Origin of the sequence: Paenarthrobacter nicotinovorans (assembly GCF_021919345.1) — a bacterium.
In the GTDB taxonomy this organism is placed as follows: Bacteria; Actinomycetota; Actinomycetes; order Actinomycetales; family Micrococcaceae; genus Arthrobacter; species Arthrobacter nicotinovorans.
This window is the reverse complement of the sequence record NZ_CP089293.1, coordinates 2,630,772-3,092,144: the sequence shown is the minus strand read 5'-3', so window position 1 is coordinate 3,092,144 and position 461,373 is coordinate 2,630,772. Positions and strand designations below refer to the sequence as shown.

Annotated in this window: 421 protein-coding genes, 5 tRNA genes, 1 other RNA gene, 1 pseudogene and 2 riboswitches (2 of these 430 running past the window's edge); of the genes and pseudogenes, 290 read left to right on the top strand and 138 right to left on the bottom strand. The window is 62.7% G+C overall.

Going from position 1 to position 461,373, the window contains the following annotated elements; all coding sequences use genetic code 11:
* Both mshD and JMY29_RS14385 read right to left on the bottom strand, forming a co-directional pair.
* Positions 1–305: the start of a mycothiol synthase gene (gene mshD, locus JMY29_RS14390; RefSeq protein ID WP_189075263.1), read on the bottom strand. It extends 667 nt beyond the left edge of the window; only the first 305 of its 972 coding nucleotides appear in the window; its start codon is at positions 303–305; its stop codon lies beyond the left edge, outside the window.
* A 225-nt stretch (positions 306–530) separates the two neighbouring features.
* Positions 531–1,229, bottom strand: a complete 699-nt coding sequence (locus tag JMY29_RS14385) for a winged helix-turn-helix transcriptional regulator (protein ID WP_018776718.1) — start codon at positions 1,227–1,229, stop codon at positions 531–533.
* 263 nt (positions 1,230–1,492) lie between these two features.
* Between JMY29_RS14385 and JMY29_RS14380 the strand changes: the two genes are divergently transcribed.
* The 7 genes from JMY29_RS14380 to JMY29_RS14350 all read left to right on the top strand — a co-directional run bounded on the left by JMY29_RS14380 (position 1,493) and on the right by JMY29_RS14350 (position 7,571).
* Positions 1,493–2,227 (top strand): hypothetical protein, encoded by a 735-nt coding sequence (locus tag JMY29_RS14380; RefSeq protein WP_018776717.1) that lies wholly within the window; start codon positions 1,493–1,495, stop codon positions 2,225–2,227.
* Between the two features lie 166 nt (positions 2,228–2,393).
* A complete protein-coding gene (locus JMY29_RS14375; protein ID WP_018776715.1) occupies positions 2,394–2,993 on the top strand; it encodes a nitrobindin family protein in 600 nt (199 codons plus the stop codon).
* A gap of 54 nt (positions 2,994–3,047) precedes the next feature.
* On the top strand, positions 3,048–3,770 hold the full coding sequence (locus JMY29_RS14370; protein ID WP_039242420.1) for a flavodoxin family protein: 723 nt from the start codon (positions 3,048–3,050) through the stop codon (positions 3,768–3,770).
* Between the two features lie 55 nt (positions 3,771–3,825).
* A complete protein-coding gene (gene ygfZ / locus JMY29_RS14365; RefSeq protein ID WP_189075262.1) occupies positions 3,826–4,911 on the top strand; it encodes a CAF17-like 4Fe-4S cluster assembly/insertion protein YgfZ in 1,086 nt (361 codons plus the stop codon).
* Positions 4,908–5,327: an ankyrin repeat domain-containing protein gene (locus tag JMY29_RS14360; RefSeq protein ID WP_018776712.1), complete on the top strand. Its 420-nt coding sequence runs from the start codon at positions 4,908–4,910 to the stop codon at positions 5,325–5,327. Before ygfZ ends, JMY29_RS14360 begins: the two co-directional genes overlap by 4 nt.
* 110 nt (positions 5,328–5,437) lie before the next feature.
* A complete protein-coding gene (locus JMY29_RS14355; RefSeq protein ID WP_018776711.1) occupies positions 5,438–6,067 on the top strand; it encodes a PadR family transcriptional regulator in 630 nt (209 codons plus the stop codon).
* A complete protein-coding gene (locus JMY29_RS14350; RefSeq protein ID WP_055971651.1) occupies positions 6,051–7,571 on the top strand; it encodes a DHA2 family efflux MFS transporter permease subunit in 1,521 nt (506 codons plus the stop codon). The genes JMY29_RS14355 and JMY29_RS14350 overlap by 17 nt, the downstream gene beginning before the upstream one ends.
* 77 nt (positions 7,572–7,648) lie before the next feature.
* Here the strand turns inward: JMY29_RS14350 and JMY29_RS14345 are convergent, their stop codons facing one another.
* The 5 genes from JMY29_RS14345 to JMY29_RS14325 form a co-directional block, all read right to left on the bottom strand.
* Complete coding sequence (locus tag JMY29_RS14345; RefSeq protein WP_039242416.1) at positions 7,649–8,398, bottom strand: GNAT family N-acetyltransferase; 750 nt, start codon at positions 8,396–8,398, stop codon at positions 7,649–7,651.
* 9 nt (positions 8,399–8,407) lie between these two features.
* Entirely contained in the window at positions 8,408–9,433 is a 1,026-nt protein-coding gene (locus JMY29_RS14340) for a 6-phosphofructokinase (protein WP_018776708.1), read from the bottom strand.
* 212 nt (positions 9,434–9,645) lie between these two features.
* Positions 9,646–9,894: a PspC domain-containing protein gene (locus JMY29_RS14335; RefSeq protein ID WP_018776707.1), complete on the bottom strand. Its 249-nt coding sequence runs from the start codon at positions 9,892–9,894 to the stop codon at positions 9,646–9,648.
* A gap of 58 nt (positions 9,895–9,952) precedes the next feature.
* Positions 9,953–10,327: a hypothetical protein gene (locus JMY29_RS14330; RefSeq protein WP_055971654.1), complete on the bottom strand. Its 375-nt coding sequence runs from the start codon at positions 10,325–10,327 to the stop codon at positions 9,953–9,955.
* A 1-nt stretch (position 10,328) separates the two neighbouring features.
* Complete coding sequence (locus JMY29_RS14325; protein WP_189075261.1) at positions 10,329–11,888, bottom strand: PspC domain-containing protein; 1,560 nt, start codon at positions 11,886–11,888, stop codon at positions 10,329–10,331.
* 125 nt (positions 11,889–12,013) lie between these two features.
* On the opposite strand from JMY29_RS14325, the gene JMY29_RS14320 reads away from it, so the two are divergent.
* Positions 12,014–13,534 carry an ATP-binding protein gene (locus tag JMY29_RS14320; RefSeq protein ID WP_189075260.1) on the top strand — a complete coding sequence of 507 codons (1,521 nt, stop codon included), beginning with the start codon at positions 12,014–12,016 and terminating at the stop codon, positions 13,532–13,534.
* Positions 13,531–14,205, top strand: a complete 675-nt coding sequence (locus JMY29_RS14315; protein ID WP_018776703.1) for a LuxR C-terminal-related transcriptional regulator — start codon at positions 13,531–13,533, stop codon at positions 14,203–14,205. The genes JMY29_RS14320 and JMY29_RS14315 overlap by 4 nt, the downstream gene beginning before the upstream one ends.
* A gap of 175 nt (positions 14,206–14,380) precedes the next feature.
* Here the strand turns inward: JMY29_RS14315 and JMY29_RS14310 are convergent, their stop codons facing one another.
* Positions 14,381–15,610 carry a pyridoxal phosphate-dependent aminotransferase gene (locus JMY29_RS14310; protein WP_018776702.1) on the bottom strand — a complete coding sequence of 410 codons (1,230 nt, stop codon included), beginning with the start codon at positions 15,608–15,610 and terminating at the stop codon, positions 14,381–14,383.
* 254 nt (positions 15,611–15,864) lie between these two features.
* Between JMY29_RS14310 and JMY29_RS14305 the strand changes: the two genes are divergently transcribed.
* From JMY29_RS14305 to rplL, 9 genes are all read left to right on the top strand, one after another.
* Positions 15,865–15,937 (top strand) — tRNA-Trp (locus tag JMY29_RS14305).
* Between the two features lie 80 nt (positions 15,938–16,017).
* Entirely contained in the window at positions 16,018–16,299 is a 282-nt protein-coding gene (secE, locus tag JMY29_RS14300; RefSeq protein WP_026267011.1) for a preprotein translocase subunit SecE, read from the top strand.
* A 114-nt stretch (positions 16,300–16,413) separates the two neighbouring features.
* Positions 16,414–17,283, top strand: a complete 870-nt coding sequence (gene nusG, locus JMY29_RS14295) for a transcription termination/antitermination protein NusG (protein WP_018776700.1) — start codon at positions 16,414–16,416, stop codon at positions 17,281–17,283.
* Between the two features lie 130 nt (positions 17,284–17,413).
* A complete protein-coding gene (gene rplK / locus JMY29_RS14290; protein ID WP_011775609.1) occupies positions 17,414–17,845 on the top strand; it encodes a 50S ribosomal protein L11 in 432 nt (143 codons plus the stop codon).
* Positions 17,846–17,991: 146 nt separating this feature from the next.
* Positions 17,992–18,699: a 50S ribosomal protein L1 gene (gene rplA, locus JMY29_RS14285; RefSeq protein WP_018776699.1), complete on the top strand. Its 708-nt coding sequence runs from the start codon at positions 17,992–17,994 to the stop codon at positions 18,697–18,699.
* Positions 18,700–18,839: 140 nt separating this feature from the next.
* Complete coding sequence (locus JMY29_RS14280) at positions 18,840–19,949, top strand: GNAT family N-acetyltransferase (protein WP_189075259.1); 1,110 nt, start codon at positions 18,840–18,842, stop codon at positions 19,947–19,949.
* A complete protein-coding gene (locus JMY29_RS14275) occupies positions 19,928–21,097 on the top strand; it encodes a GNAT family N-acetyltransferase (protein WP_189075258.1) in 1,170 nt (389 codons plus the stop codon). Before JMY29_RS14280 ends, JMY29_RS14275 begins: the two co-directional genes overlap by 22 nt.
* Positions 21,098–21,418: 321 nt before the next feature.
* Positions 21,419–22,009: a 50S ribosomal protein L10 gene (gene rplJ / locus JMY29_RS14270; protein ID WP_018776696.1), complete on the top strand. Its 591-nt coding sequence runs from the start codon at positions 21,419–21,421 to the stop codon at positions 22,007–22,009.
* Between the two features lie 76 nt (positions 22,010–22,085).
* Positions 22,086–22,463 carry a 50S ribosomal protein L7/L12 gene (gene rplL, locus JMY29_RS14265; protein WP_018776695.1) on the top strand — a complete coding sequence of 126 codons (378 nt, stop codon included), beginning with the start codon at positions 22,086–22,088 and terminating at the stop codon, positions 22,461–22,463.
* Positions 22,464–22,587: 124 nt separating this feature from the next.
* On the opposite strand, the gene JMY29_RS14260 is transcribed toward rplL, so the two are convergent.
* Both JMY29_RS14260 and JMY29_RS14255 read right to left on the bottom strand, forming a co-directional pair.
* A complete protein-coding gene (locus tag JMY29_RS14260; RefSeq protein ID WP_018776694.1) occupies positions 22,588–23,070 on the bottom strand; it encodes an aminoacyl-tRNA deacylase in 483 nt (160 codons plus the stop codon).
* The gene (locus JMY29_RS14255; protein WP_189075257.1) at positions 23,070–24,269 is read right to left on the bottom strand and encodes an acetyl-CoA C-acetyltransferase; all 1,200 of its coding nucleotides are present in this window, start codon (positions 24,267–24,269) and stop codon (positions 23,070–23,072) included. Before JMY29_RS14255 ends, JMY29_RS14260 begins: the two co-directional genes overlap by 1 nt.
* A 403-nt stretch (positions 24,270–24,672) precedes the next feature.
* Here JMY29_RS14255 and rpoB point away from each other — a divergent pair, with 403 nt between their 5' ends.
* From rpoB to JMY29_RS20890, 8 genes are all read left to right on the top strand, one after another.
* Positions 24,673–28,179, top strand: a complete 3,507-nt coding sequence (gene rpoB, locus JMY29_RS14250) for a DNA-directed RNA polymerase subunit beta (RefSeq protein ID WP_026267008.1) — start codon at positions 24,673–24,675, stop codon at positions 28,177–28,179.
* Between the two features lie 104 nt (positions 28,180–28,283).
* Positions 28,284–32,183, top strand: coding sequence for a DNA-directed RNA polymerase subunit beta' (locus JMY29_RS14245; protein WP_018776691.1), 3,900 nt, complete (start codon positions 28,284–28,286; stop codon positions 32,181–32,183).
* Between the two features lie 413 nt (positions 32,184–32,596).
* Complete coding sequence (rpsL, locus tag JMY29_RS14240; protein ID WP_009358312.1) at positions 32,597–32,971, top strand: 30S ribosomal protein S12; 375 nt, start codon at positions 32,597–32,599, stop codon at positions 32,969–32,971.
* 1 nt (position 32,972) lies between these two features.
* Positions 32,973–33,443 carry a 30S ribosomal protein S7 gene (gene rpsG, locus JMY29_RS14235; protein WP_003803829.1) on the top strand — a complete coding sequence of 157 codons (471 nt, stop codon included), beginning with the start codon at positions 32,973–32,975 and terminating at the stop codon, positions 33,441–33,443.
* A gap of 69 nt (positions 33,444–33,512) precedes the next feature.
* A complete protein-coding gene (gene fusA / locus JMY29_RS14230) occupies positions 33,513–35,627 on the top strand; it encodes an elongation factor G (RefSeq protein ID WP_018776690.1) in 2,115 nt (704 codons plus the stop codon).
* Between the two features lie 231 nt (positions 35,628–35,858).
* Complete coding sequence (gene tuf, locus JMY29_RS14225; RefSeq protein WP_018776689.1) at positions 35,859–37,049, top strand: elongation factor Tu; 1,191 nt, start codon at positions 35,859–35,861, stop codon at positions 37,047–37,049.
* A 156-nt stretch (positions 37,050–37,205) separates the two neighbouring features.
* A complete protein-coding gene (locus JMY29_RS14220) occupies positions 37,206–41,384 on the top strand; it encodes a hypothetical protein (protein WP_229778558.1) in 4,179 nt (1,392 codons plus the stop codon).
* Positions 41,385–41,412: 28 nt separating this feature from the next.
* Positions 41,413–41,538 carry a hypothetical protein gene (locus JMY29_RS20890; protein WP_255520211.1) on the top strand — a complete coding sequence of 42 codons (126 nt, stop codon included), beginning with the start codon at positions 41,413–41,415 and terminating at the stop codon, positions 41,536–41,538.
* A gap of 86 nt (positions 41,539–41,624) precedes the next feature.
* On the opposite strand, the gene JMY29_RS14215 is transcribed toward JMY29_RS20890, so the two are convergent.
* Positions 41,625–43,058, bottom strand: coding sequence for a GH1 family beta-glucosidase (locus tag JMY29_RS14215; protein ID WP_055971667.1), 1,434 nt, complete (start codon positions 43,056–43,058; stop codon positions 41,625–41,627).
* A gap of 383 nt (positions 43,059–43,441) precedes the next feature.
* On the opposite strand from JMY29_RS14215, the gene rpsJ reads away from it, so the two are divergent.
* The 28 genes from rpsJ to map all read left to right on the top strand — a co-directional run bounded on the left by rpsJ (position 43,442) and on the right by map (position 61,951).
* On the top strand, positions 43,442–43,750 hold the full coding sequence (gene rpsJ / locus JMY29_RS14210; protein WP_003803825.1) for a 30S ribosomal protein S10: 309 nt from the start codon (positions 43,442–43,444) through the stop codon (positions 43,748–43,750).
* A 17-nt stretch (positions 43,751–43,767) separates the two neighbouring features.
* On the top strand, positions 43,768–44,418 hold the full coding sequence (gene rplC, locus JMY29_RS14205) for a 50S ribosomal protein L3 (protein WP_018776685.1): 651 nt from the start codon (positions 43,768–43,770) through the stop codon (positions 44,416–44,418).
* A gap of 4 nt (positions 44,419–44,422) precedes the next feature.
* Positions 44,423–45,040 carry a 50S ribosomal protein L4 gene (gene rplD / locus JMY29_RS14200; RefSeq protein WP_018776684.1) on the top strand — a complete coding sequence of 206 codons (618 nt, stop codon included), beginning with the start codon at positions 44,423–44,425 and terminating at the stop codon, positions 45,038–45,040.
* A complete protein-coding gene (gene rplW, locus JMY29_RS14195) occupies positions 45,037–45,342 on the top strand; it encodes a 50S ribosomal protein L23 (RefSeq protein WP_011775593.1) in 306 nt (101 codons plus the stop codon). Before rplD ends, rplW begins: the two co-directional genes overlap by 4 nt.
* 29 nt (positions 45,343–45,371) lie before the next feature.
* A complete protein-coding gene (rplB, locus tag JMY29_RS14190) occupies positions 45,372–46,211 on the top strand; it encodes a 50S ribosomal protein L2 (protein WP_011775592.1) in 840 nt (279 codons plus the stop codon).
* A gap of 12 nt (positions 46,212–46,223) precedes the next feature.
* On the top strand, positions 46,224–46,505 hold the full coding sequence (rpsS, locus tag JMY29_RS14185; protein WP_011775591.1) for a 30S ribosomal protein S19: 282 nt from the start codon (positions 46,224–46,226) through the stop codon (positions 46,503–46,505).
* Positions 46,506–46,544: 39 nt separating this feature from the next.
* A complete protein-coding gene (rplV, locus tag JMY29_RS14180) occupies positions 46,545–46,910 on the top strand; it encodes a 50S ribosomal protein L22 (RefSeq protein ID WP_018776683.1) in 366 nt (121 codons plus the stop codon).
* Entirely contained in the window at positions 46,911–47,732 is an 822-nt protein-coding gene (rpsC, locus tag JMY29_RS14175; RefSeq protein ID WP_011775589.1) for a 30S ribosomal protein S3, read from the top strand.
* Entirely contained in the window at positions 47,733–48,149 is a 417-nt protein-coding gene (gene rplP / locus JMY29_RS14170) for a 50S ribosomal protein L16 (RefSeq protein WP_003803795.1), read from the top strand.
* A gap of 2 nt (positions 48,150–48,151) precedes the next feature.
* Positions 48,152–48,472, top strand: a complete 321-nt coding sequence (gene rpmC, locus JMY29_RS20885; protein WP_014922387.1) for a 50S ribosomal protein L29 — start codon at positions 48,152–48,154, stop codon at positions 48,470–48,472.
* Positions 48,469–48,765 carry a 30S ribosomal protein S17 gene (rpsQ, locus tag JMY29_RS14160; RefSeq protein ID WP_011775587.1) on the top strand — a complete coding sequence of 99 codons (297 nt, stop codon included), beginning with the start codon at positions 48,469–48,471 and terminating at the stop codon, positions 48,763–48,765. The genes rpmC and rpsQ overlap by 4 nt, the downstream gene beginning before the upstream one ends.
* 353 nt (positions 48,766–49,118) lie before the next feature.
* Positions 49,119–49,487, top strand: a complete 369-nt coding sequence (rplN, locus tag JMY29_RS14155) for a 50S ribosomal protein L14 (RefSeq protein ID WP_003803789.1) — start codon at positions 49,119–49,121, stop codon at positions 49,485–49,487.
* A gap of 3 nt (positions 49,488–49,490) precedes the next feature.
* Positions 49,491–49,850: a 50S ribosomal protein L24 gene (gene rplX / locus JMY29_RS14150; protein ID WP_018776682.1), complete on the top strand. Its 360-nt coding sequence runs from the start codon at positions 49,491–49,493 to the stop codon at positions 49,848–49,850.
* Positions 49,850–50,437 carry a 50S ribosomal protein L5 gene (gene rplE, locus JMY29_RS14145; RefSeq protein WP_018776681.1) on the top strand — a complete coding sequence of 196 codons (588 nt, stop codon included), beginning with the start codon at positions 49,850–49,852 and terminating at the stop codon, positions 50,435–50,437. Before rplX ends, rplE begins: the two co-directional genes overlap by 1 nt.
* Positions 50,438–50,515: 78 nt before the next feature.
* A complete protein-coding gene (rpsH, locus tag JMY29_RS14140) occupies positions 50,516–50,914 on the top strand; it encodes a 30S ribosomal protein S8 (RefSeq protein WP_011775584.1) in 399 nt (132 codons plus the stop codon).
* 18 nt (positions 50,915–50,932) lie between these two features.
* Positions 50,933–51,469, top strand: coding sequence for a 50S ribosomal protein L6 (gene rplF / locus JMY29_RS14135; RefSeq protein ID WP_018776680.1), 537 nt, complete (start codon positions 50,933–50,935; stop codon positions 51,467–51,469).
* 3 nt (positions 51,470–51,472) lie between these two features.
* Positions 51,473–51,856 carry a 50S ribosomal protein L18 gene (gene rplR, locus JMY29_RS14130; RefSeq protein WP_018776679.1) on the top strand — a complete coding sequence of 128 codons (384 nt, stop codon included), beginning with the start codon at positions 51,473–51,475 and terminating at the stop codon, positions 51,854–51,856.
* A 29-nt stretch (positions 51,857–51,885) separates the two neighbouring features.
* Entirely contained in the window at positions 51,886–52,557 is a 672-nt protein-coding gene (rpsE, locus tag JMY29_RS14125) for a 30S ribosomal protein S5 (protein ID WP_179128297.1), read from the top strand.
* A 2-nt stretch (positions 52,558–52,559) separates the two neighbouring features.
* Positions 52,560–52,766, top strand: coding sequence for a 50S ribosomal protein L30 (gene rpmD, locus JMY29_RS14120; RefSeq protein WP_018776677.1), 207 nt, complete (start codon positions 52,560–52,562; stop codon positions 52,764–52,766).
* Positions 52,766–53,248 (top strand): 50S ribosomal protein L15, encoded by a 483-nt coding sequence (gene rplO, locus JMY29_RS14115; protein WP_189075256.1) that lies wholly within the window; start codon positions 52,766–52,768, stop codon positions 53,246–53,248. Before rpmD ends, rplO begins: the two co-directional genes overlap by 1 nt.
* Before the next feature lie 187 nt (positions 53,249–53,435).
* Positions 53,436–54,746, top strand: a complete 1,311-nt coding sequence (gene secY, locus JMY29_RS14110; protein ID WP_026267006.1) for a preprotein translocase subunit SecY — start codon at positions 53,436–53,438, stop codon at positions 54,744–54,746.
* Positions 54,747–54,751: 5 nt separating this feature from the next.
* The gene (locus JMY29_RS14105; RefSeq protein ID WP_018776674.1) at positions 54,752–55,321 is read left to right on the top strand and encodes an adenylate kinase; all 570 of its coding nucleotides are present in this window, start codon (positions 54,752–54,754) and stop codon (positions 55,319–55,321) included.
* A 110-nt stretch (positions 55,322–55,431) separates the two neighbouring features.
* The gene (locus tag JMY29_RS14100; RefSeq protein WP_189075255.1) at positions 55,432–56,475 is read left to right on the top strand and encodes a 3-oxoacyl-ACP synthase III family protein; all 1,044 of its coding nucleotides are present in this window, start codon (positions 55,432–55,434) and stop codon (positions 56,473–56,475) included.
* Between the two features lie 62 nt (positions 56,476–56,537).
* Complete coding sequence (locus JMY29_RS14095; RefSeq protein ID WP_189075254.1) at positions 56,538–57,269, top strand: glycosyltransferase family A protein; 732 nt, start codon at positions 56,538–56,540, stop codon at positions 57,267–57,269.
* Entirely contained in the window at positions 57,269–58,468 is a 1,200-nt protein-coding gene (locus tag JMY29_RS14090; RefSeq protein WP_189075253.1) for a cytochrome P450, read from the top strand. The genes JMY29_RS14095 and JMY29_RS14090 overlap by 1 nt, the downstream gene beginning before the upstream one ends.
* The gene (locus JMY29_RS14085) at positions 58,461–60,182 is read left to right on the top strand and encodes a class I adenylate-forming enzyme family protein (protein ID WP_189075252.1); all 1,722 of its coding nucleotides are present in this window, start codon (positions 58,461–58,463) and stop codon (positions 60,180–60,182) included. The genes JMY29_RS14090 and JMY29_RS14085 overlap by 8 nt, the downstream gene beginning before the upstream one ends.
* Positions 60,179–61,090 carry an NAD-dependent epimerase/dehydratase family protein gene (locus tag JMY29_RS14080; RefSeq protein ID WP_229778556.1) on the top strand — a complete coding sequence of 304 codons (912 nt, stop codon included), beginning with the start codon at positions 60,179–60,181 and terminating at the stop codon, positions 61,088–61,090. The genes JMY29_RS14085 and JMY29_RS14080 overlap by 4 nt, the downstream gene beginning before the upstream one ends.
* A gap of 33 nt (positions 61,091–61,123) precedes the next feature.
* Positions 61,124–61,951 (top strand): type I methionyl aminopeptidase, encoded by an 828-nt coding sequence (gene map, locus JMY29_RS14075; protein ID WP_189075251.1) that lies wholly within the window; start codon positions 61,124–61,126, stop codon positions 61,949–61,951.
* A gap of 63 nt (positions 61,952–62,014) precedes the next feature.
* Here the strand turns inward: map and JMY29_RS14070 are convergent, their stop codons facing one another.
* The 3 genes from JMY29_RS14070 to JMY29_RS14060 are packed head-to-tail and all read right to left on the bottom strand — an operon-like array spanning position 62,015 to position 65,242.
* Positions 62,015–63,361 (bottom strand): ABC transporter substrate-binding protein, encoded by a 1,347-nt coding sequence (locus JMY29_RS14070; RefSeq protein WP_018776667.1) that lies wholly within the window; start codon positions 63,359–63,361, stop codon positions 62,015–62,017.
* A 49-nt stretch (positions 63,362–63,410) separates the two neighbouring features.
* Complete coding sequence (locus JMY29_RS14065; protein ID WP_039242392.1) at positions 63,411–64,331, bottom strand: carbohydrate ABC transporter permease; 921 nt, start codon at positions 64,329–64,331, stop codon at positions 63,411–63,413.
* The gene (locus JMY29_RS14060) at positions 64,328–65,242 is read right to left on the bottom strand and encodes a carbohydrate ABC transporter permease (protein ID WP_374757489.1); all 915 of its coding nucleotides are present in this window, start codon (positions 65,240–65,242) and stop codon (positions 64,328–64,330) included. The genes JMY29_RS14065 and JMY29_RS14060 overlap by 4 nt, the downstream gene beginning before the upstream one ends.
* Before the next feature lie 239 nt (positions 65,243–65,481).
* Between JMY29_RS14060 and JMY29_RS14055 the strand changes: the two genes are divergently transcribed.
* The 8 genes from JMY29_RS14055 (at position 65,482) to JMY29_RS14020 (ending at position 70,845) form a co-directional block, all read left to right on the top strand.
* Positions 65,482–66,495: a P1 family peptidase gene (locus JMY29_RS14055; RefSeq protein WP_179128295.1), complete on the top strand. Its 1,014-nt coding sequence runs from the start codon at positions 65,482–65,484 to the stop codon at positions 66,493–66,495.
* A gap of 196 nt (positions 66,496–66,691) precedes the next feature.
* Positions 66,692–66,913: a translation initiation factor IF-1 gene (gene infA, locus JMY29_RS14050; protein ID WP_011775571.1), complete on the top strand. Its 222-nt coding sequence runs from the start codon at positions 66,692–66,694 to the stop codon at positions 66,911–66,913.
* A 72-nt stretch (positions 66,914–66,985) separates the two neighbouring features.
* The gene (rpmJ, locus tag JMY29_RS14045; protein WP_011775570.1) at positions 66,986–67,099 is read left to right on the top strand and encodes a 50S ribosomal protein L36; all 114 of its coding nucleotides are present in this window, start codon (positions 66,986–66,988) and stop codon (positions 67,097–67,099) included.
* Between the two features lie 196 nt (positions 67,100–67,295).
* The gene (gene rpsM / locus JMY29_RS14040) at positions 67,296–67,673 is read left to right on the top strand and encodes a 30S ribosomal protein S13 (RefSeq protein WP_011775569.1); all 378 of its coding nucleotides are present in this window, start codon (positions 67,296–67,298) and stop codon (positions 67,671–67,673) included.
* 51 nt (positions 67,674–67,724) lie between these two features.
* Positions 67,725–68,126 carry a 30S ribosomal protein S11 gene (rpsK, locus tag JMY29_RS14035; protein ID WP_014922380.1) on the top strand — a complete coding sequence of 134 codons (402 nt, stop codon included), beginning with the start codon at positions 67,725–67,727 and terminating at the stop codon, positions 68,124–68,126.
* Positions 68,127–68,272: 146 nt separating this feature from the next.
* Positions 68,273–69,283 carry a DNA-directed RNA polymerase subunit alpha gene (locus tag JMY29_RS14030; RefSeq protein ID WP_011775567.1) on the top strand — a complete coding sequence of 337 codons (1,011 nt, stop codon included), beginning with the start codon at positions 68,273–68,275 and terminating at the stop codon, positions 69,281–69,283.
* A gap of 66 nt (positions 69,284–69,349) precedes the next feature.
* Positions 69,350–69,922, top strand: a complete 573-nt coding sequence (gene rplQ, locus JMY29_RS14025) for a 50S ribosomal protein L17 (RefSeq protein WP_026267001.1) — start codon at positions 69,350–69,352, stop codon at positions 69,920–69,922.
* 32 nt (positions 69,923–69,954) lie between these two features.
* Complete coding sequence (locus tag JMY29_RS14020) at positions 69,955–70,845, top strand: tRNA pseudouridine synthase A (RefSeq protein WP_227453537.1); 891 nt, start codon at positions 69,955–69,957, stop codon at positions 70,843–70,845.
* Positions 70,846–70,980: 135 nt separating this feature from the next.
* Here JMY29_RS14020 and JMY29_RS14015 read toward each other — a convergent pair whose 3' ends face one another.
* The 9 genes from JMY29_RS14015 to JMY29_RS13975 all read right to left on the bottom strand — a co-directional run bounded on the left by JMY29_RS14015 (position 70,981) and on the right by JMY29_RS13975 (position 78,949).
* Positions 70,981–71,871 carry a type II secretion system F family protein gene (locus JMY29_RS14015; protein WP_189075249.1) on the bottom strand — a complete coding sequence of 297 codons (891 nt, stop codon included), beginning with the start codon at positions 71,869–71,871 and terminating at the stop codon, positions 70,981–70,983.
* Between the two features lie 9 nt (positions 71,872–71,880).
* Positions 71,881–72,828 (bottom strand): type II secretion system F family protein, encoded by a 948-nt coding sequence (locus tag JMY29_RS14010; protein ID WP_189075248.1) that lies wholly within the window; start codon positions 72,826–72,828, stop codon positions 71,881–71,883.
* Positions 72,825–74,267 carry a CpaF family protein gene (locus tag JMY29_RS14005; protein WP_039242380.1) on the bottom strand — a complete coding sequence of 481 codons (1,443 nt, stop codon included), beginning with the start codon at positions 74,265–74,267 and terminating at the stop codon, positions 72,825–72,827. The genes JMY29_RS14010 and JMY29_RS14005 overlap by 4 nt, the downstream gene beginning before the upstream one ends.
* Positions 74,264–75,460: an AAA family ATPase gene (locus JMY29_RS14000; RefSeq protein ID WP_189075247.1), complete on the bottom strand. Its 1,197-nt coding sequence runs from the start codon at positions 75,458–75,460 to the stop codon at positions 74,264–74,266. The genes JMY29_RS14005 and JMY29_RS14000 overlap by 4 nt, the downstream gene beginning before the upstream one ends.
* Entirely contained in the window at positions 75,457–76,203 is a 747-nt protein-coding gene (gene cpaB / locus JMY29_RS13995; protein ID WP_229778555.1) for a Flp pilus assembly protein CpaB, read from the bottom strand. Before cpaB ends, JMY29_RS14000 begins: the two co-directional genes overlap by 4 nt.
* Positions 76,204–76,249: 46 nt before the next feature.
* Positions 76,250–77,263, bottom strand: a complete 1,014-nt coding sequence (locus JMY29_RS13990; RefSeq protein WP_237567093.1) for a pilus assembly protein TadG-related protein — start codon at positions 77,261–77,263, stop codon at positions 76,250–76,252.
* A 35-nt stretch (positions 77,264–77,298) separates the two neighbouring features.
* Complete coding sequence (locus tag JMY29_RS13985) at positions 77,299–77,709, bottom strand: TadE family protein (protein WP_189075245.1); 411 nt, start codon at positions 77,707–77,709, stop codon at positions 77,299–77,301.
* Positions 77,710–77,804: 95 nt separating this feature from the next.
* Positions 77,805–78,002, bottom strand: coding sequence for a Flp family type IVb pilin (locus tag JMY29_RS13980; RefSeq protein WP_064721600.1), 198 nt, complete (start codon positions 78,000–78,002; stop codon positions 77,805–77,807).
* Between the two features lie 320 nt (positions 78,003–78,322).
* Positions 78,323–78,949, bottom strand: a complete 627-nt coding sequence (locus JMY29_RS13975) for a prepilin peptidase (RefSeq protein WP_233461375.1) — start codon at positions 78,947–78,949, stop codon at positions 78,323–78,325.
* A 305-nt stretch (positions 78,950–79,254) separates the two neighbouring features.
* On the opposite strand from JMY29_RS13975, the gene rplM reads away from it, so the two are divergent.
* The 3 genes from rplM to glmM all read left to right on the top strand — a co-directional run bounded on the left by rplM (position 79,255) and on the right by glmM (position 81,779).
* Positions 79,255–79,698, top strand: coding sequence for a 50S ribosomal protein L13 (gene rplM, locus JMY29_RS13970; RefSeq protein WP_011775554.1), 444 nt, complete (start codon positions 79,255–79,257; stop codon positions 79,696–79,698).
* A 39-nt stretch (positions 79,699–79,737) separates the two neighbouring features.
* A complete protein-coding gene (gene rpsI / locus JMY29_RS13965; protein ID WP_018776652.1) occupies positions 79,738–80,247 on the top strand; it encodes a 30S ribosomal protein S9 in 510 nt (169 codons plus the stop codon).
* Positions 80,248–80,414: 167 nt separating this feature from the next.
* Positions 80,415–81,779 (top strand): phosphoglucosamine mutase, encoded by a 1,365-nt coding sequence (gene glmM / locus JMY29_RS13960; RefSeq protein WP_026266997.1) that lies wholly within the window; start codon positions 80,415–80,417, stop codon positions 81,777–81,779.
* An 8-nt stretch (positions 81,780–81,787) separates the two neighbouring features.
* On the opposite strand, the gene JMY29_RS13955 is transcribed toward glmM, so the two are convergent.
* Together JMY29_RS13955 and coaA are read right to left on the bottom strand one after the other, a co-directional pair.
* Positions 81,788–82,666: a M15 family metallopeptidase gene (locus JMY29_RS13955; RefSeq protein ID WP_370874695.1), complete on the bottom strand. Its 879-nt coding sequence runs from the start codon at positions 82,664–82,666 to the stop codon at positions 81,788–81,790.
* Positions 82,667–83,638: a type I pantothenate kinase gene (coaA, locus tag JMY29_RS13950; protein ID WP_018776649.1), complete on the bottom strand. Its 972-nt coding sequence runs from the start codon at positions 83,636–83,638 to the stop codon at positions 82,667–82,669.
* Between the two features lie 139 nt (positions 83,639–83,777).
* On the opposite strand from coaA, the gene glmS reads away from it, so the two are divergent.
* The 8 genes from glmS (at position 83,778) to JMY29_RS13910 (ending at position 96,495) form a co-directional block, all read left to right on the top strand.
* Entirely contained in the window at positions 83,778–85,661 is a 1,884-nt protein-coding gene (gene glmS, locus JMY29_RS13945; RefSeq protein WP_018776648.1) for a glutamine--fructose-6-phosphate transaminase (isomerizing), read from the top strand.
* A gap of 4 nt (positions 85,662–85,665) precedes the next feature.
* Positions 85,666–86,013 (top strand): holo-ACP synthase, encoded by a 348-nt coding sequence (locus JMY29_RS13940; RefSeq protein ID WP_018776647.1) that lies wholly within the window; start codon positions 85,666–85,668, stop codon positions 86,011–86,013.
* 15 nt (positions 86,014–86,028) lie between these two features.
* Positions 86,029–87,606, top strand: coding sequence for an NAD(P)H-hydrate dehydratase (locus tag JMY29_RS13935; protein WP_189075243.1), 1,578 nt, complete (start codon positions 86,029–86,031; stop codon positions 87,604–87,606).
* A 68-nt stretch (positions 87,607–87,674) separates the two neighbouring features.
* On the top strand, positions 87,675–89,987 hold the full coding sequence (gene glgX, locus JMY29_RS13930; protein WP_039242365.1) for a glycogen debranching protein GlgX: 2,313 nt from the start codon (positions 87,675–87,677) through the stop codon (positions 89,985–89,987).
* Positions 89,984–92,296: a malto-oligosyltrehalose synthase gene (gene treY, locus JMY29_RS13925; RefSeq protein ID WP_189075242.1), complete on the top strand. Its 2,313-nt coding sequence runs from the start codon at positions 89,984–89,986 to the stop codon at positions 92,294–92,296. The genes glgX and treY overlap by 4 nt, the downstream gene beginning before the upstream one ends.
* Positions 92,297–92,348: 52 nt before the next feature.
* On the top strand, positions 92,349–94,121 hold the full coding sequence (gene treZ, locus JMY29_RS13920) for a malto-oligosyltrehalose trehalohydrolase (protein ID WP_189075241.1): 1,773 nt from the start codon (positions 92,349–92,351) through the stop codon (positions 94,119–94,121).
* A gap of 82 nt (positions 94,122–94,203) precedes the next feature.
* Positions 94,204–95,241 (top strand): L-glyceraldehyde 3-phosphate reductase, encoded by a 1,038-nt coding sequence (gene mgrA / locus JMY29_RS13915; RefSeq protein WP_018776642.1) that lies wholly within the window; start codon positions 94,204–94,206, stop codon positions 95,239–95,241.
* A gap of 168 nt (positions 95,242–95,409) precedes the next feature.
* Positions 95,410–96,495 (top strand): inositol-3-phosphate synthase, encoded by a 1,086-nt coding sequence (locus JMY29_RS13910; RefSeq protein ID WP_018776641.1) that lies wholly within the window; start codon positions 95,410–95,412, stop codon positions 96,493–96,495.
* A gap of 294 nt (positions 96,496–96,789) precedes the next feature.
* On the opposite strand, the gene JMY29_RS13905 is transcribed toward JMY29_RS13910, so the two are convergent.
* Both JMY29_RS13905 and mshA read right to left on the bottom strand, forming a co-directional pair.
* Positions 96,790–98,478, bottom strand: a complete 1,689-nt coding sequence (locus JMY29_RS13905; RefSeq protein WP_189075240.1) for a formate--tetrahydrofolate ligase — start codon at positions 98,476–98,478, stop codon at positions 96,790–96,792.
* Between the two features lie 103 nt (positions 98,479–98,581).
* Positions 98,582–99,826, bottom strand: a complete 1,245-nt coding sequence (gene mshA, locus JMY29_RS13900; RefSeq protein WP_189075239.1) for a D-inositol-3-phosphate glycosyltransferase — start codon at positions 99,824–99,826, stop codon at positions 98,582–98,584.
* A gap of 110 nt (positions 99,827–99,936) precedes the next feature.
* Between mshA and JMY29_RS13895 the strand changes: the two genes are divergently transcribed.
* Positions 99,937–100,455 (top strand): GNAT family N-acetyltransferase, encoded by a 519-nt coding sequence (locus JMY29_RS13895; protein WP_189075238.1) that lies wholly within the window; start codon positions 99,937–99,939, stop codon positions 100,453–100,455.
* A 13-nt stretch (positions 100,456–100,468) separates the two neighbouring features.
* Here JMY29_RS13895 and JMY29_RS13890 read toward each other — a convergent pair whose 3' ends face one another.
* A complete protein-coding gene (locus tag JMY29_RS13890) occupies positions 100,469–101,848 on the bottom strand; it encodes a family 4 glycosyl hydrolase (protein ID WP_189075237.1) in 1,380 nt (459 codons plus the stop codon).
* A gap of 47 nt (positions 101,849–101,895) precedes the next feature.
* On the opposite strand from JMY29_RS13890, the gene JMY29_RS13885 reads away from it, so the two are divergent.
* The 6 genes from JMY29_RS13885 to tsaD are packed head-to-tail and all read left to right on the top strand — an operon-like array spanning position 101,896 to position 107,248.
* Positions 101,896–102,990: a carbohydrate kinase family protein gene (locus JMY29_RS13885; RefSeq protein WP_035733205.1), complete on the top strand. Its 1,095-nt coding sequence runs from the start codon at positions 101,896–101,898 to the stop codon at positions 102,988–102,990.
* A 57-nt stretch (positions 102,991–103,047) separates the two neighbouring features.
* Complete coding sequence (gene alr, locus JMY29_RS13880) at positions 103,048–104,298, top strand: alanine racemase (RefSeq protein WP_189075236.1); 1,251 nt, start codon at positions 103,048–103,050, stop codon at positions 104,296–104,298.
* The gene (gene tsaE / locus JMY29_RS13875; RefSeq protein ID WP_189075235.1) at positions 104,295–104,906 is read left to right on the top strand and encodes a tRNA (adenosine(37)-N6)-threonylcarbamoyltransferase complex ATPase subunit type 1 TsaE; all 612 of its coding nucleotides are present in this window, start codon (positions 104,295–104,297) and stop codon (positions 104,904–104,906) included. The genes alr and tsaE overlap by 4 nt, the downstream gene beginning before the upstream one ends.
* Complete coding sequence (gene tsaB, locus JMY29_RS13870) at positions 104,906–105,577, top strand: tRNA (adenosine(37)-N6)-threonylcarbamoyltransferase complex dimerization subunit type 1 TsaB (RefSeq protein ID WP_189075234.1); 672 nt, start codon at positions 104,906–104,908, stop codon at positions 105,575–105,577. Before tsaE ends, tsaB begins: the two co-directional genes overlap by 1 nt.
* 13 nt (positions 105,578–105,590) lie before the next feature.
* A complete protein-coding gene (gene rimI, locus JMY29_RS13865) occupies positions 105,591–106,094 on the top strand; it encodes a ribosomal protein S18-alanine N-acetyltransferase (protein ID WP_039242331.1) in 504 nt (167 codons plus the stop codon).
* Positions 106,091–107,248: a tRNA (adenosine(37)-N6)-threonylcarbamoyltransferase complex transferase subunit TsaD gene (gene tsaD, locus JMY29_RS13860; protein WP_189075233.1), complete on the top strand. Its 1,158-nt coding sequence runs from the start codon at positions 106,091–106,093 to the stop codon at positions 107,246–107,248. The genes rimI and tsaD overlap by 4 nt, the downstream gene beginning before the upstream one ends.
* Positions 107,249–107,259: 11 nt before the next feature.
* Here the strand turns inward: tsaD and JMY29_RS13855 are convergent, their stop codons facing one another.
* The gene (locus JMY29_RS13855; RefSeq protein ID WP_189075232.1) at positions 107,260–108,411 is read right to left on the bottom strand and encodes a glutamate--cysteine ligase; all 1,152 of its coding nucleotides are present in this window, start codon (positions 108,409–108,411) and stop codon (positions 107,260–107,262) included.
* A gap of 200 nt (positions 108,412–108,611) precedes the next feature.
* Between JMY29_RS13855 and JMY29_RS13850 the strand changes: the two genes are divergently transcribed.
* From JMY29_RS13850 to JMY29_RS13840, 3 genes are read left to right on the top strand one after another with little or no spacing between them, the layout of a single operon-like run.
* Positions 108,612–109,766, top strand: coding sequence for a GTP-binding protein (locus JMY29_RS13850; RefSeq protein ID WP_189075231.1), 1,155 nt, complete (start codon positions 108,612–108,614; stop codon positions 109,764–109,766).
* A 29-nt stretch (positions 109,767–109,795) separates the two neighbouring features.
* A complete protein-coding gene (gene ykgO / locus JMY29_RS13845; RefSeq protein WP_189075230.1) occupies positions 109,796–109,918 on the top strand; it encodes a type B 50S ribosomal protein L36 in 123 nt (40 codons plus the stop codon).
* A 38-nt stretch (positions 109,919–109,956) separates the two neighbouring features.
* On the top strand, positions 109,957–110,769 hold the full coding sequence (locus tag JMY29_RS13840) for a shikimate 5-dehydrogenase (RefSeq protein WP_189075229.1): 813 nt from the start codon (positions 109,957–109,959) through the stop codon (positions 110,767–110,769).
* 13 nt (positions 110,770–110,782) lie between these two features.
* Here JMY29_RS13840 and JMY29_RS13835 read toward each other — a convergent pair whose 3' ends face one another.
* Entirely contained in the window at positions 110,783–112,018 is a 1,236-nt protein-coding gene (locus tag JMY29_RS13835) for a class I SAM-dependent methyltransferase (protein ID WP_189075228.1), read from the bottom strand.
* A gap of 67 nt (positions 112,019–112,085) precedes the next feature.
* Here JMY29_RS13835 and JMY29_RS13830 point away from each other — a divergent pair, with 67 nt between their 5' ends.
* From JMY29_RS13830 to JMY29_RS13800, 7 genes are all read left to right on the top strand, one after another.
* On the top strand, positions 112,086–112,448 hold the full coding sequence (locus JMY29_RS13830; RefSeq protein ID WP_018776626.1) for a hypothetical protein: 363 nt from the start codon (positions 112,086–112,088) through the stop codon (positions 112,446–112,448).
* A gap of 191 nt (positions 112,449–112,639) precedes the next feature.
* On the top strand, positions 112,640–112,936 hold the full coding sequence (groES, locus tag JMY29_RS13825; protein WP_018776625.1) for a co-chaperone GroES: 297 nt from the start codon (positions 112,640–112,642) through the stop codon (positions 112,934–112,936).
* An 84-nt stretch (positions 112,937–113,020) separates the two neighbouring features.
* Positions 113,021–114,634: a chaperonin GroEL gene (groL, locus tag JMY29_RS13820; RefSeq protein WP_018776624.1), complete on the top strand. Its 1,614-nt coding sequence runs from the start codon at positions 113,021–113,023 to the stop codon at positions 114,632–114,634.
* Between the two features lie 253 nt (positions 114,635–114,887).
* A complete protein-coding gene (locus JMY29_RS13815; RefSeq protein ID WP_189075444.1) occupies positions 114,888–116,987 on the top strand; it encodes an acyltransferase family protein in 2,100 nt (699 codons plus the stop codon).
* Positions 116,984–119,059 carry an acyltransferase family protein gene (locus JMY29_RS13810; RefSeq protein WP_079580698.1) on the top strand — a complete coding sequence of 692 codons (2,076 nt, stop codon included), beginning with the start codon at positions 116,984–116,986 and terminating at the stop codon, positions 119,057–119,059. Before JMY29_RS13815 ends, JMY29_RS13810 begins: the two co-directional genes overlap by 4 nt.
* Positions 119,060–119,269: 210 nt before the next feature.
* Positions 119,270–120,781, top strand: coding sequence for an IMP dehydrogenase (gene guaB / locus JMY29_RS13805; protein ID WP_018776621.1), 1,512 nt, complete (start codon positions 119,270–119,272; stop codon positions 120,779–120,781).
* Between the two features lie 114 nt (positions 120,782–120,895).
* The gene (locus JMY29_RS13800; protein WP_018776620.1) at positions 120,896–122,794 is read left to right on the top strand and encodes an ABC transporter ATP-binding protein; all 1,899 of its coding nucleotides are present in this window, start codon (positions 120,896–120,898) and stop codon (positions 122,792–122,794) included.
* Here the strand turns inward: JMY29_RS13800 and JMY29_RS13795 are convergent.
* Genes JMY29_RS13795 through JMY29_RS13785 form a run of 3 tightly spaced genes read right to left on the bottom strand, consistent with a single transcriptional unit; the run spans position 122,791 to position 125,052 of the window.
* Positions 122,791–123,441, bottom strand: coding sequence for a hypothetical protein (locus tag JMY29_RS13795; RefSeq protein ID WP_052247246.1), 651 nt, complete (start codon positions 123,439–123,441; stop codon positions 122,791–122,793). The two genes, JMY29_RS13800 and JMY29_RS13795, sit on opposite strands and share 4 nt — an antisense overlap.
* A complete protein-coding gene (locus JMY29_RS13790; protein WP_018776618.1) occupies positions 123,438–124,076 on the bottom strand; it encodes a hypothetical protein in 639 nt (212 codons plus the stop codon). The genes JMY29_RS13795 and JMY29_RS13790 overlap by 4 nt, the downstream gene beginning before the upstream one ends.
* A gap of 49 nt (positions 124,077–124,125) precedes the next feature.
* Positions 124,126–125,052, bottom strand: a complete 927-nt coding sequence (locus tag JMY29_RS13785; RefSeq protein ID WP_064721615.1) for a WXG100 family type VII secretion target — start codon at positions 125,050–125,052, stop codon at positions 124,126–124,128.
* Positions 125,053–125,273: 221 nt separating this feature from the next.
* Between JMY29_RS13785 and JMY29_RS13780 the strand changes: the two genes are divergently transcribed.
* From JMY29_RS13780 to JMY29_RS13750, 7 genes are all read left to right on the top strand, one after another.
* Entirely contained in the window at positions 125,274–126,407 is a 1,134-nt protein-coding gene (locus tag JMY29_RS13780) for a GuaB3 family IMP dehydrogenase-related protein (RefSeq protein WP_018776616.1), read from the top strand.
* A gap of 162 nt (positions 126,408–126,569) precedes the next feature.
* Complete coding sequence (locus JMY29_RS13775; protein WP_018776615.1) at positions 126,570–128,324, top strand: glycerol-3-phosphate dehydrogenase/oxidase; 1,755 nt, start codon at positions 126,570–126,572, stop codon at positions 128,322–128,324.
* A 47-nt stretch (positions 128,325–128,371) separates the two neighbouring features.
* Complete coding sequence (locus tag JMY29_RS13770; RefSeq protein WP_018776614.1) at positions 128,372–128,860, top strand: PTS sugar transporter subunit IIA; 489 nt, start codon at positions 128,372–128,374, stop codon at positions 128,858–128,860.
* A gap of 72 nt (positions 128,861–128,932) precedes the next feature.
* Positions 128,933–129,799 (top strand): SURF1 family protein, encoded by an 867-nt coding sequence (locus JMY29_RS13765; protein ID WP_026266990.1) that lies wholly within the window; start codon positions 128,933–128,935, stop codon positions 129,797–129,799.
* The gene (locus JMY29_RS13760; protein ID WP_018776612.1) at positions 129,796–130,296 is read left to right on the top strand and encodes a DUF3817 domain-containing protein; all 501 of its coding nucleotides are present in this window, start codon (positions 129,796–129,798) and stop codon (positions 130,294–130,296) included. Before JMY29_RS13765 ends, JMY29_RS13760 begins: the two co-directional genes overlap by 4 nt.
* Positions 130,297–130,405: 109 nt before the next feature.
* On the top strand, positions 130,406–131,995 hold the full coding sequence (gene guaA / locus JMY29_RS13755) for a glutamine-hydrolyzing GMP synthase (protein ID WP_189075227.1): 1,590 nt from the start codon (positions 130,406–130,408) through the stop codon (positions 131,993–131,995).
* A gap of 161 nt (positions 131,996–132,156) precedes the next feature.
* Complete coding sequence (locus JMY29_RS13750; protein ID WP_189075226.1) at positions 132,157–136,317, top strand: DUF4011 domain-containing protein; 4,161 nt, start codon at positions 132,157–132,159, stop codon at positions 136,315–136,317.
* Between the two features lie 14 nt (positions 136,318–136,331).
* On the opposite strand, the gene JMY29_RS13745 is transcribed toward JMY29_RS13750, so the two are convergent.
* From JMY29_RS13745 to JMY29_RS13735, 3 genes are all read right to left on the bottom strand, one after another.
* Positions 136,332–137,120 (bottom strand): RcpC/CpaB family pilus assembly protein, encoded by a 789-nt coding sequence (locus JMY29_RS13745; protein ID WP_189075225.1) that lies wholly within the window; start codon positions 137,118–137,120, stop codon positions 136,332–136,334.
* Between the two features lie 70 nt (positions 137,121–137,190).
* Positions 137,191–137,463 carry an FmdB family zinc ribbon protein gene (locus JMY29_RS13740; protein ID WP_018776608.1) on the bottom strand — a complete coding sequence of 91 codons (273 nt, stop codon included), beginning with the start codon at positions 137,461–137,463 and terminating at the stop codon, positions 137,191–137,193.
* 167 nt (positions 137,464–137,630) lie between these two features.
* Entirely contained in the window at positions 137,631–138,245 is a 615-nt protein-coding gene (locus JMY29_RS13735) for a 5-formyltetrahydrofolate cyclo-ligase (RefSeq protein WP_189075224.1), read from the bottom strand.
* Between the two features lie 99 nt (positions 138,246–138,344).
* Here JMY29_RS13735 and galU point away from each other — a divergent pair, with 99 nt between their 5' ends.
* From galU to JMY29_RS13710, 5 genes are all read left to right on the top strand, one after another.
* The gene (galU, locus tag JMY29_RS13730) at positions 138,345–139,280 is read left to right on the top strand and encodes a UTP--glucose-1-phosphate uridylyltransferase GalU (RefSeq protein WP_018776606.1); all 936 of its coding nucleotides are present in this window, start codon (positions 138,345–138,347) and stop codon (positions 139,278–139,280) included.
* 5 nt (positions 139,281–139,285) lie between these two features.
* Positions 139,286–139,912 carry a GNAT family N-acetyltransferase gene (locus tag JMY29_RS13725; protein WP_018776605.1) on the top strand — a complete coding sequence of 209 codons (627 nt, stop codon included), beginning with the start codon at positions 139,286–139,288 and terminating at the stop codon, positions 139,910–139,912.
* 130 nt (positions 139,913–140,042) lie between these two features.
* Complete coding sequence (locus tag JMY29_RS13720) at positions 140,043–140,930, top strand: hypothetical protein (protein WP_189075443.1); 888 nt, start codon at positions 140,043–140,045, stop codon at positions 140,928–140,930.
* A gap of 6 nt (positions 140,931–140,936) precedes the next feature.
* Positions 140,937–141,737, top strand: coding sequence for an SDR family oxidoreductase (locus JMY29_RS13715; protein ID WP_189075223.1), 801 nt, complete (start codon positions 140,937–140,939; stop codon positions 141,735–141,737).
* Between the two features lie 36 nt (positions 141,738–141,773).
* Positions 141,774–141,846: transfer RNA gene (locus JMY29_RS13710), tRNA-Ala, on the top strand.
* A gap of 132 nt (positions 141,847–141,978) precedes the next feature.
* Here the strand turns inward: JMY29_RS13710 and JMY29_RS13705 are convergent.
* Positions 141,979–143,109, bottom strand: coding sequence for an AAA family ATPase (locus JMY29_RS13705; protein ID WP_110503857.1), 1,131 nt, complete (start codon positions 143,107–143,109; stop codon positions 141,979–141,981).
* A gap of 125 nt (positions 143,110–143,234) precedes the next feature.
* Between JMY29_RS13705 and JMY29_RS13700 the strand changes: the two genes are divergently transcribed.
* Complete coding sequence (locus JMY29_RS13700) at positions 143,235–144,953, top strand: FG-GAP-like repeat-containing protein (RefSeq protein WP_237567092.1); 1,719 nt, start codon at positions 143,235–143,237, stop codon at positions 144,951–144,953.
* A gap of 598 nt (positions 144,954–145,551) precedes the next feature.
* Here the strand turns inward: JMY29_RS13700 and JMY29_RS13695 are convergent.
* On the bottom strand, positions 145,552–146,436 hold the full coding sequence (locus JMY29_RS13695) for a helix-turn-helix transcriptional regulator (RefSeq protein ID WP_189075221.1): 885 nt from the start codon (positions 146,434–146,436) through the stop codon (positions 145,552–145,554).
* A 231-nt stretch (positions 146,437–146,667) separates the two neighbouring features.
* Here JMY29_RS13695 and JMY29_RS13690 point away from each other — a divergent pair, with 231 nt between their 5' ends.
* Positions 146,668–148,077 carry an MFS transporter gene (locus tag JMY29_RS13690; RefSeq protein ID WP_189075442.1) on the top strand — a complete coding sequence of 470 codons (1,410 nt, stop codon included), beginning with the start codon at positions 146,668–146,670 and terminating at the stop codon, positions 148,075–148,077.
* On the opposite strand, the gene JMY29_RS13685 is transcribed toward JMY29_RS13690, so the two are convergent.
* Positions 148,060–148,719: a DedA family protein gene (locus tag JMY29_RS13685; protein ID WP_039242303.1), complete on the bottom strand. Its 660-nt coding sequence runs from the start codon at positions 148,717–148,719 to the stop codon at positions 148,060–148,062. The genes JMY29_RS13690 and JMY29_RS13685 overlap by 18 nt on opposite strands.
* Positions 148,720–148,902: 183 nt before the next feature.
* On the opposite strand from JMY29_RS13685, the gene JMY29_RS13680 reads away from it, so the two are divergent.
* The 7 genes from JMY29_RS13680 (at position 148,903) to JMY29_RS13650 (ending at position 153,531) form a co-directional block, all read left to right on the top strand.
* Positions 148,903–149,244, top strand: a complete 342-nt coding sequence (locus JMY29_RS13680) for a YciI family protein (RefSeq protein WP_055971757.1) — start codon at positions 148,903–148,905, stop codon at positions 149,242–149,244.
* A gap of 111 nt (positions 149,245–149,355) precedes the next feature.
* Positions 149,356–149,868, top strand: coding sequence for a PadR family transcriptional regulator (locus JMY29_RS13675; protein WP_018776595.1), 513 nt, complete (start codon positions 149,356–149,358; stop codon positions 149,866–149,868).
* A 4-nt stretch (positions 149,869–149,872) separates the two neighbouring features.
* Positions 149,873–151,585: an ABC1 kinase family protein gene (locus JMY29_RS13670; protein ID WP_055971760.1), complete on the top strand. Its 1,713-nt coding sequence runs from the start codon at positions 149,873–149,875 to the stop codon at positions 151,583–151,585.
* Positions 151,586–151,624: 39 nt separating this feature from the next.
* Positions 151,625–152,149, top strand: a complete 525-nt coding sequence (locus JMY29_RS13665; RefSeq protein WP_039242297.1) for a universal stress protein — start codon at positions 151,625–151,627, stop codon at positions 152,147–152,149.
* A complete protein-coding gene (locus JMY29_RS13660) occupies positions 152,136–152,579 on the top strand; it encodes a fluoride efflux transporter FluC (RefSeq protein WP_055971768.1) in 444 nt (147 codons plus the stop codon). The genes JMY29_RS13665 and JMY29_RS13660 overlap by 14 nt, the downstream gene beginning before the upstream one ends.
* Positions 152,576–152,947, top strand: a complete 372-nt coding sequence (gene crcB / locus JMY29_RS13655) for a fluoride efflux transporter CrcB (RefSeq protein ID WP_055971771.1) — start codon at positions 152,576–152,578, stop codon at positions 152,945–152,947. Before JMY29_RS13660 ends, crcB begins: the two co-directional genes overlap by 4 nt.
* A 53-nt stretch (positions 152,948–153,000) precedes the next feature.
* Positions 153,001–153,531: a ferritin gene (locus JMY29_RS13650; protein WP_018776590.1), complete on the top strand. Its 531-nt coding sequence runs from the start codon at positions 153,001–153,003 to the stop codon at positions 153,529–153,531.
* A 52-nt stretch (positions 153,532–153,583) separates the two neighbouring features.
* Here JMY29_RS13650 and zapE read toward each other — a convergent pair whose 3' ends face one another.
* The 4 genes from zapE to JMY29_RS13630 are packed head-to-tail and all read right to left on the bottom strand — an operon-like array spanning position 153,584 to position 156,698.
* Complete coding sequence (gene zapE, locus JMY29_RS13645) at positions 153,584–154,741, bottom strand: cell division protein ZapE (protein WP_229778553.1); 1,158 nt, start codon at positions 154,739–154,741, stop codon at positions 153,584–153,586.
* Complete coding sequence (gene corA / locus JMY29_RS13640; protein ID WP_018776588.1) at positions 154,732–155,727, bottom strand: magnesium/cobalt transporter CorA; 996 nt, start codon at positions 155,725–155,727, stop codon at positions 154,732–154,734. The genes zapE and corA overlap by 10 nt, the downstream gene beginning before the upstream one ends.
* Positions 155,728–155,737: 10 nt before the next feature.
* The gene (locus JMY29_RS13635; protein ID WP_055971777.1) at positions 155,738–156,163 is read right to left on the bottom strand and encodes a DUF1761 domain-containing protein; all 426 of its coding nucleotides are present in this window, start codon (positions 156,161–156,163) and stop codon (positions 155,738–155,740) included.
* Positions 156,164–156,182: 19 nt separating this feature from the next.
* Positions 156,183–156,698 carry an Lrp/AsnC family transcriptional regulator gene (locus JMY29_RS13630; RefSeq protein WP_026266981.1) on the bottom strand — a complete coding sequence of 172 codons (516 nt, stop codon included), beginning with the start codon at positions 156,696–156,698 and terminating at the stop codon, positions 156,183–156,185.
* A gap of 171 nt (positions 156,699–156,869) precedes the next feature.
* Between JMY29_RS13630 and JMY29_RS13625 the strand changes: the two genes are divergently transcribed.
* A complete protein-coding gene (locus JMY29_RS13625) occupies positions 156,870–158,105 on the top strand; it encodes an MFS transporter (RefSeq protein ID WP_179128293.1) in 1,236 nt (411 codons plus the stop codon).
* A gap of 33 nt (positions 158,106–158,138) precedes the next feature.
* Here the strand turns inward: JMY29_RS13625 and JMY29_RS13620 are convergent, their stop codons facing one another.
* The 3 genes from JMY29_RS13620 to JMY29_RS13610 are packed head-to-tail and all read right to left on the bottom strand — an operon-like array spanning position 158,139 to position 160,602.
* Positions 158,139–158,645: an Lrp/AsnC family transcriptional regulator gene (locus tag JMY29_RS13620; protein ID WP_011775479.1), complete on the bottom strand. Its 507-nt coding sequence runs from the start codon at positions 158,643–158,645 to the stop codon at positions 158,139–158,141.
* Positions 158,646–158,699: 54 nt separating this feature from the next.
* Complete coding sequence (locus JMY29_RS13615) at positions 158,700–159,341, bottom strand: TMEM175 family protein (RefSeq protein ID WP_189075220.1); 642 nt, start codon at positions 159,339–159,341, stop codon at positions 158,700–158,702.
* Positions 159,342–159,372: 31 nt separating this feature from the next.
* Entirely contained in the window at positions 159,373–160,602 is a 1,230-nt protein-coding gene (locus JMY29_RS13610) for an MFS transporter (RefSeq protein WP_189075219.1), read from the bottom strand.
* Between the two features lie 98 nt (positions 160,603–160,700).
* On the opposite strand from JMY29_RS13610, the gene JMY29_RS13605 reads away from it, so the two are divergent.
* Entirely contained in the window at positions 160,701–161,675 is a 975-nt protein-coding gene (locus tag JMY29_RS13605; protein WP_064721811.1) for a LysR family transcriptional regulator, read from the top strand.
* Here JMY29_RS13605 and JMY29_RS13600 read toward each other — a convergent pair.
* Positions 161,650–162,684, bottom strand: a complete 1,035-nt coding sequence (locus tag JMY29_RS13600) for a nitronate monooxygenase (protein ID WP_189075218.1) — start codon at positions 162,682–162,684, stop codon at positions 161,650–161,652. The genes JMY29_RS13605 and JMY29_RS13600 overlap by 26 nt on opposite strands.
* A 41-nt stretch (positions 162,685–162,725) precedes the next feature.
* Between JMY29_RS13600 and JMY29_RS13595 the strand changes: the two genes are divergently transcribed.
* Positions 162,726–163,673 (top strand): N-acetylglucosamine kinase, encoded by a 948-nt coding sequence (locus JMY29_RS13595; protein WP_189075217.1) that lies wholly within the window; start codon positions 162,726–162,728, stop codon positions 163,671–163,673.
* 3 nt (positions 163,674–163,676) lie between these two features.
* Here JMY29_RS13595 and JMY29_RS13590 read toward each other — a convergent pair whose 3' ends face one another.
* Positions 163,677–164,708 (bottom strand): pirin family protein, encoded by a 1,032-nt coding sequence (locus JMY29_RS13590; protein ID WP_026266977.1) that lies wholly within the window; start codon positions 164,706–164,708, stop codon positions 163,677–163,679.
* A 50-nt stretch (positions 164,709–164,758) separates the two neighbouring features.
* Between JMY29_RS13590 and JMY29_RS13585 the strand changes: the two genes are divergently transcribed.
* From JMY29_RS13585 to JMY29_RS13545, 9 genes are all read left to right on the top strand, one after another.
* Positions 164,759–166,555: a glycoside hydrolase family 35 protein gene (locus JMY29_RS13585; protein ID WP_189075216.1), complete on the top strand. Its 1,797-nt coding sequence runs from the start codon at positions 164,759–164,761 to the stop codon at positions 166,553–166,555.
* 30 nt (positions 166,556–166,585) lie between these two features.
* Entirely contained in the window at positions 166,586–167,047 is a 462-nt protein-coding gene (locus JMY29_RS13580; protein ID WP_018776577.1) for an NUDIX hydrolase, read from the top strand.
* A 269-nt stretch (positions 167,048–167,316) separates the two neighbouring features.
* Complete coding sequence (gene rsgA, locus JMY29_RS13575) at positions 167,317–168,441, top strand: ribosome small subunit-dependent GTPase A (RefSeq protein ID WP_189075440.1); 1,125 nt, start codon at positions 167,317–167,319, stop codon at positions 168,439–168,441.
* Between the two features lie 154 nt (positions 168,442–168,595).
* On the top strand, positions 168,596–169,690 hold the full coding sequence (locus JMY29_RS13570; protein WP_272932226.1) for an ABC transporter ATP-binding protein: 1,095 nt from the start codon (positions 168,596–168,598) through the stop codon (positions 169,688–169,690).
* The gene (locus tag JMY29_RS13565; protein WP_018776574.1) at positions 169,690–170,430 is read left to right on the top strand and encodes an ABC transporter permease; all 741 of its coding nucleotides are present in this window, start codon (positions 169,690–169,692) and stop codon (positions 170,428–170,430) included. Before JMY29_RS13570 ends, JMY29_RS13565 begins: the two co-directional genes overlap by 1 nt.
* Entirely contained in the window at positions 170,427–171,176 is a 750-nt protein-coding gene (locus JMY29_RS13560) for an ABC transporter permease (protein ID WP_039242274.1), read from the top strand. The genes JMY29_RS13565 and JMY29_RS13560 overlap by 4 nt, the downstream gene beginning before the upstream one ends.
* Positions 171,173–172,126, top strand: coding sequence for an ABC transporter substrate-binding protein (locus JMY29_RS13555; RefSeq protein WP_018776572.1), 954 nt, complete (start codon positions 171,173–171,175; stop codon positions 172,124–172,126). The genes JMY29_RS13560 and JMY29_RS13555 overlap by 4 nt, the downstream gene beginning before the upstream one ends.
* Positions 172,127–172,246: 120 nt before the next feature.
* Entirely contained in the window at positions 172,247–173,467 is a 1,221-nt protein-coding gene (locus tag JMY29_RS13550) for a pyridoxal phosphate-dependent aminotransferase (RefSeq protein WP_018776571.1), read from the top strand.
* Between the two features lie 55 nt (positions 173,468–173,522).
* Entirely contained in the window at positions 173,523–174,377 is an 855-nt protein-coding gene (locus JMY29_RS13545) for a polyphosphate kinase 2 family protein (protein WP_189075215.1), read from the top strand.
* A 20-nt stretch (positions 174,378–174,397) separates the two neighbouring features.
* On the opposite strand, the gene JMY29_RS13540 is transcribed toward JMY29_RS13545, so the two are convergent.
* Together JMY29_RS13540 and xseA are read right to left on the bottom strand one after the other, a co-directional pair.
* Positions 174,398–174,655, bottom strand: a complete 258-nt coding sequence (locus tag JMY29_RS13540) for an exodeoxyribonuclease VII small subunit (protein ID WP_039242271.1) — start codon at positions 174,653–174,655, stop codon at positions 174,398–174,400.
* Between the two features lie 37 nt (positions 174,656–174,692).
* Positions 174,693–175,970, bottom strand: coding sequence for an exodeoxyribonuclease VII large subunit (xseA, locus tag JMY29_RS13535; protein ID WP_039242269.1), 1,278 nt, complete (start codon positions 175,968–175,970; stop codon positions 174,693–174,695).
* 181 nt (positions 175,971–176,151) lie between these two features.
* Between xseA and JMY29_RS13530 the strand changes: the two genes are divergently transcribed.
* Both JMY29_RS13530 and JMY29_RS13525 read left to right on the top strand, forming a co-directional pair.
* The gene (locus tag JMY29_RS13530) at positions 176,152–177,015 is read left to right on the top strand and encodes a hypothetical protein (protein WP_189075214.1); all 864 of its coding nucleotides are present in this window, start codon (positions 176,152–176,154) and stop codon (positions 177,013–177,015) included.
* 24 nt (positions 177,016–177,039) lie between these two features.
* Positions 177,040–178,125: a 4-hydroxy-3-methylbut-2-enyl diphosphate reductase gene (locus JMY29_RS13525; RefSeq protein WP_018776566.1), complete on the top strand. Its 1,086-nt coding sequence runs from the start codon at positions 177,040–177,042 to the stop codon at positions 178,123–178,125.
* Between the two features lie 81 nt (positions 178,126–178,206).
* On the opposite strand, the gene JMY29_RS13520 is transcribed toward JMY29_RS13525, so the two are convergent.
* A complete protein-coding gene (locus JMY29_RS13520; protein WP_189075213.1) occupies positions 178,207–179,439 on the bottom strand; it encodes a DNA recombination protein RmuC in 1,233 nt (410 codons plus the stop codon).
* Positions 179,440–179,551: 112 nt separating this feature from the next.
* Between JMY29_RS13520 and ychF the strand changes: the two genes are divergently transcribed.
* The 6 genes from ychF to JMY29_RS13490 all read left to right on the top strand — a co-directional run bounded on the left by ychF (position 179,552) and on the right by JMY29_RS13490 (position 189,245).
* Positions 179,552–180,637 carry a redox-regulated ATPase YchF gene (gene ychF / locus JMY29_RS13515; protein ID WP_026266974.1) on the top strand — a complete coding sequence of 362 codons (1,086 nt, stop codon included), beginning with the start codon at positions 179,552–179,554 and terminating at the stop codon, positions 180,635–180,637.
* Positions 180,638–180,946: 309 nt separating this feature from the next.
* Entirely contained in the window at positions 180,947–183,343 is a 2,397-nt protein-coding gene (locus JMY29_RS13510) for a hypothetical protein (RefSeq protein ID WP_209783756.1), read from the top strand.
* Between the two features lie 423 nt (positions 183,344–183,766).
* Positions 183,767–185,404: a peptide ABC transporter substrate-binding protein gene (locus JMY29_RS13505; RefSeq protein WP_018776562.1), complete on the top strand. Its 1,638-nt coding sequence runs from the start codon at positions 183,767–183,769 to the stop codon at positions 185,402–185,404.
* 211 nt (positions 185,405–185,615) lie between these two features.
* Positions 185,616–186,545, top strand: a complete 930-nt coding sequence (locus tag JMY29_RS13500) for an ABC transporter permease (RefSeq protein WP_018776561.1) — start codon at positions 185,616–185,618, stop codon at positions 186,543–186,545.
* Entirely contained in the window at positions 186,535–187,518 is a 984-nt protein-coding gene (locus tag JMY29_RS13495) for an ABC transporter permease (protein ID WP_018776560.1), read from the top strand. The genes JMY29_RS13500 and JMY29_RS13495 overlap by 11 nt, the downstream gene beginning before the upstream one ends.
* A gap of 11 nt (positions 187,519–187,529) precedes the next feature.
* Entirely contained in the window at positions 187,530–189,245 is a 1,716-nt protein-coding gene (locus tag JMY29_RS13490; RefSeq protein WP_229778552.1) for an ABC transporter ATP-binding protein, read from the top strand.
* A gap of 89 nt (positions 189,246–189,334) precedes the next feature.
* Here JMY29_RS13490 and JMY29_RS13485 read toward each other — a convergent pair whose 3' ends face one another.
* Positions 189,335–190,216 carry an SGNH/GDSL hydrolase family protein gene (locus tag JMY29_RS13485; protein ID WP_370874698.1) on the bottom strand — a complete coding sequence of 294 codons (882 nt, stop codon included), beginning with the start codon at positions 190,214–190,216 and terminating at the stop codon, positions 189,335–189,337.
* A 244-nt stretch (positions 190,217–190,460) separates the two neighbouring features.
* On the opposite strand from JMY29_RS13485, the gene typA reads away from it, so the two are divergent.
* Together typA and JMY29_RS13475 are read left to right on the top strand one after the other, a co-directional pair.
* A complete protein-coding gene (gene typA / locus JMY29_RS13480) occupies positions 190,461–192,377 on the top strand; it encodes a translational GTPase TypA (RefSeq protein ID WP_018776557.1) in 1,917 nt (638 codons plus the stop codon).
* Between the two features lie 35 nt (positions 192,378–192,412).
* Complete coding sequence (locus JMY29_RS13475; RefSeq protein ID WP_018776556.1) at positions 192,413–192,829, top strand: hypothetical protein; 417 nt, start codon at positions 192,413–192,415, stop codon at positions 192,827–192,829.
* Here JMY29_RS13475 and JMY29_RS13470 read toward each other — a convergent pair.
* Positions 192,777–193,013, bottom strand: a complete 237-nt coding sequence (locus JMY29_RS13470) for a putative acetyltransferase (RefSeq protein ID WP_082499713.1) — start codon at positions 193,011–193,013, stop codon at positions 192,777–192,779. The two genes, JMY29_RS13475 and JMY29_RS13470, sit on opposite strands and share 53 nt — an antisense overlap.
* A 134-nt stretch (positions 193,014–193,147) precedes the next feature.
* On the opposite strand from JMY29_RS13470, the gene fdxA reads away from it, so the two are divergent.
* From fdxA to JMY29_RS13455, 3 genes are all read left to right on the top strand, one after another.
* Positions 193,148–193,474, top strand: coding sequence for a ferredoxin (gene fdxA, locus JMY29_RS13465; protein ID WP_018776555.1), 327 nt, complete (start codon positions 193,148–193,150; stop codon positions 193,472–193,474).
* A 14-nt stretch (positions 193,475–193,488) separates the two neighbouring features.
* Entirely contained in the window at positions 193,489–194,637 is a 1,149-nt protein-coding gene (gene dapC, locus JMY29_RS13460) for a succinyldiaminopimelate transaminase (protein WP_039242259.1), read from the top strand.
* Between the two features lie 232 nt (positions 194,638–194,869).
* Positions 194,870–196,153, top strand: a complete 1,284-nt coding sequence (locus tag JMY29_RS13455; protein WP_018776553.1) for a citrate synthase — start codon at positions 194,870–194,872, stop codon at positions 196,151–196,153.
* Positions 196,154–196,297: 144 nt separating this feature from the next.
* Here the strand turns inward: JMY29_RS13455 and galE are convergent, their stop codons facing one another.
* A complete protein-coding gene (galE, locus tag JMY29_RS13450; RefSeq protein WP_039242247.1) occupies positions 196,298–197,314 on the bottom strand; it encodes a UDP-glucose 4-epimerase GalE in 1,017 nt (338 codons plus the stop codon).
* An 80-nt stretch (positions 197,315–197,394) separates the two neighbouring features.
* Between galE and JMY29_RS13445 the strand changes: the two genes are divergently transcribed.
* Positions 197,395–198,018 (top strand): TetR/AcrR family transcriptional regulator, encoded by a 624-nt coding sequence (locus JMY29_RS13445; protein WP_039242245.1) that lies wholly within the window; start codon positions 197,395–197,397, stop codon positions 198,016–198,018.
* 96 nt (positions 198,019–198,114) lie between these two features.
* On the top strand, positions 198,115–198,726 hold the full coding sequence (locus tag JMY29_RS13440; RefSeq protein ID WP_018776550.1) for a hypothetical protein: 612 nt from the start codon (positions 198,115–198,117) through the stop codon (positions 198,724–198,726).
* A 63-nt stretch (positions 198,727–198,789) separates the two neighbouring features.
* Here the strand turns inward: JMY29_RS13440 and JMY29_RS13435 are convergent, their stop codons facing one another.
* Positions 198,790–199,632, bottom strand: coding sequence for a hypothetical protein (locus JMY29_RS13435; RefSeq protein ID WP_189075210.1), 843 nt, complete (start codon positions 199,630–199,632; stop codon positions 198,790–198,792).
* A 13-nt stretch (positions 199,633–199,645) separates the two neighbouring features.
* The gene (gene dapD, locus JMY29_RS13430) at positions 199,646–200,671 is read right to left on the bottom strand and encodes a 2,3,4,5-tetrahydropyridine-2,6-dicarboxylate N-succinyltransferase (RefSeq protein WP_189075209.1); all 1,026 of its coding nucleotides are present in this window, start codon (positions 200,669–200,671) and stop codon (positions 199,646–199,648) included.
* Between the two features lie 85 nt (positions 200,672–200,756).
* On the opposite strand from dapD, the gene dapE reads away from it, so the two are divergent.
* Entirely contained in the window at positions 200,757–201,887 is a 1,131-nt protein-coding gene (gene dapE, locus JMY29_RS13425; protein WP_189075208.1) for a succinyl-diaminopimelate desuccinylase, read from the top strand.
* A gap of 324 nt (positions 201,888–202,211) precedes the next feature.
* Here dapE and JMY29_RS13420 read toward each other — a convergent pair whose 3' ends face one another.
* From JMY29_RS13420 to JMY29_RS13405, 4 genes and pseudogenes are all read right to left on the bottom strand, one after another.
* Positions 202,212–203,075 (bottom strand): amino acid ABC transporter permease, encoded by an 864-nt coding sequence (locus JMY29_RS13420; RefSeq protein ID WP_018776546.1) that lies wholly within the window; start codon positions 203,073–203,075, stop codon positions 202,212–202,214.
* Positions 203,072–203,721: pseudogene (locus JMY29_RS13415) on the bottom strand (amino acid ABC transporter permease). Before JMY29_RS13415 ends, JMY29_RS13420 begins: the two are co-directional and overlap by 4 nt.
* A gap of 93 nt (positions 203,722–203,814) precedes the next feature.
* Entirely contained in the window at positions 203,815–204,690 is an 876-nt protein-coding gene (locus tag JMY29_RS13410; protein ID WP_079580635.1) for a glutamate ABC transporter substrate-binding protein, read from the bottom strand.
* 55 nt (positions 204,691–204,745) lie between these two features.
* Positions 204,746–205,501 carry an amino acid ABC transporter ATP-binding protein gene (locus tag JMY29_RS13405; RefSeq protein WP_018776543.1) on the bottom strand — a complete coding sequence of 252 codons (756 nt, stop codon included), beginning with the start codon at positions 205,499–205,501 and terminating at the stop codon, positions 204,746–204,748.
* Between the two features lie 163 nt (positions 205,502–205,664).
* Between JMY29_RS13405 and JMY29_RS13400 the strand changes: the two genes are divergently transcribed.
* The 4 genes from JMY29_RS13400 (at position 205,665) to JMY29_RS13385 (ending at position 208,510) form a co-directional block, all read left to right on the top strand.
* Positions 205,665–206,501, top strand: a complete 837-nt coding sequence (locus tag JMY29_RS13400; RefSeq protein ID WP_018776542.1) for an LOG family protein — start codon at positions 205,665–205,667, stop codon at positions 206,499–206,501.
* Positions 206,502–206,519: 18 nt separating this feature from the next.
* Complete coding sequence (locus tag JMY29_RS13395; protein WP_018776541.1) at positions 206,520–206,861, top strand: DivIVA domain-containing protein; 342 nt, start codon at positions 206,520–206,522, stop codon at positions 206,859–206,861.
* Between the two features lie 77 nt (positions 206,862–206,938).
* Entirely contained in the window at positions 206,939–208,114 is a 1,176-nt protein-coding gene (locus tag JMY29_RS13390; RefSeq protein ID WP_189075207.1) for a hypothetical protein, read from the top strand.
* A 228-nt stretch (positions 208,115–208,342) separates the two neighbouring features.
* Positions 208,343–208,510, top strand: coding sequence for a DUF3117 domain-containing protein (locus JMY29_RS13385; RefSeq protein WP_064721643.1), 168 nt, complete (start codon positions 208,343–208,345; stop codon positions 208,508–208,510).
* A 98-nt stretch (positions 208,511–208,608) separates the two neighbouring features.
* On the opposite strand, the gene JMY29_RS13380 is transcribed toward JMY29_RS13385, so the two are convergent.
* Positions 208,609–209,241 carry an O-methyltransferase gene (locus JMY29_RS13380; RefSeq protein WP_026266969.1) on the bottom strand — a complete coding sequence of 211 codons (633 nt, stop codon included), beginning with the start codon at positions 209,239–209,241 and terminating at the stop codon, positions 208,609–208,611.
* 235 nt (positions 209,242–209,476) lie between these two features.
* On the opposite strand from JMY29_RS13380, the gene sigE reads away from it, so the two are divergent.
* The 3 genes from sigE (at position 209,477) to JMY29_RS13365 (ending at position 211,455) form a co-directional block, all read left to right on the top strand.
* On the top strand, positions 209,477–210,100 hold the full coding sequence (gene sigE, locus JMY29_RS13375; RefSeq protein ID WP_018776537.1) for an RNA polymerase sigma factor SigE: 624 nt from the start codon (positions 209,477–209,479) through the stop codon (positions 210,098–210,100).
* A gap of 115 nt (positions 210,101–210,215) precedes the next feature.
* Positions 210,216–211,022 (top strand): hypothetical protein, encoded by an 807-nt coding sequence (locus tag JMY29_RS13370; RefSeq protein ID WP_079580633.1) that lies wholly within the window; start codon positions 210,216–210,218, stop codon positions 211,020–211,022.
* Between the two features lie 31 nt (positions 211,023–211,053).
* Positions 211,054–211,455 (top strand): Sec-independent protein translocase family protein, encoded by a 402-nt coding sequence (locus JMY29_RS13365; protein WP_018776535.1) that lies wholly within the window; start codon positions 211,054–211,056, stop codon positions 211,453–211,455.
* Positions 211,456–211,514: 59 nt separating this feature from the next.
* Here JMY29_RS13365 and JMY29_RS13360 read toward each other — a convergent pair whose 3' ends face one another.
* From JMY29_RS13360 to JMY29_RS13350, 3 genes are read right to left on the bottom strand one after another with little or no spacing between them, the layout of a single operon-like run.
* A complete protein-coding gene (locus JMY29_RS13360; protein WP_018776534.1) occupies positions 211,515–212,642 on the bottom strand; it encodes an Mrp/NBP35 family ATP-binding protein in 1,128 nt (375 codons plus the stop codon).
* A gap of 5 nt (positions 212,643–212,647) precedes the next feature.
* On the bottom strand, positions 212,648–213,379 hold the full coding sequence (locus JMY29_RS13355) for a DUF1003 domain-containing protein (protein ID WP_018776533.1): 732 nt from the start codon (positions 213,377–213,379) through the stop codon (positions 212,648–212,650).
* Entirely contained in the window at positions 213,360–214,643 is a 1,284-nt protein-coding gene (locus JMY29_RS13350; RefSeq protein ID WP_026266967.1) for a magnesium transporter MgtE N-terminal domain-containing protein, read from the bottom strand. The genes JMY29_RS13355 and JMY29_RS13350 overlap by 20 nt, the downstream gene beginning before the upstream one ends.
* 76 nt (positions 214,644–214,719) lie before the next feature.
* Between JMY29_RS13350 and JMY29_RS13345 the strand changes: the two genes are divergently transcribed.
* Positions 214,720–215,550: a general stress protein gene (locus tag JMY29_RS13345; RefSeq protein WP_189075206.1), complete on the top strand. Its 831-nt coding sequence runs from the start codon at positions 214,720–214,722 to the stop codon at positions 215,548–215,550.
* A 95-nt stretch (positions 215,551–215,645) separates the two neighbouring features.
* Here the strand turns inward: JMY29_RS13345 and JMY29_RS13340 are convergent, their stop codons facing one another.
* Positions 215,646–217,229, bottom strand: coding sequence for an aminopeptidase P family protein (locus JMY29_RS13340; RefSeq protein ID WP_110503882.1), 1,584 nt, complete (start codon positions 217,227–217,229; stop codon positions 215,646–215,648).
* Between the two features lie 80 nt (positions 217,230–217,309).
* Between JMY29_RS13340 and JMY29_RS13335 the strand changes: the two genes are divergently transcribed.
* Together JMY29_RS13335 and JMY29_RS13330 are read left to right on the top strand one after the other, a co-directional pair.
* The gene (locus JMY29_RS13335) at positions 217,310–218,155 is read left to right on the top strand and encodes a PHP domain-containing protein (protein ID WP_189075205.1); all 846 of its coding nucleotides are present in this window, start codon (positions 217,310–217,312) and stop codon (positions 218,153–218,155) included.
* A 13-nt stretch (positions 218,156–218,168) separates the two neighbouring features.
* Positions 218,169–218,777 carry a MarC family protein gene (locus JMY29_RS13330; RefSeq protein ID WP_018776528.1) on the top strand — a complete coding sequence of 203 codons (609 nt, stop codon included), beginning with the start codon at positions 218,169–218,171 and terminating at the stop codon, positions 218,775–218,777.
* A 21-nt stretch (positions 218,778–218,798) separates the two neighbouring features.
* Here the strand turns inward: JMY29_RS13330 and JMY29_RS13325 are convergent, their stop codons facing one another.
* The 3 genes from JMY29_RS13325 to JMY29_RS13315 form a co-directional block, all read right to left on the bottom strand.
* Positions 218,799–219,677 carry a DNA-methyltransferase gene (locus tag JMY29_RS13325; RefSeq protein ID WP_018776527.1) on the bottom strand — a complete coding sequence of 293 codons (879 nt, stop codon included), beginning with the start codon at positions 219,675–219,677 and terminating at the stop codon, positions 218,799–218,801.
* Positions 219,678–219,685: 8 nt separating this feature from the next.
* Entirely contained in the window at positions 219,686–221,398 is a 1,713-nt protein-coding gene (locus JMY29_RS13320; protein WP_189075204.1) for a DEAD/DEAH box helicase, read from the bottom strand.
* Between the two features lie 276 nt (positions 221,399–221,674).
* The gene (locus tag JMY29_RS13315) at positions 221,675–223,174 is read right to left on the bottom strand and encodes an RNB domain-containing ribonuclease (RefSeq protein WP_020608507.1); all 1,500 of its coding nucleotides are present in this window, start codon (positions 223,172–223,174) and stop codon (positions 221,675–221,677) included.
* Positions 223,175–223,396: 222 nt separating this feature from the next.
* On the opposite strand from JMY29_RS13315, the gene JMY29_RS13310 reads away from it, so the two are divergent.
* Both JMY29_RS13310 and JMY29_RS13305 read left to right on the top strand, forming a co-directional pair.
* A complete protein-coding gene (locus tag JMY29_RS13310) occupies positions 223,397–224,209 on the top strand; it encodes an alpha/beta fold hydrolase (protein WP_110503885.1) in 813 nt (270 codons plus the stop codon).
* The gene (locus JMY29_RS13305) at positions 224,206–224,733 is read left to right on the top strand and encodes a CGNR zinc finger domain-containing protein (protein WP_018776523.1); all 528 of its coding nucleotides are present in this window, start codon (positions 224,206–224,208) and stop codon (positions 224,731–224,733) included. Before JMY29_RS13310 ends, JMY29_RS13305 begins: the two co-directional genes overlap by 4 nt.
* Positions 224,734–224,850: 117 nt before the next feature.
* On the opposite strand, the gene thiE is transcribed toward JMY29_RS13305, so the two are convergent.
* Positions 224,851–225,537 (bottom strand): thiamine phosphate synthase, encoded by a 687-nt coding sequence (gene thiE / locus JMY29_RS13300; protein WP_026266965.1) that lies wholly within the window; start codon positions 225,535–225,537, stop codon positions 224,851–224,853.
* Positions 225,538–225,564: 27 nt separating this feature from the next.
* Positions 225,565–225,684: riboswitch (TPP riboswitch) on the top strand.
* Here thiE and thiO point away from each other — a divergent pair.
* The 4 genes from thiO to JMY29_RS13280 all read left to right on the top strand — a co-directional run bounded on the left by thiO (position 225,677) and on the right by JMY29_RS13280 (position 228,337).
* The gene (gene thiO / locus JMY29_RS13295) at positions 225,677–226,912 is read left to right on the top strand and encodes a glycine oxidase ThiO (protein ID WP_189075203.1); all 1,236 of its coding nucleotides are present in this window, start codon (positions 225,677–225,679) and stop codon (positions 226,910–226,912) included. Its footprint overlaps the riboswitch before it by 8 nt.
* Entirely contained in the window at positions 226,909–227,145 is a 237-nt protein-coding gene (gene thiS, locus JMY29_RS13290) for a sulfur carrier protein ThiS (RefSeq protein WP_018776520.1), read from the top strand. The genes thiO and thiS overlap by 4 nt, the downstream gene beginning before the upstream one ends.
* Before the next feature lie 3 nt (positions 227,146–227,148).
* Positions 227,149–227,946, top strand: coding sequence for a thiazole synthase (locus JMY29_RS13285; RefSeq protein WP_189075202.1), 798 nt, complete (start codon positions 227,149–227,151; stop codon positions 227,944–227,946).
* A gap of 46 nt (positions 227,947–227,992) precedes the next feature.
* A complete protein-coding gene (locus JMY29_RS13280) occupies positions 227,993–228,337 on the top strand; it encodes a 4a-hydroxytetrahydrobiopterin dehydratase (RefSeq protein ID WP_189075201.1) in 345 nt (114 codons plus the stop codon).
* 49 nt (positions 228,338–228,386) lie between these two features.
* On the opposite strand, the gene JMY29_RS13275 is transcribed toward JMY29_RS13280, so the two are convergent.
* From JMY29_RS13275 to JMY29_RS13265, 3 genes are read right to left on the bottom strand one after another with little or no spacing between them, the layout of a single operon-like run.
* The gene (locus JMY29_RS13275) at positions 228,387–228,689 is read right to left on the bottom strand and encodes a membrane protein (RefSeq protein WP_018776517.1); all 303 of its coding nucleotides are present in this window, start codon (positions 228,687–228,689) and stop codon (positions 228,387–228,389) included.
* 36 nt (positions 228,690–228,725) lie between these two features.
* Entirely contained in the window at positions 228,726–228,950 is a 225-nt protein-coding gene (locus JMY29_RS13270; protein ID WP_189075200.1) for a DUF3107 domain-containing protein, read from the bottom strand.
* Positions 228,951–229,000: 50 nt separating this feature from the next.
* On the bottom strand, positions 229,001–229,735 hold the full coding sequence (locus JMY29_RS13265; protein ID WP_218670569.1) for a TetR/AcrR family transcriptional regulator: 735 nt from the start codon (positions 229,733–229,735) through the stop codon (positions 229,001–229,003).
* A 6-nt stretch (positions 229,736–229,741) separates the two neighbouring features.
* Here JMY29_RS13265 and moeB point away from each other — a divergent pair, with 6 nt between their 5' ends.
* Together moeB and JMY29_RS13255 are read left to right on the top strand one after the other, a co-directional pair.
* Positions 229,742–230,944: a molybdopterin-synthase adenylyltransferase MoeB gene (moeB, locus tag JMY29_RS13260; RefSeq protein WP_018776514.1), complete on the top strand. Its 1,203-nt coding sequence runs from the start codon at positions 229,742–229,744 to the stop codon at positions 230,942–230,944.
* A gap of 38 nt (positions 230,945–230,982) precedes the next feature.
* The gene (locus JMY29_RS13255) at positions 230,983–231,972 is read left to right on the top strand and encodes an SDR family NAD(P)-dependent oxidoreductase (protein ID WP_079580618.1); all 990 of its coding nucleotides are present in this window, start codon (positions 230,983–230,985) and stop codon (positions 231,970–231,972) included.
* Between the two features lie 12 nt (positions 231,973–231,984).
* On the opposite strand, the gene JMY29_RS13250 is transcribed toward JMY29_RS13255, so the two are convergent.
* Positions 231,985–233,307: a glutamyl-tRNA reductase gene (locus JMY29_RS13250; RefSeq protein WP_189075199.1), complete on the bottom strand. Its 1,323-nt coding sequence runs from the start codon at positions 233,305–233,307 to the stop codon at positions 231,985–231,987.
* A gap of 157 nt (positions 233,308–233,464) precedes the next feature.
* Between JMY29_RS13250 and hemE the strand changes: the two genes are divergently transcribed.
* The 10 genes from hemE to JMY29_RS13200 all read left to right on the top strand — a co-directional run bounded on the left by hemE (position 233,465) and on the right by JMY29_RS13200 (position 244,788).
* Complete coding sequence (gene hemE / locus JMY29_RS13245; RefSeq protein ID WP_064721657.1) at positions 233,465–234,580, top strand: uroporphyrinogen decarboxylase; 1,116 nt, start codon at positions 233,465–233,467, stop codon at positions 234,578–234,580.
* 5 nt (positions 234,581–234,585) lie between these two features.
* On the top strand, positions 234,586–236,073 hold the full coding sequence (hemG, locus tag JMY29_RS13240) for a protoporphyrinogen oxidase (protein ID WP_268244675.1): 1,488 nt from the start codon (positions 234,586–234,588) through the stop codon (positions 236,071–236,073).
* Between the two features lie 72 nt (positions 236,074–236,145).
* Positions 236,146–236,847: a hydrogen peroxide-dependent heme synthase gene (gene hemQ, locus JMY29_RS13235; RefSeq protein WP_018776509.1), complete on the top strand. Its 702-nt coding sequence runs from the start codon at positions 236,146–236,148 to the stop codon at positions 236,845–236,847.
* The gene (locus JMY29_RS13230) at positions 236,844–238,067 is read left to right on the top strand and encodes a ferrochelatase (protein WP_018776508.1); all 1,224 of its coding nucleotides are present in this window, start codon (positions 236,844–236,846) and stop codon (positions 238,065–238,067) included. The genes hemQ and JMY29_RS13230 overlap by 4 nt, the downstream gene beginning before the upstream one ends.
* On the top strand, positions 238,064–239,062 hold the full coding sequence (gene hemC, locus JMY29_RS13225; protein ID WP_018776507.1) for a hydroxymethylbilane synthase: 999 nt from the start codon (positions 238,064–238,066) through the stop codon (positions 239,060–239,062). The genes JMY29_RS13230 and hemC overlap by 4 nt, the downstream gene beginning before the upstream one ends.
* Positions 239,063–239,123: 61 nt before the next feature.
* Complete coding sequence (locus JMY29_RS13220; protein ID WP_189075437.1) at positions 239,124–239,987, top strand: uroporphyrinogen-III synthase; 864 nt, start codon at positions 239,124–239,126, stop codon at positions 239,985–239,987.
* A complete protein-coding gene (hemB, locus tag JMY29_RS13215) occupies positions 239,984–240,964 on the top strand; it encodes a porphobilinogen synthase (protein WP_018776505.1) in 981 nt (326 codons plus the stop codon). Before JMY29_RS13220 ends, hemB begins: the two co-directional genes overlap by 4 nt.
* Positions 240,964–242,040, top strand: coding sequence for an LLM class flavin-dependent oxidoreductase (locus JMY29_RS13210; RefSeq protein WP_018776504.1), 1,077 nt, complete (start codon positions 240,964–240,966; stop codon positions 242,038–242,040). Before hemB ends, JMY29_RS13210 begins: the two co-directional genes overlap by 1 nt.
* 57 nt (positions 242,041–242,097) lie before the next feature.
* Complete coding sequence (gene hemL, locus JMY29_RS13205; protein WP_018776503.1) at positions 242,098–243,411, top strand: glutamate-1-semialdehyde 2,1-aminomutase; 1,314 nt, start codon at positions 242,098–242,100, stop codon at positions 243,409–243,411.
* A 156-nt stretch (positions 243,412–243,567) separates the two neighbouring features.
* Entirely contained in the window at positions 243,568–244,788 is a 1,221-nt protein-coding gene (locus JMY29_RS13200) for a glycoside hydrolase family 3 N-terminal domain-containing protein (protein WP_229778550.1), read from the top strand.
* Between the two features lie 108 nt (positions 244,789–244,896).
* Here the strand turns inward: JMY29_RS13200 and JMY29_RS13195 are convergent, their stop codons facing one another.
* From JMY29_RS13195 to JMY29_RS13180, 4 genes are all read right to left on the bottom strand, one after another.
* Positions 244,897–245,634: an amino acid ABC transporter ATP-binding protein gene (locus JMY29_RS13195; protein ID WP_018776500.1), complete on the bottom strand. Its 738-nt coding sequence runs from the start codon at positions 245,632–245,634 to the stop codon at positions 244,897–244,899.
* The gene (locus tag JMY29_RS13190) at positions 245,631–246,395 is read right to left on the bottom strand and encodes an amino acid ABC transporter permease (RefSeq protein WP_018776499.1); all 765 of its coding nucleotides are present in this window, start codon (positions 246,393–246,395) and stop codon (positions 245,631–245,633) included. Before JMY29_RS13190 ends, JMY29_RS13195 begins: the two co-directional genes overlap by 4 nt.
* 12 nt (positions 246,396–246,407) lie before the next feature.
* Entirely contained in the window at positions 246,408–247,358 is a 951-nt protein-coding gene (locus JMY29_RS13185; protein ID WP_026266960.1) for an ABC transporter substrate-binding protein, read from the bottom strand.
* 319 nt (positions 247,359–247,677) lie between these two features.
* The gene (locus JMY29_RS13180) at positions 247,678–248,388 is read right to left on the bottom strand and encodes a 3'-5' exonuclease (protein WP_189075197.1); all 711 of its coding nucleotides are present in this window, start codon (positions 248,386–248,388) and stop codon (positions 247,678–247,680) included.
* 66 nt (positions 248,389–248,454) lie between these two features.
* Here JMY29_RS13180 and JMY29_RS13175 point away from each other — a divergent pair, with 66 nt between their 5' ends.
* From JMY29_RS13175 to JMY29_RS13165, 3 genes are read left to right on the top strand one after another with little or no spacing between them, the layout of a single operon-like run.
* Positions 248,455–248,871 carry an MGMT family protein gene (locus JMY29_RS13175; RefSeq protein WP_018776496.1) on the top strand — a complete coding sequence of 139 codons (417 nt, stop codon included), beginning with the start codon at positions 248,455–248,457 and terminating at the stop codon, positions 248,869–248,871.
* On the top strand, positions 248,868–252,215 hold the full coding sequence (locus JMY29_RS13170) for an ATP-dependent helicase (protein ID WP_189075196.1): 3,348 nt from the start codon (positions 248,868–248,870) through the stop codon (positions 252,213–252,215). The genes JMY29_RS13175 and JMY29_RS13170 overlap by 4 nt, the downstream gene beginning before the upstream one ends.
* Positions 252,212–255,712: an ATP-dependent helicase gene (locus JMY29_RS13165; protein WP_189075195.1), complete on the top strand. Its 3,501-nt coding sequence runs from the start codon at positions 252,212–252,214 to the stop codon at positions 255,710–255,712. Before JMY29_RS13170 ends, JMY29_RS13165 begins: the two co-directional genes overlap by 4 nt.
* A gap of 24 nt (positions 255,713–255,736) precedes the next feature.
* On the opposite strand, the gene JMY29_RS13160 is transcribed toward JMY29_RS13165, so the two are convergent.
* Complete coding sequence (locus JMY29_RS13160) at positions 255,737–256,948, bottom strand: macrolide 2'-phosphotransferase (protein ID WP_026266958.1); 1,212 nt, start codon at positions 256,946–256,948, stop codon at positions 255,737–255,739.
* Between the two features lie 182 nt (positions 256,949–257,130).
* Between JMY29_RS13160 and nudC the strand changes: the two genes are divergently transcribed.
* The 3 genes from nudC to JMY29_RS13145 are packed head-to-tail and all read left to right on the top strand — an operon-like array spanning position 257,131 to position 260,869.
* Positions 257,131–258,117: an NAD(+) diphosphatase gene (gene nudC, locus JMY29_RS13155; RefSeq protein ID WP_189075194.1), complete on the top strand. Its 987-nt coding sequence runs from the start codon at positions 257,131–257,133 to the stop codon at positions 258,115–258,117.
* Positions 258,114–260,246: an ATP-dependent DNA helicase UvrD2 gene (locus JMY29_RS13150; RefSeq protein WP_055971890.1), complete on the top strand. Its 2,133-nt coding sequence runs from the start codon at positions 258,114–258,116 to the stop codon at positions 260,244–260,246. The genes nudC and JMY29_RS13150 overlap by 4 nt, the downstream gene beginning before the upstream one ends.
* Positions 260,246–260,869 (top strand): M48 metallopeptidase family protein, encoded by a 624-nt coding sequence (locus JMY29_RS13145; protein WP_055971893.1) that lies wholly within the window; start codon positions 260,246–260,248, stop codon positions 260,867–260,869. Before JMY29_RS13150 ends, JMY29_RS13145 begins: the two co-directional genes overlap by 1 nt.
* A gap of 57 nt (positions 260,870–260,926) precedes the next feature.
* Here JMY29_RS13145 and JMY29_RS13140 read toward each other — a convergent pair whose 3' ends face one another.
* Positions 260,927–262,363, bottom strand: a complete 1,437-nt coding sequence (locus tag JMY29_RS13140; RefSeq protein WP_110503896.1) for a zinc-dependent metalloprotease — start codon at positions 262,361–262,363, stop codon at positions 260,927–260,929.
* A 213-nt stretch (positions 262,364–262,576) separates the two neighbouring features.
* Between JMY29_RS13140 and JMY29_RS13135 the strand changes: the two genes are divergently transcribed.
* The 5 genes from JMY29_RS13135 to JMY29_RS13115 all read left to right on the top strand — a co-directional run bounded on the left by JMY29_RS13135 (position 262,577) and on the right by JMY29_RS13115 (position 268,573).
* Positions 262,577–263,731, top strand: coding sequence for a YlbL family protein (locus tag JMY29_RS13135; protein WP_018776488.1), 1,155 nt, complete (start codon positions 262,577–262,579; stop codon positions 263,729–263,731).
* Positions 263,732–263,857: 126 nt separating this feature from the next.
* Complete coding sequence (locus tag JMY29_RS13130) at positions 263,858–266,842, top strand: UPF0182 family membrane protein (protein WP_026266956.1); 2,985 nt, start codon at positions 263,858–263,860, stop codon at positions 266,840–266,842.
* A 153-nt stretch (positions 266,843–266,995) separates the two neighbouring features.
* Positions 266,996–267,069: transfer RNA gene (locus tag JMY29_RS13125), tRNA-Met, on the top strand.
* A gap of 476 nt (positions 267,070–267,545) precedes the next feature.
* Positions 267,546–267,619 (top strand) — tRNA-Met (locus JMY29_RS13120).
* A gap of 129 nt (positions 267,620–267,748) precedes the next feature.
* Positions 267,749–268,573 (top strand): GntR family transcriptional regulator, encoded by an 825-nt coding sequence (locus JMY29_RS13115; RefSeq protein WP_110503897.1) that lies wholly within the window; start codon positions 267,749–267,751, stop codon positions 268,571–268,573.
* 80 nt (positions 268,574–268,653) lie between these two features.
* On the opposite strand, the gene JMY29_RS13110 is transcribed toward JMY29_RS13115, so the two are convergent.
* A complete protein-coding gene (locus JMY29_RS13110; protein ID WP_018776485.1) occupies positions 268,654–269,442 on the bottom strand; it encodes a PspA/IM30 family protein in 789 nt (262 codons plus the stop codon).
* 99 nt (positions 269,443–269,541) lie between these two features.
* Positions 269,542–271,596 (bottom strand): TPM domain-containing protein, encoded by a 2,055-nt coding sequence (locus JMY29_RS13105; RefSeq protein ID WP_189075193.1) that lies wholly within the window; start codon positions 271,594–271,596, stop codon positions 269,542–269,544.
* Positions 271,597–271,917: 321 nt separating this feature from the next.
* On the opposite strand from JMY29_RS13105, the gene JMY29_RS13100 reads away from it, so the two are divergent.
* The 6 genes from JMY29_RS13100 to JMY29_RS13075 all read left to right on the top strand — a co-directional run bounded on the left by JMY29_RS13100 (position 271,918) and on the right by JMY29_RS13075 (position 278,383).
* Positions 271,918–273,573, top strand: coding sequence for a S1C family serine protease (locus tag JMY29_RS13100; RefSeq protein ID WP_026266955.1), 1,656 nt, complete (start codon positions 271,918–271,920; stop codon positions 273,571–273,573).
* Between the two features lie 233 nt (positions 273,574–273,806).
* Entirely contained in the window at positions 273,807–274,610 is an 804-nt protein-coding gene (locus JMY29_RS13095) for an electron transfer flavoprotein subunit beta/FixA family protein (RefSeq protein WP_035733182.1), read from the top strand.
* Between the two features lie 14 nt (positions 274,611–274,624).
* Complete coding sequence (locus JMY29_RS13090) at positions 274,625–275,578, top strand: electron transfer flavoprotein subunit alpha/FixB family protein (RefSeq protein WP_055971911.1); 954 nt, start codon at positions 274,625–274,627, stop codon at positions 275,576–275,578.
* A gap of 5 nt (positions 275,579–275,583) precedes the next feature.
* On the top strand, positions 275,584–276,363 hold the full coding sequence (locus tag JMY29_RS13085) for a PIG-L deacetylase family protein (RefSeq protein WP_018776479.1): 780 nt from the start codon (positions 275,584–275,586) through the stop codon (positions 276,361–276,363).
* Positions 276,364–276,437: 74 nt separating this feature from the next.
* Positions 276,438–276,983, top strand: a complete 546-nt coding sequence (locus JMY29_RS13080) for a gluconokinase (protein WP_064721671.1) — start codon at positions 276,438–276,440, stop codon at positions 276,981–276,983.
* Entirely contained in the window at positions 276,980–278,383 is a 1,404-nt protein-coding gene (locus JMY29_RS13075) for a GntT/GntP/DsdX family permease (protein ID WP_018776477.1), read from the top strand. The genes JMY29_RS13080 and JMY29_RS13075 overlap by 4 nt, the downstream gene beginning before the upstream one ends.
* A gap of 81 nt (positions 278,384–278,464) precedes the next feature.
* Here JMY29_RS13075 and JMY29_RS13070 read toward each other — a convergent pair whose 3' ends face one another.
* From JMY29_RS13070 to JMY29_RS13055, 4 genes are all read right to left on the bottom strand, one after another.
* On the bottom strand, positions 278,465–279,298 hold the full coding sequence (locus JMY29_RS13070) for an anti-sigma factor (RefSeq protein WP_189075192.1): 834 nt from the start codon (positions 279,296–279,298) through the stop codon (positions 278,465–278,467).
* Position 279,299: 1 nt separating this feature from the next.
* Positions 279,300–280,016, bottom strand: a complete 717-nt coding sequence (sigK, locus tag JMY29_RS13065) for an ECF RNA polymerase sigma factor SigK (protein ID WP_144401306.1) — start codon at positions 280,014–280,016, stop codon at positions 279,300–279,302.
* Between the two features lie 77 nt (positions 280,017–280,093).
* The gene (locus JMY29_RS13060) at positions 280,094–280,561 is read right to left on the bottom strand and encodes a tRNA (cytidine(34)-2'-O)-methyltransferase (protein WP_039242162.1); all 468 of its coding nucleotides are present in this window, start codon (positions 280,559–280,561) and stop codon (positions 280,094–280,096) included.
* Positions 280,562–280,627: 66 nt separating this feature from the next.
* Positions 280,628–281,566: a J domain-containing protein gene (locus JMY29_RS13055; protein ID WP_189075191.1), complete on the bottom strand. Its 939-nt coding sequence runs from the start codon at positions 281,564–281,566 to the stop codon at positions 280,628–280,630.
* A gap of 121 nt (positions 281,567–281,687) precedes the next feature.
* Between JMY29_RS13055 and JMY29_RS13050 the strand changes: the two genes are divergently transcribed.
* The 14 genes from JMY29_RS13050 to JMY29_RS12985 all read left to right on the top strand — a co-directional run bounded on the left by JMY29_RS13050 (position 281,688) and on the right by JMY29_RS12985 (position 298,702).
* Positions 281,688–282,620, top strand: coding sequence for a diacylglycerol/lipid kinase family protein (locus JMY29_RS13050; RefSeq protein WP_229778549.1), 933 nt, complete (start codon positions 281,688–281,690; stop codon positions 282,618–282,620).
* A gap of 95 nt (positions 282,621–282,715) precedes the next feature.
* Complete coding sequence (locus tag JMY29_RS13045; protein ID WP_026266951.1) at positions 282,716–283,390, top strand: hypothetical protein; 675 nt, start codon at positions 282,716–282,718, stop codon at positions 283,388–283,390.
* Positions 283,391–283,436: 46 nt separating this feature from the next.
* Positions 283,437–284,660, top strand: coding sequence for a cysteine desulfurase family protein (locus JMY29_RS13040; RefSeq protein WP_110503903.1), 1,224 nt, complete (start codon positions 283,437–283,439; stop codon positions 284,658–284,660).
* Positions 284,661–284,789: 129 nt separating this feature from the next.
* Positions 284,790–285,707 carry a LysR family transcriptional regulator gene (locus JMY29_RS13035; RefSeq protein ID WP_018776469.1) on the top strand — a complete coding sequence of 306 codons (918 nt, stop codon included), beginning with the start codon at positions 284,790–284,792 and terminating at the stop codon, positions 285,705–285,707.
* Between the two features lie 153 nt (positions 285,708–285,860).
* On the top strand, positions 285,861–287,204 hold the full coding sequence (locus JMY29_RS13030) for an MFS transporter (protein WP_189075190.1): 1,344 nt from the start codon (positions 285,861–285,863) through the stop codon (positions 287,202–287,204).
* Positions 287,201–288,106: a shikimate dehydrogenase gene (locus JMY29_RS13025; protein ID WP_189075189.1), complete on the top strand. Its 906-nt coding sequence runs from the start codon at positions 287,201–287,203 to the stop codon at positions 288,104–288,106. Before JMY29_RS13030 ends, JMY29_RS13025 begins: the two co-directional genes overlap by 4 nt.
* Positions 288,107–288,108: 2 nt before the next feature.
* Entirely contained in the window at positions 288,109–288,897 is a 789-nt protein-coding gene (locus tag JMY29_RS13020; protein WP_189075188.1) for an SDR family NAD(P)-dependent oxidoreductase, read from the top strand.
* A 96-nt stretch (positions 288,898–288,993) separates the two neighbouring features.
* Positions 288,994–290,118, top strand: coding sequence for a Gfo/Idh/MocA family protein (locus JMY29_RS13015; RefSeq protein ID WP_189075187.1), 1,125 nt, complete (start codon positions 288,994–288,996; stop codon positions 290,116–290,118).
* Between the two features lie 9 nt (positions 290,119–290,127).
* The gene (locus tag JMY29_RS13010) at positions 290,128–292,197 is read left to right on the top strand and encodes an FAD-dependent oxidoreductase (RefSeq protein ID WP_189075186.1); all 2,070 of its coding nucleotides are present in this window, start codon (positions 290,128–290,130) and stop codon (positions 292,195–292,197) included.
* On the top strand, positions 292,194–293,063 hold the full coding sequence (locus tag JMY29_RS13005) for a sugar phosphate isomerase/epimerase family protein (protein ID WP_189075185.1): 870 nt from the start codon (positions 292,194–292,196) through the stop codon (positions 293,061–293,063). The genes JMY29_RS13010 and JMY29_RS13005 overlap by 4 nt, the downstream gene beginning before the upstream one ends.
* On the top strand, positions 293,060–293,899 hold the full coding sequence (locus JMY29_RS13000; protein WP_189075184.1) for an aldo/keto reductase: 840 nt from the start codon (positions 293,060–293,062) through the stop codon (positions 293,897–293,899). The genes JMY29_RS13005 and JMY29_RS13000 overlap by 4 nt, the downstream gene beginning before the upstream one ends.
* 13 nt (positions 293,900–293,912) lie before the next feature.
* Complete coding sequence (locus JMY29_RS12995) at positions 293,913–295,751, top strand: FAD-dependent oxidoreductase (RefSeq protein ID WP_189075183.1); 1,839 nt, start codon at positions 293,913–293,915, stop codon at positions 295,749–295,751.
* A gap of 110 nt (positions 295,752–295,861) precedes the next feature.
* Positions 295,862–296,983 (top strand): tRNA 2-thiouridine(34) synthase MnmA, encoded by a 1,122-nt coding sequence (mnmA, locus tag JMY29_RS12990; RefSeq protein WP_229778574.1) that lies wholly within the window; start codon positions 295,862–295,864, stop codon positions 296,981–296,983.
* Positions 296,984–297,076: 93 nt separating this feature from the next.
* Positions 297,077–298,702, top strand: a complete 1,626-nt coding sequence (locus tag JMY29_RS12985) for a gluzincin family metallopeptidase (RefSeq protein WP_146230279.1) — start codon at positions 297,077–297,079, stop codon at positions 298,700–298,702.
* Between the two features lie 40 nt (positions 298,703–298,742).
* On the opposite strand, the gene JMY29_RS12980 is transcribed toward JMY29_RS12985, so the two are convergent.
* Positions 298,743–299,570 (bottom strand): caspase family protein, encoded by an 828-nt coding sequence (locus JMY29_RS12980; protein WP_018776457.1) that lies wholly within the window; start codon positions 299,568–299,570, stop codon positions 298,743–298,745.
* 246 nt (positions 299,571–299,816) lie between these two features.
* Between JMY29_RS12980 and JMY29_RS12975 the strand changes: the two genes are divergently transcribed.
* From JMY29_RS12975 to JMY29_RS12960, 4 genes are all read left to right on the top strand, one after another.
* Positions 299,817–301,445, top strand: a complete 1,629-nt coding sequence (locus tag JMY29_RS12975) for an ABC transporter substrate-binding protein (RefSeq protein ID WP_189075182.1) — start codon at positions 299,817–299,819, stop codon at positions 301,443–301,445.
* Positions 301,446–301,569: 124 nt separating this feature from the next.
* Complete coding sequence (locus JMY29_RS12970; protein WP_018776455.1) at positions 301,570–302,661, top strand: ABC transporter permease; 1,092 nt, start codon at positions 301,570–301,572, stop codon at positions 302,659–302,661.
* A gap of 2 nt (positions 302,662–302,663) precedes the next feature.
* Positions 302,664–303,680 (top strand): ABC transporter permease, encoded by a 1,017-nt coding sequence (locus JMY29_RS12965; RefSeq protein ID WP_189075181.1) that lies wholly within the window; start codon positions 302,664–302,666, stop codon positions 303,678–303,680.
* Positions 303,677–305,383, top strand: a complete 1,707-nt coding sequence (locus JMY29_RS12960; RefSeq protein ID WP_189075180.1) for an ABC transporter ATP-binding protein — start codon at positions 303,677–303,679, stop codon at positions 305,381–305,383. The genes JMY29_RS12965 and JMY29_RS12960 overlap by 4 nt, the downstream gene beginning before the upstream one ends.
* A gap of 71 nt (positions 305,384–305,454) precedes the next feature.
* Here JMY29_RS12960 and JMY29_RS12955 read toward each other — a convergent pair whose 3' ends face one another.
* A complete protein-coding gene (locus tag JMY29_RS12955; RefSeq protein WP_189075179.1) occupies positions 305,455–306,111 on the bottom strand; it encodes an NADPH-dependent F420 reductase in 657 nt (218 codons plus the stop codon).
* Positions 306,112–306,203: 92 nt separating this feature from the next.
* Here JMY29_RS12955 and JMY29_RS12950 point away from each other — a divergent pair, with 92 nt between their 5' ends.
* Both JMY29_RS12950 and JMY29_RS12945 read left to right on the top strand, forming a co-directional pair.
* Positions 306,204–306,593, top strand: coding sequence for a chorismate mutase (locus tag JMY29_RS12950; RefSeq protein WP_018776451.1), 390 nt, complete (start codon positions 306,204–306,206; stop codon positions 306,591–306,593).
* Positions 306,594–306,596: 3 nt separating this feature from the next.
* Entirely contained in the window at positions 306,597–307,631 is a 1,035-nt protein-coding gene (locus JMY29_RS12945) for a uroporphyrinogen decarboxylase/cobalamine-independent methonine synthase family protein (protein ID WP_018776450.1), read from the top strand.
* Here JMY29_RS12945 and JMY29_RS12940 read toward each other — a convergent pair.
* Genes JMY29_RS12940 through JMY29_RS12915 form a run of 6 tightly spaced genes read right to left on the bottom strand, consistent with a single transcriptional unit; the run spans position 307,628 to position 313,674 of the window.
* Positions 307,628–308,347: a DUF4166 domain-containing protein gene (locus tag JMY29_RS12940; RefSeq protein ID WP_189075178.1), complete on the bottom strand. Its 720-nt coding sequence runs from the start codon at positions 308,345–308,347 to the stop codon at positions 307,628–307,630. The two genes, JMY29_RS12945 and JMY29_RS12940, sit on opposite strands and share 4 nt — an antisense overlap.
* 24 nt (positions 308,348–308,371) lie before the next feature.
* Positions 308,372–309,664, bottom strand: a complete 1,293-nt coding sequence (locus tag JMY29_RS12935; protein ID WP_189075177.1) for a DUF58 domain-containing protein — start codon at positions 309,662–309,664, stop codon at positions 308,372–308,374.
* Between the two features lie 29 nt (positions 309,665–309,693).
* The gene (locus JMY29_RS12930; protein WP_189075176.1) at positions 309,694–310,812 is read right to left on the bottom strand and encodes an AAA family ATPase; all 1,119 of its coding nucleotides are present in this window, start codon (positions 310,810–310,812) and stop codon (positions 309,694–309,696) included.
* A complete protein-coding gene (locus JMY29_RS12925) occupies positions 310,809–312,008 on the bottom strand; it encodes a DUF4350 domain-containing protein (protein WP_189075175.1) in 1,200 nt (399 codons plus the stop codon). Before JMY29_RS12925 ends, JMY29_RS12930 begins: the two co-directional genes overlap by 4 nt.
* The gene (locus tag JMY29_RS12920; protein WP_179128288.1) at positions 312,005–312,643 is read right to left on the bottom strand and encodes a DUF4129 domain-containing protein; all 639 of its coding nucleotides are present in this window, start codon (positions 312,641–312,643) and stop codon (positions 312,005–312,007) included. Before JMY29_RS12920 ends, JMY29_RS12925 begins: the two co-directional genes overlap by 4 nt.
* 50 nt (positions 312,644–312,693) lie before the next feature.
* The gene (locus tag JMY29_RS12915; RefSeq protein WP_018776444.1) at positions 312,694–313,674 is read right to left on the bottom strand and encodes a DUF7847 domain-containing protein; all 981 of its coding nucleotides are present in this window, start codon (positions 313,672–313,674) and stop codon (positions 312,694–312,696) included.
* A gap of 515 nt (positions 313,675–314,189) precedes the next feature.
* Here JMY29_RS12915 and mtrA point away from each other — a divergent pair.
* Genes mtrA through JMY29_RS12900 form a run of 3 tightly spaced genes read left to right on the top strand, consistent with a single transcriptional unit; the run spans position 314,190 to position 318,509 of the window.
* Positions 314,190–314,864 carry an MtrAB system response regulator MtrA gene (mtrA, locus tag JMY29_RS12910; RefSeq protein WP_018776443.1) on the top strand — a complete coding sequence of 225 codons (675 nt, stop codon included), beginning with the start codon at positions 314,190–314,192 and terminating at the stop codon, positions 314,862–314,864.
* On the top strand, positions 314,836–316,794 hold the full coding sequence (mtrB, locus tag JMY29_RS12905) for an MtrAB system histidine kinase MtrB (RefSeq protein WP_055971959.1): 1,959 nt from the start codon (positions 314,836–314,838) through the stop codon (positions 316,792–316,794). The genes mtrA and mtrB overlap by 29 nt, the downstream gene beginning before the upstream one ends.
* On the top strand, positions 316,791–318,509 hold the full coding sequence (locus JMY29_RS12900; protein WP_018776441.1) for an LpqB family beta-propeller domain-containing protein: 1,719 nt from the start codon (positions 316,791–316,793) through the stop codon (positions 318,507–318,509). The genes mtrB and JMY29_RS12900 overlap by 4 nt, the downstream gene beginning before the upstream one ends.
* An 83-nt stretch (positions 318,510–318,592) precedes the next feature.
* Here JMY29_RS12900 and JMY29_RS12895 read toward each other — a convergent pair whose 3' ends face one another.
* Positions 318,593–319,114 (bottom strand): hypothetical protein, encoded by a 522-nt coding sequence (locus tag JMY29_RS12895; RefSeq protein ID WP_229778547.1) that lies wholly within the window; start codon positions 319,112–319,114, stop codon positions 318,593–318,595.
* 264 nt (positions 319,115–319,378) lie between these two features.
* On the opposite strand from JMY29_RS12895, the gene JMY29_RS12890 reads away from it, so the two are divergent.
* From JMY29_RS12890 to secA, 4 genes are all read left to right on the top strand, one after another.
* Positions 319,379–319,543 carry a phosphoribosyltransferase family protein gene (locus tag JMY29_RS12890; RefSeq protein ID WP_229778546.1) on the top strand — a complete coding sequence of 55 codons (165 nt, stop codon included), beginning with the start codon at positions 319,379–319,381 and terminating at the stop codon, positions 319,541–319,543.
* Between the two features lie 189 nt (positions 319,544–319,732).
* Positions 319,733–320,461 (top strand): ribosome hibernation-promoting factor, HPF/YfiA family, encoded by a 729-nt coding sequence (hpf, locus tag JMY29_RS12885; protein WP_018776439.1) that lies wholly within the window; start codon positions 319,733–319,735, stop codon positions 320,459–320,461.
* Between the two features lie 26 nt (positions 320,462–320,487).
* Positions 320,488–321,777 (top strand): winged helix-turn-helix domain-containing protein, encoded by a 1,290-nt coding sequence (locus tag JMY29_RS12880; protein WP_189075174.1) that lies wholly within the window; start codon positions 320,488–320,490, stop codon positions 321,775–321,777.
* A gap of 42 nt (positions 321,778–321,819) precedes the next feature.
* The gene (gene secA, locus JMY29_RS12875) at positions 321,820–324,561 is read left to right on the top strand and encodes a preprotein translocase subunit SecA (RefSeq protein WP_189075173.1); all 2,742 of its coding nucleotides are present in this window, start codon (positions 321,820–321,822) and stop codon (positions 324,559–324,561) included.
* A gap of 130 nt (positions 324,562–324,691) precedes the next feature.
* Here the strand turns inward: secA and JMY29_RS12870 are convergent, their stop codons facing one another.
* Together JMY29_RS12870 and JMY29_RS12865 are read right to left on the bottom strand one after the other, a co-directional pair.
* Positions 324,692–325,015 carry an Rv3235 family protein gene (locus tag JMY29_RS12870; protein ID WP_229778545.1) on the bottom strand — a complete coding sequence of 108 codons (324 nt, stop codon included), beginning with the start codon at positions 325,013–325,015 and terminating at the stop codon, positions 324,692–324,694.
* A 258-nt stretch (positions 325,016–325,273) separates the two neighbouring features.
* Positions 325,274–326,026, bottom strand: coding sequence for a LysM peptidoglycan-binding domain-containing protein (locus JMY29_RS12865; protein WP_189075172.1), 753 nt, complete (start codon positions 326,024–326,026; stop codon positions 325,274–325,276).
* Positions 326,027–326,179: 153 nt separating this feature from the next.
* On the opposite strand from JMY29_RS12865, the gene JMY29_RS12860 reads away from it, so the two are divergent.
* A complete protein-coding gene (locus JMY29_RS12860; RefSeq protein WP_189075171.1) occupies positions 326,180–326,752 on the top strand; it encodes a hypothetical protein in 573 nt (190 codons plus the stop codon).
* Here JMY29_RS12860 and JMY29_RS12855 read toward each other — a convergent pair.
* Entirely contained in the window at positions 326,749–326,985 is a 237-nt protein-coding gene (locus tag JMY29_RS12855) for a helix-turn-helix domain-containing protein (protein WP_018776433.1), read from the bottom strand. The genes JMY29_RS12860 and JMY29_RS12855 overlap by 4 nt on opposite strands.
* Before the next feature lie 158 nt (positions 326,986–327,143).
* On the opposite strand from JMY29_RS12855, the gene JMY29_RS12850 reads away from it, so the two are divergent.
* The 4 genes from JMY29_RS12850 to JMY29_RS12835 are packed head-to-tail and all read left to right on the top strand — an operon-like array spanning position 327,144 to position 335,512.
* On the top strand, positions 327,144–327,788 hold the full coding sequence (locus JMY29_RS12850; protein WP_189075170.1) for an SAF domain-containing protein: 645 nt from the start codon (positions 327,144–327,146) through the stop codon (positions 327,786–327,788).
* A complete protein-coding gene (locus tag JMY29_RS12845) occupies positions 327,785–329,098 on the top strand; it encodes an AAA family ATPase (protein WP_189075169.1) in 1,314 nt (437 codons plus the stop codon). The genes JMY29_RS12850 and JMY29_RS12845 overlap by 4 nt, the downstream gene beginning before the upstream one ends.
* Before the next feature lie 57 nt (positions 329,099–329,155).
* Positions 329,156–334,012 (top strand): NAD-glutamate dehydrogenase, encoded by a 4,857-nt coding sequence (locus JMY29_RS12840; RefSeq protein ID WP_018776430.1) that lies wholly within the window; start codon positions 329,156–329,158, stop codon positions 334,010–334,012.
* 30 nt (positions 334,013–334,042) lie between these two features.
* Complete coding sequence (locus JMY29_RS12835; protein WP_018776429.1) at positions 334,043–335,512, top strand: sensor histidine kinase; 1,470 nt, start codon at positions 334,043–334,045, stop codon at positions 335,510–335,512.
* Positions 335,513–335,587: 75 nt separating this feature from the next.
* On the opposite strand, the gene JMY29_RS12830 is transcribed toward JMY29_RS12835, so the two are convergent.
* Positions 335,588–335,836: a WhiB family transcriptional regulator gene (locus tag JMY29_RS12830; protein WP_003804966.1), complete on the bottom strand. Its 249-nt coding sequence runs from the start codon at positions 335,834–335,836 to the stop codon at positions 335,588–335,590.
* 238 nt (positions 335,837–336,074) lie between these two features.
* Here JMY29_RS12830 and JMY29_RS12825 point away from each other — a divergent pair, with 238 nt between their 5' ends.
* Entirely contained in the window at positions 336,075–336,563 is a 489-nt protein-coding gene (locus tag JMY29_RS12825; protein ID WP_035733094.1) for a hypothetical protein, read from the top strand.
* Positions 336,564–336,592: 29 nt separating this feature from the next.
* On the opposite strand, the gene JMY29_RS12820 is transcribed toward JMY29_RS12825, so the two are convergent.
* Complete coding sequence (locus tag JMY29_RS12820) at positions 336,593–340,711, bottom strand: FtsK/SpoIIIE domain-containing protein (RefSeq protein ID WP_189075168.1); 4,119 nt, start codon at positions 340,709–340,711, stop codon at positions 336,593–336,595.
* 203 nt (positions 340,712–340,914) lie between these two features.
* Here JMY29_RS12820 and JMY29_RS12815 point away from each other — a divergent pair, with 203 nt between their 5' ends.
* From JMY29_RS12815 to JMY29_RS12785, 7 genes are all read left to right on the top strand, one after another.
* Positions 340,915–341,532 carry an acyltransferase gene (locus JMY29_RS12815; protein WP_018776426.1) on the top strand — a complete coding sequence of 206 codons (618 nt, stop codon included), beginning with the start codon at positions 340,915–340,917 and terminating at the stop codon, positions 341,530–341,532.
* Positions 341,529–342,620 (top strand): DegT/DnrJ/EryC1/StrS family aminotransferase, encoded by a 1,092-nt coding sequence (locus JMY29_RS12810; RefSeq protein WP_018776425.1) that lies wholly within the window; start codon positions 341,529–341,531, stop codon positions 342,618–342,620. Before JMY29_RS12815 ends, JMY29_RS12810 begins: the two co-directional genes overlap by 4 nt.
* Positions 342,620–343,606, top strand: coding sequence for a Gfo/Idh/MocA family protein (locus JMY29_RS12805; RefSeq protein ID WP_018776424.1), 987 nt, complete (start codon positions 342,620–342,622; stop codon positions 343,604–343,606). The genes JMY29_RS12810 and JMY29_RS12805 overlap by 1 nt, the downstream gene beginning before the upstream one ends.
* 183 nt (positions 343,607–343,789) lie before the next feature.
* Positions 343,790–344,974 (top strand): UDP-galactopyranose mutase, encoded by a 1,185-nt coding sequence (glf, locus tag JMY29_RS12800; protein WP_018776423.1) that lies wholly within the window; start codon positions 343,790–343,792, stop codon positions 344,972–344,974.
* The gene (locus JMY29_RS12795; RefSeq protein ID WP_018776422.1) at positions 344,971–346,980 is read left to right on the top strand and encodes a glycosyltransferase; all 2,010 of its coding nucleotides are present in this window, start codon (positions 344,971–344,973) and stop codon (positions 346,978–346,980) included. Before glf ends, JMY29_RS12795 begins: the two co-directional genes overlap by 4 nt.
* A gap of 2 nt (positions 346,981–346,982) precedes the next feature.
* Positions 346,983–347,840 (top strand): ABC transporter permease, encoded by an 858-nt coding sequence (locus JMY29_RS12790; protein ID WP_018776421.1) that lies wholly within the window; start codon positions 346,983–346,985, stop codon positions 347,838–347,840.
* Positions 347,841–348,569 (top strand): ABC transporter ATP-binding protein, encoded by a 729-nt coding sequence (locus tag JMY29_RS12785; RefSeq protein WP_018776420.1) that lies wholly within the window; start codon positions 347,841–347,843, stop codon positions 348,567–348,569.
* Between the two features lie 264 nt (positions 348,570–348,833).
* Here JMY29_RS12785 and JMY29_RS12780 read toward each other — a convergent pair whose 3' ends face one another.
* The 8 genes from JMY29_RS12780 to JMY29_RS12745 all read right to left on the bottom strand — a co-directional run bounded on the left by JMY29_RS12780 (position 348,834) and on the right by JMY29_RS12745 (position 361,873).
* Positions 348,834–351,077, bottom strand: a complete 2,244-nt coding sequence (locus JMY29_RS12780; RefSeq protein WP_110503926.1) for a glycosyltransferase family protein — start codon at positions 351,075–351,077, stop codon at positions 348,834–348,836.
* Between the two features lie 99 nt (positions 351,078–351,176).
* Positions 351,177–352,202 (bottom strand): lysylphosphatidylglycerol synthase domain-containing protein, encoded by a 1,026-nt coding sequence (locus JMY29_RS12775; protein WP_018776418.1) that lies wholly within the window; start codon positions 352,200–352,202, stop codon positions 351,177–351,179.
* Complete coding sequence (locus JMY29_RS12770) at positions 352,199–352,954, bottom strand: glycosyltransferase (RefSeq protein WP_200942028.1); 756 nt, start codon at positions 352,952–352,954, stop codon at positions 352,199–352,201. Before JMY29_RS12770 ends, JMY29_RS12775 begins: the two co-directional genes overlap by 4 nt.
* A gap of 214 nt (positions 352,955–353,168) precedes the next feature.
* Complete coding sequence (locus tag JMY29_RS12765; RefSeq protein ID WP_055972005.1) at positions 353,169–356,264, bottom strand: chitobiase/beta-hexosaminidase C-terminal domain-containing protein; 3,096 nt, start codon at positions 356,262–356,264, stop codon at positions 353,169–353,171.
* A complete protein-coding gene (locus JMY29_RS12760; RefSeq protein ID WP_229778544.1) occupies positions 356,264–356,590 on the bottom strand; it encodes a hypothetical protein in 327 nt (108 codons plus the stop codon). The genes JMY29_RS12765 and JMY29_RS12760 overlap by 1 nt, the downstream gene beginning before the upstream one ends.
* A gap of 285 nt (positions 356,591–356,875) precedes the next feature.
* Positions 356,876–357,706, bottom strand: a complete 831-nt coding sequence (locus JMY29_RS12755) for a hypothetical protein (RefSeq protein ID WP_229778543.1) — start codon at positions 357,704–357,706, stop codon at positions 356,876–356,878.
* Positions 357,707–357,877: 171 nt separating this feature from the next.
* Positions 357,878–359,224, bottom strand: a complete 1,347-nt coding sequence (locus JMY29_RS12750) for a hypothetical protein (protein WP_018776412.1) — start codon at positions 359,222–359,224, stop codon at positions 357,878–357,880.
* Between the two features lie 258 nt (positions 359,225–359,482).
* Positions 359,483–361,873, bottom strand: a complete 2,391-nt coding sequence (locus tag JMY29_RS12745; RefSeq protein WP_374757487.1) for a GH25 family lysozyme — start codon at positions 361,871–361,873, stop codon at positions 359,483–359,485.
* A 633-nt stretch (positions 361,874–362,506) separates the two neighbouring features.
* Between JMY29_RS12745 and JMY29_RS12740 the strand changes: the two genes are divergently transcribed.
* From JMY29_RS12740 to JMY29_RS12675, 14 genes are all read left to right on the top strand, one after another.
* The gene (locus tag JMY29_RS12740; protein ID WP_189075165.1) at positions 362,507–363,730 is read left to right on the top strand and encodes a CpaF family protein; all 1,224 of its coding nucleotides are present in this window, start codon (positions 362,507–362,509) and stop codon (positions 363,728–363,730) included.
* Positions 363,730–364,584 carry a type II secretion system F family protein gene (locus JMY29_RS12735; RefSeq protein WP_064721715.1) on the top strand — a complete coding sequence of 285 codons (855 nt, stop codon included), beginning with the start codon at positions 363,730–363,732 and terminating at the stop codon, positions 364,582–364,584. The genes JMY29_RS12740 and JMY29_RS12735 overlap by 1 nt, the downstream gene beginning before the upstream one ends.
* Positions 364,581–365,522, top strand: a complete 942-nt coding sequence (locus JMY29_RS12730) for a type II secretion system F family protein (RefSeq protein WP_189075164.1) — start codon at positions 364,581–364,583, stop codon at positions 365,520–365,522. Before JMY29_RS12735 ends, JMY29_RS12730 begins: the two co-directional genes overlap by 4 nt.
* A gap of 151 nt (positions 365,523–365,673) precedes the next feature.
* The gene (locus tag JMY29_RS12725; protein ID WP_110503932.1) at positions 365,674–365,913 is read left to right on the top strand and encodes a hypothetical protein; all 240 of its coding nucleotides are present in this window, start codon (positions 365,674–365,676) and stop codon (positions 365,911–365,913) included.
* Between the two features lie 83 nt (positions 365,914–365,996).
* Positions 365,997–366,344: a TadE family protein gene (locus JMY29_RS12720; protein ID WP_229778542.1), complete on the top strand. Its 348-nt coding sequence runs from the start codon at positions 365,997–365,999 to the stop codon at positions 366,342–366,344.
* A gap of 118 nt (positions 366,345–366,462) precedes the next feature.
* Entirely contained in the window at positions 366,463–366,852 is a 390-nt protein-coding gene (locus JMY29_RS12715; protein WP_306876992.1) for a hypothetical protein, read from the top strand.
* 137 nt (positions 366,853–366,989) lie between these two features.
* Complete coding sequence (locus JMY29_RS12710) at positions 366,990–367,394, top strand: pilus assembly protein TadG-related protein (protein WP_189075163.1); 405 nt, start codon at positions 366,990–366,992, stop codon at positions 367,392–367,394.
* A gap of 64 nt (positions 367,395–367,458) precedes the next feature.
* Positions 367,459–368,580, top strand: coding sequence for a peptide chain release factor 2 (gene prfB / locus JMY29_RS12705; protein ID WP_018776403.1), 1,122 nt, complete (start codon positions 367,459–367,461; stop codon positions 368,578–368,580).
* Positions 368,581–368,788: 208 nt separating this feature from the next.
* On the top strand, positions 368,789–369,553 hold the full coding sequence (ftsE, locus tag JMY29_RS12700; protein WP_018776402.1) for a cell division ATP-binding protein FtsE: 765 nt from the start codon (positions 368,789–368,791) through the stop codon (positions 369,551–369,553).
* Entirely contained in the window at positions 369,550–370,464 is a 915-nt protein-coding gene (gene ftsX / locus JMY29_RS12695; RefSeq protein WP_018776401.1) for a permease-like cell division protein FtsX, read from the top strand. Before ftsE ends, ftsX begins: the two co-directional genes overlap by 4 nt.
* A 55-nt stretch (positions 370,465–370,519) precedes the next feature.
* The gene (locus JMY29_RS12690; RefSeq protein ID WP_018776400.1) at positions 370,520–371,935 is read left to right on the top strand and encodes a M23 family metallopeptidase; all 1,416 of its coding nucleotides are present in this window, start codon (positions 370,520–370,522) and stop codon (positions 371,933–371,935) included.
* Positions 371,936–372,000: 65 nt separating this feature from the next.
* A complete protein-coding gene (gene smpB / locus JMY29_RS12685; RefSeq protein ID WP_018776399.1) occupies positions 372,001–372,471 on the top strand; it encodes an SsrA-binding protein SmpB in 471 nt (156 codons plus the stop codon).
* 101 nt (positions 372,472–372,572) lie between these two features.
* Positions 372,573–372,941, top strand: a transfer-messenger RNA (tmRNA) gene (gene ssrA / locus JMY29_RS12680).
* Between the two features lie 179 nt (positions 372,942–373,120).
* A complete protein-coding gene (locus tag JMY29_RS12675) occupies positions 373,121–374,092 on the top strand; it encodes a S1C family serine protease (protein WP_018776398.1) in 972 nt (323 codons plus the stop codon).
* A 7-nt stretch (positions 374,093–374,099) separates the two neighbouring features.
* On the opposite strand, the gene JMY29_RS12670 is transcribed toward JMY29_RS12675, so the two are convergent.
* Entirely contained in the window at positions 374,100–374,474 is a 375-nt protein-coding gene (locus JMY29_RS12670; RefSeq protein ID WP_026266935.1) for a hypothetical protein, read from the bottom strand.
* Positions 374,475–374,505: 31 nt separating this feature from the next.
* On the opposite strand from JMY29_RS12670, the gene JMY29_RS12665 reads away from it, so the two are divergent.
* Complete coding sequence (locus JMY29_RS12665; protein ID WP_039242105.1) at positions 374,506–375,960, top strand: MFS transporter; 1,455 nt, start codon at positions 374,506–374,508, stop codon at positions 375,958–375,960.
* An 18-nt stretch (positions 375,961–375,978) separates the two neighbouring features.
* Here the strand turns inward: JMY29_RS12665 and JMY29_RS12660 are convergent, their stop codons facing one another.
* The 7 genes from JMY29_RS12660 to JMY29_RS12630 all read right to left on the bottom strand — a co-directional run bounded on the left by JMY29_RS12660 (position 375,979) and on the right by JMY29_RS12630 (position 383,196).
* Positions 375,979–376,692 (bottom strand): metal-dependent transcriptional regulator, encoded by a 714-nt coding sequence (locus JMY29_RS12660; protein WP_018776395.1) that lies wholly within the window; start codon positions 376,690–376,692, stop codon positions 375,979–375,981.
* Between the two features lie 9 nt (positions 376,693–376,701).
* Positions 376,702–377,523, bottom strand: coding sequence for a class I SAM-dependent methyltransferase (locus tag JMY29_RS12655; RefSeq protein ID WP_189075162.1), 822 nt, complete (start codon positions 377,521–377,523; stop codon positions 376,702–376,704).
* Positions 377,524–377,570: 47 nt separating this feature from the next.
* Positions 377,571–378,977, bottom strand: coding sequence for an aminotransferase class V-fold PLP-dependent enzyme (locus JMY29_RS12650; RefSeq protein WP_055972057.1), 1,407 nt, complete (start codon positions 378,975–378,977; stop codon positions 377,571–377,573).
* 32 nt (positions 378,978–379,009) lie between these two features.
* Positions 379,010–379,123: riboswitch (SAM riboswitch) on the bottom strand.
* Between the two features lie 169 nt (positions 379,124–379,292).
* Positions 379,293–380,117: a histidinol-phosphatase gene (gene hisN / locus JMY29_RS12645; protein WP_064721722.1), complete on the bottom strand. Its 825-nt coding sequence runs from the start codon at positions 380,115–380,117 to the stop codon at positions 379,293–379,295.
* A 71-nt stretch (positions 380,118–380,188) separates the two neighbouring features.
* Positions 380,189–381,304 (bottom strand): ribosome small subunit-dependent GTPase A, encoded by a 1,116-nt coding sequence (gene rsgA, locus JMY29_RS12640; RefSeq protein WP_055972060.1) that lies wholly within the window; start codon positions 381,302–381,304, stop codon positions 380,189–380,191.
* 2 nt (positions 381,305–381,306) lie between these two features.
* On the bottom strand, positions 381,307–382,674 hold the full coding sequence (aroA, locus tag JMY29_RS12635) for a 3-phosphoshikimate 1-carboxyvinyltransferase (protein WP_039242096.1): 1,368 nt from the start codon (positions 382,672–382,674) through the stop codon (positions 381,307–381,309).
* Positions 382,675–382,680: 6 nt separating this feature from the next.
* A complete protein-coding gene (locus JMY29_RS12630; RefSeq protein ID WP_018776389.1) occupies positions 382,681–383,196 on the bottom strand; it encodes a DoxX family membrane protein in 516 nt (171 codons plus the stop codon).
* A 179-nt stretch (positions 383,197–383,375) separates the two neighbouring features.
* Here JMY29_RS12630 and JMY29_RS12625 point away from each other — a divergent pair, with 179 nt between their 5' ends.
* Together JMY29_RS12625 and rsrA are read left to right on the top strand one after the other, a co-directional pair.
* The gene (locus tag JMY29_RS12625) at positions 383,376–384,179 is read left to right on the top strand and encodes a sigma-70 family RNA polymerase sigma factor (protein ID WP_374757486.1); all 804 of its coding nucleotides are present in this window, start codon (positions 383,376–383,378) and stop codon (positions 384,177–384,179) included.
* Positions 384,176–384,436 (top strand): mycothiol system anti-sigma-R factor, encoded by a 261-nt coding sequence (rsrA, locus tag JMY29_RS12620; protein WP_018776387.1) that lies wholly within the window; start codon positions 384,176–384,178, stop codon positions 384,434–384,436. Before JMY29_RS12625 ends, rsrA begins: the two co-directional genes overlap by 4 nt.
* Positions 384,437–384,549: 113 nt before the next feature.
* Here the strand turns inward: rsrA and JMY29_RS20980 are convergent, their stop codons facing one another.
* The 6 genes from JMY29_RS20980 to JMY29_RS12595 form a co-directional block, all read right to left on the bottom strand.
* Positions 384,550–384,624, bottom strand: a complete 75-nt coding sequence (locus JMY29_RS20980; RefSeq protein WP_369299106.1) for a 50S ribosomal protein bL37 — start codon at positions 384,622–384,624, stop codon at positions 384,550–384,552.
* Positions 384,625–384,737: 113 nt separating this feature from the next.
* Positions 384,738–385,352 carry a PadR family transcriptional regulator gene (locus tag JMY29_RS12615; RefSeq protein ID WP_189075161.1) on the bottom strand — a complete coding sequence of 205 codons (615 nt, stop codon included), beginning with the start codon at positions 385,350–385,352 and terminating at the stop codon, positions 384,738–384,740.
* On the bottom strand, positions 385,352–386,200 hold the full coding sequence (locus tag JMY29_RS12610; RefSeq protein ID WP_018776385.1) for a DUF4097 family beta strand repeat-containing protein: 849 nt from the start codon (positions 386,198–386,200) through the stop codon (positions 385,352–385,354). Before JMY29_RS12610 ends, JMY29_RS12615 begins: the two co-directional genes overlap by 1 nt.
* A 102-nt stretch (positions 386,201–386,302) precedes the next feature.
* Entirely contained in the window at positions 386,303–387,577 is a 1,275-nt protein-coding gene (locus tag JMY29_RS12605) for a serine hydrolase domain-containing protein (RefSeq protein ID WP_189075160.1), read from the bottom strand.
* Positions 387,578–387,579: 2 nt separating this feature from the next.
* Entirely contained in the window at positions 387,580–388,227 is a 648-nt protein-coding gene (locus JMY29_RS12600; protein ID WP_018776382.1) for a GDSL-type esterase/lipase family protein, read from the bottom strand.
* A 92-nt stretch (positions 388,228–388,319) separates the two neighbouring features.
* Positions 388,320–392,123, bottom strand: coding sequence for a multifunctional oxoglutarate decarboxylase/oxoglutarate dehydrogenase thiamine pyrophosphate-binding subunit/dihydrolipoyllysine-residue succinyltransferase subunit (locus tag JMY29_RS12595; RefSeq protein ID WP_110503940.1), 3,804 nt, complete (start codon positions 392,121–392,123; stop codon positions 388,320–388,322).
* Positions 392,124–392,611: 488 nt separating this feature from the next.
* On the opposite strand from JMY29_RS12595, the gene JMY29_RS12590 reads away from it, so the two are divergent.
* From JMY29_RS12590 to JMY29_RS12570, 5 genes are all read left to right on the top strand, one after another.
* Positions 392,612–393,961, top strand: coding sequence for a hemolysin family protein (locus tag JMY29_RS12590; protein WP_039242086.1), 1,350 nt, complete (start codon positions 392,612–392,614; stop codon positions 393,959–393,961).
* Complete coding sequence (locus JMY29_RS12585; protein WP_018776379.1) at positions 393,958–395,031, top strand: hemolysin family protein; 1,074 nt, start codon at positions 393,958–393,960, stop codon at positions 395,029–395,031. The genes JMY29_RS12590 and JMY29_RS12585 overlap by 4 nt, the downstream gene beginning before the upstream one ends.
* A 115-nt stretch (positions 395,032–395,146) precedes the next feature.
* The gene (locus JMY29_RS12580) at positions 395,147–396,148 is read left to right on the top strand and encodes a metal ABC transporter solute-binding protein, Zn/Mn family (protein WP_189075159.1); all 1,002 of its coding nucleotides are present in this window, start codon (positions 395,147–395,149) and stop codon (positions 396,146–396,148) included.
* Positions 396,149–396,303: 155 nt separating this feature from the next.
* Entirely contained in the window at positions 396,304–397,137 is an 834-nt protein-coding gene (locus JMY29_RS12575; RefSeq protein ID WP_181423251.1) for a metal ABC transporter ATP-binding protein, read from the top strand.
* Complete coding sequence (locus tag JMY29_RS12570; protein WP_018776376.1) at positions 397,138–398,028, top strand: metal ABC transporter permease; 891 nt, start codon at positions 397,138–397,140, stop codon at positions 398,026–398,028.
* Here the strand turns inward: JMY29_RS12570 and JMY29_RS12565 are convergent.
* Positions 398,025–398,492: a Fur family transcriptional regulator gene (locus JMY29_RS12565; protein ID WP_018776375.1), complete on the bottom strand. Its 468-nt coding sequence runs from the start codon at positions 398,490–398,492 to the stop codon at positions 398,025–398,027. The two genes, JMY29_RS12570 and JMY29_RS12565, sit on opposite strands and share 4 nt — an antisense overlap.
* A gap of 94 nt (positions 398,493–398,586) precedes the next feature.
* Between JMY29_RS12565 and JMY29_RS12560 the strand changes: the two genes are divergently transcribed.
* Positions 398,587–399,240, top strand: a complete 654-nt coding sequence (locus JMY29_RS12560; protein WP_039242078.1) for an MBL fold metallo-hydrolase — start codon at positions 398,587–398,589, stop codon at positions 399,238–399,240.
* Here the strand turns inward: JMY29_RS12560 and cds1 are convergent.
* The gene (gene cds1, locus JMY29_RS12555) at positions 399,237–400,319 is read right to left on the bottom strand and encodes an L-cysteine desulfhydrase Cds1 (RefSeq protein ID WP_039242076.1); all 1,083 of its coding nucleotides are present in this window, start codon (positions 400,317–400,319) and stop codon (positions 399,237–399,239) included. The genes JMY29_RS12560 and cds1 overlap by 4 nt on opposite strands.
* Positions 400,320–400,390: 71 nt before the next feature.
* Here cds1 and JMY29_RS12550 point away from each other — a divergent pair, with 71 nt between their 5' ends.
* Genes JMY29_RS12550 through JMY29_RS12540 form a run of 3 tightly spaced genes read left to right on the top strand, consistent with a single transcriptional unit; the run spans position 400,391 to position 402,866 of the window.
* On the top strand, positions 400,391–401,290 hold the full coding sequence (locus JMY29_RS12550; protein WP_189075158.1) for a sulfurtransferase: 900 nt from the start codon (positions 400,391–400,393) through the stop codon (positions 401,288–401,290).
* Positions 401,287–402,441, top strand: coding sequence for an NAD(P)-dependent alcohol dehydrogenase (locus JMY29_RS12545; protein ID WP_055972094.1), 1,155 nt, complete (start codon positions 401,287–401,289; stop codon positions 402,439–402,441). The genes JMY29_RS12550 and JMY29_RS12545 overlap by 4 nt, the downstream gene beginning before the upstream one ends.
* Complete coding sequence (locus tag JMY29_RS12540) at positions 402,438–402,866, top strand: HIT family protein (protein WP_018776370.1); 429 nt, start codon at positions 402,438–402,440, stop codon at positions 402,864–402,866. Before JMY29_RS12545 ends, JMY29_RS12540 begins: the two co-directional genes overlap by 4 nt.
* A gap of 59 nt (positions 402,867–402,925) precedes the next feature.
* Here JMY29_RS12540 and hrpA read toward each other — a convergent pair whose 3' ends face one another.
* The 3 genes from hrpA to JMY29_RS12525 all read right to left on the bottom strand — a co-directional run bounded on the left by hrpA (position 402,926) and on the right by JMY29_RS12525 (position 408,192).
* Entirely contained in the window at positions 402,926–406,858 is a 3,933-nt protein-coding gene (gene hrpA / locus JMY29_RS12535; protein WP_189075157.1) for an ATP-dependent RNA helicase HrpA, read from the bottom strand.
* Positions 406,859–406,871: 13 nt separating this feature from the next.
* On the bottom strand, positions 406,872–407,876 hold the full coding sequence (locus JMY29_RS12530) for a helix-turn-helix transcriptional regulator (protein ID WP_018776368.1): 1,005 nt from the start codon (positions 407,874–407,876) through the stop codon (positions 406,872–406,874).
* A gap of 145 nt (positions 407,877–408,021) precedes the next feature.
* Positions 408,022–408,192 (bottom strand): hypothetical protein, encoded by a 171-nt coding sequence (locus JMY29_RS12525; protein WP_018776367.1) that lies wholly within the window; start codon positions 408,190–408,192, stop codon positions 408,022–408,024.
* Between the two features lie 81 nt (positions 408,193–408,273).
* Here JMY29_RS12525 and JMY29_RS12520 point away from each other — a divergent pair, with 81 nt between their 5' ends.
* Positions 408,274–409,242, top strand: a complete 969-nt coding sequence (locus JMY29_RS12520; protein ID WP_018776366.1) for a GlxA family transcriptional regulator — start codon at positions 408,274–408,276, stop codon at positions 409,240–409,242.
* Between the two features lie 16 nt (positions 409,243–409,258).
* On the opposite strand, the gene JMY29_RS12515 is transcribed toward JMY29_RS12520, so the two are convergent.
* The 6 genes from JMY29_RS12515 to JMY29_RS12490 all read right to left on the bottom strand — a co-directional run bounded on the left by JMY29_RS12515 (position 409,259) and on the right by JMY29_RS12490 (position 413,910).
* Positions 409,259–409,561 (bottom strand): protealysin inhibitor emfourin, encoded by a 303-nt coding sequence (locus JMY29_RS12515; RefSeq protein WP_189075156.1) that lies wholly within the window; start codon positions 409,559–409,561, stop codon positions 409,259–409,261.
* An 80-nt stretch (positions 409,562–409,641) separates the two neighbouring features.
* Positions 409,642–410,682, bottom strand: coding sequence for a M4 family metallopeptidase (locus JMY29_RS12510; RefSeq protein WP_018776364.1), 1,041 nt, complete (start codon positions 410,680–410,682; stop codon positions 409,642–409,644).
* A gap of 157 nt (positions 410,683–410,839) precedes the next feature.
* A tRNA-Arg gene (locus tag JMY29_RS12505) sits at positions 410,840–410,912 on the bottom strand.
* Between the two features lie 135 nt (positions 410,913–411,047).
* Positions 411,048–412,550, bottom strand: a complete 1,503-nt coding sequence (locus tag JMY29_RS12500) for an FAD-dependent oxidoreductase (protein WP_055972099.1) — start codon at positions 412,548–412,550, stop codon at positions 411,048–411,050.
* Complete coding sequence (locus tag JMY29_RS12495) at positions 412,547–413,419, bottom strand: FAD:protein FMN transferase (protein WP_189075155.1); 873 nt, start codon at positions 413,417–413,419, stop codon at positions 412,547–412,549. The genes JMY29_RS12500 and JMY29_RS12495 overlap by 4 nt, the downstream gene beginning before the upstream one ends.
* 5 nt (positions 413,420–413,424) lie before the next feature.
* On the bottom strand, positions 413,425–413,910 hold the full coding sequence (locus JMY29_RS12490; RefSeq protein WP_039242062.1) for an FMN-binding protein: 486 nt from the start codon (positions 413,908–413,910) through the stop codon (positions 413,425–413,427).
* 246 nt (positions 413,911–414,156) lie between these two features.
* Here JMY29_RS12490 and argS point away from each other — a divergent pair, with 246 nt between their 5' ends.
* The 26 genes from argS (at position 414,157) to JMY29_RS12365 (ending at position 442,407) form a co-directional block, all read left to right on the top strand.
* A complete protein-coding gene (gene argS, locus JMY29_RS12485; protein WP_018776359.1) occupies positions 414,157–415,806 on the top strand; it encodes an arginine--tRNA ligase in 1,650 nt (549 codons plus the stop codon).
* A 4-nt stretch (positions 415,807–415,810) separates the two neighbouring features.
* Positions 415,811–417,283 (top strand): diaminopimelate decarboxylase, encoded by a 1,473-nt coding sequence (lysA, locus tag JMY29_RS12480; protein ID WP_189075154.1) that lies wholly within the window; start codon positions 415,811–415,813, stop codon positions 417,281–417,283.
* Entirely contained in the window at positions 417,276–418,592 is a 1,317-nt protein-coding gene (locus tag JMY29_RS12475; RefSeq protein ID WP_055972109.1) for a homoserine dehydrogenase, read from the top strand. Before lysA ends, JMY29_RS12475 begins: the two co-directional genes overlap by 8 nt.
* Entirely contained in the window at positions 418,593–419,696 is a 1,104-nt protein-coding gene (thrC, locus tag JMY29_RS12470) for a threonine synthase (protein WP_018776356.1), read from the top strand. It abuts the gene before it with no gap.
* A 2-nt stretch (positions 419,697–419,698) separates the two neighbouring features.
* The gene (gene thrB, locus JMY29_RS12465) at positions 419,699–420,673 is read left to right on the top strand and encodes a homoserine kinase (protein WP_018776355.1); all 975 of its coding nucleotides are present in this window, start codon (positions 419,699–419,701) and stop codon (positions 420,671–420,673) included.
* A 303-nt stretch (positions 420,674–420,976) separates the two neighbouring features.
* On the top strand, positions 420,977–423,118 hold the full coding sequence (gene rho, locus JMY29_RS12460; protein ID WP_189075153.1) for a transcription termination factor Rho: 2,142 nt from the start codon (positions 420,977–420,979) through the stop codon (positions 423,116–423,118).
* Between the two features lie 253 nt (positions 423,119–423,371).
* Positions 423,372–424,445 carry a peptide chain release factor 1 gene (gene prfA / locus JMY29_RS12455; RefSeq protein ID WP_018776353.1) on the top strand — a complete coding sequence of 358 codons (1,074 nt, stop codon included), beginning with the start codon at positions 423,372–423,374 and terminating at the stop codon, positions 424,443–424,445.
* A gap of 42 nt (positions 424,446–424,487) precedes the next feature.
* Complete coding sequence (prmC, locus tag JMY29_RS12450) at positions 424,488–425,360, top strand: peptide chain release factor N(5)-glutamine methyltransferase (RefSeq protein WP_189075152.1); 873 nt, start codon at positions 424,488–424,490, stop codon at positions 425,358–425,360.
* Between the two features lie 12 nt (positions 425,361–425,372).
* On the top strand, positions 425,373–426,233 hold the full coding sequence (locus JMY29_RS12445; RefSeq protein ID WP_189075151.1) for an L-threonylcarbamoyladenylate synthase: 861 nt from the start codon (positions 425,373–425,375) through the stop codon (positions 426,231–426,233).
* Complete coding sequence (locus tag JMY29_RS12440) at positions 426,230–427,015, top strand: WecB/TagA/CpsF family glycosyltransferase (protein WP_189075150.1); 786 nt, start codon at positions 426,230–426,232, stop codon at positions 427,013–427,015. The genes JMY29_RS12445 and JMY29_RS12440 overlap by 4 nt, the downstream gene beginning before the upstream one ends.
* A complete protein-coding gene (locus JMY29_RS12435) occupies positions 427,016–427,972 on the top strand; it encodes a glycosyltransferase (RefSeq protein WP_064721734.1) in 957 nt (318 codons plus the stop codon).
* Positions 427,973–428,252: 280 nt separating this feature from the next.
* On the top strand, positions 428,253–429,365 hold the full coding sequence (locus JMY29_RS12430) for an MraY family glycosyltransferase (RefSeq protein ID WP_018776348.1): 1,113 nt from the start codon (positions 428,253–428,255) through the stop codon (positions 429,363–429,365).
* A gap of 229 nt (positions 429,366–429,594) precedes the next feature.
* Positions 429,595–429,927, top strand: coding sequence for a DUF6355 family natural product biosynthesis protein (locus JMY29_RS20975; RefSeq protein ID WP_220034246.1), 333 nt, complete (start codon positions 429,595–429,597; stop codon positions 429,925–429,927).
* A 338-nt stretch (positions 429,928–430,265) separates the two neighbouring features.
* Entirely contained in the window at positions 430,266–430,751 is a 486-nt protein-coding gene (locus JMY29_RS12425; RefSeq protein ID WP_018776347.1) for a hypothetical protein, read from the top strand.
* Entirely contained in the window at positions 430,744–431,049 is a 306-nt protein-coding gene (locus tag JMY29_RS12420) for a hypothetical protein (RefSeq protein WP_079580533.1), read from the top strand. The genes JMY29_RS12425 and JMY29_RS12420 overlap by 8 nt, the downstream gene beginning before the upstream one ends.
* An 81-nt stretch (positions 431,050–431,130) precedes the next feature.
* Complete coding sequence (gene atpB, locus JMY29_RS12415) at positions 431,131–431,931, top strand: F0F1 ATP synthase subunit A (protein WP_026266929.1); 801 nt, start codon at positions 431,131–431,133, stop codon at positions 431,929–431,931.
* Between the two features lie 80 nt (positions 431,932–432,011).
* Positions 432,012–432,215 (top strand): ATP synthase F0 subunit C, encoded by a 204-nt coding sequence (gene atpE / locus JMY29_RS12410; protein ID WP_018776345.1) that lies wholly within the window; start codon positions 432,012–432,014, stop codon positions 432,213–432,215.
* Between the two features lie 55 nt (positions 432,216–432,270).
* Positions 432,271–432,825, top strand: a complete 555-nt coding sequence (locus tag JMY29_RS12405; RefSeq protein WP_018776344.1) for a F0F1 ATP synthase subunit B — start codon at positions 432,271–432,273, stop codon at positions 432,823–432,825.
* On the top strand, positions 432,825–433,652 hold the full coding sequence (locus JMY29_RS12400) for a F0F1 ATP synthase subunit delta (protein WP_018776343.1): 828 nt from the start codon (positions 432,825–432,827) through the stop codon (positions 433,650–433,652). The genes JMY29_RS12405 and JMY29_RS12400 overlap by 1 nt, the downstream gene beginning before the upstream one ends.
* 85 nt (positions 433,653–433,737) lie before the next feature.
* Positions 433,738–435,375, top strand: a complete 1,638-nt coding sequence (gene atpA / locus JMY29_RS12395) for a F0F1 ATP synthase subunit alpha (RefSeq protein ID WP_011775259.1) — start codon at positions 433,738–433,740, stop codon at positions 435,373–435,375.
* 76 nt (positions 435,376–435,451) lie between these two features.
* Positions 435,452–436,342, top strand: coding sequence for a F0F1 ATP synthase subunit gamma (locus tag JMY29_RS12390; RefSeq protein WP_018776342.1), 891 nt, complete (start codon positions 435,452–435,454; stop codon positions 436,340–436,342).
* 83 nt (positions 436,343–436,425) lie between these two features.
* Positions 436,426–437,877, top strand: coding sequence for a F0F1 ATP synthase subunit beta (gene atpD, locus JMY29_RS12385; protein WP_014922173.1), 1,452 nt, complete (start codon positions 436,426–436,428; stop codon positions 437,875–437,877).
* Position 437,878: 1 nt separating this feature from the next.
* Positions 437,879–438,163: a F0F1 ATP synthase subunit epsilon gene (locus JMY29_RS12380; RefSeq protein WP_018776341.1), complete on the top strand. Its 285-nt coding sequence runs from the start codon at positions 437,879–437,881 to the stop codon at positions 438,161–438,163.
* 10 nt (positions 438,164–438,173) lie between these two features.
* A complete protein-coding gene (locus JMY29_RS12375) occupies positions 438,174–438,605 on the top strand; it encodes a DUF2550 domain-containing protein (protein WP_039242043.1) in 432 nt (143 codons plus the stop codon).
* 5 nt (positions 438,606–438,610) lie between these two features.
* Positions 438,611–439,909, top strand: a complete 1,299-nt coding sequence (locus JMY29_RS12370; RefSeq protein ID WP_039242042.1) for an alpha/beta hydrolase-fold protein — start codon at positions 438,611–438,613, stop codon at positions 439,907–439,909.
* Complete coding sequence (locus tag JMY29_RS12365; protein WP_039242040.1) at positions 439,891–442,407, top strand: DUF2156 domain-containing protein; 2,517 nt, start codon at positions 439,891–439,893, stop codon at positions 442,405–442,407. Before JMY29_RS12370 ends, JMY29_RS12365 begins: the two co-directional genes overlap by 19 nt.
* Positions 442,408–442,604: 197 nt before the next feature.
* On the opposite strand, the gene JMY29_RS12360 is transcribed toward JMY29_RS12365, so the two are convergent.
* The 3 genes from JMY29_RS12360 to nucS form a co-directional block, all read right to left on the bottom strand.
* The gene (locus JMY29_RS12360; protein ID WP_018776337.1) at positions 442,605–442,808 is read right to left on the bottom strand and encodes a cold-shock protein; all 204 of its coding nucleotides are present in this window, start codon (positions 442,806–442,808) and stop codon (positions 442,605–442,607) included.
* Positions 442,809–443,082: 274 nt separating this feature from the next.
* The gene (locus JMY29_RS12355) at positions 443,083–444,330 is read right to left on the bottom strand and encodes an N-acetylglucosamine-6-phosphate deacetylase (RefSeq protein ID WP_189075149.1); all 1,248 of its coding nucleotides are present in this window, start codon (positions 444,328–444,330) and stop codon (positions 443,083–443,085) included.
* 44 nt (positions 444,331–444,374) lie between these two features.
* A complete protein-coding gene (gene nucS / locus JMY29_RS12350; protein WP_018776335.1) occupies positions 444,375–445,070 on the bottom strand; it encodes an endonuclease NucS in 696 nt (231 codons plus the stop codon).
* Between the two features lie 49 nt (positions 445,071–445,119).
* Here nucS and JMY29_RS12345 point away from each other — a divergent pair, with 49 nt between their 5' ends.
* Positions 445,120–445,464 (top strand): hypothetical protein, encoded by a 345-nt coding sequence (locus tag JMY29_RS12345; RefSeq protein ID WP_018776334.1) that lies wholly within the window; start codon positions 445,120–445,122, stop codon positions 445,462–445,464.
* A gap of 19 nt (positions 445,465–445,483) precedes the next feature.
* A complete protein-coding gene (locus JMY29_RS12340; RefSeq protein ID WP_039242038.1) occupies positions 445,484–446,278 on the top strand; it encodes an alpha/beta hydrolase in 795 nt (264 codons plus the stop codon).
* Positions 446,279–446,404: 126 nt separating this feature from the next.
* Here the strand turns inward: JMY29_RS12340 and JMY29_RS12335 are convergent, their stop codons facing one another.
* Positions 446,405–447,697, bottom strand: a complete 1,293-nt coding sequence (locus JMY29_RS12335) for an AI-2E family transporter (protein ID WP_026266926.1) — start codon at positions 447,695–447,697, stop codon at positions 446,405–446,407.
* Positions 447,698–447,899: 202 nt separating this feature from the next.
* Here JMY29_RS12335 and JMY29_RS12330 point away from each other — a divergent pair, with 202 nt between their 5' ends.
* The 8 genes from JMY29_RS12330 (at position 447,900) to JMY29_RS12295 (ending at position 457,366) form a co-directional block, all read left to right on the top strand.
* Positions 447,900–449,657 (top strand): hypothetical protein, encoded by a 1,758-nt coding sequence (locus JMY29_RS12330; RefSeq protein ID WP_018776331.1) that lies wholly within the window; start codon positions 447,900–447,902, stop codon positions 449,655–449,657.
* Positions 449,658–449,694: 37 nt separating this feature from the next.
* Entirely contained in the window at positions 449,695–450,672 is a 978-nt protein-coding gene (locus JMY29_RS12325) for a tetratricopeptide repeat protein (RefSeq protein WP_189075148.1), read from the top strand.
* Positions 450,672–451,772: an NADH:flavin oxidoreductase/NADH oxidase gene (locus JMY29_RS12320; RefSeq protein ID WP_189075147.1), complete on the top strand. Its 1,101-nt coding sequence runs from the start codon at positions 450,672–450,674 to the stop codon at positions 451,770–451,772. The genes JMY29_RS12325 and JMY29_RS12320 overlap by 1 nt, the downstream gene beginning before the upstream one ends.
* Positions 451,773–451,812: 40 nt before the next feature.
* Positions 451,813–452,703 (top strand): ABC transporter ATP-binding protein, encoded by an 891-nt coding sequence (locus tag JMY29_RS12315; protein ID WP_110503957.1) that lies wholly within the window; start codon positions 451,813–451,815, stop codon positions 452,701–452,703.
* Positions 452,685–454,256, top strand: a complete 1,572-nt coding sequence (locus JMY29_RS12310) for a hypothetical protein (RefSeq protein WP_026266924.1) — start codon at positions 452,685–452,687, stop codon at positions 454,254–454,256. Before JMY29_RS12315 ends, JMY29_RS12310 begins: the two co-directional genes overlap by 19 nt.
* A 92-nt stretch (positions 454,257–454,348) precedes the next feature.
* Positions 454,349–455,131, top strand: coding sequence for a glucosamine-6-phosphate deaminase (nagB, locus tag JMY29_RS12305; RefSeq protein ID WP_026266923.1), 783 nt, complete (start codon positions 454,349–454,351; stop codon positions 455,129–455,131).
* A gap of 8 nt (positions 455,132–455,139) precedes the next feature.
* Positions 455,140–455,478, top strand: coding sequence for a DUF3039 domain-containing protein (locus tag JMY29_RS12300; protein WP_018776325.1), 339 nt, complete (start codon positions 455,140–455,142; stop codon positions 455,476–455,478).
* A gap of 112 nt (positions 455,479–455,590) precedes the next feature.
* Positions 455,591–457,366 (top strand): DEAD/DEAH box helicase, encoded by a 1,776-nt coding sequence (locus JMY29_RS12295; protein WP_189075146.1) that lies wholly within the window; start codon positions 455,591–455,593, stop codon positions 457,364–457,366.
* A gap of 130 nt (positions 457,367–457,496) precedes the next feature.
* Here the strand turns inward: JMY29_RS12295 and JMY29_RS12290 are convergent, their stop codons facing one another.
* Together JMY29_RS12290 and JMY29_RS12285 are read right to left on the bottom strand one after the other, a co-directional pair.
* Complete coding sequence (locus JMY29_RS12290) at positions 457,497–458,123, bottom strand: isochorismatase family protein (RefSeq protein ID WP_018776323.1); 627 nt, start codon at positions 458,121–458,123, stop codon at positions 457,497–457,499.
* Entirely contained in the window at positions 458,123–459,451 is a 1,329-nt protein-coding gene (locus JMY29_RS12285; RefSeq protein ID WP_026266922.1) for a nicotinate phosphoribosyltransferase, read from the bottom strand. Before JMY29_RS12285 ends, JMY29_RS12290 begins: the two co-directional genes overlap by 1 nt.
* 37 nt (positions 459,452–459,488) lie before the next feature.
* On the opposite strand from JMY29_RS12285, the gene clpS reads away from it, so the two are divergent.
* The 3 genes from clpS to murI form a co-directional block, all read left to right on the top strand.
* The gene (gene clpS / locus JMY29_RS12280; RefSeq protein ID WP_018776321.1) at positions 459,489–459,851 is read left to right on the top strand and encodes an ATP-dependent Clp protease adapter ClpS; all 363 of its coding nucleotides are present in this window, start codon (positions 459,489–459,491) and stop codon (positions 459,849–459,851) included.
* A complete protein-coding gene (locus JMY29_RS12275; RefSeq protein WP_018776320.1) occupies positions 459,844–460,410 on the top strand; it encodes a DUF2017 domain-containing protein in 567 nt (188 codons plus the stop codon). Before clpS ends, JMY29_RS12275 begins: the two co-directional genes overlap by 8 nt.
* 64 nt (positions 460,411–460,474) lie before the next feature.
* A protein-coding gene (gene murI / locus JMY29_RS12270) for a glutamate racemase (protein WP_035733078.1) crosses the window boundary here: on the top strand, positions 460,475–461,373 show its 5' portion. It continues 160 nt past the right edge of the window; only the first 899 of its 1,059 coding nucleotides appear in the window; it begins with the start codon at positions 460,475–460,477; its stop codon lies beyond the right edge, outside the window.

The following is a 461,373-nucleotide window of genomic DNA, read 5'->3' as shown; positions in this document are numbered from 1 at the left end:
GGGTGGACGGCCAGTTCCAGCACTCCGCTGGCGTCCGGCGCGTCAACGACGACGGCGATTCCCGCCAGGTCTTCTGCCGTTGCCGGGTCTGAGCCTTCGATCGGCGCATACAGTGCGAAAGACACGACGGAATGATCGCCGCCGTCGGCACCACGCAGCATTACCAGGGTCTGCTCGGACAGGGGCGGGTTCCCGTCGGACTCCTCCGCCGCGGCGGTGAGTGCCCTGAAATCCCTGAGGAGTTCGGCGTCCAAAGCGCCCTTGATGATCAGTACAGGCCAGTTCTCCGGGTGTGCTTGACTCATGGTGCAAGGCTATACGCCCCGGGCAAGCCCCGTAATTTGATGTCTCGGAGCAACGGAGGTAGTCTCGTTATCTCATTCGGCTTTGGCCGGGTACAGGGGGGATCCACCAGTGGGGTGGCCTCGATACGTTCGACCCGTATGTCCTCCACCAAGTAATGCAGAAAGGCCGGGATCCGTGTGGATCCCGGCCTTTCCTGTGTCTAAACCGTTCCTGTGTCTGAACCGTCAGGCTTCGGAGAGCTCGTCGTCGGGCAACCGCACCAGGGTGAGCCTGTAGCCGACGTTGCGGACCGTGCTGATGAGGTTCTCATGGTCCACGCCGAGCTTGGCGCGAAGACGCCGGATGTGGACGTCCACCGTGCGGGTGCCTCCGTAGTAGTCATAGCCCCAGACCTCGGTCAGCAGTTGCTGCCGGGTGAAGACGCGGCCGGGGTGCTGTGCCAGGTACTTCAGGAGCTCGAACTCCTTGAACGTCAGGTTCAGGGGTTGGCCGCTGACGCGGGCGGTATAGCTTGCTTCGTCGATAACGACGCCGGCGGCCCGGATTTCAGTCTGGGTTTCTTCCTCGCCGGGCACGGCACGCGCCATGGCCAGCCGGATGCGGGCTTCCACCTCGGCAGGTCCGGCGGAGTCGAGCACGATGTCGTCCACGGCCCAGGCCGAAGAAACAGCAGCCATGCCGCCTTCGGTAAGGATCAGCATCAAAGGCGCGCTGAGTCCGGTTGCCTTGAGCAATTGCGTCAGCGAGCGGGCTCCTACCAGATCCTTGCGGGCATCAAGGAAGACGATGTCTGTGGGATCGGTTTCGAGCAAAGCGGTTGGTTCTGCCGGGAGGATGTGCACGCGGTGGTTCAACAACTCCAAGGCAGGCAAAATGTCCACCGAAGAGCCGGTGCTGTTCGTCAGGAGCAGGATGTGCGACATAGTTCCTCCAATGGGCTGTACGCGCATCATCGGGCGTCGAAACCGGAGTTTCACCGGCCGGTCCCAGCGCCCCGCGGCCCTTGCCCGTTGTGACGGGATCGAGGCCAGGACAGTGCGCTGTTGAAGTCTGAGTATACCCATCAGTGCCCTGCGACACATGGATTCGTGACGGGTTGGCAGGGGAATTACGACATATTGGGCCGGTATAAGGCAGGATTGTCGGGAGGCCGTAGAAGGCGCATCGGATTGAGGTCGGGCACACAGTGAAGTCTTGGAGCATCGGGGTATTCGGACTCGTGGCGCTCGCAGCCATCGTGGCCAGCACCTTCGTTTCCCGGGAAGCCATGGTTGGCGTGGGCATCGCGGCGTCTGCAGCAGTAGGCATCGGCTGGCCGCATTTCCTGGGAGTTCCGGCCAAGAAGACGCTGGCAGCTGTCATTGGACTGGCCGGCGCGGGATCGGCAGTAGCTGCCGCGTACCTGCCTGCCCCTGGCTTCCTTGACGGAACTCCGGCTTTTGTTGCCCTTGGCGTGATGGCCGTCTTCATTGTCCAACTCGTCCGGGGCACGGGCCAGGCCCAACGCCTGGAGTCAACCCTTGGCTGCAGTGCCGGCGTGCTGCTCAACTGCCTGGGCGCAGGCTGGATAGCCGGTGCCAGGTTCAACGGCGTCAGGGAAATGGTCCTCGTTGCCGGCCTGAGCGCAGCCGTTGCGCTGTTGGTAGGCATCATCCGTTGGCCGGACCGCATCGTGGCGCCGCTCGGAGTGGTCATGGCGGGCCTCATGGGTCCCCTCGCCGGCCTCGTTTTCTCGGACATCGCTGTGCTGCCCGCTGCCTTGGTGGGTGTCGTGGTGGGTTCGGTACTGGTGTGTTTCCGCCGCATGACCACCCTCAGGCGGGGGAGGCTTAACATTCCTGCAGCTGTTGGAATGGGCGTGGCCCCGGTCTGGGCCGTGGGCGCCTTGGCTTACTTCATAGACAAACTACTCATCTACTAGCGGTTAGGATTGCATCATGTCTGTACTCGCATTTGAAATCTTCTTCCTCGTTCTCCTTGGCCTGGCCAGCATCGCCATGGCGTGGTTTGCAGGATTTGTTGTCTACCGCCTTTTCAAGGGCCAGAAGTAAGCTTTCTGGTTCTGCAGCCCAACCGAGGTAACTGTTGTGCCTATTGAGATCCCCACAGATCTGACGCCCGAACTCGTTCCCCTTTCCTGGCTCATTGGTGAGTGGGAGGGCCGCGGCCGGCTCGGCAGCGGCGACGAGGATTCGGAACATTTCGTCCAGCACGTTTCGTTCACCCACAACGGCCTGCCGTACCTGCAATACCGGGCCGAGACCTGGATCAGCGACGACGCCGGCGCAAAGTTGCGTCCGTTGACAGTGGAGACCGGGTTCTGGGCGTTGGAGCGGAAACTTGAGGAAGGCGACGGCGGACCTGGACTGATCCCGGCGGACATCGTCCCCGTTCTCAAAACGGCAGATGAAGTCGAAGAGCGCCGCAACAAGGACGGCGGATTCGATATCTCCGTCTCGATCGCCCACCCCGGCGGCATCACCGAGCTTTACTACGGCCAGATCAAGGGACCCCAGATCCAGCTGAGCACCGACATGGTGATGCGCGGGAGCCACTCCAAGGAATACACTGCAGCCACCCGGATCTTCGGCTTGGTGGACGGCAACCTCCTGTGGCGCTGGGATGTCGCAGCCAACGGCAAGACCCTCGAAGCCCACGCATCGGCGTTCCTGCACAAGGTTTCCTGACCCAAAGGGTTCACCGTACGTTCCGCGCAGCACGCCAGGCAGAAGGAGCAGAAAGTGACCGATCACCCCAAACCAGGCGGCTACGAGGGCCTTAAGGCCGTCTTCTTCAACGGCACCCTGAAGCCCTCACCGCAGCTCAGCAACACCGATGGCCTGATCCGGATCAGCCGGGACATCATGGAAAAGCAAGGCGTCACGACACGCCTTATCCGCACCGTGGACCACGACATCGCCAGCGGCGTCTATCCGGACATGCGTGAACACGGCTGGAAGACAGACGAATGGCCGGAACTCTATCCCGCTGTCCGTGACGCTGACATCGTGGTGGTTGCGGGTCCCATTTGGTTGGGCGACAACTCCTCCCAGACCAAGAAACTCATTGAGCGGCTGTATGCCCACTCCGGTGAGCTGACCAGCAAGGGGCAGTGGGCTTTCTACCCCAAGGTGGGCGGTTGCCTGATCACCGGCAACGAGGACGGCATCAAGCACTGTGCCATGAACGTGCTCTACAGTCTCCAGCACATCGGTTTCACCATTCCGCCCCAGGCCGATGCCGGCTGGATCGGTGCTGTGGGACCGGGACCCAGCTATTTGGACGAAGGATCCGGTGGCCCGGAGAGTGATTTTACTAACAGGAACACCACCTTCATGACCTGGAACCTGCTCCATATGGCCAAGCTCCTGCGTGATGCCGGGGGCATTCCCGCCTACGGCAACCTGCCCGAAGAGTGGAAGGCCGGCACCCGGTTCGATTTTGATAACCCGGAGTACCGCTGAAGCGAAATATTGCCCAACCCGGAATACCCCTGAGCCGCAAGGACTTCTACTACATATGACTTACAAGAGCCCTCTGTTGTCGCGCCCTGGCGCCGTTGAAGATACCGGTCTGGACGAAGGCGTCGCGGCACACTACGGCGAACCGTTGCGTGAGCAGCGCGCTTTGGCAGCGGGCACCGCCGTCGTGGATCTGTCCCACCGCGGCGTGGTGACCGTGGCCGGACCGGACCGCCTGAGCTGGCTGAACACGCTGTCCTCCCAGCAGCTCACCAACCTGCAGCCGGGCGTCTCCAGCGAACTTTTGTTGTTGAGCGTCCAAGGGCGCATCGAGTTCGACGCCCGCGTAATTGACGACGGCGGGACCACCTGGCTGATCGTCGAAGCGGCCGAAGCGGCGCCCCTGGCTGACTGGCTGAACAAAATGAAGTTCATGCTCCGGGTGGAGATCGACGACGTCTCGGAGCAGTGGGCCGTGGTGGGGGCCACCAAACCGCTGGAGCAGTTCTCCTCCCGCCTTGTGTGGGAGGATCCGTGGCCGCACGTGGGTCCTGGGGGTTACGCGTACAGCATCGTGCCGGAGGAATCCCACCCCGGGCTGGAGCGGCCCTGGTACGAATTCCTTGTTCCCGCAGCTGAGCTCGAGACCGCGGTGGAGGGCCTCCCGCTGGCCGGCGCCATGGCAGCGGACGCGTTGAGGGTGGCTGCCTGGCGGCCCCGTCTGGGCGCGGAGACCGACGAGAAGACGATTCCGCATGAACTGGATCTGCTGCGCACCTCGGTGCACCTGAACAAGGGTTGCTACAAGGGCCAGGAAACCATCGCCCGGGTCCACAATCTCGGGCACCCGCCGAGGCGGCTGGTGTTCCTTCAGCTCGATGGTTCCCAGCACACCTTGCCGGCTGTGGGCAGTGTTGTATTTGCCGGGGAACGCAAGGTGGGTACTCTGACATCGGTGGCGCAGCACTTCGAGATGGGCCCTGTGGCGTTGGCCGTGATCAAGCGGTCCGTTTCCGCGGAGGAAACCCTCACGGTGATGGACGGCGAGGAGCCTTACATCGCAGCCCAGGAAGTGATCGTCGCCCCCGACGCCGGACAGGTTGTCGGGCGCCAGACTGGATTCCTGAAGGGACCCCACCGATGACCCCAAGCGATGGCCCTGCTGCCACAAACGACCAGACAGGCCCCGATGAGGAGACGCTGGCTCTGGCCCATGCCCTGTTCGACGCCGCCCGTGAGGGAAACACGGAGTTGCTGCGGGGCTATCTGAACGCCGGAGCCCCCGCCACCCTCACCAACGCGGCAGGGGATTCGCTGTTGATGCTCGCGGCCTACCACGGACATGAGGACGCCGTGCAGTTGATCATCCACCATGGTGCCGATGTCAACGCTGCGAACGACCGCGGACAGACGCCTCTCGCAGGCGCCGTTTTCAAGGGATATACCGGGGTCGCCAGGGCCCTTTTGGATGCGGGAGCGGATCCCGACGCCGGTACGCCCAGCGCGCGCGACGCCGCCTCGATGTTCGCCCGCACGGAAATCCTGGCCCTCCTGGGCTGACCGGGCTTTCCAGGTAAACCCCGGCCGCAGCAGCAGCCGGGGTTTACTTGCACCTGATTACTCCACGTGGAATAGTTGTTGTGGAATATTCTTGATGGGAGGAGCAGGCTGTGGCCAAAAGTGCTGAGTTGACGCCGTTGGGCGTTGCGTCATTGGCGCTTCTCGCCGAGCAACCCATGCATCCCTACGAGATGTACCAGGTGCTGATGGCCCGTCACGAGGACCGGTTGGTCAAGGTCCGTCCGGGCACGCTCTATCACGCGGTCGGACGGCTTGAGGAACACGGACTCGTGGAGGCGACAGGGACGGAGCGCGAAGGCAACCGCCCCGAGCGGACCACGTATCGGATTACGGAGGCTGGACATGCGGCATTGGACGCGCGGCTCCAGGCCATGCTCGCTGCTCCCGTCAACGAATACCCCGTCTTTCCCCATGCCATTGCCGAAGCGCACCACCTCCCCGCGGAGGTGGTGACCGGCCTCTTGGAGGACCGGCTGGTCGCCTTGAACGCCGACCTCGACTTCCTGGTCCATGCCGAGGAGGCCGTGACGGCCAAGGGGCTGGACCGCAAATACTGGATCGACATCACTTATCAGCAAGCCATGCTTCGAACCGAGATCGCGTGGATCCGCGGTCTCCTTGAGGAGTTGGGCACCGGGCAGCTGCCCTGGGATGAACCCCGCCCTGCCCTCACCGGACTTTCAAACAAGCCAAAGGAATCCCTTGGAAAACATAGCTAAGCCATGGCCCGCACTGTGGTCACTCGTGGTTGGCTTCTTCATGATCCTCATCGACACCACCATTGTGTCGGTCGCGAATCCGCGGATCATGGAAGGCCTCAATACTGACATCAACGCCGTTATCTGGGTCACCAGCGCCTACCTGCTGGCCTATGCAGTACCCCTTCTCATCACCGGCAGGCTTGGTGACCGCTTCGGACCCAAGAACCTGTACCTCATCGGCTTGGTGGTCTTTACCCTGGCCTCGCTGTGGTGCGGCCTTTCCGGCGACGTGACCATGCTGATCGCTGCCAGGGCGGTGCAAGGACTCGGTGCCGCCATGATGACTCCCCAGACCATGGCCGTCATCACGCGTATCTTCCCGCCGGACCGGCGCGGTGCCGCCATGGGCCTGTGGGGAGCCACTGCAGGCATGGCCGTACTGGTGGGCCCCATCCTGGGCGGCGTGCTGGTCGACAGCCTCGGCTGGGAGTGGATCTTCTTCGTCAACGTCCCGATCGGTCTTGTGGCTTTCATCCTGGTCATGCGGTTCGTACCCAAACTGACCACGCACAGCCACTCCTTCGACGTTCTGGGCGTGCTGCTTTCCGCCGTCGGCATGTTCTTGCTGGTATTCGGAATCCAGGAAGGCCAGACCTACAAGTGGGGCACTGTGACTGGGTTCATTTCGGTGTGGGGCCTGATCATCACCGGTCTCGCGGTTCTCGTGGTCTTTGTCCTCTGGCAGTGGATCCTCGAACGCCGCGGAGGTGAACCGCTGCTTCCCCTGGGGCTGTTCAAGGAACGCAACTTCTCCTTGGGCAACACCACCATCATGGCTGTCGGCTTCACGGTGACAGCGTTCCCTTTGCCCACCATCTTCTACTACCAGACCGTCCGGGGCCTGACGCCGACCCAGTCGGCCCTGCTCATGATCCCCATGGCAGTGATCTCAGGTGCCCTGGCGCCGTTCGTGGGCAAGCTGATCGACCGGGCCAACCCCCGATGGTTCGCATCCTTCGGCCTGCTTTGCCTCTCCGGAGCCCTGTTCTGGACCGCTTCCTTGCTGGGCCCGGACACTCCCATCTGGATGTTCCTGCTGCCCAGCGCCTTGCAGGGTGTGGCCAATGCCTTCATTTGGGGGCCAGTGTCCAACGCCACCACCCGCAACCTGGAACCGCGCCAGGCCGGTGCCGGATCGGGCGTCTTCAACACCACGCGCCAGATCGGTGCCGTGCTGGGTTCGGCTGCGATCGCTGCCCTGATCCAGTCACGCCTGGCGGCTGAGCTCCCGGCCGCGCCAGCAGGCGCGCCGGTCGGCGAGGTCTCCATGGGCGGCACTTTGCCGGAATTCCTGCACGCGGGATTCTCGACGGCGATGAGCCAGTCCATCATGCTGCCGGCCTTCGCGATCCTGCTGGGCGCCGTCGTCGCTCTGTTCTTCGGCAAACCGAAGTCTGTTTCCGGTTGGGGCGCGAAGGCTCCTGCCCAGGCTGAAACGGCCGACGCCGAACTCCAGCGCTAAGCGTGGAGTCTTTGTCCGGCTGATGCCCTGGGGGAGACTCCCCGAAGGGCATTGGCTGGACAAAACTCCGGGCGGAATCAGCCGAGGAGCACGCTCGCGTGAAGCCCGCCCGTGGCGAAGCCGAGGCTGCGGGCCATCGCGAGTGCTCCGGTGTTGCTCACATCTGCCTTCCATTGCAGGGTCAGTCCGGCAGCAAGTGCTTCGTGGGCGGCGATCGAAGCAGCCAACCTTCCGATTCCGCGCCTGCGCCACGGGGGAGCCACCAGCACTCCCATGTTGGCCAGGATTCCCTCCCACTCGGAGTAGGCGCCGCAGGCCACAGGGGTGGGTTGCTCCTCTTCCGGATGCATGATGGTGAAGCGGTGCTCCAGGTTTTGGAGTCCCACTTCATTCACATCGTCGGGAGGGCATAGACCTTCCAGGCTGATGGCCTCGGGATTGCCGTGGGAAACCGTGAGGTCTTCGGACGGCTGCTGCAGGGGAAGGTCGTCTGCGAAGAACAGGGCCGACGAGCCAAGTCCGTGCCCGCCGTGCGACCGCGTCAGCGTCAACAATGTCACGTGCTGGGCCAACTCGGTATCGGGGATTCCCTCCGCCGCGTCCATTGCCCACTGCGGACCCACCAAGGCCGACACCCCGAACAGCCGCAGGAAAACCAGTGCACGGGCTGAGTCGTCAACGCGGATGATCCTGGCGTCGGGGTCGCCCGGAGCAGTCCCTTCAGGGGCGAGTGCGGCAGCGGCGCCGGCGAAAGCGTCGTCGTCGAGCCCCAAATGGCGAGCCCACGCCAGCTGGATGATTGCAGCGGACGTGGGCTCCAGAGTCATGGATTCAGCCTAGCCGAACAGGACCGATGCTTCGTCGTAGCGGTGCTGCGGCACGGTCTTGAGCTTGCCGAGGGCTTCCTCGAAGCCCACGTGCGAGATATCCGTGCCCTTGAGGGCAACCATGGTGCCCCAGCGGCCTTCGACCACGGAGTCGATGGCAGCCATGCCGAGCCGGGTAGCCAGGACGCGGTCGTAGGCCGTAGGCACGCCACCGCGTTGGATGTGGCCGAGGATGGTGGCACGGGTTTCAATGCCTGTACGGGCCTCGATCTCGGGGGCCAGCTGGTCGGCGATGCCACCCAGGCGGGGGCGGCCGAAAGTATCCAGGCCGCGCTCGGAGTGCGGGGATTCCATGTGGTCCGGGACGAAGCCCTCCGCCACAACCACCAAAGGGGCGCGGCCACGGTCGTGGGCTTCCTGTACCCACTCCGTGATCTGTTCGATGCTGGCTTTCTGCTCCGGAATCAGGATCGCGTGGGCGCCCGCTGCCATGCCCGCGTGGAGGGCAATCCAGCCAACGTGCCGTCCCATGACCTCCGCGATCATGCAGCGGTGGTGCGACTCGCCGGTGGTGCGGAGCCGGTCGATGGCTTCGGTCGCGATTTGGACTGCGGTGTCGAAGCCGAAGGTGTAGTCAGTGGCATCGAGGTCGTTGTCCACGGTCTTGGGCACGCCAACGATTTTCAGGCCGGCGTCGGTGAGGCGCTTGGCCGCAGCCAGGGTTCCCTCACCTCCAATGGCGATGATGGCGTCAATGCCCAGGCGTTCCATGTGGGCCTTGATGACATCGGGACCGCCGCCGTTTTCGAACGGATTCGTCCGGGAAGTACCCAGGATGGTTCCACCTTGCTTGGCGATACCGCGGACCATGGTGCGGGGGATGTCTATGACATCGCCTTCAACCACACCGCGCCAGCCGTCGCGGAAGCCGACGAATTCCTGGCCGTGGATGGCAATGCCTTTGAGGACTGCTCCCCGGATCACTGCGTTGAGTCCGGGGCAGTCGCCACCGCTGGTAAGAATGCCAATTTTCATGTTTGCTCACTCATGGCTTGGAGGAATACGTGCAAGAGCGCCACGCTGAGCTCCCCATGATTGTAGACGGGCATGTGGGGTAGGACACAAACGGTTACCTTCGAGCACGGATGTGCGGTGCTGGAAACATGGCCGAAATCAGCGAAAAGCGCCCCGCCGGGCCGGCGGGGCGCTTCATGTTCTGTCCGGGTTCGGCAGGTTTGCCCGAATGGTTACCGGGAGCGTTGGCTGATGAAGGATTCGAGGGCGATCTTGTTGTTCTGGTCCGGAAGGATGAGCCAGCCGAGGATGTACACCACCACTGCCGGCCCGGGGAGCAGGCAGAAGAGCAGGAAGGCCACCCGGACGTAAGCCACATCCACCCTGAGCTTCGCGGCGATGCCTCCGCACACGCCACCCAGCCAGCGTTGTGGTCCCCGCTTCAGGCCGAAGCCCCTGACGATGCTGAAGAACTTGTCCATGGCTACACACTTCCCTGTTGTGGTTGCTTTGTCACGTGGATCGGATGGATCGGGTGGATCACGGGGCAGGGCTCTTGGATTTCGCGGAGCCCTTACGGGCCGAGAGGAGTCCGCCGACCACCAGTGCGGCCCCGGCTCCGATCATCAGGCCTATCAGCACATAGGTACCGTTCAATGACACCCAGCCAAGAGTGGAGATGATGATCAGTGCCGCCAGGGCCACCACGATCAGACCCCACACTACGGTTCCAATGCGGGCCTGCCTGGGTTCGTCCTCCTCTTGGTGTTCCACCCGGAAGCTGGGCTCCAAAGGCGGCGTCAGGGGGATCGGCTGGAGACCGGGCTTCGGCAGGGCTTCCGTAGGGCGGGTTTCCTTGGGCAGTGGCTCGGTGGGCTGAGATCCGGGGGTCGTGAAGGGCTCGTTCGTGCTCATGTCAGTTTCCTTCCTTGATGGTCACGTTGCTGAAGGTTCCGTCGATTTCCACTACGAGGTTGGCCCCGGGTTTCCCGGTGTTGTAGAGGGTGCTGTCGTCCTGGAGCCGGCCACCGCGGTCTGCGCCGCGTTCGTTGAGGTTGCCGAAAGTCATGTCTGCCTTGACCTCCACGGGAACATCGTCCGGGATGATGACCGTGACATTGCTGGCGGTTGCGTCCACCGGGACCAGGACCTCGGAGATCAGCGGCGGCGTGGTGGTGACATTGCTCAGGTCAACAGTTCCCTTGGCTCCGGTGACGCTGATGCCCTGGCGTGCCTGTTCCAGGCTTGTCGGTGCCCAGTTGACGTCGTGGAAGGTCCAGCGATCGCCATTCCGGGGAACTACATTGAAGATTCCGCCAACGATCAGGGCTACGACGGCCAAGAAGCCAAGCAGGCCGGATGTCCGTCCCCGAAGTCCCGCGACCAGGATGCCCAGACCCAGCACGGCAGCACCGGTTGCCCACACCACGGCGTTGGCTGTGTTGCCCAGATCAATGACGTTGCCGGCGTCGAGCGCCTTCAACGTGCCGCCGGCCAGGAGCGCTGCACCGGCAGACACTGCGACGATGGCCGCGCCGGGTCCCTTGCGTTTGGGTGTGGCCGGTTTTTGTTCCCACCCCTGCGGCGGAGTAGGGCCGTGCGGGGGAGTGGGGCCGAACGGAGGACGCGGACCGGAAGGAGGGGTCGGCCCGGAACCGTAATTGCCCGGACCGTAACTGCCCGGACCGTAAGATCCGCTGCGTGATCCCGCAGGTGTGCCCGCACCGTAGACAGGTACGCCGGCATTGGTTCCCGTGGCCGGGTAGGAGGCCGGAGCACCGTACGCTGCGGTTCCGCCAGGTGCGGCCGCGTAGTTCTGCGGGCTCATGGGCGCGGCTCCTTTCGACGCTTTGTTCCGCTGGACCAGGAAGTAGATGAGGTAGAAGACACCGCCCATCCAGAAAAGCGTCCAGAACAGGCCGGGAAGCCCGTTCCAGCCCCATCCCCAGAAACCGCGGCCCAGGCTTGGAAGTCCGATGATGACCGTGATCAGAGCACCTGTCATGCCACCCGACCACCGTCCGGCGCCTGCCTCTTGGACGTGGATCCGGCCATCGGGTTCGGGCAGGAGTGCCCACGCGATGCCGTAGAGGAGGACCCCGACACCGGCGAAGAGCGCAAGGACAATGAAGATTCCGCGCACGATCAACGGATCAATGCCGAACCGGTGGGCTACACCGCTGGCAACCCCGCCGATCCAACGGTCAGGTCCACGGCGGATGCCCTGGTCCCGGATCCAATCGAAGAAGTTCTGTTGGGGCGCCTGGGGAGCGTCCTCCGCCGGCGCGTAGGTCCCGGCAGCAGGGCCAGTGCCGGCAGACGCTCCGGCAGTGGGCTGGTCCGAAGCCCCGGAAGGTGATCCGGAAGCTCCGGTGGAAGCGCTGGAGCCGGACGGGCCGGCGGTGTCGCTGGAGCCGGACGGGCCGGCGGTGCCGGACGCTCCGGGTTCCTCTGGGTTCATGCTGTTCGCGTTCATACTTCGATCCTGCCGCCCGGGCCCACATGCCCTCTACTGGGGGATACCCTGAATGATCCCTGAGAGAGCCCCTGACCCTGCCGGAATCCGGTTCGGGGAACCCTGATCCGTGCTTGGATTGGTACATGAGAACCGCCGTTGAACGCCCCCCGCTGGTCCGCAGCAGCGACCGCATGATCGCGGGCGTCTGCAGCGGCCTGGCGGATCACCTGGGGTGGCCGGTCAAGTTTGTGCGGCTTGGCATGGTGCTGGCCAGTTTTGCCGGCGGGGCAGGTGTGGCGTTCTATGCGTGGCTGTGGACCATGGTTCCCACCGCGGATGAGAACGCCAAGCGCAATGCCCGCCGACCGGCGTCGCCCATTGCTCCTGCCGTGAGCCTGCCGCCTGTGGCGCCTGGAAGCATTGACACCGCCCGGGCGCCAAGGGCGTACGACGCCGGCACCGCACCGGCGGCTTTCAGCGGACCGGCGGTGGCTGGTGCTCCGGGCGGCGGGTCGGCAGCCACCGGAGCCACAGGTCCCGCCGCAACAGCTCCGGACGCAGGCGCAAACCCGCCCGGAGGTTGGTGGGACGGCAGCGCCCTGGCATCGTGGTTCTCGTTCCGGAAGATTCAATACGGCAAGGAGATCCTCCTCGGTGCCGCGCTGCTTCTGGTTGCTGCCATTCTGATCGCCCGCCAATTCGGGGTCGACGTCCCCTTGGGCACTCTGATTCCGGTAGCAGCCATCCTCGGTGGTGCGGCGATTGCCTGGATGCAGCTGGATGAAACCCGCAGGGCCGGCTTGGTGGACAAGACGAAGGCCGACCAAGCCGGTGGCTGGGTCCGTCTCGCAGCGGGCCTGGCGCTGGTTGTGGCAGGTGTCCTGGTGATGGTGTCGGGGTCGGGCTCCTGGGAACAGACCTGGCTTGCCCTGCTGGCCTCCGTGGCGGTCCTGGGCGGCGTTGCCTTGGTGTTGCTGCCTTGGGGGCTGAAATTCTGGAAGGACCTGGAAACAGAGCGGGCCGGCCGTGTCCGGGAAACCGAGCGCGCTGAAATCGCCGCCCATCTGCACGATTCAGTGCTCCAGACCCTCGCACTGATCCAGCGGCGGGCGGGATCCGAACAGGACGTGGTCCGCTTGGCACGTGCACAGGAACGCGAACTCCGGACCTGGCTCTTCAGCGACCCCGCCAAGGAAACGGGCCTCCTGGCTGAACGGATCAAGGCGATCGCAGCCGAAGTGGAGGACTCCCACGGCAATGCGGTGGAAGTGGTCACCGTGGGCGATACCGAAATGACGGAACGGCACGAGGCCCTGGTACAGGCGGCCAGGGAAGCGATGCTCAACGCGGCACGGCATGGTGGCGGGACGGTATCGGTCTACCTTGAGAGCACTGACGGCAACACTGAGATCTTCATCAAGGACCGCGGCCCCGGTTTCAACCTTGACGCTGTGCCCGACGATCGCCTGGGCGTCAAGGAATCAATCATCGGCCGGATGAAACGGCACGGTGGAACCGCGGTCATCAACAGCAGCAGCGACGGCACGGAAGTCCGCTTGGCCCTTCCGTCAGCACCTTCGGAGGCGAATGAGCAGCGGAAAGGTGAAGCTTTCATGAGTGAGGCTCGAAACAGTGAAGTCCGGAACGGAGAAATGAAGCAATGACGATCAATCCTGATGGTGGTCCGGGACGCACTGTGCGGGTGGTGATCGTGGATGACCACACCATTTTCCGCTCCGGGCTGAAGGCCGATCTTGACGCACGCATGGACGTAGTGGGCGAAGCCGGAACGGTGGAGCAGGCCATCGCAGTAATCGCCGAGACCCGCCCCGAGGTAGTGCTCCTGGATGTTCATCTTCCCGGCGGCCTGGGCGGCGGCGGCCGTGAGGTTATCGCCGGTTCCTCGGCCTTGCTGGGTACCACCAGTTTCCTGGCCTTGAGCGTGTCCGACGCCGCGGAGGACGTGGTTTCGGTGATCCGGGCCGGCGCCCGCGGTTACGTCACCAAGACCATTTCCGGCAAGGAAATTTCCGACGCCGTGATCCGGGTTGCCGATGGAGATGCCGTGTTTTCTCCCCGGCTCGCAGGATTCGTGCTGGACGCCTTCGGAACGGCTCCGGCGGACATCGCGGATGATGAACTGGACAAGCTCTCCGCCCGGGAACTCGAAGTCATGCGGCTCATCGCCAGGGGATACAGCTACAAGGAAGTTGCCAAGGAGCTGTTCATCTCCATCAAGACGGTGGAAACGCACGTCTCAGCCGTCCTGCGGAAGCTCCAGCTCTCCAGCCGCCACGAACTCACCAAGTGGGCAGCGGAGCGACGCCTCCTCTGACGCTTGCTCACATCCCGCGGGGGATTTCCCAACGCTTGCTCACATCCCGCGGGGGATTTCCCAACGCTTGCTCACATCCCGCGGGGGATTTCCCAACGCTTGCTCACATCCCGCGCCTTAAACGCAAACGCTCTTCCACCTGTCACGGTGGAAGAGCGTTTGCGTTGGCTGCTTGCTACTTGGCCTTGCCCAGGAATTCCTGGATGCGGCGGACACCTTCAGCGAGGTCGTCGTCGCCCAATGCGTAGGAAAGGCGGACGTAGCCGGAGGGGCCGAACGCCTCGCCCGGAACCACGGCTACTTCGACTTCGTCGAGGATGAGCGCGGCGAGTTCAGCCGAGGTGCTCGGCCGGACCGGGCCGTTCGAGGTTTCGAATTCCTTGCCCAGCAGACCGCGGACGTCCGCGTACACGTAGAAGGCGCCGGTCGGCGTCGGGCACTCAACGCCGTCAATCGCGTTGAGTCCGGCGACGATCGCCTTGCGGCGCCGGTCGAAGGCCACCTTCATTTCGTCGACGGCGGTCAGCGGACCCGTGAGGGCAGCGGCGGCTGCGATCTGCATGATGTTGGAGACGTTGGACGTGGCGTGCGACTGCAGGTTGGTAGCGGCCTTGATGACGTCTGCAGGGCCGATCATCCAGCCGACGCGCCAGCCGGTCATGGCATAGGTCTTGGCAACGCCGTTGAGGATGACCACCTTGTCGCCAAGCTCCGGAGCGGCCGTGGCGATGGAGGTGAACTGGACGCCGTCGTAGGTCAGGTGCTCGTAGATTTCGTCCGTGACGACCCACAGGCCCTTGGATGCCGCCCACTTGCCGATCTCCGCAACCTGTTCCGGGCTGTAGACGGCGCCGGTCGGGTTGGAGGGGGAAACGAACAGGAGGATCTTGGTCTTGTCCGTGACAGCTGCTTCAAGCTGCTCGATGGTCACCAGGTAGCCCTGCTCCGGCCCGGCGAAAACCTCGACGGGCACGCCGCCGGCCAGGCGGATTGCCTCCGGGTAGGTGGTCCAGAACGGGGTGGGGATGATGACTTCGTCGCCCGGATCCACCAGGGTGGCAAAGGTGTTGTACACGGCCTGCTTGCCGCCGTTGGTCACCAGGACCTGGGCGGGATCGACCTTGTAGCCCGAGTCGCGGAGGGTCTTGTCCGCGATGGCCTTCTTCAGCTCCGGAAGCCCGCCCGCTGGGGAATAGCGGTGGTACTTCGGCTGCCCGGCTGCCTCGATGGCTGCCTGGACGATGTAGTCGGGGGTGGGGAAATCCGGTTCGCCGGCACCGAAACCAATCACGGGACGACCCGCGGCCTTCAGTGCCTTGGCCTTGGCGTCAACGGCAAGGGTGGCGGACTCGGCAATGGCTGAGATTCGCTGTGAAATGCGGGCGGCAGTTGTTCCGGCAGACATCTATGTACCGTTCTTCGCAGGCAGCTCGTGGGCTGGATGATGGGATTCGACGTAAACTACCTTATGCTGTTCTGCGGAGCTCCCGCGTGCCCACCCGGCTTTGTGACTGATAATACTGGTCACAGGCCGAAAAGGGACAGGGAGGTCCGGAACAAGGCCGGTTCGACTATCGCGAAATTCTTGCGTAGACTGGTTCACCGGTGTTGAAAAGCATCACAGGCTGAAGTGCGGCCTGAAACATGGATTCGATCCATAGGGTAGTGGCGCAATTGGTAGCGCAGCGGTCTCCAAAACCGCAGGTTGCAGGTTCGAGTCCTGTCTGCCCTGCGCAAGCTGTTCCGGCGGAAACGCCGGGGCACGCGCAGCAACCATGGCTCTGATCAGAGTCGGGTCAACGACTTTGCAAGGTGAGTGAGGACCAGGTGACCGAAACAGCTGCCAGCAGCTCGAAGGGCCGTCCCGCCAAGAAAGCCGATCGCGGCTTCTTCGCCCGTATTGCACTCTTCGTACGCCAGATCATCGGCGAGCTGAAGAAGGTCGTTGCACCCACCCGCAAGGAACTGATCAATTACACGCTCGTGGTGCTGGTGTTCGTGGTCATCATGATGGTCATCGTCACCCTTCTGGATCTCGCCTTCGGCACGGGAGTCAGCTGGGTCTTCGGTGGGTCAGGCGCTACGGACCGCTAAGCGGATCTGTCCGCAAACTGTGTGAAATCCCTTGGTTCGCCGGGAATTTTGCGGGGTTTGCGGAATTGAGCCATTTAAATAGGCATGTTAGGCAATGAGGAAGCAGGAGACCAAGTGTCTGAGCAGGAGCTCGAGGTAAACGAGACTGAGCTGGGCGAATCCGCCGAGGACTCAGCCGACGCCACGGCAATTGTCGCGGAAGAGTCCGAGGTCGATTCCGCTGCGCCCGAATCTGCCGACGTCGACTCTGAGGATTCCGAAGAGGACTTCGAGTCCGACGTGGATGAAGAGTCCGATGACGCGTCCGGCGAGGCTGCCGACGTCGAGACCGCGGAAGAGTCCGACGGCGACCAGCTGGCTGCCGCTGCTGCAGCAGCGCCTGCTGATCCCGCGGAGGAGTTCAAGGCCAAGCTGCGCCGCCAGGAGGGTGACTGGTACGTCATCCACTCCTACGCCGGTTACGAAAACCGCGTCAAGGCCAACCTTGAGACCCGCATCCAGACCCTGGACATGGAAGATTACATCTTCGAGATCCAGGTGCCCATGGAAGAGGTCGTCGAGATCAAGAATGCGCAGCGCAAGGTTATCAACCGCGTCCGCATCCCCGGTTACGTCCTGGTCCGCATGGACCTGACCGACGCCTCGTGGGGCGCCGTCCGTCACACCCCCGGTGTTACCGGCTTTGTGGGCAACGCCCACAACCCGGTCCCGCTCCGCCTTGACGAGGTCTTCTCCATGCTCGCCCCGGTCTTCGAAGAAGAGCAGGCAGAGCAAGGCAAGCCGGTCAACAAGCAGAACCAGGCCCCCGTGGCCGTCGACTTCGAGGTCGGCGAGTCGGTCATCGTCAAGGAAGGTCCGTTCGAGACTCTTCCGGCAACGATCTCCGAAATCAAGCCCGAGTCCCAGACCCTGGTGGTTCTGGTCTCGATCTTCGAGCGCGAAACCCCGGTGACGCTCGCATTCAACCAGGTCACCAAGATCTAGCTGATTCCAAAATTTCGCTCCTGTCCTGCCTGCTTAGCAGTTCGGGAGCGGCCGGCCGCCTCGCCATGGCGGCCACCAACCTGGGACGCGCTCCTGTGTCCCAGGAAGCTATTGAGAGAAGGACCCTACATTGGCTCCCAAGAAGAAGGTCACCGGCCTCATCAAGCTGCAGATCCAGGCAGGTGCCGCTAACCCGGCCCCGCCGATCGGTCCTGCACTTGGCCAGCACGGTGTCAACATCATGGAATTCTGCAAGGCGTACAACGCTGCAACGGAATCCCAGCGCGGAAACGTTATCCCGGTTGAAATCACGGTCTACGAGGACCGTTCCTTCACCTTCATCACCAAGACCCCGCCGGCTGCAGAGCTCATCAAGAAGGCTGCAGGCGTCGCCAAGGGTTCGGCTACCCCGCACACCGTCAAGGTTGCCAAGCTGACCCAGGCACAGGTTGAGGAAATTGCTTCCACCAAGATGGAAGACCTGAACGCCAACGACATCAAGGCTGCTGCCCTGATCATCGCCGGCACCGCCCGCTCCATGGGCATCACGGTCGAAGGCTAGAACCCTCGAAGGCCTATCGTGGCCTTCACCCGCCGGGCAACCGGTATCTGAAACATTGAAATGTCGCAGGATCCTTGCCGGATCCCCGACTGTGGCAGGGCCCAGCGCGGTCCGCAGACCACAACTGCACAAGGAGAAACAGCAGCATGGCAAAGCGCAGCAAAGCATATGAGGCAGCCGTAGCCAAGATCGAGGCAGACAAGGTCTACGCCCCGTTCGAGGCCATCACCCTCGCGAAGGACACCAACCCTTCCAAGTTCGACGCAACCGTTGAGGTCGCTTTCCGCCTGGGCGTCGACCCGCGTAAGGCCGACCAGATGGTTCGTGGCACCGTCAACCTGCCCCACGGCACCGGTAAGACCGCCCGCGTCCTCGTTTTCGCAACCGGCGACAAGGCTGAAGCAGCAATCGCTGCCGGCGCCGACTTCGTTGGTTCCGATGACCTGATCGAAAAGATCGCCGGCGGCTGGACCGACTTCGACGCCGCAGTGGCAACCCCTGACCTCATGGGCAAGGTTGGCCGCCTCGGTAAGGTTCTCGGCCCGCGTAACCTCATGCCGAACCCGAAGACCGGCACGGTTACCCCGGACGTCACCAAGGCTGTCAACGACATCAAGGGCGGCAAGATCGACTTCCGCGTCGACAAGCACTCCAACCTTCACTTCATCATCGGCAAGGTGTCCTTCGACGCCACCAAGCTGGCTGAGAACTACGCAGCAGCACTGGAAGAGGTGCTTCGTTTGAAGCCGTCCGCTTCCAAGGGCCGCTACATCCAGAAGGCTACCGTTGCCACCACGTTCGGCCCGGGCATCACCGTTGACCCGAACGTCACCAAGGTTCTCACCGACGCGTAAGCTTCGCGAGCACTGGCTCTGAAAAGGACCGTCCGGCTTTTGCCGGGCGGTCCTTTTTCTGTCACTGCCTGCATTCGCTTCCAGCCTGTTTTCTTGTCTCCGTCTGTTCCGCGCGGGAGGCGGGCCGTAGGCTGTGGTGCGTGACGTCGTCGAACATTTCAGGGCCTTCCGGATTGACCGTGGAACGGATCCGTGTCCCCACGAGTCCGGACGCCGCAGATGCCCCTGACTTCCAAGCCTTTCACCAACTGAACGTCGTCCACGCCATGGAACTGTGGGGCAACCTGGACCGCTGCGCTACCCTGGCCGAGGCCGTCCTTTTCTGGCAGGGAAATGAATACGAAGAGCGCCAGGTCCATCTGGCCCGCCTCGACGGTGAGGTGGTGGGTTGCGGCACTTTGACGCTGCCCCTGAGTGAAAACACGACGACGGCGGGTGTGGACGTGCTTGTCGACGCGCCCTTCCGGCGCCGTGGCTTTGGATCCCGGATACTGGCCCTGTTGGAGGAACTGGCCAGTGGCCGTGGGCGGGTTTCGTTCGATGCCTACTGCGGAGAACCCATCGCGCCCGTCGAGGCCGGCGTGGAGTTGTTGGAGGCCAAGTCCGGCTCAGGCGGTGTGCCTTTGGACGCGGCATCCACACGCTTCGCCCTCCGCCACGGTTACTCGTTGGAGCAGGTCGAAACGAACAGCACGCTTGCCTTTCCCGTTTCCGGGGAATCGCTTGGGGTCCTGGAAGCGGAGGCCTTGAGACGCTCGGCGGGCTACAGCGTCCTGGGCTGGAAGTCGCGTTGCCCGGACCACCTTGTGGGCGCTTTCGCCCGCCTCAAGAGCCTCATGAGCACAGAGGTTCCCATCGCAGGCCTCGGGTGGGAAGGCGAGGTGTGGGACGCTGCCCGGGTCCGCCGGGAGGAAGCCACCTGGCAGGCCAGCGGTGTGGAGTCCGCCGTGTGCGCAGCCCGCCATGACGCGACGGGGGAGCTGGCCGCCTACACGGTCCTGACGCACCGTGAAGAGGCGCCGGCGGTGATCTACCAAGAGGACACTCTGGTGGCTCCCGGGCACCGGGGACACGGTTTAGGGATGCTGGTGAAAACCGGCAACCTTCGCCGCGCACAGGAGCTCTGGCCGGACGCCACGTCGGTCATGACATGGAACGCCGTTGAAAACCAGCATATGCTGGCCATAAATATCGCCCTTGGATTCAAGCCGTCCGGCTTTGAAGGCGAATGGCAGAAACGGCTGGGATGACTGTAGACGAGACGGGTACCGTTCAGGTCGGGCAGCTGTGGGTGCCTGACACCCTGGACAGCCCTGAGGCCGCCGATTTCCTGGACGCCGTGGAAGTCGGACGCCGGGTGCGCATGGAAACGTGGGGGAGCGACGACCTCGCCTACACGCCCTTGGAAAAGCTGCTGGAATTTTCCGATCCCTATGAACGCCAGATCATCCTGGTGGCCAAGGTCGAAGGCGCCATCGTCGGTGTCGTGGACATCGCCTTGCCCCTGGCTGACAACATGGACCTGGCCGAATTCACCCTGGACATCCTTCCCGAGTACCAAGGGCAAGGAGTCGGACGGCAACTGCTGGAGGCCGCCGAACAGCTGGCCCGCGCCGAAGGCCGGACCATGATCCTGGTGGACACCAACCACCCTGCAACGTCCCTGACGGAGGTACCCGAGGACCAGCTGATTCCGGGCAGCGGGGCCGGATTTGTCCCTGTCAGCAGCAGGGAGGTGGACTTCGCCAAGAGGGCCGGCTACACACTCCAGCACATCGAACAGTTCAGCTCCTGCATCCTTCCCCTGGACTCCCAGCTCGTAGCTGACCTCCAGCTGGAAGCGGAGGAAGCCAACGGGGGCCGCTATGCCCTCCACCACTGGACGGACCGCTGCCCGGACGCCTGGCTGGATGCTGTTGCCGCGTTGGAAAACGCAGCAGGCGAGGTTGTGCGTGACGATGCCGAGGACGATGCCCCCGAGGTTGAAGCGAGCGGAATGGTTTTCGACACCGCCGTCCTTCGGGAAACTGAAGACGCCGCATTGGCGCAGGGACGGCGCACGGTTGTTACCGCCGTCGAGCATCTTGAGAGCGGCAAGCTGGTGGGCCTGACCACCATCAGTGTACTGGCCCACCGCCAGGACGTGGTCTTCCAGGACGACACCCTGGTCCTCCAGGAGCACCGCGGAAACAAACTGGGTTTGCTCATCAAAGTGGCCAACATGGAACGGCTCAGCGAGCAGTTTCCGGACGCAAGAGTGATCTACACCTGGAACGCGCCGGAAAACCGTTACCTCCTGACTGTCAACAAGCAGTTGGGGTTCACGACGGCCGGCATCACCGGACTGTGGCAGAAGGAACTGCCGGGCCGGGATAAGGGGCCGGCAGTCTCCGAATAGGGGCAACCGCGAGCTGTAGTGCCGCGCCCCGATTTGGTTTGCCGCACACTGTCCCGTAACCTTGAAGTACCAAAGACCGTCGGTTGATGGGAATCCACTCTTTCGAGCACAGCTCAATTCTGCAGCCACGCCCCTGAGAACAAAGTGAATTCCTTGACGAAGGACCCTGAACATAGGGCGGCCGGCGCAGGTGAACGAAGCTAGTCTCCACGGATCGAACCGTGTTGAGCCAAGCCCCGTGCATCTGCGCGGGGCGTTTTTAGTTTTAGCTCTCGTGAGCGGGGACCCGGAAGACCGGCTTTATTCCCCGGAAGGAGGGTTATGACAACGCCTAGCAAGGTTTCCGCAGTTGCGGAGATCACCAACGATTTCAAGGAATCGAACGCGGCTGTCCTGACCGAATACCGCGGGCTCACTGTTGCACAGCTCAAGGAACTGCGTGTTGCGCTCGGCCAGGACACCAAGTTCTCGGTCGTCAAGAACACCCTGAGCGCCATTGCAGCCAAGGAAGCTGGAGTTGAAGCATTCAACGATCAGCTTGCCGGCCCCACTGCAATCGCCTTCATCAAGGGTGACGCTGTTGCTGCTGCCAAGAGCCTGACGGACTTTGCCAAGGCCAACAAGCAGCTGGTTATCAAGACCGGCGTCTTCGAAGGCAAGGCATTGGACGCAGCAGGAGTTGCCGCACTGGCAGCCCTGGAGTCCCGCGAACTGCAGCTTGCACGCGTTGCTGGTGTCCTCAAGGCTCCCGCATCTGCTGCTGCACGCATCATCGACGCTCTGCGCCTCAAGCTTGAAGAAGAGGGCGGCGCACCTGCACCGGCCGCTGATGAAGCCCCGGCCGAAGAGGCTGCTGCTGAAGAGGTTGCGGCTCCGGCCGAAGCCGCTGAAGCTGCAACCGAAGAGAACTAAGTTCTCCCCCCAAACAAACTCTGGTGTATGGATCGGCATCGTCCGGACCTGCACCAACTAATGGAAGGACGCCACCATGGCGAAGCTCAGCAACGAAGAGCTCATTGAAGCTTTCAAGGAACTGACCATCATCGAGCTCTCCGAGTTCGTCAAGCTCTTCGAAGAGACCTTCGAAGTTACGGCTGCTGCTGTTGCAGTTGCTGGCCCCGCTGCCGGCGGTGCTGCTGAAGCTGCTGAAGAGAAGACTGACTTCGACGTCATCCTCGAAGCTGCTGGCGACAAGAAGATCGCAGTGATCAAGGAAGTTCGCGCCATCACCTCCCTCGGCCTCAAGGAAGCCAAGGACCTGGTTGACAGCGCACCGAAGGCTGTTCTCGAAGGCGCCAACAAGGAAGCCGCAGAGAAGGCAAAGGCTCAGCTCGAAGAAGCTGGCGCAACGGTTACCCTCAAGTAACTCGTTTTGCTTTGGAAGCCCCGTCCGGTTCGCCGGGCGGGGCTTCCTGCGTTAAACAGCAACGCGGGGTCACTTATGGCCCATCCCAAGGGGATTTACCGGCCATAAGTGACCCCGCGTTGCTTTAAGAAGGTTCGCTGATGTCCGCTACGACGGCGCCCAGGGCTGAGGTCAGCGCATCGGCGTCAACAAAAGCGCTGCGTCCGTGTGCCCCGGCTCCCATGGAGATGCGCCGCCCCGTAATCGTGGCGTCGGCGTACACGGGCCATGCCGTGGTGCTGCCCAGGGGAGTGATGGTTCCGCGTTCATAGCCGGTGGCGTCCAACGCCACCTCCGCGGGTGGGAGTGACAACTTATTGACGCCCACCAGCGCGCGCAGCTTGGGCCAGGAGATCTGGCGGTCCCCGGGAATCAAAGCGAAGAGGAAGCTGCCGTCCCGGTGCTTGACCACCAGGGACTTCACAATGTCCGCCGGCCGGATCCCCAGGATGGTGGCGGCCTCTTCCAAGCTGCGCGCTGCGGGACGTTCGACGACGTCGACATCCAGTCCGCGGGCGGCGGCATCGGCAAGGAACCGCTCCGCACCCTCAGTCTCAATGCCGCCCATCAGTCGCGGTACAGCAGTAGTGCTTCGCCCTGGCCGCCTCCGCCGCACAGGGAAACCGCGGCTTTGCCGGTTCCCCGGCGCTTGAGTTCATGGGCAGCATGCAGGGCAAGCCGAGCGCCGGACGCTCCGATCGGATGGCCCAAAGCGATGGCTCCTCCGTGGATGTTGCACTTCTCCAGGGGATAGCGCAGGTCCTTGAGGGACTGCACCGCCACCGACCCGAATGCCTCGTTGATTTCAATGAAGTCGAGGTCTTCGGCCGTCCACCCGGCACGCTTCAACGCCTGGGCGATCGCATTCGACGGCTGGGAGTGCAGCGAGTTGTCAGGCCCGGCAACCTGCCCGGGCTTGCCGACAACGGCGAGGTATTCCAGCCCGTTGTCCCGGGCGAAGCGGCGACTGGTCAGCACGAGTGCGGAGGCGCCGTCGGACAGGGGAGAGGAGTTACCCGCCGTGATGGTGCCGTCCGTCGCAAAGGCGGCCCGCAGTGGGGCGAGGGTTTCCACCGTGGTGTTGGGGCGGACACCTTCGTCCGTGGTGAGGACCAGTGGATCGCCTTTTCGCTGTTTGACCTTCACGGGAGCAATTTCGAGGTCGAAGATTCCGTCCGCGATCGCAGCCGCGGCACGCTGGTGCGAAGCCGCCGCGACCTCGTCCTGGGCCTTGCGGTCTATGCCCAGGGTGACGTTCTTGGTTTCCGTGGACAGACCCATGGATTGCCCGTCGAAAGCGTCGGTGAGGCCGTCGTGGGCGGCAACATCCAATGCCTGGATGGAGCCATACGTCCAGCCCTGGCGGGAACCGGGGAGGAGGTGCGGGGCCCTTGTCATGGACTCCTGGCCGCCCGCGACCACCACGGTGGCATCGCCGCTGCGGATCATGCGCGCGGCATCAATGACTGCTGTCAGACCCGAGAGGCACACCTTGTTGATGGTCACGGCCGGGATGTTCCAGCCCACGCCGGCCGCGATTGCGCTTTGGCGGGCCGGATTCTGTCCGGCACCGGCCTGGAGGACCTGGCCCATGATGACGGCGTCAACCTGTTCGGGCTTTACGCCGCTCGCCGCCAGTGCGGCGCCGATGGCGTGCGCGCCGAGTTCGACGGCGGTGAAGCCCGCCAATTGTCCGTTGAGGCGACCCTGCGGGGTGCGGGAAGCGGCGAGGATGACAACGTCATTGTCGTCAGCGGAGTTGCTCATGGTCTCTCTTCCGGTCCGGGAATGGTGTAGCAAGGCTATCGCGGTGTTTGTGACTAACCGTTAAACGATCCTGCCCGCCCGCGCATTCCGGGTGGCCGGAACTTCCTTCATTGGGTGCCTGCGGCAACGGTGCTTGCAATCACGGACGATCTGGGGTAGACAGGAAGGCTGCTTTGCCGTATTGTAGATATTTGCGTCTTCCCTGTTAACCTTCAGCCTTCATATAGCGGTGGGCTTTACCTCTCAGCTGCGTCATTGACGTGCCGTTCCGAAACGTGCACAACCATGCGCAGACTGGGTCCGGGTCATATAGCGGAACCGGATTAAGTATCCTGCGGAGCACTCTGCAGAATGCAAACGGGGGAGATCTGAAAACGCCTGAAGGTCTGTGGAAGGATCCCTCTTGGTCGCCTCGAGCACCTCTAATAACGAAACCGCTAACACGGCAAGCACCGATGGTGCCACCCGTCGCCTCTCATTCGCAAAGATTCACGAACCCCTTGATGTTCCGAATCTTCTCGCCCTGCAGACGGACAGCTTTGACTGGCTCGTCGGAAACGAACGCTGGCAGGCGCGGGTAGCGAAGGCTGTCGAGGAGGGCGACCTCAGCGTCGCCACCACCTCCGGACTTGCCGACATCTTCGAAGAGATCTCCCCTATCGAGGACTTCCAGGGCACCATGTCCCTGAGCTTCTCCGAGCCGGAGTTCGCTGACCCGAAGTACACCATGGCCGAATGCAAAGACCGTGACGCCACCTACTCGGCCCCGCTGTATGTCAAGGCCGAGTTCATGAACAACAACACGGGCGAAATCAAGCAGCAGACCGTGTTCATGGGCGACTTCCCCCTCATGACTGAGAAGGGAACGTTCGTCGTCAACGGCACCGAGCGTGTCGTTGTCTCCCAGTTGGTCCGTTCGCCGGGCGCCTACTTCGAGCGCACTGCAGACAAGACCAGTGACAAGGACATCTTCACTGCGAAGATCATCCCGTCCCGCGGTGCCTGGTTCGAACTCGAAATCGACAAGCGCGACCAGGTGGGCGTACGCCTTGACCGCAAGCGCAAGCAGTCGGTCACGGTTCTCCTGAAGGCCCTCGGCTGGACCGAAGGCCAGATCCTGGAAGAGTTCGGCCAGTACGACTCCATGCGCGCAACGCTGGAGAAGGACGCCACCGAGACCCGCGAAGACGCGCTTCTGGACATCTACCGCAAGCTGCGTCCGGGCGAGCCGCCCACAGTCGAGGCTGCCCAGTCCCTGCTGGACAACCTGTACTTCAACGCCAAGCGCTACGATCTTGCCAAGGTTGGCCGTTACAAGATCAACCGCAAGCTCGGCATCGACCGCTCCCTTGGTGACAAGGAAGCTTCGGTCCTGCACGTTGAAGACATCGTTGCCATGATCAAGTTCCTCGTTGCGCTCCACGCCGGCGAGAAGACCATCATGGGCAAGCGCGACGGCGAAGACCACGAGCTCCGCGTCGACATCGATGACATCGACCACTTCGGCAACCGTCGCATCCGCGCCGTCGGCGAACTGATCGAGAACCAGGTCCGCACCGGTCTTTCCCGTATGGAACGCGTCGTCCGCGAACGCATGACCACGCAGGACGTCGAAGCCATAACGCCGCAGACGCTGATCAACATCCGTCCCGTTGTGGCAGCCATCAAGGAGTTCTTCGGAACCTCCCAGCTGTCGCAGTTCATGGACCAGAACAACCCGCTCTCGGGTCTGACCCACAAGCGCCGCCTGTCGGCACTTGGCCCGGGTGGTCTGTCCCGTGACCGCGCAGGCATGGAAGTCCGTGACGTTCACCCGTCCCACTACGGACGTATGTGCCCCATCGAAACTCCTGAAGGCCCGAACATTGGTCTGATCGGTTCGTTGGCTTCCTACGGCCGCATCAACCCGTTCGGCTTCATCGAGACCCCTTACCGCTTGGTTTCCAACGGTGTTGTCTCGGACGAGGTCCAGTACCTCACGGCCGATGACGAAGCCGAGGTCCTGATCGCACAGGCCAACGCTCCGCTGGATGCCGACAAGAAGTTCTCCGAAGAGACCGTTCTTGTCCGTGCCCGTGGTGGTGGAGGCGAGCCCGTCCTGGTTCCCGCTGCAGACGTTCAGTTCATGGACGTTTCCCCGCGCCAGATGGTGTCCGTGGCAACGGCATTGATCCCGTTCCTCGAGCATGACGACGCCAACCGTGCACTCATGGGTGCCAACATGCAGCGCCAGGCTGTGCCGCTGGTCCGTTCCGAGGCTCCTTTTGTGGGCACCGGCATGGAACGTGCAGCAGCCGTCGACGCCGGTGACGTTGTCATTGCGAAGAAGGCCGGTGTGGTCACCGAGGTTTCCGCTGAACTCGTTGTCATGATCAACGACGACGGCACCGAGACCAACTACCGCATCAACAAGTTCGCCCGTTCCAACCAGGGCAACTGCTACAACCACCGTGTCCTGGTCAACGAAGGCCAGCGCCTGGAGGTTGGCGGCATCATCGCTGACGGTCCCGCAACGGACCAGGGTGAGCTTGCCCTCGGTAAGAACCTGCTCGTGGCATTCATGTCATGGGAAGGCCACAACTTCGAGGACGCCATCATCCTGTCCCAGCGCATTGTTGCTGAGGACGTCCTTTCCTCCATCCACATCGAGGAGCACGAAATCGATGCCCGCGACACCAAGCTTGGTGCCGAGGAAATCACCCGTGACATCCCGAACGTGTCCGAGGAAGTCCTGGCAGGCCTGGACGAGCGCGGCATCATCCACATCGGTGCCGAGGTTGAAGCAGGCGACATCCTGGTAGGCAAGGTCACCCCCAAGGGTGAAACCGAGCTGACCCCGGAAGAGCGGCTCCTCCGCGCCATCTTCGGTGAGAAGTCCCGCGAAGTCCGCGATACCTCGCTGAAGGTTCCCCACGGCGAGTCCGGTACGGTCATCGGCGTTCGCGTCTTCGACCGCGACAACGACGACGAGCTGCCCCCGGGCGTGAACCAGCTGGTCCGCGTCTACGTTGCAGCCAAGCGCAAGATCACCGACGGCGACAAGCTCGCCGGCCGTCACGGCAACAAGGGTGTTATCTCCAAGATCCTCCCGATCGAGGACATGCCCTTCCTTGCAGACGGTACCCCGGTGGACATCGTCCTGAACCCGCTTGGTGTTCCGGGACGAATGAACGTTGGCCAGGTCCTGGAAACCCACCTCGGTTGGGTTGCCAAGACCGGTTGGAAGATCGAAGGCGAGCCGGAGTGGGTCAAGAACCTCCCGAACCTGCCCCGTGAAACCGGCCAGACCACCGTTGCCACCCCGGTGTTCGATGGCGCCCGCGAAGAAGAAATCACGGGCCTGCTTGACTCCACCAACGTGACCCGCGATGGCGACCGTCTGATCGACTCCTCCGGCAAGACCCGTCTGTTCGACGGCCGCTCCGGCGAGCCGTTCCCGGACCCGATCTCCGTCGGTTACATGTACATCCTGAAGCTCCACCACCTGGTGGACGACAAGATCCACGCGCGCTCCACCGGCCCGTACTCCATGATCACGCAGCAGCCGCTGGGTGGTAAGGCTCAGTTCGGTGGCCAGCGCTTCGGTGAAATGGAAGTGTGGGCGCTCGAAGCTTACGGTGCCGCCTACACGCTTCAGGAACTCCTCACGATCAAGTCGGATGACATCCATGGTCGTGTGAAGGTCTACGAAGCCATCGTCAAGGGCGAGAACATCCCTGAGCCTGGCGTTCCCGAGTCCTTCAAGGTCTTGATCAAGGAAATGCAGTCGTTGTGCCTGAACGTGGAAGTTCTTTCCACCGACGGAACCACGATCGAAATGCGTGACTCTGATGACGCAGTCTTCACGGCTGCGGAAGAACTGGGCATCGATCTGTCTCGCGCAGAGCCCAGTTCCGTAGAAGAGGTCTAGCAGCCGTTCCGGCGGGCACCACTTTGTGGCTGCCCGCCGGGACAGCTCCCTCTTCCCGTAACCAAGACTTCAGAATTTAGAGAACAAGAGAGAACAGGGACCATATGTCCAGCGAATCCTCCTTCGGCCTCATGCAGATCGGCCTCGCCACCGCGGAAGACATCCGTGGCTGGTCTTACGGTGAGGTCAAGAAGCCGGAAACCATCAACTACCGCACGCTCAAGCCTGAGAAGGACGGCCTCTTCTGCGAGAAGATCTTCGGCCCGTCCCGCGACTGGGAATGCTACTGCGGCAAGTACAAGCGCGTGCGCTTCAAGGGCATCATTTGCGAGCGTTGTGGCGTTGAAGTCACCCGCGCCAAGGTGCGTCGTGAGCGCATGGGCCACATCGAACTGGCCGCGCCTGTAACCCACATCTGGTACTTCAAGGGCGTTCCCTCGCGCTTGGGCTACCTCTTGGACCTGGCACCGAAGGACCTTGAGAAGGTCATCTACTTCGCTGCCTACATGATCACCAGCGTTGACACCGAAAGCCGTCACGCCGAACTGCCGAACCTCCAGGTTGAGCACGACCTCGAGAAGAAGCAGATGATCGACAACCGCGACAGCGACATCGCCACGATCGCCCGCGACCTTGAAGACGAGCTTGCCCGTCTCGAAGGCGAGGGCGCCAAGGCTGCCGACAAGAAGAAGGCCCGCGACTCCGCCGACCGCCAGATGGCGAACGTCCGTAAGCGTGCCGACGCCGACATCGAGCGCCTTGAGCAGGTCTGGGACCGCTTCAAGAACCTCAAGGTCGCCGACCTTGAAGGCGACGAGGGCCTGTACCGCGAACTGCGCGACCGTTACGGTCTGTACTTCGAGGGCTCCATGGGCGCCGAGGCAATCAAGAAGCGCCTCGAAACCTTTGACATGCAGGCTGAGGCCGAGTCCCTGCGCGACACCATCCAGAACGGCAAGGGCCAGCGCAAGACGCGTGCCCTGAAGCGCCTGAAGGTTGTCAACGCATTCCTGACCACCAACAACAGCCCCCTGGGCATGGTTCTGGACGCCGTCCCGGTGATCCCGCCGGAACTGCGCCCGATGGTCCAGCTGGATGGTGGCCGCTTCGCGACCTCCGACCTCAACGACCTCTACCGTCGTGTGATCAACCGCAACAACCGCCTCAAGCGACTGCTTGACCTGGGTGCTCCGGAGATCATCGTCAACAACGAGAAGCGCATGCTTCAGGAAGCTGTTGACAGCCTCTTCGACAACGGCCGTCGTGGCCGCCCCGTCACGGGTCCGGGCAACCGTCCCCTGAAGTCCCTGAGCGACATGCTCAAGGGCAAGCAGGGCCGCTTCCGCCAGAACCTGCTCGGCAAGCGCGTCGACTACTCCGGCCGTTCGGTCATCGTTGTCGGTCCGCAGCTGAAGCTGCACCAGTGTGGTCTGCCCAAGCAGATGGCCCTGGAGCTCTTCAAGCCGTTCGTGATGAAGCGCCTGGTTGACCTCAACCACGCCCAGAACATCAAGTCGGCGAAGCGCATGGTTGAGCGTTACCGTCCGCAGGTCTGGGACGTGCTGGAAGAGATCATCACCGAACACCCGGTGCTGCTCAACCGTGCACCTACCCTGCACCGCCTCGGCATCCAGGCCTTCGAACCGCAGCTTGTGGAAGGCAAGGCAATCCAGCTTCACCCGCTGGTTTGTGGCGCCTTCAACGCTGACTTCGACGGCGACCAGATGGCAGTCCACCTGCCGCTGAGCCCGGAAGCCCAGGCCGAAGCACGCATCCTGATGCTGTCCTCGAACAACATCCTGAAGCCGTCCGATGGCCGCCCGGTGACTCTGCCTTCGCAGGATATGATCATCGGTCTTTACCACCTGACCACCAAGCGTGTCGGTTCTGCCGGCGAAGGCCGTATCTTCTCCTCGGTTTCGGAAGCAATCATGGCGTACGACGCCCGTGAGCTGCACCTGAACTCCCAGGTCAAGATCCGCCTGGACGACTTCGTGCCGTACGCAGGTTGGGAAGCTCCGGAAGGTTGGGAGCCCGGTCAGCCGGCTCTCGTCGAAACCTCCCTCGGCCAGGTCATCTTCAACCAGACGCTGCCTGAGGATTACCCCTGGGTTGAGGCTGTTGCCGACAAGGGCGAACTGTCCCGGATCGTCAACGACCTTGCAGAGCGCTACCCGAAGGTTGTTACGGCGGCAACGCTGGATAACCTGAAGGATGCCGGTTTCTACTGGGCCACCCGTTCGGGTGTCACTGTGGCAATCTCCGACATCGAGGTGCCGACTTCCAAGCCCGCCATCCTGGCTGGTTACGAGAACATGGCTGCCAAGATCCAGGGCCAGTACGACAAGGGCCTGATCGACGACGACGAGCGTCGCCAGGAACTGATCGAGATCTGGAACAAGGCAACCAACGAGATCGCCCAGGCGATGCGCGACAGCCTTTCCCCGATGAACACCATCAACCGCATGGTGTCCTCCGGTGCACGTGGTAACTGGATGCAGGTCCGCCAGATCGCGGGTATCCGTGGTCTTGTGGCCAACCCGAAGGGTGAGATCATTCCTCGCCCGATCAAGTCCTCCTACCGTGAGGGCCTGTCGGTTCTGGAATACTTCATCGCCACGCACGGTGCCCGTAAGGGTCTGGCCGATACCGCTCTGCGTACCGCCAACTCGGGTTACCTGACCCGTCGTCTGGTGGACGTTTCGCAGGACGTCATCGTCCGTGAAGAGGACTGTGGCACTGAGCGCGGTCTGGTCACCCCGATCGCCGTGCCGGATTCCAACGGTGAGCTCGTCCTGGACGAGAACGTCGAGAACAGCGCCTACGCACGTACGCTGGCTGTCGACGTCGTCGATGCCCAGGGCAACGTCCTGGCTGCCGGCGGCACCGACTGCGGCGACGTCGTCATCGACCAGCTGCTGGCTGCAGGCATCACCGAGGTCAAGGTCCGCTCCGTACTCACCTGTGAGTCCAAGGTCGGCACCTGCGCGCTCTGCTACGGCCGTTCGTTGGCCACCGGCAAGACCGTTGACATCGGCGAGGCTGTTGGCATCATCGCCGCGCAGTCCATCGGTGAGCCCGGTACCCAGCTGACCATGCGTACGTTCCACACCGGTGGTGCTGTTTCCGCCGGTGGTGGCGACGACATCACCCAGGGTCTGCCCCGTATCCAGGAGCTCTTCGAAGCCCGTACTCCGAAGGGTGTCGCACCGATTGCTGAAGCAGCCGGCCGCATCACCATCGAAGAGTCCGAGCGCCAGATGCGCCTGGTCATCACTCCGGACGATGGTTCCGAAGAGATCGCCTACCCGGTGCTGCGCCGTTCCCGCCTCCTCATCGAGGATGGCGAGCACGTCAGCGTCGGCCAGAAACTGATCAACGGTCCGGTGGACCCGAAGCAGGTTCTGCGCATCATGGGCCCGCGTGCCGCACAGAAGTTCCTCGTGGACGAAGTGCAGGGCGTTTACCGCAGCCAGGGTATTGGTATCCACGACAAGCACGTCGAGGTTATCGTCCGCCAGATGCTGCGCCGCGTGACCGTCATCGAGTCCGGCGACTCCGACTTGCTCCCCGGTGAGCTTGCAGAGCGCGCCCGCTTCGAAGACGAGAACCGCCGCGTCGTGTCCGAGGGCAAGTCCCCGGCTTCGGGTCGTCCGGAACTCATGGGTATCACCAAGGCTTCCTTGGCTACCGAGTCCTGGCTGTCGGCAGCTTCCTTCCAGGAGACCACCCGCGTCCTGACGCAGGCGGCCATGGAAGGCAAGAGCGATCCTCTGCTCGGCCTGAAGGAAAACGTCATCATCGGTAAGCTCATCCCGGCTGGTACGGGTCTGCCCCGCTACACAGAGGTCACTGTGGAGCCGACGGAAGAAGCAAAGGCAAGCCTGTTCACGGGCCCCAGCGCTTTCACCGACTTCTCCTATGACGCCCTGGGTGGCGACGGCGCTCCCGAGTTCCACGCCATCCCGCTGGATGACTACGATCTCGGCAACGACTTCCGCTAGAAGTGGCAGTCGGCGTTATGACGGTCAGGCCCCGCACTTTCGAGTGCGGGGCCTGGCCCGTTAACGTCGCTTTTCCCCGGGTACCCGGGGGAGCGGGGCGACGACGGCGGCAGTCACCTGCCGCCGTCGCCCTCCATACACCCGATTAAGGCTCCAGATCAAGCCGTGCTAGACTTTCTGTAATTGTTCTGTGTGGCAGTGGATGAAGGCCGCCGCAGCATCATTTTGGTTTTGTTCTCATGGTGCTGGGTGGAGCCTGTTTCCGGGTTGCGGGCAACATGCGCAACGAATGCCGCACTTTTGCACGCCTACCGGAGTTTCGGCCGGCTGCACGAGCAACGCCAAAGTTCCCACGTTTACACCGGCTGGCGCCTGTGTGTGGGGGCAGAGATCAAACAACGGAGAACACGAAAGTGCCTACGATTAACCAGCTGGTCCGCAAGGGCCGCACGCCGAAGGTCTCCAAGACCAAGGCTCCCGCGCTGAAGGGCAGCCCGATGCGTCGCGGTGTTTGCACCCGCGTTTACACCACCACCCCCAAGAAGCCGAACTCGGCTCTCCGTAAGGTGGCACGTGTGCGCCTCAACGGTGGCGTGGAAGTTACCGCTTACATCCCCGGTGTTGGCCACAACCTCCAGGAGCACTCCATCGTGCTCGTCCGTGGTGGTCGTGTGAAGGACCTTCCGGGTGTCCGCTACAAGATCGTCCGCGGCGCACTCGACACCCAGGGTGTCAAGAACCGCAAGCAGGCCCGCAGCCGTTACGGCGCAAAGATGGAGAAGAAGTAATATGCCTCGCAAGGGTCCGGCCCCGAAGCGGCCGCTAGTTTCCGATCCCGTTTACGGCTCCCCGTTGGTCACTCAGCTGATCAACAAGGTTCTGGTTGACGGCAAGAAGTCCACCGCAGAGCGCATCGTTTACGGCGCACTCGAAGGTGCACGTGCCAAGTCCGGCGGCGACCCCGTTGCCGCTCTCAAGAAGGCCATGGACAACGTCAAGCCTTCCCTCGAGGTGCGTTCACGCCGCGTTGGTGGCGCCACCTACCAGGTTCCGGTTGAGGTCAAGCCGGGCCGCTCCACCGCCCTCGCTCTGCGTTGGCTCGTGGGCTACTCCAAGGCCCGCCGGGAGAAGACCATGACCGAGCGCCTCCAGAACGAAATCCTGGATGCCTCCAACGGTCTCGGTGCCGCTGTCAAGCGTCGCGAAGACACCCACAAGATGGCCGAGTCGAACAAGGCCTTCGCACACTACCGCTGGTAAAACTTCCCGAACGCCGCCGGCTCCACCGAGCCGGCGGCGGACGTGTAGTCCATCCGAAAGGGAGACCCCGTGGCACAGGACGTGCTTACCGACCTTAACAAGGTCCGCAATATCGGCATCATGGCCCACATCGATGCCGGCAAGACCACCACTACCGAGCGCATCCTGTTCTACACGGGTGTGAACCACAAGATCGGCGAGACGCACGACGGCGCCTCGACGACTGACTGGATGGAACAGGAAAAGGAACGCGGCATCACCATCACGTCTGCCGCCGTGACTTGCTTCTGGAACCAGAACCAGATCAACATCATCGATACCCCGGGCCACGTGGACTTCACGGTCGAGGTTGAGCGCTCCCTGCGTGTCCTCGACGGCGCAGTCGCAGTGTTCGACGGCAAGGAAGGCGTGGAGCCGCAGTCCGAGACTGTTTGGCGCCAGGCTGACAAGTACAACGTTCCGCGTATCTGCTTCGTCAACAAGATGGACAAGCTGGGTGCCGACTTCTACTTCACCGTAGACACCATCATTTCCCGCCTTGGTGCCAAGCCGCTGGTCATGCAGCTGCCGATCGGTGCCGAGAACGACTTCATCGGTGTGGTTGACCTCCTCGAAATGCGCGCCCTGGTTTGGCCTGGCGACGCAAAGGGTGACGTCACCATGGGCGCTTCTTACGAAGTGCAGGAAATCCCGGCGGACCTCCAGGCCAAGGCCGAAGAGTACCGCGCACAGCTCGTTGAGACTGTGGCCGAGGCTTCCGAAGAACTCATGGAGAAGTACCTCGAAGGTGAAGAACTCACCCTTGAGGAACTCAAGGCCGGCATCCGCAAGATGACCATCAACTCCGAGCTCTACCCCGTGTTCTGTGGCTCTGCCTTCAAGAACCGCGGTGTACAGCCGATGCTTGACGCTGTTGTCGACTACCTGCCGAACCCGCTCGACGTCCCGCCGATGATCGGTCACGATCCCCGCGACGAAGAGAAGGAACTGACCCGCAAGCCGTCTGCAGACGAGCCGTTCTCGGCCCTCGCCTTCAAGATTGCTGCGCACCCGTTCTTCGGCCAGCTGACCTTCGTCCGCGTGTACTCCGGTCACGTTGAGGCCGGCGCCCAGGTGGTTAACTCCACCAAGGGTAAGAAGGAACGTATCGGCAAGCTGTTCCAGATGCACGCCAACAAGGAAATGCCTGTTGAAGGCGCTACCGCGGGCCACATCTACGCAGCCATCGGTCTGAAGGACACCACCACGGGTGACACCCTGTGTGATGCCAACAACCAGATCGTCCTCGAGTCCATGAGCTTCCCGGAGCCCGTGATCTCGGTTGCCATCGAGCCCAACACCAAGGGTGACCAGGAGAAGCTCTCCACGGCCATCCAGAAGCTCTCCGCCGAGGACCCGACCTTCCAGGTCTCCCTCAACGAAGACACGGGCCAGACCATCATCGCCGGCATGGGCGAGCTCCACCTGGACATCCTGGTGGACCGCATGCGCCGCGAATTCAAGGTCGAGGCAAACGTCGGCAAGCCGCAGGTTGCTTACCGCGAAACCATCAAGCGCGCAGTCGAGCGTCATGACTACACGCACAAGAAGCAGACCGGTGGTTCGGGTCAGTTCGCAAAGATCCAGATTGCGATCGAACCGATGGACACCTCTTCGGGCGAACTGTACGAGTTCGAGAACAAGGTCACTGGTGGCCGCGTTCCGCGCGAATACATCCCGTCTGTCGACGCCGGTATCCAGGATGCACTGAACGACGGCGTCCTGGCCGGTTACCCGGTTGTCGGCATCAAGGCCACGCTGATTGACGGCGCGTCCCACGATGTTGACTCCTCGGAAATGGCGTTCAAGATCGCCGGACGTATGGCTTTCAAGGAAGCTGCACGCAAGGCGAACCCTGTTCTGCTTGAACCGCTGATGGATGTTGAGGTCCGCACACCTGAGGAATACATGGGTGATGTTATTGGTGACCTGAACGCCCGCCGTGGCCAGATGCAGTCCATGGAGGACGCAGCAGGTGTGAAGGTTATCCGTGCACACGTTCCGCTGTCCGGCATGTTCGGCTACATCGGTGACCTGCGGTCCAAGACCCAGGGTCGCGCCGTGTACTCCATGACGTTCAACAGCTACGCGGAGGTCCCGAAGGCAGTAGCCGACGAGATCATCCAGAAAACCCGCGGCGAGTAATCTCCCGGTAACGGATGCAATTCCGGTATCGGGAAGGCATCTAAGCGCTTGAGGCGGGGCTGTGGCGAGAGCCGCAGCCCGGCCCCTGCGCAAACAGGCTCTAGGAACTATCATTGGTTCCTGAATCTGCAATTTCACCAAAACCAAGCCCCCAAGTAGACTTGCTAAAGTTTCTGCCGCGAAAAGCGCGGCCGAGGAGCACTTCACTTGAAATCGTTCTAGGAGGAACCTGTGGCAAAGGCAAAGTTCGAGCGGACTAAGCCGCACGTCAACATCGGCACCATTGGTCACGTTGACCACGGTAAGACGACGCTGACTGCCGCCATTTCCAAGGTGCTGTACGACCAGTACCCGGATCTCAACGAGCAGCGCGACTTCGCGTCGATCGACTCCGCTCCGGAAGAGCGCCAGCGCGGTATTACCATCAACATCTCCCACGTGGAGTACCAGACCGAGAAGCGCCACTACGCACACGTAGACGCCCCCGGTCACGCTGACTACATCAAGAACATGATCACCGGTGCTGCCCAGATGGACGGCGCAATCCTCGTGGTTGCTGCAACCGATGGTCCGATGGCTCAGACCCGTGAGCACGTTCTGCTCGCCCGCCAGGTTGGTGTTCCCTACCTGCTGGTCGCACTGAACAAGTCCGACATGGTTGATGACGAAGAACTCCTCGACCTCGTCGAAATGGAAGTTCGTGAGCTCCTGAGCTCGCAGGGCTTCGATGGCGATGAGGCTCCGGTTGTTCGCGTTTCCGGTCTCAAGGCTCTGGAAGGCGACCCGGTTTGGGTCAAGTCCGTCCAGGACCTGATGGCAGCTGTCGACGAGTCCGTTCCGGACCCCGTACGTGACCGCGACAAGCCGTTCCTGATGCCGATCGAAGACGTCTTCACGATCACCGGTCGTGGAACCGTTGTTACGGGCCGCGCCGAGCGTGGAACCCTCGCGATCAACTCCGAGGTCGAGATCGTTGGCATCCGCCCGATCCAGAAGACCACGGTTACCGGTATCGAGATGTTCCACAAGCAGCTCGACGAAGCATGGGCCGGCGAGAACTGTGGCCTCCTGCTCCGCGGTCTCAAGCGCGACGATGTCGAGCGTGGCCAGGTTGTCGTCAAGCCGGGTTCCATCACCCCGCACACCGACTTCGAGGCAAACGTCTACATCCTTTCCAAGGACGAAGGCGGACGTCACAACCCGTTCTACTCCAACTACCGCCCGCAGTTCTACTTCCGTACCACGGACGTAACCGGCGTTATCACCCTGCCGGAAGGCACGGAAATGGTTATGCCTGGCGACAACACTGAGATGACCGTTGCGCTCATCCAGCCGATCGCTATGGAAGAGGGCCTCGGCTTCGCTATCCGCGAAGGCGGCCGCACCGTTGGTTCGGGACGTGTCACCAAGATCATCAAGTAGTCACTGCTTGTAGATCGGTGATCTCCCGGCCCAGCCGGTAGTTTGCTCGGAAGAACCCCACCGCTTCTGTGGTGGGGTTCTTCTTTGCTATTATTTATCTATCGAATGGATAAAACACTGGTTGACGCCCTATGCCAGTGATACCGAGGAGTCGCAATGAACGCCCTGCTGATCGTGATGCTTCTTGCCATAGCCGGGGTGGTCGGCAATGCATTGGGCCGGAGCCAAGGGCGCCGGGCGGCGCTTCGCGACGGCACCCGCCCCGGGATGCCGAGTGCCCAGTACCAGGCGGGCTACCTGGCCGGACATATGGCAGGTTGGCGTGACGCCGAGGCCAAGCGCCAAGGGAGCAGTGCACATCCACCGGCACAGCCTGCGCCTGCCGCTGTCCTGCCCACGAGCCAGGGGACTATTGCACCCCAGCGCGTCCCTGTGCCGTTCCCACCCGGGCGGCCTTCATATGCAGGGCCAGCGCCCGTACATCAGCGGCCGGCCCAGACGGCAGGAGCCCCGGTGCAGGGGCCGCCACCGGTGCAGGGACCACCGCCGGTGCGGGAGTCGCCCGCAGAGGTGGCGGCGAGGAAAGCCCGCCGCGACCAACAGAACATCAACATCACCCTCTATGTCGCCAGCCTCCTGTTGGTGGCCGCGGGGGCCCTGTTTGTAGGAACCAGCCTTCCGGAACTGTTCCGTTTCGCGGGGATCTGGTTCATCACGGCGTTGTTCTACGTCTCGGGATTGGTTATCCATGCGAAGATCCCGCGACTGCGGCCGGCGGCCACGGCCTTCGTAGGGACCGGACTCGCCCTCATTCCCGTTACCGGCCTTGCCATGTACAACTTCGTTCTGCACAACGGCCCCGCTGCCTGGCTGGCCACCTCCTTGCTGGGGACCGTGGTCTATGCGTATACGGCCGTCAAGCTGGACAACAAGATCCTGGCCTACTTGTCGATCAGTTTCGTTGTCTCCACCGCATGGTCGGGAGTCTCCATCCTTGGCGGTGCGCTGGTGTGGTATTTTACTGCGCTCATCGGTGTTGCCATCGTCCTGACATTGGGTGCGTTGCTTCGTCCACGTTGGATTCCTCCGCTATATGTGCGCCCCCTGATGGTGCTGCACCCCTATGTTGTTCCGCTGGTGGCCTTGGCAGTAACCTGCACGCCGCACCTTTTGTCCCACGGTGAGTATGCCCTGGTGATGCTGATGTGTGGTTGCTACTTCACAGTGATGGTCCTGGTGCCCCGAGCCCGGTACAGGCTTCAACACTTCTATGCGGCCAGGGCCGCGCTGACCCTGTCCCTCCTGGGTCTGGTTTGGGATGCCACAGCCGACGTCAGCGCAGTGCTGCTGGCGGCGGTGCTCTGCCTCGGCGTCCAGTCACTGGGGGTTGCGTTCGGTGGCGCCATGCTGGCTCCCCGCCTGCGATGGAATGACGCGGTGTCGTGCTGGGGCCTGCAACTGGCGGCCGCTGCCGTACTGACGGCGGCTCTGGGCTTCGGCAACTTCGATCTCCCCGTCCAGATGCCCCTGTACGTGAGCATGCTGACCTCCATGGTGTTGGGTTGGAGGCTTGCCAGGGGTCCGGTGCCCGCCGCCGTTGTCCTTTTTGCGCCAGCTGCCGTCGCGGGGACCGGCCTCGTCTTCGCAGTCCTGTTGGGGGCACTGCCGGTTGCCGTGCTCTTGGCAGCGGCTGGTTCCTACTGGCTTCTGACCGCTTTGCTTCGACCAGCAGCCAACCGTCAGCACTTGGTCCTGGCTGGCCGGATAGCACTGACTGCGGCCGTCCCCAGCACTGTGGCAGCCATCTTTGAGCACAGCCAGGAAAGGGCTGCCTACACCCTGCTGGCGCTTATTGCTGCGGCGGCCGTTCAGGAACTTGGCAGTGCAATAATGTGGCGGCGCGGTGTCCGGCTTGTGGCACCGCAGGCGACTGCAGCTGTGTTCGGGGGCGTCGCGATGGCCACGCTCCTGCTGCTGCCCTTCGTTGACCACGCCGCGGGGCGTCCGAGTGTTTCGGTGGCGGTTCTTTTGGTCCTGGCCGCGGGGCTGGCCTCCGGAATGCTGCTTTTGCCCTCGGGAAAGGGCGTCGGAACCGGCCGGGAGACGTGGACGCCAACCGTCGGGGAGGTGCTGGCCCCCGTCACTGCCATCGTTGCCGGTGCCGTAGCCGCCGCTGCTGTATCACTCACATTGGCGAACTTGGTGCTCCTGGTAACAACCGCATACTTCGGCGTTACCGCGCTGCGGGTCCGGTCGGCAAACCCTCGCCAAGGGTACTGGTGGCTTGCACGCGCTGCCGGAACCTTGCTGATGGCCTCTGCCTATGTGGACGCGCTGCGTGGTGGGTGGAACGTGCAGATCGCGGGGGAGACCCCTGGCGTTCCGCTTGTCGTAGCAGTTGCTGCAGCATTGCAGTTGGCATTCCCCCTGACAGGCCGGTTCCAGCAAAGGTTCCCGCGGGCTTCCGTGGTGGACGCAGCGGTGACTGTCGCGGTCATGGCGGGAGCCACCACCGCATTGTCGTTTGCTGTGGCAGCGGGAGGGTGGTTGCCCAGGGACAGTTGGCAAGCAGGGGTGGCAGCCGTCGCCACCGCTTTCGCTGCGGCGGCGTGCACCGTGGCCCTGCGTGGTCGCGCTGGCGCCTGGATTTTTGCTCCGGCAGCGTTGGCACTGCTTTTGCCGCTTCGGCTCGGGCACGTCCGCGACGTCGAGATCCTCCTGGGCGTCTTTGCCGGCTGCAGCGCCGTCATGATGGGCCTGGCCCGGGATTCCCGCATACGTGGCGCCTATCTGCTGGGGCTTCGGATTCTCGGGGCGTCCCTCATCACCGTAGTGGTGGCGGACGCTACGGACTCGTCGGCTGCTGTGACCATCGTGCTGGCCCTGCTTCTGCTGCTCCAGCACCTTGTGACCTGGTATCTGCGTCACCGCCACGTTGATGTTGCCTTCCAACAACCGACGACGTGGGCCGCCTTGGGTGCGCAACTGTTGCTTCCTTTGGCCTACTTGGCGTCCGGGAATTACGACGGCGGTGGCCGGTGGGTGGTTATGGCCTGCTTGGTCATCGTCCCGGCAGCGGTGGCTATCGCCTGGCGGTTCCTTGGGCTCCGTGGAGCCCAATACCTGGGTGCCGCCGCTGTCGGGGTCCTGGTACTGGTTTCGGGGCCGGCGCTTCGATTCCCTTCTTATACGTGGCTGGCCCAGAAGCTCTTGAATGGGTCGCAGGTGCCCGTGGCCTTGTTCGGACTCGCTGCTTGCCTGGTTGTCTTCCGGATTGCCTTCCCGCCGCGGATCCAAAAGCCTGGTTCGACGACCCTGATCGCGGCGGAGCGCTGGTTCTGGTTGGCGTCGTCGCTGGCCTTCGTTCTCGTCGGCGGCGTGCTGACCTTGCGCATTGACTACGCCCTGACCGGGTTGTCGGTGCTGACACTGGCCGGCGTCCTGTTCGCTGCTTCCCACGTGGAACGCCTGCCTCGTCTCTACGCTGCGGCCGCACCAGCGGCCCTGTTCGGTGCGGTACCCGCCGTCGAGGGCTTGCTCCGCAACCTGCCGTCGGACGTGTGGTCCCACTACGCCGTCTGGCTCCTGGGCGCCGGAGGTACGGCAGCCGGCTTGTACGCGGCGAAGGTCTTTGGCCCGCCTTCGATTCGCCGTCAGCTATGGCGCCAGAGATCCCTGGCCGGCACCGCGGTCGCCGGCCTGGCGACCGCGGCGGTGGCGGGTATGATCCACGACGAGACAGCCTTGGTAGCGTTCGTGGTGGTGTTGGCTGCGGGCGCAGTGGTGGTGGCTGAAGTTCCCCGAGGGAAATGGCTGGCCGGAGAAGTTGCCGGGGTGATAGCCGTGGCTGCCCTGCAGCGGGCTTTGCTGTTCGTTGGTGGTGCCAGCCCCGACTGGTTCTGGACTGCCCAGTGGTACGTCGTGGCAGCTGCTGTTTTGGCAGGACTGCGCTACATCAGGGGACAGCGCGGGGAAGGCCTGCTGCGCCTGTGCATCGGAGCCGGGATCCTGTCCCTGACATCCGCGGGCACCATCTTCGGTGGAAGCTCCGGGCAGCAACTCTATGTACTTGTGGCACACGTGGTGCTGCTCGCCGTGGGACTTGTCGTAGCCGAGCGCCTGCTGGTGGCTTGGGGGGCCATCGGCGTGGTGCTGAGCATCATGTGGGCGCTTCGCACCTATGCCTTCGCAATGCTGGCCCTGGTAGCCGTGGGCCTCATTGTGCTTGCGGTGTGGCGCTTGAACCGTAAGCCGCCCGCTGGTCCCCAAGGCCCGGCCGCCGACGATGGTTCGGATGACACGGCGTCCTCGCGGGGCTATGGTGGCGTCCGATAGGGTTGGATTCTACGAAGAGGAGCACGGTGTGGAATTCCTGATTTTCCTGGCAGTGATAGCGGCCATCGGCGGTGGGGTGCTGTGGGGGCGCAAGAACTTCCGGCAAGAGATCGAGCGTGCCAAGCGCATCCGGCGCGCCAACAAGAACCAGTAGCTTCGGGCGGTGACGCCGGCTGCCTGACCAGCGCCCGCGGTCAAACCCGATAGCGATTTAACCGTTCGCGATTTAACCCGGCTGCGCTACTCGTTGCGGCTGCGCGCGCGAGCCAGCGCCCTGAGCCAGTAGAACGATTCCTTCGGGGTCCGTTCCAGGGTTTCAAAGTCCACGTGGACCAGGCCGAACCTCTGCGAGTAGCCCGCTGCCCACTCGAAGTTGTCCAGGAGCGTCCACACGTAATAACCGCGCAGATCCACGCCTTCCGCAGCGCCGCCGGGACCCGTCGCGGTGACGGCGTGGCCCAGATGCTCAGCCAGATACGCGATGCGGTTGGTGTCCGGGACAGGACCGTCGACATGGGCGGGCTCCGGAAAACTCGCGCCGCCCTCCGTGATGAAAATTGGTGGCAGGGCCTCCCCGTACCGCTGCTTCATCTCCTTGAGAACCGTGGCGAGTTGTTCCGGGGCCTCGGGCCAGCCGAAGCCGGTGGTCTCGTACTCTTGGTAGGCGGCAAGGTGGAAAGGGATGTTGGCCATCTCTTCTGCCTGCCCGGTAGGGATCTCGGCAGGCCCCCGCCCGGAAGCCACCTTGATGGGGTAGTAGTAGTTCAAGCCGTAGAAATCCAAGGGCTGGTTAATTGTCTCGAGGTCACCGTCGAGCACGGGACCCAGTGAGCGGAACCAAGGCCACAGGGGAAGCGAAGGCTTGGGGTATTGGCCAAGAAGGACCGCGTCGGCGTAAATGCGGTTCAGTATCAGGTCCAGGGCCTCAGCCATCAGACGGTCCGAGAGCCGGTTGCTGGCCGGCCGCACGGGGGAGTGCATATTGGACAGGCCGATCTTGCCCTTAGCCCCCTCTGCCCTGAGTGCTTTGACTGCCAGGCCATGGCCCAGCAGCTGATGATGGGCTGCAGGCAGGCTGTCGAACAGGAGCTGGCGGCCCGGGGCGTGCGCACCCAATGCGTAACCCTGCAGGGTAACGGAAACGGGCTCGTTCACTGTGACCCAGTGGTCCACCCGGTCGCCGAACCGGCGCGCGGCCACAGCGGCATACTCGGCGAGCCTCTGGGCAGTGTCCCTGTTCATCCAGCCGCCCTCATGCTCAAGGGCCAACGGGGTATCCCAGTGGTACAGGGTGACCATGGGTGAAATGCCGGCGGCCAGGAGCTTGTCCAACAAGCGGTCGTAGAAGTCCAGGCCGCGCTGGTTGACCGCGCCCCGACCGTCGGGTTGGATCCTCGGCCATGACAATGACAAACGGTAGGAATCGACGCCCAGCTCCTGCATCAGGGCTATGTCTTCATCCGCGCGGTTGTAATGGTCGCACGCCACGGTGGGGGAGCCGCCGTCGACGATTGCTCCTGGCTTTTCCGCGAAAGCGTCCCATCCGGACGGGCCGCGTCCATCAGCCGTGAGGGAACCCTCAATCTGGAAGGCGGCCGCCGCTACCCCCAACGTGAAACCTGGCCGCAGGCGTGCAGCGAGATCTTCCACTGAGCCTGAATCCTGGACGGACATGCCACCATCATCCCCAGTTGGCGGGGGCCGGGCAATGCCCAATGCGGGCCGATTGGCCTTTGCTCCGGATTTCCGCCATACTGGATGAGTTGTTCAAGCGCTTCTTCGTGTCCCGATCCGGATAATGCCGGGTGTCAGGGTCCAGGTTGAAGCCCAAACATAACCCTGAACCCCATGGAATGCGGTCGAGTCTGCGTGGAAATCGCGACACGCCCGACCGCGGGGGTCGGTGCGCCGGCAGGTTGAGGAACCCGGGAATATCCGGATTCAGCTTGTGCGGCGTGTGGTGGTAAAACCTCAAACGCCTCGGCGGCCACATCAACAGGTAAGTAAACAGAGCAGCCCTAACTAGAGCAGCACTAGCTGAAAGAGAGTCAGGCGACATGGCGGGACAAAAAATCCGCATCCGGCTGAAGTCATATGACCACGAGGTCATTGATGTTTCAGCGCGGAAGATCGTTGAGACGGTCACGCGCGCAGGCGCAACGGTAGTCGGCCCGGTGCCGCTGCCCACGGAGAAGAACGTTTACTGCGTTATTCGCTCTCCTCACAAGTACAAGGACAGCCGTGAGCACTTCGAAATGCGTACTCACAAGCGTCTGATCGACATCATCGACCCCACGCCGAAGGCCGTTGACTCGCTTATGCGTCTCGACCTGCCTGCAGACGTGAACATCGAAATCAAGCTCTAGGGAGGTGCTGAGAGACTATGACCGCAACCCGTAACGTAAAGGGCCTGCTGGGCACGAAGCTCGGCATGACCCAGGTCTGGGACGAGAACAACAAGCTCATCCCGGTAACTGTCGTCCAGGCTGACTCCAACGTCATCACGCAGCTGCGAAACGCAGATGTCGATGGCTATGTCGCCGTCCAGATCGGCTACGGCCAGATCGACCCCCGCAAGGTCACCAAGCCGCTGGCTGGTCACTTTGAAAAGGCTGGCGTTACCCCTCGCCGCCACGTCGTCGAACTGCGTACCGCAGACGCCGCATCCTACGAGCTGGGCCAGGAGCTCTCTGTTGAGATCTTCGAAGCCGGCCAGAAGATCGACGTCGTCGGCACCTCCAAGGGTAAGGGCTTCGCCGGTGTTATGAAGCGTCACGGCTTCCACGGCGTTGGCGCTTCCCACGGTGCCCACAAGAACCACCGTAAGCCTGGCTCCATCGGTGGCGCATCCACCCCGAGCCGCGTCTTCAAGGGCCTGAAAATGGCCGGCCGCATGGGCGCCGAGCGTCACACCACGCTGAACCTCACGGTTCACGCTGTTGACGTTGAGAAGTCGCTGCTCCTTATCAAGGGTGCCGTCCCCGGTGCCCGCGGCCAGGTCGTACTCGTACGCACCGCCGTGAAGGGAGCCTAGTTCAATGACTAGCACTGTCAAGGTAGACCTGCCTGCAGAGATCTTCGACGTCCAGACCAACGTGCCGCTGCTGCACCAGGTCGTCGTCGCACAGCTCGCTGCTGCTCGCCAGGGTACTCACAAGACGAAGACCCGCGCCGAGGTTTCCGGTGCAGGTCGCAAGCCGTTCAAGCAGAAGGGCACCGGCCGCGCCCGTCAGGGTTCCATCCGTGCTCCTCACATGACCGGCGGTGGCGTTGTCCACGGTCCGACACCTCGTGACTACAGCCAGCGCACCCCCAAGAAGATGAAGGCTGCTGCACTCCGCGGCGCCCTGTCTGACCGCGCCCGCAACGGACGCATCCACGTCATCGCTGAACTGGTAGCCGGCACCAAGCCGTCCGCCAAGGACGCACTGGCTTCGCTGCGCTCTGTCACTGAGCGCAAGAACCTGCTCGTCGTTATCGAGCGCGCCAACGATGTTGCTGCACTTTCCGTGCGCAACCTCCAGGATGTTCACGTTCTGTACGCAGACCAGCTGAACACCTACGACGTGCTCATCTCCGACGACGTGGTCTTCACAAAGGCTGCTTTCGAGGCGTTCGTCGCTGACAAGGCAAAGAACGAGGAGGCCTCCAAGTGAGCGTAACCACCATCAAGGATCCGCGCGACGTCGTGCTTGCACCCGTCGTTTCGGAAAAGAGCTACGGTCTGATCGACGAAGGCAAGTACACCTTCCTGGTGGACCCTCGCTCGAACAAGACCGAGATCAAGCTGGCCGTAGAGAAGATCTTCTCGGTCAAAGTTGACTCGATCAACACCATCAACCGTGCCGGTAAGCGCAAGCGCACCAAATTCGGCTGGGGACAGCGCAAGAGCACCAAGCGTGCGATTGTCACCCTCAAAGAAGGCACAATCGACATCTTCGGCGGTCCGCTCGCGTAGCGGAGACCACTTTAACGAGGAAATAAATTATGGGAATCCGTAAATACAAGCCGACTACCCCGGGCCGTCGCGGCTCGAGCGTAGCCGACTTTGCTGAAATCACGCGATCGACTCCGGAAAAGTCGTTGCTGCGTCCGCTGCACAAGACCGGCGGCCGTAACAACTCCGGTAAGATCACCACCCGTCACAAGGGTGGTGGGCACAAGCGCCAGTACCGTCTGATCGACTTCCGTCGTCACGACAAGGACGGCATCAACGCCCGCGTTGCCGAAATCGAGTACGACCCGAACCGCACGGCTCGCATCGCACTCCTGCACTACGTTGATGGCACCAAGCGTTACATCATCGCCCCCAACAAGCTGTCCCAGGGTGACTTCGTCGAGGCTGGCCCCGACGCTGACATCAAGCCGGGCAACAACCTGCCGCTGCGCAACATCCCGGTTGGTACCGTAATCCACGCAGTTGAACTGCGTCCGGGTGGCGGCGCCAAGATGGCACGTTCCGCAGGTGCTTCGGTACAGCTCGTTGCCAAGGAAGGCCGTTTCGCCCAGCTGCGTCTGCCCTCCGGTGAAATCCGCAACGTTGACGTGCGCTGCCGCGCAACCGTCGGCGAGGTCGGCAACGCCGAGCAGTCGAACATCAACTGGGGCAAGGCCGGCCGCATGCGCTGGAAGGGCGTTCGCCCGACCGTCCGTGGTGTAGCCATGAACCCGGTTGACCACCCGCACGGTGGTGGTGAAGGTAAGACTTCCGGTGGACGTCACCCGGTTAACCCGAACGGCAAGCCTGAGGGCCGTACCCGCCGTCCGAACAAAGAGAGCGACAAGCTTATTGTTCGTCGCCGCCGTACTGGCAAGAACAAGCGATAGGAGCCTGGACACATGCCACGCAGCCTGAAAAAAGGTCCTTTCGTTGACCAGCACCTCTTTGTGAAGGTCGCACGGGAAAACGATAAGGGCACCAAGAACGTCATCAAGACCTGGTCCCGTCGTTCGATGATCATCCCCGACATGCTCGGGCACACGATCGCCGTACACGACGGACGCAAGCACATCCCGGTGTTTGTCACAGAGTCGATGGTCGGGCACAAGCTCGGCGAATTCGCTCCCACGCGGACATTCCGCGGCCATGTTAAGGACGACCGTAAGGGCAAGCGCCGCTAAGGCGCCTGACTTTACGTCTTAGACGAGAGAAGGAAAGCAATGGAAGCCAAGGCTATTGCGCGTCACATCCGCGTAACGCCTATGAAGGCCCGGCGCGTCGTCAACCTTGTTCGTGGTAAGCAAGCGAATGAGGCTCTGGCAATTCTGAAGTTTGCCCCCCAGGCAGCTTCGGAGCCGGTATTCAAGGTACTTCAGTCGGCAATGGCCAACGCACGTGTCCTCGCGGACCGTGACGGCGTTGCATTCGACGACAGCGACCTGTTCATCAGCGAAGCATTCGTTGATGAAGGCCCGACCATGAAGCGGTTCCAGCCGCGTGCCCAAGGCCGCGCCTACCGCATCAGGAAGCGGACCAGCCACATCACGTTGGTCGTGGCAACCCCCGAGAAAGAGGAGGCTCGCTAAGTGGGACAGAAAGTAAACCCGCACGGGTTCCGACTCGGCATCACCACCGACCACGTTTCGCACTGGTTCGCTGACAGCACCAAGCCCGGACAGCGCTACAAGGACTTCGTCCGCGAGGACATCAAGATCCGTCAGCTCATGTCCACCGGCATGGAGCGCGCCGGCATCGCCAAGGTCGAGATCGAGCGCACCCGTGACCGTGTCCGCGTGGATATCCACACGGCACGCCCGGGCATCGTCATCGGTCGCCGCGGCGCCGAAGCAGACCGCATCCGCGGCGAGCTCGAAAAGCTCACCGGCAAGCAGGTCCAGCTGAACATCCTCGAGGTCAAGAACCCCGAGATGGAAGCACAGCTTGTTGCCCAGGGCATCGCTGAGCAGCTGACTTCCCGCGTGGCTTTCCGCCGTGCGATGAAGAAGGCAATGCAGTCCGCACAGCGTGCGGGTGCCAAGGGCATCCGTGTTGCTTGCTCGGGTCGTCTGGGTGGCGCAGAAATGTCCCGCTCGGAGTTCTACCGCGAAGGCCGTGTGCCCCTGCACACCCTCCGCGCGAACATCGACTACGGCTTCTACGAAGCCAAGACCACCTTCGGCCGCATCGGTGTGAAGGTTTGGATCTACAAGGGTGACGTAACCGCCAAGGAACTGGCTCAGCAGGCAGCTGCTGCTCCGTCCCGTGGCCGTGCAGGAGACCGCCCGGGCCGCCCGGGTGGCGACCGCCGTCGTCGTAACGACCGTCCGGCAGCTGAGGCAGCACCTGCTGCCGTTGAAGCACCGGCCGCTGAAGCTGCTGCCCCCGCAGCAGAAGGAGGACAGGCTTAAATGCTTATCCCACGTCGAGTCAAGCACCGTAAGCAGCACCACCCGGGTCGTTCCGGCGCTGCTACGGGCGGCACCAAGGTCAGCTTCGGTGAGTACGGTATCCAGGCCCTGAGCCCGGCATACGTAACCAACCGTCAGATCGAGTCCGCTCGTATCGCGATGACCCGCCACATCAAGCGTGGCGGCAAGGTCTGGATCAACATCTACCCGGACCGTCCGCTGACGAAGAAGCCTGCTGAAACCCGTATGGGTTCCGGTAAGGGTTCTCCGGAATGGTGGGTCGCAAACGTCAAGCCGGGCCGGGTTCTCTTCGAACTCTCCGGTGTCAATGAAGAGGTAGCTCGCGAGGCCCTGCGCCTGGCAATCCACAAGCTGCCGTTGAAGGCACGCATTGTGCGTCGCGAAGGTGGTGAATAGAAATGGCAGTAGGGTCGAAGGATCTCGCACCCGCACAGCTGGACGGTTTCGACAACGAGCGTCTCGTTGAAGAACTCCGCAAGTCCAAGGAAGAGCTGTTCAACCTGCGTTTCCAGTCCGCCACCGGACAGCTGGAGAACCACGGTCGCCTGCGCGCGGTAAAGAAGGACATCGCACGCATCTACACCGTTCTCCGTGAGCGCGAGCTGGGCATTCGTGCCGAGGTTGCCGCACCGGTTGTGGAAGCCAAGGAAGAAAAGAAGTCCAAGAAGGCTGCCAAGGCTGAAAAGGCCGAGGTTGAAGCTGGAGAGGACGCCAAGTGAGCGAGAAGGAAACTGTGACGGAAGCAGCAGCCAGCGCTGAACAGCGCGGTTACCGTAAGACGCGTCGCGGCTACGTTGTCTCTGACAAGATGGAAAAGACCATCGTTGTTCAGGTTGAAGACCGCGTAAAGCACGCTCTGTACGGCAAGGTTATTCGCCGCACCTCGAAGATCAAGGCTCACGACGAAGAGAACACCGCCGGCATCGGCGACCTCGTTCTCATCTCTGAGACCCGCCCGCTGTCCGCTACCAAGCGGTGGCGTCTGGTGGAGATCCTCGAAAAGGCCAAGTAAATCCGACGCCGGGCACGCCTGGCAGAGATTCACTGGAAAGGTCCGCATTCCCTATGGAATGCGGGCCTTTCCGCTTTCCCGGCCGGTTCGGTTACTGGCCCTGAACGTGCTAGGATATTGAGTTTGTATGGCGCCACTTGTGCGTCGTCCACTACCTCGTAAACAATCGTGCCGCTGCATACTGCCCCGCGCAGAGTTTTCTGCAAGGGAAGCTGATGCTTGTGGCACGGGCGTTTAGGCCTGTTCTGGCAAAATCCAGGCAGGTCAAGAGACACCCCGATCAACCGTTCCGCAAGGCTCATTCCGTATGCATGATTTCGGTCTGAGAACCGGCGCGACGCAAGGAGTAGAAATTGATTCAGCAGGAGTCGCGACTCAAGGTCGCCGACAACACGGGTGCTAAGGAAATCCTTACCATTCGCGTTCTCGGTGGATCCGGTCGTCGCTACGCAGGCATCGGCGACGTCATCGTCGCCACCGTCAAGGACGCTATCCCTGGCGGCAACGTAAAGAAGGGTGACGTCGTCAAGGCTGTCATCGTTCGTACCAAGAAGGAACGCCGCCGTGCGGATGGTTCCTACATCAAGTTTGACGAAAACGCAGCTGTGATCCTGAAGAACGACGGTGACCCCCGCGGTACCCGTATCTTCGGCCCGGTTGGTCGTGAACTTCGCGACAAGAAGTTCATGAAGATCGTTTCGCTGGCCCCGGAGGTGCTTTAGTCCATGGCTAAGATCAAGAAGGGTGACCTCGTTCAGGTCATCACCGGCGCCAAGCAGGAACGCGGCGGCGACCGCGGCAAGCAGGGCAAGGTCCTGCGCGTATTCCCGGCCACCAACCGCGTGCTGGTAGAGGGAATCAACCGCGTCACCAAGCACACCAAGGTCGGTCAGTCGCAGCGCGGCACCAAGACCGGTGGCATCGAGGTCGTTGAGGCCCCGATCCACGTTTCCAACGTTGCTCTGGTTGACCCGTCGACCAAGAAGCCGACCCGTGTTGGTTTCCGTCTCGACACCGTTGAGAAGGATGGCGCTACCAAGACCGTCCGTATCCGCGTGTCCAAGGCCACCGGGAAGGACATCTGATGAGTGAAACACTGTCTGAGACCACTGTCGCAAACAAGATCGTTCCGCGTCTGAAGACGAAGTACGCAGAGACCATCAAGAAGTCGCTGCAGGACGAATTCAACTACGCGAACGTGAACCAGGTTCCCCGCCTGGTGAAGGTTGTTGTGAACATGGGTGTTGGAGATGCCGCCAAGGACTCCAAGCTGATCGACGGCGCTGTCCGCGACCTCACCCTCATCACCGGCCAGAAGCCGCAGGTAACCAAGGCCCGCAAGTCGATCGCACAGTTCAAGCTGCGCGAAGGCATGCCGATCGGTGCACACGCAACTCTGCGTGGAGACCGCATGTGGGAATTCGTGGATCGTCTGGTTTCGCTGGCTCTGCCGCGTATCCGTGACTTCCGCGGCCTCAACGGCAAGCAGTTCGACGGTAACGGCAACTACACCTTCGGTCTGACCGAGCAGGTTATGTTCCACGAAATCGACCAGGACTCCATCGACCGCGTACGCGGCATGGACATCACGGTTGTCACCACCGCCAAGACCGACGACGAAGGCCGCGCGCTGCTCAAGGCGCTTGGTTTCCCGTTCAAGACCGAAAACTAACTACGTGACAGGTCCGACCGCGCAGGCTCGTAAGGGCAAGCGCAGCGGAAACCGGTACGAGGAAGGGCTATAGCCCAAATGACTATGACAGATCCTGTCGCAGACATGCTCACGCGTCTGCGCAATGCAAACTCGGCATACCACGACACCGTGTCCATGCCGTATAGCAAACTGAAGGCACGCGTTGCCGACATCCTGAAGGCTGAAGGCTACATTGCCGGCTGGAAGGAAGAGGACGCCGAGGTTGGCAAGAAGCTGACCATCGACCTGAAGTTCGGTCCGAACCGCGAGCGTTCCATCGCTGGCGTCCGCCGCATCTCCAAGCCGGGTCTCCGCGTTTACGCGAAGTCCACCAACCTGCCTCACGTGCTGGGTGGCCTGGGTATCGCAATCCTGTCCACCTCTTCCGGCCTCCTGACTGACAAGCAGGCCGGCAAGAAGGGCGTGGGCGGCGAAGTCCTCGCGTACGTCTGGTAACGGGAAAGGAAGAGAATAATGTCACGTATTGGACGTCTCCCCATCACCGTTCCTGCCGGAGTTGAGGTCAAGCTCGATGGCTCCGTCATCAGCGTCAAGGGTTCCAAAGGCGAGCTGAGCCACACTGTGGCCAGCCCGATCGAGGTCTCCCTGGAAGAGAACACTCTCACGGTCACCCGCCCGAACGACGAGCGCAACTCGCGTTCGCTGCACGGCCTGACCCGCACCCTGATCGCCAACATGATCCAGGGCGTTACCGAGGGCTACGAGAAGAAGCTTGAAATCGTTGGTACCGGTTACCGCGTTCAGGCAAAGGGTTCTGACCTGGAGTTCGCTCTGGGCTACAGCCACCCGGTTAACGTCTCTGCACCCGAAGGCATCACCTTCGTAGTAGAGGGTCCGACCAAGCTCTCTGTTGCGGGTATCAACAAGCAGCAGGTCGGCGAGGTTGCTGCCAACATTCGCAAGCTGCGCAAGCCCGACCCCTACAAGGGCAAGGGTGTCCGTTACGCCGGCGAAGTCATCCGCCGCAAGGTCGGAAAGGCTGGTAAGTAAACCATGGCCATCGCAATTAACAAGAAGCGTACGAACAAGAGCAAGTCGGCTGCACGCAACCGTCGCCAGCTTCGTATCCGCAAGCGCATCACCGGTACGGCTGCACGTCCTCGTCTGGTCGTCAACCGTTCGGCACGCCACATGTTCGTCCAGGTTGTCGATGACAGCAAGGGTGTAACCGTGGCTTACGCTTCCACTCTGGAAGCTGACCTTCGTGCACTTGACGGAGACAAGACTGCCAAGGCCAAGCGCGTCGGCGAGCTCGTTGCCAAGCGTGCAAAGGCTGCAGGCGTCGAAGCTGTTGTCTTCGACCGTGGCGGTAACAAGTACCACGGCCGCATCGCCGCCGTCGCTGACGGTGCTCGCGAAGGTGGGCTGGCACTGTGACCGTTGAAAATAACGAAAAGGACATTCAGGTGACTGAAGCTGTAGCTGCTGAAGCAACTGAGACCGCACCCGCTACCGATGACCGCCGCGGCGGACGTCGCGGCGAGCGTGGCGACCGTGGCCAGGGCCGCGGCGACCGTGGTGGCCGTGGTGGCCGCGACGGCGGTCGTGAAGCCGAGAAGAGCCAGTTCGTAGAGCGCGTTGTCACCATCAACCGCGTTGCCAAGGTCGTCAAGGGTGGTCGTCGCTTCAGCTTCACCGCACTCGTCGTCGTCGGTGACGGCAACGGCATGGTCGGCGTTGGCTACGGCAAGGCCAAGGAAGTTCCCGCTGCTATCGCAAAGGGCGTAGAAGAGGCCAAGAAGTCCTTCTTCCGCGTTCCCCGCGTTGGCAACACCATCCCGCACCGTGTGCAGGGTGAGGCTGCTGCAGGCGTTGTCCTGCTGCGTCCGGCTTCCGCCGGTACCGGTGTTATCGCCGGTGGTCCGGTCCGCGCGGTATTGGAGTGCGTGGGTATCCACGACATCCTCTCCAAGTCGCTCGGTTCTTCCAACGCGATCAACATCGTTCACGCGACCGTTGCCGCTCTGAAGCAGCTCGAAGAGCCCGCTTCCGTGGCTGCCCGCCGTGGCCTGCCGCTGGACGAGGTTGCTCCTGCTGCTCTGGTGCGCGCGCTCCAGAACCAGAAGGCAGGTGTTTAGTCATGGCTAAGAACCTGACTCCCTCCGACGCCAAGTTGGAGATCACCCAGATCAAGGGCGTCATCGGCGCCAAGCAGAACCAGATCGCCACCCTTCGGTCCCTCGGCCTGAAGCGCATCGGACACACCGTTGTCCGTACCGCTGACGCCGTGACCGTTGGCATGCTGAACACGGTTCCGCACCTCGTGAATGTAGAGGAGGCGAAGTAATGGCAGAGAACAAGACCGCCGCAGAGGCTGCTGAGAAGCAGAACACTCTGAAGGTCCACCACCTGCGTCCCGCCCCGGGTGCCAAGACAGCCAAGACCCGTGTTGGTCGTGGTGAAGGCTCCAAGGGTAAGACCGCTGGTCGCGGTACCAAGGGTACGAAGGCCCGCTACCAGGTAAAGGCTGGCTTTGCCGGCGGCCAGCTGCCGCTGCACATGCGCCTGCCGAAGCTGCGCGGCTTCAAGAACCCGTTCCGGGTTGAATTCCAGGTTGTAAACCTGGAGAAGCTCAACGAGCTCTTCCCGGAAGGTGGCACCGTCACCGTTGAGTCCCTGGTAGAGAAGGGTGCCGTTCGCAAGAACCAGCCCGTAAAGGTGCTCGGCACCGGCGACATCACCGTCAAGGTTGACGTCACCGTGCACGCATTCTCTTCCAGCGCTGCGGAAAAGATTGCCGCAGCAGGCGGATCCACCAACGCCCTCTAAGGGTTTGTGGGGCATCAGCCCGCTGTAACAAAGAATCCCGGTATGCGGGGCTTCGGCCCCGGATACCGGGATTTTTTTGGTGGTTGTGGACTCTCGATTATTCCGACGGCGTCACAAGCAGTTAGACTCGGTTGTTGGGTTTCATTGAGCCCGACCACATCCTTGTACTTTCTACTCAGGAGGACGCTTGCTAAGCGCATTCGGCCGGGCGTTTCGGACGCCTGATTTGCGACGCAAGTTGTTGTTCACGCTGGGAATCATCACAATCTTCCGCTTGGGAGCTTTCATCCCCTCGCCTGGTGTGAACTACCAGAATGTCCAGCAATGCTTGAACAACGGTGACACCTCGCAGGGCATCTACCAGCTGGTGAACTTGTTCAGCGGCGGCGCGTTGCTGCAGGTCTCGATCTTTGCCTTGGGCATCATGCCCTACATCACGGCGAGCATCATCGTGCAGTTGCTTCGGGTGGTTATTCCCCGGTTCCAGCAGCTGTACGAAGAGGGCTCATCGGGGCAGTCCAAGCTGACGCAGTACACCCGGTACCTCACCATCGCACTGGGCCTGCTGAACGCCACAACCCTGGTCTCCTTGGCCCGCTCGGGTCAGTTGCTGCCCGGCTGCAACCTGCCGATCATCCCCGATGAGAGCATCATCACCACCCTTCTGCTCATCATCACGCTGACAGCGGGCACGGGCCTGATCATGTGGATGGGCGAGCTCGTCACCGAGCGCGGCGTTGGCAACGGCATGTCGCTGCTGATCTTCACCTCCATCGCAGCCGGCTTCCCCCGCTCACTTGGCTCCATCTGGGAGACCAAGGGCCCGGGAACCTTCTTCGTCGTTCTTGCCATCGGCCTGCTTACGGTGGCCCTGGTGGTCTTCGTGGAGCAGTCGCAGCGCCGTGTTCCGGTGCAGTATGCCAAGCGCATGATTGGTCGTCGCACCGTGGGCGGCACCAGCACCTACATTCCCATCAAGGTGAACATGGCCGGCGTCGTGCCCGTCATCTTCGCTTCCTCCATGCTGTACCTGCCCGGCTTGATTTCGCAGTTCAACCAGCCGAAGCCAGGGGAGCAGATGGCCCCGTGGGTTGAGTGGATCAACAACAACCTCACCCGTGGCGACCATCCCATCTACATGGCGCTTTACTTCGCCATGATCGTGTTCTTCACCTACTTCTACGTAGCCATCACCTTCAACCCTGAAGAAGTGTCGGACAACATGAAGAAGTACGGCGGGTTCATTCCGGGCATCCGGGCGGGTAAACCGACCGCGGACTACCTGCAGTACGTGCTTTCCAGGATTACTTTGCCTGGAGCCCTCTACCTGGGCTTCGTGGCGTTGATTCCGCTGGTTGCACTCGTCCTGATCAATGCCAACCAGAACTTCCCGTTCGGTGGCACGTCAATCCTGATCATGGTGGGTGTCGGCCTGGAAACCGTCAAGCAGATTGATGCGCAGCTACAACAACGTCACTACGAAGGGCTTTTGCGATGACGAGAATGCTGATCATTGGACCTCCCGGTTCGGGCAAGGGTACGCAGGCTGAGCGGATTTCGGAGCGCCTCGGCGTAGTCGCCATCTCCACCGGCGACATCTTCCGTGCCAACGTCAAGGGTGAAACGCCCTTGGGTATCGAAGCCAAGAAGTACATGGACGCCGGTGACTTCGTTCCGGACAGCGTCACGAACAACATGGTTCGCGATCGACTGAGCCAGAGCGATGTCGAGAACGGCTTCCTGCTCGACGGCTACCCGCGCACCACCGCGCAGGTTGACTACCTCGACCAGATCCTCGCTGAGGGTGAGCAGGAGCTCGACGTCGTGCTCCAGCTGACCGCGGATGACGAAGAACTGGTTGCACGCCTTCTGGGCCGTGCCAAGGAAACGGGACGTTCGGACGACAACGAGGCCGTGATCCGTCACCGTCTTGACCTCTACCACGAGCAGACCGAAGCCGTTGTGGCCAAGTACGCTGAGCGCGGCATCCTTACTCAGGTGGATGGCATCGGCGGTATCGATGAAGTTACCGACCGCGTGCTCACAGCCATCGAGTCGGCCAAGGCTGTCTAGCGTTTTTCCACATAGCCGGGGAACCGGAGCTGGAGTGAAGGGTGTGTCCCGTACCATGGGTGCGGGACACACCCTTTTTCGTTGAAGCGGCACATTCTTGGGGGAAGCGCATGCAGACAGCTCTGTCAGGACGTAGCCGGATTTCGGGGCTTGAGGTCTACCTGCCACCGACGCGGCTGGATACGGCCGCCGTCGAACGCCGCATTGCCGAATCCAGCCCTGGCTTCCGCGTGCCGACAGGTCTGATTGGCCGGGTCACGGGGATCCGCTCGAGGAGTGTCATGTCCCCGACGGAGCAGGCGTCGGATCTGGCCGCCAACGCCGCTGCCAAGGTCCTGGCGGAATGCGGATTGCAGGCACCTGACGTGGACCTGCTGGTCTTTGCCTCTGCCAGCCAGGACATGGTTGAACCCGCTACGGGACACATGGTGGCAGCGAAACTGGGACTTTCATGCCCTGTGATGGACGTCAAGAACGCCTGCAACAGTTTCCTCAACGGTATGGAGGTTGCCGACGCTCTGATCGCCGGAGGGCGCTATGGGAGGGTTCTGGTGGTCACGGGGGAGTCGCCTTCCCGGGCGGTGCGGTGGTCGGTGCCGGACTTCCCGACGTTCGCCTCCAGCTTCCCCGGGTACACCATGAGCGACGGCGGCGCAGCAGTGTTGCTGGAGGCCGCGGTTGATCCCGCCGCAGCTGCAGACGGGGCGGCCGGAATCCTGGCCATGGGCTTCACCGCGCGAAGCAGCCATTGGTCCGTGGGTACCTTGGCGGCGGGAGGGTCGGCCTTCCCCCGTGATCCAGAGGCCAGCTACTTCAACATGGACGGGGAAAAGCTCAAGGATGCGTTCTTGGACCTCGGCTCCGACATCCTTGATGCGACTCTCGCGGAGATGCACCTCGCGTGGACGGACTTCGCTGTCGTCTGCGTACACCAGGTCAGCGCACCGTACCGGCAAATATTCGCCGAAGGTGCCGGTGTGCCTGCGGACTTGCTGGTTCATTCCGTTGAGGACTTCGGAAACCTCGCCTCCGTCAGCCTTCCATTGCAACTGAAGCTTGCCGTGGACAGTGGCAGGGCCGGACCCGGGGACCTGGTGGCGTTGGTCGGTTTGGGCGGCGGCGTGAGCCTGGGAATGGCGGTGGTGCGGCTGTGAGCCCGCAAGAGATTCGCAACAGGCTTGCGAGTACGGCTTCCACAAAGTCCTTATGCGTGGCCATGCCGATGCTCAATGAAGAGAAGCTGGTACGGCAGGCACTGGATTCGCTGGCGGCGCAGACGTTTCAGGATTTCACGGTAGTGGTGGTGGACAACGGCTCCACGGATCTCAGCTGCGCCATCGTGACTGAGTTCGCGTCAGCGCACCCGGGGATGGATGTCCGATTGGTTCACGACAGCGAGAAGGGCACGGGCGCGGCAGCTGATACCGGCATGCGCTTCGGCGTGGAGCACGGTGCGCGCTGGCTGGCCCGCACCGATGCCGATTGCCTGGCCGCACCGGACTGGACAGAGCGGATCATGGCTGCATTCGATGACGGCCTGGAGCTGGTTGCCGGACAGCTGAATCCCAGGGAGGACGAGGGCATAACTGCCCGGGAGCGGATCATGATGTTGTTGGCCGTCGAGGTGGCGTCGTTCTTCGGCCGGATCCGCCCGGGAAACAAGGGCGAGGGATACTTGGGTCCGTACCAGATGCTTCCTGGTTGCAACATGGCCATCACCGCAGACATGTATCACCGTTCAGGGGGTTTCCCCAGGACCAGGATCGAAGATCTCCATGAGGACCGCGCCTTGTCCAACCGGGTGCGTAAATTGACGCGCAACTACGCCCTTCGACGCGATGTTGTGGTGTTCGGTTCCTCCCGACGGGTCAAAGCGTGGGGGCTGAAGAACACTCTCGCCTGGTACGCGGACCACCGGTACCGCCCCGAACACGTGGATATCCGGTGATGCGGGGCCTTGCAGCGATCAACCCGCAGTGTACGGCGGAACGTTGGGAGCGCCGCGTCCATCTGGGAGCCCACCCCGTGTTGTATCCCGTGATCCGCGGCCTGGGTGCCATGGGTCCTGTGGTTCGCATCCCGGGACTCGGTGTGCTGGTCAGCGAAGCGGGACTGGTTCGGGAGGTGCTGATGAGCCAGGACGCCTACGTCAAGAACGGCCCATCAGGCTCGGGTGCGCTGTGGACCCCCGTTGTGGGGCCCAAGGCCTTGGTGAACATGGATGGTGAGGAACACAGGCTGCTGCGGCGGCGCCTGGGTGACCTTTTCACTCCCCGCTCCGTGGAGGGCATCGTGGAACCGGCAGCGGCAGCTCTGAAGGCGCGCCTGCACGGTGATTTGGACGCGAACGGCCGCGTGGATCTGGTGGACTGCGTCAAAGAACTGGCCGGCGGGGTCATCTCGCGCCTGCTGGGGGTTCCGGACGATGCCCCGGGGAGGCTGGCGGACAGGGAGCTTTTCGACCTCGGCTCCTCCATCTCGTCGCTTGTCCGCCTGGGCCGGCCGACGCTGACGGCGGGCCAAGTGGCCAGGGGAAAATCCGCCGTCGCGGTTTTGGCTGGACCGGTCCGGACGGCGTACAGGGAAAGCGACCCGGATACCTTCCCCGGCAGGCTGCGTGAGCTCGGTATGGCAGAGGACGAAGCCATGGGCATCATCAGTGCGTTCGTGATGGTGGGCACCGAGACGCTGGTGTCGTTTGTGCCAAGGCTGGTGGCGTTGCTTGCTGACAGTGGACGGCTCAGTGAACTGGCCGCGGACAGGTCCGTTGTTCCGGCCGCCGTCAACGAGGCCCTGCGCTTCACGGTTCCTTCGCCCATGATGCTGCGGGACGCAGTGGTTGATGGATACATAGGCGGTACGAAGGTCTTCGCCGGGGACAGGATCCTGCTCTCAACCATCCACGCAGCCAAGAGCCTGGGTGGATTTGATCCGGCACAGGCAACACCACAGCAGGCACGTCAACTGTGGTTCGGTGCCGGACCGCATTTCTGTATCGGCATGCCGCTTGCCATGGCGGAAATCAACAAGACGCTCGAGCTGCTCCTGGACATGTACGCCCAGCGGCCGTGGTTGATCGCTGCCCGCCAGGTCAGCAGGGGAGTGCTGATTCCCGGGTATCGGAAGTTGGAGTTGGCCCATGCCTGACGAGACACCCGGCCTACCCCTGATGGCAGAGGATCTGATCACCGCCGTCTATGCCGTGGCGGACCGTGTTCCGGACCGTCCCGCCATCACGGCACCAGGCAAAAGCCGGCCACCGTGGGCACGGCGGAGAAACGACGGCGTCCGGCCCGGTCGTACCATCACGTACCGCGAGTTGGTGGATGGCATTGAGGCCACGGCCCGGCGTTTGCAGGATGACGGATTCGGGACAGGGGAGCGGATGCTCTTCTCGGTCCGTCCCAGTCCCGAAGCGTTCATTCTGGCACTTGGAGCCGTCAGGGCGGGCGGCTCCGTGGTGTTCATCGATCCCGGCATAGGGCCTTCGCTCTTCCGGGACCGGGCAGAACTCGCTGCGCCGCGCTGGGCCGCGTCGGAGTCACTCCTGTATGCCGTCAGCGCCAGGAGCCCGCTCCGTCCCATCGCACGCGGCCGCGGCCTGCTGCTCCCGGACTACGGGGCCATGGATGTCCGCCACTACTACTCCGGGCCGTGGCTCCCCGGCGTCCCCCGCGGCGCTTCGCCGGTAAAAGGGCTTGCGGCAACACTCCCTCAGGGGCAAGAATCCGCCAGACCCACAGAAACGGTGACCGAACAGGAAGCGGTGATCATCTTCACCTCCGGTACCACCGGCTCACCCAAAGGGGTCATTCACACGAGGGGTTCCCTGGCAGCAGGTTTCGGGCAATTATCGACGCGTTGCAGCTTCGGTGAGGGGGACCGGATCCACTCCGAGCAGCTCATGATGGGCCTTCCGGCCTTGATCGCCGGCGCCCACTGGACGATGCCCGGTTATGGTTTCTCGGCTCACATCGACCCGCTTCGCCTGGCCGGCGAGTTGGGTGCCGTGGCCGGCAAAGAAACGTCGTACGACGCCGCCACGCACCTTTTCCTGGTGCCCTCCCAACTGGCGCCCATCCTGGACGCCATCGAAGACGGTTCCGTCACTCTGCCCGCGACACTGAGAACAGTGATGCTGGGGGCCGCCCCCATCCTTGCTCCCTTCCTTGAACGGGCAATGAAGCTCCTGCCCGGGGTCGGGTTCAAACTCATCTACGGCATGACCGAGGTGCTGCCCATCGCCATTGCCGATGGCCGGGAGAAACTGGCCTTCGCGTCCGGCGCCGAAGCCGGGTTCACTGCGCCCGATGGCAGCGGTGAGGGCGACTTCCTCGGGGAGCCGCTGCCCGCCGTCGGGATCCGCGTAGCAGCCGACCACGAGCTGTTCGCCCGTGGGCCGAACATGTGCCGTGGCTACTTGGGCGAGGACCCCATGGTGGAGCACGCCACTGGCGACCTCGTCCGGCTGGACCACGGAGGAACCGGTGCGCCCAGGCTGGTCATGATCGGACGCAAGAAGGACATGATCATCCGGGGTAAGACAAACATCTACCCCGCGTTGTATGAGCCGGTCATCGCAGCTGTGCAAGGGGTCCGGACTGCCGTCATGGTGGGGGTACCGGACACTATCGGAGACGAGGCGGTATGGCTGGCGGTGGTCCCTGAACCGGACCAATCCGCTGTTGAGCTGAAGTCTCGGCTGGCCAGGGAACTGCCCATGCTCATCGACGAGTCCGCCCTTCCGGACCATATCGAAGTCGTGGAATCCATCCCATCCTCCGGCAGGCACAGGAAGCCGGACCGGGTGGCCCTGCGCGGGATGTTTGCCGCACGCCGGGACCCCGGGGAGGCCACGTGAGGATTGCAGTGACAGGCGCGACGGGGTTCGTTGGAGGAGCCGTGGCGGATGCGGCTGAAGCCCGTGGCTGGGACGTCGTCCGCTATGCCCGCCGCCAGGGAGAGGGCTTGGAGTACTGGGACCTGGCGGGGCTGCCGCCTGCCCGGCTTCCGCACGTGGATGCGGTTGTCCACGCCGGTGCCCAGGTGGCCGACTGGGGAGACGCTGCCGTTTTTCACCGGGCAAACGTCGAGGGGACAAGGGCGGTCGCCGAAGCGTTCGCCGGGACACGCCTGGTCCATATCTCAAGCTCCAGCGTCTATCCGTGGTGGGAACCATGCGTGGATCGCCCCGAAGATGAGGTTGCTGCGCGACACCTGAATGCCTATGGACGCAGCAAGGCGCTCGCCGACGTCGAAGCCAGGAAACACGGCGATGCCGTGGCACTGCGTCCCCACGCCGTGTACGGCCCGGGTGACCGGACGCTGTTGCCCCGCCTCGTCAGCAACATTCGTGCAGGGCGGCTGCTCAGCATCGGGCACCCCGGGGTGAAACATCAACTGACCCATGTAGACAACCTGACACGGGCCGTCCTGGCCGCCTGCCAGTCGACGGTGCGCGGTGCGGTGAACGTGGGGGATGCCCAGCCTGTGGAGCTGGGGGCTGTATTGCGGCAGGTACTCGATGTTTCAGGACGCAGCGACGTCCCCGTCACCTACCTTCCGGAGCCCGCGGCCATGGCGCTCGCGGCCGTTTCGGAAGCAGCTTCGCGGGCTACGGGCCGTGCTCCGAAGCTGACCCGCTACGCCGTCAGCCAGGTAGGAAAGCAGCGGACGTACCGTTTGGACCGGCTGCGGGACGAGCTGGGAATCGAGCCAATTTCGACCACGGTCTCCGATGCGGGAAAATGGTTGGAGCACGGGGCCTGATCGGTCCCAACAGCAAACCTTCCAGAGGAGAACATGGCGTTCGGTCAGCCCCGCATTGAATATAAGAACAACGAGCAGATGCGTACGATGCAGCAGGCCGGGCTTGTCCTGAGCAGGGCACTGGACGCTGCCGTTGCGGCTGCCAAGCCCGGCGTCACCACCAAGGACCTGGACGACGTCTTTGCAGCAGTCCTCAATGACGCAGGAGCCAAGTCCAACTTCCTCGGATACCACGGGTTCCCGGCGACCATCTGCGCCTCCGTCAACGAGGAAGTGGTCCACGGCATCCCCGGTGGACGCGTCCTCCAAGACGGAGACATCATCTCCATCGACGGCGGCTGCATCGTGGATGGCTGGCACTCCGACTCGGCGCGGACGGTCATCGTGGGCACCGCGGATCCCGAGGACCAGCGGCTGTCGGACGTCACCGAGGCCGCCATGTGGCGGGGTATCGCTGCCTTGGCCAAGGGCAAGTTCGTGGGAGACATCGGAAACGCCATCGATGACTACGTCTCCTCGGTCCCGGGCAAGCCGCTGGGCATCCTGGAGGACTACGTCGGCCATGGCATCGGTTCCGAAATGCACATGGCACCTGATGTCCTGAACTACCGGACCAGCCACCGTGGTCCGAAGATCCGCCCGGGCTTGTGCCTTGCGATTGAGCCAATGCTGGTTCGCGGCGGCATCGAAACGGCCACCCTCGACGACGACTGGACCGTGGTCACCACTGACGGCAAGCGTTCCTGCCAGTGGGAGCACTCCGTAGCAGTGCATGAAAAGGGCATCTGGGTGCTGTCCGCCCCCGATGGAGGCGCAGAGCAATTGGCGCCCCTCGGCGTCGTGCCTGTCCCCATCCCGTAACTGCTCCAAAAGGAAGAGCGCGGCTACCGAAGTAGCCGCGCTCTTTTGTTTTTTCCAGAGGGGTCAGGACTTCAGCTTCGGCTTGACGTCCTTGGTGTAGATGCCCTCAAGCGTCTTCTTCAGCTCGGTCATGGTCGCCTGGACATCGCCCTGCTGCGTGAGGATTTTGGCTGCTGACTTGGCCATTTCCTGATCGGCGCCCGGCAGGAACACGCGGGCGTTGTCCTGGACCTTGGTGGCAGCGAGCTGGTCCATGGCTGTCTTGATCTGCGGAGTGGCCGCGAGAACAGAGGACATGTCTGCCGAGAGCCTGGTGGGCATGTAGCCGGTGGCGGCTGAAAACGCGGCAGTGTTCTCCGGCTCGGTCATGAATTTAAGGAAGGTTGCCGCGGCCAGCTGCTCCTCCTTGGTGATGCCGCTGGGAATGCCGAGACCCGCACCGCCGGTAGGGCAGACGCTGCTCGGGACCTCGGGACCGCCGGGAAGGAACCCGACACCCACGTTGAACTTGGCTGCTTTCAGGACCCCCAGGAGCGAACCCGTGGAAGAAATGGTGGACGAGGTGATTCCGGCGGCAAAGTCGTCAGCGGCCTCCTTGGATGAAACACCGGCCCAGCCATCCTTGTAGATGGAGTCCTGGGCCCACTGAAGCGCGGCCACGGATTCCTTGGAGTCGCAGGTGATGTCCCAGCCCTTGGACCAGGCACCGCCCCAACCCCACAGGTTGTTCTGCAGCGTCCACCCGGCATAGCCCGCCAGGGCCGGGTAGATGTAGGCGTACTGCGCTCCGGAGGTGGCCTTGAGTTTGGGAGCCCACTCGGCGAACTCCTGCCACGTGGCCGGTGCGCGGTCCGGCAGGCCTGCTGCCTTGAAGTGGTCCTTGTTGTAGTAGAACAAGGGGGTGGAACGGCCGTACGGAAGGGCCCATTGCTTGTTGTCGTACTTGTAGTCGTCGACCAGCGATTTCTGGAAGTCGTCGATCTTGATGTCCAGCTGCTTCACCAGGCCATCGATGGGGATGATGCTGCCGTTGGAGAAGTAGCGGAACCACCAAACGTCGGAGAGCACAACCAGCCCGGGCAGACCGGTTTTGGCTGCCTGGGACGTCTGGAACTTCTGCGCGATCTCTTCATAGTTGGCGCCCGCGGTGACCAGGTTGACCTTGATATCGGGGAACTTGGCGTGGAACTTCTCGATGATCGCCTTTTCCACATCCTGCGACTTGCCGGGGTGGTTCGTCCAGAAGTCGATGGAGGCGGCCGGCTTGACGCCACTGAAGTCGATAGTGGCGGTGTCGACGGCGTCTGCCGTGCCCGCCGTCGACGGTCCGCCGCATGCGGCGAGGGCCGCTGCTCCGGCTCCGAGGCCTGCCAATCCCAGGAAATGGCGGCGGTCAAGGTTGGTGCGCATGATGCTTCCTCTCAATTACTGACTTTGATGCGAATGGTGTGGTGGAGAATCAACCGGTGACACTGCCTTGGGTCAGACCGGCAACGATGTAGCGCTGGAGTGCTGCGAAGACCAGCAGGATGGGGACGATCACCAGTACCGCGCCGGCCATGAGGATTCCCCAGCCGGCTCCGTTGCCTTCGGAGTTCTGGAGGAGGGTCAGTCCTACCGGAAGCGTCATGGTTTCGGGCCGGTCCGTGATGATGAGGGGCCAGATGTAGTCGTTCCATTCGCTGACCACGGTCACGAGCGCCACGGTGGCGATCGACGGGACGGACACGGGAACGATGATCTGCCACAGCCTGCGCCAGTGTCCGGCGCCGTCAATCTCCGCCGCTTCAAGGATCGACGGCGGCAGCGTCAGGAAGTGCTGGCGCAGGAGGAACGTGCCGAACGCCGTGCCGAGCCCGGGAAGGATGATGCCCCACAGGGTGTTCTTTCCGCCCATGCCGGCGATCAGGATGTAGTTGGGCAGGATCGACACCTGCGCGGGGACCATAAGAGCCACAAGAATCAGCACGAAGATCACGTTTTTGAACGGGAAGCGCACGAACACCAAGGCATAGGCGGTGAGGATTGCCAGAACCACTTTGACCGACGAGCCCACGATGGTGACGATCAGGCTGTTGGCGAAGAACTGTGCGAACGGAACGGTGGTCATGGCCGTGACGTAGTTCTGCAGGTTCAGTGACTGGGGAAGGATCCGAAGGTCCATGGTGACGATTTCGCCGGGTTGCTTGAAGGAACTCAGGAGCATCCACAGCAGCGGCAGGAAGACCACCAGCGTTGCGACGATCAGGGGAACATAGCCGGTGGCCACGGTCTGGAGGAGATTGGACCTGGACAGGGGGTTGGGCCTGGCGGGCGGACCCTCCGGTGAAGCAGTCTGTTGGGGTTCTTCACGCACGACGACGGGTGCAGGGGCGCTCATGAATAGTGGACCTTTCGCTCAACGAACCGCAGTTGGAGGACGGTGATGACCAGCAGGATGGCGAAGAGGATCACCGAAATTGCGGCCGAATAGCCTGCCCGGTTGTATGCCCCGAAGGCCTGCAGGTACGCCTCGTAGATCAGCGTGCTGGTGCCGTTGCCCAGAGGGGTCATGATGCGGATGAGGTCGAAGGCCTGCAAGGAGCTGAGCATGGTGGTGATGAGCAGGAAGAACGTGGTGGGGGAGAGCAGCGGCAAAGAGATGTTGAAGAACCGCCGGAAACTGTTGGCACCATCCAGTGCCGCGGCCTCCATCACGTCGCGGGGAAGGGACTGCAACCCTGCCAGGAAAACCACGGCGCAGTAGCCCAGGTTCTTCCACACGTAGACGATGATGACCATCACCAGGGACAGCTGCGGATCGTTGATCCATTGCGGGCTCTGTTGCCCGAGTCCGCGCAGGATCCAGGCCAGCACTCCGTAACCGGGATCGAAGATGAACAGCCACACCAGGCCGACGCCCACTCCGGAGAGTACGTAGGGCGCGAACACCGCTGACCGGGCGAAGGTGGTTCCACGGACTTTCGAATTGAGCGCGAGGGCCACCAGTAGGCCAAGGATCATGGAGCCGCCTACGGTGAACACCGTGAAGATGGCCGTGGTTCCGAGGACCTTGGACGCATCCTCACTGGTGAAGAACGTGACGTAGTTCTGGAGCCCGACAACGGTGGCCGAGGCCGAGCCCAAGGTCCAGTCCAGTGTGGAGTAGTAGATGTTGATGATCAGGGGCCAGTAGGTAAACGTGCCGATCAGGATCAGGTTGGGCAAGGCCATGGCAAGGAACACCACGAAGTCCTTGCGGCTGCGACCGGACCAGCGTCGTCTTGCGGGCACGGCGGTGCTGTTGTTCATCAAAGGGACAGTCATGTATTACTCACGGTTTCGGCGGAATGCGGGGCGCCTGCTCCCTGCCAGGGGCGGCGAAGACAGGCCTAGCTCACCACATTGACGCCGCGTGCCCGGGCCAAAATGGTCCTTCGTAGCGAGAGTTGTCTTACACTTCCGGACCCGTTTACCGGGCGTTACTCACGAGTTCGTATTTGAGGTTCGACTCCCGTTTCATGACCGGCCCGGGGGTGGAGAATGGACCCATGACGGCGATCACCGATGTCCCGGGTATCCGGGTTGGGCACATGCAGAAGAACGACGGCGGGTGGCTGAGCGGCGTTACAGTCGTCCTTCCGCCACCGGGAACCGTGGGTTCCATTGACGTCCGCGGCGGGGGCCCTGGCACACACGAGACCGACGCCCTGGACCCGACCACCTTGGTGTCCACGGTCGATGCCGTGGTCTTGACCGGCGGCAGTGCTTTCGGTTTGGCTTCGGCCACGGGTGCCCAACTCTGGTGTGAGGAACAGGGCCGCGGCTTCGCCGTCCCTGGAACTGTCGTGCCGATCGTTCCCGCTGCTGCCATCTTCGACCTCGGGCGCGGTGGCGACGTGCGCGCCCGACCCGATGCCGACATGGGTTACCGGGCAGCTGCGGCAGCGTTCGCCTCAGGCGACCATGCCGCCGTCGAACGTGGAAACGTCGGCGCGGGGACCGGTGCCGTTGTTGCCCGCGGACAGTACAAAGGCGGTGTGGGCAGCTCCTCGATCACTCTCGACGGCGGCGTGATCGTAGGTGCGCTGGCGGTGGTTAACGCGCTGGGTTCGCCCCAGTTTGGTCCTGCGGACCTGCAGCCCTCTGCGCGCTCGGTCGTTCCTCCCATAGACGCGCGCGGCCGGGCTCCAGTCCCGCAGGCCGAGGATAAGCCAGCGCGGGTCGAACCCCAGGGACTCAACACCACCCTCGTGGTGATCGCTACTAATGCGGTGCTGGATGTGGCTGAGTGCAAGCGGACTGCCTCGTCCGGGCATGCCGGGCTGGCGCGGGCCCTGGATCCTTCCCACACCCTCGCGGACGGAGACACCATTTTCGCCCTGGCCACAGGCGCCGTCGCTCTTGACCGCAGCACCGAACAAGCGCGGCAGGTATCGCTGATCACCCTCCAAAGCGCGGCGGCCGAGGCGGTCCGGTTGGCCATTCTGGACGGCGTCCTGGCGGCCGAAAGCATCACGACGGCGGCCGGTCACTTCCCGGCTTATCGCCAAGCGGGGGAGTGACGGCGGGGGACACGTGCGCTACCATGGTCGGATTTAACTTTCCAGCCCGATTGGCGTAGAGTTATTTGTTGGTTGTCTGTGCAGCCGCGCCCTTTTTGGTGTCGTGGTTCCAAGGCGGCCAAGCAAACAAAAAAACGTCCGCTGGATCTTCGGTGCCTCATCGTAGGACGGTGGCAAACAACAGTTAGCGGAGGATATGGCCAAGAAGGACGGGGTCATTGAGATCGAGGGCGTTGTGACTGAGGCGCTGCCCAATGCGATGTTTCGCGTTGAGCTCACCAACAAGCACGTCGTTCTCGCACACATCTCTGGGAAGATGCGTCAGCACTACATCAGGATTCTCCCAGAGGACCGGGTAGTGGTGGAGCTGAGCCCATACGACCTCACACGTGGTCGTATCGTCTACCGCTACAAGTAAATTGCTGGGCGGCAGGGCAATAGTGCCCAAGCCGCTCCAGCAGATCAACTGCAAAACACGCAAAGGAACGCCATGAAGGTCAAGCCGAGCGTCAAGCAGATCTGCGACAAGTGCAAAGTGATCCGCCGTAACGGCCGGGTCATGGTGATCTGCGAGAACCCGCGCCACAAGCAGCGCCAGGGCTAATTCCCCTTCCGGGAATCAGCGCCCGCAAGGGCAAACCTGGGTTGCTAGCCCACGCAAGTAAATAAAGGCAGCACAAGCTGTGCCAGGACTGCATTACAGAGCCTGGTCAGCGAACCCCCGGTCGGAGGCTGGGGCCGCACGGAACGTGCGGGTGTACTGCCTACGACCTCCGGTTTATTCAAGGAGTACCGCCACTATGGCTCGTCTCGCTGGCGTAGACATTCCCCGCGAAAAGCGGTTGGAAATTGCGCTTACTTACATCTACGGCGTGGGCAAGACCCGTGCACACGAAACCCTGGCTGCCACCGGCATCAGCGCTGACGTTCGCGTCAAGGACCTGACTGACGCCGAACTGGTTCAGCTGCGTGACTACATTGAAGGCAACTACAAGGTTGAGGGTGACCTTCGCCGCGAGGTAGCCGCTGACATCCGCCGCAAGGTTGAGATCGGCAGCTACGAAGGCCTGCGCCACCGCAAGGGCCTGCCCGTACGCGGACAGCGTACGAAGACCAACGCTCGTACCCGCAAGGGCCCGAAGCGCACCGTCGCCGGCAAGAAGAAGGCCGGACGTTAATCCCTCGGGATTGACCTGGTTTTCCCCCGATAACTTTCTGTAGGAGAAACAATGCCCCCGAAGACTCGTGGAGCGGTTCGTAAGCCGCGTCGCAAGGATAAGAAGAATATTGCGCTTGGCCAGGCGCACATCAAGAGCACCTTTAACAACACCATCGTGTCCATCACGGACCCGAACGGTGCTGTTATCTCATGGGCTTCCGCCGGTGAGGTTGGCTTCAAGGGCTCCCGTAAGTCCACCCCGTTCGCTGCCCAGATGGCTGCCGAAGCTGCTGCAAAGCGCGCCCAGGAGCACGGTCTGCGCAAGGTTGACGTCTTCGTCAAGGGACCGGGATCCGGACGCGAAACCGCAATCCGTTCACTTCAGGCCGCTGGCCTCGAGGTTGGCTCCATCCAGGATGTCACCCCCAGCGCCCACAACGGTTGCCGCCCCCCGAAGCGCCGCCGCGTCTAATTAGGTCTTCCCTGCCTGACTGGCCGGGCCTGCTATGGAGGTTTTGCTTCCATCAGCATGGCCCGGCTGGTCAGGCTGGAAACCGAAGCCGATTTCCACCACCTGTGTTGCGTCATATAGCGGATGCTCGCCGAAAGGAAACCTAAGTGCTCATTGCACAGCGCCCCACCCTGTCTGAAGAAGTTGTATCCGAGAACCGCTCCCGTTTCATCATTGAACCGCTGGAGCCGGGCTTCGGTTACACCCTCGGAAACTCCCTCCGCCGTACCCTGCTCTCCTCCATCCCCGGTGCCGCTGTAACCAGCATCCGGATCGATGGCGTGCTGCACGAGTTCACCACGGTTCCCGGTGTCAAGGAAGATGTCACTGAGATCATCCTGAACATCAAGAACCTTTCGGTTTCCTCCGAGCACGATGAGCCGGTTGTTGCATACCTGCGCAAGCAGGGCCCCGGAGTCGTCACCGCCGCGGACATTGCTCCGCCGGCCGGCGTCGAATTCCACAACCCGGATCTGCACATTGCCACTCTGAACTCGAAGGGCAAGTTCGAACTCGAACTGACCATCGAGCGCGGCCGTGGCTACGTTTCGGCAGCTCAGAACAAGTCCGGCGACTCCGAGATCGGCCGTATTCCGGTTGACTCGATCTACTCGCCGGTCATGAAGGTAACTTTCCGCGTGGAAGCTACCCGTGTTGAGCAGCGCACCGACTTCGACAAGCTCATTGTCGACGTCGAGACCAAGCAGGCAATCGCTCCCCGCGATGCTGTTGCTTCCGCAGGCACCACCCTGGTGGAACTGTTCGGTCTGGCTCGTGAGCTGAACACCGCAGCTGAAGGTATCGAGATTGGCCCGTCGCCGACGGACGCTGCCCTGGCAGCCGACATGGCTCTGCCGATCGAGGATCTGGACCTCACCGTCCGTTCCTACAACTGCCTCAAGCGTGAGGGCATCCACACCGTGGGTGAACTCGTTGCCCGCTCCGAGGCTGACCTGATGGACATCCGTAACTTCGGTGCGAAGTCCATCGACGAGGTCAAGGCAAAGCTCGTCGAACTGGGTCTGTCCCTCAAGGACTCCCCTCCCGGTTTCGATCTCGCAGCCCGCGCCGCAGCCATCGAAGAGGACGACGCCGCGTTCAGCGACGACGAGCTCTAAACAGCAGATCTTGGCCGCCGGGTCCAGCAATGGACCTGACCGGCTTACACAACAGGAGAAATAACTATGCCTACCCCCACTAAGGGTCCGCGCCTCGGAGGCGGCCCGGCTCACGAGCGTCTGATGCTCGCGAACCTGGCAGCTGCTCTGTTTGAGCACAAGCGCATCACCACCACGGTCACCAAGGCCAAGCGCCTCAAGCCGTACGCAGAGCGTCTGGTCACCTTCGCCAAGCGTGGCGACCTCGCTTCCCGCCGCCGCGTTCTCGGCCTGATCAGCGACAAGGGCGTTGTCCACGAGCTGTTCACCGACATCGCCGGCGCCGTTGCCAACCGCGATGGTGGCTACACCCGCATCACCAAGATCGGCAACCGCAAGGGCGATAACGCTCCCATGGCTGTCATCGAGCTCGTTCTCGAGCCGGTTTCCCCGAAGCAGGCCGTTGTTGCTGAAGCAACCGCTGCTGCTGCCAAGGCTGCTCCGGCTGCCGAGGAAGAGGTCGTAGAGACCGAAGCCGTCGAAACCGAAGCTGCTGAGTCTGAAGAGGCTCCTGCCGCTGAAGTCGCTGAGACCGAAGAGGCTCCGGAAGCTGAAGCTGCTGAAACCGAAGAGGCTCCGGCCGCTGAGGACAAGAAGTAATTCACTGAATTCTTCACAGTAGACTTAAGTCTATGAACGAACGAAAACCCGCTGCCCCCGTTATGGGGGGCGGCGGGTTTTTGCGTGTCCGGCTGGATCTTTCGTACGACGGCGGCCCGTTCAGCGGCTGGGCATTGCAGCCGGGGCTGCGTACCGTGCAGGGTTCTTTGGAAGAAGCACTGGCGCTGTTGTTGCAACGACCCGTCCGCGTTACTGTTGCCGGCCGCACCGATGCCGGCGTCCACGCCCGCGGCCAGGTAGTACATCTCGATGTCACCGAAGCCGAGTGGCTCTCACTGCCGCGTGGCCACGAACTTGATCCCGCCGTCGCCCTTTTGCGACGCCTCCGCGGAGCCTTGAGCCGTATCCTCGGCGACCTCACCGGTGCAGTGGAAGTGCACGACGCCGGTCTGGCGCCGGAGGGTTTCGACGCGCGCTTCTCGGCGTTGTGGCGCAGGTACAGTTACCGGATTGCCGACGGTCCGGGGAGATGGGACCCGGTGCTCCGTGGGATCACGCTGTGGCACAAAGCGCCCTTGGATGTTGCCTTGATGAACCAGGGTTCCCGGTCCTTGTTGGGGCTCCAGGATTTTCGTTCCTACTGCAAACCCCGGGAAGGTGCCACCACCATCCGTGAGCTGCAGAAGTTCTCGTTTGATCGCGGAAGCGACGGCGTCATCGTGGCTACCGTTCAGGCTGACGCTTTCTGCCACAACATGGTGCGTTCGTTGGTTGGTTCGGCTCTGCGGGTGGGGGAGGGGCTGGAAACTCCTGAATGGCTGCACTCGCGGCTGTTGGAGCGCCGACGCGATGCCAAGTCGGTGCTCGCCGCGCCTCATCCGTTGGTCCTCGAAGAAGTGGCCTACCCGTCGGACAGTGAGCTGCTCGCCAGGGCTGAATTGACGCGGGCCCGGCGGGAGTAGCCTTCCTGTCCTCGCCCGGATGTTGTTAGCCCGGACGTTGGAGGACCCCCTCCCGGCTCTGGGTACCGGAAGGGGGCCGTTGTGGCACTCCGTGGTCTGGGATCCGCGAATTGCCGGTCTATGGGTGGGGTGATCCTAGAAGGAACCGGCCAGGTTATTCATGACGTTGAGGACCGCCGGACCCATGATCACGATGAACAGCACGGGCAGGATGCAGAACATCAGTGGGAAGAGGACTTTGACAGGCAGTTTCATGGCCTGTTCCTCGGCTCGCTGACGCCTCTTAACCCGCATCTGCTTGGCTTGGGTGCGTAGGACGTTGGCGATTGCAATACCGTAGGTATCCGCCTGCACGACTGCGCCTACAAATGCCCTTAGATCGTGGACATCGACGCGATCAGCAAGGGCAACGTAGGCTTCCTTGCGGCTGCGTCCGGCTTGCATGTCCTGAAGAGTGCGAAGAATTTCAAGGGCCAAAGGTCCGGATCCATTTTGTCCTGCCCTTGCCATTGCGCCTTCAAAGCCAAGGCCGGCTTCTACGGAAATAAGCATCTGGTCAAGGGTGTTTGGCAGTTCAGTCTGGATAGCCTTTTGACGCTCGGCAGCCCGGCCATGGATCAGAAGGTCAGGGATGAAGTAGACCAGGAAGACTGCGCCGAGGTACAGAAGGAAGCCGGGTCCGGACGGTGCCCGGAGAAGGAAGAATAGGCCGACGGCTCCCGCCCCCAAGGCCAGGATCGGCTTGAGGACAAGGAGACGTCCCAGTGGCATTCCGGCTGGACGTCCCCACCTGGCGAGTAATTTATCGAGCCAAACCGTATAAGCCTTGGGAGTCAACCGGGCCGCGAGGCGTTTCAGGGTTTCCCCAGAGGACTGCGGTCCAAGCTCGGCTGTGGCTCCTGCGCTTCGGCCAAGGTTGGTACGGACAGTGGCGAGGCCAGCTCGGTCCACTGAAATGAAAGCCCATGCCATGAAGGCGACGGGAAGAACGATCAGTGCAACGGCAGCCCAAGCGATGAGATTCATGGTCGCTCCCTAGAATTTGATCTTGACGACGCGGCTGAGCCAGAACGTACCCACGCCCAGAAGAATGACGGCGACCACCAGCATGACCCACCCGATGGGGTTGGTGAACAGCGGCCGGATGTAGGTGCCGTTGGCGAGGCTGAGGTAGAAGAACATGCCGGTGGGCAGCGCTATAAGGACGTATGCCGACAGGCGACCCTCTGCGCTGAGCGCCCGGACCTGGCCCTTGATTTGAGAGCGTTCGCGAATTGTTTCGGCTACGTGATCCAGCACTTCAGCCAGGTCACCGCCTACCTCGCGATGGATCTCAATGGCCTGCGCGGCCCACAGGAAGTCCTCGCTGTGAAGACGGCCTGCAGCCTCCATCATTGCGTCCCGCAGATCGCGTCCTAAACGGGTTTCGCCTACGATCCTCGCGAATTCGTCCCGGGTGGGTGACTGTGCTTCCTGGGCAACGGCGTCGACTGCCCGGAGCAGGCTGTGACCTGCCCTCATGCTTCCGGACAGCATCTGCAGGGTGTCGCCCAGCTGAGCCTCGAACTGCGCACGGCGCCGCGATGTCCTGACCTTCAGCACGAGGCGCGCGGCTAGTGGTACCCCGATGGCAAAGAGGATGGTTCCGATGAGTCCTCCGAGGACAAAGCCGATCAGCCCGCCGGTGACAGTGCCGCAGATGACCAACAGAACATAGTCGGCGGGTCGCATGCGCAATCCGGCCTGCTCCAAGAGGAGCCTGGTTCCCGAAGCACGGCTTGCGGATACATTGCTGTCCACCAGGGCGACGGCCGAATTCGTTACCCGCGTCAGCACCGAACCTTCATTGTCCGCGTTGGGACGCCTCCGCGACAACGCGATTTCCGAGTTTCGTGACCGCGGGATGAGGAACAGGCTGATGGCCAGTGCCGCGAGACCGAGGATCAATCCGGCGACGAGTATCAGCGGGTTGGTAGCAGTCATCGTTTTCCACCTCCAATAGCTGCTGATCCGAAGACAGACGGTGAAAGGCGGATGCCCAGGTCGGCGAAGTGATCGACGAATCGTGGCCGGACTCCTGTCGGTACCGGCCTTCCAAGGAATCGTCCGTTGGTATCCATTCCGGCGGAGTAATCGAAGGTGAAGGCATCCTGGAGGGTCACCACGTCGCCTTCCATGCCCTGCACTTCTGTCACATGGGTAATGCGCCGGGTTCCATCACGCAACCGTGAGATTTGGACGACCAGGTTCACTGCGGAAGAAATCTGCTCCCTGATTGCGCGGAGTGGGAGATCCATCCCAGCCATCAGGACCAGCGTCTCAAGGCGGGCCATGGCATCTCGCGGCGAATTCGCGTGAACTGTGGAAATGGAGCCGTCATGTCCGGTGTTCATGGCCTGGAGCATGTCCAAGGCCTCGCCGCCGCGTACTTCTCCGACCACGATCCTGTCCGGGCGCATACGCAGCGAGTTACGGACGAGATCCCGGATAGCGATCTCGCCTTTACCCTCGATATTGCTCGGACGACTCTCCAATCGAACAACGTGGGACTGTTGCAGCTGCAGTTCCACGGCATCCTCGATCGTAATGATTCGCTCGTCTGCAGGAAGAAACGATGACAGGACGTTCAGGAGGGTGGTCTTGCCGGTTCCCGTACCGCCCGAGACTATGATGTTCAACCGTGCCTGGACGCAGGCCTGCAGGAGTTCCATGATCTCGGGACTCATGGTTCCCAGTTGAACGAGATTCTGTGCGGTCAAAGGTACCCGCCCGAACTTGCGGATCGTGAGAGACGAACCACTGACTGCGAGCGGAGGAACGATTGCGTTGACGCGGGAACCATCGACAAGCCTGGCATCAACTAGCGGGGATGATTCGTCGATGCGGCGGCCCACCTTGGACACAATCCGCTCGATAATCCTGCGCAAGTGTTCTTCGGAAGTAAAGCGGACATTGGTCAGATGGAGTTTGCCGGCAATTTCCACATAGACCCTGTCCGCGCCGTTAACCATGATCTCTGTGACGTCCTTGTCGTCAAGGAACCGTTGAAGAGGACCAAGGCCCAGAACGTCGTCCGCGATCTCCTGCACGAGACGTTGTCGTTCAGAAGGCGTCAGGGGTATGTCGTCCTCGTCGATGACCGCGCGGAGTTCTTCTTTGACGTACCGGTGGAGTTCGCCTTCATCGAGGCTTGTGTCCGAAATCCGTGAGCCCATTCGATCAAACAGCGCGTTGCTGGTGCGCTCTTTAACCGCTCCCAACGCTTGGCTTGAATCCTCGGTGATTCCTCCTGGCAGCGGTGACGCAGCGAGGTAGTCAGGAACATGTGTGGTTGATATAGCCCAGGGATCGCCCGACGGCCCAACGGAAGTTGATTCTTGTCCTGTGCCCCGGACCGACTGGAGGCGCTTTGCGAGACTCATTTGACTACCGCCCTTCTGTGCAGCTGCTTGTGTGGCCGTTCTTCCCAGCCGGGCTTAAAGCGTTCAACGAGCTGGCGGAAGCCCCTGAGCGTCACGTCCTTGGCTCCGTCCTGTAGTACAGGTACGCCCCTGTTGGTCGAGTAGGGGAGCGAACGTGATCGTGGCAATGTGACGTCCACGGGGCAACCAACGGTGGCTTCCACGTCAGCCAGCGTGAGGCCACTGCGCTTATCAGCGAAATTCAGCACCACATGGCGGTGTTCCGGGATCAACCCAATCTCGTCCAGGACCTCAAGACCGTTGCGGAGCCCCCTGATGCTCGGAATGTCCATTCCGCACACCCAAACGACATCGGAGGCTCGTTCCAGTGTCGCCAGAACGTGTTCGCCAAGACCTGGTGCTGTGTCGACAATGACGTAATCAAATTCCTCGGCCAGCTGCTCAAGAAGATGCCCTACCTGATCGGCAGAAATCTGGTCAATCTGCGAGGGATTACGGGGCGCGCATAGAGCATAAATACCAGCAGGGTGCACGGTCAGATAGGACTTCAACACCATGCTGTCCTGAACTGCTGCGCCTATGACGGCATCCGCAATGGTTTTTTCGGGTTCGAGAAGTAGGCCGGAAGCTACATCGCCAAACTGAAGATCGAGATCGGCGATGACCACTTTCATCGCCGAGATACGTCCGAGCCCGACGGCCAAATTGGTCGAAATCGTCGTCTTCCCCACTCCGCCTTTGGGTGACATCACGGCAATGATCCGGCCACCTTGCCGGGTCCCGTCGACTTGGGCGCCCAATCCACGTCTGCGGCCTGCTGATGCGAGACTTGCCCGCTCAAGCAGGACACGGATGGAAGACTCGTCGGCGGTTGGGTCCAGAAGGTCGCGGATACCTGCCCGCATGGCCGGCAGCGCCACTTCGGCTGCATTCCCCGCAGCCAGGACGACGCTGATTTCGGGGTATTGGAGGTCAAAGAGACTCGCCAACCGAATGGCATCATCGACGTGGAGGCCGGGGCCAAGCACGAGGACTTCGAGCAGTTCGCCGGAGAGGACCCGGAGGACATCGTCTGGCCCCTGGGGCAGATAGTCCGCGATGATGGATTGGACATCGCCATGCAAGCCGGATGCCGCCTGCCGTACGCGCCTTTCAAACTCAACATCCGACGTGATTACAAGGAAACGGCTCATTGGAGCACCTCTGCCTTCTTGATGGTGACGCGAGCACTTTCTTTCGCATCAGTCGGTTCCTTGGTCAGCCAGATGTCCCCGTACTTGGCCCCATAGACGATCTTGGTTGCGTCGATGTCGCTCCGTGCGAGCGTCACTATGAACGAGCCCTCAGGCAGTTGGGTATTCGCCTGCTCGGAGCTTGCTTGGGCAGTGTTGGTGTTTCGAGCTGTGGCGCGCTGAACGCTGGTAACCAGGACTTTGTGGAAGACGAGCTGAGCTGACGCGTCAGCCTCTGTTTGCCCCGAATCACCGACCAGCACAACGACGCCTACGGTGTCCCCGGCAGCCAGTCGTCCGCCAACAACCCGCTGTGCGTCGAGTTGCACGGAAACTTCCTGGAGGCCCTCGGGCACCGGCACGGATCCTGGCGCGGCCAGACTGCTCGGATCCACGAGACGGACGCCGAGCAAGGCTTCACCAGGGATAAGTTCGACCCCGGCGACTTTCCCCTCAAGCCCGGATAAGGATTTGAGGGCCCCGTTTGGCACGGAAGCTGCCGGGAGGGAAGTTAGCTTGACAGCAGACTTGATCTGCTGAAGGTCGGCACCCTCTGGAATCTGTTTTTGGATGACCAGGACATCAACAGGTTGGAGGTCCTTTTGCGCGCGTGCGTCAGCTGCTTGTACGTATGTGACCAGGAGCAGTGTGCCGACTATCGCCAGCACTACCGCCACTATGCCTCCCAGTAGGCGTGTTTTCATTTCGGTTCTCCCTTATTGCACTTGGAGTTTTCTCCCAGATTGATTGCTACTTAGTGAGTTGGACGCCCAAGGCGCCGTACGTGGTTGGACCGCCCAGAGTCGCGGCCTCCGTCAGACTTACTTTTTTGATGAATGTGCCGAACAGGCCGGTGTCGCTGTTGCCCAACTTCAACGACTTCTGCAACGCCGCAGCATCGGAGGACATATACGTTGGGCCGCCACCAGTGAGATGCCAGCCTCTAAGTGAAATCTCGGCAAATGCTTCGATTTTGAAGACTTTGCCGGATGGAGCGGAATTGCAGGGGTTTGTGCCCGAGCCCTTCTTGACGGGGCAGTACGTGTTGAAGACGGGAATAAGGACTTCAACAGGTTTGCCGGCCTTGAGCTTTGCTTCCCATGAAGCGAAAGTGGAGCTGCAGGTCGAGTCAAAGTCATTGCCCGGGTTGGAATTGATCCAAGGATTGCTCACGTCGAGATGTATGGTGCATTGCCCCGTGTGATCGAGCCAGCCAAAGCCTCCGGGAACTTCGAAGCCCGAAGATGACTGGTGTGGGCAGGCGTACGCGGGGTCATCGGTCAGTTTGGTCCCATGGACCGGAAAGAACTGGAGGCCTTTGGTGAAGCTCGGGTCCGACTCACACTTGGAGAACGTCAGCGGCAACGCATCGGTTGCCTTGAAACCACCGAATTTCGCTTGCGATTTAGCTTTGATGTCGGCCGTCTCAACGCCAAGAGCGCGGGCAAACACCAGGGAGAAATGGTTATCCCCGGAGGTGCTGCGTGATTGGGTAGTGATATCGACGGTACCGGTACTGAGGTTGACTGATGCGACCGGCGCATTGCTGACGCCGTCAAGGGCATTCATGCCGGCCAGGGAGGTCGCGGCCGACGACGGAGCGGCGCAGTCGCTTGAGCTGGCGCTCTTCGCACAAGCCTGGGCGATGCCGATGGCGGCTGAGTCAGCACCATTCTGCAGTTGCGCGTGCTCGGAATACATCATCGCCACATCGACGGCGAAAGCGGTCATGCCCAAGAGCACCACCATGAGAATCGCTGTCATGGGGGCCACTGCTCCCCGCTCGGGGTCGTCATGCTTCAGCCGCCACATCGCATGACTCCTTTACCCGAGGTCTTCAACTGCGACGGGATTCCAGGCACCAGGCCTGGAAAGCCTGTCATCCACGGTGTGCTGTAGGAAACGGTGACCGTCACATTGCAAGGGGTCGAACCTGATGACACAACCGCCACATCCCCCGGCTTCAGGGCAACCGACGGGGCAGCAGCCACTCCCGCGGCCTGAGCAGCGGCAACACTGTAGCCCGCATCGGACTGATGAATTGCGGCGTAGCGTGCTGCCTCCCGGGCGGCTTCCGACAACGAGATCTGGATGTTGAAGGCCCGACCAAACTCAAAGATGCCGAGCACCAAGACGAGAAATATCGGCAGCACCAAAGCGAACTCAACAGCGACCGCACCAGACTGGCCCTTGGTCTTTTTGGATCTCATTGCTTCTCCCAGATGAATGAGTCCGGGCCGGCTGCAGCCGATGGTTCATCGGAGCAGCCGGCCCGGGTATCGAATTGAAGCCGGCCAAGTCCGGGTTACGGCAGGGTGTCAGCTACGGTCTTGAAGCCCTTCAAGACGTCCTGGCCCAGAGTGGCCACGGTGCCGACGATGATGGCGGCGATCAGGGCCACGAGCAGACCGTATTCAACGGCTGTCGCGCCCTTCTCTTCCCGGGTGAAGCGGTCCTTGACGCCGGCAATAAATGCGATGGTGTGGATCATGAAAGTAGACATTGGAAAATCCTTCCCAGAAATGAATTTGATTTAAAAAAACGAGTGAGTAATGCTGGTGTATAAAGCAGTTCGAGATTTGAAAGGCCCTTGTTGCTTCAAGCCGTTCGAATTCGATGACATAAGAATTCACCCATTGCACCAAAAGCCACAATGCGTAGCCGTACTCGATTTATTAGGGCGACCATTACTTGCCGGATGGGCAGGTGGGCGCGAAGTACTCAGTTTCGGCCTCTGAACAGGCGGGAACTACTTGGTTCCAGAAGGAGACTTACTAATTGGGAAGCGCCGTCAAGCGGGGATAAGCACGTACTTACCCGGGCTCAGTGCAGGGCGAGGATCACACCAAAAGCCGCGAGAACCATTGCCGGCCCGTGGGCTGATTCGGCTGGCTTTTCCGCGGAACGCAGCCGCAACAACGCGACCGTCAGCACTCCGCCCACCACGAATCCAAGCAAACCGCCGAAGAGTACTTGCTGCCAACCCAAGTAGCCCAAGTACATTCCAAGTGGTGCCGCGAGCTTCACATCGCCCATTCCGAGGCTCCCGGGCGAAATCAGCCCCAAAATCAGGTAGCCAACGAAGAGTATGAAGCCGCCGGCCAGTGCTCGGAGCAGGTCCGTCCAGCCCGGTTCAAGCAACGAAGACAGTGCCAGGAGCCCCAAGGCGCCGCCAAGAAGGGTCAAAACAAGGGGATTGGGGAGTAAATGGAGCGTGAAATCAATGCGTGAAAGCTGCACTCCCAGAAGTGCCAACAAAAGGAAGGCCGGCAATTCAGTTGCCATTCCAAACCGCCACCCAAGCAGAGCAAAGAGCAGCGCGGTGACCACCGCCGTCGTGATCCGTATCTTCAGGGAGGGGAGGCCGCCGAGTCGCGGCAGCGTCCGCGCGATCAGCAACTCGGCCGCCGGACTCAGAAGGAGGCCGGCGAGAGCCAGCAGAAGCGGCATGGCAAGTCCGTCAGTCACGTGCACTCCCTCATTAACACAGGTTCACCCCTGTGTGCTCACCCCATTTTGACCCGGGCGCCCCGTTGAAGGTATTGTTTAGAGTCGTTGTGCGTGTCCTATCTCGATGACACATGCCTACAGGGGGATCCAGTTGCAGGATCGCTAACTCCATGGGCATTTCGAGATCCTGGGATAACTGGTACATAGAGCCCTCACCTCTGCTCCGGTAGCGCATACATAGTAGGTACACGCCTCACTGCGTGTCGCCTAAAACATGAACGCCAGAACAAGAACGAGGCAAAACCGTGCGTACGTACACCCCGAAGCCCGGCGATATCAACCGCCAGTGGCACGTCATTGACGCCACCGACGTTGTCCTTGGTCGTCTTGCCAGCCAGACCGCAACACTGCTGCGCGGAAAGCACAAGCCGACCTTTGCGTCCCACATGGACATGGGCGACTTCGTCATCATCATCAACGCTGAAAAGGTTGCCCTCACCGGCGCCAAGCTGGAGCAGAAGCGCGCATACCGCCACTCCGGTTACCCGGGCGGCCTGACCTCCGTCAACTACGCCGAGCTGTTGGAATCCAACCCGGTTCGCGCTGTTGAGAAGGCCATCAAGGGCATGCTCCCCAAGAACTCCCTCGCAGCTCAGCAGCTGGGCAAGCTCAAGGTCTACGCAGGCCCCGAGCACCCCCACGCTGCACAGCAGCCGAAGACTTTCGAAATCACCCAGGTCGCCCAGTAGTCCTGGCCACCAACTAAACTTTTTATTACAAGGAGAACCGTGGCTCAGAACGAAGAACTGACCGCCGAAGCCGTCGAGGCTGAGGAAACCCTCACCAGCTACACCTCTGAAAGCAGCGCCGCTGCTGAAGATGCTCCCAAGAAGGAGCGCCCGGCACTGACCGTTGCCGGCGCAGCTGTTGGCCGCCGCAAGGAAGCCGTTGCACGCGTTCGCGTTGTTCCGGGTTCCGGCAAGTGGACCATCAACGGCCGCACGCTGGACAACTACTTCCCGAACAAGCTGCACCAGCAGGACGTCAACGAGCCCTTCAAGATCCTTGATCTCGAAGGCGCCTACGACGTCATCGCCCGTATCCACGGCGGTGGCATCTCCGGCCAGGCCGGTGCCCTGCGTCTCGGTGTTGCCCGCTCGCTGAACGAGATCGACGTCGACAACAACCGCGCCACCCTGAAGAAGGCCGGTTACTTGAGCCGTGACGCCCGCGTCATCGAGCGCAAGAAGGCTGGTCTCAAGAAGGCACGCAAGGCCCAGCAGTACTCCAAGCGTTAATTCGCTTCGCCCCATTACAGGGGTATCGGAAGCCCGTTCCGCCGTTTCGGTGGGGCGGGCTTCCGTCGTTTAACGCTGCCGTCACTGCGCACGCGCGTGGACCGGGTCAAGGCGCTCCGGTGGCCCGATGAACAGGTGGTGCCGTGGCGTCGTCTAAACTTGACCCGATGTCTAGATTATTTGGAACAGATGGCGTGCGCGGTCTCGCGAACGGATTACTCACCGCTGAACTGGCTATGCAGCTCGCGCAAGCGGCCGCCGTCGTACTCGGCCACGACCGCGCGACAGACGGAAAGCGGCCCCGCGCCGTGGTAGCCAGGGACCCCAGGGCCAGCGGTGAATTCCTCGCCGCCGCCGTGGAGGCCGGGCTTTCCAGCTCCGGTATCGACGTTTACGACGCCGGTGTCCTCCCCACCCCGGCCGCGGCCTACCTGGTGGCAGATCTCGACGCCGACTTCGGCGTCATGCTGTCCGCCTCCCACAACCCTGCGCCGGACAACGGAATCAAGTTCTTCGCCCGGGGCGGCCAGAAGCTTCCCGACGACGTCGAGGACGCCATCGAAGCGCAGCTTGGCAAAGAGCCGCAGCGGCCCGTAGGCGCCGACGTCGGACGCATCCAGCGCTTCTCGGACGCGGAAGACCGGTACATCGTGCACCTGCTCGGCACGCTCCCGAAGCGCCTGGACGGCCTGAAGGTGGTGCTTGACTGCGCCCACGGTGCCGCGAGTGGATGCTCGCCCCAGGTATTCAAGGACGCCGGCGCGGACGTGGTGGTCATCGGAGCAGAGCCTGACGGACTGAACATCAACGAAGGCGTCGGTTCAACCCACCTGGGTCCGTTGAAAGAAGCCGTGGTCAAGCACGGCGCAGACCTTGGCGTGGCGCACGACGGCGACGCGGACCGCTGCCTGGCCGTCGACCACGAAGGCAACGAAGTGGACGGTGACCAGATCATGGCGATCCTGGCGCTGGCACTCAAGAAGGCCGGCAAACTCAAGGATGACATCCTGGTTGCCACGGTCATGAGCAACCTCGGGCTGAAGATCGCCCTTCGCGATGCCGGCATCACCATCCGGGAGACCGGCGTCGGCGACCGCTACGTGCTTGAAGAAATGCGCGACGGCGGTTACAACCTTGGCGGCGAACAGTCCGGCCATGTGATCTTCTCCGATTACGCAACCACAGGCGACGGCGTCCTGACCGGACTGCAGCTGGCAGCCCAAGTGGCCCTCACCGGCCGCACGCTCCAGGACCTTGCCGGCGCGATGACCAAGCTTCCGCAGCTCATGATCAACGTCAAGGGTGTCGACAAGGCGCGTGCCGCCACTGACGAAGGCGTTGCCGCGGCAGTGGCTGCAGCCGAGCTCGAACTCGGTGAGACCGGCAGGGTGCTCCTCCGCCCTTCAGGCACCGAGGCCCTGGTCCGCGTCATGGTGGAAGCGGCGGACATGGAAACGGCCGAGCGCATCTGCACCGAGCTCGCTGCCGTGGTCAAGGAGCGCCTGGGCGCCTCCAGCGAACTGGCTGTCTAAGAACCGGGCTACAGGTAGTCCGGAGCAGCTTCAAGCCCGAAGTACTCTTCGAGAGTCGTGATGCCGCGTGTGGCCATGTCCACCGCGGCATCCACTCCGATGTACCGGAGGTGCCAGGATTCGTAGAAGTAGCCTGTGGTGTCGTGGAACATCCAGGGGTACCTGACGACGAATCCGAACTTGTGCGCATTGGCTTTGGCCCAGACGGCTGCAGGCTGCTCGGCGAAGCATGGCTGGAAGCTGCAGGCTCCGCCTCCGTCGCCGATATCGAATGACCAGCCTGTCTGGTGTTCGGAGTGTCCGGGCCGCGCGGAGGCGCGATCGGCTGCGGCCTGCCCTGTGCTGGCAACATATCCGTTGTAGGTGGACACCTGCGTTGTGTAGGAACGGTAGCCCGAAGCCAGCGTCATGATGACGCCCTCCGATGCCGCTGCCCCGAACATCCTCTCTGCGGCAGCCGCCGTCGTGCTGTTCAAAAGGGCCGCTTCGCCGCTGACGGCGAGCCGGATGGCCGGCTGCACCAAGTCGGCCGGCACGAAGTCCTGAGGATTCAGCGGCCTGTGCTTGTTGACGATCACCCAGGGGCTGGTCGGATCGGTCAGGGAGTGCTGGGTCTTGATGGTGCTGGAAGGGGCCGGGCCCGGGCTGGTGGCCGCGGTGGGCTCTGCGGTGGGCTCTGCTGTGGCGGACGGCGTTGGTGTTGCGGCAGCGGCGCTTGAAGCTGGTGCAGGAGCCGCCACGTCGGTCTGGGCCGGCATGCTTGCGGCAGCAGGGGAGGGAGCCCCGTCCTGTGGCGTGCACGCCGTCAGGGCGGCGAGGCCGGCACTGACTGTGAGCAGCCCGGCGAAAGCCCGGCGGCTGGGCATCGGTGTGATTTCGTTCGGCAACTAGACCTTCCTCAGCAGCATGCGCCTGATGGAGTGGTCTGCGTCCTTGGTGAGCACCAACTGTGCCCGACCACGTGTCGGCAGCACGTTTTCCTTGAGGTTGGGCTCGTTGATGCGCTTCCAGATACCCCGGGCGGTGGACTCGGCGTCGTCGTCCGACAATGTGGCGTAACGGTGGAAGTATGACTCGGGCTGGGCGAAAGCCGTACTGCGCAGCTTCCGGAAGCGGTCCACGTACCATTCCTCGATGTACGAGGTCTTGGCGTCGACGTAAATGGAGAAATCGAAGAAGTCGCTGACGGCCAGGCCCTGTTTGCCGTCCATGCGGGGCCGTGCCGGTGCCAGCACATTCAAACCCTCGACGATCAGGACATCGGGGCGGCGCACAACAACTTCCTTGCCCGGCACGATGTCGTAGGTAACGTGCGAATACCAGGGCGCCCGGACTTCCTCTGCGCCGCCTTTGACCTCCGAAACGAAGCGAAGGAGCCCCCGCCGGTCGTAGGACTCCGGAAAGCCCTTGCGCTCAAGCAGGTGCCGGCGTTTGAGCTCAGCCAGGGGGTAGAGGAAGCCGTCCGTCGTAATGAGTTCCACGTTCGGCGTTCCTGGCCAGCGGCGCAGCATCTCGCGGAGAACGCGGGCGATGGTGGACTTGCCTACTGCCACGGAACCGGCCACGCCGATCACGAATGGCGTGCGCTGGGTTTGCTCACCAAGGAAGGTGGTGGTTGCGGCGTGCAGCTGGTGGGATGCCTGGACATAGAGGTGAAGGAGCCTTGAGAGGGGGAGGTAGACCTCCCGGACTTCCTTCATGTCCAGGGGATCGCCGAGCCCGCGCAGACGGAAGATGTCCTCTTCGTTGAGGGGCTGCTCCATCTGTGCTGCAAGCCTGGACCAGGTCTGGCGGTCCAGCTCGACAAACGGGGAAGCGCCGTCGCCATTAGCTTCGGTGCGTTGCAAAGTCACGATCATGATTCTGCCCTCCGCGCGGCTGATCAGGAAATGCGCGATGGCTGGGGGATGAATTATGGGTGCCGTAAAGGTCGTCAGGGACCCCATGAAATGGGATGTCCCACATCAGTTGTTTGCGTTAGCCGTTAGGCTTGTACCCATGTGTGGAATCGTAGGCTATGTTGGCAATTCGTCTCGCGAGGCAGCTGGTTACAGCGCCCTTGACGTCGTGGTGGAAGGGCTGCGCCGTCTGGAGTACCGCGGCTATGACTCCGCCGGCGTCGCAGTAGTGGCTGATGGGGCCATCTCGTCCCGTAAAAAGTCCGGCAAGCTGAGCAACTTGATCGAGGAACTGGAAGCGCATCCCGTTCCCAAGTCCCTGACAGGCATTGGCCACACCCGGTGGGCCACGCACGGCGGCCCCACCGACCGCAACGCCCACCCGCACCTTTCCGATGGTGGGCGGTTGGCTGTCATTCACAACGGAATCATCGAGAACTTCGCCGAGCTCCGTCAGGAACTGCTCGCCAAGGGCGTCACGTTCGAATCCGAAACGGACACCGAGGTCGCTGCGGCACTTCTGGGAGACATCTTCCGGAACCAGCTCAACGGCGACGGCGGCAACCTCACCGAAGCGATGCGCCTCGCCTGCCAGCGGCTCGAGGGTGCTTTCACGCTCCTGGCAGTGCACGCTGACCAGCCGGACGTAGTTGTTGCTGCCCGCCGTAACTCTCCCCTGGTCGTGGGATTGGGCGATGGCGAGAACTTCCTCGGCTCCGATGTCTCCGGCTTCATTGACTACACGCGCCGCGCTGTGGAACTGGGCCAGGACCAGATCGTCACGATCACCGCGGACAGCGTTGAGATCACCGACTTCTTCGGTGCACCGGCTGAAGGCAAGGAATACCACGTTGACTGGGACCCGGCTTCGGCTGAAAAGGGTGGCTTCAGCTCCTTCATGGAGAAGGAAATCAACGACCAGCCCGACGCTGTGGCACAGACCCTCCTGGGACGCTCCGACCTCAACGGCAAGCTGACGCTGGACGAACTCCGTATCGATCCCGAGCTCCTCAAGCAGGTGGACAAGATCATCGTCCTCGCCTGCGGTACGGCAGCCTATGCGGGCCTGGTGGCCAAGTACGCCATCGAGAACTGGTGCCGCATCCCCACCGAGGTGGAGCTCGCCCACGAGTTCCGTTACCGTGACCCGATCGTGGACTCCAACACCCTGGTGGTTTCCATCAGCCAGTCCGGCGAAACCATGGACACCCTCATGGCCGTCCGTTACGCCCGGGAACAGGGTGCCAAGACGATCTCGATCTGCAACACCAACGGTTCCACCATTCCGCGCGAGTCCGACGCCGTGCTCTACACGCACGCCGGTCCGGAAATCGCTGTCGCCTCCACCAAGGCGTTCCTTGCGCAGATCACGGCTGCCTACCTCCTGGGCCTCTACCTGGCCCAGCTGCGCGGCAACATCTTCTCCGGCCAGATCAAGGATGTCCTCGCGGACCTGAACAAGATCCCGGCCAAGATCCAGACAATCCTGGACAACGCAGGACCGCTGCGCGAGCTGGCCCGCAGCATGAAGGACGAAAAGTCCGTGCTGTTCCTCGGCCGTCACGTTGGCTACCCGGTTGCCCTCGAAGGCGCCCTGAAGCTCAAGGAAATCGCCTACATCCACGCAGAAGGCTTCGCCGCCGGCGAGCTCAAGCACGGGCCGATCGCCCTGATCGACGACGGCCAGCCGGTCTTCGTCGTCGTGCCGTCCCCGCGTGGCCGTGACTCCCTGCACTCCAAGGTGGTCAGCAACATCCAGGAAGTCCGCGCACGTGGTGCACGCACCCTGGTCATCGCCGAAGAGGGCGACGAGTCGGTCAAGGACTACGCAGAGCATGTCTTCTACGTACCGGAGACGCCCACGCTGCTCATGCCGCTGCTCACCACGGTTCCGTTGCAGATCTTTGCTGCCGAACTGGCCGGGGCGAAGGGATACGACGTCGATCAGCCGCGTAACCTCGCCAAGAGCGTGACCGTAGAATAACGGCATGATTGTTGGCATTGGCGTAGACGTCGTAGATATTGAGCGGTTTGGCCGGCAGCTTGAACGGACTCCCGGGCTGAGGGATCGCCTGTTTGTGCCCGCCGAGCGTGAACTCAACACACGTTCCTTGGCTGCCCGTTTCGCGGCCAAGGAAGCAGTGGCCAAGGTCCTGGGCGCACCGGCAGGCATGAACTGGCAGGATTGCTGGATCGGCCTTGACCAGAATGGTCCAACCATCCAGGTCAAGGGAACTGTGCTTGCCGTCGCTGAGGCCAAGGGCGTCAAGCGTTGGCACCTGTCGATGAGCCACGACGGCGGCATCGCCACGGCAACCGTCCTCGCTGAGGGCTAGACGGACACTTAAACAATGATCAGCGCCTTCACCGGACAACAGATCAGGGACACGGAACAGCCGCTCCTGGACTCCGGTGAGGGCGCTGTTCTTATGCAACGGGCAGCGTACGGCCTCGCCCAGGCCGTGATCCGTGAGCTGAAGAAAAAACGCCGGTTGGCCGGTGCATGCGTCACGGTTCTCGCCGGCAAAGGCAACAACGGCGGCGATGGCCTCTATGCTGCCGCGTATCTCGCCCGACGCGGAATGCGTGCGACGGCGGTACTCGCCGGCGATTCCGTCCACGCGGAAGCATTGGCTGCTCTTCTCGCCGCAGGTGGGCGGGTTTTGCAGCTCGGTCCTTCAAATGCCGAAGAGCTCGCTGTTCTGTGTGCCGGTGAGGACGTGATCATCGACGCCCTGCTGGGTACCGGCGCCCGCGGGGGATTGCGCGAAGCCCCGGCCGAGCTGATTGCCGCGCTGCAGGAACTCGGACCACGGCTGGTTGTCGCCTGTGACGTCCCAAGCGGGCTGGATGCAGGCACCGGGGAGGTCCACTGGCCCGTGCTGGATGCCGATGTCACGGTCACGTTCGGTGGTGTCAAGGCAGGGCTCCTGACCGATCCAGGTGAGGGCTGCGCGGGGCGGGTGGAACTGGTGCAGATCGGCATCGAGGCCGCGCTTCAGGACCAGGCGCCGGAGTTGCGCCGCCTGACCGACCCGGACCTTGGCGCCTTGCTGCCCCGCCCCGGCCGGAGATCACATAAATACTCCCGCGGTGTCCTGGGAATTGTTGCAGGTTCGTCCCGTTTTGCCGGCGCCGCTGTCCTGGGTGTGCACGCCGCAGCCCTCGCCGGGGTGGGCATGGTGCGCTACGTCGGCCCCGGGTCCGCGGCGCGAATGGTTCTCTCCCGGACCCCGGAGGCCTTGTGGGAGGACAAGGATCCGGGCCGGGTCCAGGCATGGGTAGTGGGTCCGGGCGTCGACGGGGAAGAGCAATTGGGCCGTGCAGGGGCTGCCGTGGAGGCGGCCCTGGGCCATGACCTTCCGGTAGTGGTCGATGCCGGGGCGCTGAGCCTCCTCCCGGAACGTTGCCCGCCCCAATGGATCCTTACCCCGCACGCCGGCGAACTTGCGTCCTTGCTGGATTCGCTGCCGTCCACGGGCGAAGTTGCGGTGACCCGGGCCGACGTCGAATCCCGGCCCCTGCACTTCGTACGCCAGGCGGCCCAACAAACCGGAGCCACAGTGCTCCTGAAGGGTGCCACGACACTTGTGGCGTCGCCGTCGGGAATTGTTTTCAGCCAGTCGGAGGGCATCCCCTGGATGGCGACCGCCGGCAGCGGCGATGTCCTGGCCGGAGTGCTGGGAGCGTTGCTGGCTCAGGCCGCTGAAGAGATAGGCGGCGACGACGGCGCGTATGCCGGCCTGGGCCTGGACCCTGCGGACCGCTGGGCTGCTGTGGCGGCCGTGGCGGCGGGCATCCACGGCAGGGCAGGTGCCCTGGCGTCGACGGATTGCGACGGTGGCCCCCTTACAGCCTCGGCAATTGCTGCGGCTGTGCCGCGCGTTATTGGTTCGCTCAGCGCGGAATACGACCGAACAATACCGTAAGGTTACTGTCGTTGTCAGGGTACTGAGTAGGCTTGCAACAGTTGTTCGCATCATCAAGAGGAGAACGCATGGAAGTCTGGCCTGGATCGGCTTATCCGCTGGGTGCCACCTTTGACGGCACCGGCACCAACTTCGCGCTTTTCAGCGAGAAGGCCGAAAAAGTGGAGTTGTGTCTCTTTGACGACGACGGCGGCGAAGTCCGCGTAGACGTTACCGAGGTAGATGGTTACGTATGGCACTGCTACCTTCCGCAGGTGCAGCCGGGACAGAAGTACGGCTACCGGGTTCACGGGCCCTACGATCCCGACGCCGGTCAGCGTTTCAACCCCAACAAACTGCTGCTGGATCCGTACGCAAAAGCCATCCACCGGCAGATCGACTGGGATCCGTCCCTTTTCTCCTACAACCTGGGAGACCCCGATTCGCGGAACGATGAGGACTCAGCGCCGCACATGATGCTTGGCGTCGTCATCAACCCGTTCTTCGATTGGGACGGCGACAAGCTCCTGAGGATTCCCTACCACAAGTCGGTCATCTATGAGGCCCACGTCAAAGGCTTGACCCAGCTGCACCCGGAAGTCCCCGAAGAGCAGCGCGGCACCTACGCCGGCGTGGCACACCCCGCGGTCATCTCGCACCTGCAGAAGCTCGGGATCACCGCAATCGAACTGATGCCGGTGCACCAGTTCGTCAACGACGGCATCCTGCAGGACAAGGGCCTGAACAACTACTGGGGCTACAACACCATTGGTTTCTTCGCGCCCCACAACAGCTACAGCTCCAAGGGCGACACCGGCCAGCAGGTCCAGGACTTCAAAGCCATGGTCCGTGCGCTGCACACCGCGGGAATCGAAGTCATCCTGGACGTTGTGTACAACCACACCGCCGAAGGCAACCACCTGGGACCCACGTTGTCGTTCAAGGGCATCGACAACTCCGCGTATTACCGCTTGGTGGAAGATGACCAGAAGTACTACATGGACTACACGGGTACGGGCAACTCGCTGAACGTCCGCAGCCCGCACTCCCTGCAGCTGCTGATGGACTCCCTCCGCTACTGGGTCACGGAAATGCACGTCGACGGCTTCCGCTTCGACCTCGCCTCCACCCTGGCACGCGAGTTCTACGACGTTGACAAACTCTCCACCTTCTTCGAACTCATCCAGCAGGATCCCGTGGTTTCGCAGGTAAAGCTCATTGCCGAACCGTGGGACGTTGGTCCCGGTGGTTACCAGGTTGGCAACTTCCCGCCGCAGTGGACGGAATGGAACGGCCAGTACCGCGATACCGTCCGTGACTTCTGGCGCGGGGAACCCTCGACTCTGGGCGAATTCGCTTCCCGGCTGACCGGGTCGGCTGACCTGTACGAACACTCAGGCCGGCGGCCGGTGGCATCGATCAACTTCGTCACCGCCCACGATGGCTTCACGCTGGCAGACCTCGTCTCCTACAACGAGAAACACAACGAGGCCAACGGCGAAGACAACAACGACGGCGAGTCCCACAACCGTTCATGGAACTGCGGCGAGGAGGGGCCGACAGACAACCCCATCGTCCTCGGCTTGCGGGCGCGTCAGCAGCGGAACTTCATTGCCTCCCTGTTCCTGTCGCAGGGCGTTCCCATGCTGCTGCACGGTGATGAACTTGGCAGGACGCAGAACGGCAACAACAACGGCTACTGCCAGGATTCCGAACTTACGTGGATCAACTGGGACAACGTGGACCAGCCCCTGATCGAATTCACCGCGGCCGTGAGCGCACTGCGTGCCAAGCACCCCAGTCTGCGGCGCAGCCGGTTCTTCGATGGACGCCCTGTCCTGCGTGGGGAGGGCGAGCGGCTCCCGGACATCGTATGGCTGGATGCTGACGCCAGCACCATGAGTCCCTCGGATTGGGATGAAGCCCTGGGCCGCTCCGTTGGCGTGTTCCTGAACGGTGACGGCATCCATGGCCGCGACAATCAGGGCCGCCGCATTACAGACGTCAACTTCCTGCTGTACTTCAACGCCGACCAGGAAGACGTCGACTTCCGGATTCCCTCGGATGAATACGCGCCGGCCTGGGATGTCATGATCGATACTGCCGGAGAGGGAGCCGAAGCGGGCGTCATCAAGCCCGACCAGATCCTTTCCGTTGGCGGTAAGTCGCTGGTGGTCCTCCGTGCGCACAGCACTCCCGAGATCGAGCCGGACCACTCCGTCGCTGCCTCGCTTGCAGCATTGACGCAGACGAGCACCCCTGAAACGGCCTCGATTACGGCTCCCGCCGTCACGTCGCTGCCGTATGACTACAAGGGCCCCGACGAAGGGGACGACGCCGGCGAAGCTGCGGAAGCGGGCGAGGTTACGGAAGCGGGCGAGGCGAAGGAGACCGAATCATGAGGACGCCGGTCTCCACCTACCGTCTCCAGATCCGTCCCGGCTTCACCTTGCAGGATGCCGCCGGACTCACGGGTTACCTGCACTCCCTGGGCGTCGATTGGGTGTACGTCTCGCCCATCCTGACCGCGGAGCAGGGCTCGGACCACGGCTATGACGTGACCGATCCCTCCACGGTGGACCCCTCCCGGGGTGGCCCCGAGGGTTTGGCTGCCCTGACCAGGGCCGCCAAGGACAACGGCATGGGAATTCTTGCCGACATCGTGCCCAACCACATGGGTGTTGCTACTCCCAAGCAGAACGCCTGGTGGTGGAACCTCCTGAAAGACGGGCGGGATTCCAAATACGCCGAGGCCTTCGACGTGGACTGGGAATTCGGCGGCGGCAAGATCCGGATCCCGGTCCTGGGCAGCGACGACGACCTCGACCAGCTCAAGCTGGTGGACGGCGAACTGCACTACTACGACCACCGCTTCCCCTTGGCCGAAGGAACGTTCGCCTCAGGAGACAGCCCCAAGGATGTCCACTCGCGCCAGCACTACGAATTGATCGGATGGCGGCGGGCAGATGCGGATCTGAACTATCGCCGATTCTTCGCCGTGAATACCCTGGCCGGCATCCGGGTCGAAATTCCCTGGGTGTTCGACGAGTCGCACGCCGAGGTTGTCCGCTGGTTCCACGAAGGACTGGTGGACGGACTCAGGATCGACCATCCGGATGGGCTTGCCGATCCGGAAGGCTACCTTGCCAGGCTTCGCGAGGCGACCGGGGGCGCTTACCTGCTTGTGGAGAAAATCCTCGAACCCGGCGAGCAACTTCCGGAGACTTTCAGCTGCGAAGGAACAACCGGTTATGACGCCCTCGCGGACGTAGACCGCCTGTTCGTGGATCCAACCGCCGAGGAATACCTCAATTCCCTGGACGCACGGTTGCGGAACTCGGAGAAAGCGGCCGATTACGCCGAGATGATCCATGGGACCAAGCGGCGGATCGCTGACGGCATCCTGCGTTCAGAGATCCTGCGGCTTGCCCGCTTGGTACCGGTCTCCCTGGAACTGCCGTTCGCCAAGGTGGCCGACTCCCTTGCCGAGGTCATCTGCTGGTTCCCCATTTACCGGACATATTTGCCCTACGGCGGGAAAACCCTCGTGGAAGCAATCGAGCGGGCCGGCCGACACCGCCCCGAACTCGAACCCGTCCTTGGGAAGCTGCAGCCGCTCCTGCTGGATCCCGAAAGTGCTTTGGCGCGGCGGTTCCAGCAGACATCGGGAATGGTCATGGCCAAGGGCGTGGAGGACACCGCGTTCTTCCGCTACACCCGATTGGGCTCTCTCACCGAAGTCGGCGCAGACCCCACGGAGTTCTCGTTGCCCAGCGGGGTCTTCCACGAACGGATGGCTCGGCGCCAGCGGCTCCTGCCGCTCTCCATGACCACCCTGAGCACGCACGACACAAAGCGGAGCGAGGACGCCAGGGCGCGGATATCGGTTATTTCCGAGGCCGTGCCGGAGTGGGAACTTTTCCTTGGAACAGTTCAGCAGCTCGCGCCGATTCCGGACGGACCGTTGGCGGCGCTGGTCTGGCAGTCGATCGTGGGTGCCTGGCCGGCAGACCGCGGGCGGCTTCAGTCATACGCGTTGAAGGCGGCGCGCGAGGCCGGCAACTCCACCAACTGGACCGACCCGAACCCGGAGTTCGAAAGGCAGCTTGCAGCCGCCGTCGACGCCGCGTTCGACGTTCCCGAGGTCGCGGCCGCCTTGAAGAACTTCGTGGCTGAGCTGGAACCATACGGGACCTCCAACTCGCTGTCCGCCAAGTTGATCCAGCTCACCATGCCCGGCGTCCCTGACGTTTACCAAGGCACGGAGTTCCGGGACGGATCACTGACCGATCCGGACAACCGACGGCCGGTGGACTTCAAGGCACGCAAAGAAGCTTTGGCAGCATTGGACCAGAGAGCGACACCGTCGTTCACGGAGGAATCGGCCAAGTTGCTGGTGCTCTCCCGGGCGTTGAGGTTGCGTAGGGACCGGCCCGAGCTGTTCGAAGGTTACTTGCCCGTCGCGGCGCAGGGAGCGGCAGCAGCACATGTGGTGGCCTTCGACCGCGGGTCTGGTCGTCGTGGCGCGCTGACTGTCGCCACGCGCCTTCCCCGTCGTCTTGCACGGGAAGGCGGCTGGCGGGACACCGTCATCGAACTCACGGTGAACTGCAGGGACGAGCTCACAGGGGCGAGCTATGCCCCGGGTGCTGTCCAGTTGAGCACCCTGCTGGAGCGGTACCCTGTGGCGCTGCTGGTACCCACTGACTGACGCCACCACGAATCACGGCAACGCACGCTTAAGGAACGTACAGGGGAACATCATGCTGAAGCACGCTGCTGGAAAGAATCTCTTTGATGTCTGGGCGCCGAACGCAAAAACTGTTCGGCTGGTGGCCGGAGGCCACGAATACGGCATGGAGCAATACGACGACGCCGCTGCCCACGGCTGGTGGCACGCGCCGGCTGAGGCGGTGGCAGGGGGAGTCGACGGCGTGCCGTACGGCTATCTTGTGGATGGAGAAGGACCGTTCCCTGATCCGCGTTCGCGGCGGCAGCCGGACGGCGTCCATGGCCTGTCTTCAACGTTCGACCCGTCCATCCACGAATGGAAGGATTCCGGCTGGAAGGGACGGAACCTCAAGGGTTCCGTCATCTACGAACTGCACCTGGGCACGTTCACGCCGGAGGGCACACTGGATGCCGCCGCTGGAAAATTGGACTACTTGGTGGACCTCGGCGTCGATTTCATTGAACTCCTGCCGGTCAACGGGTTCAACGGTGTCCACAACTGGGGTTACGACGGCGTCCTTTGGTACGCCGTGCATGAACCCTATGGTGGTCCCGCCGCCTATCAGCGCTTTGTTGACGCGGCGCACGCTGCGGGGCTTGGCGTCATCCAGGACGTCGTCTACAACCACCTCGGTCCGAGCGGAAACTACCTGCCAAAGTACGGTCCTTACCTGAAATCGGGGGAGGGCAACACCTGGGGTGACTCCGTCAACCTTGACGGCCCGGGCTCCGATGACGTGCGCCGCTACATTCTGGAGAATGCGGCGATGTGGCTCCGCGACTACCACGTTGACGGACTTCGGCTCGATGCCGTCCATGCACTCCGGGACGAACGGGCCGTGCACATCCTGGAGGACTTTGGTGCGCTGGCTGACCAGATCGAGTCTGAAACGGGGATACCGAAAACCCTCATCGCAGAATCGGACCTGAACAACCCGCGCCTCATCTATCCCCGCAAGGACAACGGCTACGGGCTGGAGGGGCAGTGGAGCGACGACTTCCACCACGCCGTCCACGTCAACCTCAGCGGAGAAACCACCGGCTACTACTCGGACTTTGAATCGCTGTCCGTGCTTGCCAAGGTCCTGGAACACGGCTTCTTCCACGATGGCAGCTACTCGAGCTTCCGGGGTCGCCATCATGGCCGGTCAATCCGGCATGACCTCGCGCACCCATCGGCCCTGGTGGTCTGCCTGCAAAACCATGACCAAATCGGAAACCGGGCCATAGGTGACCGACTCACGGCGACGTTGTCCTATGGCAAGTTGGCCATAGGTGCCGTGCTGACCATGACCTCTCCCTTCACCCCCATGCTGTTCATGGGAGAGGAGTTCGGTGCTTCAACGCCGTGGCAGTTCTTCACCTCCCACCCGGAGCCCGATCTAGGCAAGGCCACAGCCGAGGGACGGATCAAGGAGTTCGAGCGGATGGGGTGGGATCCGGCTGTTGTCCCCGATCCGCAGGATCCTGAGACGTTCGAACGCTCCAAGCTCAAGTGGGAGGAGGCCGGCGAGGGAGACCACGCCCGCTTGCTCCGGTTGTACCGGGATTTGGCACAGCTGCGCCGAAAAACGCCTGAACTAGTCGACGGCGGCTTCGGGGACACCTCCGTCGAGTTCGACGACGCGGAACAGTGGCTGCAGATGTCCCGGGGGAGAATCCGTGTTGTGTGCAACTTCGGTGAGGACGCACTCGTGACGCCCCTCGAGGGGTCCTTGTTGCTGTCTACCGATTCCGAAGCTGCCATGGACGAGGACACGCTGACGCTCCCGGGCGCCAGCGCCGCCGTCGTACGCGTCAACTGACACAAGCAGTGAACCGGGGTGACGGCGCCCACATGGCGGACACCGCCGTCGCCCCGGTTTCCACAGTGGCAGGATGGTACGTATGACTTATTCGGCCGCGGAAAACCGCTACGAAACCATGCCCTACCGCCGTGTCGGACGCAGCGGACTCAAGCTGCCCGCCATCTCGTTGGGCCTTTGGCACAACTTCGGCGACGACAAGCGATTCGACGAGCAACGCGCCATCCTGCGAAGGGCTTTCGACCTCGGCGTCAATCACTTCGACCTCGCCAACAACTACGGTCCGCCGGACGGATCGGCCGAAACGAACTTCGGACGCCACTTGAAGGACGACTTCAAGCCCTACCGCGACGAACTCGTCATCTCCACGAAGGCCGGCTACTACATGTGGCCTGGTCCGTACGGCGAATGGGGATCCCGCAAGTACCTGATTTCCAGCCTCGACCAGTCCCTCGAACGCATGGGCCTGGAGTACGTGGACATCTTCTACAGCCACCGCCCGGACCCCGAAACACCCTTGGAAGAAACCATGGGCGCCCTGGACTACGCGGTCCGTTCAGGCAAGGCGCTCTACGCGGGCATCTCGTCCTACACCCCTGAGCAGACCCTCGAAGCGGCCCGGATCCTCAAAGAACTCGGCACCCCGCTGCTGATCCACCAGCCGAGCTACTCCATGCTGAACCGGTGGACCGAGAATGGCTCACCCAACCTCTACGAGGCATTGGACCAGGTGGGCGCAGGCTCCATCGCTTTCTCGCCCTTGGCCCAGGGGATGCTGACCGACCGGTACCTCAACGGTGTGCCGGCCGACTCCCGCGCAGCAAAGGAACGTTTCCTGTCCGAGTCGCAGCTGACCGAGGACAAGCTTGACCGGGTGCGCGGGCTCAACGCAATCGCCCAGGGCCGGGGACAGACGCTCGCCCAAATGGCTGTGGCCTGGATCCTCCGGGATCAGCCGAAGGGCTCGCCGGTGACGTCGGCACTGGTGGGAGCTTCCAGTGTGAAGCAGCTGGAAGACACGCTCAGCGCCATCCAAAACCTGGAGTTCACCACGGAAGAACTGACGGCGATCGACGAGTTTGCTGTTGAATCGGACATCAACCTGTGGGCGCAAAAGTAGCCGTTCACGATTGACATAAACGGGAGGGGCCGGTCGGGAACAAAGGCGGCCCCTCCTGTGTTGGCTACAATGCAAGTGTGCGCCGAATGGCGCCGTGCCAATCAGTCGTGCCCTGGACTCAGCCAGCGGTGCGCCTGGCACCTGAGGTTTAGTTCTCAAAGGAGTTCCGTGTCTTCACATCCGATTCGTGTTGCCATTGTCGGCGTAGGTAACTGCGCCGCATCGCTGGTCCAAGGTGTTCAGTACTACCGCGACGCTGACCCCAAGGCCACGATCCCGGGTCTGATGCACGTCGAGTTCGGCCAGTATCACGTCAACGACGTCCACTTCGTTGCTGCTTTCGATGTCGACAGCAAGAAGGTTGGACTGGACCTGGCGGACGCCATCGGCGCCAGCGAAAACAACACCATCAAGATTGCCGACGTCCCCGCTACGGGCGTCACCGTCCAGCGCGGCCACACACTGGACGGACTGGGCAAGTACTACCGCGAAACCATCGTTGAGGCTCCGGAAGAGGCCGTGGACATCGTCGCTGCATTGCGCGAAGCCAAAGCGGACGTCATGGTCTGCTACCTGCCTGTTGGTTCGGACCAGGCCGCCAAGTTCTACGCCCAGTGCGCCATCGACGCCGGCGTCGCTTTCGTCAACGCACTGCCCGTGTTCATCGCCGGCACCAAGGAATGGGCCGACAAGTTCACTGCTGCCGGTATCCCGATCGTGGGCGACGACATCAAGAGCCAGATCGGTGCCACCATCACCCACCGTGTCATGGCCAAGCTGTTCGAAGACCGCGGCGTCACCCTGGACCGTACGTACCAGCTGAACGTCGGCGGCAACATGGACTTCAAGAACATGCTGGAGCGCGACCGCCTGGAATCCAAGAAGATCTCCAAGACCCAGGCCGTTACTTCAAACGTCGAGGCCGAGCTGCACGCCGACGACGTCCACATCGGGCCTTCCGACTACGTCGCCTGGCTTGATGACCGCAAGTGGGCCTTCGTCCGCCTCGAAGGCCGCAACTTCGGCGACGCCCCTGTATCCCTGGAGTACAAGCTCGAGGTATGGGATTCCCCGAACTCTGCCGGCGTGATCATCGATGCCATCCGCGCCGCCAAGATCGGCCTGGACCGCGGCATCGGCGGCCCGCTGCTCTCCGCTTCCAGCTACTTCATGAAGTCGCCGCCGGAGCAGTTCAACGACGACATCGCCCGCGAAAAGGTCGAAGCCTTCATCCGCGGCGACATCGAACGCTAAACACCGCAGGACCCCTTTGTCACCTGACGCCCCCGCACTGTGTGCGGGGGCGTCAGTCGTCTCCAGGACCCTCTTCCACATCCCCATGGTTTCCCACGGTCGCTTGCTCACATCCCTATGGTTTCCCACGGTCGCTTGCTCACATCCCTATGGTTTGGTGGTGACGCTTACTCACATCCCTATGGTTTGACGCCGACGCTTACTCACCCCTTCAAACGCGTGCGGGAGGGTTTGGTTGAAGGGCGTGGGGTGTGCGGGAGGGTTTGGTTGAAGGGCGTGGGGTGTGAGGAAGGGTCAGAAAAGGCCCGTGGGGTTGCCGTCGGCGTCGATGTCCATGCGCATGGCTGCCGGTTCCTTCGGAAGCCCGGGCATGGTCATGACGGCCCCGGTCAGTGCCACGATGAAACCGGCACCGGTTTTCGGGATGAGGTCGCGAACGTGCACCCGGAAACCCTTGGGTGCCCCGAGCCTGGAGGCGTCATCAGTGAAGGAGTACTGGGTTTTGGCCATGCAGACGGGAAGGCCGGACCAGCCGTTCTTCTCAATCTCCGCAAGGCGTTTGAGGGCCGGCACGGAGAACTCCACGCCATCGGCCCCGTATATCTCCTGCACGATCGTCCGGATCTTGTCCTCCACAGGCAGCTCCAACGGGTAGAGGTGATGGAAACCGGACGGCGCATCCAAGGCAGCTGCCACCTTGGCGGCCAGTTCGTCCCCGCCGTCGCCGCCTCCACCGCGGCCCCAGACATCTGCGACGGCGGCCTCCACCCCTTCCGCTGCACACCATGCAAGGAGCCAGTCGAGTTCTTCCGCAGTGTCGGTGGCGAACTTGTTGATGGAGACAACCGGGGTGATACCAAATTTGGCCACGTTCCGGACATGCCTCTTGAGGTTCTCCACTCCGGCAGCCATGGCATCCATGTTGGGCTCGCCGAGGTGTTCCTTGGGAACCCCGCCTTGCATCTTGAGGGCCCGGATGGTGGCAACAACCACGACGGCGGATGGCGCCACTGCTGCGATCCGCGCCTTGATGTCCATGTACTTTTCGGCGCCAAGGTCCGCCCCGAAGCCGGCCTCGGTGACCACCACGTCAGCCAGCTGCATGGCCGTCCTGGTGGCGATCAGCGAATTGCATCCATGGGCGATGTTCGCAAACGGACCCCCATGTACCAGCGCCGGAGTTCCTGCGATGGTCTGGACGAGGTTTGGCTTGATGGCGTCCTTCAGGAGCATCGTAAGTGCGCCTTCAACACCGAGATCCGCGACGGTGACCGGTGCCCGCTCATAGGTGTACCCGAAAGTGATCCTGCCCAGGCGGCATCGGAGATCGTCCAGGTCCGTGGCCAAGCAGAAGACGGCCATGATCTCGGACGCCACGGTAATGTCGAATCCATCCTGCCGTGGCACGCCCTGCGCGGGGCCACCAAGGCCGATCACCACTTCCCGCAGGGCACGGTCGTTCATGTCAAGGACGCGTTTGAACGTCATGCGGCGGGGGTCGATTCCCAGCTGGTTCCCTTGGAAGATGTGGTTGTCCACCAAGGCCATGAGGGCGTTGTTTGCTGAGGTGATCGCGTGGAAATCCCCGGTGAAGTGCAAGTTGATGTCGTCCATCGGCAGGACCTGGGAGTAGCCACCTCCCGTAGCCCCGCCCTTCATCCCCAGGATCGGCCCCAAGGAAGGCTCCCTAAGCGCGATCATGACTTTGTGTCCGGCGCGGGCCAGGGAATCGGCGAGTCCTACGGTGGTGGTTGATTTGCCTTCTCCGGCGGGAGTGGGGGACATGGCTGAAACAAGCACCACTTTTCCCGGCACCTTGTCGGCAGGGAACGCCAGCTTTCCAGGGTTGATCTTGGCTTTGTAACGCCCGTACAGCTCAAGGGCATCCACGTTGATGCCCGCTCTTTGGGCGATCTCCTCAATGGGGAGCATGGCGGCATTGCGGGCAATCTCAAGATCACTCATGGCCTTGTTTTCAGACATCGTTGTCCTTCGGCTGGATGTTCCCGTGTCACGGCTGACGCTTATGGCGCGCTAACGCTGTGCGCGACAATCTACCAGCCGCGAGGCCCGACGCTGAGGAACCTCAGGTCCTCGGAAGCAACAGGCCCCCGACGGCTTCACGGTAGCTGTCCAAGGTGATCGCAGCTGTGCGCTGCCAGCCGAACGATTCGGCATGGGTGGCCGCGAGCCGGCCCATGTCCTCGCGGGTCTGGACGTCGTCGTAGAGGTCCTCGAGGGCATCGGCCCAGTCCGTGGGGTCGTGTCCGTCCACCAGGATTCCGGTGCGGCCGTCCGAGATTGCCCGGGACAGACCACCGACGTTGGTGGCGACTACGGGTGTACCGCACGCCTGTGCTTCCAAAGCCACCAGGCCAAAGGACTCGCTGAACGATGGCATCACGACGACGTCGGCCGAGCGGAACCACCCGGCGAGTTCGGGCGCCACCACCGGCGGACGGTGGGTGACGACGTCGTCGAGTCCTGCTTCGTGGATGATCTGTTGGAGGTTGAAGTCCTTGGCGCCGCTCAACGAGCCCAGGATGGTCATTTCCAGGTCGATGTCCGGCCTGCGCTTGCGGAGGATTCCGGCGGCCTTGACGAAAATCTGGGGACCTTTGAGCCGCTGGATCCGGCCGGCAAACAGAATGTGGAAGCTCTCCGGCCGCACCTCCAGCCGGGCACGTGACTTCTTGCGGAACGACGGCGTAAAGACGTTGAGGTCTACGCCGGGCGGAGCGATGTCGATCCGGTCGCGGTCCGCCCCGTAGTGCGACACGAGTTCATCGGCTTCAGCTGGGGTATTGGCTATCAGGCGGGCCGCGCCATCGACGATCCGCTGCTCGCCGTTCTCGCGGCGCCGCGGCTCCGGGTGTTCGCCGGGTTGCAGCACGAGGTTCTTTACCTTCGCCATGGTGTGCATGGTGTGCACCAGAGGAACTCCCCACAATGAGGCCAACTCAAGCCCCGCAACGCCGGAGACCCAATAGTGCGAGTGGATGGCGTCGTAGCGGCCATGCAGTTGCCGGTTCCGGATATTGTCGATCTCCACCACCATGTGGTGCAGAAGTTCGGGCAGTTCTTCCTTGGGTATCTTCCGGCGTGGTCCGGCCTTGACGTTGTGGACGCACACGCCGGGACCGGGATGCTCGACGGCGGGCTGGCTGGCTTTGGTGGCGCGCGTGAAGATCTGCACTTCAACACCCGACTCGGCAAGTGCCATGGCCAAGGCCCTGACGTAGACGTTCATCCCACCGGCGTCACCGGCCCCGGGCTGCTCCATGGGGGAGGTGTGCAGTGACAAGAACGCCACTCGACGGACCATCGGCATCGCACTCCTCCTGACTTTCACCGCACGTGGCTTTTGCCCTGCAGAAAACACTACTCCTGCCAAACCGTGCCTCAATAAAGCGGCCCCGCTATGTGGACAAGGCTGCTAGCGTGTGGGCTGTGAGCCAAGAACAAAGCTTTGACATCCGCGTCGCAACACCGGGCGACTGGGCCGGCATCTGGTCCATCCTGGAACCCGTGATCCGGGAGGGCGAGACCTTCACCTGGGACCGCGGCACACCGGAGGACGAAGCGAAGGCGAAGTGGACCAAGGAAGAGCCCGGCCAGACGTTTGTGGCCGTCGACAGGGAATCCGGCAAGATTCTCGGGACCGGCGAATTCCACCCCAACCAGGGCGGTGGTGGCAGCCATGTCGCCAACGCCGGTTACATGGTGGCGGCCAACCATTCGGGCCAGGGCATTGCGCGGGCGCTCTGCGCATACTCGCTCCAGGAAGCCAAAGCTGCGGGGTTCTACGCGATGCAGTACAACGCGGTGGTGGAGAGCAACGTCAGGGCCGTGTGGCTGTGGCAGTCCATGGGATTCCGAATCCTTGCCACGGTGCCGGAGGCCTTCAACCATCCGGAGATCGGCTACGTGGGCCTGCACGTGATGTACCGCAAACTCTAGCCTTGTCCCGCCCTTACCCCCAGAGCCCGGCCATCCCGGGGAATGCCTCCTCATAGCCTGCCAGCAGCTGCGTGCCCAGCAGCTCCGATCCCACCAACGGGTGCGACGCAAACGCCTGTACGGCTGCTTCCCGGTCGTGGTCACGGACGGCGCGGATCGTCAGCCGCTCCACCTCCTTGACGCGCTGCATCAAGGTGAGGAACGGGCCCGGCGGCCTTTCCTGCGCGACTGCCACGGCGCCGTCGGGCGTCACCTGGGAGGGGACTTCGACGACGGCGTCCGGCGGCAGCCCGGGCACGGCCACCTCCGCCGGGTGAAGACTCCCGGTGGGCAGCACGGGAGCGTTGGGCACGTTGAGGATGAGCTGGGCGGTCCCGCCGCCCAAGAGGGCCCGCATCACGGACAGAGCCACCCTCTCGTAGCCGCCTCCAGCGAGATCGGACTCGTCGCGCTGTTCCCCGTGGGTGCGGGCTTCGGCGAGGTACCCCTCTTCACGGGATCGCCGGGCTGCATCCCATAGCGCATAGGCGTCCTCCGCCCGCAGCAGATCGGGGTAGAGCGAATGCTGCTGTTGGTGGATGGACGCCCCACGAGTTTGCCGTTGTCCACGGATAGCCTGGGTGGCCTGCGACGTCTGGTAGTAGTAGTAGAGGTACTCGTTGGGCAGACAGCCGAGCTTTTCCAGGGTGCGCTGCCCGAACAGGCGCCCTTCTTCAATCGACTCAAGGGCGGCAGGATCCGCCAGCAGCCCGGGCAGGAGGTCCGTGCCACCTGGTGCCAGCCGGTAGAGCCAGCCGAGGTGGTTCAGCCCGTAGTAGCCCACGCCGTCGAGGTTTCCTTCCTCCAGCGGGACACCGGCTGCCCGGGCCGCCCGCTGGGCCAGGCCCCCAGCGGAATCACAGATCCCAATCACCCGGTTCCCAAGCAGCGGCACCAATGCCTCGGTGACCATTCCGGCGGGGTTGGTGAAGTTGATAAGCCATGCACCGGGGCAGTGACGCCGCATGGCCTGGGCGAGTTCGAGCATCCGGGGGATGGATCGCAGGGCGTAGGAAATCCCGCCTGCTCCGGTGGTCTCCTGGCCCAGCAGCCCCAGATCAAGTGCAACACGCTCATCGGCGATCCGGCCGGCCGTTCCACCAGGCCGGATGGCCGCGAAAACCACGTCGGTTCCCGTGAGCGCCTGGCCAAGGTCGCTGCAGGCGACGACGGCGGGACCGGAACCGGGGCCTGTGTGCATATCGCGGAGTACGGCCTGAATTGCTTGGAGCCGTTGCCCATCGACGTCGAAAAGCACCAATTCGCTGACCAGGCCGGCGAAGGGGCCAGTACACAACGCCCGGTACACAAGGGGAACCCGGAATCCGCCACCGCCGGCGATCATAAGCCGCATGATCCGAGTCTATGCAGCTCCGCAAGCTGCAGCGTAGTCTGCCGTTCATGGACGCTATGCCGCAGCGACGATTCGACCCCCTTGCCTCCGTAAGGTCAGACGCTGACGCCGGGTGCGACCTTCTCCTGACCGGCACGGTCTTCCAGGACATCATTTTCACCGGCCTTCCCCAAGCGCCGGAACCGGGCACGGAAGTGTGGAGCGAGGGCATGGGAAGCTGCCCGGGAGGGGTGGCCAACCAGGCCATTGCGGCAGCGCGGCTCGGGTTGCGGACCAACCTTGCAGCGACCTTCGGAGACGACGGTTACGGCGACTACAACTGGCAGATCCTGGAGAAGCAGGAGCACGTGGACCTGTCGTTGTCGCAGCGGGTTCCCGGGTGGCACTCACCAGTGACTGTTTCCATGTGCGTGAACCAGGACCGCTCCATGGTCACCCACGGCCATCCCGCCCCGATCTCTGCTTCCCAGCTGATTGGCCAGCCTCCGCGGGCGCTCGCAGCCGTTGCGGACCTGGAGGAGGAGATGGAGCCGTGGATGCTGGCCGCAATGAAATCCGGTACCAAGCTTTTTGGGGTGGTGGGGTGGGACCCTACCGGGAAATGGTCGGAGCGCCGGCTGGACCAGCTGGAGAACTTTTATGCTTTCCTGCCCAACGCTCCCGAGGCCATGGCGTTCACCGGCAAATCCGACCCCTGGGCGGCGCTGTACTCGCTGGCTGACCGCGTGCCGGTAGCCGTGGTGACCTTGGGTCCCCAAGGGGCAGTGGCGGTGGACTCGGAGAGCGGCGAGGAAGAGTGGGTGCCTTCTTTGCCGGTCCCGGCTTCTGATCCAACGGGAGCAGGGGACTGCTTCGGTGCGGCCTTCATCGTGGGGTGCCTCGCAGGATGGCGGCTGGGTGACCGCCTGCGTTTTGCCAACCTGTGCGCTTCGCTTGCCGTCCAGGAGGTTGGCGGGTCCCTGGCCGCACCCGGCTGGGGAGACATCGCGGACTGGTGGCAGCGGGCGAACGCGCGGAAGGAGCGGCAAAGCAGCCAGTGGCTGAGGCGCTTCGCGTTCCTGGAACCGATCGTGAAGGACATCCCCGCTGAAGCCCAACGACGCGCCCGGGCCACCATCGCGCACTTGTCGGATGCCCAGTAGGGGTGAACGCCCGTGCGCAGTTAACCCGAATTCACCGGCACCACTAGAATCTCTAGGGTGACTTATGAAGCAGCAGATATCGGGATCGGCGAAAAGGCCTCAATAGCCAAGTCGGCGGTCCTGGAACGGTCCGCGGTGATCGATCTCGAAGCTGTACGCCACAACGTGCGGCAATTCGTCGCCATCGCCTCTCCTGCCGCGGTCATGGCCGTAGTGAAGGCCGACGCGTATGGTCACGGAGCCGTCCAGGTTGCGCGGGCAGCCCTCGACGCCGGTGCGGCATGGCTCGGGGTGGCGCACATTTCCGAGGCACTCGCCTTGCGGGCCGCGGGCATCGATGCTCCGTTGCTTGCCTGGCTGCACACCCACGAGAGCAACTTCCAGGCAGCCGTCGCCGCCGGCATCGACGTCGGAATCTCCGGCTGGGAGCTGGACGCCGTAGTCGCGGCAGCCCGCGAACAGGAACGGCCCGCGCGGGTCCACCTCAAGGTGGACACCGGTCTGGGCCGCAATGGCTGCACCATTGCTGACTGGGACCAACTGCTGGGCCAGGCCATGGACTACCAGGACCAGGGCCTGCTGCGCGTGGTGGGGATCTTCTCTCATCTCGCCGTGGCCGATGAACCGCACCGCCCCGAAACCGATGAGCAGCTCGCTGTCTTCCGTGAGGCCATCGCCATGGCTGAAGACGCCGGTGTGGACACGGAGGTCCGGCATATCGCCAACACTCCCGCTGCGTTGTCTCGCCCGGATTCGCACTTCGACCTGGTGCGCGTGGGCCTCGGCGTCTACGGATTGTCGCCCTTCGAAGGCGCGACGTCGGCCGAACTTGGCTTGCACCCCGCCATGACCGTCCGCACGCTCCTGTCCAATTGCAAGCAGGTCCCGGAAGGGCAGGGCGTCTCCTACGGCCTGAACTACCGCACCAGCGAAGAAAGCACCTTGGGCCTGGTCCCGTTGGGCTACGCAGACGGGGTTCCGCGGATCGCCACCGGCGGACCGGTCCGCGTCAATGGCGTCAACTACCCGGTAGTGGGCAGGATCGCCATGGACCAGATGGTCATCGACCTGGGCCCCCTGACTCCTGAGGCAGCCGCGGAGCTTCGGGGCGCCGAAGCCGTCATGTTCGGCAATGGCTCCGATCACGGCCCCACGGCCGACGATTGGGCCGCAGCTGCCGGAACCAACAACTACGAAATCGTCACGCGCATCAGCCAGCGGGTGCCTCGCAGCTACGTCAATGAAGTACCCTCCCAGCCGGCATCGCAGACCGACGTTGCCACCGACGCCAAAGCAGCAGCGCTGTGAGCGAACCCCTGTGGCAACGCACGTTGAAGGTCACGACGGCGGAGCAGACACACGCGCTCGCAGCAGCGCTCGGTGAGGTGCTTGAGGCCGGCGATCTCCTTGTCCTGACCGGGGAACTGGGCGCTGGAAAGACCACGTTCACCCAGGGGCTGGGGGAGGGCCTGGGTGTAAGGGCCGGCATCATCTCGCCGACCTTTGTGCTGGTCAGGATCCATCCGAACCTTCCGGACGGTCCCAGGCCGGGTGGGCCTGACTTGGTCCATGTTGACGCGTACAGGCTGGACTCGGCCGCAGAGATCGACGACATCGACCTCGAAAACACCATGGACACCGCCGTCACGGTGGTGGAGTGGGGGCGGGACCGGGTGGAGCATCTCTCGGATAGCCGCCTGGAAGTGGAGCTGCACAGGGCCGTGGGCGGCGGCGCCTCGGCAGGAACGGTGACGGATGACGTCCTGGACTTTGAGAGCGATGACGACGACGAGCCCCGCACCATTGTGTTCCGGGGATTCGGTCCACGGTGGGCGGATGAGCCACGGCTCCTGGCCACCGCAGGACAGCCGGACAGCGCAGCGCAACCGGACAACGCACATGAGGGAGATAACTAATGTTGATCCTGGCCATTGATACTTCCGCCGTTGCCAGCGCAGCCCTGATCTCCGACGACGCCATGGAAGGCGTGGTGGATTCCTTCGCCACGGAAGATACCCGTAGCCACGCCGAAGTTCTTGCCCCGGGTATTGAGAAGCTGTTGACCGGAGCAGGCGTTACCGGCGCGGACATCGATGCGATCGTCACAGGTGTGGGCCCGGGCCCGTTTACCGGGCTCCGCTCCGGTATCGCGACCGCCCGCACCTTGGCGTTCGTGTGGAACAAACCGTTGTACGGACTGATGAGCCTGGACGCCGTTGCCCTTGAGGTGGCTGAATCCACAGCGGCAGTTCCCGGGTTCCTGGTGGCAACGGACGCCCGGCGCAAAGAGGTCTACTGGGCCCGGTACTCCCTGAAGGAGGGCCAGCTGCCGGATCTCGTTGATGGACCGCACGTGGGCTTCGCCTCCGAACTGCCCGACTTGCCGGTGTTCGGTGCCGGCGCCGGCCTGTACGCGGATGTGCTCAGGGCCGATGAAGACTTTGCGTCCACGCACCCCGACGCCGCTTCCCTTGGCCAGTTCGCCCTTGCCCGGCTCGCATCGGGCCGGCCCCTTCTGGATTCGACCCCTCTGTACCTGCGGGAATCCGACGCCCAAGTACCGGGACCCCGGAAGCGCGCACTGTGATGGGACGGGAACTGTGAAATTGTCACCCAAACTGGAGCTCGCCGGGGTTTCCCTGCGCGACATGACCGAAGCCGACATCCCGGCCGTAGAGGCTTTGGAGCGCCGTTTGTTCCCTGTGGACGCATGGCCGCTGCAGATGTTCTTCGACGAACTGGCCCAGCCCGAAACCCGCCGTTACGTGGTGGCCGAGGCCGCAGGGGAGATCGTCGCTTATGCGGGATTGATGTGCATCGAGCCCATCGCGGACGTCCAGACGATCGCCGTCGTGCCTGAATTCGAAGGCCGGGGCATCGGCTCCGCGGTCCTTGCGGAGCTCATCGATGAGGCGCGGCGACGCCGCGCGGCAGACGTGTTGCTGGAAGTGCGGGCGGACAATCCCCGCGCGCAGCAACTCTATGTGCGTTTCGGGTTTGAGCAGATCCACGTCCGTCCCCGCTATTACCGCGACGGAACAGACGCCTTGATCATGAGGCTGACCTTGAACGAACAACACCCTTCCGAAGGAGCCCCAGCGTGAGCGGCCTTAATCGACAGCAGCCGCTGGTGCTCGGCATCGAGTCGTCCTGCGACGAGACCGGTGTGGGCATCGTCCGCGGGACAACGTTGCTGACCAACACTGTGTCTTCCTCCATGGACGAGCACGTGCGTTTTGGCGGCGTCATCCCGGAAATCGCTTCGCGGGCGCACCTGGACGCCTTCGTGCCCACGTTGCAGGAGTCGCTGCTTGAAGCCGGGGTCACCCTGGACGAGATCGACGCCATTGCCGTAACGTCCGGCCCGGGCCTCGCCGGGGCGCTCATGGTGGGTGTTTGTGCTGCGAAGGCCCTGGCGGTTGCCACGGGGAAGCCGCTCTACGCGATCAACCATTTGGTGGCGCACGTTGGCGTTGGCTTGCTGGATCAAAGGCGAACCCCGGAAGGAAAGCCCGACGCCGGTGCTGCCGCCGGCCTGGGTGCGGGGCAGTTGCCGGAGAACCTCGGGGCGCTCCTGGTGTCCGGGGGCCACACTGAAATCCTGCGCATCCGGAGCATCACGGACGATGTCGAGCTGCTGGGTTCAACCATCGATGACGCCGCCGGGGAGGCTTACGACAAAGTGGCGCGCATCCTTGGTCTGGGCTATCCGGGCGGACCCGCAATCGACAAACTGGCACGCCAGGGCAACCCCAAATCCATCCGCTTCCCGCGTGGCCTGACGCAACCCAAGTACATGGGGACCGCCGAGGAGAAGGGGCCGCACCGTTATGACTGGTCTTTCAGCGGTCTGAAAACCGCGGTGGCCCGCTGCGTGGAACAGTTCGAGGCCCGCGGCGAGGAAGTGCCGGTGGCGGATATCGCTGCCGCGTTCCAGGAAGCCGTAGTGGATGTCATCACCTCAAAGGCGGTTCTGGCCTGTAAAGAGAACGGCATCACGGACCTCCTGCTGGGCGGCGGCGTGGCTGCCAATTCCCGGCTCCGGGAACTGACCGGACTGCGCTGTACCTCGGCCGGGATCAGGCTTCACGTTCCGCCGCTGGATCTGTGCACGGACAACGGGGCCATGGTGGCGGCGCTGGGCGCCCAGCTGATCATGGCCGGCATCGACCCCAGCGGAGTGGAGTTCGCACCGGATTCCTCCATGCCTGTCACCACAGTGTCAGTACCTGCCCAGGCTGCCGGCCCGGGCAGGTAAACCGGGAACCGCTAGGCGTCGGGACCTTTTCGCATCTGCTGGACGAGGTCCATGACCACTGCCTGCAGGTCGCCGTTGTGTTCGGCGGCGACGCGGCGCTGCCGCTGGTAGCTGGCACCGCGTTCGACGATCTTCAGGACATCGGCCAGTTCTTCGGAGCAGCCAAGCCTGGCTGCCACAGGCTCAAGCCGCGCGACGGTTTCGGCCAGGTGCTCGGTAACGAGCTGCTCGTTGCCCGCGGCATCGAGGATGATGATGGCTTCCATGCCGTAGCGGGCAGCGCGCCACTTGTTTTCCTGCACGTGCCACGGAGGCATGGTGGGGATGCTGCCCCCGGCATCAAGAATGGAGGAGAATTCGTCCACCAGGCACTGGGTCAGGGCCGCGATGGCACCGACTTCCTCAAGGGTTGCCAGGCCGTCACAGATGCGCATTTCGATGGTGCCAAGGTTGGCAACCGGGCGGATGTCCCAGCGGATTTCGGAGGTTGAGTCGATCACTCCGGTGGTGAACATGTCCTGGACGTAGGACTCGTACGCCTCCCAGGTTTCGAACTGGAACGGCAGGCCGGCTGTCGGAAGCTGCTGGAACATGAGCGCGCGTTGTGATGCGTACCCTGTTTCCTCACCGGCCCAGTAGGGGCTGGAAGCTGACAATGCCTGGAAGTGCGGAAAGTAGTTGACCAGGCCATCCAGGACGGGGAGGACTTTTTCTTTCCTGTCGATGCCCACGTGGACGTGAACGCCGTAGATGACCATTTGGCGTCCCCACCATTGGGTCCGCTCGATCAGTTTGGCGTACCGCTCTTTGTCGGTGACCGGCTGCAGCAGGGGAGGGCTGAAGGGGTGGCTGCCGGCGCAAAACACTTCGACACCCATGGGATCGGTGACTTCGCGCACTGCGGCGAGGGACCGGCTGAGGTCCTCTTTGGCTTCGTTGACGGTCTCGCAGATGCCCGTGACGAGTTCCACCGTGTTGAGGAGCAGTTCGCGCTTGATATGGGGGTGTTCGTCGTCCTCATTGAGGTCCGGGTGGTTTGCCGCAACGCCTTTCAGGACGTCGTTCGCGACGGATACCAGTTCCCCTGTGCGTGCATTGACGAGCGCCAACTCCCATTCCACACCCAGTGTCGATTGCCTGGATGGCGCAAAATCAATCTGCACGTAGTCCCCTCGGTTTGTACTGTCCGGCTATGTGTACTGTCCGGCAATGTGTTGTTTCGGCCGGACACGGTTCCCCGCTGCGGGGCCGCCAGCGGTCGGATCAAGTCTAATGCAGCCGGAACTCGCATGATTGCGGCGGGTGCGCGGGAGAAATGACCCGTCATTTGCTAATGCGAACCATTCGCATTAGAGTGTGTGCCATGCACCTCACGATCGTCAGTTCCTTGGACAGCCAATGCCGTGAGGCAGCCACCGAAAGGCTGGGGCGGACCCATGCCAATTCCGTGGTGGTCCTCCACGATCTCCTGGATGGCTCACTGGTCCTGCGGCGCGTTTACCGCAACGGCCGGTTGTTCGAACGCGGGACGACGGTCCTGGAGCACGGTTGCCTGAGCTGCACCGTCCGGCTTGACGTGGTCCCGACGGCGGAACGACTCGCCGCCTGCGGCTTCGACCACGTCGTCCTGGGCCTGCCGCCAGGCGTCGCAGCCGGAATGGCCGTGGCGGAGCTCCGCAGTGGGCTCAGCCGCCCGGCGGTCATCGACAACGCCGTGCTCGCCTTGGACCCCGCAGAGTTGGACGACCACATCTGGGACCGTCACACCCTGTTTGAGTCCGGCTTCACGTCCATGCCCCAGGACGAGCGGACCAGTGGCGAATTCCTGGTCGGCGAATTCGGACACGTGGACACCGTGATGACCTATCCGGGATTGGGTGCCGTGCTGACGGGGGATCCCCGCGAGGGTTCGCCGCAGTGGGTGTCGGGGGTGGAGTTGCTCGGCGAATTGGCACCCCATGCAACCGTTGCCGCAGCGGCCGATGATTTCCGGCCGGGCTGCTTCGACCCCGCCGAAGCAGCTGCCCGCAACCGTCCCGGCGTCGTGCGTGTGCCCCTGGCTGAAACGGAAGGTTCCTTCCGGACCGTGCTCCATCGGGCTGCCCGGCCACTTCATCCGGGCCGTTTCAGGGAGGCGCTTCCGCGCTTGGCTGTCGGCATGCACTGGATGCGGGGCCGCCTGTGGATCGCCTCCGCTCCCACCAAGCGGATAGCTGTCCAAGGCATCGGTCCACGGATCTGGCTCGAAAGCGCGGGCAACTGGATGGCCGATTCCACGGAAGCAGCCCCCATGGGAGAAGGCCTGCGCGGAGAAGTGGGTGCCGACGTCGACGCTTTCCTCGACTGGCACCCCAGCCACGGGGACCGCGGAACCGTCCTGGCCATCACTGGGCGGGCCGACGATGTTGACGCCGCGGAAATCCGTGAACTCCTGGAAGGCTGCCAGCTGACGGAGGCCGAAATGGCCATGGATGCCGACGCGTGGGATGACCCCCTGGAACTCAGCGACGCCCTCTAAGCCAAACACCAACAAAAAGGAGAAACACCATGAAGGTCCGAAACTCGCTGCGTGCACTCAAGAAGATCCCCGGGGCGCAAATCGTCCGCAGGCGTGGCCGCACGTTCGTCATCAACAAGAACACCCCGCGCATGAAGGCCCGCCAGGGCTGACCGCACGGAAGCCCGGAGGGGCGTTGTTTAATGGGTGGATGCCCATCCTGAACAAAGACATGTCATTGTGCATTTCGCTCGCGGCCCGGCCCAGCAACATCGGGACGAGGTTCCATAACTATCTGTACGATCTGCTCGGCCTGAACTTTGTCTACAAGGCATTCGCCCCCGCGGACATCACCCTTGCGGTGGCGGGCATCCGCGGCCTCCCGATCCGGGGTGCCGCGGTGTCCATGCCCTACAAAGAGGCAGTCATTCCGCTGGTTGACGTCATGGATCCGTCGGCCAAGGCCATCGATTCGGTGAACACCATCGTGAACAACGACGGCGTCCTCACTGCCTACAACACCGATTACATCGCGATCGCCAGGCTTCTGAAGGACCATGAAGTCCCCAGCGGCCATACTGTCTTGCTCCGCGGCGCCGGGGGAATGGCCAAAGCTGTTGCGGCCGCCCTGAGGGACGCCGGGTTCACTGCCGTCACCATCGTGGCCCGCAACGAAACCACCGGCCGAGCGCTCGCCGACCTCTACGGCTTCGATTGGCAGGACGACGTCAACGGAGTCACCGCGGACCTCATCATCAACGTCACCCCGCTGGGCATGGCCGGCGCGGACGAAACCGCCCAGTCCTTTGACGACGCCACCATCGCAGCCGCGCAGGTGGTGTTCGATGTGGTGGCCCTTCCCTCCGAAACGCCGCTCATCACCGCCGCGCGCGCTGCGGGCAAGCCGGTCATCACAGGAGCCGAGGTCATCGCCATTCAGGCCGAGGAACAGTTCGTCCTGTACACCGGCGTTCGCCCGACGCCCGGCCAAGTACGGGAGGCCTCGGAATTCTCGCGTCGCTGACGCCGCAGGCCTGCTAAGCCTGGGCGGTCACCGGTTCCACCACGACAGCCACTCTTTCCTCGCCGATCCTGGTGAGGACAAGGGTGGCTGTTTTCGCATCCTTGTCCTTTGCGGGTTTGGCGGGGAGCAGCTGCTTCCGCAGTTCCTCGGGTGTCACTGCCGTGCCGCGCTTCTTGATATCCAACACGGTGATGCCGTTCGACTTCACCCAGGCCTTGAGGGCCTTGACGTTGTACGGCATGACGTCCAGCACCTTGTAGGCCCGGGCAAACGGAGTGTCGTGGAGTTCCGGGGCGCAGATATACGCGATGTGCTCGTCCACCAGGTGCCCGCCCAGCCGCTCGGCGACGTCGGCCACCATGCCTGCGCGGATCACCGCACCGTCGGGTTCGTAGAGAAAGCCTTCAACAGGCCCGACGGCGGCTTCCGGGCCACCGCCGAAGTCCTCGCCGCTGGTGATTTCGGCGGCGCCCTGGCTGCCAAGGAGCAATGCGGCGCGGCGGACGCCCGGGCGGGCTACTGAGTTGAACCACAGGGTGGCCTCGGTGACATCGCCGCCAACGGAGACCCATTGGGCCTCGCAGCCCGAAGGCACCGAGTCGTGGGGGATGCCCGGGCCCATCTTTACCCCTACCGCACGCCCTGTGGCCGCCACGCTCTCCACGAAGGACAACGGGGGCGAGAACGCCTCCGGGTCCCAGATTCTTTTGGTTCCCGACGTGGACGTGGTGCGTCGGGCAGGGTCCATCCACACGCCGTCGATGCCCTCGAGGTCCATTGATTCCGCGTCCGAGTGCACCACCGTTGCATGCTGGAAAGGCATGAGGTTGATCATGGCGCAGGCAGCGGTGGTTTCGTCCATCTCCACAGCGGTGACAGCAATGTCCATGGAAGCCATCGCCATGGAATCGGCGCCGAGGCCGCAGCCGAGATCGGCCACATGGGTGATGCCGGCCTGGGCAAAACGATCGGCGTGGCGGGCGGCGACGTTCAGCCGGGTTGCCTGCTCCAGGCCCGCCTGGGTGAACAGCATCTGCCGGGCGAATTCGCCGAACTTCGCCTCGGCGCGGGTCCGCAGGCGTGATTGGGTCAGGACGGCGGCCACGAGTTCCGGGGAGTGGCCGGCCTTGCGGAGGCTGGCATTGACGCTGAAGGCATCAGCCTCACGGTAGGGTCCCAGCGAGGCAAGAAGCTCCCAACCTTCAGTGGTCAATAAAGGTGCGATCTGTTCCTGCGGTGCATGAGGCATGGGAACAAGCCTAACGTCGCGCGTCATGGCTGCGTGACTGGGGAATCAGCCGGATAGGGTTGTTTTCATGGAAGACAACGCAGCACCACAGCCCTCCCGCCTCACCACGTATGCCCGTCCCGCCCTGATCGCGGGCGCTGTCATCGCGGTGGTCTGCATAGGCTTGCTGATCGTTATTTTCGCGCTGGATTCCTTCAACGCAGCGGCCTACTCCGTCAGTGGCAAGAGCGTGAACGATGCGACGGATGAGGCACGCGACATCCGCGACCTCTACGCCGGTGCGCGACTCGGCGGGATCATCGCGCTGGTGGTTTCCGGCGTCGTGGCGGTTGCTTCGGCGGTGGTGCTCTACCTGAACCGCGGCAGCGCTTCCTTGGATGAGGACGACGACGGCGAAGACTACGACCTTGATGACCTCAGGGACCAGTGACAACGTTCACCGATGACGAAATGCTGGCACTCACCTTGACCGAGTGCTAACGCCTTACATAGAGTCTAGTTAGCACTCTCCCCTTGAGGGTGCTAATCACGCCAGGCGTCCACCGGCACCGCGACGACGGTTGTACGCCACGGCACCCTAGTTCTTAGTCCATGAATCAGCTCATGAAAAGGAGAGTCCGAGTGTCGGTCTCGATTAAGCCTCTTGAGGATCGTATTGTTGTTCGCCCGCTCGAAGCAGAGCAGACCACGGCTTCCGGCCTGGTTATTCCGGACTCCGCGCAGGAGAAGCCGCAGGAAGGCGAAGTTGTTGCAATCGGCCCCGGCCGCTTCGATGACAACGGCAACCGCGTACCGGTTGACGTAGCTGTTGGCGACGTCGTCATCTACTCCAAGTACGGTGGAACCGAAGTCAAGACCGGCGGCAGCGAGTACCTCGTTCTGTCCGCCCGCGACGTCCTTGCGATCGTCGTAAAGTAACTTCCTGGAGCCCCGCACCGCCGTCGCGTTGGAATCATTCCGAGCGTCAGCGGTGCGGGTTTTCTGTCTCGAAAGGACACAACCATGGCAAAGCAGCTTGCTTTTAACGATGCTGCCCGCCGGTCTCTTGAGGCCGGTATCGACAAGCTCGCCAACACTGTCAAGGTGACGCTGGGCCCGCGCGGCCGCAACGTCGTCCTGGACAAGAAGTGGGGCGCCCCCACGATCACCAACGATGGTGTCACCATCGCCCGTGAAGTTGAGCTTGACGACCCCTACGAGAACCTTGGCGCCCAGCTTGCCAAGGAAGTAGCCACCAAGACCAATGACGTTGCCGGTGACGGCACCACTACGGCAACCGTGCTGGCCCAGGCCCTGGTCAAGGAAGGCCTGCGCAACGTTGCTGCCGGCGCAGCTCCCGGCGAGATCAAGCGCGGCATCGAAGTTGCAGTGGAAGCCGTCGCTGCACGCCTCCTGGAGAATGCCCGCGAAGTCGAAGGCACCCAGGTAGCCAACGTCGCAGCCATCTCCGCGCAGAGCGATGAAGTCGGCGAGCTCCTCGCCGAGGCCTTCGGCAAGGTAGGCAAGGATGGTGTCATCACCATCGAAGAGTCCTCCACCACGCAGACCGAGCTGGTCCTGACCGAGGGCATGCAGTTCGACAAGGGCTACCTCTCCCCGTACTTCGTCACCGACGCAGAACGCCAGGAAGCTGTCCTCGAAGACGCCCTCATCCTGATCAACCAGGGCAAGATCTCCTCGCTGCAGGACTTCCTGCCGCTGCTCGAGAAGGCCCTGCAGGCCAACAAGCCCCTCTTCATCATCGCTGAGGACATCGAAGGCGAAGCCCTTTCCACCCTGATCGTCAACCGTATCCGCGGCACGCTCAACGTCGTTGCCGTCAAGGCTCCGGGCTTCGGCGATCGCCGCAAGGCCATGCTCCAGGACATCGCTACGTTGACCGGTGCGCAGGTAGTTTCCCCGGACCTGGGCCTGACGCTGGACTCCGTTGGCCTCGAGGTACTCGGTACCGCCCGCCGCATCACGGTCACCAAGGACAACACCACCATCGTTGACGGTGCCGGTTCGGCCCAGGACGTTGCCGACCGCGTTGCACAGCTCCGCGCTGAGCTGACCCGGACGGATTCCGACTGGGACAAGGAAAAGCTGCAGGAACGCCTGGCCAAGCTCGCTGGCGGCATCGGCGTCATCAAGGTTGGCGCAGCCACCGAGGTTGAGCTGAAGGAAAAGAAGCACCGCATTGAGGACGCCGTTTCCTCGACGCGTGCAGCCCTCGAAGAAGGCATCGTTTCCGGTGGCGGTTCCGCCCTGATCCACGCCCTGAAGGCCCTGGACGAGTCCCAGGCAGTCAAGGACCTCGAAGGTGACGCTGCGGCCGCTGTAGGCATCGTTCGCCGCGCACTGGTCCAGCCGCTGCGCTGGATCGCGCAGAACGCCGGCTTCGACGGTTTCGTGGTCACCGCCAAGGTTTCCGAACTCGAAGCCAACCACGGCTTCAACGCCAAGTCCGGCGAGTACGAGGACCTGATCGCCGCCGGCGTGATCGACCCCGTCAAGGTCACCCGCTCTGCACTCCGCAACGCCGCTTCCATCGCTGCCTTGGTTCTCACCACCGAGACCCTGGTTGCCGAGAAGCCCGCTGAGGAAGAAGACGCACACGCAGGCCACCAGCACTAAGCGCCTGTCCCGCGGAAACCCCGGTCGCACCTAGTTGTGACCGGGGTTTCTGCTGTTAAGATCCTGTGCGATGCATCACAACTTCCGGGCCGGCGTATCGCTGTGGCCGCAGGGACCCGAATGACGCATCGGCACAGGTCACACACAGGAAGAGCTGCAAGAATGGATGGCTGAACCGGGCCCGGGGGAGGTGCGGAAGGCGGTCAGCAGCATCCTCGAACTGGGGGCGGGTGGGCTGAACCGCGTATTATGGATGCTTTGTGCCAGCCGCTTTAAGGAACTGCCTAACGTGACTACCCCAGCGATTACAGCCCCTGCCCACCGCGGTAGGCGGGCTTCCGGTCCCGTTGGAAAGTCCAAGTTCCGCCCTGAAATCCAAGGTCTCAGGTCACTGGCCGTCCTCATGGTGGTGAGCTATCACATCTGGATCGGCCGGGTTTCCGGAGGGGTGGATGTCTTCCTCCTCATCTCCGCGTTCCTCATGACCCTGCAGTTCACGGGCCGTTATAAACAGGGCCGCCCCATGGACCTCCTGCGGCACTGGCTGCACCTGTTCAGGCGGCTGCTGCCCGCCGTCGTGGTTGTCCTTCTGGGAACGCTGACAGCCACCTTCGTCCTCCTGCCACCTACCCGGTGGGCTGAAATTGTCCAGCAGGCCTGGGCGTCCTTGTTCTACTACGAGAACTGGCTGCTCCAACAGCTTGCGGTGGACTACTACGCCACGGACCACAGCATGGCCAGCCCGGTGCAACACTTCTGGTCACTGTCCATCCAGGGCCAGGTGTTCATCATCTGGCCGGTGATCTTCGCAGCGGTCGCGCTTCTGTGCCGCCGCTTTGCCCTCAGGTACCGGGCGACCCTCGTGTACGTCTTCGCCATAATTTTCCTGGTCTCGTTCGTTTACTCCATCATCTTCACGGCCACCAACCAGGCTGTGGCGTACTTCGATACCTTCGCCCGTCTGTGGGAATTTGCCTTGGGCACCTTGCTGGCCCTGGTGCTGCCGGGCTTGAACTTCTCCAAACCCGTCCGCGTACTGATGGGCTGGATCGGCGTCATTGCCATGCTCACCTGCGGCATCGTGCTGCAGGTCCAGACGGCTTTCCCGGGTTTCGTGGCATTGTGGCCCACCCTGGCAGCCGTCGCCGTCATCGCGGCAGGCCAGACCGGCAGCCGCTTCGGTGTCGACCGGATCCTGAGCTCCAAGTTCCTGGTCCGCCTGGGCGACAATTCCTACGCCTTGTACCTCTGGCACTGGCCCATCCTGGTCATCGCGCTGGGCTGGAGCGGCAAAGAGCACGCTGGATGGCTTTCCGGCACGGCCATCATCGCCCTCTCGCTGACGCTGGCGTTCCTCACCACCAAGTACATCGAGAAGCCCTTCCGCCAGTGGAAGTGGCCCGAGATGAAGCGCCGCCGTTCGTTCATCGCGATCGTCGCCTGCCTTGCCGTGGTCACTGCGCCCCTGATGGGCTTTCAATACAGGCAGGACCTTGAACAGCAGGCCGCTGAAGCCCGGATGGTCTTCGACAATCCCGGCGCCAAGGCACTGCTGCCCACGTATGTGAACGAGGTTGCCCCCAACGCCCTCACCCAGCCCACCGCGGAACGGATCGGGCGCGACTGGGCCAAGCTTCCGGACGGTTGCTCCGGTGATACCAAACCGGAGTCGCAGCTGCTGCGCGACAACTGCCAGCAGAACAACGTGGGCTCTGATGCCACCAAGACTGTCCTCGTCCTGGGCAACTCGCATTCCCAGCAATGGCTGGCCGCGCTGGGCCAGATGGCTGAAGAACACCACTGGCGCTTGTATGCCTTGCTGTACGGGGCCTGCCCGTTTGCGACCGACGATTCCGATGTCGAGCCCGAGTGCAATGAGTTCAACAGGGAAGTGCGCAAACACATTGAGGAGCACGCCCCCGACGCCATCTTCACGGTGGGCACCAAGGCCGAACCCTCGGAGCCGGACGAGAAGCTGACGCATGGATTCGAGGCACTCGTCTCTGAAGTCACGGCCCGCGGCACTGAGGTCGTCGCAGTACGGGACAATCCCAGGTTCACCTACAGCCTGACGGACTGCACCCTTTCGAAGGGAGTGGACAGCCCGGACTGCCGGCCGCTGAAAGCGGACGTACTGGCAGATCCGAGCCCCTTTGAGGAAGTCATGGGCAAGTACCAGGACCTGTTCCTGATCGACATGACAGACCTGATCTGCATCGGCCTCTATTGTCCGCCCATCATCGGCAATACCTTCGTCTACCTGGACGACAACCACTTGACCAAGACCTATGTGAAGAGCATGACGGACATGCTTGATGAGAGGTGGTTTGCCGCGACGGGGTGGCAACGATGATGAGCACCCGCACCAGCACTCGCAGCGTGGATAAAATCACGACGCCGGAACGCGGCTTCCGTCCGGAAGTCCAGGGCCTGCGCGCCCTGGCTGTGCTCATGGTCGCTGCCTACCACATCTGGCTTGGCCGGGTCTCGGGCGGGGTGGACGTGTTCCTCCTCATCTCGGCTTTCCTTCTGACGTTGTCGTTCACGCGGAAGCTCGAAGCCGGTTCGCCGCTGAAACTGCTGCGGCACTGGCTCCACGTGTTCAAGCGACTCCTGCCCGCCGTCGTCGTGGTTTTGCTGGGTGTTCTGCTGGCGACCTGGGCATTCATTCCGCAGAGCCGTTGGCCGGATGTCCTGGCCGAAGCCTGGGCGTCCCTGTTCTACCGGCAGAACTGGCAGCTCGCGGACAATGCCGTGGATTACTACGCGCAGGACCACTCCGGTGCCAGCCCGCTCCAGCACTTCTGGTCCCTGTCTGTCCAGGGCCAGGTGTTTGTCCTGTGGCCCCTGGTCTTCGCTGCCGTGGCGCTGCTGCAGCCAAGTCTGGCCCGGCTTCTCCCGAAGGGGCGGACGCTGAGTCACCGGAGCCTGCTCTTCTTCGCGTTCGGCGCGGTCTTTCTGGCCTCCTTGGTGTTTTCCATCGACCAGACCGCCAACAACCAGGAGTACGCGTACTTCGATACCCGTGCTCGGCTCTGGGAGTTCGCGCTGGGTTCCCTGCTCGCCCTGGCACTCCCGTACCTGAAGCCCGGGCGCAGGCTCCGGGTGTTCCTCGGTTGGGCTGGAATCTCCGCCATGCTCGCCTGTGGCCTGGTCCTGACAGTTGACCGGTCCTTCCCGGGATTCATCGCGTTGTGGCCCACGCTTGCCGCCGCCGCTGTCATCGTCGCCGGGCAGAGCGGCAGCCGTTTCGGCGTCGATCGCCTCCTGAGCTCACGGCCGTTGGTCCTGGTGGGTAACAACTCCTACGCCCTTTACCTGTGGCACTGGCCGGTCCTGGTGTTCTTCCTGCTGGTCAGCGGCACCACGGCTCCGAGCCTCTTGCAGGGCCTGGGCATCATGGCGGCGTCCATGCTCCTTGCGATCGGCACCACCAGGTTCGTGGAGGAGCCCATGCGCCGCTGGCAGTGGCCGGACGTGCGCTCCTGGCGCGCCGCCGTCGTGATAGCCGCCTGCGGTGCGTTGCTCGCCATGCCGGTGACCGTTTGGCAGGGTGCCATCGCCGCTGAAGATGCGGCGATTGCCGGCCAGCCCAAGGAACTGACGCCGGGGGCTGCAGCCTTGTCGCCGGAATTCGTCGGGCAGCCGGCCCAGGAGGCCATGATCATTCCGGCCCCTGCGGCCATGAAGGACGAGTGGGCTGACATCGACGGCTTGTGCACCGGAGACAACGTGCCCAGCGACCCCTTGCTGCAGGGCTGCCTCCAGAACGACGAACCCGACGTCGTCACCAAGGAAATAGTGGTCCTCGGTGATTCGCACGCCCAGCAGTACATGGCGGCGCTCGGCCCCATCGCCAAGCAGCACGGCTGGGAAGTGGTGACGTTGCTCAAAGGCAGTTGCCGCTTCGGCGCCGAATCCGTCGAACGTACCGACGAGTGCAATGAATTCAACAAGGCCAGCGCCAACTACGTGATGGAACACAAGCCTGACGCCGTGTTCACGGTGGCGTCGCTGACGCACGCTGATGCCCCGTTCGAGACGGAGGTGCCCGGATACCTCGAAGGCATCAAACCGTTCACGGACGCGGGGATCGATGTTGTGGGAATCCGCGACAATCCCAGGTTCAGCATCAACATGCCCGAATGCGTGCAGAAAAAGGGCCCCGACTCGCCCGATTGCAAGGCGCCGCTGGAAGAGTCCCTTGCGGAGTCTTCACCGTTGGATGATTACGTCGGAAAAGTCGACCGGCTGTACTTGATGGACATGAGCGACTTCATCTGCGAGCAGGGCACGTGCCCTGCAGTCGTTGGAAATGTCTATGTCTACAAGGACGACAACCACCTCACCAAGACCTACGTGCAAAGCATGATCCCGATGTTCGAGGAGCGGCTCCTGGCGGCCACCGGCTGGTCACGCAGCTGATTTTCGTTGCCCGGGGACTTGAAAACCGGCGACGGCGGCCTGCCGCCAGTGCTGTTGCTCACACTCCGGCGTTACGGAATATGGCGATTGCCGCGGAGGTTCTACTATTTATTCAACACTTATGCACAGGCCAGTCCCGTAATGACGGGCTGGTCATCAGTTGCAACCCCTACCAGTTAAGCCCCCGGAACCAAGGTAAGAGGCGCACTCATGACCCAGCCCGAACACAATCCCTTCGGCCTTATCGGCCTGACCTACGACGACGTCCTGCTGCTTCCCGGACACACGGATGTCATCCCGTCCGAAGCGGACACGTCTTCCCGGATCTCCAAGCGCATCACCGTGCAGACACCGCTGCTGTCCGCCGCCATGGACACCGTGACCGAATCCCGCATGGCCATCGCCATGGCGCGGCAGGGTGGCTTGGGCGTGGTTCACCGCAACCTCGCCATCGACGACCAGGCGGAGCACGTTGACCGCGTCAAGCGCAGCGAGTCCGGCATGATCACCAATCCGTTGACCATCGGTCCGGAAGCCACCTTGCAGGAACTGGACGAGCTCTGCTCCCGGTACCGCGTGTCCGGCCTGCCGGTTGTTGACACCGACGGCCGCCTCCTGGGCATCGTGACCAACAGGGACACCCGCTTCATCCCGGAATCGGACTTCCCGTTCCGTAGTGTCAGCGACACCATGACCAAGATGCCGCTCATCACCGGGCACGTGGGCATCAGCCGCGACGAAGCCTCGCACAAGTTGGCCACCAACAAGATCGAGAAGCTCCCGCTGGTGGACGAACAGGGCCGGTTGAAGGGCCTCATCACCACCAAGGACTTCACGAAGGCCGAGCAGTACCCGCTCGCCACCAAGGACGATGAAGGCCGCCTGCGGGTCGGCGCTGCCATCGGCTTCTTCGGTGACGGCTGGGAGCGCGCCATGAAGCTCATCGACGCCGGCGTTGACGCGCTTTTCGTTGACACGGCCAACGGCCACTCCCAGGGCGTCCTGGACATGATCCGCCGCCTGAAGTCCGATCCCGTTGCAGCACACGTTGACGTGATCGGTGGCCAGGCCGCCACCCGTGAAGGTGCGCAGGCTCTGATTGACGCCGGTGCCGATGGCATCAAGGTTGGCGTCGGACCCGGATCCATCTGCACCACCCGCGTTGTTGCCGGCGTGGGCGTTCCGCAGATCACCGCAATCCATGAATCCGCCAAGGCTGCCATCCCGGCAGGCGTCCCGCTGATCGCCGACGGCGGCCTGCAGTACTCGGGCGACATCGGCAAGGCGCTGGTCGCCGGCGCCGACACCGTCATGCTCGGATCCCTCCTGGCAGGTTGTGAGGAGTCCCCGGGCGACCTCATTTTCGTCAACGGCAAGCAGTTCAAGAGCTACCGCGGAATGGGCTCGCTGGGTGCCATGCAGTCCCGTGGCAAGAACACGTCCTACTCCAAGGACCGCTACTTCCAGGCTGATGTCTCCGGCGATGACAAGCTCATTCCGGAAGGCATCGAGGGCCGCGTTGCCTTCCGTGGCCCGCTGGCATCGGTCGCCTACCAGCTGGTTGGCGGTCTCCGCCAGACCATGTTCTACACGGGTGCGCCCACCATCCCCGAACTCAAGGCCAGGGGCAAGTTCGTCCGCATCACCCCGGCAGGCTTGAAGGAATCCCACCCGCACGACATTCAAATGACTGTGGAAGCCCCCAACTACGGCTCCCGCTAAGCACCTCCTGTTCCCCGCGGATTTCCGCGGGGAACAGTTGTTTAACCACCCGACTGTGTAACCGCCCGGTATCCGCCCGACGGTAATGTCGGCCCTCGGGAATAGGCTGGGCACATGTCAGAGAAGTCCGCGCAACCGCGGCACCCGGAGTCGATCCCGCTGAATCCGGGCCAACCGGGGAAAGCGCCGCCCCGCAAGCTGGCCCTGCGGCCGTACGCACGCGCCGTCGGGCAGGTCCTGAAGGTGAGCTTCAAGGCCTCACCGGTGGCGGTCATCATGAAAGTCCTTGGCTCGGTGATCTCAGCGACCCTGCCGCTTGTCACCACGTACTTTGCAGCGTTGACCACCACGGCCCTGGCTGCCGGATACGCAGGGGACCCCGACGCGGGCCCCCGCGCAGTGCTTTACGTCGTCATCACAGCTGCCCTGGGCCTGTTCTGGGGTGCGTTCAGCAGTGTGGACCGCTACATCCAGCAGCTGATGAGCTTCAAGGTGGGCGCCATCGTGGGCGACCTGATGTACCAACGGTTCCTGGCACTGGAATTCTGGCGCTACGACGACAAAGAGACCGTGGATCTCTACGACCGCGCAAAGCGTTTCTCCGACTCCTATGCGCGGGTCCTGGACCGGATTGCGGCCATCTTCACCCAGCTCGTCTCGGTGATTCTAGCCGTCGGCGCGTTGCTGTTGGTGAGTTGGTGGATTGCCGTGATCGTGCTGGTGGCGATCGTGCCCAGCGTCTACCTCCAGTTCAAGCTGTCGCGTGAACAGATCGCCCACTGGAACACCCAGGTGGATTCGCGCAGGCAGCGCCGGATGATCGAGCAGAACCTGCTGCGGCCACAGCACATCGCTGAAATGCGGCTGTACGGCATTGTCGGCTATCTCATGGAACTTCGCTCCAGGTTGAGGGATGCCGACGAACGCAGGCGCCTGGACTTCCAGAAACGGTACATCCCCAAGCAGCTGGCTGCCGACGCCCTGCAATACGGCGCTGAAGTGGTATCGCTCGTGTGGGTGGTGGGGCAGATCATTGCCAGGGCCCAGCCGGTGGGTCAGTTCCTCTACGTCCAGCAGATCGTGAGCCGTGCATTGTCAACGGCGAACAACCTGGTGTCCTCGCTCAGTTCCATTGACGAGGACCTGGCCAACCTGAAGGACTACGAGCTTTTCATGGCGTTGCCGGTGCCCAGCGGAAACGAACAACCCTTGGAAGTGTCGCCCACCACCGTGGAACTGCGTGATATCCGCTTCAGCTATACGGGAAGCGACATCGAGGTCATCAAGGGTATTTCCATGACCATCAAGGCGGGGCAGCACATCGCCATCGTGGGGGAGAACGGCGCCGGGAAATCCACGCTGATCCGGATCCTGGCCGGGCTCTACCGGCCCGACTCCGGTCAGGTCTTGTTGGACGGGAAGGATCTGGCCGGAATTGACGTGACCAGCTGGCACCGGCACCTGGCAGTCCTGAGCCAGGAATTCCTGAAGTACGAGTTCGCCACGGCCGCAGAGAACATCTACCTCGGCGACGTCGACTTGCCCCGGGACGATCTGCGCATCCGGAAGGCGGCATCCGACGCGGAGGCCATGGAGTTCATCGACAAGCTGCCTAACGGGCTGGAAAACCATGTCAGCAACTGGATGGAAGATCCACGCGGGCGGAAGGGAAGCGGGCTCTCCGGCGGCCAGTGGCAGCGGCTGGCGATGGCCCGCAACTTCTACCGTGACGCCTCATTCATGGTGATGGACGAGCCCACCTCAGCCATTGATGCCCTGGCCGAGCACCGGATTTTCACGAGGCTCTTCGCCGATCGCAACAGCACCATCATCGCCATCAGCCACCGCCTTGCCACCATTGAGAAGGCGGACATCGTCTACATGCTGGAGGACGGTCGAATCGCCGAACAAGGTACGCACAGGGAACTGGTGGCCCTGCGCGGACGGTACTTCAGGATGTTCGAGTCCCAGCTTTCGGTGGATGAGGCCAGCCGGGAGAGTCCCGAGGCTTAGAGCGGGCCGTAGCCGGCATTGCCCACGGGATCGCGCCAGGTGGCAAGATCCTGTTCCAAAAGCGCCCGGAAGCGTGGATCACTAGCAGCTTTCCGACGCAGGGATTCCCGTGAACGGCCCATGATGGTGGCGGGGACGAGGATCGCGGCCACCAAAAGGAAGATCATGAACGCAAGAACTGTTGCCAGTGTCAGCAGCGTCCCGGGGTCCTGCCACGTTGAGGGTTTGGCCGTGAAAGCGAACAGTCCCGCGAAGACGACCAGGACAAACGCTACGAAGGAGAGCGCCCCCCGCAGGCTCCCGGGCCCACGATTGACCAGCGCACGGCTTGTCCGCGGCAACCGGTCCCGCACCCGGACGTAGAAGACGCCGCAGAGCACTGCGACTGCCGCGCCGGGAAGGCTGAGGGCGGCAATAGTCGCGAAGGTGCCAAGCCGGACCGCGAGGACGACGCCCAAAAGGACGAGGACTGCTCCGATTCCGGTCCCGGCAGCCCAGGCACCCATGTAGGCGCCGCGCGCGCCGGCGATTTCGCGCAGGCGGGAGCGCGCATTCGCCGGAGTGATGGCGGAGAGCTCAGGGGAAAGCCAATAGTCCAAGGGGCGGTCGGAATGGAAAAGTGGAGCGGGGCCGGACTGGTAGCTCACGCGTTCTGCTGCTCCAGTCCTGCGCGGATCCGGGAATCGAGCTGCTCACTCGCGAGGGCCGACGAGTCGAGGTTTTCGCCCTCGCCTTCAGCGATGGAAAGGGAACCGTCGGCCTCCGCTTTGACGTGGACTGCGCGGGAGGTTCCGTCCTTAAAGTGCCGGCGCGTTGTGGCGGCCGCGGGGTATCCGTCCGGTGCTTGCTTCAGGTAGTAGTCGGCCATCTGGATGGCCGTGGTGACCATGCCTTCGGAGCCCGTAATGGGGTGCAGCTCGTGAACGCCGTACTTGCTCAGGTTGAGCAGCAGGGCGCCCTGCTCTGCGCCAAACATGAAGGAGACATGTTCAGACGACGGGGTCACGAGGGCCGTTTCCAGCCACGACGTGGAATCTGCAAGCACTGCTGTCACCGTGGCAGCCGGGCCGACGGGCTGGAGTGCGTCGTTTTCGATCTTCATCAACCCACGCTCCAACAGCGTGGATACCCCTGCCTGTTCCAGGGGAGCCCCGGCTGCGTGGTCGAGGCGGAAGAGGGTCTGGCACCTCAGCGCGCCGTCGGTGCCAGCCAGTGCAATAAGTGCGATGAGCTCATGTTCGGTAATGAGCAATGCCTGGGTTTCTTCGGTCTGCGTGGTCATTTCTGCCTTCTCTTGAGCGGTTCTGTGTCCAGTCTAGGAAGTCGCGGGGTCATGTGAGCCATCCCCAGACCTTCTTCGCGCCGTCGGCTATCGCTCCGGCGGCGTCCTGCGCTCCCTCCCACACATGTTTCGCGCCGTCAGCGATCATGGAAGACGCGGAATCGTAGCCCATGTTGGTGGCCAACAGGCCGAGGCCACCCCAGGCGATGCCGGCAATGGCGCAGGCAGGGCCGATAACCGGGACGAAACTGCCCACGGCCAGGGCAGCGGAGATGCCGCCGTCCACGGCCATTCCGGGGTGTCCCGTCTGGATGCCTTGATAGACCTGCAACCCGCCGGTCACGACGCCCAATGCTCCCGAGACACGGCCGAGCATCGAACTGCCGTTGAGCAGTTGGGTACCCCTGACATACCCGGCGCCGGCAGCCTGTCCGTACTGGGCACTCAGCCACGGCCACCTCGTCAGTTCAGTCACCAATCCGCCCCTGGCCATCTGGGCCAGGATGGAGTCCGCCACCACGCCGTTGGCAGTCACGAGGGCGTTTCCGGCCCACCATCCCTGGCTGCCGCTGACGCCGAGCACGCCTTCCAAGCCAGTGGTGGGGGCGACTTGGCTTCCATTGCTACCGGGGACCTGGGGGACGTTCGGTCCGCCAGACCCGCCGGGACCGCCAGATCCGCCGGGTCCGAAGCCGGCAACGCCGCCATCGGCACTGGCCTTCTGCTGTTCATCGGCCTGGGTGCGGAGCATCTTGGACGCGTCATCCAGGGAACGGGAGGCTTTGTGCAACATGGGGCGCAGGGTGCTGCTCCATTCGCGTCGGAAGCGCTCGCCGTCGTTTCCTTTCCACGCCACGCTGGTGATCAGGCTGTTGACCTGGAGTTCCTGGTTCTGGAGCCGGCTCCCGGCTTGTCCCATCTGCTTGGACAACGAGCGGAGCTGTTCGATGTCGGCTCCGTAGAATCCGGGCGCCATGGTTCCCCCTTGCATGGTGTGGTGTGTTTCCGCAGGCTATCGGATTTGTCCGGGATCCTGCCATGGGCACCTCTGCCCATGTGGAAACTGCCAGGCGCGCACGGCAAGTAGCCAGCGCACCCGGAACCGGCCGGGCTTTCAATGTCTTCTTGGCGCATTGTGAAGTGCCCACGCCATTTGCCGAATCGGGGTTCGGCAAGGGGTCCAGTAAAGTAAGAGCCGTGACTTATGAGATTGAGATTGGCCGTGGCAAGCGTGGGCGTCGTGCCTACTCCCTGGACGACATTGCGATCGTCCCCAACCGCCGGACCCGCGATCCCAAGGACGTCTCCGTCTCCTGGCAGATCGACGCCTACAAGTTCGACATTCCGGTGATCGCAGCGCCGATGGACTCGGCCATGTCGCCGGAAACCGCCATCGCCCTGGGCCGTTTGGGCGGCCTCGGCGTCCTGGACCTCGAGGGCCTGTGGACCCGCTACGAAGATCCCCAGTCCGTGCTGGATGAGATCTCAGCGCTCGCCGGCGAAACCGCGAGCCCTGCCGTTACCCGGCGCATGCAGGATCTCTACAAGGCACCCATCCAGCCTGAACTCATTACCAGCCGCCTTGCCGAGATCCGCGCCTCCGGCGTCACGGTGGCAGGCTCCCTGACGCCGCAGCGCACCCAGGAGCACTACAAGACCGTCCTCGCCGCCGGTGTGGACATCTTTGTCATCCGTGGCACCACGGTCTCCGCCGAGCACGTCTCCAAGAACCACGAGCCACTGAACCTGAAGCAGTTCATCTACGAACTCGACGTTCCCGTGATCGTCGGCGGTGCCGCCGGATACACCCCGGCGCTGCACCTCATGCGCACCGGCGCTGCCGGCGTCCTGGTCGGTTTCGGCGGCGGTGCCACCACAACTACGCGCCGCGCCTTGGGCATCCACTCGCCGATGGCGTCGGCCATCAGCGACGTCGCCGCCGCCCGCCGTGATTACCTCGATGAGTCCGGCGGCCGTTACGTGCATGTCATTGCCGACGGCGGCATGGGCGCCTCGGGCGACATCGTCAAGGCAGTTGCCATGGGCGCCGACGCCGTCATGCTGGGCAGCGCACTGGCACGGGCCGAGGAAGCCCCCGGCAAGGGCTGGCACTGGGGCCAGGAAGCCCACCACCTTGAACTCCCGCGCGGCGACAGGGTTAACGTTGGAACTGTTGGCCCCCTGGAAGAAGTTCTCTTCGGTCCCGGACACCACACCAACGGCACCTCCAACCTCATTGGTGCCCTGCGTCGCTCCATGGCGACCACCGGCTATTCGGACCTGAAAGAGTTCCAGCGGGTCGACGTCGTCGTTTCGCCGTACCTCGGCTAGGCCTAAAACAGAAGGAGGGCCCCGGGAACAGACCACACGCTGCTCCCGGGGTCTTTTTTTGCCGCATTCTGTCCGGATGCACCTCATCGGCAGCCCTGCCCAAGGCGACGAGCAACAAGTAGGGTAGGGGATTACCAGCTGTTGCGTTTGAGGAGGGGTCCGATGAGCAATGTCGCAGGCGGTCCGCAGGTGAATTCTCCGGGGGCACTTAGCCCGGAATCCCGTGCCGCATCCATTGATGTCCTGAAAGCCACTGCCGAGCCGGGCAAGGAGTTGGACATCCTGATTGTCGGTGGCGGCGTGGTGGGCGCTGGTGCTGCCCTGGACGCGGTCACGCGCGGGCTCACAGTTGGCATCGTCGAAGCCAGGGATTGGGCGTCCGGCACGTCATCCCGCTCCTCAAAGCTCATTCATGGTGGCCTCCGCTATTTGGAGATGCTGGACTTCGGGCTGGTCCAGGAAGCCCTTCAGGAGCGCGGATTGCTGATCCAGCAGATCGCACCCCACCTGGTCCGGCCCGTTCCGTTCCTCTACCCGCTGACCCACCGTTTCTGGGAACGCCCCTACGTGGGCGCAGGCATAATGCTGTACGACACCTTGGGTCTGACGTCCGGCCACAGCCGTGGTGTCCCCATGCACAAGCACCTCTTCCGACGCGGCACCCTGCGTGCGGCTCCCAGCCTCAAAGACGATGCCTTCGTGGGATCGATCCGTTACTACGACGCCCAGGTCGATGATGCCCGGCTTGTGGTCAACCTGGTCAGGACAGCGGCGCATTACGGGGCACACGCGGCCAACAGGGTCCGCGTGGTCGACTTCCTCAGGGAGGGCGAACGCGTGGTGGGTGCCAAGGTGGAAAACCAAGAGGACGGCAGCGTCTTCGAGATCCGGGCCAAGCAGGTGGTGAATGCCACCGGCGTGTGGACAGACGAAACGCAGGCCATGGTCACGGACCGTGGCCAGCTCAAGGTCCGTGCCTCCAAGGGAATCCACCTGGTGGTGCCACGGGACCGCTTCCAGTCCACTGTGGGTCTGATCCTTCGTACTGAAAAGTCGGTGCTCTTCGTGATTCCCTGGGGCCGGCACTGGATTATCGGTACTACCGACACGGACTGGACGTTGGATAAGGCCCATCCGGCTGCCTCCAGCAAGGACATTGACTACGTGCTGGAGCACGTCAACAAGGTACTCAAGCGTCCCCTGACCCGTGAAGATGTTGAAGGTGTCTATGCGGGACTCCGTCCGCTTCTGGCCGGAGACAATGACTCCACCGCCAAGCTGTCCCGCGAGCACGTAGTGGCCCACCCCGTCCCCGGTCTGGTGGTGGTGGCCGGTGGGAAGTACACGACCTACCGTGTCATGGCCAAGGATGCCGTGGACGAAGCAACGAGGGCCATGGACGAGCGTGTCCCTTCCAGCTGCACCGACACCATTCCTTTGCTGGGAGCGGAGGGATTCAAAGCGGCCTGGAACCGGCGGGGGAGGTCCGCCGAGCAAGCAGGTGTGCACGTGGCACGCGTGGAGCACCTGCTCAACCGCTTTGGGTCCATGGCATCGGAAGTCCTCGCCACGATCTCCGACAGGCCCGAACTGGGCGAGCCGCTTCCGGGCGCCGATGACTACCTGGCAGCCGAAGTCGTCTACGCAACAACCCATGAAGGCGCTCGGCACGTCGACGATGTTTTGACCCGCCGTACCCGGATCTCCATTGAAGCGTGGGACCGGGGTGTGTCTGCGGCGCCCGTAGTGGCTAAGCTGATGGGAGAAATCCTGGGCTGGAGCGATGCTCAGCGTGAAAGCGAGATCAAGCACTACCTTGCACGTGTGGAGGCTGAACGACTCAGCCAGCAGCAACCCGATGACGAATCGGCGGATGCCGCGCGCATGGGAGTGGATGACATCGTTCCCCTCCGCTGACAGGCGCAGGGAGTTGAGGCCGGGAGGCCACATGGAGGGAACACGACTTGGCTGAACCACTGGACCGATATGATGCGGAACTGACCACCCCGGACACGGTCATTCTTGAACTTGTTGCCGAGGACAAGATCGACGCCGCAGCACAGTTGGCTCAAAAGCTCCATCAGGCCGGACGGATCTCGGACCTTGATGGTTTCCTGGAGCAGGTACATTCGCGAGAACACCAGCTGGCCACCGGGCTTCCCGGCGGAATCGGTCTTCCGCATGCCCGCAGCGAATTCGTGGACCGGATCTCCATCGCCGTAGGCGTCACCAAGTTTGGCCATGCGCTGGACTTCGGGGCTGCAGACGGCCCTGCCACACTGATTCTCCTCATCGCCACACCGGCCAGCTCCTTCTCGGACCATCTTGAAGTTCTGGCCACGCTTGCGCGTTCCCTCTCCAAGGAATCATTCAGGGAGTCCCTGCGCCGTGCGCACGATCCCGAAGTGATTTCCGAGCTCATCAACTCCAGCCTGGTCTTCTTCGACCACTAAGGATTGGTGCCCCTCCAGGCGGCCCCAGCCCTCGTTTCGTTGTTCTACAGCCGGACGAAGTACGGTTAAGGGGTGTTGAAAACCGCTCTGAAACCCCGCTGGATCGCAGGACTGGTCTTTGCGCTTCTGTTGTCCGGGGTGTTCGTGCTGCTTAGCCAGTGGCAGCTCAGCCGGTCCACCCAGCACGAGAGCCCTGCTGCTTCCACCACTGAAGAAGTCAAACCCCTGGTCGACGTCCTGAAGCCGGGCCAGTTCTTTCCCGGCTCTGTTTCCGACCAGATGGTCACCGCCACCGGCTCCTACGATCCAGGCAAGCAGGTCCTGGTCGAGGGCAGGCTTTACAACAACCAAAAAGGTTTCTGGATCGTCACGGCCTTCGAGGTCAACGGCGCTCCTACGCTGAAGGGTGTCGCCGCCTCGCCGCAGACCTGGATTCCCGTAGCACGCGGCTGGGTGGCTGATGCCGCCCAAGCGGGCCCGCCGCCGTCGGGCACTCTTACGCTGACCGGTCGCCTGATACCGTCCGAAGCGCCCGTACCAAATGTCGACGCCGGCCCGGGCCGCGCGTCGGCGGTCTCCACCGCGGAACTCATCAACAGCTGGGATGTTTCAAGCTACCCCGGTTTCATAGCGGCCACATCCGAAGTGGCTGGCGGTGTGAGCGTCCCACTGGGCGACAACGTCAAAGCCCTCAATATTCCACCGCAGCCACCGGCAGAGCAGATCAACTGGCTGAACCTCTTCTACGCCGTGGAATGGGTGGTGTTCGCCGGATTCTCCGTCTTTATCTGGTGGCGGCTGGTGCGTGATGACTACCGCAGGGACCTAGAAGACGACGAGGACGACGACTACTACGATGAGTTCCCTGAAGACCCCCATGCCTTGCCCGCAACCACCGAACCTTCAAGTCCCGACCCAGAACATAAGGTGCAGCAATGATTGAGCCCAAACCTGCCATCCAGCCTGAGCAGTCAGGACCAAAGCCCAAAAAGCGGCGGTTCGGCGGGACGGAAGCGCAGATCCGTTCGGCCTTGAAGTTCTACAAAGTCATGGCCTACCTGACTGGTGCCATGTTGCTCCTGCTGTGCGCTGAACTGATCGCACGGTACGTTTTCGGTGTTTCACTCTTCGCCGGCGGAACCAACGCCGTGACGGGCCAGCCCTTTGGCTTTGGCTTTGCCGAATCCGAGCCCAAGGGCGTCATTGGTGGATTCAACATCTCCACCACGGTGCTGATCGTGCACGGCTGGATGTACGTGGTTTACCTCGTCTCCAACTTCCGCTTGTGGTCGTTGATGCGGTGGCCGTTCTCCAAGATGGTCCTGCTGGCATTGGGCGGCGTGATTCCGCTGTTGTCCTTCATTGTGGAGAAGAAGTTCCACGCACAGGTGGAAGCAGAACTGGCAGCCAATCCCCAGGCTTCCAAGCGCTACTAGGCGCCACTGGCCGTTCCCGATGTGAGATGCCTAACGGGAGTGCCCGTTTTGGCCTCCGGCCGCCCTTGTCAACGTGCGCGGGGGCGGTCCGGCAAAGTAGTCTTGGTTGGTGACTACTCCCACCGCACCCCAGACTTCCCAGAAGCCGGTGCTGGTTGTTGACTACGGTGCCCAGTACGCGCAGCTGATTGCCCGCCGCGTCCGTGAAGCAAATGTGTATTCGGAAATTGTTCCGCACACCTTCACCACCGAGCAGCTTCTGGCCAAAGACCCGGCAGCCATCATCCTTTCCGGCGGGCCCTCCAGCGTCTACGCTGAGGGCGCACCGTTCGTAGGCGCCGACCTCTTCGAGGCCGGGGTTCCCGTTTTCGGTATCTGCTACGGATTCCAGGCCATGGCAAACGCCTTGGGTGGCAAAGTGGCCCAGACCGGGCTGCGTGAGTACGGCGCAACCGAGGCGCTCCTGGTGGGCGATGCACGTTCCATTCTCGACGGCGTCCCGGCGTCCCAGAACACCTGGATGAGCCACGGCGACTCCGTCCACGAGGCACCTGAGGGCTTCGAAGTACTGGCAACGACGGCCGGCGCCCCCGTGGCTGCCTTCGCCAACGATGAGAAGCGCCTCTACGGTGTGCAGTGGCACCCGGAAGTCAAGCACTCCGTTCTGGGCCAGCATGTCCTGGAGAACTTCCTGTTCAAGGGCGCCGGTCTGAGCCCCAACTGGACCACCGGCAACATCCTTGAAGAGCAGGTGGAGCGCATCCGCCAGCAGATTGGCGACTCCAAGGTCATTTGCGGCCTTTCCGGTGGCGTCGACTCCGCAGTTGCCGCTGCCCTTGTCCAGCGTGCTGTCGGCGACCAGCTCACCTGTGTCTTCGTAGACCACGGTTTGCTCCGTGAAGGCGAAGCGGAACAGGTCGAACGTGACTTCGTGGCCGCCACGGGTGTCAACCTGTACGTTGCCAACGAGCAGGAACGCTTCCTGTCGGCTCTTGCCGGCGTCAGCGATCCCGAAACCAAGCGCAAGATCATCGGCCGCGAATTCATCCGCGCCTTCGAGGAAGCAGAGCGGGCCATCATCGCCCAGGCTGCTGCCGAAGGCGAGAAGATCAAGTTCCTGGTCCAGGGGACGCTGTACCCGGACGTCGTCGAGTCCGGTGGTGGCGAGGGTGCTGCAAACATCAAGAGCCACCACAACGTCGGTGGGCTCCCCGACGACCTGCAGTTTGAGCTGGTTGAGCCGCTTCGCGCCCTGTTCAAGGACGAGGTTCGTGCCGTAGGCGCGCAGCTGGGTCTGCCGCAGGAAATCGTAGGCCGCCAGCCGTTCCCCGGCCCCGGCCTGGGTATCCGCATCGTGGGCGAAGTGAACAAGGAACGGCTCGATCTGTTGCGCAAGGCCGATGCCATCGCTCGCGCCGAACTGACGGCCGCTGGCCTCGACAACGACGTCTGGCAGATGCCGGTTGTCCTCCTGGCCGATGTTCGCAGCGTTGGCGTGCAGGGCGACGGACGTACGTACGGCCACCCGATCGTGCTGCGTCCGGTGTCTTCCGAAGACGCCATGACGGCGGACTGGTCGCGTTTGCCCTACGACCTCCTGGCGCGCATCTCCAACCGCATCACCAACGAGGTCGATGGGGTCAACCGCGTGGTGCTGGACGTCACCAGCAAGCCACCGGGAACCATCGAGTGGGAATAGCATTCTAAGTGGCCGGCTTCCATCGGGAAGCCGGCCACTGTGCTTTTCCGGCAGTTCCCTGCCGGTGAGCGATTGACATGTTGCAGTGAAAACCGGGCAATTTCGCGTCGGAACAGCGTTGCGGAGCGGGCTCGCCGTGGATTCCCGCTACCCTCGAAAGTATGCCGGTATGGTCCAAGGCGTCTAAAGCTAGTACAGAAAAGAAGGCAGAAGTTGTGTCAGTAGGTCAAGGCCAGGAAGAGGGCTCCGAAGAGCTCCGCAAATGGCTGTCTGGTCTCAAACCCGTCACCGGGGCAGACACTATGCTGCGTTTCGTCAAGACGCCCGAAGGCGCCATTGACCTCAGCAACGCGCACCCTTCGGGGCTGGCGCAGTTGCTGGCAGGGCGTCGGACGCGCCTGTCGACGCTCATCAGGGACCGCCAGCAGTACTTGGTCGCGGCACGTGCGGCGCGCAATATCCGATCCAAGATTTTCGAGCTCAGCAACGACCGCGGTATCGAAGCCGGGTATCTTTCTGCCGGCACCGTGGTGTGGACCTCTGCGGTGGGCGGCAAGCCACAGCGCGTCTCCGCACCCGTGATGCTCACGTCCATCGTCCTGACGGTCCGGCCGGGGGAGGACGACTTCGAACTTCAGCTCACTGAGCAAGCGCGGATGAATCCCGCCCTGGTGCGTCACCTCAAGACCGTCCATGGCATCGTCTTTGACGTCAATGCCGTCGCGCGAATGGCTTACAACACCGCACGTTTGGATCCGCAACCCGTCCTGGATCGCCTGTCCACGCTGGTTCAGCCGATCCATGGCGCTGAGGTTGAGTTCAATCTCCTGGTGACAACCCTGGCCGATCTGCAGGGCAACCTGGATGATCCTTGGATCAACCTGAACAACCCCACCGTGGCGGCCTTGGCGACGGCGGCCAACGGTGGCGACATCGAGCCGGAACCCATCAAGGCAGGCAGGTTCCCCAGCTTGGACCTCCGTGACCCGGCCGAAGAGTTGCTCCTGCTCGACGCCGACACGGACCAGCAGTACGTGGTTGACGCCGTTCGGGCTGGAGACTCCCTGGTGGTCAGCACACCCCCGGGCAGCGGACAAACGCAGACTGCCATCAACGCCATTGGCGCACTGGTGTGCGAAGGAAAATCGGTCCTGGTGGTGGGGGACAGGCAGTCCAGCCTTGCCGGGCTTTCCGCTCACCTCGAATCACTGGGGCTGGATTCGCTTCTGTTCCGGCCAGGCAATGGAGCCACCCCCCAGCAGCTCAAGGGCCAGCTGGTCCGGGCCATCATGCGCAACGAGAAGGCTCTTGAGCCCCAGCTCGGCAACCTTCACCAGACACTGACCGGGCATCGGCACGCCCTCATGGACCATGTCGCCTCCCTGCATAACGTGCGCGAACGATGGGGATGCTCGCCGTATCAGGCCATGCAGTCACTTGCTGAACTGACTTCGATCCATCCGGCACCCTCCACGACAGTTCGCTTGAAGCGCAGTGTCCTGGACAACATCAAGGACCGGGAAGAGCTGGCGGCCCGGCTCCGTCGCGCTGCCGAACTTGGCAGTTTCAGCCGGGCTTCGACCAACAGCCCTTGGTACGGTGCCCGATTGGTCACCCGCAAGGAAACCGAGGAAGCGCAGCAACTTGCCCGCTTGGCGGCTGAGAAGCTTCCCGTCCTTCGTGACCGCATGAAACAGGTGTCCGATCACGCTGAGATCCGCCTGGGAGAAACCTTTACTGAGTGGGGCGCGCAGCTCGAACTCCTGATTGCCGTGCGCGAGAGCCTGGACAAGTTCACGCCGGACATCTTTGACCGTCCGGTTCACGATTTGATCTCCGCGACGGCCAGTTCTGCATGGCGCCGCGAGCGGAACATCGAGATGCCTTCCATGCAGCGGTCCCGGCTGCGGCGGGTCGCCAAGGAGTATGTGCGGCCCGGTGTTCATATCGCCGATCTCCACAGCTCGCTGGTCCTTGTCCAGGAGCAGCGTGCGTTGTGGGCCGGTTACGCCACTACGCAGCGGCACCCGGCCGTTCCTTCCGGCCTGGCCGACCTCGGCGCACTGTACCGGGAGCTGGACGCTGAACTGCGGCGCCTCGGTGAGGCGCTCAAACACACGTCGGCCGGAGGCTCGCTCCACGGTACGCCTTACGCGGAGCTGATGGAACGCTTGGAACAGCTCGTAGCCGACACCGCCACGCTGGAAACCTTGCCCGAACGCACGCTCCTCATTGAAGAAATGCGCGAGCACGGCCTCGGGGAGCTTTTGGCGGATCTGGCGGAGCGGGAGGTACCTGCGTCCTCGGTGGCCGCGGAGCTGGACCTGGCTTGGTGGCAGTCCGCGCTGGAAGCAATGATCAGCGGCGACGACTATCTTGCGATGTCCGACGGCGACTCCCTGAGGCGCCTCGAAGCTGAATTCCGGCTTGCTGACCAAGCCCACATCGCCAGCGGTGCTGCGCGGCTCCGCTGGCAGCTTGCCCAAAGGTGGCGCCAGGGATTGGTGGAGCACCCTCGCCAGGCTGAACTGCTGCGGGCCTTGCTGAAAGACGGCCGGGTTACCCTGCCTGCGCTGAGCGCCCAAGCCCCGGACCTCGTGCCGTTGCTTGTCCCGGTGTGGTCGGTCAGCCCGTACCTGCTGACCGGCGTCCTGCCGGCTGTGCAGAAGTTTGATGCTGTCGTGGTCATCGACGCTGAGTCCACCTCGTTGCAAGCGGTCCTTCCCGCGATCGCCCGCGCACGGCAGGTAGTTGCTTTCGGCGACGCGAAGATCGCCAATGCGCGGACCTTCAGCGTGGCCGTCGAACCCCCGGTTGCCGGAGTCGCGAGCCACGAAACTGTGGAGAGTGCCTTCAAGGCCTTGGCCAGGGTCCTGCCATCGTGGCAGTTGAATTGGGTGTATCGGGCAGTGGATGAAGACTTGATCCTGCAGCTGAGCAAGAACTACTACGACGGCGGCCTGAAGCGGCTGCCCGACGGCAACTCGGTTACGGGATTGGATCGCTCGATCCTTGTGGAGTATATCCCTGACGGCACCGGCCTTCCGGGCGCCGATCACGAGGGGGTCGAGTCCGTCACTGCTGAGGTCAACCGGGTGGTGGATCTTGTCTTTGAACATGCCACGCTGCGTCCCCGCACCAGCTTGGCTGTGGTGACGGCAAGCCTGCGCCACGCTGCCAGGATCGGCGAGGCCATCAGGCTTCAACTGCCGAACCATCCATTGCTGTCTTCCTTCTTCGCCGCCGGCCCCGAATCCTTCCGCGTGGTGGATCTGGAACGCGCGCAGGGCTTGGTGCGGGACCATGTGATCTTCTCCCTCGGGTATGGACGCACCCCGCATGGCCGGGCGCTCCACTCCTTTGGACCGCTGTCCACTGAGGGTGGGCGTAACCGCTTTGCCTTGGCCATGACCAGGGCCCGGCGCTCCATGCACGTCCTGAGCTGCTTCCGGCCCGAGGACCTCGACCTCGATCGCCTGGCGCACGGCGCAGTGGACTTCTACGAGTTGCTGGACAGGGAGCTCTCGGGGAACAGCAATCTCGGAACTCCGGCATCCCGTGCCGTTGCCAGCGAGCAAGCACTTGGCGAGGACCCGTTGGTGGCGGATCTTGGCGAACGACTGCGTGCCCGCGGCGCCCGTGTCTGGCACCTTTACGACGGTGTGCTGGACATAGCCGCAGCCGCTGATCCTGTGCACACCATTGGCCGGGAAGGTGCTGAAATTCCCACGCCCGTAGCCATCGAGTCCGATGGCACGGAACGATACCGGCGCATGAGTGTCCGTGAACGCAGCCGGCTGCGGCCTCAACTGCTGGAGCGCATGGGGTGGCGTTACATGTCGCTGTGGACGATCGAAGTCTTCACGGACCCGTCCTCCTGCGCCGATCGCATCGGTTCCTACCTTGGACTGGAAAACCACATTCCGAAGGCTGCCGAGTCGTCTCAACATGGCTTCCTGGACATGGATGTTGAACAATTGAATCTGGACAAGGCTCAGCCTGTGTTCACCCGTTCCCCGGCCACCGGCCCGGATCACCAACCCGAGGAGGATGCCAAGGGGACGCGGGACCAGACAGGGGACAGGAAAGAAGCACCAATGACGGAACAAGGAAATGGTTCCACCGACGGCTCTGCCGGGGAGAACAGTGGATCGGACAACACGGCAGCTGAAAAAGCCGCCGAGCCGACGGCTGCCAAGCACAGCTCGGGCGGCATCCTCCCCACCAAGGCCGCGGAGGACGATCCCCGCAGATGGGGCGATGAAGCAGGCTATGACCACGAGCAGTGGTTGAAGGAACAGAAGCCCCCGCACTGGGGATGAGCGATTGAGCAGCTTCATGGGCTGACCAGAACAAAGAAAAGCTTGCCTTGCGTGGATGCGCCGGCAAGCTTTTCTGCTTGTTGGGGGTTGGCAGCGACCACCACCAGCCCTTCTGTATCGCTGGTGCCAAGCCATTCGCCGGCCTTGCCGCCCTGGGCCGAAGTCCAGAGAACAGGAACAGGGCCAGCCAAAACCTGGCTCTGGCGGGATTCGTCATAACTGCCGGACGCCGTGAGGACAACGGTCACCAGCTGCCCCGGCGACAGAAGCTGGATGGAAGAAGGATCTGCCATGCGCAGGGGGACGGCAGCGGAACCTGCAGGAGTGCCCGCGAGCAAGCCAGGGCCTAGGAGGCTTGAGTCCGTGGGTGTTTGTCCCTTGCCCAAAGGAGAGGCCAGCTGGCGCCCAACCAGGGTCGCGACATCATCCACCCACGCGGAGATGGCCAGTTCGGCTGCGACATCGACCCTGGTGAAATCTGACTCCTTCAGGCTCGCGCCGGCTGGTAGATCACGGGCTGCGACCAGGACGCTGACCCGGGCGGCCGACACAGGAGTCAGCTGCTGTACCGCCAGACCGGCAGCAAGGCATAGAAGCAGCGCGACGCAAAGCCGCCGGTTGCGGGAAAGCCACGCCCTGAGTGTGGGCTTTCGCTTTGGAGGTCCGTTGCGCCGCGCACGGCCGAACCCCCGTGGAAAGCGCCTGGGGGAGGGCGAGGGGTGGTACGGCAACCGTTCATGTCCAGCTGTTCCAGCTGAACGCTCGGCATGGGCAAGGGAGGCGCTACGGGCGGAGTGTGACATGCCGCCACGGTAGTCAGCAGCCCCGGCCGCCTAACAGGGGCCGGGTTGCCTATGTGGAAAAGTTCCGGAGCTAGCTCGCCGCGGCGGCCGGTGCGGGAGCGGGCGTGGCCGCAGCTGCGGGTGCAGCCGGTGACGTGGGCGCAGCGGATACTGTGCTGCCCTTGGCGTCGCGGGAGTCAGTGCGGTAGAAACCAGAGCCCTTGAAGACGACGCCCACGCTGTTGAACTTCTTGCGCAGCGTGCCTTTGCATTCAGGGCACTCTGTCAGGGAGCTGTCTGAGAAGGACTGGACGATGTCGAAGGCATGGTCACAGTCTTTGCAGGCGTATGCGTATGTGGGCACTGAGTTCCTCCTTTAGGACAAAGTTCAGGTCCTGCTCCGCCGTGCCGAATAACTTCCGCATTAGCAGTCCCAGGGCCTGAGTGCCAATTCTATCATCCGTCCCCCTGAGGTGTGCCAGCACTTGTGCCGGAGCTCACCAACCGGAACCCGCCGGAAATGACCGGGAGTCAGACGGGCTCCGCTGCGTTGTCGAGAACCACAACGCCCGAAGGTGTCAGCACTTCCCGCACGGGGCGATCGAAGGCCTCGGCGGGTATGGAGCCTGAAGGCAACAGATCGTCGTCGTACACCACCGCGATGGTGGGCGGCCGCCGGCCGGACGCGTCCAGGCCCTGCAGGAGTCGGTCGTAATAACCGCCGCCTTGGCCAATCCTGTTCCCGTCCCGGTCCACTGCGGTGGCCGGCATGAAGATTCCGGCCGTCGAAGCGACCACTGAACTGTCCAAGTGCTCACCGGTGGGTTCGTCGATGGGAGCGTAGGCGGACCGTGTGAAGACCGTGGACGGCGTCCAATACACCCAACTCAGTTGCCGTTCCGGTTCGCAGACGGGGAGCAGGACTTCATGGCCCGCTTCGTGGAGGGCTTCAAGCAGTGGCATGGTGGGCGGCTCGAAGGCGACTCCCACGTACACCGCGAACGACGACGGTGTTCCGGACGTGACGGAGCTGGCCCACGAGGAACCGTGCCGGGCTATCGCTTCGCCCGCATCAGCGATTTGCCCTGGTGTCAGGGCCCTTCTGTACAGCCGCCGGTTGCGGCGGATGTCTTCTTTCGACGCCATCTGTATCCAATCCTGGGGGTTCGTCGGGTCCGGTTAAAGTGTTTCCTTGTGTGTTTCCGGCAATAAAATGTGCGGCCCGCGCGGCGGGGGGTTTAGCTGATGCTCTCTTCCTTCCGTTACATTAGTCCGGTGACTCTCGATAACAACGCTGTCCGTAAGGCCGTCATCCCCGCAGCGGGTCTTGGTACCCGGTTCCTTCCCGCCACCAAGGCGATGCCGAAGGAAATGCTGCCTGTGGTCGATAAGCCCGCCATCCAGTACGTCGTCGAAGAAGCGGTGAAGGTTGGCCTGCACGACGTCCTCATGATCACAGGACGCAGCAAGCGCGCCCTGGAAGACCACTTTGACCGTGTTCCGGCGCTTGAAGCGACCCTGGCTGAGAAGGGCGACACCGCCAAGCTGGAAGCGATTCAGTCGGCTACCAACCTGGGCGACATCCACTATGTCCGCCAAGGCGACCCGAACGGCCTCGGCCACGCAGTCCTTCGTGCAAAGCAGCACGTCGGCTACGAGCCTTTTGCCGTCCTGCTGGGCGATGACCTCATCGACGCCCGCGACGACCTCCTGAGCGAAATGATTGCGGTCCAGCAGAAGACCGGCGGTTCCGTGGTAGCCCTGATCGAGGTCGAGCCTTCCAAGATCAGCGCTTACGGTTGCGCCGACGTCGAGGACATCGGCGAGGACGGTTACGTCCGTATTAAGCAATTGGTGGAAAAGCCGTCGCCGGAAGAGGCGCCGTCAAACCTCGCCGTGATTGGCCGCTACGTGCTGCACCCGGCCGTCTTCGAAGTCCTGGAGCAGACCGGCCCCGGCCGCGGTGGCGAAATCCAGCTGACCGATGCGCTTGAGGTCCTGGCTGCGGGCGAGGGCGAAGGCTATGGCGTGTACGGCGTGGTGTTCCGCGGCCGCCGCTATGACACCGGCGACAAGCTCAGCTACCTGAAGGCGTGCATCGAGCTCGCGTGCGAACGCGAAGACCTTGGTCCTGAGCTGCGCGAGTGGCTGCCGAACTTCACCGCCACGCTTCCCCAGTAACACGGATGTACGGGTCTGCGATCTGGCCGGTAACGCTGGAGTGCGGAGACCTGGCCCTTCGGCCCATCCGCTATCGCGACAAGCGGGAATGGTCCGAGGTCCGTTCCCGGAACAGTGATTGGCTGGCACCGTGGGAGGCGTCCAACCCGGCTCCGGGTGGCCGCCTCCCCAGCTACCGCCAAATGGTTTCGTCCCTGAACGAGCAGGCCCGACAGTCCACCGCATTGCCGTTCGTCATCGTTGAACGCACGGCAGGCGCGCGGGAGCCCGCCATCGTTGGCCAATTGACGGTCTCGTCGATTGTGTGGGGATCGGCCATGATGGCCACGCTTGGCTATTGGGTGGACAAAGACCGGGCCGGGCGCGGGATCGCTCCCACAGCTGTAGCCATGGCCACCGACCACTGCTTCACCGTGTTGGGTCTGCACCGGATGGAAATCAATATCCGCCCCGAAAACGGGCCCAGCCTGCGCGTGGTGGAAAAGCTCGGATTCCGCGACGAAGGGTACCGGGAAAGGTATCTGCACATCAACGGACAGTGGGCTGACCATCGCTCCTTCGCGTTGACCTCCGAAGAAGTCCCGGAGGGTCTCTTGCGCAGATGGCTCAAAGGACAAACGGGCAGGTCATAGGGCTTTTCAGCTTTATCTCCAGTCATTTGCGGACTCGACCACGACACACCGGCCGCAATGCCGCCACCCCCGGTGATTTGCTTCTACGGTTTTGAATGTGGACTTCCCTCTCAGCAGCTCAGTGATACTCGTGGTCACTGTCGCGCTGTGGATGGTCTGGGTGGCGCCGTACGTTCTTCGGAACAGGCGGCAACAAGTCCAAGCGGCCGCTGTTCCAGCAGAGGCTTTCGACGACGAACCAGACGAACCGCAGGCAGGGGTGGTACTGACTTTGGCACCTCAGCAGGAGAAACCGATGGAGACCATGCACAGCAAAGCACAGGCGTCGCCCCAGGAATCCCGCGCGTCAGAGCCGTCCCTGGGGAAGTCGTCCAGCACTCCGTTCACCATCCGCTACGCGCGGCTCACACTGGCGGTGTCCGGACTTGCCTTGCTCGTGACGGCAATCGTTTCCGGCATACTCCGTCTTTTCGGCACGGGCTCTGTCTGGTTGCCCCTGGTCTCGTTCATCGGTGCGGTGGTCGCCGTCGTCGTTTTGCGTAAGCTCGCCCTTCGGGATCTTCGTGAACGACGCGCACGCCGTGCAGCGCAGGCGTCGCCCATTCCGACACCGGCACGCTACTTGCCGAAGGAGCCGGTTGTAGAGGCGAAGGAAACCACAGTTTTCGACGCCGAAGCCACCAGTCGTGAGGCCGCCCGCCTGTCGGCGGTCGAACTTCGCCAAGCGGCGTTGGCCGTCGCAGTTGCGGCCGGCGACGAGTCGGCGCAGGCCGCCGTTGACTCCAAAGGTGCGAGCTGGAAGCCCGTAGAGGTTCCCAAGCCCACGTATGTTGATGCTGCCAAGGCTCCCCGTCCGGCGCCGGAGCCCCTTGACCTTCCGGAGGCCCCGAAACCTGTCGGCAAGCCCGTCCTGAAGCAGGCCGCCGGGCAAACTGACGCTGCAACCGCAGTCGCTTCAGCCAAGGCCCCGAGTGCCCTGAGCAATCTGGACGATGTCCTGCAACGACGCCGCGCGTAACAAGGCATGAGTTCCATCTGCGTTGCTGGTGGCACTGGTCGGGTGGGCCGCGAGGTCGTCCGGCTCGCTGTGGCCGCGGGGCATAGAGTCTCAGTCTTCAGCCGTCACGTTCCGCCAGCGGGGTCGCCGGTCCATGTCGACGGCGCCACCTACTTCGCCGGCGACGTCACCACAGGCGAAGGCCTGGCGGCCGCTATGGCGGGGGCCGACGTCGTTATTGACTGCCTTGAAGGCCAGTTCGGCAAGGCGCAAAAACAATTCGCCGACGGCGGCGCGAGGCTTCTGGCTGCCGCCCACACCAGCGGCGTCCCAAGAGCCGTGATGCTCTCCATCATCAATTGTGATCTCAGCAGCTTTCCCTATTACGTGTCCAAAGCCGATAAGGAACGAAAGTATGCCGGGGCGCCGCTGGAGACCGTGGTGGTCAGGGCGACCCAGTTCCACAGTCTGGTTGCCGGGGTCTTTGCTGCGGGTTCCCGGGTCGGGCTGATCCCAGTGTTCAAAGGCGTGGATTTCCAGACGATTTCTCCGGCGGATGTTGCAGCAGTTCTGTTGGAGGAAGCGTTGGCGGATTCTCTTCCTTCGCAGCACCACCTGCGGACGGTAGGCGGTCCGGAGGTGCTCTCCATGCGCGCCCTGGCCGGGTCCTGGAAGGCTGTGACCGGCGCGCGGGGTTTGATTCTCACTGTTCCGTTGCCCGGCAGCATGGGGGCCTTCCTGCGCTCCGGACACAACCTCGCACCGGAGAAAGCGCTTGGCGCGGAGACGTTCGTGTCGTGGTTGGAAAAGCGCCGGGAAAGTTTGTAGCCTAGGGACACTGGTCTGGCGGAAACGTCTGGTCCGGGGGCTATAGCTCAGTTGGTAGAGCGCTTCGTTCGCATCGAAGAGGTCAGGAGTTCGAATCTCCTTAGCTCCACAGTTTGCAAGGAATTTTGGCCGTCGGACCTGACGGAATAAACACATACGTAACGCTTTGGCTTGGATAGGGTCATATGGGCACCAGTGAAACGGCTGACCCCCTCCGGAGCAGAGCGCTACAGCGTGGCTCTCAGTGTTTTGGGTGCTGCAACCGCAGTCCATAAGCGGGTGTGTCGCGGAGGAATTCGCGGAATGTCGGGACAGCGAAGTCCACGTACCCCCTGCTTGTTGTTTCAATGACCCCTGCGGCCAGAAGTCGGAGCCGGTATTGGCCGCCGTATACGGCGTTCACACCCAAACGCTCCGCGATTGCCGTTGTGCTGGATGGGCCATCGTCTTCAGCCATGGCCAGCAGGTACGACTGATCGACATCGGATAGAGCCGAGTAGGCAGACTGCAGGACGGTGGCACCCATGCGGCGGCGGGCTTTCTGTACACCGGCAGCCAGCGCCTCGTCGGTGACTACGGCCCCTGATTTTCTCGCTTGACTCCACACGTGGTAGCCGACGAGCTGGATCAGGAATGGGTAGCCGCCCGTCGCTTCGGCCAGCTGCCGGAGATGTTCGTCGCTGATGCTCACGCCGCTTTCGGAGAAAGTATCTCTAAAGGCTTCGGCGACCTCGTCTATCGAGGTCCTGTGCAGGTCGTACTTCTCGGCGCGGCGAAGGAAGGTGGAGACGCCTTCGTTGAGCAGGTCTTCGACAGATTTAGGCAGACCAGCTAGGACCAGGCCAATGGGAAGGCTCTCCCGGATCAGATGTTGGACGACCGCTGCGATTTCGGAGAGTTCCGTCCGGTCCACGGCATGAATCTCGTCGATGCTGATCAGCAACCCGGTGTCCTGCTCGCTCAACTTCTCCAGCAGTTCGGTAATCTGCCGCCGCCAGTGAACCTCACGCACAGCCGGAAGCTGGGTATCCACGCGGAGGATTCCGAGCGTCACGCCGGTAATCCGGCGGCCGGCAGGGCCGTCCCCGAGCTCTTCAGCCGCGGCGCGGACGGCGCTGCCGATGCGGTCCACGAGTCCGTCCGTGGCGGTTTCCGAGATGACAATCCAGCCGTGCTCGATGGCTTCGTCTTCAATTTCCCCCAGCATGACGGTCTTGCCGATGCCGCGGGGTCCGGTGAAGATGGAGAGCAACCCGGGGGCTCCGGGCCCATTCTCGATGCTCTCGGCGAAATCTTGGCGCATGTCGTCCCGGCCGATAAGAAGCGGTGGGCGGGCACCAGCTGTCGGTTTGAACGGGTTTTTCGCGGCCACTTTTACACTCCTATAAATTCTTTAAAGTCTTTATATTTCTTATAGTAGTGCGGAATAGGAGACGGGTCGAGAGCGGCTGCAACGGCACGTTCACACCCGATCGTCGGGATAACCCCGTGAGGCTCATGACTGACGGTAGGGTGAGCCGCATGCGCAGTTATCTGGCTCGAATCGTCAGCGTTGTGGTCGTGGCTCTCGTTTCCGCCGTTGCCGTTCAGGGTGGTAACCCTGCGGTGGCGGCTCCTGAAGTGAGCGATTCCTATGAGGGCTCCGGCACGTTCACGTCCGTTGCCTATGATCCCGCGACGGGACTGTTTTACGCTGCCGATTTGTTAGGCGATACCGTCTCAGTGTTCAGGAACGGAGTGTTGACAACGAAGGTAGTCGTCGGGCAACACCCGGCCGCAATGGCACTGGATCCGCTGACGCACTCCGTGTATGTGGTCAATTCGGCAAGCGACTCGGTGTCGATCATCAATGGCACAACGGTGACAGCGACCATTCCGGCGGAGCACCAGCCGATGGATGTTGCCGTGGACCCTGGCACCGGGAAGATCTACGTTGCCAACGGGATGACGGGCCTGACTGTCATCGAGGGCGATCAGGTGACCGGCACGATACCCATCGATGGCGGCTATGTGTGGGCGGTTGCACTGGATACCTCCACCCACACCGTCTACGCGGCCAACTATTCCAACAGCAAAGTTTCGGTCATCAACGATGGCGTGGTCACACAGACCATTCCCACGACGAGCGGCGGTCCTTTGTCGATCGCGGTGGATTCGGTCACCCACGACGTCTACGTTCCGGGAGTCTTCGCCGGGACCATCTCGGTGATCAACGGGGACCGGGTCGTCAGGACCATCGAATTCGACCTGTACATGGATTTTCCGCGCTTCGTGGCGGTAGATTCCGCAACCCATACGCTATACGTAACTCACATCGGACTAAACACGGTGTCAGTGATCCATGGCAGCACCACCACACAGACTCTTTATGTCACGGATCCGGGCACGCCAAAGATCGATCCCGAAACACACGCGGTCTACGTACCTTCGCGGAACGGGTCAGTAGCGGTCATCCGGGATCCATCCAACCGGGATTTCACGACCGACGGTCGCGCCGATGTGCTGGCCAGAGACACCAACGGAGCCCTGTGGCTGTACCCGACCAATGGTGCCGGAGCTTGGCTCCCGCCGGACCGTGTGGGTCAGGGCTGGAACTCCATGGCGTCCATAGTGGCTGGCGGCGACTTCAACAGTGATGGACGAGCGGACGTGCTCGCCACGGATGGAGGCGGGGCGCTGTGGTTGTACCCGGGCGACGGAGACGGCGGCTGGCATCCGCGGATTCAGGTCGGGCAAGGCTGGCAGTCGATGACTGCCATTGTCGGCCCGGGCGACTTCAACAGCGACAGCTTTCCCGACGTCCTGGCCCGTGACCAAGCCGGGGTTCTTTGGCTCTATCCGGGAAATGGGGCCGGTGGTTGGTCCGCCAGGGTTCAGGTGGGTCAGGGGTGGAACGTCATGACGACAATTCTTGGCGGCGGAAACTTCGCCGGGGATGGGGAACCTGATGTCCTGGCACGGGACACGTCCGGTGTGCTGTGGATTTATCCCGGCGACGGGGCAGGTGGCTGGTACCCGCCGGTGCGGTCCGGTCAGGGGTGGAACGTCATGACTGCCATCATCGCTCCCGGAGACTTCAACGGTGACGGCCGAGCCGACGTGCTGGCCCGTGACAGCGCGGGAATTTTGTGGTTGTATCCTCGGGCCAGCGCCACTGGGTGGATGCCACGTGTTCAGGTTGGGCAGGGCTGGAACGTCATGAGCACCATTGTCTGACCTCTCGGAGCACCGAAACGGGTACGACTCGGCGGAACCAAACCCAGTCGCAGCGCGAGAAGCCAGCACGGGCGAGCAGGATGATGAGTGCGTCAAAAGATGGCATGACCGCGCCGTGTCCGCCGGGGAGGAACGCATTCTTGCCCGGACGGTGAATGGTGGACTTCACAGTTACCGCGCGGAAGAGATCACGCTGTATCGCCAAGGAAACCGCTGGTACGCGGTCGGTCAGCTGCCTACTTCGAACATCTGGACCGAAATGCAGCCAGATTGCCGAGCACGCCAGAGAACGATGATGATGTTGAACTCTTGCTGATGAGCAAGGGGTTTGCGGACGACGGCTCGGTTATGGGCGGGGAGCAGAAAGCATCTGGCGGTGAAGGGAAAGGCCACCAGCCGCAGTCAGGGATGAAGGGCTGGTTCTCTCGCCTTTTCGGTCGCGCGACCGCCGGCAAATAGCCCGGCCACCGCTTGTCCGTTAGTCGGTGACGTTGACGTCTGAGGAAATGAAGAGAACCAAGTACTCCCGGGTGGGAGTTCGCATCGAAGAGGTCAGGAGTTCGAATCTCCTTAGCTCCACAGTTTAGGCGCACCGCAGCTATCTTGGCTGCAGTGAACGTGTCTCCCCGGGAACTGCCCCCACTTGGCTGGACGCCAGCAATTGAAGACCCTCTGCCGCCGGCGATCCAGGATCAGTCGCATACATGAGAATCCGGTGCCCTGATTCGTCCGGAGGGGTAAGAACCTCGAAATTGAGCACCAGATCCCCAACGTCCGGGTGATGAAGATGTTTCAGCCCGGACATGCAGTTCTCGACCGGATGCCGGGCCCACAGGGCTGCGAATTCTTCGCTTTTCATGGTCAGCTCTCCAACCAGGGAGGCCAGTTCGGGATCGTCCGCGGATTGGCCGGCAACCAGGCGCAGCGACGAAACAGCCCGCTTGGCTTCCTCGCCCCAATGTGTGTACAGCTCACGGGTGTGGGGGTCGAGGAACAGCATCCGGGTCAGGTTCGGCCTTGTCGCCGGCGTTGAAGGCGCAGAGAAGTCCAGATGACCGGCAACAAGCCTGTGGCCAAGGGCATTCCATGCCAGCACTTCGCTCCGGCGGCCCAAGACAACAGCCGGCGTGGTCGGCATCGAATGAATCAGCCGCAAGGTGCCGGGCCTGGCTTTGTCCGGCTTCATGGTTGTTCGCCGTTTGGTGGTCGTTGCCCGGGCAAGGTTGAACAGGTGCGTGCGTTCATCGCTGTTCAGGTTCAGGGCCCGGGAGATTGATTCGATGACAGCCTCGGAGGCGTTGCTGCTCTGGCCCTGCTCAAGGCGCGTGTAGTACGTGCTGCTGACTCCGGCAAGCATCGCCAGTTCTTCCCGGCGGAGCCCCGGTACGCGGCGGATGCCGTAGTTGAGGAGGCCGACATCCTCCGGCTGCAGGGAAGCACGCCGGATACGAAGGAACTCCCCAAGTTCGCTTTGACTGGTCATGAACCCATTCTGCCGGTCGTTCTTGAAACTGTCCTGTCCCTGCCAGGGGTAGGCAAGAGGGGGTGTGGTTGATGCGTTGGCATTCGGTGAAGGTGGAGATCCGAGACACTGCCGACGGACGCAGCAAGTACTCCACGGAAGGAAACACCCATGACCTCGCACCAGGACTTAGCCACAGGATCGGCTCCACCCCCATCAGAGGCCCGCCGGATTACCACGCCGTCTGCCCGGATGGCAGGCAGGCAACGACTCGCCCTCATCATCCTGCTCGCGGCCAGCTTCACCCTCGCCGTTGATTTCTCCATCCTCAACGTCGCCCTCCCCGCCATCGGTGCCGACGTCGGGTTCAGTTTGGAGAACCTCCAATGGATTGCGACGGCGTTCGCCTTGTGCGCCGCCGGACTGACCTTACTGTTCGGACGTGTTGCCGACATCGTTGGCCGCCGCACGATGTTCCTCATAGGGATGGCCCTGCTCGGTGCAGCCTCCCTGGCCGGTGGCATGGCAGCCGACCCAGCCGTACTGCTGATCGCCCGTGTGGGCCAAGGCACCGCCACAGCCATCGTCGTCCCCGCTGCCTTGTCACTATTGCTGGCTTCGTTCCCGGAAGGACCGCTCAGGGACAAAGCCCTGGGACTCAACGGTTCCCTTATGGCCGCTGGGTTCACCACCGGCGCCATCCTGGGAGGCCTTCTGACAGACCTTCTCAGCTGGCGGTGGGCCTTCTTCCTGAACGTTCCCGTGGCCGTTGGAGTGCTTGCCATCGCTCCGATCGTCCTGGCCGAAAGCAAGCCCGCTGCCAAGCTGCGGTTGGACGTACCGGGGGCAATGACCGTAACTCTGGGCCTTCTGGCCTTGGTTTTCGGACTCTCCAACGCTGCCGAGCACTCGTGGACCGATCCGCTGACCTTGGGTGCCCTGGGGGCCGCCGTCGTGTTCTTCCTTGCGTTCGCGGCCGTCGAGCGGCGTGCTGCGTCGCCGTTGGTGCCGCTGGAGATACTGAAGCGGTCGACCGTGGCCTGGGCGAACATCGCAGGCATTCTTGCGTTTGTCACGGAGACGTCCCTGGTTTTCCTCCTGACCCTGTATCTCCAGCAGGTCCTCGGCTACACACCTTTCGGTGCAGGTCTGGCCTTTGCAGTATTGGGTTTTGGTACTGTCCTGGGCGGCGTCCTCGGGCCGAAGATCATCGGCATGATCGGGAGCAAGAGGGCGATCGTTTATGGATTCCTCGTTCAGGCAACGGCCACTGGCCTGCTTGTGTTGCTCAGTGCTGACCCTGCCTCCATCGGCCTGCTGCTGACTGCAACGTTCATCGGGGGAGTCGCGAACCTTGTGGTCATTGTCGGGTTCATGGTCACCGCAACCTCGGGCCTGCCTGAATCCGAGCAGGGTTTGGCCACGGGACTGGCAACCATGAGCCAGCAGATCGGCATCACCCTGGGCATTCCGGTCATGAGCGCTGTCTTCACCGCGCATGTTCTGGCCATCGGCCGGCAAGATGCCCTTTCGGTGCTCAGCGGCGTGACAGCCGCCGTCTGGGTCAATGCCGGGCTGTGTCTCCTGGCGGCACTTCTTGTGGCTGTGTTCCTGCGGAGACCGATGCCGGTCACCCCGCAGTCGCTACCGGCGGTCAGCTGACTGCCGGCGGCGCCTGACGTTTCGAATAACGAGCCATCCCAGAAAAACCGCCAAGGCTGCGTACACGGCGTAGTTGAGGAACCGCGAGTACTGGTCGATCAGGTGGTACTGCTTGCCAAGCAGTGACCCCAGGCCGATCAGTACTGCGTTCCACAGTCCCGCGCCGGCGATCGTGAAGACGGAGAACGTCAGGAGGTTCATCCGTTCGGCGCCTGCGGGCAAGGAAATGAGGCTCCGCACGCCGGGGAGTAGCCTGCCGAAGAAAATCGCGGACTTGCCGTGGCGTTCGAACCAGCCGGAGGCTTTCTCGAAGTCCTCCCTGTCCACCAGCGGAAGTTTCGAAAGCAGCGAGATGGACCTCTCCAAACCAACCTTGTATCCGAGCCAATACAGGAACAACGCCCCTGCGTATGCGCCAAGCGTGCTGGTGACGAAGACCAGAACAATGTTCATGCTTCCCTGCTGGGTCAGGAACCCCGCGAGGGGGAGTATCACCTCGCTGGGGATGGGAGGGAACACGGTCTCCAGGAACGTCATCAGGCCCACGCCCCATTCGCCCAGGGCATCAATCACCTGGGCGGCGACCCCCACAATGCCGGTCAAGTCTTCGGTGGAACCTTGGGCTCTCGGTACACTGATCAACTCTTTGCCCTTTCATGGACTTCGCCACAGTAAACGCTATTGCCACGAGTGCTTTTGGGCAAAGTTGCCTGCTTGGACGCGCGGCTGCCTCTCTGATCCCGGCAGGGTGTCGTGCCCTTTACGGGCCCCGGAGGATCGGCAAGGATGACGAGAATACCCAGCCGTGCCTGAAGGAGCATCGCGATGACCAAGTACCTGATCTCTTTTCCCAGTGCTGCCATGGACATCACTGAGGAAGAACTCCCTGCAGTGGCTGCAGCGGCCCACGCCGTAGTGCAGGAGGCCAAAGACGCAGGAGTGTGGGTGTTCGGCGGGGGTATCGATGAAAGCATCCCGCCGGTCATGGTCGACGGCGGCGGCTCGGTTCGGGAGGGAACGTACCCGCAAACGTCGCAGCTCGAAGGTGGCTATTCCATCCTGGAGTTGCCCTCCTACGAGGCCGCACTGGAATGGGCCACAAGGATGGCGGCGGCGTGCCGCTGTGCCCAGGAAGTCAGGGCTTTTCAGTACGATCCTGCCAGTTGATGCCCATTGTTTTGGACCCCTGTCACCTATATCGTTGACTATATCGTTCAGTATCGTTCGCGAATCTCAGAGGTGAGCTTGATGCACAATTCATTCCCTTCAAATGGCTTTATGGGCAACAACCTGGATGGCATGTGGCAGGCCGTGGAAGAGTTCCGGTCACGCTTCGAGAAGCGCTCCGGGGGCCGGGCCGGGCGCGGCGAACTAAGGACCGCGATTTTGGCCCTCCTGGCTGAGCGTCCCATGCACGGTTACCAGATCATCCGGGAAATCGAGGAACGCAGCGGCGGAAGCTGGAAGCCCAGCGCGGGTTCCGTATACCCAACGCTTCAGCTGCTCTCTGATGAGGGATTCGTCAGTTCCGAGGAATCCAGCGGGCGCAAGATCTACGCCCTGACCGAAGCAGGCAGGGAAGATGTAGCAAGCTCCGAGACGTCCGCACCCTGGGGTTCCGTGGGCGCTGCATCGGGTCCCGGGTTCGCCGCATTGCCCAAAGCCGGGGTCGAGCTCGCCCAGGCCGCAGCGCAAGTGGGCCGGACAGGCACGCCACAACAGGTTCGGGAAGCGGTGACGGTGCTCGAAGAGGCTCGCCGCCGTCTGTACTCGATCCTCGCCCAGGACTGAAGGGGTGACGTCGGTTCGACCGGATCAGGCAGAGCACGTCCCAGGCGCTGTGAGTGCACGTGCCCGTTACCGTCGCATCCTGCGGTTCGCTGCCTGGCATCTTGCGGTGACGTGGTGGTTCGAGCTTTTCCTGCCAAGGTTGGGCCTGCGCCGGCTGACTGAACGCAATCGTGCCCGGCGAATGACGCGTTTCGCTCAACGGTTCCACCAACTCGCGGTGGAACTAGGCGGGTTGATGATCAAGGTGGGACAGTTCATGTCCTCGAGGCTCGACGTCCTGCCGCCCGAGATCACCGCCGAGTTGGAGGGCCTGCAGGACGAAGTGCCGCCCGTCCCGTTCCAAGCCATCCGCCAACTCGCGGAGGCCGAACTCGGCGCACCCTTGGAGTCGGTATTCGCCTCCGTTGAGGAGGTGCCCATCGCGGCGGCCTCACTAGGACAAGCCCACCGTGCCAAGCTCTTGGCAGGCAACGCGGAGGACACCGGGCTGAGCAGCGTGGTTTTCAAAGTCCAGCGGCCCGGGATCCAGACCATCGTCGATATCGATCTTGCCGCACTGCGCAGGGTGGGAGGCTGGCTAAGCCGGATCCGCATTGTGTCCGACCGTGCCGATGTTCCCGCGTTGATCAAGGAATTTGCCCAGACCAGCCTTGAGGAGATCGACTACCTGAACGAGGCCGCGAATTCGGAGCGGTTCGCCGCTGACTTTGCCCATGACCCACGCGTGACGGTGCCGGGAGTGGTGTGGGAGCGGACCACCCGCCGTGTGCTCACCCTTGAAGACGTGACCGCCATCAAGATCACGGATACCGAGGCACTGCGGTTGGCGGGAATTGATCCCGCGACTGTCGCGCCCGTTTTCGCGTCAGTGATGTTTGACCAACTGTTCACCAATGGCTTCTTTCACGCCGACCCGCACCCCGGAAACATCTTCGTCACCCCGAACACCGGCACCTCGGAACATCCGTGGAAGTTGACGTTCATCGATTTCGGCATGATGGGCGAGGTTCCGGCGAAGACAAGGTCCGGCCTTCGGAAGCTCCTGATCGCAGCAGCCTCACGGGACGGCAAGGGGCTGGTGGCCGCCATCAGCGACGTCGGCGTGCTGATGCCCTCTGCGGATACGGTCGAATTGGAGCGGGCCATGACACAGCTCTTTGCCCGCTTTGGAGGCATGGGTTTCGCCGAACTGCGTGACGTGGATCCGCGGGAGTTCCGCGATTTCGGCGCAGAGTTCGGAAGCGTCATCCGTTCACTGCCGTTTCAGTTGCCGGAGAACTTCCTGCTTGTTATCCGGGCGATGTCCCTGACGTCCGGGGTTTGCAGTTCCTTGGATGCCCGATTCAATCTGTGGGATTCGGTCGAGCCCTACGCGGCACAGCTCCTTCGTGATGAACGCGGCAATCTGGTAAATGACATTGCCTCCCAGGCGATGGAGGCCGCGACGCTGGCCTTGCGCCTACCGAAACGCCTTGACAGCTTGATCACCCGGGTCGAGGACGGGTCGCTGCAGGTTTCGAACCGCAAGCTGGAACGCCAGCTGGCGCGGCTCATACGTTTGGCCCGTTACGGGGTGGCTGCTGTGCTCTTCGCTGCGTTGCTCATTGCCGGTTCCGTGGTCAGGGGAGGGGATGCGGTTCTTGGCGACGTGCTGATGTTTTCGTCAGTGATCCCGTTGCTGGGTGCGCTGCTGACGGGGCGCCGACACAGATCCTGAGGGCATGGCCAGTGCCGTGCCGCGCCGTAGAATTGCCCTGTGACTGAGACCCCTGCCCGTCGTCGTGAGGTATCCGGCGGCATGAACGGACCCATTCTGGTGGGCGTCATGCCTGGGCAGCATCCGTCGGTGGTGGAGCAGGCAGCCGTGGTTGCCGGCGGCACACGCCTTCCGTTGGTGTTCGCCTACGCCGATGTCACCGTATATCCCGTGGACGGAACCACAGGAGGACCGGCGGCACCCATTGATCCCGATGGCGTGGACGGCGATTCCCGCAACGCCATCGAAGCGCTGAAGAAGACCATCGCGGATCAACTGTCCGGACTTGATATCCAATGGTCGATCACGCCGCTGGCGGGGGAACCTGCGCGTGCCCTGGCCCGCGAGGCGGAGGCCATTGGAGCGTCGATGATTGTGGTGGGTACACGCGAACACCGCCTGACCGCGGCACTCAAGGACGCAACTGCCGGTTCCGTGGCCCGCCATCTGTCTCACCGGCAGAACCGCCCTGTGCTGGTGGTGCCTGTGAACCCGCGGGTCCCGGACGACGATGACGACGAGTAAAGCCACACGCCCGGTACACCTGCACTGGCGGTTCATGGGGATAGTGGCCGCCGGAGGGGTGCTGGGGGCAGTGACACGCTATGGCCTGGGAATGGTGATCCCCGCGCCCGGAGCTTGGCCCCTTCCCACCCTGATCATCAACCTTTCCGGGGCTTTGGCCCTTGGTGCCCTTCTGGAGGGGCTCTCCCGCAGGGGTCCCGACGTCGGAAACCGCCGGGTCTTGCGGCTTGCGCTGGGAACGGGGTTCTTGGGCGCCTACACCACCTACAGCACCCTGGCCGTGGACGCCGTGCATTTGCTGAACGCTGACGCAGTTCCCGCAGCTGCGGGCTACCTGACGGCAAGCCTGCTGGGCGGGGCTGCCGCTACGACTGCGGGCATATGGCTCGGCGCCTGGCATCACAGACTGACGGAGCGGGCCCGATCATGACGGTCCTTCTGCTTGGCTTGGCTGGAGGAGTGGGCGCGGTCGCCAGATTCATGGTCGATGGCCTCATACGCGCAAGGCTGAAGACCGCCCTCCCTTGGGGCACCATCCTGATCAACGTTTCGGGCTCTTTAGTGCTCGGATTTTTAGCCGGGTTGATGATGCGCGGCGAGGCGTCCGAGACCCTGTACCTTGTCCTGGGCACTGGTTTCCTGGGAGGCTATACGACATTCAGCACGGCAAGCCTGGAGACCATCAGGCTTATCCAGAGCGGCAGGGCAGGGCTGGCCCTGATCAACGGTGTGGGCTCCATGGCCGCCTGTGTCCTGGCTGCCGCGGCCGGTGTCGGACTCACTTTTCTCCTGCCCTAAGCAGTGTGTGTCCGCCCGTCAAGGACGCAGTCGTGCGGCTGTAGGATCTAGCCATGGCTAACAAGACTTTCAATGAACTGTTGTCCGCCCAGGTTGCCAATGAGTTTGCAGCCTCCCAGCAGTACATCGCTGTGGCTGTGTACTTCGACGGTGAGGATTTGCCACAGCTTGCCCGGCATTTCTACCGCCAGTCCCTGGAAGAACGCAACCACGCCATGATGATGGTCCAGTACATGCTGGACCGTAACGTCCACGTCGAGATTCCGGGCATTGCCCCCGTGCGGAACAACTTCACCAACGCCAAGGAACCCATCGCCCTTGCCCTGGAACAGGAGAGGGAAGTCACCCGCAACATTGAGGAGATGTTCCGTGCTGCCCGTGCCGAAGGCGACGCCCTGGGCGAGCAGTTCATGTTGTGGTTCCTCAAGGAGCAGGTTGAAGAGGTCGCATCGATGACCACGCTGCTCAACATCACAGAACGCGCCGAGAATCTCTTCGACATTGAGAACTACGTCGCCCGCGAAGCAGTGGGCGACGGCGGTCACGACGCCAGCGCGCCCTCCGCTGCCGGTGGCGCCCTTTAGGAACCGGCAACAGCCCGACGCAACGCGCATGACGGGGAAGGTCGCCGGAAGCTCAGCTTCCGGCGGCCTCTTCGCGTGCAGCGTCGTCGTCCGCGTGGGACCGCCCGAGCAAGGATAGGCGGCTCGCGATGCGGGCGAAGTCCATCGGAAGGCCGCTGCGGCCGGCCCCGACGTCCCAGTCCAGCGGGCCGGGGCCGATCAGGAACAACGTGATGTCCTGATCGTGCAGCACGTCCACCACGTTGCTTAACCTTTGCCAAGCCGGCGCGGATGCCGCATCGGCGTCCGCAGGTGAGGGGACGCCGTCGACCACCCAGGTGGTGAACGTTTCGGCCAGTGCCAGATAGTCGGACGTGGAGGTCAACCCGCCGCACAACTCCTCGAATCCAACCCATAGGAGGTCGGGATCGGAGTTCTTGACGACGATCGGCTGGGTGGTGGGGGTCAGCACCCGGCTCTGCGACGGTGACGGGATGAACAGGCCCAGCCGGCCCAGCTGGCGGGACGTACCGGGTGTCACGATGCGTCCTGCCCGGAAGGACTCCCTGCCTTGGGGCTCTGCGGACCCGGCTGCGGGGAAGCGTCGAAAATCTGAAGAACCATCGATTGTCACTATGTCCATCATCTCCTTGATGGCCTCAATGGTGGGCAGGAAATGGTCGTGCCAAAGAGGGTTGGGCAGCAACTCGTCCGGCGCGTAGTTGGACGTGACCGCCAAGGGGATGCGGCGCTGCGCGGCAGTTCGCAGCAGACGCGCAATGAACATGCCATCGCCGACGTCGTGGACGTGAAATTCGTCAAAGAAGAGCACCTCAACGTCATCCAGCAACGAGTCCACCGAATGCTGGATGGCCGTCGAGCTGCCGGCATGGGAACCGTGGGTTCCGGCGTGGAGGCTGCGGAAGAAATCGTGGAAATGCACCCGCCGTTTGCGCACATCGAGCTGCCCAAAGAAGCTGTCCATCAGCCAGGTCTTTCCCCGTCCCACAGGTCCGTGCAGGTAAAGGCTCCGTGGCATCTTCCGCGAAAGAGTCCGACGCCGGACCGTCACCTCCGCGCCCATGGCCGCCAACCGCCCGGCTGCACGCTGCTGGCTGTCTTCGAGCGCAAAGCCGGACTGTCCGGCGTCGAGGTTTATTCCTTCGAGCAACCTCCGGGCGATGTCCCGGGTTGCTCGTGGAGTTGGCCTCAAGAGTGGCGTCACAGCCATCCTTTGCGCTTGAAGATGACGTACATGAGCAGTGCCACGCCCACCATGAGGCCGATCGCCATGGGGTAACCAAGGTCCCAGTGGAGCTCGGGCATGTGGTCGAAGTTCATTCCGTAGATTCCTGCCACGAACGATGGCGCGAAGAGGATGGCAGCCCAGGAGGAGATCTTCTTGACCTGCTCGTTCTGGGCCGCGCTGGCCTCGTTCTGCCGGTTTGCGGTCAGTGTGCCGTCCAGGGTCAACGCGTTCTGGAGGAGGTCCCGGAACGAGTTCACACGGGAAATGACGCGTTGCACGTGGTCTTCGACGTCCCGGAGGGAACGCTGCAGCTCGATGTCCACGCCATATTTCTCGAAACCCTTCTCCAGAAGCGACATGATGTCCGGCAGGGGTTGGATCGCCCTCTGGAACTGGATCACTTCGCGGGCGAGTTCGTAGATCCTGCGGGAAACGGCGCTGTCACCGCTGAAGAGCTGGTCTTCGATTTCATCGATGTCGTTCTCCAGGCCGGCGACCACGGGCGCATAATCATCCACCACCTGGTCCAGCAGCGCGTACAGCACCGCTTCCGGGCCGTGGCAGAGAAGATCCGGCCGTGCTTCCAGACGGTGGCGGACACGGGCAACCCCGCCGGTTTCGGCATGGCGGATGGTCACCACAAAGTTGACGCCGGTAAAGATATGGAGTTCCCCGAACTCCACGGACTCGGAGTCATCCAGATACCTCGCCGGTCGGAGAACCGTGAAGAGGTTGCTGTCGTAGCGCTCAATCTTGGGCCGCTGGTGCGCCGAGACGGCATCCTCCACAGCCAGCCGGTGGAGGCCGAACTCCCGGGCCACCGCGGCCATTTCTTCCTGCGTGGGGCGGTAGAGGCCGATCCAGGCCATGCCGCCGTGCTTGGCCAATGTCTCAAAGGTTTGCTCGAGGCTGTGGGGGGTGGCAGTGCGGACGCCGTCCACGTACACGGCGTTGTCGATAATGGTCACAGGTTGAACGCTACTGCATGGCCCCGATGATCGCCCCGGCAACAGTCATGGCAAGAATGTCGTGGCCGGAATCGATCACGGTAACCGTCGAGGGGCGTCCCGCAAAGCCGTTGTGGATCACGTGGCCACCTGCACGGAAGACCACGGCGATGATCAGGGCGAAGACGGCACCTGCCCAGAAGGTGTTGATGTCAAGCGCGCTGAGCAGGATCGCCAGGAGGATGCTGGTCACGGCCGCTGCGAGCATCATGGGTACCCAGATGCCGGCTCCGCCGTCGATGTTCTTCAGATCGTCCTCGGTCTTGCCGATGGCCTGCATCCACCTGCGTCCAAGAACGGCCGGCATGTACCAGACAAAGCCGATCACCATGCTTGAAACGAAGGCCAGGAGAACGGCGAGCCAGTTGATCTGGGAGATATGTGAGAGCCAATCCATGCCTAAGATCCTAGTTCGTTCAGGCCTCCGCGCCCGGGCTCTGGTTCTCGTTCCTGCTGCGTGTTGGTACTGAGGCCATCCGGCCGATGAGCGGTTCCGTGCGGTAAGGGATGTGCGTGTGGAGCGCCAGCACCGTTTCCGTCCTGATCACTCCTTTCGTGCGGAGGACCGAGCGCAGCGCGGACTGCAGATTATGGGTGTCGGTTGCCACCACCCGGCACCACAAATCTCCCCGGCCGGAGATCTCGTGCACTTCGAGGACCTGGGGGATGAGGCGCAGGGCGCCGATGACGCCGTCGAGTTCGCGGTGGGTGACTTCGATCGTGACGAAAGCGACGACGTCGTATCCCACCTTCTCCAGGTCGACCTCCCGTCCCGCGGCCTGAAGGACGCCGGTGCGGAGCAGACGCTTAAGGCGGCTTTGGGCGGTGTTCCTCGCGATGCCCAGACCGTCGCTTAGTTCGGCGATCTGGATGCGCGGATCCTTGATCAGTTCCAGGAGGATCCGCAGGTCCATGGGGTCGAGGGTGTTCAAATGGTCACTCCAGATCACTCGGCTGCTAGGTCTTTGAGTATTTTGCTCAATCCTTGCATGTTTACAGCTCCCAAAGTTCAGTCCTCCTGCATTCTATTGCCATCAATACTTAGCCGGCCTGCGTCTCCCACAAGGAGGCCAAAACCGGCAACCGAGTCCGAAGGCATGGAAATGACTGTCTTGAGCGAACTCCGCATGCGTCCGGCCACCGCCGAGCGCTGGGGATGGGATGCCTCCACCACGGCCAGGCTGGTCCTGGCAGGGGTCGTGATCTTCACGTTGCTGGTTGGCGCGAACCTCGCCACACCCCTGTACCCCTTGCTCCAGGCCAGGATCGGCTTGTCATCGCTTGACGTGACCGTGGCCTTTTCCAGCTATGTGCTGGCGTTGGTGGCTGTCCTCATGGTGGCAGGGCACTGGTCGGATCACATCGGCCGACGGGCGGCACTGGTGCTCGCGGTCTTGGTGGGCCTGGCGGGCGGGGTGATCTTCGCCAACGCAGATTCCCTCCTTACCCTGTCTGTCGGCAGGGCGCTCCAGGGGGTCGCCGTCGGCCTCGCTACCGGAGCAAGTTCCGCGGCGCTGCGGGAGTTGCTGCCCCAACGCCCGGACTGGGCTTCTCGCTTCACGCTGCTTTCCTCGGCAGGTGGCGTGGCTGCAGGTCCTGCCATTGGCGGTCTTTTGTCGCTCCTCCCGGAGCCCACCCGCACGCCGTACTACGTCCACTCGGCCGTGCTGCTGGCCGCCCTCATTCCCCTGTGGCTGCTGAAAGCCAGGCCCGCGATCGCCCCCGCAGAAGGTCCAAAAGCCCATAGGGTGCTGGCGCCCCGGAAACCGTCCATTTCACACGAGGCCAGGGGAGCTTTCTGGATGGCGGCCACCACTGGATTCCTGAGCTTTGCGGTCTTCGGTTTCTGTTTGTCCCTCGCGCCCGGATACTTCGCCACAGTGGTTCACGCAGACTCCCGGCCCTTGATCGGAGTGCTTGCCGGAGTCACCCTTGGCTCATCAGCACTCAGTCAATTGCTGGGTGTCCGTGGGCGTTTCGTTGTTCCCGCGGCGCTCGCCGTACTGGGTGTTTCCGTGGTCCTCGTGGGAGCTGCCGCCGCGTGGTCAAGTCCTTGGCTGCTGGTGGCAGCGAGCATCTCGGCCGGCATGGGCCAGGGAATTGCCTTCCGGCAGGTATTCAACGAGGTCGCCGGAAAGGTAGAGGCGGCCCGCCACGCGCAAGTCATCAGCACGGTGTACGTCATTACCTACCTTGGAAGCGCTGTTCCGGTGATTGGGCTGGGACTTGCCGTGACGGCACTTGGCCTGCAGGCCGCCGTCGTGGGCTTCACCGCGCTATGTGGCCTGGCCGCGCTGACGCTGGCCGCCGTGTCCATGAAGAGTGCCCTGCGGATCTGACGCTGCGGGGCCGGTGTTGGCAGGGATCCGGTGTTACTCGGGGAGTGGTCCCCGGTTGCCCGGGATGTGCTGGAACACCATGGTGGTTTCCGTGTGGCCGACCACGGGGTCGGTGGCGAGGTTGTCCAGGAGCCAGTTGCGGAGGTCGTCGGTATTTGCGACGGCGATGTGCAGCAGATAGTCCACCGAACCGGTGGTGTGGAACGTTGAGATGACGGCCGGGAGCTTGGGCACGCGCGCCGTGAAACGGTCGATCTGGTCGCGGTCGTGGGCGCGGAGGCGGACAGCGATCAAAGCCTGTACCGAGCGGCCAATGGCCGGCAGGCTCAGCACCGCCTCGAAGCCTTCAATAATGCCCCGCTCGGACAGGGCCCTGGTCCGCATCAGGGCCGTGGACGGTGCGATCCCCACGAGTTCTGCCAACTGCTTGTTGGAAATGCGGGCGTCATCTACCAAGGCAGCGAGGATCCGCTCATCGATCGCGTCCAACGGCTCTGCGCTGCCCGTGCTCGACCGAACATTCTTCGTGGGGTTGCTCACGGATCCTCCTGAAATTGCCTTCCACCCATCCTAAGCGGTGATTTCTTCAGGTGACTATCGTTGTGCGGGCTTGCTGAGGTCCCTCCGCCGCTCCAAGCGCTGGAGCGGCTCGCTGAGCAACATCAGGAGCAACGGAAGATTTCCCGCGGATGGAATCACAAGGGCCAGCACGAGGGCGGCGAGGAAAAGCCCGGCCACTATCGCCCCTGCCCGGATTCCGGAGCGTGCCTCCACCGCGTCCATTTCGTGAAGCTCGGGATGTGAACGGAGATAGATGCGTGCCAGGAGAAGCGTGAGGCTGGTGGCAAACAATGTCCCGATGTACACCAGGGGTTGGGCCCAATCGGCGTCCATCTGGGTGGAGAGTGACGTGGACACGGGCATGACCACAATGAAGAACATCCAGGCTACCGTCAGCCACAACAAACCCGAATCGATCTGCCGGACCTTGCGGAACATGCGGTGATGATGCGTCCAGAACACGGCAATGAGGATGAAGCTGAGGGCAAAGCCCAGCAAAGCGTATTGTTCCTCGACGAGCCATTCCGCCGTGGTTCCGTGATGATCGGCCAGTTCCCCCACGCTCTCCATGAGGGGAAGGATCAGCAGGGTCAAAGCAATCGCCACCACGGCATCGGTAAACGCCTGCAAACGTTCCGGCGACGACAGTACCCGTGTACTCGCGAGCTGTGTCATGCCTCCGATTGTAGGACCAACACGGCCCGAATCAGCGGGAAATCCGTGGTGAACGGTGCACTGCCAAGGTGACTGCCGCCGTCGTGCATGACAGGGCGATGACGCCCGCCGCCAAAGCGGTCCAGCCGAAGTGCTGGAAGACCAGGCCTCCGGCCCATCCGATCACGCTGGAACCGAGGTAATAGGACAGGTTGTACAGGGACGCTGCCTGTGCCCGGCCGGTAGTGGCAATGGCGCCGGTCCAGCCGGAGCCCACGCTGTGGGCCGCGAAGAAGCCGCCGGTGAAAACTACCAGCCCGGCAAGGATGGCCACAAGGTTATCCACCAGGGTCAATGCCAACCCGGCCGACAAAACGGCGATGCCCGCTACCAGGACGTTCCGCCGTCCGAACCTGGTGGTGAGCCCGGCCGCCCAGCGGGAACTTACCGTGCCCGACAAGTAGGCAAGAAATATGAGGCTGACCAGGGTGGCTGGCAGCCCAAAAGGCTCGGCATGCAACCGGAAACCCAGGTAGTTGTAGACCGCTACGAAGCCACCCATGAGGAGGAACGCCTGCAGGTACAAGGACAGGAGTTTTGGATTGCGTGAATGTCCGCCCAACGTACTGATGGCGCCACGGAACCCTGCGGCCGGGGCTGGCGTGAAGCGGCGCTGTTTGGGAACAAGCACCAGGAACAGGACGGCGGACACGGTGGCCAGCAGCGACACGGCAAGGGTCGCTGCACGCCAGCCCCACAGTTCGCCGGCGGGACCCGCCACGAGTCGCCCGGCAAGGCCGCCCAGGGTGGTGCCGGCTACGTAGCTCCCGGCGGCCAGGGCGGTATGGATCTTGGTGACTTCCTCATTGAGGTACGCGATGGCGATTGCGGGTATACCGCCCAGGGCCATGCCTTCCAGCATCCGCAGACCCAGCAGCATGGGCACATTCGGGGCCAGCGGAACAAGAAGCCCCAGGATCGTAGCGGCAGCGATGCCGATGGCCATGGCACGGACCCTGCCGATCCTGTCGGCAACAAACGACCACGGAAGCACGGTGGCGGCGAGACCAACCGTGGCCAGCGAAATGCTGAGTGCGGCTTCCGCTGCAGTGATCCGGAGGTCCGCTGCCATGAGGGGCAGCACGGCCTGGGTGGAATACAGCTGTGCGAACGTCGCGACGCCGGCCAGGGCCAATGCCGCCAGAACACGGCTGTAGCCGCGGGACCCCTTGGCGTGCCCGTCCCAGCTTTCGGTTTCAGCCTCAATGCTCGTTCTGTTCACCGGCCCAGAGTAGGACGACCTCGACTACCCGTTCCAATGCATGGGTTACGTATAATTGATGCAGATATGCATGAGTTGTGTTGCTGAAAGGGAACGTCGTGGAACCGGATCACCAGCAGCTTGTCCAACTCCTCCCGCTCCTGCCGGTCCTGGCAGAACTGGGCCGCACCGAACATATGACGGAAACCGCGGAATTGCTCGGGGTACCGCAGTCCACGGTCAGCAGGGCCGTGGCTCGGGCCAGTGCGATCGTTGGGATGGACCTGTTGGTGCGGGACGGACGCGGTATACGTCTCACCTCAGCCGCGAAGGCCCTCCTCCCGTACATCGACGCTGCGCTGGAGGATTTCCAGGCAGGCCTGGACCGGGTACGCCACGAATCGGACGTCGTGCGGGGGCGGATCGGAGTCTCGTTCCAGCACACGTTCGGCGAAGCCACCCTCCCTCTCCTGATCAGTGCGTTCCGCGGCCGCCATCCCCACGCAGCGTTCGAACTCTGGCAGGGACCCCGCGACGATTGCCTGCAACAGTTGGCCAGTGGGGAGATGGACTTCGCCTTGACGGCGCCCATAGCGCCGGAGGGCCGGGGCATCCGCTCCCATCCGCTGTACCGGGAGCCGCTGAGGGCTGTGCTGCACTACCGGCACCCCTTGGCCGGGCGGCCCAGCGTCAACCTCTCGGAGCTGCGGCACGACCCCTACGTGACGCTGCCGGCCGGAGTCGGCTTGCGGGCGCTGGGGGAGGCACTGTTCCGTGAAGCAGGGTTCCGGCCACGCATTGCCTTTGAGGTCCAGGAGTCCACATCCGCCCGAGGGCTGGTCTCGGCAGGGTTGGGGTTCAGCATCCTCCCGCCCGCCGGGCCCGGCTCCGGCACCGGACAATATCTGCCCAAGACGGAACTCGGGCTCGTCGAGGTGTCCATTGAATCCGATCTGGCGTTCCGGCAGATTGGCATCGCCTGGCGGGAGCGGACTTTCGAGCCGGACGCGGTTCGGCTTTTTCGCGAACTGGTGGTGACCGAAGGCGGCGAACTGTTGGCCGAACTCGTTAGAGCCCGTTCAGGAACTCCCTGACAACATCCCTCGCTGATCCTGTCCGCGCCTGCTTCCAGCCCGTTCCTGCCCACAAGTTGAGGCGGTGCGGATCGCCCGCCGCGGACGCCGCAGCACGGACCGGGGCAGTGAGGTGGTGGATGGCCGGGTAGCCCTTGGGGGCATCCTGATGATCCTGTACGAACTCGTTCACCAGGGAACGTGCCGGACGTCCCGTGAAAGCCTGGGTCATGGCGGTTTCAGTGAACTCAGGATTCCCCAACGCGTCCTTGTGCGATTGGCGCGCGCCGCTTTCGTCCGTGCGGAGCAGGGCGGTGCCAACCTGGGCGGCTGCTGCACCGGCAGCCAGGACCCCGCGGAGCGTATTGCCGTCCATGATCGCGCCGGCAGCTATCAGCGGAAGCCCGACGGCGGCCCGCACCCGGGCGACCAGGTCCGCCGTCGTACTGGCCGGCGACGTATCCGGACTGCCGGCCAGGAAGGCCGCAGTATGTGCCCCTGCGGAGGCGTGCTGGACGACCAGTGCGTCAGGGCCCTCCTCGGCAGCGGCGAGGGCTTCCTGAACACTGGTCACACTGGTGACAACGAGTGTTCCGGCCTTCTGCAGGGACCCGACCACTTCGCGCCCAGGGAGGCCGAAAGCGAAACTCACCACTTCCACCGGGTCCGTCACGAGGATGTCGATCTTCTCCTGCCAGGCGTCATCGTCATCGAGGCGAAGCGGGGGCAACGTGACACCGTAGCGCGCAGCCTCTGGTTCCAGCTCGGCGCGGTAGGCTTCCAGCCGTGCCCGCTCCTTGGGCCCCGGCGACAGTGCGTCCGGGTCCGGAACAAAGACGTTCATGCCGAACCTGATCCCCAGCGCCCTCGCAGCGGAGACCTCCGCAGCCATGGACCCGGGACTCTTGTACCCGGCAGCGAGGAAGCCCAGCCCGCCGGCCTCATGGACAGCGTGTACCAACTTCGTTGTTGATGTCCCTCCTGCCATCGGGGCCGCAATAAATGGTGTGCCAAACAGGAATTGAGGCATGGTCGGTTCCTCCTCAGGACGCTCCAAGCTAGTCTTTCACGGTGAACAATCATGACTCTGCCCTGCATTCCCCTGCCCCCTCCGCGGCCGCGAGCGGCACCGTTATCGGGCTCGACATAGGCGGCACCAAGACCCGCGGTGTGAGGTTTCAGGACGACGAACCGGTCCGGGATGAAACGTCAGGCAGTGCCAACGTCCAGAATGTCAGCCGGGAGCAGGCTGCGGCGAACCTGGCCGAATTGTTCGGAAAAATCGGTGGTGGCCGGATCGACCAGGTATACGCAGGTGCCGGCGGAATCGATACGCAAGAAGATGCCCAGGCGCTCGCAGACCTGATCGCCCCCCACGCGCCGGGGGCGCGCATCACCGTGGTCCACGATTCGAGGCTGCTGCTGGCGGCCGGGGGAGCTGGCACCGGTGTGGCCGTCATTGCCGGGACCGGTTCGGCGGCGTGGGGAAAGAACGACGCCGGCGAGGAAGCCCGGGCGGGTGGCTGGGGCTACCTACTGGGGGATGAAGGAAGCGGGTACTGGCTCGGAAGGGAAGCCGTCCGGCACAGTTTGCGGCGGATGAATCAGGGCTTGGAGCCTGACCGGCTGAGCCGCGCTCTCCTGGATTCCTGCGGAGTGGATGAGCCGGGGAAGCTCATAGCCCTGTTCCATTCACCTGACACCGGCCGCCGCTACTGGGCACAACAGGCCCGGGTTGTGGTGGAAGCCGCCGACGCCGGTGACGAGGCCAGCCAGGCAATGGTGGTGCAGGCCGGGCGTGACCTCGCCGACCTCGCCGGACAGGTCACCCGCCAGCTGGGCCTGAACGGTCCGGTCATCCTGGGCAGCGGACTGGGAATGAACGTTCCACGTTTGCAGGAAGCGTTCACGGCGGCACTCGCCGAACAAGGCATCACGGATGTTCGGATCCTGCGGCAGGATCCCGTCTTTGGCGTTCCCCGTCTGATTGCCGAGCAGCGGGCATCAAGCCGGAAATAAGGCTCAGCCGCGCGTACGGGGACGCAGCTTGACGCCGGGAAGCGGGGGAGCCGGAATGCGGCCGGCTTCGGGACCGGCATCTGGTCCGTGGCCATGGACATGGCCGAAGCGCGAGGCCGCGGCAGCATCGGCGTCGAGCAATCCTTCGGCCTCCCATTCTTCGCGGGCCTGTTCTACTTCCTCGTGCGTCCGCCCAACGAAGTTCCACCACATGAGGAGGTCTTCACCGAAAGGCTCGCCGCCCAGGAGCATGAAGCGGGTGTCGGGTTGCGCTTCCACGGCGAGGCTGCTCCGGCCGGCGCCAAGATAGGCCAGGGGACCGGCCTGCACCTCCTGGCCGTCAATGACGAGGCGGCCGTCCAGGACCAGTACAGCGTGCTCGAAGTCGGGCCGCAACGGAAGTTCCAGCAGGCCCGATCCCACGATGTCGGCGCCAACGATGGGGCTGAACATGGTGGCAGGGGACCGCTGTCCGGCAAACTCGCCCACCATCACCGTGGCGGAGAAGCCGTCTCCCACGGCCACCGGCAGATCCCGGACTTGCTCGAACGACGGCGCGCGGTGGCGGTGCTCATCCGGAAGGGCAACCCAGAGCTGAAGTCCCCGTGACACCGGCAATTCCTCGACGAGGGGGCTGGAACCGTCTTCGGTGGTGGCCGGAAGGACCGAGAACTCGGAATGCGAAATACCGTTGCCGGCGGTCATGATGTTCAGCTCGCCGGGCCGCACCACAACGTCGCTCCCGACGCTGTCACGGTGCCGCACGGCACCTTCCAATGGCCAGGTGACTGTCTGCAGACCACAGTGGGGGTGGGGAAGGACGCTCATCGCCACCCGGTCCGGGCCGAAGCTGTCCAGGAAGCACCAGGCCCCTACGGTGGGCAGTCCACGCTGCGGCAGCGTCCTCATGACGTTCATCGCGCGGACGCCGCCCAGGGGGACTTCGCGTTCGGGCCACAGTTGAACGCATGGACCCTGCCCTTCGGGTGCGGCAGGGCAAACTTCCTGTGCAGGGGAAGTATCAAGATTGGTCACGTGTTCATCACCTGTGCATAAATGTTGGAAATTGAGCTAATCTGTTCCGTGTGAACAACGCCCTTTTGAGCTACCACGACGCTGTCCTTTACCGTTCGGGTGAACCGTACCGCATCCTCGCTGGAGCCATCCACTACTTCCGGGTTCACCCCGATCTGTGGCGGGACCGCTTGCGTCGACTCAAGGCCATGGGGGCCAACACTGTTGACACCTACGTAGCCTGGAACTTCCATCAGCCGCAGCGTGATGCGGCACCGGACTTCACCGGCTGGCGGGATGTTGGCCACTTCATCGACCTCGCAGCAGAGGAAGGTCTGGACGTCATCGTCCGCCCGGGTCCCTACATTTGCGCAGAATGGGACAACGGAGGCTTCCCGTCATGGTTGACCGGCATCCCGGGCATCGGGCTGCGGTGCATGGACCCGGTATTCACCACCGCCATTGAGGAATGGTTCGACCACCTACTGCCGATCGTTGCTTCCCGGCAGGCCTCCTTGGGCGGGCCGGTGGTGGCCGTGCAGATCGAGAACGAGTACGGCAGCTACGGCGATGACCATGAATACATCCGCTGGAACCGCCGGGTCCTCGAAGAGCGCGGCATCACGGAGCTGCTGTTCACGGCCGACGGCGGCACGGACTACTTTCTGGACGGCGGCTCTGTCGCGGGAACGTGGGCTACAGCGACGCTGGGAAGCCGGGGAGATGAAGCCGTGGAGACATGGAAGCGACGTCGCCCAGGTGAACCGTTCTTCAATGTCGAGTTCTGGGGCGGCTGGTTTGACCATTGGGGCGAACACCACCACCGGCGCGATGCCGCCGATGCAGCGCATGAAGCCCGCAAGATGCTTGATCTTGGCGGCTCCGTTTGCGTCTATATGGCCCACGGCGGGACCAACTTCGGCCTCGGATCCGGAAGCAACCACGATGGCTCCCGCCTGCAGCCGACGGTCACGAGCTACGACTCCGACGCGCCCATCGCGGAGAACGGTGCCCTGACGCCTAAGTTCCATGCCTTCCGGGCAGAATTCTTCCGTGCGCAAGGCATTGAGGAGATGCCCGGGCTCCCCGCCGAATTGCTGGCGGACCCTCCGGTGGTCCCGGCGCAGTCGCTGCCATTGTCGGCCGGACCGGACGTGCTGGAGCTTGCACGCAGCTCCGGCAAGCCCGTCAGCAGTGTCAAGCCCCTCAGCTTCGAACAGTTGGGGCTCGACGCCGGTATGGTCCTGTACTCCGCCGACGCCATCTTGCCGGGCCGCGCCGACTCTCCCAGCGAGTGCCGGTTGAAGATCACTGGCCTGAACGACCGCGCCTACATCTGGGTGGACGGCGCTTTTGCCGGAGTGCTGGACGATACGAGCGGCGCAGAAGGCTTGCCCCTGACAGGGACTGGTGCCTCCGCCAAGCTGGACATTCTGGTGGAGAACCTGGGCCGCATCAACTACGGGCCCCTCACCGGGCAGGGCAAGGGAATCCTGGGCGGAGTCCTCATCAACCAGCGCTACGCGTTCCACTGGACACAGGTACCGGTGGCACTCTCCGAGTGGGGCAGCGAGGAGTTGGAAGACCTCGCCGGGGCCGACTTTGACCTGCGGGAACCGGCTGATACTTACGTTGCCTTGCCCGATTCCGGGAAGGGCTTCGTCTGGCTCAATGGTTTCCTTCTCGGACGGTACTGGGAAAAAGGACCACAGGTCACCCTGTACGCGCCCGCACCGTTGCTGAACGTTGGCCTCAACCGCATCAAGGTTCTTGAACTCGGCAAGCCGGGGACCGTCGTCGAGCTTCGTGAGCAGCCGGACCTTGGCCCCGAAGAGCCCGGCCCCATCGCCGCCGCCGAACTGCCCTAGGGATCAGGCAAAGCGAATTATGCTGGCACGATGAGCCCGCAGTTCGACACCCGCCCCGCAGCCTACGCCGTCATCGTCAAGGAGGAACGGATCCTGCTGGCCTACTGGAAGCAGGATGACAAGGAGGGGTGGACCCTGCCCGGCGGAGGCTTGGATTTCGCCGAGCACCCCGTTGATGGGTGCCGGCGCGAAGTCCGGGAGGAAACCGGCTACGAGGCCAGGGTTGACCGGATGTTGGGGATCGACGTCGGACACTGGCCCGGGGAGACGCAGGCGGACGGCTCAGTTCGGGGCTTCGAGGCCCTGCGTATTGTCTACGAGGCCACCGTGGTGGGCGGAGAACTGACCTACGAGGTGGATGGCAGTACTACCCATGCCGCGTGGATTCCTTTGCATGACGTCGGGAAGCTGAACAGGGTTTCCCTGGTCGACACGGCACTGCGCCTCCACAGTGAGCGCCCGGCAGACGGAAAGCCCGGCACGGAGGGCTAGCCAAGCTGCCCAACGGTTGGCTAGGCTTGGCATCGTTGCCGGCCTTCCATGCCGGCCCTGATGCCCAAGGAGGTGGATTTTGATGATTGCCATAACTTCGCGCGCCCCGCACGCGGCGGCGCACCGTCATCACACCACTCATCCTGTCCCGGCATCTGCCCGCCAGTAGCAGGCAACCGGGCCTCAGCAGAGGCATCCCATTGAACACTCACGCGAATACCTACGCGAACACTTACGCTTCTTCAAGCGACCCTTCATTGAGCAGCACCATGCCATTCCGCGGACCTGCGGAATACGGCTTTACAGCCAAGACAGCAGCGCTCTTCAGCGCCAATCTTCCGGCGGACAACCAGGACGCAGCCAGCCCCGGAAGGGTGGTCCGCCTGGACCGCAACCGCGTTCTCGTTGCCTCCGGTGAAGGCCTGCTGCATTTGCCCTATCCCACCCAAGGACTGGTGCCCGCCACGGGGGACTGGGTCTGGGTCGGCCGGAACAGTGCAGGCGAGCCGGCCGTCGTCGCCGTCCTTCCACGCTATTCCGCGCTGAGCCGCAAGCGGGCCTTCGAGGCTTCCTCCGAGGAACAAATCCTGGGCAGCAACATCGACATCGTCGCAGTGGTGGTCCCCGTGGACCGGCCACTCACGCACAACCGCCTGGAGCGCACCCTGGTGGCTGCTTGGGACTCAGGGGCCACACCGCTGGTGGTTATTACCAAAGCCGACCTGGCGGACCTCGCGGATGACGTCGTGGGGGAGGTCATCGTGCAGGCTGCGGGCGTGGAGGTGGTCACCACCTCCGCCGAGCACGGCGATGGGCTCGACGAACTCATGCAGCACATCCCCGACGGCGCCACCCTGGTTCTTCTGGGTCCCTCAGGAGCGGGGAAATCGACGCTCATCAACGCCCTGGCAGGCCGCGACGTCCAGCAGACCGGTGCCGTCCGCGCCGGCGACGGCAAGGGCAAACACACCACAACGGCCAGGGAACTGGTGCCCCTCAGCGGCGGAGCTGTCCTGATGGACACTCCCGGGGTGCGCGGGTTCGGACTCTTCGACGCGGAGGACGGGATGGAGGAGATGTTCGGTGACCTTGACGAACTCTTCGCCCAGTGCCGATTTGCCGACTGCGCCCACCAGGCGGAGCCCGGCTGCGCCGTGCAGCAAGCGCTCGCCGAGGAGGCCCTGGATCCCCGGCGATGGGCCAGCTACTTGAAACTGCAACGCGAGCTCGCTGCCCTGAACCGCAAACATGATGCCGCGGCCCGCCGCGCCTACCAGCGCGAATGGCACCAAAAGGTGATGTCGGCAGACAGGGGCCAACGCGCCGTCGAACGTTACAAACATGACCAGGCCCAGGAACGGTCCGGCAGGGGAGCCAAACGAAGGAAGCGGTAAACATTGCCGATTGATTACGGAAATCGTGCCGCCGCTGACATCGTCGGTGGTGCTGGCTACGCTGGGTGAAGATTGCTTTGCAGCCAAGTAATAAGAGTGCATATGATCATCAGGCTCTACCGATGTTCTCGACCACAGATAGGTAAGCCCGGGTATGGCCGAAGCCATGATTGAGTTCCAGAGCGTCACCAAGCGATACCAGGGCGGGCAACCGGCGGTGGACGATCTCACCATGTCCATCGACAAAGGTGCCATTACCGTGTTCGTGGGGCCCTCGGGCTGCGGCAAAACCACGTCCCTGCGAATGATCAACCGCATGGTGGAGCCCACCAGCGGGACCATCACCGTGGCCGGTGAGGATGTGTCCCAGGTTCCGGCGGCAAAGCTGCGCCGCTCCATGGGTTACGTCATGCAGTCGTCGGGCCTCTTGCCGCACCGCTCCGTGCTGGACAACATCGCCACCGTCCCGCGGCTTAATGGCGTATCCAAGGCAGCGGCGCGGAAACGCGCGGCGGAACTGCTTGACGTCGTCGGCCTGGCATCGGTTCTCGGGAAGCGTTACCCGAGCCAACTCTCAGGTGGGCAGCAGCAGCGTGTCGGGGTTGCCCGGGCGCTCGCTGCTGATCCGCCTGTCCTGCTCATGGACGAACCGTTCAGCGCAGTGGATCCTGTGGTGCGCGACGAACTCCAGCAGGAGTTGCTGCGCCTGCAACGTGAACTCGCCAAGACCATCGTGTTCGTCACGCATGACATCGACGAAGCCACCGTGCTCGGCGACAAAGTTGCGGTGTTCGCCGTCGGTGGCAAGCTGGCCCAGTACGCCGCGCCGGAGGAAATCCTCAGGGCACCGGCAAACGACTTCGTTGCCTCCTTCGTGGGCCGCGACCGCGGTTTCCGGCACCTCGCCTTCAACGCCGCGGACGCCGTGACCCTGCACCCGGTGACCATGGTCAGCGCCAACGACGGCCACAGTGCCGGGCGTCGCTCGGGGGAATGGGCGCTCGTGGTCGACGACGACACCCGTCCGCTGGGGTGGTCCTCGCCGCGTGACGGCGCCGGCCTGATCCCCGGCGGATCGCTCTTCCGCAAGGGGGACACGCTGCGTCGCGCCCTGGATGCGGCGTTGTCGTCACCGTCGGGTCTTGGCGTGGCGGTAGACGACGACGGCCGGGTTGCCGGAGTCCTGAAGGCGCCGGAGGTCCTGGCCTTGATCGAGGAAGTCCGGCACCACAGGGAGGACGCCACCTGATGGAGTGGTTCCTTGCCAACAGCGGCATGGTCCTGGGCCTGGCCGGCCAGCACCTGGTTCTCGCGATCATTCCGATGGTCCTTGGACTGCTGATTTCCATTCCCTTGGCCCAGCTGGCCCGGCGGAACAGCACACTCCGTTCGGTGGTGGCTACTGCTACGTCACTGCTTTACACCATTCCTTCGCTTGCCCTGTTCATCATCTTGCCCACCATTCTGGGGACCAGGATTCTGGACCCCCTGAATGTGGTGGTGGCGCTGACCATCTATGCCGTGGCCTTGCTGGTCCGCGCAGCGATGGATGCGTTCGACTCGGTGGACGACGATCTCCGGAACGCCGCCGTTGCCATGGGCTTCAAACCCATGGCCCGTTTCTTCCAGGTAGACCTCCCGTTGTCCCTCCCGGTCATGTTCGCCGGTCTTCGCGTGGTGTCGGTCAGCAATATTTCCCTGGTCAGCGTTGCGGCATTGCTGGGCGTAGGGAACCTTGGATTCCTCTTCACCGACGGACTGCAGCGGACCTTCATCACTGAAGTGGTGGTGGGAATCCTTGCCATCCTGGTCCTGGCCTTGCTGATGGATGCTGTTCTTGTGGTGTTGGAACGACTCCTGACGCCTTGGACCCGTGCGGCAGGTGGCAAGTCTTCGGGAGCTGACGCCACCACCTTGATCACTGAACCCAAGTCCGGTCCTGGCCTGCCGCGTGCAAGCCTTCGGCCCGATACGGGGGCGTCCGGATGAATATTTTCGCTGAAACCATTGCCTGGCTGCTCGACCCCAAGCACTGGACCGGAACCGGCGGGATTCCCACCCGGCTCTTCGAACATCTGCAGTACAGCGCCCTGGTGTTGCTCATTGCGGCCGTGATCGCTATCCCGGTGGGCCTCTTCATCGGGCACACGGGACGTGGCCGGGTTGTGGCTGTCGCTGTGGCCGGCGCGCTCCGGGCGTTGCCTACCCTCGGATTGCTGGTCCTGTTCGCCTTACTCGCCGGCAGCGGCCTGATGCCGCCGGTCTGGGCGCTGGTGATCCTCACCGTGCCGCCACTCCTGGCAGGTACCTATGCCGGTATTTCCAGTGTTGACGCCAACGTCGTTGACGCTGCGAGGGCCGTGGGCATGACCGAACTGCAAATCCTGTTCCGAGTGGAATTGCCCAACGGACTGCAGGTGATGTTCGGCGGTATCCGCACCGCGGTGTTGCAGGTCATTGCCACTGTTTCCGTGGTTGCCTATCTGCCGCTGGGAGGGCTGGGCCGGTACCTGTTCGACGGCCTTGTCCTTCAGGACTTCCCCAGGATGCTGGGCGGCTCGTTGCTTATCGCCGGACTTGCGATCGCCGTGGACCTGATCCTCGCCGGTGTGCAACGGCTTGTCCTCTCACCGGGACTGACCCTCGACTCAAAAGCAAAAGGCAGCCACAAGGCGGCCGAAGATCTCACAGCCACGGCGCCAGCCGGGGCTGCCGTTCAAGGAGGTACACCATGAAGAACCCCGTCCCAATGACCCTTACACGCCGTGGTCTTGGCGGCCTCGCAGCCGGTGTGGGTGTGGCCCTCGCCTTGAGCGCCTGCGGTGGCAGCCCCTTGGCCACCCCTTCCTCGGCGGCGCCCAGTGGCTCTGCCGGAGGCTCCCTGGTAGTGGGCTCCGCTGACTTCCCCGAGAGCCAGGTCATTGCCGAGATCTATGTCGGCGCCCTCAATGCCGCAGGCCTCACGGCTACGTCCAAGCCGAACATCGGTTCGCGCGAGATCTACTTCAAGGCCGTGCAGGACGGGTCCATTGACCTCGTTCCTGACTACTCCGGGAACCTCCTTTCCTTCGTCGACACAGAGGCCGCGGAGGTCTCGGCCGATGATGTCTACAAGGCGCTCCCCGGCAAGCTTCCCGAGGGCCTGGGTGTCCTGGAGGCTTCCAAAGCCGAGGATAAGGACGCGATGGTAGTTACCAAGGCGACGGCCGAGAAGTACCAGCTGAAGTCCATCGAGGACCTGGCCAAGGTGTGCAAGGACTTCACCATGGCTGCCCCGGCCACGTTCGAGACCCGCTCGTACGGTTTCCCCGGTCTGAAGAAGAACTACAACTGCGAACTCAAGGGCCTGCAGCCGTTCAGTGACGGCGGCGGCAACCTGACCCTGCAGGCATTGCTGGAAGACAAGGTCCAGGTGGCCGACATCTACACCACCACGCCGTCCATCGTTGACAACGACCTCGTTGTTCTTGAAGATCCCAAGAACAACTTCAAGGCCCAGCAGGTCCTGCCGCTCTACAACAAGGCAAAGATGACGGACAAGGCCAAGGAAGCACTCAACAACGTCTCCAAAATCCTCACCACCGACGATCTGATCAACCTGAACAGGGCCGTCAGTGGCGACCAGAAGCAGGCACCCAAGGACGCCGCAGCCGCTTGGCTGAAGGACAAGGGCATCGTTAAGTAGCATCCGCATAAAACCGCGTACGACGGCGGTGACGGACCCTCGCGGCTCCGTCACCGCCGTCGTCGTATATGTGAGTTAAGTCTCAGCTGAACTGCATCACCCGTGTGGCATATTTGAGGAATGGCGAAATTCAAGCAGTCCACCAAGCTTCATAATGTCCTCTACGACATCCGTGGACCGATTCTTCAGGCCGCCCAGCAGATGGAGGCGGAGGGTCACAGAATCCTCAAACTGAACATCGGAAACCCGGCCCCGTTTGGTTTTGAAGCGCCTGACGCCATCTTGGTGGACATGATCCGCCACCTCCCGAACGCCCAGGGCTACAGCGATTCCCGCGGTATCTTCTCGGCCCGGACAGCGGTATCGCAGTACTACCAGACCCGTGGCATCCAAAACATCCACGTCGACGACATTTACCTGGGCAACGGAGTCAGTGAACTCATCACCATGTCCCTCATGGCTTTGCTTGAGGACGGCGACGAGGTTCTGATCCCCACCCCGGACTACCCGCTGTGGACGGCCTCGGTTGCACTGGCCGGTGGCCGCCCGGTGCACTATCTCTGCGATGAGGAGTCCGGCTGGCAGCCCGATCTCGACGATCTCGAATCGAAGATCACTCCACGGACCAAGGGAATCGTGGTGATCAACCCGAACAACCCCACGGGTGCCGTTTACCCGGAGGAGACGCTCAAGAAGATTGTGGCCGTGGCGGAGAAGCACGGCCTGGTGCTTTTCGCCGATGAGATCTACGAAAAGATCTTGTACGAAGACGCCGTGCATGTGAATTTGGCTGGACTGACCGGTGACGACGTCCTGTGCCTGACGTTCAGCGGCCTGTCAAAGGCCTACCGTGTGTGCGGTTACCGTGCCGGGTGGATGGCTATTTCCGGGCCGAAGAAGGACGCTGCGGATTACCTCGAAGGCATCAACCTCCTGGCCAACATGCGCCTGTGTGCCAACGTCCCTGCGCAACACGCCATCCAGACTGCGCTGGGCGGCTACCAGAGCATCAACGACCTCATCCTGCCCGGCGGCAGGCTGCTGGAACAGCGCAACAAAGCCTACGACCTCCTCAATGCCATCCCGGGAGTCAGCACCCAGCAGGCCCGGGGTGCCTTGTACCTGTTCCCGAAACTGGATCCTGAGGTGTACCACATCAGGGACGACGAAAAGTTTGTCCTTGACCTCCTGAAGGAACAAAAGATCCTGGTTTCCCACGGGCGTGCCTTCAATTGGGTTCGTCCGGACCACTTCCGGATGGTGACCTTGCCCAACGTCAAGGACATCGAAGAAGCGATTGGCCGCATGGCGGACTTCCTGTCGAGGTACCCGGGCAACTAGCCTGAGGTGCATAGCCGCGCCATCGGGGCGCGGCCGGACAGAAGGGTACCGCCACATGGCTGCTGGAGTTGAGTTCGCCAAGAGTCCGGCCGAAGTTCTGAAGGTTGGCCCGGGCTTTTCGCTGGCTGGCGTTGACCCCCAATCCACTCCCGGCTACCCGGGGGCCAAGGCTGACGGAAAGGCGCTGCTCGCCGCCCAGGACGACCGGTTGGCCGGGCTGCAAGAGCAACTCTTCGCCGAGGGCAAGTTCGGCAGCTCCAAACGGCTCCTGCTGATCCTGCAGGCCATGGATACTGCGGGCAAGGGCGGGATTGTGAGCCATGTGGTGGGCGCCATGGACCCACAGGGCGTACACCTGGCCGCTTTTAAGGCACCCACGGAAGAGGAAAAGTCCCACGACTTCCTGTGGCGGATTGAGAAGCAGGCACCTGCTGCGGGCATGGTTGGCGTTTTCGACCGTTCGCATTACGAGGACGTCTTGATCCACCGCGTTCATGCCTGGGCGGATGGCGAGGAACTGGAGCGGCGGTATGCGGCAATCAACGATTTTGAGGCACGCCTTGCAGAGCAGGGCACCACTATCGTCAAGGTCATGCTGAACATCAGCAAGGACGAACAGAAAGAGCGTCTCATCGCCCGGCTTGACGATCCCGCCAAACACTGGAAGTACAGCCGGGGCGACCTCGCCGAGCGCGCCTACTGGGACGACTACATGGCGGCCTACGACATCGCTTTTGAGAAGACCTCAACGGAAGTTGCTCCCTGGCACGTCGTGCCGGCAAACAAGAAGTGGTACGCCAGGATCGCTGTTCAACAGCTGCTGCTGGACGCCCTCGGAGGCCTGGGGCTGGACTGGCCCAAGGCCGACTTCGACGTCGCCGCCGAACGCGCTCTGGTGGCAGCCTCCTAGGGCTTCCGTTCCTGCTGGCGTCAGTCGGAGCCGGCGGCAGCTCCGGCGTCGTTCCCTGCGTCGCGGGCGGTAGCCAGGCGCTTGCGGGCGCCTTCCAGCCAGTCCTCGCAGCGTTTTGCGAGGGCCTCGCCGCGTTCCCAGAGGGCCAGGGACTCTTCGAGGCTGGCCCCTCCGGCCTCGAGCCGACTGACGACGGCGACCAGTTGTTCGCGGGCTTCTTCGTAGCTCAGTGAGTCCAGGGGATCGGTCCCGGGAGCTGATGGATTGTTGTCGGTCATGATGTCCTTTGCGTGGGTTTGCAGGGCTGTGGGGAAATCAGGGCTCCAGGATTTCCCCATGGCCGGCGGAGACGGCCTTGAATCGTCCGTGGGCTACCCGAATGGCGAGTGCAGTCCCGTCCGGAGCCTCATCGGGAGTGCTGACCACATGGTGCCCTGCCTGGTCCTCTCCAACGAGCTGGACAACGGCGTAACCGCGGTCCAAGGTTTTCTGGGGTGACAGTGCCCGGACCTGGGCCCGCAGGTGATGCACTTGGTCCAGTGCCCTCACAACGGCCGTGCTGACCGCTGAATGTGTTCTGCGCTGCAGCCGATGGATATCCTCGGCGCGGGCGTCCACCATGGTTGCCGGGGAGGCAAGGACGGGGCGTGATTTCAGGGAATGAAGCCTGTCCATTTCGCGGTCCACCATGCGGCTGATGCCGCGGCGCAGGTGCTCCCTCGCTTGCCGGACCATGGCCAGTTCTTCTGCGACGTCCGGAACGATCCTCTTGGCGGCATCCGTGGGCGTGGAAGCGCGGAGGTCCGCAACATCGTCGAGGATTGGCCTGTCGGCTTCATGGCCGATGGCGCTGACCACCGGGGTGCTTGCCGCCGAGACCGCGCGAATAAGGTCCTCGTTGCTGAACGGCAGGAGGTCTTCCAATGCGCCGCCACCACGGGCCAGTACGATGACGTCCACCTGGGGATCGGCATCAAGTTTCTTCAAAGCGGTAATGATCTGGGAAACAGCGGTGTTGCCCTGGACGGCCACCTCCCTGACATCGAACTCCACTGCGGGCCACCGCAGGGCGGCATTACGCATGACATCTTTCTTGGCGTCCGAGTCCCTGCCGGTGATCAGGCCAATGCGGTGGGGGAGCAGCGGCAGCTTCCTCTTCCGGGAATCGGCAAACAGGCCTTCAGCTGCCAAGGCTTGGCGCAGCCTTTCAATTCTCGCGAGCAAGTCACCGAGGCCTACCGGTCTGATGTCCTTGACCGACATGTTCAGGCGCCCGGTTTTGACCCAGAAGTCCGCCTTCACCAGCGCCACCACCCGTGAACCGCGCTCCAACGGAATTTTTTGCCGGTCCAGCACGGTGGACCATACGGAGGCCGGCAGGGAAATCTCGGCGTCGACGTCGCGGAGAGTGAGGAAGGCGTTGCCGCCCCTGCGGTTCATTTCAATGACCTGGCCCTCGATCCACGCCGCCGGTGCACGCTCGATGTGGGCTTTGAGTTTCCGGGACAGCAGTTGCAGAGGCCAGGGATTGTCCGGGCTGGTTTCGGCAGCGGTCCCGGGAAGGGTTGATTCCGGCGTCGCTTCAGCGGACATGGCTGATCCGTGCCTGTCCCGGTCGCTGCGGTTGTGGCTGCATTCTTGTCGTCCTCATTCAGGGGTGCGTCCTTGGATGCCGGCCGCCTTCCAACTCTATCCATAGCTTTACCGCCGGCTCCGACATTTTTCCTATCATGTGGACAGACCTAGGATGGTGGCACTGCCCCCAACCCCAAGGATGACCTTGCGTACTTTTGTCTCAGCAGTTGGAGTGGTCCTCGCCGTGCTCCTCACGGCCGTCGCCGTTCCCACCGCGTGGGTGGACCAGAACATCGTCAAGGAAGAAGGGTTTGTCCGTATCGCCGGATCCCTGGGAAATGACCCCGGATTCCAGGGCAGGCTGGCTGCGGCCGCTGTAGGGACCTTTGAGTCCTCAGTGGATCTCCCCGATCCCATTCAGTCGCTGGCCGCCGATGCCCTGCGGAAAGCTGCCTCGGGCATGCAGTCGTGGAGCGACTATCCGAAGGCCTGGGAGGACACTGTCAGGAACAGCCACAAACTCAACTTCGGCACAGTGGACCAAGCCGAGGAAGCCCGTGGCAGTACCGCACTTGTCCTTGACATCGGTCCCATGGTCAGGCTTGTTCGCGACCACTTCGCCGAGGCCACCACTATTCGCATTGATGTTCCGGCCGAGAGCCTGGTGTCGCTGGGGCAGCCTTCCCACCGACAACTCGTCGAGCGGGTCGCGACGTTCGCTCCCTTGTGGTGGGTGGCGGCCCTTGGCGCTGTAGTTTCGGCCCTTCTGGCGCTCGTTGCCTCTCGACGCCGTTCCCTGGTTCTGGTGTTCCTCGGACTTGGCGGGCTCGCCCTTGCAGCCCTTTGGACTGCCGGGGCTGATCTTGCCGGGGGAGTGGTGGGGAACCTCGACAGCGCCAACGGTGTGGCGGAGCTGTTCAAGGATGAGTTCCTCACTGCGGCCCGCGCCGGCTTCGGGCAGTGGGTTGTGATTGCAGCGGTCGTCTCCGGCGTTGTCCTTGTGGTGGGCGTCATAGCAGCTGTGGTCTCAGGGCGACAACGGTCACGTTCTGCCCTGAGCTAAAGGCCGGGCCGGTAGCATGGAGGCATGACCAGCACAGCAGTTTCCATCCCGATGCCAACGGTGCCCCGCAGACGGCGATCTCCGGAAGAGGTTCAGGCAGCGGCTCCCGTGACGGGTCCCAAGAAGGTCCTGCTGGCAGCTCCGCGCGGCTACTGTGCCGGTGTCGACAGGGCTGTCATCGCTGTTGAGAAGGCCCTGGAGCACTACGGGCCGCCTGTCTATGTCCGGAAGCAGATCGTCCACAATGTCCATGTGGTCAGCTCCCTGGAAGAACAGGGTGCCATTTTCGTGGAGGAAACTGACGAAGTTCCCGAGGGCGCCTTGGTGATCTTCTCGGCACACGGCGTTTCCCCCGCTGTTGTCCAGTCGGCTGAGGACCGTGGCCTGCGCACCATCGATGCCACCTGCCCCTTGGTCACCAAAGTCCATAAAGAGGCTGTGCGCTTCGCCAAGGAAGACTACGACATCCTGCTCATCGGCCACGAGGGCCACGAGGAAGTCGAAGGTACGGCCGGCGAAGCTCCCGAGCACATCCAGATCATCAACGGCCCCCACGAGGTAGACAAGGTCACCGTCCGCGACCCAGAGAAGACCATCTGGCTTTCGCAGACCACGCTGAGTGTGGACGAGACCATGGAAACGGTCCGTCTGCTGAAGGACCGCTTCCCGACGTTGCAGGATCCGCCCAGCGACGATATCTGCTACGCCACCACCAACCGCCAGGTAGCCATCAAGAAGATCGCTCCGCAGGCCGACCTGGTGATCGTTGTGGGTTCAGCAAACTCCTCCAACTCAGTACGCCTGGTTGAAGTTGCTCTCGAATACGGAGCCAAGAGTTCATATCGCGTCGACTTCGCGAACGAAGTGGACGAATCCTGGTTCGAAGGCGTGGCTACCGTAGGCGTGACCTCCGGGGCCTCCGTTCCTGAAGTCCTGGTGCAGGACGTCCTGCGACTGCTCGCGGACTATGGTTATGGCGAAGTCCAGGAAGTTGTCACGGCAGAGGAAGACCTCCTCTTCTCGCTGCCCAAGGAATTGCGTGCAACCTTGAAGAAGGCGGGCGACGTCACGCGTGCCCTGGGCGGGCGCGGAAACCGCCCCTCATCCTAGGTCTCAAACCCAGACACTGGGATCCGGACATTTTGACCCGTTGCGGGCCGTCTACGAACGGCCCGCAACGGGTCTTTTCAGTCAGGCTGCTGAATCCCGATCTTCCCTGTTTTCAAGGAGCTCAGGTGCAGCCAGCGCCCTGGGAACGGCTTCCACCGACGGCGGGGCCGTAAGTCCGGCATCGTCCATGGTGTTGAGCTTGCGGGCCGTGGGGAGCACCCGCGCTTCCAAGGTGCCTACCATGGCGTTGTAGCGATCAACCGAGGTCTTGAGAGAGCTTCCCAGCTTGCTGACGTTCTCGCCCAGTGTGCCCATCCGTTCGTACAACTGCTTGGAGAGCTCAAACAGCTCGTGGGCGCTGTCCGTGAGGACATCCTGCCGCCAAGTAAAGGCCACTGATTTGAGGACTGCCAGCAGCGTGCCGGGGGAGGCAAGTACGACGTTCCGGGACAGAGCGTGCTCCAGCAAGGCCGGGTCGGCCTCAAGGGCGGATGCCAGGATCGACTCCGCCGGAAGGAAGCAGATCACCAGCTCGGGGGAGTTACCCGGAATGTCCCAGTACTTCTTGGTTGCCAGTGCATCGATGTGGGCCTTGAGCGCTTTGGCGTGCTGTGCCAGGAGTGTCTTCGAGTCCTGGTTACTGGCAAGGGCTACCGATTCACCGAAGGCCCCGTCTCCATGCAACTGCTCCTGGGCCGCGAGGTAGGAGGCCAGCGGTACTTTGGCGTCCACCACAAGTTGCTTGCCGCCAGGCAGCTGAACCACGAGGTCCGGCCGCAACGTATTCTCGGTTCTGCCCGAATGCACCTGTTCGTGGAAGTCGACGTGCCGCAGCATCCCTGACGCCTCCACTACGCGCCGAAGTTGCACCTCGCCCCACTGGCCACGCGCGCTGTTGGAACGAAGGGCGGAAGCCAGCGCGTGGGTCGACCTGAGGAGTTGTTCATCGGAGAGGCGTGCGTCCTGCAGCTGTTGGGCAAGCTGTCCGTACTGCTCCACGCGGTCGCGCTCCAGCAATGACACCTGCTGCTGTACCGCCGTAAGTTTCTCGGCTACGGGAGCCAACGCCCGCAGAACACTGCCGTCGGAGTTCCTGGCCGCGCTCAACTCGCGGTTCTGCGTAAACAAAAGCCGCCGCTCGGCGTCGGCCGCTGCCAACTGCGCCGTCACCTCCGAAAGCCGCGACGAGACGGCGTCGAAGTCCTCTTCCAAGCCAGCGCCCCGGCGTCGGAAGGCAACGTAGCCGGCAGCGAGACCAACCGCAGCGCCAACCAGCAGCATCAGCAAGGCCAAAACCAATCCAAATCCATCCATAAGGCAACCCTGTCACAGGGGTGCGACAGTTTTAGCGAGGCGGACCGGCAGTACGCGTGCTGACCGTGCAGGGCAAGCGGGGACGGGCTTCCTACGGGTAGAATCAATGCTCGTGGCTCTTACTATTGGCATCGTCGGACTGCCCAACGTCGGCAAATCAACCCTTTTCAACGCACTGACCCGCAATCAGGTGCTCGCTGCGAACTACCCGTTCGCCACGATCGAGCCCAACGTAGGCGTCGTGAACCTGCCTGACCCCCGTCTGGCGAAGCTGGCCGAAATCTTCGGTTCGCAGAAATTGCTGCCCGCTCCCGTGTCTTTCGTGGACATCGCAGGCATCGTGAAGGGCGCGTCCGAAGGCGAAGGACTGGGCAACAAATTCCTGGCCAACATCCGCGAGGCTGAAGCCATCGCGCAGGTCGTCCGCGTTTTTGACGACCCCGATGTCATCCACGTCGACGGCAAGGTCGACCCGCGCTCCGATATGGAGACCATCAACACCGAGCTGATCCTCGCTGACCTTCAGACCATCGAAAACGCCATTCCGCGCATCGAAAAAGAAGTCAAGATCAAGAAGCGCGATGCCGCAGAGCTGGCAGCCATCAAGGCCGCCCAGACGGTGCTGGAACGTGGCGACACCATCTTCTCCTCCATCAAGAGCGACAAGCTCGAAATGGGCCACCTCAAGGAGCTTGGTCTCCTGACGGCCAAGCCGTTCATCTACGTCTTCAACGCCGACGAAGGCATCCTTGGCGATCCCGCCAAGCAGGAAGAACTGCGCGCCATGGTTGCCCCGGCCGACGCCGTCTTCCTCGACGCGAAGCTCGAATCCGACCTTGTCGAACTGGACGAGGAAGAAGCCCGGGAGATGCTGGAAATGAACGGCCAGTCCGAATCCGGCCTTGACCAGCTGGCTCGCGTCGGTTTCCACACGCTCGGCCTGCAGACCTACCTCACCGCCGGTCCCAAAGAAACCCGTGCATGGACCATCCGCCAGGGCGACACCGCGCCCCAGGCAGCAGGTGTGATCCACTCAGACTTCCAGCGCGGTTTCATCAAGGCCGAGGTGGTCTCCTTCGATGACCTCATCGAGGCGGGCTCCATGGCCGAAGCAAAGTCCCGTGGCAAGGTCCGCATCGAAGGCAAAGAGTATGTGATGGCCGACGGCGACGTGGTGGAGTTCCGCTTCAACGTCTAGATTTTAATTGATGGAAATATGCCGCCCCCCGTGAATCGGAGGGCGGCATATTTTTCGTGGTGTCTGCCGGAGCGGTCCGCCGGTTATGACGACCCCATGAATTATGTCCGGCTATGGCACCATGAGCAGTAGAGAAAACAATAGGGGGAAATTGTTATGACCGAACCACATCAACCGACTGCCGCTCCGGACGGGCCGTCGCCGAATACAGTCCCGCACAATGCGGCACCGGACAGCCATTCAGCCATCGGTGCAGAAAGCGGCACCAAAAATATTGGCCCTACCAACGCCGGCCTCAAAACTGGGCCGGTGTCCAGCGTCGTCAGTTCATTTGACGCAAAGTCGCTGATTCCGGGGGCCCTGGTGGGGGCCATTTCCTATGCAGCCGTTCTCATCACCGCATTTCTCTTCCTGATTCTGGCTCTTATAGGTGTGGCCATCAGCAACGGCGGCAACACCGATCTCCCGTCCAATTCGATGGTTTCCGGCGGCAATAGCAGCAGCATGCCGTCCCCGTGGTCCCTGATGGGTCAGTTGGCCGTTCAATTGGTAGTCATGAGCCAGCTTGGGGCGCTCGGCACGAGCATCGACGCAACATTTCCGTTAGTCGGAAGCGTCCAGGGTTCGGCATCATTCTTTGCCGTTCCACTGTTGTTGACTGCCGTCTCAGTTGCAGTCCTGTTCCTTGCCGCACGGATTGCCGCAAAGCGGTCCGAAGCCCACACCACAGCCGGAATCTGGATCGAGGCAGCAACAGCCGGTCTCGTCTTCACCCTCTTGGTCAATGCCTTCGGTGCGATATTTGCCGTGAACCTGCCCATTCCCAATGTGAAGGTCAGCTCGATCGGGGCCGTGACCTTTGGCTCTGTGATTTTTGCGCTGATCCTCGGAACCCTCGCCGCATATTTGGGGCGGATGTCGGGTAAACCGCGCGTCCCGGCCCTTAGTGGGCCGGGTGCCGCAATCGGTCGGGCCTTCGAAGCTGTGGCCGTTCATTATGGTGTATTTCTTGCCATTGCGATTCCCGTCCTGGTAATTGCCATCGGCATTAGGTCCGGATGGCAGGCCTCGCTCTCTTCACCTTTGTGGGCGCCCACGGCAGGCTTTTTCATGTTCGGATTGGGCCACCTGAGTGCCGTAAGCCGCACCTGGAATTCCGGTTCCAGCATGTCTTCGTCGTCTAATTCATCAGGCTCGGATATCAGCTTTGGATTCGGCAATGCGCTCACCCAATTCGGCGTGCCGGGCTGGGCCGGGTGGCTGATGCTTCTCCTGGCATTGGTCTCCGTCGTGGTGGCTTCTGTTTTCTGGTACCTGCGCCGGGGGCCGGTGGTCAGCAACAAGATCACCGACTGGGTCCTGCTTCCCGCTTCTTTCCTGGTGGCCGGGACGTTGATGACGTGGCTCAGTGGCGTAACAGGAACGTTCGACGCCGGGTCGCTGGCTTCGGGGGCCGTCAGTATGACGCTGGCGTGGTGGACGCCGTTCATCTTGCTGCTTTGGGGCGGCGCAACGGAAGTTTCAGCACGTTTCCTGGCGCCACAGTTGAGCAGGTATGTGCCCTTGTCCCTGGCGGGCAGGATCGCTCCCGCCAAGCCTGTCGTTGCTGAACAGGCTGCCACCGCACCTGGTGACGGTCAATCCGTGCCGGCTCCCGCTGCGGCTCACCCGGCCCTGGCACCCAGAGAGCCCATGACTGCCCAAGCGAAGCGCAAGCTTGGTCTGATCCTGGGAGCAGCTGGTCTGGTCGTCGTACTGGTCGTCGGGGCATTCATCGCCGTCGATGTGATCAAGGGCAACAACGGACCAGACAAAGCCGTCGCCGGCTACCTCCAGGCGCTGCAGAATGGCGAGGCGTCCAAGGCGATGGCCATCGCCGATCCCGGCGTCGCCACTGACCAGCGAATTCTGCTGACCGATGAGGTCTATTCCAAGGCGGGCAAGCGCATCGACAGGTTTGAGATCGTGTCTACGAATGTCTCCAACGACACAGCCACCGTGGTTGCCGCCATGTACCAGGACGGCCGGAAACAGCAAACGACCTACCGTTTGCATAAGTCGAACCCGGAGTTCTTGGATGATCACTGGGTCATGGACTCCGCGTCTCCACGGACTTTGCGCATTTCGTCCGACACCCCGGTGAAGACCCTCCTGATCAATGGACAGTCAGTTGATGTCAACCTCTCTGACAGCCGCTCCGTGACGTATCCCGCCTTGCCTGGCGAGTACACGGTGGAGTTGCCGTCCTCGGAGAAGTATCTGTCAGCTCCGAAGCTGACCACGATGGTGACCATCGGCACCGTGTCGACTTCTTCAACGGCCAGCCTGAAGGTGGAAGCTTCAGAAGCATTGAAGTCAGAGGCAATGGCCCAAATCGATGCCTACCTGGCTGAATGTGTGAAGTCCACCGAGGCCCGGCCGGCCAACTGCCCCTTGAACAGCTACAGTTCCTCGCGCTACACAAAGAACTTCCGCTGGGCACTCACCACCAAGCCCACGTTCGTTGTCAGCAAGGGCTACGGCGAAACCCCGTGGCGTGTACGCACGTCGAATCCGGGGAAAGCGACCGTCACTTATGAGAAGGACAACTCATATGGTTTCGGGACGCCGGACTGGAAAACCACAACGGACACCACCTCAGTATCACTGAGCGCCAACATCAGCCTGGATGGCGGCAAGGTAAAGGTGTCGTTCAACGACTACTAGGATCCATAAATTGAGGCCCCTCCCGGTTCGCCGGTAGGGGCCTCAACAGTATGGAGATCTTTTAGGTTCAGGGAAAGCCAACGGGAACAGCTGGCACGGAGCTGCCGTTGCCATTGACCCAACCCATCCATCGGGCGAAAGATGAAGCCGAGACCGGGTTGCTTCTGCGCCTGAAAAACGTCCTGTCCTGCTGTCAGACAGCGAATGCTACCACCGGGTAGTGTTTGACTTGAAATTCCCGCCGTTTTAGGCATGTAGAGGTTGCGGAACGGTTACAGTTTGGCCAGCATGTTCCAACATTCGGACGCAATGTGGGTAGGCTTACACTCACATGTAGGCAACGTCACAGTAGGAATCTGTGCCTTGCCTTGGGGGGACCTACCAAAATTCCCCTGATCAACTTCCCGACTCATAGGAGGCGGAATGCGTTTCTCGCGCACTTCCAAAGCTCTAGGCGTAGCGGCGGTCATCGCCCTCGCAATGACCGGTTGCGGCGGCGGCGGCAACAACGACTCCGGCGCATCCGGCGGTAACCCCAACAAGGTCATCATCGCTGACGGTTCAGAACCGCAGCGGCCGCTGATGCCGGCAGATATCAACGAGGTCGGCGGCGGAAAGATCGCAACGCTGATCTTCTCCGGGCTCGTTAGCTACGACCCCTCCGGCAAGCCGGTCAATGAACTGGCCGAGTCCATTGAGGCACCTGACGCGCAGAACTTCACCATCAAGATCAAGAAGGATCAGAAGTTCACCAACGGCGACGCCATCACGGCCAAGACGTTTGTTGACTCCTGGAACTATGGTGCAGCAGCGAAGAACGCTCAGCTGAGCGCAACCTTCTTCGAAAGCATCAAGGGCTACGACGAAACCAGTGCCAAGGGTTCCACCGTCGACACCATGTCCGGCTTGAAAGTTGTGGATGACACCACCTTCACGGTCGAACTCAAGCAGCCTGAGTCGGACTGGCCGTTGCGACTCGGCTACACCGCCTTCATGCCGGTCCCTGCCGCAGCACTCGCGGACCCGAAGACGTATGGCGAGAAGCCGGTAGGCAACGGTCCGTACAAGATGGCTGAGAACGGTTGGCAGCACAACGTGCAGATCCAGCTCGTTCCGAACGCCGACTACAACGGTCCCCGTAAGGCAAAGAACGGTGGCGTGACGTTCAAGATCTTCCAGAACGATGACGCCGCCTACCAGGATCTCCTGGGCAACAACCTGGACATCCTCCAGACGATCCCCACGAGCGCCCTCGCGAACTTCAAGACCGACCTCGGCGATCGCTTCATCGAGAAGCCGTACGCCGGTAACCAGACCATCGCCATTCCCGAGTACCTCCCCGAGTGGAGCGGAGAAGCGGGCAAGCTGCGCCGTCAGGCAATCTCCATGGCCATGAACCGTGAAGAGATCACCAAGGTGATCTTCAGCGGTGGCCGTCAGCCCGCCAAGGACTTCACGGCACCGGTTCTGGACGGCTACAGCGACAGCATCCCGGGCTCCGACAACCTCAAGTTCGATGCTGCCAAGGCCAAGGATCTGTGGGCCAAGGCCGACGCCATTCAGAAGTGGGACCCGAACACGGTCTTCACCATTGCGTACAACGCTGACAAGGGCGGCCACAAGGCTTGGGTTGAGGCTGTTACCAACCAGCTGAAGAACAACCTTGGTATCAAGGCTGAGGGTCTTCCGTTCGCTACCTTCAAGGAAGCCCGCGACCTTGCAACGTCCGGTAAGTTGACCGGTTCGATCCGTGCAGGTTGGCAGGCAGACTACCCGTCGCTGTACAACTTCCTGGGACCGATCTACAAGACCGGCGCAGGCTCGAACGATGCCCGCTACGAGAACCCCGCCTTTGACAAGGCCATCTCTGACGGTCTCTCGGCCCCCTCGGTTGCAGAAGGCAACAAGGCCATGAACAAGGCCCAGGAGATCCTTCTGCAGGACCTCCCGGCTATCCCGCTGTGGTACCAGGTATCGCAGGGTGGCTGGAGCACCGGCGTCTCGAATGTTGACTACGGATGGGACGGCGTCCCGCTGTACTACAACATCACTGGCAAGTAAATAACGATCGGCGGCGGGGGCGCTCTAGAGGCGCTACCGCCGCCGTATCGCGTTGCAAATCAATGACGCCCAACTCCGGTTGGGCGTCCTTGTGCAGGCATACTTGGACCGTCGGCCCTGAACTCCTGCACATCGAACGAAAAGGTTCTTCGATGAACAACTCCGCTGCACCCCTGGACCGGGTGCCTGCTGTTCGGGGTGTATTGCGCTAATGGCCACATACATCCTGAAAAGATTCCTCCAGCTGATTCCCGTCTTCCTGGGGGCCACCCTCCTTGTGTATTTCCTGGTCTTCAGCCTCCCGGGCGACCCCATTGCGGCACTTTTTGGGGACAAGCCTGTCAATGAAGCCGTCGCGGCAAAGCTCAGGGCGCAATACAACCTGGACCAGCCGTTTATCGTTCAATACTTGCTCTACCTCAAGAGCATTTTTACGTTTGATCTGGGCCAGGACTTCTCCGGGCGTCCCATCGCTGCCGTCCTTGGCGAAGTGTTCCCGGTTACGGCCCGCCTGGCTGTCATGGCACTGATCTTTGAAGGTGTTTTTGGCATTGCGTTTGGTCTCATCGCAGGTCTGCGCAAGGGCAAGCTTTTTGACGGCACTGTCCTGATCGCTTCGTTGATCGTCATCGGTATCCCGATTTTCGTGCTCGGTTTCCTTTTGCAGTTCTTTATCGGCGTCCAGCTGGGGTGGGCTAAACCTACCGTGAGTTCGGCTGCGACCATACCGGACCTTATTCTTCCGGCGATCGTCCTGGGGCTGGCCTCTTTCGCCTACGTTTTGAGACTGACCAGAACCAGTGTTATCGAGAACATGAACGCCGACTACGTTCGGACGGCCACTGCCAAGGGGCTTTCCCGTTTCCGTGTGGTCAACGTGCACATTCTGCGCAACTCACTGATCCCCGTTGTCACGTTCCTGGGTGCTGACCTTGGCGCCCTTATGGGTGGCGCGATCGTCACCGAAGGTATCTTCAACGTACCTGGCGTAGGCAACAGGTTGTACCGGGCAGTCCTGTCCGGCGAAGGACCTACCGTGGTATCGATCGTCACAGTTCTGGTGCTTGTCTACTGTGTCTCGAACCTGATTGTTGACCTTTTGTACGCCTGGCTTGACCCGAGGATCCGCTATGACGCCTGATAACAACCTGACGGGGCAGGACACAGCCCCGCGTCACATCGAGCACTTCGTTGCGGACCTCGAAGAGACGCCACTGCAAGCCACTGACAAGGTAAAAGAAGACCAAGCCCCTTCCAGTCTTTGGGGAGAGGCCTGGAAGAATCTGCGTAAGCAGCCTCTGTTCATCATTTCGGCCTTCATGATCCTGGTCGTAGTCGTCGTCTCTCTGTTCCCGGGCCTTTTCTCACCGATCGATCCCTCTGGCGAAGCTTGCCAGTTGGCCAACTCGAACGGCGGACCTGTCAGCGGCCACCCGCTCGGCTTTAACAAACAGGGCTGCGATGTCTACGCACGCGTCATCTTCGGAACGCGCTCGTCTGTGACAGTTGGCCTCTTCACCACGCTTGGAGTTGTCATTTTCGGCGGCACAGTGGGTGCCCTCGCCGGTTACTACGGTGGCTGGGCTGACGCACTCCTGGCTCGGCTCACTGATATCTTCTTTGCTCTGCCCCTCATCCTTGGCGCAATCGTCATGATGCAGCTTCCCGTCTTCCGGGCCAACCGCACGGTGTGGACGCTCATCCTGATTCTGATTACCTTCGGATGGCCGCAGATTGCCCGAATCACCAGAGGCGCCGTCATTGAGGTGCGGAATGCGGACTTCGTCATGGCTGCAAGGTCATTGGGTGTTTCGCGCTTCCGCTCCTTGCTTCGCCACGTGCTGCCCAACTCTCTGGCTCCGATCATTGTTGTTGCCACCATCTCGCTGGGCACATTTATCGTGGCGGAATCCACCCTGTCGTTCCTCGGCATCGGATTACCACCAAGCGTGATGTCTTGGGGCAACGACATCCAGGCAGCGCAGGCATCGTTGCGATCCAATCCCATGCCTTTGCTCTACCCGGCTATCGCCCTTTCCATCACCGTTCTGAGTTTCATCATGTTGGGTGACGCCCTTCGTGATGCTCTGGACCCGAAAGCGCGTAAACGATGAAAGGCCAAGCCATGAACCCTTCCGTTCACATCAAAGAAGAATCCGCTGGCCTCGAACGTCCGTTGCTGGAGATCAGGGACCTGGCAATCAACTTCGCGACAAGCAACGGCGAGGTTAACGCCGTCAGGAACGCGCACTTCACTGTCATGCCGGGTGAGACCGTGGCGATTGTGGGCGAGTCCGGATCCGGAAAGTCCACCTCCGCCCTTGCAGCCATTGGTTTGCTTCCGGGCAATGGGCGGGTGGCTGCCGGAGAGATCCTTTTTGACGGCGAAGACATTGCCCATGCGAGCGAAAAGCGGATGATTGAGCTTCGTGGCAACTCCATTGGAATGGTGCCGCAGGACCCGATGTCCAACCTCAACCCGGTGTGGAAGATCGGTTTCCAGGTCAAGGAAACGCTGAAAGCCAACGGCCTTCCGTCCGGGCCGGAGGATGTCGCCAAGGTCTTGTCCGAAGCTGGTCTTCCCGATGCGGCGCGTCGTGCCAAGCAATATCCGCATGAGTTTTCGGGCGGAATGCGCCAGCGCGCGCTTATTGCCATTGGCCTTTCCTGCCAGCCGCGTTTGCTGATCGCGGATGAGCCCACGTCGGCACTCGACGTGACCGTCCAGCGACAGATTCTGGACCACTTGGACAAGATGACGTCCGAATTGGGGACCGCTGTACTCCTCATCACCCACGACCTCGGGCTGGCTGCCGAGCGGGCGGACAAGGTGGTGGTGATGTACAAGGGACAGGTTGTGGAATCCGGTCCGTCCCTCGAGTTGCTGCGTAACCCGAAGCACCCGTACACCAAGCGCTTGGTCTCCTCGGCCCCGTCCTTGGCCTCCCGGCGTATTCAGGTTGCCAAGGAACAGGGCGTTGAGTCCGACGAACTGTTGGCGCCCAGCGAACCTGTGGTCGTTGAATCCGCGCTGCCTGAAGAGGTCCTGAAGGTTGAAGACCTGACCAAGGTTTTCAAACTTCGTGGCGGCATCGGCAAAACCACGGACTTCAAGGCTGTGGACGCAGTGTCATTCTCCGTTCGTCGAGGGACTACCACAGCCATTGTGGGCGAGTCCGGCTCCGGTAAGTCGACTGTGGCGCAGATGGTGCTTAACCTGTTGGAACCCACCTCGGGGAAGATCATTTTCGACGGCGTTGACACATCAACGTTGAACAGCAAGGACTTGTTTAAGTTCCGCCGCAGGGTGCAGCCGATCTTCCAGGACCCTTACGGTTCCTTGGATCCGATGTACAACATCTTCCGAACCATCGAAGAGCCGCTGCGCACTCACAAAATCGGCACCAAGGCCAGCCGCGAAAAGAAGGTTCGTGAGCTGTTGGATCAGGTGGCGCTTCCGCAGTCGACCATGCGCAGATACCCGAACGAGCTCTCCGGCGGCCAGCGTCAGCGTATCGCTATCGCGCGCGCACTGGCATTGGACCCGGAAGTCATTATCTGTGACGAGGCCGTTTCCGCTTTGGACGTCCTGGTGCAGGCCCAGGTGCTTAACCTGTTGGCCGACCTGCAGGACAACCTCGGTCTGACCTACCTGTTCATCACCCACGACCTCGCTGTGGTCCGTCAAATTGCCGACCACGTCTGTGTGATGCAAAAAGGCAAGCTCGTGGAAACGGGAAGCACGGACGAGGTCTTCGACAATCCCCGCGAGGCCTATACACAGGCCCTCCTGGATGCCATCCCGGGTGGATCCTTGCTCCTGCCCCCTGAAGTGGCCTGACCGGCGTCGTAATCCCGCTGCCGTACAGCAGAAGAGCCGGTGGTTCCCTGGAAAGGGAACCACCGGCTCTTGCCGTTTAGTACGGTCGCCTACTTTGCCGGCTGCGGGTTGTCCGGGCGGGCAGTGAGGCCCAGGGCCGTGAGCTCGCGCGCCAGGGCGACACCAAGCTTCGCGTGTCCGGTCGCCCTCAAATGAACGCCGTCCTGAAGGTCGCTGATGGCGTCGTATCGGGTGAGCCAATCGCCGGCACTGACGAACGGAATACCGTGCTTGGCGGCGATCCGGCCCAGGAGGGCGTCCACTTCCGTACGTCGTCCGCCTCCGTTGCTGACGCCGCGGGCCAGGGTGCCGATCATGGCCAGGCGGGAGCCCGGGTAGCGGGTCTTCAAGGCGGCCAGCAGCCGCTCGGCGTTGCCGGTGATCTGAGCATCCGTGGCGCGCTGCGTGGCGTCGTTTCCGCCGCCCTCCACCACGATCAAGGGTGGCTCGCCATAGGGAAGAACCCAGTCGCCGCGTTGCAAGGCGTCAATGTAGTTGCCGGTCTTGCCGTTGGTGGCGACGTATCCGGTACCGCCCATGCCCACCACATGCAGTTTGTAGCCGAGGGCTGCGATGCCTTGCTGCGGCCAGGAACCCGCCGGCATGGCTTGGGAATCACCGATCAATACGGCGGTGTGGCGGACATCGGCCAGCACCAGTTCGTTGCGGTTGTTCGTCGGATTCTTGTACAGGGAACCTGCCGGGAGATTCAGGGCGCTGGGTTGCGGGGCAACCCTGAGTGGTTTGTCAGCGGCGGCCGTCTGGGCGGGCGCGGGCGCAGCTGATCGTGAGGGGGCACTGGTTGGCACTGGGCTTGGTCCGCAACCGACCGTAAGGACGCCAACGGCGATCAAAGGTGCGATCATGCGAAACACGGCCGAAGATTGGCGCATTGATTGGTCTCCGTGGGGCACTGGTTCTGCTGCAATCATGGGGCACGGGAGCGTGAAAATCCAGCATCTTGACTTGTGTTTACGAACACGTGACCTGCTGTGACTGACGCCACAATTCATGGCCCGATGGCTTGCTTTTTAGGCTCAGAAATGCATCTGCGTTTAGACTGGATGCAGGTGCCCTGTGTCCCGGGGTCTTTTCGCTGTGTGTTCCGATCAAGTCGATCAGGTATGCGCGCGGATACAAACAGCTGACTTCACCACTGAATCGAGTCATTAACGCATGTCTGAAACCATCACCAACACTGCGTCGCGGAGCGATCTGCGCAACGTCGCGATCGTCGCACACGTTGACCACGGTAAGACCACCCTGGTCGACGCCATGCTCAAGCAGACCAACTCCTTCGCTTCCCACGGTGAGGTTGAGGACCGCGTCATGGACTCCGGTGACCTGGAGCGCGAAAAGGGCATCACCATCCTCGCCAAGAACACCACGGTTGCCTACAACGGCCCGTCGTCCAACGGCGAGACCATCACCATCAACGTGATCGACACCCCTGGCCACGCCGACTTCGGTGGCGAGGTGGAGCGCGGTCTGTCCATGGTTGACGGCGTTGTCCTGCTGGTTGACTCTTCCGAGGGTCCCCTCCCGCAGACCCGCTTCGTGCTCCGCAAGGCCCTTGCTGCGCACTTGCCGGTCATCCTCCTGGTCAACAAGACCGACCGCCCTGACGCCCGTATCGACGAGGTTGTCCACGAGTCCATGGACCTGCTCCTGGGCCTCGCTTCCGACCTCGCGGACGAAGTTCCGGACCTGGACCTGGACAAGGTACTCGAGGTTCCGGTTGTCTACGCCGCCGCCAAGGTCGGCCGCGCATCCCTGGACCAGCCGGCCAACGGCTCGGCCCCGGACAACGAGGACCTTGAGCCCCTCTTCAAGACCATCATCGAGCACATCCCGGCTCCGACGTACAACCCGGACGGCGTTCTGCAGGCTCACGTGACCAACCTGGACGCATCGCCGTTCCTTGGCCGCCTCGCCCTGCTCCGCATCTACAACGGCACGCTCCGCAAGGGCCAGACCGTTGCCTGGGCACGCGCCAACGGCGAACTCAAGAACGTCAAGATCACCGAACTGCTGGCCACCAAGGCCCTGACCCGTGTTCCTGCCGAAGAAGCCGGTCCCGGTGAAATCGTTGCAGTTGCCGGCATCGAGGACATCACCATTGGTGAAACCCTCACGGACGCCGAGAACCCGCAGCCGTTGCCGCTGATCACCGTGGATGATCCCGCGATCTCCATGACCATCGGTATCAACACCTCGCCGCTGGCCGGCAAGGTCAAGGGCGCCAAGGTCACCGCCCGCCAGGTGAAGGACCGCCTGGACAAGGAACTCATCGGTAACGTCTCCATCAAGGTTCTGCCCACCGAGCGTCCTGACGCCTGGGAAGTCCAGGGCCGTGGCGAGCTCGCCCTCGCCATCCTGGTGGAGCAGATGCGTCGCGAAGGCTTCGAGCTGACCGTTGGCAAGCCGCAGGTTGTTACCAAGACCATCGACGGCAAGATCCACGAGCCGATGGAGCACATGACCATCGACGTCCCCGAAGAGTACCTCGGCGCCGTAACGCAGCTCATGGCAGCCCGCAAGGGCCGCATGACCAACATGGCCAACCACGGCACCGGCTGGTGCCGCATGGAATTCATCGTTCCGGCCCGAGGCCTGATCGGCTTCCGCACGAAGTTCCTCACGGACACCCGTGGCGCCGGTATCGCAGCTTCCATCTCCGAGGGCTACGAGCCGTGGGCCGGCCCCATCGAATACCGCACCAACGGTTCGATGATCGCCGACCGCGCCGGTGTTGTGACCCCGTTCGCGATGATCAACCTGCAGGAACGCGGCTCCTTCTTCGTCAAGCCCACGTCCGAGGTTTACGAGGGCATGATCGTTGGCGAGAACTCCCGCGCCGACGACATGGACGTCAACATCACCAAGGAAAAGAAGCTCACCAACATGCGTGCAGCTTCCTCCGACACCTTCGAGAACCTGACGCCGCCGCGCGATCTGACCCTCGAAGAGTCCCTCGAATTCGCCCGCGAAGACGAGTGTGTTGAGGTGACCCCGGATGCAATCCGTATCCGCAAGGTCATCCTGGACTCCAACGAGCGCGCAAAGGCCAACCGCGCCCGCGCCAAGTCCTAATACCCGCTGGTTCTGAACCGGTCAAGGACAGCTGCATGAAGAAGGGAGTCGCCGGTACGGTCCGTGGCATAGCCGCGGCCGTACCGGCGGCTCTTTTCGTTGCTGCGGCAGGAACGGCACTGCACCGCCAGGCCATCCAGTGGGCCGGCGTCGGGATCCCTTGGGGCGTAGCCGCCGCGTTGCTGCTTCTCGCCTCGGTTCAGCTGTGGCTCGCCGCCTGGTCACGCTCGGTCGTCCCGACGGCGGTGGCAGGCGTGGTGGGTTATGCCGCCGTCGGCGTTTTGTCGTCGGCGGGGCCGTCCAAGCAGTTGGTGCTGGGCGACGCCGTCGGAAACGTTTGGGTTTTTGGGATCGGCGCTGTGACACTGGTCATGCTCGTGGCGGCCAGCCGCCTTCGAACTAGGACGCCTGTCGCCGCGGCGGTGGCGGCGGAACCTCTTTCGCCGCGATGACCAACGCCAAGGGAATTTCGACGTCGGCGGTGCGGGTCCGTACCGTGCAAACGGTGTCGTTGCTGCCCAGCAAGTAGCCCAGGGCGTCGGTGAGGCCTTCCTCGATCTTGTACCGCACCACGACCCGGATGCCCGGCGTTGCGTTGAGCAGGAACTGGCGGGGAGGCAAGTGTGGCGGATTCACCGTTTCATACTAAGACGCGGGCTAGGTTGGCGTGATCGCACTGTTGGATAATAGGCTCAGAAGTTGAGTGCCCGGCATCATGCCGGCAGTATTACCCGGCCATCGCCGGGACAAACCGTGGAGAGGTCTGGGACGTGACGTACGTAATCGCGCAGCCGTGTGTGGATGTCAAGGACAAGGCATGTATTGAAGAATGCCCTGTCGACTGCATTTACGAAGGTGAGCGTTCCCTCTACATCCACCCCGACGAGTGCGTCGACTGTGGTGCCTGCGAACCCGTATGCCCGGTAGAGGCCATCTACTACGAGGATGACACCCCGGAAGAGTGGGCCGACTACTACAAGGCCAACGTCGAGTTCTTTGATGACCTCGGTTCTCCGGGTGGAGCTGCCAAGATCGGCAACACGGGCAAGGACCACCCGTTCATCGCTGCCCTGCCCCCGCAGAACCAAGACCACTAAGGGCGGTAGCTAGGTTGATCTCAGCGGCACCGGCTTTCGGCCTGAACCTGCCTGACTACCCTTGGGAAGCCATGGCGCCGTATGTCGCCACGGCTGCCAAACACCCGGGCGGCGCGGTGAACCTTTCCATCGGCACCCCGGTGGATCCCACGCCCGGACTGATCCGGGACGCGTTGGCCAACGCAGCGGACGCCCACGGCTATCCGACGGTGCACGGCACCGAGGCACTGCGCCAGGCTGTCGTCGACTGGTTCGCCGCCAGGCGCGGGGTGCCCGGGCTGGACCCGAAGGACGTCATGCCTACGGTGGGCTCCAAGGAACTGGTGGCCTGGCTGCCGTTCCTGTTGGGATTGAGCGCCGGTGACGTGGTCGTCCGGCCCACGGTCGCCTACCCGACCTATGACATTGGCGCCTCACTGGCAGGTGCCACGGCCGTTGCTGCCGATGACCTGGATGAGCTGGATCCGGCAACCCGTGCAAAGGTCCGGTTGGTCTGGATCAACTCTCCGGGCAACCCCACAGGAAGTGTCCGGGATGTCGAGTCGCTTCGTCGGATCGTAGCCCAGGCCCGCGAATTGGGCGCAGTGGTGGCCTCGGACGAGTGCTACGCAGAACTGGGATGGGGCGAATGGGATGCCCAGCGCGGGGGAGAGGCTGTCCCCAGCATCCTGGATCCCAGGGTCACAGACGGCTCCACCGATGGCCTGCTGTGCGTCTACTCGTTGAGTAAGCAATCCAACCTTGCCGGTTACCGGGCAGCCTTCGTCGCCGGTGATTCCGCGATCATCGCCAACCTGGTCAACAGCCGCAAGCATGCCGGCATGATCGTGCCGTTCCCCGTCCAGGAGGCCATGCGCGTGGCGTTGGGCGATGCCGGCCATGTCCTCGCCCAGAAAGATCTGTACAGGGGGAGGCGCGAGAGGATCGTGCCCGCCCTGGAGAAATTCGGGCTGCAGATCCACCAGTCCAAGGCCGGGCTTTACCTGTGGTCCACAGCCGGCGAGGCCACCTGGGACACGGTGGCGAGGTTCGCGGAACTGGGCATTGTGGTGGGGCCGGGAGTTTTCTACGGAGACGCCGGTAACGGTTTCGTCCGCGTCGCTCTGACCGGCAGTGACGAGCGGATCGATGCCGCCGTTGAGAGGCTTGTCGCCAACGCATAACAATGCTGTGACTTGCGCCACTTATAGCGCCATTCCGCCAGTAACCGGAGGCTGCGGATTAGTTCCGCGGGGTTACTGGCGGTAGCTTTTTAACTGACTATCAATGGTGGCCTTCTCTAAGAATGCACTCCGGCCGTTGGAGCCCTGCGACAGCGGGGCCGAAGGCGGCGGCACCAGAAGGTGGTTGGACAAGCGTTCGATAGAGGCCCAAAGGCCTCATGAAGGGGACTCCATGACTGAGACCACCAGCGCGACACTGCGCCATGCCGGCGGCGAACTCGAACTGCCGCGCATCAAGGTTGTAGAAGGAAACGAAGGCTACGACGTTTCCAAGCTGCTGAAGCAGACGGGCGCCGTTGCCTATGACCCCGGCTTCATGAACACAGCGGCCACCACCTCGGCCATCACATACATCGACGGCGACGCAGGCATCCTGCGGTACCGCGGTTACCCCATTGAGCAGCTCGCGCAGCACTCGAGCTTCCTCGAAGTTTCCTACCTGCTGATCTACGGCAACCTTCCCACCCCCACGGAGTTGGAAGAGTTCGATCAGCGCATCCGTCGCCACACGCTCCTGCACGAGGAACTCAAGGGCTTCTTTGGCGGGTTCCCGCGCGACGCCCACCCCATGCCGGTGCTTTCCTCGGCTGTTTCGGCGCTGTCCACGTTCTACCAGGACTCGCTGGACCCCTTCAACGCGGAGCACGTGGAAGTTTCCACCATCCGCCTCATGGCCAAGCTGCCCGTCATCGCCGCTTACGCACACAAGAAGTCCATCGGCCAGCCCATGCTGTACCCGGACAACTCCATGAACCTCGTGGAGAACTTCCTGCGCCTGAGCTTCGGCCTCCCGGCTGAGCAGTACGAAATGGACCCGGTTGTCGTCAAGGCGCTGGACCTCCTGCTCATTCTGCACGCCGACCACGAGCAGAACTGTTCAACCTCCACCGTCCGCCTGGTGGGTTCGTCCAACGCGAACCTCTTTGCTTCGGTGTCCGCCGGCATCAACGCCCTCTTCGGACCCGCCCACGGTGGCGCCAACGAGGCCGTCCTGAAGATGCTCCGCCAGATCCAGGCCGACGGCATCAAGCCCGAGGACTACATGGAGAAGGTCAAGAACAAGGAAGACGGCGTCCGCCTCATGGGCTTCGGACACCGTGTCTACAAGAACTACGATCCCCGCGCCAAGATCATCAAGGCAACGGCACACGAAGTCCTGGGCAAGCTCGGCGGCAACGACGAACTGCTGGATATCGCCATGCGCCTCGAAGAGAAGGCCCTGGCCGACGATTACTTCATCCAGCGCAAGCTGTACCCGAACGTCGACTTCTACACCGGCCTGATCTACAAGGCCATGGGTTTCCCGGAGAAGATGTTCACCGTTCTGTTCGCCATTGGACGCCTCCCGGGCTGGATTGCCCAGTGGCGCGAAATGATCAACGACCCCCAGACCAAGATCGGCCGCCCGCGGCAGCTCTACACAGGGGAGCCGGAGCGCAACTACCCGGCCAACTAGTTTCAGGCCAATAACGACGGCGGCTGTCCCACCTCACGCGAGGTGGGACGGCCGCCGTCGTTGTTCCCGCCCCTAAAAGCAACGCGGGGTCACTTATGGCCCATGTTGGGGCCTCCAGGGGGCCATAAGTGACCCCGCGTTGCTTCAGGAAGCGTTGTAGCCGAAGGGGTTGTTCTTCTGCCAGCGCCAGTGGTCTTCACACATCTGGTCCACGGTCTTGGTGGTGGACCATCCGAGGTCCGCCAGCGCAGAGGATGCGTCGGCCCAGAAGGCGGGGAGGTCGCCTGCACGGCGGCCGGTGATCTCATAGGGGATCGGCTGGCCCACGGCCTTCTCGAAGGACCGCAGGACCTCCAGGACGGAAGACCCACGGCCGGAACCGAGGTTCCAGCGCCGGACGCCGGCACGGTCGGCAATGTAGTTCAGGGCTGCTACGTGGCCCTCTGCCAGGTCCACCACGTGGATGTAGTCGCGCTGGGCCGTGCCGTCCGGGGTATCGTAGTCGCCGCCGAACACCATCAGCTTCTCTCGGCGTCCAACCGCTACCTGGGCGATGAAGGGGACGAGATTGTTCGGAATGCCCTGCGGGTCTTCCCCGATGCGGCCGGACGGGTGGGCGCCCACTGGATTGAAATAGCGCAGCAGTGCGATATGCCAGCGGTCGTCCGCGTTGCCGAGGTCCGAGAGGATGTCCTCGATTTGTTCCTTGGTGCGGCCGTACGGGTTGTTGGCGCCGATTTCCATCTTTTCGATGTAGGGGATCGGGTTGTGCTCGCCGTAGACGGTGGCCGACGAGCTGAAGACGATGGAGCGCACATTGTGCTTGTCCATGGCGCGGAGCAGGTTGAGGGTGCCCACGATGTTGTTGTAGTAGTAGGCCAGCGGCTCCTGGACGGATTCTCCTACAGCCTTCAGACCCGCGAAGTGGATCACGGCATCGATCTGGTGCTGGTCGAACACGGCCTCGACGGCGGGCTCATCCACCAGGTCAACCTTGTGGAAGGCCGCGTTCTTGCCGGTGAGCTCGGACACCCGACGCAGGGATTCCTCGCTGGAGTTCACCAGATTATCCAGCACGACGACGTCATGGCCGGCTTCCTGAAGGGACAAGACGGTGTGGGACCCGATGTAGCCGGTGCCACCCGTGACAAGAATTTTCATGGTCCCTACGCTATCGGAAATCGGAGCCACGCCGCTTCGTATTGAGCGGTGTTGAAGCACGTTCGTGCTAAAAACGACTGGTGCCCAAAATTGTTGATGCCGAAGCCCGGCGCCAGGAAGTCGTCCAAGCTGTATTCCGGATCATTGCCAGCGATGGCTTGGAACGGGCATCCCTCCGGGAAGTAGCCGACGAAGCCGGACTGGCCGTGGGCTCGGTACGTCATTACTTTGCCAGCAGCGACGAACTACTGGTCTTCTCCTTTGGGGTCGTCATTGACCGCATCGCCGGGCGCCTCGAGACGGCGCTGTCCGACGTTGAACTGGAAGTCGCCGGCAGTCCGGGACACCACGCAGCCGTCCTGAATCTCCTCGGCCAGTTCCTGCCTTTGGATGAGGAACTCGCCGTAGACGCTTGTGTCTGGATGGCCTTCAGGCATGCCGCCCGTATCAAGCCCGTCCTCGCCCCGGAAGCTGAGCGGAGCCACCGGACCGTGGCAGCCGCCATTGGGCGGCTGATCCTGCTTCTGAACCCCGGCCAGGCCGATGCCAGGCAAACCCTGGTGACGGAAGCAGAGCGCCTTTTGGCCACCTTGGACGGGCTCTGTATGCACGCCTTGCTTCAGCCTGAGTGGATGACGGCCGAGGTATGCAGTGACGTCCTGGCATCGCACTTGAAGACGTTGGCGGAGCCTGCGGAGTCCTAGTGCCGGTACGCCAAAGCCCTGCTATCGGCATGGGACAGGGCAGCCCATCAGGAATAGACTGGGTGATGTCGGTATCCTGCTGATGGAGGTCTTGGGATGCACGTATCAGACGGCCAAGGGTGGCGCATCACCATGGACACGTCCGGACCGATGCTCATCGCACTGTATTTGCGCGATGTTGCCGGCCTGGACGGCGCGGGAAAGCCGAGCCTCTCCCACGCGGACCCCAAAGTCCGACACGCAGACCACAGCCATCTCACCTCCGACGTGGGCGGCATCAACGCCCTCAAAACCGAATGGGAAGCCTGGTGGGAAAGCCTGGTGAAGTCCTACCCCAAGCCGGTGTCCGAACTCGAGCCTCCAAGTTTCAAGGCTTTCGGTAACTCGCCGGCGCTCCAGAGGGTCCTCCAAGCCCATTTCGGCTCGGCCTTGGGATGGGCCACGGACAGGATTGACGAATACGCCCGGCTTGAAGCCGAACGCGCGGCAAGCGGCCTGAACCAGGTCCTCAGCGAAATGGTGGAAGACCGGCTGTTGGAGGTGGGCCGCAGCTCCCGGGATTTCGACCTCACCATCATCGAATTGCCGCTCAACGAGCCCCGGGCGTGGTACCTGGAGCCTGACACGATGATCATGAGCCACCGGCTCATGTCCCAGCCGGATGCCTTCCGAAGCTACGTCCAGCCCGTGGTTGAGATGCTCGCCTGACGGAGTTTTTGTACAGCTAATGCCCTTAAGGAGCGCTCTTAAGGGCATTAGCTGTACAAAAACTCATGTGGTGGGAGCTGACACTGTGATGGTGACAGCATCCGAAGATGCAGCGCCAGCTTGCCAACCATCGCGTTTTTCGCGGTTCCAGGTCTGGCCTGCGACATCCACCTGCGTGATGGACAACGCCTTTGCATTCGCAACGGCCCAGTGGGCTACAGCCCAGGCTTGGGTGCCCGTCAGCTCCAGTTGTATCGTGCGGCCCTGGACGGTGGCCGCCTGGGTGCCGAACGCCGTCGTGAGTTCATCCACGACGGCGGCAGGGTCGCCTGCCGCTTCCGGCATGCGCAGTTCGCAGTTCAGTGACGACGCCGAATGTCCGGTCAGTGCGGATGCGAAGGCACGGCCCATGGGCTCATGCTGGGCGTAGGCGCGGGGAAAGGCCGAGCGTTGGACTGCCTGGGCGGCCTGCGTGATTTCCATGGTCTCGTAGCCGGGCACCTTGACCAGGCCGTCGTAGAACGCGTTGCTCGCGTAGACCGGATCCATGATCTGCGCCTCGGTGCCCCAACCCTGTGAGGGCCTCTGCTGGAACAGGCCGCGGGAATCAGGGCCGGCGTCGTCACCGTAATTGATGTTGCGCAGCCTGGATTCCTGCATGGCAGTGGCCAAGGCAATGCTCGCGGCCCTGGGCGGCAGGCCACGTTTGACCGAGATGGCAGTGATGAGCGAAGCATTCGCAGCCTGGTCCGTGGCGAGCTCGTGGCTTTCGGAGCCGACGACGGCGGTGCAGCGCTCCGTGACCAGGGTCTCGGAGCGCTGCAGTACAGCGACGATCGCGTAGATGGCGCCTGCCACCAGGGCCAGAGCCAGCACCGCTACGATGGCGCGGCGGAACCGGCGCACGGATATCCTCCTGCTAGTTGGCGTGAAGCGCTTCGTTCAGCTCCACCGTCTGACCCTTGCGGGGGAGGACTTCCACGCCGCCGGTGGTGGAGTTGCGACGGAACAGCAAGTTGGGGACGCCGGAGAGTTCCACAGCCTTGATGATCTGGCTGGTGTCTTCGCCGTTTTCGTCTTTGGGGCCCGGGATGCGGACGCGGGTGCCCGCGGTGACGTACAGACCGGCTTCAACAACGGAATCATCTCCGATGCTGATGCCCACGCCGGAGTTGGCACCGAGGAGAACACGCTCACCCAAGGCAATCTTTTCCTTGCCGCCACCGGAGAGGGTGCCCATGATGGATGCGCCGCCACCGACGTCCGTACCGTCACCGGCCACGACGCCTGCGGAGATGCGGCCTTCCACCATGGAGGTGCCCAGGGTTCCGGCGTTGAAGTTCACGAAGCCTTCGTGCATCACCGTGGTGCCCTCGGCAAGGTGGGCACCCAAGCGGACGCGGTCGGCGTCGGCGATCCGCACGCCGGTGGGGACGACGTAGTCAACCATGCGGGGGAACTTGTCCACGCCGTAGACCACGACGTTGCCGCGCTTGCGCAGGCGGGCGCGGGTCAGCTCGAAACCGTCAACGGCGGCCGGACCGAAGTTGGTCCAGACCACGTTGGGGAGCTTTCCGAAGATGCCGTCCAGGTTGATGCTGTTCGGCTTGACCAGGCGGTGCGACAGGAGGTGCAGCCGGAGGTAGGCGTCGGCCGTGTCCGCGGGGGCGGCGTCGAGGTCGATCTGCGCGAAGACCACTTTCTGCTCGGTGCCGCGGTCGGCGTCCTTGCCCTCTTCTGCCAGTGCTGTGAGTGCGGGGTCGGCGTTGTCGACGTCACGCAGGGTCTCTGCGGCAACGCCCAGTGACGGTGCCGGGAACCAGACGTCCAGAACGGTTGCTTCCCCTGATGCCGAAGTGGCTATGGTGGCGAGGCCGAATCCGTAAGCTGATCGATCGTTGGTGGGCGCGTTTGCGGGCGCAGCGGAGGAAGCAGTTTCAGTCATGGGCCAAGTCTATCCAGCAGGCGGAGGTCGGCTGAAACGCGTCTCATGCCGGTGAAGTCGCATTTGTTGGCATTAAGCTGGACGGGTGACCCTGAACCCTGCTCCCGCCCTTCTTGACCTGCGCCAGGATGTTGCCCTGCTGACGGCCGCGATCATCGACTTCAACTCCGTCTCCGGCAACGAGACCGAACTGGCCGATGCCGTGGAGGCTGCCCTTCGCGCCATCCCTGCCTACACGGTGGTCCGCGATGGCGATGCCATTATTGCCCGGACCGAACTCGGGCGAGCTGAACGGGTGATCCTTGCCGGCCACCTGGACACTGTTCCCCTGCCCACCGTCGAGGGATCGCTCGGCACTGTACCGGCAACCTGGGAATCGGGCACGCCGGGGGAGGGTGTCCTGTACGGCCGCGGCACCACTGACATGAAGGGCGGCGTCGCAGTTCAACTCGCCCTTGCGGCAACACTGTTCGAAGACGGAGCGCAGCCGGACAAGGACGTCACCTTCGTCTTCTACGACCACGAGGAAGTGGAAGCGGTCAAGAGCGGCCTTGGCAGGTTGGTCCGCAACCACGGAGACCTGCTGAAGGGTGACTTCGCCATCCTTTTGGAGCCAACCCACGGCACGGTGGAAGGCGGCTGCAATGGAACCAGCCGTTTCGAGGCCACCACGCTCGGTGAGACGGCCCATTCCGCACGGGCCTGGATGGGAGTCAACGCCATCCACGCTGCAGCCCCGATTCTTGAACGCCTGGCTGCCTACGAGCCCAGGACCATCAACGTGGACGGCCTGGACTACCGTGAGAGCCTCAACGCGGTGAAGATCAACGGTGGAACCGCCGGCAACGTGATCCCGGACCGTTGCGTGGTGGAAATCAACTACCGCTTCGCCCCGGACAAGACCCCGGATGAGGCCGAGGCCCATGTCCGCGAACTCCTGGAAGGCTTCGACGTAGTCCGCACGGACGCTGCTGCCGGCGCGCGACCGGGACTGAACCACCCAGCGGCTGCTTCCTTTGTTGCCGCGGTGGGCGCCGAGCCGAAACCCAAATACGGATGGACCGACGTCGCGCGGTTCAGCGAGCTGGGAATCCCGGCGGTGAATTTCGGCCCCGGCGATCCGCTGCTGGCGCATAAGGACAACGAACACGTCGACGCCGACGCCATCCGTGAGTGCCTCCGTGCACTGAGGACGTGGTTGGCGCCGTCGGCATAACCTGCCCATGACGCGAAGGAGGCCCGCAGCCAGTTTGGCTGCGGGCCTTCTTCGCAGGGGAGTGCAAGACTTCCCAGCTGCCGCCGTGGGACCTCGTTGCATTGGCGTTCAAGCCACCGCTTGCGCCGATGAATGGTGCAGGGACATATTGCGGTCAGATCAATATCTACGTGTCCAGTGGGCTCGGTCCTGAAAGCATAAGCTCGAGGCCGTGCGTAACTATCTGATATCCGATTCATCAGCGTGAAAAACCCGGGATGCCGATTCTGGAAAGAATCGGCATCCCGGGTTTTTCGTTCTTGAGAGAGTTCGAGGTGCGTGAGACTACTTCTTGTCCGTGCCCGCTGCGTTGACTTGGAGATCCACCGTCTTGATGGCGGAGGCCATGCCGCCGGCTGCCTTCCTGGATCCGCGGCGTTCGATCCAAATGGCCAAGCGCGAAACGGAGAGGTTTATCAGGATGTAGATGGCTGCTCCGACAAAGAAGGCGGAGAACAGGAGGCTGGGCTCGAGGTCCGAAATGAGCTTCACCTTACGCAGGAGTTCCTCGTAGGCCACGATGTACCCGAGGGAAGTGTCCTTAAGGAGAACTACCAGCTGTGCCACCAACGAGGGCAGCATGCGCCGGATAGCCTGCGGAAACTCGATGCTCATTCGCGATTGAAAGCTGCGAAGACCAATCGCCAGGCCCGCTTCACGTTGCCCCTTCGGGAGGGACTGAATGCCGGCTCGCAGGATCTCAGCGAATATGGCTGCGTTATACAACACGAGGCCGCTGACAACGGCCACGAACGGGCTCGTGGCAAACACCAGCAGTACGAACAAGATCATGAGAACCACCGGCATGCCGCGGAGGAACTCGAGAACCACTTGTGTGGGAATACGTATCCACGGAATCAGTGATATTCGGAGCAGGCACAAGGCGACGCCCAACGGAAAAGCGATCACCGCGGCGACACCTGCGGCCTGCAGGGTGGCCAGCAGACCCAAGCCCAGCTGCGTCCAGACGTCCTTGGCGGATTCGTTGACGAAGACCTCCCATCGCGAGGCATTGAAGATGCCCTGCGAGGACAGGATGACGATGGCGCCGATCACTCCACCGAGGATAATGAGCGCGCCAATTACCGAGGCGACGAGGGACATGCGCCTGGCCTTGGGGCCGGGTACGTCATAGAGAACGGAAGTCATCGGGCAATCGCCACCTTTTTCTCGACGAAGTGGGCAAGAAGTCCGAGCGGCACAGTGATCAGGAGGTAGAAGAAGGCCACACCGATCAGGATCCACATGACTGCGTCGCCCCGGCTATTGGACAGCTGAAGGCCATAGCCGAAAAGTTCGAGTACGAAGAACGCGCCGGCAACGGATGAGTTCTTGACCAACGCGATCATGATGTTGATCAAGGGGGTACAACGGTGCGGAGCGCCTGGGGCAGGACAACCAGCCCCAGGACCTGGGTGAACGTCATCCCGACGCTGCGTGCGGCTTCCGCCTGGCCCACGGGAACACTGTTGACGCCCGAGCGCACGGCTTCTGCGACAAATGCGGCGGTGTAGCTGCTGAGAGCAATGATTGCCGCGACTTCGAACTGTTCAAATTTGACGCCGAGACGGGGCAGCACAATGGCGGAAAAGAAGAAAATAATAGTGAGGGGAGTGTTCCTGGCGACTTCAACGTAGAACGTGCTGAAACCGCGCAGGGCGGCAACGGGCGACACGCGCATTGCTGCCAGGAGGGTGCCAATGATTAGGGCAATGACGCCCGAAACAACAGCTAGGAACAGGGTTCGGAGAAATCCGTCCCAATATTGGGGAAGGCTCTCGAAGATGGCGTCCATGGCTTCCTTCGTCTGTGGCGGAAAAAGGACTGAATCCTAAAGATGAAAGGCTGTCGCCGCCCCGGCAGGGGACGGCGACAGCCACCGGTTCTTTTAGTAGCGGTCGATCTTCGGCAGGTCGGGGACTGTCTTGATGACCTTGCCCGCGGTTGCTTCCCAGGCCTTCTTGTACGTGTCGTCCTTGGCGAATTCCTCCAGCTGGTCGTTGATCCAGTTGCGGAAGACAGTGTCGTCCTTCTTCAGGCCGATGCCGTAGGGCTCTTTTGTGAAGGTTTCTTCGGATGCCAGTTTGAAGGCATCCGGTTCCTTGTCGACGTAGCCCGCAAGGATCACATTGTCCGTTGTAACAGCGACAACCTGCTTATTGCGGAGCGGTTCCAGGCAAGCAGTGTAGTTGGCTGCCGGAACGAGTTCGGCGCCGTACTTGTCGACGATGGTTTTGGCAGGGGTGGAGCCCGTGACGGAGCAGACCTTCTTGCCCTTGACGTCCTCTGGCTTGGTAATGGAGTTGTCGTCCTTGTTTACCAGGAGAGCCTGGCCGGCTTCGTAGTACGGGCCCGCGAAGGAAACCTTTTCCTTGCGGGAGTCATTGATGGTGTAAGTCGCTATGACAAGGTCTACGCGGCCTTGTTCGATGAATGGTTCGCGGTTGGCCGACACGGTCTCCACCCATTCGATCTTGTCAGCGGCGATGCCCAGCTTGGCGGCGATTGCCTTGCCCATTTCAACGTCGAAACCGACAGGCTTGCCGTCCAGGCCCTTCTGGCCGAAGAGCGGCTGGTCGAACTTGGTGCCGATGGTGATCTTCTGTGCCTTGTTCAGCTTGTCCATGGTGGTACCGGCTTCGAAGCTCGCCGAGGCGACAGGGGGAGTGGTGGTGCTGCTGCCGCCACACGCGCTCAGCGTGAGGGCAAGAGCAGCAGAAGCGGCCACCAGGAGCGACTTCCTCCGGGTAATAAGAGACTTCATGGTGTTCCTTTCATTGGATGGCCGCCTTACGGCCGGGGGTGCGGGCTGTAAGGAGCTAGTGGGTCAGTAGCTTGGACAGGAAGTCCTTGGCGCGGTCGCTCTTCGGGTTGGTGAAGAACTCCTCAGGGGTTGCGTCTTCCACGATCTGGCCGTCGGCCATGAACACCACACGGTCGGCAGCCTTGCGGGCAAAGCCCATCTCGTGGGTCACCACGATCATGGTCATGCCTTCCTTGGCCAGTTGGATCATGACGTCCAGGACTTCATTGATCATTTCGGGGTCCAACGCGGACGTCGGCTCGTCGAACAGCATCACCTTGGGCTTCATGGCAAGGGCGCGGGCTATGGCCACACGCTGCTGCTGTCCGCCCGAAAGCTGTGCCGGCAGCTTCGGAGCCTGATGCCCGACACCTACACGCTCAAGGAGGGCCATGGCTTCCTTGTCCGCGGTGCCCTTGGCGACCTTCTTGACCTTGATCGGCCCAAGAGTGACGTTCTCAAGAATCGTCTTGTGGGCGAACAGGTTGAAGGACTGGAAAACCATTCCGACGTCGGCCCGCAGGTGGGCGAGGTCCTTGCCTTCTTCGGGAAGCTTCTTCCCGTCGATGGCGATATCGCCGTCGTCGATCGTTTCCAAACGGTTGATCGCACGGCACAGCGTGGACTTACCCGACCCGGAAGGTCCGATAACAACCACGACCTCGCCCTTCCGGACCTGGAGGTTGATGTCTTTCAGGACGTGCAATTGACCGTAGTGCTTGTTGACGCCGTTCAGGGAGACGAGGGCATCGCCGGACGCTTGAGTAGTCATACGAAGAATCTAGCGAACAAAGAAGCAAATATGACCACGGTCACGGCAAGTTCCTGAAGATCGTGACTGAACAGAAACCTCCTCCCCAGCCATATACCAGACTGCAATGCAAGCCGCGGGTCGCTGCGATGGAGCTGGCGTCCATAAGCGCTAGCCTTGGGCAATGAGCATCAGCCAGCACTCAATTCCCAACCCGGATGCCAACGGCCACGACAGGACCACCCACGTGCCCCTGCCTTCGGAGATTGCGCCCGCCAAGCACAAAGGCTCTTTGGAGCTTCGGCGCAAACAGGCGGATACGGGAATGTCGGACCAGCATTTGCTGGATACGAGCGGTGCCGGACAGTTCATCCATACCGATCCCTGGCGCGTTCTCCGGATCCAAAGCGAGTTCGTGGAAGGTTTCGGTGCCCTGGCCGACCTGGGCCCCGCAGTAAGTGTTTTTGGTTCCGCACGCACCAAGCCCGGGACCGAGTACTACGAGATGGCAGTGGATGTCGGGCGCAAACTTGCAGAGTCCGGGGTCGCAGTCATCACCGGCGGCGGTCCCGGTTCCATGGAGGCTGCGAACAAGGGCGCTGTCGAGGGCAACGGAGTCTCCGTAGGCCTGGGTATCGAGCTGCCGTTCGAACAGGGACTCAACCAGTGGGTGGACCTGGGGATCAACTTCAGGTACTTCTTCGCCCGGAAGACGATGTTCGTCAAATATGCGCAGGGCTTTGTGGTGCTGCCCGGCGGACTCGGAACCCTCGATGAACTCTTTGAAGCCATGGTCCTCGTCCAGACCCGCAAAGTGACCTCGTTCCCGATTGTCCTCCTGGGTGTTCGGTTCTGGGGACCCATGATCGAATGGATCCGGGAGACCTTGGTGGCAGAGGGCATGGTGTCCGAAAAGGACCTCGACCTGATCCAGTTGGTCGACGACCCGGCCGATGCCGTTCACCGGGTGCTTCACGGTGCCCCGCTTCCCACACCTACGGGCGAGCAGCGCCCCGAGTAGCAGCGTGTTTCTGGCACGATGGACACTGTGAGCTTTTTCCTGGTGTTTCTCGCGATTGTCCTGGTTGGTGCGGCGCTGTACCTCGGCGCCGGAATCGTCCGTGGGCGCACGATCGGTACGGGCCTCGATGATCCCGTTCCCAACCTGCCCCCGGTGCTGTTACCGGCCGAGGCGCGGCCGTCCGACGTCGACTCCCTGCGGTTCGCGTTGGGATTGCGCGGCTACCGGATGGACCAGGTGGACCAGGTCCTCGATGACCTTCGCGACCAGCTGCGGGCCAAGGACCTCGAAATCGAGAGGCTCAGCGCGCTCGTACGGGAGCGGCCCGGGGACGGCGATTCCGGCCGTACCGGGCAGTGACCGTCCAGACGCCGGCCCGGCACGGCGAAGGACCCGCTGCGAGGCTCTCCAGGGCCGCGGCGGATGCTGGGGCAAGGATGTCCGGTTGGCCCTGGTGGTTGCAGGTATCGCTGATCTTTGTGGCTGCCCGCCTGGTCAGTGCCTGCATCTTCATGGCGGCCGCGCTCCAGCAGGGAACCAACCCGTGGTTCCCACCGGCCCCCGACTACTGGAACTTCATCACGATCTGGGACGGACGCTGGTACCAACGGGCTGCCGATGACGGCTATCCCTCGGTCCTGCCGGTAGATGCCAACGGGGTAGTCAAGGAGAACGCCTGGGCGTTCTACGCTCTTTTCCCGCTCCTGGGACGAGGCCTCTCCGCCATGACCGGCCTTGGCACGCTCCAGGCCCTGACGGTTATCGCGATGGCTTCGGGGCTGGGCGCTGCCCTGGTGATCTTCAAGCTCTTCCGTGAATTCGCAGGGAAGCGCACGGCTTTGTGGGGCGTTGTTTTCGTCTCTACCTTCCCGGTGTCGCCTATTCTGCAAGTGCCCTATGCGGAATCGTTGAATCTGCTGCTGCTAGCGGCTTCATTGTTGCTGGTGGTCAGGCGCCGCTATCTGACAGCGATTCCCGTGGTCCTTCTGATGTGCCTGTCCAGGCCTACGGGCGTGCCCTTTGCCGCCATGGTGGGGTTGCTCCTGCTGTGGCGTTTGTGGGAGCGGTTCAGGCGGCCATCGACGGACACTGCTTCCTCCACGCGCAGCCTGGTTTCCCTGGCAGCGTTGGTGGTGGCAACGGGGATAGGCGCCCTCGCGTGGCCGGCCATAGCCTGGGCGGCGACCGGCGACCCGGCAGCCTATACGCGGACGGAAACGGCATGGCGGGGACACGATCTTGTGCCTTTCAAGCCGTGGTTCGACACCGGCCGGATGCTGTTCGGTCCCGTGCTTGGGGTCCTGGCGCCCTTTGTTTTCGCCGGTCTGTTCGTGCTGGTCATGATGTCCGCTCCGGTCCGGGCGTTGGGGACGGAACTACGGCTATGGTGTGCCTGCTACATGGGCTACCTCCTGGTCTTCCTGCACCCACAGACCAGCACCTTCCGGATGCTCCTGCCATTGTTCCCCCTGGCCCTGGCGGCAGCTGCGCTGTCAAAGTCGAAGGCATACCGGGGGACGGCAGTGGTGATGTTCGTCCTCCTCCAAATTGTCTGGGTGGTGTGGCTGTGGGCTTGGGCCCCGCTGCCCGGAGGAGGCGACTATCCGCCCTGACGTGGACCTTTGCCCGCGAACGCGAATATGTACAAAGCCCGGACAAATAGGCCGTTGATTTCGCTACGGGCGGGTAAGTACGGGATAATGGACCAAGAGCAAGGACAAAGCACCTAACAGTGCCCGGCCATGGCGGCCTCCCAAGCGGTGCCGCCGGCTGCAATTGCGACGCGGATCCAGCCCGGCCGGGTTGGGCGTGACTTGGGACAAATGGAGGGGATTTTCCTAATGGCGGCTATGAAACCACGGACTGGCGACGGCCCTATGGAAGTTACCAAAGAGGGACGCAGCCTCATCATGCGTGTGCCGCTCGAAGGTGGCGGACGGCTTGTGGTTGAGCTCAATGCCGCCGAAGCGGAAAACCTCAAGGAATGCCTCGTAGGTGTGACCGAATAGAGTTGCGAAGCAGGGCCCGGCGTGAGCTGGAGCCCTGCTTTTTGTTTAACCTGTGGGCGGGCCGGTCACCTTGCGGGGTGCCGGCGCCTCACAAGCGTCTACTTCTTGACGGCCACCAGAAGGCCATCGCCGGTGGGCAGCATCGCCGAAGCCAGCCGTTCGTCGTCGCGGATTGCCTTGCCGATCTGGCGCAGGACCACGGTAGTGGCGTCCCGCGCAGCCGGATTGGAGACGCGGTCTTTATCCAGGGCGTCGTTGATGACAAGCGTGCCACCGGATTTGAGCAAGCGGATCGCCTGCTCCACATATTTGGGAAAGTTCGGCTTGTCGGCGTCGATGAACACGAGGTCGTACGCTGAGTCGGTCAACCTCGGCAGGACATCCGCGGCACGTCCTGAGATGGTACGGGTGCGGTTGGCCGGGCTGCCGGACTCAAGGAACGCTTCCCTGGCGGCCTTGAGGTGTTCGACGTCAACGTCGATGGTGGTCAGGACGGCCTGGGGGCTCAGGCCACGCAGCAGGCAGACGCCGGACACTCCGGCTCCCGAGCCGACCTCCACCACTGTCTGCGCCTTGGAGGCCGCAGCGAGCACCGTCAGTACGGCGCCGACACCGGGACTGACGGGAGTTACCCCCAACTCGAAGGAACGCTCACGGGCGCGCAACATGACGTCATCCTCAGCCGGCAGATCTTCTGCGTAGGACCAGCTGCTTGACTTGTCGGCACTCATGAAGGGATTCGCTTTCCGCGGGTAGGGGTGTTTGTACCAGACTACTGTGTCTGCCCCCGCTGGACCGCCGTTGCCAAGCGCCCCGGCGCTGTGTCCGCCCATGTTTTCAGCCTTGCGGGAAAAACTATGTCCAGTCAGGAAATTCCCAGACAAACTTGGGATGATATTGCTCCGGTCATCCAAGAGGTGGGCGGCACCGAATAATCGGTGAACCACAGTTTGAGGGGAGTGGACGATGCCGGCATCCAATGCTGCGCCAGTCCTGACATCGGAGGGCCTCGAGGCAGCCACTGACTGGGTCATGCCCAGCTGGGAGGAAGTGGTTTCCAACCACTCCGCCAAAGTGTACCGCCTTGCCTACCGCCTGACAGGCAACAAGTTCGACGCCGAAGACCTCACCCAGGAGGTCTTCGTGAGGGTCTTCCGCTCGCTCGAAAACTTCAAGCCCGGAACACTGGATGGTTGGCTGCACCGCATCACCACCAACCTGTTCCTTGACCAGGCCCGCCGCAAGAGCCGGATCCGCTTCGACGCGCTTGCCGAGGACGCGGAATCACGGCTGCCCGGACGAGAGCCGGGCCCCGAACAGAGCTTCGAACACAACAACCTCGACCTCGACGTCCAGCGGGCACTGGAGGAACTCCCGCCCGACTTCCGCGCCGCCGTCGTGCTGTGCGATCTTGAAGGTCTTTCCTATGACGAGGTCGCAGAAGCCTTGGGTGTGAAGCTTGGCACCGTGAGGTCCCGTATCCACCGTGGCCGCACCATGCTTCGGGAGAAACTGGCCCACCGGGACCCCCGTCCGGCCGAGGCCCGGAAGCCGCGCCTTAAGATGCCCCGCATCGCAAGTATCCTCTAGGTTGTCGATGCCCCGACGTCCTCATCGCCCGGGAGCCTCGTACCGGCGAAAGTTGGCTTCGCTGCGCCATTCCCGGAGCCCGGAGCATGTGCAGGAATGTGCGAAATGCCGTGCCATGCAGCGCCAGGAGCGGCAGTACATTGAACGCCTCCGTGATGCTGCTGTGCCCGAGGCCAGCCATGACCTCGCAGCGAGGTTGATCCAGCACACCGAACGGCTCGCAAACCATCCCGGGCAGACCTTGGACTCAACCCCGCCGGTGAATGGAATCCGTCGGGGTCTCAGGATCACGGCCATTGCTGCCGGCACCTTGACGGTCTCCGCTGCAGCCCTGGCCGCCTCGGCCTTTGTCGTGGCCGGGGACGAGCAGCCGCAGGCGTTCGTGGAAACCAACGACGCCGGCGTACTCGCCGGGGCGTGGACGGGTGGGCAAATGGAGTCCGCCGTAGCGCCGGCATTCCGGGCCGGGAGCACAGTTACCCTCAGTTCCGCCCAACTGGATGCCCTCAGGGAGGAAGGTTGGGCATGCCCTGAGCTGGCCGGAATGGGCTTCAGCGTCGTGTCCGCGCAGGCCACCATGGTCAACGGCCATCCGGCCGTGGAGATCAGGCTGGAGCACAACGGTCATTTCGCCACGATTGTGGAGGAGCACCGGCCCGCGGGGCAGGATCCGCAGGAACAGTCGACGACGGCGCAGCTCTCGGTCACGCAAGGAACCCCATGGAAAGCCGTCTACTCCACGCAGGCAGCTGTGATCAGCTATGCTTCCGACCTTCCGGCAGAGAGTGCTGATGACGCTGTCCCGGAGATAGTCCGGGCCGGTGATTCCGTATCGGAGGCTCCCCGCGTACGGGGCTCGGAGACTTGGTACCCCAGGCTGCTTCGCGGTCTTCAGACCCTTCTTCGCCCCGCTGGTTTATGAGCGGCACCACAGACAAGGTAATCTTCGTAGCGTGCTTGGAATCAACGGCCCGGAGTTCATACTCCTTCTGATTATCGGCGTACTCGTCATCGGTCCCAGCCGTTTGCCCGAATACACTCAAAAGCTGGCCAATCTGGTCAAAGAAGTGCGGCGGATGGCTTCCGGCGCCCGCGAGCAGATCAAAGAAGAAGTCGGCATCGACATCGATGAAGTCGACTGGAAGAAATACGATCCCCGTCAGTACGATCCCCGGCGCATCATCAAGGATGCCCTGCTGGACGATGACACCAAACCGGTCAGCGCAGGAGGACCGGCAGCCGCGGCCACCGCTGCTTCCGCTATTGCCGAAGAGGCCAAGCCCAAGGCTCCTGTAAGGGTCATCGAGAGGCTCGCCGAAGGCGAAGCCGCTCCTTTCGACACTGAGGCAACCTAAGGCAATAGCCTGCACGGCTTCCCGTGGACCACCGTGGTGGTGCCTGCTGCCCACAGATGCTAGCGGGGCTCGATTCCCAACGACATGCCCGACAACCCGCGTGGCCGGGAGGCCAGGGCCGCGGCAACTCCTTCCATGGCCTTGGCAGCGGCAGTATCGGGCGCTGCCAGGACGACGGGCTTCCCTGCGTCCCCACCCTCGCGCAAACGGATATCCAACGGTATCTGCCCCAGCAAGGGAACGTCGTGGCCTACGGCTGCGCTCAATCTCTCAGCTAGGATGGCGCCTCCGCCGCTTCCAAACAGTTCCATACGACCGCCGTCGGGCATTTCCAGGAACGACATGTTCTCGATCACGCCGGCCACTTTCTGCCCGGTCTGCGTGGCGATGGTTCCGGCGCGTTCGGCGACATCGGCTGCCGCTGCCTGGGGCGTGGTGACCACCAGGATCTCCGCGTTCGGCAGCAGCTGTGCCACAGAGATTGCGATATCGCCCGTGCCCGGAGGCAAATCGAGGAAGAGTGCATCGAGATCACCGAAGTACACGTCGGTGAGGAACTGTTCCAGGGCGCGGTGCAGCATGGGACCACGCCAGGCCACAGGCTGGTTGCCTTCGACGAACATGCCGATCGAGATGACCTTCACGCCGTAGGCCACGGGAGGCAGGATCATGTCATCCACCTGTGTGGGCTTCTGGGTGATACCCATCAGGGCCGGCACGGAGAAGCCATGGACGTCCGCGTCCACAACTCCCACCCGGAGGCCCTGGGCCGCCAGGGCACAGGCAAGATTGACGGTGACGGAGGACTTGCCCACCCCGCCTTTTCCACTTGCCACGGCGTACACCTTGGTCAACGAACCCGGTTTGGCGAACGGAATGCCGCGCTGGCCACCCGGGCCGCGGAGCTTTTCCTTGAGGGCTTCACGCTGGGCCGGAGTCATGACTTTCAGTTCCACGTCTACGCCGGTAACACCATCCACCCCCATCAGGGCGTCGGTCGCGTCCTGGGTGATGGTTTCGCGCAGCGGGCATCCGGCAATCGTCAGCAGGACGGCAACATGGACCATCCCGTCGTCGTCGGAAGAGACTGATTCCAGCATTCCCAGTTCCGTGATGGGGCGCCGGAGCTCGGGATCAATAACCGTTGCCAGGGCAGCGTGCAGCGCCTCGGCAGTTGCGGTGCTCATAACGTTCAGGCCCGGCTTTCAGGGGTGTCTGGGGATGGCTTGGCGGTGGAATGCTGGGGTCCGGCGGCCCGCGGAGGCCGTACCTTGGGGATCTGCTGGGTGCGGGGTCCACGGGACTTGTCCCGCTTCTCCTTCAGCTTCTCCTTGACCTTCTCCCCGGGTGACTCCGTGCCGTCGGCGGAGGCTTCGCTTTCGCGGAGTTCTTCCTGGGCGTCGATGATGTCCTCAAGCAAGCTGCGGAGCTCGGCCCGGACGTAGTCGCGGGTGGCTACCTCGCGCAAGGCGATGCGGAGTGAGGCAAGTTCCCTCGTGAGGTACTCGGTGTCGGAGAGGTTCCGTTCAGCGCGCTGGCGGTCCTGCTGGAGCGAGACACGGTCGCGGTCATCCTGCCGGTTCTGGGCAAGCAGGAGCAGTGGTGCGGCATAGGAAGCCTGCAGCGACAACATCAGGGTCAGCAGGGTGAAGCCCAACTCCATGCGGTCGAATTGCCACTCCGTGGGCGCAAACGAGTTCCAAGCGAGCCAGAACACACAAAACACGGTCATGTACACCAGGAACGTTGGCGTACCCATGAATCGGGCAAAACCCTCTGTTGCATTGCCGAAAGCGTCAGGATTGGGGGAGAACTTGGGGAGGATCCGTTGACGGCCACTCAGTGGCGTATCCAGGCTGCTGCCCGGGCGTGCCGTGCCACGGGGGGATCGGGTGCCGTTGTTGTCAGCCAATGCGGCCTCCAAGTTTCCTTATCGGGGCATCGTCCTCGTGGGCGCGCCAATCATCCGGTAACAAGTGATCCAGCACGTCATCAACAGTCACCGCCCCCACGAGGCGGCCGTCGTCGTCTACGACTGGAAGCGAATTCAGGTTGTACGTTGCCAGTGTCCGGGCGACCTCGCTGATGTGGGCCTGGTCCGAAAGAGGTTCCAGGTTCTTGTCCACGAGGTTGCCCAGGGGCTCCGGCGGGGGGAACCGCAGCAGTTGCTGTATATGCACCACACCGAGGAACCGTCCGGTGGGCGTCTCCAGGGGCGGGCGTGCAATGAAAATGGAGGAGGCCAGCGCCGGCGACAGTTCCTCGCGGCGGACGTGCGCAAGGGCTTCGGCCACGGTGGCTTCCGGGGGGAGGATGACCGGAACAGGAGTCATCAAACCACCGGCGGTGTCTTCGTCGTATTCCAGGAGGCGGCGCACGTCTTCGGCTTCCTGGGGTTCCATCAGCTGCAGCAGCTCTTCTGCTTGGGCGGAAGGGAGCTCGGCAAGGAGGTCGGCGGCGTCGTCCGGGTCCATCTCTTCAAGGACGTCGGCCGCCCGCTCCACGTCCAGCGCAGAGAGGATGGTGACCTGGTCGTCTTCCGGGAGCTCCTGGAGGACGTCGGCGAGCCGCTCGTCCTGGAGTTCACTGGCGACTTCAAAACGCCGCTTATCACTCATCTCCTGCAGGGCTTCGGCGAAGTCAGCAGGTTTGAGGTCTTCGTGCGTGGCAACGAACTGGGTGGCGGCCTGGGGTTCGTTGTGGCCCCCGGTTTGGGCGTCGGCCCAATCGATGATCAGGGTCTCGTTCCGGCGGAGCCTGCTCAGGGGGGAGAGCGAGTGACCACGGCGTACGAACAGCTTGCTCACGAACCAGTCCTTGGAGCGGTGCTGGTCCATGGCGATGTCTTCAATGGTGGCGTCGCCACTGCCATCGGCCAGCGTCACCCTGCGGTCGAACATCTCGGCCACCACGAGTGTTTCGGCACCACGCTGCTCGAAGCGCCGCAGGTTCACCAGCCCGGTGCAGATGATCTGGGTCTGGTCGATGGAGGTAATGCGCGTCATGGGGACGAAGACCCGCTTCTTGCCGGGAACCTCGACGACGATGCCGACGACGTGGGGTGCGCCGCGGGTCCCGCGGGAGAGCACCACGACGTCCCGCAACCGGCCCAGACGATCGCCCAGGGGGTCGAAGACGTCCAAGCCCAGAAGGCGCGCCACGAAGACGCGAGAAGGATGTGTGCTCATGTTTACAGGCTACCGAGTCTGCTCTCTTTTAGCTGAATTCCAGCCGCTTCACATGTCCATGGGACACAATGGGGCTATGTCTAACATTTTTGGTGCCCCCAAAGCCATTGAGGAATCCCGCAGCGTCCCCCAAGGCGACACCGTGGGTTCATATACCTCTTATTTGGATGCCCAGAAGGCGGTGGACTACCTTGCGGACCAGCAGTTCCCGGTTCAGCTGGTGTCGATCGTGGGCAACGACCTCAAAATGGTGGAGCGGGTGACCGGTCGCCTGAGCTACCCGAGGGTGGCGTTGTCCGGTGCGCTGAGCGGAATGTGGTTCGGCCTGTTCGTTGGCGTCATGCTCTCCTTCTTCACTCCTGCCGGTGGTCCGTTCTCCATCATTACCTCAGTGCTGATGGGTGCGGCCTTCTTCATGTTGTTCGGCATCGTCACCTATGCCATGCAGCGCGGCAAGCGGGACTTCACCTCCACCAGCCAGGTGGTGGCCACGAACTATGACGTCATTGTGGCCCAGGAGGCAGCCCACGAGGCACGCCGCTTGCTTCAGCAGCTCCCCATGAATCCGTCACAGGCCGCCACCGCCCAGACCAGCAACTACACCCCGCAGAACCCTCCGTTCCAGCAGCCGGGCCAAGCCCCGGAGCGCCCCTCCACGTGGAACGACCCCTACGGCCAGCGCGGTCCTGACGCAGCTCAGCCTGCAGCCCAGGGGCAGCCCGGGAACCCGGAAGGGACCCCCACAGGTCCTGCCCTGGCTGCGCAGAACCCAAAGCCGGCAGCTGTCCGCTATCCGGATCTGCCCGATGGCCGTCCGCAGTACGGAGTCAGGGTCACCGAGGGACAGAACGATGCGCCCCGGGACGACGCGCAGCAGTCGGGCCACGAAGGCTCCACCAAGGAGTAGTCACTGACAGGGCACTGAACAACAGGGCACCTACAAACAGGGAAGGCCACCGGATCACCGGTGGCCTTCCCTGTCTGTTTCGTCTTGGAAGGGCTTTAGCCCTGCGCGTCCTGATAGATGCCCGCCATCCAGGATTCGACGTCGTCAGCCTTGCGCGGCAGTGCGGCGCTGAGGTTGACGGGGCCGTCGGCGGTCATCAGGATGTCGTCTTCGATCCGGACACCGATCCCGCGGTATTCCTCCGGGATGGCCAGGTCCTCTTCCTTGAAGTAAAGGCCCGGTTCGATGGTGAAGACCATTCCCTCAGTGAGGACGCCATCGAGGTAGAGCTCCCTCTTTGCCTGGGCGCAGTCGTGGACATCCAGGCCCAGGTGGTGGCTGGTGCCGTGCGGCATCCAGCGTCGGTGCTGCTGGCCTTCGGGGCTGATGGCTTCCTCGACGGATACGGGCAGCAGGCCCCATTCGGCCAGGCGCTCGGCCAGGACGGTGGTGGCCGCGGTGTGGATGTCGCGGAACTTCACGCCGGGCTGCGCGGCTGCGAAGCCGGCGTCGGCGGCATCGAGCACTGCTTCGTAGACTTTGCGCTGGACATCGGTGAAGGTGCCGGTGGCCGGCATCGTCCGGGTGACATCCGCGGTGTACAGCGAATCAGCTTCCACGCCTGCGTCGAGGAGAAGGAGCTCGCCGGCGTTCACGGTCCCCGAATTGCGGGTCCAGTGCAGCACCGTGGCGTTGTTGCCGGACGCGGCAATGGTGTCGTAACCGAGTTCGTTGCCTTCTTCGCGGGCACGGGCGAAGAAAGCACCTTCAACAACGCGCTCGCCGCGCTTGTGCGTGAGGGCGCGGGGAAGTGCGCGGACGACGTCGGCGAAGCCTTCGACGGTGGCTGCCACCGCGATCTTCATCTGCTCGATTTCCCATTCGTCCTTGATGAGGCGCAGCTCGGAGAGGGCTTCGCTGAGCTTCTCGTCCAAGGCATCCAGTTCGCCGAGGTCCAGGTTTTCGGGATCCTTCGCCGTGTTGTAACGGGCAGTATCCACCAGGGCGTCGATGTTCTCGTCCACCTTGCGGACGAGGCGGATGGAGATACCGCCGATTTCCGGGGCGCCCACGTTCTTGGTGATGGCCATTTCGAGTTCGGCGATGTGTGCCGTGGGAAGGCCCAGGCGTGCTTCGAACTCGGCAAGCGTCGGGCGGGCACCGATCCAGAACTCACCGGCTCGGGAGTCGGCGTAGAACTGTTCGGTGTCGCGGCCCGCCAACGGACGGAAGTAGAGCGTGGCAGTGTGGTGACCGCCGTCGTCGCCCTTTCCTTCGGCTACCGGCTCAAGGATGAGGACGGCGTCGGGCTCGTGGTCCACGCCCAGGCCGGTCAGGTGCGCGAAACCGGAGTGGGGGCGGAAGCGGTAGTCGCAGTCATTCGAGCGGACCTTCAGCGGTCCGGCCGGGATGACAAGCCGTTCGCCTTTGAACAGTTCGGAGATGGTACGACGGCGGCGTGCGGCGTGGTCTGCAACGGCGTCCCGCGCAGGGGTCACCTGCGGGGCCGGCGCCCAGTTGCTGGCCATGAATGCCTTGAAGGCATCGGACGTGGGCCTCTGTGAGCGGTTGTTGACGCGCTCCTGCAGCGGCTGGGAAGTTGTGGAGTCCATGTTTTGGGTGTTTTCGGCATCGTTCACCGTTACATCGTCCCACCAGTTCCTTGAGGAGGCCAACGGCGCAACACTCCAAGCGGCCCCGCATCCCATAGGCTGGGAAAGTGAGGATAGACCTGCATGCGCACTCCAATGTTTCCGACGGAACCGAGACACCGGCCGGCGTGATCGTTTCCGCCGTGGCCGCCGGTCTCGACGCCGTAGCCCTGACGGACCACGACTCAACGGACGGGTGGGAATCTGCGTCGGCCGCTGCCAGGGAACATGGCGTTGCGTTCGTTCCCGGCATGGAGATTTCCTGCCGGACCGAGGAAGGGATCAGCGTCCACCTCCTCAGCTACCTTCACGACCCCGCGCACGCGGGACTGCTCGAGGAAATCACGAAGTCCAAGGATGCCCGGCTGACCCGGGCCGAACATATGGTGACGTTGTTGTCCGAGGATTACCCGCTGACGTGGGACGACGTCATCCACCACGTGGCGCCGGGCGCGACTGTAGGTCGCCCGCACATCGCTGATGCCCTGGTGGCGGCGGGAGTTGTTGCGGACCGGACGGAAGCCTTCACCTCCATCCTCACGTCTCATTCGCGCTACTTCGTGCAGCACTATGCACCCAACCCGGCCCTCGCCGTCGAGCTTGTCCGGGCGGCAGGCGGTGTTCCTGTCTTCGCGCATCCCGTGGCCTCGTCGAGGGGGCGCATCGTGGGGGAGCGGACCTACCGGGACATGATCGACGCCGGATTGCTGGGACTTGAAGTGGAGCATCGGGACAACCCTGAGGAGGGTCGGGCGTTCCTGCGCGGCCTCGCCGCAGAGCACGGGCTGTTGATGACCGGATCCTCGGACTACCACGGAGCGGGCAAACCGAACTCGCTGGGGGAGAATACGACGTCGCCGGAGGTCTTGGCACGGATAGAGGAGTTGGCATCAGGCAGTACGGTGGTTCGGTGAAGGGGGCCCGCTGATGGACCTGCAGTTGCTCGCCTCCGTGATCGTCACCCTGTTCGTGATCATGGATCCGCCGGGAACCGTGCCGATTTTCATGTCGTTGACGGCCCGGCTTTCCGCGAAGGACCGCAATCGTTCGGCATTCCAAGCCCTTCTGGTAGCCACGGGCGTGATCGTGGTGTTCGCGATCTTCGGCCAGTCCATCCTGAACTACATGCACATCTCACTGGCAGCACTGCAGGGTGCCGGTGGCCTGCTCCTGGTGCTGATCGCCCTCCAGTTGCTGACAGGCTCCACCAGCGGGGAAGAGAATGCTGCCAAATACAAGAACGTGGCTTTCGTGCCGCTGGGAACGCCGCTCATGGCCGGCCCGGGCGCGATTGTCGCCGTGATGGTGTTCGTTCAGCAGTCCAGCCAGCTGTCGGAGTATCTGGCTGTTGGGCTGGGCATCGCAGTGGTTTTGGCCTCGTTGTACCTGGCCATGCGGTTCGCGGGCGTGGTGCAGCGGGTGCTGGGCGAGAACGGGGTTGAGCTGGTGACCAGGATCGCCGGTCTGTTGCTTTCAGCCATCGCTGTGCAGATGATCGCCGACTCCGTGACGGCATTCGTGAAAGGTGTGGCCTGAGAATCGCTCAGGACAACCAGCCTATAGGCCGGTTGGCAGCAGCTCGTGGAATCCGGCTTTGCTGCCCAGGCGTTTCCGCATGACCTCGATGGCCTGTTCGTTCTGGTCCACGCACACAAAGTTGCGGCCCAGCTTCGCAGCTACTGCACCCAGGGTCCCGGAACCTGCGAAGAAATCAAGGCACCAGTCGCCTTCGCGGCTCGATGCGGAGACGATCCTGCGCACCAGCCCTTCGGGCTTCTGGGTGGGGTAGCCGGTCTTTTCGCGGCCGGTGGGGGAGACAATGGTGTGCCACCACACGTCCGTCGGCAATTTGCCGCGTTCGCGTTTGGCGGGAGTGACCAGACCCGGTGCCATGTACGGTTCCCGGTCCACTTCTGCGTTGTCGAAGTGGTACTTGGCGGGGTTCTTCACGTACACCAGGATGTTGTCGTGCTTGGTGGGCCAACGGTTCTTGGCGCGGGCACCGTAATCGTAGGCCCAGATGATCTCGTTGAGGAAGCATTCCCGGCCGAAGATGGCGTCGAGCATCACCTTGGCGTAGTGCACTTCCCGGTAGTCCAAATGCAGGTACAAAGTGCCGTCATCGGCCAGGAGACGCCAGGCTTCCACGAGTTTGGGTTCCAGGAAGGACCAGTAATCGCTGAACGCGTCGTCGTAGCTGTGGAGGGCGCCCTTGATGGTGTCATACGAACGGCCCTTGAAGCCGACGCGGTCGCCGTCGCCGTCGGCGTTGCGGACCATGCGGGTTTCCTGCCGCCGCTGGACCCGGCCCGTGTTGAAGGGCGGATCCACGTAAATGAGTGTGAAGGCGCCGTCCGGCAGCGTTGGAAGGAATTCCGCGTTGTCCGCGTGCACCACCATGTTGCCGCCGTCCGGCGCCCAAACAGTTTCAGTCATCGACGGTTTTAGGCCTCGGTGTTGCCTGGCTGGGCAGCAGCCGTCTCGCCGGACACCACTTCGCCGTTGCGGCGGCGCGTGCGGGTGCGGCGAGTGCGGGCAGGCTTATCGGCGTTGTCTGCGGGGGCGTTGCGCGAGTCTGCCGCGCCGGAGGCCGGAGCTGCGTCGCCTTCAGAGGTACGACGACGACGGGTGCGGTTGCTTCCGCCCTCGCCACGGGATTCGCTGGAGCCACGGGATTCGCTGGAGCCGCCGGACTTACCGGAGCGGCCGCGGCCGCCGTCGCGCTTTCCGTCACGTCCGCCGTCGCGGCCGGAACCGCCCGAACGTGCGTTCTTCTTGCCGGTCTCGCCCAGGTCTTCAAGGACCTCGGCGTCAACGCCTGCCAGGACGCGCTTGTTGCGGGGCAAACGGCCCTTGGTGCCCTCGGGGATGTCGAGGTCACTGTAGAGGTGCGGTGAGGACGAGTAGGTCTCAACGGGCTCCGGAACACTGAGTCCCAGGGCCTTGTTGATCAGGCCCCAGCGCGGCATGTCGTCCCAGTCGACGAACGTGACGGCGGTGCCCTTGTTGCCGGCGCGGCCGGTACGGCCCACGCGGTGCAGGTAGATCTTTTCGTCTTCGACGCACTGGTAGTTGATCACGTGCGTTACGTCGTCGACGTCGATGCCGCGGGCTGCGACGTCGGTGGCGACGAGGACGTCCACCTTGTTGTTGCGGAACGCACGCAGAGCCTGCTCGCGTGCACCTTGGCCGAGGTCGCCGTGGATGGCGGCGGCAGCGAAACCGCGGTCAACCAGTTCCTCGGCAACCTTCGCTGCCGTGCGCTTGGTCTTGGTGAAGATGATGGTCCTGCCGCGGCCGCGTGCCTGCAGGATGCGTGCCACTACCTCGGTCTTGTCCATGGCGTGAGCACGGTAGATGAGCTGGCGGATATCGCGCTTGGTCAAGCCCTCATCGTTCGGGTCGGCTGCCCGGATGTGGGTGGGCTGCCTCATGTACCGGCGGGCCATGGCGATAACCGGGCCGGGCATGGTGGCGGAGAAGAGCAGCGTCTGACGGACTGCGGGGGTGCCGGCGATCAGGGTCTCGACGTCCGGGAGGAAGCCCAGGTCCAGCATTTCGTCGGCTTCGTCGAGAATGACCATCTTGACGTTCTTGAGGCTCAGGTGCTTTTGCTTGTAGAGGTCGATCAGGCGCCCGGGCGTGCCCACGACGATTTCGACGCCCTTCTGCAGCGCATCGACCTGCGGCTCGTAGGCGCGTCCACCGTAAATGGTGGCGATACGGGCGTTCCGCTTGCGCGAGGCTGCCTGGAGGTCGTTGGCAACCTGTACGGCGAGTTCACGTGTGGGAACGATCACCAGGGCCTGGGGAGCGCCGGGAACAGCGAGCTTCTCAAAGCCTGCGTCGTCCCGGCCGACAACGCGCTGCAGGGCGGGGATACCGAAGCCCAGCGTCTTGCCGGTGCCGGTCTTTGCCTGGCCGATGATGTCGTGGCCGCTCAATGCGACCGGGAGGGTCATGGCCTGGATGGGGAAGGGGTGCGTGATACCGGCGTCGGCCAAGGACTCGACGATGTCGGCGCGGACGTTGAAGTCCGCAAACGACTTTTCCTCGATCTCGTGGGGCGTCTCATCCGAGATGATCGTTTCCTCGGGTTCGATGGATTCAGTTCCGGTGGAGTCCGTCAGGACTTCATGGGTGTGCAATTCACTCACAGGGAGTTTCCTTATTCATTTGGGCATTGGCGCTGCATGCTCAACGGGGGCGGCGGAGCCGTACCGGAGCAGAACGGGCGCGCAAGCAAGTCCAGTGGAAGCCGATCGCGGGCTATCTAAGTACTGGCACTGGTGACCAGTTGGTACATCTCAAGATCGCGTAGGGGCGGGCTTGTTGAGTTCAAAAATTAACTGAATCAACGACCGGGCATCCATTACTACAGGGCCAGTCTATCCTCTGGGAGCCATAAAGCCCGGATCGTCGCGTGATGCGCGTCAGTTCAGAAGCTCGAACCTGATTTCACGGCTGGCGATTTCCGCCCTGACGAGACGCACCCTGACCTTGGTGCCGGACTCAAGTTCGCCGTCACACCTTGCGGTGACGGCAGGTTCTGCGATCTGGACGATACCGGACGGTCCACTGCCGTTTCCGTTGCCCTTGCCGGTGCCATTGCCGTTGTTGCTGTTTCCGTTGCCGTTCTGCGGCTTGGAACCGGAAATCACTACGGCGTCGAACTCCTGGCCTACGTGGTTGGCCACCAGTGCTGCTTCCACCGTGTCCAAGGCAGCGCGTTCAAGCCTGCCTGCCAATTGGTCGGAGGCTCCCATGATCTCGGGCAAGGAGGGCAACGCCTCGCGGACCCAGCGCGGAATTTCCCTGTTGTTGCACAGGGCATCGCAGATCACCAGGACGAACCGGTCGATGAGCCGCCGCAAGGGAGCGGTGGTGTGGGCATAGGGCGCGCCGATGGCTGCCTGGATCACCGTCTCCGGCACTTCGCCGTCGAACGGGGTGTATCCGGCACCCCTGAACAACATCCCGGCGGAGTGCAGGATGGCGAGCTGCTTGGGATCGGAGGCGTCCAGGGTCCGCAGGTACTCTCCGTAGGTGACCTGGCCGTCCCACGGTTTGCCCAAGGCCACGGTTTGCCGCTTGAAGTGTTGCAAGGACCTCTCATCGGGTGCGGGCATGGTCCGCAGTATGCCGACTTTTCCGTCCAGCATCAGCCGGGCCGCCGCCATGCCTGTCATGAGGGAGATCTGCGCGTTCCAGTCCTCCACCGGCAGTGACGGTGCTGCAACGATCCTGTACCCGCCGCCGTCGGTCGCCTGGACGATTTCCTGCTCGGGCATGTTGAGGCTTGCCCCACCACGGAGTCTCTCAAGTTCGACCCGTTTCAGTCCGACTTCCTTGAGGAGCTGCAGTACGGGCGGTGCCGAGCCGTCGTCGATCTGTTGCTGGGCTCCTTTATAGCTGAGTTTGGCACGGCTGCGGACCGTGGCACGGGCGACGGAAACATTGACCACTTCCGCGTTGGCATCGAGGTCGAAATCCCAGACGAACGCACCGCAGTCCTGATCGGCGAGCAGGCTGCCTGCGTTTTCGCTGATGATCTCCGGGTGCAGGGGGATGCGGCCGTCCGGAGCGTAGAACGTCTGGCCGCGGTGCCGGGTTTCGGCATCCAGCGCCCCGCCGGGAGCCACGAAAGACGGCACGTCGGCGATCGCGTAGAGAACCTTGTACCCCTCGCCGGCGCGATCAATGAACAGGGCTTGGTCAAGGTCCGTTGACGTGGCGGGGTCGATGGTCAGGAAAGGGACGTGCTTGAGGTCGCGATCGGGCAGGCGGAGGGATTCGACGGCGTCCCGTGCCTCCCGGACGGCATCAACCGGATAGTCGCCGGGCAGCTCCAGCTCCGTCCGGAGGGCCGCGAAAGCCGCTGCGAGCTGGTCCGATGAGTCGTCGACGTTGGGCGCTATCCGATGATGTGACACGAAAATCAGGGTAGCCCGAAACCGGCAGATAGTCTTGGACGCTTCCGGCTCCAAGCGATGCTGTCAGTGCGGCGGATGGCCAGCTGTTGCTGGCCATTAGCTTCTTGGCGGCCCGGGGAGGCAGGCGGTGGGGCGGTCGACGGCAGCCATCAACACCCCCGTAGCCCATTTGGGCCTGTTACCGTCTAAGGTATAAAGACGGTAACAAGGAAGGGGCAAGCTATGAGCGATTGGTCGCTACCCGAGCGGTTCGACGTCGGCGACGGTACGGTGCGATGGAACTCGGTCGGCGAGGGCCCGGCTCTCGTTCTGATGCACGGCACACCCTTCTCGTCGTACATCTGGCGAGACATCGCCCCGGTGCTTGCTCGTGATCACCGGGTCTACGTCTGGGACATGCTCGGATTCGGACAGTCGACCCGCACCGCGCCGGATGTGAGCCTCCGGCAGCAGGCGACGATCTTCGTCGAACTCCTCGAGCACTGGGGGGTCTCAGCGCCTCGGGTCGTGGCGCACGACGTCGGCGGCGCGGTCGCGCTGCGGGCGACGCTCCTGCACGACGTGAACTTCGAGTCGCTCACGCTCATCGATGCCGCGACGGTGAGTGGTTGGGGCGCCGGCGGGTTCTTCCAAACCGTCCACCAGCACCCCGAGGCCTTCGAGGCGCTCCCCGACTGGGCTAGCGCTGCCCTGATCGACGCCAAGATCCGGTCCGGCAGTCACGTGGGTCTGCGTGCAGACGCCCTGGCTTCGTACACGGGCCAGTGGGCGGGTGCGGAAGGGGCACGGGCGTTCTACCGGCAGTACACCCAAGGCGGCGAGGAGAACACCGACGAGCTACAGGATCGACTCCGGCTGTTGGACATCCCGATCCACGTGGTCTGGGGCTCGGAAGATGCGTGGCTGGGTGTCGACTACGCCCATCGGCTCGTCACGGCACTTCCGGATCACGCGCGGTTCTCGATCATCGAGGGAGCCGGGCACATGGTGCCGGAGGATCGGCCCGGCGAACTCCTCAGTCTGCTGAGCGCGTGAACGCCGTGCAGTCCGCCGTGCCCGAGGAGCTGCGTGTCGTCGTGGAGTTTTGCAACAGCGCCACACTGCTGCACGGCACCGACGCGCTGGCGACCATCCGTGACGGGCGGGAGTGGCTGGTCCGGCATGGATGGGGCGGCGAGCCCACGCTCGAGCATCTCATCTCGTTGCGCGACGCCCGCGAGGTCATGCGCGCGTTCCTGGCCGACCGTACCGACACGGCAGCGCGATCCGCCCTGAACCAGCTCGCTCAGGAGCACTGGGCAGGCCCCCACGTCGACGACGACGGGCGGCTCGCGCTGACCCCGTCGGCCGGCCTGCCGGTCTCGCCGGCGGGAGCAGCGGTCGGGGCGCTCCTGCTCCACGGCTTGACCGGCTCGGGGCAGCGGCTCAGGACCTGCGCGTCGGAAGCGTGCAGGTGGGTGTTCTACGACAGTTCACGGTCCAGGACCCGGACCTGGTGCGACATGAACACGTGCGGGGCGCGGAGCAAGATGCGCCAGTACCGCGATCGGCTCACCTGAATCTGATCCGATCCGGTGGGTGGGCTGCGGCATCTGCAAGCCCCGACTCACCCCTGTCGCCACAACCTGCCGATACCCCGACGGTCTGCGTGCCTGGGACTGTTGTTTGGAGAACCGTTACGCGGCGGCGTCCAGGGCTTCGAGCAGCGACTTGGCTGCCGCCGTCGGATCTTCCGCCTCGGTAATGGCGCGAACGACGACGATACGGCTGGCGCCCGCAGCGAGCACCTGCTCGACGTTGCCGAGATCGATTCCGCCGATCGCAAACCACGGCACCTCCACGGCGCCGCCGGTGGTCTCCTCCGCGCGCCTGATCGCTTCCGCGGCATATGTGACCAGGCCGGTTCCCACCGCTTCGCGGCCGGGTTTGGTGGGGGTCGCCCAGACGGGACCAACGCAGAAATAGTCCAGCCCAGGCTCGCCCGGCGAAGCCGTGATCGCGGCATTTACCTGCTCAGGCGTATGGGTGGAGAGACCAATCGAAGCGGGGCGGGGAAGGAACGTGCGGGCAATCTCCAGCGGGAGGTCCTTCTGGCCCACATGGAACACCGGAGCCCCGGAAACACTGGCAATATCGGCCCGGTCGTTGACCGCCCAGAGCCGCCCGTGCCGTTCTGCGACGCCACGCAGGATCGCCAGCAATTCCAATTCCTCGGCGGCTTCGATCGTCTTGTCACGGAGTTGGATGATGTCCACCCCGCCCTGGAACGCGGCGTCGGCAAAGTCTTCAAAATCGCCTTGGCGCTTGCGCGCATCAGTGCACAGGTAGAGGCGGGCGCTGGCGAGGGCAGAGTGCTGGGTCATGGAATCCACAGTAGTTCCTCTAAACTGGGCACGTACTGCGGGAGCCGTGACCTACGTCTTTATGACCGTCCGGCTGAGAGGGCTTCAGAGCCGACCGCTTGACCTGATCCGGCTAGTACCGGCGTAGGGAAGGAAACAGATGGCAGAAGCCATTCACGCGGATGTTGCCGTTATCGGCGGAGGCGTCATCGGACTGGGCATCGCCCACCAGGCCCGGAAGCTGGGCCGCTCCGTAGCACTCATCGATCCGGCGCCCGCCACCGGTGCGACATTTGCTGCTGCCGGAATGTTGGCGCCCGTGAGCGAGCTGCACTACCAGGAAGAAGACCTCCTGGAGCTCATGCTCGAGTCATCCCGGTTGTGGCCTTCGTTTGCCGGCGGCCTTCACCGGCCTGTGGAAGATACCGGATACCGCACGACGCCGACCCTCGCCGTGGGTGCCGATGCCGCCGACCGCCGCGCGCTCGCGGACCTTCGCACCGTCCAGCTCGCGGCGGGCCTGGGGGTCGAACCGTTGCCGTTGCGGACCGCCAGGGAACGCGAACCGCTCCTTAGCCCGCAAATTTCCTGTGCCTTTGATATCCCCGCCGATCACCAGGTGGATCCCCGGAAGCTGGCGGAGTGCCTCATGGCAGGGCTGGCCGCCCATTCATCCGGCGATGGCACGTGGCTAGGCGGCGCCAGGGAAGGATTTGCCGTTGCAGAGTCCGCGCACGGCCTGTTGTGGGACGGGGACCAGGTAGCCGGAGTGGAGCTCGAATCCGGCAAATCCGTCATGGCCGGCGAAACCGTGGTGGCCAACGGGCTGGGCGCCCCCGCGCTCGCCGGCCTTCCTGAGGGTCTTGAACTTCCGGTCAGGCCGGTCTACGGGGACATCCTCAGGCTTCGGGTCCCCGCGCACCTCCAACCGCTGCTCACTGCCACTGTTCGTGGCATGGTCCGCGGGGTGCCCGTTTACATCGTTCCCAGGGACGACGGAACCGTAGTCATCGGAGCTACCCAACGGGAGGACGGCTTGTCGGCGGCCTCCAACGCAGTCTCTGCCGGCGGGGTTTACCAGCTCCTTAGGGACGCCCAGGTACTGGTTCCCGCGGTGGCCGAACTTGAACTCCTGGAAGCAACTGCGCGCGCCAGGCCAGGGACTCCGGATAACGCTCCGTTGCTGGGCCGCGTAGCCGGTTCAAGCGGGGACATCGCGGGCCTGATTGTGGCCACCGGGTTCTTCCGGCATGGCGTCCTCCTGACCCCCGTGGCCGCGAGGATCGTGGGGGAGCTGCTCACCGGTTCCCCTGATCCCCGCTGGTCCATCTTCCGGCCCGACCGTTTCAGTGCAACCGCGCGTCGCTCTCAACTCCACAGCAAGGAAACAGTATGAACATCAAACTCAACGGCGCCGTCCGCCAGGTGCCCGCCGACGCCTCCGTCAGCACGCTCGTCACGGCCGTCACCGGCCGCGTACTCGACCACCGCGGACAGGCGGCCGACGGCGGGAAGCTGGGTGTCGCCGTCGCCCGCAATTCCGAGGTGGTGCCGCGCAGCCAGTGGGCAGCTACTCCGCTGGCCGACGGCGATGAACTCGAACTCGTTACCGCAGTACAGGGAGGCTGAACCATGACCACAGCAAGCACCGAAATCCTTACTGACGCCTTGGTGATCGACGGCGTCGAATTCGGGTCCCGCCTGATCATGGGAACGGGAGGTGCGCCGAGCCTGGACGGGCTCGGAGCCGCGCTCCTGGCATCCGGAACCGAGCTCACCACCGTGGCCATGCGACGCTATTCGCCGGCCGAAACCGGTTCGCTGTTCCAGCTGCTGGTGGACAACAACATCCGGGTCCTCCCGAACACCGCAGGGTGTTTCACGGCGAAGGACGCCGTGATGACGGCGGAACTGGCACGCGAGGCGCTGGAGACCGACTGGGTCAAGCTGGAAGTCATCGCGGACGAGCACACGCTGCTCCCTGACGCTGTTGAACTGGTGGACGCCACCGAGCAATTGGTGAACCGCGGCTTCAAAGTGTTCGCCTACACCAACGACGATCCCGTGCTTGCCCTCCGCCTCGAGAACCTCGGCGCCACGGCAGTCATGCCGCTGGGCTCGCCCATCGGGACCGGCCTGGGCATCCTGAACCCGCACAACATAGAACTCATCGTGTCCCGGGCCTCCGTGCCGGTGGTGCTGGACGCCGGGATCGGAACAGCTTCCGACGCCGCACTTGCCATGGAACTGGGCTGTGACGCGGTCCTGCTGGCGACCGCAGTGACCCGCGCGCAGAACCCTGTGCAGATGGGCCAAGCCTTCAAACACGCCGTCATCGCCGGTAGGCTGGCCAAACAGGCAGGCCGGATTCCGCGTCGTGAGCACGCCTTGGCGTCCTCGGCCATGGAAGGCCGGGCGGAGTTCCTCTGAAGCCGGGTTCCTCCCGGGCCGGGTTCCCCGCAACGAAGGAGCAACCATGGTTAACAGGAAAGAACCGGTGCCGCCGGCAGCGGTCGAAGCCGCGCTCAAGGACCTCCCGGGTTGGAAGCTCCAAAACGGCCTCGTAACCGTTTACAAGACGTCGACGGCGGCCGAGGCTTTGGCCCTCATCGCGGCCATTGGACAGATCGCCGAAGAGCAGAACCACCATCCGGATCTTGACTGGCGGTACAACAGGGTCTTCCTGCGTTACGTGTCCCATGACGCCGGCGGACAGGTAACCCAACGCGACCTTGCTGCTGCCGCCTCCGTAAGTGAGGCAGCATCGGCCACGGGTGCCCTCGCTGAGCCGGGTCGCTATCCGGGCGCCGAGGGCCCTTAAACAGCAGTGACCATCACCCGTGGGTGATGGTCACTGCTGTTTTTCGAGCCTAAAGCCGCAAGGCCTTGGTCAGCGCCTCAGTATCATGCTTGGTGCGGGTCCGTCCCAGATAGACCACAATGCCCGCTGCCGCTGCACTTCCGAGCACGATTGGCAGGACCCAGGGGATCCATGTCGCGCCCGGCTGGTAGCCCAGTCCGGCACTGATGAAAGCAATCCAGCTCAGGGTGCCAACAGCGGCCGCAATGCCTGCGGGCAATGCAATCCCGTACCTGCTGTGCCGCTTATCGGTGGCCCACACGATGAAACCGGCAGCAACGGTGGCCAAAACCACGATGACAAGTGAAAGCATGAGACTCCTTAGCGGACGAAGGCGGGACGGTGAACGCTAGAGGGCGCCGAAGCCGACCCGGCGGACTTCCTCGGCGCCGATTTCCACGTATCCCAGCACGTTGCCCGGAACGATGACCTGGCGGCCCTTCTCATCGATCAGCCGCAGTTCCGAGCCCTTGGACACGGCCTCGGCCACGATCTTGGCTACGGCGTCAGCGTCCAGGGCGGATTCGAGCACAATTTCACGGCCAACGTTCTGAATGCCGATCTTTACTTCCACAGCAAGGCCTCCAAGCCAATCAAGTGTTAAGTCAGTCCTCTATTTGTAGCCTAGGACTCTTTGGGGAATCGACTGATTCCGCGCCAAGCTAAACGATAGATCAGATCGCTGGCGACATCGAGGTCCAGGTTTCCGTCCGTTTCAAGCCAATAACGGGCGCTGACCTGGGCCATTCCTGCCAGGCCGCGGCCCAGGAGCTGGGCTTCGAGGGGCGGGAGTTTGGTGTCCTCGGCAATGACATGGGCGACGGCGTCGGCGAACGTCTTGTTGAACGTCTCCAGACGGGAGCTGACATCGGGATCGTTGATGAGGTCGGACTCAAACACAAGGCGGTGCGCCTGGTCGTCGTCCGCAATGAACCTGTAATAGGCGCGCATGACGGCCTTGACGCGCTCCTTGTTGTCCGTGGTGGAGTTCAGTGCACCGAGCATCAAATCCGTCAGGGTTGCCAGATGGCTGTCCAGGAGCGCCATGTACAGCTCGCGTTTGGACGGGAAGTGCTGGTAGAGCACCGGCTTGCTGACGTGCGCAGTTTCTGCGATCTCGTCCATTGCCGCGCCGTGGAAGCCGTTGGAGACGAAGACTTCCAAGGCGGCGTTCAGCAACTGTGCCCGGCGTTCGTCACGCGGCAACCTTGGTGAACGAGGTGAACCGGTCCGTTCCTGCTTTGCGGGTGCCCCATCGTTTGCCCGTGTGCCGTCAGCCACAGTCTGCCGCCTTTCCTTTGCAGTTATGACCACTCTACCGGTGGGTAATATGACCGGGCGGCATCGGCAGGCATACATTGGGGTATGGCCTCAATTGTTGCTGCCCACTCCGCTGCGCCCACCGTCCTGCCGCCCCTTGTCGAACCGGCCGCCGAGCTCTCGCCGGCCGAGGTTGAGCGGTACTCACGGCATCTCATCATTCCGGAAATCGGAGCCGTGGGCCAACGCAGGCTCAAGAATGCGAAGGTTCTTGTCATTGGCGCAGGAGGCCTTGGCTCGCCCGCCCTGCTTTACCTGGCCGCCGCCGGCGTGGGAACGCTGGGGATCGTCGACGACGACGACGTCGACCTCAGCAACCTCCAGCGCCAGGTCATCCACGGAGTCAAGGATGTAGGCACCCCCAAGATCGAATCAGCCCGCCGTGCAATCGCGGAGCTGAACCCCCTGGTCAACGTGGTCCTTCACAACATCCGTCTGGACTCCTCCAACGCATTGGACCTCTTCGCGCAGTACGACCTCATCCTTGACGGCGCGGACAACTTCGCAACCCGGTACCTGGTCAATGACGCTGCTGCGATCCTTGGCAAGCCCTACGTGTGGGGTTCCATCTTCCGTTTCGATGGCCAGGTCAGCGTTTTCTGGGCCCAGCACGGACCCAGCTACAGGGATCTTTACCCCGAGGCGCCTCCGGCAGGCTCCGTGCCGTCCTGCGGCGAGGGCGGCGTGTTCGGCATGCTGTGCGCGGCGGTCGGCTCGCTCATGGTGACAGAAGCCGTGAAGCTGATTACCGGCGTCGGACGTTCCTTGCTTGGCAGGGTGGCGCTGTTCGACGCCCTTGGCGGCAGCTGGCGCGAGATCAAGGTGTCCAAGGACCCGGAAGCCGAGCCCATCACGGAACTGACCGACTACGAGGCATTCTGTGGTGTGACACCCGCTGCCGCCACGGACCAGGACCACACCGTGACCGCGACCGAACTTGCCCGGATGCTGGCCGAGCGCGAAGCGGGGGAGCGGGACTTTGAGCTCGTCGACGTCCGCGAATCCGGAGAGCACAGCATTGTGAGCATCGACGGTTCGGTGCTCATTCCGCAGGGCCGGATCCTGTCCGGCGAGGCGTGGGTGGAACTTCCGCAGGACAAGGACATCGTTTTCCACTGCAAGGCGGGCACGCGCTCGGCAACGGTGCTGGAAGCCGCACAGAAGGCCGGCTACAGCCGCGTCAAGCACCTCGACGGCGGTATTCTCGCCTGGGTGCGGCAGGTGGAGCCCGCCAAGCCCGTGTACTGACCATTGCCCGTATCCCGGCTTCTCTGGGAAGCTCAAGCATGAGCGAAGAACGGACACAAACAGAACAGCGGCCCCTCGGCTCCGGGTTTGGACACGGAACCACGGCCATGGAGGTCATCGACGGAATCAACCTGCGCGGCAAGTCCGCCATCGTCACGGGTGGCTATTCCGGGCTTGGGCTGGAGACTGTGCGTGCCTTGGTCGCGGCAGGGGCAGAAGTGACAGTACCCGCCAGGCGCCTGGAGCACGCCCGTTCTGTCCTGGCGGACGCCGGCCTGTCCGCGGACGTCCAGGTGGAGCACATGGACCTTGCCGACCAGGACAGCGTCAAGGAGTTCGCCGCGCGATACCTGGCTGACCACGAAAAGCTGGACATCCTGATCAACAACGCTGCCATCATGGCCAGCCCGGAACAACGGGTCGGGCCGGGATGGGAAGCCCAGTTCGCGACGAACCACCTGGGGCACTACACGCTGGTGAATCTGTTGTGGCCGGCGTTGGTGGCCTCAGGCGATGCGCGCGTCGTGTCGTTGTCGTCCACAGGCCACAAGCTCTCACCCGTCCGGTTCGACGACTTCAACTTCAGCACTTCCTATGACAAGTGGCAGGCCTATGGCCAGGCCAAGACAGCCAATTCCCTCTTGGCGGTGGAACTCGACCACCTCGGCCGAGGCTCTGGCGTGCGGGCCTTCGCGGTCCACCCCGGTGGCATCATGACCGAGTTGCAGCGGCACCTGCCCAAGGAAGAAATGGTGGCAGCGGGCTGGATGGATGCAGAAGGCAACGTCCGCGAAGGATTCAAGACCCCTGAACAAGGTGCGGCGACGTCCGTGTGGGCTGCCACCTCGAAGGTCCTCAATGGCAAGGGTGGCGTCTACTGCGAAGACTGCGATATAGCCAAACCCACTGACAAGGAGTCTCCGTTGGCCCGCTACCAGGGAGTGGACGCCCACGCCGTCGACAAGGCGGACGCAAAGAAGCTTTGGGCGTTGTCGGCAGAGCTGACGGGGATAAACGCTTTCGCGTAGGCCGGGTGTGGCTCAGGCGCTTTCAGAACGTAGCTGGTCGTGGTCCACGGGGCATTCCGTGGCCGCGGCCGCTGCCTGCGGTTGCTCCACCTGGATGCCGTACAGGGCCTCAAGGGCTGCGATGTAATCGTCTTGCTGGCCGTTGGCCGCGAGCTCGCGGGCTCGGACGGTGGGGATGTGGAGGAGCTGCTTGACCATGCGCCGAAGGGCGAACTCCACCTCCTCGGCGGCAGCGGTGCAGCCGTGCCGGGCGCGTACCTTCTCCATCTCGGCGTCCAGGACGTTCATGGTGTGGCGGCGCAACGCGACAATGGCTGTGTCCACGGAACGGGCTTCGCGTTCGGACTCGAAGGAGGCGGCAGCGCCTGTGACGATTGCGCTGGCTTGGGACAGCGACTCCGCCTGCTCCTGTGGTGCGGCGAGCCGAACCGACTCAAGGGTCAGCAATTCGACGCCTTCCAGTTCACCAACTGCGGGATCAAAATCGTGGGTGAGGGCAAGGTCGATGGCAATCAACGGCTTGCCCGAGTTGGCGCGGACACGCTCAAGGTCCGCGGCTTCGACCCGGTTGTCAGAGCCACTGCAGCCGATCATGACGTCGGCGGCGGCCACAGCAGCGGGGAGCGTGTCGGCGTCGAGCGCGTTGCCGCCGCGGGTGGCGACGAAAGCTTCGGCGCGGCCGGAAGAAGAATAGACGGAGATGTCCGTACAGCCGCGTTCCCGCAGGAGGGACATGGTGGCACCGGCATAGGCGCCCGTTCCGAAGACCACGACTTTCTTGGTGGACCAGTCGTCATTCTCGGCAAGGTCCGTCGCGAGGTCCAAGGCCACGGAGACGATGGACAGGCCGCGAGAGCCGAGGGCGGTCTGTGCGCCAACGTCCTTGGCTGTCTTGGATGCAGCCTGGAAGAGCCGAACAAGCCCGGAGCTCGCTGTCCCTTCCTGCTGGGCTGTGATGAGTGCCCGGCGTACTTGGCCGGCGATTTCACGCTCGCCCACCACGGCAGAGTCCAACCCGGCGCTTACAGCGAAGAGGTGGCGGGTGACCTCGGGACCTGTGTGGGTAGCGAAGGAGCGCGAGACGAGTTGTTCGTTGAGTCCGCTGAGCTCGCTGATCTGGGAAACGAGGGCGGAACGGGCTGCTTCGAGGTCAGCCCCGTTGGCCGTTTCGCCGTAAACCTCGTAGCGGTTGCAGGTGGCGAGTACCACCGCTCCGGACACCACGGGGGAATCAGTCAGGGCTGCCGAGGCAAGCCCAGAGGAACCGTTGCTCAACTGAGCGACGGTTTCGAGGTCGATGTCGGCGTGTGTAGCCACCAATGAGAAAAGAACCACAGCACCCCAATCATAGCTTTTTCGTAGCCCGGTAGAACAATATGGCGCCGTGGGGATCCCCACGGAGGCCGGTGATCCGCGACACAACTGCCTTCGCCGGGCTGACGTGACAGTTTGTCGTTATCTTTTGTCCCGGATTTTCGGCACAATCAAAGGCATGACTTCTAGCACGGCAGCATCCAAGAGTACGGCCTCCAACTCCCCGGCGGGTAGCCTCGACGCCAACCACCCGCTGAAGGACGGCCGGACCTCGGACTCACCGTTGATCACGGCCTACCGTGGCGGCAAGCCCTCACGCAGGCCGGTGTGGTTCATGCGCCAGGCGGGCCGTTCCCTGCCCGAATACCTCAAGGTCCGCGAGGGCGTTGCAATGCTGGATTCGTGCTTGAGGCCGGAGCTGGCATCCGAAATCACGCTTCAGCCCGTTCGTCGCCACGACGTCGATGCCGCCATTTTCTTCTCGGACATCGTCATCCCCTTGAAGCTGGCAGGGGTCGGCGTGGACATCGTTCCGGGCGTTGGTCCGGTCCTGGACAAGCCGGTGCGAACCGCGGAGGATGTCGCTGCTCTTCCCAAGCTGACGTGGGAAGCCCTGGAGCCCATCCGCGAAGCCGTCCGCCTTACTGTTGCCGAGCTCGGCGCGACGCCACTCATCGGATTTGCCGGCGCCCCGTTCACGCTTGCCGCCTACATGGTTGAGGGCAAGCCTTCCCGCGACCACCTGGGCCCGCGGACCATGATGCACGCCGACCCTGAGACCTGGACCGCGCTGGCCAACTGGGCTGCCGACGCGTCCGGACTGTTCCTCCAGGCACAGCTCGAAGCGGGTGCTTCCGCAGGCCAGCTCTTCGACTCATGGGCCGGTTCCTTGGGCCTGGCCGACTACACCAAGTACGTTGCGCCGGCTTCGACCCGTGCGCTGGACCACGTCCGCGGGCTTGGTGCGCCGTTGATCCACTTCGGAACCGGAACCTCCGAGCTCCTGGTCGCCATGCGCGATGTCGGCGTGGATGTTGTCGGCGTCGATTACCGACTGCCCCTGGACGAAGCCAACCGGCGCCTGGGCGGGACGGTTCCGTTGCAGGGCAACATCGATCCCGCGCTGCTTTCGGCACCCTGGGAAGTGCTGGAGGCGCACGTCCGGGAAGTCATCGCTGCCGGCGCCGGCGCCCCTGGGCACGTGCTCAACCTTGGCCATGGAGTACCGCCGGAAACCGATCCCACCGTGCTTACCCGCGTTGTGGAGCTCATCCACTCGATCCCCGCCAAGTAGGGCACGTGCGCGGCGGACACTCAACGCCCAAACAACTCCCGCCGGAAGCCAGGGCAGTGGTGGTGGGCGGCGGAATCTCGGGGCTCCTCGCAGCGCGGGAACTGGCCATGGCCGGCACTTCCGTCACCGTGCTGGAAGCGAGCGGAGCGTGGGGAGGCTGCGTCGGGGGCCACGTAGTCGCCGGTCTGCACCTGGACAGCGGAGCGGAGTCCTTCGCCACGCGGTCTCCGGCGGTGGCCGACCTCGCGCGTGAACTCGGCCTGGCGGAACAGATCGTGGCTCCCCACCCAGGAGGGGCCTGGGTACAGCTGCCTGACGGTCCGCAGGAACTGCCCAAAACAGGTGTGCTGGGAATTCCCGCGAATCCGTGGGACCCGGAAGTCCGGCGTTCACTGGGATTCGTGGGAGCAGTGCGAGCTTCCCTTGACCGTTGGCTGCCGGCATCGGTGGGGACATCCTCCGAGGTCACCAGCGTCGCTTCGCTGGTCGCCGCCCGGATGGGCAAAAAAGTACTTGACCGGCTTGTCTCGCCCGTGGTGGGCGGTGTCCATTCGGCCGATCCTGCTCTCCTGGACGTTGATATGGTCGCGCCGGGACTTCGGGCAGGTCTGCGCAAACACGGTTCGCTTGCCGCAGCGGTAGCCGCGCAGCGGAAATCCGGCATCGCGAAAACCGGCAGCGGTCGGTCCGGTAGCGGTCCGGCGAAGGCGGGCTCCGCCGTCGCCGGCCTTATAGGTGGCATGAACACCCTGGTGGCCGCGCTGGTAGCCGACCTCCGGGAACGGGATGTGGACCTGGTGCTCGACAAGCGCGCCGAGGACGTGATGGAAACCCGCGCCGGCTGGCGGGTCACCGCCGGAGGTTCGACGTACGACGCCGATCGCCTGGTCGTTGCGCTGGACGGTCCGGCCGCCGTTGGGCTTCTGGAGAAGTCCTTGCCTGAGTTGGCCGCCTTGCGTCCCGCTCCCGGACCGCTGGTGAGCCTGGTGACCCTGGTTGTGGATCTGCCTGAGCTTGATAGTCGTCCGCGCGGGACCGGCATCCTCGTGGCGCCGCAAACCCCCGGGATCAAGGCCAAAGCGCTGACCCACGCCACGGCAAAGTGGGATTGGCTGGCCGAAGAAGCAGGGCCGGGCACGCATGTCCTGCGTCTTTCCTATGGCCGGCGCGAGGAAGCCGGCGGGGGAGCGGACCTAGTTCTGGATGACGAATCCCTCCTGGCTGCAGCCTTGGCGGACGCCTCGGCCCTGCTGACGGTGCCGGTGACCAGTGCAGACGTCGTTGATTGGGATGTCGTGCGGTGGGCTGGGGCATTGCCTTTTGCCGCCGTCGGTCATAAACAGCGCGTAGCCCAGGTCCGGGAGGCTTGTGCCGCAGCCGACGGCTTGGTGGTCGTCGGCGGTTGGTTGGCCGGGAATGGCCTGGCTGCGGTGGTGGCGGACACGCGGCGCCAGCTCGCCCAAGGAAGCGCGGAAGAACCTTCGTTTCCGTGATTTGCGTCACTTCTACGGCTTGTAGAACTGATCCGTTTCGACTTAGCGGCTGGCACGGGGCAAACTTGAACCATGAGCCACACTTCTGTCGAATCTGTCACTAAAACTGCTGAAACCGAAGAGCAGTTCTTTACGCTCTGGACTGTATTCAAACGCTCGGCCGACGTCCTGCGCAGCGGCGATGCTGCCCAGGAATTTGAAGCCCTGGTCGAAAAGCTTGCCGCCGACGGCGTAGTCCTGCGCGGCAGCTACGACGTCTCGGCCATGCGCTCGGACGCCGACATCATGGTGTGGCTCCATGGAGCCAAGCCGGAGGACCTGCAGGCCGCCGTCCGCTCCATCCGCCGCAGCAAACTCTTCGCCGGAACCGAGATCGTCTGGTCCGCCATGGGCGTGCACCGCGAAGCCGAATTCTCCAAGAGCCACGTCCCCGCTTACGCACGCGGGGTTGAGCCCAGCACCTGGCTCTGTGTCTACCCGTTCGTCCGTTCCTACGAGTGGTACATCCTGCCCGCCGAGGAACGTGGCGCCATGCTGCGGGAGCACGGCATGCTGGGCCGGGAATTCCCCCAGGTCATCTCCAACACGGTCTCCTCCTTCGCGCTGGGTGACTGGGAGTGGATACTCGGCCTCGAAGCACCTGAACTCGTAGACCTCGTGGACCTCATGCGCCACCTCCGCGCAACTGACGCCCGCAACCACGTCCGCGAAGAAATTCCCTTCTACACCGGCCGCCGCGTCACCGCAGCGGAGATTGCAGAGGTCCTGGCATGAGCACGCCCGTTATCTCCACCGACCTGAACGAAGTGACCGAACGTGGTCGCCAGGAACCCCGAAACTACGATGCCGTACTGCTCGCATCCTTTGGTGGTCCCGAAGGCCAGGAAGATGTCATTCCCTTCCTGCGCAACGTGACCCGGGGACGCGGAATCCCCGACGAGCGGCTCGAAGAGGTTTCCCACCACTACCGCGCTTTCGGTGGCATCAGCCCCATCAACCAGCAGAACCGTGAGCTGAAAGCCGCCATCGAGGCTGAACTGGCCAACCGCGGTATCGAACTGCCGGTCCTGTGGGGGAACCGCAACTGGGACCCGTACATCGCGCCGGTCCTGCAGGACGCCTACGACGCCGGTCATCGCCGTATCCTGATGCTCACCACCAGCATCTACTCCTGCTACTCCAGCTGCCGCCAGTACCGTGAAGACATCGGCGTTGCGCTGACGGAGACAGGTTTGGACGGCAAGCTCCAGGTGGACAAGATCCGCCAGTACTTCGACCACCCTGGCGTGGTCCAGCCCTTCCTTGAGGGTACTGCCGCCGGCTTGGAAGAGATCCGGGGAAAGCTCGCCGCTGCCGGGGAAGCCGACCCGGACTCGAAGATCCGCGTCCTTTTCGCCACGCACTCCATCCCCACGCGTGACGCCGAGGCCGCCGGCCGCTCCGAGGACGAGCCCCGCGAATTCGCCGAGGGCTCCGCATACGCCGCCCAGCACCTGGCCAACGCCAAAGCCATCATGGATGTCGTGGCACCCAACGTCGCCTGGGATCTTGTGTACCAGTCACGCTCCGGTGCACCGCACATTCCGTGGTTGGAGCCGGACATCAACGACCACCTTGAGGAGATTGCGCCCCAGGGCGTCCGCGGTGTAGTCATTGTTCCCCTCGGTTTCGTGAGCGACCACATGGAAGTTGCCTGGGACCTGGACACCGAAGCACTGGAAACCTGCAAGAACCTGGACATTGCGGCAACCCGTGTTCCCACACCGGGCACGCACGCCGCCTTCGTTTCGGGACTCGTGGACCTCATCTGCGAACGGACCGTGGACAACAACATCGCAGACCGTCCGCATGTCACGGACCTGGGCCCTTGGTACGACGTGTGCCGGCCTAACTGCTGCGAGAATTTCCGCGGGGCCAAGCCCGTCATTTCCGAAGCCGGAACCACGATCGGAACCCGCCACGACCCCTATCCAGCGTCGGAGGCAGCCAAGTGACCGTGCGCATCGGCACCAGGGCGAGCAAGCTGGCCCTGACGCAGACGCAGCAAACCGCCGACAAACTGGCTGCGGTTGGCGGCTTCCCGGTGGAGCTCGTGCACATCAGGACCGAGGGCGACGTCAAGACCGGGTCCCTGTCCCAAATGGGTGGCACCGGCGTCTTTGTTGCCGCGCTGCGTGATGCTTTGCTGGCCAACAGCTGCGATGTTGCCGTCCATTCCTTGAAGGACCTGCCCACTGGCGCTGCAGTAGGCCTGACCATCGCCGCCACGCCGCAACGCGTGGACGTCAGGGATGTCCTGTGTGCCCGCGATGGCATGACGCTCGCTCAATTGCCTGGAGGCGCCAAAGTAGGCACCGGGTCTCCCCGCCGCGCAGCGCAACTCCGGGCCGCCCGCCCGGATATTGAGGTGCTGGATATCCGCGGCAACGTTGATACCCGCCTGGGCCGCGTGCCGGGACTTCCCGGAAATCCAACGGATGAGGTTGTCCCTGGCAAAACGTGCGACCTCGATGCCGTCGTGCTGGCGGCCGCCGGCCTGGAACGCATCGACCGGCTGGACTCGGTGAGCGAGTTCTTCGAGACGGACGTGATGCTGCCTGCACCCGGACAGGGCGCACTGGCCATCGAATGCCGCACGGACGACGCCCCCCGGCAGGCTGGCAACACCGAGGGTTCCAACGGCGTGCTCGCACAGGCCCTTGCAGCACTGAACGACGACGACACCCGTCTTGCCGTGACAGCGGAACGTGCCGTGTTGGCCCGGCTCGAGGCCGGCTGCGCAGCTCCTGTTGGCGCCTATGCCTTCCGAAAAGGCAGCATGCTGCACCTGGAGGCCGTGGTATGCGCCGTTGACGGCACCAAGACGGTCCGCGAGAAGAAGGCTACCGACGGCTTGACCGAAGTGGGAGCTACGTTGCTGGGCATTGAAGTTGCTGAGCTTCTCCTGGCTGCGGGTGCCGCGGAGATCGCGGATCTTGCAGCGTCCTGAGTCAGCAAATCCCTGGCCCGAAATCCCGGACCCGGTAAACCCGGGCCCGGGAAAACCAGCAGTGCTGGCCGGTCGGCGCATCCTGATCACCAGGAGCGTGGACCGGGCCCAGCCGCTGGCGGACGCCCTGGGCGACCGTGGCGCGGAGCCGCTGGTGCTGCCGTTGATCGATTTCGAACAGGCACTTGACCAGTCCGAACTCGACGCCGGTCTGGACAGGCTTTCTGCCGGTGGCTTCGACTGGCTGGTCATCAGCAGCATCACCACGGTGCGGGTCTTGCTGGAAAAGGCAGCCGGGCGCGGCTTGGCCGTCGCAGAGCTGCTGCCCGCCGGGACCAAAGTGGCCACCATTGGCCACTCATCCCGCCAGGTTTTGGAGTCCGTAGGGCTCGTCGTTGACTTGGCGCCGACCGACGTCCAGTCCGCCGAAGGGCTGTTGCAGGTGTGGGAACCAGCGTCGTCGCGGGTTTTCCTCCCACAGGCCGACATCGCAGCGCCAAGGCTGAGGGAGGGTCTGGCCGCGAAAGGAGCGGACGTCACCGCAGTTGTTGCCTACCACACGGTGGACTATCCGGCCCGCGAAGAAGTGCGCGTGACCGCGGAGGTTCCTGCCGCCGTCGTGAATTCAGACGCCGTGCACTCCACCCGAGTCACAGCGGCCGTCCTGGAACCCGCCGATGCCCGAAAGGCGATCGACGCCGGGACCGTGGACGCGGTTGTTGCTGCCTCGCCCAGTGCCGCACGGCGGATCGCCGCCTTGTTTCCGTCCATGGGTACGTGCCGTTTCATCGCGATCGGACGCCCGACGGCGGCAGAAGCCTCGCGGCTCCACCTCACCGTGGCTGCTACAGCCAAAGAACCAACCCCGGACGGCATCGTGGCCGCCCTCGAATCTGTTTTCGCCAACGAAGGGAACCCGCAATGAGCTTTCCGAACCATCGTCCCCGCCGCTTGCGCACCACTGCCGCGATGCGCCGGCTCACAGCAGAAAACAGGTTGGCTCCGGCCGACCTGATCCTTCCGGCGTTCATTCGTGAAGGCCTCACGGAACCGAGCCCCATCAGCTCCATGCCCGGCGTCGTCCAGCACACCACCGATTCGTTGAAGCGCGCAGCTGCCGAAGCTGTGGAACTGGGCGTGGGCGGCATCATGCTGTTCGGCGTACCTGCGGTCCGCGATGCCCGGGGCACAGCCTCCCTCGATCCCGACGGCGTCCTGAACAAAGCCATCCGCGACGTCAAAGCCGAAGTCGGCGATGACCTGGTGATCATGGGCGATGTCTGCCTGGACGAATTCACCGATCACGGCCACTGCGGCGTGCTGGATGCCGAAGGCTACGTGGACAACGACGCCACCTTGGAGATCTACGGCCGGATGGCCGTAGCCCAGGCAGAAGCAGGTGCGCACGTGCTGGGCCCGTCGGGCATGATGGACGGCCAAATCGCCGTCATCCGCCAGGCTCTGGAGGAATCAGGCAACAAGAACACGGCGGTGCTGGCTTACGCCGCCAAATACGCATCCGCGTTCTACGGCCCGTTCCGTGAGGCTGTCGATTCCCAGCTCAAGGGCGACCGCCGGACCTACCAGATGGATGCCGCCAACCGCCGGGAGGCCATCCTGGAAGTGGAGCTGGACCTCGAAGAAGGCGCGGACATGGTCATGGTCAAGCCGGCCATGAGCTACCTGGACATCCTGGCTGACGTGGCTGCCATGAGCCCCGTGCCGGTCTCGGCCTACCAAATCTCGGGCGAGTACGCCATGATCGAAGCGGCTGCGGCCAACGGCTGGATCGACAGGCGCGGCGCCATTACCGAATCCGTGCTCGGGATCAAGCGTGCCGGAGCCGATACCGTCCTTACTTATTGGGCCTCCGAACTGGCAGGCTGGCTGAAGGAGTCCTGATGACATCCGTTTCCTCCGATCCCACGGCCCCGGTTGCGGCGGACCAGATACTGCTCGGCGTCAACACCTTCGGCGATGCGGGGCTCGACGCCGAGGGGAACCCCAAGGAGCACGCCCAAGTCCTGCGCGAACTGCTGGAGGAAGCAAAGCTGGCTGACGCCGTCGGAATCCATGCCTTTGGCGTGGGAGAACACCACCGCCGCGATTTCGCGGTGTCCGCGCCCGAGGTCTTCCTGGCCGCGGCAGCGGCGGTGACCTCACGCATCCGGCTGGGCTCCGCCGTGACCGTGCTCAGTTCGGATGACCCCATCCGCGTGTTCCAACGATTCGCCACTGTTGACGCGCTGTCCAACGGACGAGCCGAAGTGATGCTGGGGCGGGGCTCGTTCATAGAGTCCTTCCCGTTGTTCGGACTGGACCTGGCTGACTACGAGGTCCTTTTCGAAGAGAAACTGGAACTCTTCGACAAAGTGCGTGCGCAGAAGCCCGTGCACTGGGAAGGGCGCACCAGGCCGAACGTCAACGGGCTGCAGGTGTACCCGAAGCTGCAGCACCACCTGCTGCCTGCCTGGATCGGCGTAGGTGGAACCCCCGAATCAGTGTTGCGCTGCGCCGAATACGGTTACCCCATCATCTTCGCGATCATCGGGGGAGAACCGCGCCGCTTTGCGCCCTTGGTCAACCTCTACCGCGAAGCCATGGCCAAGTACGGGCACCCCATGCGCCAGATCGCGACGCACTCACCGGGATTCATCGCCGATACCGACGAGGCCGCCCGCGAGGAGCTCTTTCCGCACTGGCTCGAACAGCGCAACCGGATCGGAGCCGAGCGTGGTTGGGGTCCGGGAAACCGTGGCGAATTTGATGCCATGTGCGGCCCTGAAGGTGCGCTCTACGTTGGCTCGCCGGAGACCGTGGCGCAGAAAATCGCCCTGCTCAAGCGGAACCTGGGCGTGGATCGCTTTGACCTGAAGTACAGCAACGGGACGTTGCCCCACCAATCCATGATGCGCTGCATCGAGCTCTACGGCACCGAGGTGGCTCCGCGGGTTGCCGAGCTGCTGGCTTCGGCCTGAGCCATCTCCACCCCCGGGCGGCACGACCCGCCTGGAATCACTGAAAGAATAGGAACCATGACGTCAAACACCCCTGTGTCCGATCAGCTCTTCGACCGCGCACGGTCCCTGATGCCCGGCGGCGTGAACTCGCCGGTGCGCGCCTTCGGCTCCGTGGGGGGAAACCCGAAGTTCATGGTGTCCGCCAAGGGTGCCTACCTGACCGATGCCGACGGGCAGGAGTACGTTGACCTGGTATGTTCGTGGGGCCCTGCATTGCTGGGCCACGCGCACCCGGCCGTGCTCGACGCCGTCCACGCCGCCGTGGATAGGGGACTGTCCTTCGGTGCGTCCACCCCGGACGAAGCCAATCTGGCCGAAATCGTCAAGGAGCGCGTCTCCGCCGTCGAGCGCCTGCGCATGGTGTCCACGGGCACCGAGGCGACCATGACCGCAGTGCGCCTTGCCCGCGGCTTTACCGGCCGCAACCTGATCATCAAGTTTGCCGGTTGCTACCACGGCCACCTGGACGGTCTGCTGGCAGCGGCAGGCTCCGGCGTCGCAACTTTGGCTTTGCCGGGGTCCGCCGGGGTCACCGAGGCTACCGCGGCGGAGACTTTGGTGCTGCCGTACAACGACCTCGACGCCGTCGAGGCCGCGTTCGCTGCGCACGGCAGGAACATCGCTGCCGTCATCACCGAAGCGGCGCCCGCCAATATGGGTGTTGTCACCCCCGGTGAGGGCTTCAACGCCGGGCTGTCCCGCATCACCAAGGAACACGGTGCCCTGCTCATCCTCGACGAGGTCCTCACGGGATTCCGCACCGGCTACGCCGGCTACTGGGGACTGACAGGCCGCCAGGAAGGTTGGGCCCCGGACCTGCTCACCTTCGGCAAGGTCATCGGCGGTGGAATGCCGACGGCGGCACTCGGCGGCCGTGCCGACGTCATGGACTACCTCGCTCCCGTGGGCCCGGTGTACCAGGCCGGCACCTTGTCCGGAAACCCTGTGGCCATGGCAGCGGGCGTCGCGACCCTGAGCCATGCAACTCCCGAGGTCTACGCCTACGTGGATGCCCGATCACTGGAACTCTCAGCCGCACTGTCCTCCGCGCTGGACGCTGAAGGGGTGGACCACTCCATTCAAAGGGCAGGCAACCTGTTCTCCGTTGCTTTCGGTACCTCGGCCCACGGTGTGCACAACTACGACGACGCCCAGGGACAGGAGAGCTTCCGCTACGCGCCGTTCTTCCACTCCATGCTGGACTCGGGCGTGTACCTGCCGCCGTCGGTTTTTGAGGCCTGGTTCCTGTCCGCGGCCCATGACGATGCCGCGATGAACCGCATCATCGAAGCCCTCCCTGCCGCTGCGAAGGCGGCTGCCTCGGCCTAGTCCGTCCCATGCCCCGGGCAGTTGCGACCGGCATTTACGGTCTGCAATTGCCCGGGGCATTGCCGTGCCCGCTCAGGGTAGGCTCGTAAGTGGAAACCCAACCCCAACGAATTACGGTTTACCATGCGCAAGTCCCACACAATTGCATCCCTCAGTATGAGCATCGTCGCCGCTGGAGCCTTCGTCGCCATCGCGTCAGGCTGTTCAACCGGGACAGGATCGGGCGGGGCATCGTCCGCAGCCGGAACGTCGCAGGTGCCCGCCTCATCGCAGCCAAGCCCGGCGACGGCCACACCTTCCCCGACGACTTCCGCTGCACCGGCACCCACGGCCGGGACCCCGTCACCGGCCGAGCAACAACTTGCGGCGTTAAGCCTTGAGCAGCGTGTCGGGCAGCTGTTCATGGTGGCGGCCAAGGCTACGGGCGCCGAGCCGGGCACCATGGAAGCGCTGAAAAAATACCATGCAGGGAACGTGTACCTCAGTGGGCGAAGCAAAGCCGGCACTTCCGCCACGGCTGCCGTCGTTTCCTCGCTGACCGGGACCGTTTCGCCGGCGACCACCGGCGGTGTTCCCCTCTTTGTCGCAACTGACCAAGAGGGCGGATTTGTCCAGGTTCTCTCCGGGCCAGGGTTCTCCACCATTCCCACAGCCTTGGTGCAGGCATCATCGGGTCCGGCGAAGATTCGGGCCGATGCCGCGGTGTGGGGGAGGGAGCTTCGCGGCGTGGGTGTCAACGTCAACCTTGCTCCTGTTCTGGACACCGTGACCAGTGCTCAGTTTGCACCCTCCAACGGTCCCATTGGCCATTTCCAACGTGAGTACGGCTTTGCGCCGGAGACTGTCTCGGAGCTGGGAAACGCCTTCGCCGATGGCATGAAGGACGCAGGGGTAGCGCCGGTGGTGAAGCACTTTCCGGGTCTGGGACGTGTTGTGCCAAATACCGATGTCACCAGCCATGTGCGGGACAGCGCTACAACCCGCACAGATCCTGCCTTGGGGCCTTTCAAGGCAGCGGTCGCGTCGGGCACCAATTGGGTCATGATCTCCAATGCCTATTACGACAAAATCGATCCCGCCAATATCGCACCGTTTTCGCCCATGGTGATGGACACGATGCTGCGCGGAGATATCGGATTCAAGGGCATTGTCCTGTCGGATGACCTGTGCAGCGCGGCTCAGTTGGAGGCTTGGTCAGATGCCGACCGTGCGCTGAACTTCTTTGGTGCCGGAGGAACCATGCTGGTCTGTGCTGATCCCACCAGCATTCCGGCGATGCACCAGGCTGTAGTGAAGAAGGCCCAGGCGGACCCCGCCTTCCGCGCCAAGGTGGACGCTGCCGCCCTGACGGTGCTGCGGATCAAGAACGGTCAGTAGGACCGGCGCACGAGCAGTAAAAAAGCCCCGCCCTTCCAGTGACGGGCATTGGCATGATCGTCGGGAAGGGCAGGGCTTCTCTGCAGTTCGGCTTGAGTACTTCCGGGGTCAGAGAACGTCCGAAAGGAAGCCTTGGAGGCGTTCCGTCTGCGGGTTGGTGAACAGTTGCTCAGGGGGACCGGACTCCACCACCACGCCGGCGTCCATGAAGGTCACGATGTCGGAGACGTTGCGGGAGAAGCCCATTTCGTGGGTTACCACCACCATGGTCATGCCTCCCTTGGCCAGGTCGGTCATGAGGGCGAGGACGCCCTTCACCAGTTCCGGGTCAAGAGCGGACGTGGCCTCATCAAAGAACATGACCTCTGGCTTCATGGCCAGTGCACGGGCAATGGCAACACGTTGCTGCTGACCTCCGGAGAGGTTGGCAGGACGTGAATCGGCCTTGTGCTTCAAACCCACAAGGTCGAGCTGGGCCAGGGCTTCATCGCGGGCCTGCTCCTTGGACATGCCGCGGAGTTTCCGCAGGGCCAGGGAAATGTTCTCGGCCACTGTTTTGTGCGGGAACAGGTTGAACTGCTGGAAGACCATGCCGATGCGGCGGCGAAGCTCGTCGGGGTTGTCCTTCAGCACCGAACGGCCATCCAGAAGGATGTCGCCTTGGTCCGGCTCGATCAGCCGGTTCATGACACGCAGCAGTGTCGACTTACCCGAGCCGGAAGGTCCGATGACCGAGGCCGTGGTGCCCTTCTCAACATGGAGGTCGATACCGCGCAGCACATGGTTGCTGCCGAACGACAAATGGATGTTCTTCGCGGTCAGCGTCCCTGAAGCGAATTCACTCATGCCTGTGCTCCTTTTCCAACCACTGCGGCTGCCTCATCCGGTTCCTTCTTCTCCGGGCGGCCGGCGCGCATGCGGGCATCGATCCAGTTCACGAAGTGCGTGAGCGGGATCGTTAGTGCCAGATAGAAAATCGCTGCCGCAACGTACGGTGACAGGTTGCCGCTGTTGGCTGCGGCATCCTTGCCGATCTGGAAGATTTCCCGCTCGGTCGCCAGCAGGCCAAGCATGAAGACCAAGGACGATTCCTTGATCAACGCAATGAACTGGTTGACCAGGGCCGGAAGGACGCGGCGGATACCTTGCGGCACCACTACCAGGCGCATGGACGAGCCGTAGCTGAAGCCGAGCGCCCGCGTGGCCTCGAGCTGGCCCTTGTCAACGCTCTGGATACCGGAACGGAAGATCTCGCCGATGTACGCGCCGGACATCAGCGACAACGCCGCGATGGCCATGGGGTACGGGCTGGTGGATCCGGTGAGTTCGCGAATGATCGGACCGAAACCGAAGCCAATCACCAGGATGGTCAGCACTGGCGGGAGCCCGCGGAGAATGTCCGTGTAAATGCGGGCTACCCACCGTGCTGCCGCGTTCCGGGAAATCCCCATCAGGGCAAGCAGCATCCCGAGGGCGGTGCCAATGATGCCCGAGACGACAGCCAGGACGATCGTGTTGGGCAGGCCAACGGCGAACATCTTGGGAATGACTTGGCCCATCGCCTCCCAGTCAAAGAAGGTATCGGCTAATTGATTGAGGATATCCATGGAACGCCTTGGTTACTTGGCCGGGAGCTGGACGGCCTTGCTGCCCGGCTTCCAGCCCTGGGGGGTCTGCTCTGCGGCAGTCGGACGGTCCTTGTACCACTCGGCCGTGAGCTTTGCCCAGGTGCCGTCAGCAATGACAGCATCCAGGCCGGAGTTCAAGGCGTCGATGAGCGGCTTGTTGTCCTTGTTCACGGCGTAGGCAGTGAAGTTCTGGGTGTTGACAACCTTCTCGGCGATCTTGGTGTTGTCGCCTTCCTTGACCTGGCCTTCGGCCTGCTGCGACGGGGCAACCCATGCGTCGATCTGGCCGTTCTTCACGTTGCCGTAGACGGTGTTGTAGTCAGGGAAACGTACCGGCTCGATCTTGAGGGTGTTCGTCATGTAGTCGTCCTGGACCGTGCCCTGGACAACGCCGATGCGGAGGCCTTCCTTGATGTCGCCGAAGCCGGTGATCTTGGAGTCGCTCTTGGTCACGACGGCCATGTAGCCGAAGTCGTAACCGTTGGTGAAGCCAACAGTCTTGCGGCGGGCGTCAGTGGTCGAGATCGAGGAGGATCCGACGTCGAACTGCTTGTTGCCCACCTGGGACAGCAAAGCGGAGAAATCGGTGGAAGCGAACTCGACCTTGAGTCCCAGCTTGTCGCCGATGGCGCGCAGGAGCTCGTTGTCGTAACCGGTGAACTTGCCGGAAGGATCGATGAAGATGTTCGGCGGGGCGTCGGACAGGGTGCCTACGCGGATGGTGCCGTCGGTGATGAGGCCGAGCTTGGACTTGTCGATCTTGTCCAGGGGAGTAACGTCGGCGGTAGTGAAGCTGTCCAGCGACTTCTGGTCGCTGCCGGCGAGGGCGTCAGTGGCAGTTCCGCTGGGCTCGGAGCTTCCTCCGCCGCATGCTGCCAGGGAAATCACCAGGGCTGCGGCCACGGGGGCAACAGACAGCCACTTAGGGGCTTTGAATTTCATGAAGAAAATCACTTTCATCGGGTCACGGAGACGTTTCGCGGTGGGCGGGGAAACGGCAGCAATACAAAGGTTGGCTGTCCTAGCAGACTTCAACCCGCCAAACTTAATTATGTCACCAGCCCACAAGGGCGCCGTGAATCGAAGAAATGGTTGCTCACCCTCGATTTTCCCGAAGATAGTTCCCGCTGGAGCTAAATAGTAAGCTGACTGTTCCGGTTATGGCTCCGCGGGTGGAATTCACGCCTGAACTACAGGGCACCCGGGGGTTCCCGAAAAACGTGTGACATGCGTCGCAGAAAGCCCTTACCGGGGCCGGGAGCTAGAAACCGCCGCGGCTGGCGTCCACCGGAGGAAGCACCGGCCACTCACCCTCAATGACGGCAGTGGGCTTGCTGCGGCGCAGGTACTGCTGGAAATCCGCGGCCTGGGATGCGGCCCAGTCTACTTGCAGCTGGTGCAGCTTGGAGGCCGGCATCTGGAGTTTGGGAAACTTGCCGGCCATGGCATCCAGCACCCGGAGCGTGGCGAGGGCGTCGGCGGCAGAAGTATGCGCGTTGGTCAGATCAATCCCGTACTCCTCGCACAGGGCGGTCAGTGTGCGCTTGCCCTTGCGGTACCGGTCAACCTGCTTGTTCATCACATAGGGATCGAGCACAGGGAAGCGGCTCAGCTGGGGAACGCCGTAGCGGGCGGATTCGGCCGCCAAAACGGTGAAGTCGTAACTGGCGTTGAAAGCGATAACCGGAGTTCCGGCGTCGAACAGTTCCTGGAGTACCCCGGCGACCTCGCGCGTAACCTCCGCCGCCGGCCGCCCTTCCGCCCTTGCCTTCTCCGTGGTGATGCCGTGCACTTCGCTGGCTTCAGCGGGGATCTCCACGCCCGGATCCGCCAGCCATTCGTGTTCCGCGATGAGTTCCCCGTGGTCGTCCACCACGGTGATGGAAGCGGTGACGATCCGTGCGGAACGGGAGTTCTTCCCAGTGGTCTCGAGGTCGAATGCGGCGCGGGAGAGGGTGTTCCAGGAGCTCATGGTTTTCACGGTACCGGCTGGCACCGACACTACTGGGTAGGACACTCCTGCCGTTAGGCTGAACACATGCGGATGGAGTATGTAACGGCGGTCCTGGCCGTCGTGGACCTCGTTCCGCCTGCTTCGGCGGTGTCCTACGGCGACGTTGCCGAGCTCCTCGGTTCGGGTGGGCCGCGGCAGGTTGGTGCTGTTATGAGCCACTACGGCAGCGCCGTGGCCTGGTGGCGGGTGCTGCGGGCAAGCGGAGAAGCGCCTCCCGGCCACGAAGCCGACGCTCTCCGGCACTATCTGGAAGAATCCACTCCGCTGCACGGTGCGTACCGGGCGTTCCTGCTGACCGGCGAAGGCAGGTGGCGCGTCGATCTCGCGGCGGCCCGATGGGCGCCCACGGACGGGGATTTTGACCAACTTGATGTGATCTCCGACCAGTTGGAGCGTCGACTCCATATATTGTCGGTACCCGATGATGAAATGACTGTGTGACCGCGACTCCTGCCAAACCCCGCCCAGCATCCGCAGCCCTCCGGCTGCTGCCGCCGCGGCAAACCCATTACGCGGCCCCTGCCTTGTCTCCCGACCAGCTCGCTGTGGTCTCCCTTCCGCAGGGGAGCGGGCCGATCCTCGTGCCCGGCGGTCCTGGAACCGGCAAATCCACCGTGCTCGTGGAGTCAGCTGTCCGCCGTGTCCGCGAGGACGGACTGGACCCCGAAGAGATCCTCATCCTTGCCCCGGGCCGCCATGCGGCCGCTGCCCTGCGCGACACCTTTACGGGTCGGCTGGACCGCAGCCTCAGTACGACGCCGGCCCGCACCTGGGCGTCCTATGCTTTCGATATCATCCGGCGCGCCAAAGCTGAAGGTGTCCTCCCGCTGGCGCGGCCGCCCAAGCTCCTCTCCGGTCCTGAGCAGGATCTCATCATCAAGGAGCTTCTGGAGGGCCACTCGCGTCCGGGCTTCCAGTTGCCCTGGCCGGATGACCTGGCCGCGGCGCTGCCCACCCGGGGCTTCCGCCATGAAATCCGCCAGTTGTTCGATCGCATCATCGAGTCCGGACGTACAGCTGACGATCTGGTTGGCCTGGCCTACGAGTGCGGAAGGCCCGACTGGATGGCCGCCGCAGAACTCTACAGCGAATACAGGGACATCCTCGATCTCCGTATGCCGGAGGCCTTCGACCCCGCCGGGATCATTACCACTGCCCGGCAGATATTCCAGGACTCCCCGGACTTCCTGGCTGAAGAGCGGCGGCGCCTTCAGTTGTTCCTGGTGGACGACGCCCAGGAATCCAACCCCGCGGTGTTCGAACTCCTGGCTGATGTTGCTGAGGGCAAGGACGCAGTGGTGACCTACTCCCCGGATACCGTGGTGCAGGGTTTCCGTGGCGCACGGCCGGATCTCGTAGCGGAGCTGCCGGCACTCCTGGGCGGTCCGGAGCAGGCCGTCCTGGAACGGCCCCTGTCCATGACGCACCGCCACGCTCCTGCGGTGGCTGAGGCCTGGTCCCGGGTAGCGGCCCGTATTTCGCAGCGTTCCGGCGGTCAGTTGGCGAGGCAGATGGAACAGCCCCCGCAGGCCGGGGCTGAAAATACGGCACTTTTCCCTGAGGGCAGGGTGGAAGGCCACGTGCTGCCCTCCGCCGTTCACGAGATGCGTTACGTCACCCAAAGAATTCTTGAAGCGCAGCTGCGGGATGGCCGCGAATTCAGCGACATCGCGGTGATTGTCCGCAATGGCGGGCAAATCTCACAGTTGCAGCGCTACTTGGGTGGACAAGGCATTCCGGTGCGGGTTCCGGTGGCAGACTCTGCTGTTCGCGACGAAGTCGCAGTGCGTCCCCTTCTTGAAGCATTTGCCGTTGTGTTGGACCCGGTCAAGCTGACCCCCGAGACCGCTGTATCACTCCTGACCTCCCGCATCGGCGGGGCTACGGCCATTGAACTGCGAAGACTCCGTCAGTCACTGCGGCGTGAGGAACTTCTTGGAGGTGGCGGCCGGTCCAGCGACGCGCTGCTGGTGGAGGCCCTGCTTGAACCGGGTGCGTTGGCATCGCTGGGTATCGAGGGCAGTGCTGCCCGACGACTCGCTCGAACAATCTCGGCCGGTGTTGCAGCCGTCGCCGAACCCGGAGCCAACGCCGAATCAGTTCTCTGGGCGTTGTGGCAAGCCACGGGCTTGTCCGCACGGTGGGCCGAAGCAGCCTTGGAAGGCGGTGCCGCCGGGGCCCGTGCCGATCGGGACCTTGACGCGATGATGGCGCTCTTCCACACTGCCGAACGTTTCGTGGACCAGCTTCCTGGCTCAGGGCCGGAGCAATTCCTTGACTATTTGCTGAACCAGGAGCTGCCAATGGACACGCTGGCAGCACGCGCACAACTTGAAGACTGCGTGGAAATCATGACCCCCGCCAGTGCTGCCGGGCGGGAGTGGCCGGTGGTGATTGTCGCCGGCCTCCAGGAAGGTGTCTGGCCAAATACCCGCTTGCGCGGCGAACTCCTGGGCAGCACGGTGTATGCCGATGCCGTGGAGCACGGGGTGGATTACGCCCTGGGCCGGGGACCGCTCAGCCGGCTCCGGGATATCCGGTACGACGAACTGCGAAGCTTCTCCACCGCCATCTCACGTGCACGTGAGGTCCTGATCTGCACGGCCGTCTCCTCTGAGGATGAGCAACCGTCCGCGTTCCTGGACTATGTGGCTCCCTTGGGCCAGGGGGAATACAAACGCAGTTACACCCCCGTGGACCGCCCCATGACTTTGCGGGCCCTCGTGGCGGAACTCCGGCAGCACGTCCAACTGGACGAGTCCTCAGGCCAGGAGCCGGCGGCTGCGCAGGAGGCCGCCCGGATACTGGCCAGGCTTGCCAGCTCGGAGCCCCCGGTTCCTGGCGCGGATCCGGACACCTGGTGGGGCCTGGCGCCCCTGAGTTCCATGGACCCGGTTGTACCCCCGGGCGGCACAGTCTCCGTTTCACCGTCCAAAGTGGAAGCGGTCCACAAATCCCCGCTGGACTGGTTTGTCCAGGCCGCCGGAGGAGAGGCGGCCACCGATTTCGCACGCAGCCTGGGCACCCTTGTCCACAGCATTGCCCAGGACCTGCCCGAGGCTTCGGGCGGAGAGTACGTGGCCGAACTCGTCCGCCGTTGGCCTACGTTGGGGATGAAGGACAACTGGGAGGGGCGGCTGGACTTCCAGCGGGCTGAGCTCATGGTCCGGAAACTGGCCCAGTATGTCCTCATTATGCGAAGCGAAGGCAGGAGCCTTCTTGCGGTCGAGCACGACTTTGAAGTCCAGCTTCCTGACGTCAGGCTTGATGCGGTACCCGCCGGGGACCTGGACCCCGAAGGCCTCCAACGTCATGCCGTGCTCCGCGGTCAGGTGGACCGGTTGGAGCTTGATGCCGAGGGGCGGCTGGTCGTCGTCGACCTCAAAACCGGAAAGCGCCAGCCGGGCAAGGCAGAAGTCGCCAACCATCCGCAGTTGGGCGCTTACCAGGCGGCAGTTTTGAAGGGTGCGTTCCAGGACGCCGCGCCGTCCGGAGAAGAACCTGGCCCCGGGCTCCCCGCAGAAACGACGAAACCTTCCATGCCCGGGGGCGCTGTGCTGGCCCAACTCGGTACCAAGACCAAGAGTCCGGCCGTTCAGCAGCAGGACCCCCTGGAGTCCGGTGACAACTGGGCTGAGGCCTTGGTCAATGAGGCCGCAGCGTTGATGGCCGGCGCAACGTTTGAAGCACGGCATGATCCAGGCAAAAGCAGTCATGGCGGACATGGTTGCCGCCTTCCGGACATTTGCCCACTGTGCGCACGAGGAAAGCAGGTTACCGAATGAGCACTGAACTCCTGGACGGTGTGGGGGCCTCCACATTCGATGGCGGCGCGGGTACCCCGGAGCCCCGTTTTACGCCGTCGCAGCTGGCGGACATCCTGGGCGAGAAGAACCACCCCACGTCCGAACAGTCGGACATCATTTCTTCCGCACTGACGCCGCGTCTGGTCATTGCCGGAGCGGGTTCCGGAAAGACCGCCACCATGGCCGACCGTGTGGTGTGGCTTGTCGCCAACGGCTGGGTCCGCCCGGAAGAGGTCCTGGGCGTGACGTTCACCCGCAAGGCTGCTGGAGAACTGGCCAGTCGAATCAGGAGCAAGCTGGCCACACTCCAGCGGGTGGCCGCCGAAGACGATGGCACCATCGGATTCCCGGCGGACCTGCTCGGCGCTGATGATCTGGAGCCCAGGGTTTCCACTTACCATTCGTACGCCAGCGCAATTGTGTCCGACTACGGCCTGCGGTTGGGGATAGAGCGTGATGTCGTCCTGCTGGGTGGCGCGCAGTCCTGGCAGTTGGCCAGCGAAGTCGTAGAGGCCTACGACGGCGACTATGAGCACTTCACAGCCGCAAAGTCGACGTTGGTCAACGGTGTCATCCAGTTGGCAGGTGAATGCGCCGAGCATCTCCAGGACCCGGCCATGGTGCGTGAATGGGTGCTCGAACGGGTGCAGGGATTCGAACAGCTTCCCTATGTGGCCGGAGCTAAGAAGAACCCGACACAGGCCGCCGGGGAACTGGCGGCGATGCTCCGGACCCGGGCCAGCGTGGCTGACATGGTGGTCCGATACCAGGAAGCCAAGCGCCAGCGCGGGGTCCTGGACTTCGGGGACCTGGTGGCTCTGGCTGCCCGGATTGCGCGGGACATCCCTTTGGCAGCTGCCACGGAACGCGCGCGGTACAAGGTGGTTCTCCTGGACGAGTTCCAGGACACCTCGCACGCCCAGTTGGTTCTGTTTTCGCGGCTCTTCGGCCAGTGCCACGCCGTCACCGCTGTCGGTGACCCCAACCAGTCCATCTACGGATTCCGGGGCGCTTCGGCCGGTCAGCTCTTCCATTTCGTGCAGGAGTTCCCGGTCGTTCACAAGGCCGCAGGGGAAGATTCGACGTCGTACGCCGTGGCACCTACGTCCTACCTGACCACTGCCTGGCGGAACGGAAGGAACATCCTGCAGGCAGCCAATACCATCGCCGCGCCCTTGAACAGGGCTGCGGGCGCCGGCGCAGCGGCGGGGGAGAAAACGGACTCCGGGACCGTTTCCGTCCCGCCGCTGGTACCCAGTCCTGCCGCTGTTGACGGCAGCGTGGTCATCGGGCGGTTCGGAACTGATGAGGACGAGGCTGCCGCGATCGTCCGCGATGTCCGGCGTTACCAGCGGACTGTGTTCGAAGAAGAGGCCGACGGTACACCGACTAAACCGACCATGGCGGTTTTGTGCCGCCGGCGCGCCCAGATGGAGTGCCTCCGCCGCGAGTTCGAACTGCAGGGAATCGCTTACGAGATCGTCGGCTTGGGCGGACTGCTGGACACCCCGGAGGTCGTGGATGTTGTGGCTACCCTGCGCGTCCTGGCTGATCCAGGACGTTCTGATGCCCTGATGAGGTTGCTTGCCGGGGCACGCTGGCGGATTGGTCCGGCGGACCTGATGGCTTTCAGCGACTGGTCCAGGTTCCTCGCCCGGCGTCGGTCCGCCCCGGACGCACAAGGTGAAGCGAGCGAAACCGACGAGGAAGCATCGGCCGTGGTGGTGGAAAGCGATATCACCGACGCCGCCAGCCTGGTGGAGGCTCTTGACTACCTGCCCAAGCCGGGGTGGACTTCCGGCCATGGAAGGAGCTTGAGCGGTGCGGCCTTGGATCGCCTGAACACCCTTGCCGCGGAACTGCGCTCCCTGAGGAGTTTCATCGGCGATGACCTCACCACGCTGCTGGGCGAGGTGGAGCGGGCCATGCTCCTCGACATCGAAGTTGCCGCCAAGCCGGGGGTCAGCATTCATCAGGCGCGACGAAACCTGGATGCCTTCCAGGACGCCGCGGCGAACTTCCTCCAGACCTCGCAGCGGATCGACCTTCTGGCCTTCCTGTCCTGGCTGGAGGCAGCCGCCTCCGAGGAAGGCGGTCTGGACGTCGCACCGCCGGAGACCAACCGCGAAGCCGTGCAGTTGCTGACCGTCCACGCCTCCAAGGGCCTGGAATGGGACGTGGTCTTCGTACCCGGCCTCAACGCAGGTTCGTTCCCCAGCAACAGGGACTCCCGGTGGAGCACCGGCGCCGCGGCATTGCCGTGGCCCCTGCGCGGAGATCGCGCCGACCTTCCTCAGTGGGACCTTGACCAGTCCGACCAGAAGGGCTGGCTGGATGCAGAGAAGGACTTCAAATCGGAAGTCCAACACCATGGTGAAGCTGAGGAGCGCCGCCTTGCCTACGTTGCTTACACGCGGGCAAAGTTCGTCCTATGGGCCTCAAGCGCAGCGTGGAATGGTTCGCGCTCGGGGATAGCCGGGATGTCCGCCTTCCTTTCGGAGCTGGCGCCGCTTGCCGGGCTGGGGCAGGAAGACGACGGACGTTTTGGCATTGCCGCGCAGGCCGACGTCCACCCTGATTCCGTGTCAGAAGAAGCCTTGCCCGACACCAGCCCTTTGACGACTTCGCTGGAGATAGCTCAATTTCCCTACGATCCTCTTGAAGGACCGTCCGACCCGAGGACCGGAGCCCGCCTCAGGCTGGCGCCTGGCCGTCGGGAGGCCATGGACCGGGCCGCAGCAATGGTGCGGGCATACATGGAAAATCCCGACAACGAACATTCCTCGCCCCCCTTGGGCGGTGCGGCCGGAAAGTGGTCGCAGGAAGCTGAGCTCTTGCTGGACCGGCAAAGGCGACGGAAGGCAATCCACGACATCCATCTGCCCAGCCATATCTCCGCGTCACTTTTCGTGGACCTCGGCGACAACCCTGCGGCCGTACTGTCCCAGCTCCGCAGGCCTGTTCCCCGGGAACCGGGAATCTCGGCGCGCAAGGGTACAGCGTTCCACGCCTGGGTGGAGGAGTACTTCGGTACGACAGGAATGCTGGACCTCGACGAGGCACCCGGCTCGGACTCGCACATTGATGAGGCCTATGGGCTGGATGACATGGTGGCTGCGTTCAGGCAGTCCGAGTGGGCGCAGCGTGCTCCGGCCTTCGTGGAGGTGCCCGTGGAAACCCGTATCGGTGACGTGGTTGTCCGCGGCAGGATCGATGCCGTGTTCCGTGACGCCGATGGCCGGTGGCAGTTGATTGACTGGAAAACCGGACGACGTCCGGCAGGAAGACAACTGGCAACGCGCGCGGTGCAGCTGGCCGTGTACCGGCTGGCGTGGGCGCGGCTCAAGGACGTGCCCCTGGAGGAAGTCAGCGCAGCGTTCTACTACGTGGCCGAAGACGCAGTGGTGCGCCCGCATGATCTGGGCAGCGCCGAGGAACTTGAACAGATCGTTGCCGAGGCCTTGAAAGCCAAGTGAGGTCCGGGCGAGGACAAATGAAGCCTAGGAACGGTCCGCCGTGTGCAGTGGCGTGACCACGCTGATGGCGGCCGTGGATGTATCGTCATGGTCGCTTGAGGCATCGCCCCCGGCCCGGGCGGAATCCGCCGAGGCTGTCGTATCAGGCGAGTCAGTCGACCCTTCGGCAGCCGGCTCGGCAGCGGGGATTGCTGCCACCGAAACTGTTGGACCGGCGTCGGGAATTGCCACCACGCTGACCGCAGGTTGGTGGGCGGCGGCCATCGCGGCCTGATGCTCCGCAATTTCCCTTTCGGCGGCTTCCGCCTCTTCATCGCGGCGTGCCTGGTCCTCTATGTCGCTGGCGAGGGACTGCAGCATGGACTCAGCTTCCGCTGTCATGCTTTGATGTCCGGCTGCCATGGCCTTGACCAGATATTGGGCCAGTGCGAACTCTGCCAGCAAGGCAGCGCGGCGTAGCAGGTGGGCGTCCGGGGTCTCCCTGCGGGCCTGGGTGTAGTGGTCCAGCACTGCTTCCACAAACGACGTTTCGTTGGAGGCCACCAGCCACGCGAAATCGTCGGCAGGGTCACCGATCCGCAGATCAGTCCACCCAGTCACTGCGGTGACGTTGTCGCCCTGGACCATCAGGTTGTCTTCGTGGAGATCGCCGTGGACTACGGAGGTGTTGAACCGCCACAGGGCGACATCCTCCAGGGCATGCTCCCACCTGCGCAAGAGCGTGGCAGGAATCTTGCCCGTTGTTGCCGCCTGATCCAGTTCGTTGAGCTTGCGCTGCCTGAATTCATTGGCCGAATAGCTGGGAAGGTCTGCATTGATGACCAGGCTCAGCGGAAGATCGTGGACAGCAGCCAGTGCCGCACCGATTTCCTTGGCCAATGCCGGGCTGCTGGCCGAGAGTTCTTCGATGGACAGCACCGATCCCTGAAGGTGCGCATAAACGAAGGTAGTGAGAGAGCCCTGCCGGACGGTGCCGGCAATGGTGGGCACATGGAAGGGCAGTTCGGCCCGGACGGCAGGAGCGAAGGCCCGGAGCACCATGAATTCGGTTTCCAGGCGCGTGCTCGCCTCAGGATGGCGCGGCGAACGGACCCGCCAGCGTTTGCCTTCCGCGTCCAACAACGACGCGGAGTCGAAGTCTGCGTTGTCGTCGGGGGAATAGGCTGTAGCCGTCGGCGCCAAACCAGGCACCGCCGCGGTTGCTATAGCGGCCAGTTCGAGCGGTGTTCTTCTCACCTCTCCACGGTAGATTGAGTGCGGCCGATGGCCATGATGCAGCGCGGCGAGTCTTCAGATCCGCGTCAAATCGACAGCGGATCGGCGCAAAAGACCGGCCTGGCTGCGTGCCGGCACCCGCTCTCCACAAGCGGTAGGCCTTTCAAATGTTTTTTGTCGGTACGAGTCAGTACGGTAGATACATGAGTCATACGGAGTCGCCGGCGCTTGCCAACCACCTGATGGACACTGTTCTTCCCGTCCGCCCTGCCATGGTGGATCGCGGTTCGGGCGTCCGTATGAAACCCGGCATGGTTGAAGACGTCATCGGTTCAGGCACTGCCAAGGCCATGGTCATCTCGCAGCGCAAAGCGCTGGTGACTGCGGAGAGGCTCTGGTTCGGCGACGCCACCGCCCTGTGGACCGCACTGAAGGAGTCCGACGCCGGTGCTGCCGCCATATATTTGGGTACCACCTTGATGTCGTCCTCGTTGCCGGAAGGAACCCCGGTCCTCCTGTTCACAACCGCCGAGCCCCCGGTTGCGGGAACGGCTACGATCCCCTCGGACGTCGAGTGGGCCGGGTTCCGGGATGTGGCTGCCACCTTGGATGCCATGGACACTGCACTGTTCATCGAAGCCAGTGCGATTTCCAACTGGCATGCCACCCACACGCACTGCCCGCAATGCGGCAACCCCACGGAGGTTGAAGCGGGCGGCTGGGTCCGGCGCTGTCCCAAGGACAACTCTGAACATTACCCGCGCACCGATCCTGCCATCATTGTCACCGTGGTGGGACCAGATGGTCGTCTCCTGCTGGGTGGCGGCGGACCCGTGGACGCCAAAAACTACTCAACCCTGGCTGGATTCGTGGAGCCGGGCGAATCCCTGGAACAAGCTGTGGTGCGGGAAATCGGAGAAGAGGTGGGTGTCCGCGTGACGGCCTGCCAATACCTTGGCTCGCAGTCCTGGCCTTTCCCCGCGTCCCTCATGCTGGGGTTCACGGCCACCACTGACGACGCCGTTGCCAGGCCGGACGGCGTGGAGGTAACACGGGCGCGGTGGTTCAGCAGGGATGAGCTGCAGGAAGCTGTGCTCAGCGGCGAGATCACGATTTCCACGCGGCTTTCGATTGCCCGTTCCCTGATCGAGCACTGGTACGGCGGCGTCATCGAAGATCTCCAGCCGTGACAGAGGTGTTTTTCGACGCCGGTGGCTCACTTGAGGAGCGCATCCTCGGCGGCTTGGACGACGAGCAACGTGAAGTGGCAAGTACCCTGACAGGTCCCATGTGCGTGCTGGCCGGAGCTGGTACCGGAAAGACCCGTGCCATCACCCACCGCATCGCTTACGGTGTCCACTCAGGGGTCTACAGCCCTCAGCGGCTGCTGGCCGTGACATTCACCGCGCGGGCCGCTGCCGAAATGCGCAGCAGGCTTCGCGATCTTGGCGTGGCCAATGTGCAGGCCCGCACCTTCCACGCCGCAGCTTTGAGGCAGTTGCAGTTTTTCTGGCCGCAAGCCATTGGCGGCACCTTGCCGAATCTCTTGGACCACAAGGCCAACATGATCGCGGAGGCCTCCCGCCGCTTGCGCCTCAGTACGGACCGCGCTTCCATCAGGGACCTGGCGGCGGAGATCGAATGGGCAAAGGTATCCATGCTGACGCCCGCCAATTACCTGGAGAACGCCCAGGGCCGTGGGACGCCGGGCGGGTTCGATCTGACGGCAGTTTCGCGGGTTTTCCAAGCATACGAGGACATCAAGACTGACCGTAACGTCATCGATTTCGAAGATGTCCTGCTCATTACAGTGGGAATTCTCCAGGAGGATCCCAAGGTGGCTGCGACCGTTCGCGAGCAGTACCGGCATTTTGTGGTGGATGAGTACCAGGATGTTTCCCCGCTCCAGCAGCGGCTCCTGGATTTATGGCTTGGTGGCCGCGATGAGTTGTGCGTGGTCGGAGACGCCAGTCAGACCATCTATTCCTTCACAGGAGCCTCTCCCAAGCACCTGTTGGGATTCAAAACACAATTCCCTGGTGCAAGCGTGGTCAAGCTCATCCGTGACTACCGGTCCACACCCCAGGTCGTGAAGCTGGCCAACGATCTTCTCGGATCCCGGCGGAGCGGGGGACCCGTCGCCGATGCCGCATGGGCGCCGCCCCTCAAGCTCGTGGCCCAACGACCGTCCGGTCCGGAACCGAAGTTCATGGAGTGCCCGGACGACGAGGCCGAGGCAGCTGTCGTCGCAGGCAGGATCCAGGAGCTGCTCGATGCCGGGGTCCAGGCCAGCGAGATAGCCATCCTTTTCCGTACCAACGGTCAATCCGAGGCTTACGAACAGGCGTTGGCATCTGCGGGCATCGGTTACCAGCTTCGGGGTGGTGAACGGTTCTTCGCCCGAAAGGAAGTCCGTGATGCCATCCTGCAACTCCGGGCTGCCACCCGGGCCGTTGCGGAGGGCCCCCAGGAGCCCCTGGGCCAGATCGTTCGGGACATCGTAGCGTCCCTGGGATACACCGAAGCTGCCCCGCATAACGGGGGAGCCCTCCGTGAGCGCTGGGAATCTTTGGCCGCGCTGGTCGCCCTGGCTGACGAGTTGGCTGTGAGCCGCGGTGAGTCATTCACGTTGGCTGAGTTCGTCAACGAGCTCCAGGAACGTTCCGTGGCCCAACATGCCCCGACGGTCCAGGGTGTCACGCTTGCTTCGCTCCACTCTGCCAAGGGCCTCGAATGGGACGCAGTGTTCCTGGTGGGCCTCAGCGAAGGCCTGATGCCGATCTCCTTCGCCGATACGCCCGAAGACGTGGACGAGGAACGGCGGTTGCTCTACGTGGGCATCACCCGCGCACGTGAACACCTGAACCTGTCATGGTCAACGGCACGCACACCCGGCGGGAGGGCCAACCGTAAACCATCGAGGTTCCTGGACGGCCTTCGCCCCGACTCCGTGGCGTCCGCAAACGCCCGTAGCAAGACAGGCCCGGTGCGCAGGAAAGCTGCCGCACCGGCGTCGTGCAGGGTGTGCGGAAGCATGCTCGCCACCGGCGCTGAACGGAAGGTGGGACGCTGCAACCAATGCCCGCCCTCTTACGAGGAACAAACGTTCGACGCCCTGCGGCAATGGCGCAAAGACGAGGCAAAATCCGCCGATGTCCCTGCCTACGTCGTTTTCACCGACGCCACCTTGACGGCAATCGCCGAGGCCAAACCGACCTCCCTGGAAGAGCTGGCGGGCCTGGCCGGCATCGGACCGTCCAAGCTGGAGCGCTATGGCGAAGCTGTCCTGGCGGTCTTGGCGGAGAGCGCTGTTCTCTGATGGCAGGCGCACGGGCAGGGGACCGCGACGTGCCCCAGGTGACCGACGACGGAGCTCCGGTTGTCGTGCGCCGGTCAACAAGGCGGCGTCGAACGGTCGCAGCATTTTGGGAAGACGGCAACGCCGTGGTCGCTATCCCGGCGAGCTTCACCAAGTCCCAGGAGCGTGAATGGGTACGGCGCATGCTCGCCAAACTCAAGAAGCAAGGCGAGCAGCGGTCCGGCAGGAGCAAGCGCCGCCCCGCAACTGATGAAGTACTTGCTGAGCACGCCGCGCATCTTTCTCGTACCTACCTCGGCGGGCGTGCTGTCCCGTCGTCGGTCCGTTGGGTCGGTAACCAGAACTCGCGGTGGGGTTCGACGACGCCCGCAGATGGCAGCATCAGGTTGTCCAACAAGCTCCAACCCATGCCGCAGTGGGTGATTGATTACGTCCTGGTGCACGAGCTCGCGCACTTGCTTGTCGCAGGGCATAACGCGCACTTTTGGTCGTTGGTTGACGCCTACCCCGAGACCCAGCGGGCCAAGGCCTTCCTGGAGGGAGTGGCCTTCGCGACGTCGAGGGGGCTCACCGGAGAAGCCGGCCCCGAAGACCACTCCGATACAGCCTCGGACGAGGATTAAAGCAGCAACGGCCGCCTTTCGAGGCGACCGTTGCTGACGGTTGTGTTCGGGACCCGGTTATTTAACCGGCGGCTGGGGATCGTTGCCGTCGGAGTCAGGCTCCTCGGCCGGGGTGTCGGAAGATTCGGTTTCACCAGCGTCGTCGGCTGTTTCGTAGCCGCCGTCCAACAGTTTCTGAAGGGCGTCGTCCACTTCACTGTCGCTTGCCTCGGCGAGGCGCCTGCGCTCGGAGAAGCCCTTGGGATCGTCCAGGTCGGCGCCGGTGGGCAGCAGGTCCGGATGGTGCCAGATGGCATCGCGTCCGGCGATGCCGCGCTCTTCTTTGAGGGTGGCCCACAAGGTGGCAGCCTCCCTGAGGCGTCGAGGACGCAGCTCCAAGCCGACCAGTGAAGAGAAGGCATGTTCTGCCGGTCCACCGGTGGCGCGCCGGCGTCGGACGGTCTCACGCAGGGCGGTCGCGGAGGGCAGGACCTTGTCGGTGGCCTCAGCGGTAAGTTCGTCCACCCAACCCTCGACAAGAGCGAGGGCAGTCTCAAGCTTTTCCAAGGCGGCAGTCTGCACGGGGGTGCGTTCCGGAGTGAAGACGCCCTGGGACAGAGCCGCCTGGATGCCTTCAGGGTTGCTGGGATCGAGATCCCGGGCCAGGTCTTCAATGCGGGACATGTCGATGTGGATGCCGCGGGCGTAGGCCTCGATGGCACCGAGCAAGTGGCCACGCAGCCACGGAACCTGCACGAACAACCTGGCGTGCGCTGCTTCACGGACGGCCAGGAACAAACGGACGTCGTTCTCCGGCAGGCTGAGCCCTTCGCCGAACTTGGCGACGTTCGCCGGCAGGAGTGCCATTTCCAGGTCCGCCAATGGGACACCGATATCAGTGGAACTGACAACTTCCGCGGACAGGGCACCGATTGCCTGGCCCAACTGCATGCCGAAGATCGCTCCGCCCATGTTCTGCAGCATGGAGGAGGCTCCGCCCATCATGGACTTCATTTCCTCGGGCATTTGTTGGGTGAGTGCATTGGACAAAGCGTTGGCAACGCTGTTCGCTACCGGTTCGGTCAGCCGCTTCCAGGTCCCAAGCGTCGCTTCCACCCATTCAGCGCGCGACCAGCCGCGTCCGATCAATCCTGTGGCGGACAGGTCAGTGACGGGGTCGAGCCATAATTCGGCGAGCCTCAGGGCTTCGTCGACTTCCCTGGCTTGTTGGGCAGTGACCGATGGATCGCTGCTGGAGGCGGCCACCCGGCGGGCGTTCTCATGCGCAAGCTGCCAATTCACGGGGCCCTCGGAGGTGGAACTCATCATGGCCTGGACCTGGGCGAACATTTGCTGGAGCAGCTGGGGATCGTTGGGCAGGCCCGCAGCCTTGGCCAGTTCAGCGGGATCGATGTTGCCCATGCCCTGTCCGCCCATAAGGTTCTGCAGCATTTCTGCCAGGGGATCCTTGGGAGTCTCGTCGTCGTTGGACGGGTTGTTTGGGTTGGAAGTCATGGTGCCGCCGATCGTCGAACTGGCTGGTGATCTCTTTCACCGTACCGCGCGGCCGGAAAGCTGTCTGCCCGGACGCGGCGTCGTTCGCTGTAGGCAAAGCAGTACAGCTGCGCCGTACCGCGTAGTGTTGATGTTTGGTATGTGCTGCCGCCGCCTGCGGCGGGAGCAAGCCATAGGAACCGGTCACGCCATGCCGGAAAAAGAGAGGCCTCAATGCTTACTTCACCCAGCCCCGAGGGCTCCTTTACCTCGCGCCAGAGCCAGGATCCGCGTCAAAAGTCCGACGCCGATCCCTCCACGGTGCCTCCCGCACCTCCGGGTAACGGCCGCTACATGATCATGGTGATTTCAGGGCTGCTGGCTTTGGGCCTCGGCATCGGGGCGGCCGCGTTGCCGGTCCCGTACGTCATTGAGTCGGCCGGCCCGACGTTCAATACTCTGGGCAAGGACGGTGACAAGCCGGTCATCAGCATTTCCGGCCACGAGGCCTTCCCGGCCAAAGGGAACCTTGACCTCACTACCGTGGTCATGACCGGCGGTCCCAAGACTCCCGCCACTATTTTCGATGTCTTCCGTGCCTGGCTCGACAGTTCCAAGGCGATCTACCCCGAGGAACTCATTTATCCCAAGGGCACCACTGCAGAGCAGACGGTCCAGCAGGGCGAAATCGACATGGAGACATCTCAGGAGAATGCAGTGGCCGCAGCGTTGCGGCAGCTGGATATCCCCTTTGAGCAGCGGCTGGATGTTGCCGGCTTATCGGACCCCTCGCCGTCCGCCGGCAAGATCAAGGAAGGTGACCGCCTGAAGACCATCAACGGGAAGGCCATCACCTCGATGGCCGTAGTGCAGGCCGAACTTGCCGCGGGCGCGGGTGCTCCGGTCGCCGTCGGGGTGGAGCGGAACGGCGCCCTCGTCACCGAAACAGTTACCCCCACCAGGAACCAGGCTGACCGGTATGTCCTCGGGGTGCTGTTGTCGAGCGATTTCACCTTTCCTTTTGATGTCAGCATTTCGCTGGACAACGTTGGAGGTCCCAGTGCGGGAATGATGTTCGCTTTGGGGATCGTGGACAACCTGACACCGGGTGACCTGACCGGGGGCAAACACATCGCCGGCACAGGCACCATCACCGCCGACGGCAACGTGGGCGCGATTGGCGGCATTGCGCAGAAGATGATCGGTGCCCGCCAGCACGGAGCCACTATGTTCCTGGCCCCGGCGGCGAATTGTTCCGACGTCGTGGGGCATGTCCCGGATGGACTTCAGGTCGTCAAAGTGGAGACGTTGGCCGACGCGACCGCTGCCGTGGAGCGACTCGGGTCCGGACAGGACACGGCGGGCCTTCCCACCTGCACAAACAACTAGACTGGCGGTGGAACTTAGCTCCACCGCCACTCGTGGCATATATGACGGCCTCCGCCATATCCCAGCGGCAGAGAATGTCAAGTACTCGCACACCGACTGTTCACTGACACCAATGAGGTACAGAGTTTGTCCCGTCCCGCCAGCTCCAACCCGCCCGGAAGATCACCGCTGAGACGAGGTGCCCTGACTCCGACGCTCATTGTCGTGGCCGTGGCCGTCGTCGGGTTCATTTTCTTCGCCAATGTGTGGACTGACGTCCTCTGGTACCAGCAGCTTGGTTTCTTCGAAGTTTATCTTCGGGAAAATCTTGCCAGGATCATCACGTTCCTGGTCGGTTTCGCCATGATGTTCGCAGCGGTCTTCTTTGCCATCAGGATCGCGTACCGTTCACGCCCCGTCTACGCTCCTGATGCGGAGTCCCGGGATAACCTCAACCGCTACCAGGCGCAGCTCGAGCCTGTCCGTCGGGTGGTCATGATCGGCCTGCCTATTCTCTTCGGACTCTTTGCCGGAAGCGCGGCAGCCAGCCAATGGCAAAAAGCCTTGTTGTTCTTCAACCAGGAGCCCTTCGGCCAAACAGACCCCCTGTTCAACCTCGACATCAGCTTTTACCTGATGTCGTTGCCGTTCCTGGGTTTCGTCACCGGGTTCCTCATCAGTATTACCGTGGTGGCCGGCATCGCCGGCATCCTCACCCACTATCTCTATGGCAGCATCCGCCTCATGGAGCGGGGCATCTTCACCAGCCGTGCAGCGCAGATCCACATTGCGGTGACGGGCGCGCTCTTCCTGATCCTGCTGGGCGTCAACTTCTGGCTGGACAGGTACACCACCGTCCAGAGCAACTCCGGCCGCTGGGCCGGCGCCTTATACACGGACGTCAATGCCGTGGTGCCCACGAAGGCGATCCTCGCAGTTGCCGCGGCTTTGGTAGCCATCCTGTTCATTATTGCTGCGGTGATCGGCCGATGGCGCTTGCCGGTCATTGGTACCGCGATGCTGGTAATCACGGCGATCCTCGCCGGCGGCGTCTATCCTTGGGTTATCCAGCAGTTCCAGGTCCGCCCCTCGGAGAACACCCTTGAGCGGGAATTCATCGACCGCAACATCAACATGACGCGGTCTGCCTACGGCCTGGACAAGATTGATGTCTCTGCCTACAACGCCACGACGACGGCGACAGCCGGTGCATTGGCCGCGGACGCGCAGACCGCAGCCAACATCCGGCTCCTTGACCCGAACCTCATCTCATCGGCCTTTGCCCAGCTTGAGCAGTTCCGCCCCTACTACCAGTTCCCGCAGACCTTGAACGTCGACCGCTACATGGTGGACGGCAAGGTCCAGGACACGGTGATTGCAGTCCGTGAACTGAATCCCGACGGCCTGAGCGCGAACCAGCAGACCTGGGTCAACAGGCACATCGTGTACACGCACGGCTATGGCGTGGTGGCTGCAAAGGGCAACAAGTTCACCGCTGACGGCAAGCCCGAGTTCCTGCAGTCCGGCATTCCGTCCAACGGTGTCCTGGGCAACGACACTACCTACGAGCCCCGGATCTACTTCGGTGAGAACTCGCCCGAGTACTCGATTGTTGGTGCCCCGGATGGCGCTCCGAACCGCGAGCAGGACCGTCCGGCGAGCCGCGAAGGCGGGGGAGAGACGCAGTACACCTTCAATGGCAATGGTGGCCCGAACGTGGGCAACTGGCTCAACCGGATCCTCTACTCCATCAAGTTCCAGTCTTCGGACCTGTTGCTCTCGGACGGCGTCAACGCTGAATCGCAGATTCTCTACGACCGCAATCCCCGCGAACGGGTGGAGAAACTTGCTCCCTACCTGACGGTGGATGGCAATGCCTACCCGGCAGTGGTTGACGGCCGCGTGAAGTGGATTGTCGACGGCTACACCACCAGCCAGTACTTCCCGTATTCGCAGCCGCAGCAGCTGCAGAACGCCACGGCTGACTCGCAGACCAGCGCCGGTCGGACCGTTGCCCTGCCGAACAGCTCCGTGAACTACATCAGGAACTCGGTCAAGGCCACCGTTGATGCCTACGACGGTTCGGTAAACCTCTACGCCTGGGACGACCAGGACCCCATCCTGAAGGCATGGCAGAAGGTTTTCCCGACCACCATCAAGCCGTACTCGGAGATGTCCGGCGACCTCATGAGCCACGTCCGCTACCCGGAGGATCTCTTCAAGGTCCAGCGTGAACTCCTGGGCCGCTACCACGTGACGGATCCTGACAACTTCTACCAGAACAACGACGCGTGGAGCGTTCCGAACGATCCCACCGTTTCCGAGGCAGTAAAGCAGCCGCCGTTCTACATGTCCCTGCAGATGCCTGACCAGGAGAAGCCTGCGTTCCAGCTGACCTCGTCGTTCATCCCGCAAACCGTGAACGGAAACGCCAGGAACATTCTGTACGGCTTCCTTGCGGCAGATTCCGACGCCGGCAATGTCAAGGGCGTCAAGGCAGACAGCTACGGCAAGCTGCGGCTCCTGCAACTGCCAACCGACACACAGGTTCCTGGTCCGGGACAGGCACAGAACAAGTTCAACTCGGACCCCACAGTGTCACAGGCGTTGAACCTCCTGCGCCAAGGTGCGTCCGACGTTCTGAACGGCAACCTGCTCACCTTGCCCGTCGGTGGCGGCCTGCTGTATGTCCAGCCTGTCTACCTGAAATCCACGGGTGAGACGTCCTACCCGACACTGCAGCGTGTTCTGGTTGCCTTCGGCGACAAGATCGGTTTTGCGCCGACGCTTGACGCGGCCCTGGACCAGCTGTTCGGCGGCAACTCCGGAGCAACGGCGGGCGACTCGGCCAATAATGGCCAGACGCCCACCACGCCCCCGGGAACAACTACCCCGCCAGCCGGACCTACGGATGCCAAGGCTGACCTCAAGGCAGCCTTGGAGGCGGCCAACAAGGCCATCCAGGACGGTCAAGGAGCCCTTGCCAAGGGTGACTTTGCCGGTTACGGCGAACAGCAGAACAAGCTGTCAGAAGCCTTGAAGAAGGCCATGGACGCTGAAGCCCGACTGGGGACAACGTCGACGCCGTCAGCTACTCCAAGCGCGACGCCGTCACCATCGCCGAGCAGCTAAGGCCGCGCGTCGATTGAAGGCCGGCACCCGCTCCTTATGGAGCGGGTGCCGGCCTTTTTTGCACGTGCCGACCATCCGTGGGGCGGGGGAGATGCACATCACGTCGCCAGGATTTGGTCTGCCATTCAGCGGACGGTAATGTTGTTCTTGCGACGCGGGGTGGAGCAGTTCGGTAGCTCGCTGGGCTCATAACCCAGAGGTCACAGGTTCAAATCCTGTCCCCGCAACTGGAGAAAAGGTCCGGATCAGTAATAGCTGATCCGGACCTTTTGTTTTGCTCCCAACCCTTGCTCACGTCCCGCGTGTTTGCTCCCAACCCTTGCTCACGTTCCGCGTGTTTGCTCCCAACCCTTGCTCACGTTCCGGCTGTTTGGGCGCGACCTTGCTCAAGTCCCGCGTGTTTGCTCCCAACCCTTACTCACGTCCCGGCTGTTTGGGCGCGACCCTTGCTCACGTCCCGCGTGTTTGCCCCCAACCCTCGTTCACGTCCCGCGTGTTTGGGCGCAACCCTTGCTCACGTCCCGCGTGTTTGGGCGCAACCCTTGCTCACGTCCCGGCTGTTTGGGCGCAACCCTCGCTCACATCCCGCGTGTTTGGGCGCAACCCTCGCTCATGTGGACCAAGACTGCAGCGTGATCTGCGGCACCTTTGATGGCCTATGGTCAGAGACACCCTGAACCGTGGGGTAGAGTTGTTCTTGCGACGCGGGGTGGAGCAGTTCGGTAGCTCGCTGGGCTCATAACCCAGAGGTCACAGGTTCAAATCCTGTCCCCGCAACTGGAGAAAAGATCCGGATCAGTGAAACTGGTCCGGATCTTTTGTTTAACCCAGGGCGCTGAAAGATGTCGTTGACGACGTGGGTGCTAGCATCGAATCCGGATTTGCTGAGGCAGGAAAAATTCTTCGATGGGACAGCCTATGGTCAATGGTGACGTCAACTCAGGCCCCGAGCACAAAACACTTCAGAGGGACAGCCCTGTAGCGGTGTACCAGCAGGTGGCTGACGTCCTGACGGACCAAGTGAGCCGTCTGGAACCGGGATCGCGCATTCCCACCGAAGAGGCCCTCATGGACGAATATGGGATCAGCCGAACGACTGTCCGGAAGGCAATCGAAACGCTGGTGTCCAAGGGGCTGCTGGTCCGTCGGCAGGGGAAGGGCACTTTCGTGATGGCCCAGCGCCCGGTGAAGATGCTGAATCGACTGGCACCCTTCATGGAAACCTTTACCGCTGCCGGCATGAAGACCGTCAAGGGCCTCATCGAATACAAATGGATGGAAAAGGACCGCAGTGTTCCAGCGAAATTGGTTTCCGATGACAACCTGGTTTTGGTAATCCGACGTTCCTACTCGAGTGCTGGGTGGCCGTACGCAATTGCGGAGATCTTCATTCCCTCACATATTGGGCGGCACATCAGCTTGGCTGACGCCGAGCGGAATTCCATCTACCAGGTCATCCAGGACAGAACGCTGAAGCCCCTCCATCGCGCCGAGATCACCGTGACCATGCATGCACCCCCTGAGCACCTTGCAGACGCTCTGAACGTGCGTGGGTTCGCGATGGTGCCCAGGCTCGAAAGGACCACGCTTGGACCCCATGGAGAGGTCCTGGAGTGCACAGTGACCTATTTCCATCCGAAGGGATTCGAAATTCGCGCCGAGGTTGCAACAGATGCCAGCCCGGGGCAAGAAACGCCGTCATCCACCGAAGGGCAGGCGGCCAGCGCTTAAAACGAAGTGGGCAGGATCCCTCGGGATCCTGCCCACTTGGCTGTCAGCAACGCGTGGAAGGGGGTACCCTCCCGTTCGGCCTAGAGTTTGTCGAAGTCAGCTTCGTCGACCGTCGCCTCGGCGGATGCAGGGGCTCCGGCACCGATTGCCGGCTTGGAGCCGCCGGACTTCAGTGCAGCAAGACGGGCTTCGATCTCCGTCTGCTCACCAAGGTCCTCAAGCTGGTTGAATTGTGCGTCGAGACTGGAGCTGGCAAGCTCCTGCTGGCCGAGGACCTTGGCCTCTTCCCGGCGGATCTTTTCCTCGAAGCGGCCAACCTCGCTCGTGGGATCCATGATGTCGATGCTCTTGAGGGCATCGTGTACCTGGGACTGCGCGGCAGCCGTCTTGGAACGTGCCACCAGCTCATTGCGCTTGGCGGTGAGCTGGTTGAGCTTGTTCTTCATCTGGTCAAGACCGGTCTTGAGCTTGTCCACGACCTCGGTCTGGGACGCGATGCTCGGTTCGGCCGCCTTTGCCTCGGACTCTGCGGTCATTTGGCGCTGGATGGCCACTTTGGCCAGGTTGTCGAACTTCTGGGCATCCACGGTGTCGCCGGCCGCGCGGTACTCGTCGGCTTTCCGGGACGCGGCCAAGGCTTTGTTGCCCCAGTCCTGTGCGTTCTTGATGTCCTCGTTGTAGTCCGCCTGCAGCATCCGGAGGTTGCCGATGGTCTGTGCCACGGCGGACTCGGCTTCGGCAATGTTGTTCGTGTAGTCGCGGACCATCTGGTCCAGCATTTTCTGCGGGTCTTCTGCCTGGTCAAGCAAGGCGTTGATGTTGGCCTTTGCCAGCTGCGAGATCCGACCGAAAATGGACTGCTTAACCATGGTGTTGCCTTTCGTCCTGCTCAGTGATGCCCACTGAATTCAGTGATCAGTTGTTGTACCGCTTCTATGCGGGGCACGGACCCCACTTAGTCTGTTGGGTCAGAAGCTGCCGGAGTCGCCGCCGCCGAAGTCGCCCCCACCGCCGCCGAAGTCGCCGCCGCCTGAGTCGCCGCCGAAGAAGCCGCCGCCTCCACCGCCGTCGTTGTGGCCGCCGCCCCAGCCACCTCCGCCGCCATTCAGGATGGAGTTGATGAGGATTCCACCTAGGATTGCGCCGCCAAGGCCCCCGCCACCGCCTCCGCCGCCAAACATGCCGCCGCGGCCATAGCCTTGGTCGGCGTAGCCGAACTGGTCGACATCGGATTGTGCGAGCTGGGCGGCCTGTGCCGCCAGCGAGTGGGCCTGCTGAGCGTAGGTCAGCGCGGTCACCGGGTCATTGCGGGAGATGGACAGGGCGTAGTCGAGATTGCGCTGGGCTTCGGCCAGCCGTGTCCTGGCTTCTGTACCAACGCCACCACGACGAGCCGTGATGTAGTCCGAGGTCGCACTGATCTGGGCCTGTGCAGCCATGATGGTTTGCTGCAGTGAGGCCTGCGCACGACGGGCCTGCTCCTGCTGATCCCGGATACCGGAGAGCGACTGGTCCAAGGCCTGGTGGGCCGACTCAACTCGGCTGAGAGTGGCAATGGGATCGATCTTGCCGCCCTGGATTTCGGTCTTCACCTGTGCCAAAGCGGCTTCCACACCGGCCACCGGTCCCGCGAGTTCCGGATGGGCACCCGATTGGATCATCGCCCTTGCCTGGGCGAGGTCCTGACTGGTCTCGGCTACGGCACCATCGAGGGAGGCGCGTGCTTCATCCAGGCTGCCGGCAGTCTTGGAGATGGCCTCGATCAGGATGTTGGTCTGGTGAAGGCTTTCCTCAGCAGCGCGCACAGCAACTGCTGCCATGCTGCTCTCGCCAGCCGTCAGCTTCTCCTCTGCCGTGGTTGCTGCGTTCTGGACGAACGCCAGGCGTTCCTTGGCCTGCAAAATGTTGTCGGAGACCTGGGTCAACGCGGATTCAGCGTACTTGGCACGGAGGCCGTCGAGAGACTGCTCGGCGTTGGCGATCTTGGCGTCGGCTTCCTTCGCCCCGGCCGTCACTGCTGCCAAGGCCTGCGGCGCGTTTTTTTCCAGTTCGCGCAGGGAGTCGAAATCAGCCTTCTGGTCACGCAAGGACGCCAGGGCTGCTTCGGAACGACGGATGATCTCGCCGAGCCAGCTGCGCTGCTGTTCTTCAGTGTCCGGGATGTGGTCGTCCAGTTGCTGCTGAAGCTTGAAGGACTCCGTCATGTGGCCCTTGGCCTCTTCCAGGGCCTTGGTGAAGTTGCCAATCGCGGTGTCACCGTACTGCGCCTGCGCAAAGCCCAGCTCCTGTTCGCTGGAGCGGATGGCGTCGTCTGCTTCGATCAGCAGCGAGCCGCTCTTCTGACGCAGTTCCGGGATACTGAGGCCCGCGAGCGGGTCAAGCTGTTCGCCTTGCGGTCCGTAGCTGGCGCTGACGGCTTTGGTGCCGCCCTTCTTACGCCGGTTTCGGAGATACAGGTAGGTTCCCGCGCCGCCGGCAGCTACAACACCGATTCCGACAAGGACGCCGACGCTTCCGTTTCCGCTCGGAACAGTCCCGCTGCCTCCGCCTGCGGCATCACCAATGGCGGCTGCAGTATCGATCGCGGCCTGGGCAAAGTCTTTCTTACCCCCTGCGAGATTGGCGGTCACCGCGTTCTGCGTGATGTTGGCCTGTTTGGAGGCAATTGAACTCGCCGAGTTCACTACGAAGTTGTACTGGCCAGCAGCGGAGATGGGGAGGATGGCGTCTGCCTTGCCCATCTTCTTCGCTGTCGCGACGGCCTTTGTCCATTCTTTGGGATCCGTCGGGTTCTCGAACGAATCCACCGTCACCACGTACAGGTTGTACTTGTGGTCCTTGAGCGTCTTCTGGATGGCGTCCTGGACTTCACCCTTGCGGCTTCCCAGGAGGTTTGCATCGTCCACGATGTTTTGACCGGACGGGATTGTGACTGGATCCGCCGCCCAAGCCGCGCCGGCCGGTAGGGCCAACAATCCAGCCACGCCAATGACAGCGAGTACGCGTTTAAATATTGACCGCATGTGCAACCCTTCAGCACGTCTGCGACTGGAACAAGGCGTACCAATCGTCACAGAATGCTCAGCGCCCCCACGCATGGTGTAAAGCCGCAGGTCGCTGTGGCAATTCCTCTTGATTCTATGGTGCACCCCATGGCCCGTCCACAGGGGTGAATATGCCACCAGCGAAATATAGGAGAAACATGGATTGTTGCCTCGTTGAGAGGCATCTAGGCGGCCCCGCAAGCGCAGACCTTAGCCTTTCAGGAAGCTCCCAGCGAACGTCCCCTTTTGTTCCAGTTATTGGGTACATAGTTGTTGAAGACGAGGACGAAAGGAAGACCCATGACGGAGAACCCAGCGCAGGGCAACGGACCGGAAGGTCGAGAGCCATCACAGCCCCATGCAACGTCGGGCCAGCACAATGATGCCAGCGGGCACAACGATGGCGCCCAGCAGCAACCTGCCTGGACTTCAGGGCAAAACCAGGGCGCGGATGGCGCGTCCCAGGCCACGACGCCCCTGCCGGCGTTCCAGCCGCAGGCCCAGGACCAGCAGCAGGGCCAGCAGCAGGGCCATGGTCAGCAGCAAGGCCAGCCGCAGAACCAGCAGCCCTACTACGGCACTCCACAGCATCAGGATCCGGCGCAGCGCCCCAACTACCCGCAGCACCAGCCCTTCTACGGTGGCGGAGCAAACCCGGGCGGCAACAACCCCGGCCCACAGTTCCAGAGCACCCAGGGCCAGCACCCCCAGGGCCAGCACGCTCAGGGAGTCCATCACGCGACCGTAACCACCAAACGCAAGCCCGCGTTCGGAGTGGGAACACTTGTGGCGAGCATGCTCGCAGCGGGCCTCATTGGCGGTGGAGTTGTCGCGGGCAGCAACGCGTTGTGGGACAACCCCGCGCCGGCAGCGTCCACGGGTGGCCAGTCCAGCACCGTCATCGTGAACAACAAGGATGATGTCAACGTGATCACCGCCGCGGCCGCCAAGGCTTCACCCAGCGTGGTCACCATCAAGGCCACCAGCGGAAATGAAGGCGGAACCGGATCCGGAGTCATCCTGGACGATCAGGGCCATATCCTCACCAACACCCACGTCGTGACATTGGATGGCGCTACGTCCAACGCCGCCATCGAGGTCCGTACCAGCGACGGCAAGGTCCTGAAGGCAACCGTTGTCGGAACGGATCCGTTGTCCGACCTCGCCGTCATCAAGGTCAGCGACGCCTCGGGTTTGGTTCCTGCCACCCTGGGTGACTCGTCGAAGATCAACGTGGGGGACACCGCCGTCGCAATCGGTTCGCCCTTGGGCCTGACCGGTACGGTGACGGACGGTATTGTCTCCACCCTCAACCGCACCATCAGCGTGGCTTCTTCGGCAGCGCCGAAGGAGGGCACCGACAATTCGCAGGGCGGCGACCAGGGCTTCCAGTTTGCGCCGCCGAACGGCCAGCAGGGTCAGTCCACCGCCAACGAAGGTTCCATTGCCATCAACGTGATCCAGACGGATGCTGCGATCAACCCGGGCAACTCGGGCGGCGCGTTGGTGAACAGCAAGGGCGAGATCATCGGCGTCAACGTCGCCATTGCATCCGCCGGCAGCGGCACGTCCGATTCGTCGAGCGGCAACATCGGCGTGGGCTTCAGCATCCCTATCAACCATGCCAAGCGCGTGGCCCAGGAAATCATCGATTCCGGAAAGGCCAGCCACGGCCAGTTCGGCGTTTCGGTCCGGGCGAAGTCTGCGACCAGCAGCGACTCAGGGTTCAGCGTGGGCGCGGAGGTTGCCTCGGTGACCTCCGGTTCTGCCGCAGCAAAGGCCGGCATCAAGGTTGGGGACGTCGTCACGAAGTTCGGTGACTACGCTGTCAGCGATCCCAACCAGTTGACTGCAGCGGTGCGGGAGCAGCCTGCAGGCGCCAAGGTCAAGGTCACCATCCAGCGTGGTGGCCAGAGCCAGGAAGTCGAGGTCACCCTCGACGCGGCGCAGCAGTAAGGCCCGGGAGAGGCAAACCATGACGACGGCCGGCACCTTTGAGGTGCGGGCCGTCGTCGTGCCGTCCCGGCGTGGTTCCGCAGGACTGAAACAGGGGTTAACGCTGGGAGTGGTTTTCTGCGGGCAATATGCTTAGCTAGGACGAGCCCACGCGCTGGGCAATTCACGGCCACGCTGTTGCGGTTGGCCGTCCACAAGCATGGAAGGCTGCTTCGAAGACAGTGGAAGAGACATTGAAGATTGTCGTTCTGGTCAAGCACGTCCCGGACGCGCAGTTCGACCGGCATATCACCGGACCTGCCAACACAACCGACCGTGAAGAGAGCATCCTGTCCGAATTGGACGAGTATGCCCTCGAGGCAGCATTGCAGCTGGCCGAGGAACGCGGCGGACCGAAAGCGGGCAACGAGGTCATTGCCCTGAGCATGGGCCCGTCGGGTGCGGTCAACGCGGTCAAGAAGTCGCTGCAGATCGGCGCATATTCGGGAGTCCACCTCAGCGATGACGCTTTGGCAGGCTCGGATGCTGCTGCCACGTCGCTGGCGCTTGCCGCTGCGATCCGGCACCTCTCGGCCGACGGACGTCCGGTGGACCTGGTCCTGACGGGCATGGCATCCACCGACGGTGAGACGTCGCTGGTCCCGGCCCAGCTGGCCGAGCGTTTGTCCCTCCCGCAGGTGACCTTCGCGTCCAGCCTGGAGATCGCGGGCGGTCGGGTCACGGCACGCCGGGACGCAGGTCCCTACTCGGAGACGGTTGAGGCTGCGCTTCCGGCCGTTGTTTCGGTGACTGACCAGATCAACGAGCCCCGCTATCCCAACTTCAAGGGCATCCTGGCGGCCAAGAAGAAAAAGATCACCTCCCTGGCGCTGTCCGACATCGGTGTGGACGCCTCGCAGGTTGGCCTCGCCGGGTCCTGGACCGTGGTTGAGTCCGCCGAAGCACGGCCGCCGCGCACTGCCGGCACCATCATCACCGACGAAGGCGACGCTGGCATCAAGCTGGTCGACTTCCTTGCCGCCCAGAAGCTGCTCTAAAGGGGACCCCAACCATGGCAAATGCACTTGTATTCATTGACAACCCGGGAGCCGCTCTCAAGAAGAGCAGCCTGGAGCTCCTGACCATCGCCCGCTCGCTGGGGGAAACCGCCGTCGCGTTCACCGGCGAGTTGTCCGACGACGTCGCCGCCACCTTGGGTGCCTACGGCGCCACGACGGTCTACCGGCCGTCGACGGACGACCTCGATAACTACCTCGTGGGTCCCAAGGCTGCCTACCTGGCTGCCGCCGCCGCAGCGTCCGGAGCCACGGCTGTCCTGCTCGACAACTCTCCTGAAGGCAAGGAGATCGCCGCCAGGCTTGGCATCAAGCTGAACGCCGGAGTCATCACGGATGTTGTGGGAGTTGAGCCTGACGGCACCGCGCACAAGTCGGTCCTGGCCGGCTCGTACAACACCTCCGCGAAGGCCACAACATCAGTGACGGTCCTTTCGGTCAAGGCCAACAACGTTGAACCCGCACCTGCCGGCGCTGCAGCTGCCCCCGCCACGGCGACGGTGGACGTCCCCGGCGACGCCGTTGCGAATGCGGCCCGTATTTCGGCACGGGCCGAGAAACCGGTCAGCGGCCGCCCGGATCTCAGCGAAGCCAGGATTGTGGTGGCCGGTGGCCGCGGCGTGGACGGCGACTTCGGTCCGTTGGAGGAGCTTGCGGACGCCCTCGGTGCCGCTGTGGGCGCTTCCCGCGCCGCCACGGACGCCGGATGGATCGGCCACGATGCCCAGGTGGGCCAGACCGGTGTCACGGTTTCGCCGCAGCTGTACATTTCCGCCGGGATCTCCGGAGCCATCCAGCAGAAGGCCGGCATGCAGACGTCCAAGGTGATTGTCGCCGTCAACAAGGACGCCGAGTCTCCGGTGTTCGAAATCGCCGACTACGGCATCATCGGTGACCTGTTCAAGGTCATCCCGCAGGCCACGGCCGAAATCAAGAAGCGGAAAGGCTGATCCCTTTGCCCACTGACGCCACGTCAGCAAAGAGCCCGTTCGATGCCTCCACGGAGCGCGTCGAGCGGGTGCTTTGTTTTACTGCCCATCCTGATGACATTGATTTCGGTGCCGCAGGAACCATCGCCGCGTGGACGGCCGCGGGCGTCCAGGTCAGCTATTGCATCATGACCGACGGCGACGCTGGCGGTTTTGATCCCGCGGACCGTGCCAGGATCATTGAGCTCCGGGCCGAGGAGCAGCAACGGGCTGCCGCGCTGGTGGGTGTAACGGATATCCACTATCTTCACGAGCGCGACGGCTATCTGGAACCGTCACACGGCGTCATCAAGCAGGTGGTGAAGCTTATCCGCGAAATCCGCCCGGACATTGTGCTGACCATGCACCCGGAACGCAACTGGGACCGTCTTCAAAAGAGCCACCCCGACCATTTGGCCGCGGGGGAGGCGGTGACCCGGGCGGTATATCCCGCCGTCGAGAATCCGTTCGCGTACCCCGAACTGGCGGAGGCCGGCCTTGCGGCCTACAAGCTTCCGTGGCTGTGGTTCATCTCGAGTCCGGAGTCCAGGGAGAACCATTTTGTGGACGTATCTGCCCATGTGGAGGCCAAGATCGAGGCCATTCGGGTTCACGCCAGCCAGCACCCCGATGTCGCCGGGATGGAGCGGGTGGTCCGGGGAATGATGCTGGCGAATGGAGAGCGGGGCGGCCTCCCTTCGGGAACCAGCGCTGAGGCATTCCACGTGGTGTCGGTCAACGGATCCAGTACCATCGCCGGCTTCTGACGTTGCCGTGGTGTAACCCGTGTCATATGCTTGATCTCGGTTAAATCATATTTATTCGAGGAAGGCAGACTTTGATGGCGAAGACTGCGCAACAACCCGTGCTGGTGATTATGGGAGTCTCCGGCTCAGGGAAGTCCACCGTGGCCGGCGTACTGGCCGGCAAACTGGGATGGGATCTGGCCGAAGGCGACGATCTGCACCCTGAAGCGAATGTAGCAAAGATGCACTCGGGACAGGCGCTCACTGACGAGGACCGCTGGCCCTGGCTCGGCATCATCTCGGAGTGGATCCGAGAGCGTGCTGATGCCGGAGTGCCGGCCATCATTACGTGCTCAGCCCTGAAAAAGAAGTACCGTGACGTGCTCCGGGGCGAAGGTGTGGTGTTCGTGTTCCTGCAGGGAAGCAAGGACAAGATTTCCGACCGTCTCGCCTCCCGGCATGGACACTTCATGCCGCCGTCGCTCCTGGAATCGCAGTTCGACGCGCTGGAGGAACCCACGGAAGACGAGAACTACATCTCGCTGTGCGTTTCGGCCTCTCCTGCCGAAGAAGCTGACGAGGTCATTGAACGCCTGGGGCTGCACCCTTTGACCGGGGACTCCGAAGCGGGCGTTAAGTGATTGCCCTCCAGACGGCGTCGCAGGTGCAGGAATGGACCGGGCACGACACCCAACTGCTTGTGGTGGCAGCGCTGGGCATTGCCCTGATCGTGGTGTTGATCGCCAAGCTCAAGCTTCATCCGTTCCTGGCCCTCGTCCTGGGTTCCGCCTTCGTTGGCCTGGCGTCCGGTGTTGAACTGGGCAAGGTCATCACCAACTTCGAGGACGGTGTGGGAGGTGTCCTCAAGGAGGTCGGGCTGCTGATCGCCCTCGGTGCCATGCTGGGGAAGCTGCTCGCGGATTCCGGCGGGGCAAACCGGGTGGTGGACACCCTGCTTGCCAAGGCAAGCGGCAACAAGCTGGTCTGGATGATCACGCTGGTGGCCGTCATCATCGGCTTGCCGATGTTCTTCGAGATCGGGCTCGTCCTGCTGCTGCCCGTGATTGTGCTGGTGACGCAGCGATCCAAGATGAAACTCATGAGGATCGCGATCCCGGCGCTGGCCGGCCTGTCCGTACTGCATGGGCTTGTGCCTCCGCACCCGGGACCGTTGATCGCCATCAGTGCTGTGAAGGCTGAACTCGGAACTACCCTCGGCCTGGGCATCCTGGTGGCAATCCCCACAGTCATCATCTGTGGCCCGCTGTTTTCGCGTCTGGCTGCACGCTGGGTTCCTGTCGATGCGCCGGCTGTGGCTGGCGGTATTGATACCCAGCACACGACGGACCTCAGCGAGGTCAAGCGCCAGCCTTCGTTCGTGGTCACCCTGCTGACCATCATCTTCCCGGTCGTCCTGATGCTGCTGAAGGCCCTGGGCGGCATCATCTGGCCAAATCCTGACACCGCACCGGCCATCCGGATCTTCTTCGACTTCGTCGGCCAGCCGCTGGTGGCCATGACCCTCGCGGTCCTGGTGGCCATCGTGACCTTCGGCTATGCCGTGGGATTCACGGGCAGCAGGATCACGGCCAAGCTGGGTGAGAGCCTTGGTCCGATTGCTGCGATCCTCTTGATCGTTGGCGCAGGCGGCGGTTTCAAGCAAACGCTGATCGGCGCCGGTGTGGGTGACGCGGTGAAGAAATGGGCCGAGGGCGCCAACATGTCCGTCCTGGTGCTGGGCTTCATCGTTGCCGTAGCGCTTCGCCTCGCAACCGGCTCCGCCACGGTGGCAACCGTGACAGCTGCGGGCATTGTGGCGCCGCTGGCCAGCAGCCTGAGTCCGACCCATGCGGCGTTGCTCGCGTTGGCAATCGGTGCGGGTTCGCTGTTCCTGTCCCACGTCAATGATGCGGGGTTCTGGCTGGTCAAGGAGCTCTTCGGGCTCACCGTAGGCCAGACCTTCAAAACGTGGTCCGTGATGGAGACGCTCATTTCCGTAGTCGGGTTCGGCTTCGTGATGCTCCTGTCGCTGGTGTTGTAGCTCCAGGAACCAGCCGGCAAACAATGACGGCGGCCGTCCCCAAGGTGGGACGGCCGCCGTCGTGCATTAACTCCTTGCGCCTCAGGCGCTGAGGGCGACCACCAGGACCGGAGCGCTCGTGGGAGCCTGCGACCCGCCGGCCGGTTCAACGGTGATGGCAACGGACGACGCCGAAGACAAGCCCTTCACCACCGCCGGCTTCGAGAGCGTCTGGGCGTCCATGGTGCCCTGCGGAACCGGCGCGGAGCCGTCCTTGGGCAGCGTCCACAGCTGGTAGACCTTGCCTTCAGGAGCGGGGGCCACCCCGTCCATCAGGACCACGAACGAATCCTTGGCCGATGACGCGGAAATCGTGGCAGTACCGCCGCCGGGAACAGGGGCGGACTGCTTCTGCACATCCTGCGCCTGCAGGACCTGGTTGACGGGATCGTTCTGCGCCGAGACATAAGCGCCCACGCCGATTCCGCCGAGGCCGATCACTGCGGCTGCCGCCACTCCCACGATCCAGCGGCGTGCACCGCCGGCCCGCTGCCGCTCTTCGCGTTTGGCCCTCGCCGCTGCGAGGTCGTCGACGGCGGGACTCACCGCGGCCGGTGCCGCCGGTTCCGCAGCTGCCGGGGCCGTTGCCTCCTGGGTTATCCGTTCCATGATGTTCCCGAAGAGGCCTGCGGGAGGCTCGTCCTGGGCGGTGAAGCTCACCGCCAGGGTTTCGCGTGCCTCGCGGACCCGCTGGAAGAACTCGGCTCCCTCGGGAGCGTCCTTGACGTAGTCGTCAATCATGGCCCGTTCGTCGTCACTGACGGCGTCCAGGGCGTAGATCTCAGCGAGTTCAAGCACTCGGCCCTCAGCGAGATCTGTAGCGATGTCGTTGGCAAACATTCTGCGGATAAAGCCTCCACCGGAGTTCTCAGTCATATCAGCCCACCCCCAGGCAGGTCTTCAGGCGCAGCAATCCGTCGCGGATGCGCGATTTGATGGTCGGCACGGCCGCGCCGAGATGTTCAGCCACTTCCCGGTAGGTCAGCCCGCCATAGTAGGCCAGACGGACGGATTCACGCTGGGTGTCCGTCAAGGTGCCGAGGCAGCGGCTGACGGCTTCGGCCTCGAGGTTGCTGTCTGCTTCCTCGGCCACCAGGTCCCGGTCCAGGTCCTGGCTCGCGGCGCCGTAGCGGGCCTCGCGGTCTGTGGCTGCCTGGACAGCCCGCACACGGTCGATGGCCCGGCGATGGGCGATGGTCATGAGCCACGCAAGTGGCGTTCCCGCGCTGCGGTCGAAATTGGCCGCACCCTGCCACACCTGGATGTAAACCTCCTGGGTGGCGTCCTCACTGAGGTCCGGGTCTATGAGCACGCGCCTGGCCATGCCGAAAACACGCCGCGAGGTCAGTGCATAGAACTCGGCGAATGCCTGCTGGTCTCTTGCTGCCACCAGCTCAAGCAGGCCGGTCAACTGCGTGTTGAGGTCAGTGGCAGTGCTGGTAGCTTCGAAGACCGGTGGGCCGGGGTTGTTGGGGGTGTCCATTACAGTCCAGCATATGTTGTCGCGTCTGAATCCGGCAGCACTGCGGGGTCGCGTTGCGGGTGCGGCGATATGGCCGTGTTGTGTTAAGGCCCTGGTCTGCAACGCGCTCACGGAGGCTCCCTCAATGAATGTCCCTGACAGGATTGTCCCTGCGTAAGGTATTCGGTGCTGTGGCCGCCGTGGATGGGCTACACCTTGGCGCCGGCAAAACCGTTCTGCCGCCATGCCTCGAAAACGGCGATGGAGGCGGCATTGGCAAGGTTGAGCGAGCGCAACGACGGCCTCATGGGGAGCCGTACCCGCGCAGTGACATGCGGGTCCCGTTTGAGCCATTCCGGCAGGCCCACGGATTCGGGTCCGAACATCAGCACATCACCAGGGCGGTAGTCGATGTCTGTATAGGACGTCTCGCCGTCGGAGGTATAGGCGAAGACCCTCTCGGGCTGCAGGGCTTCCCAGGCGGCCTCGATGTCTTTGTGGACTGTGACGACAGCGAGGTCGTGGTAGTCCAGGCCGGCCCGCCGAAGCTTGGCATCGGAAAAATCGAAACCGAGGGGCTCCACCAAGTGAAGCTCGGCGCCCGTAATGGCGGCGAGCCGAATGGCGTTGCCGGTATTGCCCGGGATTTCTGGAGTGTGGAAGAGGATGCGGAACACCGTCCCATCTTAGTCAGGCGTGTGTTGGACACCTGACACAGGCCGGGAGCCAGGGCATGCCAGGAGCTAGTGCATACCCCGAAGCAGCCTGGCCAACACGGGAACCACAACCGTGTTGGGCGCGGGTCCCGAACCCAGGAATTGCTTCAGGCCACGGACAAGACCTGCGCCGTTGACAATCTCGACGGCGCTGCCCTGGCCCTTGCCGTAATGATCAATGACGGGCTCATGCAGGTTGCCGTCGGGGCTGTGCAGGACTACCCAGCCGGTGACGTTCAACTCCGGGAAGATGTCCTGCATGTGGCGGACAATGTGGGCCAGTTGCGGGGGAGCGACCGAGCGGCCGCCATGGCGCAATGACTGTCCGTCCCAGGCGTATGCGCCCTTGGGCAGCAGCATGGAACCAACCAATGCCAGCCTGTAGCCGGACAGGACAGCGTGGTCGATGTGGTTGTTGTCCGACGGCGAGCGCAGGCCGTTAATCAGCCGGGCGGCCGGGATGGCCGGGAGGACCTGGCGGCTGATGAGCTGCACGGTGCGCATTTCCCGTTGGATGCGGGCCTCGGCGCCGAAGATTCCGCGTTTGCGGGGGAGGCCGTGGACTTGTTGGGCCGCTTCGGCTGCCGAAACAAGGGGGACTTCGTTGGGGTCGTCGAAGGTGGGAACGTAGACCGGTGGATCGCCGGCAGTGTTGCGCTGCGTTGGAGGCCGCTTGACGTTGGTGCTTGCCGAAGGTCCTGGCGCCGCTGTGCCCGAATAGTCTCCGGGCCGGGCCTGGGCGCGTTCGGTGGTACCGCTGGCATAACGGCGATCGTACTCGGCCCTGCGCCGGGGGTCGATGAGTGTCTCGTACGCGAGTGTTACGCGCCGGAACATCTCTGCCTCTCCACCGTGATCGGGGTGGGCTTTCCGGGCAGCCTTGCGGTAGGCCACTTTGATCTCTTTGTCCGTCGCGGTGACGGCTACTCGGAGAACCTGATAGTGCGAACTGCTGCCCTCGGCCAAGCACGGGCCCTTCTCTAGTGATGACGGCCGCTCCATCGGGGCGGTATTGGCAAGTTTATCCAGCCACTATGTGAACGTCGGCACGGGGGCGCGTGGTTCCCCGGCTGGCATAATTCGGGCTGTGACTCCTCCGGAACGTTCCCGGCCCTCCGTGGCGCAGGGAAAGATTGTGCTGGCCGTAAACCCGACGGCTTCTTTTGGCAGGTCCCGCGGGGCGGGGGACGAGGCCGCAGAGTACTTTCGCGCCGCCGGTTGGGCCGTCGTCGTTCTTCAGGCCGACGGCTATGAGCCCTTGGGCGCGCTGGTGCGACAGGCGCTGTCCTCGGATGAGGAGGTGGCGGCGCTGGTAGTGGTAGGTGGTGACGGAATGACCCACTTGGGCGTCAACGCGCTCGCAGGCCTGGAGGTGCCGCTCGGGATCATTCCCAGTGGAACGGGCAATGACGTGGCCAGGCTTTTGGCTTTGCCGTTGAACAGTCCCGCTGGTGCATGCCGGCGGGTCCTGGACGCCATGGCGGAGGGCGGACGGAGGATGGACGTCGGCAGGGTCAGGGCAGGAGGGAAGACCACCTATTTCGCGGGGGTGCTGTCGGCCGGGTTCGATGCCGCAGTGAACGAGCGCGCCAACTCCTGGCGCTGGCCGCGGGGGAAAAGCCGTTACAACCTGGCCATGCTGAGGGAGCTTGGGTCTTTTCGCCGGATTGAATACAGGGTCTGTGCTGACGGTGTGAGTTGGAACCAGCGGGCGTTGCTTATTTCCGTGGCAAACGGGCAATCCATCGGCGGTGGCATGCGCATCACCCCGGATGCCTTGCCGGATGATGGCTGGCTTGATCTATTCGTGGTGGAGCCGTTGTCGCGGCTGAAATTCCTTTCCATTTTTCCGAAGGTCTTTGCGGGCAAGCACACGGGCAGGCGCGAGGTGATGATCCGCCGCGTCCGTGAGGTCCGGTTGGAGGCAGAGGGAGTGGTGGCCTACGCGGACGGTGAACGGCTCGCGGCGTTGCCGGTGGACATCGATGTCCTTCCGCTTGCGCTGCACGTCCTTGCCTAGATTGCCTTGCCCAAGCGGAGGATTCCATGCGGGCGGCTAGACTCGGACGCGGCAGGGCGCAGTCAGGCGGCAGGGCATAGAGGCGGGAGCATCAGGTGGCGTTTAGCGTTCGACGGCGGCTGGCGGGGTCAGTTGCCCTGGGAACCGTGGGCGTCTTGCTCGCTTCCTGCAGCGTGAACGTACCCGACCCTTCAGCGCCGAAACCGGCGCCGTCGCAATCCACTCTCGCCACTCCAACCATCACGCCAGGGCATGATGCTGAGGCCGTGGCCGCGAAGGACTTGCCGTTGGCGGCGGGGGGCACTTTGGCTCCCGGTGATCCTGTGACGGTGTCGAGCAAGCTGGAGGAGGTGCCGGGCTGGTCCGTGGTGCACTCAGGCCTCCAGGGCGAGGCCCGGTTCAAGAAAGCAGACGGGTGCACGCTCGCAGCACGTGTCAGCGTCAACCAGGGCCCCTTGGTTGTGGCAGGTGACGATGTTGCCTCCACCAAGGGACTCTTTCATTACCTTGATGCGGGAATTGACGTGGAGAAACTGAAGCCTGCCACCTTGCGGTGGGGTCAGGACTCCGATAAACCGGTTCGCAGCGTGGAGTTCCTGGCGTTGGAGTCCTCCGCAGCCTCAGGCGGCAGTCCAGTGGTGGTGCTGGCCAGGCTTTTCAGCGCTCCCGCATCTTCGGTGTATATTTCGCTGGCCTGTCCGGATGACGCTTCCCTGGCCAAGGCCCGGGCCGAGGTCGAGACGAAGCTGGCGGTGGTTCCGCCGTCGTAGTGGGACGACACTGAGCGCCGGGGCGCGGCATCGGTAGAATGGCAAGGTGCCTGTATACCTTGACCATGCCGCCACCACGCCGCTTTCGGCGGAAGCGCTCGCCGTCATGACACGCGAGTTGGCGAAGACGGGAAACCCGTCCTCCCTCCACGGTGCCGGCCGTAGGGCGCGGCGCGCCGTCGAGGACGCCCGCGAAACGCTCGCCGCCGCGGCGGGGGCCCATCCTTCGGAAGTCATCTTCACTTCGGGTGGGACAGAAGCCGACAACCTGGCCGTCAAGGGACTTTACTGGGCCCGCCGCGACGAAAACCGCCGCCGGACCCGGATACTCTGTTCCGCCGTCGAGCATCATGCGGTCATGGACACCGTCGAATGGCTTGAGCGCCACGAAGGGGCGGACGTTACGTGGCTTCCTGTGGACAGCGAAGGCGCGGTCCGGCTTGACGTCGTCCAAAAGGAGATCAGCCGGGATCCCGAATCGGTTGCCCTGGTAACGGTCATGTGGGCCAACAATGAGGTTGGCACCATCCAGCCGGTCGCCGACATCGTGGAGCTTGCCAGGCCGCACGGCATTCCGGTCCACTCGGATGCGGTGCAGGCTTTCGGATCGGTTCCCGTCGATTTCCGGGCCTCGGGACTGTCTGCCATGTCCGTCTCGGGACACAAGCTGGGCGGTCCCGTCGGTGTTGGTGCACTGTTCCTTGGCAGGGCGGTGAAGCTGACTCCTGTCCAGCACGGGGGAGGGCAGGAGCGGGACGTACGCTCGGGTACTTTGGACACACCCGCGGTCGCCGCTTTCGCCGCTGCAGCAGAAGCCGTCACCGCAAAGCTGCCGGAGGAGCGGGAACGACTGGCGGCGTTGCGTGACCATCTCATCCGGGGAGTCCTTGAAGCTGTTCCAGACGCCGTGCTCCGTGGCGCCACGGGTGAGCGCCGGCTTCCCGGCAACGCCCACTTCACCTTCCCTGGCTGCGAAGGCGATTCACTGCTGTTCCTGCTTGACCTGGCAGGCGTTGAGTCCTCAACGGGTTCGGCGTGCACGGCCGGAGTGCCGCGGCCCTCGCACGTCCTGCTCGCGATGGGACTGGACGAGGACACCGCCCGTGGTGCCCAGCGCTTCACGCTTGGACACACGTCCACTGAAGCTGATGTTGAAGCCCTTCTGAAAGCACTTCCGGAAGCTTGCTCCAGGGCGCGGCAAGCAGGGATGGCAGGTCATGAGTCCTCCATCCAGACAGCGGCGACTGTCGCCCGGCGGGGTGTGGCCTAAGCCGCCACTACCGTCGCGTGACCCGGGCAGGAATTCGTCGAGGGGAATGTCCGGGTCGTTGGCGAGCCGGCTCGTATGTGATCGAAGCCTGCACCCTGTTGGACGGTGCAGAGGGTACATTCTGAAGACATGACAGAGATCCGCTGGTTGGAAGCGTTTGTCGCCGTCGCCGAAGAACTGCATTTCGGCCGTGCCGCGCAGCGCCTGCATACTTCACAGTCACCGCTGAGCCAGACGATCCGGAAGCTCGAGGCGGACCTGGGGTCCCGCCTTTTTGAACGCAACACCCGCAGCGTTGCCTTGACATCTGCCGGGTATGCCCTCCTGCCGCGCGCGTACCGGGTACTTCAGGAAATGCGTCTGGCCCGGGAAGCGGCGCAGGCCGAAATTGAAGGCGTCAGGGGCAACATCAGGATCGGATTCTCCGGAGCGGTCAACCATCTGACCCTCCCGCCACTGACCCGTGCCGTGAGGAGGCGCCATCCGGACATCACGATGGACCTCACCAGCAGTGTCCGCACCACGGACGGATTGGCCAGCGTGGCAAACGGCACGTTGGACCTGGCCTTTGTCGGCCTTCCTGACGCTCCCGTCCCCGGGGTTGTGACGCGGCTGGTTGCAAGCGAGGAAGTCGGCGCGGTAGTGCCATTGGATCATCCGCTGGCGCAAGAGGAATCCATCCCCTTGCAGGCACTGGCGTCCGATGACTTCATCTCTCCGCCACTGGATGGTTCGTCCTCCATGACCGAAGTGATGCTCGCATCCTGCATGGCGGCCGGCTTCCGCCCGCGTATCGTCCAGGAGCTCTCGGACCCCTACATGGTGCTGACGTTCGTGGCCGCAGGAGTGGGCGTGACACTCATGAGCAACGGGATATCCGGGATCATCCCCTCCGGCGCCACCTACATTGCCTTGGACCCGCCACGGCACTTCATGAATCACTCCATCGCGTGGTCGGAGGACAACGATTCCTCCGTGCTTGCGGCCGTGCTCGCAATCATCGAAGAGATATTCCCGGAGATCCCCAGGCCACCGCACGCCATTTAGTTGTTTTTCAGCATAGTTATAGATCAATTTAGTCGTGGACACACTAAGTGATCGCCCCCACACTGGATGGAGAAGCCGCACCAAGCGCGGCAAACCGTTCCGCAGCCGGCCCGCCCGCCGCTGCCAACGGTCCCGTTACCAGAAGGGAACACCATGTCAGTGTCGACATCGGCGCCAGCACAAACCAAGAACAACGCGAAAATCGCAGCAGTTTCAGGGTTCGTTGGCAGCGCACTTGAGTACTACGATTTCTTCATTTTCGGCTCTGCGGCAGCCCTGATCTTCGGCAAGCTGTTCTTCGCACCCGGCCCCTCGGCGATGCTGCTGTCTTTCGCCACCGTTGGGGTTGCCTACATCGCCCGCCCGCTGGGTGCGGTGATCTGCGGCCACCTGGGTGACAAATTCGGCCGCAAAAGGATCCTGCTGCTCACCCTCCTGCTCATGGGCGCTTCAACGTTCCTCATCGGCTGCCTGCCCACGTACAACGACATCGGAATGGCTGCGCCGATCCTGGTTGTGGCTCTCCGTCTCATCCAGGGCCTGTCCGCTGGCGGTGAATCACCGGGCTCAAGCTCCCTCACCCTTGAGCACGCACCCGAAAACAAGCGGGCTTTCTACACCAGCTGGACCATGAGCGGAATCATGTTCGGCATCGTCCTCTCCACCCTGGTGTTCATCCCCGTCGCGTCGATGCCGGAAGACCAGTTGCTTGCGTGGGGCTGGCGCGTCCCGTTCCTCGCCAGCGCTGTCGTTACGGTCATTGCCTTCGTACTCAGGCGGCTGCTGGAAGAGCCTCCCGTTTTCGAGGAAGCCAAAGCCCAGGACGACGTCGTCAAGGTTCCGCTCGTCACGCTGTTCCGGCACCACTGGATCACGGTCGCCCGCGTCACCGCGATGTCGTTGTTCACCATCATCAACACCATCATCAACGTCTTTGCCTTGTCCTACGCCACCTCCGTCGTCGGCGTTGACAAGGGCCTGATGCTGACAGTCATTGCCGTCGCCAACCTTGCCGCTGTGGCCATGGGCCCATTGGCCGGCATCCTCTCGGACCGGATCGGCCGCAAACCCGTTTTCGTCTCCGGCTTGGTGCTGCAGATCGGCATGATCTTCCTGTTCTTCATGGCATTGTCCGCAGCAAACCTTCCGCTGATCTTCGTCACGGGGATCCTCCTGATCGGCGTTGCGTACACCTGGTCCAACTCCATCTACCCCGCATACTTCCCGGAGCAGTTCCCGGTCAAGGTCCGCTACTCCGGCATGGCCATCAGCCTGATGTTCGGACTGCTCCTGGCAGGATTCGCACCCGTCATCTCCGAATTGCTGATCGGTGGCGACAAAGCCAACTGGGTTCCCGTCGCAACATTCGCCGCCGTGGCCTGCGCCATTTCGGCCGTCGCCGCGCTGCTGGCACCGGAGACGTTCAAGACGCCCACGGCCATGCTGGGACTGAAGAAGACAACCCCTGCCGCAATTGCCGATAAGTCACGGGCATGAACCAGCGAACACTGGCGGACCCCCGGGGATTCCGGCACGACGGCGATGGCAACCATCGGTTCCTGGTTGGTTTGCTTGGCTCAGGGATTGCCGGGTCCCTCACTCCGGGCCTGCACGAGACGGAAGCCGACAGGTTGGGCCTGAACTACACCTACCGCGTCATCGATCTGGACGTCATAGGACAAGCCGCGGAAAACTCCGCAGCGCTCGTCAGGCAGGCAGCCGATCTGGGATTCGACGGCCTGAATGTCACCCATCCGAGCAAACAGCTGGTGCAGGACGGCCTGGACGAACTCTCCGCGGAAGCCCGGATCCTCGGTGCCGTCAACACCATCACCTTTCACCAAGGCAAGGCCGTCGGGCACAACACAGATCACACCGGTTTCATCGCGGGTCTCCACGCCGGCCTCCCAACGGCTGCCACCGATTCCGTAGTGCTTCTCGGGGCTGGGGGAGCCGGGGCAGCGGTGGCCTTCGGTCTGCTCCGCAACGGAACCAGGCACTTGGTGATCGCGGACATTGAGCCGGGCAGGGCCGAAGCCCTTGCCCTTCGGTTGTCCCCGCACTTTCCGGACAGCCGGCTATCGGTGGACGGAACGGATGCCGTCGCCGGAAGCATCAGGACAGCCACCGGTTTGGTGAACTCAACGCCGATCGGCATGACGGGCCACCCTGGACTGCCCATCGACCCCGATGTGATCCACTCCCGGCTGTGGGTAGCCGACGTAATCTACAGGCCGCTCGAAACCGAACTGATCAAGGCAGCCCGTGCCAAGGGCTGCAAAGTCCTGGACGGCGGCCGCATGGTGGTGGGCCAGGCTGCCGCAGCCTTCGAGCTCTTCACCGGCATTCCCGCCGACGCCGAGGGCATGCTGGCCACGTTTCGACGGGAGGTCAGTTAGTCATGGGTTACAGTGCGCCAACCACTATCGCCGAGTCCCGCTGCCTGGTCATCGGGGCCGCCAGCGGAATCGGGCTGGCGACGGCTAAACGCCTCAGGTCTTCCGGCGCCACAGTCATGGGTGCGGACCTGCCATCGCCCACCTGGCCTGCCGGAGCAAGCACCTTGTCACCTGCAAGCACCTCGTCACCTGCAAGCACCTTGTCACCTGGAGGGGATGTCGCCGTGGACGTCACAGACCCGGCATCGGTTGCGGCCGCGGTCTCCGCGGCGGTGCTGGGCATGGGAGGCCTCGATGCCGTGGTCAACTGCGCCGGGATCCTCGGCCCCGTTGCCCCGGCAGCCGCAACATCTGTCGAGGACTTCGAACGCATCATGCGGATCAACCTGACGGGCGCTTTCATTGTCTCCAAGGCCGTGTTGCCCGGTATGGCCAAGGCAGGATACGGCCGGTTGCTCCATATCTCCTCGACGGCGGGCAAGGAAGGCGTTGTCAACATGCCGGCGTACTCCGCCAGCAAGGCGGGGATCCTGGGCCTGGTTAAGTCACTGTCCAAGGAGTTTGCCCTGTCTGGCATCACCGTCAATGCGCTCGCTCCGGGCAATGTGGTGACCCCGCTGTTCGCCGAAGTGCCGGCAGAACAGCAGGCGGCGCAGGCTGCCAAGATCCCCATGGGCAGGTTCGGAACTCCTGCCGAAGCGGCTGCCCTCATCGAATTCGCCGTGTCGCCCGCGGCGTCCTACACCACCGGCTTCGTCTTCGATCTGTCCGGCGGCCGGGCAAGCTACTGACCCAGCCCTACTGACCCAGCCCTACTGACCCCGTCGCACGCCTCCGGCTGGAGCGCACCACGAACTCCGGCCAGTACCAGAAAGTTAGCCCCGCTGATGACCACACCATCACCTCTTACCGCCGAACCCCTGCGCATCGGAATCGCAGGATGCGGCGCAATCTCACGCAACCACTTGGAAGCCTTCAACGCCCTTGCAGACGCCGTCATAGTCGGCGTCTGCGACGTGGACCTCCAGCGCGCCCGGGACACTGCCAAAGCTTGGGGAATCCCAGCCGCAGTGAACAGTGTTCCGGAGCTCCTCGGTCTCGGGGTGGACGTTATCTCGGTGTGCACGCCGCACCCCACCCACGAGGAAGTGGTGCTCCAGGCCGCTGCCGCGGGAGTCCACGTGCTCTGCGAGAAGCCCATATCCACGGACCTGGCCTCAGCGGAACGCATGGTCAAAGCCTGCGACGACGCCGGCGTCAAGCTCGGAGTCCTCTTCCAACGACGCTTCTGGCCGGCCGCGCAACGCATCCGCGCAGCGATCGACGACGGCACCCTTGGCCGGCCCATCATGGGCCGTTGTTCTGTGATGCTTCACCGCGAGCCTGAGTACTACTCCCGGGACGCCTGGCGCGGGACCTGGGCCAGCGACGGTGGCGGGGTGCTGATGACCCAGGCCATCCACTACATCGACCTCCTGCAGTGGTTCATGGGAGAAGTGGCCGAGGTCTACGGCAAGATCAACACCTACAAACACGGCGGCCACATCGAAGTGGAAGATTCCGCGACTGCGGTCATCACGTTCGCTTCCGGGGCCATCGCCACCTTGGAAGCTTCGACGGCGGTGTCCCCGAGCCTGGGCGTCCAGATCCGGATCACAGGAGAAACCGGAGCATCGGCTTCCCTGACTGAATTCCCGGAAGGCAGCGACGGGCGGGTGGACCTGTGGGCCGCGGCCGGGACGATCTCCTCCGAACCCGTCTTCCCGAGCGGGGTTGACCCGAACGTCAGCCTGGCTACGATCAACGGCCAGCTGATCCCACACCACACCGCCCAGGTCCGCGACTTTGTCCGGGCACTCCGGAACGGCGACGACCCGGCAATCACGGGCCGGGATGCGACGAAAGCACTGAGGATACTGCTGGCGGTCTACGAATCATCGCGCACGGGAGCCCCCGTCCGCTTCGACCACGCCCCTGCAGGCACACGAGCACCCGCAGAGCTTGCAGGCTAAGGAACACCCATGGAACAAACAAAACGCTATTCAGCCCGCCCCCTGGCACTTGGCCGCAACGGCCGCACCCCGAAAACCCTCCGGAACCGCCTGGCCTCCGCTCCCATGGAACGCAACTACGGCACCACTGACGGGCGGATCACCGATCAGTACATCGATTACCTCGTGACCCGGGCAAGGGCCGGACTCGGCATGGTGACTACCGAAGCGACATACGTTCGCGCGGACGGAAAGGGCCGAACCCACCAGCTCGGACTGCACAGCGACGCCATGATCCCGGACCTGCGGAGGCTCACTGACGCATTGCACGCCGAAGGTGCGCTCGCCGCCGTCGAACTCAACCACGGTGGGCGAACCGCGCAGGCTGCGGTCTCGGGGCATAAGAACCTTGCTCCTTCAGCGGTAGCGTGCGAAGTTGCAGGTGGCGAGGTTCCCCGTGAACTCACAGCCGGGGAGTGCCATGAGCTGGTGGAAGCCTATGCGCAGGCCGCACGCCGGGCGGTGGCCGCAGGCTTCGACGTGATCAACATCCACGGCGCCCACGGCTACCTGATCCACCAGTTCATGTCCCCTCTGTCCAACCACCGCACGGACGAGTTCGCGGCTCCGGAGCGGTTCATGAACCTCGTCATCGACGCCGTGCGGGAAGCCGTCCCGGACACTGTGGTGGGCATGCGCGTCTCCGTCGTGGAGGGACCTGCAGACGGCATCACCGCCGAACAGCAGGTGGCCATCCTCGCCAAGGCCCACTTGGAGCATCTGGACTTTCTGGACATCTCCGCCGGGAGCTATGAGGCCGGTGAATGGATCGTGCAGTCCGGGGAGTGGAAGCCGGGAATCCTGGCAGGCTATGCCAAGGCGTACCGGCAGTTTGGTCTTCCTTTGGGCATGGCCGGCCGCTTGAACTCGCCGGCCATTATCGAAGAGGTACTCCGGGACGGCAGCTGCGACTTCGTCAGCCTTGCCCGGGCGATCCATGCCGACCCGGGGTTCGTAGGCGGCGTCCTGCGCGATGAGCGTTACCGGCCCTGCATCGCCTGCAACGTGTGCATCGACAACCTGGGCCTCGGCCAGGTGACCTGCACAGTCAACCCGGCGGTGGGTCGCTCCCGTGTTCCCGTACCGACGCCCTCTGTCCGAGAGGGGTCCCGCGTGGTGGTTGTGGGCGCCGGACCCGCAGGTCTCACTGCCGCGCACGAACTCGCCGAAGCAGGAGCGAAGGTGACCTTGTTCGACGACGGCGTCCGCCCGGGTGGCCGGTTTGCCCTCGCGGAAAGGATGAAATCCACCCCGGACTTCCACCGTTTCGCTGAATGGTCAGCGGAGGAGAACGCCCGGCTCGGCATCGAGGTCCGCCTGCGTTCGCGCGTGGACACTGCGCACCTTGGCGGAGTGGTCCGCGACACCGCGGCAGACGCCGTCGTACTGGCCACCGGCGGGCTCCGACCCGGGGCGGGCTTCAATGGCGGAGACATGTCCAACGTCCTTGACGTGCGCGACTGGCTCGCCGCCCACCTGGAAGTGTTCGAGGGCGGCACCGAGGACGTAAGCGACGTACCCGAAGCCCTGACGATCTGGGGTGCCGACTCGGTGGCCATGAGTGTGGCGGACACACTGGCAGACCGGGGGACTGCCGTCCTGTTGATCGGCCCTCAGCAGGCTATCGCGCCCGAGTCGGGGCGCCGCGCCAAAATCCTGGCAGTGCCCCGGCTTGAAGCCAACCCCCGGGTGCGGATCCGCCTCGGCGTCGTCATCGAGGAGTTCGACGGGGGCCGTGTCCGGATCAGCGGCCCGGACCTCCCTGCCGGAGGCGAATGGCTCGACGCGCCCGGACCGCTCCTGGTGTCACGGTCCGTCGCTCCCTTGGACGGCACTATTCCCCGAAACATCCGGGACGCAGGGTTGAGCCGCGTCGCCGGAGTGCCTGTGACATTGGCCGGAACCGTCGTGGACCAGACACCGGCCATTGCCTCCAACGCCGTCAAGAGCGGCTACGACGCGGCCCAGCGGATCGCCTTCCTGCTCGCTGCAGACGCTGCCGCCACCAACGAACTGACACTGAACGGAACAAAGCGATGACCCGAAACGTGCACAGGCCGATCGGCCTGGCCCAGTTGTCCCTGCTTCACACCCCGCCTCCTGCCTTGGTGGATGTTGCCGCCGTGGCGGGTTTCGATTTCGTTGGACTCCGGGTCCGCCCCGTGACACCGACTGAAAGCCCCTACGACCTTCAGCCGGGGTCGCGGATGTTGCGCGAAACGTTGTCACGGATGAAAGACACGGGCGTGACCGTGCGGGACATCGAATTCCTTCTGCTCGACGGCACCGACCAACGTGACAAGTGGCTGCGCATGATGGAAGCGGGCCAGGCCCTGGAGGCGAGCTCCATCACCGTTGCCGGTGCCGATCCGGACACCGCCCGACTGGTCGGAACACTTGCCCGGATGACAGAGGACGGCCGCGGATTCGGGATCACCCCCACGCTGGAGGCGATCTCCTACCAGCCCGTAGCCTCGATCGCCCAGGCCGCAGACATCGCACGGCAGGCTGGTTGCCGGATCGTGGTGGACACCTTGCACTTCAACCGATACAACGGTCCGGGCGCAGCCAGGCAGTGGGACGCGTTGCGCGCCAACGCCGACCTCGTGCCGCTCCTGCAGTTGTGCGATGGGCCGCTTGCCCGACCCGGGACCCGGGATGGACTGGTCACCGAATCCCGCTCGGAGAGGGGCATACCCGGCGAGGGCGAGTTCGACCTCGCGGCCGCGGTTGCAGTAATACCGGCGATTCTTCCGGTCAGTGTGGAGGTACCTTCGGACCGGCGGGTCGCCGAACTCGGCGATGCCGGCTGGGCACGCCTGCTGAGGGCAGGGGTTGACGCCGTGCTGGCCCGGGGCTGCAGCCTTCAGCCAAGCGGCTCTCCCGATACGGCAGGTGCAAAATGACCTGCAAGGGCACAGAGACCACGACGACGGAAATCGCCAATGGCGTCCGCGTACCCCTGATCGGCCTGGGAACCTGGCCGCTCAGGGGCGAGGACGCCGCCGCGGCAGTGTCCCAGGCCATCAGCAACGGCTACCGGCACATCGACACCGCAGAAAACTATGCCAACGAGTCGGCTGTAGGGGAGGGCATCCGTCGCAGCGGCATCGCCCGGTCGGAGCTGTTCCTCACCACCAAGTTCAACACCCGGTGGCATAGCCGGAGCGGGGTGCGGGAGGCGTTCGGCAATTCGGTGCAGCAACTCGGGACCGACTACCTGGACCTGTTCCTGGTTCACTGGCCCAACCCGGCCCAAGGTCGATACGTCGACGCCTGCGAAGAACTGCAAAACCTCGTCGACGACGGTTCCATCAGGGCCTGGGGTGTTTCCAACTTCAAACCGTCGCACCTGAAGGCTGTCCAAGGGGCAGGCCTGGCAGTTCCGTTGAACCAAGTGCAAGTCGACCCCGAGCACGGCCAACCCGATCAGCTGGCCTACCACCGCGGACACGGGATAGTCACTGCGGCCTACAGTCCGCTGGGACGAAGCGGCGGATTCCTTAGCCACCCGGCAGTCGACCGTCCCGCGAAGGAACTGGGCAAGACTCCAGCCCAGATCGTGCTGCGCTGGCACGTCCAGCACGGCCGGGTAGCGGTACCCAAATCGGCAGACAGCCAACGCCAACAGCAAAACCTGGATGTCTTCAATTTCCGCCTGAACCAGCAGCACATCGCTGCGATCGACGCACTCGAAACCGGCGCGGCGCCCCGCCTGGACTCTGACACCTACTTCCACTGAGAAAGCACTGAACATGAATACACCCCTGGATTCTTCCCCTGCCCTGCCCGCCGTGGACTGCGACGTCCTGGTCATCGGCTCCGGCGCGGGTGGCCTGTCCGCAGCTGTGACCGCCGCCTATCACGGGCTGAAGGTGGTGGTTGTTGAAAAGGCCGACGTCTGTGGCGGCGCTACCTCCTGGTCCGGCGGTTGGGCCTGGACCCCCGGCAATCCCTTGGCAAAATCAGATGGCGTGGTGGAGGACCGCGAACAGTTCCGCACCTACCTGCGCCACCGGCTCGGAAACCACTACCAAGAGGACAGGGTGGAGGCTTTCCTGGAAGCCGTGCCGCACATGGTGGGGTTCTTCCAGGACAAGACAAGCCTGCAGTTCGTACCCGGTACCGAGATCAAAGACATCTACGGCGACACGCCAGGAGCGGGCACCGGGCACCGTTCCGTCGGGCCCAAGCCGTTCAACGCACGCAACATCAGGCCCGGGCTCCGCGCGATGATGCGCCACCAGCTCTACGAAACCTCATTCCTTGGAATGGGCATCATGGCGGGTCCGGATCTGCGCAAATTCCTCTCCGCCTCCCGAGGCAACGTCAAAGGCATCTTCCACGCCGGCTGGCGGGTTGCCTTCCATCTGCTCGATCTCGTTACACACCGGCGGAACATGCAGTTGGTCAACGGAACCGCGCTCACAGGCAGGCTGCTGAAGTCCGCTGATGACCTTGGTGTGGAGATCCGCGTCTCCACGCCGGCCAAACGGCTGGTGACGGACGCCTCGGGAAAGGTGGCGGGCGCCGTCGTCGATTCTCCCCAAGGGGAACTGCAGATCAACGCCTCCCGTGGCGTCGTCCTGGCGGCCGGAGGCTTCCCCAATGACGTCGCCCGCCGCAAGACATTGTTCCCGAAGACGCCCATGGGCCGGGAGCACTGGACACTGGCGCCAAAAGAAACCACCGGCGACGGCATTTCCATGGCACAGGCAGTGGGTGCCCGGTTTGAGACCGACGTTGAGTCGCCGGCCGCCTGGTGTCCTGTCTCCCTGGTCCCATACCTTAATGGACGCACCGGAACGTTCCCGCACATCATGGACCGGGCAAAACCGGGCAGCATCGGCGTCCGACGGGACGGCAAACGATTCGTCAACGAGGCCCAGGGCTACTACGACTACGTCCAGGGCATGTTCAACACCACTCCTGAAGGTGAACCGGTCGAAGCGTGGCAGATCGCTGATGCAGCGTTCGTGCGAAGGTTCCCGTTGGGGATGGCCAAGCCCCTTCCCGTGCCGCTCTTTCCCTACCTGCGCTCCGGTTACCTGAAGAAAGGCAACACACTCGAGGAGCTGGCTGCGGCATGCGGCATCGATCCGCAAGGACTGGCAGAGACCGTCGCGGCATTCAATGACAACGCCCGCAAGGGCATTGATCCCGATTTCCAACGTGGCAGCAGTGAATTCAACCGCTATGGCGGCGATCCCGGAAACAAGCCCAATCCTTCGCTGCGTGCTTTGGAGAAGGGTCCGTTCTATGCTGTCCGGATTGTCCCCGGTTCGTTCGGTACCTTTGCCGGCCTCGCAGCAGATTCCCGGGCACGCGTCCTTGACACCCATGGCCAACCCATCGGCGGCCTTTATGTCGCGGGTAATGACCAGGCCTCAGTCATGGGCGGCCATTACCCCGCAGGAGGCATTAATCTCGGACCGGCCCTGACTTTCGGGTACATCGCAGGGCGCGATCTCGCTGACGCCACCATCTACGAGGACGACGGCGGCGCTGCCCCTTCGCAGCGACGGAACCTGGCGACGCTGGCCGAAAGAGCCGAAGGATCGGAATCCGAGGGTGGGTCAATCACAAGGATTTAGCTCTGGCGTGGTATCGCACGCTAGAATGGATGGGCGTCCACGGCCGTCAAAAGCCGGACAGGCCGCCACATCCCTTGATCCAGAAAGCCAGCATGCGAGTACTTGCAGCAATGAGCGGCGGAGTGGACTCCGCCGTGGCCGCCGCCCGAGCCGTTGAGGCAGGGCACGACGTCGTGGGGGTCCACCTCGCGTTGTCCCGCATGCCGGGGACCCTTCGCACCGGCAGCCGGGGCTGCTGCACCATTGAGGATTCCCGTGACGCGTGGCGGGCCTGCGACGTCCTGGGAATTCCCTATTATGTGTGGGATTTCTCCGAGCGCTTCAAGGAAGATGTCGTCCAGGACTTCATCGACGAATACGCCGCCGGACGGACGCCGAACCCGTGCATGCGCTGCAACGAGCGCATCAAGTTCGCGGCATTGCTGGAGAAGGCGATCGCCCTTGGTTTCGACGCTGTTTGCACCGGCCACTACGCCAAGGTGATCGAAGACGCGGACGGCAACCGTGAACTCCACCGTGCTGCCGACTGGGCCAAGGACCAGAGCTATGTCCTGGGCGTCCTGACCCATGAGCAGCTGAAGCACTCCATGTTTCCGCTGGCGGACACGCCCTCCAAGGCAGAAGTTCGTGCCGAGGCTGAGCGGCGCGGCCTGTCCGTGGCCAACAAGCCGGACAGCCACGACATCTGCTTTATCTCCGACGGCGACACCCGGGGCTGGTTGGCCGAAAAGATCGAGATGACCACCGGTGACATCGTTGATGAAACCGGGGCCAAGGTCGGCGAGCACCCTGGCGCCAACGCCTTCACCGTCGGGCAGCGCCGCGGGCTGAAGCTGGGCACTCCGGCCGCTGACGGCAAGCCCAGGTTCGTCCTCGAGATCCGTCCCAAGGAAAACAAGGTAGTCGTGGGCCCCGAAGCCCTGCTGGCGATCGACGAGATCCGCGGCATCAAGGTCTCCTGGGCCGGCCTGCCCATCCCGGAGGTCGCCACCGGCGCCAGCTTCGAATGCCACGCCCAGGTCCGTGCCCACGGCGATCCCGTCCCCGCAGTCGCGCACGTGGAAGCCGTCGAGGACGGGTCCGGCGTGGAACGGGCACAGCTCGTCGTCACCCTGACCGACCCCCTGCGTGGCGTGGCTCCCGGCCAGACCGTGGTTCTCTACCAAGGCAGCAGGGTCCTGGGGCAGGCAACCATCGACGCCGCGCGCTCACTTCAGCGGGTAGCCCTCTAAGAGCCATTGCCTCCCGAATGCCCCGACTCCATACTGGGCTAAGCAGCGTTTCCGCTGCGGTGTTTGGGGTCCGCATTCGGGACGGCGATGACTGTGGCATTTCCAAAGAAGAGCCCGGGAGACATCAAAGCCGGGCAGATGGTCTCCTTGACCATCCTTGCTGAGGGGCCGATCGCCCCCGCCGGGGGTGCGCCGCTGACGGCACAGGTACGCATACCGGTTGAACGGTTGCGGCGCGGTCCCACGGGCCACCGCTACGCCATCCATATCCGGAAGTGGCGGGGGACCACCGTATCCCCGGTGAGCCTGACGCAGCCGGGAGACCCTTGGCGGTTGATTTCCGAACCACCGCCGGCCGGCCTGCGCGAACTCCTGGACGACACCCGCTTCCTGGCCCAGCACGTCTACGGTGTCGCGATGAGCACGCTGGAAATCTTCGAAACCACCCTGGGCAGGCGCATGCCGTGGAACCCCGAAGGGCGTGTGGTGCTCAAAGCCCGTGACCTGGTCACCGCAACAGACACCGGGTACGAGCGGGGCACCAACATCATCCGTTTCGGATCCGTGGACCGGATGGGATACAAAGTCCCGACTGCCCTGTACCGCGACATTGTTGCCCATGAGGTGACACACGCGATCCTGGATGGGTTCAGGCCGGCCTGGGCGGACCAGATGGCCACCATGGAACAGCTGGCCATGCACGAGGCTTTGGCCGACATCGTGGCCATCCTCTCCGTGTTCTCTTCCAAGGAAGTTGTGTACCGGCAGCTCGAAGCCGCGGCAGGAGGTTTCGAAGCGGGGCAGACCGTTGATGACGCAGTGCTGATGCGCTCGCTCTTTGACTTCGCCCGGGATCTCTTTGCCCGTGGGCCACTGCGCGAGCCGTTCGTCGGTGCCGCGCCGGAGGGCTGGCAGTTGCTCCCCGAACCCCACGCGCGGGGTGCTGTCGTGGTGGGTGCGGTGCTCCGGGCCGTCCAGCGCTTGTGGTCCGAAAGGAATGCCCGCTACGGCGGGTTCCACAGCCTCCAGCAAAAGGCCGAGTCCGGTTCGATTGTGGCAACCAGGATCCTTCGCATGGTGATCCGGGGCCTGTCCTACATGCCGCCTGTGGATGTTTCCTGGCGCGATCTTCTGCGCGGAATCATAGCCGCCGACCTCGACATGGTTCCTGACGATGTCCATGGATACCGGGAAGCACTCCAAACCGAGTTTTCCGCAATCGGCATCCGCCGGGTTTCGTTGAACAACATCAGCGGGGTTGAGAACTACAGCGGGCTCCGTTACCCGATCCGCCTCTCGGCACTGGGATCAGACCCCCAGGAAGTACAGCGCTTCGTGTGGGAGAACCCGCGGCTCCTGGAGGCCGCCCGTCTCGAGCGGCGCACACCCCTGAGTTCCACCCGGGTCCGGACGTCCGAACGCGTATCGCCGGACGGGTTCATCATTTCCGAGATCGGAGCATCCTTCATCCAGACGGTCCGGATGAGCCGGAGGGAAGCCTATGTCCGCCTTGGGGTGAAGACCGGGCGGGACTTCATTGACGTCCGTGGAGGAGGACTGTTGAGGTTCGACGCCGGTGGCCGCCTCGTCTATGCCGCGCTCAAACCCGTCATGGACAGGGAACGGCAGGGCCAGCTGTTCGGTTCCGACCAGCACCACGAAGCCGAGCAAGCGGCCTCATCCGGGGTGCGCAACAAATTCCACGGCACGGGGGACTAGGCAGGCCGGAACGGTAGGGGACCTGATGCGCGAACTGAACTCAAGCTCCCCAGGCCGCTTTGCGCGCAGCCCTCGACGCCTCAAGCTGCGCCACCTGGTCGAAGCCGCCGGCCTTCAATCCCTTGCTCACTTCTTTGAGGAGGTCAGCCCGCCCCAAGCCTCCGTCGCTGCGCAGGGATTTAACGAGGTTGTACGTGAACGCGCCGTTGTACCGGCCTTCCATCAGGGCATCCGCTGCGGTTTGGTCGGATCTGCAGGCTGCCATGAGGACCGGCGTGGACAACTTGGCGGTCTTGACAATATCGCGCAGGGTCCGGGTCTCCAGGTCCTCGTTCGCCATGACGGCCCGGGGCGTTGGTCCAGGCAGGAAGCGCGGGCGACGGCCGGGAATCAGGTCCAGCGACTTCAGCCCGGTACCACTGTGGCAGGTATCAAGCAGCACATCCATCAGGACGCCATCAGGAAGGCGGCCGAACACGGCAGCCAGTTCGTCGTCTGAAATGACCGTTCCGGGGTCCCAGGAGTCACCGGCATCGTTGATGTCGTGGCAGGCAAAGGCCTCGTCAAGGCTGTCGTCTTCGTCGCCACCGGTATCCGGAATCTGCGTGCCATGGCTGGAGAAGGTGAACACGATCTGCTGGATCGTGCCCTCGACCGCCGCGTCCACCAGCTTGTTGACCTCGGCCAGGACCATCTTTTTGGTGGCTTTGTCATCTCTCAGAACGGTGACCTGTGATGCCGGGAATCCGTAGCTTTCCTCGAGCAGGCCGGCCAGATCCTCGGCATCGTTGACACAGCCGTGAAGCCAGCTGGACTCCGGAAGGTACTTGAATTTGTTGATCCCCACACAAAGGGCTGCCTTTTCCATGAGCCTGACTTTCGACGTGTGATCCAGCGGTTGAGCACCCGGGATAAACCATATTCCTGTCCCACCTGTCCGGCAATGCTCCCGTAGTGCCTGGGGAAGCTACTGGAAAGTAAATTTTGTGTCTCAAATCACCAAAACGGGGGTTCGCGGGCTTCGAAGTCTGGTTGAATCGAGGCACTAAGAGTGTGCTCCGTCACAAATATCCCACGGCGGAGCATCGAATCCATCGAACAGAAGGTTCACCAGATGGCACTGAACAAGAAGGCCCTGCACGGCGCTATCGCGCTGGCGGGCATCTCCGCATTCGCCTTAACGGCATGCACGGGCCCCTCCGGTGGCGGCTCCTCGTCTGCTCCGGCGGCCGCAGGCCCCATCGCCTACGGCACAACAGACAAAGTCACATCACTGGACCCCGCGGGTTCCTATGACAACGGTTCATTCATGGTGATGAACCAGGTCTACTCCTTCCTCCTGAATTCCAAGCCGGGTGGCGCGGAACCCGTACCGGACCTCGCCGAGTCATCGTCCTTCACGGCCCCTTCCGAGTACACCGTCAAGCTCAAATCCGGGCTCAAGTGGGCCAACGGCCACACATTGGACTCCAAGGACGTGAAGTTCTCCTTCGACCGCCAGGTGGCCATCAATGATCCTGCCGGACCGGCATCGTTGTTGACGAACATCGACAGCGTCAGCGCGCCCGATGCCACCACCGTGGTTTTCAAGCTCAAGAACGCCAACGATCAGACTTTCAGCCAGATACTCAGCAGCCCTGCCGCACCGATCGTCGATGACGAGGTCTTCCCGGCAGACAAGATCCTCTCCGATGACGAGATCATCAAGGCGAACGCGTTCTACGGCCAGTACACCATCGACAGCTACAAGAAGAACGAACTTGTCAGCTTCAAAGCCTTTGCCGATTACAAGGGCGTCCTCGGGAAACCGGCCAATGATGCAGCCACCATCAAGTACTACGCCAGCCCCACCAACCTGAAGCTGGAAATCCAGCAGGGAGCGATCGACGTCGCCTTCCGCAGCCTGAGCGCTACGGACATCGACGATCTCCGCAAGGACTCCAAGGTCAAAGTACTGACGGGTCCGGGTGGCGAGATCCGCTACATCACCTTCAACTTTGACACCATGCCGTTTGGAACCAAGGCAACCGGAGCAGACCCCGCAAAGGCTTTGGCAGTACGCCAGGCCGTGGCCAACCTCGTAGACCGACAGGCCATCGCCGACCAGGTCTACAAGGGCACCTACCTGCCCCTGTACTCCAACGTCCCCAGTGGATTCCTCGGCGCCAACGAGTCATTCAAGGACGCCTACGGCGATGCCGGCAAGCCCAGCCTGGACAAGGCCAAGAAGGTCCTTACCGATGCTGGAATCACTGACAAGGTGGCATTGAACCTGCAGTACAACCCGGACCACTACGGCGGATCATCCGGTGACGAGTACGCCATGATCAAGGAGCAGCTGGAGAAGTCCGGACTGTTCACGGTGAATCTCCAGTCCACTGAATGGGTCACCTACAGCAAGGCAAGCCGTGCCGACGAGTACCCGCTGTTCCAGTTCGGGTGGTTCCCCGACTTCAGCGACGCCGACAATTACCTCACCCCGTTCTTCCCCGACGGCGGATTCCTCAAGAACCACTACAACAACCCCGCGGTGAACGACCTCATTGCCAAGCAGCTCACCGAGGCCGACAAGACCAAGCGTGAGGCGGACATCAAGGATGTCCAGAACGCGCTGGCCAAGGACATCTCCACCCTGCCGCTGCTTCAAGGCGCCCAGGTGGCTGTTGTCGGAAGCGGCGTGAACGGCGTCGACAAGACGCTGGATCCTTCCTTCAAGTTCCGTCTCGGAACCGTGTCCAAGTAACAACGCTCTGTGATGGGGGAGGCGGGCCACTGATCCAGTGTCCCGCCTCCCTTGCTGACCACCATCGTGGCCGGCGCGTATCAGCCAATCCCGCGCAATCCACGGGCAGGAAATACAGGTAACAATGACAACAGTTATAGAAGTACCCGAGGCTGAGCCCGGGGTAGTTGCTCCCAGGAGCAAGTCCAAGGGCGGGGGTGGACTCGGCAGGTACATCGTGATCCGGTTCTTCCTGATCATCCCCACCGTCTTCATTTTGGTGACCCTCGTGTTCTTCCTGATGAGGGTCATCGGCGACCCCATCACGGCAGCACAGGGTGGCCGGCTTCCTCCCGATGTCCTGGCCCAGCGGATCCACGACGCCGGTTATGACCGGCCGGTCCTGGTGCAGTACTTCGAGTACCTGGGCCAGCTCCTCACCGGCAACTTCGGCACCACCATCACGGACCGGCGTCCGGTCGTCGAGGTACTCTTCACTTTTGGCGCAGCAACGCTCGAGCTTTCCATCAACGCGCTGATCGTCGCGCTCGCCGTCGGTATCCCCTTCGGCCTCATCGCTGCCCAGCACCGGGACAAGACCCCGGATGCCTTCCTGCGGTTCTTTGCAATCCTCTGCTACGCAACGCCGGTGTTCTTCTCAGGGCTGCTGCTTAAGCTGACCTTCTCCGTGTGGCTCGGTTGGCTCCCTGTAGCCGGCCGTGCGTCAACGCGGACTGAACTGACCATGAGCAGTCTCGCGGCGCCGTCGGGCATCTACTGGCTTGATGCCATCCGCAGCGGCAACTTCACGGCACTGGGCGACGTCGTCTCCCACGCCATCCTTCCCGCAATCGCCCTTGGTTTGCTCACCGCCGGCGTCTTCCTGCGGCTGGTCCGCACCAACGTGATCGGGACCCTGGGCAAGGACTACATCGAGGCAGGACGCTCACGGGGTGTCAGCGAGTTCCGGCTCGTGACCAAGCATGCCTACAAGCCGGCCCTCATCCCGATCATTACCGTGATGGGCCTGCAAATAGCGCTCATGCTGGGCGGTGCGATCCTGACGGAGACCACCTTCGAATGGAAAGGCCTCGGATACCAGCTCGTCCAGTACTTGAATGCCCGTGACTTCGTCGCGGTACAGGGCATCGTCGTCCTGCTGGCCATCATCGTGGCCGTCACCAACTTCATCGTGGACATCATTGCCGCGCTCATCGACCCCCGAGTGAGGTACTGACCATGAGCACCCCCACACTCACCCCGCCCAGGCAGCCGCTTTTCTCCCGGCTCCCGGTCATCTCACATCTCAAAAAGAGCGTCGGGCTCCAACGCGGCATGCTCGTTGTGGGCGTCGTCCTCAGCGGGCTGTTCATCCTCACAAGTATCTTCGCGCCGCTGCTGGCGCCATACGGCTACTCCCAGCTCAGCGATGCATCTGGTTCCTTCCCCACCCAGCAAGCGCCGGGCGGCAAGCACCTGCTGGGAACCACTGTTGGCGGCTACGACGTCTTGTCGCGTGTCGTTTGGGGATCGCAGACCGCTGTAACGGTCATTATTGTCTCCGTTGCCATGTCACTGTTCCTCGGCGTCGCCCTTGGACTGCTTAGCGGGTACTTCGGCGGGTGGCTGGACCGGATACTGGTTGTGGTGGCCGACGCCATCTATGCCTTCCCCACCCTGCTTCTGGCAATCGTCATTTCCATCGTCATCAGCCGTGGCCAGTCCAGCTTCTGGGGCGGTATCTTCTCTTGCGCGTTCTCCATCACTGTGGTGTTCGTTCCGCAGTACTTCCGGGTGATCCGCGCCGAAACCATCAGGCTCAAGGCCGAACCGTTCGTTGAGTCGGCCAAGGTCCTTGGCGCCTCCAGCATGCGCATCATCGGGCGCCACATTTTCAAGAACGCCACCCGGACCCTGCCGCTCATGTTCACCCTCAACGCCTCCGAAGCGATCCTCACGTTGGCGGGCCTGGGCTTCCTGGGCTTCGGCATCGAACCCACCTCCGCGGCGGAATGGGGATTCGACCTCAATAAGGCACTGGCAGACACCTCCTCCGGTATCTGGTGGACAGGTGTCTTCCCCGGCATCGCGATCGTGCTCACTGTCCTGGGCCTCACACTCGTGGGCGAGAGCATCAACGACCTCAACGACCCCCGTATCCGGGGACGCAAACGTGCCGGAGGTGGCACCTCCACACCAGGAACGCCATCCGCACCAAGAACGCCGTCCACACCGGCAGAGGCAGGAAAACCATGACCACCAACCTTGGCCAGGTTTCGGACCAGGCACCCACAGGCCAGCCAGTACTGACCATTGACCGGCTGCAAGTCACCTTTGCCACCGACGGCGGAGACGTCCACGCAGTCAAGAACGTCAGCCTGGAGGTGAACCCCGGCGAAGTAGTCGCGATCGTGGGGGAGTCCGGTTCCGGAAAAACCGTGACAGCCAAGACCATTCTTGGCCTGCTTCCGGAAACAGCCATCAGCTCGGGCGCAGTTCTGATCAACGGCAACAACGTCATCAGCGTCAGCAAGTCCGCGCTGCGCAAGATCCGTGGCCGCGACGTGGCGATGGTGTTCCAGGAACCTTCCACCGCCTTGAACCCGGTCTTCACCGTCGGGTGGCAAATTGCCGAAGGCATCCGGGCACATTCATCCGACGGCAGGCGCATCTCCGCCAAGGAAGCGAAACAGAGAGCCACCGAGGCACTGCGCAAAGTGGGCATCCCCGACCCCGAGACCCGGGTCAACTACTACCCCCACCAGTTCTCCGGAGGACAGAAGCAACGCGTGGTCATCGCTGCCGCGCTCGCCTTGGATCCGGGGCTGATCGTTGCTGATGAGCCCACCACCGCGCTCGACGTCACCGTACAAGCCGAGATCCTTCAACTGCTCCGGGATCTGCGGGACAACTACGGGACGTCCATTGTGCTCATTACCCACAACATGGGCGTCGTGGCCGACCTGGCAGACAGGGTGGTCGTCATGTACCAGGGCGATGTGGTGGAGGAGGCACCCTCGAAGGTCCTCTTCGCCGAGCCCCGCCAGGAGTACACCCGCAAACTCCTCGCCGCAGTGCCTCACCTGGGCCGCCATTCGGCCTCCGAAGGAGCCCGCAGCAGGCTTCACCAGGATGGAAAAGTCCTGGTGGAGGCAAAGAACCTCACCATTGAATACCCGGGCCGTTTCGGCAGGCATGGGTTCAAAGCGGTGGACAATGTCAGTTTCACTGTTTCGGAGAACGAGGTCTTTGGCCTGGTAGGGGAGTCGGGTTCAGGCAAGTCCACCATCGGACGGGCCATCGCCGGCCTGAACCGGACAACGGGCGGCAGCCTGAAGGTGCTGGGTTACGAAATGCTGGACTTCAAGGAGCGGACTTTCCGGCCGCTGCGCAAGGAGATCGGCTTTGTATTCCAGGATCCTGCAGCGTCTTTCAACCCGCACCTCACCATCGGTGAGTGCGTCGCCGAGCCGCTGATGATCCACACCAAGCCAGGTGCGGCTGAGGCGCGGAAAAAGGTCGGCGAGTTGCTCGAGTCAGTCCAGTTGCCGGCGTCTTACGCGCAGCGGTACCCGCACGAGCTCTCCGGCGGACAACGCCAGCGCGCCTCCCTGGCACGATCCCTGGCGCTGAACCCCCGGCTGCTGATCGCCGACGAACCGACGTCCGCGCTGGATGTGTCGGTGCAGGCCAAGGTACTGGACCTGTTCAAGGACATCCAGGAACAGTTCGGATTTGCTGCCCTCTTCATCAGCCACGACCTCGCAGTGGTGGACATGCTGTCCCACTGGGTGGGCGTCCTCTACAAGGGACAGTTGGTGGAGCAGGGGATCGGAAACCACGTGATGGGCTCACCGCAGCATGAGTACACCAAGCGTCTGATCGCCTCCTTGCCGGTGCCGGACCCCGAAGAACAAGCACGACGGCGGGAAGCGCACCGGGCACTGCTGGGCGGCTGACTCCCGGAGCCGAGTGCAGAAAGGCGCGTCCTGCGGTGCGGGGCGCGCCTTTCCGGGCTATGGCCGGGCAGCTACTCGGAGACGATGGCGATGTTGAACATCTTCCCTTGCGGCTGCTGCATGAAGATCCGCAGCCACAGCGGCAACCACATTTCCATGCCCCGTGCCGCGTCCAGTCCACCCAGGTCCCGGATGTGCCCGGGTTCCCACGCAAATTCCTGCAGCAAAGCAGAAACGGTGGACTTGGCGTCCAGGTCGTCGCCCGCAATGAACATGTCATGGGGCCCGGGAAGGCGGCCCGGATCCACCATCACCGGTGCACTGACCGTATTGAGCGACTCGACCACACGGGCCTTCGGGTAGCTCCGTTGGATGGTCTCGGCGATGCTGTCCGTGTTGCAAACCGTCAGAGGGGGCGGAAAGCCTTTGGAGCCATCCAGCGGGTTGGACACGTCAAGGAGGACCTTTCCGTTGAGGTTGTCCGCACCCGCCTCGGCAAGGATGGCCAGGCTGACTGTTCCCGGCGTGGCATTGATGATCAGGCCGGACCGGGAACACGCTTCCGCAAACGAGCCCGCATGCCCCCGGGCTCCCGCCTGTTCCGCCCACTGCATGCCCTTGGGGTTGCCTGATTCCCGCGACCCCATAGTGACTTCATGGCCCAGCTCCACCAGCTTGCCAGCCAATGCATGGCCCACCATCCCCGTGCCCAGAACCGCGATTTCCATGAAAGCTCCTTTGCCGAAACTGCAGTGATGGTGCCATTGTGCTCCGCTTCATACGCGGAAAACACTGCGTCCCGCACCATAGACTTGGATGCATGACCGAGCAGAACAATGCCCTTCCCCATGACGACGATTCCTTCAACCCGGCCGCGAGCTCCCTGGCCGGCCACGTTGACCGCTCCGTCATGGACGAACTGCTGTCCATCCGGTCCAGCATCGACAACATCGACGCAACCTTGGTCTTCCTGCTCGCGGAGCGGTTCAAGGCGACGCAGAAGGTGGGAGTGCTGAAGGCAACCCACAAGCTGCCGGCCGGGGACCCGGGCCGTGAAGCTGCCCAGATAGCCCGGCTCCGCCGTCTTGCCGAGGACGCCCACCTTGATCCTGCCTTCGCCGAGAAATTCCTGAACTTCATCATCAGCGAAGTGATCCGCCACCACGAGGCCATCGCCGAGGATCACCAGATTTCCAGCCAGCAGGCCTGATCCATGTCCTCTGTGACTGACCTGCGTGCAAGCGCGACTGCCCTGGGGCCGTGGCCGGGTAACGATCCCGCCGAGGCCATCCGGATCATCCGCGGGGAGCTGGGGGACCCGCATCTTCCTTTCCTGCCCGAACTGCCGGCCCGCGGGGTCGGGTCCGATGCCGTCGGCCGGACGGGTTCACTGCTCGTGGACCTGGACATCGACGTCCAGCCGCATGGATGGCGTTTGGTGGACAGGCCCGGCAAGGATGAACGGCGCGCGAGCTCGGCCCTGGCAACGGACATCAACATTCTGGCCGACGTGGCCGGTGCCGAGGACGTCTCAGCGACTGAACTCAAGATCCAGCTGATGGGCCCGTTGAGCCTGGCCGCCAGCCTTCACCTGCACAACGGCGAACGCGCGCTGCTGGACTACGGCGCCAGGCGGGACATTGCGGATTCTTTGGCGGCGGGCGTAGCGGAACACCTCCGCAAACTCTCCGCGGCCGTACCTGGCGCCCGCCTGGTGGTCCAGGTGGACGAACCGGAGATCGCTTCAGTCATGGCCGGGACCATCCCGACGGCGAGCGGTTACCGAACGCTGAGATCCATCGACGGCGAGGAAGTCACTGGCGCGTGGCGGTTGGTGATCGACGCACTCAAAGCTGCGGGCGTCGTCGAGACCGTCATTTCCGTCCCGGAAATCGAAGCACCCATTGATCGGATACTCGCCGCGGGTGCCGACGGCGTGGCGGTGCCGTTGAGGGCGCTGACTACACGCCAATGGGAGCAGCTCGCCGGTGCCGTGGAGGGCGGGAAGCGGGTATGGGCCGGTGCGTTGCCGACCGGCGATCCCAGGGCCCTGCTACCCAAGACCTCCGACGTTGTGGAGAGCATCTGGAAGCCTTGGCGCCAGCTCGGCCTGGAGGCCTCCGGCCTTGCCGGTCTCCGGGTCACACCTTCCACGGGGCTGGCGGACTTTACGCCGTCGGCGGCCAAGGACGTGCTGACGAAGCTGACAAAGGTTGCCGATGGCCTGGACCAACTGGCCCAGGGCTAGATCCGCGGCTCCCAACGGTCCGGTTCGGCATAGCGCGGAAGGGCCGTGCCGGGGGCGGCGCCCGGCAGATAGGGCGCAAGCCGGTAGTCGAAACGACCCGCGTACACCAGCACCAGGCCGATCTGCGGCTGGATCACTTTGACTTGGATGCGGTGCTTGCCCTCGGCCTCATCCCACCACTGTTCTGCGTAGGCTTTCGCATCCAACGCGGCTGGGAGGGGAAGGCGCAGCGGTCCCAGGAACAGCCGGCTCGCCCTGGAAATACCGCGAAGGCGGCCTTCATCGGTAACCGTGACGTCAAGGTCCGTGACCAGGCGGCGATACCGGCCAATATGGTCCACCAAGCGCGCCCGTTCGTTGGGTTGCTGTCCCGACGGCAGGACGGCGCTCGTCGTATCGTGGAACAGCCGCGTGCCGGTGGGGAAGTAGATCTCCCGCCTGGCCGTCAGGGCCGGACGGCCGAACGGGTCAACGTGTGCGTGGTTCTCGATGCGGAAAGGAATGCCCTCACCGTACTCCGGGAAGAACGCTTGCTCGCTCCCCGTGAGGGCGAGCAGGGGCCGCAGCCACCTCTGCCGGCAACCGACGACGTCAAAAATACCCTCCCCGATGCCATACGATCCGGAGCCGGCCGCCAGGGAAAAGTACTCCTGCACTTCCGGAGCCAACCTGGTGAAGTCATCACCGAGGGCAAGCTGGTAAATTGGCGCGTTCATGGCTGTCCTTCCTGGATCTGGAAACTAGAGACGACCGGCTGCTTTGAGCCTTATGTAGGTATCGGCGAGCAAAGGCGGCACGTCCAGCGGTTCGGCATCCACCACTTCGGCACCAAGCTGGCGCAATTGGGCAGTGACTGCCGCGCGCTCAAGAAGCGCGCGTTCGGCAGCGGCGGCCCGGAACACCTGGCTGGCCGTGGTCCGTTCGGCCTTCATCGCCGCAAGCAGGGGATCGCGAACCGAAGCAACAATCACCACGTGCTGGCGGGACAGTTGCGCCACGGTGGGGAGCAGTCCTTCTTCGGGGGCCCCGCCGTCGAGCGCCGTCAAAAGCACCACCAGCGAACGGTGCGCCGACACGGCGCGTACTTGCCCCGGGATCTGCTGCCAGTCAAGTTCGATCAGCTCTGCTTCCAACGGCGCCATTGCCTGGACGAGCTGCCCCAGCAGGTTCCCCTTGGACGCCGACTCGACCCTGGCGCGGAGCCTCCGGTCATACGCAAGGAAGTCCACGCGGTCCCCGCCGCGTTCGGCCAGCACCGCAAGCAGCAGCGCTGCCTCGATTCCCGTATCGAGCCGCGGTTCGTCCTCTATCCTGGCGGCCGCTGTTCGGGACGTGTCAAGCACGACGACGACGCGACGGTCGCGTTCCGGGCGCCAGGTCCTGACCACCACGGACGTGCGGCGGGCGGTGGCGCGCCAGTCGATGGACCGGACGTCATCGCCCCGGACGTAATCCCGTAGCGAGTCGAACTCGGTTCCGGCACCGCGGATCTGCACCGCTGCGCGGCCGTCCAGTTCACGGAGCTTCCTGAGCTTGGAGGGAAGATGGCGTTTCGAATGGAATGGTGGCAACACCCGCAACTGCCCGGGGAGTGGCCGGGTGCGTTGTCGGGCCGCCAAACCCAAGGGCCCCGACGAGCGGATGGTCACGTGCGGGCTTTCCAGATCCCCGCGTCTCCTGGGAACCAACGTTACAGTCATCCGGCGACGCTCGCCCGCAGGAACGGCCAAGCGCTGCACGGGATTCGTGGCTCCGGCGGACGGCTGCCACGCATCCCGAATGACGGCGTTCAGTTTCCGTCCGGTGGCGTTGGTCACCGACACCACAGATTCCGCGCTGCCTGCCAATGTGACATTCCCGGGTTGCAGACGCTCCAGGACAAGCTTTGCCGGGGACGCTGCCAGAAGCAGATCCAGAACAAGCGCCAGTACCAGGACCACGCACACCAGCAGTACCGTCGGCCAGGACGGGAACAGCACCAGTGGCACCAACCCTGCCAGGGCCAGCACTACGAAGCGACCGGTGATGGCCATTCAGGCCCCCTCGGCCAAGCGGACTCGGATCACCGCGGCACCGGAACCGAGGCGAGAATGCTCCCCAGGACGTCGTCCACCTGGATACCGTCCATTTGGGCTTCGGGCCGGAGCCCCACCCGGTGCCGGAGACACGGAAGTGACAAAGCTTTGACGTCGTCGGGTGTCACGAAGGTCCGGCCGGACAGCCAGGCCCACGCCTTGGCCGTATTGAGCAGTGCGGTGGCACCACGGGGGGAGACGCCCAGTTGGAAGGACGGAGCGGACCTGGTCGCGCGGACAATGTCGACGATGTAAGACAGAAGTTCCGGAGCAACGGCAACCTGTGCAACTGCAGCCTGCGCCGATGAAAGGTCCGAGGCGCCCGCCACCGGCCGTACCCCGGCCGCAGCAAGGTCCCGCGGGTCAAAGCCATTGGCATGGCGTCGAATGACCTCGATCTCCTCCGCCCGTCCGGGCAGCGGCATGGTCAATTTGAGGAGGAAGCGGTCAAGCTGAGCTTCCGGGAGGGGGTAGGTTCCTTCGTACTCCACCGGGTTCTGGGTTGCCGCCACGATGAAAGGGACGGGGAGGGGACGCGAGACGCCATCAACCGACACCTGCCGCTCTTCCATCGCTTCCAGCAATGAAGCTTGGGTCTTGGGCGGCGTCCGGTTGATTTCGTCGGCCAACATGATGTTGGTGAAGACAGGGCCCTCGCGGAACGTGAATTCCGAGGAATGGGAGTCATAGACAAGCGAGCCCGTCACGTCGCCCGGCATCAGGTCCGGGGTGAACTGAACACGCTTGGTGTCCAGGCTCAGAGCCGTGGACAACGCCCGCACCAGGAGCGTTTTCGCCACACCTGGAACACCCTCCAACAGGACATGCCCGCCACAGAGCAGAGCGATCAGCATCCCGGTCACAGTGGGATCCTGCCCGACGACGGCCTTGCCGACTTCATCACGCACATTCAGCAGCGACTGGCGCGCCGGGTCCCCGGCAACCTGACGCTGGTGGCTTTCGTCGCTGGCCGGCACTTGGTTGTGCTGTGTCGAGGCATCGCCTTGCGGCGCGGCGTCGTCTTGTGTCATCGGGGCGTGTCGTGGCATCGCCCCGCCCGCGTACTGGCTGTTTGAGTCCGTGTAACTGTTCGGCTGGCTGCTCATCGGCTCCTGGCCTCCTGTTCTATTCGTTCAAGCTCTTGTGCCCACTGCACCAGTCGTCCTTCGGTTCCCGGCCTGAAGTCGACCAGGACTGACCGAACTTCCGGGGCCGGCCTCCCCAGCCGCCGGGCGGATGCGTCCACTACGGCGTCCGTGCTTGCGTCCGCTCCGAGGTTGAAATGGCGGGCAAGGCGGGTCAGGGTGCCCGCCCGCAGGTTCCCGGCCGCTCGTTCCACTGCCCGCGCATCCTGGTAAAGCCGTGCCCTTCCTTCGGCCGTTTCGGCTGCCTTGACCACAACGGGAAGTGGTTCGAAAACAAGGGGTCCAAGCCGCCGCCCACGCCAGCCGATGGCCAGCAGAGTCACGATGCCCAGCCAAGGCCCTGCGTAAGCCAACCATTTGGGTGCAAGTTCGCTGAGTGTGGGAGCCGTATCGGTCGCGGAGATGTCCTTGACTCCGGGCAGATACCAGATGAGGTCGGGGTTGTTCCCCAGTGTACGAAGCGCCAGTGCGGCGTTGCCCTGCGTGGCAAGATGCTCATTGTCCACCAGGTCCGTGCTGCCCAGGACTATCAACCGGCCGTCGGTTGATGCTGCATACAAACCGGGCCCGTCACCGCGGCTGGAGTAGCACATCTCGGGTCCCGCATAGACGGAGCCCTGCGCTGACACCGGGCCCGAGACCGTGGCATCCTCCACGGTACAGGCAGGTTCGATGACCGTTTGGCCCTCGGGAATCACACCGCCGGGACGGAATCCGGGACCAAGCCCGTTGAGTGTTCGCAGCCTTGGCTTGACCACCACCACGCGGTCTGCGGCTGCCGCGAGGTCCTGAATCCGGGATTGGTCGAGGTACCCGCGGGGGTCATAGAGAAAGACCGTGGTCTGGTCCTTATCCGACAACGCCGACACCGTGTCGTCGTATGATTCCGTGGTGGTCAGGGCCACTCCGTGCCGTCCCAGGATCTCCGCCGCGGCCATTGCCCCATCGGGGGCCGGGTTCCGCGCGGAGAGCGCCCGGGAGTCCGTCCCGCCGGACATGCTGGTGACGGCAAGATACGTCACCAAACCCACCAGAAGTGCGCCGAGCGCAATCCACGTCAGGTGTTTCCGGAACCATTGGGTGAAAGCCTGCCCGGGGGAGGGGACAGGGGATCCTGCCTCATGATCCTGAGCGGGCTGTTTGGCGGTCAGTGTCATCGGGGCACCGCGAATCCAGTGTGGACGGCGCCGTCAAAGTCGGGCTTCATCGTCAGCAATTCGGCATCCAGCCCGCGGGTGGACTCATAGTCGGCGCGGGTTGCACCCTGCTCACCGTAGCGGACGGCATCGAACAGGAGGGCTGCTGCACCCAGGCGCGGTTGCACCGTGCTGAAGACCTGCCCCAGTTGCGCCGATGCTTCATCCGCGGTCCTGCCGGCCCGGACATCGATGATGTCCCGCTCTTCCGCCGATCGCACCAAAGCCCGGAACTGATCGACGACGGCGGCCGCCCAGTCGCCGTCGTTGGCAGCAGCTGACGCCCGTCTCCGGTAACCGTCGGCGTCGGCGGTGGCGTCGGCACCATAAATGTCATCGGTGCGGTTGGCGCGGCGGGCATTCAGCCGGGGTCGGACCACGAAAACCGCCACGATGATGAGCACCACGGCGATGGCAACAATCGCGGGCAGGGCGAAGTTGGTGCCCGGACCTGTTCCGTCGCCCTCCAACGATGAAAGCCAATCAAGGAAGTCACGCCATAGCTGGTCCAGCCATCCGGGGCGGGCATCGGAATATTGGGGTTTTCCAAGTTCTTCGATGGCCCAGCGCCGGGCTTCGTCGCGCTCCGGAGTCACAGGTGGTTCCATCGATAACAAAGGAGTAATCACTGCTACGGGTGATGCCGTCATACCGTGGGCCAGCCGACAGGACCCGGCGCAGCCGAGGGGCCGCCGGGCACTCCGTCAGGGTTGGCGCCCGTCTCCAGCATCCTCATCAACTCAACATCAAGGCCGTCGCGCCGCATGCGGAGATCCATGTAGATCAACGCAGAGACAGAGGACTGGAAAGCGAACGTCACCGATCCCACGAGGGCTTGGATTGCGGCGGTGATGACAGTGGTGATGACAAGCATGGAAGTGGTGGTTTCAGCATCGGGATGGGGTGCCACGGTTTCGCTGATGAATGCTGCAGCCAGGGATGCCGGGATCTGGACAACCTGGGCGATGATTCCCAGCATCAGTGTCACCACCAGGGTGATCCCGAATATCCGCCACCAATTGTTTTTGGTCAGCTGCCAGGACCGGAGGAGGCCGTCGTAGACGCCCGTTTGCTCCACCACGATGACGGCCGGCGAAAGCATCAGTTTCAGGGCGATCCAAACAAAGACGACGATGGAGCCAAGGCCGAGGGGAAGGACAATCAACAGCGCACCGGGTCCCATCGCGGTCAACAGGAGCACTGCGATGCCTACCACGGCGGCCCAAGCCAGTATTCCGCCGATGGTCAACAGCCCGGCAACGCCCAACAAGGGAAGGATCCGTTTCCCGGCAAGCTTCCACATCTGTTTGAAGCCCGTCCGCCGGTTGAGGACGGAACGGGCGACAGGGACTGCCAGAACACCCTGAAGGACAGACCCGAGGAATCCAAGCAGCAGCGTGACCCCGAGGGCTCCCGCCATAATGGCGAAAATCGGGCCCATGGCTTCAGTGAATTCAGCCCTGGAGTCCACTGATTCCAGGGAGACCGTCATTTGGAGCATCACCAGTGAGATAACGCCGGTGAAGACTGCTCCCAGCGCCTGCACGAGCAACGCCGAGCCAAACATGGAGGCAGCGTTGCGACGGATCGTCTGGAAGGATCCGTCCAGGATTTCGCCGAACTGCAACGGACGCAGCGGGATGACTCCCGGTTTGGGAGGAGCTATGTACTGAGGCTGGCCATACGGAGGTCCCGGTGGCCATGCAGGACCAGGGGCGCCCTGCCAATTCTGTGCCTGGTTTTGGGGGGCCGTCCACGCCGGCGGTCCGCCCCACTGCGGTTGGTTACCCCACGCAGGCTGTGCCCCGGGCACCTGGCCACCCGGTACTTGACCACCGGGCGGCATCCCGTATGGTGGCTGGTTTCCCGACGCCGGCTGGCCATCTGTCGGCGAATGATGGCCGTGGTCTGGCTGTGACACGTTTCCTCCCCATGAGGTCCGGTCCGCCGACAGTCGACGTCCCCCAGGCGGACCTTCGCACCCAGCCTATAGTCCCGCCGTCGTCCCTCATAGCCCGCCGCACGAGCAGTGTTTGCGGGCGTGCCGCGCCCCGGTGCAGTACGGTGGAACTGCCCCTTGGGCGCCATGCCGTGCACGGCGCCCGACAGGACAAAGACTTGGTGATAAGGGAATATATAACTATGAAGGCACGCATTCTGGTAGTTGACGACGACGAAGCACTCGCAGAGATGATTGGCATCGTCCTGCGGAATGATGGCTTCGAGCCGGTGTTCTGCGCAGATGGCGGCCAGGCACTGGACGTGTTCCGTTCGTCCAAGCCGGACCTTGTGCTGCTTGACCTTATGCTGCCTGGCTCTGACGGCATCGAGGTATGCCGGCAAATCCGTGGGGAATCGGATGTTCCGATCGTCATGCTCACCGCCAAGTCGGACACCTCGGATGTAGTTCGCGGACTCGAATCCGGTGCAGACGACTACGTTCCGAAGCCCTTCAAGCCCGCCGAACTGGTTGCCCGCGTCCGTGCGCGACTGCGTCCGGGCGACCAGAAGGCCCCCGAGACCTTGCGCATTGCGGACGTGACCATCGACGTCGCCGGTCACCTGGTGACCCGTGGGGGAGACCGCATCTCGCTTACTCCCCTAGAGTTCGACCTCCTGGTTGCCTTGGCGCGGAAGCCGTGGCAGGTCTTTACCCGTGAATTGCTCCTGGAACAGGTCTGGGGCTACCGGCATGCCGCTGACACGCGTTTGGTCAACGTCCACGTCCAGCGTCTGCGCTCCAAGATTGAACGCGATCCTGAAGCGCCTGAGGTCGTTTTGACGGTGCGTGGTGTCGGATATAAAGCAGGTTCCTGAGTCTCCGGTCGGGAAGACCGGCACGCCTGAAGAAGCCCAGGGATCATCAGGTCCTGACGCAGAAGGCGTGGGTACCGGAAGCCCGGCTCTGCCGTCCACACCGGAACCATCACCACCGCGGCCGGTCCGGAACCTGCCGTGGTTCTTCTCACGTGCCCGGATCTGGACGCGTCGCGGGCTGATCCTGGTCCTTCGGGTTTCCCGCCTCGTTTCCATCGGCGTACGCCAGATCAAACCGGGGTTGCGCTTCCTGTGGCGTTCGATCCTCCGCCGCTGGCGGCGTTCCCTGGAGTTCCGCACGGTCCTCACCACCTTGCTGCTGGCCGTTACATCCTTCGCGATCGTCGGCGCCTACCTGTCCAACCAGATCGCCAACAACCTCTTCCAGGAACGCCTGGCCCAGGCTGAATCGGAGTCCCGCTACAACGTCAAACAAGTCCAGGACACGTTCGACGGCGCACAGGTCACCGACCAGTCGAGCGTCATCACCCTCGTCTACGACACGTTGACAGCAGTCGAAGGCCGCGGCTCGGTCATCCAGCGAAGGTATGTCTTCGAAGCGGCACCGGAGCAGACCAAACCCCGCAACCGGTGGGTCGAGTCGCGTGCCTCGGACCAGCTGACCATCCGGGTAATACCCCCCGACCTCCGCAAGGCCGTTCAAGAAGGTGGCAAGCAACAGTTCTGGGCACCTACCCAATTCCCGGTGGGCAATGAGGACCGCCCCGGCATTGCCGTTGGAAACAAAGTCACCTTCAATGGCACTGTCTATGAGCTTTACCTGATTTACGACCTCAACACCGCGCAACAGACCCTGGACGAGATCCAGAATGTTCTGTGGGCAGGAGGTGCAGCCCTTGTCCTGATGATCGGTGCCATTGCCTGGTACGTCACGCGAAACGTCGTCAGTCCGGTCAGCCATGCCGCCGTCGTCTCGGAGAAGCTGGCTGCAGGGCAGCTGCAGGAACGCATGGTTGTGAAGGGCGAAGACGAAGTAGCCAGGTTGGGCGCATCCTTCAACCACATGGCGGCAAGCCTTCAGGAACAGATCACCCAGTTGGCTACTTTGTCGCAGATGCAGCAACGCTTCGTCTCCGATGTGTCCCACGAATTGCGAACTCCGTTGACCACCGTGCGGATGGCGGCCGAAGTCCTCTTCGATGCCCGTGAGGATTTCGACCCCATGAACAAGAGGTCGGCCGAGTTGTTGTACTACCAGGTTGAGCGCTTCCAGTCATTGTTGTCGGACCTGCTGGAAATCTCCCGCTTCGACGCTGGTGCCGCTGTCCTCGACGCCGAACCCCAGGACATCTTCCAGGTCGTAGCCCATGTGATGGAAGGCGCGGCTCCCGTGGCCGAAGAGTACGGTTCGGAAGTCCGCCTCAACGCGCGGGAGAAGAACATCATCGTGGAGATGGATTCGCGGAGAATCGAAAGGATCCTCCGCAACCTGTTGCTGAACGCGCTTGAACACGGCGAAGGCAAACCGATCCATATTTCGGTCGCGGCCAACCACGACGCCGTGGCCGTGTCCGTCAGGGACCACGGCATAGGTATGAGCCAGGCTGAGGCGGCCCGGGTATTCGATCGTTTTTGGCGCGCGGACCCCGCACGTGCCCGGACCACTGGTGGCAGCGGCCTTGGCCTTTCAATCGCGGCCGAGGACACCAAACTCCACAACGGGTGGCTGCAGGCATGGGGCCAAAAGGGCTCCGGATCCAACTTCCGGTTGACACTGCCTCTCCGGCAGGGAGGTTCGATCGTCAAGTCCCCGCTGCTGCTTGAGCCTGCAGACATTGATTTCCCCGGTTCCGCAAGTGAGCGCCAAGTACTTGTGATCGGTACTGAAAACACCAGCACCGCGCCTGAATCCTCATCGGACAGCGAAGAGCCGGCCGCCCGGGATCACGAAGCAGGGGAGAAGCCATGACTCAGCCCGGACGCCGGCGCCGCGGGGTAATCCTCGCGCTGTTGGCTGTCATCATGCTGCTGCTCTCATCCTGTGCACAGATTCCGCGTTCGGGCCCGGTTGGCAAGAGCAAGGACGAAGGCGCTGGAAATCCCAACGCACCGGTGTTTTTCCCCGCTGCGCCCCGTGAGGGATCAAGTCCCGAAGCGATCATCGAGGACTTCTACATGGCCGGCAGCGGCTATGAGGATGACTATCCTGTGGCCCGCCAGTACTTGACGCAGGCCCAGTCGGTTACGTGGAAGCCGGATAAGCGGGCGATCGTTTTCCGCGAGGCAGAAGTGGTCAAGTCCTCCGGGGAAAACGAGTACCTTTACGTGCTCGACCTCGCCTACTCCGTGGACGCCGACGGCGTTGCGACGCAATACCCGCCCGGGACCAAGGAGACCATCCCGCTGACGCTCGAACAGGTGGAGGGTCAGTGGCGGATCTCCAAGGTGCCGGACGGAACCGCGATTCCCGAGGAAACGTTCAAGGTGATCTACGGAGCGTTCCCCATCTACTTCTATGACCCAACCTTCACCTATGCGGTGCCCGATTACCGGTGGTTCATCAAGAAGAACACGGTCAAATCCATGACCAGTGCCTTGCTGGCCGGTCCGGCGCCGTATCTGCGGGGGGCAGTTGTCAGTGCCTTCCCGTCAGGAATGAAGCTCGCGCGTGAATCCGTTCCGGTCGTTTCAGGTGCTGCGCAGGTGGATCTCTCGGCCAAGGAGTTGTTCGACGCTTCTGCGGAAGACCGCCAAAGGATGCAGAACCAGTTGGCTCTAACGTTCCGTAGCCAACCGGATGTCATCAACGTGCAATTGCGGGCAGACCAGGACCTGGTCCGTGTGGAAGACAATGGCACGGTCCTGCCACCAGTGGTGGACAAGACCGTTCCGGCCCGGCAGATCGCGGTGAACAACGGCGAGCTGGTTCGTTACGAAAACAACCGGATCACGCCGCTCCCCGATATCCAGTCGGTCGCCGGGCTCGGTCCGCATTCGCCTGCCGAATCACCGGCATCCCAGACAACTGCCTTCCTCAACGGGGACAAGACCACCCTTTATTCGATCGAACCCGGCCAGCCCGCCCGCCAGCTGACTACCAGAAGTACCCTCACCGGTCCATCCTTCAGTCCGCAGGACTGGGTGTGGACAGCGGGTCCGGGGGCCAACGGGGCGGCAGAAGTGGTGGCCTACAAACCCACCGGCATCGCGCCCGGTATGGCAATTCCCAACGTGACCATAACCCCGTCATGGCTTTCCGGTCGCACCGTGAAGGACTTCAGGGTTTCCCGGGAGGGAACCAGGGCGCTGGTCATTTCCGAGGCCAACGGGAAATCCACCGTGCAGATCGCCGGCATCGTCCGGAATCCCGATGGCGTGCCCAAGGATCTCACTGCTCCCATCACGCTCCTCACCACCGGGGCGGCAGACCAGGGAGTCTGGGTGAATGCTTCGACCGTGGCAGTGATGTCCGCTTCGGCCACGTCCACAGTGGTTCCGGAGCTGCTCTCCCTCGCATCGGGTGAAGCACAACAACTCGCACCCTGGGATGGCCTGACCAGCATCAGCGCGGGCAATGGTCCCGAGCAGATCTTCGGCCAATCCGAGGCCGGAATCTTCCAACGGGTCGGAAACGGCTGGGAGCTGCAACTCAAAGGTCCCACGGAGCCGGCTTTCCCAGGGTGAGACCTGCGGACAGAGTATCCACATAGCACGCTTCGTATCTTCATCCTTCGCTGGCCCCGGTACAAACTGGGTCGATGAACCTTTCACCCGGCAGTTGGCCGTCCAGCGGAGGAAGCCGTACCGCACCGGACCCTGACCTGCTGGCGCCCGACCCGGGGAGGGCACGTCGCCGCGGACGGGACGACAGTCGGATTGCCCGGCTGATTGCGGCCTTGGAAGGCGCGCTGGAAGACCTTCGGACAATTGTGGTTCCGGTCGAATGCGTCTGTTGCGGTGCGGAAGATACCGTCCTTTGCGCAGGCTGCGCCAAGCGTGTGCGCCAATTGTGTGGTCAGCCCTTCCGGGCAGAGCTGCAATCGCCGGCCCTTGTTACTGTCGACGGCGGAGCGAGGCTCGGCGTGGTGGCTGCGGGACCCTACCGGGACGAATTGGCACAATGCCTGCTCTCGTTCAAGCATTACGGCCAGTGGCGTCTGGCGGGTGTTTTGGCAGGTTGCCTTGGGAAGGCCGTGGATGCTGCCGTCGGCAATGAGAGCGGCTACTGCCTTGTGCCCGTTCCCACCAGCGGCGGCGCCTACCGTAAGCGCGGATTCAGTCCACTGCATTTGATGCTCCTCATACTCCGGTTGCGCCACTCGCAGGCCCAATGCCCACACCGTGATGTGCTGACCAAGGTGCGGTTTTTACCCTTCCGCAGGGACGGTCGGGGATCCCTTCAGGCACTGTTGCCAGGAATCGCGGATGCAATTCCGGGTCGTCAAGGCAGCGACGGCGGTTCAGGCCAGAAGGGGCTGGGGCGCGGAGAAAGGGCTCGCAAAGTCAGGGGTTCCATGCGCGTCAGGCGTACACGGACCAGACTGATCCGGGGAATGGGATGCATCCTTGTGGACGACGTCCTCACGACAGGGGCAACCCTTGCCGAGGCAGCACGTGCGGTGGAGGCCGCAGGAGGCGTGGTCTGCGGAGCAGTCGTGTTGGCGGCCACGAGGCCACCAGCCTACGCCTCAATCGCGCCCGCACACGACCACCTGTGAAGCTGTTAAGACTCAATCAAAAAATAAGTGGCCAAAGGATGAATAACGCGTTGCGATGAACTAACGTCGATTGTGGGTACCAAGAAAAGATGTACCTGTCGATAGCGGCTCGGAAAGGGGCTCGACTGTCCGTCAGATCAGCCCCCAACAGTGCCGTTGTCGTGTCACCTGAGTTATTTGGAGGGCACCATGGAGTTCATGATCAGCGGACGAAATCTGACAGTTTCAGACCGCTTTCGCGAATACGCCGGCGAGAAAATCTCAAAGATTGAATCGTTGGGGGACAAGGTCCAGCGAGTAGACGCCAAGGTTTCCAAGGAAACCAATCCCCGGCAGACGCCGGGTGAGCTCACCGTCGAAGTGACAGTCCTGGGCCGTGGCCCCGTCATCCGTGCAGAGGCCACAGCCGCTGACAAATTCGCTGCCTTCGATCTGGCGTACAACAAGCTGCTTGAGAGGCTTCGTCGTGCGAAGGACCGGAAAAAGGTGCACCACGGCCGGCACACGCCCAAGGCCGTGCGGGAAGCTACGGCAACTCTTGAACCCGCAAGTGCCAACGAGCCTCTCTACGTGGAGGCCAGCAACCACCAGGAGGCTGCTGCGGAAACAGTGGAGCATTCTCCTTATGACATCGAGAACGACATCCCCGCCGGCGACTCGCCTGTTTTGATCCGCCGGAAGGTGTTCCCCGCGGCATCCCTGACCCTGGATGACGCGGTGGACAACATGGAACTGGTGGGGCACAACTTCTACCTCTTCCTGGATAAGGAAACCAACGCTCCATCGGTTGTCTATCGGCGCAGTGGCTGGACCTACGGTGTGATTACCCTCGATTCCACCTGCGAACCCGGCGAAGATGCCGTCGAGGAGAAAATCCTCGCGTATCGGTCCGATGACCAAGCAGCCACCGCCAAGTAAGGCCTGCATCTGACGAAGGGATACCAATGACCGCTTCGCTGAGCCTCTCGCAGGCACGGCGGATCGCATTGGCAGCTCAAGGATTGGCAAAGGTCCGGCCCGCTGGCCCCGTGACTTCACGGGCAGTGGGCCGGACCTTTGCCCAACTGCAGCTTGTCCAGATCGATTCTGTCAATGTCCTCGCGCGCAGCCACTACCTTCCGTTCTTCTCGCGGCTGGGAAACTACGACACCAACATTCTTTTCAACCTCTCGTCCCGCAAGCCGCGGAAAATGATGGAGTACTGGGCGCACGAGGCAAGCTTCATACGACCCGAGCATTTTGCGGACCTGCTTCTGTGGCAAAAGCGGGCGTGGGTGGGGGCGCATCGCCTGGATCCGGGTATTCGTCGGGACATGGAAGACCGGATTTTGGCGGCTCTGGGCAGCGGGCCGCCCATGACGGCGTCGGAACTCACCGCAAAACTCGGACACAATCCCGCAGCCGATCGCGATAACTGGGGCTGGAACTGGAACATCGTCAAAAGGGTCCTGGAGCACCTTTTTGAAGAAGGGCGCGTTTCAGCCGCTTCGCGGACTCCCCAGTTTGAGCGCAAATACACCCCCACCTCCCGGGTGGTCTCCACCTATCCCACGGCTGCCGTGGATGCTGAGGAAGCCCTTGACCGCCTTATTGAGGCAGCAGCCCAGGCCCACGGCATAGGAACCGTTAGGTGCTTTTCCGACTACTTCCGGACGCCGCTCAAAGCGGGGGCGGAATCAGTCCGAAGGCTGGTGGGCGCGGGCGTGCTGGAGCCAGTGACGGTCCGGGGATGGGAACGGGAGACTTTCAAGCACGTCAATGCCAGGCTTCCACGGAAGGCCGAAGGGCGGGCGCTGCTGAGTCCCTTTGACTCCCTTGTCTTCGAACGGCGGCGTCTTGAGGAACTGTTTGGATTCCACTACCGGATCGAGATCTACACCCCTGCCGCGAAGCGCCGGTTCGGCTATTACGTGCTGCCCTTCCTGCTCAGGGAGGGCCTCGCAGCCAGGGTTGACCTGAAGGCAGACCGTGCATCAGGTCAGCTGCTGGTTCGCTCGGCGTTCCGTGAGCCGGACGCGCCGGCGGATACCGCCGTCGAGCTCGCTGCTGAACTTGGGCTCATGGCGACTTGGCTCGGACTGCAGGAAGTGGTGGTGTGGCCGGTAGGGGATCTCGCCGGTGACCTGGCGGACGCGGTCACAGGACCTCCGGCGCCTCCCTATGCCGAACCCCGAAACGCCAGTCCGCTCAGAGGTGAACCCGGCCGCGCTGCCTTGGTCTCTCCCGTAGACTGAAACAGCCAGAATTCGGCAGCATGAGACTGGGAGCACTTTCACGTGGCATCACTAATCGAAAAACTTCTCCGCACGGGTGACAAAAAGACCCTCAAGCAACTGCGGAACTATGCCGATTCCATCAATGCCCTGGAAGACTCTTTCAAGTCCTTCACGGATGCCGAACTTCGTGCCGAAACGGACGTTCTTCGGTCCCGGTACCAGGATGGGGAGACGCTGGACGCGTTGCTGCCGGAAGCCTTCGCTGCTGTGCGTGAAGCCTCGTCCCGAACCCTGGGCATGCGCCACTTCGACGTCCAGCTCATGGGCGGCGCAGCACTTCACCTGGGCAACATCGCTGAAATGAAGACCGGTGAAGGCAAGACCCTCGTCGCTACGGCGCCGGCTTACTTGAATGCGCTCACCGGCAAGGGCGTGCACGTGGTGACGGTCAATGACTACCTGGCTGAATACCAGTCCGAGCTCATGGGCCGCGTCTACCGCTTCCTTGGCCTCACCAGCGGTTGCATCCTCTCCAACCAGGATCCAACGGTCCGCAGGGAGCAGTACGCAGCGGACATCACCTACGGCACCAACAACGAATTCGGCTTCGACTACCTCCGGGACAACATGGCCTGGGACGCCAGCGAGCTGGTTCAGCGCGGACACAACTTCGCGATTGTGGATGAAGTCGACTCGATCCTCATCGACGAGGCACGTACACCGCTCATCATTTCCGGTCCGGCCCAAGGCGACACGAACCGCTGGTACAGCGAATTTGCCAAGGTTGTCCTTCGGCTCCAGCCCGACGTCGACTATGAAGTCGACGAGAAGAAGCGAACCGTCGGAGTCCTCGAAGCCGGTATTGAAAAGGTGGAGGACTACCTCGGGATCCAAAACCTTTACGAATCGGCCAACACGCCGCTCATCGGCTTCCTGAACAACGCCATCAAGGCCAAGGAACTTTTCAAGCGGGACAAGGATTACGTCATCCTCGATGGCGAGGTCCTGATTGTTGACGAGCACACCGGCCGTATCCTGGCCGGACGGCGCTACAACGAAGGTATGCACCAGGCCATTGAGGCCAAGGAAAACGTCGAGATCAAGGCTGAGAACCAGACCCTCGCCACAGTGACGTTGCAGAACTACTTCCGCATGTACTCAAAGCTCTCCGGCATGACCGGTACGGCAGAGACTGAAGCCGCCGAATTCATGAGCACGTACAAGCTCGGCGTGGTTCCCATTCCCACCAACCGTGACATGCAGCGCATCGACCAGTCGGACCTCGTCTACAAGAACGAGGTTGTAAAGTTCGACGCCGTCGTTGCGGATATCGCCGAGCGCCACGAGAACGGCCAGCCTGTGCTGGTCGGTACCACGAGTGTTGAGAAGAGCGAATACCTTTCCAAGCTGCTGGCCAAGGAAGGCATCCGCCACGAAGTCCTGAACGCAAAGAACCACGCCCGGGAAGCATCCATCGTTGCCCAGGCCGGTCGCAAGGGTGCAGTTACGGTCGCAACCAACATGGCCGGCCGTGGCACCGACATCATGCTGGGCGGCAACGCCGAATTCACCGCCATTGCCGAGCTCGCCAAGCGCGGACTGGACCCGGAGGAGAATTCCGAAGAGTACGAGGCCGCCTGGCCCGAGGCCCTCGCCGCAGCGAAGCAGGCCGTCAAGGACGAACACGAAGAAGTGCTGAACCTGGGTGGGCTTTACGTCCTGGGTACGGAACGACATGAATCCCGCCGGATCGACAACCAGTTGCGCGGCCGTTCCGGACGCCAGGGCGACCCCGGTGAATCCCGTTTCTATCTCTCCCTCACGGACGACCTCATGCGGCTGTTCAATTCGGGGGCAGCTGAGCGGCTCATGAACAGCTCGGTACCTGACGACGTCGCACTCGAGTCAAAGCTTGTCTCACGTGCCATCGCCTCGGCCCAGGGCCAGGTGGAAGCCCGCAACGCGGAACAGCGCAAGAACGTCCTGAAATACGACGACGTCCTCAACCGCCAGCGTGAAGCAATCTACGGCGACCGCCGTCGGATCCTTGAGGGCGATGACCTGCACGAAAAGGTCCAGTACTTCCTTGAGGACACTATCAACTCCCTCATTGATGCAGCAACGGCTGAAGGCAATGGCGACGACTGGGACTTCAACCAGCTGTGGACGAACCTGAAGACCCTGTACCCGGCGACGGTAACCCCTGAAGAAGTCATTGAGGAAGCTGGCGGCAAGTCGAGGATTACGGCTGATTTCCTGCGCGAAGAGATCCTCTCCGATGCGCGCCTCGTCTATCAGGCACGCGAAGAAGCCATCGGTTCCGAGAGCATGCGGGAACTGGAACGCCGCGTTGTACTGTCGGTTCTTGGGCGTAAATGGCAGGAACACCTTTACGAGATGGACTACCTCAAGGAGGGAATCGGGCTCCGAGCAATGGCGCAGCGTGATCCGCTGGTGGAATACCAGCGCGAAGGCTTCGTGATGTTCCAGAGCATGATGGAGGCCATCCGCGAGGAGAGCATCGGTTTCCTGTACAACCTTGAGGTGGAAGTGACGCCGGCCGAGGATGTCGTAGTGGCGGATGATTCGGCAGCCGGGGGACACACAGAACATCACGATCCCCAGATCCGGGCCGCTGGCCTGCAGGCACCGGAGAAACCGGCCCAATTGCAGTACACCGCACCCGGTGAAGATGGCGCTACGCAGACGCGGATCGAAGGACGTGCGTCGGGCCGTTCAGGGAACCCTGCCAAGGCAGCAAGCCAAGAACAGCGCAAATCGGCGAAGAAGAAGCGCCGCTAGGAACAATAAGCGTTAGGAACACCAGGGGGCGATCCCACGGACATACCGGTCCGGGGATCGCCCCTTCGCCTTATCCGGACTTATCCGGACTTATCCGGACTTGTGGACCCCGGCCCGGACTCCCATGGACTCAGCCGATCTCCAGCGCAGTAACCTGCCACAAGCCGTCGGTCCGTTCGAGTCGCATGGCAACCGCACGGCAACGGCCCTCTTCAGCGACGACGATGCTGGCTTCGCAAATTGATTCACTGATGGAACAAGCGCGAACCGAACGGACCATCGGGCTGAGGTGCGGTTGTGGACTTCCCTTGCTGCGCGCTGCATGTTTGCGGGTCAGAGCCGCGCGATGTTGAAGGGCCAAATAGCATTCAGGGTCCAGCGAGCGCGACAACTGCACAAGCGGACGCGTGCCTGCAAGAACCTCAAGGGCGGCCTGGGCAATACTGCGCGCCACCAACCGGATGTCTGTGTCGGCCCCTTTTGTCGAGCCGGACGAGGCGCTGGCACGTTGGGTGCCTTGGCGGATTGGGGGCCGGTTTGCGGTTGCAACGGACAAGGTCATACCTCTGGCATTCACTACATGAGCCAAAGCGCGGGGAACGCTTATGCTCGGGTGGCTTCTGCTGGGATGACGCTGGGGATTGCTGTGAGGCTTGCTGCCGCCCCTGAGTAGGCGGCTGTTTCATTGAGTCCGGGTGTGACGTTGCCGCTGCTATGCGGGTTCGGGAGGTTGAAGGATTTGGCCTGGAAGCAGTACGGCGGGGTTGTCACCGATGACAGAGCGGTTCGCGGCGTACCACTTCGGCCATGCGGCGGCAACATCCACGTCAGTCGAAAACGGTGCCAGCCTCGAGGCGGCTATGGACCAGAGTGTGTCCCCGGCTTTTACCTCCACACCGCTCACGCTCCCGGGTGCGGCTGCTGCATCGCGGGATCCTGGCTGGCTGAGTAGCCCTGGAACAACCACGGGTGGCCGGGGCCGCCAGCCCGGATCGGGCGCGGTGGACGTTGTGTTGCTGCTGTCAACTCCGCCCGTGGCTGCAGGCGACGGCTCCGTGAGGACTGTGCGGCCGTGCGTGGAAGTCGGAATCCACTCCGGCGTTGGTTGGACGTCTGCCTGAGCCAAGCCACCGCCAAGGAGGTTCATGCTCAGTACGGCTATCGCAAGCCTGACCATGAACGGGGGACTGAACCTGGAGAGGGCAGTGGCTCTGTTGCCGGCGCCCACCCGGTGGAGGAGGGCGGCGAGAAATGCCATCACTAGGGAAAGCACCCACCAGGCAACTATCGCTGTTCCCGCGGCGCTTGCAGCAAATCCTGCCAACACATCAAAGGAAAGGCTCTGATGATGTCGTTGGGAAGTCTGCCATTGGCCGACGAGGATGTTGCCTGCCAGCGCCAGAAGGAGTCCCAGCCCAAGGATCGCCACAGCAAGCCCGGTGTCTCTCCGCAAGGTTCGTGCCATTCAAAGCCCCCAAGCTTCGTTTGATGCAATTTGATGCAGTTTGATCAATCTGGAGTCCATTTTTGGCACACTTTTTCATGCCTGTCCAATCGTGGGTCTGCCTTGACGGGCAGGGATTGGCGTTGGCTCCGTAATGCAGCCTAGTCTGACGACATGAGATGGGACTCTCTCTTCAACGATTTGGAAGCACAATTTTTGGCTGAACGGGCCTTGGAGAGGGAAACGGAGATCACTGAACGGGCCAGAGTGGAGCTGGCGACGATCCAACTCACCGATCGGTTACGTGCCCTGGGTGCCGCGAAGGTCAAAGTGGTCCTCTCCGGCGGCGCGACGCTCCTCGGGGTGGTTACCCACGTTGGAGGTGAGTGGTTGGTCCTGACCGAGGGCGTCCGGCAATGGCTGGTTCCCTTCCCTTCGGTCCTCAGTTATCAGGGACTGGGCCGGTATGCGCAGAAGGCCTCTCCGCGGCTCCAATCTCCGCTGAGTATGGCCACAGCGCTGAGGGCGTTGGCCAGGAACCGGGCGTCGGTGATTGTGCATTTAGGCGCGTTGGCCAACGGGGGTCTCGAGTTGAGGGGTGTCATCGACCGGGTGGGGCGGGATCACTTTGATGTCGCTGTGGTGCAAGACGGTGAAGTCCGGCGCCCCGGCAATGTGGCCAGTGTTGTCACTGTCCCCTTCGGGTCGCTCGTGGCGCTCAGCTCAGCCAGCGGCCAGGAGCTCTAGGCGCTCCGGCTGCCAGGCTGGCCTGACTTGGATTTGGCTTCTTCTATCATTCGGCTGGCTTCGGCGTATCGGTCTTGAATGTACTGCTCGAGCATCGTCTCTTCGATACGCCATTGTCCGCGCCCTCCCACTTGGATTGCTTTGAGTTCCCCGCTGCGGACGAGGGCGTACGCCTGGGGGGAATTTATCTGGAGCTGTTCGGCGACATCGGCCAATGTCAGGAATCGGGGCATGGCTCCATTTTGCCACTCACACTGTCGTTTGGTGTAGTTATCCACAGTTTCGGCCCATTTGCGGCCACTGGCTTTGGGGTGGATATCGCCCGACGGTAAGAATGGGGAGGCGGGTCCGCCGACCATGCTCACAACACGTCCTGGGGGAGTAGACAAACATGCGTCCAATTGCACCTCTTGCCGCCGCACGCATCAGCAAGCCTTCATGGAAGGACCCCCGGCTGCTGATAGGCGTCCTGCTGGTGCTCCTGTCAGTGGCCGGAGCAGTTGCCTTGGTTGGAAGTGCTGACAAAACGACGCAGGTATACGCCGCCCGGGAAGAGATCGCGGTCGGCCAGCAGATAACCACTGAGGACCTTTCCATCGTCAAGGTCCGTTTGGATGAGGTTGAGGAAGGCTACATCACCGTTGCGGATGGACTGTCAGCCGGGAAGGTCGCCCTGCAGCGGGTGGCCAGGAACCAGCTGCTGCCCCGTGAAAGCCTCGGCACAGCCGACGCGTTGGACAGAAAGCCTGTAGCCATTGCCATGGACGGGGAGTTGCCGGCCCAGGCGGCCCCAGGGGCCCGGGTGGATGTTTGGGTTGCCATGCCTGGAGCGGCTGCGGCTTATGAGGATCCGCAGCTGCTGCTGCCGGGCGCTGAGATCGCGCAGATCGTCCCCGGCTCTGCCACATTGGGAGCGGCAAAAACCTCAACGGTGCTCGTCCTGGTCACAGACGGGCAGATGCCAAAACTGCTCGGGGCGCTGGCCAATAAGGCCAAGGTTTCCGTGGTCTGGAATCCAGCGGGACGGGTCTCATGAGTATCCCCGTCGTAACTGTTGGCGCCGCCCAGGAAGCCGTCATTGAGGGGCTCGAACGCCTGCACGGCCCTGTGACGGTTGTCCGACGCTGTTCAGAACTCGCCGAACTGATGGCTGCGTGCCAGAGCGGTTTGGCGCTGGCGGCCATAGTCGGTGACGGCTGCGAGGAACTCACCACGACGTTGGTGGACAGGCTCGCGGCGGTAGGTGTCTCGATCCTCGCCTTGACCGATAATCCGGATGAAGCCGGGCGGCTCCGCTCCATCGGCGTTGTTGCCGCGTCCTCGGATATTGAACCCAAAGCCCTCGCGGACGAGATTTCCCAAGCAGTGGCACGCGCCAGCCGTTATGGTCGGGCCGACAATGGCCTCAGCACGGGTTTCGCGGATCCAAGTGTTGAACCGCCGCAGCTGGCGCTGCCGGATGGGAAATCGGAAGAGCCCAGTGATGGTGCGGGGCGCATCTTCGCGGTGTGGGGGCCAACCGGTGCGCCGGGCAGGACTTTGCTTGCGGTCAACATGGCGGCGGAATTGGCCGCTGATGGTCAGTCGGTCATCCTCGTGGACGCGGATAGTTACGGAGCCAGCGTGTCGGCGATGCTGGGCCTTCTGGACGAGTCGGCTGGTTTGGCCCAAGCGTGCAGACTCGCCGACCAGGGCCTGCTCGATGCCGATGCCCTGGCGGGTACGGCCAGCCGCGTCTTCACCAAGGCGGGTTCTTTTCGCGTTTTGACCGGGACCACGCGGGCGGACCGTTGGACTGAACTACGGGCCGCAGCTCTGACTCGCGTTTTGGAGAGAGCCAGGCAGCTGGCCGACACTGTGGTAATTGACGTGGGCTTCTGTCTCGAATCCGATGAAGAACTCAGCTTTGACACTTTGGCTCCCAGGCGTAACGCGGCAACACTTCGCAGTCTTGAGCTGGCCGACGTTGTCTTTGCCGTGGGGACCGCGGATGCCATCGGCGTGCCACGGCTGGTGCGGGGTTTGGCTGAGCTGGCAGAGGTTGTTCCGCAGGCGTCGCCACGAATTGTGTTGAACAAAGTCAAGCGATCAGCCGTTGGATATGCCCCGCACCAACAGTTGCAGGATGCCTGGAACCGGTACGGTCCAGGCGCGGGCATCGACGCTTACCTCCCCTCGGATCCGCTCGCTTGCGATACGGCGCTGCTCACGGGATCTGTGCTCTTGGAATGCGCACCCGATTCAGAGCTGAGGATTGCCATCGCCGGCCTCGTATGTGCACCTGTCCATCAAAAACGCAATTCCTTTGGGCGAAGTACCAGAGCCCTGCAGCGCCTTAAGCGCTAGGCTCGGCATGTGGGCTGCAGAGTCGCAGCAATCAACTTGTGATGGAGGCGTTTGTCGATGTCGTCAGGATCCAGCGTGGAGGATCGGTCCGATGCAGCAGTTGTCCGTGAAGGGTTCTTCGGTGACTACTACGAGCACCTCGCGGAGGAGGATGCGCAGGCATATTCCCCGGAGCTGCTGATCTCGCGGGCCACCAAGCACAAAGCGGTCGCCCAGTCGCGCCGTCCGGGAAACGCCCTGGTGGAAATCGGCAGCGAATCGGATCGTAACGTTGTTTATATCGTCACGGATGACATGCCCTTCCTTGTGGACTCCGTGAACGCAGAGCTCGTCCGCCAAAACTGCGCCATCCGCATGGTCATGCACCCCTTGTTCGTCGTGACCCGTGACCGGGTTTCCGGCGAAATGCGCAGCGTTTCCCGGGTCCCGTCCACTGTGGGTATTTCCAGTGGCGACACCGCTGCTCTGCCGAGCATCGCCCACCTTCTCGGCGATGGTGACAATGCCTCGCACATGGAGTCGTGGATCGCCGTCGAAATTGACCGTGTCAGCGATGACGCCCGCGCACAACTCATCGAAGGCCTGCATCGCGTTCTCGGGGACGTGCGTGCCGCCGTCGAGGACTGGCCGAAAATGCGCAGCAAGGCGCTGGAACTGGCAGAAGCGCTCGGCGGAGTCTCCCATCCCGAGCAGGTTGCTGAGCTGCGGCAGGCGCAGGACCTTCTGCGCTGGCTGGACAACGGCAACTTCACCTTCCTGGGATACCGCGAATATGACCTCGTGGAGGAAGAGGGCGAGGACGTCCTGCAGCTTCGTGAGGACAGTGGCCTGGGACTCCTCCGCGCAGGGGACACCACCCGCCAGGTACAACACTTGACCGATGCGGGTCGCAAGAGGGCAAGAGAGAAGCGGGCGCTGGTCATCACCAAGGCAAACTCGCGCTCCACGGTCCACCGTCCTGCCTACCTCGACTACATCGGCGTCAAGAGCTTTGACGCCCAGGGCAACGTCAACGGTGAACGCCGGTTCATCGGGTTGTTCGCCACGAGTGCCTACACGGGTTCTGTCCGCAGTATCCCGATCGTCCGGGACAAAGTTGACGCGGTCCTGAGGAATGCTGGTTTCCCGATTGACTCACACTCCGGCAAGGACCTCCTGGGCATCCTTGAGACCTACCCCAGGGACGAACTCTTCCAGATCGAGATAGCGGATCTTGCCGCAACCGCCATGGGGATCCAGCGCCTGCAGGAGCGCCGTAGGACGAAGCTGTTCCTGCGTCCCGATATTTACGGCCGTTTCATGTCTGCCGTTGTCTACCTGCCCCGCGACCGCTACACCACCAGTGTCCGCCTTCGGATCGAGCAGGAACTCCGTGAGACGTTCCAGGCCGAGACGATCGACTACGAGGCCCGGATCACTGAATCGGCACTTGCCCGTGTCTTCTTCCGGATTCGTTTGCCTCGCACCGCTGAGCTGGCGGAAGTGAACGTACAGGAACTCGAACACCGGTTGATGCGGGCGTCGAGGTCCTGGAGCGAGGGCATTACGGAGGTGCTTCGAGAGCACCACCCTGCCGAGAGCGCAGATGCCCTGGCGGCTCTCTGGGCCGAAGCGTTCCCCGCCGGCTACCGCGTGGACTATGAGGTCGAAGACGCACTGCAGGACATCGAACGCTTTGAGGAATACGGTGCCCAGGCGGAGCGGGCCGGTGAAGCCACGCGAAACGTGAAACCCGGCGTCCACGTGTACCTTCCCGACGGAGCGGGTGAGGCTTTGGAGGAAGACGCCCGGGTCAAGCTCTACCTGATGGAGCCAAAGAGCCTGAGCCAGATCCTTCCCTACTTCCACAACCTTGGCCTGGAAGTACTGGATGAGCGGCCATTCGAGATCGAAACTGCGGATCATCGCGATTTCTTCCTCTACGACCTGGGACTGAAGTACCCCGCGGGAGTTGACCCCCTGGCTACCGGAAGTCTTTTGGCCCAGTCCTTCGGTGCTGCAGTCACCGGTGCGGTGGAATCCGACAACTTCGATCGCCTGGTGCTCCGCGAAGGAATGCACTGGCGTCAGGTAGTGGTGCTGAGGGCGTACGCCAAGTACATGCGCCAAATGGGGAACACGAACTCCTTCGGCTTCATCGCCGATACCCTGCTGGGCAACCCCGACGTTGCGCGTGGGCTCATTGAACTCTTCTCAGCACGATTCGATCCCTCAGTGGCGGACGAGGTGCGGGACGAACGCCAGGAGGCAGCGCGTGCCTCCCTCGCCGAGTCGGTGGAACAGGTTGCCACCTTGGATGCCGACCGTGTCCTGCGGACCTTCATTAACCTTATTGAGTCCACGCTGCGAACCAATTACTTCCAGAACAAGGAATACCTCAGCTTCAAGCTGGACCCGACGTCGATTGAGGGACTGCCCTTCCCGCGTCCGATGTTCGAAATCTGGGTTTACTCCCCACGCGTTGAAGGGGTGCACCTGCGTTTCGGCAAGGTGGCTCGTGGCGGTCTCCGCTGGTCGGACCGCAGGGAGGATTTCCGAACCGAGATCCTTGGGCTGGTGAAGGCACAGACCGTCAAGAACGCCGTTATCGTCCCAACGGGCGCCAAGGGCGGGTTCTTCGCGAAGAAACTGCCCAATCCCGCCGTGGACCGCGCCGCCTGGATGGCCGAAGGTATCGAAAGCTACAAGACTTTCATCCGGGGCTTGCTGGATATTACGGACAACCTCGTGACGTCGGCCGACGGCGAAAGGCTTGTCCCGCCGTCGGACGTTGTTCGTCACGACGGCGACGACTCCTACCTGGTGGTGGCGGCCGATAAGGGCACGGCTACTTTCTCGGACACGGCAAATGGCCTGGCGGCCGAGTACGGCTTCTGGCTGGGTGACGCCTTCGCCTCCGGTGGATCGGTCGGTTACGACCACAAGGCGATGGGTATTACGGCGCGCGGAGCCTGGGAGTCGGTCAAGCGTCACTTCAGCGAACTCGACCTCGACACCCAGACCGAAGAGTTCACCGTGGTGGGCGTTGGCGATATGTCAGGTGACGTTTTTGGAAACGGCATGCTGCTGTCGCGCCACATCAGGCTGGTGGCCGCCTTCGACCACCGCCACATCTTCCTCGATCCCGCACCTGATGCAGCAGCATCCTTCGCTGAGCGGCAACGTTTGTTTGAGCTGCCCCGTTCTTCCTGGGACGATTACGACCGTGCACTCATCAGTGAGGGCGGCGGTGTGTATGCACGCCAGGCAAAGACGATTCCGGTCTCCGAACAGGTGCGGAAGTCGTTGGGCTTGCCCGAGGGAACGACACAACTCAGCCCGCCTGAACTGCTCCGCGCAATCCTGCTGGCACCGGCCGACCTCCTCTACAACGGTGGTATCGGCACCTACGTCAAGGCGAGCACGGAAACCCACGCAGCAGTCGGTGACAAGGCCAACGATTCCATCCGCGTGGATGGGCGTGACTTGCGGGTCAAGGTTGTTGGAGAGGGCGGAAACCTCGGATTGACCCAGCGCGGGCGTATTGAAGCCGCTCTGCAAGGCGTCATCCTTAATACGGATGCGATCGACAACTCCGCAGGCGTGGACTGCTCGGACCACGAGGTCAATATCAAGATCTTCGTGGACCGGATGGTGGCGGCCGGCAAGCTCCAAGAGGCTGAGAGGGCTGCCTTCCTCGCCGACATGACCGACGAGGTCGGCAGGCTGGTGCTGCAGGACAACATCGATCAAAACATCCTGCTGCTCAATGACCGGACGCGGGTCGCGGACTGGAGTCCTAGTTATGAGCGGCTCATGGACTGGCTGGAGAAATCCGCCGACCTCAAGCGGGACCTTGAAGCGTTGCCAACCACGGATACCCTCCGTGCCCGTTTGGAACAGGGCCAAGGCTTAACCTCACCGGAGCTCGCGGTCCTCGCGGCTTACGCGAAGATTGAGCTGGGTACGGCGTTGCGCGAAAGCAACCTGGCTGACGACCCGTGGTTCTCGGACACCATCCGCAACTACTTCCCGAAACAGTTGCGCGAGAAGTTCGACGCCGAACTGGACACCCACCCGCTGCGGCGCGAGATCATCGCCACCGTGGTGGCAAACGACATCATCAACCTGGGCGGCATCACGTTTGCGTTCAGGGCCATCGAAGAAACATCGGCGAACGAGGTCGCAGTGGCCAAAGCATTTGTAGCCCTGCGCGAAATCTACGACCTCGACCCAATGGTGGCTGAGCTGAATGCGCTGCCGGCGTCATTCCCCACCGAGCACTGGAGCGAAGTTCATCTCGACATCCGGCGCTTGCTCGACCGGGCAGTGCGTTGGGTACTGGGACAAGGAATGGCGTCACAGCCGATTGCCAGCGTCGTGGAAGCGTTCAAGCCCATGATGGAACCGTTGCGCGCCAAGCTTCTGGACTACCTGCGTGGTGAGGACAAGGTCCGCATCAGCGGCTGGCTCGACAAGGCGCTGAGTTGGGATCTTCCCGAACACCTCGCCCGGAGGTGGGCGGAACTCTTCGAGAGCTACGCCCTTCTGGACATCGCCCGGATTGCCCAGACCGGCAACGACACCGTGGAACATGTGGCACACGTTTACTACACAGTGTTCAACCGCTTCCACGTGGACTCGTTGCTCGAACGCATCAGCTCCCTGCCGCGCGATGACCGTTGGCAGGCTCTTGCCCGGGCAGCCCTTCGGGATGACCTGTACTCGACCGTTGCCGACATGACTACGTCAGTCCTTGAAGCAACCGAACCCAATGCGTCTGCCGAAGAACGGCTCAAGGCATGGGAGGGGCTGAACGCCGAGCAACTGGGCAGGGCGAAGACCATGTTTGATGAGGTCAACGCACTCGAGGCCGACGACATGGCCTCACTGTCGGTAGCATTAAGGCTCTTGAGGTCAATCGTCCGACGCTAGGAACATCCTCGCGTCGCAAATGGAGGTGCAGTGGCAATCTTTACAGACCCCATCAGGGAACACGCTGATTTCGGGCCTGGAGATGCCGAATGGCTGCACCTCCTCGTCGGTGACTGGCAAATGGTCGCCGACCTGGCTTTCGCTGACCTTGCGTTGTGGTTCCCACACCCTGAGTTCGGCTACATTGCCCTCGCCCACGTCCGTCCGTCAACATCGCACACGGTGTTCCATGCGGACTTCGTGGGTGAGGGCATCCGCTCGGATCTCCGGCCCTTGGTGGAGAAAGCATGGAACAGCAGGGCCATCGAGCGTTCAAGCGAAACAAGCTGGAGCAGCGAGATGGCCCTACGCGTTGAAGCGGTTCCCATGGTGCGCAACGGAAGAACACTCGCCGTCGTAACGTCCCACATGGACCTCTCCAGCTCCCGTATGCCTTCGCGGCTGGAGCTGACATATCGCCAGTGTGCCTACGACCTTCTTCGCATGGGCACTCTCGGACTGTGGCCGGACTTTGCTTCTCCGACGGGCTCGCGTCGAGGGGCTCCGAGGGTCGGTGACGGACTGATCCGGCTCGATGCCGACGGCATAGTCCAATACGCAAGTCCCAATGGGGTTTCGGCATTCCGCAGACTCGGTGAAGTCGAGTCGTTGGAAGGCCGTTCATTGGCGGAAGTGACCGCAGGCTTGCTGAAGGACCGGCGGATGGTTGACGAGACCCTGCCTTTGGTCGTCACGGGCCGCATGCCATGGCGAAGTGAAATTGAATCCAGGGGAGTCAGCCTTTCGTTGCGAGCCATCCCGCTTCGCGACGAGCAACACCGCTTCGGCGCCCTGGTGCTCTGTCGCGACGTTTCCGAGCTCAGGCGCCGGGAGATGGAGCTCGTGACCAAGGATGCGACCATCCGCGAAATCCACCACAGGGTCAAGAACAACCTGCAGACTGTGGCCGCCCTCCTGCGCATGCAGTCAAGGCGAATGGTCAGCGACGAGGCCAAGCAAGGCCTCGAACAAGCGATGCGGCGTGTAGCCACGATCGCACTCGTGCATGAAACTCTGTCCCAAGGTCTTACGCAGAGCGTTGACTTCGACGAGTTGATCGGGCGGCAATTCCGGCTGTCAGCCGAAGTGGCCTCGCCGTCGCAACAGGTGCGAACCGAACGTTCAGGGCTTTTTGGGGAGCTGCCCAGCGATTTTGCGACTCCGCTGGCACTGGTCATCAACGAGCTTGTTACCAATGCTGTCGAGCATGGACTGGAAGGCCGCACCGGAACAGTGTGGCTGGTGGCTGACCGGGCCGAAGGGGACGGCAAGGACGAGTTCCTGACCGTCACCATTGCCGACGACGGCGTGGGGCTGCCGGACGGACAGTACACGGAGGGTTTGGGCTTGCAGATCGTCCGCACCTTGGTCACCAGTGAGCTCGGCGGAACCATCCAGTGGAGTCCGAGGGAGGGTGGCGGGACAGCCGTGGAGATTGTCCTTAACCTCGCCCGGGCCTAGCGCCCTCATGTTCTGTCTGCCATAAAGAGAAAGGCCGCGGACTATTCGGTCCGCGGCCTTTCTCTTTCTTCGAAACTAGGAGGCGCGACGTGCGCGTGCTGCGCGACGCTTGAGTGCACGTCGTTCGTCTTCACTCATTCCGCCCCAAACGCCGGCGTCCTGGCCGGACTCCAATGCCCACTGAAGGCAGGTGTCCACCACGGGGCAGCGGCGGCAGACGCTCTTGGCTTCCTCGATCTGGAGAAGTGCTGGTCCCGTGTTGCCGACTGGGAAGAAGAGCTCCGGGTCCTTGTCGAGGCAGGCTGCGCGATTACGCCAATCCATGCTGATCAGTCACTCCATTCGTGAGAACTAGAAGGGCCTTTTGTGAAAACATTCACGAGAGGCTCCAAAGGAAAGGGGCCCGCATGGGCCCCCTTGGTCGTCTGAGTCAAGCGTTTCATGTTAACGCCTTGTAAACAAGGGGTGTTAGTGGTCGAAATGCTCGGAATCCGTGAGCGATGCATCACATCAGCCGCCAGTGCCCTCACTGCTAGATGACTATGTCCGGTAGTGTGCCAGTGTGTCAAGACCTCCTGTAGACCCTGCCCAACCTCACGCTGGCCACGATGGAAACAATGGTTCCGGCCGACAGTCTCCGAGCAACTCGGGAACCGTGCGTCCCCGAGGGATTCTGATCATTTCCGTCGTCGTTGTGCTCGAAGCGCTTGCCTTGCTGGCGGCCGCGGCCTGGTATGGCTTCGAGCTCCTGACTGGCGCTCCAGTGCTGACTTTTTGGGGAGCGGTCTTTACGCTTGTTCTGTTGCTGGCCTTCTCAACGTGGCTGTTCGCGGTGGGGCATTTCCTGTTCCGCGGGTACAGGTGGACCCGCGCGGCTGCGCTGGTGGCCCAACTATTCGTCCTCACCATAGGTTTTCCAACCATGACGGGCGGACTCGTGTTCCAAGGGCTGGCAATGATCCTTCCCGCGCTTGCCGCAATCATCTTCCTCTTCCAGAAAGACGTCATCTCTTACGCATCGCGTACAGGTGGTTCCGGCGACGTCTTATAGCGGTCCATCGCACGGCGTTCCGGGTGCGGTCACCCGCGTGCTGGAAGGCCGGAGGAGAGTACTGCCTGGCAGGGAGTAATTACACCGCGGTCGACAATGAAGCCGCGGCCAGGGCGCCGCGCGGTGTCGGGTTGAAGCCGGACACCCAGGAGCTCGCCGTCGTGCGGTTTTGAGGGCGACAAGACCAACCCCATGCCGGCTGCTTGCACCTGCCTGGCCAGAGGAAGTTGGTGTAGGGCCGGGCCGAACGTAGCTGTCAGGATGATGCCTGCGACTTGCCCGTCCAGGGCATTGAGAGCCTGGCGGCCCTGGGCATCCAGGGAGTCTGCGTCATCCACCAGCAGCACACTTCCAGGATCCAGATTTCCCGCAGTGGCCTCCGACGCAGTTGAAGCCCAGAACGTTCCCGCAGAGGCTGCGTCCGGTGGAAAGAGCCACAAGGTCCCCGGGTTCAAGCGGACCAACGATCCAAGAATGGTGCTCTTGCCGGAACTTGGACCCCCCAGGACAAGGCTGACTCCCATGTCCCTGAGGGGTAGCGCTGCGGGTTGTGCTTCGTCACCGGCGACACCGATCCAGAGAGGCTCCGGCACCTTTTCATCCGCCCCCACCGACCGGATTGCCGTACGCGGCTCTTTCTTCGAGCTGCCCAGCGCTGCCTTGCGGTTGAGGAAGTCCTCGCGTGTCAGCAGGTGGGGGAGGGGTCGCAAGCGAAAAGGCGGTTCGGCCGGAGCCAGGTCCCCAAAAGGCCAGAGCCCAGCTGTTGGCGCCTCCCTGAACTGCGCTGAGGCCGTTTGACCCTCGACGACGTTTCCCATCACTGCGGCCCGCCCCCGAACGGGTTCCACTTCGGGAAGACGAGGCCAGTGGAACCTGGATTCATCAGTTGTCCCCAAAGGAAAATAGGCACGATTTGGGATTGCGGCAAACAGGCGGGAGCTGACCAGTTCCCGCTCCCCGGAAATCAGAAGAGTGATGCCCACGGGGCTTCCGTCCCTGGCGATGTCGTGCAGAATGCCCTCAGCCCATTCGTGAGGGCCTCCTCGGAAGGCCGTTGACCACGAGCACCAGCCGGCCACGATCAGCACCAGTGGCCGGCAACGCCCCTCGAGGCCACCCAAGGCGCGCCGTCGCTCCATTTCGGCTGCCAACCGCGACAGGATCCGGGCCGCGAAGCCAACTTGATCGACACCCGCGAAAGCCGCGATTCCTTGTTGCGACTCCAGCTGACCCAGTAATCGGCTCGCGTCCAGAATGTAGAGATGGGGCTGGGGCGCCCGGGTGGCCACCAGGGCGGTGATCGCGCGGAAGCTGTCCTGCATGCCACTTGATGCGTTGCCAATCAATGCCAGGTGTCCATGGTCGGCGGGCATCCAAGTGAGGCACTCAACCCGTTGCTGGGCAGGCTTGTCCACCAGTGCCACCGGTCCCACCCGCCAGGATGCCCTATCGCTTTCATGCATCACCTCAGGCCCACCCTCAGTTGAGAGTTCGGCCGTCCAGGGAATCGAGTGCGGCAGGGGTGCTGCGATGGGGCTTCGGGGAGAGGGAGTGCCCAAGTGGCGCCAAGCGGCGTTAATATTGGATACCAAACTCCCGGCGCCTGTAAGTGCCTGGGACGACGTGCTGCGGCCGGAACCGTCGACGTCCTTGCCGACGAGATCCCGGCTGTCGAAGGGTTCGCCGAGCGCCTGGGCAGCAGACCGAACAACCCGGTCAGGCGCGGCGCCGCTTCCTGGCGACAAATGGTCGGTCATGGACGACACACCGCCGGATTGCGGAGCGTCCAGAGAGGCTGCTTGGAACTCTTCGGGTTCCTTCGCTGCCGTTGCCAGGAACGCCCGCCCGGGAACATCAACGCCAATTGACGCAGCAGCCTTCGAATTGATGATGTCGACCGACTCCATCTCCGACTGGACTCGAAGTGCGATGCTGGAGGTCACGTTTGCCCTTATATCAGCGGTCAAGGCTCCTTGTGGTCGCTGTGTGGCCATGACCAGATGGATACCCAGGGAACGTCCGATCGTCGCCACCCGCATGAGTTCGTGGAGCGCAGCCGGAGCCTCGTCGACAAGGATCCGGAACTCATCTATGACCAGGATCAGGTGCGGGAGCCTGCAGTCCTTGGCGCCTTTCGTTCGTTGGTATTCTGCGAGGTCCGTTGCCCCCCAGTCGGCGAAAAGCTTCTCGCGGTGCCGTATTTCTCCACGCAGCGACTCCAATGCCCGATCAAGATGCTGCCGGCTCAGATCCGTCAGGATGCCCACGCAGTGCGGGAGGGCTGTTAACGGACCCAGCCCTGAACCGCCCTTGAAATCGAAAAACAGAAAAGCTGCGTGCTCCGGCGGGACGCTCAGCGCGATGGAAGCAACGAAAGTCTTCAGCAGTTCGGACTTTCCAGAGCCGGTAGTACCCGCAATCAGAAGGTGGGGACCGTCCATCTTGAGGTCGAATGTGACCGGGCCGGCCCGGCCTTCTCCCAGCACAGCTGTCAGGCTTTCCAGTCCGGAGGCAGTGCGCCACCTGCTAAGGATCCGGCGTTGGCCGCAGGGAAGAAGGGCCGCCAGTGAAGACCGGTCTGGAAGAACGCCGTGAGTACGCGGCGCTTGCTCGCTCAACCTTGCGGCAACTGTCCGGCAGAAGCGATCGAATACCTCGGCGGGAACGAGGTCGGGCACAAAATCGAAGCGCTCACCTGCCGACTCAAAAGATGCAGCCACGCCCGACGGTTCGATGGTGATGGCGTCCAGGGGGACTGAAGCCCCGGAGTGACAGTGCAGTACCTGCCACTGGGCCTGATGCGAAGCCTGGATGGCTCGGGAAAGGGCCTCGTTCTCCTGCCCTGTTGGGCTCTCCATCACAATAAGAGTGCCCTGCCGGCCGTGCCGGAGCGTGTTCAAGGCAGCCACGGCCGCGTCAGCGTCCGCAGCGAGGGTCACCTGAGGGAGAAACCGGGCACTCAGGGGCAGGTCTTCGACTGCCCCCAGCAACACGATGGGAGCAGAGGCCGAGTTTGGGAAACTTGCCAGCTGCATGACGATGAATCGAAGCAAGGCTGCCACGTGTTTGCCGTGGCCTTGTATAGCCACGCGCCGATGGCCAGGATCTAACGAGACAGGGCACGAGCCGACGGGTGGCGGTGAGAAATGTCGGTCGCCAGGGACGAGGCGGATATTGGCCGAGGACTGGGCGGTGCCCAGTCGCAACCAAACCCGGGGCTCAGCCTGGACACCTCCTGCATTGGTATCCGGCGACGGCGTCCCGGGGTTTCCGCCTGAGGCCAAACCCCTTGCGCCAGGTCCCGCGGCCGCCGGACGGCTTTGGCCGGCTACCAGTAGCTCGGCGGCAGAAGGCGAGCAACGGTGTCGTCTGGCGATGTCTTCGCGAACCGCATGATCAAGCGCTCGGCGGTATTCCTGCCGTCCCTTTCCCCCAAGCAACAAGGGGAAAACCAAGCCAAGCGCGGATATCGCAGAGAACCCCAAGTACATCCACATCCCGGTGGCCGCCGCGAGACCGATTCCGGCAATCATGGGCAACCCTGCGGCAAACGCGATGGTGGCCCGGCTCCCGTGGTTCTTTGCGCAGGGCACCTCGATTGGTTCCTGCACCGAACGACCCGCATCCGCTGCGACCGCAGGAAAGCACTCGTTGTCCGGCGCGAGGCTGAAAGTTGTATGCCCGCAACGGAGGCTGGAGCGGGATGTGACCAAAGCGCGGCGGACGGGCCGACCGTCCACATCTATGGGGTTCGCTGCAGCAACGCTGGTTACTTCCAAGCGTTCACCCGAGACATCCAGTAATGCGTGTTCCCTGGACATTCCAGGATCGGGTAGCGAAATCCCTGCAGTTCCACGGCCAATGTGGTGTTGCCCACGCGGAATCCGGAAGACAGACCCTGCGGCAGGGCCGGTATGGGTGAGCAACATCAGAGGAAGCATGGTTGATGTTTCCGCCGGCGGCACGAATCCGTCCACGATCACTGCACCGGACACAAGAGGTGGCACCCCGACGGTCAGGTCGGCGAGATGCCGCCCTGCAACAGAAAGCTGCCCGGTGTTCCGGACGGCCTTGATCAGGGCTTCCAGCTGGGCACCGGACGCGCCCGGCGGTACTTCGATGGTCAATTCCTCCGGATCCGCTGGCATGGGCGCAGTGGGGCTCCGAACGAGTGTGCACTCCAACGTCATTGCCTTGTCCTCCCTTTGCATGCACCACCATCGTTATGGAGCTCAGGACGAAACCGCAGCACCCCATGAGGTGTATGTGGACAACTTTTGCCAGGGAAGGGTAAACGGCGCCTTGACGCTGTGGCTTTGTGTCTCAGCTAAGATGAAACTCGTTGTCGCGTGTGCTCAATGAGGAAGGACCTTCACCGGTGATAGTGGTTGCGGAGAGCGCCGATGTTTCAGACAAGGCGGTAATTGGTGATGGATCAAAGATTTGGCATCTTGCCCAAGTCCGCGAGCAGGCCGAACTAGGGGTCAATTGCATCGTCGGACGCGGGGCCTACATCGGCTCCGGAGTCAAGATGGGGGACAACTGCAAAGTTCAGAACTATGCGCTTGTCTACGAGCCCGCGGAACTGGAGGCAGGGGTCTTTATCGGACCCGCCGTAGTGCTGACGAATGACACATACCCCCGGGCAGTTGCACCCGATGGAACTTTGAAGAGCGCCCATGATTGGGAGCCCGTGGGCGTCACTATTCGTGAAGGCGCGTCCATCGGCGCCCGCGCTGTATGTGTTGCTCCGGTCACGATCGGACGCTGGGCTACTGTGGCCGCGGGTGCTGTCGTGGCCAAAGATGTTCCTGATTTTGCTTTGATGGTCGGAGTTCCGGCCAAGCGCCATGGTTGGGTCGGCAAGGCCGGTTTCCCGCTGCAACGCAGCGGTGACAACTGGGTATGCCCGGAAACCGGCGCCACATATGTTGAACAGAACGAGACCCTTCGAGAGGTAGAGGCATGAGCCCCGAATTCATTCCCCCCGCCAAGCCCATCATCGGTGATGATGAGCGCAAGGCAGTAGAGGCTGTTCTGGCCTCCGGCCAACTCGCACAGGGTTCGGAGGTTGCGTCCTTTGAACAGGAATTCTCGCAGGTCCTCCTGGACGGCAGGGCAGCCGTGGCCGTCAACTCCGGAACATCCGGTTTGCACCTCGGCCTTTTGGCTGCGGGCATTGGCCCTGGCGATGAAGTCATCGTGCCGTCGTTTACCTTCGCGGCAACGGCCAACTCCGTGGCCTTGACGGGTGCTACCCCTGTCTTCGCCGATGTGGACATCGACCACTACACGCTGGATCCTGCTTCCGTCGAGTCGAAGATCACGGACCGCACCGCAGCCATCATGCCGGTGCACCTCTACGGTCACCCGTTTGACGTGGACGGAATCGGTGCAGTCGCCGCCAAGCACGGCGTGAAGGTCTTTGAAGACGCTGCCCAGGCACACGGCGCGGCAGTCAACGGCCGCAAGGTCGGTACATTCGGCGATTTCGCCATGTTCAGCTTGTACCCGACGAAGAACATGACCTCCGGTGAGGGCGGCATGGTCAGCACCGGCCTGGCCGACGTCGAACGGCGGCTTCGGTTGCTTCGCAACCAGGGCATGGAGCGCCAGTACGAAAACGAACTGGTTGGCTTCAACGCGCGCATGACCAACATTCACGCAGCAATCGGTCGTGTGCAGCTGACCAAGGTCGAAGGCTGGACGAAGACCCGGCAGGAGAACGCAGCATTCTTCGATGCAAACATCGAAGGTGTCGTTACCCCGAAGGTCGTTGAAGGCTACGAGCACGTTTATCACCAGTACACCATCCGGATTGCCGAGGACCGTGATGGCTTCGCGAAGGCCTTGCGCGAAGAGTACAACGTGGGCTGCGGCGTCTACTACCCGATTCCCAACCACCGCCTTGCGCCGTTCCAGACCTCCGATGACCTGCCGGTCACTGAAGAAGCGGCCTCCACTGTGCTGTCCCTTCCCGTGCACCCGTCACTTAGCCAGGATGACCTTGACCGGATCGTCGCTGCTGTCAACGCCGTTGCAAAGGCAGGTAGCTAGTGGCAAATCTGCGCGCTGGCCTCATTGGGCTGGGCATGATGGGCCGTCACCACGCACGCGTTATCCGCGAGCTTGAGGGTGTTGACCTCGTCGCCGTCGCTGACTCCTTTGGAGACCCCCACAACGTTGCCAGTGGGCTGGAGGTTTGCAATTCCGTCGAGCAACTCATTGAGCAGGGCATCGACATGGCTGTCGCCGCCGTGCCGACAATCCTCCACGAGGAAGTTGCCCTGCAGCTGGCCGAGGCCGGCGTGCACTGCTTGGTGGAAAAGCCGATTGCCAACGATTCTGTCTCCGGCCGCCGGATTGCGGAGGCCTTTGATTCCAAAGGCTTGATCGGCGCCGTTGGGCACATCGAGCGCTTCAACCCCTCCCTGCAGAGCCTCCGTGAGCGGCTTGAAAATGGCGATCTCGGCGAGGTCTACCAGATCTCCACCCGGCGCCAGGGCCCGTTCCCGTCCCGGATTGCCGATGTTGGAGTGGTCAAGGATCTTGCTACCCACGACATCGACCTCACCGCGTGGCTGGCCCAGAGTAACTTTGTCAACGTCGTTGCGCACACTACATCACGGAGTGGTCGTCAGCACGAGGACATGGTCACTGCGATCGGGCACCTCAAGGACGGCGTAGTAACCAACCACATCGTCAACTGGCTCTCACCCATGAAGGAACGCACGACGGTTGTCCTGGGCGAGCGTGGCGCATACATTGCCGACACGATTTCCGCTGACTTGACGTTTGTCGAGAATGGCACCTTCCAGACGGACTGGGATTCCATCGCGGCATTCCGTGGTGTGTCCGAGGGATCGTCGACCCGTTTTGCCTTGGCCAAGCGTGAACCACTGAAGATGGAACATGAGGCTTTCCGCGACGCCGTTCTGGGCAAGTCCATGAACATTGTCACAATGGCCGAAGGCCTTGAGACCCTGCGCGTTGCTGAGGCTGTACTCAAATCAGCCGAAACGGGCGCTGTCGTCGCGCTGTAGCGCGGCTGGATTTTTGCACATTTGAACGGGAGGCTGGCGCAGGCCACGCCTCCCGTTCGTTTTTCCGGTCAATCGCTGCCCCCTTACGCGCGTTCCCGAATCGGGATTCGATCGTAACGTCGGGTAGCCTTGACCAGTAGACGTGGGCATTTTGTGCCCGCACGCCAATACACAGGAGAGTTTGTGAACGCTGATCTCGTCGTCGTCGGCTCGGGTTTCTTTGGCCTGACCATTGCAGAACGCGCCGCTACCGAGTTGGGGCTGAAGGTTGCGGTGCTTGATCGCCGCCACCACATTGGTGGAAACGCCTACAGCGAGAACGAAGCGCAGACTGGAATTGAGGTGCACCGCTACGGAGCGCACCTCTTCCACACGTCCAACGAACGCGTTTGGGAGTACGTGAACCGTTTCACGACCTTCACGAAGTACCAGCACAAGGTTTACACCAGCCACAAGGGCGAGGTGTACCCGATGCCCATCAACCTGGGCACCATCAACCAGTTCTTCCGCTCGGCCATGAGCCCGACCGAAGCGAAGGCACTCATCGCCGAGCAGGCCGGTGAACTCGCCGGTACTGATCCGCAGAACCTGAACGACAAGGGTATCCAGCTGATCGGACGCCCGCTCTACGAAGCGTTCATCAAGCACTACACGGGCAAGCAGTGGCAGACGGACCCCAAGGACCTGCCCGCGGAGATCATTTCCCGGCTCCCGGTTCGCTACAACTACGACAACCGCTACTTCAATGACACGTACGAAGGACTGCCGGTCGACGGATACACGGCCTGGATCGAGCGTATGGCGGACCACCCCAACATCGAAGTTGTCCTCAACACGGACTTCTTCGACGACGGCGAGTTCGGCCGGTCTTCCGTGCTGGGACAGGTGCCTGTCATCTACACGGGTCCCGTGGACCGCTACTTTGACTACGCAGAAGGTGACCTCTCCTGGCGCACCATCGACCTTGAAGAAGAGGTCCTGCCCATTGAGGACTTCCAGGGTTGCGCAGTGATGAACTATCCCGACGCCGAGGAAAAGTACACGCGCATCCACGAATTCCGCCACTTCCACCCGGAGCGGGATTACACCAAGGACGCGACGGTCATCATGCGGGAGTTCTCGCGCTTTGCGGAGAAGGGCGACGAGCCGTACTACCCCGTCAACACTTCCGACGATCGTCAAAAGCTGCTTGCTTACCGCGATCTGGCCAAGGGTGAGAAGTCCGTTTTGTTCGGTGGCCGCCTTGGAACTTACAAGTACCTCGATATGCACATGGCGATCGGTTCAGCTTTGTCCATGTACGACAACAAGATCAAGCCGCACTTCACAGGCGGCGCCAAGCTTGAAAGTGGGGGAGTGGACGCATGACCACCACAACAAACGAAAGCCAGGAGACTGCCATGACGGCTTCCACCGACGTGAATGCCCCCGGTTCAACTGAACAGAACCTGCGGATTGTCCAGCGTGTCATTTTCCCGGCGAACCGTGACCTCGACACCCTCCCCCTGTACGTAGACCCGGACACGAGCACAGTTCAAAGATCAGGCCGGGGAAGCTCGGATGTGCAGGCCGTCGGCATGACCCGGCAGCTCCACCCGGAGGACATCCTCGACCGCGGTTCCGTCCAGGTCCGCCGTGGCGAACGTCTTTCCTTCGGCTCCTACTTCAACGCTTTCCCGGCGAGCTACTGGCGCAAATGGACGATTGCCACAAAGACGGTCCTTCACCTCGAAACCGAGGGCGAAGGTACGATCATTGTCTACCGCTCCAACGCACGCGGTGCATCCCAGCGTGTCGATTCCGTGTTGGTCGAGGGTTCCGCCTCGAACGATTTCGAGCTGACTCTTGCCCCGTTCGGCGACGGCGGGTGGTACTGGTTTGACCTGATCGCCGGCGGTGACGGCATGACCCTGAAGAGCGCTCACTGGGCCGTTCCGGACGAGGGCCGCACCCAGGGGCGCGTGACGTTGGGTGTCACCACCTTCAACCGCGCAGACTACTGCCTGGAAACCATCAAGGCTATTGACGGAGACCCCGGTCTTCGGGAAATTCTTGCCGAACTGATCATCGTCGACCAAGGAAACAAAAAGGTCGCCGACGAAGCCGGTTTCGACGCTGTCGCTGAATCCATGGGAGACCAGCTCCGGATCATCAACCAGGGCAACCTCGGCGGTTCGGGTGGTTTCGCACGCAACATGTACGAGATGCTCGTTTCAGACAAGAGCGACTACGTCATGCTGCTCGATGACGACATTGAACTTGAGACAGAGGGCGTTATGCGCGCAGTGGCGTTCGCCGATCTCTGCCGCAAACCGACCATCGTCGGCGGACACATGTTTGACATGTACAACAAGTCTGTCCTGCATGCCTACTCAGAGGTGGTCAACTTCTACAGGTTCCTGTGGGGACCGGTGGAGGGCCTTGGCAATCATGACTTCTCCCAGGCCGGCCTGCGGTCCACGCCTCAGTTGCACCGCCGCTGGGATGCCGACTACAACGGCTGGTGGATGTGCCTCATCCCCAAGGCCGTGGTGGAGACCATCGGGCTCTCCCTGCCGGTGTTCATCAAGTGGGACGACGCTGAATACTCGCTCCGGGCCCGGGCAGCCGGCTTCCCGACAGTGACGCTTCCGGGTGCAGCTGTATGGCACGTCTCATGGGCAGATAAGGACGATTCCGTCGACTGGCAGGCGTACTACCATGAGCGCAACCGGCTCATCGCCACCCTCCTGCACTCCCCGTTCCCCAAGGGCGGACGAATCCTCCGCGAGAGCCTGAACACGGACATCAAGCACTTGGTGTCGATGCAGTACTACCCCGAGCAGGCCCGCGTCATGGCCCTGCGGGACGTCCTCGCCGGTCCCGGCGACCTGCACAAACAGCTGCCGACCACGATGCCGAAGCTTCGCGCCATGCGTGAAGAGTTCCCCGACTCCCAGGTCAAGACGGACCCCGCGGCGTTCCCGGAAGTTTTCCGGAAGCGCCCGCCGAAGAAGCCCCAGTCCTACAAGCAGCCGGGTGCGCTCGGTCTGTTGCCATGGGCAGTGAAAACCGTCTTGAAGCAGACGCTGGCTCCCGTCCGCGACACGGCCAAGGCCAACCCGGAGGCCCAAGTGGCCCACCAGGACGGAAAGTGGTGGAGCCTGGCCCACCTCGACAGCGCTGTGGTCTCGAACGCTGACGGCACCGGAGCTTCCTGGCACCTGAGGGACCCCAGGATGGCCCGCCAGTTGGTGGTTGAGTCTGCCAAGCTGCACGCACAGCTCTTCTCCAACTGGGAGACCCTTCGCGCGCAATACCGCGATGCCCTCCCGGAGATCACCTCCATGGAATCCTGGCGGGAAACGTTCGAAGCATCGGAGCCTAACAAGTAGCAATGGCCACTTCCACTGATACGTATGCTGTTCCAGGGGTAGGTGCCGGTCTGCTCGACGTCTATCGACGCCGGTACCTCCTCAAGTTGATCGTCCGCAAGGAACTCCGTGTCCGTTACCGGGGTTCGGTTCTGGGGCTGGCATGGTCCTACGTCAAGCCCCTGGTCCAGTACGTGGTGCTGTTCTTTGCGTTGGGCATTGTGCTGCGGGTTGGGGATCAGATCCCCAACTACGCGCTGTACATGTTCTCCGGCGTCATCGTTATCAACTTCTTCTCAGAAGCTTTCTCGAATGCCACGCGGTCCATTGTCTCCAACGCTGCGTTGGTGAAGAAGATCTATCTGCCGCGTGAATTGTTCCCGGTTGCCTCAGTGTGGGTCGCTGCGGTCCATTTCCTGCCTCAGCTGGTGGTCCTGCTTGCAGCCGCCTTGCTCACAGGCTGGCATCCGGACATCCTGCAACTCATCGGGGCTGCATTGGGCTTCGTCATTGTGGCTGTCACAGCGACTGGTCTGGGGTTGCTGGCTGGTGCCATCAACGTCTTCTTCAGGGACGCAGAGAACATCGTCGACATGCTGATGATGATCGTTACCTGGACCTCCCCGGTTCTTTACGACTGGACCATGATCAGACGCCTGGCCCCGGAATGGGTGCTGGTGATTTACCAGCTGAATCCGATCACGGTAGCCGTCGAACTGTTCCACTGGGCGTTCTGGTACCCAACAGTCAACCGGCCCGTTGAGTTGCCTCCCCATTTGATGTGGACCGGTCTGCTCGGACTCGGTATGGCTGCTTTGTTCCTTATTATCGGCCAGCTCGTGTTCCGACGGCTCGAGGGCCACTTTGCGCAGGAGGTCTAAATGGGTGCTGCCGTAATCGTCAAGGACCTCAAGAAAACGTTCAATCTTCGCCACTCGCACTCCCTGAAGGAAACGCTTGTTTGGCTGGTGAAGGGACGCAAGGGCGATCTGACCCGAAGGTTTGATGCGCTCCATGACGTCAGCTTTGAAATCCAGCCCGGGGAGACTGTCGCCCTCCTGGGCTTCAACGGTTCAGGTAAGTCCACCCTTCTGAAGCTCATTTCCGGAGTCATCCTTCCCGACAAGGGGACGGTGCGCACGAAAGGCCGCGTCGCCGGCCTCATCGAGGTGGGCGCAGGATTCCACCCGGATCTTTCCGGACGTGAGAATGTGTTCCTGAACGCCGCGATCCTGGGCATGACAGAACAGGAGATCAACGAGAAGTTTGACGACATAGTCGCGTTCTCCGAGATCGAGCAGTTCATCGATACCGAGGTGAAATTCTATTCTTCCGGTATGTTCCTGCGCCTCGCTTTCGCGGTCGCGGTCCACACCCAGCCGGACATTTTCCTTGTGGACGAAATTCTTGCCGTAGGTGACGAGCCTTTCCAGAGAAAGTGCCTCGCCAAGATCAAGCAGCTCTCAGATGAGGGCCGGACACTGGTGGTAGTCAGCCACGACCTCGACATGATCTCCAGGATTTGCGACAGGGGAGTGGTGCTTTCATCCGGCACCGTGCAGTTCGAAGGGCCTGCCGAGGAGGCAGTAGCCTGGCTCCGCGAGCACTGATTCCGAGGGCAGCAAACTCCTTGTCATTAGGAGTCGCAGCCAACACAGAAAGGCCACCGTACCTCTTTTCACAGAGGCACGGTGGCCTTTTTTGCGCCCCACGGTCACGTGCAAGGGGCCATAGGGCGCCGGCAAGATAGGTGACCCTGCAACCCGGCGTTCCCAGGGCAACTGCCAACAGGTGGACAGTGAGATTCCTGTGTACGAAAAGAGCGCCCAAACCCGAAGGCGTGGACGCTCTTTTCCCTGACTGGGATGCCCTGGCTACACGGTGACCTTTTCGGCCGGTTCTGCGACTACCTGCTCAGCGGACTTTCCGCGGCGGTAGCGCCGCACATAGTGGAATACGGTGAACAGCAGAATCCCGAACCACGCAGCTGCCTGGGCGGCAAGTCCCATGGTGAGTCCCGGCGTCGTGAAGGAAATGTCAACGGACTTGGCGCCGGCGGGGATGTCCACCATGATGACGCCAGCAGGTCCCTGCGTGAGCTTCTGTGTCTCGCCGTCGACCTTGACGGTGTAACCGGGCCAGGCGAGCCGCGCGAAGGTCAGTTTTCCAGCGTTGCCGTTGCCAGAGAGCTGGACGTGTTCGTCGTTCCCTGTTCGCACTGAGTCCTGGACGGTGATGCCGTCAGAAACCCATGAGACAGTGCCGGGGTGTGGCAAGGGGTTCTGGCGCTGCAGGATGGTCCGGGTCTCGTCTGATGCAACAATCGACCATCCCGGCGCGATGTCCAGCTGGTCCGGAGCGATCAGGGTTTTCTGGACGGCGACGGTTTCAACCTGAAGGACGTCAGCCAACGTGGCGTCGATTTCAGGCGAGGCCTGTTTGAACAGCTCGGTGTAGGCCAGCGGGCACGTTTCGCCGCGGTAGTTCATGCACAAGGCATTGACGTACGTCGTGAAGCTGATTCCGCTGTAGCGGCCCATGCTGTTGTTGACGTCAGCGTTGAGGATCTGGTTGCCGTACAGGAGCCGTCCCTCGGTGAATTCCGCGCCCGTGATCTTCATGGTGTTGAAGACCTGGATGGTGTTTCCTTTGTAGTTGCTGGTGGCATCCCGGAGGGTATCGGCATCCACGGGAGAGCCGATACCTGCAACTGCATTGTTAGGGACGAACTGACGGGACTGCATGCCCAAGGTGGCGATGGTTCCGACCACCATGACGGCGGCAAGGCCCCGGTAACCGAAGCGCTTCCATCCCAGGATCGCAAGCACAACCAGCACCAAAGTCACGGCCAGCGTGAAGAACTGCCACTTGCCGCCCTCCGGAACCATGGACCAGGCCCGGTAGGTTCCGAAGCCGAGGATCGCGACGGTGATGAACAACCGTTTCTTCCAGGCGGTGGTTTTCAAGCCTGCTGAGGCCACTACGGCGACAAGGACGATCACGCCCAAGTACACGTACTCGATGAGACGGATGGGCCAGCGGAAGACCAGAACCTGTGACGGGGCAAACGTCAGGAGGAAGTAGATACCCGTAATGATATAGATGCTGAAGATCTGGCGGGACCGGTTCCTGAAGCTGCGGAAATCCAACCACGGAAGCAGGGGCAGAACGAACCATGCCAGGTAGCTTGAGGGGACGTTGTCGATGGGAGCCCAGAAGTTGTTGATCCGGGGCCTCATGGACGAGGTGCTCATCGTCAGGAGGGAAGACATGTCCGGCGAGAGGAAGAGATCGTTCAGGATCTCATTCTGCTGACGGACCGTTACGGCAGAGCTGAGGGGCAAGGGGAAGTACACCAGGACGGCAGTCAGGCCCACCAGAGCGCCCACGATGACGATCGGGATGAGGCGTCGCCAGTGCCGCATCAGCATCAGTTCGACGGCCACTGCTGCCAGGACGAGAATGACGCCGATGGCTCCGTAGGGATTGCCGGCTGTCATGGTGAGGAAGCCGAGCAGGAACGGAAGGAAGGGCGAGGTGTTGCGTCGGGCGTAGCGGCGCACTGACCACCAGAAAACCGTGATCCAGGCAAAGGCCATGAGACCGCCGGGCCAGCGGGCCGCCTCGTAGAACAGAGTGAAGCCGCTGAACGGAATCGCTACACCGGCAGCCAGGGCCAGTGGCCTGTTTGACCCGTAGTCCCGGGCGAGCATGTACGTTCCAAAAGCCAACAGGGCAATGAACTGGACGATGATGAAGTAGCTCGCCAGCGACAGGTTCTCGAAGTTGGAGACAATGACCGAGTTGACGATGTTTACGGGATTGAATATCCCGTAACCGACCTCGGCCACAATGTTGCCGCCCACCCAGCCCCCCGGTTCCATCAAGGGGAATCTGCCCGAACGAATCTCCTCACCCATGTGCCGCCACAAGGGAAGGAAGGACTGCATCATGTCGTCCCAGTAGTAGAACGTGGGATTGAAGAGCCTGGGGATGATGGACGAGATGGCCGCGATGATGGCGGTAACAATGCCCCAATGCCAATCATGCTTCATGAAGTAGCGCCGCTTGGTGACAGGCGGGCGCTGGGCAGTGGCCTCGGAGGTTACTGCTGTCATGGTGGTACCTTGCTCCTTAGCGCGCGGCATAAGTTTGATTATTGGCCCGAAGAACGCCCGGGAATCGTAGACACCCGGGCGTGGAAAAGACCCACAGCATCAGCTGGGCTCTGAGGTGGAATCTCCGGGGGTCTTGGAAGCGGACTGCCGCCACCGGAAGTGCACAAAGGCGATTCCTACGCAGAGCAGGTCCGCAACAGTGAACATGATCCGGGAAAGCGCGGCGATTGCGGTTGCGGCACCGGCGCTCATCATCCCCGCCAGGGCAAGGATCAGGATGGCTTCCCGTGCGCCAACTCCAGCGGGCAGCAGGAAGGCCAGCACCCCGAGGGTCATCCCGAGAGCGAGGGCACCGGTGAGGACCAGGAACGTCGCCAGGTCCAGGGTTGCCTCGTGACCTACCAGGATCCACAGGTGCAGGCCGAAGCACAGGTACATGAGGACGCCGAGGATGAAGGCTTTGACCATGGTGTTGGCCTGTATCCGCTCAGGCAGCGGTGGCCGGCGGAATACCTTGAGCACGAAGTTGACCAGGAAGGTCACAACGTTTGGGTTCATCGCCAGAATCACGACGGGGAGGATGACGTACAACCATTGCAGGTTCGGTTCCCGCTGGACAAGGATTGGCAGGGCTGAAGCTCCAACCACCAAAGCTGCGCCGATGGTGATGCCGGTACTGACCAAGGAAGCTACGAAGACCTGGGCCCGCGCGATGCCGTTTTTTCGGCCGAGCTCCATCTGGAGGACGAACGCCCAGACGGAGCCGGGAAGATATTTACCGATCTGGCCTACGAGGTAGATCTGGTTCAGGACCAGGCCCTGCGGCTCGATGTCAACAGACCTCAACAGGCTGGCCATGACAACCCGCCACATGTACATGCCCAGAAGAACCCCGGGGATGAGGGCAAGCAGCGAAAGCAGCACCTGCCACCATTGCAGGGCAAAGACCGTGGCTTGGACCTGTGGCCATTGGACTGCGATGAAGTACACCGCAGCGGCAAAGACGATGACCACCAGGGCGCGACGGGCAAAATCCACCAGTTTGGCTTTGGTGGTCTTGACCGGAGGCTGTTCCAAATTCACGTCGTTGTCGTTCGACGGTGTTTCTGCGATCGATCCCGTCATGGGGCGTGTGTCCCCGCGCTGGGAGCAGCTGCCAGTTCGCTCTTGCGCCGGCGCATGGCAACCAGACCCTTGAACATCTTTACGACGTCGGCAGTCCGGATGGTGGTTTCGCCGGGTTCGTCATCGGGCGCCAAAGTAACGGGCACTTCCACTATGTCGAAGCCCTGCTTTTCGGCGGCGTAGACAACCTGGGTGCTGAAAAGGAAACCAGGATCGTCAAAACGGTCCACCATGTTCCGCAACCAGCCGCCGTCGACGATGAGCGTTCCCTGGGAGTCACCGACCTTGGACCCCAGAATCACCTGTCGGAGAGTCTTGAACCCGAAAGTGGTGAGTCCGCGGAGGGGGCTGCGCTGGATTTTTGAATTTTTGTGCGCTTTGGAACCTATGACCACATGCGGTTTTGGTTCGAGCTTCGCGTCCTCGTCAAGATCATCGGTCCCGAAGGGAAGATCATCGGCGGTCAGGAGGACACGGCGTCCGGAACTGGCCTCGATGCCCCTCCGGTACGCGTTTCCCATCCCTTTTTCGCTTTGGAGAACGTGGAATGTCACGTGTGGAGTGTCCACCGCGTGCTCGCGGGCAACCTTGAGTGTGTTGTCGGAAGATCCGTTCTCCACGATGATGATCTCGGAGTTGCCACTGGTTAGATAGCCGGAAAGGCGCGCCATTGTTGCCGCCAATATCCGTTCTCCGTTATAGACCGGGATCACAACGGAGAGATCCGGTTGGCCTGCCTGGTCGAAAGTCAAGACTCTCCTCGGTAGTTCGTGCCGACGAATTCTTGACGCCAGCCGCAGCCCGCAACTCTGGCGTCACGAGGTCCTTGCAAACCCTCAGTCTAGTTCATTGCGGCAAACGTTCCGTGGAAGCACGGATGCGCTCACCGAACCCAGCCAACGAAAGGGGTGCACCGGATATTCTCCGATGCACCCCTCGAAACGGCAAGCCAGGCTGTTCGCTCCGTTAGGGGAGCGAGGTGAATCCTTGCCAACCGGTTCCTACTTGGCCCCAGGCAAGCCACCCACCGGTGCCATTACCTGGATAGAGCCATAGATTGCCATTGGCGTCCCGGGCGAGGACATCGGACTTGCCGTTGCCGTTGAAATCGCCTGGGCCAAGGAGTGCCGTCATGCCGCCCCACCCGCTGCCGATCTGGGTGCGGGTGCCCCAGCCTCCGCTGCCATTACTGGGGTAGAGCCACAACGCACCGCCGGTGTCTCGAGCCAGGATGTCGGTCTTCCCGTCGCCGTTGAAGTCCCCTGTGCTGAAAATGGAGTTCATGACGTTCCAGCCGGCCCCAACCTGGGTTGCCCCAGCTGTGAACTTACCCAGGCCGTCGCCCTTGTAGAGCCACAGGACGCCGGCAGAATCCCTGGCGAGGAGATCCGATTTGCCGTCGCCGTTGAAATCACCCGGGGCAACAACTGCGGTCATTGCGCTCCAACCACTTCCAACAGAAACTGCCGGCTGCCAACCGCCTGTTCCGTTGCCTTTGAAGAGCCAGAGTTGTCCGGCAGCATCCCGGGCGAAGACGTCGCTCCGGCCGTCTCCGCTGAAGTCCCGCGTTGGAACGATCAGGTTGTAGTTGTTCCACGTGGTTCCGGTGTTGATCTTGCTTAGCCAGCCGCCCGTCCCGTTGCCCGGGTACAGCCACAGCGTTCCGGCCGCGTCCCGCGCCAGGATGTCATTCTTGGCATCGGAGTTGTAGTCCTTCCAGGTGTTGGCTGGGGCAGCAGGCAACGTGTAGGTCTGCGAGGCTACAGCGGACTGGTTTCCGACAGTGTCAACGGCGAAGTACTTCACTGTAGTGGTCGCAGTCGGTGTGACCGTGACCGTGGTGGTACCAACCTGACTGGAGATAGTCGGAGTGGTGTTGTCCGTTGTGTAGTAGATCTTTGCCCCGGACTCCGTAGTCAAAGTGACGCTTTGTCCCAGGGCGAGATTGCCTCCCTGGGGGTTGGCCGTGACAGTTGGCGCAACGTTATCCAACACGTACACCTGTGACTGCGGTGCTGAGGCGTTGTTCGCGGCATCCACTGCGATGTACTTCAGGGTCTTGCTCCCCATCGCAATTGGAGCCGTGTATTGCGGGCTTGCCGTGGTGGGTGTGCTGCCATCTTCGGTGTAGTAGATCTTCGCGTCAGCTTCACTTGCCGTGAGCGTGATCTTGCTCGACGGGCCGTAGGTGCCTCCTATGGGATCTGCTGTCACGGTTGGCGGCGTTGTGTCGGCGACAAAGACCGTGAAGTTCACCCCGGCCACGGTCGTGTTGCCTGCTCCGTCCCGGGCTTCAACTTCGAACCTGTTCGGGCCGTTGGCGATGTCCGCGTAAACCTTCGGTGAGGTGCATGCAGTGAAGGCATCCGTTCCCAACCGGCAGCGGAATCCGGCCACGTCCGGTGAGGTGGAAGCGAACTGGAACTGGTACCCGGCACCCACTGTGGCACCACTGGCGGGGGCGGTGATCGCCACCTGCGGTGCTGTCAGATCCACTGTCACGGTCAAGGCAGCAGCAGGGCCGACGTTTCCGGCAGGATCCGTACTCCGGATCCGCAAGGTGTGTGCACCCGCTGTTGTCAGCGTGAAGGTGTCGCCCGGTACGCAGGCTTTGAAGTCAGCGTCAGCTGTGGAATCGACTGAGCAACTCAGTATCGTTCCTGCTTCGAAGGTCGCGCCGAGTACGGGCTTGCCATTCACCACTTGTCCGCTGTTCGGTGCAGTGAAGACAGGAGCAGCAGGTGCCACTGTGTCCACGGTGAACGTGCGGGAAACGGGAACGCCTGCTGGTGCCGGCCGGACCGAGAATGTTTGTGGTCCGTTTGCCAGAACCGCCGAGGTGTAAGTGCCGGCGGTGCAATCTGTCCAGGCCCCACCTACGGAGCATTCCAAAGCGCTGCCGCTTGGATCGGCACTCACGCCAAAGGTGGGCGTTGTGTCGTTGGTGAAAGCGGTATTGGGTGATTGGGCACCATTGGCGAGCGTCGGGCCCGAAGTGATCTGGGCTTTGACTCCGCCCAGGAGGCTCATCTTTCCTTGTCCGGTAGCCGGCGTGGCGTTCAGCTGTCCAGGATCATCCAGCGCGAGCAACTGCCCGCCCCGCATTCCCAGGCCACTGATCTTGCTGAAGCCCAAGGCCCAGGAGTTGTCCACGACTCCAGTGCTGAGATTCAGCCTGGAGATCTTGTCCTTCCCGGCATCGGCCGCGGTGACGCCACTGCTGGTGCCTGTGTAGATGATGTTGGCTTCGTGGTCATAGAAGATCGCCGAAGCCACGCCCACGTTGTAGGAGGTCAACGGCACATAGTTGGTCATGTCGCCGTCGTCCGGAGCGGAAAATGCGCGGAGTCCAGTGGTTTCCAACACGTAGACGCTGGCGTGTCCGTTGCTGTCCCAACCGGCGGCCACGAGGCCCAGGGCCTTTGTAGTGACAGAGGCGATGGACTCGATGCTCGGATGCTTGATGGTTGGATCAACGATTTTGATGATCGACCGGGCGTTTGCAAAGGAAAGGTAGATGTTGCCGTCCGGGCCGTCGCTGACCGCATTTGGCCTGACATCGCCGTCCAAGACGGTCAGCGTACTGCTGTATTCAAACAGGTCCAACGGGGGATTCCATACGGCCCGCACGAGATGTGCACTGCCCACTGAAGAGTCCGGGATGAAGACAGTCTCGTCACCGTTGCCCACGGAGGCCGGGGTAGGGTCGAGGACCACCGAAACCCCTGGCACCTTTGGGCCAGGGGTGGCTCCCGGCAGGGTGCCGCCGAGGCAGGTCGCCTTTTCCAAGGTGCCGGGCTGGCCGTTGACTGGCTCGGACATCCGGCAGAAACCCGCCACGCTGTCTGAGACCCATACCCGGCCAATGGGGTCAACCACGGCCCCGGCAGGTTTCGTGAGGCCCGTGCCAACCACTTGTCGCTGCTGGTCGGCAAAGGCCGGGGTGCTGGAGACGACGGCGGTCATTCCGGCCGCGGCCAGTGCAGCGGCCGCCAGGATTGTGGTCAGCTTCTTGCCCCGGAGCAGGCGCTGGGAGAATTTCCGGGCTGTGGACTGTTCCATCACGCCACTTCCTTCAGCCACTTGGTCAGGACTGCCGACTGCGGGGCCATGGGGGCCAACGTCAGCGCACCTTTGACTATGGGTGCACCGCCGAGCCCGTACAGCGCCGTACTGATGGTCGGGGGATTGCTACGGGTACATGCCTTGACGATTGCCAAGCAGATATCGGTCCGGGCGCCGGATGCGCCAGCGGCAATGGCAACATTGACTGCGGCGTTTTCTTCGGCTTCCAGAACCTGGGGCTGAGGGCCGACATAGCTGACGCCGACGTCGGCGAATTTCTTGTACTGGGTATTGGCCCAGACTTCAGGAAGGCTCGACAACACTACGAGCGATTTTCCATCGGCCCCGCGGCAGTCAAACTTGTATCTTTTGACCGGTTCCGGTCTTTCGGGCCGAGGAGTGTCGGCATCGCCGGCATTCGTTACGCCCAGCCGGAATGGCTCAACATTTTGCGTGACTTGGACAGAGCAGCCCGTAAGAACGAGACCGGCAAGGCCAAACTGGACGACAGCGCGTCTTGGCATATCCACCGAGGGATCCCCACTTCATTCGGATGCTCCCCAGCTCCGCATGCAGTTGGATTTTCGCCCCAGCCGTTGCCGGCTGCATTACTCCATCTTCTCCCAAATTCCGCATTTGTCACTACTTAAGACGTCTTTTTCTGCAAGAAGAATTCCGGCTTGACCTTCCGGGGCGCCGCCAGCGGCCTTTTGGCTGCCGTCTGGTCCCTTGATGCTCCAAGTGCAGCCATCCGGCGGGGTCTTCCGGAGATGGAATCTTCCCGGTTCCAGGCCGCCGTCGCCTACTACATGCTGACCGTCTCCAGCGCGGGCACCCGCAGCCCATAGGGCAATGATCTTTCCCTGGGGCGCTTTGGGGCACAGCTCGCTTGCTGCCTTCAGCAACTGCCGGCTGCTTCCACCGAAGATGTCCGAAGCAGAATCATCGCTGACGCGGGTACACAGCCCCAGTGCTGCCAGGTAGCTGTCCAGGCCTTGTGCGGGGTCCGTTCCGGGCGCCGCGACGGCAATGACATGGGCCTCGTCATCTGTGGGCTCATAGGGCTGCGGCCCGTCGTAGTTGGCTGTGCAGGAGTCCAGCCGCAGGTAACCCGATGAGGCCCAGACTTCCGCCAGGCTTGAGAATGTGGTCTCGGGGACTGCGTTCAGACTGGCACAGGTATAGGAAAACCGGCCGGAGTCGTCCGGGTCGCCGGCGCCCTGTCCGCTGCCTTGTCCCTGTCCGCCGCCTTGTCCCTGTCCGCTGGTGGGTGCAGCAGAAGTTTCCGACGGCGGCGCGGACTGTGATGGTGACGTCGGGACCGTGGGGGCTGATGTGGAAGGCGCAGTGCTCGAAGGTGTTGCTCCTGGAGCTGAGGAACAGCCCGAAGCAAGCAGCAGCACAGCTGCTGCTACCGCTGCAAGGTTATGAAATCGCATCGTGGCCTCCAGCTCCATGGTTGTCCGGAGCGAATGGCCGGGTCAACAGATTGCCCGGCGAATTGGGTATCGATACCGCTACGAATTGCGCGGCAGAGGTCCGCAGGACGTGCTGCGGTACGTCGAAGGCCCTGGCTTGTTGGCCAAGGCCTTCGACGGAAGTATGCCTGCCTAGGCGAGCATTGAGTTCAGAGTGTTGATGACAGTGGCTTCCACGCCACCAGTACCGCCGAGGAAGTGGCCGATGTGGCCGTAGACGGTCATGGATCCGCCAGCGATTCCAGGGTAGTCAGGATCCCATCCGCCCTCGTAACTGCCGCCCACCGAATAGGGAGGCAGGAATTGGGCGCTGGGCAGGTAGTAGCAGGATTCGTTGCCGTAGCCGCCCACAATGACGCCATTGGCTCCGCCGTACTTTGACCGGAAGTACGCTGCATAGCCACTGACGAGTTCGCCGCCCACTATGCCGATTTTCAGTTGTGGGCTGCCGCCGAATTTCCAAACCTGGAAGGGGCACGTGACGGAGGTGGAGTAGCTTCCGCTGTCGATCCGTCCGATCATCACTTGGGCGTGGCGTCCATACCAGGCCGGATTTCCATCCAGGTTGGGCAGCCTGGACGCGTAGGCCGCGCGCACGGCCGCCAGGTTGCCGGCTGTGGGCGTGATGTCCAGGGGAATCTGTACCTCTTGATAGCTCGTCTGGAGAGGGCTGCCGATGGTCCTTCCGGGGGTCTGCATGGCAATCGAGACGGCCGAACCCAGCTTGGTGGCATACTCGTCGCGAAGTTCCCAGCTGGGTTCGCCCATGGGATTCTGGTCTCCGGCCGCTCCCTGGAGGAAGAGCGCAAAGCAGTTCGTGTTGTTGTTCTCGATGTAGTTGCAGGCCCCCGCCGGGAAATCACCGTCAAAGAGTGTGCGCATGCCGGCAGCTACAGGGTGGCATGCGTAATTGAAAATGACCGCCCTCGCTTTGCCGTTTGCCCGACGCGCGACGATAACGGGAACGGTGTCTTCCAGGTACGGCAGACCTGCCCTGTTGTAAGCGATACTCGCCGTGGTGACTTTGTAGTCGAGAGTCACTGCCGTCTGGGCGTTGTTGAGCGCTTTTTGGGCTGCATCCACGAGGTCGTCTTCGAGCTGTTGGCTGTACGTTTCCACCATGGACAAATCCGACAGGCCGTAGCACATGAACGGGTGGAGGGTATCAACCACCACCGGCCCGTTATGTGTGTGGGTGGATTGGATCAGGATGTCCCCGTTGCTCCAGTTTGCGAGCTGGAGGATTCTCGCCCGGGCGCTTTGATGGAGTGAGTGCGGCAGCGCCAGGATGTCCACGCTCATGATCAGGTTGGGCGAGCCGTTTTCCCAGAGGATTATGGCCCTGGCCCACAGGGATTCGTAAGGTGCACTGCTGGTAGCCTCGCGACCACCGTCGAGGGTCCCGTACCCCGCCATGTATGGGTTGACATCCAACGGTGGGGAAATGCTGACCTTGGCCGTAGAAACGGTAAACGCCATGAAAGATCACTCCTTGATTGTGCGGAATGGTGACCTTCGTTTGCCCCCAAACAAAGCCCGTTTCCCATTGCGCTGAACAGCCAATACGTGAGACCACCTTCATTAGATCACGCAATCCGGAATATGAGGCCTATCCAATGAAGCGAACATCATTTGTTTCATTTGCGATGCTTTGCTACGAAAAACAGAAAGGACCCGCTCGCTCCGTTGTGGAGTTTGCGGGCCCTTCGCCAGTCGACGTTTGTTGGCTGCCTGGCGCTACCTGGATGCGGGGGAGAGGATCTTCAGCCCTGTCCAGCCGGATCCGATGACGCTGGTTGGACCCCATGCACGGTTTTGCCCAACGGGGTAATAGCGGAGCTCCCCGCCAGTTGTTCGACCTATGATGCCGGTTGAACCCGCTCCAGCAAATCCTCGGATTGCGCCAAAGCTGTTAATGACATTCCACCCTGTACCGATGGTTGCCGGAGCTTCCGGGATGAAACTCCCGGTACCGGTCGACCGGTAAAGCATGAGGTCTCCCGAAGCGGTTTTAGCCAGGAGATCGGCGTTTGAGTCCTTGTCGAAATCCATCTGGACTATGTCCAGGCCTGACCAGCCGGTCCCGATCTGGGTGCGCGTTCCAAGTGCCCCGCCTGATGGATTGCCGATCTGGAACAACCGGCCTGCGGGGTCGTATCCCACAATGCTTGGCCGGGGATCGGACTTCTTCCACGTCCCGACGGTCAGCGTCCAGTCCTGCCAGCCTGTACCCAGACTGATGGGAGAGCCGAAGCCGGCCCCCTTGAAGCCCGGGTAGAGTGTCAGCCGGCCGTCACTCCACTGGGCAAGGATGTCCAATGCGCCGTCGCCATTCCAATCAGTCAGGAAGCCCGCCTTCAATCCCGTCCATTGTTTCCCGATCAGTTCGGGAGAGGTGAGTCCGCCGGAACCTGAGCCCGCATACCGGTAAAGATTGCCGTCCTGCCGGATGGCAAGGACATCGGGTTCATCCACGCCCAGTGTTGCCTCGACGTTGACCGGGGCACCACCAATGAGCAGGGCATCGTTCCAGCCGAGACCAGTGAGGAAGCGGTTACCCCACGAGCCGTTCACCGCAGGGTAATAGTAGAGATCGCCGTTGGCGGCACGTGCCTGCAGTCCTTGCGAGCCGGAGCCGTTGAAGCCCGCTGCGGAGCTGACTGAAGTCATGGCGGACCATCCGTTTCCGATGACCCGTGCCGGCTCTGTAAGGAAGGACCCGAGCCCGTTGCTGCGGAACAACCGCATCGTTCCGTCGCCTGTTCTGGAGACGAGGTCCTGGCTGCCATCGCCGTCAAAGTCCAGGAGATTGAACTGGTGCCCACTGAATCCGGTACCTATCAGGACACCGCCGCCCAGAGCACCGCCCGAGGCGTTCTGGTATCGGTACAGGTTGCCGCTGCCGTCCTGGCCAATGACTCCAGGGAAGGCATCCTTCGAGTTCCACCATCCGGTGGCAAGCGACATTTCCTGCCAGCCGCTGCCCACTTGGATGGGCGTGCTGAAGCCGCCGCCGGAAGTGCCGCGGAAAACCTGGAGTGTTCCGTCGGCCCATTGGGCCAGGATGTCCTGGACTCCGTCCTGGTTCCAGTCAACGACGTGGACGGAGAGGGCGTTGCCCCAGCCGGAGCCGATGGTCACGGGCCCGGAGATACGTCCCTGGCCGTCGGCTGGAAAATTATCGAGTCGTCCCGAAGGCATCACCGCAAGCACATCCGCTCCGGAACGGATGGAGGGATTCGAAGGGGTCGGAACACCCCGGGCAAAGGTACGGAGCTCATCAAAGGTGCCGTTGAAGATGTTCGAGTCGCCTTCGAAGGGGCCCGTGCTGCTGTACTGCCACATTGAGTAGTCGTTCCAACTGGCCGGCAGCGAGCCCGGCGAATTGGTGGGATTGTTCCAATAGGAAGCAATCCACAACGGGTAGCTCCCAAAGGTGCTGTTGCCTACGCAGGTATTCCACCAGTCGGTCGTGCTGTAGATGACGGGGAATCGACCGGTCAAGGCCTTGACGGTGTTGCCGAAGTCGGCAGCCCACTGACCCAGTTGGGCCTTGGACATGTCGTAGCACGTGTTGCCGAAATAGAAGCCGTTGATGGTCCGGCCCGCGTAGGGGTTGTACTCAATGTCAAGCACCGGAGGAAGAGTGTAGCCGTCGGCCGACCAGCCACCTCCATTCGCTACGAAGTACCTGGCTTGGTCTGCTCCGGATGACCAGTTCGGGATGGCGAAGTGATACGCGCCGCGAACCATGCCAACATTCCGTGAACCGTTGTATTGCTGGGTGTAGTTCTCGTTGAGGTAGTAGTTTCCCTCGGAAGCCTTGACGTAGGCCCACCGGGAGCCTTGGCTCCATTGGCTTTGCCAGTCGACGTTGCCCTGGTGTGCGCTCACGTCCTGCCCTTGGATTCCAATGGTGGGCCGCCAGTGGCCTGTGTCTGCCGCCATCGGTACCGTGGCCTTGACCGCTGCTCCTACGGCCTTGCCTCGGGCCGGTGCCGCCGCCTCTTTATCCTGTTTGTTCGTCACGACCCTCGGGGAGCGCTGGCCCATTTCCGCGCCGCCGGCCGGGATGGCGGCGCGCATGGCGGCCTTCATACTCTCGGCGTCGGGTGCGTCACCAGGCATGGACTTGGGTTTTGTGGCCTGCGCTTCGGCTTTGCCGGCCGGGTCAGGCGCAGGTTGGGACGCTACACCGGGTGTAAGTTCGACGCCGGTGATCGGCGCTTGCTGGTCAGGGAGCTTTCCTTGCCGTGGTGTGCTTTCAACCGGAGGTGAAGCCGGGCCATTCCCAGCCGGCTGGGGGCCCTGAGATGATCCGCCGCCAGGAGCCTCAGAAGTGGGCGCCGGCTGCGGACCGGATGTCTGTGCCCATGCGGGCGCGCAAAGGAAACTGCCTGCCGTAAGGGCGACGGTGAGCGCCAGCCCTGCCCGCACCATGGGGATGCGTCCGACCGGGTCCAAAAATTTACGTTTCATCATCACATCCGGCCCTGTACCGCGGCTCAGCGGTGCATGGTGTGGCTTAGGGACAAGCTCCGGGGCGCCTGCGCGTGAGACCAAAGGCCAGCTCCTAACGGGCTTTACCCTAACATTCTGAAACAGGAGTGACTAGTGGGATTCACGATGCCCCCGGGACCAGTGATCCCAAGTTATCCACATGCCGTCCGGACTGACTTGAGGCGGACCTTGGGCTCGCTTAGCGTAAGTCACTCGAGATGCGCCTCTCGTTTACGCAATCGTGACCATCGGGGGAGAGCTGTGGATGCTGTAAGGATCGTCGAGGGGGAGGTCAGGGAGCTCATCCGGCGTCGTGGCCTGGATCCACTGGAACAGGCTGGTGATGTCCGAAGCCTGGTGGACGCGGCAGTCAACGACTACGACGAACGGGCCCTCCTCGCTCCGCTTCCTCCCTTGGGTCACCTCGAGTCGGCGCGTCGTCTGATTTACGACGCTGTCGCGGGGTTCGGGCCATTGCAGCCGTTTCTGGACGATGAGTCGATCGAGGAGCTTTGGATCAATGCTCCCCACGAGGTCTACGTGGCCCGAAATGGTGAATCCGAGCTGACTACGATCAGCCTCACTGAGCAGCAGGTCCGGGACCTGGTAGAGAGAATGCTTAAGACTTCCGGACGACGACTGGACTTGTCATCGCCCTTCGTGGACGCCGCACTTCCGGACGGTTCGAGGCTGCATGTGGCAATCCCGGACATCACCCGGAGGCACTGGGCGGTGAACATCAGGAAGTTCACCGCGCGCGCCAGCCGCCTGGAGCACTTGGTAGAGCTCGGCAGCCTGACACCACAAGCTGCGAGGTTCCTGGGCGCGGCAGTAGCGAGCGGCCTCAACATTCTTGTCTCCGGCGCCACGCAGGCGGGAAAGACCACCCTTCTCAATTGCCTGGGAGCGCACATAGGTTCACGCGAGCGGGTCATCACTGTGGAGGAAATCTTTGAACTCCAGCTTCCCTTACGGGATGTCATAGGACTTCAGTGCCGTCAACCGAATCTGGAGGGTGAGGGCGAAATCCCTTTGCGGCGGCTCGTCAAGGAAGCCCTTCGAATGCGGCCGGACAGGCTCATTGTGGGCGAAGTCCGCGAAGCCGAAAGCCTGGACATGCTCATCGCCCTCAACTCCGGGCTTCCCGGTATGTGCACTGTGCATGCCAATTCTGCCCACGACGCCGTAACCAAGATCTGCACATTGCCCCTTCTCGCCGGAGCCAACATTGCCAGTGCCTTTGTGGTCCCCACAGTGGCGTCGTGCATTGATCTGGTGGTGCATTGCGGCAGGCATCCGACAGGGAAAAGGCAGATAACGGAGGTCCTCGCTTTGGGGCGGAGGGTTGAAAACGGGATCATCGAATCCTCCACTGTCTTTGGGATGTCAGCAGGCCAACTGCAGCCGAGGCCCAACGCGATGCCCGCTGCGGAAAAGTTTGCCCGCGCAGGCTTCGACGTCTCCGCGCTGTTGGAGGTGAACTGATGCCGCCTCTCCTGGGCATTCTGTGTGGCTTGGGGCTTTTCCTTATCTGGTGGTCCACCTGGGATCAACCGACAGCCAGGCCACGGAAAAAGAAACGACGCCGCCTGGACCAATTGCTTTTGTCAGCAGGGATTGAAAAGGTCACAGGATCTGCCTTGCTCCTCAGCTGCGGGGGTTTTGGGTGTGCAGTCATGGCGGTCTTCTTCCTCATCACAAGGGCGCCGGTGGTCGCGCTATGCTTCGGGTTGTTCGGTTCCTGGACCCCCTTGGCAATCGTGAGGCGGAGGGCGCGAAAGCGTCGTGCGGCGCTTCGCTTGTTGTGGCCGGATGTCGTGGACCACCTGCGCTCGGCTATTCGCGCTGGCCTTGCCCTGCCTGAAGCGCTCATTCAGCTTGGATCCAAAGGACCGGAGGAATTGCGGCCGCTTTTCCTGGATTTTGGTGCCGACTACCGCTCCGGTGGGCATTTTGAGACTGCGTTGGACAGGCTTAAGGACCGTCTCGCGGACCCGGTGGCCGATCGCATCATTGAAGCCCTTCGAATGACCCGCGAGGTTGGCGGATCCGACCTGGGCCGAATGCTGGGGACTTTGTCCGACTTCCTCAGGGACAACTCCCGCACCCGGAGTGAGCTGGAAGCCAGGCAATCATGGACCGTCAACGCTGCGAGGTTGGCAGTCGCGGCCCCGTGGATCGTCCTGGTGTTGATGGCCAGCCGTCCGGAAGCGATGCCGGCCTACAACTCAACCGTGGGAGCAATGGTGCTTCTCGCTGGCTTGCTGGTTTCCGTGTGCTGCTATTCCTTGATGCTTCGTATTGGTGCGTTGCCTGATGATGAACGCGTTCTGCGATGAGTACGTCGACTGCTTGGGCCGCGGTCTCCGGCGCCGTCCTTGGAATTGGATGCTGGCTCGTCTTGACGCGTCTGCCGTTCCTGCGGGGAATGACTTTTACGGAGCGCATCAGCCCTCAGCTGAAATCCAGGAACCTCGAGTCACGCCTCCTGCTTGCGCAAGAGCCGGACCTCACACCTTTTGGAACATTGGAACGAATCCTTCGCCCCATCTTTCGGGACGCGGTGAAAAACATGTCGCGGTTGAACGTTGGCTCCGCCGTCGCGGCAAAGAGGCTGGCCCGCTCCGGGTCCTCCAAAACGATCCTTGACTACAGGGTCGAGCAGATCCTTTGGGCCAGCGGAGGTCTGGTCGTGGCGTTGCTCGTGGTCACAGCACGCGCGGCATCCGGGCAGTTCAATCCGGCGGTGTCCTGCGTCTTGGTAGTTGGGGCCGCCTTGGGAGGGTATGTGCTCCGCGACATGGTTCTGGGGCAGCAGATCAAGCGACGTGAGAGAAGGATGCTGTCCGAGTTTCCAAGCCTTGCTGAGCTGATGGCTCTGGCCGTAGCTGCGGGCGAAAGCGCAATGGGCGCGATGGACCGGGTGAGCCGTAGCTCCCAAGGGGAACTCTCCAACGAGTTCGCGCTGATTCTTGCGGATGCCCGGTCCGGCAAGCCTCTGGCGGAAGCACTTCAGTCCTTTTCCAGCCGCGCAGAGTTACCACCACTGGTCAGGTTCTTTGATGGCTTGGTGGTGGCTGTCGAACGCGGGACCCCACTGGCAGATGTGCTTCGGGCACAGGCCGCCGATGTCCGGGATGCCGCCAAGCGGGAGCTGATGGAATCCGCAGGCCGCAAGGAGATAGCCATGATGGTGCCCCTCGTCTTCGGTGTGCTGCCACTAACGGTCGTGTTTGCCGCTTTTCCAGCCATCGCAGCCCTGCAGATGAGCCTCTAGTCCCTTGCATCTCCTCCTGCAGGAATGCGGCCCGGAACAAGCGGGAGCAGCAGCGCGCCACAGTCACAACACAGCAATACAGCAACAACACAGCATCACTGTCACACAGCACCACAGCGACAACGCCGTATCACCGTTATTGGGGAGAATCATGAAAACATTTGCCAGCAGGTCGCCCATTGCACCAGTCCGTACCGTGTCGGGGCGGGCTTTGCTCACTGACTTCGTTTTGCGGGCGGCACCGCAGCCAGAGGAGCAAGAACGAGGAGACGTGCCTGGATGGGTCATGATCACACTCATGTCAGCGGTCTTGGTCGCTGGACTTCTTGCCCTCGCCACACCTGCCTTGAATGACTTGTTCACTCAGGCCATGTCGAAGGTGGGCAAATAGGCCGCGTGGAGGGGCAGGCCCTGTTCTCCACTGTCCTTCGCCCTTCAGGCTCGACCCGAGCCACCCGAGAACAAGGAACGGCTGTGGTGGACTTCGTATTGGTTGGAGCGCTGTTGACCCTACTCTGCATGTCGGTCATTCAACTGATGCTGGTGTTGCATGTACGCAACACGCTCGTTGACGCTGCAGCTTCGGGAGCGAGGTACGGCGCGCTGGCCGACCGGACGTCATCGGAGGCAAAAGCCCGGACGGCGGAGCTGATTACCGCGGCCCTGAACGAGGGTTTCGCGCAAAGCATTACCTCGAGCGAAGAGGTAATGGACGGCATCCGCATTCTGGAGGTGACGGTAAAGGCGCCGATGCCGGTCCTCGGGTTGGTTGGACCTGAAGGCCTGATGGAGGTGCACGGCCATGCCGCCCTTCCTGGTTGAAGCGGCACAGTCATTTGGCAAAGCGCTCCGGCTAAGGATGTGCTACGTCCTGTGCTTATCCGAACTGTCGGTCGAAGGGCGCGACCGGAACATCGAAGGACAAAGGGGGAGCGCCGTCGTGGAATTTACCTTTCTCGCAGTCCTGTTGATGGTGCCACTGATTTACTTCGTGGTGACCATTGGGCAAATCCAGGGGGCATCGTTTGGAGTGGTCGGAGCGGCCGACCAGGCCGCGAAAGTTTTCGTCCTTCAGCACGACCCGGCAAGCGCGAGGAAAGCGGCGGAGCAGTCCGTAATTGTGGCCCTGGCCGACTACGGGCATACGCCGGATCAGGCCACCGTGGAGATTTCGTGTGATCGGGAAAATTGTCTGACAGCAGGGGCAAGTGTCACCGTTACTGTCCACGTCGATGTTCTGCTTCCCATGGTCCCGTTCGGTGACACCCTGAAGCTCAGTGCCAGTAAGGTATCCGCCTCGGCCACGCAGATAGTGGGTCGCTACCAATGACGCGGAAACAAAAGGTAAGAAGCCCTCGACCCCTCACGGCGTCCAGGCCTCCCGGGGGACGCAGATACGGCGGCCCGCATCGCTTTGGCATTCTGCCTCGCAATGGCGTCCTCCACCGCGATGACGGGCAAATTACAGTGCTGATTCTCGGATATGTGGTGCTGGCACTGCTCCTGGCCACAGTGGTGATGGCCGCTTCCTCCGTGTACCTGGAACACAAGAAGCTCTTGTCCTTGGCTGACGGAGCCGCGCTCGCAGCCGCAGACTCGTACCTGGTGGGTGACCTGGAGGGCGGGAGCCTACCTGCTGTTTCTCTGATGGATGACCGGGTGCTGGCGGCTGCAGGCTCATATCTTGGGAAAAGCAACGCCTTCGCGGGCCACGAGCGATTGGAAGTGGGGGAGGGAACCGGGAGTGAGCCTGGCGGGACGGCAGTGGTGGTTCTCAGGTCTGTCGCCCACCCGCCGGTGATCAGCTTCCTGGTGCCGGATGGAATCGTCGTCGAGGCCAGGGCGACGGCGCGGTCGAGGCTCACGCAGTAATGAATCTACGGACAAAAGCCGGACAGCCAAGGGAGCCTGATGGATAGCGTACGCTGGGATAACCATGGCTGACATAGATTTTCCCGCAGAAATCCGCGCACTTCGAGCAACTTACGGCTCCATCGAAAACGTCACTGACGTTGACGCTCTCAAGGCTGAAATCGCCGAATTGAGCGAGCAGGCCGGGGCCCCGGACCTCTGGGATGACCCCGCATCGGCCCAGGTGGTGACATCCCGTTTGTCACACCGCCAATCGGAAGTCGAACGACTCGAAAAGCTCGCAGCCCGGATTGACGACCTCGAGGTCCTGGTCGAACTTGGGCAGGATGAAGGCGACGAAGCCTCAATGGCCGAGGCCGCCAAAGAGCTGGCGTCCATCCGCAAAGCCCTCGCGGAGCTTGAGGTAGTCACCTTGCTCTCGGGCGAGTACGACGAACGCGAAGCCGTGGTGACCATCAGGGCCGGAGCGGGTGGAGTCGATGCAGCCGACTTTGCCGAGATGCTGATGAGAATGTACTTGCGGTGGGCTGAACGCCACGGTTATCCCACCACGGTGATGGACACGTCCTACGCGGAAGAAGCCGGCCTGAAGTCCGCTACGTTCGAGGTCAAGGCCCCCTACGCCTTCGGCACGCTGAGTGTGGAAGCCGGCACTCACCGGCTGGTGCGCATCAGTCCGTTCGACAACCAGGGTCGCCGGCAGACATCCTTTGCAGCCGTTGAGGTCATCCCGTTGATCGAGCAGACGGATTCAATCGAAATACCCGACAACGAGATCCGGGTTGACGTCTTCCGTTCCTCCGGCCCGGGCGGGCAGTCCGTTAACACCACTGACTCCGCAGTACGCTTGACCCACATTCCCACGGGCATTGTGGTCTCCATGCAGAACGAAAAGTCCCAGCTCCAGAACCGGGCAGCCGCCATGCGCGTGCTGCAGTCCCGTTTGCTCCTGGTTAAGAAGGAACAGCAGGACGCAGAGAAGAAGGCACTGGCAGGGGACGTCAAAGCCTCATGGGGCGACCAGATGCGCTCCTACGTGCTGAACCCCTACCAGATGGTCAAGGATCTGCGGACCGAACACGAAGTGGGCAACACTTCTGCCGTGCTGGATGGCGACATTGATGACTTCATCGACGCCGGCATCCGTTGGCGCACCGGTAACCGCAACGCAGCGGCCAACCAGTAAGACGCAGCAGCCAGCCAATAAGCAGGAGGCTGGCAGAGGGCTCCCAGACTCGGCCCTTATTACGCGACACGCCCCCGAAAGCCCCGTAATGCTGGCCTACCCGTGCGTATAGTCGAGTGGCCGGTGCTCTCACTTCCCCCATCGAAAGCCCGCGCTCCGGCTGTTGGACTGGGCGACTCATGTCATGTCCGGCGGGGTACTAAGGGCCATGATCAGATTTGAGAATGTCACCAAGGTCTACGAGCAGAATGCCCGACCGGCGCTCGATTCTGTCAGCCTTGAGATCAACCGAGGCGAATTTACGTTCCTTGTGGGCGCCTCTGGTTCGGGCAAATCCACTTTCCTGCGGTTGATCCTTAAGGAAGACAAGGCCTCAGCCGGATCCGTGTACGTTGCCGGCCAGAATGTCGCCAACATTTCGAGTTGGCGTGTGCCCAAGCTGCGCCGTGGGATTGGCGTGGTGTTCCAGGATTTCCGCCTGCTGCCGCAAAAGAACGTTTTCGCCAACGTCGCCTTCGCCATGCAGGTCATCGGGAAGAGCCGCTCCATTATTCGCGAAACGGTCCCCGAGGTCTTGAAGACCGTGGGCCTTGAAGGCAAGGAACGGCGCATGCCGCACGAGCTTTCCGGTGGCGAGCAGCAGCGGGTCGCGATCGCGCGCGCCGTCGTCAACCGTCCGGGAATCCTCCTTGCCGACGAACCGACCGGAAACCTGGACCCTATTACCTCGATGGGAATCATGGGCGTCCTGGACAAGATCAACCAGAACGGCACCACTGTGGTCATGGCCACCCACGATGACGACATTGTCAACGAAATGCGCCGCCGCGTTGTGGAGCTCAAGAACGGAAAGGTCATTCGCGACGAAGCGAAGGCCCTGTACACGTCAATGATTCCGGTAGTCGGCGAATCGCGCCGATTGCGGGACGCCAGCGGCGAAGAACTCGACCGCGCGCAGGGGGCACAGCTGTGAGGCTCCTTTTCATCCTCGGGGAAATCGGCAGCGGTCTGCGCCGAAACCTGTCCATGGTTATCTCCGTTGTGCTCGTGACCTTTGTTTCGCTGACCTTTGTTGGTGCGGCGGGAATGCTGCAGATGCAGATCAACCAGATGAAGGGCTACTGGTACGACAAAGTCCAGGTGGCGGTCTTCCTCTGCAACGACGGTTCGACGGCGGTCGGCTGCGCGTCGGGACCGGCGACGAAGGAGCAGCAGGAAAACCTCCAGGCCATGTTGGAGTCTCCTGCGGTGAAGCAGTACATCAACGATTTCCAGTTCGAATCCCAGGCCGAGGCGTACAAGCACTTCAAGGAACAGTTCTCGAACTCTCCGATCGTTGATTCGGTATCAGAGGACCAGTTGCCGGCCTCATTCCGTATCAACATGAAGAACCCGGAAAAGTACCAGATCATCAGCGAGACGTTCTCCTCCCAGCCAGGGGTTGAAACAGTCAGCGACCAGAGACAGGTCCTGGAACGGATCTTCTCGTGGATGAACGGAGCCTCGGTAGCGGCTGTCGGCGTGGCCGCGGTGATGATTTTCTGCGCGGTCCTCCTGATAACCACCACCATCCGGCTATCGGCCTTCAGCCGACGGCGGGAGACGGGCATCATGCGACTGGTAGGCGCTTCAAAGACGGTGATTCAGCTGCCGTTCATCCTTGAAGGTGTCATAGCCGCCGTCGTTGGAGCGGTTTTGGCCTCTGTTACCCTGTGGCTGATGGCGCACTTCTGGCTCAACGGCGACCTTTCACGGCAATTCCTGAATACTCCGTTTATCTCCTCCACCCAGGTCCTGGTGATCGCCCCTGTGCTCATCGCCCTGGGCGCGGGCCTGGCGGGGATCTCGTCGCTGTTGACTCTCCGGCGATACCTGAAGGTTTAGCCATGAAGACCATGTCCCTCGGACTTACCACTGCTGCAAGCGAAAAGGATTCCTGATGACCACGTTGGACCCGAACTCCCTGCGTCGGCGCTTTGCGTCGGGCCAGGCTCGGATGCTGGGTGCCGTCCTCGCCGTCGGGCTGGCTGTCAGTCTCCTGTCGGGAGCGCCTGCAGCGCATGCGGACAACCTCGAAGACCAGCAGGCCGCACTGGAAGCAGAGGCGGCACGGGTCCAGGCATCCTTGGAGTTCGTCGACTCGAATATTGCGAAGGCTGCCGGCGATCTTGTGATCTACCAGGGCCGCCTTCCCGGCGCCCAGCAGGCTTTGCTTGAAGCGCAGGGCCGCGTCGCGAGTGCCGTCAAGGAAGTGGAGGCTTTGGCCGCCAGGGTGGAACTCGCCCAGCAGAACAAGGCCAAGATCACCGAGCAGCTGGAAAACGACAAGCAGAAGATCACTGATACCAAGAAGCTGATCGGGCAGATCGCGTCGCAGGCCTACAAGTCCGGCGGCGTGCCCACGAATGTCGCCCTCTTGTTCGGTTCCAGCGAGTCCGGCAACCTGACCGAGTCCATGGATCTCGCTGACCAGGCCATGCGAAGCCAGAACGCGGCCATGACCAAACTGACCCAGCAGAACGCCACTAACGTGAACTCGCAAGCGCGACTGGTGGCGGTCGAGGAAGAAATCCAGGATCTCAAGGCCAAGGCAGACGCGGCACTTGAGCGGGAGAAATCAGCACGGGACGAGGCAGCCAGCAAGAAGGCTGAAGTGGACAAGCTGATCGAGGACACCACGCGCCTCAACGGACAGTTGCAAGCGGCCAAGCCGGGGATTGAAGCGAACCTCGCGCGGGTGAAGGCGGAACAGGACACTGTTGCTGCCGAGATCGTCGAGCGTGACCGCAAACTGCGGGAAGCCTGGGAAGCGGAGCAGCGCCGGCTCGCCGCCGAAGCAGAAGCCGCGGCCGCTGCGGCAGCCGCTGCCGCCGGACGCCCGGCACCTCCTGAAGCTCCTTATGTTCCGCCGGCTGCCGGTTCGCCGTCGGCGTTCGGCCTGCGCCATCCCTTCGCCAGCTATGTTCCGATCACCTCGGGCTTCGGATGGCGCGCGACGCCGCCCGGCACCATCGACTTCTACGGCACCGGCGGTTACATGCACACCGGCATCGACTTCGGCGCCCCGTGCGGGACTCCCGTTTACGCCGCAGCCGCAGGTGAGGTCTTCAACTCAGGCTGGAACTCTGCCGACGGCGGTGGATGGCGCGTCAAGCTGTCCCACGGTGTGGTGCAAGGCAACTCGCTGACCACGATTTACTACCACAACAGCAGCATCGTGGTGGCGAACGGGCAGAGGGTCGCGCAGGGCCAGCTCATTGCTTACTCGGGCAGCACGGGTAACTCCACAGGCTGCCACGCGCACTTCGAAACTTGGCTGAACGGTACAGCGGTGGATCCCATGACCCTTCTGTAGGGTCCGGGAAACGGCCCGCTCTGGCGTACACTGGTTCAAATCCGCAACTAACAAGGAGTTCTACCGTGCCCAAGGAAAGTGGCCGTAAGGTAGTGGCCACCAATCGGAAGGCCCGGCACAACTACCTCATCCTGGATACCTACGAGGCCGGCATCGCGCTGATGGGGACAGAAGTGAAGTCCCTCCGCGAAGGCCACGCTTCAATGGTTGACGGGTTCTGCACCTTCTACAACGACGAGTTGTGGATGGAAGGTATCCATATCCCCGAGTACCACCAGGGGAGCTGGACCAACCATGCCGCGCGCCGGCGTCGCAAGCTCCTGTTGCACCGCGATGAACTGGACAAGATCTCGCAGAAGATCCGCGAGTCCGGCTTCACGGTAGTTCCGCTGCAGTTGTACTTCCTGGACGGACGGGCGAAGGTTGAAATCGCCATTGCCCGGGGTAAAAAGGACTACGACAAGAGGCAAACCCTGCGTGAGCAGCAGGACAAGCGCGAATCCCTCCGCGAGCTGCGTGAACGCAATCGTCGGTAGGAACGAGCATGTACCAGGGGGAATTACTTGCCTGCTGGATGCGTTATGATGAGTAGTCCGACAGGAGATTAACCTTTCTGTCGGGTTTGGTAACAAAATACGGGGATGATCGGTTTCGACGATGTTAGTCGCGACAGGTGAAGCGGGCCGAGGATGCAGAATTATCTCGTAAACGCTGTCTGCAAACCAATAAGTGCCGAATCTAAGCGCACTGACTTCGCTCTCGCTGCCTAAGCAGTAAGACAGTCCGTCAGCCCGGGGTTGCTATCGCCCCGGTTCCTGGCGTCATTTAGATAGCCACTGCTGTTTGCCTTCGTCATTGAGGTAAACGGGACTCTTAGATGACTGGGCCCGGATCAGCTACCTGTTTGCAGGATGGCTGGGGCCGAGAAAATCCGACGCAAACTGCGCCCGGAGAAGCCCTGACAACACGACATCGGACGGGGGTTCAATTCCCCCCATCTCCACCCCTGGGAAAGCCCCTGGACCCTCGCGGTCTAGGGGCTTTCCTGTGCCCCGAACCGGATGCGTTCACCTAAGGCGTACTGCGGCAAGGACTACCTGCATTCCGTGGATCGTTGAAGTGGATAGGCGCATCGCCCGGCAGGCGGCGGAAGGCGCCGGAGGCAGCGGGAGGCACAAAATGAGCATGGAGCCGGAATTCGTTCAGGATCCGGATGAGCAGCAAGCCTTGGACGCCTACTCGCAAGTGGTTATCCGGGTGGCCGAGTCCGTGACACCCCATGTCGCCGCCATCGAAATGATGAGCACAGGCCGCAGGGGCCAGGTCCGGGTCGGCAGCGGGTCCGCAGTGGTCTTCACCGCTGATGGATACATGCTGACCAACGCCCACGTGGTGGCCGGCCTCCAGTCCGGCAGGGCCGTCTTTGCCGATGGCAAGCATACTGACGTGGAGCTGGTGGGCGCAGATCCGTTGTCTGACCTGGCCGTAGTCCGCGGCTTGAAATCCACACCGCCGCCGGCCCTGCTGGGCGACGCCGATTCCTTGCGGGTAGGTCAACTGGTGGTCGCCGTGGGCAATCCCCTGGGGTTGTCCGGCTCAGTGACCGCCGGCGTGGTGAGCGGCCTGGGAAGATCCATCCCTGTCCGTGCAGGCGAGCACAGGAGGGTCATCGAGGACGTCATCCAAACCGATGCAGCGCTGAACCCGGGAAACTCCGGCGGTGCACTGGCGGATACCAAGGGACGCATCGTGGGAATCAACACTGCCGTGGCAGGTCTGGGGCTGGGCCTGGCGGTGCCCATCAATACGACAACGCAACGCATCATCGCCTCCCTGCTGAGGGATGGCCGAGTGCGCCGTGCCTATCTGGGCCTGGTGAGCACCCCAATTCCGCTGGATGCAAGCGCAGTGGTGAGGACCGGCCAGAAGGAAGGCCTGAGGGTGGTGGAGGTCATTTCCAATTCGCCCGCCGAGAAGTCCGGATTACTGGCGGGGGACCTCGTGCTCCGGGCGCAGGGCAGGGCCGTGTCCAGCGCGGAAAGCCTGCAGAAACTGCTGTTCGAGGGTGCTATCGGGCAAGCTTTTCCGCTGACAGTACTACGGGACGGCAAAACTGTTCAGCTCACGGCCTATCCATCGGAAATGAGCCAGCAGTGAAGGTTGCCTAGGCTTTGTTCTCCGGAACATCCACGACGCCGACAAAGCGGCTGCCGACGCCTTCGTACTCGCTCCGGACCTCGCCCAGGAAGAGTTTCGGGAGTTCACTGTTCCGGTGGGTTCCGCAGAAGACGAAGGAAAAGTCCGGCCACCATTTCTTGGGTCGGACAGCCTCGGAATAGCCGCAGACGGCGCAGGTGAGGTGGACCCAGACAGGTCGCTTTCCTGTTCTGTTGGCCCGGGACTGTGCCAGCCAGGCCGGCGGATTGTCCTGAAGGTCGCGGAGCTCGGCTTCGGAGAGTCGGGACGGAATGCCGTGGCGCTGAGCCATTTCCATCGAAATATCAAGGGCCAAAGCGGCATCACGTCTGCTGATCACCATTCAACGATACGGGACTTACGCGGCGTAGGCTGTGCACATGACTGACGCTCCTGTCCTGTTGCCGAGTACACCCCTCCAAAAACGGGTCCTTGTGGTGGCAATCGTGGCGTCGTTCATTGCCATCCTGGACGGCTTTGTGGTGAATCTCGCACTGCCCGCCATCGGCCGGGAGCTGGGTGGCGGCCTGGTGATACAGCAATGGGTGGTGGACGCGTACCTGCTCACGCTGGGGGCTTTGATTCTGGTGGCGGGGTCTTTGTCAGACCATTTCGGGCGGGCACGGATCCTTGAATGGGGCCTGGCAGGCTTCGCCGTCACGTCGATGCTCTGCGGCTTGGCGTGGAGCGGTGAAGTCCTGGTGGTCTCACGGGCCCTCCAAGGGATCGCAGGTGCGCTCCTGGTGCCAAGTTCGCTGGCCATGATCATCACGTCGTTCTCCGGGCCGGCGCAATCGAAGGCCATCGGCCAGTGGTCAGGATGGACCAGCGCGGCGGCCATTGTTGGTCCGCTGATCGGTGGCGCCGCCGTCGATCTTCTGTCCTGGCGGGTCATCTTCTTCATCAATGTGGTTCCGGCCTTGGCCATCTGGCCCATGCTCGCCGGTCTTCGCGCCTCCGACGCCGCCAGGGACAAGACGAAGCGGATCGACTATCTTGGGGCGTTCCTGGCCATGGTTGCTTTAGGCGGTCCGGTCTTCGCGTTCATCGAGCAGGGACGCATGGGATGGGGGAGTCCGCAGGTGTGGGTGCCCCTGATTCTCGGTGTGCTGGCCATGGTCCTGTTCTTGTTCCACGAAGGCAGGACGCCCGAGCCCATGCTGCCGCTCGGACTGTTCAGGATCCGCAATTTTGCCTGGGGCAACGTCGGCACCTTGGCCATCTATGCCGGAATATCCCTCGGTTTCTTCGTGTTGGGAATCTATTTGCAGCAAGTAGGCGGGCTGGGTGCCACCGTGGCTGGCATGGCTTTGCTCCCGGGCACCGTCATCCTGATGCTGGGAGCCTCTTACTTTGGTGGCCTGGCCGGCAAGTACGGTCCTCGATGGTTCATGACGATCGGTCCGTTGCTGTGCGGTGTGGGCTTCCTGATGTCCCTGTCCGTGCAGGAGCCCCTCAATTACTGGACGCAGGTGCTGCCCGGCCAGATTGTCTTCGGCCTGGGGTTGGCGACGCTCGTAGCGCCTCTGACGGCCGCGATCCTCGGCGCTGTTCCGCCGACGGAAGCCGGAATCGGCTCTGCCGTCAACAACGCGGTTGCCCGTATCGCAGGCCTTATTTCGATCGCTTTCGCGGGTGTGATCGTGGGGCCGGTTTTCACCAGGCAAGGGCTGTACAACGCCTTGGTGGTGACCGCCCTGCTGTTCCTGGCCGGCGCGGTGGCGTCCGCCGTCGGGATCCGTAACCCGCCACGCGAGGCGGCGGCTGCTGCTGAACGGGAACCGGATGCGGCGTCCGACGACGGCGGTCCGGCCGGGCAGCCCGGCTGACCACCCGTGCGGCAAGGGTCAGCTGGCCGGGAGCACGCAGCCTTGGTGGGTGCCGGCACTCTTCACCCACAGCGCGGAGGCGACTTCATCTGCCAGGTCAAACTCCCGACCGGCAGCGCCGCTGCCTATCCGGACCACCAATGCCCCGCCGAAAGGCTTGCGCCCCATCACTTCAACGGGTGCGTCGAGCGCGATGTCCTCTGCGGCAAGGTACCGGAGGAGTTCGGGGTTTTCGTCGCTGATGCGGGTTATGCGGCCCGAGTGGCCCTGGTCGAGTTCGATCATGCGGTACGCATGCGGCAAGTCAACGGCACCGTCCGCTGACGGGATCGGATCGCCGTGGGGGTCCCGCACGGGGTGGCCGAGCTTGGCTGACATGCGTTCGATGAAGGTGTCGGACACCGCATGCTCCAGCATCTCGGCTTCGTCGTGGACCTCGTCCCAGCTGTAGCCGAGTTCCTCCACCAGGTACGTCTCAATGAGGCGGTGCCTGCGAACCATCGAAAGAGCGAGGCGCATGCCTTCGGAGGTCAAACGGATGGCGCTGTAGGGCTGATGGTCAACGAGGCCTTGGTCCTTGAGCTTTCGCACCATTTCCGACACCGAGGAATTGGCGACCCCGAGCCGCAGGGCAAGCTGTGAGGACGTGATCGGCTTGTCCTGCCACTCCGTATAGGAGTAGATGACCTTGACGTAGTCCTCGATCGAGGAGGAGGGCGTACTGGTCTTCACACCCCTAGCCTACCGTGGTGTGGCATCGTGGACTTTGTATGCACGCCAGGTCTGCGTCAGGTAGGGCAGCGGCACGGTGTCTCCCGGCGCGTGGCCAAGGTGTTCGTAGAGGTACCACTGGAGGTTGTCCATGACTTTGGCCCGCGTCGCTTCGTTGGCGCGCAGGTAGTAACTGCGCGACTTGGTCAACTCCATGATGTCCTCGGGCGAGAGCGGGTCCTCCCACCTGGTGAGGTGGCGTTCCAGTCCGTGAAACTCCGGGCCGATAACCGGCCGGAATCCCGGCTTGTGGACGTCGCCTGCATGCATGATGCGCGAGAGCCTGTGGACCCAGGGAATTGAGGTGTCCAACTGGTTCCAGATCAGCCCCAGAACCCCCGCGGGGCGCAGGATACGGGCGATCTCCGTGCTCGCGGCAAGGGGCTCGCACCAGTGCCAGGCCTGGGCAACGCTGACGACGTCGAATGCTGAGTCCGCCAGTCCGGTTGCCTCGGCCGTCCCCTCCGTCGCGTGAACATCGGGGTAGGCCTTTCGCAGTTGCGCCAACATATCGGTGGAAGGGTCGACGGCGGCCACCTCAAGTCCGCGTCCGGCCAGGAGAGAGGTGAACTTGCCCGTTCCTGCGCCGAGGTCCGCAGCAGTCGATGCCCCTTCAGGTAGGAGCCAGTCAACGGAGTCCACAGGATAGCCCGGCCGCACGCGATCGTAGTGCTCTCCGCCATCCTGGAAGCTTTGGCCAAGTTCATGGCGCCGGGAGGCATGGAGTTTGGGTCCGCGGGGACCGGCGGGACCGGGAGTGACTGGAGCGCCGTTCGCTGAGCGCAGGGACACGCAAACTCCTTCACAGGGCCGTTAGAGGTACCCTACGAATTTACCCTCTAGTCGACCGTGCAGGGAGCGGCACCGGCTGTGCCCGGGGTGTTGGGCGCCCACTCGGGGTAGCTGCGGTGGTCGTTGGCCGGTACCCAGCGGCCCTCGTCCACCACATAGTCCCAGCCCAGGCCGTTGCGCTTGAGTTCCTCGATGCCTGCCAGCAGCCTGGTGGCGTCCTCCAACCGGGAGCCGACGCCGAAGCTTGCGCGCAGGGAACCCGATGGCAGTCCCAGCCGCTTGAGCAACGGGTGCGCGCAGAAACGTCCGTCGCGGAGGCCCACTCCGTGTTCGGCCGCCAGATAAGCGGCGACCAGTCCGGCGTCGAATCCTTCTACGGAGAAGTTGACCACGCCGATGGTGTCCTCGGAATCGCTGAAGATCCGGTGGACTGTTACGCCGTCGATGGCTTCCAGGCCCTCAACCAGGTAGCTGCGGATGCCCGCTTCGTGTGCGTGCCAGGCGTCCTGGTCGAGGCCGGCGAGTACCTGCGTGGCGCGGGCGAGCGTCGCGGCGCCCAGGACGTTGGGGGAACCGCCCTCGTGCCGCGCCGGACCCGTGGCCCAGCTGACCGAGTCCAAGCGCGCTTCGCGGACAGCGCCGCCGCCTGCCAGGTGCGGGATCCCGGCGTCGAGCCAGTCCGGGCGGCCCACTACCACTCCTGCGCCGAACGGCGCATAGAGCTTGTGTCCTGAGAAGACGATGTAGTCGACGTCAGCCTCTGCGATGTTGACGCGGCGGTGCGGAGCGAGCTGGGCTGCATCCACCACGATCCTTGCGCCGTACTCGTGGGCCAGCGCGGCAAGCCGGGCGATCGGCAGGATCTCTCCGGTGACGTTCGAGGCGCCCGTGACGGCGAGCAGGCTGACGCCGCCCAGGGCCAGTTCGGCTTCGATCTTGTCCAGCGTTCCGGCCAGGGTCGGCGCCGCAACCACGCTGCGGTGCGGCACGCCCTGCCACGGCAGCAGGTTTGCGTGGTGCTCAATGTCCAAGTACAGGACCTCGCCGGCAAACCCGCCGTCAACCTGCGGGAGGCAGCCGGCCAGCAGGTTCAAGGAGTCCGTGGTGTTCCGGGTAAAGATCACCGAATCGTCTGCACGTCCGCCAACGAAGTCACGGACGATGTTCCGGGAATTCTCGTAGACGGAGGTGCTGATCTGCGAGGCGAAGCCTGCTCCGCGGTGAACGCTGGCGTAGTACGGGAGGACCTCGTTGAGGTAGGCGGAAACAATCGTCAGCGCAGGGGCTGACGCGCCGTAGTCGAGGTTGGCATAGCGGACGTGGCCACCTTGGATCAGAGGCGCCTGAAGCTCCGCGCCCGTGACGGCGGCGAGGGGACGCGCAGCTGCCGATTCGAGGGCGGCTTCGTCAACAAAGGAAGGGATGGTGTTTGCGTTGAACGTGACTGTGCTCATGGGACCTCACTCAAGAGGGACCCCCACAGGGGGATCCGCGCTTGCCGCATCCGTTCCGGACCGGCCGGGTCGTCACCCGGGGCACCCCACCGCGAATGGAGGGTTGCCGGCCAGCAAACCGGGGTTTAGCGCTGGCACTCGTGACCTGTAAAAAAGGCTAAGGCACGTCCGGGGGACGATCCAAAGCCGTGGGGTTTTGTTAAGCGCTTTGTTACGCGGATGCCAAATCCCAGTTTCCGCGAACAAAAAACGGCGGACGCGCACAAAAGCGGGCGTCCGCCGTCGAAAATTCGGCAATCCGGAGTAGTGCCGGCCTCAGGCTTGGGACTGCAGGAGGTCGTCCAGTCCGGGGTTCAGCCGCTTCAGGACTTCCGAATGCAGGATGGAGTTGGTGGCCAGGGCGTTGCCGCCGAACGGTCCGTCTTCGCCTTCCAGGGAAGTGAAGCGCCCGCCTGCCTCCGTCACGATGGGGACGAGCGCCGCCATGTCGTAGAGGTTCAGCTCCGGTTCGCAGGCGATGTCCACCGCGCCCTCGGCCACGAGGCAGTAGGACCAGAAGTCACCGTAGGCACGTGTGCGCCAGACGTCCTCCGTGAGGTCCATGAATTCGTCCAGATTGCCCCGCTCCTTCCAGCCGGACAGGCTGGAGTAGGACATGGAAGCGTCGGCCAGGCGTGAAACGTTGGACACCTTGAGGCGGGTTGCTGAAGCGAGGGACCGACCCATGTAGGCGCCCATGTCCTTGGCTGCCCACCAGCGTTTGCCCAACGCCGGAGCGCTGACCACACCAACGACGGGCTCGCCTTCATCAACGAGCGCGATCAGCGTTGCCCATACTGGAACGCCGCGGACAAAGTTCTTTGTTCCGTCGATGGGATCGATGATCCAGCGCCGCGATCCGTGGCCACTGCTGCCGAACTCTTCCCCCAGGACTGCATCACGTGGACGCGAGCGCGACAACTGACCGCGGATAGCCTCCTCCGCAGCCTTGTCGGCATCGGTGACAGGGGTAAGGTCCGGCTTGGTTTCGATCTGCAGGTCCAGGGCCTTGAAGCGATCCATGGTTTGGGCGTCGACGGAATCGGCGAGGACATGGGCCAGGCGCAGGTCGTCGTTGTAGGTGGAAGCGGGTTGGGTCATGGCACCAAACTATCCTGAAATACTGGCAGCGGTGGGGACGTTAACGCTGCACCTTCAGTTTTCCAGTGTCATCAAGTAACCGTGCCGAGCTCTTTCGCTTCTTTGGCCTCCAGGCGCGGGTCCGCGCCCAGCAGGCGACGCAGTGAAGCCAGGCGCGCCACCCCTGAAGGGCCCGCATGTCCTTCATTGACCCAGGCGTCCAGCCCGCAGTTCACTGCCGTAGCGTCGTGCTTGCATCCCCGCTCGCATGCTTCGGTGCCGGGTTCGAGGTCCGGGAAGGAATGCAGGATCCGGTCCGGATCCACGTGGGCCAAGCCGAAGGATCGGATACCGGGGGTGTCAATGATCCAGCTGCCCGAGGGGGCATCCGCGAGCTTCAGCGCCAATGCCGAGGACGAAGTGTGCCGGCCACGTCCGGTGACGGCATTCACGCCGCCGGTGGCCCGCTCGGCGCCCGTCAACGCGTTGACCATGGTGGACTTGCCCACACCGGAGTGGCCCAGCATGACGGTCACTTTGCCACCGAGGTGTGCGCGGAGCCGGGAAACAGCATCCCTGTCCAAACGGGCCGACAGCCCATCATCGGATCGGGCATCAATGCCGCCCGCTTCAGAATCGGCTGTCCGGCTGATAATCACCGGGAAATCCAGGCTGACGTAGTTGGCCAGCAGTTCAGTGGGATCCTTCACGTCGGCCTTGGTGATCAGCAGCAACGGCTCAATACCGGCGTCGTACGCCGCCACAAGGGCGCGGTCGATGAACCCGGTCCGCGGTTCGGGATTCGCGGCTGCAACAACCACCACCAGCTGGTCGGCGTTGGCCACGACTACCCGCTCGATCGGATCCGTGTCATCGGCGCTGCGGCGAAGGAGGGTCCGGCGTTCTTCCACCCGGACCAGCCGGGCCAGCGTGTCCGGAGACCCGGAAACGTCGCCTACAAGGGCCACGAAGTCACCGGGCACAACAGGGTTGCGCCGGAGTTCGCGGGCGCGTGCGGCGATGATGATGCGTTCGTTGGGGGAGTCTTCGTCAACGATTGCCCGGTACCGCCCGCGGTCCACCGTGATGATCCGTCCGATCACGGCGTCATCGTAGCTGGGACGGTCCTTGGTCCGGGGTCGTGATCCTTTTTTGTTGGGACGGATCCGGACATCGGATTCGTCCCAGGAACGTGCGTCGCGGCCCATGGTCAGTTGCCGGCCTCATTCGTGCCGGCGGAGTCAAGCATTCGTGCCCACATCTCCGGGAACTCGGGCATCGTCTTGGATGTTGTGGCGATGTCTTCAACCTGGACGCCGTCGACGGCGAGTCCCAGGATGGCGCCGGCAGTGGCCATTCGGTGGTCTGCGTAACTGTGTACCACTCCGCCATGGAGGGAAGCTGGGCGAATTACCAGGCCATCGGCAGTTTCTTCCGCATCGCCACCAAGGCGGTTGATTTCGGCAACCAAGGCAGCGAGGCGGTCTGTTTCGTGGCCGCGGAGGTGGGCGATGCCCGTCAATCGCGAAGGGCCGGTAGCCAGAGCGCACAGTGCGGCTACAGTCGGCGCGAGCTCGCTGGTTTCGTCGAAATCAGCACCCTTGATCTCATTGCCGCCTGTAACCGTCAGTGTTCCCCCGTCAAGGGTGACGCTTGCGCCCATGGCAGCAAGGATGGTCCGCCAGAGATCGCCCACCTGTGTGGTGCCGGTGGGCCAGTTGGGAATGCGGACAGTGCCGTGCGTTGCCAGGGCGGCGGCCAGGAAGGGGCCGGCGTTTGAGAGATCCTGCTCGATCCGCTGGTCGAAAGCACTGATCCTGCCGGGCGAAACGCGCCAGTGGTTGGGTACGGAGTCATCGACAGTAACGCCCACGCTCCGAAGCACCTCAACGGTCATGGTGATGTGGTCCAGGCTTGGAACGGGTTTGCCCACGTGCTCCAAGTGCAGGCCTTCGGTGAAGCGGGCGCCTACCAACAGCAACGCCGAGACAAACTGGGAGGAAGCGCTCGCGTCGATGACCAAGTGACCGCCGCGCACCTCGCCGGTGCCTTCCACCGTGAAAGGAAGGGACGACGGCGTCCTGCCGCCTTCGGCTGCGACCGGAACTCCCAGGGCGATCAGTGCCTCGATGATGGTTCCCATGGGCCGGTTACGGGCATGGGGATCGCCGTCGAAGACTGTGGCGCCGCTGCGCAGGGCAGCCAGCGGGGGAACGAACCTCATGACGGTACCGGCCAGACCGCAGTCGATGGCTGTCGTTGAGCTCGAAGCAGAGGGGTCCAGGGGAGTGATCTCCAGGTCGGGCCCATAGTCACCGTCACCGGGTACCTCGGTGACGGTGGCACCCAACTGCCGGAGGGCCTGGATCATCAGGGCCGAATCGCGTGAATGCAGCGGAGCCCGGAGCCGCGAAGGACCATCCGCCAAGGCTGCCAGCACCAGGTACCGGTTGGTCAGCGATTTTGAACCTGGGACCGTCACTGTGGCGTCCACGGGCCCTTTGGCATAAGGGGCCGGCCATAGCGGGAGGCTGGCGGCTTTGTCCGGTTCGGTATTGGCGGCGGTGGTACCTGTCATGCTTCCTTATGCTCCAACTGCGTTGTCTACGGCCTTGCGCACTGCTTTGTCTGCCTTCTTGATCTGCTTGCCGGTGACCTTCCTGGCGTCGGCGGCAAGGTGCTCGGCCCGCCAGGCGATACTCGGACGGCCGTCGGTGTCCACCGACGCCAACAACACGCCGCCGGTAAGTGAGATGTTCTTCAGGAGCTGGGCCTTCCGGGCGGTGCGCCCCTCCTTGGTGCTTATGTCGGCCGAACGCCATTCGACGTAGGAGTTCAGGGCGGACGTCAGCGCGAGCACTGTCGCTGCGAAACGCGAAAGCTTACCCAGTCCGAGCAGGGCTCCGGCGCCGAGCTGGGCTCCACCCAGAACCCGGGCGAGGGTCTTCTCGTCCGCTTTGAAGGGCAGCGATTCAGAGGCTCGTCGAAGGACCGGTGACAGTTGCTTGGCGGTGTCGTCAGCGTTCTTGAGCTTGTCCAGACCTGCAACGACAAAGCTGGATGCGAGCATGGGCCGCGCGAGAAAACGGATAAAAGACATGTTTTGCCTCCTGGGTGGCTTGCCACACTGTTCGATGAGTGTTGTGTTCACGGGGTGCAGTCGGATCTAGTCTTGCACTTTTGCGGAATATTTACCCAGCAGCGGCCGTTGTGAGTTTCAGGTGCGGTGGAGACCGGACTGCGGCACGGCGTTGCCGCTCGCTGAACGGAGTTGGTTTTTTGACTTTGGTGAAGGACCGCATGGTTCTACCGGAGGCCGGGTACGGGGTGCAGCCGGATTCTCCCAAGCTGACAGTAGACTTGGCAACGATGAGCACCATTGAACCGGCCGCAGCGGCCATGTACGAAGCAGCCGACGCGACGGACGACGATAGCGCCCCGGCGCCGGCCGCCGTCGATGTTGCAGCGGAGAGCCCGGAGCAGCGGCGCGAGCGTTTTGAGCGCGACGCAATGCAGTACGTCGACCAGCTGTACTCGGCTGCCATGAGGATGGCGCGGAACCCTTCTGACGCGGAGGACCTCGTCCAGGAGGCCTACACCAAGGCCTTTTCAGCGTTCCACCAGTACAAGCCCGGCACCAACCTCAAGGCGTGGCTGTACCGGATCCTGACCAACACCTACATCAACCTCTATCGGAAGCGGCAACGAGAACCGCTGCAGTCCAATTCGGACACGATCGAGGACTGGCAACTGGCCAAAGCAGAGTCGCACACTTCGGCGGGCCTGCGTTCAGCCGAAGCCGAGGCTCTTGACCACCTGCCGGATTCCGACGTCAAAAACGCGTTGCAGGCAATTCCGGAAGAATTCCGGTTGGCTGTCTATTTCGCGGATGTCGAGGGATATGCCTACAAGCAAATCTCGGAGATTATGAATACCCCGATCGGCACTGTCATGTCGCGGTTGCACCGTGGCCGGAAGATGCTGCGGGACATGCTGGCGGACTATGCCGCCGAACGGGGCTTCAAGGCCCACACCGAAGATCAGGCTGCGGCCGGAAGCAACAATCAGGAGAAAGAGAAATGAGCGACTGCCAGGGATTGGGCGATTGCGACGATACGCGAATGCAGCGGATCTATGAGTATCTCGACGGTGCATTGACACGTGAGGACCTCACGGAAATCAAGCAGCACCTGGATACGTGTGAAGAGTGTGCAGAACAGTATGACCTTGAGTGCCTCATCCGCACCATGGTCAAGCGTTCGTGCACCGAATCCGCTCCCGAGAACCTCAAGAATTCCATCCTGGACAGGATTCACTCGATCAAGCCTGTTGACGCCTGATCCGGCCGCCGGCTGGCACGGCCTGGTCTTGTGAGGGTTTAACGCCAAGGGCCCCGGAAACCGCATGGTTTCCGGGGCCCTCGCTCTTAAGCCTGTGACGCTAAGCCGTTGGCTTAGGTGTTGGGACGCTTGCCGTGGTTCGCGCCGCCGCGCTTACGGTCACGACGCTTACGTGCACGCTTGCTCATAGCTGGCCTCCTTCAATGATTGATACTCAATAGAGCTGCCCTCCAGTTTCGCACATCCGGGTGCTGCGCCGCGAACCGGGAGGCGTCCGCGCGGCGGGGCGCTTTGCCTCAGCTCAGTTGTTGAGTGAATTCCTGATGGATATTCGAGCCTGATCCAGGACCGCGCGGACCGTTTCCAGTGCCACTGGCGTCAGCGGGCGGGCAGCCCCGTGTTGACGCAACTCCACGCGGATATCGTCCCGGAAGGCCTGCACCATTAATTCTGCTTCCTTGAGGATGCGCTGGCCTTCCGGTGTGTAGCCCGCCGTCCGACTGCGGAAAGCGGCGGAGGTGGCATTTGTGCGGGCTACTTCCGCCGTAGCGGCAAGATCGGCACGAAGGCCGCGCATGTTGCTGCGAATGTCCTCGCGTAAGTTGTCGGCGAGCCGCCTGACGGAGGCGGAGATGGTGTCTTCGACGTCCGCCAGTTCCTCCCGTCGGCTGTCCAGTTCCGCGCGCCCGGCTGAGGTGATGGAGTATTTCGTGCGCCGGCCCTCGGTCTCTGTAGCGACGAGACCGTCCTCTTCCAGCTTGCCCAGTCGCGGATAGATGGTTCCGGCGCTGGGGGAGTACGTTCCGCCGAAGCGGTCGCCGAGGGCCTTGATCAGTTCGTAGCCGTGCTTGGGACCGGTTTCCAAGAGGGCAAGGAGGTACAGGCGCAGTGCGCCGTGGGCGAAGACGGGAGGCATCAGAGACCAGCTTCCCCTGGCGACTGCCGGCTGTTGTCCGGTGACGGTGCCGAGCCGTGGATGATGTAGGTCTTGCCGGAGACCGTATTGGTGCGGACAAGCATGAGCCGTTCGTCAGGACCAACGATTGTGTGGACATTGCTGCCGGGCTGGGCGTACATCTGGTCATCGATCACTACGGTTCCGCTGGCTGATTTCGCCACGATATCCAGGCCAACGTCGTGGGGGAGCCGGATGGTGAGGTCGCCGGAGACCGAGTTGGCTCCAAAGTCGTTCGTGTAGTCCTGGAGATCGAAGCTGAGGTCGCCACTGACTGTGCTTGCCCGGACGCTTTTGAAGGTGCCCGACGCCGTGACTTCGCCCGAGACGCTCTTGGCGGTCAGGACGCCGTCGTGGTTCCTGGCGATGACTTCCCCGCTGACGGTGTTCACGTGGAGTTCGCCGTTGGTGCCGTCCGCCATGACGGAACCTGACACAGTGTTCAGGCGCGTGCGGCCGCTGACGCCGGACACCATTCCGTCGCCGCTGACGGTTCCGGCCTCGACGTCGACGCCGGGTGGCAGCGCGATCCCGACCACCACCGAGTTGGTGCTGCTGTTGTTGACGGTCCCCATGAGGTTGCGGAACCAGCCCTGCGGCCCCTGCAGCTGGTGGCGCACTTCCAGGCGCCCGTCCACCAGTGTCACCGTAAGGGGGTCGCCGGTGATTTCGCTGATCTCGATGCGGACAAAGGGTTCGTCGTGGGTCACGACGTCGAATCGGCCCTTCACTATGCCCAGCTTCAGGGAGCGGACGTTATCCACTTCAATGGTTTGCGGGCCCGTCACGGTCCATAGTTCGTCTGACATGATCCCTCCAAGTTGCGATATATCGCGTTGATGAAAACACGATATATCGCGTTTCCCGGCGAATCAAGAGCTCCGGCGAATCAAGAGGTAACGGACCCGGCGTCAGCTCCCGGCTTGGTAGACCTTGCCGATGAGTGACCTCGCGATGGTCACGGCAGGGTCCCGGCCGTCGGCCGCCGGTGCCAGATTTGTCCACACCACGAGGGTCACTCCGTTGACGGGATCGCTGCCCATGAAGGTGTTGAAGCCCGGAAGTTCGCCGGTATGGCCGTAGAGCTTCCCGAACTTCGCTATGCCCCAGCCGTAGGAAGCACGGTCGGGGTTTTCCGGGTTGGTGGGGATGACGCTGTCGAGTCGTTGTTGCTGGAGCCCGGCATCGAGCAGCTTCCCATTAACGAGGGCTTCGCCGAGGATCTTCAAGTCCGTGGTCGTGGAGATTCCGGACCCTGCTGCCCAGGCCCATGACGGATTGACATCAGTAACGTCGTTCGGGGCCAGGGTGCCCGCGGCGGCTTCCTTTTGCATGTCCTCGGGAAGGGCAGGATTGGTCATCGTCAGGACGTTGTCACCGTAGAAATAGCCCTGGGGATGTGGCTCCGGAATGCTGTTGGACGAAATGTCCGGAAAGACCGTTCCCTTTAAGCCGAGGGGCTGGAAAATGCGCTCCTTGAAGAGATCACCGAGTGGCTTTCCTGCGACCTTCTCGGCGATGAGGCCCAGAAGGACCGTGTTCGTGTTGGAATAGTGGAAGCCTTGCCCCGGCGCGAAATATGGCGGATGGGCAAACCCCAGCGCGAGGAGCTCTTCCGGTTTCCACTCCCTGCGCGGTTCTTTATCCATGGCTGAGTTGAGCTCAAGGGTTTCGGTGTAGTTGAACAAGCCGCTCCGCATGGTCAGGAGCTGCTCGAGAGTGATGCCGTCACCATTGGGAACGTCTGGACGGTACTTTGAAACGGGATCACCAAGGGCGAGCTTGCCCTCCTGGACGAGCTGAAGAATGACTGTGGTTGTCCAGGTCTTGGTGACCGAACCCACCCGGATGTGGTCCGCCATTGAGACCGGCCGTTCGGCGCCGCGGGTACCTGTGCCGTAAGACGCAGTGAGGGTTCCCCCGGGAGTTTCCAGCAGCACCATGGCTCCCGGGACAAGGACTTCCTTGGCTGTCCGCTCAAAGTCCGCGCGCAAGCCCTCCGAATCGAAGCGCTGCAGCGCCGTGGGCGCCGATGTTGGAGAAGCAGTGGATGCCGGTGCCGACGCGGCTGTTGAGGACGCGGGGGAGACCGGGGGACCGGAACTGCAGGAAACTGTGGCTGCCACTGCGGCAATTACTGCCGCCGCTGTTGCTGCTCTGACAGAAACCTGCATGTTCCGCGTCATGGCTACTCCGGTTGAGCGATATTAAGCCACTGGAACCAGCCACGGTGCAGGACAAGCCACGCAATCAAGCCGTAGCCGGCCTGGCCCGGTGTTCCCCCATTGGCTGCGAGGTCCGTCCTCCACTGCTCATGATTGAGCAACGGGGAGAACGTGTCAACGTAGTGGTGGTTGCGCCGCGTGGTGACATCGGCAAAAGCTGTGTTGAGTTCAGCAAGACGCTTGTTGCGTGCCGGATCCAAAGTGGGAGGCGGACCAACCACGAAGACCTCCACGCTGCTGTGCGAAGCTCCGTCGAGGATGTTGGCCAGATTCAGCCGGCTCCGCGCTGTGGAAAGGCCAAATTCGAGATCGCGACCTGAAAGTCCGATCACCAGCCGGTTCTCATGGGTATCGCTGAAGCGCCTGCCGGCTTCTTCCTGCCATCGGGCGGCCAGGCCCTCTGTACCTTCCATGGGACAAGGGAGCGGAAAGCTCTCCACCACGACGGAGTCCTGGGGTGTGCGGGCCAGGACTCTACCGAGCCAGCCCAGGGCGCGGGGATCCCCCAGGCCCGCGAGCAGTTCATCTCCAACAGCTGCGATACGCAGCTTCCTGTCTTCCACGGTTACCTCTTCACACTCGTTACGGTCCTTGCACAGTTTCCGGATCATCGGCCGGTTTTGGGACCGGGTACCTGTCCCATTAAACAGAACTGCCCGGCCTGAGGCGTGCTAATCGCTCCTCAGGCCGGGCAGTTTCGTTTTTACTTACGTTCGAATGCCTGCTTGATCAGGGCATCCTGTTCTGCGGCGTGGCGCTTCATGGAACCGGCAGCCGTGGATGCCGATGCCGGACGCGAGACCAGGCGGAGCTTGCGGTCAAGTTCCGGTGCCAGGTTCAGGCCCATGAAGGGCCACGGGCCCTGGTTGGCGGGCTCGTCCTGCGCCCAAACGATGTCAGCGTTCGGGTACTTGGCGAGCTCGGCCTCGATCTCAGCCTTCGGCAGCGGGTACAGCTGCTCCACGCGGATGATCGCCGTGGAGGTGTCACCGGACTTCTGGCGGTTGGAGAGGAGGTCGTAGTACAAGCGGCCGGAGACCAGGATGACCCGGTCCACGTTTGCCGGCTGGACTTCCGGATCGCCGATTACCGGCCTGAAGCCACCCGTGGTGAAATCTTCGACGGCGGAAGCGGCACCCTTGAGGCGCAGCAACTGCTTCGGCGTGAAGATGATCAGCGGCTTGCGCGGACGGCTGTATGCCTGGCGGCGCAGAAGGTGGAAGTGCGAGGCCGCGGTGGTGGGGTTGGCCACGATCATGTTGTCTTCTGCGCACATCTGAAGGAAGCGCTCAATGCGTGCCGAGGAGTGGTCCGGGCCCTGGCCTTCGTAGCCGTGGGGGAGCATGAGCACCAGTGAGGAGCGCTGGCCCCATTTCTGCTCAGCCGAGGAAATGAACTCGTCGATGATGGTCTGGGCGCCGTTGACGAAGTCACCGAACTGGGCTTCCCACAGAACGAGCGCATCCGGACGCTCCACCGAGTATCCGTATTCGAAGCCCATGGCCGCGTATTCGGACAGCAGGGAGTCGTAGATCCACAGCTTGGCCTGGTCATCGGAGAGGTTGCCCAAGGGCAGCCACTCGTTGCCGTTGGCACGGTCGTGGAAGACGGCGTGGCGCTGAACAAAGGTGCCTCGGCGCGAGTCCTGCCCTGCAAGGCGCACAGGTACGCCTTCCATGATCAAGGAACCAAAGGCAGCGATTTCGCCGAAGCCCCAGTCGATGCCGCCTTCACGGGACATCTGCTCGCGCTTCTCCAGCAGCTGCTTGAGCTTGGAGTGGACGGTGAAGCCCTCGGGGATTTCCAGGTGGGCCTGGCCGATGCGGGCAAGAGTCTCAGCGGAAATCGCAGTGGACGTGGGGGCGTTGGTCCCGAAGTCCGCCTGCTGGGCAATGGGACGCTCGATGTCCGAAACGGCCGCGGAGTCCGCGGTGATGATCGGGATCGGGGACGTCTGCGCGGCGTGGGTCTCGGCGAAGACCCGCTCCAGGCGCTCCTGGTAGTCGCGGAGCAGCTGCTCTGCTTCTTCTTCGGTGATGTCCCCACGGCCGATGAGCGACTCTGTGTACAGCTTGCGGACGGAGCGCTTGGCTTCGATCAGGTTGTACATGAGCGGCTGGGTCATCGAGGGGTCGTCGCCTTCGTTGTGGCCGCGACGGCGGTAGCAGACCATGTCGATGACGACGTCCTTGTGGAAGCGCTGGCGGAACTCGTAGGCGAGCTGAGCAACGCGCACCACGGCTTCGGGGTCATCGCCATTCACGTGGAACACCGGTGCCTGGATCATCTTCGCGACGTCGGTGGAGTACGTGGAGGAACGTGAAGAGGACGGCGCAGTGGTGAAGCCGACCTGGTTGTTGACGATCACGTGGATGGTACCGCCGGTACGGTAACCGCGGAGCTGCGAGAGGTTCAGGGTTTCCGCAACCACGCCCTGGCCGGCAAATGCGGCGTCACCGTGGACCATGATGGGCAGCACCGGGAAGGACTCGCCCTGGTCCAGGCGGTCCTGCTTGGCGCGGACGATGCCCTCAAGCACCGAGTCGACGGCTTCAAGGTGCGACGGGTTGGCGGCGAGGTAGACCTTGGTCTGCTTGCCGTTGTCCGAGGTGAAGGTACCTTCGGTTCCCAAGTGGTACTTGACGTCGCCGGAGCCCTGGACGGAGCGGGGATCCTGGGTGCCTTCGAATTCGCGGAAGACCTGTGCGTAGGTCTTGCCAGCGATGTTGGTCAGCACGTTGAGGCGGCCACGGTGGGCCATGCCGATGGCAACTTCATCCAGTCCGTCGTCAGCGGCGTCCGAAATGACGGCGTCCAACAGCGGAATCAGGGACTCGCCACCTTCGAGGGAGAACCGCTTCTGGCCGACGAACTTGGTCTGCAGGAAGGTCTCGAAGGCCTCTGCAGCGTTGAGCTTGGAGACAATGCGCAGCTGCTCTTCGCGGCTCGGCTTGGAGTATGGGTGCTCAAGCTGGTCCTGGAACCACTTGCGTTCGGCCGGTTCCTGGATGTGCATGTACTCGATGCCTGTGGTGCGGCAGTAAGCATCGCGGAGCACGCCGAGGATGTCGCGGAACTTAAGCTGCGGCTTGCCACCGAAGCCACCGGTAGGCCACTCGCGGTCGAGGTCCCACAGGGTGAGTCCATATGTCAGGACGTCAAGGTCAGGGTGCTTGCGCTGCACGTACTCCAGCGGATCGGTGTCAGCCATGAGGTGGCCGCGCACGCGGTAGGAGTGGATCAGCTGCTGGATGCGGGCAACCTTGTTGATCTCGTCCGCGGGATCCACCTGCAGGTCCGGGCTCCAACGAACGGGTTCGTAGGGAATGCGCAGGGCTTCAAAGATCTCGTCGTAGAAGTTCTGCGCGCCGAGGAGGAGCTGGTGGACGAGCTTGAGGAATTCGCCGCTGCCTGCGCCCTGGATGACCCGGTGGTCGTAGGTGGAGGTCAGGGTGAGGATCTTGCTGATGGCGTTCTGGGCGATGATCTTCTCGCTGGCGCCCTGGAACTCGGCCGGGTAGTCAAGAGCGCCGACGCCGATGATGGCCGCCTGGCCCTTGGACAAGCGCGGGACCGAGTGCACGGTGCCGATGCCGCCGGGGTTGGTCAGCGAGACCGTGGTTCCTGCGTGGTCGTCAGCCGTGAGCTTGCCGTTGCGGGCACGCTTGATCAGGTCCTCGTAGGTGTGCCAGAACTCCGCGAAGTCCATGGTCTCGGCCTTCTTGATGTTTGGAACCATCAGCAGGCGGGTGCCGTCGGGCTTGGGCATGTCGATTGCGATGCCGAAGTTGACGTGCGCGGGCTGCACGGCGCTCGGCTTGCCGTCAATTTCGTCGTAGTAGACGTTCATTGACGGGAACTGGGACAGCGCACGGACAACGGCGTAACCGATGAGGTGGGTGAAGGAGACCTTGCCACCGCGGGCACGGGCAAGGTTGGAGTTGATGACGACGCGGTTGTCGATGAGCAACTTGGCCGGAACAGCCCGGACGCTGGTAGCGGTAGGCACTTCGAGGCTGGTGACCATGTTGGTGGCGATGGCCTTGGCCGGGCCGCGGAGGACGGAAACCACGTCCTCTTCCGGCGCTGTGGGGGCCTTGTTGCTCTTGGGCAGCTGGGCAGGGATCGGCTGTGCAGCGGTGCCGGCGGCGGGCTTCTTTGCTCCGTCCCGGGCAACCGTGGCAGGTGCTTTTTTCGCCGGAGCGGGTGCGGCCGGAGCCGCGGGGGCGGCGGCCGGCGCTGCTGCGGGGGCCGCCGGCGCCGGTGCCGGTGCCGCTGCAGCCGGAGCTACGACGGGAAGTACTTGGGTAGGGGGATTGGCAGCTGATGGGGCTGCAGAGGTTCCGTTGGAAGAAGTGCCGTCAGCGGAAGCAAAGGATTCGAAGAGCGGCCACCATTTGGTGTCCACCGAGTTCTTGTCCTGTTGGTACCGCTCGTACAGTTCGTCAACGAGCCACTCGTTTCCGCCAAATTCCTCTGGTAGACGGTGGCTGGGCTGCTCTGGCACTTGAAATACGCCTCTTCCATGAGTGTTGTTTTCCCGCTGGCCAATGTTGCTTTTCCGCAACGATGGGACAGGGTCCGGGTCCCGCGAACTCAGACCCCTGACAGTCTAGTTAGGATCGTTGGTTAACTGCCAATAGTGGTGACCTAAATCATGTTGCGGCTGACTTAGTGGCGTGGCTCTGCTTTTTTGTTGCGAAGTTGGCCCTCCTGAGGGAGACCACGGTTGCCGGACTGTAGACTGAAAGTCTTATGGACAGTAAATCTAGGTGCCGGCCTGGGAACTGTCGGGGGAGCCAATCTGGCAACTCCGCACAGCGTGCCCGTCGAGCCGGCAATACCCGTTCACATGCCCATCACGCGCCGGCGTTCACTGCCGGTGGTGCCGCAGACCATGCGTCCGCTGCACCCGACCAGCCTCCGCCGGGGCGATTCCCCGAGCCGAAGGCCTTAACCCCATTGCACGCGCCTGCCCTTGGAGGGATGCGCTAAGTGGAATGGATTCTTCTTCTCGCCGGTTTTGCCCTCATCCTCGGGACCGGCTTCTTTGTAGCTGTTGAGTTCTCCCTGGTGGCCCTCGACCAGGCAAGCGTCCAGCGCGCTGTTGACAATGGCGACCACGCTGCGGCTCCGTTGCTGAAGTGCCTCAAGTCGCTCTCCACCCAGCTCTCCAGTTGCCAGCTGGGCATCACACTGACCACGCTGCTGACTGGTTTCGTCATGGAGCCTTCTGTCGGGCAGTTGCTCCTCGGGCCGCTCGGCCTGCTGGGCCTCCCGAGCGAGGTCGTGCACTCCGTTGCCCTGATTGTGGCCATGGCCTTCGCCACGCTGCTGTCGATGCTTCTGGGCGAATTGGTCCCCAAGAACATGGCCATCGCCCTCGCCTTCCCGCTTGGGAAGCGGCTTGCCCGACCCCAACTGATGTTCACTGCCGTCTTCAAGCCGGCCATCGTGGTGCTGAACGGGTTCTCCAACAAGGTCCTGAACCTGTTTGGCCTGGAGGCCAAGGAGGAGATCTCGGGAGCACGGACACCTGCTGAGCTCGCATCCTTGGTGCGCCGGTCGGCCGAACTCGGGACGTTGGATGCCGGTACGGCCAACTTTGTGGCCCGTACTTTGAACTTCTCCGGAAGGACCGCGGCGGACGTCATGACGCCCCGGATCCGCATGGAGACCATCGACGCCGACCAGCCGGTGACTGACATCCTTGACGCCGCGAGGCGTACCGGATATTCCCGTTTCCCCGTCATTGGCGATTCCACGGACGATATCCGCGGCGTGGTCCATGTCAAAAAGGCTGTGGCCGTACCCGCTGAACGTCGGGCCAAGCTCCAGGCCGGTGCCATCATGACCGATGTCCTTCAGGTCCCTGAGACCATCCACCTTGATGCCCTCCTGTCTGAACTGCGCGAAGGCAACCTGCAACTCGCCGTCGTGCTTGACGAGTACGGCGGCACGGCGGGCATTGCCACCCTTGAAGACCTGGTCGAAGAAATCGTTGGAGAGGTCGCTGACGAGCACGATAAAGTCCGGCCCGGCGTCCTGCAGAGCGCGACAGGCGACTGGTATTTTCCGGGCCTGCTGCGGCCGGATGAAGTGTCGGAACAGATCCCGAATCTCACCGTTCCCGACGAGTCTGCCTATGAAACCGTGGGCGGTTACGTCATGAGCCAGCTTGGCCGGATAGCCAAGGTGGGGGATGTCGTGGAAACGCCGGGAGGCACCCTGACAGTCACCAGGATGGATGGCCGCAGAATCGACAGGATCTGCTTCCACCACGTAGTCCGTGATGACGAGCAGGCCGACGCCGGATCCAACCACCACGAGGCAGGTGCCGTATGAGTGACTGGGTAGGAATTGTCTGGCTTGTCGTCCTTTTGATCGGCAATGCCTTCTTTGTCGGTGCCGAATTCGCCGTCATGTCGGCACGCCGCAGCCAGATCGAACCCCTGGCCGAGGCCGGCTCCAAGCGGGCGCAGACAACATTGCGCGCCATGGAGAATGTGTCGCTGATGCTGGCGTGTGCGCAGTTGGGCATTACCGTCTGCTCGCTCCTGATCCTCCAGGTTGCCGAGCCTGCCATTCACCATCTCCTGGCGGAGCCGCTCGAACTGCTGGGCGTACCGGTCGAACTGGCGGATATCTCCGCTTTCGTGATCGCGTTGCTGTTCGTCACGTTCCTGCATGTCACGTTCGGTGAGATGGTCCCCAAGAACATCTCGGTTTCCGTGGCGGACAAGGCGGCCCTCCTGCTGGCGCCACCTTTGATGTTCATCGCCCGCGTGGTTAACCCGGTCATCTGGTCCCTCAACTGGTTGGCGAACCACATCCTGAGGTTGATGAAAATCGAACCGAAGGACGAAGTGTCTTCGTCCTTCACGCTTGAGGAAGTGCAGTCGATTGTCCAGGAATCCACCCGGCACGGCCTGGTGGACGATGAGACAGGATTGCTCAGCGGTGCTTTGGAGTTCTCGGAGCACACGGCGTCCCACATCATGGTGCCCTTGGACAAGCTGGTGGTGCTCAAGACGGCCTCCACGCCCGTCGACCTGGAAAAAGCGGTCAGCCGTACCGGCTTCTCCCGTTTCCCGATGGTGGACGACGACGGCGAACTGGCCGGATACCTGCACGTGAAGGACATCCTGTCCATCCCGGACGAGGGTCGCAGGCACCCCATTGCCGAGGGTCGCATCCGGTCCTTGGCCAACCTGTCACCGGACGACGAGATCGAGCAGGCCATGTCCGTCATGCAGCGCACCGGCTCGCACTTGGCCCGTGTTGTTGGCGCCGGTGGAGACACCCAGGGCGTCTTGTTCCTTGAAGACGTCATCGAGCAGTTGGTCGGCGAAATCCGCGATGCCACCCAGGCGACAGGCATTCGACGCTTTGGTGGTCAACAAGCCCAGGCATAACCTCCTGAGAGCTTGGAGAGCGGGCGGGCATCGATTTTTCAATCGATGCCCGCCTTTCGCTAAATAGGAATCATTCCCAATTAGGGCTACACTGGGGTCTGCCCAGTAATTGTGTTTGATTCTCATTTTGAGTAGATCCGAGGTTTACGTGCGTCGTTACGCCGCCCGCCTGTCCGTAGCCGCTTCCGCAGGACTGGCCGCGCTCCTGCTGTCCTCCTGCGCCGGAACGGCCGGAGCAAACAGTCCTTCGGCTTCCGGGGCCATCGAAGTTGTCACATCCACCAACGTCTACGGCGACATTGTGAAAGCAGTCGGTGGAGACAAGGTGAACGTCACCGCCATCATCACCAAGACCAGCCAGGATCCTCATTCCTATGAGGCCAGTGCCCAGGACAAGCTGGTGATCTCCAAAGCCAAGCTCGTGGTCGAGAACGGCGGGGGCTATGACGAATTCCTGCACAAAATTGCCGATGAAACCAAAATCGGCCATGAGAACATGATCAGCGCCGTCGAAATTTCAGGGCTCGCCCCCGAAGGGGAAAGCCATAGCGAAGAGGCCCACTCCGAGGACGGCCACACGCATAACCACGGCGAGTTCAACGAGCACGTTTGGTACAATCTGGACGCCATGGGCAAGCTCGCCGATGCCGTGGCAAGCAAGCTCGGCAGCCTGGACGCGGACTCGGCCGCGACCTTTACGGGCAACGCAGACGCCTTCAAAGCCAAGCTCACTGAACTGACCGGAAAGCTCGACGCCGTGAAGGCTGCGGACGGGCACGCTCCCGTGGCGATCACGGAGCCTGTGCCGCTGTACCTCCTGGAAGCTGCGGGACTTGAGAACAAGACCCCGGAAGCCTACAGCGCTGCCGTAGAAGAGGGCACGGACGTTCCGCCCGCCGTCATGAAGGAAACCACTGATCTTCTCAGTGCTGGTTCGGTCCGTTTCCTGGCCTATAACGAGCAGACTGCCGGTCCTCAGACCGAAACTGTCAAACGGGCAGCCGAGGCTGCCGGCGTGCCGGTTCTGAATTTCACTGAAACGCTGCCCGAGGGCAAGAACTATGTCCAATGGATGACCGACAATGTGGAATCGGTTTCATCCGCACTGAAGAAGTAGGCGTTTCCGGCTCCGGCAATGCGGTTAAGGGCCCCGCTGGCGTCCTAAGATGTTCAGGATGGCTGCGGGGCCTTTTGCCTGCCGCCACCGCCGTCGGTAGCGCCCCCACCCGGACGCCAGGCAGCGGCCCCAACAAACTACGTTCACAGCAGCGTATGGATCGAGGACAACTTTTGACACCCGTAGTGAGCCTCCGCGGAGCCAGCCTGCAGTTCGGCAAGAGGACACTCTGGAGGGACCTCGACCTCGACATCAACCCGGGCGAGTTCTTCGCCGTCCTCGGCCCGAACGGGAGCGGCAAGACCAGCTTCCTCAAGGTCCTCCTGGGATTGCAGGAACTGCACTCCGGAACCGTGTCCCTGGGTGGGCATCCGGTGGAACGGGGCAGCAAGCGGATCGGCTACATTCCGCAGCAGAAGTCCTTCGCGCCGGATACACCCTTGCGCGCACGGGACCTGGTGGGCCTGGGCATCGACGGACATCGCTGGGGTATCCGGTTGTCGTCAGGCAAGGTCAACCAGCGCATCGACGAGTTGTTGGAACTGGTAGGAGCGTCGGACTACGCCAAGGTGCCGGTCGGGCAGCTCTCCGGAGGCGAACAGCAACGGCTGAGGGTTGCCCAAGCGTTGGCCACTGAACCGCAGGTCCTGCTCTGCGACGAGCCTCTTCTCTCCCTTGATCTTCACCACCAGCAGGGCGTCAGCTCGTTGATCAACCAGCAATGCCACGAGCGGAACAGCGCCGTCGTCTTCGTGACGCACGAAATCAATCCCGTGATCGACTACGTGGACCGCGTGCTCTATCTGGCCGGTGGCCAGTTCCGGGTCGGAACGCCGCAGGAGGTCATGACTACGGAAGTCTTGTCCGAACTGTACGACAGCCATGTGGAGGTCATCCACACCAACGGGAGGATCGTCGTCGTCGGTCTGCCGGACGCCACCACGCACTTCCATGACGACGCCCACGCAAGTGCAGGGGAGGACCTCTAAGTGGATCTGGACACCATTCTGCAGACCATCTTCAACTTCGAGAACTACGGCGAACTGCTGGTCCTCGTCCAGAACTCGCTCTGGGCCGGTGCCGTACTGGGACTCCTGGGCGGTCTGGTTGGGACGTTCGTGATGAAACGGGATTTGGCCTTCGCCGTCCACGGCATCTCCGAGCTCTCCTTTGCCGGGGCGGCCTTCGCGCTTCTGATCGGAGCCGATATCATCTTCGGTTCCCTGATCGGTTCGGTGGCGGCCGCCGTCCTGCTCGGCTTCATGGGTGTCAGGGCGCGGGACAAGAACTCAATCATCGGCGTCATCATGCCCTTTGGCTTGGGCCTGGGAATTCTGTTCCTGGCACTGTATGAAGGCCGGGCTGCCAACAAGTTCGGACTGCTGACCGGACAGATTGTCTCGGTGGATACCGTTCAGCTGCAGGCGTTGGCGGGAACCGCGGTGGTAGTGATGATCGCCTTGCTCGCCATCTGGCGTCCCCTGAGCTTTGCCAGCGTCGACCCGGAAATGGCTGAAGCCCGGGGTGTTCCCGTGCGCGGCCTGGCGATCGGCTTCATGGTGCTGCTGGGCATCAGTGTAGCCCTGTCCATCCAGATAGTCGGTGCGCTGCTTGTCCTCGCGCTGCTGATTACGCCGGCAGCGGCGGCGTTGCGTGTGACCACCTCACCCAAGCTGGTGGTGGTCCTGAGTGTAGCCTTCGCGTTGACGGCCACTGTGGGCGGCATTCTGCTGGCCCTCGGCAGCCGCATCCCCATCAGCCCGTATGTGACGACGTTGTCTTTCCTGATTTACGTGGTGTGCCGGATCATTGGCCGGGTGCGGAGCAACCGCGGCCTGAACGGCCGGGTCACGCGGGACCAGCCGGCCGGGGCTCTCTAGAGTTTTCCTGCGGCCTTTTTGGCGGTGCACTCGGGGCACAGACCAAAGATCTCCACTGTGTGGGCTACTTCGGTGAAGCCGTGTTCAGTAGCCGTGCGTGCTGCCCAGGTCTCGACGGCGGGTGCCTCCACCTCGACGGCCTTGCCGCAGTTCCGGCACAGAAGGTGGTGGTGGTGGCCTGTGACGGCACAACGACGGTAGACGGCCTCACCCTCACCATTTCGGAGGACGTCGATGAGGCCATCATCGGCCAGGGACTGGAGAATGCGGTAGGCGGTAGCCAAGGACACCGAAATGCCCTTGTTCTGCATCAGGCGGTACAGCTCCTGGGTGCTGACGAAGTCATCCAATTCGTCCAACGCTGCACTCACGGCCAAGCGCTGCTTGGTGACGCGCTGCTCCTTGACGCCGCCGGTGACCGGCCCGGCCGGGCCCGTAGTGGCGGAATTGGTGCCGTGTGGCATGAAAAGGCTCATTTCCGTGGGGATGCTGGCAAACTTCGATTTTACCAGCAGCGGCTGCTTGGAAACTCTCAGCAGCCGCCCCTAGGCTGGCCTCATGATGCTCACCAAGTACACCCACGCCTGTGTCCGGTTGGAGAAGGAAGGAAAAGTCCTGGTGATTGATCCCGGGACGTTCTCCGAATCCGCCGAAGCGTTGAACGGAGCTGACGCTGTGCTGGTAACGCACGAGCACAACGACCACCTCGACAGCCCGGAGGTCATCAAAGCTTTGCGGAGCAATCCTGACCTGGTGGTCCATGCGCCGGCCAGGGTAGCTGCCGCACTGCAGGAAGAAAGTGACATCGCCGACCGCGTGCATTCCGTCGACCCCGGTTCATCCTTTGACGTCGCCGGTTTCAGCATCCGGACTTTCGGCGGACAGCACGCCCTCATCCATGCCCAGATCCCGGTGGTGGCAAATATCGGCTACCTTGTGGACGACAACGTGTTCCACCCCGGAGACTCCTTCGTGGTCCCGGACGGGATCGAAGTCAAAACACTGCTGGTCCCCATCCACGCCCCGTGGTCCAAGATCGGCGAGGTTGTGGACTTCGTCATTTCCGTCCGCGCCCCCAAGGCCTTCCCGGTCCACGACGGCCTGCTCAACGAACTCGGGCGTGGCGTCGTCGAGGGCCATGTAACGCGGATCGGTGCACGGTACGGCACCAGCTACACGCGGCTCGCGCCCCGGGAGTCGGTAGAGGTCTAGCCGGGCCACACTCCTGTGTCGTGGAACCGGTCCAGCACTTTCTCGTGTGGAGCCGGATCCAGGCCATGGGCCGCGAGCCACCCGGCGTCGTAATAGCTGCCAACATAGCGGTCGCCGCCGTCGCACATGAGTGAAACGATGCTGCCTTTGCGTCCTTCGGCCACCATCCGGGCGACCAGCTGCCAGACACCCCACAAGTTGGTGCCTGTGGAAGGGCCCGCGTGAAGCCCGGTCAGTTTGCGGAGGTGGCGCATGGCCGCGACGGATGCGGCGTCGGGCACCTGGATCATGTGGTCGATTACGGCCGGAACAAAACTCGGTTCCGAGCGGGGCCGGCCGATGCCCTCGATGCGGGAAGGCAGACCGGACGCTGCCGCCGCGTTGCCGTCCCGCCACGCAGGGTAGAAGGCCGAGTTTTCCGGGTCCACCACCGCCAGACGTGTGGGGTAACGGTTATAGCGAAGGTATCGGCCGATGGTTGCGCTGGTCCCGCCTGTGCCTGCTCCGACGACGATCCATTCGGGCACCGGGTGCTCTTCGAGGGCAAGTTGTTCGAAGATCGATTCTGCGATGTTGTTGTTGCCACGCCAGTCCGTTGCCCGCTCGGCGTACGTGAACTGGTCCATGTAGTGGCCGCCGGACGTCCGTGCGGTCTCTTCGGCAACGGCGTAGACCTCCGATGCATGGTCCACGAGCAAGCATGAGCCGCCAAAGTCCTCAATGAGGGCGATTTTCTCCGGACTCGTGGTTTTGGTCATCACGGCGATGAAGGGCAGGCCGATCAACCGGGCAAAGTACGCCTCAGAGACGGCCGTGCTGCCGCTGGACGCTTCCACAATGGTGGTGCCCTCGGTAATCCAGCCGTTGACGAGTCCATAGAGGAACAACGACCTCGCCAGGCGGTGCTTCAGGCTGCCCGAGCGGTGCGTGGACTCATCCTTGAGGTACAGCTGCACGCCCCAGTGTTCCGGCAGGGGCACCGCGTACAGATGCGTGTCCGCCGAGCGGTTGTTTTCAGCCTCGATGGTGCGGATGGCCTCGCTGGCCCAGGTCCGGTCCTGAATACACGAATTGCTCACCGGATAAGCCTAGGCTGGAAACGTGGTTCCGGCAGCAACGGGGCCATCACCCCCCGGACGAAGGAGAACCCATGGCCACCCTGATGACTGCCACTGAGCTGCACCGGCGCCTTGAATCGGGAGAGCGGACCGTACTCCTGGATGTGAGGTGGGTCCTTGGCCGGACAGACGGGCACGCGAACTACCTTGAGGCCCATCTTCCGGCGGCGGTCTTCGTGGACCTCCCGACGGAACTTGCGGACCATGCCGCTCCAGGACGCGGGCGCCATCCTTTGCCCTCGCCGGACCGCTTCCAGGAGGCGGCCCGCCGTTGGGGGATCAACGACGGCGACACGGTGGTTGCGTACGACGACAGCGGCAGCATGGCCGCCGCCCGGGCGTGGTGGATGCTCCGCAACGCGGGGGTGGACTCCGTTTACCTCCTCGACGGCGGCCTGTCCGCCTGGCGCTCACACGGCTACGCCCTGGAAGCCGGCGAGGCGCGTCCCGCCGTCGGGAATGTCTCCCTGGGCGATGGCCTAATGCCGTCCATTACTGAGCAGGAAGCGGCGCAGTGGAGCCGCGATGGAGTGTTGTTGGATGCCCGGGCAGGGGAGCGGTACAGAGGCGAGGTGGAGCCCATCGATCCCCGGGCCGGGCACATTCCCGGTGCCTTCAGCGCGCCTACCACGCAGAACGTTTCGGAGGCGGGTACCTTCCTGCCTGCCGAAGAGCTGCGGCGCCGGTTCGAGGCGTTGGGTTTGGACACATCATCCAGGGTTGCTGTGTACTGCGGTTCCGGCGTCACCGCCTCCCACGAGATCGCTGCTATGGAAATTGCAGGCTTCAGCGCGGCCTTGTTCCCCGGTTCGTTTTCGCAATGGTCGAACAACGGGGCGAATGAGGTAGTGGTGGGAGAGGGTCCTTATGGTGACGCTGCCGACGGCCCAAGTAGCATGAGCCGGGCCGACGGGAGTAGCGTCGAAGCATGAATCCTGGACGTCCTGTTCCCCCGCCCCTCGCGAAGACCATCTCTTTGGACACTGCCGGTTCCGAGTCCTCCACTGGAGTGTTGGCTGCGGCATATGGCGCCACTTCGCCGGTGAGCGGACTCGTGCCCCTGACAGTGGCCCGCCGCGAGCCTGGTGAAGACGACGTGGAGATCGCCATCGAATTCTGCGGCCTGTGCCACTCTGACGTGCACGCAACACGGGGAGAATGGCGGCAGCCCCCGTATCCGCTGGTTCCCGGTCACGAAATTGTTGGCAGCGTGACCCGGGTGGGATCCGCCGTGGAGGACTTCGCGGTCGGAGACCGTGTTGGCGTGGGCTGCATGGTGGACTCGTGCCGTGAATGCGACAGCTGCCTTGAAGGACTGGAGCAGTACTGCGAGCGCGGCAACGTGGGCACCTACGGCGCAGCCGATCCCCGCCACGAAGACGCCGTCACCCAGGGTGGATACTCGACGGCGGTGGTGGTGGACAAGCGCTTCGTGCTCCGAGTGCCCGGGAACTTGGACCCTGCTGCGGCAGCTCCGCTTTTGTGTGCCGGGATTACCACCTACTCGCCCTTGAGGTACTTCGATGTTGAGGAAGGCGACTCCGTTGGAGTGGTGGGGTTGGGCGGCCTGGGCCATATGGCGGTCAAGCTCGCCAAAGCCATGGGCGCCGAAGTCACGGTGTTCACCACCTCCGAGTCGAAGTTTGACGCAGCCCGGGAACTTGGCGCGGACCACGTGGTGCTGTCCAAGGACGCCGACGCGATGGAGGCTGCCAACCGCAGCATCGACGTCATTATTGATACCGTCGCCGCTCCGCACGACCTCAACCCCTACTTCCGTACGCTTCGGCTGGACGGTGCACTCTTCCAACTCGGGCTTCCTGCCGACGACATGCCCCCGGTCAGCCCCGGCCTGCTTATCCGTCGCCGCCTCGCCTACGCCGGTTCCTTGATTGGCGGCATCGAGGAAACGCAGGAAATGCTGGACTTCTGTGCCGAGCACGGAGTGGCCAGCGACATCGAGATTGTTGGCGCCGGGCAGTTGAATGAGGCCTACGACCGCATGGTGGCCGGCGACGTGAAGTACCGTTTTGTGCTGGATACCGCAACACTTCAGGAACCCTCCGAAAGGGCAGACGCATGAGCACATTGTTCACCAGGATCATCAACGGGGAGATCCCGGGCCGCTTCGTCTGGAAAGACGAGGAAGTGGTGGCTTTCCTGACCATAGCCCCCATTACCCAAGGCCACACCCTGGTGGTTCCGCGTGAGGAAGTGGACTCCTGGACGCATGCCACGCCGGAGCTTCTGGCTAAGGTCATGGATGTCGCCCAGAGCATCGGCAAGGTGCAGGAAGGGCTCTTCGACGCCAAGCGCGTTGGCGTCCTGATGGAGGGTTTTGAAGTGGACCACCTGCATGTCCACGTCTGGCCTGCGTATTCCACAGCAGATTTTGAGATCCACAATGTCGATCACAACCCGGACCCTGCGGTGATGGATGCGACGGCCGTAAAGCTGCGTTCCGCGCTGCGTTCAGCCGGACACGGAGACGCTGTCCCGGAAGACTGACTCCGCGTTCTTAACCCGGCGGTGCTGTACACGCACCGCCGGGTTTTTTGTGCTTCGGGTTACGCCGGGGCCAGTGCCTGGTTGAGGACCGTGCGGATGCGTTTCTCCGAAACGGAATAGGCCGTGCCGAGTTCGACCGCGAAGAGGCTCACCCGCAGCTCCTCGATCATCCAGCGCACCCGGGTTAACTCAGCACCCGCCCGCCGTCCCGGGAGCAGCGCCGACACGGCGTCGTCGTAGTCATCCTCCAGCGCCTGCACGATGCCCATGTTCAGGCTGTCCCGCTGCACGTTGCCTGGAAGTTTCTCCAGCCGCTTCTCAATGGCCTGCAGGTACCGCGGCAGCTGGCTGAGCTGGGCGTAGCCCGTCTGTGCCACAAAACCGGGGAAGACCAATTGCTCCAACTGGCTCTTCATGTCATTGAGGGCGCTGATGAGCGGCAGGCTGGCGTTGGACTTCAGCGCTTTCTGGATGCGCCGCGTACTGGCCAGGATGCGTTCGACGACGGCCGTCACCGTGAAAACGGTGTCGATCAGTTCTGCCCTGACTACTTCGTAGAGAGCATCGAAGGACTCCCTGTCCCATGGCAGTTCCTGGGGCACGAGTTTGTCGATCGCAGCCAATGCGCAGTCCGCAATCAGGGCGCTCACCGAACCGTGGGGGTTCTGGCTGAAGGTGAGCTTTTCGGTGTTGCTCAGGTGTTCGAGCACATAGCGGTCCGGAGAAGGTATCCGCAGGGCCAGCAACCGGATGACGCCGCTTCGCATGGCGGCTTCCTGCTCTGCCTTGCTTTGGAACACCCGCAGGGCCACTGACTTCCCCTCGTCCATCAGGGCGGGGAACCCCGTGACGGCATGCCCCTTCACAGCACGGCTGACCTGGCGATCCACGGTGCCGAAATCCCACTCGGTGATGCCGGTCCGTTCGGCTACCGTTCCTTCGCCAGGTGCCGGGGCTCCGGCTGGTGGCGCGGCTTGGCTGGCTGTTCCCTTGCCACTGGGGGTCCGCAGCGTGGTTGCCGGCGTGGCACCCAGTGATTCGGCGATGGCGCGGCGGGTGGCCGGTGCCAGCTTTTCCTGCAGTTCAGCGAGGTCCTTGCCCTCGTCCAGGACCTTCCCCTTGCTGTCCACCACTTTGAAGCTGACGCGCAAATGCGGAGGTACCGCATCCCAGTTCCACGAGCCGGGCGGAATGATGTGCCCCCTGAGTCGGCGCAGGACCAACTCCAGGGAAGGCTCCAGCTCGTCGCCGGCGGGATCGAAGTCCGCTTCCAACGCCGCGGTGGCTTGCCTGGCCACATCCGGTGCCGGCACGAAGTTTTTCCGTACCTGCTTTGGAAGGGATTTGATGAGCGCCGTGACGAGCTCAACCCGTTGGCCGGGAATCTGCCAGCGGAACGGGGCATCGTCCAGCTGGTTGAGGAAAAGTACCGGAACTTCAGCGGTAACGCCGTCGGAAGGATTGGGAGCGGATCCGGGTGCCACAGGGTGGAACTCGTAGCTCAGGGGAAGCTCGAAGCCCTTGTGAAGCCACGTTTTGGGATACGCGGAGTCATCCAGTGCCTCGGCGTCTTCGCTCATCAACAGCGATTGATCGAAGTCCAGCAAATGGGGATCCGACTGCCGGGCATCCTTCCACCACTTATCGAAGTGCCTCTCGGAGACCACGTCCTTGCCCACGCGTGCGTCATAGAACTCGAAGAGAGTCTGGTCGTCAACCAGGATGTCGCGCCGTCGCATGCGGGTTTCGAGCTCTTCTATTTCCTGCAGGAGTGCCCGGTTGCGATGGAAGAACTTGTGGTGGGTCTTCCATTCGCCTTCCACAAGCGCGTGCCGGATAAACAACTCGCGGGAGAGCTCCGGATCGATGCGTCCGTAATTTACCCGGCGGTTCGGAATGATGGGCACTCCGTAGAGCGTGACCTTTTCGTGGGCCAGTACCGCACCCTGGCGGGAGGACCAGTGCGGCTCGCTGTAAGTTCGCTTCACCAGATCAGGGGCCACCTGCTCGGCCCACAAGGGATCGAACTTGGCAGCAACGCGAGCCCACAACCTGCTGGTCTCCACCAATTCTGCGGCCATGACGAAAGTGGGTGACTTCTTGAACAGCGCCGAACCGGGGAAGATCGCAAAACGGCTTCCGCGTGCCCCGGCATATTCGCGCTTGCGCTCATCGAGCAGGCCAATGTGGCTGAGCAGCCCGGACAGCAGGCTGATGTGGATGCCCTCGTAGTTCCCCACGGGGTCGGCTTCGCGTTTGTTATCCAGCGCGATGCCCAGGGGCTTGGCCAGCTGCCGGAGCTGTGTGAAAAGGTCCTGCCATTCGCGCACGCGCAGGTAGTTGATGAACTCGTTGCGGCACAGTTTGCGGAACTGAGTGGAGGACAGCTCGCGCTGCTTCTCCTGGATGTAGTTCCAGAGGTTGAGGAACCCGGTGAAGTCCGAGATCTCGTCGCGGAAACGGGCATGCTTTTCCGCGGCGAGCTGCTGCTTGTCCGTTGGCCGCTCACGCGGATCCTGGATGGTCAGCGCGGCGGCGAGGATCATGACTTCGCGGACGCATCCGCGCTTTCCTGCTTCCACGATCATCCGGCCAAGCCGGGGATCGACAGGAAGCTGGGCGAGTTTCTGCCCGACGGCGGTCAGTCCACCGCCGCTTCGGCCGTTGCCGCGGGCGTCGGCGGACTTTGCCGGGCTTAAGGCGCCGAGTTCGCGCAGCAGGGTCACGCCGTCGTTGATGGCCCTGGTCTCCGGGGGTTCCACAAACGGGAAGTTCTCCACGTCCTTGGGTCCGCGGGCAACTCCCATGGCGGTCATCTGCAGGATGACAGCGGCGAGGTTGGTCCGGAGGATCTCGGGATCCGTAAACTGCGGACGTGATTCGAAATCCTCTTCCGAATACAAGCGGATCGCGATGCCCTCCGACACGCGGCCGCAACGGCCTGAACGCTGGTTGGCCGATGCCTGGGAGACCCGCTCGATGGGCAGGCGTTGGACCTTGGTGCGGTGCGAATAGCGCGAGATGCGTGCAGTGCCGGTGTCGATCACGTACTTGATACCCGGGACAGTAAGCGAGGTTTCGGCCACGTTGGTGGCCAGAATGATGCGACGTTTACCCCCGGGATTGAAGACCCGGTGCTGTTCCTGGAGGCTCAACCGGGCAAAGAGGGGAAGGACTTCGGTGCCTGCAAGGCGCCGGTTGCTTTGGATGCGGCCGTTGATGGCCTCGGCGGCGTCGCGGATTTCACGCTCGCCGGAGAAGAAGATGAGAATGTCTCCCGGTGCTTCCTTGGCGAGCTCGTCCACGGCATCGCAGACGGCGTCAAGGGGATCGCGGTCTTCTTCGAGTTCGTCGTCCGAGGTCTCGTCATCAGCGTCTGCAGGCTGTGTAAGCGGGCGGTAGCGGATCTCCACCGGGTAGGTGCGGCCGGAGACTTCGATGATGGGTGCAGGCTCTTCATCACTGCCGAAGTGTTTGGCGAAGCGCTGGGGATCAATAGTTGCCGAGGTAATGATGATCTTCAGGTCCGGACGCTGCGGCAGGATGCGCTTGAGGTAACCCAGGATGAAGTCGATGTTGAGGCTTCGTTCGTGGGCCTCGTCAATGATGATGGTGCTGTATTTCCTGAGCAGTTTGTCCCGTTGGATTTCGGCGAGCAGGATGCCGTCAGTCATCAGCTTGATCTTGGTGGAGGCGCTGACCTCGCCGGTGAAACGGACCTGGAAGCCCACTTCCTGGCCGATCTCGACGTCCAGTTCGGAGGCGATGCGTTCGGCCACTGTGCGGGCCGCCAGACGGCGCGGCTGGGTATGGCCGATCAGGCCCTTGTCACCGAGGCCGAGTTCGAGGCACATCTTGGGGATCTGCGTGGTCTTGCCCGAGCCGGTCTCGCCGGCAATGATGGTCACTTGGTTTGCGGCAATGGCCGCCATCAGATCCTCGCGGCGCTCGGAAACGGGCAGCTCTGCGGGGTAGGAAATTTGAAGTGTCATGGCTGCTGCCAGTCTACTGTGGCCGGGGTTCGGCGTCCGCAGCGACAGCTCCGCTGTTTGTTTCAGGCCCGGCGGCGGCACTGAGCCGGTGCGAGAGGTGCCGTGCAAATGACCGGAATTCCTCCGGCTCGAGAATCTCGAAGTCCAGGTCCAGGGCCGCGAGGTAGGCTGCCGGCGCCGCCAGGTTGTCCCATCCGGACCGCAGGATCGTTGCTTCCGCTCCGTCGGCCGTCAGCGTCGCGTACTGGGAACTGACGACGGCGGCGACCTCGGCGAGCGGGGCGCGGAGGCGCACAACGACGTCGAACCTGTAGGGGGAGCGGGTAATGGATTGCTGGACGTAGGCCGCCAGGTCCTCCGCCGGCAATGGACGGGGCGCGTACTTCTTCCGCTCGGTCGGCAGCGAGGCAAACCGGTCGGCCCTGAACGTTCGCCAATCCTCGCGTTCCACGTCCCAGGCAACCAGGTACCAGCGCCGTCCCGTGTCCACCAACCTGTAGGGTTCGACCAGCCGGCGTGAAGCGTCGCCATCGGACTTGACGTAATCAAAGGAGATCTGGCGCCGATCCGATATTGCCGCCGAGACAACGGTCAGTTGTTGGGGATCGACGCTGGCAGCGTTGCTGGGAAGCGTTGTGACGGCGGCCTTGAGCATGGCGAATTTGGGGCGGAGCCGGGAGGGAAGGACCTGCTCCACTTTTGCCAAAGCGCGGACGGACGCTTCGCCGATCCCTGCCACAGGCCCCGCAGCCACGGAGTTGAGGCCCAGTGCCACGGCCAAGGCCTCGTTGTCGTCCAGGAGCAATGGCGGCAATTGGGCGCCGGCCCCCAGTTGGTACCCGCCGGCAATGCCGGGGGAGGCATGTATGGGGTATCCGAGATTACGCAACTTGTCGATGTCCCGACGCACAGTACGTTCAGTGACTCCCATGCGGTGGGCAAGGGCGGGGCCTGTCCATTCCCGGCGGACCTGCAACAGTGACAACAGCTGCAGGAGCCGGGCGGAGGTTTGGATCATGCAAGTGAATCTAGCCCATGCACCACGGTGCGGCGGCCAGGCAAACAGAAGGGCGCCCGCCGGTCAAAGGATCTCTGCAGTAATCCTTGGACTGGCGGGCGCCGATTGTAGATGTCGGGCTGACCTTGCAGTGGGCTGGCATGCCCTAGTAGATGCGTGGATTCCAGTACGGGGCGCTGGGTGCCTCGAAGGCGCTCCAGGGTTCCCTTGACGTGACAGGAGGGTTGTGGCCGCGTCCGTCTTTCAGCAGGGCTGAGATGGTGGCTGCGACGGCGGTGATGAGGACGATGAAGAGGATGATTCCGAAGATTTCCATGTCTCCAGATTGCTCCTGTGCAGGCGCAAGAAACAGTGGCAGAAATGCCCCATTTAGATAATTTTCTGCCACACTGGAAGTATGTTGAAAACAGTCGCAGTGATCGTGGTTCCGGACTTCTCCGTGTTCGAGTTCGGCACGGCCTTCGAGGTTTTCGGGATCGACAGATCGGACCGCGGGGCTGGAGTTCCGGCCTTTGACTTCCGTGTCGTTACCCCGGAGCCGGGGGACGTCCGCATGAAGTCCGGACTCTCCCTGCACGTCAACCTTGGCCTTGAGGCGGCGGCCGATGCCGACCTCGTGATCATGGCGCCGTTTGGCCGGGATAAAGTCGTCCCTGAATCCGTCCTCGAAGCCTTGCGGGCGGCGCATGCCAGGGGAGCGTGGGTGATGTCCATTTGCTCAGGAGCATATGCGCTTGCCCGGGCAGGACTGCTGGACGGGCGGCGTTGTACTACGCACTGGCACTATTCCCAGGACCTGGCCAGTCGGTATCCATCCGTGATCGTGGATGAGAACGTCCTCTATGTACAGGACGGGACCATCATCACCAGTGCAGGCACAGCAGCCGGCATTGACGCTTGCCTGCACCTTGTCCGCGTGGAGCTTGGCGCCAACGTGGCCGCCGCCATCGCCCGCGATATGGTGGTACCGCCGCACCGCGACGGCGGGCAGGCGCAGTTCATCGACCGGCCGATGCCGACGTGCGGATCGGCGCCCATGGAAGCGCTGTTGCGGTGGATGGTGGAACACCTTGACGAGGAACACAGCGTCAACGAACTGGCAGCACGGCTTCACATGTCACCACGCACCTTCGCCCGGCGCTTCCGGGCCGAAACCGGGACCACGCCCGCGGCGTGGCTGAATTCCCAGCGGGTGCTCCGGGCACAGGAACTGTTGGAAACCACAGAGCTGAACATTGACGAAGTCGCCCGCGAAGCCGGATTCGGGCATTCGGTCCTGCTGCGGCACCATTTCGCCAAAGTGCTCGACACGAGTCCGCAGAGCTACCGCCGGGCTTTTCGAGGGCAACTGGCCGAAGCCATCTGACGGCGTCAAGTGCTGGCTAACGGCGCCGGCCGGTGGTTCCCCGCGACTCGGAGCCCTCGGCTTTGGCGCACTCGATCAGTTCCTGCCACGGTCCGGTCACGGCACGGTCCGGCAGGGTGGCGCGGTGCTGTCCGGCCCGGATCGAGTACATGAAGCGGTCCGGTTCATTGACCGCCCGGGCCTGGCCCTTGGCTTCATCCCAGGGGCAGGCCTCGACAATCGGAAGCCATCGCTCCTTCTCATCCGGGGATACGGCTTCCACACTCCAGACACGTGTCATCGCGGCGACTCCTCCACTGCGTTGAACCGTAATTTTCATGACTGGCGGCTTCTCGTTCTACCCCTGCGACGTCAGCCCGTGGGCGGTCCGGATGCAGCGCGTCCGGTCCCGCCTCGTGACTAAACCTTGACCTTCACAGTGTCCCACGCCTTCCGGACGGCGTCATGCTCCGGTGATCCGCTGCCGAAGAGTTCCTCGGCCGTGGCCAGCGTCGTCCTGGCGAACTTCCCGAAAGTGCACGTAGCAGGGAGCGCTCCGCTGGTCAGGGTCCCGTACCAAATCTGGCCCGGTGCCTCCCAGGCCTTGCCGCCGAGTTCTGCTGCCACCAGATAGAAGGCCCGGTTTGGAATACCCGAGTTGATGTGCACGCCTCCGTTGTCCGCACTCGTGCGGACGTAGCTGTCCATCGAGTCCGGCTGCGGGTCCTTGCCCAGGATGTCGTCGTCGTACGCGGTACCGGGAGCCTTCATGGAGCGGAGGGCTGCTCCCTGGACCTGCTCGGTGAACAAACCCTGTCCAATCAACCAACTGGCCTGCTCCACGGACTCCTGTTTGATGTACTGCTCCACCAGGACGCCGAAAACGTCCGACATCGACTCATTGAGCGCGCCGGCCTGGTTGCGGTAGGCCAGGTTGGCTGTGTACTGCGTGACCCCATGGGCCAGTTCGTGTCCGATGACGCTGACGGATTTTGTGAACCTCTGGAAGATTTGTCCGTCCCCGTCTCCGAAAACCATTTGGCTGCCGTTCCAGAAGGCATTGTCGTAGAGCTTTCCGTAATGGACAGTGGCATCCAGCGGCAGTCCGGCATCGTCAATGGAATCCCGCCCAAAAACTTCACCGTACAAACGGTGCGTTCCACCAAGTCCGTCATATGCTTCGTCAGCCGCGGCGTCCCCGACGGGGGCAGCGCCTTCCTTGCGAACCAGCTGACCAGGAAGATCCTCAGTGGTGAGGGCATCGAAGATGGTCCGCTTGGGCGGCCCTGGCTTGGCCTGCCGTGCGCTGGGCGGTGCCGCGGGAACCGGAGCGGTCCGGATGGCCTGCAGGCCCTTGATGTGCAGCAGGGATTCCTTGGCTGCACGGGCGACCGCCCGGAGCCGGGGTTCGTTCTGGGCAGCAATCCTGCGAAGCATGTACGGCGGGACGATGGAACACATCACGGCAAACCCCTTTTGCTATCGGAAAGACCAACTGGGATCAGCCTAGGAGCAAGGCCGGACAATTTTGCGGCATGGTCCCGGCAAGCCCGTAAGTGATAGTCGGTAGCCGGCATGCAGAAAACCCCGCCAGCAGGACTGGCGGGGTTTTCGTTTGTGCCCTCGATAGGATTCGAACCTACGGCCTTCTGCTCCGGAGGCAGACGCTCTATCCCCTGAGCTACGAGGGCATCCAAGGTATCCCTCCGTTGCCGGTGGGACGTCCTAGAGCTTAGCAGCCACGGCACCGCAAATGAAAACTGCAACACGGGCCCACATCCGGCCCGTTGTGAGTCCCGCCATCAGCGGGAGCCGCCCGCGTCGCTTCAGTACCCGGCGAACGAGTCAACATGGACCCGTCGGGCGCCTGCACCGCGTGCCGCGGACCGCAGGGAATCAACGCTGGCGGGTGAGCCGGAGACGAATACTTCCCTGTCGGCGATATCCGGAACCAGTTCCTTCAGGCGCGCTGCATCGATTCTGGAAGTGCCGGCGTCGCGCATGAACTCCGGGGGAGTGGAACCATCGGCGAGCCGGGCAATCACGGTGGCTCCTGAGGCTTCCAGCTGTTCCACCCATGCCAGCTCGTCCCGGCTCTTCGCCAGATACAGCACCACGGTGTCGCGGGCGGTGCCGTCGGCCGCCAGTTGCGACAAGAAAGGCGTAATCCCGATACCTGCGGCCATCAACAGGACCGGTTTGCCGGCGTCGTGCGGGAGAAGAAAGTCCCCACCAACGGCAGTGGCGGAAACGGTTTCCCCTGGCCGAAGGGCAAGCAATGCTTTCTTGGCGCTCGACAAAGGCTCGGCGGTACCCACGCCAAAAGTCACTTCAGGCGCACCGGGAGCGCTGGTGATGCTGAAAATCCGACGACGGCCCCTGCCGTCCGAACGCGAATGCGGCAGGTTCAGCTCCATGAACTGGCCTGCGGCAAAACGGACCGGCCGCGCCGGTTCGAAACGGAATTCCGTGCTCCCGGGCGTCAAGACCCGTGATTCCTTGAACGTCAGTTCCACCCCGCCCCGTTGGCCCAGGAAGAAAGCGATGAGATTGCCCAGCAGCAGCGCCAGTTCCGGGGAATTGGCCACGAAACCGAAGTTGTAAGGAACCGCGAAGACAACACCCACGACGGCGGCAAGCGCCAGCTGCTGCCAGCGGCGGGGAGGAAGGGTGAGCGGCTCGGACAGCATGAAGCCCACGAAGAACAGAAGGGGCCGTTGGGCCAGGGTCTGCCACAAAGCCTGCCCGAAGGTCATGCTCCGGTTCAGGAGCTCAAGGGTGATGATCCCGCTTGCCACCACGAGGAACACAGTGGCCATGAGCAGCTTGCGGGTACGGTACAGGACCAGCAGAACGCCCGGCACCAGCAACCACAGCATCGCCGGGGTTGCCGCCCACCACGTAGCAATGTTCAAGCCGGTCAGGCCGGTGATGAATGCGCCAGCGGCGGCCGGATTGAAGATGTGCCTGCCGCGAAAGGCCAAAGCGTACTTGGACACGCTCGCCAATACGCATGCCAGCGCCACACCGGCCATGTCGGTGAGCCCAAAAGCGGGCCAGAACAGGAAGTAGAGGAGCAAAGCCGTGATGAGTGAAGACTCCGTGTGTGGTCTGACACGGAATACGACGGCGAGCAAACGGTTCGATCCATACGTAACGCCCAAGCACAGGAGCAGGTGGACCAGCATCTCCGGCAGGCCGAAGGTCAGCCACCCCAGCACGTTGAGGATCATGCTGTACACCACCAGCACCCCGAGGACCCACAGGATCAAGCGGTACATGGTGAAGCGGCCCAACCAGGTGTCAACGCGGGACTTGGCAGCAATCATGTGAATAGTCTCCCCTCAAAACCTGACGAAAACGCGGCACTGCCCGTCGAAGAGACCCTGAGCCACGAGAACTCGAATTCCTTCTCAAGCGGTGCAGGATCCACCATGAACAATGCCGTGGCCAACCCGTCCGCGACCAGGGCGCTCGCCGCCATGGTCCATGTGGCCACTGTGGTGTGGACCGGCTTTCCGGTGGTGCCGTCCAGGACATGGTGCAGGCCGTCGTCCCATGCCCGGCGGTTGGCCGCCGAAGCGCACAGCGCGGCGTTGTCCAACTCGACGGTCCCAATGGCCTGTCGTGGGTTGTAAGGATGTTCCAGCGCGACACTGACGGGATGGGCCCCCGAATGAAGCATGTCGCCGCTGCCATCCACCAGGAAATCATCGATGCCCGCTCCCCGGAGTATCCCTCCCAACAGGTCCACCAGCTGGCCTTTTCCGGCCGCGCCGATGTCCACCACCAAGGGTTCCCTGGCGGTCATCGTCGTGCCTGTCCACTCAAGGACGTCCTCCCAACGGGGTGGTGCCTGGGCTGCTCCCGTCGGGATGAGGGAGTAGCTGGCGTCGTAACCCAGCCTTTCCAGGCTGCTTCCAATAAGAGGGGTCATGGCCCCGTCGCTCAAGCGGTAGGCCGTGGCATACAGTTCCTGAAGCCCGGTGGCGTGGTCCGGCAACGTGATGCTGCCCGGACCGCGGGAGAGGCGGGTCACCAGGGAATCGTCCCTGAAACGCGACCACGTCATGTCGTACGCTTCGACAGCGGCAAGCAACTCCCCGGTGAGAACGGGAGCCAGCTGATCCGGCGTCGAAATTTCCCACCGTGTGCCGATCCCGTCGAAGCTGAAGTTGCTCCAGCCCGGATGCGGCATGACCGCTACTTGGCCTGTGACTTGATCTGCTCGAGGGCATCATTGAACCCTCCGGACGTGAGGGAAGAACCGGCCACCTTGGACACCTTCAGTTCGTCCACGTCCTTCCCGACAATCTGTGCCGCGATGCCACTGGCAAACTCACCTTGGAATTTCTTGGTGTTGGGGTTGGAGGGGTGGACTGTGATGTTCACCGCTGAGACCTTATCGGCGGCCAGTGTCAGTTCCACGCCCACTGTTTCCTGCCCATTCGGTGACGTGTAGGTTCCATCCGCACTGTAGGTACCGTCCTTGTAGGTGGTAGCTCCGGTGGTAGCGATGGCGGACGAGCCTGTGGGCGAAGGGCTGCCTGTCGAGGCCTGGCCGCCCTCCTGGGTGGCCGGCGCTTGGGTGGCAGGCGCTTGGGTGCTGGGCGCGCATCCAGCGGCTGTTCCCGCGATGGAGAGGCCGGCAATGCCAACATAGATGCTCTTGCGGAGTGGCGTAGTCATGATTCTGCTCGTTTCAACTGGACAAGTTCAACCGGAAGTATGTCGTCGTGGGGCTCGTGGTCATGGCACTGGCAGGCCCCGGATGAGGGGCGCGGCCGGCGTCCATGTTCTTCACAACGTTGAAATCAGCGTAATGGTTCAGTCTGTGGCGGCTGCCTGCGGTCCCTGTGCGCCGGCTGTGTCCGGATTGTCCACATACGGGCCCACCAATTCCGCGTCTTTGCGGGCCACCGGTAGGCTAGATCCGTGACTCCCGATGAACTCTCTGCTGCCATATCCGCCTGCCTTAAGGTCGCTGTCTCCACTGGCGAAATCGCCCTGACGGAATCTGCTGTGCCCGACGCCGTGCGCGTGGAGCGACCCAAGAACAGGGACCACGGTGATTGGGCCACCAACATCGCCCTGCAGCTGTCCAAGCAGGCCGGGATGAATCCCCGCGAATTTGCAGGCATCCTGAGCAACCATCTCCAGGGCATCCCCGGCGTCGCCGGCGTGGAAATCGCCGGACCGGGCTTCCTGAACATCACTGTGGATGCCGCTACGGCCGGAACCCTTGCCAAGACCATCGTCGAGGCCGGATCCGCCTACGGCACCAACCAGGCGCTCGCGGGCCGCGTGGTCAACATGGAGTTCGTCTCCGCAAACCCCACGGGTCCGCTGCACATTGGCCACACCCGCTGGGCGGCGCTAGGTGACGCCATTGCCCGTGTCCTGCGTGCATCAGGTGCTGACGTCACGGCCGAGTACTACATCAATGACGCCGGTTCGCAGATGAACGTCTTCGCCAACTCCGTGCTTTCCCGCCTTCATGGCAGGGGTGTTCCCGAGGGCGGATACCCGGGCGAGTACATCCGCGAGCTTGGCGACGAGGTCCTGAAGGCACACCCGGACATCCGCGAACTGACGGATGAAGCCGCCCTGCCGGTCATTCGGGCTGCTGCTTACGAGGCCCAGATGGCAGATATCAAAACCACCTTGGCTGACTTCGGCGTGGAGTTTGATGTCTTCTTCTCCGAAAAGGAACTGCACGACGCCGGAGCGATCGAGTCCGCCGTTGCGCGCCTTCGCGAGCAGGGGCATGTCTACGACGACGGAGGCGCCGTCTGGCTGCGCACCACCGACTTTGGTGACGACAAAGACCGCGTCATGATCCGTGCCAATGGCGAACCGACCTACTTCGCCGCCGACGCTGCCTACTACCTGTCCAAAAAGGACCGCGGATTTACCGAAAAGATCTATCTCCTCGGCGCCGACCACCACGGATACATCAACCGGCTCAAGGCGATTGCGGCCTGCGCAGGCGACGACCCCGAGGTCAATATCGAGGTCCTCATTGGACAGCTCGTCTCCGTGAACGGTGCCAAGCTGTCCAAGCGCGCCGGCAACATCATCGAGCTCAAGGACCTCATTTCCTGGCTTGGCAAGGATGCGGTGCGTTACTCCCTGGCACGCTTCCCGGCCGACTCTCCGCTGACCTTGGATCCGGAACTGCTCAAGAAGAACTCCAACGAGAACCCCGTGTTCTATGTGCAGTACGCGCATGCCCGCTCACGTGGCACTGCCCGCAACGCGATCGAGGCCGGTGTGGACCGTTCCGTGTTCGATGCCTCGCTCCTGGACCACGCAACCGAGAACGAACTGCTCTCTTACCTGGGCAGCTACCCGTCGATCGTGGCCAAGGCCGCCGAGCTCCGTGAGCCCCACAGGGTGGCCCGCCACCTCGAGGTCATCGCCGGCGCCTACCACCGCTGGTACGACGCGTGCCGCGTGTCGCCGCAGGGCGACGAGCCTGTCCAGGACGTGAACCGGACGCGCTTGTGGTTGAACGACGCCACCAGCCAGGTACTTGCCAACGGACTCGAACTACTCGGTGTTTCGGCGCCGGAACGGATGTAGCGAAATGACCACAGAATTCAGCAACGCTTCTCCTCTTGCACCGGAATGGTTGGCCCTCCCGGAAGACCTCAACGCCCTTCAGCCGTCCATGTGGGCGGCCGGGGTGGCGAAGAATGACGCCGGTGAAGTCGCCATCGACGGTGTTTCGGTCAAGGAACTCAAGGAACAGTTCGGGACTCCGCTCTTCGTCATGAGCGAGTCGGATTTCCGTTCACGGGCCCGGGCCTTCAAAGACGCCTTCGATGCTGCATTCGCGGACATTTGCGGGGGAGTGGATGTCTACTACGCCGGCAAATCGTTCCTGTGCACGGCAGTAGCCAGCTGGGTGGCAGAGGAAGGCCTTCGACTGGACACCTGCTCCGGCGGTGAGCTCGCCGTTGCTGCCCGCGCCGGGATCGAGGGACGGAATCTCGGCCTGCACGGCAACAACAAGTCGGACGCGGAGATCAACCGCGCGCTGGACATGCACGTTGGCAGGATCGTGGTGGACAGCCTCGACGAGCTGGAGCGCGTAGCCAAGATCGCCTCCAGCCGCGGCGAAACCGCCAAAGTCATGCTGCGCCTTACTCCTGGTGTGCATGCCCATACGCATGAATTCATTGCCACGGCCCACGAGGACCAGAAATTCGGCCTCTCCATGGCCGAAGACTCCACTGAGGAAGCCGGCCTGTCCGCTGCCGAGGAGGCGGTGGCAGCTGCGACGTCCTATCCGGGCATTGAGCTCCTGGGCCTGCATTGCCACATCGGCTCGCAAATCTTCGAGCCTGACGGTTTTGCCGTGGCAGGAGAAAAGCTTCTGCGGTTCCTTGCCGCGATGCAGAGCAAGTATTCCATCGTCCTGCCTGAACTTGACCTCGGCGGTGGCTATGGAATCGCTTACACCCCGGTGGACACTCCGCGTCCGCCGGCCGAGATCGCGCAGGCGATGGCCGCCGTCGTGCGTTCCACCTGCGCCGAACTGGGGATAGCCTCGCCCCGCATCTCGATTGAACCGGGACGGGCGATCGTGGGCAGCACCACGTTTACCCTCTACGAAGTAGGCACCCTCAAAACGGTCCGCGTGGATGCTCCCGGCGTTGACGCAGGGCAGGAGAACGTTACGTATCCGCGCCGCTATGTGTCGGTGGACGGTGGAATGAGCGATAACGCCCGTCCGGTGCTGTACGACGCGGATTATTCGGCGATTTTGGCCTCCCGTGATTCCACCGCGGCTCCGCAGCTGTCCCGAGTAGTGGGCAAACATTGCGAGAGCGGCGACATAGTTGTTAGAGATGTATATCTGCCCGCGGACGTGGCAGCCGGTGATTTGCTCGCAGTACCGGGTACCGGCGCCTACTGCTGGGCCCTCTCCAGCAACTACAACTACCTGGCCCGGCCTGGCGTTGTCGCTGTACGCGACGGAGCCGCCAGGTTGATCGTCCGCGGCGAAACCGAAGAAGATCTCTTGAACCGCGACATGGGAGTGGCGAATGTCTGAAGTGCGAACCTTGAAAGTGGCCCTGCTGGGCTGTGGCAACGTTGGGGCCCAGGTCGCGCGGATTCTGATTGACGACGCCGAGGCACTTGCCGCCCGCAGCGGTGCACGCCTGGAACTGTCCGGTATCGCTGTCCGCACCATCGATTCCCCGCGCGACGTCGAACTGCCGCGCGAGTTGTTCACCACTGACGCCGACACTCTGGTCAAGGACGCCGACCTGGTCATCGAACTCATGGGCGGAATCGAGCCTGCCCGTTCGTTGATCCTCACCGCGATCCAGAACGGCGCCTGCGTGGTCACCGGCAACAAGGCCCTGCTTGCACAGGACGGACCCACCCTCTACGAAGAGGCCGATAAAGCCGGAGTGCAGCTGTCCTACGAGGCCGCCGTCGCCGGCGCCATCCCCATCCTTCGTCCCATCCGCGACAGCCTGTCCGGGGACCGGATCACCCGCGTGCTGGGCATCGTCAACGGCACCACCAACTTCATCCTCGACCAGATGGACAGCACCGGTGCGCAGTTCGCTGACGCCCTCGCCGAAGCCCAGCGACTGGGCTACGCCGAAGCGGACCCGACAGCGGACGTTGAAGGGCATGATGCCGCAGCGAAGGCTGCCATCCTTGCGTCGCTTTCGTTCCATACACGCTTCTCCCTGGACGATGTCTACTGCGAAGGCATCACCAAGGTCAGCGCCGAAGACATCGCCTCGGCCAAAGAAGCCGGCTTCGTCATCAAGCTTCTCGCGATCGCCGAGAAGATCGACTCTTCGGATCACGGCAGTGGCATCTCGGTGCGGGTCCACCCCACGCTGCTCCCGCGTGAGCATCCGCTGGCGGCTGTCCGTGGAGCCTTCAACGCAGTGTTCATCGAGGCCGAAAACGCCGGCGAACTGATGTTCTATGGCCAGGGCGCCGGGGGAACACCAACAGCATCCGCTGTGCTCGGCGATCTCGTTTCCGCCGCCCGCCGCCTGGTTCTGGGCGGTCCCGGCCGTACCGAGACCACCACCGGCCACGTTCCGGCGCTCACCATTGACGCCTCCGATACGAGCTACTACATCGGCTTGGATGTCGCTGACCAGGCAGGCGTGCTTGCCCGGATTGCCCATATCTTTGCGGAAAACGGCGTTTCCATCGAAATCATGCGTCAAACGATCCACCGCGACTCTGCCTCGAATGTTGAGTCGGCCGAGCTGAAGATCGTGACGCACCGTGCATCCGAAGCTGCACTCGCGGCAACCGTTGAGGCCGTCAAGGGCCTCGACGTCATCAATTCCGTCACATCCGTACTGCGGGTAGAAGGGGTCTAAGTGGCTCACCAATGGCGCGGAGTAATCCGCGAGTATGCTGATCGTTTGCCCGTAACGGAAGCCACGAAGGTCATCACCCTCGGCGAGGGCGGCACTCCGCTGGTTCACGCGCAAAAACTGTCCGAGCTGACCGGTTCAGAGGTCTACCTCAAAGTCGAAGGCATGAACCCGACGGGCTCCTTCAAGGACCGCGGCATGACCATGGCCATGACGGCTGCTGTCGAGGCCGGCGCCAAAGCCGTAGTTTGCGCCTCCACGGGAAACACCTCCGCATCGGCCGCTGCCTACGCCACGGCCGCGGGTCTGAAGTGTGCGGTGCTTGTTCCTGAGGGCAAGATTTCCATGGGCAAGCTGAGCCAGGCCATCGCCCACGGTGCCACGTTGCTGCAGGTCGATGGCAACTTCGACAACTGCCTCGACATCGCCCGCAAACTCGGTGAGTCCTACCCCGTCTTCCTGGTGAACTCGGTCAATCCCGCCCGCATCCAGGGCCAGAAGACCGGTGCCTTCGAAGTGGTGGATTCTTTGGGTGACGCCCCGGACATCCACGTTCTTCCTGTCGGCAACGCAGGAAACATCAGCGCGTACTGGAAGGGCTACAAGGAGTACGCCGCGCCGTTCGAGACCTCCAACGGGACCCTTCCGGCCGTTTCCACCAAGACTCCCACCATGTGGGGCTTCCAGGCCGCCGGCGCAGCCCCCTTCGTTGCCGGCCACCCCATCACGGAGCCTGACACGATCGCAACTGCCATCCGCATCGGCAACCCCGCTTCGTGGGAGACGGCCGTGGCCGCACGCGACGAATCCGGTGGTCTTATTGAAGCCGTCACCGATGACGAGATCCTGGACGCCCACCGCTGGTTGTCTTCCAAGGAAGGCGTCTTCGTCGAGCCCGGCTCGGCTGCCGGCGTCGCCGGCTTGATCAAGAAGCACGCGGCAGGCCAGGTACCGTCGGGCAAGACCATCGTCATCACTGTCACCGGGCACGGACTCAAAGATCCCCAGTGGGCTCTCCGGACCGAAGACGGCAGTGAAGTCCAGCCGGTCAAGGTGCCGAACGACGTCGTCACCGTTGCAGCAGAACTGGGACTGGAAGAAAACTAAGAGTGGAATCAAAACAGCCCACCGCGACCGATCGGGTAATCGTCGCGGCAGGCCAACGGCTGACCGTCAAGGTCCCTGGTACGAGCGCCAACCTGGGCCCGGGCTACGACAGCCTGGGCCTGGCCCTCTCCATCTACGACACTTTGACGGTGGAGACCCTCACCACCGGAGAGCTTGAGTTCGAGCTCTCCGGTGAGGGCGCCGACACCCTTCCCCGCGATGCCACCCACCTCGTGGTGCGCGCCATCGATCTTGCACTGGAGCGTCTGGGTTTCCAGCACACCGGCTTGCGGATCACCGCGGACAACGTCAACCCCCATGGGCGGGGTTTGGGTTCCTCTGCCTCGGCAGTGGTCGCTGCGGTGACGGCTGCGAACGCGTTGGTACCGCAGGAGGCCCAGCGCGACACTCAGTGGATCCTGCAGCTGACAAGCGAGATGGAAGGCCACCCGGACAACGTCGCACCGGCGATTTTCGGCGGACTGGCGCTGTCGTGGCAGGACAGCGAGCAGTACAGCAGTACCCGTGCGGAGGTGGCACCAGCTGTTACTCCGGTAGTGGCTGTACCGGATTACGAGCTGTCCACCGAGACGGCGCGTGGACTGCTCCCGGCATCGGTCGGCCACCACGCAGCTGCGATGAACTCCGGACGCGCCGCATTGCTGATCCACGCCCTCACGGCAGATCCCGGACTGCTGTTGCCGGGTACGGAAGACTACCTTCACCAGAGCTATCGTGCCCAAGCCATGCGGCCCAGCGCCGAACTCATTGCAGCTCTGCGGGCAGCAGGGCACGCAGCCGTTGTTTCCGGCGCCGGACCAACCGTGATGATCCTTGCCAATGGTTCCGACGAAGCCGCAGCAGCGGTCCAATTCATCAATTCGTTTACTGCAGCCAACACACCCGACGTTGGTTGGCGTGTGATGACGCTGGCTGTTGACGTTCAAGGTGCTAGAGTGGAAGTGCACCGCCGGTAAAGCCGCGGGCAGTTCCCTGATTTTGGACTTCGGTGTTTCGCCGTACCTTTCGTCAACTGTGCCAACGTTGGTGGTGTCGTCTCTTTCCGGCCTGCATCAGGTGCCGCAGAACTCTCTGTTTCCTGAATTTCAGGCTGGCTGTCCGGGTAACCGGATCCAGTGAAGGCGATCAGTATCCGGCCCTGTTGGCCACAATCCATCAGGCACGGCCAAAATCACCGGCTGCAGATCTGAACTGCAGCCCAGAACAAATCATCGCGTCCAGCTCTCGCTCTGGACGCCGTCGAGGGGGAAGGATCCTTCGTGACAGAAACCACTGAGCTGGCTTCAGCTGTGGACACAACATCTTCTGCTGCTGAGTCGTCAACGGCAGCAACCAAGAGCAGCGGCCTTGCAGGCCTCAAGCTCGCCCAGCTTCAGGCTCTTGCGAGCCAGCTGGGTATTTCGGGGGGATCCCGCATGCGCAAGGGGGACTTGGTTACGGCCATCTCTGCCCACCGTGCGGGCACCTCCACTACCAAGGCTCCAGCCAAGGCCACGTCGGCCAAGGCTCCCGCCGTGGCCAAGGAAGCCCCGGTTGCAGAAGCCAAGGCCACGGAAAAGAGCGCGCCCGTTGAGGCAGCTGCCGAGGCTCCGGCCCAGGAAGCTCCCCGTGGGCGTGGACGTGGACGCAGTCGCCGCGCCACCAGTGATGGCATTGTTGCAGCTGCTGAGGCAGCCGCGACCACCACTGCCACCGCCTCCGAGCCTGAAGCAGCACCCGCCGTCGAAACGCCGGCCGCGGCCGAAGCAACCGAGGCGGGCTCCGAACGTCGTCAGCCCCGTACCCGCAACCGTCGCCGCGGCGAAGCTGCCGCAGCTCCGGCTGAAGCAGCGGAAGCGCCGGCAGCCGAGCAGCGCAACGACCGCACGGAACAGCGCGAGCAGCGCAACGACCGCACGGAACAGCGTGAGCAGCGTAACGACCGCACGGAACAGCGCGAGCAGCGCAACGACCGCACGGAACAGCGTGAGCAGGCCGACTCCGGCGACCAGCAGCGCGAACGCCGCGACAACAACCGTGGCCGCCGTGAAGACAACAACGACGGCGACGACACCGGCAACCGCCGCAACCGCCGCAACCGCCGTGACCGAAACGACCAGAACGACCGCAGCGACCGCCGGGGCGGCCAGGACGGCCGTGACGGCAACACCCGCAGCGACCGTTTCCGTGATCGCAACGAACGTCGTCGTGGACGCGCCCAGGGACCGGACGTTGACGACGTCGAGGTTACCGAGGACGACGTCCTGCTTCCCGTGGCAGGCATCCTGGACGTTCTGGAGAACTACGCGTTCATCCGTACGTCCGGCTACCTCCCCGGCGCCAACGACGTCTACGTCTCCCTGGCACAGGTCAAGAAGTACAACCTCCGCAAGGGTGACGCCGTCGTAGGTGCCATCCGTGCACCGCGTGACGGTGAGGACCGCAGCCAGCAGTCGGCCCGACAGAAGTTCAACGCGCTCGTTCGCGTCACATCCGTCAACGGCAAAACCCCTGAGGAACTCAAGGACCGCGTCGAGTTCGCAAAGCTCGTTCCGCTGTACCCGTCAGAGCGCCTGCGCCTGGAAACGGACCCCAAGAAGATCGGTCCGCGTGTCATCGACCTCGTGGCTCCGATCGGCAAGGGCCAGCGTGGCCTGATCGTTTCCCCGCCGAAGGCCGGCAAGACGCTCATCCTGCAGTCCATCGCGAACGCAATCACCACCAACAACCCTGAGGTCCACCTCATGATGGTGCTGGTTGACGAACGTCCCGAAGAAGTTACGGACATGCAGCGCACCGTCAAGGGTGAGGTCATTGCCTCTACCTTCGACCGTCCCGCCGACGACCACACCACGGTTGCCGAGCTCTCCATCGAACGCGCCAAGCGACTCGTGGAGATGGGCATGGACGTGGTGGTTCTCCTGGACTCCATGACCCGTCTGGGCCGTGCCTACAACCTCGCAGCACCGGCCTCCGGCCGTATCCTGTCCGGTGGCGTGGACTCCGCAGCACTGTACCCGCCCAAGCGCTTCTTCGGTGCGGCCCGCAACATCGAGAACGGTGGCTCGCTGACCATCCTGGCAACGGCTCTTGTTGAGACCGGCTCCAAGATGGATGAAGTCATCTTCGAAGAGTTCAAGGGCACTGGCAACATGGAGCTCCGCCTGTCCCGCCAGCTGGCGGACAAGCGCATCTTCCCGGCTGTGGACGTCAACGCGTCCGGCACGCGCCGCGAAGAGAACCTGCTCTCGCCTGAGGAGGTCAAGATCATGTGGAAGCTGCGCCGCGTCCTTTCCGGACTCGAGCAGCAGCAGAGCCTTGAGCTGCTGACCAACAAGATCCGGGAGACCCAGAGCAACGTCGAGTTCCTCATGCAGGTTCAGAAGACGACGCTCGGAGCGAAGTCGGACAACGACAAATAGCGTTATCTGGGGTGGGGCCGTCGAGTAATATTGCCGGCCCCGCCCCTTCGCGTTGCTGCTGACGTACTGCGTACGTCAGCAGCAACGCTACGACAGGCCCGATGCCACTCCCGGGCCGGCAATATTACTCGACGGCGGTCAGGTCACCTTGGGCGTTGCCGTCACCTTCGCTGGCCGGCTTATTTGAGCGGTTGGTCGTTAAGACACCAATCGTCGCAACTAGACTTGTCTGCGAGTCGAAAGAGGTTTGAAAATGTTTGAGTCCGTACAGGGATTGCTTGATGAGCATGCTGCTATTCAGGCACAGCTGAGCGATCCTGCCGTTTATGCCGATCAGTCTGCTGCCAGGAAGTTGGGGCGGCGCTCCGCGCAGCTCCAAGGCATTGTGGAGGCGTACAACAAGTGGCGCGGGCTCAATGACGATCTGGAAGCGGCCAAGGAAATGGCTGACGAGGATCCGGAGTTCGCCGCAGAGGTTGAACAGTTGGAGGAACAGATCCCTGCCGCGCAGGAGCGTTTGCGCCGCCTGTTGATCCCGCGCGATCCGGACGATGCCCGCAACGTCATCCTTGAAGTGAAGGGTGGCGAAGGTGGCGACGAAGCTGCCTTGTTCGCAGGAGACCTTCTGCGTATGTACATGCGTTACGCCGAGTCGCGTGGCTGGAAGACAGAAATGATTTCAGCTACCGAGTCCGACCTCGGTGGTTACAAGGACGTTGCTGTCGCCATCAAGGGCAACTCGAACGATCCCGCACAGGGCGTTTTCGCCCGCTTGAAGTTCGAAGGCGGCGTGCACCGCGTACAGCGTGTTCCCGTGACCGAATCACAGGGGCGTATTCACACCTCGGCCGCCGGTGTGCTGGTTCTCCCCGAAGTGGACGAGCCCGAAGAACTTGAGATCAACCAGAACGACCTCAAGATCGACGTTTACCGTTCCTCCGGCCCGGGTGGTCAGTCCGTGAACACCACCGACTCTGCCGTCCGCATTACCCACTTGCCCACGGGCATCGTCGTCGCCATGCAGAACGAGAAGTCGCAGCTGCAGAACCGCGAAGCCGGCATGCGCGTCCTCCGCGCCCGACTCCTTGCCCACCAGCAGGAACAGATCGACGCCGCCAACTCCGAGCAGCGCAAATCGCAAATCCGGACCATGGACCGTTCGGAGCGCATCCGCACGTACAATTTCCCGGAAAACCGCATTGCAGACCACCGCACGGGCTACAAGGCCTACAACCTCGACGCCGTCATGAATGGCGATCTTGAGCCCGTCATCCAGTCCGCAATTGAAGCAGACGAGCAGGCACGCCTGGACGCCATCGGCGAATAGCCGAGCCCAAGCGCCTACGACTTCAGCATCCAGGGTCCATTAATGACGTTTTACCAAGGCCAGAGCCTCGCGGACGCAGTTCGCGCGGCTACTGCCGTTTTGTCCGACGCCGGTGTTCCCAGCCCACGCGTGGACGCTGAGTTGCTGGCCGACCACCTGTTGGGTGTGGGGCTTGGCCGGATCCGTGCCATGCTCCTCGGCGATGCGCCCTCTCCTGATGGCTATGGGGATTTGGTGCTGGAGCGTGCGGCCCGGGTTCCCTTGCAGCACATCACGGGCGTCGCGTATTTCCGTCACCTGGAGTTGCGCGTGGGCCCGGGGGTGTTCATACCCCGACCGGAAACGGAATCGGTGGTTCAACTGGTCATCGACCACGTCTCGGGCATGGCAAACCCGAAGGTGGTGGATCTCGGTACGGGTTCGGGTGCCATTGCAGGCTCGATAGCCCACGAAGTTCCCGGCGCTGAGGTCCACGCGGTGGAATACAGCAGCTTTGCGCACGCCTGGGCGGCCCGGAATCTCGAACCTTTGGGGGTTTCGTTGATCCAGGGCGACCTCCGGGATGCCCTTCCTGAGCACAACGGTACCTTCGACGTCGTCGTCTCCAACCCCCCATACATCCCGTCCGAGGCGATACCCTCGGAACCGGAAGTCGCCCTCCACGATCCTCCCGAAGCCCTGTACGGTGGGGGAGCGGACGGTATGGAACTTCCGACGGCGGCAGCGGCCTCTGCGGCGCGGCTCCTGAAACCGGGCGGCTACTTCGTGATGGAGCACGCCGAAGTCCAGGCACAATGGATCGCCGGTATGCTGAAACGCGCCGGACGCTGGCACGAGATCACCACGCACTTTGACTTGAACGGCAAAGAACGTGCAACCAGCGCGGTACTGGCAAGCATCGCGCCTGATGAGTGAAAGAATAGCGCTGTGACCACAACCTACAACTGCACTTCCGAGGACCAGCGTGCTGAAGGACTTCAGCACGCCCAGCGCGCCATCAGCGAAAAGAAGTGCATCGTGATGCCCACGGACACCGTCTATGGCATTGCTGCCGACGCTTTTTCTCCTTTGGCTGTAACCATGTTGCTCGCTTCCAAGGGCCGCAGCCGGCAGATGCCCCCTCCCGTGCTGATTCCCCGCGTTAATGCCCTGGACGGGCTGGCGACCGATGTACCTGCTGACGCGCGGGCATTGGCACAGGCATTCTGGCCCGGCGGGTTGACATTGATCCTGCACGCGCAGCCGTCCCTGGACTGGGACCTTGGCGATACCAAGGGCACCGTAGCCCTTCGCATGCCGGATGACCACCTTGCTTTGGATCTATTGAGCATGACGGGGCCGTTGGCGGTTTCATCCGCCAACCGGACCGGCCAGGAAGCAGCACAGACGGCTTCCGAGGCACGCTTGCAGCTGGCTGAATCCGTTGAGGTATACCTTGAAGGCGGCTTCCGGCCCGTCAAGGGTACCAACGCCGTGCCTTCCACGATTGTTGATGCAACATCCACTCCTTTCCGCGTGGTGCGGCAGGGGGCCATAGAACTTGAACGCCTCCGGGAGATCGTGCCATCGATCCTTGGCATCGGTGAGACTGTCGCTGCCGCTGAACCGGAAGCCCCCCTGGAACCAACCACCGAGGACGTTGCTGAGGAGCTGGCCCCCGCGGACGAAACCGGCGAGAAACCGCCTGTCGAAGCATCGGAGGAGCCTGCTTCGGTGAAAAACGCCGCTCAGGACGCTGCACCCGCAACAGCGAAGTCCCAGGCTGCAAGCGAAAACCAGCCGGAATGATTCCAGCACGCCAACGCGTCCCCGTCCTCGACGTGGACGCCACTCCGATGCGCGTCCAGGAACTTCTCGATGCCATGGGCAGCCTCCTCGCGGCCGGAACCACAAGTACGGTATTGGGGCATAATCTCCACAGCGTCACCTTGGTGCATTCGCACCCTGATGTTCGGGCGGTCTATGAGGAGGGTTCCATCGTCCTCTTGGACGGCGCTCCCGTTGCCATGTTGTGGGGACTCGCGCACAAACGGCAACTGCAGCCGATTGGCGAGGGGACCATGGCTTACAGGCTTGGCTCCATGGACTGGATTCCTGAGTTGGGAAAGATTCCCGGACTTCAGCGGGTCGCCGTCGTCGGGGCCGGCCGCGAGGCGAACAGCAAGGCGGTTGCCCGGCTGGCATCCATCGTCCCAGGAGCGACTGTGGACGGGATGCCCGGTGAAGCATGGGATGAGTCCTTGGAAAGTGCCGTCGTGGAGTGGTTGAAGGGGTTCCGCCCGCAACTTGTATTGCTGGGACTCGGGATGCCGCTTCAGGAAACAGTCCTGCATCGCAGGCTGGGTCAGCTTCCCCCTGCTGTCTACTGCGCAGTCGGGGGTGCCATTGAGCAGGTGGCGGGTATCCAGAAGCTCGCGCCTCGCTGGCTGGGTCGCTTGGGGCTGGAATGGGCCTGGCGCCTGGTTCTGCACCCCGGGAGGGTTGCCTACCGGGTATTTGTTGAACCGTGGAAGCTGGCTGCCCTGCTGATTCGGCGCCGTATCCAACCATCCAAGACCAGAGGCAAATAAATGACGTCCCAAGCTGTCGTGGTCGCTGTGGTAGTGACCTTCAACCGGCGTGATCTCCTCCAGACCACTTTGGAGGGCATCAGCGCAGGTACCCGGGTACCGGATGCGATCGTCGTCGTCGACAACGCTTCCACCGACGGAACCGCCGAATTCCTCAAGCAGTACCAAGGACCGGTGACAACCGACGTCGTTACATTGAACACCAACGTTGGCGGTGCAGGAGGATTCGTCGTCGGTATGGAACGTGCCGTTCTGGATCACAACGCGGACCACGTGTGGATCATGGATGACGACACGGAACCGCAGCCGGCCGCTCTGCGCGAAGCCCTCGAGGTGTCCGATGCCTACCGGCAGCAGACCGGGGAAGCCCCGGCGTTCATAGCAAGCCGCGTTGTGTGGAGCGACGGACGGGACCACCCCATGAACAGAATGCGTCCCAGGATGGGCGCAAGCGACGACGCCCGCAGCGCCGCTGCGCGTATCGGGGCTACGCAGATCCGGAGTGCTTCCTTTGTGTCGGTGCTGATCCGTGCCGAAGAGATCAAACAGCACGGACTTCCGATCGCAGATTACTTCATCTGGAACGACGACCTCGAGTACACGGCCAGGATTTCCCGTCGGGGGATCGCTTTGACCACGAACGCGTCCGTGGCCAACCACCATACGAAAGTCTTCGGCGACGCAGGAGCAGATCCCGGGCCTCGCTTCTACTACGAGGTGCGGAACAAGCTCTGGGTTTACACCCGCTCGAACGCTTTGGCCCCTTGGGAAAAAGTCCTGTTCACGGGGGCTTCGCTCCGCAACTGGACGCGGACCATCGCTGCTTCGTCCAACCGCAGGGTACTGTTGGACGGGCTTTTCAAGGGCCTGCGGCACGCCTTGAGGGCTCCGCGTTCGAACGCGGAGGTACTGGACGGAATCTACTCTCTGCGCGACGTCCAGGAGCCCGTCCGGTAACACCCAAACAGCCAGGTCGCAGCCAAAACAAGCTGCGGCCTTGCGGCTGCGTCACAGGGTGGTCACGGCCATTGGCATTAGTATCGTGACTAGAGTCCACAGAAATCCCGCAACATTCGGCACAGCCGGTGCAGGCATGGCGACGGAGTAGTTCCATTTATCCACTGACAGAATTCCACACCCTGAGCTGCCCTGAGTTGCCCCTCTCTGCAGCGCCCGGGCCGCGTGCCCTGGTCAAGGTGTCCGCAACGTCCAGCGGGCTGCTCCATGGAGTCGCCCCATGATCATGTATCTGCTGATGGCACTCACGGCCGCCGTTGTGGCCTACGCGGGAACATGGGGCGCCCGCGTCGTCGGAAACAAGCTTCGTTTGTACCAGCCCATCCGAAGCCGTGACATGCACTCCGCCTTGATCTCGAAGCTTGGCGGCCTGGGTATTTTCGTGGGTTTTTTCGCCGCACTTGTGGTGGCGTCCAACTCCTTCTTCGTCAAGGACATCTTCAGGCACAACGATGCTCCCTGGGGAATCCTGGCAGGTGCCGTGGTGATTGTGGCGGTGGGGGTCGCCGACGACATCCTGGATATCCGCTGGTGGATCAAACTCCTGGGCCAGGGCGCTGCCGCCTTCATCGTGGCCATTTGGGGCGTTCGGATGTCCGTAGTGCCGTTCATTCCCGAACCCATTTTCCTGGACTCCGAAGTAGTCCAGATAGTCCTTACCGCAGGTTTGATCGTGACCACGATGAATGCCGTCAACTTCATTGACGGGCTGGATGGCCTGGCGGCCGGCGTGGCCATCATCGGGGGAGGAGCGTTCTTCCTCACCGCCTACTGGGTCCACCGGAACAACCCCTCCACCGACAACTCGGACCTCGCAACCCTCCTGATGGCCATCCTGGTGGGCAGTTGCATTGGCTTCCTGCCCCACAACTGGTTCCCGGCGAAGATCTTCATGGGAGACTCCGGGGCGATGCTCATCGGACTCCTCATGGCCTCTGCTGGCGTCGTTGCCACGGGACAAATCGGTTCCGGCCTGTATGACCGCGCGAACGGCATCCCCACGATCGTTCCCATCCTGCTGCCGTTTGCCGTCCTATCACTTCCCCTCCTGGATCTGGGCATGGCGGTTGTCCGGAGAACAGCGCGGGGCCAGTCTCCGTGGTCGGCTGACCGCGGGCACCTTCACCACAAGCTGGTGGACCTGGGCTACTCGCACCGCACCGCCGTCGTGATGTTGTACGTGTGGACCTGCATCCTGGCCTTCGGTGGCGTCGCCTTTGCCGTGTTCCCCTGGCAAATGGTGCTGATCATCGTCATCGCCGCCGCGCTGGTCATGGCTGTCGTGACGGCGTGGCCTTACATTCGCCGGACCAAGAACGACTCCGCTCTCTAAGTTTCAAGTTGCCGAGCTGGACTTTGGACGGGGCTGATCCTGACGGAACCCTCACCGCGCACCCCATTTCACCAACAAGGGTCTGCAGCGTTCCCATTGTTTGACAACTTGTGACAAGCCTGTAACCATGGTGCAGTCAAGTCCATTGCAAATGATGTAAAAGTGATGTCAAGCGATGGGCATTCGGTGATCCTGCAACTCGGGATCGATATTTGGGGGAGTCAAAAGTATGGGACGATTTGCAAAGATTGCCGCTGTCGGGGCACTGGCCTTGGGTTCGGTGGCGTTGGCGCCTATGTCTGCTCAGGCCTCAGCCGGAACTGGAAGTGCCGTGGAAGCTCAGGCATCAACTACGGCTACGGCGTGTGGCTTTCTAGGCACCAGCTACTGGATCGCGGGTCAGACGTCGGCTTACAACCACTGCGGTTCGGGCAAGGTGCTTGTCCGGCTCGACTACAATGTTGGCAGCGACACGAGGTGCCTCAACCCGGGTGTGACCGACGGAATTACTAGTCCGTTGTGGAATCCGATCATTAATATTTATGCCATTGGATCCTGCTAGCCAGCAGGAGTCGATCAGGGTTGGAAGTACAAGAGGACCCGGTTTCAGCGCTAGCTGGAACCGGGTTCTTTTGCGTGATTTGAAGAGGTGGGAATCCCACACTCCGCGAGGGTAGGGCGTCCGCGCATTGAGTGCATGGCTGCGAAGACTGGCCTCTGTGAACATCTGGCGTGCGATGCGCGAGTCAGTCTCTTCGGCATCAGTTGGCTTGGCGTGTCAGCGGTGACCATTAGGTGGAAAACTGCTGGCATGGCCTGCACCTGTTCTATCTCGTGTAGAATTCAGGTGCAGTGCATTGCTGCACACTTCCCCTTTTACAGATGACGATAGGGATCTCCATGGCTTCAAACGCCGAGCCCGGGCCTGAGCCGGGCAATGGTCCTCTTGAAGCTTCCGGTGCCACGCCCTCGCTTTGGCTGCATCTTCTAAAGCTCAGCACCATTGTGGGATCGGCAGGTCTGCTCGTTGCTGCTGCCTTGGCCGCCCTCATGGACGGCCCAGCGGGTGCTCTGTCGGAGGTTCTTGGTGGACTGCTGGTGATGGTGTTCTTCGGCATCAGTCTGTTGGTGGGCCACTACGTAGGACGAAATAATCCCTCCGGGGCCATTGGCTTGTTCGTTGCTACATACTTCGTAAAGGTCGTCGGTTTCGCCGTAATACTTTTCGCGATCGGCAGACCTGAGTGGCTGCACTCGCGGTGGTTCGTGATCGGTGCCATTGTGACCGTGGTTATGTGGCAGGCTGCTGAGCTCTATGGCTTCAGCAAGGCGCGCCTTCAAACCTTCAACGACCCCAACTCCAGTGAAAGAACCGGCGATGTCTGAGCCAAAGCGATCCGGCCAAAGGGCCGGTCAAGAAGTGGGTAGCGGTGGTGCGGGCTACAACGATGGTATGGCCGTATTCAGCTATATAACTGGCGGAATCATCGTCTGGAGTTTGATAGGGTGGGGTCTGGATAATCTGTGGGGTACCCGCTGGATTGTGCTCGCAGGCGCTCTGCTTGGAGCTCTCGGAGGATTTTACTTGTCCTACATGCATGGCCTCACCGGCAGCAAAAAACGAACTGGTGGCGACCGTGCTGCCAGCGGCCCGTCCAAAGACGGTCCCAGCAATGCCAAATAATTTCACAAGGGAACCAGCAGGCCATGCTTCTGCAGGAACCCACCAAACGCCCAATGATGGACACTGCAGAGAGGAAACGCGTTGATCGCGCTTGCGCTCCCGGCCAAAGACTCAGGAGAGTTTGCCCCTCCTGGTATTAACGAAATGCATTTGCCGGCAATCCTGCCGTGGGGTGCGGCAGAAGGATTCTCGAAGCAGATGCTGCTGGTGATCCTTTCGGTCGTCATCATTGCTACCTTCTTTGTGATAGCTGCACGTAAGCAGCAGCTGGTTCCTGGCAAGCTGCAGTTCGCAGGCGAGATGGCCTACGGCTTCGTGAGGAACAGCATCGCCAAGGACATCATCGGTGGCAGGGACTTCATGAAGTACGTCCCGCTGCTGTTCAGTTTGTTCTTCTTCATCCTGGTGAACAACATTTACGGAGCAATTCCGTACATTCAGCTTCCTACCTTCTCTCACGTAGGCGGTACCTATGTGATGGCAGCCATCGTCTACATCACGTGGATTGCCATTGGCATCAAGAAGAACGGTCTGCGCTACTTCAAGTTGGCCACGGTTCCTTCTGGAGTTCCGGCATACATCCTGCCGCTGATCATTCCGATCGAGATCATCTCCAACTTCCTCGTCCGCCCCGTTACGCACAGCCTTCGTCTGTTCGCAACCATGCTGGCAGGACACCTGATCGTCATGATCGCTGGCGCGGGTATCGAATTCCTGATCTCCCAGGAGAACATCCTGCTCCAGGGCACATCGGTGTTGATCCTTGTCGGCGCGATTGCCATGTACATGCTGGAGGCGCTGATTATGGTGCTGCAGGCATACGTTTTTACGCTGTTGACGGCTATCTACATTGAAGGCGCGCTTCACGCCGATAGCCACTAGGCACCCTCAACTTCCCCCGCAGCGGGGATGAAGCAACCCAAACAACCTGCCACAGAGCTGGCATCTTGAAAGGAAGAAAAATGGAAGGCACTCTCAACCTCGTAGGTTACGGTCTGTCCGCAATCGGCGGTGGTATCGGTGTTGGCCTCGTGTTCGCCGCATACATCAACGGTGTTGCACGCCAGCCGGAAGCTCAGCGCGTCCTGCAGCCCATCGCGTTCTTGGGCCTCGCCCTGACTGAAGCCCTCGCCATTCTCGGCCTGGTCTTCGCGCTCGTTCTCTAGCCAGACTTCATAACGAGCGAACATCCAGAACCGAGTAGAAAACGACGGGTGAAATATGAATCAGCTGATCATCTCAGCCGCCACAGAGGGCGAAGAGGTCAGCCCCCTCACTCCCAACCTTTGGGAAATGGGCGTTGTCCTAATCAGCTTTGCCGTTCTCATGTTCATCGTGGTCAAGTTTGTTGTCCCGATGTTCGAGAAGACGTTCGCAGAGCGGGCGGAAGCCATCGAAGGCGGTATCGCCAAGGCTGAGAAGGCCCAGGCTGAGGCATCTGCTGCACTTGAAGAATACAAGCAGCAGCTCACCGACGCCCGGGCCGAGGCCAACCGCATCCGCGAAGAAGCACGCGCCGAAGGCGCCCAGATCCTCGCGGACCTGAAGGCCAAGGCTGCAGCGGAGTCTGCACGCATCACCGAGCAGGCACACGCCGCCATCGAATCGGAGCGCCAGGCAGCTGTTGTCTCGCTTCGTTCCGAGGTCGGCACCCTGGCCACCACCCTGGCCGGCCGCATCGTTGGTGAAGCACTCACCGACGACGAGCGCGCCGCCCGCGTCGTGGACCGCTTCCTGGCAGATCTGGAGACCCAGAGCGCAGGTGCAGCTAAATAATGGCAGGTATATCGAGCGAATCGCTGACCACAGCGCTGGCGCAGTTGGAAGCCAAGCTTCCCTTCGCTTCGCTGCAGTTGGCTAAGGACCTCTTCGGAATCCTGGGAACGGTGGACAGCTCGGCTGGCTTGCGCCGCGCCCTGACTGACCCGTCCCGTTCAGGAGACGAAAAGTCGGCGCTGGTCAAGCAGCTGGTTGGCGGAAAAGTCTCCGCTGATGCTGCTGAGATTGCAGGTGGATTGGCCGGCTCACGCTGGGCATCGGCCCGCGATATCGGCGATGCACTCGAGACGCTTGCCGCCACGGTGGTCATTGCCGTAGCTGAAAACAAGTCGGCCGTTTCTGCCTCCGGTATCACGGGGCTGGAAGAGCTGGAAAACGATCTGTTTGCCTTCAACCAGGCCGTCGCCTCCAGCCACGAAGTACAACGTGCTCTGTCTGAGCCGCAGGCATCGCCCGCGGCGAAGATTGCATTGGCCGAGAAGCTTGTTCCTGGCAGCAGCGAGGAAGCCAAGGTTCTCATCAGCCAGGCAGTTACGCAGCCGCGCGGTGTCAAGCCGAGCAAGCTCGTCGAGTCATTCGCCAAGCTTGCAGCCAAGCGTCAGCAGCGCTGGATTGCAACTGTCAGCGTTACCCGTCCGTTGACGGAAACGCAGGCCAGCCGTCTGCAGACCGGACTTGACGCCCTGTACAGCCGCGAACTGAAGGTCAACGTAAATGTTGACCCCGCACTGATCGGTGGAATCCGTGTCCAGGTAGGTGACGAAGTGCTCGACGCTTCGGTAGTTGCCCGCCTCAGCGAACTCCGCCGTCAGCTCGCTGGCTAGCGAAGACAAAGCACAACTTAACTGATATAAAACCCGGTCATCGTGAGCAACGATGATCACGAAAACAGGAGAGCAGGGACTGCAGATGGCCGAATTGACCATCAACGCCGACGACGTCCGTAATGCGTTGAACGAGTTCGCGGCGTCCTACGAACCCGGTAACGCAGAGCGCGTAGAGGTTGGTCGTGTGACCACCGCAAGTGACGGCATCGCCCGTGTTGAGGGTCTTCCCTCGGTCATGGCGAACGAGCTGCTTCGCTTCGAAGATGGCACGCTGGGCCTGGCCCAGAACCTTGACGTCCGCGAGATCGGTGTCATTATCCTCGGTGACTTCACCGGTATTGAAGAAGGCCAGGAAGTTCACCGCACCGGTGAAATCCTGTCCGTTCCGGTTGGCGATGCCTTCCTGGGTCGCGTTGTCGACCCCTTGGGCCAGCCGATCGACGACCTCGGCGAGATCAAGGCCGAGGCCACCCGTGCACTGGAACTCCAGGCTCCGGGCGTCACCGAACGCAAGTCGGTTCACGAACCGATGCAGACCGGCCTCAAGGCTATCGACGCCATGATCCCGATCGGCCGTGGCCAGCGTCAGCTGATCATCGGTGACCGCCAGACCGGTAAGACGGCCATCGCCGTCGACACCATCATCAACCAGAAGGCCAACTGGGCTTCCGGAGATGTCACCAAGCAGGTTCGCTGTGTCTACGTCGGTGTTGGCCAGAAGGCTTCCACCATCGCAGCCGTCCGCCAGACCCTCGAGGACCACGGCGCGCTGGAGTACACCACCATCGTGGCGTCCCCGGCGTCCGACCCTGCTGGCTTCAAGTACCTGGCGCCGTATGCAGGTTCGGCCATCGGCCAGCACTGGATGTACGGCGGCAAGCACGTTCTGGTGATCTTCGATGACCTGTCCAAGCAGGCCGAAGCCTACCGCGCCGTGTCCCTTCTGCTGCGTCGTCCGCCGGGACGCGAAGCATACCCGGGTGACGTTTTCTACTTGCACTCCCGTCTGCTGGAGCGTTGTGCCAAGCTCTCCGACGAGCTCGGTGCAGGTTCGATGACCGGTCTTCCGATCGTCGAGACCAAGGCAAACGACGTCTCCGCTTACATCCCGACCAACGTGATCTCCATTACCGATGGTCAGATCTTCCTCCAGTCGGACCTCTTCAACGCCAACCAGCGCCCCGCTGTTGACGTTGGTGTGTCCGTCTCCCGCGTTGGTGGCGCTGCACAGGTCAAGTCCATGAAGAAGGTCTCCGGTACCTTGAAGCTGGACCTGGCCCAGTACCGCGACATGCAGGCATTCGCCATGTTCGCCTCGGACCTGGATGCTGCTTCCCGTCAGCAGCTGACCCGTGGTGCACGCCTCATGGAACTGCTGAAGCAGGGCCAGTACTCGCCGTTCCCTGTCGAGAATCAGGTTGTTTCCATCTGGGCCGGCACCAACGGCTACTTGGACGACGTTCCGGTTGAGGACATCAGCCGCTTCGAGTCCGAGTTCCTGGAGCACCTCACGCACAAGTCCTCCATCCTGACCACGCTGGCACAGACCAACGTCCTGGATGACGACACCGCTGCAGCTTTGAAGGAAGCCATTGTGTCCTTCAAGAAGGGCTTCTTCGGCGAAGGCGACAACCACTTGGTTGGCGCTGGCCACGAAGAGCACGCAGCGATCTCCGGCGGCGACGTCGACCAGGAAAAGATCGTCAAGCAGAAGCGCTAGTTTCGATAACCTGCTCTGCCGGGGTCCGCAAGGGCCCCGGCAGGGCAGCACTTCGGGAACTTAGGAAAGGATAAGTATGGGAGCCCAGATTCGGGTCTACCGTCAGAAGATCAGCTCGACGACGTCGATGCGCAAGATCTTCAAGGCGATGGAACTGATCGCTACCTCGCGCATCGGTAAGGCCCGCGCCCGCGTAGCAGCTTCACTGCCTTACGCGAACGCGATTACCCGCGCCGTTTCTGCTGTCGCAACTCAGAGCGAAATCGACCACCCGCTGACCACCGAACCGGAGCAGATCCGCCGCGCCGCAGTCCTGATCGTTACATCGGACCGTGGCCTTGCAGGATCCTACTCGGCGAGCGTGCTCAAGCAGGCCGAAGGTCTCTTCGAGCTTCTTCACGCAGAAGGCAAGGAAGTCAAGGCGTACCTGGTTGGCCGCAAGGCTCAGGCGTACTTCGATTTCCGCAATCGGTCCTACGCCCGCGTATGGACCGGTGGCACGGACGCACCGGAATTCGAAACCGCGCAGGAAGTCGGAGCTGCACTTCTCGAAGACTTCTCCACGGATTTCGAAGAGGGTGGCGTGGATGAAATTCACGTTGTCTACACCCGCTTCAAGTCCATGGTGACGCAGGAACCGACGGTTATCCGTCTGCTTCCGCTGGAGGTCGTCGAAGAGGAAGCAACCTCGGAGTCCGAGCTGTTGCCGTTGTACGAGTTTGAACCGGAAACAGAGCAGGTGCTTGACGCACTGCTTCCGCGTTACATCGAGTCCCGCATCTTCGCAGCCATGCTGCAGGCAGCAGCTTCCGAGCTCGCAGCCCGCCAGCGTGCAATGAAGTCGGCCGGTGACAACGCGACGGATCTGATCAAGAAGTACACGCGCCTTCGCAACACGGCCCGCCAGGCCGAGATTACGCAGGAGCTTTCCGAAATCGTGGCCGGCGCCGACGCTCTCGCGTCCTAGCCTGCAACGGATTCGGCTCGAAGCCGCACCTGCAACAAACAGATAAACTTAACCCACGCCATCTACTGAGTGAAGTGAGAGAGATGACTGCCACTGCTACCGAACACGTAGCAACGGCCGGTGCCACCGGCCGCATTGCCCGTGTTATTGGTCCGGTTGTCGACGTCGAATTCCCGGCTGACGCAATCCCCTCGATTTACAACGCTCTGACCACCGAGATTACTCTCAACGGTCAGACCAAGACCATCACGTTCGAGACCTCCCAGCACCTGGGTGACAACCTCGTCCGCGCCATCTCCCTGCAGGCTACCGACGGACTCGTCCGCGGTACCACCGTCCAGGACTCCGGCGCTCCGATCTCCGTGCCCGTTGGCGACGGCGTCAAGGGCCACATCTTCAACGTACTCGGCAAGCCGCTGGACGTTGAAGAGTCCGAGATCAAGGCCGACGCTTACTGGCCGATCCACCGCAAGGCTCCGAGCTTTGCTTCCCTCGAGGGCTCCACGGAGATGCTCGAGACCGGCATCAAGGTCATCGACCTTCTCACCCCGTACATCAAGGGTGGAAAGATCGGCCTCTTCGGCGGCGCCGGCGTGGGCAAGACCGTTCTGATCCAGGAAATGATCACCCGTGTTGCCCGCAACTTCGGTGGTACTTCCGTATTCGCCGGTGTCGGCGAGCGTACCCGTGAAGGTAACGACCTCTGGGTTGAAATGGAAGAGGCCGGCGTCCTCAAGGACACCGCCCTTGTCTTCGGCCAGATGGATGAGCCGCCGGGAACGCGTCTGCGCGTGGCCCTGTCCGCGCTCACAATGGCGGAATACTTCCGCGATGTCCAGAACCAGGACGTGCTGCTCTTCATCGACAACATCTTCCGCTTCACGCAGGCAGGTTCGGAAGTTTCCACGCTGCTCGGCCGTATGCCGTCCGCCGTGGGCTACCAGCCGAACCTTGCTGATGAGATGGGTCTGCTCCAGGAGCGCATCACCTCCACCAAGGGTCACTCCATCACGTCGATGCAGGCCATCTACGTGCCGGCTGATGACTACACCGACCCGGCTCCGGCCACGACCTTCGCACACCTCGACGCGACCACGGAACTTTCCCGTGAAATCGCCTCCCGTGGTCTGTACCCGGCCGTTGACCCGCTGACGTCGACCTCCCGTATCCTGGATCCCCAGTACATCGGCAAGGACCACTACAACACGGCTGTCCGTGTTAAGCAGATCCTGCAGAAGAACAAGGAACTCCAGGACATCATCGCCATCCTCGGTGTTGACGAACTGTCGGAAGAGGACAAGATCGTCGTGTCGCGTGCACGCCGTATCCAGCAGTTCCTCTCCCAGAACACCTACACCGCCAAGCAGTTCACCGGCGTCGAAGGCTCCACCGTGTCCATCAAGGACACCGTCGAAGGCTTCACCGCCATCTGCGACGGCGAGCTGGACCACATCGCAGAGCAGGCGTTCTTCAACGTCGGCGGCCTGGATGACGTCGAGCGCAACTGGGCCAAGATCCAGGAACAGACCAAGTAGTATGGCTGAGCTCGAGGTTGAGATTGTCGCGGCGGACCACTTCGTGTGGTCCGGAGCGGCCAAGATGGTGAAGGCCCGCACCAGCGATGGTGAAATCGGAATCCTGCCGGGCCACTCGCCCCTTTTGGCCATCATGGCCGAGGGCGAGCTGGCAATCCAGCCGGTTTCCGGTGACCGGATCGCTGTAGTTGTTGACGGTGGGTTCTTCTCCGTGGACAACGATCGCGTGGTCATTGTTGCTGACAACGCCAAACTGGGCGAAGCGGCTACAGCGGGGATCCGATAGCACGACCTTGATGGACGATTCCCTCATTCCGTTCATCGCCTTGGCAACAGCGTTCACGTTGCTGATCATTTCACTGTGCCTTTTGGGGGTGCGCCGCTTCAATCTGCGGCGCGCCCTCGGCACGATCGACGCCTCCATTTGCACGGCTGGAAACAGCTGGCAGATGGGGGTTTGTCGTTATCAGGACAATGATCTCGAGTGGTTCCGCCTGATGTCGCTGAGTGTGGTGCCCAAACATAAGTTCAAACGCAGTTCACTGGAGCTCCTCGGGCGCCGCCAACCGACTGAGGACGAGCTCGTCAAAGTCCAGCCCGGGGTCGTAGTGGTTGAACTGCAGTACGAAGGCAACAAGTTCATGCTTGCGATGAACTTTGATGCCTATGCCGGGCTGTCCTCCTGGCTGGAGGCCGGGCCGGTTATCGGCGTCGGAACCTGGCGTTAGGCGTTATGGACTTCCTGTTGGACGTCAGCCTCGTCAGTGGCCCGTTTCTGTGGTTCAGCATCGTTTGCGGCGTGGCAGGGGCAGCCTACCTGCTGTGGCGGCGGAAGCGGTCCTGGTTTTTGCTTGTTCCCGCCTCCCTGTTGGCTTCCATCGGCCTGGTGACTTTGGTCCACTGGATCCTCGTGGACGTGCTGGCCGCGTTTTCAGAGAACCTCCCGTTCGAGACGGTGGCCTGGTCCGTCCCGGCAGTTGCGGCCGTCCTGCTCTGTACCGCACGTTTTCCGCGTAATTCCTGGAAGGGTCGCGGGTTCAGTACCCTGGCGATGCTTGGGGTCATCTTGCTCAGCGCTGTCCAAGTCAATCTGTATTTCGGGTTGAACAATACGGTGGCCGACCTCCTGGGCACCGCTGTTGCACGCATCCAACCGCTGGAGCAGAGCCTCAAGCGTTCTCCCGGTTCCACGCCCGGTCCCTTGGCTTCGGCATGGAAGGCACCTGAGTCCATGCCGTCCAACGGCATTCTGCGTAAGGCCGCGATTCCCGGATCTGTGTCGGGCTTCAGTGCCCGCGAAGCGTATATCTACTTTCCGCCGGCATATCAGACCACCCCACGGCCTGTCCTTCCCGTGCTGGTCCTTTTTTCCGGTCAACCCGGTGGCCCTGCGGACTGGTTGACGGGCGGTCAGCTGCGGGCACAAATGGACCGGTTCGCTGAAGCCCATCAGGGCATTTCACCGGTAACCGTGGTGGTGGATCCCAACGGGTCCGGCAGCGCCAACACCATGTGCATGGACAGCCGGATAGCCCCTGCAGACACATACCTTTCGAAGGACGTTCCAGCCTGGATTTCCGAGAACCTTGACGTTTCCACGGACCACAAGCAGTGGGCTGTGGGCGGATTCTCCTTCGGCGGGACGTGTGCGCTGCAAATGGGCACGGCACACCCGGACATTTTTCCATCGGTACTGGCTTTCTCGGCGGAGCGTGAGCCTGCCCTCGCCAAGGACCGCAACAAGACCATTGCGGACTCGTTCGACGGCGACGTCGCGGCTTTTGAATCCCGGACGCCTTTGGCGTTGATGGGGGAGCGCACCTTTGCCGGCAGCGGTGTGTACTTCGCCGCCGGCGCAACGGACAACGAGTTCACCAATTACATGCACGAACTGGCCCAAAGTGCCGCAAGCGCCGGTTTCCAAACCGAAGAGCACACCATCCGGAACGCTGGTCATTCCTGGGACGCCGTAGTGCGCGGAATGCCGGGTGGCCTGGACTTCCTCGCCACGCGTTGGGGGCTGCGCAAGTGAGCCTTGCTGTCAGAGGGGTCATCTTGCCTGCATTGCGGCAGGCCGCGCAGCACGTCCGGCGCACCCCTTTCACCGTCGGCGTCCTGGCGCTGTTTGTGGCGCTATCCATCATCTCCGGCAGCTTCGTCACGGGGCCTCCGGACACCTGGCTGCGGGTGGCAGGCGTCAGCCTGGCTGGTCTCAAATCGGGTGAGTGGTGGTCGATTTGGACCTCGCTCTTCTTCACGACCAACCCCTTGGCTTACGTCACTGCTGTCCTGATGATCGTCTTCCTTCTAGGGCTTGCCGAACGGCGCTTCGGCTCGTTCAAGACCGCGGCTGTATTTTTCGGCAGCCAGTTTGCCAGTGTGTCGGCATTTCTGTTGGTCACGCAGGTCGCGCAAGCCTTCGACGACGATTGGCTGGCCCGGATGGCCGAAACCCGGCTGATCGGACCCTATGCAGCAGTCCTGTCCACGTGTTTGGCGGCCAGCGCGCTCCTTCCCATGCTGTGGCAACGACGCCTGCGGACAGTGGTGCTGTCAATTTCCTTGCTCCTTGTGTTGTACGTGGGCCACGCGGAAACGGTGGTGGGCTTCCTCGGAGCCTTGATCGGTTTGGCGGCGGGCTGGTGGACCCAAAGCAGCCAGGGGCATCTCCACCTGCACAGGTCCACAGGCAGGGAAGTCCGGAACCTGCTGTCCCTGACGATGGCAATTTTTGCGGTGGGTCCTATCGTGACCGCGGCTGCGAAAAGCCCTTCGGGTCCGTTGGCCTTGCTCCGGGATGTCATCCTCAATCCGATACCTACACTGGGCCAGCTTGAGAGCAACTGCGGGGGCAGCATCGATGTCTCCTGTTTGGAGCTGGGACGCCAAGGCTACACAGGTCCCTTCGGACTGGCGTTGGCCGTGGTGCCTGTGGTGCTCCTGCTGATCTGCGCTGACGGGATGAGGCGCGGACGCCGTCTCGCGCTGGGCATCGCGGTAGGCGTGCAGGTGCTCGTGGTTGTGCTTTCGGCCATCTACCTGGGACTTTTTGCCACCATCCCAAGGCCACAGGGCCGTCCGCATTCAGGGATGATGAGCTCGGCCGTAGTGCACCTCATCCCGCTGGTGCTGGTGCCCCTGATTCTCGCTGTGCTGTTGTTCGCCTATCGGGGACACTTCCGTGTTGTCTCCGCGCACCGTCTCCGGCGCAGGGTGTTCTGGTCTGTTGGCCTGACCGGCGCCGGGCTTGGTCTCGCCTATTGCATCGTGTGGTTTTCCTCCGGGGGCATGTCACGGGACGGTGGCCTCCTCGGCTTGGCTTCGGAGCTTGCCAGGCAATATCTTCCTGTTCCGCTTCCGGGGGCTTACCGGAAGGTCTTCGCCGAGCGTGACGTGCTGGAAGTGTTCCTGTTCTCCTATTCCGGCACTGTCTTCTGGCTGGTCGCGCTGGTTGGGGTATGGGTCCTTTTCATCCGAGGGAACCATACGGGAGGCCGTGACCACGAGGCGCGTTGGCAGGCCCGTCACCTAGTGAAGTCCGGGGGCGACTCATTGTCGTGGATGGCGCTGTGGGAGCCGAACAAGTACTGGTTCGCACCGGACGGGACCGGGGGAGTGGCCTACCAGCAACACGGGCACGTGGCCCTGACGATGGCCGGTCCTTTCGGGCCGGCCGGGAAGCATGTGGAAACAGCCGGCGGCTTCCTGGAGTACTGCTCGCAGCATGCTCTGATCCCCTGCCTTTATTCCTGCACCGATGAGCTGTGGCCCATGCTGGAGGCACGGGGCTTCCGCCGGGTGGCGGTCGCCCAGGAAACCCGGTTGCGGATCAGGGGCCTGGAATTCCGCGGCAAGGAATGGCAGAACGTCCGGACCTCCCTGAACCGAGCGGCGAAGTTGGGCATTTCGGCACGCTGGAGCAGGTTCTCTGAGCTGCCCAATGGCATACGCACGCAGATCAGTGAGGTGTCCGAGGAATGGGCGGCCCAAAAGAAGATCCCGGAAATGGGCTTCACATTGGGAGGCCTGGATGAGCTCGAGGACGATGAGGTCCTCTGCGGCGTAGCGGTGGATGACGCCGGCCATGTCCATGGCGTAACCAGTTGGCTGCCGGTTTTCGAAGACGGGAAGATCGTCAGCTGGACTCTGGACTTCATGCGACGGCGCGGCGATGCCTTCCCCGGGGTGATGGAATTCCTCATCGCCTCGGCTGTCCTCCACTTGCGCGATTCAGTGGAAGTCATCTCCCTGTCGGGCTCGCCGCTTGCCCGGGAAAAGGGTGAGATCGAACAGCAGGCCAAAGGCCTGGCGGGTCTGCTGGATGTCGTGGGTCAGGCATTGGAGCCCGTTTATGGGTTTCGGTCCCTTGCGTCCTTTAAGTCACGATTCCAACCTGAGTACCGGACGCTGTACATGTATTACCAGGACCCGCTGCACCTGCCGGCAATGGGACGGGCACTCAGCCGGGCATACCTTCCCGGGCTGTCGGTTCGACATTCCGCCAGGCTGCTCCGGACATTGGTTGGTTGAATTGTCAATCCTTTTATCGTTGCCCTTTCTTCGCTTTCTTCACGTTTAGTAACAGTCACTGTCGTAATGGGACCCCGCGGCGGGCTATTGAACTGCCTTATGCCGTTGAACCCGGATTTAAACAGGTTGGCCCCGGCTCGAAAGCCAGGGCCAACCTGTTTGTCGTTTCTGCGGGAAGCAGAAATCAACGGTTAAGACTAGACGACGGTAACGCCGGTGGCCTGGGGGCCCTTGGCGCCCTGGCCGATCTCGAACTGAACGCGCTGGTTCTCATCGAGGGTCTTGAAACCACCGGTCTGGATCTCGGAGTAGTGAACGAAAACGTCCCCATCCGAGTCGTCCGGGGTGATGAAGCCGAAGCCCTTTTCAGCGTTGAACCACTTTACGGTTCCCAGTGCCATGTATATCTCCTCATTATGGAACTTCAGTCCGATACACTTCGTACCGGCCTTGTTACTCCGCGAGAAGACCTGAATTCCTCCCAGGCGGACCTGGTCGGATTCGCAGGAGCTTCACGCTCGCAACTCGTCTTGCGAGCATGAAAACCACCTACACAAAGACTGCTACAACACTTTCATGTGCTCTGCCGGAGGTCAACGGTCTTTAGGCGTATTTGAGAAAAATTTAGGTAAAAAGAAGGTAACGCATGGTTGCCTGCAATTACCCCTGACTTCTCTAAGACAACCATTGCCCGTTGCGCATCACACGGGTCAGTTCAAGGTCCTCATTGGTGACAACAACATCGGCACGCAGTCCGCGCCGCAGCCCGCCAATTTCATCCGAAAGGCCCAGGACCGCGGCCGGCACTGCGGTGGCGGAACAGACGACATCAGGAAGGGCGACGCCGGCGGCCACCGTTTTGCGGACAACGTCCAGGAGCGTAGCGGTGCCCCCCGCGATCGAACCGGTGGCATCGAGCGTGGCTATGCCGCTGCTGACCGTGACCGGGGACGGGCCAAGCATGTAACTGCCGTCGGAAAGACCGGCCGCCGCCATGGAGTCGGTCACCAGGACAACGTTGGCCGCACCGACCAGCTGGAAGACGGTGGCCACCATGCTGGGGGCCAGATGCGTCCCATCGGCGATCAGTTCGACCACGGCTTTGCCCTCCTGCGCCATGCGAAGGCACGCAGCCACGGGTCCTGGCGCGCGGTGATGCATCGGAGGCATCCCATTGAAAAGGTGGGTGACGGTCGGGAGTGAACTCACGCCGTCGAAACCTGCTGACTCAAGCCCTTCGCGGGCGGCGGCCAACGACGCCGTGGCGGTGGCGTCGTCACAGTCCGTGTGGCCCAAGGAAGGCGTCACGCCATGGGAAGTCATGAGGTCCACCAGTGCGGCCGCGCCGGGGAGTTCCGGGGCGTATGTCATGGTGGCGAGCTTGCCGGCCGCAGCGGCCACCAACTCATCCATGAGTTCCAGGTCGGGCTCGAGCAGGTAGTCCGGGTTCTGGGCTCCGCAGCGCGCGTGGGAGAGGAACGGACCCTCGAGATGGATGCCGGCGACCAACCCTTCCTCTGCGAGCTTCACGAAAAGCTCGATGCCACGCAGGAGGTCCTCCCGTGGAGCGGTGACCATGCTGGCAAGGAACGTGGTGGTTCCCGAACGGTGCAGGAACTCGATGGCCTTTCGGGCCGCAACTTCCTCGCCGCTCGGAAAGTCGCCGCCGTTGCCGCCGTGGCAGTGGACGTCAACCAGTCCGGGAATGAGGTAGCTGCCGCTGGGAACTCCCAGGCGGATGGCCCCTTCGAAACCTTCGAAGGCTTCCTGGTCAAAGGCATCAGCAGGGCCGGCGTAGGCAATCCGGTCCCCGTCGATGGCCAGCAGGCCGTCTTCCACCACCTCGCCGTCGCTGACCAGCGTTCCTTTGATGATCTGGTGGCTTGGCGCGGACGATGTGGCAAAACGGGGTGCGGCAGTCATGTTCCGATTCTAGTGGCCCGGGGCACACTCAGCCCGAGGCGTCCTCAGAAGAGGCGGGACTCGCTGTCATCCACACCGCGCATGGCGTCATAATCGAGCGTCACGCAATCGATGCCGCGGTCATTGGCGAGGACTTTCGCCTGCGGCTTGATCTGCTGGGCGGCGAAAATGCCACGGACGGGTGCCAGCAAAGGATCCCGGTTGAGCAATTCCAGGTACCGGGTGAGCTGCTCAACGCCGTCGATGTCGCCGCGGCGTTTGAGTTCGACGGCGACTGTGGCGCCGGAGGCGTCGCGGGCAAGGATGTCCACGGGGCCGATCGCCGTGAAGTATTCGCGGCGGATCAGCGAGTAACCGGCACCGAGGGTCTCGATCTGTTCGGCCAGGAGGCGCTGCAGGTCCGCTTCGACTCCATCCTTGATCAGTCCCGGGTCGGTGCCCAGGTCATGAGAGGTGTCGTGGAGTTGTTCGTAGATATTGATGATGAGGCGGTCATCGGTCTTGGCTGACTGCACCGTCCATTGCTCCACTACTCCCTCTTCCACCTCGGTTTCCTCGGGGGTGGTCACCCGCAGTGTGGCAGGCGGGCTCATCCAGTTCAGCGGCTTGTAGGAGCCGCCGTCGGAGTGCACCAGCACCGAGCCGTCCGCCTTGACCAGCAATAGCCGGGTGGCGAGGGGGAGGTGGGCCTTCAGGCGGCCAACGTAATCAACAGAACAACGGGCTATGACGAGTCGCACCCGCCCCACATTACCGCGTATGCCCGGTTGCCTGGGGCAGAATGGAGGTATGCCCCGCTCCAACCGTCCCCGCCGCAACGCGTCCGGCCCACGTCCCGGCAGTGGAGGAGGCAAATGGGCGGAACCGGTGCCGGAGCTCGATCTTGAGCGGGCCAGGGCGGGGATCGCCCGGCGCGAAAGTGCTCCGGATGGTGACTGGATGGTGCGGACCATGACGGCCAGGAAGGCGGAAAAGCAGTACATCTGCCCGGGTTGTTCAACGGCGATCCTGCCGGGAATCGCCCACCTGGTGGTGTGGTCCGACAACCACCTCTTCGGCCAGGCCGCGGGGTTGGCTGAGCGCCGCCACTGGCACACCAATTGCTGGACTACCCGAACGTACCGCTACCGCTGATGCGCTTAGGCTTGGATGCATGACTTTCGATCCCGCCTCGTTCGTTTTCACCCCACAGGACGCGCCATCGGAGATCCGTGCCTCAACGGTTCTTCCCGCCAAACGCGAGAATGTGGCATTCACCACCGAGGACGGCAAGGTCCTGCTGGGCGAGCTCGCCTTGCCGGAATCAGGGGAGATCACGGCCACGCTGATAACGCTGCATCCGTTGCCGACGCATGGTGGCTTCATGGATTCCCACGTCTACCGCAAGGCTTCCTACAGGCTTCCTGCCCTGGCCGGCGTCGCGGTGCTTCGCTTCAACACCCGTGGCACATCATCTCCGCGCGGGACAAGTGAGGGACAGTTCGAAGAAGGCGTAGGTGAGCGGTACGACGTCGAGGCGGCTGTGCGTTTCGCCGTCGAGCGCGGCCTGCCGAACCGCTGGCTGGTGGGGTGGTCTTTCGGGACGGAACTGGCGCTGATGTATGGAGCGGTGGAGCCGGTGGCAAGCCGGATCGAAGGCGCGGTCCTGTTGTCCCCGCCGCTGCATCGGGCCACGGATGTGCACCTCAAGGAATGGGCGGAGTCCGGCAAGCCGCTGACGGTCCTGGTGCCTGAGCATGATGACTACCTGCAGCCGGAAGAGGCTGCCGGCCGGTTCAGCCTGGTGCCGCAGGCCCGGGTTGTTGGCGTCGACGGAGCCAAGCACCTTTGGGTGGGCGAAAAGTACGCGGCGCGCGTCCTTGATGAGATCGTCGACGACGTCACGCCGGCGGGTGCCGGCGCACAGGGACTGCCGCGTGAGTGGGCGGGGTCGGTGGCCAATGCCTGATCCGGTGGCCAATGCCTGATCCGGTGGCGAGTGCCTGATCCGGCTGGTTCGTGGCGAACATCCCGGACATGAAGAAGCCCCTGAACCAAACGGTTCAGGGGCTTCTTCATGGGCACATCAGGACCGTCAGTGCCGGTCCTGGCGGACAATGAAGACTTCCTTGATGAGCAGCATGATGGCGGCCGCGGTGGGAATGGCAATCAGTGCGCCCAGGACGCCAAGCAAACTGCCGCCGGCAATAACGGAGATGACGGCCACCGCGCCCGGCACTGCGACTGCGCGCTGCATGATGCGCGGCGAGATGAAGTAGGCCTCGAACTGGAGGTAGGCGAAATAGGCGATCGCGTAGACAACGGCCGTCTGCCACCCTGCGGTGAGGGCCACGAGGATTACAACGACGGCGGCGATCATGCCGCCCACGAGCGGGATAAAGGCGAGCAACGCCACGACGAATGCCAGCAGGACGCTGAAGGGAATCCCCAGGATGGTCATCACGATGAAGGCGAAGATGGCGTTCAAGAGGGCGACGCAAGCCTGGCCGATCACGTAGTTGCCCACGGAATCCGTGATGGCTTCAGACAACGCTTCCACGCGTGGGCGGCGGGAACGGGGTGCCAGCCGGTAAGCCCACTTCTTCATGGAGGGCAGGGCTGCCAGGAAGTACAGGCTCAGGACCAGGACAATGAGGGAACCGAAGAGGCCGTTGGCCACGGTTGAACCGAAACCAACAACACCGCCAAAGATGCCGCCCATGGCTTCGGGGTCCTTGACGAACTTGTCCAGTTCGGTGGTGATCCGGTCGCGAACGCCGAACTGGCTGTCCACGTTGCGGAAGAAGTCCGAGTCGAGGAAGCCGCGGATCCAATCCGGGGCCTGCCGCACGATTTCGGACACCTGCTCAACGATGGTGGGAATCAGGGTCGCAAAGAAACCGGCAACAGCAAGTACCAGGGCGGAGACAGAGATGAGGATGCCTGCCGGGCGCGGTACTTTGTGGGACTCCAGCCAGCGCACCACGGGGTCAAGGCCCAACGCAATGAAGAGGGCGGCCACGATCCACAGGATCAGCTGGGTGGTGTTGCTTGCGATATAGAACACCGCAAGGGCGACTCCCACGCCAGCCGTTCCCATGAAACCGACGTAAAGAGGGTGCTGCGACGACATCCGGGGGCCGGGCGCGCCAAAGCCGTGATCGTCTTCCGGGCGGAAGCCGTCCTGATCGCCCGTTCCGTCGTCTTCCGGCGGCATCTCGAAGCGGACACGGGTGCGCGCGCCGGGGATGGGCTGCCTGAGCCTGCGGCTGATGGCGGCGAGCCGCCCGGTCCGGACGGGAACCGAGGCTGACGGCGCGTCCGATGACGCGTTCACCGCGGCTGACCCGGGCTCATCGTCGGGACGGGACTCCATGTGGTCTTTCACGCGCTTGTACAGCCTTTTCGTTGGTGGTACAGGGTCAATTCAGGCAGTTATGGGCCCGGATATCATGATCATCGCCACACTATCAGGACCGCGGAATCGGGCCACAGCGGCGCCACGGCAGGCTTTTTCGGGTGTCGCCGGGATCACCCCGATCTGACTCCTTGATAACAAAACGGTTACCCTTGAAGTTCAACGACCGCTGATGATAGGTGATCCTGTGCGTTTGAAGACTGCAGCCTTGCTGGTGCTGCTGGGCCTGCTGACGATGTTGGCCGGCATTGGCCAGCTGACTTTCTGGGCCCCCGCTGAGACGGTGACGGCTTCGGTTCCCAGCGATACCAAAGCTGCCCCGCTGACCGTGATCGATCAAAAACTCATTGACCTGCATGAGGGGCCGGTGAAGATCAAGATCCAGGGTGAAGGCAACTACATGATTGCCACTGGCCGCCCCGACGACGTCAACGCCTGGGTAGGTAAGACCGCCCACACCACGCTGACCGGCGTCTCGGCAGACCAGAAGTCACTCGAAGCGACATCCGCCGATGGTGAGGCCACTGCGCCGTCCCCGGCAGGTTCCGATCTCTGGGTCAGCACTGAAGACGCGAGCGGCGATTACGAATACACGTGGAACCCGCCCGCTGACGGCGAGTGGTCCTTGCTGGTGGCTGCCGACGGAACCAAGCCTGCCCCGTCTGCCATCTCCATGACCTTCCCGAACAAGGAAACCACCCCCTGGGCTGTGCCCCTGATTGTTCTGGGCATCATCATCATCCTGGTTGGCGCGGCGCTGCCGTTCATTGCCAAGGCTCTGGGCAGTCGTCGTAAAGACGGCGAAGGAGACGGGCCGCAGGGTGGCGAAGCAACCACCACCCTGCCCGTACAGTCGCCCACCGGCGATGAGGCCCGCCGTCGTACTGGTGGAGTCGAAGGTCCGGCGTTGCGCGTCACTGCCGTCGCAGCCGCCTTGGCCGCCGTCATGGTCGGCGGGTCCGCTGTGGCCGCCCAAGCCACCACCTCACCGAATGCCACCTCCACCGCGTCGGCTTCCTCACCAGCTGAGGGCGACGGCGGAACACCGGTGATGCTCGAATCGCAGCTCCAGCGCATCCTGGAGCAGGTAGCCAGCACGGTGGACGCAGCCGATGCCGCGAAGGATGCTGCCAAGCTGGCCCCGCGCGTCGACAAAATGGAACTCCAGATCCGCACCCAGAACTACAAGATCCGGTCCACCGTTTCGGCGTACGAACCGCGCATGCCTGTCCGGGCCACCAAGCTCGAGAGCAGCGTCATCAGCACCAAGAAGGACTGGCCCAGGACCGTCTATGCCCTGACCCAGGGTGAAGGAAACGTCGTTCCGCAGGTCCTCACGCTCGTTCAGCTTTCTCCGCGTGAGAACTACAAGCTGTGGGGCACCGCGCCACTCCAGCCGGGCACCAACTTCCCGTCCTTCCCGGTGGCCCGCAAGGGCACTACGCCAGTGCCTGCCAGCGACAGCACCGGCCTGGCCTACAGCGGCAACCAGGCGTTGGAAATCCTGAGTGAGATGCTGACGAACCCGGATTCGCCAAACCGGAGCAAGCTCGCCGATGGCCAGTCGTCCCCGTATATCGCCGGGGCCCTTGCCTACCAGGCGGACACCGTGAAGAACGGCACCAGCGCCAACTTCAAGTTCACCCACACTCCGGTGCCAAACCAGACTGTGGTGCTGAAGACCGCTGACGGGGGAGCATTGGTAGTGGGACGCCTGGACTTCGCGTTCGAGGGAACTCCCAAGGCGGCGGGCGACAAGCTCCTGCTTGAGGACGACTCCGCCGTATTCGCCGGTGGCAAGGAAACCACCACCGGCATGGTCCTGAACTTCGCCGAGTCCGTGGCCGTGTACATCCCGCCTGCGGGATCATCCGATCCCATGAAGCTCGTGGCCGCTACCCGCGGTCTGGTTGGAGCCAGCTTCAAGTAGCCCGACCAGCAGGTAGGCAGCGGCTAGAGTGGACGGTATGAGTTCGCCCGGATACCGACCCACTCCAGCCGCTGCCAGCCAGCTCAACCTGCGCGGCGCCGTCGACCTCTCGTCGTTGCGCCGCCCGACCCCGCCACAGGGGCCTCCTTCCCCCGCGGACGGGGAGACACCCCAAGGGGGTGAGGCCGGCAAAGCCCCGCTCCGTGTGGATGCAACAGAAACAAACTTCCAGGACCTGGTGCAGTTGTCCGCCCAGATTCCCGTACTGTTCCTTCTCTGGTCCCGGTACGCCCCCGAATCGCCCGCTGTCCTGGACACTGCCCAGCAGGTCGTTGAAAGCTATGGCGGACGGCTGGTGCTTGCCGCCGCTGACGTAGATGCCTTCCCTCAACTGGCCCAGGCCTTCCAGGTAGAAGCCGTCCCGACCGCCGTCGCCGTGATCAAAGGCCAGCCTGTTCCGTTGTTCCAAGGCCCGGCGGATGACGCGCAGATCCGGAACCTCGTCGATGAACTGCTCAAGGTGGCGGCCGCGAATGGTGTCACCGGAAGCATCGGCGACGCCGCGCAGGCTGACGATGCCGAACCCGCACCGCTCCCGCCGCTGCACCAGACCGCCGTCGATGCCATCGAAGCCGGTGACTACGACGCCGCTGTAGCGGCCTACAAGCAGGCGCTCCTTGAACAGCCGGCTGATGCTGAGGCAAAAGCAGGCCTGGCACAGGTTGAGTTGATGGCAAGGCTGGAGAAACTCACGGCCCCCGAGGCAGAAGCCCTCCGCGACCGTGCCGCCCAGGAGCCCGATGATGTCGAGGCGCAACTGGGCGTCGCTGACCTTGACATCTCAGGTGGCCACATCGAGGACGGCTTCAACCGGATCATCAGCTTCATCGGCAGGAACTTCGGTCCCGAGCGGGAGACTGCCCGTCTGCGGCTCTTGGAGCTCTTCGAGGTTGTGGGAATCAAGGACGACCGCGTGGCCAAGGCCCGGCAGGGATTGGCGAGGGTCCTCTTCTAGTGGGATCGGCGCTGTTTTCTCCCCTCACCTTGCGTTCGCTGACCATCCCGCACCGGGGTTGGGTCTCGCCGATGTGCCAGTACAGCTGCCATCCGGAGACTGGTGAGGGGGTTCCGAACGACTGGCACCTGGTGCACTTGGGTTCCTTCGCCGCCGGAGGCGCTGCGCTGATCATGAGTGAGGCGGCGGCTGTCAACCCGGTGGGCAGGATCAGCCCGTTGGATGCCGGCCTCTATTCGGATGAACAGGCTGCCGCTTGGGAACGGATCGTGCAGTTCGTGCACAGGCACGGCGCCGTGGACTGCAGGATCGGTGCCCAGCTGGCGCACGCAGGGCGGAAGGCCTCCACTTACTGGCCGTTCGCGGAACGTTCGGGTTCGGTCCCGGCGGACGACGGCGGCTGGTCGACAGTCGGTCCAACGAACCAGGCCTATGACGGCTATGCGGCGCCGGCGGCCATGAGCGAAGAGGACATCCAGGGTGTCGTGTCCGACTTTGCCGCAGCGGCCGCCCGGGCTGTGGCCGTTGGCTTCGACACTGTCGAAATCCACGGCGCCCATGGGTATCTTCTGCATCAGTTCCAGAGCCCGCTCATCAACACCCGTACGGACCGGTGGGGTGGAAACGAGGAGGGCCGGAACCGGCTCATGCTCTCAGTGGTGGAGGCTGTCCGGGAAGTCATCCCCGATTCGATGCCTCTTCTCCTGCGTATCTCGGCCTCCGACTGGGCCGACGGCGGCGTGGAGGTGGGAGACTCGACCAGGCTGGCAAGCGCTGCGGCAGAACGGGGCGTTGACCTGGTGGATGTCTCCAGCGGAGGGGCGGTTGCGCATCAGAAGATCCGCGCGGTACCCGGCTACCAGGCCGGGTTCGCCGAGCAGGTAAAGCGCGACGCCGGTGTGCCCACCGCCGCGGTGGGGCTGCTGACAAGTCCAACCCAAGTGGAGGACATCGTGGCCAACGGCAGGGCTGATGCCGTATTCATGGCGCGTGCGGCGCTCCGCGATCCGCATTGGTGGCTCCGGGCTGCCTACGGGCTTGGCTACGATCTGCCCTGGGTTCCGCAGTACCAGCGGGCCGTGCCCCGCCACGGCTTCTAGAACCCCGGCGCGCCTCTGCCCACGAGGTTAGGCTGGTCACATGACGGAACCACGCCATGAATCCATGCCCATATCCACGCCCGCCCAGGCATCCGAGTCCCCGCCCGCGGCTTCCACGCCCGACGCCGCTGCAACAACGCGGCCGGCGCAACCGCCGCAGACACCAGGTGAGCCGCCCTTGGCTGCCCTGTCCATCAGGGGGCTGGCCAAGAGATTCGGCGAGAAGATCGCCGTCGACGGAGTCAGTCTGGAAGTACCGGCGGGCTCGTTCTACGGAATGGTCGGACCCAATGGGGCCGGCAAGACCACCACGCTGTCCATGGCCACAGGCTTGCTGCGTCCTGACTTCGGCACCGCATTGGTCCACGGAGTCGATGTCTGGGCCCAACCACTGGCCGCCAAGAAGCTCATGGGCGTCCTGCCCGATGGCGTCCGCCTGTTCGACCGCCTGACCGGCGAACAATTGGTCACATATTCCGGCCTCCTGCGGGGCATGGATCGTGACGTAGTGGGCACGAGGGTTTCGGAGCTGTTGGCGGCCCTTGACCTCGAAGCCGATGCCGGCTCCCTTGTGGTCGACTACTCGGCCGGCATGACCAAGAAGATTGCCTTGGCATCGGCGCTGATCCATGCGCCGCGGCTGCTGGTGCTGGACGAGCCGTTCGAGTCGGTGGATCCGGTGTCGGCGGCCAACATCCGGGGCATCCTGGAAAGCTATGTAGCGTCCGGGGGCACTGTCATCGTCTCGAGCCACGTGATGGATCTCGTGCAGCGCATGTGCAGCCACGTCGCGGTAGTTGCCGGTGGCCGGGTCCTGGCCGCAGGCTCTGTTGATGAAGTCCGCAACGGTTCGACCCTGGAGGAACGCTTCGTCCAGTTGGTAGGCGGCGGACACCGGACGGAGGGGCTGGAATGGTTGCGCACCTTCTAAGCCTGAAGTGGCGCCTGCTTCTTAACGGGTTCAAGCGGAGCCCATGGCAGTTGGTCGGTATGGCGTTGGGATTGCTCTACGCCTTGGGAATGCTGGTCCTCCTTGTTGGAGGCCTTATAGCGCTGCGGTGGGCCGATCCGGAGATCGCCCACACCGTGGTGGTATTGGGTGGAGTGGCCACTGTCCTGGGCTGGGCGATCATCCCTCTGGTAGCGTCCGCAGCCGACATGACACTGGATCCCGCACGTTTCACCACGTTCGCGATCCCGTCCCGGCAGCTCCTGACCGGTTTGGCTCTTGCTGGATTCATTGGCATCCCCGGCCTGGCAACGTTGATTGCGGCCCTGGGAACGGTAGGGACCTGGTGGCGGAGCGCTCCGTCTGTGGTGGGCGCCTTGCTGGGTGCCGTCCTGGGAGCGCTGACCTGCATCGTGTTGTCAAAGGTGGTGACTACGGCTACCGCCGGCCTTTCGGCCTCACGGCGGTTCAAGGACATCAGCAGCATCATCGTTTTCATCCCCCTGGTCCTGCTGGGACCCATCATGATGGGAATCGTGGAGGGTGTCCGCAACACTTCGGATTACCTTCCCGGGCTCGCCCGTACCCTGTCGTGGACACCCCTCGGTGCAGCGTGGTCGCTCGGCGGGGACCTCGAAGCAGGGGAGTGGGCAGCCGCCGGACTGAAGGTTTTGATTGCGTTGGCCACCATCGGCGCACTGCTGCTGTGCTGGCACTTGCTTCTTCGGCGCGCGCTGGTGACTCCCACCTACTCGGGAGGCTCAGCCCGGAAGGGCGGGAAGCTTGGTCTCTTCGGCACGCTTCCCGGCACTCCTACGGGTGCGGTTATGGCGCGTGCCTTGGTCTATTGGATGAAGGATCCGAGGTATGCGGCATCGTTGGTCATCGTTCCGCTGTTCCCCGTCCTTTTCTTCTTCGGCAGTTCGCAGAGCGGCAGCTACGGGTTGTTCATGATTCTTGGACCGTTGACGGCTTTTACCATGGCCTGGTCCATCTGTGCAGATGTTTCCTACGACAACACCGCTTTCGCGTTGCACCTGGCCGCGGGTGTCCGGGGAATCGATGACCGGTTGGGCCGCGCCTTGGCATGCCTGGTCATCTCACTTCCCGTGGTGCTGGTCTTTACCGTGGGACCGTTGTTCCTCACCGGGGACTGGCAGTGGCTGCCCAACCTTTTGGGATTGTCGCTCGGAACGCTGCTCACGGGGCTGGGACTCTCCTCGGTGATCTCGGCCCGGTATAACATTGCCGTACCCTTGCCTGGCGACAGCCCCTTCAAGAAGCCTCCGGGAAACGTTGCCCAGACATTGCTTGTCCAGGGAGCCGGGATGGCAGTCCTGGCTCTGCTCCTCATTCCGGAACTCGCTTTGGTGGCCGTCCAGGCCTTCAGCGGCGGTCCTGAAGCAGGTTGGATCAATCTCGCGGTTGGTCCTTTGCTGGGCCTGGCTCTTTTCGTGGTGGGCGTTCGCCTCGGGGGGAAGTGGCTCGACGCGCGCGGACCGGAGATGTTTGCCGAGCTCAGCGTTAACCGCTGATTCCGTAATAACCGTGATTGCCGTGGCCTATAGATGGGACATGGGATAACCTCTGTGACAGAAGATGATCCTCAGAAAGAAAGGCCATGACGATGGAAGTTGTCATTCTCCCGGGCACCAAGCAGATCGGTGCGCTTGCTGCCGATGCCATCGAGGCATTGGTGCGGCGAAAGCCGAATGCCGTGCTGGGGCTTGCCACGGGATCATCTCCTTTGCCCATCTATGACGAATTGGCCAGCCGCTACGAAGCCGGGGGCCTGGACTTCAGCCAGGCCCACGGCTTCGCCCTGGACGAATATGTTGGCCTTGAGGCCGGACATCCTGAGTCTTACCGGGAGGTAATCCGGCGTGAATTTACCAACAGGGTGAACATCAAACCGGAGAACGTCCACGGCCCCGATGGTGCCGCCGAAGACCTTGAAGCAGCATGCCAGGACTACGAGGACGCCATTAAGGCCGTCGGAGGCGTGGATCTCCAGATCCTGGGCGTGGGCACTGACGGGCATATCGGGTTCAATGAGCCTGGCTCATCCCTTGCCTCGAGGACACGGATCAAAACCCTGATTGAGCAGACGCGCAAAGACAACGCCCGCTTCTTCGACAGCATCGACGACGTCCCGCACCACGTGGTGACCCAGGGGCTGGGGACCATTATGGACGCCAAGCATGTGGTCCTGGTGGCCACGGGCGCCCAAAAAGCCCAGGCGGTCCGGGATTTCGTGGAAGGCCCGGTGGCTGCGATTTGCGCGGCATCGATCCTGCAGATGCATCCCCACGCCACCATCCTGGTGGATGAAGCGGCAGCTTCATCACTGAAACTGGCTGATTACTACCGGCACACCTACGACAACAAGCCGGAGTGGCAGGGCCTGTAGACGGTAAGATGTTTGGCATGACTACGCTTCCTCCGGATCCATTCGAAAACGACCCCATGCGCGAGCTTTCCGGAGCCGGAACGTCCACTTCCACCATTGAGCGTGAAGAAACACGCCAGGAAGTGGAGCCCGGCGACCGCGAGCGGTTCTCCCACTACGTCCGCAAGGAAAAGATCATGGAGTCGGCCCTGACCGGCGAGCCCGTGATTGCCTTGTGCGGCAAAGTCTGGACGCCGGGCCGCGATCCGCAGAAGTTCCCGGTCTGCCCGGAGTGCAAGGAGATTTACGAAGGCCTCCGTCCCGGCAATGACGGTGGAAACAACGGCGGCCCGGGCAACTCCAAGTAGTGGGTGGGAAGAAAACACAGTCCCCTTCTGAACGTCACCGCTTTCCGGTCCGCTTTTGCGTGCCCGAAAAGCCTGAGGCAACCGCAACTGCCGTGAGGCCGGGGGAGTCAGCATGACAGAAACACTTTTCGGTGGTCCTTCACTGCCTCCCGCGTATCCGGAGCGCGCAGCTTGGGGAACGGCTCCCAAGCTGCGCGCCTGGCAGCAGGAGGCACTTGACCTGTATATGACCCGCAACCCGAAGGACTTCCTCGCCGTGGCGACGCCCGGTGCAGGTAAGACCACCTTCGCCCTGCGGATTGCGACCACGCTGCTGGACAGCGGCGTGGTTAACCGCATCACCATCGTGGCGCCAACGGACCACCTCAAGAGGCAGTGGGCCGATGCTGCCGCCAAGGTGGGTATCGCCATCGATCCCAACTTCAAGAACTCCGACGGCCAGCACGGCAGGGGGTTCGTGGGCGTTGCCGTCACTTACGCACAGGTGGCCAGCAAACCAATGCTGCACCGTGCCAAGACTGAAGCCGCACGCACCCTGGTGATCCTTGATGAGATCCACCACGGTGGTGAAGCCCTGTCGTGGGGCGATGGCCTCCGTGAGGCTTTCGATCCCGCCGCCCGGCGTCTGTCCTTGACGGGTACGCCTTTCCGTTCCGACACCTCACCCATTCCTTTCGTCGATTACGCCGAGGACCGGGACGGGATCCGCAGATCCAAGGCCGATTACACGTACGGCTATGGCAACGCACTGCGGGACCACGTCGTGCGCCCCGTCCTGTTCATGGCCTACTCCGGCCAGATGCGGTGGCGAACCAGTGCCGGGGACGAAATGGCGGCTTCCTTGGGCGAGGCAGCAGTCACCAAGGACATCACCTCACAGGCTTGGCGCACAGCTCTGAATCCCACCGGGGAATGGATTCCCGCCGTCCTGGCAGCTGCGGACAAGCGCCTCAGCGAAGTCCGTCGAACAGTGCCTGACGCCGGTGGCCTGGTGATAGCCACGGACCACGATGACGCCCGCGCCTACGCCGGCCAGTTGAAGAAAATCACCGGCCAATCGCCCACAGTGATTCTCTCGGACGACTCCAAGGCATCGAGCAAGATCGAGGAGTTCTCCGCAGGGGACAAGCGCTGGATGGTCGCCGTGCGCATGGTGTCCGAAGGTGTTGACGTACCCCGCCTCTCCGTGGGCGTCTACGCCACCTCTACCTCGACCCCCTTGTTCTTTGCCCAGGCTGTCGGACGTTTTGTCCGTGCGCGCAAAAGGGGCGAAACGGCGTCGGTCTTCCTGCCGTCGGTACCGCCCTTGATGATTCTCGCCAACACCATGGAGGCCGAGCGCGACCATGCGCTGGACCGCCCTGAAAAGGACGAGGACGGACTTTTCAGTCCCGAAGAAAACCTGATGGCCGAGGCCAACCGCGAAGACAAAGCTTCCGACGAGCTCACCAAGGGCAAATTTGAGGCGTTGGACTCCCAAGCGTCCTTCGACCGTGTCCTGTTCGATGGTGGCGAGTTCGGTACCGGGGCGGACATCGGCTCCGACGAGGAACTGGACTTCCTCGGCATCCCAGGACTCCTTGATGCCGAGCAGGTGGGAACGTTGCTCCGGCAGCGCCAGCACGAGCAGCAGTCGCGCAAGAAGCGGCAGTCGCCACTGGCTGCTGCGGCTTCGCCGGCGATTCCGGACCACCGGATGCTCATGGACCTGCGCAATGAGCTGGCCAAGAACGTTGCCGCGTGGGCTGCCCGGACAGGGACGCCGCACGGGGTGGTCCACACCAAGCTGCGCGAGGTTTGCGGCGGTCCGGCTGTTGCCCAGGCCAACGAGGAGCAACTGCAGGCACGGCTTCGGAAGCTTCAGGACTGGTTCATCGGCCGGAAGTAACCAGTAACAAGCCCACATGACGAAAGGGCGCCGCTACCAGCGGCGCCCTTTCGTCATCTCCGCGTGACTTCAGGGAACGGTGCCCTGGTCAGATGCGATGGTTCAGATGCGATGGTTCAGATGCGATGGGTCAACTGTGATCGACGTCGACGCCGGCAGCTTCCATCTCGTCGAAGGTGTCACTGAGGTCCCCGGCGATTCCCGCGGTGAGGCCGGCGATCACGGTGGTGTTGTATCCGGCCTGGACAGCATCCAAAGCTGTGGCTTTGACGCAATAGTCGGTAGCCAGGCCAACAATCACCACGTCTTCAACGTCATGGCTCTGGAGCCAGTCATCGAGCCCGATCGCGTCCTCGTCGAGTACTTCCTCGACCGCTGCTCCCGCCTTCAGGTCCCCGGTAGGAACATCGTCTTCCGGGGCCAGGACGCCTTCGAAGCCCGAGTAAGCGGCTGTGTACTGTCCTTTGCGGAAGTACGCCTGGATGTACTCAGGGTCAAGGTCCTCATGGAGCTCGGCGCCCTTGCTTCGGGCCCGGCAGTGCGGCGGCCACGAGTCCACCATGTCGGGATCGTCCGAGAAATGGTCGCCCGGTTCGATGTGCCAGTCCTGCGTGGCAACGATGTGATCGAAGTGCTGCTGGTTGGCGTCCACATACTCCGTAATCGCGGCAGCGACATCCGCGCCGCCTTCGACCGCCAAAGTGCCACCCTCACAGAAGTCGTTCTGGACATCAACGATGATCAAGGCCCGGGACATCAGTTCTCCTCGTAAATGGTGGGAATGGCGGCTTCGCCACGCTGCAGGCGGTTCACTACGGGTGGCAGTTCGGCCATGGTTGCCGCATGGCGCTCCTTGGCGCGGACAACACCTTCCGGCCCGGTCCATCCCGGCAGGACCTCGCCGTTCTTGACGAACTGATGAAGCAGCGGACGGTCGTTGCCGTCATCTTCCGGGCGGTGGCCGATGCCCACGACTTCGGCGGTGGCCCTTCCGCGCTCGTTGAGCTTGCGGAGGGCGTACTTGCGGCCACCGACGCTTGCCTTGTTCTTGGCAGCCTTGGCCACGGAGATGAACTCACCGGCGTCGTTGGTGCGGCTGACCAGCTTGTAGACCATGCTCGCCGTCGGAGCGCCTGAACCGGTGACCAGCGACGTCCCCACGCCATAGGAGTCCACCGGGGCAGATTGCAGCGCCGCGATGGCGAACTCGTCCAGGTCCGAGGTCACCACGATGCGCGTGTTGACGTTGCCGAGGTCATCGAGCAGTTGCCGGACCCATTGCGCCTGGGCAACGAGGTCGCCGGAGTCCAGACGTACTGCGCCGAGTTTGTCACCGGCGAGCTCGACGGCGGTCCGAACCGCAGTTTCGACGTCGTAGGTATCGACCAGCAGGGAAGTCCCCGGACCGAAGGTGGCAATCTGGGCTTCGAAGGCCTCGCGCTCGGTGTCATGAAGAAGCGTGAAGGAGTGGGCTGCGGTACCGACGGTTTTGATGCCGTAGCGCCGGCCGGCTTCAAGGTTGGAGGTACTGGCGAAGCCGGCGATGACAGCGGCGCGTGCTGCCGCCGTCGCCGATTCCTCCTGTGTGCGCCGGGAGCCCATCTCGATACAGGGGCGGGTTCCGGCCGCCGAGGTCATCCGTGACGCGGCCGAGGCTATGGCGCTGTCGTGATTAAGGACCGAAAGGACGAACGTCTCAAGGATGCAGGCCTCGGCGAAAGTCGATTCGACGATGAGGATGGGGGAGTTGGGGAAATAGGCATCCCCTTCGGCGTATCCCCAGATGTCGCCGCTGAACTTGTAGTCGGCAAGGTAATCCAGGGTCTCCCTGTTTACTACCTTGTTCTGCTCCAGGAATGCGAGTTCAGCATCGCCGAACCTGAAGTCCGCAATGCCTTCCAGCAAGCGTCCCGTGCCACCCACCACACCGTAGCGGCGGCCATCCGGCAACCGTCGGGCGAAGGCTTCAAACACAGAACGGCGATGCGCGGCACCTGAGTGCAGGGCGGCCTGCAGCATCGTCAGTTCGTAGTGGTCTGTGTACAAGGATGTTGCGGGGTGGTCCCACGACGCGGCTCTACTCACGAATTCACTCTAGTGCGAGCCGCCATAGAATGGACAGATGAGCCCTAGCGTTGCGTTTGGCACGGACATCGATGAGCGGACGGAAGCTGCAGAGCAAACGTCCACTGATGTCCTGACAGCCCCTGATGTCCCCTGGAACCTGGTGATCTGGAACGATCCCGTCAACCTGATGAGCTACGTGAGCTATGTTTTCCAGAGCTACTTCGGCTACTCCGAGTCGAAAGCACACAAGTTGATGATGGAGGTCCACAAGAAGGGCCGCTCCATCGTTGCGTTCGGAAGCAAGGAACAAGTGGAGCAGCATGCGGTGGCCATGCACGGTTTTGGCCTGTGGGCCACCGTGGAGAAGGCTGCCAGTGGCAATGAAACACCCGGAAAGGGCGGCCGCCAGCGTGGCTAAGGCATTCAAATACGGTCTTAAAGGCATCACCGGGTTCCTTGAACCGGCTGAACGTGATCTCCTCCGCGGATTGCTGGACGACGTCATCTCCATGCTGGACCCGGAAGTCCGGGAGAACGAAGACCCGCTGGCTGCCCTGATTGGCCTGGACATGGACGTTAAGCAGCCAACGGACAGGGCCCTGCTGCGGCTCCTGCCCAACGTTATGAAGGACGACGACGGCGGCTCGCTTGAGTTCCGGCAACTCACCGAACGCTCAGTCCGGGAAAGCAAAATCGGCGCCCTGCGGGCAACGGCCATGGGTTTGGACAAGGAAGACCTGGTCCTGACGCCCGAGGAGGCTGCCCGGTGGTCAATGGCTCTCAACGACGTCAGGCTTGTTCTGGCCGAACGTCTGGACATCCGCGATGAAGCGGACGCCGAGCACATCCACACCATGCAGGACTGGAGCCAGGCTGAAGATGTGGAGAGCTACTTGGCCCTGGTCTACAACTTCACTACGTGGCTGCAGGAGTCCTTGGTGCAGGCCATGATCTCTGCCAGGCAGGCAAAATCCTGATCCCGGGGGCCTGGCGCCACCCACGCCTTGTGACACATAAGACACGAGGCGGAGGACACACCTGATGGCCGCACTCCACGGGAAGCCTTATTCTCGAATAATCATGACTTCAGCATCGGGTTCACAAAGCGGCGCTACGGGCAGTAGCGCCCCCGTCAGCACAGGGGAAATCGTGGGAACGCGCCCGATCGGTATTTTTGATTCCGGCGTGGGCGGATTGACGGTGGCACGATCCATTATCGACCAGCTGCCCAACGAATCCATACTCTACGTTGGCGATACTGCCAACGGACCGTACGGTCCGCTCCCGATTGCAGAGGTCCGCGCCAACGCCCTTGGCGTGATGGACGAACTCGTGGACTCCGGAGTGAAGCTCCTGACCATTGCCTGCAACTCGGCATCGGCGGCTGTGCTTCGCGATGCGAGGGAAAGGTACACGGCCCGGTACGGCATCCCGGTGATTGAAGTGATTCAACCGGCTGTCCGCCGTGCGGTTTCAGCCACCCGGTCCGGAAAGATCGGCGTCATCGGAACATCTGCCACGGTGGGTTCACGAGCATATGAGGACACCTTTGCCGCTGCTCCGGACCTCACCATCACCTCCGTGGCCTGCCCGGCTTTTGTGAGTTTCGTGGAGGCTGGCGTCACCACCGGACCTGAGCTCCTGGCGGCCGCCAACGAGTATCTCGCCCCGCTCAAGGATGCCGGCGTGGACACCGTCGTCCTCGGATGCACGCACTATCCCTTGCTGACCGGGGTCATCTCGTTCGTCATGGGTGAGGACGTCACGCTGGTTTCCAGTGCGGAAGAAACCGCCAAGGACGTCTACCGGGCCCTGGCCACCCACGGTATCCAGCGCACCGGGTCGAGTGCGCCGAGCCACGAGTTCATCGCCACCGGGGACGCTGCGCAGTTTGAGATACTGGCGCGCCGTTTCCTGGGACCCGAAGTCCTCTCCGTGAA

Excerpts from the sequence above, each read along its gene's own strand:
- JMY29_RS13750 (WP_189075226.1), top strand. The coding sequence starts at position 132,157 with ATGCCGGTATGGTCCAAGGCGTCTAAAGCTAGTACAGAAAAGAAGGCA.
- JMY29_RS12830 (WP_003804966.1), bottom strand. The coding sequence starts at position 335,836 with ATGGATTGGCGTAATCGCGCAGCCTGCCTCGACAAGGACCCGGAGCTC.
- rpmJ (WP_011775570.1), top strand. The coding sequence starts at position 66,986 with ATGAAGGTCAAGCCGAGCGTCAAGCAGATCTGCGACAAGTGCAAAGTG.
- JMY29_RS12730 (WP_189075164.1), top strand. The coding sequence starts at position 364,581 with ATGAGTACGTCGACTGCTTGGGCCGCGGTCTCCGGCGCCGTCCTTGGA.
- crcB (WP_055971771.1), top strand. The coding sequence starts at position 152,576 with ATGACGGTCCTTCTGCTTGGCTTGGCTGGAGGAGTGGGCGCGGTCGCC.
- ftsE (WP_018776402.1), top strand. The coding sequence starts at position 368,789 with ATGATCAGATTTGAGAATGTCACCAAGGTCTACGAGCAGAATGCCCGA.
- JMY29_RS14215 (WP_055971667.1), bottom strand. The coding sequence starts at position 43,058 with ATGTCCGTCCAGGATTCAGGCTCAGTGGAAGATCTCGCTGCACGCCTG.
- JMY29_RS13550 (WP_018776571.1), top strand. The coding sequence starts at position 172,247 with ATGGCGAAATTCAAGCAGTCCACCAAGCTTCATAATGTCCTCTACGAC.
- JMY29_RS13420 (WP_018776546.1), bottom strand. The coding sequence starts at position 203,075 with ATGACTTCCGTTCTCTATGACGTACCCGGCCCCAAGGCCAGGCGCATG.
- thiO (WP_189075203.1), top strand. The coding sequence starts at position 225,677 with ATGGCAGAAGCCATTCACGCGGATGTTGCCGTTATCGGCGGAGGCGTC.
- JMY29_RS13725 (WP_018776605.1), top strand. The coding sequence starts at position 139,286 with ATGTACGGGTCTGCGATCTGGCCGGTAACGCTGGAGTGCGGAGACCTG.
- JMY29_RS12355 (WP_189075149.1), bottom strand. The coding sequence starts at position 444,330 with ATGACTGCCGCACCCCGTTTTGCCACATCGTCCGCGCCAAGCCACCAG.
- rpmD (WP_018776677.1), top strand. The coding sequence starts at position 52,560 with ATGGCTAAGAACCTGACTCCCTCCGACGCCAAGTTGGAGATCACCCAG.
- JMY29_RS13345 (WP_189075206.1), top strand. The coding sequence starts at position 214,720 with ATGTCTAACATTTTTGGTGCCCCCAAAGCCATTGAGGAATCCCGCAGC.
- JMY29_RS12490 (WP_039242062.1), bottom strand. The coding sequence starts at position 413,910 with ATGACTACGCCACTCCGCAAGAGCATCTATGTTGGCATTGCCGGCCTC.
- JMY29_RS14310 (WP_018776702.1), bottom strand. The coding sequence starts at position 15,610 with ATGTCTGCCGGAACAACTGCCGCCCGCATTTCACAGCGAATCTCAGCC.
- JMY29_RS13840 (WP_189075229.1), top strand. The coding sequence starts at position 109,957 with ATGCCCATCCTGAACAAAGACATGTCATTGTGCATTTCGCTCGCGGCC.
- JMY29_RS13090 (WP_055971911.1), top strand. The coding sequence starts at position 274,625 with ATGGCAAATGCACTTGTATTCATTGACAACCCGGGAGCCGCTCTCAAG.
- thiE (WP_026266965.1), bottom strand. The coding sequence starts at position 225,537 with ATGACCCAGCACTCTGCCCTCGCCAGCGCCCGCCTCTACCTGTGCACT.
- JMY29_RS13285 (WP_189075202.1), top strand. The coding sequence starts at position 227,149 with ATGACCACAGCAAGCACCGAAATCCTTACTGACGCCTTGGTGATCGAC.
- JMY29_RS13790 (WP_018776618.1), bottom strand. The coding sequence starts at position 124,076 with ATGACCACGCAGACCGAAGAAACCCAGGCATTGCTCATTACCGAACAT.
- glmM (WP_026266997.1), top strand. The coding sequence starts at position 80,415 with ATGTCTAGATTATTTGGAACAGATGGCGTGCGCGGTCTCGCGAACGGA.
- JMY29_RS12290 (WP_018776323.1), bottom strand. The coding sequence starts at position 458,123 with ATGTCCCGGGCCTTGATCATCGTTGATGTCCAGAACGACTTCTGTGAG.
- JMY29_RS13690 (WP_189075442.1), top strand. The coding sequence starts at position 146,668 with ATGGCAGGCAGGCAACGACTCGCCCTCATCATCCTGCTCGCGGCCAGC.
- mtrA (WP_018776443.1), top strand. The coding sequence starts at position 314,190 with ATGAAGGCACGCATTCTGGTAGTTGACGACGACGAAGCACTCGCAGAG.
- JMY29_RS12790 (WP_018776421.1), top strand. The coding sequence starts at position 346,983 with ATGGCCACTTCCACTGATACGTATGCTGTTCCAGGGGTAGGTGCCGGT.
- mgrA (WP_018776642.1), top strand. The coding sequence starts at position 94,204 with ATGACTTATTCGGCCGCGGAAAACCGCTACGAAACCATGCCCTACCGC.
- JMY29_RS13940 (WP_018776647.1), top strand. The coding sequence starts at position 85,666 with ATGATTGTTGGCATTGGCGTAGACGTCGTAGATATTGAGCGGTTTGGC.
- JMY29_RS13135 (WP_018776488.1), top strand. The coding sequence starts at position 262,577 with ATGCTTACTTCACCCAGCCCCGAGGGCTCCTTTACCTCGCGCCAGAGC.
- rplP (WP_003803795.1), top strand. The coding sequence starts at position 47,733 with ATGCTTATCCCACGTCGAGTCAAGCACCGTAAGCAGCACCACCCGGGT.
- treZ (WP_189075241.1), top strand. The coding sequence starts at position 92,349 with ATGCTGAAGCACGCTGCTGGAAAGAATCTCTTTGATGTCTGGGCGCCG.
- JMY29_RS14245 (WP_018776691.1), top strand. The coding sequence starts at position 28,284 with ATGTCCAGCGAATCCTCCTTCGGCCTCATGCAGATCGGCCTCGCCACC.
- JMY29_RS12735 (WP_064721715.1), top strand. The coding sequence starts at position 363,730 with ATGCCGCCTCTCCTGGGCATTCTGTGTGGCTTGGGGCTTTTCCTTATC.
- JMY29_RS12630 (WP_018776389.1), bottom strand. The coding sequence starts at position 383,196 with ATGTCTTTTATCCGTTTTCTCGCGCGGCCCATGCTCGCATCCAGCTTT.
- JMY29_RS12670 (WP_026266935.1), bottom strand. The coding sequence starts at position 374,474 with ATGGTGATCAGCAGACGTGATGCCGCTTTGGCCCTTGATATTTCGATG.
- JMY29_RS14345 (WP_039242416.1), bottom strand. The coding sequence starts at position 8,398 with ATGACTCTGGAGCCCACGTCCGCTGCAATCATCCAGCTGGCGTGGGCT.
- JMY29_RS12615 (WP_189075161.1), bottom strand. The coding sequence starts at position 385,352 with ATGCCTCCCGTCTTCGCCCACGGCGCACTGCGCCTGTACCTCCTTGCC.
- JMY29_RS12500 (WP_055972099.1), bottom strand. The coding sequence starts at position 412,550 with ATGATTGCTGCCAAGTCCCGCGTTGACACCTGGTTGGGCCGCTTCACC.
- JMY29_RS13110 (WP_018776485.1), bottom strand. The coding sequence starts at position 269,442 with ATGGTTAAGCAGTCCATTTTCGGTCGGATCTCGCAGCTGGCAAAGGCC.
- JMY29_RS12370 (WP_039242042.1), top strand. The coding sequence starts at position 438,611 with ATGGACTTCCTGTTGGACGTCAGCCTCGTCAGTGGCCCGTTTCTGTGG.
- aroA (WP_039242096.1), bottom strand. The coding sequence starts at position 382,674 with ATGACAGGTACCACCGCCGCCAATACCGAACCGGACAAAGCCGCCAGC.
- JMY29_RS14005 (WP_039242380.1), bottom strand. The coding sequence starts at position 74,267 with ATGAGTCTCGCAAAGCGCCTCCAGTCGGTCCGGGGCACAGGACAAGAA.
- JMY29_RS13600 (WP_189075218.1), bottom strand. The coding sequence starts at position 162,684 with ATGCCTCAATTCCTGTTTGGCACACCATTTATTGCGGCCCCGATGGCA.
- JMY29_RS20975 (WP_220034246.1), top strand. The coding sequence starts at position 429,595 with ATGGGACGATTTGCAAAGATTGCCGCTGTCGGGGCACTGGCCTTGGGT.
- mshA (WP_189075239.1), bottom strand. The coding sequence starts at position 99,826 with ATGCCGATGGTCCGTCGAGTGGCGTTCTTGTCACTGCACACCTCCCCC.
- JMY29_RS13105 (WP_189075193.1), bottom strand. The coding sequence starts at position 271,596 with ATGCGGTCAATATTTAAACGCGTACTCGCTGTCATTGGCGTGGCTGGA.
- JMY29_RS13175 (WP_018776496.1), top strand. The coding sequence starts at position 248,455 with ATGCGGATGGAGTATGTAACGGCGGTCCTGGCCGTCGTGGACCTCGTT.
- JMY29_RS13080 (WP_064721671.1), top strand. The coding sequence starts at position 276,438 with ATGGCGAAGACTGCGCAACAACCCGTGCTGGTGATTATGGGAGTCTCC.
- JMY29_RS12975 (WP_189075182.1), top strand. The coding sequence starts at position 299,817 with ATGGCACTGAACAAGAAGGCCCTGCACGGCGCTATCGCGCTGGCGGGC.
- JMY29_RS12310 (WP_026266924.1), top strand. The coding sequence starts at position 452,685 with ATGGTTGCGCACCTTCTAAGCCTGAAGTGGCGCCTGCTTCTTAACGGG.
- JMY29_RS12980 (WP_018776457.1), bottom strand. The coding sequence starts at position 299,570 with ATGGAAAAGGCAGCCCTTTGTGTGGGGATCAACAAATTCAAGTACCTT.
- JMY29_RS12850 (WP_189075170.1), top strand. The coding sequence starts at position 327,144 with ATGCGTCCAATTGCACCTCTTGCCGCCGCACGCATCAGCAAGCCTTCA.
- JMY29_RS12600 (WP_018776382.1), bottom strand. The coding sequence starts at position 388,227 with ATGATCCGGAAACTGTGCAAGGACCGTAACGAGTGTGAAGAGGTAACC.
- JMY29_RS12860 (WP_189075171.1), top strand. The coding sequence starts at position 326,180 with ATGAGATGGGACTCTCTCTTCAACGATTTGGAAGCACAATTTTTGGCT.
- rplR (WP_018776679.1), top strand. The coding sequence starts at position 51,473 with ATGGCCATCGCAATTAACAAGAAGCGTACGAACAAGAGCAAGTCGGCT.
- hisN (WP_064721722.1), bottom strand. The coding sequence starts at position 380,117 with ATGACCCAACCCGCTTCCACCTACAACGACGACCTGCGCCTGGCCCAT.
- JMY29_RS14070 (WP_018776667.1), bottom strand. The coding sequence starts at position 63,361 with ATGCGCACCAACCTTGACCGCCGCCATTTCCTGGGATTGGCAGGCCTC.
- JMY29_RS13490 (WP_229778552.1), top strand. The coding sequence starts at position 187,530 with ATGAACCCTTCCGTTCACATCAAAGAAGAATCCGCTGGCCTCGAACGT.
- rpsS (WP_011775591.1), top strand. The coding sequence starts at position 46,224 with ATGCCACGCAGCCTGAAAAAAGGTCCTTTCGTTGACCAGCACCTCTTT.
- JMY29_RS12380 (WP_018776341.1), top strand. The coding sequence starts at position 437,879 with ATGGCTGAGCTCGAGGTTGAGATTGTCGCGGCGGACCACTTCGTGTGG.
- guaB (WP_018776621.1), top strand. The coding sequence starts at position 119,270 with ATGACCCAGCCCGAACACAATCCCTTCGGCCTTATCGGCCTGACCTAC.
- rplQ (WP_026267001.1), top strand. The coding sequence starts at position 69,350 with ATGCCTACCCCCACTAAGGGTCCGCGCCTCGGAGGCGGCCCGGCTCAC.
- JMY29_RS13800 (WP_018776620.1), top strand. The coding sequence starts at position 120,896 with ATGTCAGAGAAGTCCGCGCAACCGCGGCACCCGGAGTCGATCCCGCTG.
- rplD (WP_018776684.1), top strand. The coding sequence starts at position 44,423 with ATGACTAGCACTGTCAAGGTAGACCTGCCTGCAGAGATCTTCGACGTC.
- JMY29_RS12820 (WP_189075168.1), bottom strand. The coding sequence starts at position 340,711 with ATGCCAGCGGATCCGGAGGAATTGACCATCGAAGTACCGCCGGGCGCG.
- JMY29_RS13015 (WP_189075187.1), top strand. The coding sequence starts at position 288,994 with ATGACCACACCATCACCTCTTACCGCCGAACCCCTGCGCATCGGAATC.
- JMY29_RS12945 (WP_018776450.1), top strand. The coding sequence starts at position 306,597 with ATGTCCTCTGTGACTGACCTGCGTGCAAGCGCGACTGCCCTGGGGCCG.
- JMY29_RS12430 (WP_018776348.1), top strand. The coding sequence starts at position 428,253 with ATGATCATGTATCTGCTGATGGCACTCACGGCCGCCGTTGTGGCCTAC.
- JMY29_RS13440 (WP_018776550.1), top strand. The coding sequence starts at position 198,115 with ATGCACGTATCAGACGGCCAAGGGTGGCGCATCACCATGGACACGTCC.
- JMY29_RS12345 (WP_018776334.1), top strand. The coding sequence starts at position 445,120 with ATGCCCCGCTCCAACCGTCCCCGCCGCAACGCGTCCGGCCCACGTCCC.
- JMY29_RS12750 (WP_018776412.1), bottom strand. The coding sequence starts at position 359,224 with ATGGCGTTTACCGTTTCTACGGCCAAGGTCAGCATTTCCCCACCGTTG.
- JMY29_RS13310 (WP_110503885.1), top strand. The coding sequence starts at position 223,397 with ATGAGCGATTGGTCGCTACCCGAGCGGTTCGACGTCGGCGACGGTACG.
- JMY29_RS12950 (WP_018776451.1), top strand. The coding sequence starts at position 306,204 with ATGACCGAGCAGAACAATGCCCTTCCCCATGACGACGATTCCTTCAAC.
- sigE (WP_018776537.1), top strand. The coding sequence starts at position 209,477 with ATGCCGGCATCCAATGCTGCGCCAGTCCTGACATCGGAGGGCCTCGAG.
- JMY29_RS14320 (WP_189075260.1), top strand. The coding sequence starts at position 12,014 with ATGAGAACCGCCGTTGAACGCCCCCCGCTGGTCCGCAGCAGCGACCGC.
- JMY29_RS13370 (WP_079580633.1), top strand. The coding sequence starts at position 210,216 with ATGCAGCGCCAGGAGCGGCAGTACATTGAACGCCTCCGTGATGCTGCT.
- JMY29_RS13985 (WP_189075245.1), bottom strand. The coding sequence starts at position 77,709 with ATGAGATCCAAAAAGACCAAGGGCCAGTCTGGTGCGGTCGCTGTTGAG.
- JMY29_RS12420 (WP_079580533.1), top strand. The coding sequence starts at position 430,744 with ATGTCTGAGCCAAAGCGATCCGGCCAAAGGGCCGGTCAAGAAGTGGGT.
- JMY29_RS14000 (WP_189075247.1), bottom strand. The coding sequence starts at position 75,460 with ATGAGCCGTTTCCTTGTAATCACGTCGGATGTTGAGTTTGAAAGGCGC.
- mnmA (WP_229778574.1), top strand. The coding sequence starts at position 295,862 with ATGAGCGGCGGAGTGGACTCCGCCGTGGCCGCCGCCCGAGCCGTTGAG.
- JMY29_RS12525 (WP_018776367.1), bottom strand. The coding sequence starts at position 408,192 with ATGGAAATCTTCGGAATCATCCTCTTCATCGTCCTCATCACCGCCGTC.
- JMY29_RS13180 (WP_189075197.1), bottom strand. The coding sequence starts at position 248,388 with ATGAGCTCCTGGAACACCCTCTCCCGCGCCGCATTCGACCTCGAGACC.
- rpsH (WP_011775584.1), top strand. The coding sequence starts at position 50,516 with ATGACTATGACAGATCCTGTCGCAGACATGCTCACGCGTCTGCGCAAT.
- JMY29_RS13700 (WP_237567092.1), top strand. The coding sequence starts at position 143,235 with ATGACTGACGGTAGGGTGAGCCGCATGCGCAGTTATCTGGCTCGAATC.
- JMY29_RS12755 (WP_229778543.1), bottom strand. The coding sequence starts at position 357,706 with ATGCGATTTCATAACCTTGCAGCGGTAGCAGCAGCTGTGCTGCTGCTT.
- ygfZ (WP_189075262.1), top strand. The coding sequence starts at position 3,826 with ATGACTTACAAGAGCCCTCTGTTGTCGCGCCCTGGCGCCGTTGAAGAT.
- JMY29_RS13385 (WP_064721643.1), top strand. The coding sequence starts at position 208,343 with ATGGCGGCTATGAAACCACGGACTGGCGACGGCCCTATGGAAGTTACC.
- JMY29_RS13010 (WP_189075186.1), top strand. The coding sequence starts at position 290,128 with ATGGAACAAACAAAACGCTATTCAGCCCGCCCCCTGGCACTTGGCCGC.
- JMY29_RS12425 (WP_018776347.1), top strand. The coding sequence starts at position 430,266 with ATGGCTTCAAACGCCGAGCCCGGGCCTGAGCCGGGCAATGGTCCTCTT.
- JMY29_RS12895 (WP_229778547.1), bottom strand. The coding sequence starts at position 319,114 with ATGCAGTGGACTGAATCCGCGCTTACGGTAGGCGCCGCCGCTGGTGGG.
- JMY29_RS12795 (WP_018776422.1), top strand. The coding sequence starts at position 344,971 with ATGACCACCACAACAAACGAAAGCCAGGAGACTGCCATGACGGCTTCC.
- JMY29_RS13255 (WP_079580618.1), top strand. The coding sequence starts at position 230,983 with ATGAGCGAAGAACGGACACAAACAGAACAGCGGCCCCTCGGCTCCGGG.
- JMY29_RS14015 (WP_189075249.1), bottom strand. The coding sequence starts at position 71,871 with ATGAATCTCATCGCTTGGGCTGCCGTTGCACTGATCGTTCTTCCCGTC.
- cpaB (WP_229778555.1), bottom strand. The coding sequence starts at position 76,203 with ATGAAAACACGCCTACTGGGAGGCATAGTGGCGGTAGTGCTGGCGATA.
- xseA (WP_039242269.1), bottom strand. The coding sequence starts at position 175,970 with ATGTCCGCTGAAGCGACGCCGGAATCAACCCTTCCCGGGACCGCTGCC.
- hemL (WP_018776503.1), top strand. The coding sequence starts at position 242,098 with ATGACGTCAAACACCCCTGTGTCCGATCAGCTCTTCGACCGCGCACGG.
- JMY29_RS13540 (WP_039242271.1), bottom strand. The coding sequence starts at position 174,655 with ATGACCGACAACAATCCATCAGCTCCCGGGACCGATCCCCTGGACTCA.
- JMY29_RS12690 (WP_018776400.1), top strand. The coding sequence starts at position 370,520 with ATGACCACGTTGGACCCGAACTCCCTGCGTCGGCGCTTTGCGTCGGGC.
- JMY29_RS13890 (WP_189075237.1), bottom strand. The coding sequence starts at position 101,848 with ATGCGGCTTATGATCGCCGGCGGTGGCGGATTCCGGGTTCCCCTTGTG.
- JMY29_RS12495 (WP_189075155.1), bottom strand. The coding sequence starts at position 413,419 with ATGCCGCATCCGGGCTGGAGCAACTTCAGCTTCGACGGGATCGGCACA.
- JMY29_RS13935 (WP_189075243.1), top strand. The coding sequence starts at position 86,029 with ATGATCAGCGCCTTCACCGGACAACAGATCAGGGACACGGAACAGCCG.
- galU (WP_018776606.1), top strand. The coding sequence starts at position 138,345 with ATGCTCTCTTCCTTCCGTTACATTAGTCCGGTGACTCTCGATAACAAC.
- JMY29_RS14100 (WP_189075255.1), top strand. The coding sequence starts at position 55,432 with ATGCAGACAGCTCTGTCAGGACGTAGCCGGATTTCGGGGCTTGAGGTC.
- JMY29_RS13380 (WP_026266969.1), bottom strand. The coding sequence starts at position 209,241 with ATGAGTGCCGACAAGTCAAGCAGCTGGTCCTACGCAGAAGATCTGCCG.
- groL (WP_018776624.1), top strand. The coding sequence starts at position 113,021 with ATGGCAAAGCAGCTTGCTTTTAACGATGCTGCCCGCCGGTCTCTTGAG.
- JMY29_RS13830 (WP_018776626.1), top strand. The coding sequence starts at position 112,086 with ATGGAAGACAACGCAGCACCACAGCCCTCCCGCCTCACCACGTATGCC.
- JMY29_RS14010 (WP_189075248.1), bottom strand. The coding sequence starts at position 72,828 with ATGACTGCTACCAACCCGCTGATACTCGTCGCCGGATTGATCCTCGGT.
- JMY29_RS13775 (WP_018776615.1), top strand. The coding sequence starts at position 126,570 with ATGAGCAATGTCGCAGGCGGTCCGCAGGTGAATTCTCCGGGGGCACTT.
- JMY29_RS12560 (WP_039242078.1), top strand. The coding sequence starts at position 398,587 with ATGATGCTCACCAAGTACACCCACGCCTGTGTCCGGTTGGAGAAGGAA.
- JMY29_RS14065 (WP_039242392.1), bottom strand. The coding sequence starts at position 64,331 with ATGAGCGCCCCTGCACCCGTCGTCGTGCGTGAAGAACCCCAACAGACT.
- JMY29_RS12360 (WP_018776337.1), bottom strand. The coding sequence starts at position 442,808 with ATGGCACTGGGAACCGTAAAGTGGTTCAACGCTGAAAAGGGCTTCGGC.
- JMY29_RS13030 (WP_189075190.1), top strand. The coding sequence starts at position 285,861 with ATGTCAGTGTCGACATCGGCGCCAGCACAAACCAAGAACAACGCGAAA.
- atpD (WP_014922173.1), top strand. The coding sequence starts at position 436,426 with ATGACTGCCACTGCTACCGAACACGTAGCAACGGCCGGTGCCACCGGC.
- JMY29_RS13035 (WP_018776469.1), top strand. The coding sequence starts at position 284,790 with ATGACAGAGATCCGCTGGTTGGAAGCGTTTGTCGCCGTCGCCGAAGAA.
- JMY29_RS12955 (WP_189075179.1), bottom strand. The coding sequence starts at position 306,111 with ATGGAAATCGCGGTTCTGGGCACGGGGATGGTGGGCCATGCATTGGCT.
- JMY29_RS14330 (WP_055971654.1), bottom strand. The coding sequence starts at position 10,327 with ATGAGCACGAACGAGCCCTTCACGACCCCCGGATCTCAGCCCACCGAG.
- JMY29_RS12545 (WP_055972094.1), top strand. The coding sequence starts at position 401,287 with ATGAATCCTGGACGTCCTGTTCCCCCGCCCCTCGCGAAGACCATCTCT.
- JMY29_RS12865 (WP_189075172.1), bottom strand. The coding sequence starts at position 326,026 with ATGGCACGAACCTTGCGGAGAGACACCGGGCTTGCTGTGGCGATCCTT.
- map (WP_189075251.1), top strand. The coding sequence starts at position 61,124 with ATGGCGTTCGGTCAGCCCCGCATTGAATATAAGAACAACGAGCAGATG.
- zapE (WP_229778553.1), bottom strand. The coding sequence starts at position 154,741 with ATGGCTGTGACGCCACTCTTGAGGCCAACTCCACGAGCAACCCGGGAC.
- rpsK (WP_014922380.1), top strand. The coding sequence starts at position 67,725 with ATGCCCCCGAAGACTCGTGGAGCGGTTCGTAAGCCGCGTCGCAAGGAT.
- atpE (WP_018776345.1), top strand. The coding sequence starts at position 432,012 with ATGGAAGGCACTCTCAACCTCGTAGGTTACGGTCTGTCCGCAATCGGC.
- JMY29_RS13265 (WP_218670569.1), bottom strand. The coding sequence starts at position 229,735 with ATGTATGCCTGCCGATGCCGCCCGGTCATATTACCCACCGGTAGAGTG.
- JMY29_RS13545 (WP_189075215.1), top strand. The coding sequence starts at position 173,523 with ATGGCTGCTGGAGTTGAGTTCGCCAAGAGTCCGGCCGAAGTTCTGAAG.
- JMY29_RS12575 (WP_181423251.1), top strand. The coding sequence starts at position 396,304 with ATGGATCGAGGACAACTTTTGACACCCGTAGTGAGCCTCCGCGGAGCC.
- JMY29_RS13850 (WP_189075231.1), top strand. The coding sequence starts at position 108,612 with ATGCACCTCACGATCGTCAGTTCCTTGGACAGCCAATGCCGTGAGGCA.
- JMY29_RS13760 (WP_018776612.1), top strand. The coding sequence starts at position 129,796 with ATGATTGAGCCCAAACCTGCCATCCAGCCTGAGCAGTCAGGACCAAAG.
- JMY29_RS12880 (WP_189075174.1), top strand. The coding sequence starts at position 320,488 with ATGACCGCTTCGCTGAGCCTCTCGCAGGCACGGCGGATCGCATTGGCA.
- JMY29_RS12900 (WP_018776441.1), top strand. The coding sequence starts at position 316,791 with ATGACTCAGCCCGGACGCCGGCGCCGCGGGGTAATCCTCGCGCTGTTG.
- JMY29_RS13735 (WP_189075224.1), bottom strand. The coding sequence starts at position 138,245 with ATGGCGTCGAAAGAAGACATCCGCCGCAACCGGCGGCTGTACAGAAGG.
- JMY29_RS13505 (WP_018776562.1), top strand. The coding sequence starts at position 183,767 with ATGCGTTTCTCGCGCACTTCCAAAGCTCTAGGCGTAGCGGCGGTCATC.
- hpf (WP_018776439.1), top strand. The coding sequence starts at position 319,733 with ATGGAGTTCATGATCAGCGGACGAAATCTGACAGTTTCAGACCGCTTT.
- JMY29_RS12845 (WP_189075169.1), top strand. The coding sequence starts at position 327,785 with ATGAGTATCCCCGTCGTAACTGTTGGCGCCGCCCAGGAAGCCGTCATT.
- nagB (WP_026266923.1), top strand. The coding sequence starts at position 454,349 with ATGGAAGTTGTCATTCTCCCGGGCACCAAGCAGATCGGTGCGCTTGCT.
- JMY29_RS12965 (WP_189075181.1), top strand. The coding sequence starts at position 302,664 with ATGAGCACCCCCACACTCACCCCGCCCAGGCAGCCGCTTTTCTCCCGG.
- JMY29_RS13330 (WP_018776528.1), top strand. The coding sequence starts at position 218,169 with ATGGACCTGCAGTTGCTCGCCTCCGTGATCGTCACCCTGTTCGTGATC.
- JMY29_RS12940 (WP_189075178.1), bottom strand. The coding sequence starts at position 308,347 with ATGAACGCGCCAATTTACCAGCTTGCCCTCGGTGATGACTTCACCAGG.
- prfA (WP_018776353.1), top strand. The coding sequence starts at position 423,372 with ATGTTTGAGTCCGTACAGGGATTGCTTGATGAGCATGCTGCTATTCAG.
- JMY29_RS12530 (WP_018776368.1), bottom strand. The coding sequence starts at position 407,876 with ATGATCCAAACCTCCGCCCGGCTCCTGCAGCTGTTGTCACTGTTGCAG.
- JMY29_RS13350 (WP_026266967.1), bottom strand. The coding sequence starts at position 214,643 with ATGAGCACACATCCTTCTCGCGTCTTCGTGGCGCGCCTTCTGGGCTTG.
- JMY29_RS12935 (WP_189075177.1), bottom strand. The coding sequence starts at position 309,664 with ATGGCCATCACCGGTCGCTTCGTAGTGCTGGCCCTGGCAGGGTTGGTG.
- rpsJ (WP_003803825.1), top strand. The coding sequence starts at position 43,442 with ATGGCGGGACAAAAAATCCGCATCCGGCTGAAGTCATATGACCACGAG.
- hemE (WP_064721657.1), top strand. The coding sequence starts at position 233,465 with ATGACTTCTAGCACGGCAGCATCCAAGAGTACGGCCTCCAACTCCCCG.
- hemB (WP_018776505.1), top strand. The coding sequence starts at position 239,984 with ATGAGCTTTCCGAACCATCGTCCCCGCCGCTTGCGCACCACTGCCGCG.
- JMY29_RS13560 (WP_039242274.1), top strand. The coding sequence starts at position 170,427 with ATGAATATTTTCGCTGAAACCATTGCCTGGCTGCTCGACCCCAAGCAC.
- JMY29_RS12605 (WP_189075160.1), bottom strand. The coding sequence starts at position 387,577 with ATGACGCGGAACATGCAGGTTTCTGTCAGAGCAGCAACAGCGGCGGCA.
- JMY29_RS14385 (WP_018776718.1), bottom strand. The coding sequence starts at position 1,229 with ATGTCGCACATCCTGCTCCTGACGAACAGCACCGGCTCTTCGGTGGAC.
- JMY29_RS12780 (WP_110503926.1), bottom strand. The coding sequence starts at position 351,077 with ATGACAGCAGTAACCTCCGAGGCCACTGCCCAGCGCCCGCCTGTCACC.
- JMY29_RS14105 (WP_018776674.1), top strand. The coding sequence starts at position 54,752 with ATGCTGATCATTGGACCTCCCGGTTCGGGCAAGGGTACGCAGGCTGAG.
- JMY29_RS13185 (WP_026266960.1), bottom strand. The coding sequence starts at position 247,358 with ATGAAATTCAAAGCCCCTAAGTGGCTGTCTGTTGCCCCCGTGGCCGCA.
- JMY29_RS13905 (WP_189075240.1), bottom strand. The coding sequence starts at position 98,478 with ATGTCTGAAAACAAGGCCATGAGTGATCTTGAGATTGCCCGCAATGCC.
- JMY29_RS13675 (WP_018776595.1), top strand. The coding sequence starts at position 149,356 with ATGGGCAACAACCTGGATGGCATGTGGCAGGCCGTGGAAGAGTTCCGG.
- JMY29_RS12650 (WP_055972057.1), bottom strand. The coding sequence starts at position 378,977 with ATGAGCACAGTCACGTTCAACGCAAACACCATCCCTTCCTTTGTTGAC.
- prmC (WP_189075152.1), top strand. The coding sequence starts at position 424,488 with ATGACGTTTTACCAAGGCCAGAGCCTCGCGGACGCAGTTCGCGCGGCT.
- JMY29_RS12855 (WP_018776433.1), bottom strand. The coding sequence starts at position 326,985 with ATGCCCCGATTCCTGACATTGGCCGATGTCGCCGAACAGCTCCAGATA.
- JMY29_RS13360 (WP_018776534.1), bottom strand. The coding sequence starts at position 212,642 with ATGAGCACCGCAACTGCCGAGGCGCTGCACGCTGCCCTGGCAACGGTT.
- treY (WP_189075242.1), top strand. The coding sequence starts at position 89,984 with ATGAGGACGCCGGTCTCCACCTACCGTCTCCAGATCCGTCCCGGCTTC.
- JMY29_RS12315 (WP_110503957.1), top strand. The coding sequence starts at position 451,813 with ATGACGGAACCACGCCATGAATCCATGCCCATATCCACGCCCGCCCAG.
- prfB (WP_018776403.1), top strand. The coding sequence starts at position 367,459 with ATGGCTGACATAGATTTTCCCGCAGAAATCCGCGCACTTCGAGCAACT.
- rsrA (WP_018776387.1), top strand. The coding sequence starts at position 384,176 with ATGAGCGACTGCCAGGGATTGGGCGATTGCGACGATACGCGAATGCAG.
- JMY29_RS14335 (WP_018776707.1), bottom strand. The coding sequence starts at position 9,894 with ATGGACAAGTTCTTCAGCATCGTCAGGGGCTTCGGCCTGAAGCGGGGA.
- JMY29_RS14360 (WP_018776712.1), top strand. The coding sequence starts at position 4,908 with ATGACCCCAAGCGATGGCCCTGCTGCCACAAACGACCAGACAGGCCCC.
- JMY29_RS12585 (WP_018776379.1), top strand. The coding sequence starts at position 393,958 with ATGAGTGACTGGGTAGGAATTGTCTGGCTTGTCGTCCTTTTGATCGGC.
- JMY29_RS14090 (WP_189075253.1), top strand. The coding sequence starts at position 57,269 with ATGCGGGGCCTTGCAGCGATCAACCCGCAGTGTACGGCGGAACGTTGG.
- JMY29_RS12565 (WP_018776375.1), bottom strand. The coding sequence starts at position 398,492 with ATGCCACACGGCACCAATTCCGCCACTACGGGCCCGGCCGGGCCGGTC.
- JMY29_RS14060 (WP_374757489.1), bottom strand. The coding sequence starts at position 65,242 with ATGAACAACAGCACCGCCGTGCCCGCAAGACGACGCTGGTCCGGTCGC.
- JMY29_RS12440 (WP_189075150.1), top strand. The coding sequence starts at position 426,230 with ATGATTCCAGCACGCCAACGCGTCCCCGTCCTCGACGTGGACGCCACT.
- JMY29_RS13005 (WP_189075185.1), top strand. The coding sequence starts at position 292,194 with ATGACCCGAAACGTGCACAGGCCGATCGGCCTGGCCCAGTTGTCCCTG.
- JMY29_RS13715 (WP_189075223.1), top strand. The coding sequence starts at position 140,937 with ATGAGTTCCATCTGCGTTGCTGGTGGCACTGGTCGGGTGGGCCGCGAG.
- JMY29_RS13520 (WP_189075213.1), bottom strand. The coding sequence starts at position 179,439 with ATGGATGGATTTGGATTGGTTTTGGCCTTGCTGATGCTGCTGGTTGGC.
- JMY29_RS12405 (WP_018776344.1), top strand. The coding sequence starts at position 432,271 with ATGAATCAGCTGATCATCTCAGCCGCCACAGAGGGCGAAGAGGTCAGC.
- JMY29_RS12435 (WP_064721734.1), top strand. The coding sequence starts at position 427,016 with ATGACGTCCCAAGCTGTCGTGGTCGCTGTGGTAGTGACCTTCAACCGG.
- JMY29_RS13990 (WP_237567093.1), bottom strand. The coding sequence starts at position 77,263 with ATGACAGCGATTCTCATGGTGGTGCTCTTGGGCATGACCGCTTTCGCC.
- moeB (WP_018776514.1), top strand. The coding sequence starts at position 229,742 with ATGGCCTCAATTGTTGCTGCCCACTCCGCTGCGCCCACCGTCCTGCCG.
- JMY29_RS13275 (WP_018776517.1), bottom strand. The coding sequence starts at position 228,689 with ATGCTTTCACTTGTCATCGTGGTTTTGGCCACCGTTGCTGCCGGTTTC.
- JMY29_RS13635 (WP_055971777.1), bottom strand. The coding sequence starts at position 156,163 with ATGGATTGGCTCTCACATATCTCCCAGATCAACTGGCTCGCCGTTCTC.
- rpsG (WP_003803829.1), top strand. The coding sequence starts at position 32,973 with ATGCCTCGCAAGGGTCCGGCCCCGAAGCGGCCGCTAGTTTCCGATCCC.
- JMY29_RS12785 (WP_018776420.1), top strand. The coding sequence starts at position 347,841 with ATGGGTGCTGCCGTAATCGTCAAGGACCTCAAGAAAACGTTCAATCTT.
- JMY29_RS12295 (WP_189075146.1), top strand. The coding sequence starts at position 455,591 with ATGACAGAAACACTTTTCGGTGGTCCTTCACTGCCTCCCGCGTATCCG.
- coaA (WP_018776649.1), bottom strand. The coding sequence starts at position 83,638 with ATGATCGTGACTTTGCAACGCACCGAAGCTAATGGCGACGGCGCTTCC.
- JMY29_RS14260 (WP_018776694.1), bottom strand. The coding sequence starts at position 23,070 with ATGGGCGGCATTGAGACTGAGGGTGCGGAGCGGTTCCTTGCCGATGCC.
- rpsM (WP_011775569.1), top strand. The coding sequence starts at position 67,296 with ATGGCTCGTCTCGCTGGCGTAGACATTCCCCGCGAAAAGCGGTTGGAA.
- rplV (WP_018776683.1), top strand. The coding sequence starts at position 46,545 with ATGGAAGCCAAGGCTATTGCGCGTCACATCCGCGTAACGCCTATGAAG.
- rplO (WP_189075256.1), top strand. The coding sequence starts at position 52,766 with ATGGCAGAGAACAAGACCGCCGCAGAGGCTGCTGAGAAGCAGAACACT.
- JMY29_RS13835 (WP_189075228.1), bottom strand. The coding sequence starts at position 112,018 with ATGCCTCATGCACCGCAGGAACAGATCGCACCTTTATTGACCACTGAA.
- rplL (WP_018776695.1), top strand. The coding sequence starts at position 22,086 with ATGGCGAAGCTCAGCAACGAAGAGCTCATTGAAGCTTTCAAGGAACTG.
- JMY29_RS13000 (WP_189075184.1), top strand. The coding sequence starts at position 293,060 with ATGACCTGCAAGGGCACAGAGACCACGACGACGGAAATCGCCAATGGC.
- JMY29_RS13615 (WP_189075220.1), bottom strand. The coding sequence starts at position 159,341 with ATGACACAGCTCGCGAGTACACGGGTACTGTCGTCGCCGGAACGTTTG.
- ykgO (WP_189075230.1), top strand. The coding sequence starts at position 109,796 with ATGAAGGTCCGAAACTCGCTGCGTGCACTCAAGAAGATCCCCGGGGCG.
- rplB (WP_011775592.1), top strand. The coding sequence starts at position 45,372 with ATGGGAATCCGTAAATACAAGCCGACTACCCCGGGCCGTCGCGGCTCG.
- JMY29_RS12995 (WP_189075183.1), top strand. The coding sequence starts at position 293,913 with ATGAATACACCCCTGGATTCTTCCCCTGCCCTGCCCGCCGTGGACTGC.
- lysA (WP_189075154.1), top strand. The coding sequence starts at position 415,811 with ATGACCACAGAATTCAGCAACGCTTCTCCTCTTGCACCGGAATGGTTG.
- JMY29_RS14275 (WP_189075258.1), top strand. The coding sequence starts at position 19,928 with ATGGCAGAAACGGCTGGGATGACTGTAGACGAGACGGGTACCGTTCAG.
- galE (WP_039242247.1), bottom strand. The coding sequence starts at position 197,314 with ATGAAAATTCTTGTCACGGGTGGCACCGGCTACATCGGGTCCCACACC.
- JMY29_RS13625 (WP_179128293.1), top strand. The coding sequence starts at position 156,870 with ATGACTGTCTTGAGCGAACTCCGCATGCGTCCGGCCACCGCCGAGCGC.
- JMY29_RS13140 (WP_110503896.1), bottom strand. The coding sequence starts at position 262,363 with ATGACTTCCAACCCAAACAACCCGTCCAACGACGACGAGACTCCCAAG.
- JMY29_RS13195 (WP_018776500.1), bottom strand. The coding sequence starts at position 245,634 with ATGAGTGAATTCGCTTCAGGGACGCTGACCGCGAAGAACATCCATTTG.
- rsgA (WP_189075440.1), top strand. The coding sequence starts at position 167,317 with ATGCCATTCCGCGGACCTGCGGAATACGGCTTTACAGCCAAGACAGCA.
- JMY29_RS13475 (WP_018776556.1), top strand. The coding sequence starts at position 192,413 with ATGAAGAAGGGAGTCGCCGGTACGGTCCGTGGCATAGCCGCGGCCGTA.
- JMY29_RS13660 (WP_055971768.1), top strand. The coding sequence starts at position 152,136 with ATGACGACGAGTAAAGCCACACGCCCGGTACACCTGCACTGGCGGTTC.
- JMY29_RS13070 (WP_189075192.1), bottom strand. The coding sequence starts at position 279,298 with ATGACTGAGAACTCCGGTGGAGGCTTTATCCGCAGAATGTTTGCCAAC.
- JMY29_RS13145 (WP_055971893.1), top strand. The coding sequence starts at position 260,246 with ATGGCAGGCGCACGGGCAGGGGACCGCGACGTGCCCCAGGTGACCGAC.
- JMY29_RS14220 (WP_229778558.1), top strand. The coding sequence starts at position 37,206 with ATGAACGCCCTGCTGATCGTGATGCTTCTTGCCATAGCCGGGGTGGTC.
- JMY29_RS12520 (WP_018776366.1), top strand. The coding sequence starts at position 408,274 with ATGTTGAAAACAGTCGCAGTGATCGTGGTTCCGGACTTCTCCGTGTTC.
- nudC (WP_189075194.1), top strand. The coding sequence starts at position 257,131 with ATGAGTCATACGGAGTCGCCGGCGCTTGCCAACCACCTGATGGACACT.
- JMY29_RS13885 (WP_035733205.1), top strand. The coding sequence starts at position 101,896 with ATGGACGCTATGCCGCAGCGACGATTCGACCCCCTTGCCTCCGTAAGG.
- JMY29_RS13115 (WP_110503897.1), top strand. The coding sequence starts at position 267,749 with ATGGGACAGCCTATGGTCAATGGTGACGTCAACTCAGGCCCCGAGCAC.
- JMY29_RS14020 (WP_227453537.1), top strand. The coding sequence starts at position 69,955 with ATGAACGAACGAAAACCCGCTGCCCCCGTTATGGGGGGCGGCGGGTTT.
- JMY29_RS12390 (WP_018776342.1), top strand. The coding sequence starts at position 435,452 with ATGGGAGCCCAGATTCGGGTCTACCGTCAGAAGATCAGCTCGACGACG.
- JMY29_RS13410 (WP_079580635.1), bottom strand. The coding sequence starts at position 204,690 with ATGAAGTCTCTTATTACCCGGAGGAAGTCGCTCCTGGTGGCCGCTTCT.
- JMY29_RS13165 (WP_189075195.1), top strand. The coding sequence starts at position 252,212 with ATGAGCACTGAACTCCTGGACGGTGTGGGGGCCTCCACATTCGATGGC.
- glmS (WP_018776648.1), top strand. The coding sequence starts at position 83,778 with ATGTGTGGAATCGTAGGCTATGTTGGCAATTCGTCTCGCGAGGCAGCT.
- JMY29_RS12550 (WP_189075158.1), top strand. The coding sequence starts at position 400,391 with ATGGCCACCCTGATGACTGCCACTGAGCTGCACCGGCGCCTTGAATCG.
- JMY29_RS13395 (WP_018776541.1), top strand. The coding sequence starts at position 206,520 with ATGGACACTGTGAGCTTTTTCCTGGTGTTTCTCGCGATTGTCCTGGTT.
- JMY29_RS13020 (WP_189075188.1), top strand. The coding sequence starts at position 288,109 with ATGGGTTACAGTGCGCCAACCACTATCGCCGAGTCCCGCTGCCTGGTC.
- hrpA (WP_189075157.1), bottom strand. The coding sequence starts at position 406,858 with ATGACACTTCAAATTTCCTACCCCGCAGAGCTGCCCGTTTCCGAGCGC.
- JMY29_RS14325 (WP_189075261.1), bottom strand. The coding sequence starts at position 11,888 with ATGAACGCGAACAGCATGAACCCAGAGGAACCCGGAGCGTCCGGCACC.
- JMY29_RS13190 (WP_018776499.1), bottom strand. The coding sequence starts at position 246,395 with ATGGATATCCTCAATCAATTAGCCGATACCTTCTTTGACTGGGAGGCG.
- JMY29_RS14085 (WP_189075252.1), top strand. The coding sequence starts at position 58,461 with ATGCCTGACGAGACACCCGGCCTACCCCTGATGGCAGAGGATCTGATC.
- JMY29_RS13100 (WP_026266955.1), top strand. The coding sequence starts at position 271,918 with ATGACGGAGAACCCAGCGCAGGGCAACGGACCGGAAGGTCGAGAGCCA.
- JMY29_RS12340 (WP_039242038.1), top strand. The coding sequence starts at position 445,484 with ATGACTTTCGATCCCGCCTCGTTCGTTTTCACCCCACAGGACGCGCCA.
- typA (WP_018776557.1), top strand. The coding sequence starts at position 190,461 with ATGTCTGAAACCATCACCAACACTGCGTCGCGGAGCGATCTGCGCAAC.
- JMY29_RS13565 (WP_018776574.1), top strand. The coding sequence starts at position 169,690 with ATGGAGTGGTTCCTTGCCAACAGCGGCATGGTCCTGGGCCTGGCCGGC.
- JMY29_RS13230 (WP_018776508.1), top strand. The coding sequence starts at position 236,844 with ATGAGCACGCCCGTTATCTCCACCGACCTGAACGAAGTGACCGAACGT.
- JMY29_RS12765 (WP_055972005.1), bottom strand. The coding sequence starts at position 356,264 with ATGGAACAGTCCACAGCCCGGAAATTCTCCCAGCGCCTGCTCCGGGGC.
- JMY29_RS12330 (WP_018776331.1), top strand. The coding sequence starts at position 447,900 with ATGATAGGTGATCCTGTGCGTTTGAAGACTGCAGCCTTGCTGGTGCTG.
- JMY29_RS13495 (WP_018776560.1), top strand. The coding sequence starts at position 186,535 with ATGACGCCTGATAACAACCTGACGGGGCAGGACACAGCCCCGCGTCAC.
- JMY29_RS13025 (WP_189075189.1), top strand. The coding sequence starts at position 287,201 with ATGAACCAGCGAACACTGGCGGACCCCCGGGGATTCCGGCACGACGGC.
- JMY29_RS12540 (WP_018776370.1), top strand. The coding sequence starts at position 402,438 with ATGAGCACATTGTTCACCAGGATCATCAACGGGGAGATCCCGGGCCGC.
- JMY29_RS13810 (WP_079580698.1), top strand. The coding sequence starts at position 116,984 with ATGATGAGCACCCGCACCAGCACTCGCAGCGTGGATAAAATCACGACG.
- JMY29_RS12610 (WP_018776385.1), bottom strand. The coding sequence starts at position 386,200 with ATGTCAGACGAACTATGGACCGTGACGGGCCCGCAAACCATTGAAGTG.
- JMY29_RS12890 (WP_229778546.1), top strand. The coding sequence starts at position 319,379 with ATGGGATGCATCCTTGTGGACGACGTCCTCACGACAGGGGCAACCCTT.
- JMY29_RS12970 (WP_018776455.1), top strand. The coding sequence starts at position 301,570 with ATGACAACAGTTATAGAAGTACCCGAGGCTGAGCCCGGGGTAGTTGCT.
- JMY29_RS13525 (WP_018776566.1), top strand. The coding sequence starts at position 177,040 with ATGACCAGCACAGCAGTTTCCATCCCGATGCCAACGGTGCCCCGCAGA.
- JMY29_RS12325 (WP_189075148.1), top strand. The coding sequence starts at position 449,695 with ATGAGTTCGCCCGGATACCGACCCACTCCAGCCGCTGCCAGCCAGCTC.
- rplF (WP_018776680.1), top strand. The coding sequence starts at position 50,933 with ATGTCACGTATTGGACGTCTCCCCATCACCGTTCCTGCCGGAGTTGAG.
- JMY29_RS12930 (WP_189075176.1), bottom strand. The coding sequence starts at position 310,812 with ATGAGCAGCCAGCCGAACAGTTACACGGACTCAAACAGCCAGTACGCG.
- JMY29_RS14055 (WP_179128295.1), top strand. The coding sequence starts at position 65,482 with ATGACGGCGATCACCGATGTCCCGGGTATCCGGGTTGGGCACATGCAG.
- rplA (WP_018776699.1), top strand. The coding sequence starts at position 17,992 with ATGGCAAAGCGCAGCAAAGCATATGAGGCAGCCGTAGCCAAGATCGAG.
- JMY29_RS13980 (WP_064721600.1), bottom strand. The coding sequence starts at position 78,002 with ATGTCTACTTTCATGATCCACACCATCGCATTTATTGCCGGCGTCAAG.
- JMY29_RS13455 (WP_018776553.1), top strand. The coding sequence starts at position 194,870 with ATGACTGAGACCACCAGCGCGACACTGCGCCATGCCGGCGGCGAACTC.
- JMY29_RS13405 (WP_018776543.1), bottom strand. The coding sequence starts at position 205,501 with ATGACTACTCAAGCGTCCGGCGATGCCCTCGTCTCCCTGAACGGCGTC.
- JMY29_RS13555 (WP_018776572.1), top strand. The coding sequence starts at position 171,173 with ATGAAGAACCCCGTCCCAATGACCCTTACACGCCGTGGTCTTGGCGGC.
- rsgA (WP_055972060.1), bottom strand. The coding sequence starts at position 381,304 with ATGGGCCGCGACGCACGTTCCTGGGACGAATCCGATGTCCGGATCCGT.
- JMY29_RS13580 (WP_018776577.1), top strand. The coding sequence starts at position 166,586 with ATGAGCCCGCAGTTCGACACCCGCCCCGCAGCCTACGCCGTCATCGTC.
- JMY29_RS13695 (WP_189075221.1), bottom strand. The coding sequence starts at position 146,436 with ATGACCAGTCAAAGCGAACTTGGGGAGTTCCTTCGTATCCGGCGTGCT.
- JMY29_RS14315 (WP_018776703.1), top strand. The coding sequence starts at position 13,531 with ATGACGATCAATCCTGATGGTGGTCCGGGACGCACTGTGCGGGTGGTG.
- JMY29_RS12810 (WP_018776425.1), top strand. The coding sequence starts at position 341,529 with ATGAGCCCCGAATTCATTCCCCCCGCCAAGCCCATCATCGGTGATGAT.
- JMY29_RS13280 (WP_189075201.1), top strand. The coding sequence starts at position 227,993 with ATGGTTAACAGGAAAGAACCGGTGCCGCCGGCAGCGGTCGAAGCCGCG.
- tsaB (WP_189075234.1), top strand. The coding sequence starts at position 104,906 with ATGTTGATCCTGGCCATTGATACTTCCGCCGTTGCCAGCGCAGCCCTG.
- JMY29_RS13815 (WP_189075444.1), top strand. The coding sequence starts at position 114,888 with ATGCTTTGTGCCAGCCGCTTTAAGGAACTGCCTAACGTGACTACCCCA.
- clpS (WP_018776321.1), top strand. The coding sequence starts at position 459,489 with ATGAGCCCTAGCGTTGCGTTTGGCACGGACATCGATGAGCGGACGGAA.
- JMY29_RS12925 (WP_189075175.1), bottom strand. The coding sequence starts at position 312,008 with ATGACACTGACCGCCAAACAGCCCGCTCAGGATCATGAGGCAGGATCC.
- JMY29_RS13500 (WP_018776561.1), top strand. The coding sequence starts at position 185,616 with ATGGCCACATACATCCTGAAAAGATTCCTCCAGCTGATTCCCGTCTTC.
- JMY29_RS12960 (WP_189075180.1), top strand. The coding sequence starts at position 303,677 with ATGACCACCAACCTTGGCCAGGTTTCGGACCAGGCACCCACAGGCCAG.
- JMY29_RS12400 (WP_018776343.1), top strand. The coding sequence starts at position 432,825 with ATGGCAGGTATATCGAGCGAATCGCTGACCACAGCGCTGGCGCAGTTG.
- rplX (WP_018776682.1), top strand. The coding sequence starts at position 49,491 with ATGGCTAAGATCAAGAAGGGTGACCTCGTTCAGGTCATCACCGGCGCC.
- thiS (WP_018776520.1), top strand. The coding sequence starts at position 226,909 with ATGAACATCAAACTCAACGGCGCCGTCCGCCAGGTGCCCGCCGACGCC.
- JMY29_RS12725 (WP_110503932.1), top strand. The coding sequence starts at position 365,674 with ATGAAAACATTTGCCAGCAGGTCGCCCATTGCACCAGTCCGTACCGTG.
- JMY29_RS13485 (WP_370874698.1), bottom strand. The coding sequence starts at position 190,216 with ATGATTGCAGCAGAACCAGTGCCCCACGGAGACCAATCAATGCGCCAA.
- JMY29_RS12745 (WP_374757487.1), bottom strand. The coding sequence starts at position 361,873 with ATGCCTGGTGACGCACCCGACGCCGAGAGTATGAAGGCCGCCATGCGC.
- JMY29_RS14095 (WP_189075254.1), top strand. The coding sequence starts at position 56,538 with ATGCCGATGCTCAATGAAGAGAAGCTGGTACGGCAGGCACTGGATTCG.
- atpA (WP_011775259.1), top strand. The coding sequence starts at position 433,738 with ATGGCCGAATTGACCATCAACGCCGACGACGTCCGTAATGCGTTGAAC.
- JMY29_RS12375 (WP_039242043.1), top strand. The coding sequence starts at position 438,174 with ATGGACGATTCCCTCATTCCGTTCATCGCCTTGGCAACAGCGTTCACG.
- rpmC (WP_014922387.1), top strand. The coding sequence starts at position 48,152 with ATGGCAGTAGGGTCGAAGGATCTCGCACCCGCACAGCTGGACGGTTTC.
- hemQ (WP_018776509.1), top strand. The coding sequence starts at position 236,146 with ATGAGCCACACTTCTGTCGAATCTGTCACTAAAACTGCTGAAACCGAA.
- dapD (WP_189075209.1), bottom strand. The coding sequence starts at position 200,671 with ATGACTGAAACTGCTTCCTCCGCTGCGCCCGCAAACGCGCCCACCAAC.
- JMY29_RS13650 (WP_018776590.1), top strand. The coding sequence starts at position 153,001 with ATGGCTAACAAGACTTTCAATGAACTGTTGTCCGCCCAGGTTGCCAAT.
- JMY29_RS13530 (WP_189075214.1), top strand. The coding sequence starts at position 176,152 with ATGACCTTGCGTACTTTTGTCTCAGCAGTTGGAGTGGTCCTCGCCGTG.
- glgX (WP_039242365.1), top strand. The coding sequence starts at position 87,675 with ATGGAAGTCTGGCCTGGATCGGCTTATCCGCTGGGTGCCACCTTTGAC.
- rplE (WP_018776681.1), top strand. The coding sequence starts at position 49,850 with ATGAGTGAAACACTGTCTGAGACCACTGTCGCAAACAAGATCGTTCCG.
- JMY29_RS14255 (WP_189075257.1), bottom strand. The coding sequence starts at position 24,269 with ATGAGCAACTCCGCTGACGACAATGACGTTGTCATCCTCGCCGCTTCC.
- JMY29_RS13680 (WP_055971757.1), top strand. The coding sequence starts at position 148,903 with ATGACCAAGTACCTGATCTCTTTTCCCAGTGCTGCCATGGACATCACT.
- JMY29_RS13200 (WP_229778550.1), top strand. The coding sequence starts at position 243,568 with ATGAGCATCGTCGCCGCTGGAGCCTTCGTCGCCATCGCGTCAGGCTGT.
- infA (WP_011775571.1), top strand. The coding sequence starts at position 66,692 with ATGGCCAAGAAGGACGGGGTCATTGAGATCGAGGGCGTTGTGACTGAG.
- JMY29_RS13570 (WP_272932226.1), top strand. The coding sequence starts at position 168,596 with ATGGCCGAAGCCATGATTGAGTTCCAGAGCGTCACCAAGCGATACCAG.
- JMY29_RS14340 (WP_018776708.1), bottom strand. The coding sequence starts at position 9,433 with ATGAAAATTGGCATTCTTACCAGCGGTGGCGACTGCCCCGGACTCAAC.
- JMY29_RS12515 (WP_189075156.1), bottom strand. The coding sequence starts at position 409,561 with ATGAAAATTACGGTTCAACGCAGTGGAGGAGTCGCCGCGATGACACGT.
- JMY29_RS13745 (WP_189075225.1), bottom strand. The coding sequence starts at position 137,120 with ATGTCACACTCCGCCCGTAGCGCCTCCCTTGCCCATGCCGAGCGTTCA.
- JMY29_RS13785 (WP_064721615.1), bottom strand. The coding sequence starts at position 125,052 with ATGGCGCCCGGATTCTACGGAGCCGACATCGAACAGCTCCGCTCGTTG.
- JMY29_RS12840 (WP_018776430.1), top strand. The coding sequence starts at position 329,156 with ATGTCGTCAGGATCCAGCGTGGAGGATCGGTCCGATGCAGCAGTTGTC.
- JMY29_RS13210 (WP_018776504.1), top strand. The coding sequence starts at position 240,964 with ATGACATCCGTTTCCTCCGATCCCACGGCCCCGGTTGCGGCGGACCAG.
- JMY29_RS12675 (WP_018776398.1), top strand. The coding sequence starts at position 373,121 with ATGGAGCCGGAATTCGTTCAGGATCCGGATGAGCAGCAAGCCTTGGAC.
- JMY29_RS12510 (WP_018776364.1), bottom strand. The coding sequence starts at position 410,682 with ATGTGTTCCATCGTCCCGCCGTACATGCTTCGCAGGATTGCTGCCCAG.
- JMY29_RS12775 (WP_018776418.1), bottom strand. The coding sequence starts at position 352,202 with ATGACGGGATCGATCGCAGAAACACCGTCGAACGACAACGACGTGAAT.
- JMY29_RS13325 (WP_018776527.1), bottom strand. The coding sequence starts at position 219,677 with ATGACTGAAACTGTTTGGGCGCCGGACGGCGGCAACATGGTGGTGCAC.
- JMY29_RS12300 (WP_018776325.1), top strand. The coding sequence starts at position 455,140 with ATGTTTGGCATGACTACGCTTCCTCCGGATCCATTCGAAAACGACCCC.
- JMY29_RS13975 (WP_233461375.1), bottom strand. The coding sequence starts at position 78,949 with ATGCCGCTTCTGCTGGCTCTCGCCGGCCTCCTTCTGAGTCCGGCGGCC.
- JMY29_RS13390 (WP_189075207.1), top strand. The coding sequence starts at position 206,939 with ATGTCCGGTTGGCCCTGGTGGTTGCAGGTATCGCTGATCTTTGTGGCT.
- JMY29_RS12475 (WP_055972109.1), top strand. The coding sequence starts at position 417,276 with ATGTCTGAAGTGCGAACCTTGAAAGTGGCCCTGCTGGGCTGTGGCAAC.
- JMY29_RS13400 (WP_018776542.1), top strand. The coding sequence starts at position 205,665 with ATGAGCATCAGCCAGCACTCAATTCCCAACCCGGATGCCAACGGCCAC.
- rplC (WP_018776685.1), top strand. The coding sequence starts at position 43,768 with ATGACCGCAACCCGTAACGTAAAGGGCCTGCTGGGCACGAAGCTCGGC.
- rplJ (WP_018776696.1), top strand. The coding sequence starts at position 21,419 with ATGACAACGCCTAGCAAGGTTTCCGCAGTTGCGGAGATCACCAACGAT.